Here is a 461373-nt window from a genome sequence, read left to right on the forward strand (position 1 = left end):
GCTCACAGCCTCAATCAATCGATGGGCATTGACGCCCGGTTGGATGGCGAACAGCGTAGGTTTGTACGGGGCTTCGGGGGTGACGGGTTTGGCGCAAGTGAGCGCGAGGGTATCGAGCAATCGAGGGGAATTGGTCGGGACTGACTCAGGCTCGTTGGAGAGTTTGTGCAAGTACAGGCTTCTGTCGGCGGTACTGAGGGTTTTACGAACGGCCGGCGGATCGGGGGTGATCTTCTTTGACATGGTGACGCTCCTTCTTCTTAAGAATGAAGCTCGTCATCTCAGGCTGCAAAACGAACGGTGGCGAGCCGTACACAGGTTTGCAGACCGGGAAGAAGGAACCGGCAGGCCGAAGCCTCCTGCGCACAGCTCGCCATAACACGAGCATAAAAATACCGCATACGCGGCGCTGTGCGCCTTCTTCGAAACCGGGCTGCAAAACCCGCGTCGCTGAATTTGCAGCGACAGCGGAACTGTAGCCCTGGCGTTTGGCGCACGCAATATTCTCCCATGCCTGTAGCGCGTGGGAAATATGAGTTTTTTCGGCAGTCCATTTCGCGTATTGATTGAGCGCTACTGAGCCGCGCGCGCTAAAGCGAAGACCCAAGCCTTACCCCATACTGATGAAAACACGTCGATCAGCAACGGAGGATGTCAGGAAAGCAGGCATCCGAAGAGAGTTAAGTGCCAATCAAATGCGTCCCCTTTTCCGAGCTACATCTGCGAGGCGGGATAAGCGCTTGATTGAATCGCTCCCGCACTGCACGCGGGAGCGACCGGAACCTTACTGAGCCTGGATCAACTTGCTTTCGCTGACACCGGCACGGCCGGTTTTGTCGTCGACAACTTGCAGGTTGTTGCGGGCCTTGATGAAACCTACTTTCACTTCCTGCCAGACAAAATAGTTCTTGCCGGCTTCAGCCGTAAGTTTCAACTCGGAATCGTTTTCTGCCGAAGACACCAACGTCTGCTGGCCCGCCGGGACAGAGAGCATCAGGTAAGACTTGGCAACGGTCTGCCCTACTGGCTTGCCGTTGAGCGCGACGGGCATTTTCACGCCGGCGCCCATGCTTTCGTTGCGATAAACGTAGATGTTGGCTTTGTCGGGGCTGACCTGAAACGTCTTGGCTTGAGCGTCCTGGTTGTCGTCAGCCATTTTTACCGAAGCGCAGCCAGCGGTAAGGGCGGTCAGTGCCAGCAAAGCGGTGAAGGTGAACTGCTTGAACATTGTGTATCTCCATTTTTTGATGAGTCCAACGAACCGTTATCGGCAGCGCTCGACAAAAGGCAATGAGCCATCATTGAAAAAACGGAAATAATTTCATCAGCGTGTGATGCCAGTGCCGCTAAGGAAACTCCGAACAAGCCCCCAAACGTGCTGAAATACAGTCTCATCAGCAGAGTCTGCTCATCGCCTCCTTTACCGCGAAAACGTCCCAACGAGGCATCCAAAACAGCACCGCTGGCGAGACAAACGATTCCCACCAACCGGCAGATGGGAAAGCCCAGCCCGGCTTTTTGCCCACGAGAGCACTGCGACTCAGTTGGGGAAGGCACTCATGAAGATGCCCCAGCATGTCGTCCAAAGGCAGCATTGTCCGCCGACGGAACTCAACCACCATCTGTTCTTCACTCGGTGTCAGCTTTGCGCTACGCGGCCGGGCAGGCCCCATTCGCGAGTCCTTGGTTGTTGACCGTGAGCGCCATTTGGCTACGGTCTTTACGTTCAATCTGTAACGGGCTGCAAGCTTGCGATTCGACTCTTGCGACGCTTGGAGCTCGGCTCGAATTCGCGGCGCTGTCCGGGCTGAACCATGAAGACGTCCTTCCATAATGCATCCTCTTGCTCGGTGGTTAAGGATGCACCATGACTCTCCGAGACTGAACACCTAGTTATTGACACCCTTCAAAAATAAATTTGCCGCTTTTAGTTTTCTAGATTACCAGTCAGATACTGAGAAGCTTGGCGTCATACCAGACATCCTCGTACTGTTCCGTGATGAGAAATCTTGATCCCGGTGGGAGGCCCAAGTACGGAAGCAATAGTGACTCCCAGCTTTCAACATGAGAAACATGTAAAGGAACAAAAAAATCTGAAGCTTCAGAAAATACTTCTCCAGCCCATATATACCAGCCGCACGTTCCTGATTCAGGCTTTATACGCATACCATTCAAAGGACGTAACCTATCCTTAACATTAAGGGATATCCCAATTTTATGATTCGGGTCACACTCAAAAAAGTCCATATCCAGTCTCAAGCAAACTGCCTGCTGGCTTTCTTGCATGTTATCCTCACTCCATCATCATGAACTACTTGACCGTACTCAATAGCTCAGCCTGGAGTTTCCCCACTAACTCATCCGTATAATCGTAAGGGCTTTTCTGGGTTATGACAACTCGCCAAAAATCAGAGCCAGACTGAACAATCTCAACTTTAAGCCGAATACGGCCATCTTTAACCATTCGACCATAACCTTGCCAGTATTGACGCCCCGCTCTCTCAAAAAAGCGCCCCCTGTCCGAGAAGCGCATATTGGCAGCCGTATTTTTCTGAAAGGCATGTACATATTCATCCAGGGCATCACCTGTCTGCTGCATAGCAAAAACAATTTGAGCACCGCCGACCCTCTCGGAGAATACATATACTTGCTGACCGTCGCTATTTACTTTTACTGAGAATTCCCACCAAGGCTCAATACTTGCGTCAAGATGGGTCAGTGGATTCTCCCAAGCGTAGTTATTTTTTTGCATGAGGTACTGTACCCACTCACGCTGAGTCGTCGGACTCAGGGAACTTAATACTGAGAAACCTCCTAAACCCCCCATGAAGACGATACCAGAAGCGATTTTACGCACACGGCTTAAAGGCCTTGAACGCACCCAAAAATTCAAGGATTCGTCATAACTCGCGCGCCGCCCACTTCCCAGTAGGAACGCCTGATTCGCCATTGTTAATAAATTGAAAATAGGCAGTCCGAAAGCGAGCCCGCTCGCCCACACCAGAGAGTTCCGATGAAGGTATTGAAAAAAGCCCAATGGCTTCGCATCTGACGTTTCAATTTTCAGCCTGAACAACGCCTTACAGGGTGTATTCCCGGCGATCCGATACAACAAGGCATCTAATATAAGTGCAACCGGGAGACATAAGACGTAGTGTACCTCAGCGGCCCCTGGTTTATGAGCCCAGTCAAAGATACCAGGAAAATATTTACCGACTAAAAAACCCGACACTACGGCGACGAGCACCAATTCCCAGCACATATCAAAAATACGAGCGAAAAACCGAGGCCAGCGACTCGCGGAAGTATCACTGGTCCTGCCGGGGTCGCTGCTACCTGGTGGAGATGGAGAGACGCCGCACGGCTCCGCCACTTTATCCAGAGGCCGCCAAGGATCCATGCTTTCGTTCCACAGAATGGTTCTGCAACCCCCTTCCATGGTGTGCGACAGCCCCGGGGTATTCGGCGCGACGATATTGAGCATGGGCATGCCATTACCCGCTTGGCCCAGGAAGACAAACTGACGAACGTCCATGTCGAGATCTCGATACATCGCAGGCGACAAGGCGCCCTTCAGATAGCGCTATGCCATCAACCGGCGGCGATACTAGGACGACAATCCAATGGCGTCAATTTGTCCAACATTAAATATCTTCAAAACATTTCAAAGCGTTGCGCTGGCCGGAAAGGCCATTTCGCCAGAATGTAGGGTAATCCATTGATAAGTATCGATTTCAATACCAAACTAGGCTGATCTCTCGCCCAGCGCCTGGTCAAGCCGCCGTCATTGCCTGCGTCAAGGAATCCGCGCATGTCCACACTTGAAATCATTGCTGTCCTGGTTAATGTCCTCGGCGTCTGGCTCACCGCCCGGCGCATTCGCTGGTGCTGGCCGGTCGGTGTCGTTGCCGTGCTGCTCTACGCCTGGATTTTCTACGACGCCAAGCTGTATTCCGATACATTGCTGCAAGGCATCTTCGCCGTATTGCAGGGTTATGGCTGGTGGCGCTGGAGCCAGGGCGGGCTGAGCGAGGGCAAGGTCCATGTGGCCCGGTTGTCCTTGCGCGAAGGCTTGCTCGGCCTGCTCTGTGGAGCCGTGGGCGCGGTGCTGCTGGGGGGACTGATGGTCCGCTTTACCGATGCGGCGGTGCCGTGGGTCGACGCCTCGCTCACCGCCTTCAGCCTGGTGGCCAGTGTCTGGGCGGCGCGCAAGTATGTCGCCAGCTGGTGGCTGTGGATCGTGCTGGACGTGATCTACGTCGGCCTGTTCCTGTTCAAGGACCTGCAACTGACGGCCGCGCTGTACGCCGGCTTCGTGGTGCTGGCGATCTATGGCCTGCGGGCCTGGCAGCAGGACCTGAAGTCCCAGGAACAGCCAGGGCCGGTGGACTCGACGAGCGGTGAGCTGATTCGTTAGTGTAGAGACCCAGCGCCGCACGCCGAGAACCGAATGCCTCCAGGGGCGCCTGCTGCGCAAGCGTTTTTCGCGGGTGCAGTCGCGTTGCGAGCTGGAGATGCATATCGGCACGGTCAACGAGGAACAGGCGCAGTTGCTGCAACTGTCGGTGGGTTCCACCAGCGTCTACCTGGAGCGGCTGAACTTTGGCGAAGCGAACCAGCCGGTGGAGTTCGACCAGGAATTCTGGCGACCCGATGCGTTGTCGATCGTGATGGAGACACGGTATCCGGGGACAGGCGCTTGAATCCCTCTATTACAAAGGCTCAGTGCACTGGACAACAGTTCTCCGGCCTGCCGCTGACGCCCTAAAGTTATTTGTGTCGCCGTCGATACACTTCTGTACATAGAATAATTCTCTTGCCCCAGGAGGTTCCATGACAGGGATATCGTCGATCAATGTTTTGACGCTGAACCCTTCCCAGCTTGTCGGTAATACGCCGGCTGGCGCCCAGCCTGTCGAAACAACCGCGGCTGTTTCCGCACCGGCGTCCACCGTGCTTCTCGGCCAGAACAACGTGGTCGAAATCAATACCTACAATGCCCGTGGAACCTTGCCTAACGCCGCGCAGGCACCTACCTGGGAAAGCAGCCCGCTGGACAAGGTGTCGTTCACGATGGGCGGCAACCTCAGCAATAGCTCCAACTCCAACGCCGCCCGCTTTGCCGGCTTGGGTGCCGCGCTGATGTCACAGTTGGCCGACGGCAAAAAGAACATCTCGCAATCGGTTGTCCAGCAGTCCGACATCAGACCGCTCAACGCCGCCGGGATCGCCGCTGCACAGTCCAAGCTGCACAGCAGCAACGCCGACAGCACGATCAGCCTGACCCTCAAGACCGCCAGCGGTAAAACCGTGACCTTGAGCCTGGCGAACCAGGACGATGGAATGGCCGTACAGGCCCAGGTGGAAGGCGGCGACCTCACGGCTGAAGAGAGTGCGGCCCTGGCCAAGATGGCCAAAGGTTTCCAGGCGGCAATCGACGGTTTGACCGCCGAGCCGCCTCAATTGAAGCTGGATGCCCTGACCCAGTTCGACTCGAAGGTATTTTCCTCGGTCGACCTGAGCACCAAGCTCAAGATTGACGACAAAAACAGCCAGACCCTCGAGTTCCATGCCGACAGCCAGAAACGCTCGGTCAGCATGAGCGGCCCTTCAGGTGATCTGCAACTGTCCGTGGACCTGAAGAGCCAGGCGATTCTCGGCAATCCCATCCAACAGGCCAAGGCCCTGCAGAGCTACCTCAAGCAGATCGATGCCGCGGCCGCCCGAGGTCACGCCGATCGCGACATGATGTCGATGTTCAAGGATGCGTTCTCCTCCCTGAACAGCAACTATCCCGTCACCAGTGCGACCTCCACGCCGGCAGCCGTCGATCCACTCGCCCCCACCAATCTGGATCGCAAGCTGTTGACCGGCCTGGCGGATTTCTCCGCGTCGATGACGCAGGCAAGCCAGGCGAGCAACCCGATGCGTCCCAGCGAGCGGGATACCTTTGCTTATAACCTGTCCCAGACCACTCAACTCAAGGGCGATGATTCGCAGAATCGCTCCATTGAGCAGGACCAGCAATCGAACCTGACCGCCAGCTATCACCAGGCGCTGTCCGCGGGCCAGAAGCTGAAGCTGAGCAGCAATGCGGACTCGCAGAACTACCTGTTCTACCAGATCAGCGACAACGCCAGCAGCCAGACCAATATCGCTTACAAAGACGGTAAGTTGACCAATGCGGCGGTGACCCAGTCGGCCAGCCAATCCACAAATATCTCCAAATACGTGATGGGGCACCTGGTGGATCACACCTCAACCCCCGTCAATACATCGAAAACCCAGAGTTTCATGGCCGTGCTGGAACGGGCGTTGCACCCGGACAAGACGGACAAGACACCAGAGGGCGCCGCGCGCTTGAAGGAACTCCTGGACGGCCTCCAGGACAAGGTACTGCTGGATTCGTACCCGAAAAAACTCAACAGCTGACCCCGGGGGTCAGCTTGATCCCAGTCACCTGGGCAAGAGGGCGGGTCTTTACCCGCCCTCTTGCCGTGGATTTACCCGCGATACTCCTGACCCGTCCTCGGTGGTAAGGTTGGGGCATATAGATGCCGCCCCCCTCAATCCGGATATCCGAATATGAAAAACTTCGCATTCAAAGCAGCCATGCCCGCTGTGTTGATGCTGGCCGTCCTCAGCGCTTCTTTCTCGACACCGACGATGGCAGCGAGAAGCTCTGACGCTGTCTCCCAAACAGCCGCCCGTCACGCCAAAAAATACGAAGACCTGGTAGAGAGGCGGATCAACGAACTGCGCGCCAAACTGAAGATCACCGACAAGCAGTCCGTCCAGTGGGACGCCTATGCGAAAACCATGCGTGACAATGCGCACGGTACCGACAAGGCCTACCTGGATCAGGCGCAGAAGCTGCCCTCGTTAAATGCCGATGAGGCGATGCAGTCCTATGCCAGGCTGGCACAGATGCACGCGGACAATCTGCACAAGCTTGCCACTTCGTTCAGCGCGCTGTACGGCACGCTGTCCGCCGATCAGAAAAAAACCGCCGATAAACTGTTTCGCAGCGAGCGCGGGGAGCGGCACGAAGTCGCGGATAGATTTCATTGATGCGCAAAGAGTCCCAGTGGACACCGAGCCTATTGGCGATCAACCACTCATGTGTGCCGAGCGCTTTGAGCGAGGGTAACGCCGCAATCCAGCCGTTCACGCAAGAACTCGATCAGCGCCCGCACCGGTCGAGAGCCCTGGCGATGCTGCGGATAAACCGCCGATAACGCCAACGGTTCGGGACAGAAGTCAGCCAGCACCGGCACCAGCCGCCCATCCTTCAACGCCGAATCGACAATGAAGGTCGGCAAATAGGTAATACCCATGCCGGCGATGGCGGCGTCCTTGAGCAACTCACCATTGTTGACCCGCATCCGTCCCGTGACATTGACGATCAATGGCTTGCCCTGCCCTTCGAAACGCCATTGCACCTGGCGGCCATGGCCGTAAGGCAGGCAGTCATGGGCCTGCACATCCTCGGGTTTGACCGGGGTGCCGCGCTCGGCCAGGTAAGCGGGACTGGCGCAATACACCCGCTGGATGGACCCGATACGCCGGGCAATCAGCGTCGAGTCTTCCAGCACCCCGATGCGCAATGCCAGGTCGTAGCCCTCACCGAGTAAATCTACCGGTCGGTCGCTGAGATCCACTTCAACCGTGACATCGCAATAGCGCTGCAAGAAAGCCGGCAACACCTCGCTCAAATGCGCCATCGCAAACGACAGTGGAGCGCTCAGGCGAACAGTGCCACGGGGCTCTACCGTCTGACCGGCGATGCCCTGCTCCACTTGCTCGACCTCACTGAGCAGGCGCAAAGCCGACTCGTAATAACTCTGCCCCAGGGGCGTCATGTCCAGCCGCCGGGTCGAGCGATTGATCAGTCGTACGCCCAGACGTTCCTCCAGTTGCATCAGACGCCGGCTGACAAACTGCTTGGACAGGCCCAACTGATCCGCCGCTGCGGTGAAGCTGCCGGAGTCCATGACCTGGCAAAAAATACGCATATCTTCGAACGGGTTCATTGTCACTCTCTGGTTGACAGCCAAACACGTTATAGCGACTTTTTCCTTTTCTGACAGCCCATTAATCGGTGATGAGGCCTTGATTGAAAGGCCCGCTGGGTGACTGCAGAAACGTTGATCAAAAAAATGCCCGCACAGTGGCGGGCATTCATTCGAACCAGCAGTGCACCAGAACTTATCTGGAGGTCAGGGCCGAATAGCTGTTCATCAAGTTGCGATAATTCGGAATGCGCGGCGACAACAGGTTCGCCAGGCCTTCCATGTCGTTGCGCCAGTCGCCTTGCAGCTCGCAGGCTACCGAGAACCAGTTCACCAGTTGCGCACCCGCCGCCGTCATCCGTGCCCATGCCGCCTGCTGCACGGTTTCGTTGAAGGTGCCCGACGCGTCGGTGACCACAAACACTTCAAAGCCTTCCGCCAGGGCAGACAAGGTCGGGAACGCCACGCACACGTCGGTCACCACGCCGGCAATGATCAGTTGCTTGCGACCGGTCGCCTTTACCGCCTTGACGAAATCGGCGTTGTCCCAGGCATTGATCTGGCCAGGGCGTGGAATGTACGGCGCATCCGGGAAGAGCTCCTTGAGCTCCGGCACCATCGGGCCGTTCGGGCCGTTTTCAAAGCTGGTGGTCAGGATGGTCGGCAATTTGAAGAACTTGGCCAGGTCTGCCAGCGCCAGTACGTTGTTCTTGAATTCGTTGGGTGAGAAATCCTGCACCAGCGAGATCAGCCCGGTCTGGTGATCGACCAACAGCACAACGGCATCATCTTTGTTCAGACGTTTGTACGGAACGTTGCTCATGTAAAACTCCTTGGTGGATGGATATTGCACAGGGATGCCGACGGCTTTGGCCGGCATTTTTTTTGATCGTCAGAAAGCAAAACACGAGCAGCCGAACGCGCCCCAGAACCCCTGGAAGTCACTGACCGGTGCGTTCGACAGACGCGCCCGCTCATGGCTGTGGGAGTGAACGGCACAGGGTCCGCTGCAATGGTGAACCTGAGCCTGCATCGGCGACGTCGGGCGCCAATGACCAGGAACCTTGGCTACCGGCGACCAGTCCGGCAGCACTGGCACGCTGGCTGGCCCGAGTTTTTCGAAGTCCCCGGCGGCATACACCACCTTGCCGCCGACCACGGTCAGCAGCGACTCGATCCACTTGATGGCCTCTTCTTCGACCTGGAAGAAATCCGCGGTCAGGGCGACAACGTCTGCCAGTTGCCCGACCTTGATCTGGCCTTTCTTGCCCTGCTCGGAAGAGAACCAGGCGCTGCCATGGGTGAAGAGCTCCAGTGCGGTCTGCCGGGAAAGCCCTTCGCGGTGCAATTCCATGCCGCCCACGGTACGCCCGCTGACCATCCAGTACAGTGAGGTCCACGGGTTGTAGCTGGAAACCCGCGTGGCATCGGTGCCCGCGCCGACAGGGACACCCTCGGCCAGCATCCGTTTGATCGGCGGCGTGGCTTCGGCAGCCTTGGCGCCATAACGCTCGACGAAGTATTCGCCCTGGAACGCCATGCGGTCCTGAATCGCAATACCGCCGCCCAACGCCCTCACCCGTTCGATGTTCTGCGGGGTAATGGTTTCAGCGTGATCGAAGAACCAGGGCAAGCCATTGAATGGAATGTCGCGATTGACCTTCTCGAACACATCGAGCATGCGGCTGATGGATTCGTTGTACGTCGCATGCAAACGGAACGGCCAACGTTGCTCCACCAAATGGCGCACAACCGGTTCCAGCTCTTCTTCCATGGTCTGCGGCAGGTCCGGACGCGGTTCGAGGAAGTCTTCGAAGTCGGCGGCGGAGAACACCAGCATCTCCCCGGCACCGTTGTGCCGCAAGTAGTCGTCGCCCTGGTGCAAGGTGACGCTGCCGGTCCAGTTCTTGAAATCGCTCAGTTCTTCCTTGGGCTTTTGGGTGAACAGGTTGTAGGCGATGCGAATGGTCAGTTGCTGGTCCTTGGCCAACTGCTCGATCACCGCGTAGTCATCCGGGTAATTCTGGAAACCACCACCGGCATCGATAGCGCTGGTCAGGCCGAGACGGTTGAGTTCACGCATGAACTGGCGAGTCGAGTTGACCTGATACTCCAGGGGCAGCTTCGGTCCCTTGGCCAGGGTCGAGTAAAGAATCATCGCATTGGGTCGCGCCACCAACATGCCCGTCGGGTCGCCTTTGGCATCGCGGACAATCTCGCCGCCCGGCGGGTTCGGCGTATCACGGGTGTAGCCGGCGACCCGCAGCGCAGCGCGATTGAGCAAGGCGCGGTCGTACAAGTGCAAGACGAATACCGGTGTGTCCGGTGCGGCCTGGTTGAGTTCTTCCAGGGTCGGCATACGCTTTTCGGCAAACTGGAATTCGTTCCAGCCGCCCACCACCCTCACCCATTGCGGCGTCGGCGTACGGTCGGCCTGCTCCTTGAGCATGCGCAGGGCATCGGCCAGGGAAGGCACACCCTCCCAGCGCAGCTCCAGATTGTAGTTCAAGCCACCACGGATCAGGTGCAGGTGCGAGTCGTTGAGGCCAGGGATGACGCAACGGCCCTTGAGGTCGATGACCTGGGTACTCGAACCGCGCAAGGCCATGGCTTCGGCATCCGTGCCCACCACCACAAAGCGGCCATCGTGGATCGCCACCGCACTGGCGAGGGGCTTGGCACGGTCAACCGTGTGGAATTGACCATTGAACAAAATCAGATCGGCGTTCATCGCGTTTCCTCGGACAAAGTGGAATGAGACGGGGCGGCAGTCAACCAGGGGGCAAACAGTCGGGTCGCCAGGGGCATGAACAGGTACACCACCGAGAGCACGATGGTCAGGGTGATCAGGAAGGTGGAGATCAGGTAATTGGAGAGGAACGCGTCGAGCCGCAGTACCGGTCCCCAGATCAGCGGCACCAGCAGGGTGTGCGGCAGGATCACCATCAATGTCAGCACCGCCTGCTTCCAACGCGGGGGTGGCGAGGTGGCATCCGCCGGCGGTGAAAACCAGAACGCATTGACTGGATGGACCTCGGTCCGATCACCGTCGGCGAGCATCGGGGCGGCTTCGTTGACCAGCTCCAGCCGCTGCGGCGAATCAAGCCAGCGCTGCATCGCCTCGGTGGAGCAGAAGCGCAGCACGCAGGTGAACAGGTCGAGACCGGCACTTCTGCCACGAATCACGTCCACGCCCAAATGCCCCTCGCGCTGCCCGGCAATGCCGACAATACGCCGTAGCCAAGCTTCATAGGGGGCCTCAAAGCCGACCTTGACCCGGTGTTTGACGATCAGTGTCACGACTTCATCAGCCCCCCGCGCCGGGCGACCGACGGGATCGAGGCGATTGGAATCAGGCATGATACGAAGCTCCGGTGAGAGGATCAGGGATGTTCAACGGTTCAGACATGTACTGGCTGATCCGCGAACGTAACCAGCGCTCCGCCGGATCGTTGTCGTGCACGCCACTCCAGGCCATCGACAGTTGCGCCGCCTCGATGGGGAACGGCGGTTCTTCCGCTCTCAAGGCACCGCCTTCAACCAACGCGCAAGCCGCGTAGTCGGGCACCGTGGCGATCATTTCGGTACCGGCGAGCATCGCCCGCAAGCCACTGAACTGCGGAACCCCCAGCACCACGCGCCGGGTACGGCCGACCTTGGCCAGGTCGAGATCGATGTTGCCGCTCAGGTCGCCGGAAAACGACACCATGGCGTGGGGTCGCTGACAGTATTCATCGAGCGTCAGCTGACCGGGGCGATTGTCACCGCGCAACACTTTGCAGGCGATATCACGCAGCCTCTTGCGCTTGGCGTTGGCCGGCAACTCGGTGGTGTAACTGACCCCGACGGAGATTTCCCCGGATGCCAGCAAAGCCGGCATCAACAGATAATTGGCCCGACGCACCACCACAACGACCGCCGGCGCCTCCTCCTGCAACTGCCGGAGCAATGGCGGAAACAAACCGAACTCGGCATCGTCCGAAAGGCCGATGCGAAACACCTCGCAGCTGGTTGCCGGGTCAAACGCCTTGGCCCGGCTGACCGCCCCCGAAATGGTGTCCATCGCCGGTTGCAGCTCTTTGAGGATCGCCAACGCCCGCGCCGTCGGCTCCATCCCACGACCGTTGCGCAGCAGCAGCGGGTCGTCGAACAGATCCCGCAGGCGTCCCAGCGCGGCGCTCACGGCCGGCTGCCCCATGAACAGTTTTTCAGCCACTCGGGTCAGGTTCTTTTCGAACATCAGGGCCTCGAAAATCACCAACAGGTTCATGTCGACGCGACGCAGATCGTTACGGTTCATCAGTACGCGCTCACAAGCAATCAACCCTTGAGGAACGCCAGCAGATCGGCGTTGAGTTGATCCTTGTGGGTGTCGGTCAGACCATGGGGGGCACCGGGATAGACCAACAGCTTCGAGCCTTTGATCAGTTTGGCCGAGGCGATGCCGGCGGCCTCGATCGGCACGATCTGATCAGCGTCGCCATGCACCACCAGGGTCGGCACGTCGAACTTCTTCAGGTCTTCGGTGAAATCGGTCTCCGAGAACGCCTTGATGCAGTCATAGGCATTTTTGTGGCCGGCCATCATGCCTTGCATCCAGAACCAGTCGATCATGCCCTGCGAAGGTTGAGCACCCGGCTTGTTGAAACCAAAGAACGGCCCGCTGGCGACATCCTTGTACAACTGCGAACGGTCGGCCAGGGAGCCCTGGCGCAGGCCATCGAACACCTCGATCGGCAAACCGCCCGGGTTGCCTTCGGTCTTGAGCATCAGCGGTGGCACCGAAGAAATCAGTCCCGCTTTGGCGACCCGTCCGGTACCGTGACGACCGATGTAGCGCGCCACTTCGCCACCGCCGGTGGAGAAGCCGAACAGCACCACGTTATTCAGGTCCAGCAGCTCGATCAATTGGGCCAGGTCGTCGGCGTAGGTGTCCATTTCATTGCCGAACCAGGGTTGGCTGGAGCGGCCATGGCCACGACGGTCATGAGCGATAACCCGATAACCCTTGGAAGCCAGGAAGATCATCTGCGCCTCCCAACTGTCGGCATTCAGCGGCCAGCCGTGGCTGAAGACGATGGGCTGACCGGTACCCCAGTCCTTGTAGTAGATCTCGGTACCGTCACGGGTGGTAAATGTGCTCATGGCGATTGCTCCTCGGGGTTGTCGTTGCAAGAAGGCTGAGCTTTGCGTTGAACTTGAAGGATTGGATTTTTGAACGTAGAACGGGCACAGGACGAGTTAAACGTTGTTAATTTTCCAGAGGAGTAATCTGTTGGCCCTTCCCCCCGCGCAGGCCGTGCTTTTCGGCCCCTACCGGATCTACCCCGGACAACGCCTGGTCATGGAGGGCGATCAGCGCCTGCGCCTGGGGCGGCTCGCCCTGGACATTCTGTTGATCCTGCTGGAGCACGCCGGGAATGTGGTCAGCAAGCAGCAATTGATCGCCCGGGTCTGGCCCAGAAGCGTGGTTGAAGACACCAATCTGCGCGTGCACATCGCCGCACTGCGCAAAGCCCTCGGCGACGGCCAGGCTGGCCAGCGCTACATCATCACGGTCGCTCAGCGTGGCTACAGCTTTGTCGCGCCCGTCTCTCTCGAAACTATCGAGCAAAGCCCCGGGAGTGCCTCGGACGAGCCGAAGGGTCATAACCTGCCGATACGTCGCACCCGCATGATCGGGCGTCACGCCTTGCTGGACAGCCTCGTGACACAACTGCCCGACCTGCGCTTCATCACCCTGGTCGGCCCCGGTGGCATCGGCAAGACCACCGTGGCGCTGCGCGTTGCCGAACAGCTGATCGGCCACTACCGCGACGGCATTCGACTGTTGGACCTGGCCCCTATCCACGACCCGCGGATGATCAGCGCTCATCTGGCAACGCTGCTGGACCTGGCGCTGCATGACGGCGAGCCGGTGAACTGCCTGGCGACGTGCCTGCGCGAGCGGCAGATGCTGCTGGTCATCGACAACTGCGAACACCTGGTCGAGGCCATCGCGTTGCTTTGCGAAAGCATCCTGCGCGCGGCGCCACAGGTGCATATCCTGGCCACCAGCCGCGAGAGCCTGCGGGCCGAAGGCGAATTCGTGCAACGCCTGGAGTCGCTGGACTGCCCGCCACCCATCGCCACGCTCAACCGCACTCAGGCCTTGGGCTTTTCGGCTTTGCAATTGTTCGTCGAGCGGGCGATGGCCAGCCACGACAGTTTTGAATTGGCCGACCACGAGTTGCCGCTGGCGATCGAAGTCTGCCGGCGCCTGGACGGTATTCCCTTGGCGATCGAGCTGGCGGCGGCGCAAGTGGCCAACCTGGGGATCGAGGGGTTGCTGACGCAACTGCAAGGCAGTTTTCGCCTACTGACCCAGGGCTCCCATACGACACTGGGCCGTCATCAGACCTTGCGTGCCACACTGGATTGGAGCTTCGAACTGCTCAATGCCTGCGAGCAGGCCTGTCTGCGCCGGCTGGGCATCTTCAGGGGAGGATTCACCCTGGCATCGGCGGCGGCGGTGATCGTCGGCGAACATATCGCTCCCGACCGGGTTTTTGTCTCGATCACCCAACTGGTGGCCAAGTCCCTGCTGAACGTGGAAGTCGGTGACGAGGAGGTGTTTTATCGCCTGCTGGACACCACCCGCGGCTACGCCCTGGAAAAACTCGACCAGGCCGCCGAGCTGGCGGAGGTCCGCGAGCGTCACGCCGAACGTTGCCTGGCCTTGATGCACCAGGCTCAAGAGGACTGGGAACTGACCCTGTCCGAGCTATGGATCGAACGTTACGCCCGAGGCCTGGAAGACATCCGCGCGACACTCGACTGGGGTTTGAAGGGCGATGGTCCGTCTTTGTTGGCGATCCGTTTGACAGCCGCCTCGACGCCGCTTTGGCAGGAACTGTCGCTACTCAAGGAACACGGTGGGTATGTACGCAAGGCTCTGGCACGGCTGGAGGCGGCCGCGCAACCCTGCCCTCGCTTGACCATGGCCCTCAAGCTCGCCCTCGGCAGCTCCTGCTACCACGCCCAGGGCGGGACCGCCGAAACGGTCGACGCCTTCGTGAGCGCCCACGCCCTGGCCGAAAGCTGCGCCGATGTGGCCGGCCAGCTCCGGGCGGTATCCGGGCATATGGCGGTCAACCTCAGTTGCGGCCACTACCAACAGGCCCTGGAGCAAAGCCGGCAGTTCGACCGATTGGGTCTGCTCGGCAACGGGACCGCCGCGATGTCCCTCAGCACCCATCGCTTGCGGGTGCTGGCCCTGCACTTTGCCGGGGACCAGCCACAAGCGCGGGAGAATGCCGAGCAAGTCATCCAGCGCATGGCCCAGAGCGGCCACTTCAATCGCTTTACCCGCGGCTTTGGCGTGCAATACGACCAGAGCGTCGCCGCCCTGACGATCCTGGCGCGGATCCTCTGGCTGCAAGGCCATCCGGAAAAAGCCTGGCACACGGCTCGCCAGGCCCTGGATATCGCGATCCAGATCAACCACGGCACCTCCATCTGCTACACCCTGGCGCTGTCCGGCTGCCTGATCGCCCACTACAACGGCGACACCGGGACGGCCCGTGAACTGTTGCGCCAGTTGCTGGAGCAGGCACAGAAGCACTCGGTGCTGCTGTTCTACACCTGGGCCCGGCGCTATGCCCAGGTGATCGATAGCGGCGCTGAGTACTCGTCGCCGCCACCCGGCACCGGGCTGATCAAGGACATCATGGTGACCCTGGACACCGGCTTTCTCGATGACGCCTTGCTGGAGCGCGCCGAAACCGGCATGGCCGGCTGGAGTACGGCGGAAATCCTTCGAGCCAGGGCCAATACGCTGCTGACAGCCAACTGCACGAGCGCGGCCGAGACGGTTCTGCTCAAGGCGCTGGCCGTGGCAAAAGCCCAGGGCACACTGGCCTGGGAGCTACGTAGCGCCACCTCACTGGCACAGCTTTGGCAGCGCCAGGGTCACTTCCAGCAAGCTCATGAGCTGCTCGCCCCACTCTACGCCCGATTCACCGAAGGCTTTGCCACACCGGACCTAACCAAAGCTCGTCAGTTGCTCGACGAATTGCAACGACACCGGGCCCCGTGATGCCCAATGTGCCGGGCTGAAGTAGCGGGCGTAGCGCATTTCAAACGCCCGCAGCAGTCCACCGTGCTCAAGCTTTTCCAGAGCGAAGGCGCGGGTGGTGTTGAGCAATCGGTAACGTGTCACACCGTTGCGCTGTTCGACCGACAACAGCGATTTGCGCGCCAGGCGTTCCACCACGTCCACCAGACTGGTGGGGCGCAGTACCGCACAGCTGATGGCGCCGACGGCAGCCTCCAGGGTAAAGGCCATTTTGAACACCGCCAGACCCTGCAACACGGTTTGCTCCAGCGGGCTGAGGCGCTGATAACTCCAGTCCAATGCGGACTTGAGGGTCTGATGCCGTGGAACGGCGGTACGCCGGCCTTGGGTCAGCAGTTGCAGGCAGTTGCCCAATTGGGCTTGCAGTCCCACCAGTGCCAGCGCATCGATCTGCGCCGCCGCCAACTCGATGGCCAACGGCAAGCCATCGAGTCGACGGCAGATTTCGCGCACGGCCCGAAGGTCCCGCTCGCGCAAGCAAAAGGCTGGCTGACGGGCTCGGGCCCGACTGACAAACAGCTGCACTGCCGAATAGCCCATGACATCGGCCACACTGTGCAACGCCGATGTGGGCGGAACGACCAGGGGCGGCACGTGCAGCACTGTTTCAGCCAGTGCCCGCAGCGGTTCGCGGCTGGTGACCAGGATCGACAGTCGTGGCGCCGAAACCCGCAATGTCTCGACGATTGCTCGACAGCCTTCGAGCAGATGCTCGCAATTATCGAACACCAGCAAGGCGTGCCATGACCTCAGGGCGTCCACACCGCTGTCCAATTCAAGGGTGTGCGCCAGATACTCGATGATCCGCGCGGGATCATCGATTGCCGCAAGATCAATCATCCAGACACCGTCGCGGTAGTGCTGTAGCAGCAATTCAGCCACGCGCAACGCCACGCTGGTCTTGCCGATGCCGGCTGGGCCGGCCAGGGTCATGAAACGGTGGACGGGTAACTGCCGGACCACACTGCCGACCATCGCGTCTCGACCGATGACGGGGGTCAGCCGCGCAGGCAGGTTGTGCTGGCGCTTGGGCGAGGTGTCGATCGCGACCGCCGTACCGGGCGCCATCCGCTGCACCGGGGCGATAAAGACGTAACCACGCTGGGGAACGTTAACGATGTAGCGTCGCCCCTCCTGGCCGTCACCGAGGGCCCGACGCAGGGCGGCGATGTGCACCCGCAGATTGATTTCCTCGACCACCGAGGTCGGCCAGACCCGCGCAATAAGCTCATCCTTGCCGACGACATTGCCGGCGCGCTCGACCAGCACCTGTAGAATGTCCAGCGCCCGCCCGCCCATGCGCAGGGGCCTGTCACCGTCGAGAATCAACCTTTGCCAGGGGTGGAACATATAGGGACCGAAGCGCAGCGGCCCATCGCGGTTTAGATCTCTGAGGTCGTTCATGCACGCTCACGTGCTGAAAACCTGGTCCGGCCCAAAGGTACTGCATGCTCCGTTGCGCACGTTGACCCAGGCTCCCGCACCTCCATGGCTAAAAATTCATGGATATCTTGGCAGGCATGGGTGACGGTACAACCACCACGGGAGGAGCGCTACGGCCATCCCAGTGCGCGGGACGGACAAGAGCGCTCTAGCTGAACTGTTCGCGGTACTGACTGGGGGTCAGGCCGAGTTTCTCACTGAACAGAAAGCGCATGTGCCGTACGCTGCCGAAGCCGCTTTTGTAGGCCACGGTCTTAAGTGGCAAGTCGCTGGTTTCCAGCAGACGCCTGGCGCAATCGATGCGTGCATTTTGCACAAACGCCATCGGCGTCATGTTCACTTCCCGGGTAAATATCCGGGCAAAATGCCGCGCACTCATATTCGCCAGCCCGGCCATGCGTTCGACGCTGAAGCTTTCATCGAGGTGTTCGAGCACATGATGCTGAACCCGGGTAACCGGGGTTTCATGGGGTGACACCGCCGCCATCAACGGACTGTACTGCGCCTGTCCGCCCTGGCGCGTCATCGCCACCAGCAATACCTTGGCCACGTCCTGGGCGACTTTCTTGCCGTGGTCCCGGGCGACCACCGCCAAGGCCAGGTCTATGCCGGCAGTAACGCCGCCAGAGGTGATCAGGTTGCGGTCCTGGACGTAAATCTGATCGGTCTCCACCGCCGCCTTGGGGAAAGCCTTGATCAACCGTTCCGTATAGTGCCAATGAGTCGTCACGCGATAGCCATCCAGTAAACCGGCATGCCCCAGCACGAAGGCACCCGTGCAGATCGAGCCATAACAGGTCACCCGCCGGACAGCGTCCTGGAGCCAGGCGAGCAGCGACGGATTTTTTTCGTTATAGGCGCCGGGGCCGCCAGGCACCAGCAACAGGTCATAGCCCCCATCCGCCTGATCGATGTGCGTGTCAGCCTGTACCCGGACACCGTTGGAGGCCCGCACCGCCTCGTGCTCAGTGCCAATCAGCGACAGCTGATAGTGGTCGTCCGGCCCCAGATAACGATTGGCGATGGAAAACACCTCCATGGGCCCGGCCATGTCGAGCAGGAGAAAGTCCGGGAACAGCACCATCGCCACTGTTTTCATGGGTTTTAACTCATTGATATAAAAAGAATAGAAGCTTCACGCCGACATAGGACAGTATGACCGGATATGGCACGAACGGCGGCCGAGAATACGTGATTTCCCGCACAAAACTGTCAACCTGAAAGAGACAGTATTTCAACTTCCATCTACTTATTGCTCCCAGCGGTAAACATTAACCTTCTCCTCACTCGGACGAATTCTCGTCCCTACGGGAGATCTCATCATGCTGACCCTTCGCAAAGCCTCTGATCGTGGCGCCGCCAATCACGGCTGGTTGAAGTCGTTCCATACCTTTTCCTTCGCCAATTACCGCAACCCGCGGGAGCAGGGTTTTTCCGACCTGCTGGTGATCAACGACGACCGGGTGGCCGCCGGCAAGGGTTTCGGTCAACACCCGCACCGGGACATGGAGATTTTCTCCTATGTGCTCGAAGGCGCCCTGGAACACAAGGACACCCTGGGCACCGGTTCGGTGATCCGCCCCGGCGACGTGCAACTGATGAGCGCGGGCAGTGGCGTGGCCCATAGCGAGTACAACCACTCGGCAAACCGGCCGGTGCACTTCCTGCAAATCTGGATAGTGCCGGACGTCGTCGGCGCCAAACCGCGTTATCAGCAAGAGCACTTCAGTACTCAGAAAAAACGCGGTCGGCTGCAACTGATCATCTCGCCTGACGGGGCCAACGGCTCACTGAGCGTGCGTCAGGATGCGCGGGTTTATGCCGCGCTGATTGATGGTAAGGAAAGCGCCACCCTGGAGTTGGCCGCCGATCGCTATGCCTACGTGCATGTCGCCCGGGGCAATGTCGAACTCAACGGCGTGCAACTGCAGGAGGGCGATGGCGTGCGGGTTCGGGATGAACAGGTGCTGACCTTGAGCAATGGCGCGGATGCCGAAGTGCTGGTGTTCGACCTGCGCCCTCAAGAACTGCCGCAAATGCCATGAGTGCAGTGGGCCCGGGCCTGTGCCCGGGCTTCACCCATGTTGCCCATCATTCACAATCCTTGGCTTGCCCACTCCCGCACGGCCTGGGCAAACAATCTGAGCGCCATGGGCGGATGTCGATTGGCCGGGTAATACAGGCAGAGCCCAGGGTAGTAAGGGCTCCATTCCGGCAACAACTGAATCAGGCGCCCGGCCTCCACGTGCTCCGTCACTTGCGCCTCGGGCACCCAGGCCACACCGATACCCGCCAGGGCCGCCTCGACCATCAGGTTGAGGTTGTCCATGGTCATCGGACCGTCCACGTCGATGTTCGCGCTCCTGCCCAGATGCTCCAGGTCCCAGCGAAATAACGCTCCACTGGCAAAACGGAAACGGATGCAACGGTGTTGCTTGAGGTCATGGGGCGCCTTGGGCGCCTCGTGGTGCTCAAGGTAGTCGGGCGATGCGACGGCCACAAAACGAATATCCGGGCCAAATCGCACCGCGATCATGTCCCGGGGCACGTCGTCATGAAGACGGATACCCGCATCAAAACCATCGGCGACAATGTCCACCAGACGGCCGTCGGCAACGCACTCGATATGGATCTGCGGGTTGGCGGCGAGAAAGCCCGGGATGACGTGGCGGATCAGGGGCCGAAAAGAGGATTCCGACGCACTGAGACGAATCGAGCCTGACGGTGTATTGCGCGCCGAGGTGACTTCGTTCACCGCACTTTCCAGATCCCCCAGCAACGGCCTGACTCTCTGGAACAACTGATCCCCCGCTTCGGTCAGGGCGACGGATCGTGTTGTGCGGTTGAACAGGCGCAGCTCCAGGCGCGCCTCCAGGCCACGCATCGAATGACTGAGCGCCGACGGCGAAACCCCCAATAGTCGCGCCGCACCACTGAAACTGCGTTGCTCGGCAATGGCAACGAACGCCGTCAACTCCGGTAATCCTGCACGAATCATTGATGAAGTCCTCTCAATAGCCCATGAAACCACAGCCTGATTGTTGATATTTATACAGCAATTTAAGCTGCCTTCATTCATCCCATCGTTATGAAGGAGATAGAGCATGCGCAAACGTCAATTAGGTAACAGCGGCCTGGAAGTCTCGGCCATGGGCCTGGGCTGCATGAGCTTGAGCTACGGCTATGGGCCGGCGCAGGAAACGGCGGCAGCGATCAAGCTGATTCGCCACGCATTCGACCAGGGCGTGAACTTCTTCGACAGTGCCGAAGCCTATGGCCCCTATGCCAATGAGACCTTGCTGGGTGAGGCACTGGCGCCCATTCGCGACCAGGTGGTGATTGCCACCAAATTCGGCTTCAAGGACGGCCTGGTCTCGGAAGGCCTGGACAGCCGCCCGCAGACGATTCGCGCGGTAACGGAAGCCGCGCTCAAGCGCCTGCGTACTGACCGCATCGACCTGCTCTATCAACACCGGGTCGATCCGAACGTTCCGATTGAAGAGGTGGCCGGGACCGTCAAGCAGTTGATCGAAGAAGGCAAGGTCAAGCACTTCGGCCTGTCCGAAGCGGGCGTGCAAGCAATTCGCCGGGCCCATGCGGTTCAACCGGTCACCGCGCTACAGAGCGAGTATTCTCTGTGGTGGCGCGAGCCGGAAGCGGAAATCTTGCCGACCCTCGAAGAGCTGGGCATCGGCTTCGTGCCTTTCAGCCCCTTGGGCAAGGGTTTCCTGACGGGTGCGATCGACGAGCGAACCACCTTCGCCGCCGGTGATTTCCGCAACCTGGTCCCGCGGTTCTCTGAAGAAAATCGCAAGGCAAACGCTCATCTGGTCGAAGTGCTCGGCCAGATCGCCGATGGCAAAGGCGCCAGCCGCGCTCAGATCGCCATCGCCTGGCTGCTGGCGCAAAAGCCCTGGATCGTACCGATACCCGGCACCACCAAACTGCATCGCCTGGAGGAAAACATCGGCGCGGCCGAGATCATCCTGACGCCTACGGACCTGAGTGCCATCGAATCGGCCATGGCGCAGATTACCGTCGTGGGCGAGCGCTATCCCGCGCACTTGCAACAACGCGTCAACCGCTGAGTCCGCGCCCACAAGAAAATTCACTTGACTTAACGGTCATTAAATCAGCAATTAGTCTTCTGCCGGGCAGTAGCGTCTCGGGCCCGGCGCTACCCTCCTCTCGCAGTTTGCGCATAAATCGTCGCTCAAGGAGGCAAAGGGCGCAGGCTTGATCTATTCATAAACTAACTAATGGATTAACTAGAGAGCCCATGAAAGAGCAACCCCGGCGGCAGGCGATTTCTCACACCTGGCAGATGCTTGCTCCTGCCGGTGTACTTTGCATCGCCCTGCTCACGGGCTGCGCCGTGGGCCCGGACTTTACCCGGCCTGGTGTCGCTAAAAATGCCGGTTATTCGCAGGAGAAGCTGGCGACGACGACCGCCTCGGCGGACGTGGCGGACGGAGGTGCCGCGCAAAAGCTGGTCGAGGGCATGGATATTCCCGGCCAATGATGGACGCTTTTTCGCTCGCCGACATTGAACGCGCTGGTGGAAGAGGCGCTGAAGGCCAATTCGGACGTGGCCGCCGCTCAAGCAGCCCTCCGCCAGGCCAATGAACTGGCTTATGCCGAGCAGTCTTCACTGTTTCCCTCCCTGAGTGGCAGTGCATCCAAGACACGGCAGCTGCCATCGACCGCCAATACCTTTGGTTCGCCCGCGCGGATTCTCACCGTCAATTCAGCATCGCTGAGCGTCTCTTACGACCCGGACGTGTTCGGGGGCGGCCGGCGCCAGATAGAATCCTCCACGGCGCAGGCCGAGTATGAACGCTACCAACTGGAGGCGACTTACCTCACGCTGACCTCCAATGTCGTCAACACCGCCGTGACCCTGGCTTCCCTGCGCGATCAGGTGACGGCCACCCAGGCAATCATTCGCCTGCAGAGCGATCAGCTCGATCTCCTGCAGTCGCAGCGGCGGCTGGGGGCGATCGCCAATACCGACGTGCTCACGCAGCAAGCGGCACTGGCCCAAACCCGCGCGACCTTGCCGCCCTTGCAAAAGCAGCTCGCCCAGACCCGTAATCAGTTGATGGCCTATCTCGGCCGTTTTCCCAATCAGGATCAGGGGGAGAATTTCGACCTGGCCTCCCTCCATCTGCCCGAGCAGTTGCCGCTCAGCCTGCCCTCGACCATCGTCGAGCAGCGACCCGATGTGCGCTCCGCCGAAGCGCAACTGCACCAAGCCAGCGCCAATATCGGCGTGGCCGTTGCCAATCAACTGCCGCAATTCAGCATCAGCGGAACACTGGGCTCCAGTGCGCTGGGTGGCACCCGGCTGTTTTCGTCGGGCACAGGATTCTGGAGTCTCGCAGGCTCAGTCAGCCAAACGATCTTTGACGCAGGCACACTGGAGCATCGCAAGCAGGCCGCTGTGGCCGCCTACGATGAATCGGCGGCACGTTATCGCAGCACCGTGATCGCCGCCTTCCAGGATGTCGCCAACGCACTCCGGGCACTGCAAGCGGACGCCGATACGCTCAACCAGCAGGTGCAAGCCGAACAGGCTGCCCACCAAAGCCTGGATCTGGCACAGGCGCAGTTCCGCCTTGGCGCCGTGGGTTACCTGAATCTGCTGACAGCGCAACAGACCTATCAGAACGCGGTACTCACCCGCGTCAAGGTGCAGAGCACCCGCTACAGCGACACTACCGCCCTCTTCCAGGCACTGGGCGGCGGATGGTGGAACCGAACCGATGTGGCCCCCGCCTCCCTGGGCAACCCCGACCGTTTTTGAAACAGCGAGAAAAAACCATGGCTGATGCCAATACTGCCGCTGCTCCATCGCCCCAGCCGACTGAACCTGGCGGTGCACGCAAACGCCGGCTACTCAAGCCCATGCTCATCATGATCGCGGTGGTCCTGGTCATTGTCGCCATCATCGCCGGGGTGAAATTCACCCAGATCTCGAAGCTGATCGCCCAATCCAAGATCCCGCTGCCCCCTGCCGTGGTGACGGTCATGCGCGCCGAGTTCGCCGATTGGCAGCCGAGCGTTTCCAGCGTGGGGTCGATCAAGGCGGTACGGGGTGTCGATGTCACCACCGAGGTCGGCGGTATCGTGCGCACCCTCGGCTTCAAACCGGGACAGCAGGTGGCGGCCGGCGACCTGCTCGTCCAATTGAATGCGGATTCGGACATCGCCCAGCTTCACTCCCTCGAAGCCACCGCCAGCCTAGCCGGCACGGTCCTCAAACGCGACAAGGCACAACTGGCAGTGAGCGCCGTGTCCCAGGCGCAGGTCGAGGCGGACGAGGCTGACTTGAAAGCCAAGATGGCGGCTGCAGAACAGCAGCGGGCGTTGGTGGCGAAGAAAACCATCCGTGCGCCCTTTGCCGGCAAGATCGGGATCACCGGTGTCAATCCCGGTCAGTTTCTCAACCCCGGCGACAAGATCGCCACCCTGCAAACCTTCAACCCCATCTATATCGACTTCAACGTACCGCAAGCCCAAGTGGGGGCGATTGCCCTCGGCCAGTCCGTCGCCGTTACGGCGGGTGGACTGCCCAAGCAGACCTTCGCCGGCAAGATCACGGCCATCGACACCAGGTTCGATCCGACCACACGCAATATCGTCGTGGAAGCCACCGTCGATAATCCGAAGCAAAGCCTGGTGCCCGGCATGTTTGCCCAAGCCGTCGTGCAGTCCGGAGAGAAGCAGCGCTACCTCACCGTGCCGCAGACCGCCGTCACCTATAACCCTTACGGTACGACGGTGTTCACCGCGGTGCAGAAGAACGACCAGGGCAACGATGTGCTCACGGCGCAGCAGACGTTTATCCAGACCGGGCCGACCCGCGGTGACCAGGTGGCCATTCTGTCCGGCGTGAAGGAAGGCGACCAGGTGATCACCAGTGGCCAGATGAAGCTCAAGAACGGCTCACCGGTGAAGGTCGATACCCAAGGCGCGCCCTTGAACGACGCGGCCCCCAAGCCGCAAGAACAATAGGTCGCCACCCCCATGAAGCTTACCGATATCTTCATCAAGCGACCGGTCTGGGCCGTTGTCATCTCGCTGTTCATCCTGATACTGGGGTTGCGCTCGATCTTCGGGCTGCCGGTCAACCAGTGGCCACGCACTGAAAACACCGTGGTCACCATCACCACCAGCTACTACGGTGCGGATGCCGCCACCGTGGCCGGCTTTATCACCCAGCCTCTTGAGTCGGCCATCGCCCAGGCCCAGGGCATTGATTACCTGGCCTCCTCGAGCATTACCGGGATCTCGACCATTACCGCAACCCTGCGGCTCAACTACGAGGCCAGCAAGGCACTTACGGAGATCAACACCCAGGTCAACTCGGTGAAGAACCAGTTGCCGGCCCAGGCCCAGGAGCCGGTGCTCACGGTGGCGGTCGGACAGACCACGGACGCCATGTACCTGGGTTTCTACAGCGATGTACTGCCCACCAACAACATCACCGACTACCTGTTGCGGGTCGTCAAGCCGAAGCTCGACTCCCTCGAAGGCGTGCAGACGGCCGAGATCCTTGGCGGGCGCCAATTCGCCATGCGCGCCTGGCTCGACCCGGGCAAGCTGGCCGCCCACAACGTGTCGGCGCAGGACGTTTCCGTCGCCCTGGCCAACAACAACTACCTGTCGGCCCTGGGTTCGACAAAAGGCCAGATGATCACGGTCGACCTGACCGCCGGCACCGACCTGCACACCGTGGATGAATTCAAACAGCTGGTCATCAAGCAGAACGGCGATGCGCTCGTGCACCTGGAAGATGTGGCCACGGTGACCCTGGGGGCGGAGAGCTACGACACCAGCGTCGCGTTCTCCGGCAAGCGCTCGGTGTTCATCGGGATCAAAGTGGCACCGAACGCCAACATCCTGACCGTCGCCGCCAGCGTCAGGAAGGCCTTCCCCGACCTGCAATCGCAACTGCCGAGCGGCGTCCGGGGCGAGATCGTCTACGACTCCACCGAGTTCATCAATACCTCGATCTACGAGGTGGTGAAGACCCTCGTCGAGGCGATGATCATCGTCTCGATCGTCATCTATCTGTTCCTCGGCTCCTTTCGCGCGGTGATTGTTCCGCTGGTGGCAATACCGCTGTCGCTGATCGGGACCTTCTTCATCATGTTCCTGCTGGGGTACTCGATCAATCTGCTGACCCTGCTCGCCCTGGTATTGGCCATCGGCCTGGTGGTCGATGACGCGATCATTGTGGTGGAGAACGTCGACCGGCATATCAAGGAAGAAGGCAAAGGCGTAATGGAAGCGGCCATGATCGCGGCCGGGGAACTCGGCGGTCCGATTGTCGCCATGACGGTGGTGTTGATTGCCGCGTACGTCCCCATCGGGCTGCGCACGGGGCTCACCGGTGCGCTGTTCAAGGAGTTCTGTTTCTCCCTGGCGGGCGCCGTGACCGTGTCGGCCGTGGTGGCGCTGACCCTCTCGCCGATGATGACTTCACGGTTATTCAAACCGGGACAGGAAGAGGGTCGCTTTGCCCGCCTGCTGGATCGCTATTTCGACCGGCTACGCCACCGCTATCACCGGGTCCTGTCGGCCGGGCTGGACAGCTGGCCGGTGCTGGTCACCTTTGGCTTTATCCTGTTCCTGCTGGTGGCCGCCAGCGGCATGACCGCCAAGAGCGAGCTGTCGCCGACCGAGGACCAGGGGCTGGTGTTCATGCAGATCAAAGGGGCACCGACGGCCTCTCCCCAGCAGATGGAGCGGCTGGCTGACCAGGTCTTCCAGATCGCGAAAACCGAACCCGAGTACGCGCAGATGTTCCAGCTCACCGGGGTGCCCGCGCTCAATCAGGGGCTCGGCGGCGTGCTGCTCAAGCCCTGGGGAGAGCGTGGTCGCTCGCAAGCGGAATTGGTGCTGGACCTGCAACAGAAGTGGAACCAGGTGGCCGGCGCCAAGATGGCGGCCTTTCCGCTGCCGTCGTTACCGGGTGCCCAGGGTTTGCCGGTGCAGTTTGTGATCACCACCACGGAGTCCGTCGAGAACTTGAATGAAGTCGCCCAGGCGGTCATGGCAGAGGCCCAGAAGCAGCAGCTGTTCTGGTTCTCGGACCTGGACCTGAAGATCGACAAGCCACAAGCCAAGCTGATCGTCGACCGTGACAAGATCGCCGCCCTGGGGATGACCCAGGCCGATGTCGGCGCGGCACTCTCGGCGGCGCTGGGTGGGAATTACGTGAACTATTTCTCCACCGCCGGGCGCTCGTACAAAGTCATTCCACAGGTCCTGCAGGTCGACCGTCTCAACCCCGATCAGATCCTCGATTACTACATTCGCACGCCCTCCGGCGCCATGATCCAGGCGCGCACGGTGGCGCATATCGAGACCACCACGGAAGCGGAGTCCATCAACCACTTCCAGCAGCTCAACTCGGCCACCCTTTCAGGCGTGAGTGGTGTGGCCCAGGGTGAACTGCTGGCGAAACTGGACAGCATCCTGCACAACGTCGCGCCATCGGGCTACACCTCCGATGCGTCGGGTGAGTCGCGTCAGTTCATGCAGGAATCGGGCGGATTCGTCGGCCTCCTGCTGTTCTCCATTCTGATCGTCTACCTGGCGCTGGCCTTCCAGTTCGAGAGCTACCGCGACCCCGTGGTGATCCTGTTTTCGGTGCCACCGGCGCTCTTCGGCGCGCTGGCCTTTATCACCATGGGCTTCGCCTCGATCAACGTGTACACCCAGGTGGGCCTGGTGACCCTGCTCGGGCTGATCACCAAGCATGGGATTCTGATCGTGCAGTTTGCCAACGAACTGCAGCGCGCCGGTCGCAGCAAGCGCGAGGCCATCGAAGAAGCCGCGGCGGTGCGCTTGCGACCGATCCTGATGACCACCGCAGCCATGGTGTTGGGCGTGGTGCCGCTGGTCTGGGCCTCCGGGGCCGGTGCGGCCGGGCGCCACGATATGGGCCTGGTGATCTTCGCCGGCCTCTCGATCGGTACCCTGCTAACGCTGTTCATGGTGCCGGCGATGTACATGTTCATTGGCACCACCCACCATCAGGAGGCACCCGAACAGCCGCTGTCTACACCGGTGGCCTAGCGGTCGCCACGCTCACGCCAGGCGTGCGCGAAGAAACTCGATGAAACGCTGGGTCTTGGCCGGCAGCAAGCGGGTCTCGGTGACGGCATAAACCGTCACCGGCTTGCCCTGCCACTCAGGCATGACACGACGCAGTTGGCCGTTACGCAGTTCATCGGCAATGATTTCCTCGTTCATCAGCACGATGCCCTGGTCGAGCGTAGCCAGCCGCCGCAGCATCCCGACGCTGTTGACCATGAAGCGCCCTCCTACCCCTACCGAGAGGGTTTGTACGCCATCAGTCAGCGTCCAGGCCCCGGCCTTCTGAATATTCAGGCACTGATGCCGTTCGAGATCATTCGGTGTGCCGGGCACGCCCGACACTTCGAGATAACGCGGCGAGGCGTACAGATAGGACACCAGGGAGGCCAGGGGTCGTGCGATCAGCTGCGAGTCTTGCGATTCGCCAATCCGAATGGCGACGTCGAAGGGCTCGCTCACCAGGTCGACGCGCCGGGAGGTCAGATCCAGATCGAAGGTGATCCCCGGATAGAGGCCGGCAAACTCGGCGATCAGGGGCGCCAGGTAAGTGACCGCAAAGTCCACGGGGAACGAGACCCGCAGCACCCCGCTGGGTTGCGCAAGCATCTCGCCAAGCTGCTCATGGGCCAACCGGGCCTCATCGACAATGCGCTTGCAGCGCTCGAAGTAGATCTGCCCGGCTTCAGTCACCTCGACCTTGCGCGTGGTCCGATGCAGGAGCCGCAAACCGATCGCCTTCTCCAGGGCACTGATACGCCGGGACAGGGTCGAGTTCGGCATGCCCAGCACCTCGGCCGCCCCGCGAAAGCCTTTCGCTTTGACGACCTCGACAAACAATGCCATATCGTTCAGAAGTTCCACGCCAATTGCTCCATATATGGATCAATCAAATCCAGAATGCCGTATTTATCCCAAAAATAATAAAGCTGATGATGCGTCTCCAGCAACACACACTTTCGAGGATCGCACCATGAGCTCACTCTTCAGCCCCATACACGTCGCCAACGCCACCTTTTCAAACCGCCTGGTCATGGCGCCCATGACCCGCAGCCGCGCGGAGTTCGATGGCACCCCGGGGGAACTGGCGGCCGAGTATTATGCCCAGCGCGCCAGCGTCGGCCTGATCGTTACCGAGGGGACACAGCCGTCCGACGATGCTCAGGGCTATCTGACCACGCCGGGTATCTATAGCGATGCCCATGTGGCCGGCTGGAAGAAAGTCACCGACGCGGTACACACCCACGGCGGGCATATTTTTATCCAGTTGATGCATGCCGGTCGCATGTCCCACCCCGATAACACGCCCCATCATCGCCAGGGCGTGGCACCGTCCGCAATTGCACCCAATACGCCCATGTTCACTGTCAAAGGCATGCAGGACATCCCGGTGCCACGGGCGCTGAGCACCGAGGAAGTACGTCAGACCGTCGCTGATTTCCGCTTCGCCGCGCGCCGGGCCATTGAAGCCGGGGCCGACGGTGTCGAAATTCACGGCGCCAACGCCTACCTGGTCCAACAGTTCCTGGCCCCCAGCGCCAACACCCGAACGGATGAATACGGTGGATCAATCGAGAACCGCGCGCGTTTTGCCATTGAGGTCGTGACCGCCATCGCCGAGGAAATCGGTGCCGATAAAACCGCCCTTCGCCTCTCGCCCGGCATCACGATGTGGGGTATCGATGAAGGTGAGGAAGGTCCGAACCTCTACCGTTACCTGGTGACCGAACTGAACAAGCTCGGCCTTGCTTACCTCCATATCCTGCATAAAGGCGACGACGCGCTTCTGGCGGACATCCGCAAGGCCTGGGACAACACCCTGATCGTCAACCGCCCTGGCCGCCCGCGGGAACAGATTGGCGCCGACCTGGCTGCCGGACTTGCGGACATGGAGGCCTACGGTCAGATGCTTCTGGCCAACCCGGACTTTGTCGAGCGCTTGAAGGCTGATGCGCCGCTGAATAACGCGGACAACACCACCTTCTTCGGCGGCACTCAGAAGGGATACACCGACTACCTGGCCTTGAGTGTTTGAAGGCAATGAGAGGAAACAGCCAGGGCATTCTGCTGCCCTGGCTAACCCCGCTAGGCTGGAGATTGCGAACGCACCGCCGATTTTTTCAGCATCACCGGGATCGACAGGGCAATCAACGCGGCGATCACGCAGAGCAACCCGGCGATAAAAAACGCCGGCGTGTAGGTGGCCAGCAAGGTCCGCGTCAGCCCGGCGCCGTAGGCGGCAAAGGCCGCACCCAGTTGATGGCCGGCAAATACCCAGCCGAAGACGATATTGGCCCGCTCGCCGCCGAACTTCTGCGCCACCAGCTTGACGGTGGGCGGTACGGTGGCGATCCAGTCCAGGCCATAAAGCACGGCGAAAAACGACAGGCCGAACACGGTGAAGTCGGTAAACGGCAGGAGCATCAGCGAAATGCCGCGCAAGCCGTAATACCAGAACAACAGCCAGCGGTTATCGAAACGATCCGACAACCAGCCCGAGCCCACGGTGCCGAAAAAGTCGAAGATCCCCATCATCGCCAGGATACCCGCCGCAGTGGTGGCAACCAGGCCGAAGTCGCCGCACATGCTGATGAAGTGGGTCTGGATCAGCCCGTTGGTGCTGGCCCCGCAGACGAAGAACGTCAGGAACAGCACCCAGAATGTCCAACTGCCCGACACGTCGCGCAGCACCTTCAGCGGGCTGATCAGCATCTGCAGCAAGCTGCCCCGGTGGGCGGGTGCCGGCAGGACCTCTTTCTCCCCATACAGCGGCAAATCCAGGTCCACCGGACGATCACGCAGCAGGGCCAGTACTGCCAGCACGACCACCGCCATGGCGCAGCAAATGAAGCTCAGCGCCAAGCGCCAACCATAGTGTTCCGTCAAGGACGCCATCAGTGGCATGAACAGCAGTTGGCCGGTGGCGGAGCTGGCCGACAGCAACCCGACCACCAGGCCGCGACGATGGGAAAACCAGCGGGTCGCCACCGTGGCCCCAAGCACCATGGCGGTGAGTCCCGTGCCGACGCCGACCACCACGCCCCATAACAGTACCAGTTGCCAGAAGCTGTTCATGAACATCGACCCGATCATGCCGCCCAGCACGATCACCAGCGCCACCAGCACCACCCGGCGCAGGCCGAAGTAATTCATGAAGGCCGCCGCGAAAGGCCCCATCAGCCCATACAGCATGAAACGAATCGCCAGGGCCCCGGAGATCTGCGCACTGCTCCAGCCGAACTCATGCTCCAGGGGCACGATAAACACCCCCGGCGCCCCCATGGCGCCGGCCATCACCAGCATGGTCAGGAAAGTGACGGCGGCCACCACCCAGCCATAGTGAACCTGACGCCGCGCCAGGCGGTTTGCGACCAATGTAGACAGCATGGAGTGTTCCTCAGGCTTGCGGGACGTGCCGCATCTCGTCGGGGGAAGGACAGAATAGATTAGTTACAACCTTTATTTAATAGATGTTTTACATCATGTATTTTGAGCTGACAAGGCCCTCGCCTCAATGACAGGGAGGATCGGCATTCTGTTTTTCTGATCTTACGCGAGGCGAGCATGCCCCGGCCCTGCAGGAAACAGCGCCGGCTCGATGTCACGCACAAAGTCATGGGTCACTACAATTGGACTTTATGAGCACGCAGCTGACTGGCCCTCTCGACCATGCTCACTATCGTCTTGAAGAGCTCGTCGGTAGCCTGCCAGGCTTCAATTTCTCCAGTCGCCGCCGCATGCGACAGCGCCTCGGCCGCCCCCAGCATCGCTCGAAGACTGGCATGGGAAATTTCACCGCCGCCGGCGTAAGGAAGCAGAACACTTCGGCACTTTGCCAAGAAAATCGCTTCGTATTGCCTTTTGATTTTTTCGAGCTCCGGTGACCCCACCAGCGCGGCAATAACGCCAGGGATTTCGTTGCCCTGGGTCAGGACACAATCGACGTACGACGTTGCAATTACACGCGCGGCATCGGAAAGCCCGGGCTTGAGCTGCTGAAGAGCCGCGTCCATCAGTGATGTTTGTTTCGCATCAAAATCCTGGTAGAGCGCCGCCAACAGCCCCGCCCTGGTCTGAAAATGGTCGTACACCACGGGTTTGGTCACCCCTGCGCGCTCGGCCAGCCGTCCCAGCGACAGTTCCTCGGTGCCTTCATTGCGCACCAACTGCCAAGCCACCTCCAGCAGCTGACGCAGCCGATCCTCCCGCAGCATACGTACCCGGGGCGACGAGCGCCCCTGTGCTTCCCCTTCAGCGCTTGACATCACTATATACCAATAGTAGGTTTAAAAACTTACCAAAAGTATATAAGCCCCTACTCCGAACCTCAACCTCCAGGAGGTAGATTCAAATGCATGCACTCATCGTCGTCGCCCACCATGACCGGGACTCCCTCACCCATGGGATAGCAGCTAGAGTTGGGGAAGGTCTGTCAACGACCAATCAAGGCAGCACCTATGCCATCGCCGACCTCCACGCTGAAGGCTTTGATCCGCGTTTCACCGCGGGGGACTTGGCGGTTCACCATAACGAGGCACTACCGCCCTCTGATATTCGCGTTGAACAGCAACGGATTGACCGGGCGGATGCGCTGGTCCTTGTCTACCCCGTTTACTGGTGGTCGATGCCAGCCCTGCTCAAGGGGTGGATTGATCGGGTGTTCTCGAATGGCTGGGCGTTTGAGTTTCGCCCCAACGCCCCGCTGATCAAGAAACTCGGTCACCTTCCCATTCACCTGCTGGGGGTTGGCGGAGCAGACCCGGACACCTATGACAGGCATGGCTATGCGACCGCGATGAAGACGCAAATTGATCATGGCATCTTCAACTACTGCGGTGCCAAGGTCATGACCTCGGAGCTGATGCTTGAGTCCGAGACAGAAAATCCCATGGTGCATCTGGCCTCTGCATTCAGCATCGGCCGCCAGCTATTTGATGTGAAAACCTGAATCACACGCCTGCGAACCCCGTATCCGATGATGGGACACTCCGTTCAAGAACGAACCACCGAGCCCGAAACCGGCAGCTGATCCAGCAGCTTGAGCCCGGTGGTTTTCACGAACGTCTCATAGTCCATCGGCTTTTCGATGCGGGTTTCCGCGTTCGGCAGTACATAGGCCCAGGCGCGCCTGGACGATACGTCGTAGACCAGCTTGAACAAGCGGGTGGGCACCCAGACCTGGTCATCGCCAATGGTCCCATGACCCGCGTCGAAGATCGGACCGGTAAAGACAAACACATTGCCCTCGGCACGCGCCGCGAACTTTCTGACATCGGCCTCGACCTTGCTCCAGATCTTGCGGTTATTGGTCGGGTCCTGCGGGACCATGTTCGACAGCGCGAAGGACTGCGCCATGGCATTCGCATTCGGCGCATCGGCCGCTGGCGCCTGATGGCCACGGTCCACGGCCGGGTGCTGGGCCCGGTAGTCGCTCAGCTCCGCTCGCGCGCCCTTGGGAATGCGCGGGTCCGGGTAGAACTGGTTGGTACGCTCCTCCCCCTTTGCATCCTGTAGCTGGGCAGCGCTCAGGCGTTCCACCACCACAAGCGGGGTCTTGCTGGTTTGCGAGTAGAGCACCGCAAAGCTGTCGGAACACAGGGCCATGGGTTTCATGGTGGCCGGCACACTGGCGGTGCTGATCGGCTTGGCACCCGGGAACAAGTCGGCACAGCCGTCAAATGAAGCCTGTTGCTGTTGACTCGAATACAGGTCGATCGCCGCGCCCTGGCTGATGGAGCCCGAACGGTGCCCTTGTTTCTCGTGTTGGTTGGGTGGATCGATAAGATCCAGCAGGTTGCGCGCTTGTGCGGCGCTGGCAGAAAACAACACAAGGGCGGACAGCCCCACTGCGATACGGAGTAGGTTCATGCTTGGATTCTTTGGATTGGAGTGCGGGGATACAGATGACAAAGCCCTCTGGACGAGGGCTTGGAGAGGCGTTTTACGCGTTATGAGCGGAAATTGCCAGCCGCCCAAGCCTAAGGCACCGAGCTATCGGAATGGGTGGGAGGCACCCGACGTAATGTATCAATGCGCTCCTGACACGATCCGCAGCCTTTGATCCTCCAGATCGAACAGGTTCCATCGCGCCCCTTCGTCCGATTCGACCAGCAGACGGTTCAATGGCCCGAGAAACTTCGTGAACTCCTCATCGGTACAGGTGGGCAGGAAGACCGATAAAACCCGTGGATCGTAATACCGAAACATCAGCAGCTTTTTGTCTTCGGTTCGCACGCGAAGAAATTTCTTCAGATGTAAACGTATGGCGGACATCGGCAATGCTGCCGGGGCAAAGATGAATATCCCCCAAGCGCGGCCCCAACCTCGATCCAGCAGTTCCCGGGAGGCAGGCGACGTGGACGTCAGTTGGGATTCGGGTTGAGCGGGAGGTGGCAAGACAGGTGCTAGCGTATCCGTTTCCACACTGGGCTTTTTTGCCGGACGGCGAACCGCGGGCCTTGCGGCCGGCGCATCAATCCGACCCGCGGCCTCCGACGCCGGTACCCGGGTGCGCGCCATGGGGACGTAGGGATAAACGTAGGCACACAAATGCCCATTCTGGAGGTTGCGAGAGAATTGTCTCAGCACCTCCGCGTCGGGTAAGCGATGGCTATGCGCCAACTGGCTGGAGAGCAAGGAGCGCAGACGATGCATCTCTCCGGCACCCTGGAAATATCGGCGAACAAAACGCTCCACCTGCCACGTCTCACCCAGGTCCATTCTGAGCGCTCGCTGGTCGTAGGTTCGGTTACCCGTCCTCGTATCGAACGGGTCATGAGCAAACCCGGCCCTGTCGGCAATCTCGATGCGGTCCAGTCCGTCAAAAAAACATAACCGCATAGGCTGAAGGCCCTTAAACGGGATAAGGCGTCATTTGTAGCGTAAGCGGCCAGGCAGGCGGTCCCGAAAATCCCTGTGTGCTCGACGATTCCCGGGCAGCTTCCTGACGGCCAGACCGCACAAAACCGATAGCAGAACAGTCCTGCTTTTGTGTAGGACGTCGCTGCACGCCTCCCGGCGCGTGGATCCGACACGCCTCGAGAAAATCCTCGAAGCCCTTAAAAGACGCGGGATAGAGCGGTTTTATAGAAACAAAAATGACCGCCCATCCTGGGACAATGTAAACTTAAAGATACTAATAACAATGATTATCATTGGTTTTCGTGTTTTAACTCGCTATCCTTCGCGTGCTTTCACTCAAGACCGTGCACAAGGAGTCAGACTTGAAAAATGGATACAGCAAGAAACCGCAAGCCCTGCTGAGTCGCTGGAGCGAAGCGCTCGGCACCCCTCTTTTCCAAGCCAACCACATCACTCTCGACGCGCTGGTCAACACCCTTGCACCTGCCGCCGAGCGCAGTTTCCAGCGCTTGATCCAGGCGCTGTTTCGCGAAGGTCTGCTGGACGCCGGCGCGCTCGAATACGACAAGCCCCCTCGATGCTGGTTGACCCTCGCCGACCGCACCCGCCTGTGCTTCGACCATCTGCTCCCTGGACGCATGAGCAGTTGGGACCTGCGGGGCGACATCACGGCGTACGGCGATGATCATCCACCGCACAAGATCCAGTTTCCCTCGGAGCTGCTGGGCCTGCTCAACCATGGCCTCGAGTCGCCTGCCGACGCCGAGGTGCTGCGCCGCCTCAACGAAGAACTCGACGACAGTTTCGCCAACGACACCCTGTGCCTGGCCTTCCACGAGCGCTGGACACTCCAGTTGCATGAATCCATGGACCCGGCGCACAGCGACAATCTGCTGGGCTGGCTCAAGGATGAGCCGAGCATCGCCAACCCCACTTCCCTGCTGGAACAGTGGGGCACGCTGGGCCATCCCTGGCACCCCAACTACAAGACCAAACTGGGCTTGAGCACGGACCAGGTCATCGACTTCTCACCGGAGTTCGAAGCCCGTTTCCCGGTGATGCTCTGCGCGTTGCACCACCAGTTTGCCCATGTCGAATCACTGGCCGGCACCGTGGAGTACTGGCAGTGGTGGCAAGCCCATTTCCCCCAGGCCGCACAGCAGTTGACCGCTGAATTAACTCGCCAGGGCCTTGAAGCCGGCGACTACCTGCCGCTGCCGGCCCATCCCTGGCAGGCACGCCAGGAGCTGCCGCAGACCTTCGCCAACGAAATCGGCGACCGCCTGCTGGTCCTGACCGATATCGTCGCGTTCACCGCCCACCCGACCATGTCGTTCCGCACCGTATTGCCCGAGGGCCGCCGTGACGCGCCGATGGTCAAGCTGCCGGTGTCACTGCGACTGACCAGCGTGCAGCGCACCGTTTCGCCACGCTCGGCACGCATGGGCCCGCGCATCAGCCACCTGATGCAAAGCATCCTGGCGCGCGAACCCGGGATCCGGAACATTCTCGACATCGTTCCCGAACGCATCGGTGTGCATTTCAAGCCGCAACCGGTTGACGACGAACGTTCCCGCCACCTGGCCGTACTGTACCGGGACAACCCGCTGAGCCAGTTGCAACCAGGCGAAATGGCTATTCCGGTCGGCAGTCTGTTTGCCATCGACCAGCACGGCCAACCGCTGTTGAGGCAGTGGGTGCGCCTGGCCAAGGGCACGGACGATAGCGCCGCCATGCAATCGTTCTTCCACGACTACGCGTCGATTGCGGTCCCTGCCCTGCTCGGCATGTACCTGCGCTACGGCGTCGCGTTCGAGGCCCACCAGCAAAACAGCTTCATGATCATGGCCGCGGACGGACAGTTGAGCCGCCTGTTGTTGCGTGACTTCGGCGATATCCGGATCGATCGCAAGACCTTGCACGCACAGGGCCTGGACATCGAACTGCATGATCCGAAGATGACCCTGTATGACGATGCCGGCTTCGTGCGCGACAAGCTGCTGCATACGGTCTTCATGTGTCATCTGGGCGAACTGGTGCTGCTCAGCGCCCGCCACTTCGACATCCCCCAGGCCCTGCTCTGGAGTGAACTGGCAACCCAGGTCCGCCAGTGCTTCGACGACTTGCGCGAGCAGGTCGAACCGCAGCGCTGGGCGACCGAGCGCCAGGCCCTGCTGGAACAGGACTGGCCCGCCAAGTCGTTTATGCGCATGCGCCTGCTCGAGAGTCACGCCGATATCGTCGGGCGCCTGCGCAACCCGCTGAGCGTCAACGCCGATGGCAGCTAACGACACGGCGCTACGGTTGCTGATCGGGATTCAACTGGTGTCCATGGGGGCCATGGAAATGAGCGGCCCCTTCTGGCCCCTGCAGATCCAGAAGCTGCTCGGTGCCGCCGGTGCCCAGTACACCGGCCTGCTGTCTTCGCTGGTGTACGCCGGGCCGATGATGGCGGCGATGATCCTGACCCCGATGTGGGGGCGACTGGGCGACCGCACCGGGCACAAGCCGATGATCATTCGGGCGCTGCTGGCGTTGGCGGTGTGCCAGGCGCTGGCCGCGATCACCTTCGATCCCTGGCTGCTGGTGGGCATCCGGGTGGTTCAAGGTGCCCTGGCCGGGTTTATCGCGGCGGCCCAGGCCTACGCATTGGCCTGCTGCGGCGCCGGCGGGCGGGGGCAGATTCTCGCCCGCCTGCAATCGGCCACGGCGGTCGGCTCGCTGGCCGGGCCGGTGCTGGGCGGCTGGTTGATGGATGTCTCGGGGTTTGCATTGCTGTGCTACAGCGCCACCGCGATTTGCCTGCTGTGTGCGCTGATCAGCCTGTTTTTGCCCAGCGACACACAACGTGTGCCATCCAAGCAAAAACCGGCGCACGCGGCGCTGCCCAAGGGTTGGCTGGGGGCCATGCTCGGGGTCATCGTCCTGATCCAGGCCGCCAAGATGATGCCGCAGCCGTTCTATGCCCTGTACGTGGCGGACGTCCTGCACGCGCCGGGATGGCTGATCGGCGCCAGCTATGCCGCCAGTGCCGCCACCCTCGCCTTGTCCGCGCCGCTGTGGGGGCGACTGTTCGACCGCCATCAGCCCGCGCACACCTTGCGTGTCATCGAATGGGTTGCCTGGGCCTGTGCCCTGACCCTGGCCTTTACCGCCGTGGCCGGCGAATGGATGGGCTTTCTCGCCAGCCGGCTGCTGTGGGGCGTGTGGCAAGGCGCACTGCTGCCCGTCGCCTACACCTTGATCGCCAACACCGTTGCCCCCAGCCAGCAAGGCTTTGCCCTGGGCCTGGGCAACAGCGCCGCCAAAGCCGGCGCGTTGTGCGGGGTTTTGCTGGGGGGCATCGGCATGGGAATCGTCGGCGTGGCCCACAGCTTCTGGCTCGTCGCCCTCACCTACGCCATTGCCGCCCTGGGTATCCGCGCCATCCGATCATTTTCACGAACGCCGGAGACCGGCGTTTTATCGACCCACACTTCTGCGAATCAAACAAAGAAAGAGCCATGAAAAAAATACAACTTTCCATCCTCCTGCCCTTTATCGGCTCGCTGAGCACACCGGCCTGGGCCGATCAGAGCGAACCCGCCCAGGCGGCACCCGGTACCCTGCAACTGCAGGAAATGGTGGTTTCCGCCACCCGCAGCGAAACCAGCATCGCCTCGATTCCAGGCTCCGTGCAGGTGATCAACGAAGAGCAGATCCGCCAGCAGACCGGTGCCGGTCGGCGGGTCGCGGATATTCTCGGGCAACTGGTGCCGGGCATCTCCCCTTCCACCGGTGGCATGAGCAACTTTGGCCAGACCCTGCGCGGACGCAACACCCTGATCCTGATCGACGGGGTCTCCCAGAACGCGACGCGGGACAACTTCCGCCAGCTCAACAGCATCGCCCCGGAAAGCATCGAACGCATCGAAGTGGTCTCCGGCGCCAGCAGCGTCTACGGTGCGGGCGCGTCGGGCGGCATCATCAACATCATCACCAAACGCAACAAGGGTGAAGAGCTGGCCTTCAGCAGCAAGATCGGCATGACCACCGGCAACAACCTCAACAACAAGGGTTTCTCCTACGAAGCCTTCCAGAGCGCCACGGGGCACAAGGACGCGCTGGACTGGTACGTGTCGGCCAACACCGTGCAACGCAACGACCAGTTCGACGGCAACGGCAACCGCATTCCCCAGGACACGTCCCAGGGCAGCAACATGGACACCAGCACCTACGACCTGCAAGGTCGTTTCGGCTACGCGCTGGATGCCGACAAGAAGATCAGCCTGTCGCTGCAGGACTACAAGGACCAACAGGACACCGACTACACCAAGGACCCGCGCATCACCAACAACGCCGTCGCGGTAAAAGGCCTGAAGCTGGATGACCAGCCCTACACCCATAACCAGGCGGTCAACCTCAACTACACCGACAAGGATTTCCACGGTCAGGGCCTGCAGGTCGAAAGCTACTGGCGGCGTGCCGATGCGCTGTTTTTCCCGGACCTGTCACGGGGCCTGGCCGGAGTCTCCGACAACAACAGCATCCAGGATGTCTACGGCCTGCGGGCGGCGATCGAAAGCAAGATGCCGGACATCGGCCCGGCCACCGGCACACTGGTCTGGGGCGCCGACTATGATCACGAAACCTCGCGCCAACGCGGCGATCAGTACCGGGTCAATGGGCTGACCTACACCAAGACCGGTACCACCTTTGAAATGGGCCCGGACACCGTGACCGCCACCAAGGCCATTTTCGGCCAGCTGTCCTACGACGTCGGCGACTGGACCTTGCGTGGCGGGGTGCGTCGCGAATGGATCGAGAGCGAGATCGCCGACAGCATCGCCTATGGCGAAATCGTCCAGACCGGCAATCGCGCAACGCTGCCCGGCGGCACCCTGAATTACAACGACACGCTGTACAACCTCGGGGCGGTCTATCACCTCAACGAAAACCAGGACCTGTTCGCCAACTTCAGCCAGGGCTTTTCCCTACCGGATATCCAGCGCTTCCTGCGTGACGTCAGCAGTACCTACAACATCCATGACCTCAACGCCCAGGCCATCAAGGTCAACAGCTATGAACTGGGCTGGCGTGGCAACTGGGACAAGTGGCAGGCCAGCGTCACCGCGTACGAAAACACCTCGGACGTCACCCAGTTCTATGATGCCAACAACCGCGTGCTGCGTCTGATCAACCAGAAGGAACGCGTGCGCGGCGTGGAAACCAGCCTGAGCTACAACGTGACGGATCAATGGTCGGTGGGCGGCACTTACGCTTACGCCAAGGGCGAGACCGATCAGAACGGCAAATGGATCGACCTGCCGGCCACACGCATTTCCCCGGCCAAGACCACCGCCTTCGTCGGTTATGAGCACGGCGACTACAACCTGCGCCTGCAAGGCATGCGCCTGTCGGACTACGACGCGGCCTTCAAGGACAACAACGGTCGCGATATCAAGGGCTACACGTTGTTCGACCTGCTGGGTTCGGTAGCGTTGCCGGTGGGTCGCCTGGAAGGTGGTGTCTACAACCTGGCGAACCGCAACTACCAGAACATGTTCGCCCAGGCCAATGCCCGCGCGCCTTATCCGAATGCCGAAGGCCGGACCTTGAGCGTGAGTTACGCGGTCGATTGGTAAAACCCGCCCGTGAAGGCGTCAGTCCTCAACCTTTGCAGGGGGCTGACGCCTCGCCTGCCCATAAGTCATTCTTCATATTCAGGGGGAGCATTCCCCGCCCTGGAACTGTCCTCTAGTGATCGGCAACTTTTTACCCTCACTGACGACTGGAGTTCTTCATGGCGAAAATCACCCTGGCCCGGCAATTGGCGACCACCCTTGAGCAGGCGGGCATCAAGCGCATCTGGGGCCTGACCGGCGACAGTCTCAACGGCCTGACCGACGCCCTGCGCACCATGGACAGTATCGAGTGGATGCATGTGCGCCACGAAGAGGTCGCGGCCTTCGCCGCTGGCGCCGAAGCCGCTGCCACCGGCGAATTGACGGTGTGTGCCGGCAGTTGCGGGCCGGGCAACCTGCACTTGATCAATGGCCTGTTCGACTGCCATCGCAACCATGTGCCAGTCCTGGCCATCGCCGCACAGATCCCCTCCTCCGAGATTGGCCTGAACTACTTCCAGGAAACCCATCCCCAGGAGCTGTTCAAGGAATGCAGCCACTTTATCGAGTTGGTGACCAACCCCGCGCAGATGCCCCAGGTGCTGCACCGCGCCATGCGTTCGGCGATCCTCAACCGCGGCGTGGCGGTGGTGGTGATTCCCGGGGATGTGTCGCTGCTGGAAGTGGAAGACAGCTTCAAACCCTGGCCGGCGCTGTTGGCGCCCCGCACCTTGCCGGCGGAACAGGACCTGCAACGCCTCACCGATATCCTCGAACACAGTCAATCCGTGACCCTGCTGTGCGGCAGCGGCTGTGCCAGCGCCCACGACGACGTGCTGGCCCTGGCCGACGCCCTCGCTGCGCCGGTGGTCCACGCCCTGCGGGGCAAGGAGCATGTGGAGTGGGACAACCCCTTCGACGTCGGCATGACCGGCCTGATCGGCTTCAGCTCCGGTTACCACGCGATGCTCAACTGCGACACGCTGATCATGCTCGGCACCGATTTCCCTTATCGGCAGTTCTACCCCACCGACGCAAAAATCATCCAGGTCGATCGTAATCCGCAAGCGCTGGGCCGACGCGCCACCCTGGACCTGGGTATCGCCGCCGACGTCAGCGAAACCATCCAGGCCCTGCTGCCGCGCCTGACCCGCAAGACCGACCGCAGCTTTCTCGAAACCTCACTCAAGCATTATGAGAAAGCGCGCCAGGGCCTCGATGAGCTGGCGCAACCCTCAAAGGCCGGTCGGCCGATCCACCCGCAATACGTCACCCGCCTGCTCAGTGAACTGGCCGACGACGACGCGATCTTCACCGCCGACGTCGGCTCGCCCACCGTCTGGGCCGCGCGTTACCTGAAGATGAATGGCAAACGCCGGCTGATCGGCTCCTTCAACCACGGTTCCATGGCCAACGCCATGCCTCAGGCTATCGGTGCGCAAGCGGCCTTTCCCGGACGCCAGGTGATTTCCCTGTCCGGCGATGGCGGCTTCAGCATGCTGATGGGCGACTTCATTTCCCTGGCGCAATTGAAGCTGCCGGTGAAAGTTATTGTCTACGACAACGCCTCCCTGGGATTCGTCGCCATGGAGATGAAAGCCTCCGGCTACCTGGACACCGGCACCGAGCTGAAAAACCCGGACTTCGCGGCCATGTCCAACGCCATGGGCATCCTCGGTATTCGCGTCGAGCAATCCGAAGACCTGGAACCGGCCCTGCGCCGCGCCCTGGCCCATGACGGTCCGGTGCTGGTGGACGTGGTCACCGCCACCCAGGAACTGGTCATGCCGCCGAGCATCAAGCTGGAACAGGCCAAGGGCTTCAGCCTGTATATGCTCAAGGCGGTGATGAGCGGACGCGGTGATGAGGTGATCGAATTGGCGCGGACCAACTGGTTGCGCTGATCCGGCCATTCAGTGACGGCGGCTGGCGCCGTAGCGGATGATCACCCGGGTAATCGCCTCGATAATCAGCGGGTCCGCCTCCGGCGCACTGAATAAACGGAACTCGGCATCGGGCAGCGGCGGCAAGCCATGCTCGGCGCCGAGGACTGCCAATCCCTGGGACACTTGGCTGAGGGTCATCGGCGCGATGGCAAAGCCTGCCAGGGCCGCAGCCTGCAACGCGGCATAGCTGGTGCAGAGCATGGCCGTGCGCTGGGTGATGCCGGCCTGGGCCAGACGCGTCAACGCGGCCTCCCGGTAAGGACAGGGTTCCGGGAACAGGGCCAGGGGCAAGGGTGTCGGCAAGGTGCCTAAAGGTTGTGCGGACCAGGCCCAGACCAGGGGTTCCTGCCATAACGCCAGGCCGGGCTCGCTGGACTCACACAACGAACCGACCACCAGATCCAGTTCGCCCTGCTTCATCAGGGTCAGCAACGAGCCGGGAATACTGACCTGCACCTTGAGCTGCATGCCCGGATAGTCGGCGGCGAAGGCCTGCAACTCCCGCAACAGACGGGCATCGGCGAACTCTTCCGAAACACCGATGCGCAAACTCCCTTGAAACGCCGAACGGGTCAGCTCGGCCCAGGCATCCCGATTGAGCGCCAGAATACCCCGGGCATAGGCCATCAACCGTTCGCCATCGGCCGTCAGTTGTTGGGAGCGGGTGGTGCGGGTGAGCAGCGGCTTGCCCACCTGCTCTTCCAGGCGCCGCAAATGACCGCTGACGGCCGACTGGGTCAGGTGCAGGCGGGCCGCGGCGCGACTGAAGCCGCCTTCATCCACCACCGCGACGAAGGTCTTGAGCAACAAGGCATCGAACATATGCTGATACGTGATCAATAAGTCTGTAAAACACGATTTATATTTCAAGTAGCGCTATGTTGCAATGCTCGGGTCTTCTCTCCCCTTCCCTGAGGCCCGCCATGACCGTCCTTCTGCATATCGAATGCTCCCCGCGCAAACAGCGCTCCGCCTCCCTGGAAATCGCCCGCCAGTTCATTGCTCGCTATCAGCGCAACGCGCCGGATACCCAAGTCGTCACCCTGGACCTGTGGAACCTGGACCTACCGGAGTTTGACGGGCCGGTGATGGATGCCAAATATGCCGGCCTGAGCGGCACCCCATTGACCGAGGAACAGGACGCCGCCTGGACGACCCTGAAAGATCTAGCGGCTCACTTGCATCAGGCTGACGTACTGGTGTTCTCCGTTCCGCTGTGGAATTTCGCAGTACCCTACAAGCTCAAGCACTTTATCGACGTGGTTTCGCAGAAAGACGTACTGTTTGAATTCAGCCCGGAACGCGGCCTGCGGGGTTTGCTGCATAACAAGACGGCCGTGAACGTGTATGCGCGCGGCATGGACTATTCCGAACCGACCGCGCAACCGATGGACTTCCAGAAACCTTATATGGAAGCCTGGCTGGGTTTTATTGGTGTGACCGACGTGCATTCGCTCTATGTAGAGAAAACCATTCTCGGGCCTGACGTTGATTTGGCCTCTCGCCAGAACACCACCGGACAGGCCCTGGCGCTGGCCGACCGACTGGCCTGATCGCAGGTAAAAAACAGACCCAGCCGAAACGGCTGGGATCGTGACACAGCAGAATCATCCCGCAATAATCGGCATCACGTCTTACTTGATAAAGCGTATAACACCCGCTAAAGCATCTCCATCCAAGTACAACTTTCCGATACTTATCTCTTAAATCAACCACTTATACAGTGAAAACGCCTGTAGTCCGCTTTTTATACTTCCCATCCCGCTGATCTCGCAGGTGTTGCCCTGCAAGACCGGTCGCCCAAAAAGTCGACCCGGTTGAGCGAGTACGGGCTATCCGTCGGTACTTCCAACGCTCGGTGGTTTATATCCAATAACAAGATGAGGTTGTATTTCTATGCGCGCAGACAACCATCTGCCCAACGGGGGGACTGCTCAAGGCGGACCGCTCAAACGTGAACTGGGTGAACGACATATTCGTTTGATGGCCCTCGGCGCCTGTATCGGTGTCGGGCTATTCCTCGGTTCGGCCAAGGCCATTCAAATGGCCGGTCCGGCCATCATGCTGTCCTATATCATCGGCGGCCTGGCGATCCTGGTGATCATGCGCGCCCTGGGCGAAATGGCGGTACATAACCCCGTCGCCGGCTCGTTCAGCCGTTACGCACAAGATTACCTGGGCCCGTTGGCGGGATTTCTCACCGGCTGGAACTACTGGTTCCTGTGGCTGGTGACCTGCGTGGCGGAAATCACCGCGGTGGCGGTGTACATGGGCGTCTGGTTCCCCGATGTGCCGCGCTGGATCTGGGCCCTCGCCGCCCTGGTCAGCATGGGCACGGTCAACCTGATCGCAGTGAAAGCCTTCGGTGAGTTCGAGTTCTGGTTCGCCCTGATCAAGATCGTCACCATCATTGCAATGGTGGTGGGCGGGATCGGTGTGATCGCTTTCGGTTTCGGTAACGATGGCGTGGCACTGGGGATTTCCAATCTGTGGAACCATGGCGGCTTTATGCCGAACGGCGTCACCGGCGTGCTGATGTCGTTGCAAATGGTGATGTTCGCCTACCTGGGCGTGGAAATGATCGGCCTGACCGCCGGAGAAGCGCGCAACCCGGAGAAGACCATTCCCCAGGCGATCGGCTCGGTGTTCTGGCGCATCCTGCTGTTCTACGTGGGGGCCTTGTTCGTCATCCTGTCGATCTACCCCTGGGGCGAAATCGGTACCCAGGGCAGCCCCTTTGTCATGACCTTCGAGCGGCTGGGCATCAAGACCGCTGCCGGCATCATCAACTTCGTGGTGATCACCGCCGCGCTCTCCTCCTGCAACGGCGGGATCTTCAGCACCGGGCGCATGCTCTACAGCCTGGCACAGAACGGCCAGGCGCCAAAAACCTTCGGCAAAACCGCCGGCAACGGTGTGCCGCGCAACGCACTGCTGTTGTCCATCGCGGCGTTGTTGCTGGGTGTACTGCTGAACTACCTGGTGCCGGAAAAGGTCTTCGTCTGGGTCACCTCGATTGCCACCTTTGGTGCGATCTGGACCTGGGCGATGATCCTGCTGGCCCAGCTCAGGTTTCGCAAAGGCCTGAGCGCAGCGGAACGTGCAGGCCTGAAATACCGCATGTGGCTGTACCCGATCAGCTCCTACCTGGCATTGGCGTTCCTGGTGCTGGTGGTGGGCCTGATGGCCTATTTCCCGGACACCCGCGTGGCACTCTACATAGGACCGGCGTTCCTGGTGCTGCTGACGGTGCTGTTCCATGTATTCAAGTTGCAACCAGCCAATTCCCCCCGAGGTGCGGTGCGCTTGGCCCCTTGATGGTGTAACGCGGGGAAAAACAGAAGCCTTGGCCAAAGGATCGCACTGCTGCTGCCCCAAGAGCAGCAGTGCGCGCTGGCGGCTCCCCATTGAATGCTGACGCATACCTCGTTTTTTCCGGCTTCCTGGCCCACCTGTACTAGCCTCTTGGACAGCTCAAGCATTTTCCTGGAAACGAGGAAGCCCGTATGCGCCTTAGAAATCTCAATGTAGCCCCGCGCTCAGCGCTGTTTTTCGCCTTGATCATTGCCTTGGTTTTTATCCTCGGCGCAGTCGCGGTGGTGCAGATGGGCGGCCTGCGGGACTCGGAAAAAGATGTCGAAGTCAATTGGATGCCCAGCGTCCGACAAACGGCATTGATGAGCCTTGGGGTGATGCGCCTGAGACTCGAGGTCCAGCGCAGCATTGCTGACCCCGAAGGTATTCAAAAGACGGCTGAAGCCTTCCCGGGCTTCCGAAAGGCTTTCATGGAGGCGGTGGCCAATTATGAGCCTCTGGTTGCGAGCGACCAGGAGCGCGCGCTTTATCTGAAGGTAAAGGCATCCGCCGAGGCGTACTCCAGGCAGTTGGACAGTCTCGAACCGCTGATGAAACGCGCTGACTTGCCCGCGATAGCCAGCCTGAATGCGACAAGCATCCGGCCTATCACCACCTTGATGGAGGGGCAGATCAAAGACCTGACCGACATCAATAACGAGGGCGCGGCACTTGCGGGTCGAAATGCAGCCCATCTCTACTCCACGGGACTTTGGCTGGTTGTCGGTCTGATTGCAGGTGTAGTGATTCTGACTGTCGGGTTGGCAATAGTTCTGACCAGGAGCATCACCTCCCCCATCAGCGATGCCTTGTCCGTCGCCGAGCGTATCGCCAGTAGCGACCTGTCAAAGGAAGTACGGGTGAGCGGGACCGATGAAGCCGGACGACTGTTGAAAGCACTGGCGCAGATGCAGAAAAACCTTCGCAATACCATTGTGCAGATCTCCGAGTCCTCCACCCAACTGGCCTCCGCGGCCGAGGAAATGACAGCGGTCACCGAGGAGTCCAGCCGAGGCCTTGTTGCACAGAACGACGAAGTCAATCAAGCCGCTACGGCCGTCACCGAGATGAGTGCTGCGGTTGATGAGGTCGCGCGTAACGCGGAGTCAGCCTCCGAAGAGTCCAGGCGCACCCAGGGCTTTACCGAGGTTGGCCTGAAGCGGGTGGCTCAGACATTGAAATCCATTCAAAAGCTGAGCGGTAATGTTGAAAACACCAGCGAGCAGATTCAAGGTCTGTCAAATCAGGCCCAGGGTATCAATAAAGTCGTCGAAGTGATTCGTGCGATCGCGGAGCAGACCAACCTTCTGGCGTTGAACGCCGCCATTGAAGCCGCACGAGCCGGTGAACAAGGCCGTGGTTTTGCGGTGGTTGCCGACGAGGTCAGGGCTTTGGCCCACCGAACCCAGCAATCGACCCAAGAGATCGAGCAGATGATTGCGGCGATTCAGAACGATTCGGAGCACGCCGTGGAAGCCATGAATACCAGCAAAGCATTGGCAACCGAATCCCTTGGCGTGGCTCAAGAAGCCAGTAGCTCCCTGGATCAGATTGCCAGCGCCATGATTCAGATCAATGAACGTAATCTTCTGATCGCAACCGCTTCTGAAGAGCAGGCCCACGTGGCCCGTGAGGTCGATCGCAACCTGGTCAGTATCCGCGAGCTTGCCGCACAGAGCTCCGCAGGCGCCAGCCAAACGGCCAGTGCCTGCAATGAGATGTCAAAACTGGCGGTCAATCTCAATCAGTTGGTGAATCGCTTCGTGGTGTGAAAGGCGGACCACTCAGGATTTGGCACCCAGTTCCGCGGAAATCCGCGCGGCGGCGCTTTTGATCTGCGGGATCAACTCGGCCATTTTCTCCAGTGGCATATAGGGCACCGTACTGGCGATACTGATACCGGCAACGATTTTCCGGCTGGCATCCCGTATAGGCGCGGCCACACAACGGATCGACGGTTCATTGTCTTCCAGGTCGAAGGCATAGCCCCCCGCCACATACTCCTGCATGCGCGCACGGAACTGCTCCCAGGTCTGTTCCACATGCTGGGGCCACAGGGCGTTCTTGCCGCCCACCGGCAGGCTGATCTGATACAGGCGCTGCCATTCTTCCGGCGAGCAATCGAGCATCAGCGCCTTGCCGATCCCGGTCCGCGCCAGCGGCATGCGATGGCCGACCCGCGAACGCATTTCCGGGCCATTGCGCCCCGGATTCTTGTGCAGATACAGCACGTCATCGTCTTCACGAATGGCCAGGTGGATGGTGTCGCCGGTCAGCGCCGACAATTCATCCAGGAATGGCGTAGCCAGGGTCACCAGCGGCAGGGCTTCGCGGGCCTGGAAACCCAGCTCGATCAGCTTCGGTCCCAACAGATAGCCGACTTGCGGCACCACCCGCAGATAGCGCTCGTCCACCAGGCAACTGGCCAGGCGATGGGTGGTGCTGCGCGTGGTCCCAATCAGCCGGGCAATCTCCTTGAGATCCCGGGCGCCGTTGGCCACCGCCTGCACCACGCCCAGGCCCCGGAGCAGCGTCTGGGTGCCGGTGGGTGCAGAGTCCTTGGCGTTTTTCAGGGTGTCGTCCAGCATATGCAGCCTTATAAAAGGGTCTACGAAAACGAAGGCCATTATGGCCGCTCACTGGCCCGCCTGCATGTCACTTTTCAGGCCTTCCGCTCACTGCGCCGAGAAGCGGATCAAGGTGGTCTGGCGATAGACCTCCCCCGCCTCGATCCAGGCCCGGGGAAAACCGGGTTGGTTGATGCCATCGGGACAGCTCTGGGTCTCCAGGGCAAAACCGGCCCAACGCGGATAAGGCTTGCCCGCCTTGCCCTGAGCGCTGCCGTCGAAGGCATTGCTGGTATAGAACTGCACCCCGGGCTCGGTGGTGTGCAACTGCAACCTGCGACCGCTTTGGGGATCGTGGATATCGACAGCCAATCGGCTCAGATCACCCTCGGCATCCAGCCTCCAGTGATGATTGAAGCCCTGCTGCGCGGCACCGCTGATGCTCAATTGCGGATGGTCATCGGTGATGTGCCGGCCAATCGGCGTGGCCTGGCGAAAGTCCATCGGCGTACCGGCCACAGGCGCCATCTCACCGCGGGGTATCAGTTGCTCCGTTACCGGCAGGTAATGGCTGGCATGGAGCGTCGCCACCTGCGAGAGGATATCGCCGTTACCCGCGCCGGCCAGGTTGAAGTAGGCATGCTGGGTCAGGTTGACCGCCGTCGGTGCATCGCTGACCGCCTGATACTCGATGCGCAGCTGGTTGTCATCGTCGAGGCTGTAGGTGACCTGGGTCCGCAGGTTGCCGGGAAAACCCATTTCGCCGTCGACGGACAGGTAACTGAGCTTCACACCCACCCAATCGCTGCCCTGGACGGGCTGCGCCTCCCAGACCTTCTTGTCGAAACCTTCGGGGCCGCCATGCAAGGCATTGGCGCCGTCATTGAGCGGTACCTGATAAATCCGCCCCGACAACTCGAACCGGCCTCCCGCCAGCCGATTGGCGTAACGCCCGATCAGCGCGCCCAGGTACAAACGCTGATGCCGCTGATAGCCCGCGATATCGTCGAAACCCAGCACCACATCCTCGTAGCGGCCGTTTCTGTCCGCCACCAGCAGCGCCTGGAGAATGCCGCCGTAGGTCAGCACACTGGCCTGCATGCCGTGACGGTTGCCCAGCTGGTACTTGTGCACCGGCGTACCGTCCTCCAGATGACCGAAGAGACTTTCCCGGCAGCTCAATTCCGGCACTGGCGTACTGTTCATCCCCGCGCCCTCAGCGTTGCTTGAGGCGGTCGATGATCACCGCCCCGAGAAGAATCGAACCGCGAATGACGTACTGGTAGAAGGTGTCGATATTCTTCAGGTTCATCGCGTTCTCGATGATCGCCAGAATCAGCACACCGGCAATCACATGGCGGATCAGCCCGATCCCGCCGCTCAGGGAAACCCCGCCGAGCACACAGGCGGAAATCACCGTCAGCTCGAAACCCTGGCCGATCATCGGCTGGCCCGAGGTCATGCGCGAGGCCAGGATCACCCCCGCCAGGGCCCCGATCAGCCCATGCACGGCGAAGATGATGATCTTGGTCCGGTCCACGTTCACGCCGGCCAGCAGCGCGGCTTCCGGGTTACCGCCGATGGCCATGGTGTTGCGACCATAGGTGGTGTAGTTGAGCAACCAGCCGAAAAAGATGAAGCACAGCACGGTGATCAAAATCGGCACTGGCACGCCGAACAGCTGGCCGTTGCCGAAGACGAAGAAGCCTTCGTCCATCACCCCGACGGCCTTGCCATTGGAGAAGATATAGGCCAGCCCGCGCACGATCTGCATGGTCGCCAGGGTGGTGATCAGTGCGTTGACCCGCAGCTTGGCGATCACGATCCCGTTGATCAGGCCCACGCACAGCCCCATGGCCAGCGCCGCCGAGACCCCGAAAAACACGCTGTCGGTATCACGAATGACAATCCCGGCCACCACCCCCGCACAGGCGATCACCGAACCGACCGACAGGTCGAAGTGCCCCGAGGCCAGGCAGAACAACATGGTGCAGGCGGCAATCCCCGTGGTGGAAATCGCCAGGCCCAGGCCGCGCATGTTCAGGGAGGACATGAAGTTATCGATAAACAGCGCGCAGAGCACAAAGATCCCGATGGCTGCGAGCAGCATCACCCAATCGTCGAAGAACTTGCGCTGATTGAAGCCGAGCCAGAATGCGTGTGTATTTTTGACCTGTGACATAGACACCTCAATAGGTTTTCAGTCCCGCGAACGCGGGAGGGCCAGTTGCAACAGACTGGCTTCGTCGGCTTCGCTGCGTAACCGTTCACCGGTAATCGCGCCTTCGCTCATGACCAGGATGCGGTCGGAAATGCCCATGACCTCCATCAGGTCGCTGGACACCACGATCACCGCAATACCCTGCTCGGCGAGGTTGTAGATGATCTTGTAGATCTCGGCCTTGGCACCGATATCGATGCCGCGAGTCGGCTCATCGAGCAGCAGCACTTTCATCGGCATCGACAGCCAGCGCCCCAGGATCGCCTTCTGCTGGTTGCCACCGGACAGGTAGAGGATCGGTTGGCTGGCCGAAGGCGTGCGGATATTCAGTGCGGCGATTTGCTGTTGGGCATTGTCCCGCTCCCAAGCGCCGCGGATCAGCCAGCCGAAGCCGGCGTGATGAGTCCGGGCGCTGATATTGATGTTCTCCGCCACACTGGCACGGGGCACGATGCCTTCCTTCTTGCGATCCTCCGGACACAGCAGCACCCCCGCCGCAATGGCATCGCGCGGCGATTTGAACGCCACCGTCTGCTCATGCAGCACCAGGCGTCCAGCCTTGCTGCGGGACAGGCCGGCCAACAGCCGCAAGAGTTCGGTGCGCCCGGCGCCGACCAGGCCGAACAGCCCGAGTATCTCGCCCTTGTTCACGCTGAAACTCGCCGGTTCCAATACGCCCGGCCCGAGCAGGCCTTCGACCCGCAGGGCCTGGCCACCTTGCGGGCGAGGACGGTAGTCGTAGATGTCCTTGATATCGCGCCCGACCATGCTGCTGACCAGCCGGTCGATGCTCAGCTGTTGCATGTCCTCGAAGGTGCAGACAAAACGGCCGTCCTTGAACACCGTCACCGCATCGCAGATGCGGAACACCTCTTCCATGCGATGGGAGACATACAGAATCACCCGCCCCTCATCCCGCAGCCGGGCAATGATCAGCATCAGCCGCTCGATCTCCCGCGCCGACAGGCTGCTGGTGGGTTCATCGAAGGCAATCACATGGGCATTACGCGACATGGCCTTGGCAATCTCGATCATTTGCCGCTGGCCCAGGGACAGGCTGCCCAACCGCGCATCGGGATCGATCTCGTCGGCCAGGCCCTTGAGCAGCTGGCGGGCGCTGCGCACCATTTCCCGGCGATTGACCATGCCCAGGCGCGAGGGCATGTGTCCCAGCAGCAGGTTTTCGGCCACGGTCATTTCCGGCACCAGATGCAGTTCCTGGTGGATCACCGCGACGCCATGGGCAATGCTGTCGGCCGCCGACCTGAAACTCATGACCTGCTCGCCGATCTGCAGGTTGCCGCTGTTGGGCGAATAGAACCCGCCGAGGATCTTCAACAGGGTCGACTTGCCCGCGCCGTTCTCGCCCATCAGCGCATGCACGCTGCCGGGCCGCGCCTCGAAACTGATCTGCGCCAGCGCCCGTACCCCGGGAAACTCCTTGCCGATGCCGTTGAAGCGCAGGCTCGCGGCCGCCTTCGAGTGTTCCAACATAACCTATCTCCCGCACCGGGCCGCGCACTGCGCAACCCACAGGGTGGACGTCAGGTGCAAGGTCCAGCCCTTGCGCCGAAGGCGTGTCATTTCCACAGCCCGATCTTGGTCAGCTCTTGCTGGAAGTTGGCGCGGGTAATCAAGGTCACGGTATCCAGGGCGGTGTACTTGGCCGGTTCCTTACCGGTGCTGACCCAGGTAAACATCTGGCTGGCGGTTTCATACCCCGAGGTATCGGGACTCAACAGCATCGAACCGTAGAAGCCGCTGTCGGCCTTCTTCAGCTCGCCGATGGCATCGGTGCCGTTGATGCCGACACCGATCACATTGGCCGCCTTGAAACCGGCGCTTTCGGTGGCCCGCACGCCGCCCAGTACGGCACTGTCGTTCATGCCGCCGACGATCAGGTTCTTCGCCGTGCCCGGCAGCTTGACCAGGGCCGAGTTGGTGGAGTCCATGCTGCCAGGGACATCGAGGGTTTTCTGCGCCGTGAAGAGGATATGGTCCGCCGGCAGGCCCGCGGCCTTGAGTGCGTCGACCGAACCGTCGGTGCGCTTCTTGCCGGTGTCCAGTTCGTCGAAGGTGTTGATCACCGCGTAAGTGGCGCTCCAGTCCCAGCCGCGTTTTTTCGCTTCATCGACCATCGCCGTGCCTTGCTTCTGGCCGATCTTGAACGCCGCCAGGCCGACATAAGGAACGTCTTCCATGGGCTTGCCGTGGGCGTCGACAAAGCGGTCATCGACGGCCAGGACTTTCAGGTCGTTAATCTTGGCCTTGGCCATGATCGCCGGGCCCAGAGAGGTGTCCGGCGGGCAGATGACAAACCCCTTGGCGCCGCTGGCGGCCAGGGTATCGATGGCCGCCAGGGTCTTCTCGCCATCGGGCACGGCGATCTTGATCACCGTGAAGCCCTTGTCCTTGCCGGCCTTTTCGGCAAAGGCCCATTCGGTCTGGAACCAGGGCTCCTCGGCCTGCTTGACCAGAAAGCCGATCTTCACTTCTTCGGCCGAGACCCAACCGCTGAAACTGCTGGCGGCGACCAGCGCGGCGGCGCAGGTCAGAGAGCGGATGTTGCGCTGAATAAACATAAGTAACCCTCTTGTTGTTATTGGTTCGTTATGTACGGGAAGACTGCCCGGCCCAACGGCCGGCTGGGTGTTACTCGTGGTAAAGCACCGAACGGCCGCCATCGATCATCAGGCAGGTGGCGTTGATAAATGGCGCCTCGTCGGTCGCCAGGAACAGCGCCGTCATGGCCACCTCGACCGGCTGGCCGATACGGCGTGGCGGGTGCAGGTCGAAGGCCCGTTGCCGTTCGGCGTGGGGATCATCGAAGCCGTTCCAGTAGTCGACATTGAGCTGGGTCTCGATATAGCCCGGGGCAATGGCGTTGACCCGAATGCCCTTGGGCGCGTACTCGATACCCAGCGCCCGCGTCAGCCCGAGCAGGCCATGCTTGGCCACCGGGTAGGGAAAGCAGCCCGGAATGATGTGGCTGGAATGGGTCGAGGCGATATTGATGATGTTGCCGATACCCTGCTCGATCATGTGCGGCAATACCGTGCGGCAACCGAACCAGGCGCCGTCCAGGTCGATGGCGAAGCAGCGGCGCCAATCCTCGTCGCTCATCTCCAGCGGATCGCGAAACACATTCACACCGGCACAGTTGACCAGTACATCAACGCGCCCGAACTTTTCAATGGCCAGGTCCACCAGGGAACGCCATTGCTCCTTGGAGGTAATGTCCACGGCCTGGGCATGGACCTGGGCACCACGTTCACGCCAGCGGGCCGCCACACGCTCGACTTTCTCACCCTGGATATCGCCGATCACCAGCCGCGCCTGTTGTGCCTGGAAGCAGGCGACAATCGCCTCGCCGATCCCCTGGGCCGCCCCGGTCACCACCACCACTTTGCCTTTCAGCCGGTCGCCGTAGGTGGGCTCCGGAACCTCGGGTAAAGACAACGCTTCAGCCATTTCAAAGACTCCTGCAAGTAAGATGTTCAGCCGGAAAAACGCTGGCAGGCCAAGCCTTTCACGCCAACGTCGGCCATCAATAACGCGCCGTCCAGAGCCCCATCTTTCCCTTCCCTGCTGCTCGCCGGCCGGGCGCTGGTGACGTAAAGCGTGGACAGATCGGGCCCGCCGAAAACACAGCTGGTGGGGTACTCGACGGGTAACTCAATGACCCGGTCGAGCGTGCCGTCGGGGGCATAGCGAATCAGGCAATGACCGCCCCAGCGGGCATTCCAGACATAGCCCTGGCTGTCCATGGCCGAACCGTCCGGCACACCACGGCTGGATGGTTGGCCCCAGGGGCTGCGCGCGCCCAGGGAACCATCGGCCTCGATGGCATAACGATAGAGTTGGCCATCAAGGCTATCGGCGCAGTAGAGCTGCGTGCCCGTGGCGTCCCAGAGCAAGGTGTTGACGATGCCCTGCCCCTCCAGCAAAGGAGTGACGCGAGCATCCGGATCGACCCGGAACAAGCCGCCTGAACGCCGGGTGATCGGCAAGTCGCTGCCATCGGCGGCCAGGTTGTTCTGCATGCTGCCCAACCATAGTCTTCCCTGCGCATCGCAACGGGCTTCGTTCGCACGGTTGCTGCTCACCGGGTCGGCCACGCAGAACAGGCTCAGGACCGGCTGCTGCGACGGCGAGTCGAGATCAAGGCGATAAACGCCACTGGCCAGGGTCACCAAGGCATCACCGCGCTCGCACGGGATGAATGCCGACACGGCTTCGGGCAACTGCCACTGCTGGTAGTGCCCGCCACTCAGGCGGCAGGCCAGCCGAGCGGCGATATCCACCCAGTACAGGGCCTGGTTCGGGCCGTCCCAGAACGGGCCTTCCGCCAACATGAAGCGCTGTTCGCTCACCGCTTGCCATTGCATGACTAATCCTCCTGTCTGATCCATGGCCTTACCACTCGGCAAAGCTGCCGTCGGCATGGCGCCAGATCGGGTTGCGCCAGCGGTGGCCGATGGCCGCGCGTTCGATGACGTACTCCTCGTTGATCTCGATGCCCAGGCCCGGGCCGTTGGGGATCTTTACGAAGCCCTTGTCGTAATCGAACACCCGCGGATCCTTGACGTAGTCCAGCAGGTCGTTGCTTTCGTTGTAATGGATGCCCAGGCTCTGCTCCTGGATAAACGCGTTGTAGCAAACCGCGTCCAGCTGCAGGCACGCCGCCAGCGCGATCGGACCCAGCGGGCAATGCAGCGCCAGGGCCACGTCATAGGCTTCGGCCATATTGGCGATCTTGCGGGTTTCGGTGATGCCGCCGGCATGGGAAGCATCCGGCTGGATGATGTCGACATAACCTTCGCTGAGCACCCGCTTGAAATCCCAACGGGAAAACAGGCGCTCACCCAGGGCAATTGGCGTGCTGGTCAGCGGCGCCAGTTCTTTGAGAGCTTCGTAGTTTTCGCTGAGCACCGGCTCTTCGATAAACATCAGCTTGTAGGCGTCGAGCTCCTTCATCAGCACCTTGGCCATGGGTTTGTGGACCCGGCCATGGAAGTCCACGCCGATACCGACATTCGGCCCCACCGCATCGCGCACGGCGGCGACGTTGGCCAGCGCCAGGTCGACTTTTTCGAAACTGTCGACGAACTGCAGTTCTTCAGTACCGTTCATTTTGACGGCGGTGAAACCCCGCTCGACGGCTTCCCGGGCAGCCCGAGCGGTGTCGGCCGGACGGTCGCCACCGATCCACGAATACACCCGGATCTTGTCGCGAACCTGCCCGCCCAGCAGATCGCTGACCGAGACCCCGAGCGCCTTGCCCTTGATGTCCCAGAGCGCCTGGTCGATCCCGGCCAGGGCGCTCATATGCACCGCGCCACCACGGTAGAAACCGCCGCGATAGAGCACGGTCCAGATATCTTCGATATTGCGCGGGTCCTTGCCGATCAGATAGTCCGACAGCTCATCCACGGCCGCCGCGACGGTATGGGCGCGGCCTTCGACCACGGGCTCGCCCCAGCCGGTCACGCCCTCGTCGGTTTCGACCTTGAGGAACAGCCAGCGTGGTGGAACGATAAAGGTGGTCAGTCTGGTGATTTTCATCGTGTTGTCTCTCTTGTTCAGAGGCAGCGCCCACGGCGCCGGAAAGTCTTAACGCAATGCGTTCCAGGCCTGCACATAAGCCTTGGCGCGGACAGCCACTTCGTCAGGTGTCAGGCCCGGCTTGAACAGCCCGGAACCGAGGCCGAAACCGCTGACGCCCGCCTCGACAAACACCCGCATATTGTCCGGTGTGATCCCGCCGACCGGGATCAGCAAGGTTCCTGCCGGCAGCACCGCCAGCCAGGCCTTGACCACCGCCGGGCCCATTTGCTCGGCCGGGAACATCTTCAGGACATCGGCGCCTTCGGCCAACGCGGCAAAGGCTTCGGTCGGCGTGGCGACACCCGGCGACAGGTACAGGCCCGCCGCCTTGGCCGCGCGCAAGACCTTGGGGTCACTGTGGGGCATGACGATCACCTGGCCGCCGGCCGCCTTCACTTGCCCGACCTGTTCCGGGGTCAGCACCGTACCGGCGCCGATCAGGCAATCGGCGGGCAACAGGCTGCGCAGGATGCGAATACTTTCGTAGGGTTCAGGCGAATTGAGGGGCACTTCAATAACGCGAAAACCGGCCTGGTAAAGCACCTCGCCGATGGCCGCCGCCTCCTGCGGACGCAGGCCGCGAAGGATCGCGATCAGCCCGTTTTTCGCCAGTGCTTGCTTGAGCATGTCAGACCTCCTGGTAGTTGAACGCAGACGCTCAGCCGAGCAGCCCGGCCGCTTCGGCCAGGTGCCATAACCCGCGCTCGGTGGCCTGTTCGGCCAGGCTCACCGGGGCAAAGCCGCAGGCATCGAGCGCCCGGCTGTAGCGGGCACAAAGTTGGGAATTGCCGATAAGAATGATCGAGGGCAAGTGGCTGCCGTTGCGTCGACGACGCTGTACGTCGGCGAGGGCCACGAGTTCGTGACCGATCAACAAACCCGACAGGTAGTCGACTTGCCCGGTGGCACTCAGCTCGCCGGTCAGGCCAAGGCTGCGGGCACTGAACAAGGTCGAAAGCGGGCCGATCTCGCCGTCAGTGGACAATGCCACCTGTACGCCGCGATCAAACGCCAGCCCATCAAAGGTCGCACCGCGTTGTTGAGTGCGGCCCAGAATGCTGTGTTCGCTGAGGATGGCGAACAACTCGCCGGTCATGAAGGTGTCGAAATGCACGATACAACCGTCGGCCACTTCGACCCATTTCGAATGGCTGCCCGGCAAGCCGATCAGCAGATTGTCGCCAGCACCCGCCGACAGGCTTTGCAGGACACCGAGGACCTGGGTCTCTTCGCCGCGCATCACATTCGGCAGCGGTGAGCGCTGGATGACGCCGGGCACGATATGCACCTCGACGCCGCGCAGGCTGCGCAGGGTTTGCAAGGAAGTACCGAGGTTGGCGACATTCGCCGGGGTGTCGCAGTAAGCGGCTTCGCGCCAGCCCTGGGCGCTGCCGACCATGCCACAGGCGATCACTGGCAGCTCGGGCTGCGCCTCCAGCCAGTCGCCGCAGGCGTCGTCGAACGCCAATTCGAAACCATCGGTGCACATCTGGCTGGCGATCATCCGCGGCCCACTGGGCAACTGCATGATCCCCGACGACAGCGAGCGCTGTTCGAGCACCTGGCCGCCAGCAGCGAGTTTGTAAGCCCGAAGTGAGGTGGTTCCCCAATCGAGCGCGATCAATTGCGCCTGCATCGCTTCACCTGAATTTATTTTTGGACAGTGAGTGCGTAGAGCTGATGGGGCGACTATAGACCCTGGCTTAAACAAATCTCAATATATATTTATACATCCCACATATAGGGATATTTGTTTTAAATTGAACGAACTTAACCAACCACTGCTTGGTGCCGTGGCTGGTCAGCTTTCCGAGGGTTTATGAGTGATCGCAGAATTGTGCGCGGGGCTGGAAATATGGCGTTTCGTAGATGAGCGCCGTCACCAGGACTCACGCTCGACGAGCGGGCATGCAACCCTGTGAGTCGAAGGGTCGTCCCGGCCTTGAATCACATGCTCGGCGGCACGGCGCCCCATCTCGTAGTACGGTAGTTGCACGGTACTCAGCGGCGGATAGAACAACTCGGCCACCCCGATCATGTTGTCGTAGCCAAGGACCGCCACATCCTCTGGAATACGCAGGCCACGGCTGAGCAGGTATTGATAGGCGACCAGCGCAATGCGGTCGTTGCCACAGATAAGTAGGTCAAACGCCGGCTTGCCCTCCGGGCCGCGCAATTGCTGTTCCAACGCGACCATTGTTTCCTGATAGGCGTCGTCGGTCGACAGATTGTATTGGGGAATATCGTCCGCCGACAGGCGGACCTCGGCGAGGGCGCGAACCAACCCGCGCTGACGCCACTCCCAGGCCAGGCTGCTTTGCGGCAGGCTGATGCACAGCGGACGCCGGTAGCCACGTTTCAATGCGTTTTTTACCGCCAGATACTGCCCCTCTTCATCGTCCGGTATGTAGCACGCAACGCCGGGTTCCGCACTTATGCAGTTGCTCAGCACCAGAGGCAGGCTGTGCAGTACCTGGGGGATTTCGACCGTGCGTAACTGCATGGCGCTGAAGATGATTCCGTCGGGCTGATGCGACAGCATCAGATCGATGGTTTGCTGGTCCGGCGGCGCTTCGAACACGTTGAGGATGAAAACGTTCCAGCCGTTTTCCCGTGCCGTGCGCTCCATTGAAAGGAGCATTTCCACGGCGAAAGGCGTTGTCGCGGTATCAAGCGCGAAGACGCCAATGGTCTTGCCACTGGAGTGACCACCACGGATCTTGCGAGCTGAAAGGCTGGGCACATAACCCAGGGTCTCAATCGCTTGACGAACCTTCGCCAGGGTTTCCCGGTTCAGTTTTTCCGGGGTGTTGAGTGCCCTGGAAACGGTCATGAAGGAAACCCCCGCCAGCCGTGCGACATCTTTAACTGAAGCCATTCGCGGGTGCCATTGCTTGTCTGGCCGGGCATCATGTCATGCTTGGTAAATGCATAACAACACCATGACCGGCGGCCGACGGCCGCCCATGGCACATCCGCTGTCATCAGAGCCGCAGATCGGCGAGATCCCAGACAGCAGTTTCCCCGAACCGCCCTGCCCCATTGACCGCGAATGCACTGACGGCGAGGCTGTCGGGCCGTGGGTAAATCCGACTGGTCAGGCTATAGGTGCCATCGTCGACGAACACCTCGATGGACGAACGATCAAGAAAGACCCGCAGGGCGATTTGCTGCTGCCCTGGCGCCACCGGTACGCTGCGAACACCGCTTACGCCGGTGCCCGAGCATTGCCTGTCGAGCACCAAACGTCGGGCCATGGCATCGAAGTACAGCAATGTGCGTTCTTGCTGGTCTTCACTGCAGCGCAGCGCCAGGCCAAAGCGCTCGGCGGTGCTACCCGCGAGGTCCAGTTCGAGTTCAAACTCCAGCAGTGCACCGCGAACATCCAGTGAGCAATAGCGTGATTCGATCACGCCGATCTGCAGCGTTCGCCTGGCTTGCCGTAGCGCTTTCAGTTCTCGGGCCGGGCGCATGCGCAACCGTTCACCGTCGCGACTCAACTCGCGCGGCAACGAAAGCGCGCCGCACCAGTGTTGCGCCTGGCTCGGCATCGGGCTGTCCCACATATCCATCCACGCCCAAAGCAAACGTCGCCCGTCTGGCGCCAGCAGTGTCTGTGCGGCATAAAAATCGTGACCGTGGTCAAGCTCGTACAGCTTGCCGCACTCGCTCAAATGCCCGCGGTCATCCAATTGACCCAGCCGATAGCTGTTCTGGAACTTGTTCCAGTTATCGTAGCCGTCGGGTTTCAAACCTTGCGGCGAATAGAGAAAGACGTCGCACCCGCCGAGCTCGAACAGATCCGGACACTCCCACATGTAGCCGTCCGACTCGCAAACACCTTTCAGGGCGCAGCCCAGGTATTGCCAGTGCCGCAGGTCTTCCGAGCGATAAAGCAGCAACTGCGGGTCGTCTCCCTGGCGTGCCCCCAGAGCCATCCACCATTGCTCGCCTTGCCGCCAGACCTTGGGGTCACGGAAATGCATGATGTCCGGATCCGGTGCCGTCTCGATCACCGGCCCGTGTTTCGTGAACGAGAGACCATCTGTGCTGCTGGCCAGGCATTGGACCTGGCGGATGTTCCGGTCATCACCCGAAGCACCCAACCAGGTGTGCCCGGTGTAGATCAGATAAAGCCTGTCATCCATGACCACCGCCGATCCTGAAAAACACCCGTCCCGATCGTAGCTATCACTGGGCGCCAAGGCGATGGGCAAATGCTCCCAATGCACCAGGTCGCGGCTCTTGGCATGCCCCCAGTACATCGGGCCCCAATGCGCAGAGTATGGGTGATGCTGGTAGAACACATGGTATTCACCGCGAAAATGGACCAGCCCGTTCGGATCATTCATCCATCCCGCCGGAGGCGACAGGTGATAGCCGAGGCGATAGTCATCGCCGCGTTCGGGTATTGTTCTTTCGATGGCGCGATGCGCTTCATCCAGCAGTGCAGCGTGCATGGTGTAATCCTTACTAGGGTTCGTAACAAGTGGCGGATTGAACAATGGCCGGAAGCTCCAGCGGTTCGGTAATCTTGGTGGGAGAAGAGGTGCCGGCCGGATCGGTGCGCAACAAGGTCCATGACAGCAGCAGGCACCCGCCAACCAGGCCAGCCATCAGCACGTAAACGCTCGAGAAACCGACATGGTCGTAGCCGTAGCCCACCAGCGGCGAAAGCAGCATCGCGGTCAATTGCTGGGCGAACTGGAAGCCCACCAGGTAGATCGAGGCGGACAGGCGCGAATCGAAGTTGAGCGATATGTACTTGAATACCGAAACCAGGAGGATAGGCACTTCCAACGCGTGCAACATCTTGCAGGCGGCGATGGTCCAGGCCTGCATGGCCAGCCCGGAGCCCAGAATCCGGACGAACATGATGCTGCCCGCCAGAATCAGTCCGTATTTGGCGCCTGTACGGCTGACCACCCATGGCGCGAACAACATCAATACGGCCTCAAGCAGCACCTGCGATGAATTCAGGTAGCCATAAGCACGGGTACCCTCCTCCGGGGTCGGGAAGAATGAGGAGAAATACACCGGAAACTGTTGTTCGTAGATCATGTAGATCCCGCACACACCGGTCAGGTACAAGCTGAATGCCCAAAAACGCGGTAGCCTCAACAACTTCCAGAGATCGTGCACGCGCACGGGCATCGCTGCCCCCTTGCCAGCTACGCCGGGTTGACTGAAGCGGCTCAAATCCAACCTGGAGAGGATCAACAAGAACGCAACGCCGGCCGCGCTGCTCAGGTAAAACGCGATATCCGGGTCAATGTTGAAGACCACGCCAACCACACCCGTCGCGCTGGCCCAGCCCAGCGAACCCCACATTCTGGTGGTCCCGAATTCAAGGCCCGCGTGACGCGACAATCGCTCCGTGTAGGACTCGATCACGCCCACGCCCGCGAGCATGGCCAAGGCCAGAAAAGCCGCTCCGACCAAAGCCCCCAACACCACGTTCTGAGCCAGCAGGTGGGCATATACGTAAATCGCAAACGGGGCCGCCGCGCAGAGCAGGATACCAATCCACACCAGCAGTTTTTTCGACAGGCCAAGCCGATCCTGCAGCGCGCCATAGAACGGCTGAATCAGCAGCGCCGCAATGGCGTTGGCCGCGAAAACAAAGCCGATTTCCGTGCCATTCAGGCCGATGACTCGATGCAGCCAGATCGAGAACAGCGAGTAGCTGGATGACCACGAAAAGAAGAAAAAATACAGTAAACCACTGATGAGCCAGTACTCACGTCTCATTGGAATCGACATGGAACAGTCCTCCTGTTTTTATTTTAGTTAACGTTAACATTTCAGCGCATTACGCGTCCTGGACGGGCTCGTTGTCAAGTGGGTTGAGTGCAAATGCTGATGATATCGCGATAAGAAAACCGGGCAAAAGCCGTACTGCCGGCGACTCCGAGAACACTTGCGATCTCTCGCAAATGCCTGTTCGACCAAGGACTCGTTTGAAGAGTGTGTAGTGCCCCAATACAAAAACAAGAGGGTCAGCATGCGTAATACACCGCTTCGGGGTATCTTTGCCCTGCTTTTTTTCAACCACCAACCTGCTTGCCGAACCGGCCTTGGCCGTATCCCCACACGCAGGCAACGTGTCAGGAGGCCTTCTGAGGCCGCGACTTACCACTCAGGAGATTCAAGGAATGAAAACGCTGTGTGCTGCTCTGCTGTTGATGGTCATGACCGCTACGGCCCAGGCCAAGGATGCCCAAGTCGGATTTCAGGAGACGGTCATTCCCGATACCGACCATGGCCGCCCGCTGAACCTGGTGGTCTGGTATCCCACCACCGCTGTTGGCGAGACGCAATTGATCGGTGACAATCCTGCCTTTATCGGCGTGCAGGCCTTGCCGAACGCCGCCCCCGCTACCGGTGAGCATCCGCTGGTAGTGATCTCCCATGGCTACGGTGGCAACTGGATTAACCAGACCTGGCTCGCCAGCGCCCTGGCCCGACAGGGCTATATCGTCGCGGCACCCAATCACCCCGGTACCACCAGCCGCGATCGCACTCAGCCGGCAGCCTCCGAGTTGTGGCGCCGGCCCGCCGATATCAGTCGGGTCATTGATGCGATCACCGCCCAACCGAAGCGGTTTGGCGGAGTGGCCAACCACAAGATCGCGGTCATCGGGCACTCTCTCGGTGGCTGGACTGCGCTGGAAATCGGCGGCGCACGCTTTGATCCGCAACGCTTTGCCGAGGACTGCACAGCTCATCCTGTACTTGCCGGCTGCAAGGTTTATCAAGACATTCAGGCCGGGGCCACCGCCGAATCCCGGCAGCGCTTGTCGAGAAATTTGAGCGACCCGCGCGTGGCCGCCATCGTTTCATTGGACCTCGGCCTGTCCCGAGGCTTTACCGATAAAAGCCTTGCAGACCTGCACCGACCAGTACTGGTGATTGCCGCTGGCTGGCCCTCGGAAGAACTGCCGGCAAGGTTGGAGTCAGCCGACTTGGCCAGGCGCCTGCCTCAAGCGTCAGTGCGCTACCTGGAAATCAGCGACGCCACCCACTTCAGCTTCATGGCCCCCTGCAAACCGGGCGCTGTGCAACTGATTGAGCAAAACGACCCCGGTGACGGGATCATCTGCCGGGATGGCGATGGGGGCCGCCCGCGGGCGCTGATCCAGCAGCAAGTGCTTGGTGTGATCAGCGAGTTCCTGGCGCAATCGCTCTAGGTGTCTGGTCCCAGGGTGAGAGGGTGCGGATTGAGTGACTTGGGCTGGTTATGCGACTCGTATTCTCTATGATGAGTCACCCGCCATAGCGAGAGTGTTAGTTATGCCCGTTTCTTCAAATCGAAAATCCCCTGTCATTTTATGCCCTGCGTCCAGCAGCGACCTGGAAGATCTGGTAGCTATCCGGATTGAAGCCATGCGCGAAAGCCTTGAGCGGGTTGGGCGATTTGATCCTGAGCGTGCGCGAGAACGGTTTCTCGATGGTTTCGACGCGAACAGTACACGCCGTGTGGAGGTGTGTGGTGATCTGGTCGGTTTTGTAGTCATCAAAGACCATCAGCGCGAGCTTCTGCTTGACCACTTGTACGTGATACCTGGCGCTCAAGGGACGGGAATAGGCTCTGAAGTGCTCACCCAAATTTTCAGAGAAGCTGATGAGAAAGGGCGTTCAATTAAGGTGGGGGCCCTCAAAGAAAGCGCCTCAAATCGCTTTTACATTCGTCATGGCTTTGAGTTCGTCGAAAGTGGTGAGTTTGATAATTATTATGTCCGCGCCAGCAGGCATGCTGTCGGCTGGAGCGGCTAGACGGATCTCGGTAAGCCAATGGCAAACACACCTAAGTGAGCGATCCGTCTTCAACCTCTAAAAATCATCGACTTTTTGAAATTACACCCTTCATATATTGATTTAAATCGCGAAAATCCTGAACCTTCCAAGCGAATGGCGATAGTTTTACACCACTCTCTCGCAACGTTTTTGGAATCAAGTCTCCATTTGGACGAAGTATTATCGATGACACAATAACGCCCGGATAATCATTTAGTCGTTTTTTGAAAACGGATGTTGTGAGGTCAGGTGCAGGAGGATTGCTTTTATTAGCCAAGGGTCCTGTTCCCTTGAGATCTGCTCCGTGGCACATGGCACATCTCTGTGAATAGAGATTTTTTCCATTGGCGTTATCCGCAAAAGACAGTGATGCTTGAATGAGCGATAAAATGCCCAGCGACGCGATGAATAATATTTTCACTTTCATTTTCCATATAGCCCTGTTGTATCAATCAGATCACAACCCGCCACTCACAAACTGGTTACGTCCGAACGCCTTGGCGTTATAGAGAGCCTGATCTGCCACCTCAATCAACCCTCGCAAATGGTCCAGTTGAGATCCCGTGGCTGTGGCAATCCCAATGCTCACACTCAGCCGTCCGAATGGGCTGGTGTTGTGCGCAATGTTTTCTTGCTTCAAACGGTCGAGGATAAGTTGCGCCACCACCGCGGCACCGTCACTGTCGGTGTCAGGCATGATGATGCCCATCTCCTCTCCGCCATAACGTGCCACCAGATCTGACGGTCGCCTTACGCACGCCTCGAAGATTCTGCCAACCGTCTGCAGGCATGCGTCTCCTGCCACATGCCCGAACGAGTCGTTAAAGCGCTTGAAGTAGTCGATATCGATCATCATCAATGCCAGCGTCGTACCCTCACGCTGTGCTCGCCGAGCCTCCATGGCGAGGCTCTCATCAAAGCAGCGCCGATTTGCCAAACCGGTCAGGGCGTCCTTCATGGCAAGCAACTCAAGCTGTCGATTCGATGAGAGCAACTGTTGCTGGGCTCCACGCAACTGATCTTCTGCCTTGGTCCGCCGACGGATATCCAGGATCAAGAACCAGCCGATAAGACCGGTAAGCCCCAACAGCCCCGTCACCACCACCGCCGACAGCAGTGCCTCCGTCCGCCACGCGGCGAGGGCTTCGCGCTTGCCTAGTGCCACAGTCGTTATCAGCGGCAGCCGGTCACTCTGTCGGAAAGCGTAGAGCCGCTCCACGCCGTCCAGGCTGGAGGTAAACGACGCAGTGCCGACTGATCGATCGACAAGATACTTTGTATAGATGGGCGACTTGGAAAAGTTGCGCCCCATGTCCTGCTCGCGGAAAGGATAGCGAACCAGCAACGTACCGTCGGTATGGGACAAACCGATAGCGCCCTCCTGCCCCACGTCGATCTTTCCAAACAACCGCAGGAAGTTTTCGACCCCCAAGGTGACCACCACTACGCCGGCGAACTCACCGCGAGGATCATTGAAACGCCGGCTGATGGTGATCACCCATTCCTGATTAGATCGGCTCTGGATTGGCGGACCGATAAAGATCTCACGGGATGGATCGTCACGGTGATGAATGAAATAGGCCCGATCAGTGTTGTTCACCCCGGCTGGAATCGGCAGGTTGGAGGACATCAACCAGCGCCCCTGATTATCGTAGATCGCGATACTACTGAGCTGTGGCATCAGCGGCTCCTGGCGGCTGACCAATGCACTCAGCCGCTGAATCTGCGCAGGTCCGCTACCTTCGGTTTCCAGCCGTTCGACAAGCCCGAGCAAAAGCAGCGAGCTTTGGCGGACGATACCTTCGGAATAAGTAACAAGCGCCTGGGTAAGGTTCAAGCCATGGATGTTCACTTCCTCCAGTGCTTGATCTCGAGAGGCCAACACCTTCCAGACCGTCAGTGACGCCAGGGAGCAACCGATAACCAACAGCAAAAGCACAACCAGGTGGGTATCACGCTTCACATTACGACCCTATGGAAAGTCCGGTTTTCCGTTTCAGCGACTATTGGACCAGGGCAATAGCGGCAGCCATTCGTCCTTTTCTTGAACAAGGATACAAGTAGTCGTGGATCGCTGCAGCAACAGAGTGATGAGGGAGGAAGATGCAGACTGCCGAGCTGATCAGCAGGACAAGCCAACCGATCAGTTGCATCCCCCTGGCGAGCGCATCCTCGCTTCAAGGTGAGTCTTCCCACTCGAAAAGCATTCAAGAACTTAAAGAGGTCGCCGACACAGGAAGTTGCTACTTGCGCCTCGAAAAAGGCGGATCCAATGAATGGCTTCCTATGGACTCCTTCTCATGGAATCGATGACCCTCCTTACAAAGAGATGAACGCCATATGGAAGGGTTAAAAGCCTTTTTCATCGACACTTCAATCGATATGCCCTATGTGCACGGTTCCCACAATTCGGGCCTGGTGCTGCTCTCGATTCTGGTGTCGATCTTTTCGGCGACGATGTCGTTGCAAACCGCACAGATCGCGCGCAAAGCTGAAAACGCCTGGTATCGGCACGTCGCCATCAGCACTGGCGCAATCGCCTTGGGTGGCGGCATCTGGACCATGCACTTCATCGGCATGCTGTCATTCGACCTCCACACCCACGTCAACTACGCCACCGCCCTGACCCTGCTCTCCCTGCTACCCGCCTGCGTGGCGTCCTGGTTCGCCTTGCTGATGCTGACAAGGCGTGAAGTGACACTGCCGCACCTGGTCATGAGCGGCACCCTGGTGGGTTTAGGCATTGGCACGATGCATTACATCGGGATGGCCGCGATGCAAACATCGTTGCAGATGCGCTATGACCCCCTCATCTTTGCCCTCTCTATCTTGCTGGCCATCAGCCTCGCGGTGTTTGCGCTGTGGGTGAGTTACGGGCTGCAACACACCGCGCTCAACTCAATCAGGCGGTTACTGATCAGTGGTACCTTCATGGGCTCGGCGATCGCCGGCATGCACTACACCGGCATGGCCGCCGTACGCTTCATCGGTACCCCGGACAACGCCACCGCCAGCGTACTGATCAACGCGACCTTTGCCTCGTTTGCGCTTTCCACCTTCACCGTCACGGTGACTGTGCTGGTATTTGCGCTCAATGGACTGATGCACTCACGCAAGCTGTACCAGACGATGGAGGAGAACAATCTCAAGATCGAGGACAGCAAGTCACGCATGCGTGCCATCCTCGACACCGCCGTCGACGGCATCATCACCATCGACAGCCATGGATTGATCCAGAGCTTCAACCACTCGGCGGAACGGCTGTTCGGCTGGACGGCCGAGGAAGTCTTCGGCCGTAACATCAAGATGCTGATGCCCGAACCCGACCAGTCTCGGCATGACAGTTACCTCCACAATTACCAGACATCCGGCACACCGAAGATCATCGGAATAGGTCGAGAGGTCATGGGCTTGCGCAAAGACGGCAGCCTGATGCCGATGCGCCTGGCCGTCGGTCGTGTTGATCTGCCCAACGAGCTGCTGTTCGTCGGTTTCGTGACCGACATCACCGAACGCCATACACTGGAGGCATCGCTGCGCGAGACTGCTGAACGGGCCGAACGCGCGGCTACGGCCAAAAGTACCTTTCTGGCCAATATGAGCCACGAAATCCGCACGCCGATGAACTCCATCATCGGCTTCACCGAGCTCTTGTTGCAGGGGGATCTGACATCGATCCAACGCAACCACCTGAACACCGTACGGCAATCATCAAGATCCCTGCTCGGGTTGATCAACGACATCCTCGACACCTCGAAGATGGAACATGGCAGCTTGGCACTTGAGGCCATAGATTTCTCGCTCAAAGGTCTGGCACTGCAGATCGAATCCTCCCTGCGACTGGGGGCACACGCCAAGCACCTGACCCTCTCCACGCACTACCCGAGCGACATGAATGAATACTTCCGCGGCGATCCGCTGCGCATCCTGCAGATACTGACCAACCTGGTCGGCAATGCCATCAAGTTCACTGAACACGGTCGCGTCGATATCTCGTTCAGCCATGAGCCCGACGGTGTGCATGTGAAGGTCAAGGACACGGGCATCGGCATGACGCCCCAGCAGGCCGAGTCGATATTTGCACCGTTTACGCAGGCCGATGCCTCCATCAGCCGTCGTTTCGGTGGCACAGGGTTAGGCACCACGATCGCGCGCCAGTTGGTCGAGCAGATGAGCGGCCGTATCGAGGTCGAAAGCGCGCTCGGATGCGGTAGCACCTTCCACGTGCTGCTGCCCCTGCCCATCGGACAAAAACCGGCGGCCCTTAAACCCACGACCTACCATCAGGCACTGCCGCCCCTGAAGATCCTGATCGCCGACGACGTCGCCCAAAACCTCGAGCTCCTGACACTGACACTGGGCGCCGGCGGACACACCATCGTGATGGCTCATGATGGGGATGAGGCGGTAGAGAAATTCAGGACTGAACACTTCGACCTGGTGCTGATGGATGTCCATATGCCTCGCACCGACGGCCTGCAAGCCACTCGGCTGATCCGCCAGTACGAACGCACCCACTCTCGCCCTCACACCCCCGTCATCGCGCTTACCGCCAGCGTGATGGCCGAGGACCGGAAAACCGCACGCCAGGCCGGAATGGACGGCTTTGCCGTAAAGCCACTGGACGCGCCACGGTTATTCGATGAGATCGCGCAGGTGCTGAACCTCGAACGTCGCCCCTCGTCCTCCCGCGAGCAGGATCGAACCGCACCGCCATCCCAGTTGATCGATTGGATAGCCGGCACCTCGCTATGGGGCAGTAAAACGAGATTGGCCAAAGCGCTTGAGCAGTTCCTGAGCGCAACGGCGGTCAACCATCCACTCCCGGATGAAGCAGAGCGCTCAGTTGATTGGGAGGCGACACTGCTCAGTCTCCATAGCATTCACGGCGCAGCGGGTAATCTTGCCCTACCGGCCGTGACTGAGTTGGCCAGCACACTGGAGGACATGGTCAGGACAGGATGGCGCGAGGAAGCACGACCGCAAATCACCCAACTGCGCCTCTTGCTGCAGTCAGCCGCCAAGGAGCTACAGGCCAGTGAGGCACTCGTCGTCGATAACGAAGTACCTCAATCGCCCATGCTGGAGCCCGAACTCCTCGCCCACATGCAGGCTCTGCTGAGATGCTTTGAGCACAGTGAATTGAACGATGCGGTACTGGAGAAGGTGTGCACGGGCCTGGAAAGTCTCGGCGAACGCGCGCAAGTCCAAGCTTTGCGGACTGCGGTTGATACCTTTGAGTTAGACCACGCTCACACGCTGCTGCTGCAGCTCGTCACCACCCATGCCACGGAACCCCAAGCGTGAGCCGGCTATGAAGCGAATGACAGACCAACGCCCGACCTTGCTGCTGGTCGATGATGAGGCAATCAATCTTCAGGTCCTGCGCCACACGCTGCAGGATGACTACCGACTACTCTTCGCCAAAGACGGGTACAAGGCCCTGGAACTTGTGCGCACTGATCGCCCGGACCTGATTTTACTCGACATCATGATGCCAGGCCTTTCAGGCTACGACGTCTGCACAGCGCTCAAGCAAGATCCCTGCACGAGCGCCATCCCCGTGATCTTCGTCACCGCGCTGAGCGAGGTCGACAACGAGACACGCGGCCTGGAACTGGGCGCGGTCGACTACATAGGCAAGCCCTACCATCCCGGTATCGTCAAAGCCCGCGTGCGCACCCACTTGTCGCTCGTGCAGGCACAGGAGCTGCGCGATACACGCTTGCAGATCATCCAGCGCCTGGGCACGGCGGCCGAGTTCAAGGACAACGAGACCGGCCTGCACGTCATACGCATGAGCCACTTTGCGCAGACGCTGGCCCTGGCCGCGGGCTATAGCCGCTACGCAGCGGATGATTTACTGCATGCCGCGCCGATGCACGATGTCGGCAAGATCGGTATCCCGGACGCCATCCTGCAAAAGCCTGGCAAGCTCACGGAGGATGAATGGCAGATCATGCGCCAGCACACCGTGATCGGCGCCAAAATTATCGGCGACCACCCTTCAGGGCTGCTGCATACGGCGCAAATTATCGCGCTGAGCCATCACGAAAAATGGGACGGCAGCGGCTACCCCAATGGACTCGCCGGTGAAGACATCCCCCATGTCGCCCGTGTGGTCGCCATAGCCGATGTGTTCGATGCCCTCACGAGTGAGCGGCCCTATAAACGCGCCTGGTCTGTCGAGGACGCCGTAGGACTGATACGCCAGCAATGCAACCAGCATTTCGACCCTGAATTGGTAGGGATATTTCTGGACTGCCTGCCTGAAATCCTCAAGATACGCGAACGCTGGGCCGATGCTGAATCCTGAGCGCTTGCGCCTGGCTTCCCGCTCAGTTGAATCCGAGTGTCACGAAGGGCTGCCTGGTCCATAACGTCATGAGCAAGGATGATAGGGAAATATTAATGAGCACCTCATCACGAGTATCCCTCACCCCACAAGGGGCGGAGTTTTCACGGATCATCTTTGGCATGTGGCGTTTGAGCGAGTGGTCGCTGTCCGTCCATGAGCGCCGGCAACTGATTGAAGCCGCGCTCGAACTCGGAGTGACAAGCTTCGATCACGCGGACATCTACGGCAACTATCAGTCTGAAGCCTTGTTTGGCGAAGTGCTCGCCGCCGCCCCGCATTTGCGCGAACAGATGCAACTGGTCAGCAAGTGCGGAATCAAGTTGCTCTCGTCTCGGCGGCCGGAGCATCGACTCAAGACCTATGACACCGGTTTCGAGCACATTGTCGCCTCGGCCGAGCACTCACTGCGCGCCCTGCATACCGAGTACCTGGATGTGCTGCTGATCCACCGTCCCGATCCGTTGATGGATGCGGATGAGGTTGCACGGGCCTTCAAGGCGTTGCATCAGGAAGGAAAAGTACGGGATTTCGGTGTCTCGAACTTTACCCCCTCCCAGTTCGCCCTGCTCCAGGACAGAATGGTCGCCAACGGTCTGTCACTGGTGACCAACCAGGTCGAATGTTCGCTGCTGCAACTGGCCCCTCTCTATGATGGGACCTTCGACCAGGCTCAACAGCTCAAGTGCGCGCCCATGCTCTGGTCGCCGCTCGGTGGCGGGCGTATTTTTACCGATTCGGACCCCGTGGCCAGCCGAGTCAGGGAGACCCTGACGCACCTGGGAGAGCAACTGGGTGCGCCTGCTACAACGATCCTGATGGCTTGGCTGCTTGCACTGCCCAGCCGGCCACTGCTCATCTCGGGCTCGAGACGCATCGAGGTGCTACGTGAGTCGGTAGATGCCTGCCAGCTAACGCTGACGAAAGATCACTGGTTCGAGCTTCTGAGCTCGGCACAGGGCCATGAGGTGCCGTAGATGGGCGATAACCGCACAGGTTTTCTCTGACTCAAACGGCTCTCCCAAACCCGGCACCAGAGCCGAACCTCCCTGCCCATCACGCTTTGCGGCCGACGTGTACCCTCTCGTTGGCTTTTCGGCCTTCGCTCAGGCTCAACATCGATGCGCCACCCTGTTGACGAAATTAACCATTTGGTACATTTTCACGACGCCTGCTTGGCTGCCTCTGCCGATGCGTGAAAAAAACAATGGAGGTCATTGCAATGACTCATGTAATCCTGGTGCTCAATGGCCCGAACCTGAACATGCTGGGCACTCGTGAGCCGGCCACTTACGGCTACGAAACACTGGCTGATGTCGCCGATCTGTGTGAACGCACGGCCGCCTCTCACGGTCTGCAAATCGAGTTTCGCCAAACCAATCATGAAGGTGAACTCATCGACTGGATTCATCAGTCCCGAGGTCGCTGTGGAGGCATCGTGATCAACCCGGCAGCCTGGACCCATACCTCCGTGGCGATCCGCGACGCCTTGATCGCCGCAGAGTTACCGGTGATCGAAGTGCACCTGTCCAACGTGCACAAACGTGAAGAGTTCCGCCATCACTCATTTGTCTCGGCCATTGCTGTCGGCGTGATTTGCGGAATGGGAACCCACGGCTACCGTCTCGCCCTTGAACATTTCGCCCACTTATTGAAAGTCTGATCGCCATGAACCTGAACAAGAAATCCGTACTGGCCGGCCTGATTGGTGCTGGTATCCAAGCCTCGCGTACACCGGCCATGCACGAACAGGAAGGTGATGCCCAGGGCATTCGCTATGTGTATCGGCTGATCGATCTGGATGCCTTGAAACTCGACGTCAACGGGCTGCCCGAACTGCTCAAGAGCGCTGAACGGATGGGTTACACCGGGCTCAATATCACCTATCCCTGCAAGCAGGCCATCCTCCCCTTGCTCGATGAGCTTTCTGACGAGGCGCGCGGTATTGGCGCGGTCAACACGGTGGTGTTCAGGGAGGGCAAGCGTATCGGCCACAACACCGATTGCCTTGGGTTTGCCGAGGGGTTTCGCCGTGGTCTTGCCCAGGCCGCACGTCACCGTGTGATACAGATGGGGGCCGGCGGCGCCGGTGCGGCGGTGGCACATGCGTTGCTGTCCGAAGGGGTCGGGCAACTGGCGATATTTGAAGTCGATCCGAGTCGCGCCCAGGCTCTGGTTGATAACCTGAACGCACACTTCGGAGCTGGACGGGCGATTGTCGGGCGGGATCTAGCTGCAGCCCTTGCGGCGGCTGATGGCGTGGTCAATACCACCCCGGTGGGCATGGCAAAACTGCCTGGCACGCCACTGCCGGTGACACTTCTGCACGCCGGGTTATGGGTGGCCGAGATCATCTACTTCCCACTCGAAACCGAGCTGCTCAAACAGGCTCGCGCCTTGGGTTGCCGCACGCTGGATGGCGGCAGCATGGCCGTGTTCCAGGCAGTCAAGGCCTTCGAGCTGTTCACTGAGTGCCCGGCCGACGCCGAGCGCATGCAGGCGCACTTTAACAGCATGAACAGCTGAGCCCGAAAAACCGAGGCGGTGCGTCTATCAATCGCGCCGCCGCGGGTCTTCGCGCGGGAGCGTGAATATCAGATGCCGGCCTGCAAGTAGTGCAGCACCGACTCGCAAATCATCGCCTTGTGCCGATGCTTGATCTGTTCCTCGGAGAGATCGATCTGGAATATCTCACTGAAGGTATGCCGGTTGGAGACTCGATAAAAACAGAAGGAGCTGATCAGCATATGCAAATCGATGGCCTCTACGCCCCGACGAAAAACCCCTTGGGCTTCACCGCGCAGTAACGTTTCCTTGATTGTCTCCAGGACGTGATGGCTCATCGAGCGAATCGCCGGGGACTGCTTGACGTTGGCACCGTTGTGGATGTTTTCGATGCCGACGATGCGTACGAAATCGACATTGCGGTCATGGTGGTCGAACGTGAACTCCACAAGGCGCTGGATGGCTTGCAGTGGTTCCAGCTCGGCCAGTTGCAGCTGACTTTCTGTTCGCCTGATGTCGCCGTAGAGCTTCTCGAGGACTTCAACGTAGAGCTGTTCCTTGCTACCGAAGTAGTAATAGATCATGCGCTTCGATGTTTTCGTGCGCTCGGCGATGGCGTCGACCCGCGCACCGGACAAACCCAGGCTGACAAACTCGACAATGGCTGCCTGGAGGATGTCCTTGCGGGTTTGTTCCGGGTTGTTTTTTCGGCCCTTGTGCCGTGCTTCGAGGGGTTGAGGTGCACCGGCATCGGCGAAATTCGTCATTCTGGGCTCACGACCGCGTTGGAGTCGCCCGATTATGGGCTGAGCGTCTCCCGGAAGGAAGTCTCATTCAGAGCCTGGCCTGGCGCACGGCACCTCTACGGGACTTGGCCATCGCGGCCAGTCGCACCGCTACGTTGGCCGCGCCATAGCCGACATAACCCTTCTTGCGTTGCAGGATCTCGAAGAAAAAGCGGTCGCCGAACGGCTCCGTGTAGACGTGGAACAACTCGCCACCCTGGGCATCGCGGTCATAGAGCACGTTGAAATAGGCCAGCTCGCTGAGGAACTCATCGTCGAAGTCGAAGCGCGCCGCCAAGTCGTCATAGTAATTGAGCGGGATATCCAACAGCGGCACCTGAGCCGCCTTGGCGCGGCTGACTTCAGCAAAGATATCCTCACAGGAAAATGCAATATGGTGCACCCCTGAGCCCTGATAACTGGACAGTGCATGGGAGATCGCCGTGTTACGATTTTCCGAGATGTTCAGCGGCAAACGCACGGTGCTGCATTGGCTGCGCAACGCCCGGCTTTTGACCAGGCCGTAGGGATCGGGCAGCACCACTTCGTCGTCGGCCTCGAAGTCCAGCAAGCTTTTATAGAACAGTACCCAACTGTCGAGACTGTCCGCAGGCAACGCCATCGCCATGTGATCGATGCGCTGCAAGCCTCCTCCCGGCATCGCTTGTGGGTCCAACTTGAAATCGCTGTCGTAGATCGACTTGCCCGCCTCGGTCGGTTCAACCAGATAGATCAGGCTGCCATCCGGCGCACGTACGGAAGGAATCTCGCGTTCGTTGGGACCGACCAGGCCACGGTATGGCTGCCCCTTGTACATCTGCGCGCGCTCCAACGCCGCACTGCCGTTCTCGACCCGTAACGCCATGGCACATAGCGAAGGGCCGTGCGCCTCGAAAAAATTATGGGCGAACGAATAGGGTTCGGCGTTGAGCACGATCTTGATATCGCCTTGACCCAGCAGGCTGACCGCTTTCGAGCGATGCTGACCGAGATGGGCAAAGCCGAGGTTCTCCAGCCAGGTGGACAGCCGTGCACCCTGGGCTTCATCTACCGCGAACTCGAGGAACTCAACGCCGTCATAGCGGCTTGCCGAAGGTGGGTTGAAGAGTATGTCGGTGTTGATCGGCTCGACGTCTTTTTCCAACAGCCTGCGGGTTTTTTCTTCCAGGTACAGCAGCGAGCGCAGGCCATCCGCCGCGTTGGCTCGAGGCGGCGCGGCACGGAAGCCATCGTTGAAGATTTCCAGCGACAACGGCCCGGTGTAACCGCTACGCAGGATTGGCGCGAGGAATCCGGCCAGATCAAACTCCCCCTGGCCGGGGAAGCAGCGGAAATGTCGGCTCCACTCCAGCACATCCATGGCCAAAAGCGGCGCATCAGCCATCTGCACGAAGAAAATCTTGTCGCCGGGAATCTGCGCAATGGCGCTGGGGTCGCCCTTGAGTGACAAGGTATGGAAGCTGTCGAGCAGCACGCCAAGCGCCGGATGATCGACCTGGCGTACCAGGTTCCACACCTGCTGCCAGGTGTTGACATGACGCCCCCACGCCAGCGCTTCGTAGCCAATCCGCAGGTTTCGAGCGCCGGCGCGCTCGGCGAGCAGGCTCAGGTCATCCAGAAGAATACGTTCATCGCCCAGCGAATCCGTAGCGGTGTTACTGCACACCAGAACCAGGTCGGTGCCCAGCTCCTGCATCAAGTCGAACTTTCGCTCGACGCGGTCGATATTGCGCTGCAGGCGATCACGACGGCAGCCTTCGAAGTCGCGAAACGGTTGAAACAAGGTAATGGCGATACCCAGATCAGCACACATCTGCCGGATGTTGCGCGGACTGCCATCATCGTAAAGGAGATCATTTTCGAAGATTTCCACACCGTCAAAACCCGCGGCCGCAATGGCTTCGAGTTTCTCCGGCAAGGTACCGCTCAAGGAAACGGTGGCAATCGAACGCTGCATGCTGCGGGCTCCTGGATGAATGCGGCTACTACGGGCCGCCCTGTTAAAGCACCGGATTGATCAGCCTGTTCGGGGCCATGCTGGGTGCTGCAGCGAATTATTCGCTTGAGAAATTAGCACGACAATCACAAATGTACTAACCAGTTAGTTTTGTGTTCGATTATCGAACAGAAGCCGCCTTTGCCAATTGACGCTGTTTCGCTCGCTGCTCAAAACTAGCTGCACATTCATAGGACGAGCCCGCAACACCGTTAGCCAATGCCTTGGGAATTTAATCGTCCCCGGTCGTGTCACCCGCCAGCTCATAACAATTTCAAGAATAGGGCCTTAGCCATGTTTCAAACCGAAGTAACTTCCCGCACAACTGCGGCGCCCCCGGGTATCGGTGAAAAAATCCGCGATGCCATGGCCGTTGGCAAAACCCGCTGGGGCATGCTCGCCCTGGTATTTTTCGCCACCACACTGAACTACATCGACCGCGCCGCCCTTGGCATCATGCAGCCGCTCCTCGCCAAGGAAATGAGCTGGACGGCGATGGATTACGCCAACATCAACTTCTGGTTCCAGGTCGGTTATGCCATCGGCTTTGTGCTGCAAGGCCGCTTCATCGATCGGGTCGGGGTCAAGCGTGCATTCTTCCTGGCCGTGTTGCTGTGGAGTTTCACCACCGGCGCCCATGGCCTGGCGACCTCCGCCGTCGGCTTCATGGTCTGCCGTTTCGTTCTCGGCCTGACCGAAGCCGCCAACTACCCGTCCTGCATGAAGACCACTCGACTGTGGTTCCCAGCCGGTGAGCGCGCTGTCGCGACCGGCATATTCAATGCCGGGACCAACGTTGGCGCGATGATGACCCCTGCCCTGCTGCCCTTGATCCTGTCCGTATGGGGCTGGCAAGCGGCGTTCATCTGCATGGGCCTGCTGGGCTTGATCTGGGTGGTGTGGTGGAGCTTGAAGTACCACAACCCCGAAGATCACCCCACCGTGCGCCAAAGCGAGCTGGATTACATCAATAAGGACGTCGAGCCGGCGTCGGCCAAAGTCCCCTTCTCACGCATCCTGCGTATGCGCGGCACCTGGGCGTTTGCCTTGGCCTATGCGCTCACGGCTCCCGTGTTCTGGTTCTACCTGTACTGGCTGCCGCCGTTCCTCAATCAGCAATACAACCTGGGCATCAGCGTTACCCAGATGGGCATTCCGCTCATGCTGATCTGGTTGACGGCCGACTTCGGCAGTATCGGCGGCGGGATCCTTTCTTCCTGGCTGATCGGTCGCGGCATGCGTGCGACCACATCGCGACTGCTATCGATGTTGATATTCGCGATCACCATCATCGGCGTGATTTTCGCCGCCAATGCCAGCGGCTTGTGGATTGCGGTATTGGCCATCGCCCTGGCCGTCGGCGCACACCAGGCCTGGACTGCGAATATCTGGAGCCTGGTGATGGATTACACGCCCAAGGACCTGATCAGTACCGTGTTCGGTTTCGGTGGCATGTGCGCTGCGATTGGCGGCATGTTCATGACCCAGATCGTCGGCGCGGTACTGACCGCGACGAACAACAACTACAGCGTGCTGCTCATGATGATCCCGGCGATGTACTTCATCGCCCTGATCTGGATGTACTTCATGTCCCCGCGCGATGTTGAAGTCATCAAGGACTGATCACCCTTGATTGTCGGTAAAAGAGGCCGCCCTCCAGGCCTCTTTTCTTGAAGCATTCCCAGCAAGAAATGTTCAAAAGCACTAACCAGCCCCGAATTCGATGCCCTCATATAACTATAAGAAGGTCCCTTGCCATGCCCGAAATTCGTCATCTTATCAGCGCACTTCCAGCCGCTGTCGCCGCCAGCGTCCTTGTTCCAGTCACCACCCAGGCAGCCGGATTTATCGACGATGCCAACGTCAATCTGAATATTCGGAACTTCTTCATCAATCGTGATTTCGTCAACCCCGCCAACGCGCAACGCACTGCCCAGGAGTGGACCCAGAGCTTCATCCTCGACGCCCGTTCCGGCTTCACCCAAGGCACGGTCGGCTTTGGTGTCGATGTGCTGGGGCTGTATTCAATGAAGCTCGATGGCAGCAAGGGCACGGGGGGCACGCAGTTGCTGCCCATCCACAGTGACGGCTCTCCGGCAGATGATTTCGGACGTACTGGAGTGGCCGTCAAGGCGCGCTTTTCCAAGACGGAGTTGAAGGTCGGAGAATGGATGCCCGTACTGCCCATCCTGCGCTCCGATGACGGCCGCTCGCTGCCGCAAACCTTTCGCGGGGGACAGATCACGTCCAGGGAAATCGATGGCCTGACGCTTTATGGCGGCCAGTTCCGTGGCAACAGCCCACGCAACGATGGCCTCATGGAGGACATGTCGCTATTCAACGTGCCGAAGGTGACGTCCGACCGCTTCAACTTTGGTGGTGCCGAATACACCTTCAACGACAATCGCACCCAAGTCGGCGTGTGGCATGCCCAATTGGAAGATATCTACCAGCAACAGTATTTCAACCTGACTCACCGTCAGCCGATGGGCGACTGGATACTGGGCGCCAACCTCGGTTTCTTCACCGGAAAGGACGATGGCAGCCATCTGGCAGGTCATCTTGATAACAAAACCTGGTCAGGGATGTTTTCGGCAAGGTACGCAGCCAACACCTTTTACCTCGGCCTGCAAAAGGTCAACGGCGACAACTGGATGCGGGTCAATAGCACCAGCGGCGGCACACTGGCCAACGACAGCTATAACTCCAGCTTCGACAACGCCGGCGAGCACTCCTGGCAACTGCGGCATGACTACGACTTCGCCGCCCTCGGCATCCCCGGCCTGACGATAATGAACCGCTACATCCGTGGCGACAACGTGCACACCACCAGCACCAGCACCGGCCGGGAGTGGGTGCGGGAGTCGGAGCTGGCTTACGTCATTCAGTCAGGCACCCTCAAAAACCTGTCGCTGAGGCTACGTAACTCAAACATGCGTCGAGACTACAGCACCAACGAGTTCGACGAGAATCGGTTGATTATCAGCTACCCGCTGTCGCTGCTGTAACAAGACGAAAAAAGCAGGGCGCCGGTCAACTGCGCGCCCTGCCGAGTTGCAGTCTGTGGCGCAGTTCCCCCCGATATCACCTCACGCAATATTGCCCCTCTATCCAAATGGTTACGGATAACGTCCATCTCGATACTCCTGCCCGACCTCGCGCAGCACATCCACACACCACTGGGCCGCCAATGGCATCGGCAGCGCCGGATTGCTGCACAGCCCCACCGAACCACCGGGCTCGCGAATCCCCAGCTCCAGCTCCACCAACTCACCTCGACTCAGGTCTTGCCGTACAGCGTCGAATGGCGCCACCCAGATCGCCTGGCTGCACTGCACGTAACGTCGGCTCAAGGTTAATGACAGGGTTTCCAGTCTCTGGCTTGGCGGGCTGATGCCATGCTGCACAAACAGACTGTCGGCGAACTTGCGAATCGTCGTCCCCGCCAATGGCAATACCAATGGGTAGTCTTCAAGATTTTTAGGCGCCCGCGAATCGGCCAATAGCGGATGGCCGTTACGCACCACCAAGGTCATGGACTCGCTGTACAGATGTTCGAATGCCAGCCCAAGAATCTGCGGACTCTCGGTCATGCGGCCGACCACCAGGTCCAACTCACCGACCCGCAGTTGGGACAGCAGGTACGCACTCGGCCCAGTGACCACACTGACGACCAGCGCAGGATGTCGAGCGTGCAAACGGCAGACGACTTCCGGTACCAGCAGGCTTTCCACGGTGGAGAGTACGCCGAGCCTAGCGGTGACAGGTTCATGCTCGCCGGAACGCAGGCTGTTCACCCCCTCGCGTAGCGCTTGTACACTCGGCCCCGCATAACGCAGAAAAGCCACCCCGGCTTCAGTCAACACCGCACCGCTTTTACTGCGCGCGAACAGAGTTGTGGCCAGCAGGGTTTCCAACTCTTTGAGAGTTTTGGAAAGCGCCGGCTGGCTGATCGCCAGTTTGTCCGAGGCGCGCGTCAGACTGCCTTGGCGGGCCACTTCGAGAAAACACAGCAGATGGCGGAATTTGATGCGGGTATCGATGTTCACTATGGACCTTGCCTGTCGGGTGAATGGATGAAACTGTTCGACCTGGAGGTGGATGACCGTCGCCAGTACTATCTGTGCCGACGCTCAGGTAGCTAACTGTCGAGGGATGGCGCCAACCTTTATGACTGGATCAAACGTTTGAAACAATAGCCCTGTATTCATATAGAGGTGGGCAACCTTGACCTCTATACTTGTCATCGGTGTAAACCGTTGCCCCTCAACAGCATCGCTCACTCCCCCTTCCCGGCGCAGCACTCTTGAGGTGTATCGATGGACGTTGAACGCGCTCCCCGTACCAATATTTTCCGGGTTCTGTGGGGGCGCCTGAAAGAGCACCCGCTGTCGAAGCTGGGCCCCGGGCTCATCACCGGCGTGGCCGACGACGACCCTAGCGGCATCGCCACCTACTCACAGGCGGGCGCCCAATTCGGCTTGAACATGCTGTGGACGATGCCGCTGACCTTTCCCCTGATGGCCGCCGTTCAATCGATGTGCGCCAACCTCGGCCGAGTCACCGGCAAGGGACTCGCGGCCAACATCAAGACGGCCTTTCCACCCATTGTGCTACAGAGCGTCGTTCTGCTCCTGCTCATCGCCAATACCCTGAATATTGCCGCTGACGTGGCCGCCATGGGAGAGGTGGCGGAACTGGTCAGTGGCATCAACCGACACCTCATGACCGCGCTCTTCGTCTTCGGGACACTGGCACTGCAGATGTTCGTCCCTTACCACCGCTACGTGTTTTTCCTGAAGTGGCTGACGCTTTCGCTGCTGGCTTACGCCGCCGTACTGTTTACCGTGCATATCCCGTGGGAGCAGGTCGCCCTGCGTACCGTCTGGCCCCACTTCACCCCGGACGCGACCGCTGCCGCTGTGGTCGTCGCGATGTTCGGTACGACCATCAGCCCTTATCTGTTTTTCTGGCAGACCTCGGAAGAAGTCGAGGACATGCAGAACCCACCCCTGAATGCACCGCTCAATCAAGACCCGCGCGAAGCGCGCAAGGAGTTGCAACGTATCCGCTGGGACACCTGGAGTGGCATGCTCTACTCCAACATCACCGCCTACTTCATCATTCTCGCGACGGCCGTAACCCTGAACGTGGCTGGCGTGACCGACATCAACACCGCGGCACAAGCCGCCAGCGCCCTGCGGCCACTGGCCGGTGACTTCGCCTACCTGCTCTTCGCCCTCGGCATACTCGGCGTTGGCATGATCGGCGTACCGGTGCTGGCGGGCTCTGGCGCCTACGCCCTTTCCGAAGCGTTGGGCTGGAATGAAGGCCTCGAACGTAAAGTACGCGACGCCCGGGGGTTCTACGGCATCATCGCCATCAGCGTACTTGCCGCACTGGCCATCCAGTACTCGCCCATCAGCCCCATGAAAGCGCTGTTCTGGAGTGCCGTGATCAACGGGGTCGTGGCGGTGCCGCTGATGGTGGTCATCATCATGCTGGTGTCGAAGAAATCGGTGATGGGAGACTTCACGGCAAGCCGGCCGTTGATTGCCCTGGGCTGGGTGGCGACGGCCGTGATGGGGGTGGCGGCGGTGGCGATGTTTGTTCTGGGGTAGGACTCAAGGGGTCAGGGCCTTTATTGATTGTGTGCTTCAGGTGCTCCGACGGGATGTTGCCGAGACGGAGCACCCAGGCACTACCCACCGTTTGTCATCGCGGGCAAGTCGCGTGTCCACGGGTTATCCATCCCCCGTGGGAGCGTGGCTTGCCCGCGATTACGTTTTGATCGCTCTATACCAACATCAGAGTTACGCATCTAAACCACAAACTTAATGCCTGTTTTTTATAATTAACTTATAACTAATCGGACTTTTACAGCCGCTTAATATACAAATATTGTTACAACCATCACCGACCCCTGACCAGGTGGAGGCCCACGGAACTGCGCGTTTTTTCCGGCCGACATCACTCCACGGTCAACCGCCGCACCCAAACCTGAAACCGACTCAAACCGCCGCTGCCATGGCTTTCGGATCATGGCCCCGGCAACGCTTTGCCCAAAAAAACATAACGACACCAACGTCACTTCTACACACCAGGGGTTCACCATGCACGACATCTTCACTTCAAACCGTCTGACGCTGGCCATATCGTTGGCTCTGTTCGGATTGTCGGCCCACGCCGACGAAGACACCAAGGAGGGAGCCCTCCCCGTTGTCACGGTCACGGCCGAACACCACGCCGAGGACTTGCAAAAGACCCCGCTGGCGATCTCCGCATTCGACGAAAAAGCCCTTGAGGACAAGCAGATCAAAAGCATCCGCGACCTTTCCGGGCAAGTACCGAACCTGAGCCTGAGCCGTCAGTCGATTTCCTACAGTGCGCAGACCTACGGCATTCGCGGCATCGGCGAGACCGATCCGATCCAGGAGTCTGCTGTCGCGGTCTACGCCGATGACCTGTATATCCCGCGGGCGATTTCCTCGATGCTCGACTTCAACGACGTCGAGCGCGTCGAAGTTTTGCGCGGCCCTCAAGGTACGCTGTATGGGCGCAACAGCAGCGCCGGGGCCATCCGGGTGATCACGCGCGACCCGACCCAGGAAACCCGGGGTTTCTTCGAACTCGGCGCCGGCAACTACGACGCGCAGAACGCCCGCCTGCTGATCAGCGGCCCGTTGGTGGACAACGCCTTGTTCGGGAGTTTTTCGGCGATTCGCCTGAGCCGGGACGGCACCGTTTCCGACCCGACCCGCGGCAAGGACGTGAACAACATCGATATCCAGTCCTACCGCGGCAAGCTGCGCTTCAATCCCATTGATTCGCCGTGGGACGTGCAACTGACCCTGGCCGGCACCTTCGACCGTGGCGACACCACCAGCTACACCCCCTTTGATGCCAACGGCCACTTCGACAAATTCACCAGCTACAGCAGCCTCGATCCGAAGAACCGTCTCGATCAAGGCAGTTCGGTACTGCGCGCCATCTATACGATCGATGACCACTTGAACTTCAAGTCGGTGACCGCCTACTCCGCGTTCAACCAACCCGTGGACTATGACAACTCGGGACAGGCCGCGCTGATTCAGCAGAACCTGATCACCTATAACCAGAACTATGGCACCCAGGAATTCCAGCTCAACGGCAACTACGACGATTTCAGCTTCAGCACCGGCCTGTACCTGTACCGTGAAAAATTCGAAGCCGACCGTGACAGCCTGACCTACTCGATTGCGCGCAACCAGGTGATCGGCCAGGGCCAGTACAGCACCACAGACACCGAAAGCTACGCCTTGTACGGCCAGGGCAGTTACAAGATCACGCCCCGGCTGTCGCTGATCGCCGGGCTACGCTCTACCCATGAACACAAGAACTTCGACTACACCAACTACGCCATCAATACCAACCGGCAGATCACCGGCACCAACTTCACCGCCAATGTGAGCCAGTCCTGGCAATCCACCAGCCCGAAACTCGGCTTCGAATACGCCTGGACCGCGCATCTGAACCAGTACGCCTACGTCGCCAAAGGTTTCAAGGCCGGTGGCTATGACAACCGCGCACCGACCCTGGCCGCCGCCGAACAGGCCTTCTCCCCGGAGGACGTCACCACCTGGGAAACCGGCTTCAAGGGAGACTTCTTCGACCAACGCCTGCGGGCCAACGTCGCCCTGTTCTACAACGACTACAAGGACCTGCAGACCAACGCCTACGACCCGGCGCTGGGCGTGAGCCTGCGGACCAACGTCGGTCGGGCCCACACCTACGGCGTCGAGCTGGAAACCCTGACCGCACTGAGCAGCGACCTGCAACTGACCGCCAACCTCGGCTACCTGCAAAGCAAGTACGACGACTTCGCAAATGCCGGCGGCGCCGGCGTCAATGCCGACGGCAAGCAGTTGGTGTACTCGCCACGCTGGAACGCCAGCGTCGGCCTCAACTACACCATCCCGATCGGGCTGCCCGGCACCTTGCAGGCCGGCACCGACGCGCAATTCCAGACCAAGTCCTACGCCAATGCGCTGAACGATGATATCCAGGAAATCCCGACACAAACCTTCTGGAACGCCCACACCAGCTATGTCAGCGGCGACGGTCACTGGACCACCACGCTGTCAGTGAAGAACCTGCTCGACCGGGCCTACCCGCAAGCGGTCGGTTATGTGCCCTCCAGCGGTGCTCGCTACTACTCGATCAACGACCCGCGAACCCTGTTGTTGTCGGTGCGCTACGATCTCTGAGCGCTGATCACGCCCTGGTGATCAGCGCTTTCCACTGAATGACAGGACGAGCTATCAGGCCGTCCTGGCCGCTATCGCCTCGACTTCCACCAGGGCGCCGGGCAATGGCAAGGCCACCACTTGCAAGGCCGTGCGCGCCGGTTTGTTGGGCTGCTCGCGGGTGCCGAAAAACTGCGTATATCCGGCTTGCAGCCCGGCAAAATCGAGCTTGCCGCCCGTCTCCTCGGCGCCTACCAGGAACACTCGCAACTGCACGATATCCCCCAGGTCCAGAGCTTGTTGCTGGAGGATCTTGCGCAGCTTGTTGAACACTGAAACGGTCTGCACCTGGGTATTGCCATAGGCCGCCGGAGTACCCGCCGGGGCTTGCGGGTCAGCGAGGTCCGGCAAGGTGCCACTGACGAACACCAGGCCGGCGGAGGCCGGCACGGTCACGGTTTGCGAGATAGGGAAATCGCCGACGCTGGTACGTTGAATGCTGCTGCTCATCTTGTTTCTCCTTCAATGAATGCTTATGACGCGGCCAGGGCCGCTGCCTGTCGCTGCTGGATGATTCGCTCGGCCAACTGCCCGACCACATGGCGCGCCGAATTGGCGGCCGACTCCTGCCAGATGCCGACACCGCTTTGCACCAGGCCGTCGCCGGCGAAATACACCCTGCCATGGGGTTCTTCCAGCAGGGCGCTGGCCTCGGCGGGAAAGTGTTCGCGTTGCAGCCATGGGCCTTCGCTGTAGGGGATCTGCTCCCAGGACACCGCCAGAGGGTGACGCAGTTGCCGGGAGTACCCCGGATGCAGCAACTCGACCGCCTCCCGGGAGGTCGCGTATTGCGCCTCAAGGGGCTGCTCGCCGAAGGCATCGGCACCAGGACCTGTGACATAGCCGGCCACCAACAGTCCCTCGCGGGTATTCAGGTCGTTGCTGGGGTACCACAGCACCCGCGCCGGATGTTCGATCCAGGACAACCCGCCGTAGGTGCGGTACTCGGTTTCCCAGAAGCGCGGGGATTGCCAGGCCACCTTGGTTGCCTGATCACTGCGGGTGCTGAGCAGCGCCGCCTTCACCGGATCGCTGAAGTCGGTGTCCAGCCTGGCCAGCAGCGGCAGCGGCAAGGTCGACACCAGATAGTCGGCACGCACCACCTGCTCGCGGCCACTGTGCTGATCGTGATAGGTCACCGCCACACCGTCCTCGAGCTGACGAATACGGCGCACCTGGGCACCCAGTTGCACCTGTTCGGTCAGGCGCTGATAGAAGGCATCGGTGATGCGATCCATCCCGCCCACCGGCTGGAACATGGTGGCCGAGAACTCGGGAAACTCAGTGTGCAGCAACGCGCCCCAGAGCTCCGGATGCAGCAGTCGCTCCAGGGCCACCGGGGTCGGGCGAGCGGGCAATGCCCCGGGATGCCGGGGCGATTCGAGGTGGCCGGAGCGAATGCTGCCTTCGAAAGCCAGCTCCTGTGACAGATCACCATAGACCTGCAGGAACGCCAGCAGGCGGCTACGTTCCTCGGCGCTCAACACATCGTCCAGGGCATCACGGCGCACCGCCGTGGCCAATAACCCCGACAGATGCCCACGGGCATCGTTGACCGCCTGGCCGACGGTGAACGCCGGCTGTTGCAGGTCCGGGCGCACCTGAGCGCCATGGCTGCTGTTGACCAATACTTCCAGCGGCACGCCCAGTTCACTGCAGTAATCGAGCAAGGTCCGATGTTGACTGGGAATCCGCGCCGGGCCTGCGTTGAAATACAGGCCCGGGTCAAAGGCCACGGTCTGCGTGCGCCCATCCTTGTAGTCGACCCGATCACCGTTGCGCAGGCTCCAGGTACGGCCCCCCACACGGTCACGGGCTTCCAGCACTTGCACCTTGAACCCGGCCCGGGTCAGTTCCAGGGCAGTCACCAGCCCGGCAACCCCGGCGCCGAGCACCAGCACACGGGTGCCCTGCCCCAGGTCCTTTTGCAGCTTCAAGGGTTGCGGCCGCCGGTGCGACGAAGGCCCCAATCCCAATACGGCAAGCGCATCCTTGAGCGCTTTCTCGCCCCCCACGGCAGCGATGCTGGAAAGCGCTTCACGTCGAGTCAGTCCCATATTCATTACTCCCCTGAAGGTTTCAATCCGGCAAGCCGGGTGGGTTGATCAGTGACTTGTCGATGCGCTCCACATCCAGGCCCCAACGCTGGAGCACCTGTTCGTATTGGCCGCCGGCAATCGCGCCTTCCAGGGCGGTGTGGATCGGCTGGACCAGTCCATTGTCCTTGCGGGTGGTCACGGCGATATCGGCCCGCAGTGGCCAGCCACCGTTGACGATGCCCACCAGCTTGATGCCGCCGGTGATCGCCGCCGAATAGGCAAACACCGAATTGGGGCCAAACAGGGCGTCGCTGCGTCCCGACTGCACCGCCAGCTGCGCCGCGGCTTGATCATCGAAGTACTGCAACAGCGCCGGTGCGATACCGGCCTTTTCGTTGGCCTCGTTCCAGGCCAGCAGGACTTTTTCCTGATTGGTGCCGGAGCCGACGATGATCTTCAGCCCGGCGATGTCCCGGGCCTCCTTGAGGGAGGTGATCTTGCTGGTGGTCTTGACGTAGAAACCCAGGACGTCCTGGCGATAGGTCGCGAAGTCGAAGCGCTTCTTGCGGGCCTCGGTCACGGTCACGTTGCTGATCACCGCGTCGTATTTACCCGAGCTGACGCCCAGGGGCCAATCCTCCCAACTGGTCTGCACCACGTTCAATTGCAGACCCAGGCTGTCGGCCACCAACTGTGCGGTGTCGGCCTCGCTGCCGATCGTGGTTTTATCGTCATTGGCCAGCAGCGCCAGGGGCGGCCCGGCCACCCCCGACACAGCCACGGTAAACTTGCCGGGCTGGGCGAACTTGAAGCCCGGGGGGATTTGCGCGATGGCCGCCTCGTTGCGCGGGGCATGGATGCGCTGGCGGTCGGGACTCAGATCAACCTTTTGCACAGTCGGCACACTGGCGCTTTCAGCGGCCAATACCGGCAGGGCGAGGCTGACGGCAAGCGCCAACAAGGTCACACGGGCAGTCTTTACCAACATGGGCAGTTACTCCTTTAACACGGGAAAATTCACAGCACCTTGCCGAGGAAGGCGACGGTGCGTGGATGACGGGGCTGGCGAAAGATCTGTTCTGGCGGCCCTTGTTCGATCAATTGGCCATCGCAGAGAAACACCACGTGATCCGCCACTTCCCGGGCAAATCCAATCTCGTGGGTGACGATGACCAGGGTGACGCCCAAGCGGGTCAGCCCCTTGATCACGTCCAGCACCTCACCCACCAATTCCGGGTCGAGGGCTGAGGTCGGTTCATCGAACAGCAGGACCTTGGGATCCAGGGCCAGGGCACGGGCGATGGCGACCCGCTGTTGCTGACCTCCGGAAAGCTGGCGCGGATAAGCATCGGCTTTGTCCGCCAGGCCAACCCGGGCCAGCAGTTCCCCGGCCTTGGCCCGGGCCTGGGCCTTGCTCCAGCGTTTGTGGGCCAGCGGTGCTTCGGCGATGTTTTCCCAGGCCGTGAGATGCGGGAACAGGTTGAAGTTCTGGAACACGAAGCCGACCTCGACCCGACGCTTGAGAACCTCCCGCTCCTTGAGTTCGTAGAGCAGGTCGCCCTTGCGTCGATAGCCGACGTATTCACCGTCGATGGTGATGTGGCCGCTGTCGATTTTCTCCAAGTGGTTGATGGTGCGCAGCAGCGTTGATTTGCCGGAGCCGGAAGGCCCCAGGATCACCGTGACCTGGCCCGGCTCGATACTCAGGTCGATGTCCTTGAGCACCTGCTGATTGCCGAAGCGCTTGCCTACGCCCTGGATCTGGATGCGCCCGGCGGGCACCTGGATGGCGGCCTCAGCCATGGGATTGCTCCTTGAGCCAGTGGCGCACCCGCTGCAATGGCGTCGGCGGCAAGACCCGCGCCGTGCCGCGGGCAAAGTACCGCTCGACGTAGTACTGGGCACTGGTGAGTACGGTGGTGATGATCAGGTACCAGACCGTGGCGACGATCAACAACGGGATCACCGCCTGGGTGCGGTTGTAGATCACCTGCACGGTGTAGAACAGCTCCGGCAGGGCCAGCACGTAAACGATGGAAGTGCCCTTGACCAGGCCGATGATTTCGTTGAAACCCGAAGGCAGGATCGAACGCAGCGCCTGGGGCAGGATGATCCGGAAAACCCGCCGCGACGCCGGCAATCCCAGCGCCGCCGCGGCTTCATGCTGGCCGGCGTCCACACCGATCAGGCCGCCACGAATGATCTCCGCCGCATAGGCACCCTGCATCAGGCTCAAGCCCAGTACCGCCACGGTGAATTGGCTGAGCACATCCACCGTCGACCACTGGGCAAACACCAGGTCGGTGAACGGCACGCCCAACACAATGTGGTCGTACAGATAGGCGAAGTTGTACAGGATGATCAGCACCAGCAACGCCGGCATCGAGCGGAAAAACCAGATATACCCCCAGGCCAGCGCCGCCAGCAACGGCGAGCCGGACAGCCTTGCCAGCGCCAGCGCGGTGCCGAGGAGGATGCTGAACACCGTGCTCAACAGGGTCAGCAACAGCGTCTGCGCCAGGCCTCGCAGCACCGATGCCGAGAAGAACCATTGGCCAAACACCCCCCATTCCCAACGTGGATTGGTGGCCAGGGAATGCCCGATGGCAAACAGCACCAGCACGGCGAACACCGATCCGGCCCAGCGCCAGGGATGACGGGACGGCACCACCCGCAAGGCCTTGATCGCAGTCGGTGCGCGGCTCTTGCGAACCGGGTAGGCATTCACCTCATCGATGAGGTCAAAGGGTTTGGCAACAATGGGCATGATCTATTCCTCGCACGCGATAACACATCAGGGTGTTTTTCCAGGGGGACCGAACGGAGTCGGCGGCGGCCGCCTTTAAAAGGCGTAGGTCAGGCGGGTGTAGTAGTAGCCGCCGGTAAAACCGAAGGGTGAGTAAGTGCCGTAGCTGCTGACCATGGTGCTGCTGGGCACCCCCTGTTTCTTGGGGTAGGTGTCAAACAGGTTCTTGGCCCCGATGGCGATGTTCAGCGCTTTGCTGAGGTTGTAGCCCAGGTCCAGATCGGCAATCCATTTGGCGCCATACACCCGATCCAGGGAGCGGTCGTTGGCGTCATTGACCTCCTTGTAGGAGCCGTAACGGGTCAAAGCCAGGTTGAGGTTGAAGCGGTCGATGCTCCAGTCGCCCCCCAGGATGAGTTTGGTCTTGGGCTGGATGTCGGTGATCAGGTTGCGCGCCTGGCGATCCATCAGTTCATAGGACGTGCCGAGGATCGAGGTGGAGGCCTTGTAGTCGAGGATCCGGGTCTGGTTCCAGTTGAACGCCGCGGTCCACTTCAGGGAGCCGAACCGACCCAGGTCCTGGCTGTAATTGCCGACCAGGTCCACGCCCTTGGTGCGGGTGTCGGCACCATTGATGAAGTACTGCCCGCCGGAGGTCGAGTTGATACCGTTGTTGAGCAGCACCTGGGTGACTTCACTCCCCAGCAAGGTGTTGGTCAGGGTGATGCGGTCGCGCAGGTTGATCACATAGGCATCGGCCGTCAGGCTCAGGCGATCGCTGGGTGTCAGGGTGAACCCGAGGCTGAAGTTGGTGGATCGCTCGGGCTTGAGGTTTTCGGCACCCAAGGCCCTGGCGGCGGCCGAGCCCACCGGCAGCACGCCGTAATTGATCGACTGATAGACACCATCCACCACACCGTAGGTGGTCGAGCGGGCACTGAACAAACTGTTGGCCAGGGACGGCGCACGGAAGCCATTGCTCACGGTCGCGCGCACGGCGAACTGCGGGGTGAAATCATAACGTGTGGTCAGCTTGCCGCTGCGGGTCGCGCCTACCCCTTCATTGTAATGCTCATAGCGCAGCGCCGTGCCCACGTACCAATCCGGAACCGGGTTGAAGCCCACATCGACATAGCTGGCGAGGCTGTTGCGCGACGCACTGCCGGCTTCGTCCGGGGAGATGCCGTTGGTGACCTGGGCTCCGGAAGAGGCGCAGTTGCCAGGTGCAACGCAGTAACCACCGTCGGCATAGGAAGCCCAGTCCCCGGCCTTCACCTCGTAGCCGTCGCGTCGATGCTCAAAGCCGTAGGACAGGTCCAGTGGCTTTTGCAGGCCGATATCGAAGCCGCGCTTGAAATCCAGGTTGGTGGTCAGTTCGGTGGAAATCCAGGTGCCGGACTTGAAGCTGTTGGGTGTCGCCTCACCCAGGGACGGGTTCTGGTTGTCCCAGGTCCCCTGCTCCGCCGCGTTGCGCCCATAGGTGGTGGACAGGTCCCAGTCCCACTGGCCGACTTTGCCCTTGCCACCGAACGCCGCCTGGAAATCGTCTTCATCGATGTACCAGGTCGGTACATACCCCGCCGGATAACCATTGGGGCCGGTGGTAATCGTGTTGGTGATGGTCGGCAAGCGGAAGTTCTGCCCCTGCTCGGCCTTGCGGTGCGAATAGGTGGTGAAGGAATACAGACTGAACCGGTCGTCAATCGGCAACTCGGCGTTGTATCCCAGGGTCTGCAGATTGATCTTGGGTGTGCCGTACCCACCATAGGTGGACTTGCCCGCCAGACCATAGGCCTGCTCGTAGCTATAGCCATTGGCGCTGGCCTTGTTGTCATCGTTCTGACTGCGTACATCCAGGGCCAACTGCACGATGCCGCCGTCACCTATCTCGAAGCCCTTGTTGAGGCTTTGCTGGACGGTCTGCTTCTTGCCGTCATAGCCGATGCCGGCATTGGTCACCGAGGTGCCGCTGGTGTCGGCCTTGAGGATGACGTTGATGACCCCGGCAATGGCGTCGGAGCCGTACTGGGCGGCGGCACCATCGCGCAGCACTTCGACATGATCGATGGCACTGATGGGGATGAAATCCAGGTCCGCCGGCGCCGCACCGGTGTTGATACCGTTGATGTTCAAGGTCGCGCTGGTGTGGCGGCGCTTGCCGTTGACCAGTACCAACACTTCAGCGGCGCTCAAGCCCCGCAGGTTGGGCGCGCGAGCCATGCCACTGGCGTCCCAGCCGGTTTTTTCCGGCAGGGTCAAGGATGGAATCAGCGCACTCAAGGCTTCCATCAAGCCGGGCTTGCCGGTGCTCTGCAATTGCTTGGCGCTGACCACATCGATCGGCACCGGACTGCTGGTCACCGTGCGCTGTTCGCCCCCCCGGTTACCGGTGACCACCACGGTGGACAAGGTCCGATCATCCTGATTCGAGGCCTCCTGGGCCTGGATTCCTCCTGACAGCAACATGCTCCCCATGGCCACGACTGCCGGACTGAGCCGCAAGGCTGAAGTCGACTCCCAGGCATGTTGTATGACTCGTTTCATATCCACTCCAGCGGGTCGCCATCATTGGCGATGCATCCAAATCGCGAAGTCGGGTATTCACGCTGTCGTCAGGACAGCGCGGCATACGCGTTTTTCCGATGGGTGCCGAGCGCCCATTACAAGCGCTGGAAAACCTGCGCGATGGGGCGTGGCACTCGGGAGACCAAGCTATGCGCCGGGAGGAAAACCAGGAGGGGGCCGCAGTATTGCGTAGCGTCTGTCAGGGACAAGACGGGAGGAAAAAATCACATCACTGGATTGAATGAGCAACATACGTCGAACTCCCTTCCAACGACTCTGCTCCAGGGATCAGCGGTAGATCACCCTGTCATGCCACGCAGGTTCGGAGGTGGGTCCGAGCTGCGCTCTGCGGCATGGTACGCAGAATCTCGATCACGATTGGTACCATCCGAGGTTAGGGGTAGGTTGTAGGGGCCAAACATAACGGAATCAATATCAAAAATATAATTCTATTTAGCTATAACCTAATATTATTATTTTTAATAGTTAATAAGCATCTTAATTCTAAAAAATAATATTTTAAGGACCAGGAAGACGCCGATCATTGGCTGATGAACGACCACTTGTTGCCGTTGAACGTGGCCGTACACCGTCGAGCATGAACACCTACGGGGTTTCACCGGAGGAGCTCGGCAATAGAGAGTCGACTGACATCGTGGCTTCGGCGTTTGTCGGCGCACGAGTGGTCAAAACCTTCAATCAGTTGCCAGCAGCACTGCCGGCTAACTGCCGGCACGCACCCTTGGAAAAATGACGTAGTACCTGGTTTTTCAATCTGACCTTTAAGTACAGCAGGCATATTTATATGAATCGCTTACTTCCCCATATTTTGATTCATCAAATCATCCAAAACAGGCAATTGATTGGCCGCTTGCCATTCGCGAAAATGCTTGCAGCCTTCCACATTTATTTCAGCAACATTGCTGCGCGAATCACAGATCATGGACCATTTCCGCCGCAACGTCGGATATTTGATGAACGCCTCTTGAGTGGGTGGCTGGCAGCCGGACAACGTGGCAACAGAAATGACGAGGAAAGTTTTAGCCGCTGGGAGAACCTGAAAATGGCCACATCGATTATTTGGCGGAGGTCGCGCTTGCGGAGCAAATTATTGCCTGTGCAACGATCACCTGTTGCCCATTGAAAGTGAGTGCAGGCGAACCATGCAGACGGCCCCACGTGAAGCCGACTGCCCCGCCACCCACTATCCGGTGAACTGAATCACAGCCGCTAGATGGGCTTGATCGACACCAACTCGAAATAGCGGAACTTCTTCTTTTTGGCCTCGGCCTTGGCCTCCTGCTCAGCGATGAAGGTGCTCAGGGTATTGGCATCATAGGTCAGCACCTCGACGTCACCGCCAAACTGCCTGGTCGCGCGCAGCGTGACTCGCAGTTTGGGGGAGAGTGCTTTCGCAACAGGTCGAGGCTTGGGGGTTGGTGCCGGAGGGGGGACGAACGCTGGTTCAGGTTCTGGCGCGGGTACAGGATCGGTACTCGGGCTGGAGGGACCAAACAGCGCTAGCCGCATTTCCTCCTCGCTCAGTTCATTACTCATTATGGGCGTCTCATCACTTTTTACTTAGGAAGCTAAGGGACTTTATCAGTTTTGGCCGCGGGATGCTGTGATCGGTGTAATTCGGCATGGGGCCAATGGACAGCAGCCGTGTCGCCAGTTTGCAGTGTGGTCCGTGGACAGCCCAGTGATTTTCTGAAGGCCCAGGGACTGGCATTCAGGATGGCCTACAACTTCGCTGGACCTCTGAAGGCCTTGCAATGACGTGCCTATTTCAAGGTGACCCATGAGGCCTGGCCTGAAAATCCAGACCGTTTCGCAACTCATCCGCACCTTATCATTCCAGGACCGAACAGCCAGCGCCTTTTTCTTAGTTGCTCGCCAAACCTTTATTCAACTCAGACACGAGATTGCCAAACATTTTAGTCAACTATCAAACTGCTTATAGCCAACAGCAATAACCCAAATAACAAATACTGATATCACATAGCCACCTCACCATTAGCTTGCTATTCATGACTGCCGAAAAATCACTGAATATCGCTCATTTCACGGTGGAGCCGCCCTCTCACAAAAATCATACAACCCGCTGTAATTATTAAACAAAATACAATAACCCCCACTCTCCAGCGACTGTAGCGTCGCGTCCAGGCCGCTTATCCGAACGCTGTCAGCCAGCGCGACTTGCAAAAAAACCACAACCGTCTAAGTTCATGACTATCTCTACAAACGTAATCAACCGCGCATAAAACCAGCCATCCAGGCAGGAGAGCTATTCCTCTAAAACAAATAAAACGCTGCTTCTAATTACGGAAACGGAACTCTGTCATACCAATCAAGAGGGATGCTTGATGAAGCGCAGCCGTGGGTATCGTGCATTCTCGCTTAGAGGACCAGCTGAACAGTTTTGGCTGTCATTAGTCTGTTTCTCAGTCCTGATGATCGCCAGTTTCCTGTTGTTCGAACAACAGATCCTGGACTTCCTGATTCATCTCAGCCTGTACCTGCCTTCCACGCCGACCCAGAAACTCAACCTCGCATTGCTACTGATCGCCCTGCTGGCGCTGCTGGTAACCCTCCTCGCCAGCAGGGTGCTGCCCGGACTGTTTGTCTTCAAGACCTTGCGCAGACACGGGGCGGAGCAACCGCTGCACGGGCGCTTCGAGGTCAGTTACGACTATCCGGTGGTGTTCACCGATCACCTGTTCGATCCGCTGAATCCTTGCCTGCACCGTCAGCTCACTACCCAACAAAGAACTCCAGTGACCGTACTGGTATTCGCCGATGAACAAATGTTGCAAAGCGCCCCACAACTGTTGGAACAGATCGATGCCTACTTTGCCGCCCATGCTACGGATCTGCATTTGCAGGCTTCGCCCATTGCGGTCCCGGCCGGCGAACTGAGCAAGGATCCACAGGTGCTGCAGCAGCTGTACGCCGACATGCTGAACCATGGATTGGACCGGCATTGCTATGTGCTGGCGCTGGGCGGTGGTGCGGTGCTGGATGCGGTGGGCTACGCCTGCGCAACCTTCCATCGCGGCATCCGCCTGATCCGTATTCCGAGTACGGTACTGGCACAGAACGATGCCGGTATTGGTGTAAAAAACGGCATCAATGCTTTTGGCCAAAAGAACCTGCTGGGAGCCTTCTACCCCGCCACCGCGGTGATCAACGACTTCCAACTGCTGACCAGCCTGACCCGCCGCGACCAGATTGCCGGGCTGGCCGAGGCGGTCAAGGTGGCGCTGATCAAGGACAGGGCGTTTTTCCAATGGATGGAGCAAGAAGCCGACGCCCTGGCCAGCTTCGACCACCTCGCCAGCCGCTATGCCATTCGCCGCTGCGCCGAACTGCACCTGGAGCACATCACCGGTGCCGGTGACCCATTCGAACGCGGTAACGGACGGCCACTGGATTACGGACACTGGGCCGCACACAAACTGGAAAATCTCAGTCGCCACAGACTGCGCCATGGCGAAGCCGTGGCGGTGGGCATGGCCCTGGATGGACTCTATGCCAACGCCAAGGGCCTGTTGAGCAATGCCGACACAGACCGCGTGCTTCGCCTGCTGCTCAAGCTCGGTTTCTGCCTGTGCCCGCCGGAACTGATGTTGAAAGATGCACGGGGGCGCTCACAGGTCATGCTCGGATTGGAGGAGTTCCGCCAGCACCTGGGCGGACCGCTCTCTATCCCCATGCTCAACCGGATCGGTGAATCGGTGGATCTGCATGAAATAGATACCACCCTGATGGAGCAGGCACTGCTGCGGCTGTCGAGCCACTTCGATCCGATGCCCGGTTTGAGTGAGGGCTGCGCGCCATGAGTCACACATCGCCAAACCTGAAGACCTGGATGACGCTGGGCCGGGTGTCAAACCTGCCCACGGTGTGGACCAACACCCTGGCCGCCGCCCTGCTGTCCAGCAGCGCCGGGGCCCTGGCTCCGCCGTCGGCGCTGATGTGGATCCTGCTGCTGGCGGCGCTGTCGGCGCTATACCTGGCCGGCATGTTGTTGAACGACCTGTTGGACGCCGACTGGGACCGGCAGCACCACAACCCCCGCCCCATCACCCTCGGGCTGGTCAGCCGCCTGCAGGTGGGCAGGGCCACGGCGCTGTTACTGATGCTGGCCGCCGCCTCGGTGCTCGGCCTGAGTCGGCTGATCGACCAGCCGCACTGGCTTCTGCTCAGCGCGACCCTGCTGCTGAGTTGCATCTTCGGCTACAACCTGCTGCACAAGAAATACGCCCACAGCGTCTGGCTGATGGGGGCCTGCCGCTCGACCCTCTACCTCACCGCGGCAGCCAGCCTGGCGGTGCCACCGGAGCCGATCTGGCTGTGCGCGATCTTGCTGGGCGTCTACATCAGCGGCCTGACCTACCTGGCCCGGCAGGAGCATCGCAACCAGTTGCTCAGCCGCCTCCCGCTGATCCTCATGCTGAGCCCGCTGGCCCTGGCGGTCTATGCCCAGAGCTACTGGTTCTGGCCGGTGCTGCTGCTCTGGCTCGGCTGGCTGGGCTGGCACTACTGGCGACACCTGGCCAACCCGCAGCAACGGCAGGTCCGTGCCTTTATCGGTGCTGGCCTGGCGGCCCTGCCGCTGTTCGATGCCCTGGTTCTGGCCGTGGCCAACCAACCACTGGGCAGCCTGTTATGCGTCCTGGTGTTTTTCCTGCTTCCACACTTCCAGCGCTGGGTCAAACCGACATGAACATGGACGTCACGGCACAACTATCGGCAGCCCTCGTCATGAGGCACGAGCGCCTCGCGGAACAACGCCTGGCCTTCACCCGACAGCTCGATCACACCGAGCAGCAGTGGTGGCATCTGGCACAAGAGCGGCTGGCCCAACACCCGGATGCCAACACTTCGGTTCTGTTGAGCAGCCAGTGCAAGCGCAACCTCAAGGAGCATGCACCGTTCAGCAGTGCCGGCTGGAGCAAGATCCAGCTGGCGCGGGCACTGCTGCTGGCTCAGGTATTGGAGCAACAACCCGATGCCGGGCAACTGCCGTTGCTACGCCAGCTGTTTCTATGGGGCGACGACCAGGAAAAGATCGCCACCTTGAAAGCCCTGGACTGGCTCGATAGCCATGGCCGCTGCGTCGAACTGGCGTTGCAGGCCGGGCGCACCAGCAACAGCCAGGTGTTTGCCGCCCTCGCCCTGGACACCCTCTACCCGGTACGTCACTACAGCGAACGGGCGTTCCACCAGCTAGTGCTGAAAGCATTGGGTATGGGGCTCGACATACGGCGCCTGGTCGGTCTGACACAACGCCACGGCGTCATCCTCAACCAGCTGGCACTGGACCTGCTCGACGAACAGCTGGCTGCCGAACGGACGGTGTCCGCCGGGTTGCCCCAAGTGATTGCCTTCGAACTGCTCAGCCCGACGCAACACCAGCGTCTGGTCGACCTGAGCCAGCAGCAACGCTTGCCACCTGAATGGCGCGATCACCTGCCCACATACACCAGCCACTCAGCGAACTGATGCCCGACGACTCTCCCCTCCCCTTGACGAGGAATCACCATGCTCAAGTACTTCGACCCGCATATTCATATGGTCAGCCGCACCACCGATGACTACCAGAACATGGCGGCCGCCGGCATTACCGGGGTTATCGAGCCGGCCTTCTGGCAAGGCCAGGCCAGGACCAGTGTCGGCAGTTTCATCGACTACTTCGACACCCTGCTGGGCTGGGAGCGCTTTCGCGCCAGCATGTTCGGCATCCATCACTTCTGCACCATCGGCCTCAACCCCAAGGAGGCCAATGACTTGTCAGTGGCCAATGAGGTGCTGGAGATTCTGCCGCGCTATCTGCTGAAAGACGGCGTCGTGGCAGTCGGCGAAATCGGCTACGACGACATCACTCCCGAGGAGGATCGCTTCCTCGCCGCTCAGTTGGAGCTGGCCAGGCAATTCAATTTGCCGGTGCTGGTACACACCCCGCACCGCGACAAGATCGGCGGCACCAAGCGCACCCTGGCGGTGATTCGCGAAGTGGGGATTGCCGAGCATCTGGTGATCATCGACCACCTCAATGAACTGACGCTGCCCTTGGTGCTGGACAGCGACTGCTGGCGTGGCCACTCCATCTACCCCAACACCAAGATGTCGGAACAGCGCATGGTCGCTCTGCTGAAGGAGTACGGCACCGAAAAAATGGTGGTCAACAGCGCCGCCGACTGGGGCATCAGCGACCCGCTCAAAGTGCCGAAAACCGGCCAGGCGATGCTGGCAGCCGGCTTCAGCGAAGCACAGGTCGAACAGGTGCTCTTCCACAACCCGGTGGACTTCTTCGCCCAGAGCGGGCAATTGGACAAGACACTGGTCAGCACCCCGCTGCCCATCGATCAGCGTCGGCAATGGCAGGAAAACTCGGCCCTGCGCGGTCAGGAACCGGTGGTCAAATGAGCCAGGTCAGGGAATGGACGCCCAACCAGATCGGCTATTGCAGCAACGTGCACCCCACCCCCGAATTGGCCGGATTGTGCGCCTCGATCGAGGCGCATTTCCAGGGTGTGCGTCAGTTACGCGGGCTCAACGAGCAGGACAGCGGGTTGTGGATCAGCGCCAAGGCAGCAGCGCAATTGCAGCAGGTGACGGCACGCCAGGCGTTCCTTGAGTGCTTGCAACGCAGTGGCTTGCGCCTGACCTCGCTCAACGGTTTTCCCTACGGCCAGTTCCACGGGGGCGCCGTCAAAGCCGAGGTCTATCGCCCTCACTGGGCCGATCCGCAACGCCTGGAATACAGCCTGCAACTGGCGCAACTGCTGGCGGCCGCACTGCCGCCGGACTGTGCCCAGGGGGTAATTTCCAGCGTACCGTTGGGCTACGCCGCGCATTGGAGTGCGGCGCTGCAGCACGGCGCTGAGCGGCAGTTGCGCCAACTGACCCGGTCCCTGGCCAGGCTGCACCAGGAAACCGGCAAGAAAATCGTGCTCTGCCTGGAGATGGAACCGGACTGCGTGCTGGAAAACACCGATCAGGCCATCGCCTTTTTCCAGTACTGGCAAGCCGTCGACCCGCACCATGAGCATCTGGCGCTGTGCTTCGATGTCTGCCACCAGGCCGTGATGTTCGAAGACTGCTATCAGTCACTGGACAGACTGCGTCAGGCGCGGGTGCCCGTCGGCAAGATCCAGCTGTCCAACGCCTTGATTTGTCGCCTGCCCCCTCATGACGACAACCGGCGCGAACATGTCCTCAAGACCTTGAGCGACTTTGCCGAAACCACCTACCTGCATCAAGTGAAAGCTCGCGATGCGCAGAGCCGGTTAGTGGCCTGGGCGGACCTCCCCGCCGCCCTCGACGATTGCGCAAAGCACCCGGGGCAATACCCCGAACTGAGGATTCATTTCCACATTCCGCTGTTCAGCGAACATTTGCTGCTGCCCGAACTCAGCGGCAGTCAGATCGCCCTGGCGCAGACCTTCGACTTTCTGGCGGACCATGGGGATTTTCGCCCCGTGCTGGAAGTGGAAACCTACAGTTGGGGCGTCCTGCCCGCCCAACTGCGGCCCACTACCGAGCACGCCCAACTCCAGGGAATCGCCGCAGAACTGCACTGGGTCGAAGACCAACTGCGGCAGAGGCAATTGTTACCCTCCTTAGTGCCGGAGGCGTACGCCGATGCCCTCTGATCACTCGCGCCAACCGCTGTTTCTGATCAACGTGGTCGGGCTGACGCCGGCTCTGTTGGGCGCGGCGACGCCCCACATCAATGCCCTGTTGAAAACGGCAAAAATGGCCAGCCTGCAACCGGTGTTCCCGGCCGTCACGTCTACGGTCCAGGCCTCGATCCTCACCGGCCTGGCACCGTCGGAGCACGGCATCGTGGGCAATGGCTGGTATTTTCGCGATCAGGCCGAAGTGCGTTTCTGGCTGCAACCCAACGCACTGATCCAGGGTGAAAAAGTCTGGCAGGCACTCAAGCGCCAGCTCCCCGGCTTTCGCTGTAGCCAGTTGTTCTGGTGGTACAACATGTATGCCGACGTGGATGCCGCCATCACCCCACGCCCTCACTATCCGGCCGATGGCCGCAAAATGTTCGGCCTGTATTCGGCACCGGCGTCGTTGCACGAGCGTATCGAACAGCAGATTGGCACGTTCCCCTTTCCGAGCTTCTGGGGTCCGGCGGCCGGTATCGCCTCGAGCCGCTGGATCGTCGACTGCGCCATCGCCGAGTTCCAGCTCGATCGACCCGACCTGCAGTTGATCTACCTGCCCCATCTCGACTACAGCCTGCAGCGCCTGGGGCCCGATCATCCGTCGATTGCCGACGAGGTGCGGGCCATCGACAGTGAGGTCGGGCGTCTGCTGGCCTTTGCCCAGGAACAAGGCGCGGCAGTGATGCTGCTGTCCGAATACGGTATCGAGCCGGTGCAGCAATCGATCTCCCTCAATCGCCTGTTGCGCTCCGAAGGGCTGCTGCAGGTACGCCAGTCACTGTCCTGGGAGCTGCTCGACTGCGGTGCCAGTGCGGCCTTTGCCGTTGCCGATCATCAGATCGCGCACATCTACGTGAAGCAGGTGCAAGACATACCCCGCGTCAAGGCACTGTTGCAGCGTCAGCCCGGTATCGAGCAGGTGCTGGATAAAGCCGAACAACGGGCCTGGCAACTGGATCATCCACGTAGCGGCGAGCTGGTGACCGTGGCCGCAGCGGGTTACTGGTTCGACTACTACTACTGGTTTGACGATCGCAAGGCCCCTGACTTTGCCCGCACCGTGGACATCCATCGCAAGCCCGGCTACGACCCGCTGGAGCTGTTCATCGATCCGGCCATTCGTTTCCCCAAATTGAAAGTGGCGCGCCGCCTGCTGCAGAAAAAACTCGGCTTTCGCTACTACATGGACCTGATCCCGCTGGACACCGGACTGGTCCGCGGCAGTCATGGCCGCCTGCCTGCGAGTCAGCGGACCGGCCCGCTGCTCATCACCAATTGTGATCTGCCGTTGCCGCAGCACCTTGCGGCCACGGCGGTGAAACAACTGCTCCTGGAGCATTTCCTGGGGCACCCACACAGCGACCAGGCCAATGCCAAGGAGCTTCCATGCGGCGAGCCATTTCTATAACCGTTCTCAGTGCACTGGCCGGATTGGCTCAGGCAGAGAACACCAACACCTTCGACTGCAGCCACTTCCTGCAGTTTGGAGGAGATATCAACAAAACCCGCCAGGTGTTTGTGCAGAGTCCCGAAACCCTGGCCTGGAACTGGTTTGTCTGCCTGAACCAGCCCGCTGCCAGCGGGAGCCCCAACCGAGAGTGGGAAACCATGAAACCCTCCGACCAGGTCTACCTGGTCAATGGCGCCAAGCCCGCGCCTTACGCTACCTCCGTGCCGCCCCCGGACGCGGTGCTTGCGCAAGCCAAGACGCTGGGGTTGGACCCCTCCCGAACCTTCCATAACCTCAATGCCACACAACAGGTGGATGGCATGATCCTGGAGATGGGCGGCGCAGTGCCCCCGGCGGAAAAAGGCAAGCCCGTACGCTTTCAACTGCTGATGGGCGAAGGCACATTCGATTACATCGTGCAGCACCAGGTCTACAACATGAACGGCCAGGCCGCCCTGACCAGCAACCTGGAGTTCCCCTCCCTCGCCTGGGAATTAAAAGCCGCCTGGCTGTGGGTCGGTGCTGACACGGGCTACAAACAGGCACTGGAAAAAGACGGGTACTACATCGCCCAGGCTTATTACCTGCAAGACGGCCAATACCAGGTCGGCTACGCGGCACTGAGCGGCTTGCACGTCATCAACAAGCTCAATCCCGACTGGGTCTGGACCACCTTCGAAAACCGCAACAACAGCAAGTACACCGTGACCAACGCCATCCCGCCCACCCCGATGACCAACACCACCGGGCCGACAACCGCGGCCAAGCCGGTCAATAACCAGTTCCAGGCCCAATATGCCGGGTTGTCGCAGTACGAACTGATCGGGGTCCAGTCCAAGACTGACCCGACGCTGCTGGCCAACTCCCAGTTGGAGTCAGCCTTCCAGAGCCAGTCGTCGTGCTTTGCCTGCCATGACACGGCTGCGTACTCGGCTAAAAAGGGCTATTTCAATTTCGCCATGAAAGAACAGGGCGGCATCGTCTACCCCACCGCCCCCCCGCCGGACTCGGCCTTTGTCGGTTACAACAAACTGGACTTTGTCTGGTCGCTCAAACGCGCCCAGTGGCAACGCTAAGGAGCATGACATGAGCGTATTGAATTTCCCTCGCATCTACCTCAACGGCCATATGTTCTGGAACCCGCCGACGGCCAACAACAACGATGTGCTGCCGCTCTACGACGCCGTCAAGATGCAGATGAACTGGCAATTTCTCGCCACATACGGGATCAACCCGGAGAACGCCGCCAGCACCTTGATGCCCTGGACCATCGCGCCTTTGCCGATAAGCGAAGTACCGGGCTATGCCCTGCAAGTACCGGGCAATGCCAATCCGAAAAGTTACCCGATGATCCCTGCCGAATGGGACCTGTTCGGCGACAACGCCTGCGGCACTGTCGACTACGAGCCGATTCGCTCCGTGATCATTGGTGGAGAACTTCCAGGCGGCGGCTACGTCGACCTGGATCCGCTGATCGACAAGCGCTACCAACTGCTTGGCAACCCGTTGGGCAGCAACAATTTACCCCCCGCCCGCTTCGTTGACGTCAGCCCCTGGCAGAACACCTTCACGGCGCTGTACTTCGACAAGCTGGTATTGGGGGACGCTCAGTGCGGCCTGACCCTCAATCGCCAACACCGGATGCTCGACCGCTTCCTGAATTTCAATTGGGGGGCGTTGGGGGGCCTGATCTATGTCACCACCACCTGGCAGACCTGCTTTCCCAAAGAGAACCTGCAATGGGTGATCGGCAACTCGCAACTGCTCAAGGACCTCCAGGAGCAGATGGCGCTACAAAACGCCAAGGGCCTGATGTTCCGGTTTTCCACCTACCTGACCTGCTACGACAGAAACGGTATTTTCAACAACTACCCTCCCATCAACACCCACTCCACCGCCCCCGAGATGCAGGCCAAGGTGCAAGATATGTATCAAAAAGGCCTGGATAATGTTGCCGATATTTTCTTCAATCCGGCCTACAGTCGTACCGCCGGGACCCTGGGCCTGTGGTTCGAGGATGAGTTCCCCACCGCACCGGCGGGTCGACGCCTGGTCCCTGCCGGTGCCATCAATCCTTACAAGACCACACCTGGCGACACCCCCCTTCCTCCGGGAGCAGAAATACAACTGGGGGTGATCTCGACTCAGCTTCAGCCTCACGGCGATACCTTGTCGCTGGATCTCTCGACCACCTTCCCGTTTTATCCGCTCGACAAGGATGCCGCTATTCCAGTGGCGGAAAAATTCCAGGCCGGCAATTACGTGCTAGGGATAAACGACGCAGGCCAATTCAGCCCCCTGGCCAGCTTTGGCTTCGAAGACTATCGGCAGGCGGCCTTCGACAAACGCTCGGGCATCCTCGACTTGCCGCTGCGCCCCGGGGCCAGGGCAAAGCTGCAAAGCGGATCGCTGGAACTGCAACTGCAAGGCGACACCCCGACACAAGCGGCCACCCAACAGATGTGGACCGCCGAAGTGGTGGAAAGCGCCAGCTTCATCGATGTGGGCGACAGCCGGACACTGCAGATCATGGTGCAATACGATGGTCAGCCGGCCCCGGCCGACACCGTGCTCTGGGTGGCGGAATACGACAACGCCTTCATGCTGAGTACCAGCAACTACTACCTGGCGTTCAACAACAAAACCGACTTCACATTGTTCTACGACTATCCGTTGAACCGCACGAACAACAACGCCAATCTGCCGCAATTTGTCGACACTCCCAAAGCCCCCAGCCAGGCCAGCGTGGGCAGTGGCCGCCGGCTCATGGCGCTACACACCCAGGCCCCATCCGATGTACCGATCCCTGTCACCTATCAACAATATCTGTCGACGCCCGCCTCGGTCGCCTTGAGCCCCTGCCTGAGCTTCAACAACCCCGTCCCCATGGAAGGCACACTGGAGGATCTGCAACACGGTACCGTGAACTATTGCCTGACGCAGATTCGCACCGACGCCAACGGCATCGCCCGGCTGACCGTCAAAGGCCAGGCTCCGGGGTTCCCGACTCTGCGCTTCTTCGTGCAGGAAGGTGAGCAGCCGCCCGAGATTCCTTTCAGCTTCAGCTACACGGACGCCTACACCGACTTCCTCGCGCCTTTGCGGGTACTGCCGCTGGAGCCGGCACTGCAGGAGGACTTCGTCAACGAATGGAACCAGATCTACACGAAAACCGAGGCCCGGGTCCTGATCTGGGATAGCTTCATCTACCCACGCATCCTGCAACCCTTCTATTACCTGTACCCCATCATGAGCAAATACATGCCACTCAATTCCCTGGAACGGATCGAGGGCGCCATCGATCAGCTCATCGTGCTGATCAGCAAGGAGTATCAGGAAGAAAGCACCCTGGCGATGCCGATTACCCGAGACATGTCACAAAGCCGTCGTGCCGTGCTCGAACTCTGGGCGCAGTCCCTGGTGAAACGCAATTACCCACCCGTACCGCTGAGCATGAGTGACTACACGTCAGACTGAAACCACAACGCTTCAAGCAGGACCGCCGGGTGACGAACCTGTCACCCGGCACTTCACAGGAGTGCGATATGAAAGCCTGCATCTTGAGCCGACTGTTACTGCTGAGCCTGCTGCTCAGCCCAGCCCTTTTCGCCCAGGACGACAGTGGCGCCGTCTACTTCACCATGGGGGTGCACAACACCCTGGGGTGCAATGAGCAGAACGGCAACTGCATCGCCAAACGCGCACCGGGGGAGCCTTCCGATCCGTTCTTTCCGGCATTCTGGATCAGCAACTGGACCCTGTACCGGGTGATGCACAACTACGAAAAAAATCCGCCGCCCTACAGCAACCCACCTGCGACCCTCACCCCGGCGGACTACACAGTCTCCCAGGGGACCAGCTACTACGACACCACCTATATTCCACCGGATGGCGACGGCTTCGGCGCCATGATGGAGCACTACGAGAAGTACTGCCTGCCGATCTTCCCGATCAAGAACAACCATTACAGCTGCTCCTTCGTGTCCCTTGGCAACAAGGCCTACTTCCTGACGTACCCGCAGGACCGTCCAAAGGACATGCCGGCCTGCTGCATGTTTTCACCGATGAACCATCCGCCACGGCAAAGCTTTATCGAGCACCTGCCCTACAGCGCCGAGCGCAGCAAAAACCTCGATGCCAGTGTGCAGGCCTACGCCCTGGACCTCGAATCACCACAAGGTCCGATCCTGTTCGGCTATGCCTTTTACAAAGAACCGTCGGGACAACCGCCCTACCGGCATCCCCAATCGTTCTTTTTCTCCGGTGACACCAGCGTTGCCAATGCACCCATCGTCAGCCAGAACTACACCGACTTCCGTATCGCCAAACCGGACCCGGCCCAAACCTGGGCACAGGTAGCCGCCATGTGCCCAACCAATCCGCCGCCCTGCCAATTGTTCGAGCCACCGGCGTCACAGAGCAACGGCCAAAAGGCGCAGTGGAACAAACTCATGCAGCGCAAACCCTGAACAATGACGAAGGATCGCCATGAAAACCACACTCTGTCTTTCAGTGATGCTGCTGGGACTGGCCAGTCTGCCGGCACTGGCCCGGGAACAGGCCAGGCCGTCGACGCCGGCCACCCACCTGAATTGTCAGCCGCCCAACAGCGCGCCGGCGGCCACGGCCAGCCAGGACCTGTTCGATCAATACAGTTGGCAGATGTTCATCGCCTTGAACTGGCCCGCCCAGGACGGCCAACGGGGTGATCCCGACTGCGGCAAACAGCCTGGGGATCCCGGCTATACCGTCTGGCAGACCTACAAGACCGTAGAGGAGATCTTTCTGCCGCAAGGAGCCAACCCAGGTCCCTGGAATACGCCGCAGGCCGCCAAAAGCCTGGGCATCATCAATATCGCCGCGCTGAAGAACAGCACCCAGGTGAATGCTATCGACCAGGCCGTCGGCGGCTGGCTGATCGACCAGGCCGGTAACCCGACCTACTACGACATCTCGGCCAACGAGATCTCCTACAACTACATCGTCGCCAACCGGTTCTATAACGCGGATGTCGTGTCCAAAGCCAATAACATCAACTTCCCCTATGGGGTCATCGAGGTCAAATCGAGCTGGCGCATCCTCACGGCCGCCGACAACGCCAGCCACTACCTGACCCTGCTCGCACGCGTGGCCAAGTTCGACGACCAGGGCCAGCGCATCGGTGTCACCGAGGCGTACCTGGGCCTGGTGGGCCTGCACCTCATCACCAAGGCGAACGGTTATCCGCAGTGGATCTGGTCGACGTTCGAGCAGGTCGACAACGTTCCGCCAAAGGTACCGGTGAACGGCCAGCCGACATCCGACACGGCCTATTCCTACTTCAATCCCAGCGCCCCTGCCGCCGCCCTCAACCAGTCCCCCTGCGACTGGCAGACCCAGGGCGCGCATCTGGTCTGCGTACCCAAACCCGGCACCACGTTCCAGACCCCTGACCCGCTGAGCCGGGTCACCCCGATTGCCGAGATCACCAACGGCGTCAACACCCAATACCGCACCGATCCGGGGCTGCAAAAAAGCGTGTTGAAGTACTACCAGCTCATCACCACCCAGCGCCCGCTGATACCAGACAACCCCGGCAATCCACTGGGCCAGCCGACACCGGCGCTCTCGGCCAACGTGACCATGGAGAGCTACATCCAGCCCAACAGCAGTTGCATGAATTGCCACTCCATGGCGACACCGGTCAAGAGCCCCTACAAGTCTGACTTCTCCTACCTGTTCAAATTCGCCAATGCCCCCGTCGCCACCCCCACCAAGGACAAGGAATAGATCATGAGCATCCTGAACGGACCACGACTGAATTTCTGGGGCGGCATCCGCACCGACGTCAGCTTGCCGAACAACTCACCCACCATCCCCTACGATGGCAATCCAGACTGGAAGCTCTTCGACCTGACCACCTCGACCCTGGCACCGGGCGCCCAGTCTTACAGCGACGATCAGTTGAACAACATGATCAACGCCCCGACTGGCAAAAAATACACCGCCGGCGGCTGGAATCACTATGGGCAACATGTCGTCGACATGCAGAGCGCCCTGATCAGCTCCCAGGGTCATCCGGGCAGCATCAGTACCAGCGGCGATCAGGTGGGCCAGCCTGTCTACCTGCTGGGTTCCGTGGATCCGGTGACCAGACAGGGCCCTTTTTCCGGCCCGATGATGGTGGACCTGGACCCCACCGCCATCAACACCACCCAGATATTCGTCGGCGGTCTGCAGATTGGTGGTAATGACAACATCCAACTGCTGATCCGTGCCGACACGGTCTGTAGCAGCCTGGATGTCAAAAAGCGCGTGCTCGAACCGCCAGACATGGATGCACCGGGTTCTTTCCGTCTAAGTGGCACCTTTCAACTGACGTTTCCCCTGAGCAGCATCGCCAGTTGGAACCGGAACAGCCCCGGCCTGCAGTCGATCATTCAGGCACCGGGGGCAACGGGGATCGTCCTGCGCTTTGTCATGTTCGAAATGTGTCCCACGATGACCACCGACCAACTGAACGCCGATTATGCCGCCGGCAGAGACACCCCCAATCCGAGCATCGGCCGGGTCATCGGCACACTGGCACCGGCCTTCGCGGATGAGCCATTGAACTGCCTGCCGGGCCGGCAGTTGGTCAACCAAAGCACTAAAAGCACCGGCTACGCCAACCTGGGCGACAGCGGCATCCTGAGCATCGACATGGTGAACGTCATCCCGAAACAAACCTTCCGGGCCATCAGGGACGACATCACCAGCCCCATCGGGCCCAACGCAAATTACGGCCCCGTCACCCTTACTGCGGGCACGACCACCCTGACCACCCTCGACCCGACCAGCAGCCCATTGTTCGACTACTACGTGTACGGAGGCATCGTCGACCTGCCACTGGATGCCAGCCAGCAGCAAGCGGTGCAGACCGCTCCCCTGGCCATCAACGCACCCGACATGGTCGCCGCCACCAGGCTGCAGGCAACCGAATCGACCTATCGGGTCTATGCCGATCAGCGCAACGTTTATCTGGAAGACTACCCTGACGGCCTGTCGGTCACCCTGCAGATCAGGTACCTGGGTGGTCCGGTCCCCAGCGCCACCGAAATCGACCTGCAGGCAAGCGTTCCCGGGCTATACGATCAGCCGCAAAACTGGGACTTCCTCGAGTTCCCGGCCTCGCTGACCGTAAACACCGGCCAGCTCGCCGTCAGCTTCCCGGTCACCCTCAAACCCGGCAGTGCCGCCCAGGCGGGTTTTGTCGCCCTGACCTACACAGTCAACAGCCCTGCAAGCGCCAGCTATTTCACCAGCTTTCGCAAATACGCACAGACCGACTTCGGCATCCCCGCGGGGACCACCATCACCTGGCCGCTGATGTATCCGAACGTCCTGCGTTTTCACTATCTGGCCTTCCCCGCCATGTCTCGTTACATCCCGTTGAACCAGCCCGACGCAATCATGGCCGCGAAGAATCCCATCCTCGCCCGAACCTCGGATGCCTACAAAGGCACCACGCTGTTCATGCCCGTCGTGCGCTCGATGTCTCCCTGCCAGCGGGCACTGCTCAGGGCCTATCTCACCGGTGAACCGTGGCAACCGCCGCAGTAGCCGTCCCCCCTTTTTATCTATGGAGAGAGCCCCTATGTCCATTCCCCTGCATATCCCGGCGCACCCCAGCGAAACCCTGTGCCCGAGCACAATCATCGCCGAAGGCCTGCTGAACCCTCGCGGCCTCTGTGTGCAAGCCGATGGCAGCCTGCTGCTGGCCGAAGCCGGCTCGGGCCTGCCGGACCAGCCCTTCAGCGGCCGCATCAGTCGACTGCGAGCAGACCCCCACAACCCCGGCGCCTATCTGCCCCGTGAAATACTGGCCCATGGTTTTCGCGCCATGAACATGCAGGCCCGCATGCTGCGCGATGAAATCATGGGGCTGTCGGACATTGCCTGCGGTGAGGGGCGCTGCCTGGTCAGCCAGACCGATTATGTCGAGGGTTCCAAACTGCTGGACCTGCAATTCAGCCCGCCCGAGCCGGTGTTTCACAGCCGTGGCAATCTGAATGCGCTGTGCTACCACCCGACCCGTCGCAGCTGGCTGGCGGTCAAACCCGATACCAATCAATTGGTGGAGTTCAGCACCGGCCAGGACGAACGCGTGCTGGCCCAATTACCTGGACTGGATCAGGGCCAGGAAGCCGTTCCCGTGACCCTGGTGTACGAGCCGGCGACAGACGCCGTGCTGATCAGCCTGTTCTCTGGAGAGCTACACAGCGACCCGACCCGCAAAGGCATCGACTTTGCCGACAAGGCCGGCCTTGTGATTCGGGTCTGGCCGGCCAGCGGACAAATCGAGATCCTGATCCGCGGCCTGCAACTGCCCACCGGGCTGGCGCTTTGTCCGAAGGGCAACGTGCTGGTCCTGGAGCTCTGCGACCGCCTACAGCAACCCTTGCCGCCAGACTGGAACGGCGAACCACTGCATGGCGGTTTTACCCGGTTCACGGGGCGACTGCTGAGTTGCAACCTGCAAACGTCCGAAGTCGCCGTGCTCGCTCGCGGCCTGGATACCCCTTCCAACCTGTGCCTGTTGCAAGAGGCGGTGCTGGTGAGCGAAGGCATGGGATTGACGGGCCGGCCGCTGCCCCTGGCAGACAACAACGTTGTCCCGTTGAGCGGCAGACTCCGTCGGGTACAACTCTGAAAAGCAGGTGCCTCGTTTATTGTCCCGGGTCCCGCAGACAGAAACTGGCGAAGCCCGGGCAAGCCCGCAACTCGACCATCACGTTGATGGCCGACACCCTCTGCGCACTGGCGAAATGTTCGTTCATCTGCACATTCGCGCTTCGGTCACAACGGCCGCCGCAGCCTCTGGACTGATTGGCGGACTCAAACCCATCCCCCATCCACGATAAAGTTCTGCGCGGAACACATCGCCGACACATCCGACGCCAAGAACAACGCCATATTGGCGATATGCTCAGGCTCGACACTGCCCGGCAGGCACTGGCTGCGGGCGATCAGTTCCCTGGCCGCGTCATCCACCCACATCGTCAGTTGTTTTTCGGTCATCACCCAGCCCGGCACGAGGGTATTCACACGGATGCGACTGGGCCCCAGTTCACGGGCCAGGGCTCGGGTCATGCCATGGGCGGCAGCCTTGCTGGCGGCGTACACCGGGTATCCACTGGAAGCCATCATCCAGCCCACGGAGCCCAGGTTGATAATCGAACCGCTCCCGATTTCCTTCATCATCGGTACCACGGCCTTGGCGGCAAAAAAGGCGTGCTTGAGGTTGACGGAGATCAGCCTGTCGAAGGTGTTCGAATCAACTTCATCCAGGGTGTGGCGAACGTCATTGGCGGCATTGTTCACCAGCACATTGATCGGCCCCAGGGTCTGGGCGAAACGGCCTATGGCGGCTTTGTAGGCGATCTCGTCGGTGATATCGCAATGACCGAACTCGACGCTGTGACCCTCGGCACGCAACAGCGCCTCCAGGCGTTCGCCCTGAGCTTGTGCCCGGTCGACGAAAGCGACGTTGGCACCCTGGCGCGCAAAGGCACGGACCATGGATTCACCAATGCCCGAAGCGCCGCCGGAAATCAGCACGGTTTTATCTTGCAGATCCGGGTATGACGCTGGGCGGCCAGATGGGTGTTGGGTATTCATGTGACGGTCACTCCGCTCTTATTTAGTCTTATTTTATATTGCAAATATCGAGGCATTGTCTATAAATAAACCGTCTTTTCCGCTTTAAAAAGACAATAGTCTAACTATTTAATCAAAAACAATAAAAGGTAGCTCAGTCATGCGGCAATCCAGACACCTGCTTTCCGGCATCGGCCTCTCGCTGGTGATGACCAGCCTCTGTGCCCAGGCGGACGGCCTCTCCAGCGAACATAAACCCTTCGGCAAAACCAACGACGGCACCGCCGTCGAGCAATACGTGTTGCGCAACAGCCATGGCGTGCAAGCCACGGTCATCACCTACGGCGGCGTGCTGCAGTCATTGAAGGTGCCGGACAAGCACGGCAAGTTCGACGACGTGGTGTTGGGCTTTGACACTGTCCAGGGCTATCAGGGCGGCACGGCGTTCTTCGGCGCCACCATCGGCCGCTTTGGCAATCGCCTGGCGGGCGGCACCTTCGAATTGGACGGCAAGCGCTACCAGGTGCCGCTCAACGACGGCCCGAACTCGCTGCATGGCGGCGCCCAAGGCTTCGACAAACACGTGTGGAAAGCCAGGCCCGTCAAGAACAAGGATTCGGTCGGTGTCACCCTGACCTACCTGTCCAAAGACGGTGAAATGGGCTTTCCCGGCAACCTGACCACCGAGGTCACTTACAGTCTCAACGACAAGAACGAGCTGCACATCGACTACAAAGCCAGCACCGACAAACCCACGGTGCTGAACCTCACCAACCACAGCTACTTCAACCTTGCCGGTGCCGGTAACGGCGATGTGCTCAAACAGCTCGCCACCCTGCACGCCAGCCACTACACGCCGGTCAACAGCACCTTGATTCCCACCGGCGAACTGGCACCTGTCGCGGGCACGCCCATGGACTTCCTGAAACCCACCGCCATTGGCGAACACATCAAGGACGATCACGCCCAGCTCAAATTCGCCGAACCGAAACAGGGTGGCTTCGACTTCAACTGGGTACTGGACACCCAGGGTGACGTCGGCAAACTGGCCGCCGACGTTCGCGACCCGGCGTCCGGACGCCGTTTGCAGCTCTACACCAGCGAGCCCGGTGTGCAGTTCTACACCAGCAATTTCCTCGATGGTTCGGTCAAGGGCAAGGCGGGCAAGACCTACAACCATTGGGGTGCGTTTACCCTGGAAACCCAGCACTTTCCCGATGCGCCCAACCAGCCGAACTTCGCTTCAGCACGCTTGGACCCGGGTCAGACTTATACCCAGAAGACGGTGCTGAAGTTCTCCGCCGACTGAGCCTGAACCTGAACCTGTACCTGGACCTGTAGGAGCTGTCGAGCTTCAGCGAGGCTGCGAAAGTGGTGGGTCAGCCAAATCCATGTTGACTGTACTGCCGCTTTCGCAGCCTCGCTGAAGCTCGACAGCTCCTACATTGGAGATTGGAGCGTTACCAACCGCTAAGCATCATGGCTCTCAACGTTGTTTCATACGGTCGATCACCACGGCCATCAGCAGGATCGAACCACGGATCACATATTGGTAGAAGGTGTCGATGTTCTTCAGGTTCATCGCATTCTCGATGATCGCCAGAATCAGCACCCCGGCAATCACGTGACGGATCATGCCGATACCGCCGCTCAACGACACCCCGCCCAGCACACAGGCAGAGATCACCGTCAGTTCAAAACCCTGGCCGATCATCGGCTGGCCGGAAGTCATGCGCGAGGCCAGGACCACCCCCGCCAGGGCACCGATCAGACCATGCACGGCAAAGATGATGATCTTGGTGCGATCGACATTGACCCCAGCCAGCAACGCAGCTTCCGGGTTGCCGCCGATGGCCATGGTGTTGCGGCCATAGGTGGTGTAGTTGAGCAACCAGCCGAAAAACAGGAAGCAGACCAGGGTGATCAGGATCGGCACCGGTACGCCCAGCAGTTGGCCGTTGCCGAAGATAAAGAACTGATCCTGGGACACCCCGACCGCCTTGCCATCGGCAAAGATATAAGCCAGGCCGCGCACGATCTGCATGGTCGCCAAGGTGGTGATCAAGGCGTTGACCCGTAGCTTGGCGATCACGATGCCATTGATCAGGCCGACGATCAGGCCCATCAGCAGCGCCGCGCCGACGCCAAGCAGCACGCTGTCGGTGTCGCGCATCACGATGGCCGCCACTACGCCGGCGCAGGCAATCACCGAGCCCACGGACAAATCGAAATGCCCGGACGCCAGGCAATACAGCATGGTGCAGGCGGCAATCCCGGTGGTGGAAATCGCCAGACCCAAGCCGCGCATGTTCAGCGGCGAGAGGAAGTTGTCGATAAGCAAGGCGCAGAGCACGAAGATCCCCACCGCCGCCAGCAACATCGCCCAATTGTCGAGCAGGCTGCGCAGGTCCAGGGGTTTGCGCGCCATCGGCAGCGCTTGGTCTTGGCTGGTCATAGTTACCTCTCAGTTCGCCTGGCCGTCGGCGCGTTGGCGCGGCAAAGCCAGTTGCAGCAGGTTGGATTCAGTGGCGTGTTCGCGGCGTTGCTCGCCACGCAGCGCGCCTTCGCACAGCACCAGGATGCGGTCGGAAATGCCCATGACTTCCATCAGGTCGCTGGACACCACGATCACCGCGATACCGCTGGCGGCCAGGTTATGGATGATCTGGTAGATCTCGGCCTTGGCCCCGATATCGATGCCCCGGGTCGGCTCATCGAGCAGCAGTACTTTCATCGGCATCGACAGCCAGCGGCCCAAAATGGCCTTCTGCTGGTTGCCACCGGACAGGTACATGATCTTCTGCTCAGCGTTGGGGGTTTTGACTTTCAGCGCCTTGATCTGCTTGTCGGCGTTGCTCTTCTCCCAGTTGTCGCGCAACAACCAGCCGAAGCCCGAATGCGCGCCACGGGCACTGATATTGATGTTTTCAGCCACGCTCGACAGCGCAATGATGCCCTCCTTCTTGCGATCTTCAGGGCACAGCAGCACGCCACCGGCAATGGCATTGCGCGGTGAACGCAACAGCAGCTTTTGCCCATACAGTTCCAGATGCCCGGCGCTACTGCGCGCCAACCCGCTGAGCAAACGCAGCAGCTCGGTGCGTCCCGCGCCGACCAGCCCGAACAGGCCGAGAATCTCGCCTTTGTGCACCTGGAAGCTGACCGGCTCGCGCAAGCCCGGTCCCAGCAGGCCGTCGACCTTGAGGGCCACCGCGCCGTGCTCCCGTGGACGGTAGTCGTAGATGTCCTCGATATCGCGACCGACCATGCAGGTGACAAGTTGATCGTGGGTCAGCGTGCCCATGTCCTCGAACGTGCGCACGTAGCGCCCGTCCTTGAACACCGTCACCGCATCGCAGATGCGGAACACCTCTTCCATGCGATGGGACACGTACAGCACCACTTTGCCCTCGTCCCGCAGGCGCCCGATGATCGCCATCAAACGATCGATTTCCCGTGCGGACAGGCTGCTGGTGGGCTCGTCGAACGCAATCACGTGGGCGCCACGGGACAGTGCCTTGGCGATTTCCACCAATTGGCGCTGGCCCAGGGACAGACGACCGAGCTTCTCCTGGGGGTCGATCTCATCGGCCAGGCCCTTGAGACAGGCAAGCGCCTGCTGACGCAGCAGACGGCGGTTGACCACACCGAAACGCGCGGGCAGATGCCCGAGGAACAGGTTTTCCGCGACGGTCATTTCCGGCACCAGGTGCAATTCCTGGTGGATCACCGCGACGCCGCTGGCAATGCTGTCGGCGGCGCATTTGAACGCCATGGTCCGCTCGCCGATGCGCAGGGTGCCGCTGTTGGGGATGTAGGCGCCGCCGAGGATCTTGAGCAGCGTCGACTTGCCCGCGCCGTTCTCGCCCATCAGGGCATGTACCTGACCCGGATGGGCGGTAAAGCTGATGTCATCCAGCGCCTTGACCCCGGGAAAGGTCTTGCCGATGCCGCTGAAGCACAGGCTGGCACCGGCAGTGTGTCGTTCGTTCAGTTGCGCGTGCATAACCACCTCATCACAGCCATCAGACGGCCCGGCTACCAGGGCCGCCAGGGAAAGCGAGCCGCCTTATTTCCACAGGCCGATCTTTTCCAGTTCCGGCTTGAAGTTGTCACGGGTGATCAGCGTCACTTCGTCCATCGCGGTGTATTTCGGCGGTTCCTTGCCGGCAGTGACCCACTCGTACATCATCTGCGCGGTTTTATAGCCCTCGATGTGCGGGCTGGGCAGCATCGATCCGAAGAAACCGCTGTTGGCTTTCTTCAATTCGCCGATGGCGTCGGTGCCGTTGATGCCGATACCGATCACGTTGGCTGCGGCAAACCCGGCACTTTCAGTGGCGCGTACGCCGCCGAGCACGGTGTTGTCGTTCATGCCGCCGATGATCAGGTTTTTCGCGCCACGGGGCAGCTTGACCAGGGCCGAGTTGGTGGCGTCCATGCTGCCGGGGACGTCCAGGGTCTTGAGGGCCGCGGTCAGGACATGGTCTTTGGGAATGCCGGCTTCTTCCAGGGATTTCATCGAGCCGTCGGTGCGCTTCTTACCGGTGTCGAGTTCGTTATAGGTGGTGATCACCGCGTAGGTGTCTTTCCAGTCCCAGCCGCGTTTTTTCGCTTCGGCAGCCATGGCGGCGCCCTGCTTCTGTCCCACTTCGAACGCGGCCATGCCCAGGTACGGCACGTCCTCCATGAAACCGCCCTTGGCGTCGACGAAGCGATCATCCACGGCGATCACTTTCATACCGTTGGCCTTGGCCTTGGCCACGATGGCCGGGCCGAGGGACACGTCCGGTGGGCAGATGACAAAACCCTTGGCGCCGTTGGCGGCCAGGCTGTCGATGGCCGACAGGGTTTTCTCGCCATCCGGCACGGCGATTTTGATCACCGTGAAGCCCAGGTCCTTGCCGGCTTTTTCGGCGAACGCCCACTCGGTCTGGAACCAGGGCTCTTCGGGTTGTTTGACCAGGAAGCCGATCTTCACTTCTTCAGCGGCCAGCAACAGCCCGCTCAAGCTCATGGCCGAGACCGCCACGGCGGCGCAGCACAGGGAACGGATACCACGACGACTATTCATACGATGACTCCTTGTTGTTTTTTTGAGAGTACGTAGTACAGCAGTGAAGCCGGACCTTATCCGGCAAATCGGTGCGCGCGTTACAGCGGGTCGCGCGATGGCATGCCATCCACCAGCCGCTGAATGCGCAACGGGTTGGCGTTTTTCAACGCGTCGGGCAGCAGGTCATCGGGGTAATTCTGGAAGCACACCGGGCGCAGGAAACGGTCGATGGCCAGGGTCCCGACCGAGGTGCCCCGCGCATCGGACGTCGCCGGATACGGACCGCCGTGGACCATCGAATCGCAGACCTCGACACCGGTCGGGTAGCCGTTGAGCAAGAGGCGGCCGACTTTCTGTTCCAGCAAGGGCGTCAGCTCGGCGAACTGTTCAAGGTCAGCCGCCTCGCCAATGATCGTCGCCGTGAGTTGGCCATGCAGGCCGCCCAGGGCAGCGCTGAGTTGCGCCTGGTCGGCGACTTCGACGAACACGGTGGTCGGGCCGAAGACTTCTTCCTGCAGCACCTCATCACCGTCGATCAGTAACTGGACATCGGCCTTGAACAGCTGTGGCTGCGCCTGATTACCCACTTGAGCGCTACCGGCCAAGTGTTGGATGCCCGGGTGCGCCAGCAGTTTTTCCAAGCCCTTGCCATAACTGCTCAAGGTGCCGGCATTGAGCATGGTTTGCGCCGGTTGATCGGCCATCAGCCGCGCGACCTGCTGGGTGAACGCGGTGAACGCCGGCGAGGCAATACCGATCACCAGGCCGGGGTTGGTACAGAACTGACCGCAGCCCTGCACCACCGAAGCGGTCAGGTCGCGGGCGACCGTTTCCGCTCGCACATGCAGCGCCTGAGGCAAAACGATGACCGGGTTGATACTCGACATCTCGGCAAACACCGGGATCGGTTGTGGACGTGCCGCCGCCATGTCGCACAAGGCGCGTCCGCCCTTGAGCGAGCCGGTGAAGCCCACCGCCTGGATCGCCGGGTGCTTGACCAGCGCTTCACCGACCCAGTCACCGAAGATCATATTGAACACACCCTCCGGCATACCGGTGGCCTGTGCCGCACGAATGATTGCATCGGCGACCTGCTCGGCCGTCGCCATATGACCGCCATGGGCCTTGAACACCACCGGACATCCCGCCGCCAGTGCCGCAGCGGTGTCACCCCCCGCCGTGGAAAACGCCAGGGGGAAGTTGCTGGCGCCAAACACCGCCACCGGCCCCAGACCGATGCGATATTGGCGCAGGTCCGGACGCGGCAGCGGTTGGCGATCAGGCAATGCACTGTCGATGCGCGCAGCGTAGAAATCGCCGCGCCGCAGCACCGTGGCAAACAGGCGCATCTGCCCGCTGGTACGACCGCGCTCGCCTTTGATACGGGCGGCGGGCAACGCGGTTTCGCGGCAGACCAGCTCGACGAAATCATCCCCCAGCGCGTCCAGCTCGTCGGCCACCGCCTCCAGGAATTTCGCGCGGCGCTGCGCACTCAAGGCGCGGTAAGCCGGGTAAGCCGCCGCGGCAGCCTTGGCGGCGGCATCGACTTCTTGCGCGGTTGCCTGGTAGAAATCATGGGGCAAGGCCGCACCGCTGCTGGCATCGACGCTGTGCAACTTGACGGTGCCGTTGGCGCTGCGCTGGCCGCCGATATAGTTGTGGCCTGAAAACCGGGTCATGGTGATTTCCTTAAAGAGTGACGACGTTACCGGGCTCGAACACCGCGTCGACGTTGCCGACAGCATTGATCAACGGCGCGCCGAATTCGGCCTGGCTGATCTCGAACACATCGCCTGGCTGGGTACGTATACCGTCGGCGAATGACAGGGTCGCGGTGCCGAAGAAGTGGATATGCACATCGCCGGGCGTGAGGAACTGGCTGTACTTGAAATGGTGGTATTCGAGGTTTTCCAGGCTATGGCACATGTTGGCCTCGCCACTGAGGAATTCGTTTTCCCAGATCACCACACCGTTGCGCAGGATACGGCTGGTGCCGGCCAGGTGCCGGGGCAACTCCCCCACCCGCAGCTCCGGACCATAGCTGCAACTGCGCAACTTGGAGTGGGCCAAGTACAGGTAATTCTTGCGTTCCATTACGTGATCGGAGAATTCGTTGCCCACCGCAAACCCCAGGCGATAAGGCTTGCGATCAGGGCCGATGACATACAGGCCACTGATCTCCGGCTCCTCGCCGGCGTCTTCGGCAAATGGCGGCACCGGGAACGGCTGGCCGGGACGCACCACGATGCTGCCATCGCCCTTGTAGAACCATTCCGGTTGTACGCCCGCCTGGCCGGACGCCGGTTTACCGCCCTCCACGCCCCATTTGAAAATGCGCATGGTGTCGGTCATCGCACTGTCATCACCGGCCTGCTGATGCATCTTGTCCCGCGCCGAGGCACTGCCCAGGTGAGTCAGTCCGGTGCCGCTGACCAACATATGGGCCGGGTCCGGGTGATCCAGCGGGGGCAGGATTTTCAGGTCAGCCAACAGCTCAGCGTAGTCATGGCTGTCACCCAAGCCGAGGCTTTGCACCTGCTGCTGCAAATTGACGCCCGCCTCGATGGCGGCCAGCGCCAGCTCGCGCACGCTGTGCGCGCTTCGTACTTCGCGCAAGGTGCTGCCTTCAACCACGCCTACCCGACGCTCACCGTTACGCAATTCGAACTGAACCAAACGCATGTGTCTTCTCCTGATAGTCGATTAAGTACGCGTGGCGCTGCGGGCGCTGGCGGCGAAACTGTCGGCCGGCAGCAGGTGCTTGCGCTCCAGCACGCGGTAGACCACGCCGGTCAGCAGCAACCCGAACACCATCACCCCGGAAAGGAAATACAACCCGGAGGCCAGGTTGCCGGTGTACTCCTTGAGCGCACCGATCACGAATGGGCCGATATAGCCGCCCAGGTTGCCCACCGAGTTGATCAATGCAATGCCCGCCGCCGCGCTGGCACCGGCGAAAAACCGCCCCGGTAGCGTCCAGAACACCGCTGTGCAGGAAAACAGCGCAAACGCCACCAGGCACAGCGCCGCCAGTTGCAGCACCGGCACATTCAGCCAGGCGCTGAGGAACAGGCCGGCCGCACCCAACACGTAAAGCACCGCCAGGTGACCGTAACGATCATTCAAGCGATCGGAACTGCGGGGAATGATCAACAGCCCGATGATGCCGAAGATATAAGGCACCGCTGAAACGAAACCGGTGGTCAGGTCACTGCCGCCAAACTGCTTGATCAAGGTCGGCAGCCACAGGCCCAGGCCGTAAATGCTCAGCGTCACCGGCAGGTAGAACAACGCCAGCAGCAACAGGCGGTGGTCTTTCAGGGCGTGCAGCGGGTTGCCGTGGCGGGTCTGGCCATAGGCCTGCAAGTCCTTGTTCAGCTCGCCGGCCAACCAGGTCTTTTCGTCCTCGCTCATCCATTTGACCTGCTTCGGGCCGTCCGGCAGATAGCGCAACACCGGCCAGGTCAGCAGAAGCGCCGGTGTGCCGATGACGATGAACAGCCACTGCCAGCCGTGCAGGCCAAGAAAGCCGTCCATCCCCAACAGGCCGCCTGAGACAGGGCCGGTGATCATCATCGCGATGGGTTGGGACAGGATAAACAGACCAAGGATCTTGCCGCGATGGCGTACCGGGAACCATTGGGTGATGTAGTAGAGCACCCCCGGGAAAAATCCGGCTTCCGCCGCGCCGAGCAAAAAGCGCATCAGATGGAAACTGTACGGCCCTTGAACAAACGCCGTGCCGAGGGTGATGGCGCCCCAGGTCAGCATGATCCGCGCGAACCAGCGCCGTGCGCCGAAGCGGTCAAGCATCAGGTTGCTCGGAATTTCAAACAGAAAGTAGCCAATAAAGAACAGACCAGCCCCCAGGCCATACGCCGCGTCACCGATGCCAACGTCGGCGCCCATGTGCAACTTGGCGAAACCCACGGCCGAGCGATCCACATAGGCGATCAGGTACAGCAGGATCAGGAAGGGGATCAGTTTCAGCGTGATACAACGTATAAGCCGCGGTTCCTCGCTCATGGATCGATCTCCGATTGTTATTTTTATAGAAGCTCGGGGAACGCCTCTCGCGGAAATCCACCAGGGTCGCACCTCATCTGAAAACGACTATATAGTAGTACTATTTACTAAACAATGCTTCCAAACAGAAGATTTTGCGCCTATGGTTAACTACATAAAGAACATATAGTCATACAATAAGAGAAGTCGTCATGTCTGATAAAAAGCCCGCCCTACGCTCCGCCCAGTGGTTTGGTACCGCCGATAAAAACGGCTTCATGTACCGCAGTTGGATGAAGAATCAGGGCATTGCCGACCATCAGTTCCACGGCAAGCCGATCATCGGGATCTGCAACACCTGGTCGGAACTGACCCCTTGCAACGCGCATTTCCGTCAGATTGCCGAGCACGTCAAACGTGGGGTGATCGAGGCCGGCGGCTTTCCCGTGGAGTTCCCGGTGTTCTCCAACGGCGAATCGAACCTGCGCCCCACCGCCATGCTCACCCGCAACCTGGCGAGCATGGATGTGGAGGAAGCCATTCGCGGCAACCCCATCGACGGCGTGGTGCTGCTGACCGGCTGTGACAAGACCACTCCGGCGCTGCTGATGGGCGCGGCCAGCTGCGACGTCCCCGCCATCGTGGTCACCGGCGGGCCGATGCTGAACGGCAAGCACAAGGGCCAGGACATCGGCTCGGGTACCGTGGTGTGGCAGCTCAGCGAACAGGTCAAGGCCGGCACCATTACCCTGGATGACTTCCTCGCGGCCGAAGGCGGCATGTCGCGCTCGGCGGGCACCTGCAACACCATGGGCACCGCGTCGACCATGGCCTGCATGGCTGAAGCACTGGGCACTTCCCTGCCCCACAACGCTGCGATTCCGGCGGTGGATGCGCGCCGTTATGTGCTGGCGCATATGTCCGGCATGCGCGCGGTGGAGATGGTGCGCGAGGACTTGAAGCTGTCGAAAATCCTCACCAGGGAAGCCTTTGAAAACGCGATCCGCGTGAATGCGGCCATCGGCGGCTCGACCAACGCTGTGATTCACTTGAAAGCCATCGCCGGACGCATCGGCGTCGAGCTCGACCTGGACGACTGGACCCGCATGGGTCGCGGCATACCGACCATCGTCGACCTGCAACCGTCGGGGCGTTTCCTGATGGAGGAGTTCTACTATGCCGGCGGCCTGCCGGCGGTGCTGCGCCGCCTCGGTGAAGCCAACCTGATCCCGCACCCCAACGCCCTGACCGTCAACGGCAGGTCCCTTGGCGACAACACCAAAGACGCGCCGATCTACGGCCAGGACGAAGTGATCCGTACCCTCGCCAACCCGATCCGCGCAGACGGCGGCATCTGCGTACTGCGCGGCAACCTGGCGCCGCTGGGTGCCGTGCTCAAGCCTTCGGCGGCCAGCCCGGAACTGATGCAGCATCGTGGCCGCGCGGTGGTGTTCGAAAACTTCGACATGTACAAGGCGCGGATCAACGACCCGGAACTGGACGTCGATGCCCATTCGATCCTGGTGATGAAGAACTGCGGACCCAAGGGTTATCCGGGCATGGCGGAAGTCGGCAACATGGGCTTGCCGGCCAAGCTGCTGGCCCAAGGGGTGACCGACATGGTGCGGATTTCCGATGCGCGCATGAGCGGCACGGCCTATGGCACGGTGGTCTTGCACGTGGCACCGGAAGCCGCGGCCGGCGGGCCCTTGGCCACGGTACGCGAAGGCGACTGGATCGAGCTCGACTGTGCCAACGGCCGTCTGCACCTGGATATCCCGGACGCCGAGCTGGCCGCGCGCATGGCGGACCTGAAGCCGCCACAGCCGTTGCTCGTCGGCGGCTATCGCCAGCTGTATATCGACCATGTGCTGCAGGCGGACCAGGGTTGCGACTTCGATTTCCTGGTGGGTTGCCGTGGGGCGGAAGTCCCGCGTCATTCCCACTAATTGCAATGGTATGATGCACGGTATTTAGCCAGAGCAACCTCCTCGTTATGGATCAGCAGTCGCCCAAGCCGCGTAAGAGCATGCACGCCCAAATCGTTCAGGACTTGGGCATGCACATCGTTTCCGGACGCTTCAAGCCGGAAGAAAGACTGCCCATGGAAGCCACGCTCTGCGAAGAGTACAAAGTCAGCCGCTCGGTGTTGCGTGAGGCGACCCGCGTACTCAGCGCCAAGGGCCTGGTGTATTCCAAGCCACGGGTGGGGGCGGTGGTACGGCCTCGCGTGAAATGGCACTTGCTCGACCCCGACGTGCTGTCCTGGCTGATGCAGTCCACGCCCCATAGCGAGTTTTTCAACACCCTGGCGGGCGTCCGCCGCATTCTCGAACCGGAAATCGCCGCCATGGCCGCGTCCACCGCGACCGACGAAGACATCACCACCATCGAAAATGCCTACCGGGGCATGGAGACGGCGCAGACCCACGACGCGCTGCTGCAGGCCGACCTGGACTTCCACCGGGCCATTGCCGACGCCACGCGCAATGACTTGCTCGCCTATATGTGCAACATGCTGTCGTTGCCGCTGCGCGAGTCCATCAGCATCACCAACCGCCGCCCCGATATCCAGCGCCTCAGCCTGCCCCGGCACAAGGCGATCCTCACCGCGATCAAGAACCGTGACGCCCTCGGCGCCCGGCATGCGTCGCTGGTGCAACTGGACGATACGCGCGTGGCACTGGATACGGTGATGAATGTGCTGACGCCGCTATAGTCTTGCTTGCAGGGGGACGCTGCCGGGCACCGCCGCGAGTCATACCGACTGGCTAGGCCGCTCCTTTGCCCTGCCAGGTTATAAGCGCTGAGCCGTCGATCATTTTATAAAGTGACCACACGCCGCTGGACGAAACGATCGACATATTCGTCGGCAGGCGAGTAGAGAATTTCCTTCGGGGTACCCACCTGGATCAACCGGCCGTCCTTCAGGATGGCGATGTGATTGCCGATGCGCACGGCCTCGTCGAGGTCATGGGTGATGAAAACAATGGTTTTTTGCAGGCTTTCTTGCAGCTCCAGCAACTGGTCCTGCATCTCGGCGCGGATCAGCGGATCGAGGGCGCTGAAAGCTTCATCCATCAGGATGATATCCGTGTCGGCGGCCAGGGCCCGAGCCAGACCGACCCGCTGACGCATGCCGCCAGACAGTTGATGCGGGTATTTGTTTTCGTAGCCCTTGAGCCCCACGGCAGCGATCCAGTGCAGCGCACGCTCGGCGCACATTGCCTTGCTCTCGCCACGGACTTTCAGGCCGTAGGCGACGTTATCCAGCACGGTGTGGTGCGGCAGCAGGCCGAAGCTCTGGAACACCATGCTGATCTTGTGCCGACGGAATTGGCGCAAGGCCTCGATGTTGTATTGCATGATGTCTTCGCCATTGACCAGGATCGCGCCGGAGGTCGGGTCGATCAGGCGGTTGAAGTGACGCACCAGGGTCGACTTCCCCGAACCGGACAGTCCCATGATCACAAAAATCTCGCCATTGCCAATGGACAGCGACAGGTCATTGACCCCGACCACGCAGCCGGTTTCGGCCAGGACCTGATCCTTGGTCTTCTTCCGGCGGATCATGTTCAACGCATCTTCAGCGCGGGCACCATAGATCTTGAAGACGTTTTTCACTTCGATCTTGTTCATCGATGCCATGCTCATTTGCTCACCTCATGCCGTGGCCGACCATAGGCCTGGGTAATGCGGTCGATCACCACCGCGAGAATCACGATCGCCAGGCCCGCTTCCAGGCCGCGTCCGACATTGAGGGTTTGAATCCCGACCAGCACGTCCTCACCCAAGCCACGGGCACCGATCATCGAGGCGATCACCACCATCGACAAGGCCATCATGGTGGTCTGGTTGATCCCGGCCATGATGCTCGGCAGGGCCAACGGCAGTTGCACGCCGAACAGCTGCTGCCAGCGGCTGGCGCCAAAGGCGTTGATCGCTTCCATGACCTCGCCATCCACCTGGCGGATGCCCAGATCGGTCAGGCGGATCAGCGGCGGCGCGGCGTAGATCACCGTGGCGAAGATCGCCGGGACCTTGCCCAGGCCGAACAGCATCAGCACCGGAATCAGGTACACGAAGCTGGGCATGGTCTGCATGATGTCCAGCAACGGCATCAACACTGAACGCAGGCGATCGCTGCGGGCCGAGAGAATACCCAGGGGAATGCCGATCAGTACCGAAATCAGCGTCGCCACCAGCATCAGCGCCAGGGTCTGCATCAGCTTGTCCCACAGGCCGACGGCCCCCACCAGAAACAGCAGGCCGACGATAACGGTGGTGGTGACCAGCTTGCGGGTGGCGTGCCAGGCGATACCGCCGACAATGGCCAGCATCAGCCACCAGGGCGTTGTGCGGAGCAAACCCTCAAGATTGACGATGGCCCACAGCAGGGTGTCGGAAATCTGGCGGAACACATCGCCGTAGTTGGTCACCAGTGCATCGACCCAACGGTTGACCCAGTCGGCGATGGAGAATGTGAAACGCTCGGGAAACATTGGAACCCTCGATCAAGTGGTTGTGGCAAGCTTCCCGGCCAGCCTTGCGGTTAGCCGGGAGATCATCGACCTACAGAGCCGCGTTGATTTTCTTGGCAGCGTCAGCGCTGACCCAAGCCTGCCAAATCTCAGGGTGTTCCTTGAAGAAGATCTTCGCCAACTTGGGAGAATCGATATGCTCCTTGGTCATCCGGGCCAGGTTCTGGTTCAGCAGGTCGATCGGCAGATTGACCTTTTCCAGCACCGCGACCAGTTCTGGTGCCTGGTCATGGAAAGCCTTGGACAGCCCCACCTGGATGCTGATCTTTTTGTCGACACCCGGCTTCTCCTCCAGCTTGACCAGGTCGACCTGCCCCATCAGCGGCGTTGGCGACCAGTAGTAGAAGAGGATCGGCTCGCCGCGCTTGTAGCTCGACAGCACGGCGGCATCCAGCGCCGGGCCGGTACCCGGACGGAAATTCGTGTAGCTCGCTTCCAGACCGTAGCTTTTCAGCATCTCGCTGTTTTCCAGCTCACAGGTCCAGCCGGCCGGGCAGTTGTAGAAGCGGCCTTTGCTCGGCTCTTCCGGGTCCTTGAACAACACAGCGTATTGACCCAGATCGGCGATATTCTTCAGCCCGGGCGCCTTGGACTTGAGGTTGCGCCTGGCGTCGCCTTCGACCACATAACGTGGCACGTACCAGCCTTCGGTGGCGCCAACGATCGGTGCGCCGACACCGACTACCCTGCCGGCCGCTGCCGCCTTGTTCCAGACTTCGCTGCGACCGACCCACTCTTCAGACAAGACTTGGATGTCGTTGCTGCCCAAGGCGCTCTCCATGGTGATGGAGTTGCCCGGCAAGGTGTCGATGGCACAGCCATAGCCGTCCTTGAGCACGATCTGCAACACCTCGGTGAGCAACATGCCGCTCTCCCAATTGAGCCCGGCGAATTTCACCGGTTTACCCGACTCGCACCAACTGGCGGCCTGGCTTGCAGCACTTCCAGCCAACAGGCCGAGGGAAATCAGTGTGGCGGTAAGGTTTTTTTTGATTTTCACAATCGCACGCTCCAACACAGAGAACAGGGTTATGGCAGTGCAAGTGTTCGCCATCGCAGTGGCGAACATCGGTTTTCAACGTGAAGCTCAAACTCCTTGATGTATCGTCGGGAACCAATCTTCGCGCAGTCTCTGACCGGTCTGCATCGCATGCCCTGGATACGGTGGAGAGGTCCGTCCTGGACGCTCGAAATAACGGATATCGTCGCCCAGCCAACGCAGCGACAGCACCCGTCGACGCTGCGCCGAGGCATTGCCCCTGGCGCCATGCACGGTGCGAAAATCGAACAGCACCGCATCGCCGGGCTGCATCTCCCACTCGAGGATCTGCAGGCCCTCTTCCTTATCTGGATCGGGCGCATCGCGGTATCCATCCGCATCCCGATAAAAATCGCTTTGATCGGCCCAATGGACGGGTTTTATGCCTTTTTCCCAACGGTGCGAGCCGGCCAGCAGGCGCAGTGTCGACTCGCGTACCGGATCCACCGGGATCCAGAAACTGACGCTCTGCTGTCCTTCGACAAAGTAATAGGGGATGTCTTGATGCCAGGGCGTGGCTTTCTGCGCCCCCGGCTCCTTGACCAGCACATGGTCATGGAAGAACTGCGCCGAACGCGAACGCATGACGGCCGCGGCAATAGCGGCGGCAGGCGACTGTTCCACCGTTGCGCGAAACTCTGGAATCCGCTGCCAGTTGCAATAGTCATCAAAAAAACCACCCGGCTTGTCGTCCTTCTCCACGTAGTGGCTGGCGTAAACGCCAGGCTCCGTCAGGTTGCGTTCGATACCGGTGGCAATCGTCTCGATCCAATCAGTGAAAATACCGCGCAGGCAAACCGCGCCATCGCGCTGGAAGGCTTCGATATCTTTTTCGTCAAGGGTGAATGCGCTGTGTGCCATGACCTGAAACTCCTTGAAGGAGGAAATAAATGTGGGCGCTGGACAAATATTTCACGGCACACAACAATGATAAAATAATAAGTATTGATTTATCTCCCAAGAAAAACTTATGAAGTTCACCCTGCGACAACTCCGCTACGCACTCGCCGCCGCCAAGCACGGCAATCTCACGCTGGCGGCCGAAGAGCTGCACGTTTCCCAGCCCTCGATTTCCACGGCCATTACCGAACTCGAGGTGCTATTCGGCCAGCCGCTGTTTGTTCGCCAGCGTGGGCTCGGCGTGTCCCTCACCCCCTTCGGCCGCACGGTGATGGCCCAGGCAAAACGCGTCCTGGCCGAAGCGCGGAGCTTTGCGGATATCGGCAGCAATAGCAGTGATTTTGCCGGGGAACTGGTGCTGGGCTGTTACGCGGACCTGGCTCCGTACTGCCTGCCGCAGATCCTGCGGCACCTCCAGCGCGACTACCCCCAGGTCACTGTCGATATGCGCGAAGGCAGCTTCGAATACCTGGGCAAGCGCCTTGCCGAAGGCGCCCTGGAGTTGGCGCTGACATACGATCTCGGGTTGCCGGCCCATATGGAATGCGTGGAGCTGTGCCAGTTGACCGCCCATGCCTTGTTGCCGGCCGACCACCCGCTGGCAAACCAGTCCCGGGTGAGTCTGGCGGCGCTGAGCGAATGCAACCTGGTGGTGACGGATCAGATCCATAGCTGGCAGCATGTGCTGGATCTGTTCAGCTTCCATGGGCTCTCCCCCGCAAGCGTCCAACGGACCCACAGCTTCGAATTCCAACGCAGCCTGGTGGCCAACGGGTTCGGCGTGGCGCTGACCTACACCCGCCCCTACGGCGACCGTAGCTACGACGGCCAGCCCCTGGTCTGTCGCCCGATACGGGAAGAATTGCCGGCCCAGCGCATCGTCCTGGCCTATGATCAGCGCTACCCTTTAACGCCACCGGCCGAAGTGTTCAAGCTCCAAGCGGTGGCCTGGTTCGCGGAGCGACTACCGTTTGCGTCAAATTGACCATTGCGCGGGGTGTATCCGCATCCAGCGCGGCTTGTCCGGATAAAAGCCGGACAAGCCATTGGCTCAATGCCGCGTCTTGCGCTCCAGTAAGCGCACCCCCAGCGATAGCGGGTAACACAGGGCAAAATAAATCGCGCCCACGAGGATGTAGATCTCCAGCGGCATGAAGTACACGCTACTCAAGTCCTGGGCCCGCAGCATCAAGTCCGGCGCCGCGATCAGCGATGCCACGGACGTGTCCTTCAACAACGAGATCGCCACGTTGCCGATGGGCGCCAGCACGATACGAATGGCCTGGGGCAACACGACCCAGCGCAATACCTTGAGATGAGGCATGCCAATCGCCTTGGCCGCTTCCACCTGCCCCTTGGGCACCGCCTCCAGGCCCGAACGGTAAATCTCCGACAGATAAGCCGCCGCATTCAGCCCCAAGCCGATCATGGCCGCCTGGAAAGAGCTGAATTGAACGCCGACTTCGGTCAGGCTGAAGTAGACGATGAACAGTTGCACCAGCGCCGGGGTGCCACGAAACACCTCGATGTAAATCAGCGCCGCACGGCGCAATGGCCGATTGCTCGAGAGTCTCGCCAGTGCCACCAGCAGGCCGACGACCAAGCCAATGACCAGTGCGCCGAACGCCAACTGCAGCGTGGCCCAGGCCGCCGCCAACAACTCGACATGGGTTGCTTCCCACAACTCGCCATAACCCATATCAATTCTCCTTCACGACTTTGAGTCGCCGTTCGGTCCGCGCCGCCCAGTGGGAAAGCACCAGGCTCAACACCAGGTAGATGATCGCCAGCAGAAAGTAGATCTGATTGGTCTGGTAGGTTTCACTGACCAGCATCCGCGCCTTGAACGTCAGCTCCGGCACCGCCGCCGCCGATGCCAGGGACGTGTCCTTGAGCAGGCCGATGGCGAAATTGGCCATCCCCGGAATGGCGACCTTGAATGCCTGGGGCAATACGATGATGCGCATCGCCAGTGCGCGGGTCATGCCGATGGAAAACGCCGCTTCGCTTTGCCCGCGATCGATCGTACGGATGCTTGAACGGAACACTTCCGACAGGATCGCCGCACCGTTCAGGCCAAAACCGATGATCGCCGCGCCGATCGCCGGCAGCGTGATGCCGATGTACGTCAGCCCGAAGTAGAGGATGAACAGCTGGGTCAGGATCGGTATGTTGCGAAACACCTCCAGGTACAGGCTCGCCAGCAAACTCAAGACCCGGCTGCGCGAGAGCCGCATCAACGCCAGGCAAAAACCCAGCAACGTTGCCACGACGAACGCCGCGGCGGTCAAGCCGACGGTGGTCAGCGCGCCGATGCCCAGCACCTTCAAAAAGTACGGCAGCATCTCGATGGCTTTGTGCAGTGCAGTCGAATCGAGCATCGATCAATGCTCCTGCACGGCACGGATAAAGGAACGGGTGCGTTCGACCTGGCTCTCGCGAAAAATCTGCCGGGGCGGCCCCTGCTCGACAATGTTACCGTCGGCCATGAAGATCACCTGATCGGAGACACTTTCGGCGAAATGCATTTCGTGGGTGACGATGATCATCGTCATGCCCTCTTCCGCCAGCTTGCGCATGACGCTCAGTACTTCACCCACCAGTTCCGGGTCCAGCGCCGAGGTTGCCTCGTCGAACAGCATCAACTTGGGCCGCATCGCCAGCGCCCGGGCGATCGCAATACGCTGCTGCTGCCCGCCCGAGAGCTGTTCCGGATAGACATCACGCTTGGCGAACATGCCCACCTTGTTCAGCAGGTCTTCGGCCAGCTCCACCGCTTCCGCGCGACTGCGCTGTTGCACCTTGAGCGGCCCGAGGATGATGTTTTCCAGGACCGAGAGGTGCGGAAACAGGTTGAAGCGCTGGAACACCATGCCGATTTCGGTGCGCATGCGCGCCAGTTCCTTATCGCTCATAGGCACTTTGCGTGTGCCCACCAGACGCTGGCCGATCAGTTCGTTATCGATGTAAATATCACCTCGGGTCGGTTCTTCGAGGTAGTTGACGCAGCGCAGCAGGGTGGTCTTGCCCGACCCGCTGGGCCCGATAAGCGAAATCTTCTGACCCTGCTGTACATCGAGGTCGATACCTTTGAGAACGTCCAGGCTACCGAAGGACTTGTAGAGTCCCTCGATCCGCACCAGTGGGGTTGATTCAGCCATGTGTAATGTCCGTGAGTGGATGAGGCCAAGCGTGATCGTGACGTCGATTCAGGCGAAGGACTGGCTGAAATCCCGCGGCGGGTGCTCGAACGGCCCGATAAGGTTGCCCTTCTCGTCCCGGTCGACACCGATGCGCGGATCCTTGGCGGGAGGCGCAAGGTAGTCGGGGTTCTTGATCCCGTACTTGGCAAGGATCGGCTTGATCTGATCGGTACTCTTGAGCCAGCGCAGGCCCTGGTTCACGCCATCGAACAAGTCCTGGTTCTGCGGATGAACGCCCCAGATCGCCTCAAACTTGGCGGTCAGGCTGGGGAATTTTTCATCGTAGGACATGGGGATCTGTTTGAGCTTGAGGCTGGGGTCCTGAAGGATCATGTAGTCGATGGTCGGAGCATCCAGCACGGCAAAATCCAGGCGCCCGGCCCGCACGTCACGCAGGCAGGAGTCTGTGTTGTCGTAGAGCTTGACCTCTTTCACACCGTCGATTTTCTTCATGTCGGGGATGGTGAAATAACCGGTGATGGCACCGATGGTGCGGCCTTTGACATCGTTCACCGTGATGGAAGTCTCGAACGGCTCGCTGTCGCGCATGATCACGTAGGCACCGGTGTAGAACACCGGGTCGGTCAACAGCAGGATCTTCGAGCGCATCGGGTTCCAGGCGAAATTGCCACCGAACCAGTCGGCACGTCCCGACCTGACGGCTTCGACCACCGCCGGGAAGCCCATGGTCAGTACATCGAGCTTGAGTTCGAGGCGATCGGCAATGATCTTCAGCAACTCCAGGTCGGTGCCGACCGGAACGCCTTCGCGCAACGCGCCCAAGGGCATGTCGCCGAGACACGCGGCCGTCAGGTAGCCGGGACGTACGGTCTTGATCGGTTTCCCAGCGGCGAAGGCGAAGGACATCGGGGTCATCGCACTGCCCACCAAGGCCGCCAGTGAACCGTAGCCGGCGGCTTTGAGCAGCCCGCGCCGAGAGAGTCCCAGGGTGTCGAATTTGAAGTCGGACATAGATCACCTATTGGTTAATGATTATTCTGGACCATTACAAGCCGTACAATTCAAACGCCATCCATGGTTCGATCGTCCTGGGTCGCATCACCCAAAACACCCGTAATCACGCTCACCACAGCTTAGGGCAACCACGCCAACCGCCACATTTCGCAGCTCGGTCGCGCCGCCGCCGTGGCTCCTGCATACTCTGTGCCGCCCAGCAACGAGCTGAACGGCCGGTGGTTGTCGGGACGAGCCCGGCTGGAACATGTCGATCACCATGTGCATACCCCACTGCGTTGGGAGTGACAGCCATTTTTTCTTATTGTGATGCATTACAAGCATTACAACTCACACACTAATCACGGTTTTTTCGCTTGTCAACAGGACTTGTATCGGATAAAAAGCAATACAAATTTGTTTATTGTCTTGCTTCAAGCATGACAAGCAGGGATAAAGCACCATGAGTCAATTCGAACAACTGCTGGACGAACTCAAGGCCAGCGCGGCCTTGCAGCGTGACAAAGCGGAAACCCTTTACGCCCAGTTGGCCGACTCACTGGCTGAAGCGATCCGCCACGGCAAGCTCAAGCCGGGCGAGCGCCTGCCGCCGCATCGCGAGTTCGCCAGTGCACTGGGGTTGAACATCACCACGGTGACCAAGGCCATGGCCGTGCTGCAGCAGAAAGGCCTGGTCGAAAGCCGGCCGGGGCGCGGCACCCAAGTCGCCCTGCCGCGGCATCCGGCCGCACAGTTCCAGTCGGCGCCGAGCAACGACCCGGGCACCGTGGACCTCAGCGTCAACCGGCCGGCCACCGATGGCTTCAATCGGGTACTGGCGCAGTTACTACCGCGTCTCTCCAGCGATCCACGCTTTAGCGACATGAAGGACTATCACCCGTCCGAAGGCCCGCTCTGGGCCCGCGAAGCCGCCGCGCAGTGGTTGCGCCACACCGGCGTACACGCCGAGGCCGGGCAGATGCTGATCGTCGAGGGCGCTCAACATGGCATCGCCAATACCCTGCGCAGCCTGACCAACAGCGGTGACACCGTGCTGGCCGACAGCGTGACCTACCAAGGCATCAACGCCTTGTGCCGCTCGCTGGGCCTGATTCTGGTCGGCGTCGACGCCGACGCGCGCGGCATGTCACCCGAAGCCTTGCGCCTGGCTTGCGCCGAACATCAGCCACGGCTGCTGTTTCTGGTGCCTTCGATCCATAACCCGACCGCCATTACCCTGGATGCCGAGCGCCGCGAGGCACTGGCCGCGGTGATTCGCGAAACCAACCTGCTGGTGATCGAGGACGATGTCTATCGGCCCCTGCTGGATCAATCGCCGCCCTCCTTCGCCTCACTGATGCCTGAGCGGACGATTTATATTTCAGCCCTCTCCAAATGCATCGCCCCCGGGCTGCGCATGGGTTTTGTCATGGCGCCCCAGCCGTTGGTGCAAGACATCGCCGCCATGCAACGCATCGATTGCTGGAGCACCTCGCCACTGACGGCACTGATCGCGACCCAATTGATCGAGGATGGCCACGCCGAACAGCTGGTCTCGGAGCAACGCGAAGAATTGCGGATCCGCCAGGCACTGCTGGCGACTCATCTTGAAGGCCTGGAATTCCAGCACAGCGCTACCGGCACCCATGCCTGGCTGGTGCTGCCGGAACCCTGGACCGGCTCGCGTTTCGCCCGGCTGTGCCAGGACCGCGGTGTCGTGCTACTGGCCGGTGGAGCCTTCACCCTGCGTCCGGAACTGTCGCCGCAAGCCGTGCGCATCAATATCTCCGCGGCCCTGTCGCGCGAGCATCTGGTCAAGGCCCTGGGAGTGATCAGCCAACTGGCGCGCCAGGGTCATCTCTACATGCACAACCGGATCTGAGGACATGACACAGCCAGTCCATTGCGAAATTGCCGTTATCGGTGCCGGTGTCGTCGGGGTTGCGAGCGCACTCTGGCTACGTCGCCAGGGTTACCGGGTGTTGTTGCTCGAGCGCGATGCGATCGCCTCCGGGGCCTCTTACGGCAATGCCGGCACCCTCGCGCCCTACGGCGTGATGCCCATTGCCCAGCCATCGTTGCTGAAGGCGATTCCGTCGTTGCTGTTTTCGCCGGACTCGCCCTTCGTCATCAACTGGGCACGCCTGCCCCGCTTGATGCCCTGGCTGTTGCGGTTTCTCAATGAATGTCGCGCCTCGCACTGTGAAGCCAACACACTGGCCCTGAGCAAAATACTGCAACACACCTACAGCGGTTATGCGCCATTGCTGGCTGACTGCCCAGAGGCCGACCAGCATCTGCGTCACAACGGCTGCCTCTATGCCTACGGTACCGAACAAGGTTTTGCCGGCGCCCAGGCCGCCATCGAATTGCGCCGCTCGCTGGGTATCGCACAGCAGGTACTGAACGCTGCCGATGTCGAACAGCTGGAACCGGCCCTGGCGGGCAAATCGGTGGCCGGCATCCTGTTTCCCGAGTCGTCCCATATGGATGACCCGCGTGCCTTCATTGAAGCGCTGGCGGCACCGCTGGTGGCTGAAGGGGCGTTGCATCAGGCAACGATCATCGGCCTGCAAAGGCACAGCGACGGCCTGCATCTGCTCAGCGCCGAAGGCCAGTCCTATCGCGCCGACCGGGTGGTGCTGTGTGGCGGCGCTTGGTCCGCGGCGCTGGCACGTCAGGTCGGCGATCACATTCCGCTGGATACCGAGCGCGGTTATCACATTGAGTTTGATCTGCAAGACACCCTGCTCAACCGTCCATGCTGCCCGGTGGAAAGTGCGTTCTACATGACGCCCATGGCCGGGCGGTTAAGAGTCGCGGGTACGGTCGAGCTCGGTTCAATCAACGACCCGGCCAACCCCAAGCGGTTTGATTATCTGGAGCGGCATGTGCGCCGAGTCATGGGACTGACAGAACCTGTCGCTCGGAAATGGCTTGGATTCCGGCCGTCGCTGCCCGACTCGTTGCCGGTCATCGGGCCCTCACCGAACGAACCTCGATTGATCTACGCCTTCGGCCACCAACACCTGGGCCTGACCCTCGCTGGCGCGACCGGAGAGTTGGTCGCGGACTGCATTGCCGGCAAAACGCCGCAATGGCTTGAACGTTTTTCGGTGCGACGTTTCTGAGCGCCGCCATTTCGCAGGAGAGCAATTGATGCAAACCATCGAACGCAAACACACCAACCCACGCATGAGCCAGATCGTCATCCACGGCAACACCTTGTATCTGGCCGGACAAGTCGGTGACCCCCGGCACGATGTCACCGAGCAGACCCGCGACGCGCTTGCGCGCGTTGATGCCTTGCTGAAGGAGGCGGGTTCAACGCGAGAACAATTGCTGCAAGTCACCATCTGGCTCGCGGACATGGCCGACTTCGAAGCCATGAATACCGTCTGGGATACCTGGGTTCCAACCGGCCACGCCCCCGCCCGCGCCTGTGGCGAGGCGAAACTGGCGGATCCGCGGCTGCTGGTGGAAATTATTGTCTGTGCAGCCATAGGCTGATCAATGCACGTCCCCCTGACATGACACGAGCGTCGTCGACGAGCGATTCGATACAATTGCATCGGCGCCCGTGACTACGATTTGTTTTTGACCTTCGAGATCAATCATTGGCCCCTCTCATTATCGGGACGGATCTTGAACCAGATGGAATACATCGCCGGCAGGAACACCAGCGTCATGATGGTGCCAACGAACGTGCCGCCGATCAGGGTGTAGGCCAACGTCCCCCAGAAGACTGAGTGCGTCAGAGGGATGAACGCCAGGATGGCCGCCAATGCCGTCAGTAATACCGGACGGGCCCGTTGCACGGTGGCTTCGATCACCGCATGGAAAGGAACCAGCCCGTCTTGCCCGTTGTGATGGATCTGTCCGATCAGGATCAGCGTATTGCGCATCAGGATGCCCGAAAGGGCGATCAGGCCGACCAGGGCGTTGATACCAAACGGTTGGTTGAAAACCAGCAAGGTGGGTACCACGCCGATCAGCCCAAGCGGCGCAGTGAGGAACACCATGATCATGGCCGAGATCGATCGTACCTGAACGATGATTATCAGCAACGTCAGGGCGACCATGATCGGGACCAGCGGCACGATCGCTTTGCCCGCCTTTCCCGACTCCTCGATCGCCCCCGCCTGCTCGATTCGATAGCCGTCAGGGAGGGTGTCAATGATCGGCTGCAGTTCCTTGAGGATCGCGCTCGATACGTCTGGCGGCTGCAAATCTTCGGCAATGTCGCCGCGCACGGTAATGGTCGGGGTACGATCACGTCGCCGCAGGATCGGCTCCTCCATGCGCACATCAACCTCTCCGACCTGGGACAGCGGAATACGCTGCCCCGCCGCGCCCACCAGGGTAAAACCTTCTATCTTGGCGGGATCGAGCCGAATATCACCCGCGGCGCGACCGACCACCTGCACCGAACGGATGTCCTCGCGAACCGCCGTGATCGGCGCCCCCGTGAGCAGGAACTGTAACTGCTGGGCGACGGCATTTGACGTCAGGCCTACCGCCTGCAGGCGATCCTGGTCCAGGCTGAAATGCAACGTCGGCGTCAGCGCCCCCCAGTCGGTATTGACGGTCCGCATCAGCGGGCTCGCCTGCATGACACCCTCGACCTGGTCTGCGATCTCACGCAATTTCGACGGGTCAGGCCCCATCACCCGGTAGGCAACAGGGAATGGCGAGTACGGCCCAAAAACAAGCTGAGTCACCCTGACACGCGCCTCTGGGGCAAGTCCCTCCGCCGCAGCCTCGCGGAGACGGAACTTGAGGACCTCGCGCGCCTCCTGGCTATCCGTCAGCACCACAATCTTCGCGAAAGACGGATCGGGGAGTTCCGGCGCCATGGCCAGATAGAAACGTGGCGCACCTTGCCCGACATACGCCGTGACGATTTTTGCCTCAGCCTGCTTTTGCAGCCAAGCCTCAATTTTGGCGGTGGTGGCGCTAGTCTGCTCGATTGAGGTGCCATACGGCATTTGCACTTCGATCAACACCTCTGGACGGTCCGAGGTCGGGAAGAACTGTTTCTTGACCAGGCCCATGCCAAGAATGGCCACGACAAAGGTACCGATCACAGTGCCGGCCACCCACCATTTGCGGGCGATGACGCGGGTCAGAATCCGGCGAAAGCGGTTGTAATGAGGGGTGTTGTAGATGGCCGCGTGCCCCCCCTCGACTTTCTTGATGTCCGGCAACAGCTTCACGCCCAAATACGGGGTAAAGGCCACGGCGACCACCCAGGAAGCAATCAGGGCAATGCCGACGATCCAGAACATGTTGCTGGTGTACTCGCCGGCAGTCGATTGTGCGAAGCCGTTGGGCATAAAGCCGATAGCCGTCACCAGCGTACCGGACAGCATCGGTGCGGCCGTATGGCTCCAGGCATACGCGGAGGCCTTGATCCGGTCGTAGCCCTCCTCCATTTTCACCACCATCATTTCGATCGCGATGATGGCATCGTCCACCAGCAGCCCGAGTGCCAGGATCAGCGAACCGAGGGTAATACGGTCGAAGTTCTTTCCGGTGGCCGCCATCACTACAAACACCACGGCCAACGTCAACGGCACAGCCGCCGCGACCACCACACCGACCCGCCAGCCCATGCTGAGAAAGCAGACAAGCATCACCACCAGCAGCGCGACGAAGAACTTGACCATGAACTCGCCGACCGCCGAGTCGATATTCACCGATTGATCGGTGACCTTGGTGAGCGTCATGCCCAGCGGCATGCCTTCATTGATCTTGGCCGTTTCCGCGTCCAGGGCCTTGCCCAGGTCCAGGCCGTTCCAGCCTTCACGCATCACGACACCCAGCAACAGCGCCTCTTCGCCGTTATTGCGCACCAGGAAGGTGGCCGGATCTTCATATCCGCGCTCGACTGTCGCGACGTCCGAGAGCTTGAGCGTGCGACCTTGAATCGCAAGGGGGGTGTCACGAATGTTCGCCAATTTATCGAAGGCGCCGTCCACCCGCAGGACGACCTGTGGCCCTTTGGTTTCGATCGAGCCAGCGGGCGTGAGCAGGTTCTGGCTGTTCAGCGCGGCGAAGATATCCTGGGGCGAGACCCCCAAGGTGGCCAGCCGGTCATGGGAGAAGGAAACAAAGATGCGTTCGGCCTGCTCGCCGATGATGTTGACCTTTTTCACGCCCGCCACGTGCAACAGGCGCTGGCGCAACGACTCAGCATCACGCACCAATAGACGCTGCGGTTCGCCTTTGGCTTTGAGGGCGAACAGCGCGAATGTCACATCGGAAAACTCGTCGTTGACCATCGGCCCGATAACGCCCGCCGGCAGTCTCGCGGCCTCATCGTCGAGTTTCTTGCGCGCCTGATAGAACTCCTCCTGTACTTGCGAAGGCGGCGTGCGATCGACCAACGACACCATGGTGAAAGCCAGTCCCGGACGGGTGTAGGTTTCCGTGCGGTCGTACCATTTCAATTCTTGCAGGCGCTTTTCCAAGGGTTCTGCGACCTGATCCTGCATCTCCTGGGCCGTCGCGCCCGGCCAGGCAGTGATGACGGTCAATTGCTTGACTGTGAACGGCGGGTCCTCCGCACGCCCCAGCTGGAAGAACGCCAGCGTACCCGCGACGGCAATCAGAAAAATCAGAAACACCGTGATAGAACGCTCGCGAACGGCGAGCGCCGATAAATTGAGGCTCATTGACGGCCCCCGGCAACCTTCACATCACCCTGTTGGGTCAGCCGCACTTCCTCGCCATCGCGCAGTAGATGCGCGCCCAGCCCGACAATACGCTCGCCAACCTTGAGATCACCGGCTATTCGGGCAGCGTCGTCGCTCAAGCCCAGGACCTGAACAGGTCGCCAACTGACTTTCGCCGGTTCGCCGGCAATGACCCACACACCCGTTCCCTTGCCCGGGTCATAGACGGCAGCGATAGGAACTTGCAGGACCGGCCCTTGCGCAGAGCCTTCGGCGATCCGAAGGGTGACGGTCGAACCCAGCGGCGCATTGGCCAGCGCGCCCTCCAATACATACCGCGCCTCAAAGGTGCGCGTCACACGATCCGCCGAGTCGGAAAGCAGCCTCAGCTTCGCAGTGACCGCCCCCGAGGTGTTGCCATAAAGCGTCGCCTGCGCGGTGGACCCGGTGGCCGGACGCAACGTCTCTGGCAACTGCACGATGGCTTCGCGCTGCCCGGCCCGCGCCAGTCGAATCACGATTTGCCCAGGGCTGACCACCTGCCCTGGCTCGGCGAGCGTCTCCATCACAACACCGTCGGCGTCCGCGAGCAGCACGGCATAGCCCGACGCATTACGGGCCACGTCAGCCTGGGCTTGCGCGGCGCTCAGTTGCGCCTTCGCGGTATCGGCTGCGGCTTTGATCTGGTCGTAGCTCGAGGCGGAAATGGCACCGGCGGCAACCAGGTCGCGATAGCGAGCCTCGTCATCCGCGGTCTGTTTGGCTCGGGCTTTGGCGGCAGCGACCGTTTCCTGCTGCGCTCGTGCTTGCAACCCCAAGTCGATGGGGTCGAGACGCATCAGCGGCTGACCACGCTTGACCGCCTGACCGGTATCGACCAGACGCTCAAGTACCTTGCCTGACACCCGGAACCCCAGATCACTCTGGACACGAGCCGCCACGACACCGGTGAAAGATCGCGCGGTGTCGGACGAACCCTGAACCTCAGAGACCCTGACCAGGGGCGCAAGCGTGCGCGGATCTTGGGCGGTGGATGAATCGCCACACGCCGCCAGGACGAGAGGCAACAAGCAAGCGGCAATGGTGATAGGTCGAAGCCGGTGCATAGGTACCCTTACTGAATGGAATAGGACAGGAGCCACATTCTCAGACTAGTGACCATTACTGTCAATGGTCACATTCAGGGTGCCAAACTGCGCAACATCAACGCGACTATATGCATCGACGCCTTCTGTATCCCCTCCAGATTATTTAGCCCATGAGCGTCAATTGACAACGAGTGACCATTATGAAATATAGTCACAAATCATTTTCGACTCAAGGAATCTCAATGCCTTCTTTCCGCCCCGTAGCTCTTTTGGTGAGCGCCAGCTTGATGGCAGGTTGCGCGGTCGGTCCGGACTACCACCGTCCGGACGCTCCGCTTCCGGACCGTTTCCTGGGTCAGCCCCTTGTCGAACAGCGGCCCGCGGCGATGCCCGCCAGTCTCGTGGACTGGTGGGAAGGCTTTGATGATCCGGCGCTGACCGAGTTCGTCGCCAAGGCACTCGAGCAGAACCTGGACCTGGCGCAGGCCTCGGCGCGAGTCGCGCAGGCGCGGGCGGGCCTGGGTTCGGCCAATGCCGCTTTACTACCCTCGGGCAATATCAGCGGCCAGGCTGCGCGCGCCCACCAATCAGTCGAAACCCCGCTCGGCCAGGTGCTGAATTCAACGCCTGGCTATGATCGGTACGGAAGTACTTACGAACTCAACCTCGGTGCCAGCTGGGAGGTGGACCTCTTTGGTGGCCTGCGTCGTGGACGCGAAGCAGCATTGGCCGAGTACCAAGCTTCCGAGGCGGGCGCCGCAGCCACAAGGCTGGCGGTTTCGGCGCAGACCGCCGATATCTACATCACCGTCCGAGGATTGCAGGCCCGCCTGAACATTGCGAACCAACAGGTCAAAACGCAGCAGGAACTGCTGGAGAAGGTCCAACTGCTCTACAGCAAGGGCCTCGCCGCCAGCTATCAGGTTCGCCAGACCGAGGGCACGCTGGCCCAGGTCCAAGCGACAGTGCCAGCTCTGCAGACTGGCCTGGATGCCGCAATGAATGCATTGGATATCATGTTAGGCACCCCGCCCGGCACTCATCGCACGCAACTGGCAAACGCGGGAAACATTCCTCTCGCGCCGCAGATAAAGGGCACGGGAACACCGGCCGATTTGCTGCGCCGCAGGCCAGACCTCATCGTGGCCGAACGCCGCCTCGCGGCCTCCAATGCGCGCATCGCAGAGGCAGTTGCCGAGTACTACCCCAAATTCTCCCTCAGCGCATTGCTGGGCAGCGCCACCTCCCTATCCGGCGGCAATCTTTTCAGCAACGGCGCCAGCCAGTCGGCGGGCACATTAGGTCTGCGCTGGAGACTCTTCGACTTTGGCCGCATCAACGCCCAAATCGATCAAGCCAAGGGACAGGAAGCCGAAGCCCTCGCCGCATACCGCCAGTCCGTACTGCGCGCCACCGAGGACGTTGAGAACGCATTCTCCGCACTGGTGAATCGAGAGGCCCAGACAACCACTCTCACCCGGGGCGAAGCGTCGTTGGCACAGGCGCAGCAGTCGTCGTTCATTGCCTATCAGAAAGGCACGGCCAGCCTGATCGATGTTTTGACTGCCGACGAGACACTGCTGCAAGCCTCCGATGCCAGGGCGCAAGCGCGAACGGAATCGGCACGGGCGGCGGTCGCTGCATTCAGGGCCCTGGGGGGTGGCTGGCAACCGCCAGAAACCAAACCAGTGGCCAGTCGCTGAGTTGATCAGCCCCGGCAGTTCTTCATACCCCCTCCTCTATTGGCTCGACAACCCGAGATCATCGATATGAAACCAAACGAACATTCCTGGGTACTCATCACAGGCGCTTCAAGCGGATTTGGCGAGGAGTTTGCCCGACAATATGCCGCGCAGGGGAAATCGCTTGTCCTGGTAGCACGCAGACTGGATAAGCTCGAAGCGTTATCAGCGCAGTTGCGCCAGCGTTTCGCCATCGATGTGATCGTCGAGCAAGTAGACCTGTCGTCGATCCCCGCGGTCATCGAACTGCATCAGCGGCTGAGCGAGCGCAAAATAGTGGTCGATGTGCTCATCAACAATGCGGGACATGGATTGCAAGGGCCTTTTCTGGATCAGTCCCTGGATCGCTCCCTGGCCATGATCGATCTGGATATCGCCAGTCTGACGGCCCTGACTCACGTCTTCGCGCTAGACATGCGAGCCCGCAAGCGTGGACACATCCTGATGGTCGCCAGCCTGCTGTCTTTTCAAGGCGTGAAGAATTTTGCCGTTTACTCTGCCGCTAAAGCTTACGTGCTGCGCTTCTCTGATGCGTTGCATCGTGAACTCAAAAGCGACGGTGTCATCGTGACGGCACTCTGTCCGGGGATGTCGGATACCGGTTTTGCACAAAGCGCCAGGCAAACGATTACGCCAGCCTTGAAAATGATCATGATGCAGCCACAACCCGTGGTCCGCGCAGGCATTCGAGCGCTGCAAGCCGGACGATTGAGTGTCGTGCCGGGCTTTGGCAACAAGGCTATGACCGTCCTGACCTGGGCCACGCCGCGTCGGTTCCACCAAGGTCTCATGGCACGCATCATGGGCGCCTGAAAGGCACATAAAACCCAAAGACCTGACCTGGAGAAAAACGGAGGCCTGCGGCGACTCCGAATCATGGCGACCGCTCAAGAACGGAAGCGCCATACTTATTCACGTGACTATTTATTTAAATAGTCACAATCCAGGCAAATGAACACCTTTCATTGAGGGGGGGATCGCAAGGGGGGGGAATGCGTCGTTACATTGGAATGATATGAGTCCTCAGCCGAAGCTCAGGGCATGAGGCTACGCAAGATGAGGTTGGAGGTGAGCGTGGGGGCGTCCTCGATGAGATCGAGGTTGTACTGCAACAGCAACGGATTGACGAAAGGCCGTAGTGCCAGATGTATCGCATCTACCGTCTCGTCCAGTGGCGTTCTGCGCTCGAACTCACCGAGTTCTCGCCCCTCCCGTACGATTTGCAATACAAAGCTTTTGATTTGTGCGTCATAGACCTCCGAGCTTGGCCAGTGCTCCGAGGCAGAAAACGCGGCAATGTCGTAGAGCTTTCGGTCATTGAAGAACAAGTCCGCGCTCGTGGCCACCAGGGTCTTGACCAAACGTCTAAAGCGCTCCGTTGGCGAAATACCATCGACATTGATGGCCTTCTCCACGGCGGCAACGATTTGCGTCAGACAATTTTTGCAAATGGCTTCGCCGATCGCCTGCTTGGAATCAAAAAACTTGTAGATGTAAGCCTTGGAGAACCCGATGGCCTTGGCCAGGTCCGACACAGTGGTCTTGCCGTAACCATATTGACTGAAATGTTCGTTGGCCGCCGCGACAATCTGGTCTCGGATCTCATGGTCCACTGGACCACGGACGCTGGGTGCTGGTATTGGCTGGTTCATGCAAACAGCTTACTCACCTCAAAGGCGGCTGACAACCAGTGACCGAGTTGTAATATCGTCACGAAAAAAATCATTCTGAGGATATGACTGCGTCTACGCAATCTACTGGATGCCTTCCACCCCAGTTACGAGCCGCTTCTGATCGATACTCGTTATTTTGACAGCGATGAGCCGCTGCCACGATGGGAAAAACCAAAATAAATATTTCGGCTCTCCATCATTCCTCCACAGAACCTCCCATATCTCTCCACCCTTCTTATAGACAATTCAACCCAATGGAGCGCGCTCTGTCGGCGGTTATGAAGCCCCTTCGACTCCTCCACATCGGTATGCGAAGGCCAAAATCGGCAAGACATAGCTTCTGTGATCCAAGATTCGATCTTTGATCATGGACAAGATAGATAACCGTGGGAATATGCACAAGAAAGCCCACAACACATTGACAGAGTACGACATGAGCGACTTCCCCGCGGCATCGGCGCCCCGAATTGACAGTGCCAGAGAGTCCAAGGCGCTTGTACTGATCGCGGAAGACGAGCCTGAAATCGCGGATATTCTGACGGCCTATTTGAAACGCGCCGGCTTTCGAACGGCCCACGCCCTTGACGGTCGTCGCGCCCTTGAAATGCATCAGACACTCAAGCCGGATCTCATGCTGCTGGATGTGCTGATGCCGAATTTGGACGGCTGGATGGTGCTCGCCGAGGTTCGACACCGGGGCAACACTCCGGTGATCATGCTGACGGCACAGGACCAGGACATGGACAAACTGATGGGCCTGCGTATCGGTGCCGACGATTACATTGTCAAACCGTTCAACCCGGCCGAAGTAGTCGCACGGACCCAGGCGGTTTTGCGACGATCGAGCAATTATGGCTACAGCGCCTGTCGTAATGTGTTGCGCGTGGATGCATTTGAAATCGACATCGAAAGTCATGAAGTCGTGGTGTGCATCGGCGCTGAAAAATTCCCGCTTTCCTTGACGGTAACGGAGTTCAAGTTACTGGCTCAGTTGGCAAAATCACCCAAGAGAGTATTCAGCCGGGCAGAATTGCTGGCCGCCTGTTCACCGGATAGTGAGAGCTTGGAGCGGACAGTCGACAGCCATCTCAGCAAGTTACGCAGAAAGATCGAAGACCTGGGACTACAGGGTGTGCCTGCGAGTATTCGAGGCGTTGGCTACCGATTCGGGAGTATCGAATGAGGATGCCTAATGGCTTGAGCCGGCAGATTGTTTTGTCCATGTCTGCCGTGGTGCTCTGCGTCATAGCCTTGGCCATAGTGGGCTCCTATGTTTTTTATGCGTTGCTATGGACGCTCTGGCCTCCTACCAGTGCGGAGCTGGACGAGTGGTTACCGACAAAGATCGAGTGGGCATGGATGATATTGACCACCGGTGTCAGTTTGGGCGTGGGGGCCATCGCGGCGATAAAGTTATCTCGGCGAATTTTAATGCCCCTGAACTCCGTGGCCGGTAGTCTTCGAAAGTTGGCCGATGGCGACCTTGATGCTCGAGCGGTGGCCGGCGACCAGTCGCTGGGAGAAGCCGCCTTATTAGTGGACGATTTTAATAGCATGGCTAAACGATTGAAGCGCATGGCAGAAGAACAGGCTTTTTGGAATGCGGCGATTGCACACGAACTACGCACTCCCCTGACCATCTTGCGTGGACGTTTACAGGGCTTGGCTGAAGGCGTATTCGAACCGGACACCTCGCAGTTCTATAGTTTGCTGACTCAAGTCGAAGGATTGACCCGATTGATCGAAGATCTTCGGGTTGTTGGTTTGGCGGACGGCGGACACCTCGAACTTACCCTGCAGGAATCGGATCTGGCCACTGAGATCGAGGCCGATGCGCAGTTATTCGAGCCCACTCTGCAGTCTGCTGGATTTGCTCTACAACTGGATCTGCAAAGACGGCCTTTGCGCTGTGACCCGGCGAGGATTCGGCAAGCGTTATTGGCACTCTTGGATAATATTCGACGGCATGCCACACCGGGAAATGTCATCGTGCAGCTTAGTAGCAAAAATGAAATCAATTACCTGAGAGTCAAAGATGAAGGCCCTGGCATTGATGAAAAACTCGCCAAGCATATTTTTGAAGCGTTCCAGCGCGGTGAAAACTCTCGGTCCAGGGCCCAGGGTGGAAGCGGGTTAGGTCTGGCTGTCGTGCGAGCCATCGCCCTTGCCCATGGAGGAACCATTATCTGTCGCAGCGTGGCAAACAGGGGAACACTGTTCGAACTCAGCTGGCCAGCCTAATCAAAAAAGTGATCACCGTGTGCATCGCTGTATTGAGACGCTTTAGGAAAAAGCAATACCGACACTTTTCCTTACTCGCTTCGCGTGGACACCGCCTTGTTTTCAATAGCTGCGGTTTAATATAAAAAAGGGCCACCGGACAAACGTCAACGACGTGAAATTTACTTGAATGAATCCCCCTCGCATCGCTTTGATAATTTAAATATTTTCAGATCGCGAGAAACGGACACTGTACGACCTCGGCATTTCACTCACCAGGACCACGGATGCATATTTTTACGGATTGATTACCGCCCCATTGACTGGCGTATTGATCAGTGCCGGAACAACCATATCCAGTCAACACGATCACACCTTCCGAAACAGCAACATCTGCACATGTAGGTGACTACGATTAAACATCTTATCAGACCGGAGTCCTATCGAACTCTGTGTACTCTATCGCTGGTGGTGTCGGTGTTGGCCGGCTGTTCGGTCGCCCCATTGCCGGCGTTGAAAGCCCCGACCCCCTACAGTTGGCGCAACATGCCGTCCGATGCTTTGCCACTGCGACCAGACTTTAATCAATGGTGGCACGCCTTCAATGACCCAAAGCTGGATGCTCTGGTCGATCAGGCGCTGCGCAACAACCTGAACGTGGCTCAAGCAACGGAACGCCTGCGTGCAACACGGGGACTGAGCCAGCATGCCCAGTCGCCTTTCCGGCCCACGCTGGGCATAAAGACCCGAGATTCCGTCAGCCCCGATACCAGCACTTCGTACTTCCTGATCGGTTTCGATGCATTGTGGGAGCTTCCATTGTTTGGTGCAAAACAGAGTGCCAATCGCCTCGCCCAGGGAAACCAGGCGCTGGTAGAAGCCGACTTGCGCACCGTCCAGGTGTCGTTGGTCGCAGAGGTCACTCGGTGTTGGATCGAGCTGCGGTCTGCGCAACAAATGGAACGTACCCTGGCAACAGTCCGCGACATTCAGCGTGAAAAACTAAAGCTGGTACTCGTTCGCGAGCATTTAAAATTGGCGCCACTCTCGGACGTTGATGGCGCCCGGGCCGAACTGGCGCAGGCCGAGATGGCTCTGGCCAAGCCGCGCCAGTTGATAAGCCGCAACGCGCAACAGTTAGCATTACTGTCGGGCCAGACTGGCCCGGAACCTCTTTGGCTGCAACCAGGGCTGCAACCCAAGCTTGGCCAATGGCAACTCAGCAGCGTACCGACAGACCTGCTGCGTACGCGCCCTGAAATTGCCAGCGCCGAAGCCGAGGTCATTATCGCAGCCGGAGAGCTGGGCATGAGCCAGGCTGATATTTATCCGCACATCAACTTCGGCACATCACTGCAGTGGTCGCTGAACATTGCCAGCAATCGCAAGCGGACTCCCTCCGGCAACAGCATCTTCTCGGTCGGGCCGGGGATCAGTATCCCATTGTTCGACTGGGGCCTGCGTGTGGCCAATGCGCGAGCCAAGGACCATCAAATGCAAGCCGCGGTACTGGCTTATCGGCAATCGGTATTGCAGGGCGTCGCCGAAGCCGAAATCGCCATGAGCGACTTGGAGCAACTGCGTTTGCGCGAGCAATCATCCCGCCAGGCCTATGCCGCCACGCAGGCGCGCCTGGATGCATTGCAACAGCGGTCCCGAGCGGGACTGCTGAGCAACCTGGATTTGGCAAGTGCCCAGGTGGAAAAACTGCGCGCCCAACAACGGACCGACAGGGCCAGTACCGAGCGCAATATCGCCTATGTAGCGCTGTACAAGGCGCTCGGCGGCGCGCCGTTGCCGGTAGCCCCCCTGAAGGATGCTGACTGATGGTTGCACTCGCCCGTCAAACCTTGATCCATGAGTGGCGCCGCTTCCTACCCGCGATGATTGCCGTGGGCTTCGCCGGTTTGCTGCAATTGCTCCAGGCCGCCCTGGTACTGGGGATCTTCGGTAGTGCCAGCGTGTACATCACCGGCTCTAGAGCCGATCTCTGGGTGGGTTATCCCGGCACCCAAAGCGTCAACCTGGGAAGGCCGATCGATTCAGATGTGGAGATGCGGTTGCGGATGGATCCCGATGTACTCAGGGTGGAGCCGTTCCGCTGGGTGGACGCCGATTGGCGTGGCACACGTGATACAGGAGGCGTCTCGGTATTTGTCTCCGGCATCGAGGCCGGGCCGCAAGGCTTGATGTTTGAACGCGTACTGCCAGCTATGCTGCGTGCACGTCTGAACGAGCCCGGTGCCGTGATCGTCGACCGGGCCGACCTGGGTAACCTGGGGGTTAACCTCGGAGACGCAGCCACCATCAACGGTCGTCGGGTGCGCGTAGTGGGTATCACTAGCGGGTTGCGGGCACTGGGCGGGGTAAACGTCGTGGCGTCACTGGCCACGGCCCAGCAACTCGATCCCTCCGCCGCCGTCGACCGAATCACCTACCTCGTGGCCAAGGTGCGCGACCCAAGCCAGGCAGATACCGTTGCCAATCGCCTTAACGGCGCGCCAGCGTTTGGCAACTACGCGGTGTGGACAGCAAAACAATTCGCTTACCGCTCGCAGATGTATTGGATGTTCGATACCGGGGCCGGAGCCGGCGTATTGTTTCTGGCGGCGATTGTGTTCCTGGTGGGCGCGGTGATTACCAGCCAGACCCTGGTGGCCGCGGTCATTGGTTCAATCCGCGAATACGCGACCTTGAACGCCCTTGGCGTCGGCGTGAATGCTCTGCGCAAAGTGGTGATGGAGCAGGCGCTCTGGGTCGGGGCGCTGGGACTGCTGGGCAGCAGCATCCTGGCTGGCGCGCTCTTCGCGCTTGCGGGGCACTTCAACGTGCCAGTGGAACTTTCACCTGTTGCGGCCGGGACTTGCCTGCTCTTGAGCTTGGCCCTGGCGCTGGTCTCCGGCCTGGCCGCCATCCGCTCCTTACGCCACGCCGACCCGGCGAGTCTTTTGAGATAACACAGTCCATGAAAAACCAGATATCGGTAACCCCCTTCACGCTTCAGGCCAAGGGTATCAGTAAGTCGTTTGCGTCAGGGCGGGTCGCCACCAGCGTGCTGCATGAACTCACCCTGTCAGTACGGCCGGGCGAGCTGACATTGATCTCGGGGCCCTCTGGTTGCGGGAAAAGCACCCTGCTGGCCATTCTCAGCGGCTTGCAGCGTCCCGATCAAGGCCGGGTCATGGCGTTGGGACAAGATCTGGCAGGGCTCGACGCACGGGCACTGGAGCGCTTTCGCCTCCATCACACGGGCTTTGTATTCCAGGGTTTCAATCTGTTTCCGGCCCTGAGTGCATTGCAACAGGTCGAACTGCCTCTGAGCTATCTCGGACTCCCACAAAAGGAAGTGCAAAGGCGCGCCATTGAGGCACTAGAAGAAGTCGGACTGGGACCGCGCATGAGGTTGCGTCCGGCCGAGCTGTCCGGCGGCGAAAAGCAGCGTGTAGCCATCGCTCGCGCCGTAGCCAAAACGCCCGAATTGTTGTTCGCCGACGAACCAACCAGCGCCCTGGACTCCGCCAACGGCCAAATCGTGATCGACATATTGCACCGCATTGCCCGTGTACGCGGTACGACCGTGCTGTGTGTCAGCCACGACCCGCGCCTGGTCAGCCATACGGACCGTGTCTTGACCATAGAAGACGGCCGCATCTTGAGCGATCACTCCCCTTCCCTTCGACCGGCCAACGTTACCGGCCCCCAGGAACACTCTTTATGAACTCGCATTCACTTGGCCCATGGCTGGTTCTGACTAGCGCACTTTTCTTTTTGACCGGCTGCCCGCGGGACGAAGCACCGCCGAAGGCGGCGGTCTTGAACCCCACCTATCTGGCTGTTGCCCGTGGACGTATTGATGTGGAAGGAGGATTGCTCAAACTGGGTGTCACCCGCGACGGTGTGGTTATCGATATCAAGGTCAAAGAAGGCGACCACGTCAAGAGAGGTCAGTTGCTGGCCTCATTGGACAGCGAACTCTCACGCCTGGCCGTGCACACGGCACAGGCCGAGCAACAGCGAGTAAAGGATCAAAACAGGCAATTGGAAAGACGCTTCAAGTTTGCCGACGAGAAAGCCAAACGCCTGATGGCGGCTGCTACTGCGGGCGCTGGTGACATCCAGAGCGCCGATGACGCCCGGGAGGCTGCCGAGCAGTTGCGCGACGACATTGAAAAGAACCATGGCGAAGCTGAAATGGCAGCAAGAAAACTCACCACCGCGAACTATGAACTAGCGCAACGCAGCCTTTATGCACCGTTCGAAGCCGAGGTGGTCCGGCGCCTGATCCAGCCTGGCGCTACAGTCTCTCCACAATCGGGGCCGTCCTTCATATTGCTACCAAATGAAGCACGCATCGTGCGCGCCGAGCTGAATGAATCCTTTACCGGTGTTGTGACCCCAGGGATGAAGGCCTACGTGTCGAATGACAGCGACAACGGTTTACCGCCCCTTTCCGCCCATGTAGTACGCATCAGCGCGGTATTGGGTAACAGCACACTCGAAGACGACCCATTGGTACGAGCCAATATGCGCATGGTTGAATGCATATTGGCACTCGACCAGCCCCCTCCGGCGTCGCTGCGCGTGGGGCAACGAATGCTTGTGCGGTTCGGAGCACAATAGCCCTCCAAGAAACTCCATCGTCATCGGAACGAAAAGAGTTGGAACGGAAACTTGGATCTCTTCGGTTCAACGTGCGCCGTCTACAGCTTGAGTACGACCTGTTGATGAAGGCGAATGAACTCATAAAAAAGATACGGGCATCGACCGGCAAGTCCTGACCAATCGTGAGAAGACATTGCGGGCTGATGCCCTAACTCCTTGTCAGAGCCGTTTGAAGCGCTGGGCCTGGCCCGAAGCTCTAATTTCTATCATCGAGCCCGAATGCAGAACTGACATCATTCGATGTCGCGCAAGGGATGCTCGCCTGACAAAGCGGCTTGTGAAGGCTGCTTCGGCCGGCTGAAAACGGAACTGTTCTATCCTAGCAACTGGCAGTCAACGAGCATTGAGCTGTTCATTATGGCGCTGGATTTCAGGGTGCCCGCCGGAACGAAAAAAGGACCCGAAGGTCCTGTTTTCAATCGCCTGCAGAATTCAATGGAACTCTGCGGCGCTATATTTGGAGCGGGAAACGAGACTCGAACTCGCGACCCCGACCTTGGCAAGGTCGTGCTCTACCAACTGAGCTATTCCCGCGTCTTGGTGATGCGCATTCTATAGAATCTACGCACCCCGTCAACCCCTTGATTCAAAATAGTTTTATTTCTTTTCAGGATTTTCCGAATTGAACTTCAAATGCGGCCACGCCGCCCGCAGATACTGCAGCATCGACCACAGGGTCAGCACCGCCGCCGCCATCAGCAAGGTATAGCCCACCAGCACCCAGAAGCTGAAGTCCGACGGGTTGGCCAGCAGGATCACCAACGCCAGCATCTGCGCCGCGGTTTTCCATTTGCCCATGTTGGAAACGGCGACCTGCGCCCGCTCCCCGATTTCAGCCATCCACTCGCGCAGGGCCGAGACCACGATCTCACGACCGATAATCACCGCCGCCGGCAAGGTCAACCACAGGTTGCCATGCTCCTGCACCAGCAATACCAGCGCCACGGCCACCATCAGCTTGTCCGCCACCGGGTCGAGAAACGCGCCGAACGGCGTGCTCTGCTCCAGGCGACGGGCCAGGTAGCCGTCCAGCCAATCCGTCGCCGCCGCAAAGGCAAACACCGAACTGGCCGCCGTGTAACTCCACTGGTAAGGCAGGTAAAACAGCAAAATGAAAATCGGAATGAGTACGACGCGTAGAACGGTGATCAGATTAGGGATATTCATCGGCACAACTGGCTACGAGGTTGAAAGGCATTCTACTCGCTGTGCAGGCTTGCATAAATCGACTCAGCGAGCTTTTTACTGATCCCGGGTGCTTTGGCGATCTCGTCGATGCTGGCACGGGACAGCTCCTGCAATCCACCAAAATGTTTCAATAGTTCACGGCGACGCTTCGGTCCCACCCCCGCCACCCCTTCCAGGGTTGAGGTTCGGCGGGTCTTGCCGCGCCGCGCCCGGTGCCCGGTAATAGCAAAACGGTGGGCTTCGTCGCGGATCTGCTGGATCAAATGCAAGGCCGGCGAATCACCTTTCAAGGTGAATTCATGGGCCGCGTCGTTAAGGTATAAAGTCTCGAAACCGGCCTTGCGCGTCGCCCCCTTGGCCACGCCGAGCAGGATCAGGTCCGGTACCGACAGCTCATTGAGCACATCGCGCGCCATGGACAACTGGCCCTTGCCGCCGTCCACCAGGAGGATGTCCGGCAACTTGCCCTCGCCATCCTTGATCTTGCTGAAACGCCGGGTCAGGGCCTGGTGCATCGCCGCGTAGTCGTCACCGGCAGTGACGCCTTCGATATTGTAACGGCGATAATCGGACTTGATCGGGCCTTCCGGGCCGAATACCACGCAGGACGCGACCGTCGCTTCACCGCTGGAGTGACTGATGTCGTAACACTCCAGGCGCTGCGGTGGCTCGTCCAGGTTCAGCACTTCGGCCAGGGCCTCGAAGCGTGCGGCCATATGCTGACGATCCGCCAGGCGTGCACCCAGGGCCTGTTCGGCATTGGTCACCGCCAACTGCTGCCAGCGCGCCCGTGTGCCGCGCACCCGATGGCTGATGGCCAATTCTCGGCCGCGCAGCCCATCGATGGCGGCGATCAGGGTCGGGAAGTCTTCGTGGACCACGTTGACGATCAGTTCACTCGGCAGATCGCGCTCGGGACTGCCGATAAAGTACTGGCCGAGAAACGCCATGAGCACTTCGGACACGTCTTCCTCGATACCAACCTGCGGAAAGAAGTTCTTGCTGCCCAGCACTCGCCCGCCGCGCACGCTGATCAAGTGCACACAAGCGCCGCCCGGGTTGATGAAGGCCGCGACCACGTCGACATCGCCGGTGCCCCCTTCCATGCTCTGCTGATCCTGGACCCGGCGCAGCAACGAGATCTGGTCCCGCAGCTCCGCCGCCCGTTCGAAATCGAGGGTGCTGGCCGCCTGTTCCATGCCGGCGTTCAATTCGTCGGTCAGGGCGTTACTGCGCCCTTCGAGGAACATCACCGAGTGGCGTACATCCTCGGCATACACCTGGGGCTCCACCAACCCGACACACGGCGCCTTGCAGCGCTTGATCTGGTACTGCAGACAGGGCCGGGTGCGGTTCTTGTAGTAGCTGTCCTCGCATTGGCGGACCAGAAAGGTCTTTTGCAGCAGGCTCAGGCTCTCACGAATCGCCCCGGCGCTCGGGTAAGGCCCGAAATACTTGCCCTTGGCTTTCTTGGCCCCACGGTGAATGCTCAGACGCGGGTAGTCGCCGTCCGAGAGAAACACATAGGGATAGGACTTATCGTCGCGCAGCAGGATGTTGTAGGGCGGCCGCCACTCCTTGATCAGCGTCTGTTCCAGCAACAGCGCCTCGGTTTCATTGGCGGTGATGGTGGTTTCCACCTGGGCGATACGCCCCACCAATGCCGCGGTCTTCGGCGCCAGGCCGGTCTTGCGGAAGTAACTGGCCAGACGCTTCTTCAGGTTCTTGGCTTTGCCCACATAAAGCAGACGCGCGTCGCCGTCGAACATGCGGTAGACGCCGGGGCGGCCACTGCAGGTCGACAGGAAGGCACTGGAATCGAACAGGTCAGTCATTGTCAGCCGGCATCGACCATGCCGTGGCGAACCGCCAGAAGCGTCAACTCGACATCACTGCTGACCGACAGCTTCTCGAAAATCCGATAGCGGTAGGTATTGACGGTTTTAGGCGACAGGCACAGCTTGTCGGAGATAATCTGGACTTTCTGGCAGCCGACGATCATCAACGCAATCTGGATTTCACGCTCGGACAAGGCGTCGAACGGCGAGTCACTGGCCGGCTGGAACGACTTGAGCGCCAACTGCTGGGCAATCTGCGGGCTGATGTAGCGTTGCCCGGAAAACACCAGGCGAATCGCCTGGACCATTTCCGCCAGGCCCGCGCCCTTGGTCAGGTAACCGGCTGCTCCGGCCTGCAACAAGCGGGTCGGGAACGGATCTTCTTCACAGACGGTCACCGCCACCACTTTGATGTCCGGATGACTGCGCAGCAATTTGCGCGTGGCCTCCAGGCCGCCGATGCCAGGCATCTTGACGTCCATCAGGACGACATCGGGTTTGAGCTCCCGCGTCTTGAGCAACGCTTCCTCTCCCGATTCAGCCTGTCCCACGACCTGCAGACCGTCGATATCCGCCAACATCCGCGTAATGCCTGTACGCACAAGATCATGGTCATCGACTACTAGCACCCTAATCAAGCAGACACCTCACGAATTTGGTCTTATCAGGTTATTGACCACCTTAGCAAAAAACCACGGGCCTGACCTAGTTACAAGCGTCACATAAGAGTATCAACGCGCTATAAGCGCTTGCCGGACGGCAAGCGCGTTTCGTCAGGAATGAAATGACTCAGGAGTCACTGGAGCCTGCACGGCCGTTTGGCCCATAAGGCCCGGCGGTTTCAGCCAAGGTAGTGGTCAGTCGATGGATCGCGTCCTGATCTTCCTTTTGCAGCACCCGATAGTTGCCCAATACTTTTTCTTCTACCTGGCTGAGATTGTCCAGTTGCATCGGTGTCGGTTGACCGGTCAGGACGTAAAGCACATCGACGCCCCGTGCGGCCACACGGGACAAATAGTCTGCCTTCGGTGCGCGGTCACCGCTTTCGTATTTGCCCTGTGCGTTGGCCTCAACGCCTCCGATTTCACCAAAAGCCTTCTGCGACAAACCCAGCCGCTCTCTCTCTTGCCGCAATCGCGAACCAATTCCACTCATTTGGATGTAAGATCCCATTTTAAACACCCTTAGGGGTGATATACTCAACAAGCATTAAACACATTTGAACGGTTTTGAACTATGCCCGGTATTCGCACTGCCGCACAAGCCAAGGCTTGGCTGGAACACCAAGGAAAATCGGTTCAGGAGTTTGCGCGCGAGCATGGCGTCGACCCGGCAACCACCTATCAAGTGCTCGCTGGGCGAAAAAAGGGACGGCGTGGGGAAGCCCATAAGGTCGCGGTCCTATTGGGCATGAAGGATGGAATCATCCCATCCGACACCGATAAGTCGAGTGAGTAATTCCCGGCTTTATGAGGCCCAGTATGCACTTCGTGTAGCGATTTATAGGACAATTCTCAAAGTATTGTCAGTTATTGCCAGACGCAGTTTTTAAAGCGGCAAGACTCATGCGCAAAAAGCACTCGTCCTCACCGACTACAGCCAAGCCCTGACGTAAATACAGGCGCTGGGCCGGGTTGCTCTTGAAGACAGTCAGGCGTAACTCACGACGCCCCTCTCTGAAGGCGATTTCCCGTGCCTGCCGGATCAGCCAACCGCCCAGGCCCTGGCCTCGGCCCGCCTCGATCAGCTGTAACTCACGGATGTACAACGCTCGGGCATCGCGACTGAAGCTGACAAAACCCAGCACCTGCTCGCCATCACACAACAGCTCGTTCTGGCGCCCGGCCCAGGCCTGGTCAAAGGCCTCGTCCAACCAAAGCAGATTGTACTCACAGTAGTAAGCCATCATGTTCTGGCGCGTGAGCTCCCGGGCGAATGCCAGGTCCGCGCCCAAGGCCGGGCGAAAACGCCAGAGCCCGCTCACAAGCCCGTCACCGACACCACCTCCCCGGACCATTGGCCGGCGACACGTCGTCCGATCACCAACACATCCCCTTCCCCCTCTGTCACCACCACCCGCTGCCCGCCAGCCGCCCAGAGCGCGCTCCGCCCCGCCGACTGCCAGCCGCCCGTCATACCGCCATGGTTGGCCATCAACACCGCCATGCCGTGGTCCCGGGCATAGCCCTGCAACAAGGCCGTATCGGGTCCATAACCGTTCTCAGTGATCAATACACTGGCGGCGTAAAGGTTAGCCGCAGATTGCGCGGCCTGTAGCGGATGACTAGCGTGGGAAAAGTCAGCACAAACCGCCAGAGCGATGCGCTCATCGACGATTGTCAACAGCTCACCGCCGCTTCCAGGGGTAAATGCGACTTCTTCACCATCGTGTAGATGCTGCTTGCTGTAGACCTGCAAGGAACCGTCGGCACCGAATGTCAGTGCCCCGATCAGCACCGGGCCGTCGGCGAACAGGCGTATCGGCATGCCTACTACGGTCACCAGCTTCAGCTCTCGGGCCAGCTCGCGCAACGGTGCCAGTACCGGGTCGTCCGGGGTAATCGCCAACTCGGCCGCGAGGTCGCGTTCATAGCCGGTCAACGACAATTCGGGGAACAGCAGAAACGCCACGCCACGCTCCGCGGCCTGGCGCATGAACACCAGGTGTCGAGCGATATTGGCCTGCAGATCTCCGGCAATCGAAACGGCTTGGGCGGCGGCAAGGGTAAACACGCTCATGATTCAGTCCTGACAATCAGATCGGAAATATCCGTCGAGTGTGTCATAAAGACCTGTCACATTTAAGCGATAGAGCCTGCTCGCGGGCTCTCATAGAATTTTCTGATTGAACAGGGCGATACCGCTCTAGTAAGCTCGGCGACATTCACACGGAGTTGCACCATGCACCTGACTCAATCCGCCCATCGCCACACCGCCAGCGCCTCGCGCTCGGTTACGGCTGCCCGGATGAGCACGGTCGGCACCCGCGCAAGCTTTTATTTTGGGTATTGGTTTAGCCACTGGCGCGCCTGATACCCAACCGGCGCCCACTGAATACAGGGGTCGCCTACCAGAGAATTCTCAACCCCCGGTCGGCCTCCCGACCGGGGGTTTTGTTTTTTCAGGCTCCCACATTTTGCAACCGACTTTTTAAATCAAGGAATACCGACATGAACGACTCCACCTATTACCGCTACGACATCACCGGCGCCTGGCGATTTAGCAACCTCCGCTCGGGACAGCACGCCGCCTCCGAACGGTCACGCACAGGTGGCACGCACACACTCACAGCCAGTCCGGCTGATTGTCGAACACCCCAGTAGGGCCGCGCGCGGGAAGCACCCGCCGCCAGCCCAGGAAGCCCGAACATGAATTCTTCTCTCTGCGCCCTGCCGTCCTCCGTCCTGCCATCGGCCAACGAGCCGTTGACCCAACGCCTGCCCAGCGCGTTGCAACTCAAGCAGCACCTGCCCCTCAATGCCAGCCTCGGCGAACAGGTCGAGCGCCACCGCCGCGCCGTGCGCGCCATCCTCAACGGTGAAGACCCACGCCTGCTGGTGATCGTCGGCCCCTGCTCGATCCATGATCCGCAATCGGCCCTGGAATACGCCGGCCGACTGGCCGACCTGGCGAGCGAGGTCAGCGACCAGATGCTCCTGGTGATGCGCGCCTACATCGAGAAACCCCGGACCACGGTGGGCTGGAAAGGCCTGGCCTACGACCCGCACCTGGATGGCAGCGATGACATGGCCGGCGGCCTGGCGCTGTCCCGTGAACTGATGCGCGAGATACTGCGCCTGGGCCTGCCGATTGCCACCGAACTGCTGCAACCCATGGCCGCCGGTTATGTCGATGACCTGCTGAGCTGGGTCGCCATTGGCGCGCGGACCACGGAGTCGCAGATCCACCGGGAAATGGCCAGCGGCCTGGCGATGCCGGTGGGGTTCAAGAATGGCACCGATGGCAGTGTCGGGATCGCGGCGGATGCGATGCGTTCGGCGGCCCATGCCCATCGGCATTTCGGCGTCGACAGCCAGGGCCACCCGGCGATCATCCAGACGGCGGGCAACCCGGACACGCACTTGGTGCTGCGTGGCGGCCATCGCGGGCCGAACTACGACGCCCATAGTGTGGCGCAGGTACGGGCCGGCCTGGCCAAGCAGTCGATTGCGCCGCGGATCATGGTCGATTGCAGCCACGCCAACAGCGGCAAGGACCCGCTGCGCCAGCCGGCGGTGTTCGCCGATGTGCTGGAGCAGCGTTTGCGGGGCGATCGTTCGCTGGTCGGGATGATGATTGAGAGTCATTTGTTCGAAGGCTGCCAGGCACTGAGCCCGAACCTGCGCTATGGCGTTTCGATCACCGATGGCTGCCTGGGTTGGGAAGCGACCGAAGCGTTGCTGCTCGGGGCGGCCGGGAAGTTGCGTGAGCAGCAGGTGGCGGAGGTTGTCGGCGCCTGAAACCTTGTGGCGAGCAGGACTGCCCGCTCGCCACAGGTCCGACACTCCGCGCTGCCGGGAACTTTTGCCAGGAAAATCCGGCCTGATTCCGGTAATCTCGACACTTTCTAGAAAGGAGCATCACCCCATGGCCAAAGCCACTGCCCGTCACATCCTGGTTGCCAGCGAAGCCAAGTGCAACGAACTCAAGGCCCAGATCGAAGGCGGCGCCGATTTCGCCGAGATCGCCAAAGCGAACTCCACCTGCCCGTCCAGCCGCGACGGCGGCAACCTGGGCTCGTTCGGCCCGGGCCAGATGGTCAAGGAGTTCGACACCGTGGTCTTCAGCGCCCCGGTCAATACCGTGCAAGGCCCGGTGAAAACCCAGTTCGGTTACCACCTGCTGGAAGTGACCAGTCGTCAGGACTGATCCTGCCCGCTCCTGTGGCGAGGGGCTTGCCCCCTCGCCATGGTGCATGTTCCTGCTGATACTCCGAACCGGCTTCTAAGGCTGAAGATGCGACTGGCCCTATCCCTGCTACTCACCGCCCTGACCCTGCTTCCCGGCTTGTCCGCCAACGCCGCCCCGCCACAGCACGCGCTGACCGTCTACGGCGAACCGGCCAAATACCCCGCCGGCTTCAGCCATTTCAACTATGCCAACCCCCGCGCGCCCAAAGGCGGCAGCCTGCGCCGCTCGGCCATCGAGATCGGCCAGTACGACCATATCCTGCCCTATGTCGACAAAGGCACCGGCGTCACCCAGGTCGACGGCTGGATCTACTCGCCATTGGCCGTGCGCTCCCTCGACGAGCCCTACACCGTCTATGGCCTGGTGGCGGAAAAAATGCAGCGCAGCGATGACGGCCTGTCCCTGCGCTTCTACCTGAACCCCAAGGCCCGTTTCGCCGACGGCACGCCGATCACCGCCGAAGACGTGCGCTACACCTACAACCTGCTGATGACCCAGGGCAGCCTCAGCTACCGCATGCAGTTCGAAGCGGTGAAAGACGTCGAGGTCGAGTCACCGACCCAGGTCCGCTTCGACTTCAAGAACAACGACAACCGCTCGCTGCCACTGGATATCGCCAGCCTGCCGGTGCTGCCGGAACACTGGTGGAAAACCCGCGACTTCGCCGACGGCGGCGGCTACGAAGCCCCCCTGGGCAGCGGCCCCTACAAGGTGAGCAAGATCGACTCCGGGCGCAGCATCACCTTCGAGCGCAATCCCGACTGGTGGGGCAAGGACCTGCCGGTCAGCCGCGGCCTCTACAACTTCGACCGCTTCACCCTCGAATACTTCGGCGACACCGACGTCGCCCGCCAGGTCCTGCGCGGCGGCGCCTATGACTACAATCGCGAGTTTTCCGCCACCGGCTATTCCATCGGCTACGACAGCCCGGCCCTCACCGACGGCCGCCTGCAAAAGGCCCACCTGGCCCAGGAAGCGCCGCAATCCGCGCAGGGCTATCTGTTCAACCTGCAAAAGCCGATGTTCCAGGACCGCCGCGTGCGCGAAGCCCTGGCCATGCTCTGGGACTTCGAGTGGAGCAACCGGCAGATGATGCGCAACATGTACATCCGCCAGCAGAGCTTCTTCTCCAACACCGCCCTGGCCGCGCGGCAGTTGCCCGACAAGGCGGAACTGGCGATCCTCGAACCGCTGCGCGGACAGATTCCCGACGAAGTCTTCACCCAGGTCTTCGAAGCGCCGAAAACCGACGCCAGCGGCAATCTGCGGGACAAACAGCTAAAGGCCCTGGCCCTGCTGGAACAGGCCGGCTGGAAACCCGACGGCGACCGCCTGGTCAACGCCCAGGGCGAACCGCTGACCTTCACCTTTCTCAACGCGCAGAACGGTATCGAGCGATTGCTGTTGCCATATAAACGCAACCTGGCGCAGATCGGCATCCGCATGGATATCCGCCGCATCGACGCCTCGCAGTACGTCAACCGCCTCAAGGCCCGCGACTACGACATGATCGTCAGCGGCTACCCGGTCACCACCTCGCCGGGCATCGAGCTGTACAACTACTTCGGCTCCGCGGCGGCCAACGACCCCGGCTCGAGCAACTTCATGGCCCTGAAGAACCCGGCCGTGGACACCTTGATCAACGGCCTGATCAAGGCCGATACCCAGGCGCAGATGCTCAGCTACGCCCATGCCCTGGACCGGGTGCTGCAATGGAACTACTACTGGATTCCCAACTATTACCCGCCGGGCACCTCGACGGTCTGGTGGAACCGTTTCGGTTACCCCAAGGAGCAGGCCAGCAATGACCCTGCCGTGGAAACCTGGTGGGAAGTCAGCACGACCCCGCTGACCAACGAACAGATGACCGCCGAGCTGATCAAGCGCGGCAGTTCCGGAGGACAGCACTGATGCTGGCGTACACCCTGCGGCGCTTGCTGCTGATCATTCCGACGCTGATGATGATCCTGCTGGTCAACTTCGTCATCGTCCAGGCCGCGCCCGGCGGCCCGGTGGAACAGGCCATCGCCCGCTTGCAGGGCATCGGCGGCGCGGGTGCCGGCGCCCTCGGCGGTGGCGGCGATGCGGTGCAAAGCGCCTCGCGGGCCAGCCGTGGCCTGGACCCCAAGCTGATCGCCGATATCGAGCGCCAGTACGGTTTCGACAAACCGGCCCCCGAGCGCTTCTGGCTGATGCTCAAGCACTACGCCAGCCTGGACTTCGGCAAGAGCTTCTTTCGCGGCGCCCGGGTCACCGACCTGATCCTGGAAAAAATGCCGGTGACCATTTCCCTGGGGCTCTGGGCCACGCTGATCACCTACCTGGTGTCAATTCCCCTGGGCATCCGCAAGGCGACCCGCCACGGCAGCCGCTTCGATGTCTGGAGCAGCACCGCCATCGTCATCGGCTACGCCATGCCGGCGTTCCTCTTCGCCATGCTGTTGATCGTCGCCTTCGCCGGCGGCACCTCGCTGAACTGGTTCCCGGTGCGTGGACTGGTATCGGAAAACTTCGACCAGCTGTCGACCCTGGGCAAGGTCGCCGACTACTTCTGGCACCTGGTGCTGCCGGTCACTTCGCTGGTGATCGGCGGCTTCGCCACCCTGACCATCCTGACCAAGAACTCCTTTCTCAATGAGATCACCCGCCAGTACGTGGTCACGGCTCGGGCCAAGGGCCTGAGCGAACGCCGGGTGCTCTACGGCCATGTGTTCCGCAACGCGATGTTGCTGGTGGTCTCGGGCATTCCCCAGGCCTTTATCAGCGTGTTCTTCGCCGGTTCCCTGCTGATCGAGGTGATTTTCTCCCTCGACGGCCTCGGTCGCCTGAGCTACGAGGCCGCAGTGTCGCGGGACTATCCGGTGGTATTCGGCTCTCTGTTCATCTTCACCCTGTTCGGCCTGCTGATAAAACTGGTCGGCGACCTCTGCTACACCCTGGTCGACCCGCGTATCGATTTTGCCGCGAGGAACGCCTGATGCTCAGACTCTCGCCCGTGAGCCGGCGTCGGCTCGACCGCTTCAAGGCCAATCGCCGGGGCTGGTGGTCGCTGTGGCTGTTCGCCGCGCTGTTCGTCCTGAGCCTGGGGGGCGAGTTGATCGCCAACGACAAGCCGCTGGTGCTCAACTACCAAGGCTCGCTGTATTTCCCGGTGTTCAAGCGCTACACCGAACAGGAATTCGGCGGCCAGTTGCCCTTCCAGGCCGACTACCGCAGCGACTACGTACGCCAGCTGATCACCAAGGATGGCGGCTGGATGCTGTTCCCGCCGATCCCCTTCAGTGCCGACACGCCCAACTATGACCTCAACAAACCGGCCCCCAGCCCACCGACCACGGTGAACTGGCTGGGCACCGACGACCAGGCCCGGGACGTGCTCGCGCGGGTGATCTTCGGCGCCCGGGTGTCGATTCTCTTCGCCCTTGCCCTGACCGCCGTCAGCGCCCTGATCGGTATTGCCGCCGGTGCCCTGCAGGGCTACTACGGCGGCTGGATCGACTTGCTCGGCCAGCGCCTGCTGGAAGTCTGGTCGGGCCTGCCGGTGTTGTACCTGCTGATCATCCTGTCCGGCTTCGTCGAACCGAATTTCTGGTGGTTGCTCGGCATCATGGCGCTGTTTTCCTGGCTGGCCCTGGTGGACGTGGTGCGTGCCGAATTCCTCCGTGGGCGCAACCTGGAATACGTCAAGGCCGCCCGGGCCCTGGGCCTGACCGACCGCAAGATCATCCTGCGGCATATCCTGCCCAATGCCATGAACGCCACCCTGAGCTACCTGCCGTTTATCCTCACCGGGGCGATTTCGACCCTGACGGCCCTGGACTTCCTCGGCTTCGGCATGCCCGCCGGCAGCGCCTCCCTGGGCGAATTGATCGGCCAGGGCAAACAGAACCTGCAAGCACCCTGGCTCGGTTTCACCGCCTTCTTCACCCTGGCGCTGATCCTCTCGCTGCTGGTGTTTATCGGCGAGGCGCTACGCGATGCCTTCGACCCCCGCTCATGAACCAGGCGCCCGAGATGACCGACAACCTGATTGAAATCCGCCGGCTCAATGTTGCCTTCAACGGCCAGCCGGCGGTGCGCAACCTGTGCCTGGATATCCGCGCCGGCGAATGCCTGGCCCTGGTGGGCGAGTCCGGCTCGGGCAAATCGGTCACCGCGCACTCGATCCTACAACTGCTGCCACGCAGCGGCTGCCAGACCGACGGCAGCGTGCGTTATCGCGGCCAGGAACTGCTGGGGGCCGATGATGGCACCTTGCGCAGCATCCGTGGCGACCGCATCGCGATGATCTTCCAGGAGCCGATGACCTCCCTCAACCCGTTGCACAGCGTGGAAAAGCAGATCGGCGAAACCCTGCTGCTGCACAAGGGCATGGGCGGCAAGGCGGCCCAGGCACGGATTCTCGAACTGCTGGAACTGGTGGGCATCCAGAAACCCCGGGAACGTCTCAAGGCCTATCCCCATCAACTCTCCGGCGGCCAACGCCAGCGGGTGATGATTGCCATGGCCCTGGCCTGCGAGCCGGAGCTGCTGATCGCCGACGAACCGACCACCGCCCTCGACGTGACGGTGCAGCGCAAGATCCTGCTGCTGCTCAAATCCCTGCAACAGCGCCTGGGCATGTCGCTGCTGCTGATCAGCCACGACCTCAACCTGGTGCGCAGCATCGCCCAGCGGGTCTGCGTGATGAAGGCCGGGGAAATTGTCGAACAGGCGGACTGCGAAACCCTGTTCAACCACCCCGCGCATCCCTACAGCCGCGTGCTGCTGGACGCCGAGCCGGCGGGCCAGCCACTGCCGCTGGACGACAACGAGGTGGTGTTGCAGGCCGAGGGCATGCGCGTGCGCTTCCAGGTCGGCGGCGGACTGTTCCGACGCAAGGAATACCTGCAGGCGGTGGACGGCATCAGTCTCAGTGTGCAGCGCGGCAAGACCCTGGGCATTGTCGGCGAGTCCGGCTCCGGCAAGTCGACCCTCGGCCAGGCGATCCTGCGTCTGCTGGATTCCAAGGGCAGCATCCGTTTCCAGGGCACGGCCCTCGACGGCCTGAACCAGAAGCAACTGCGGCCCTGGCGCAAACAGATGCAGGTGGTCTTCCAGGATCCGTTCGGCAGCCTCAGCCCACGCATGTCGGTGGCGCAGATCATCAGCGAGGGCCTGGAGGTGCACTGCGCCAACACCCCCGCTGAATGCGACGCCCTGGTGATCCGTGCGCTGGAAGAAGTCGGCCTCGATCCGCAAAGCCGTCACCGCTACCCCCATGAGTTTTCCGGTGGCCAGCGCCAGCGCATCGCCATTGCCCGCGCCCTGGTGCTCAAGCCGGCGCTGATCCTGCTGGACGAACCGACCTCGGCGCTGGACCGCACGGTGCAGAAACAGGTGGTCGCCCTGCTCCGCGATCTCCAGGAAAAACACGGCCTGACCTACCTGTTCATCAGTCACGACCTGTCGGTGGTACGCGCCCTCGCCCACGACCTGATCGTGATCAAGGACGGTCAGGTGGTCGAACGCGGCGCCACCTGCGCAGTGTTCGATGCGCCGCAGCATCCCTATACTCGGGAACTGCTCGCCGCTACGCTGCTGACCCCGACCTGATCGATCGCCGCCCGCCGGCAATGGACGCACCTGCCATGACCGACACCGAAAGCCTCAAGGACTACCAGCAGGTTCGCCTGCTGGCGATTCGTTCGCTGTTCGAAATCATCGAGCAATCCAGCGAAGGCACGGTGATCGTCGACCGCGATGCCAATATCGTCTGGATGAACGAGCGTTATGCCCGGCGTTTCGGCCTGGCCAATGCCAGCGAAGCCATCGGCCGCGCTTGCGAAAGCGTGATCCCGAGCAGCCTGCTGCGCGAGGTGGTGCGCACCGGCCAGCCGATCCTGCTGGATCTGCAGGACACCCCCAAGGAGCCCCTGGTGGTCATGCGCCTGCCGATCCACGATGCCGCCGGGACGGTGATCGGCGCCATCGGCTTCGCCCTGTTCGACGAGCTGCATAGCCTGTCGCCCGTGCTCAAGCGCTACCAGGGCATGCAGGCCGAGTTGGCTTCAACACGCTCGCTGCTGCGCTCGCGGCAGACCAAATACAACTTTGCCCATTTTATCGGCACCAGCGCCGCGAGCCTGGAGGTCAAGCGCCGGGCCCGGCGTGGCGCCAGCAGCGACTCACCGGTCCTGCTGCTGGGGGAAACCGGCACCGGCAAGGAACTGCTCGCCCAGGCCATCCACAGTGCTTCGCCACGGGCGCACAAGGCCTTTGTCAGCATCAACAGCGCGGCGATTCCGGAGACCTTGCTGGAGGCCGAGTTCTTTGGCACCGCGCCAGGGGCCTTTACCGGCGCGGATCGCAAGGGCCGTCCCGGCAAGCTGCAGATCGCCCAGGGCGGCACGCTGTTTCTCGATGAGATCGGTGATATGCCGCTGCCCCTGCAAAGCAAGTTGTTGCGGGTGTTGCAGGAGAAGGAGTTCGAGCCGGTGGGTTCCAACGAGGTGCTGCGCAGCGATGTGCGGGTGATCGCCGCTACCTCCACTGACCTTGAGGCGGCGATCCAGCGCGGTGAGTTTCGCGCGGATTTGTATTACCGGCTCAATGTCCTGCCGATTCAGGTGCCGCCTTTGCGTGAGCGTCTGGAAGATTTGCCGGCGTTGAGCGAGGCGATTCTCGAAGAGCTGCGCAGCCACCATGAACTGGCGGCCGAGGCCTTGGAGTTGCTGGGCCGGCACGCCTGGCCGGGGAATGTCCGCGAGTTGCGCAATGTGCTGGAACGGGCGGCGCTGTTGAGTGATGCACAGGTGTTGAGTGCGGCGGATATTCGTGGGGCGATTGGTACGTTCAAACCGTTGGAACGGCCGCCGGAGCGGACCATGGAGCCGCTGGGCAACGAGACGTTCAGCGCGGCCCGGGAGCGTTTTGATCGGCAATTGATTGAAGCGACGTTGGCGCAGTGTGCCGGAAAGGTCGTGGAGGCGGCAAAGCGATTGGGGCTGGGGCGGTCGACGCTGTACAAGAAGATGGTGGCGTTGGGGATTGTCGAGTCTCAATAGAGAGATATCCATCTCATTAACGAGAGTGCCCTGCACTCTATCGCTGGCAAGCCAAGCTCCTACAGTATTTTGTTGTACCTCAGAGGGGTGTTCGACGCCCTCCTGTAGGAGCCTGGCTTGCCAGCGAAGGGGCCCTCAAACACACCAACGTCTCACTATAGAGACAAAAGTCCACCTCCCTCACTAAAAAAACTAAAAACCCCATATATTTCAATAGCTTGAATAAATGGCACAAAACTCGCAAACCCCACAGGAGATTCAGACCTAACCTACAAAAATAACAATTTGGAGACACACCATGAGTGTGATCATCGCCCTCGCGGCGCTGGCATTACTGATGCTGGCCGCCTACCGTGGCTACAGCGTCATCCTGTTTGCCCCCATCGCCGCCCTCGGCGCCGTCCTGCTCACCGACCCTTCCGCCGTCGCCCCCGCCTTTACCGGGGTGTTCATGGAAAAGATGGTCGGTTTCGTCAAACTCTACTTCCCGGTCTTCCTGCTTGGTGCCGTATTCGGCAAGCTGATCGAGCTGTCCGGTTTCTCGCGCTCCATCGTCGCCGCCGCCATCCGCCTGTTCGGCACCCGCCAGGCGATGCTGGTGATCGTGCTGGTCTGCGCCCTGCTCACCTACGGCGGCGTCTCGCTGTTCGTGGTGGTGTTCGCGGTCTACCCCTTCGCCGCCGAGATGTTCCGCCAGAGCAATATCCCCAAGCGCCTGATGCCGGCGACCATTGCCCTCGGCGCGTTCTCCTTCACCATGGATGCCCTGCCCGGCACGCCACAGATCCAGAACATCATTCCCAGCACCTTCTTCAATACCACTGCCTGGGCCGCGCCCTGGCTGGGGCTGATCGGCACGATCTTCGTGTTCTGCGCCGGCATGCTGTTCCTCCAACGCCAGCGCAACAAGGCCCAGCGCGCCGGCGAAGGCTACGGCACCGAACTGCGCAATGAGCCGGAAACCGCCGAGGACATCCGCCTGCCCAACCCCTGGATCGCCCTCTCGCCACTGTTGCTGGTGGGCATCATGAACCTGCTGTTCACCCAGTGGATTCCGCTCTGGTACGGCAAGACCCACACCCTCAGCCTGGCGGGCATGGCCACGCCGGTACAGACCGATATCGCCAAGATCACCGCCATCTGGGCGGTGCAGGCCGCTCTGTTGGTGGGCATCATCATGGTCTTGATCTTCGGCTTCCGGACCATTCGCGGCAAGCTCGCCGAAGGCAGTAAAAGCGCGGTGGGCGGTGCCCTGCTGGCGGCGATGAACACCGCCTCGGAATACGGTTTCGGCGCGGTCATCGCCTCGCTGCCGGGTTTCCTGGTGCTGGCCGACTGGCTCAAGAGCATTCCCAATCCACTGGTCAACGAAGCCATTACCGTCACCCTGCTGGCCGGGATCACCGGCTCGGCTTCCGGCGGCATGAGCATCGCCCTGGCGGCGATGTCCGACAGTTTTATCAGCGCCGCCCATGCCGCGAATATCCCGCTGGAAGTCCTGCACCGGGTCGCGGCCATGGCCAGCGGCGGCATGGACACCCTGCCCCATAACGGCGCGGTGATCACCCTGCTGGCCGTCACCGGGCTGACCCACCGGGAAGCCTATAAAGATATTTTCTGCATTACCCTGATCAAGACCGTGGCGGTCTTCGTGGTGATCGCCACCTTCTATGCCACCGGCATCGTGTGAGGAATCGACTATGAGTCTCAAAGGTAAAACCGCCCTGGTCACCGGCTCCACCAGCGGTATCGGCCTGGGTATCGCCCTGGGCCTGGCCCGGGCCGGGGCTGACGTAGTGCTCAACGGCTTCGGTGATGCCGGCGCGGTCATCGCCGAGGTCCAGCAGTTTGGTGGCCGGGTCGGCCATCACCCGGCCGATGTCAGCGACCCGGCGCAGATCGCCGAGATGTTCGCCTACGCCGAGCGCGAGTTCGGCGGGGTGGATATCCTGGTCAACAATGCCGGCATCCAGCATGTCGCCACCGTGGAAGAGTTCCCGGTGGAGCGCTGGGATGCGATTATCGCCATCAACCTGTCGTCGGTGTTCCACAGTACACGCCTGGCGCTGCCGGGGATGCGCGCCAAGGGCTGGGGGCGGATCGTCAATATCGCCTCGGTGCATGGGCAGGTCGGTTCCGTGGGCAAGGCCGCCTATGTCGCGGCCAAGCACGGGGTGATCGGCCTGACCAAGGTGGTGGGCCTGGAAACCGCCACGAGTAATGTCACCTGCAATGCCATCTGCCCGGGCTGGGTGCTCACCCCGCTGGTGCAGAAACAGATCGACGACCGTGCCGCCGGCGGGGTCGATCCGCAACAGGCGCAACACGATCTGCTGGCGGAGAAACAGCCGTCGCTGGAGTTTGTCACCCCGGCGCACCTGGGCGAGCTGGTGCTGTTCCTGTGCAGCGAGGCCGGTAGCCAGGTGCGCGGCGCGGCGTGGAATATCGATGGTGGCTGGTTGGCACAATAGTTGATTGCCTGACACCCGCTCTCGAAAACACCACCACACCTGTAGGAGCAGGGCTTGCCCGCGAAGCTTTTGGCGTTCTCGCGGCCCCCTTCGCGAGCAAGCTCAGCTCCCACAATGATCGTGCGCTGCCAAAGACCGGTTCGAAAAAAACAAGGTAAAGACCATGGCCGAAGTCCTCTGGCGCCCCGACGCCGAGCGTGTCAGCAAGACCCGGATCGAAGCGTTCCGGCGCTTCGTCAATCATCGCCACGACCTGCAACTGGACGACTACCCCGCCCTGCACCGCTTCAGCATCGAGCGCCGGGAGGACTTCTGGCAGGCCATCGTCGACTTCTTCGACGTCGAATTCCACAGCCCGGCCAGCGCGGTACTGCACGAAGGCCCGCAGATGCCCAGCGCCCAGTGGTTCCCCGGGGCCACCCTGAACTTCGCCGAACACCTGCTGCGCCGCCGCGACGAACACCTGGCCGTGGTCGCCGTCAGCGAAGACGGACGTCGGGAGACCCTGACCCACGGCGAACTCGCCGCCCAGGTCGCGGGTTTGCAAAAAAGCCTGCGGGCCGCCGGTGTCGGCCTCGGCGACCGGGTCGCCGCCTGCATGCCCAACACCTGGCAAACCCTGGTGGGCATGCTCGCCACCACCAGCCTCGGGGCGATCTGGTCCTGCTCCTCGCCGGACTTCGGCACCCAGGGCGTGATCGACCGCTTCGGCCAGATCGAACCCAAGGTGCTGATCACCTGCGCCGGCTATCGTTATGCCGGCAAGCTGATCGACCAGACCGCCAAGCTCAACGAAATCCTCGAACGCCTGCCCGGCTTGCAGCAACTGGTGATCGTCCCTTACGCCCGTCCCGAAGCGCGCGCCGAAGACTTCCGCACCCAGGCCAACGTGGCGCTATGGAACAACTTCTACCAGGCCGGCGGCGATCCCGAATTCACTCCCGTGCCGTTTGCTCATCCGCTCTACATCCTCTATTCCAGCGGCACCACCGGGGTGCCCAAGTGCATCGTTCACAGCACCGGCGGGGTTTTGCTGCAACACCTCAAGGAGCACGGCCTGCATGTCGACCTGGGCCGTGACGACTGCCTGTTCTACTACACCACCTGTGGCTGGATGATGTGGAACTGGCTGGTCTCGGGCCTCGCGGTCGGCGCCACCCTGGTGCTCTACGACGGCTCGCCGTTCCACCCCCGCCCGCAACGCCTGCTGGACCTGATCGACAGCGAAGGCATCAGTGCCTTCGGCACCAGCCCCAAATACCTCGCCGCCCTGGAGGACGCCGGGCTCGTACCACGCCAGAGCCATCGGCTGGACAGTTTGAAAACCCTGCTGTGCACCGGCTCACCGTTGTCGCTGCGCAGCTACGACTACGTCTATCGCCAGATCAAGGAGGAGCTCTGCCTGTCCTCCATGTCCGGCGGCACCGATATCGTTTCCTGCTTCGTCAGCGGAAACCCGACACTGCCCGTGGTGCGTGGCCGGATGCAGAGCAAGAGCCTGGGCATGGCGGTGGAGGTCTGGGACGACAACGGCCAGCCGGTGCTCGATGCCAAAGGCGAGCTGGTCTGCACCCGGCACTTTCCGGCCATACCGGTGGGTTTGTGGAACGACCCCCAGGGCGAGAAGCTCAAGGCCTCCTATTTCAGCCAGTTTCCCGGAGTCTGGGCCCAGGGCGACTATGCCGAAGAATTCGCCGACGGCGGGATGGTGATCCATGGTCGCTCCGACGCCGTGCTCAACCCCGGCGGCGTGCGCATCGGCACGGCGGAAATCTATCGGCAGGTGGAAAAGGTTGAACCGGTGCTGGAGAGCATCGCCATAGGCCAGCAATGGCAGAGCGATGTGCGGGTGGTGCTGTTCGTCCGTCTGCGCGAGGGCGTCGAACTGGACGAGGCCCTGGAGCAACAGATCCGCCAGGTGATCCGCGCCAACACCACGCCACGACATGTGCCGGCGAAGATCCTCGCGGTCACGGACATTCCGCGCACCCTCAGCGGCAAGATCGTGGAACTGGCGGTGCGTAACGTAGTGCACGGGTTGGCGGTGAAAAACACCGACGCCCTGGCCAATCCCGAGGCGCTGGAGCAGTTCAGAGATAGGACGGAGCTCCAGTCCTGACGCATACGACAGGAGCCGGCTGACCGGCTCCTGCCAACGTGCTAGACCGCCAGGGACTGCAATGTGATGCTGCCAATCGTCGGCTCGGTGCCCGGATTTGGCTCACCGATGGGCACCAGGGTCACCGTGGGCGCGGCCTCCAGTCCCCCTGCGGCGAGCAGCCCGTGTATGCGCTCGCCGACCAGGAAGCTCACACGCGTGGAAGAGGCATGATGCCCGCCATGCATGCCCTGCATACCCACCCCGAACATACTGATGCCGCCCACCAGATACTCCGGTGTCGGCGCGGCCCCGGCCGGCAACCCCAGATAGACCAGGTAGTTGTTGCCTGGCTCTCCGTTCGCGTCGATGGCATCGAACGACAAGGCGTAGACACTGTTGGAAGGCAGCGCCTTGAGCTGCGCACCAAAGGATTGCTTGAGCGCATTGACGGCGACGGGCACCTGCAAGGCCACGCTGGTGGCCTTTCCACCCAAGGCGATCGCCTTGGCCGTGGCGCCAGGTGCGACACTCTCGGCACGCAGCTGGAAGTTTTTCTGAGCGGAGGGAAACGGCAGGCTGCCCTTGGGACGCTCGGCATACTCCGCATAAACGTAGGGATAGGCCAGGGTCGTCGTGTCGAGCACTTCCGACACCTTGACCTTGATGCCCTTGCCCGCCCCATCGGCAAAGACCCAGGTCTCGTTCAGGAAGGCACTGTCATTGGGGTTCTTTCCGCCGCTCTTGTTCCAACTGGCCCAGATACGGTCGATATTGGCATGGTGCAGCCAGAAAATCGGATCGTTCGCCGCCCAAGGGACCTGGCCCATGCCTTTCTGATTGCCGACATCGCCATGCAGGGCGCCGTGGGGGTTGCCATTGATGTTGGAACAGAACCCCGCCACCGTACCCTTGTCAGCGTAGTTGGGCCATTTCATGCAGGACAAGTCGAGCGGGTTACCCGCATCGACCACGGGTTTACCCGCATTCGACCCCGGGTTGCGATCGGGACGATACAGGGGCCCCCAGACGGGGTCCTTCTCCAGCAGAAACTGCTTGGGCATGACACTGTAGTTGTTGCCGCTGGCGCTGTAGGGACCGGTATAGTCCCAGTACGGCAGTGTGAAATCGGGCCGGCCCGAAACAGCGCGGATAATCTGCTCGAAATACAACACATACATACGGTGCCACGGCAGAAAGGCATTGGAATTGACACCCTTGCTGGCGTGGGGCTCGCAGGTCCACCACATGGCCTTCGCCAACTCCTTGTTCGGACTGCTACCGGGGCCGTACATCTTCTCGATGGTCTCCGCCTTGGGTCGATCGCCGGGCATGGCATGGGTGTACCACTGGAAGGTCCAGGACAGCGGATCCCTGGGATCCTTGGCCATCATCTTCTTCACGGCATCGGCATAAATCGCCAACATCTTCTGCCCTTCCTGGGACAGCACGTTGTAACGCACCAGGGTCTTGCCTGGGGCCGCCCAGGCGTTTTTCATAAGACCGAACGGCAGCATCGCCATCCCACCGCCCACCAGCCCTGCTTTCAGCACCTTCCTTCGACTGACAGTCATATTCACTCCTTGAGCCGTACGAATTGATCTCCACAATCAACAGCACGCTCAGAGTAGCAGCGAAGGGGTTTTCCTCCAGAAAAGTGGGAACCTTTACATCAGTCAGATGTCATGATGATCGAAATATGCTCGACCCGCGGCGAATAGCCCGGCTCTTCGGGGCGCACAGGAATGAAGGTCAAGGTAGGCGGCTGCGTCAACCGCCCGGCATCGCGCAAGCGGACCAGCGCCTGGTCGAGCAGAAAGCTGAGCCGTTTGGGATTCTCGGCCACGTAGCGGTCGGGGGTGTCGTAAAAATTCAGCCCCCCCAGGTAGCCGGGATCATCAACGCCGGGAATGCTGTCCCGCGGCAAATCAAGGTAGAGATGATAGGCGACCGCCGGCGCCTCGGCCGCCCAGATACCGGACAAGGCCAGGACCAACGGCCCTCGCCCCATCCAGGACGCCAACCCTTGATCAGTGGGCATCGATGCCTGCAATTCGACCTGCGTCCTTCCGACGCCGAGTTCGACCGGCTGCACAACATCATAGAGCATATCGTCCGCCCAAGCCGTAGAAGACAACGCGAGGATCACGCCAAACAACAGGCTGAAACGCCACATACCCACCTTCCAAAACAGAGCGTTTTTTTACATCCGCTGCTCTTTACTATGGCACCCCCATGCCCGCGCAACGATCTGGCAGCCCAACGGTCGTGTGCCCGTGCAGGCCCATCAGCCCCGGTAACGCAACACCACTGCCCTGAAACTGCCGAACAACGAATGGCCGGCCACCAGGATCCGCCCATCGTCCTGCACCGCCAGGCTGGTGACAGTGTCCAGGCTGTGGCCCAGGCTCGTACGCACCCAGCCGCGCCCACCGGCGAAGTCCCGGTCCAGTTGGCCGTCGGCCAGGTAACGCGCCAGTACAAAGTCCGAGCCAAAGCCCATCAGCGTCGAGCCCGCCACCAGAATCGATCCGTCGGCCTGGACCACGAGGTCGGCCCAAAGACTGCCCGGGGTATCGAGCTCAAGCATCGCCGCATCCGCATCATTAAAACCGGAGTCCATGCCGCCGTGGGCGCTGAACCCCTGCAAGGCACCGCGCATGGGATTGAAACGGTTGCCGACACAGAGCAGTCGCCCTTCATTGCCAGCCGCCAGGTTTGTTACCAGGGAGCTGGCCCCGGCAAAGCCGAACGAGAGAAACCCCAGGTCGCCAAAGTCATGATCGAGACGACCGTCGGCCTCGTAGCGCACCATCAGTCCCAACTGGGGAAAGCCCACCGAGCCACCCACCAGGATCTTGCCGTCGACCTGGACCCGGACGCAGCTCAGCCAGGAGTTCATCAACAAATGCCGCACCACGACAAACCCCCGCCCGTTGAACGCCGGGTCCAGGGTGCCGTCGGGCTGAAGACGGATCAATAATCCGACATAGTCGGCGAAGGTGTAGGTGTGGTTGGCGATCAGCAGGATCTTGCCGTCCTCCTGCACCACGCCCGCGCAGGCCTCGACGCCCGGCAGGCCTGGTGGTAACCAGCCGTCCCGCGGGCCCTCGGCGAGGCCGCCGGGCAAGCGCAGCACCTTCACGCCCTGGTCGCCGAAGGTCGGATCCAGGCGTCCATCGGCGTCAAACCGCGCCACGCCCGGCAAGGTATGCTCGTCGTCCAGGTAGTGCAGGCCGAACAGCAGGATACGTCCATCGGCGAGCAACTGCACGCTACTGGCCATGGCCTCGATACCGGCTTGGAAGCTACCGCAGACAAAACCGCCGTCACCGAAGGAAGCGTCCGGCGCACCATCCTCATGCAGGCGGGCCAGACCAAAACGGCAACCGTCGGCAAAACCCACTTTGAGTGCCACCAGGACCTTGCCATCGGCACAGGCCACTACGTCATTGGCCAGGCTCGACAGACAACCGGGGAACTGCAACCTGACCGTACCCGACTGCCCAAACGTCGAATCCGCTTCGCCCGCCTGGCCAAGTCGATAGCCTCGCAGTTCCTCCAGTATCATGAGCGGGTCCTCCCTGGGAGTGGCGCCCTTCCATACCGTGCCGGCAGGTGGGGCTGCCGGCTATTCAATCGTTCATCGCCGCGCCCCACAACTGTCAGAAATGACAGTTCTACCGCTTTTTCGAGCCAGAACACTGACTTTGCAGCCCTTTTTCATTCCCCCGGGCATCCGAAACACTTTCAGGCCAAGAACAGGGTTGGCAGATGACGGTTGATCGACAGGTTTTTCGACGCGATCCCCCGCCAGGCACCACCCGCTATTCCATCGAAGTCTTGACCATGGCCAACTCGGGATGACTGACCAATTTGTCGATATGCAGCTCCGGGTCTTCCAGCCAGGTTTCCGTCAGGACCCGATAATGCTCCATGTCGCGGCAACGCATGCGCAGGCTGTAGTCGAACGCACCGCTGATCAAGTGACACTCCAGCACCTGAGGGCAGTCTCGGGTCTTGGCCTCGAAGGCCTTCTGCGCCGCCCGCCCGCTCTGGTTCGACAACGCCACCAGCACCAGCAGCGACAACCCCGCCGAGAGTTTCTTCTCGTCGATAATCGCCCCATAGCCGCGGATCACACCCAACTGCTCCAGCTTGCGCACCCGTTCCAGGCAAGGTCGGGGGGTCAGGTGCACACGTTCGGAGAGCTTCTGGTAGGTGATACGCCCATCGTGGCGCAGCACCTCGATAATTGCCTGGTCGATACGATCCAGAATGATCGACAGGTCACGAACATCCGCCATAAATGGCTTGCCTCACTTCAAACGGTCAGAGAGAAACGCTTGCAGTCGTCTGCTTTGCGCGGGGTCCTGCATCCGCGCATTGTACGGCCTTGTTCGCGTTGAAGCCCAGGCACGACTAAGGTCTAGGGGCGGCATCTGCACACCGAATCGATCCAGGCAAAAATGCAGATTCGACCTGCGAATATTCGGGTTGTACACGGCAAATTTGCACTGCTACGATCGGGTATCGTTCGCCCGCCGAACACATCAAAAAAGACAATAAAAGCAGGGAGTTAGCAATGACTGCTCGGGTTTCATCCTCCGCCACCCCGGACCTCGACACCACCGGCGCCGATGTCCTGGCCGACGTGCGCAACCATATCGGTCACCTGACCCTCAACCGCCCCGCCGGCCTCAACGCCCTGACCCTGGACATGATCCGCGCCCTGCAGCAGCAGCTCGACGCCTGGGCCCACGACCCCGAGGTGAACGCGGTGGTCTTGCGCGGTGCCGGTGAGCGGGCCTTCTGTGCCGGCGGCGATATCCGTTCGCTGTATGACAGCTACCAGAGCGGCGGGCGCCTGCACGAAGATTTCTTCGTCGAGGAGTACGCCCTGGACCTGGCGATCCACCGCTACCGCAAACCGGTGCTGGCGCTGATGGACGGCTTTGTCCTCGGTGGCGGCATGGGCCTGGTACAAGGCGCCGACCTGCGGGTGGTCACCGAGCGCAGTCGCCTGGCCATGCCGGAAGTCGCCATCGGCTATTTCCCGGATGTCGGCGGCAGCCATTTCCTGCCGCGTATTCCCGGCGAACTGGGCATCTACCTGGGGGTCGCCGGCGTACAGATCCGCGCCGCCGACGCCCTCTACTGCGACCTGGCCGACTGGTACCTGACCAGCGACAAACTGGCCCAACTGGACGAACGCCTCGACCGCTTGCAGTGGCACGAAACACCGCTCAAGGACCTCCAGGGCCTGCTGGCCAAACTCGCCGTGCAAACCCTGCCCGATGCGCCGCTCGACGCGTTGCGCCCGGCCATCGACCACTTCTTCGCCCTGCCGGATGTCCCGAGCATGGTTGAGCAACTGCGCGAAGTGACCGTCGCCGACAGCCATGAATGGGCTCGGGAAACCGCCGACCTGCTGGAGAGCCGCTCGCCCCTGGCCATGGCCGTCACCCTGGAAATGCTCCGCCGTGGCCGCCACCTGAGCCTGGAGGACTGTTTCGCCCTGGAACTGCACCTGGATCGCCAGTGGTTCGACCGTGGCGACCTGATGGAAGGCGTGCGCGCCCTGCTGATCGACAAGGACAAGTCCCCCCGCTGGAACCCACCGACCTTGCGCGAACTGGACGCCGAACAGGTCGCCAGCTTTTTCCATGGCCTCGACACGAGCGGGAACTGAAGCATGCACGATATCGAACTGAGCGAAGAACAAGTGATGATCCGCGACATGGCCCGGGACTTCGCCCGCGGCGAGATCGCGCCCCATGCCCAGGCCTGGGAAAAGGCCGGCTGGATCGATGACGGCCTGGTCGCCAAGATGGGCGAGTTGGGCCTGCTGGGCATGGTGGTGCCCGAGGAATGGGGCGGCACCTATGTCGACTACGTGGCCTACGCCCTGGCCGTGGAAGAAATTTCCGCCGGTGACGGTGCCACCGGCGCCCTGATGAGCATTCACAACTCGGTCGGCTGCGGACCGGTCCTCAACTACGGCAGCCAGGCCCAGAAAGAAACCTGGCTGGAACGCCTCGCCACCGGCCAGGCCATCGGCTGCTTCTGCCTCACCGAACCCCAGGCCGGCTCCGAGGCCCACAACCTGCGGACCCGGGCCGAACTGAAGGACGGCGAGTGGGTGATCAATGGCGCAAAACAGTTTGTCAGCAACGGCAAGCGCGCCGAGCTGGCGATTGTATTTGCCGTCACTGATCCTGAGTTGGGCAAGAAAGGCCTCTCGGCATTCCTGGTGCCCACCGATACGCCGGGTTTTATCGTCGACCGTACCGAACACAAGATGGGCATTCGCGCCTCCGACACCTGCGCGGTGACCCTCAATCAATGCCGCGTGCCTGAAGCCAACCTGCTGGGCGAACGCGGCAAGGGCCTGGCCATTGCCCTGTCGAACCTGGAAGGCGGTCGTATCGGTATCGCCGCCCAGGCGCTGGGCATTGCCCGGGCCGCATTCGAAGCGGCGCTGGCCTATGCCCGGGAACGGGTGCAGTTCGACAAGCCGATTATCGAGCACCAGAGCATCGCCAACCTGCTGGCCGACATGCACACCCGGATCAATGCCTCACGCCTGCTGATCCTGCACGCGGCGCGCCTGCGCAGTGCCGGGCGGCCGTGTTTGTCGGAGGCTTCACAGGCCAAGCTGTTTGCCTCGGAAATGGCCGAGAAGGTCTGCTCCTCGGCCATGCAGATTCATGGTGGCTATGGCTACCTGGAAGATTATCCGGTGGAGCGCTATTACCGCGATGCGCGGATCACCCAGATCTATGAAGGGTCCAGTGAGATTCAGCGGATGCTGATCGCACGGGAACTGAAGCACTACCTGGTGTAACTGCAGAGCACGGCCTTATGGCGAGCGGGCAAGCCCGCTCGCCACACTCATCCACCCTACCCAATCATCCTGCGACTCAACTGTCCTTGAACTGCGCCTCACGCTTGGCGATAAACGCCGCCATGCCTTCCTTCTGATCCTGGGTGGCGAACGCCGCGTGGAATACCCGGCGCTCGAAACGCACACCTTCCGACAGGCTGACCTCGAAGGCGCGGTTGACGCTTTCCTTGACCATCATGCTGATCGGCACCGATTTGCTGGCAATCAGCGCCGCGACCTTCAGCGCTTCCTCAAGCAGTTCATCGGTCGGCACGATCCGCGCCACGATCCCGCAACGCTCGGCTTCCACCGCATCGATAAAGCGCCCGGTCAGACACATTTCCATGGCCTTGGCCTTGCCCACCGCGCGGGTCAGGCGCTGGGTGCCGCCCATGCCCGGCAGCACGCCGAGGTTGATTTCCGGCTGCCCGAACTTGGCGTTGTCAGCGGCCAGGATAAAGTCGCACATCAGGGCCAGCTCGCAACCGCCGCCCAAGGCAAAACCGGACACCGCGGCGATAATCGGCTTGCGCCGGTTGGCCACCCGGTCGCTGTCGCTGAACAGGTCGTCGAGGTAGATCTGCGGGTAGGTCAGCTCGGCCATTTCCTTGATATCGGCCCCGGCCGCAAAAGCTTTTCTCGAGCCGGTCAAGACGATGCAACCGATGTTCGGATCGGCTTCCAGGGCGTCCAGCGCCTGGTTCAGTTCGCTGACGATCTGCGCATTCAGGGCGTTGAGCGCCTGGGGGCGGTTCAGGGTAATCAGGCCGACACGGTCCTTGATGTCCAGCAGAATGGTTTCATAACTCATCGATAGATTCCTTGATCACAGGTTGCGCGAAATGACCATGCGCTGAATGTCACTGGTGCCTTCGTAAATCTGGCAGACCCGCACGTCGCGGTAGATCCGCTCCAACGGGAAGTCGCTCAAATAGCCATAGCCCCCCAGGGTTTGCAAGGCTTGGGAGCAGACCTTCTCGGCCATTTCCGACGCGAACAGCTTGGCCATGGAGGCCTCCACCAGCGCCGGCTTGCCACTGTCACGCAGGGCGGCGGCGTAATGCACCATCTGCCGGGCCACGGCGATCTGGGTGGCCATGTCCGCCAGGCGGAACGCCACGGCCTGGTGCTCGATCAGCGCCTTGCCGAAGCTTTCCCGCTCGCGGGCATAGTCGCGGGCGGCCTCGAAGGCGGCACGGGCCATACCCACCGATTGCGCGGCGATACCGACCCGGCCACCTTCCAGATTGGCCAGGGCGATGCGGTAACCCTCGCCCTCCTCGCCCAGGCGATTGGCCACGGGCACCTTCACATCCTCGAAGAGGATCTGGCAGGTGTCGGAGGCATGCTGGCCGAGCTTGTCCTCGACCCGGGCGACGATATAGCCCGGCGAGTCCGTGGGCACGATAAAGGCACTGATACCACGCTTGCCCGCGGCCGGATCGGTCACGGCGAAGACGATCACTACCCCGGCGTTCTGCCCGGAGGTGATGAACTGCTTGCAGCCGTTGAGCACGTAGTGGTCGCCCTCAAGCCTGGCGCGAGTCTTCAGGCCGCTGGCATCGGAGCCGGCTTGCGGTTCGGTCAGGGCGAAGGCGCCGAGCATGGCACCGCTGGCCAGTGGCGGCAGGAAACGGGCTTTCTGTTCCTCGGTACCGAACTTGAGGATCGGCACGCAGCCGACCGAATTGTGCACGCTCATGATGGTCGAGCAGGCACCGTCGCCGGCGGCGATTTCTTCCAGGGCCATGGCATAGGCCAGGTAGCCGGTGTCGCAGCCACCCCACTGCTCCGGGACCAGCATGCCGAAAAAGCCCAACCCGGCCATTTCGCCTATGGCCTCCTTCGGAAAGCGGTGCTCGCGGTCCCATTCGGCGGCGAAGGGTTTCAGGCGTTCCTGGGAAAAATCCCGGGCCGCTTCGGCGATCTGTTGTTGTTCATCGGTGGGTAGCATGGGAACTCCTAGTACAGGCACTCGACGGCCATGGCCGTGGCTTCACCGCCGCCGATGCAAATGGCCGCGACCCCGCGCTTCAGGCCGTTCTGACGCAGGGCCGAGAGCAGGCTCACCAGAATCCGCGCGCCGGACGCACCGATCGGATGGCCCAGGGCACAGGCGCCGCCGTGGACGTTGACCTTGTCGTGGTGCAGTTCCAGCTTCTGCATGGTCACCAGGGTGACCACGGCGAAGGCTTCGTTGATTTCAAAGCGATCGACCTGATCCAGGGACCAGCCGGTTTTTTTCATCAACTTCTGGATGGCGCCTACTGGTGCCACCGGGAACAGCCCGGGGGTATCGGCGAACGCCGCATGCCCGCGAATCACAGCCAAGGGCGTGAGACCACGTTTCTGCGCTTCGGACTGACGCATCAGCACCAACGCCGCCGCGCCGTCGGAAATCGAACTGGAGTTCGCCGCCGTGACCGTACCGCCCGGACGGAACGCCGGCTTCAGGCTGGCGATCTTGTCCAGCTTGGCCTTGGGCGGCTGTTCGTCGTCGCTGATCAGCCGCTGCTCCTTGCCCACGGTAACCGTCAGCGGCACGATTTCCGCGCGGAAACGGCCCTCGCTGATCGCGGCTTGCGCACGGGTCAGTGAGGCCACGGCAAAGGCGTCCTGGGTTTCACGGCTGAAACCGTGGGTCTCGGCGCAGTCCTCGGCGAAGGTGCCCATCAGGCGACCCTTGTCGTAGGCATCTTCCAGGCCGTCGAGGAACATATGGTCGAGCACCTGGCCGTGGCCCATGCGGTAGCCGCTACGGGCACGGTCCAGCAGGTACGGCGCGTTGGACATGCTTTCCATGCCGCCGGCCACCACCACCTCGGCGCTGCCGGCCACCAGCATGTCGTGGGCGAGGATGGTCGCCTCCATGCCGGAACCGCACATCTTGTTCAGGGTGGTGCAGCGGGTCGACTTGTCCAGCCCGGCGCCGAGGGCCGCCTGGCGAGCCGGGGCCTGGCCGAGACCGGCGGACAGCACGCAGCCGAACAGCACGTGCTCGACTTCGTCCGACGCCAGTTCCGCGCGCTCGACGGCGGCACGGATCGCGGCGGCGCCCAGTTGCGGCGCGCTGAGGCTTTTCAGGTCGCCCTGGAAGCCGCCCATGGGGGTGCGTACGGCACTGACGATAACAATGGGATCGTTGCTGGTCATGATCGTTTCTCCTATTTCGCGGCCATGCGCAAGGCACCGTCGAGACGGATCACCTCGCCATTGAGCATGCTGTTTTCAATGATATGCCGTACCAGTGCGGCGTACTCGCCGGGCTTGCCCAGGCGCGGCGGGAACGGCACGCCGGCCGCGAGCGAAGCGCGGACTTCCGGGGTCATGCCGGCCATCATCGGGGTTTCGAAAATGCCTGGGGCGATGGTCATGACGCGGATGCCGAAACGTGCCAGTTCACGGGCCGCCGGCAGGGTCAGGCTGACAATGGCGCCCTTGGACGCGGCGTAGGCGGCCTGGCCGATCTGGCCGTCATAGGCGGCGGCGGAGGCAGTATTGATGATCACCCCACGCTCGCCGTCGGCATTCGCCTCGGTTTCGGCAATGGCCGCGGCAGCCAGGCGCAGCAGGTTGAAGCTGCCGATCAGGTTGACATTGATCACCTGGCTGAAGCTTTCCAGCAGGTGCGGGCCGTTCTTGCCGAGGATCTTCTCGCCGCGCACGATACCGGCGCAGTTGACCAGGCCATGCAAGCCGCCAAAGGCTTCGACCGCAGCCTGTACCGCCGCCTGGGCCTGGGCTTCCTGGGTGATGTCCGCGACCACGCTACGGGCTTGCGCGCCGAGCTTTTTTGCCTGGGCGGCGACGGCCTCGGCATTGAGGTCCACCAGCATTACCTTGGCGCCGGCGGCCACCAGCATTTCAGCGGTGGCCGCACCGAGGCCGGAAGCCCCGCCGCTGACCATGAAAGCCTTGTCTTGAATGTCCATTGCAGTGTCCTTCGTTAAAACCGTCAATAATTCTGATGAACCTGTATTCAGGTCGCGGCCTGGGCCTTGGCGATTTCCTGATTGCGCAAGATAAAACGCTGCAACTTGCCGCTCGGGGTCTTGGGCAGCTCGTCGACGAATTCGATTTCCCGTGGATAGGCATGGGCCGCCAGGCGCTTGCGCACATGCAAGCGCAACTCCTCGGCCAGCTGCGGCTCGGCACGGTAGCGCGCACTGAGCACGACAAAGGCCTTCACCACCTCGGTGCGCTCCGGGCAAGGCTTGCCGACCACCGCCGCCTCCACCACCGCCGGGTGCTCCACCAGGGCGCTTTCGACATCGAACGGGCCGACCCGATAGCCCGAAGTGGTAATCACATCATCGCTACGCCCGACAAAGCTGATGCTGCCGTCCGGATTCAGTTCCACGGTGTCACCGCTGAGGTAGTACTGGCCAACGAAAGCCTTGGTCTCGAACCCCTGGTAGCCGTTGAACCAGAACATCGGCGATTGGGAACGATCCAGCGCGAGAATTCCCGGCTGCCCGACATCCAACTCGCGCTGCTGCTCGTCCAGCACCACGATGCGATGCCCGGGCGACGCGAACCCCGCCGAGCCGATATGCACCGGATGCTCAAGGCCGTGGTGATTGCACAGCACCATGCCCATTTCGGTCTGGCCGTAATGGTCGAGAATGGTCACCCCCAGGTTATCGGCGAACCAGCGGATCACCTCCGGGTTCAGCGGCTCGCCGGCGCTGCTGACCACCCGCAGGCGACCCTTGACCTTGCTGGCGAACGCTTCGCCGGCGGCAATCAGCAACCGGTAGGCGGTAGGTGATCCGGTGAGGTTGGTGATGCCGTATTTCTCGATGATCCGGCAGGTGCTTTCCACCGTGAACGGGCCATCGTAGAAGGTGATCGGGTGACCCATCCCCAGCGGCCCGGTGATGCCGAAATACAGGCCGTAGGCCCAACCCGGATCGGCGACATTCCAGAACGCATCTTCAGGACGCAGGCCGACCGCATCGCGGGTGTAGTTCTGGAAGGCGATGATCGCCTTGAGCGGCACTTCCAGGGGTTTCGCCGGGCCGGTGGTGCCCGAGGTGAACATCAGCAGAAATGGGTCTTCGCCGGTGAGCAGCACCGGTTCGCAGTAAGCCGGGTAGTTGTCCAGTTCGGCCCAGAAGCTGAAATCACCACGCACGATGCCCTGCCCCTTGGGGCCGCCGACCGTGACGATGGCCGGGCAGTCGGCGACTTCACTGAGTTTGTCGCGGTTAACGACGTCGGTGACTACCAGCTTGGCCCCGGAGCCGCCCAGGCGGTGTTCGATGGACTTGGGGCCAAAAGCGGTAAACAGCGGCTGGTAGACGGCGCCGATGCGCCAGGTGGCGAACAGCGTGATCAAGAGTTCGACATTACGCGGCAACAGCGCGGCGACCTTGTCGCCACGTCGCACGCCCTGGGTCAGCAGGAAATTGGCGAAACGCGCGGCCTTGTCCTGTAATTCACTGAACGTGTAGATCGCACTGCTGCCGTCGCGGCCCTCCCAGAACAGCGCGATGCGCCCCGGCAAGGCATACCGGTCGCAGCATTCGACACAGGCGTTGAGCGCCGTCAAAGTCCCTTTCAGGCCCGCTTGGGCCGCTTGCTGATAATCGAAGTCCGCAGTGGCAGTCTGATAGTCGCGCATGTCCAGAATCTCTCGGTCTTGTTATTGGAAGGAACCGTAGAAAAATCCTGGAAATAGTCGCGCTGTCAGGGACTTGGGACAATGGTCAAAGCTTTCAACCTGATTGACTGGTTTGGCCAATAAGCGGCCTAGTGCGCCTCGTTGAGGATCAGGCTGCGGTAATGCCCCGGGTTGGACCCGGACCATTTGCGAAAGGCCTTGTAGAACGAACTGGCGTCGGCGAAGCCTAGCCGGGTGGCAATCTCGGCGAAGCTGATCGACGGCTCCGCCAGCCAGGCAATCGCCCACTCCTTGCGCACGCTGTCCTTGAGGCCCTGGTAGGTCTGCCCTTCTTCCGCCAGCCGCCGGCGCAGGGTCGAGGCCGACATGCACAATTGCACGGCCAGCCCTTCGGTTTCCGGCCAGTCTTCAGCCGGCTGTTGGCGCAGGTCCTGCTTGATCCGACTGGCCAGGCTCTGGGCATCGCGGTACTTGACCAGGATATTGGCCGGCGCCAGCGCCAGGAAGCGTTGCAGTTCCTCGGCACTGCGCTTGATCGGCAGGTCCAGGCAGTCGGCGGAAAAGATCATCCGGGTGCGCGGCCGGTCAAAACGCAGGTTCTCGGAAAACATCACCCGATAGTCCTCGCAGTAATCCGGTTCGGCGCAGCGCAGCTCGATGGCCAGGATCGGGATACGCCGCCCGGCCAGCCAGCAGGCCACGCCGTGGACGATCATCCAGTAGGCGAAATAGGTAAACGGCCGTCGCCCCTCGCCTTCCGGCTCCAGCAGGACGATTTCCGCCAGGCTTTGCTGGCGCACCAGTTGAGCCGGCAGACGTTCAAGCATCAACGACAGGAAATCCAGCACCGAGTCCAGCCCGGCCGTCACCGTCGGCTGCGCCATTCCGGCGCGGCACAGGTAGGCGAAACTGCCAGCGCGCAGCTTGCGCGGGTCCATGCCGAAGAATTCGTCATCGTTGCGCCGCGCCAACAGGCGCCACAAGCGCGCATAGTCACTGGCCGGCACCCGGGCATCAGGCTGTTCCAGCAGCGTCGAGTCGATCCCGACCTTGTCCAGCACCTGCACGGTGTCCGCACCGGGGGCGCAACTCTGCAACAGTGCCTCGTGCACCAGATGGATGGAGATGGTGTCTTTTTCCGACATTGGCCGTCACTCAAGCCCTGTGCTGATCCTTTTGACGGCCATCTTAGGCAGCACCGAGCAAAAAGCCAGCGTGATCCCTTCATAAAACCCGCCGTAGCGTCGATAGACTCGGCGTTGTTATGATTCGTCGCCAGTACGGAGTCGCATTTCCAGGGAGTTTTATTCGATATGGTCGTGGTAACAGCGTCGCACAGCGGCAACTTTCCTGAGTCGAGACCAGGCTCGGTGTCCGCTCGATGAGTTGCTGGGAAATTCTCGGGCTGCCAGCGGACGCCGATACCCGCAGCATCAAACGCCAATACGCGACCCTGCTCAAACAGACCCGCCCGGACGACGACCCGGAGGGCTTCCAGCGGCTACGCGAAGCCTACGAGCAGGCCCTCGACTGGAACCCGCAGGCGTGGGAGCCGGCGCCTGTCGTCGAAGCGGTCCTACGTTCTACCGAAACCGGCCTGCCTATCCTCCCCTCTGGCCCCACCGCCGCACAACGGGTTGCCAGCGAATTGCTCGAAGGCATCACCCCGGCCTTGCTCGACGAGCGTTTTGCCCGGGCGACCCTCTATTACTCTCAGCGCGAGTTCGAGGAACAACTGCTGCTGCGCTGCCTGGAGCCCGGGCAGGACTTCCAGGCCCTCGCCCACTGGGGGCTGGAGCATTTCCAGTGGCTGAGCCCCTGGCAACGCGCCGACTTGCCGAAACAAGCATTGCTCGAACTCGATCAGCGTCTGTTCAAGAGCCTGGAAGAGCCCCTGGCGGGCCTGCTTGGGCGCGGGGATGTCGAAGGATTCTGGCGCGAATACTCCAACCTGGAGCAGCTCGGTTGGCTCAAGAGCCTGGAGCGGCGAGCGCGCCTCAACGAGCTGCTGGCGAAGTTGCTGCTGGAAAGCCCGTTCTGGTCGGCCAAGCTGTTCAACACCGTCTGCAAGCTCAATCACTGGAACAGCGGCAGCCTAACGCCAAACTGCCCGGAACCCTACTGGACACGCCTGCTGGAGCGCAGCCGCAGCGAAACTTTCCTGTCCAACCAGCAACACCGTCTCGGCCTGCCACCGGACACCCCCGACAACCGGGTAGCGCAGCTGTTGTTTGCCGATATGACACTGGCCCAACGCCGCGACTTCTCTCGCCGCTTCCATAAAGAAGACTGGCAGGCCTGCCATCAACTGGCCCGATCGATACAGGCCAACCATCCACGACTGCAAAGCCTGCTGCCCGGCGCCGATGCCTTTTTCTGGCGCGAATGGGAGTCCCCTGGCACCGGTTGGCTCGGCTTCGCCGCCGTGATGCTGGCCTGCGGCGTGGCGGCGGTGCAGCGCCATCTGCTGCCGGGCAACGGGCTGAACGAAACCGCCAGCGCCATTGCGCTCTGGTCGCTGCTGCTGTGCGGGCTGAACGGCATTCTGTTGTTGTTCTGGCCTGGTATGGCCGACACCCTCTGGACGCTTGACCAACGCCTGAGCGAGCATCTGTCGGCAGGACTCAGCCCGCGCCGGCCTACGCCACTGGTACTGCGTGAGCTGCTGCCCTGCTGGGTGGTAGCAGGCGTCATCGGTGCCTGGCTCGGCATCGTTCCGCTTCTTGCCTACGGTGGTGCAATGCTGGGGATGGCCTGGCTCGACCGTCCAGCGAAAAGCCGCGCAAAGCAAAAGAAAGCATCGACCTACCCGACGTCCTGGTGGCTGGCCTGGGGTCTGATGCTGAGTGTCACGTTGGGCACGCTGGCACTGTATGCCGCTCACAGCCTGACCGTCGCCGGTCGTAACCATGGCCTGCAGCCTTGGCCCGAACGCTTGTGCAGCCGAATGCCGGCAACTGTCGAAAGCTGCCACCCGCCAGCGACACAAGAACAGTGGTACGGCAAGGAGGCCCACTGATGGACCAGCGTTGGTTTATGACCTTCGGCGTGCTGCTCATTTGCGCCATCTATATGCTGATCGGTACCGAGCAGCAACAGAGCCTCTTCGGTCTCTGGCTCGACCGTCACAGCAGCCAGGAAGTGGCCGAAGCCAATGCGCTGCGGCCATTGATCCGGTGCGTCAACCTGGCCGATGTGCCCTGGCGGCTCGACCGGGCAGCCCCGCCCAGCAAGCAACGCGATGACTTCCCTTACATACAACGTTATGACCCCGACGCGATACTGCGAGACTTCTGCAAACCGGACATCGTTTTCAAGTCTGGGATTGTCGAAGGCACTCGGCAGATCGGGCCGATCGTCGGTCACTACACGTCAACATTCAGGGCCATGCTAGAACGTTATCAGGGGCTGCAACGCGATTCCTCGCCAGACGCCACACTGGCACTCACGCGGCACGACAAGGACTACGCCTACAGGATCGAAGCGTTTCTATCGGCCTCCGAAGCAATGCGCCGCGAACTTGAATCCCTCGAGCTCACATTGCGCCCCAAGCAGTTGGAGCTGTTGGAACAGAGCCAAGGCCGTGACCTGCACTGGTACTTGTTGAACTATATGATCCGAGCACGGGAAACTGCGGACCAATTAACCGAGGCTGCCAATCGCCAGAAGCTGGACTTGCCTCTGCTGGCCGCTATATCCGAAGCCCTGCTCCAAGCCAGACAAGCGGGCGAGACCTATCGCGACAGCCACCCCGCCACTCACCGCAAAGGCCCCGTTCAGGATCTGTGGTCCCTGCTGGAAGAGCCCGCGCAACGTTACCAGACCGCCCTGGAGCAACTGGCGACGGACTGGCGCAACCACGCCGAACCGCACGTGCTGAGCGACGACTTCTGGAACGTGACGCACCGTTATGATGTCCTGCTGGCCCTCTACAACAAACAGGCAGACATCGACTTCTAGCCCTTTACCGGCAACAGGATCGCATTGCCGGTGGCGACCAGCTTCAACGTTTCGTCGGCGCTCCGGGCAAACAGTTCGGCGCTGACGAACACCTGCTTGCGTCCACAACACACTTCATGAACAAGTGCACCACGCTTTGCGCCTTGCCCCGTGCGCTGTGGGTCTTAGGATGTACGCAACAATCATAAGGAGTCACTCCATGTTCGCCGGATTCCAGAAAGACCAGCGCCACGTCAACGGTGTGGACATTGCCTACCGCATCGGCGGCAGCGGACCGGGCCTGCTCCTGCTGCACGGCCACCCGCAGACGCACGTCATCTGGCACAAGATCGCAGGCGACTTGGCCAAGCACTTCACCGTAGTCGCCGCCGACCTGCGCGGCTATGGCGACAGCGCCCGACCTGCAGCCGACGAACAGCATCTCAACTACTCCAAGCGCGAGATGGGTCGCGACGGCGTGGCCCTGATGGACTCCCTGGGTTTCAGCGAGTTCTCGGTCCTGGCCCACGACCGCGGCGCCCGCGTTGCCCATCGCCTGGCCCTCGACCATCCCCAGGTGGTGCAACGCATGGTGTTGCTGGATATCGCCCCGACCCTGTCGATGTACACCCAGACCGACGAAGCCTTTGCCCGCGCCTACTGGCATTGGTTCTTCCTGATCCGTCCGGCACCGCTGCCGGAAACCCTGATCGAAGCCAACCCGGAACAATACCTGCGCAGCGTGATGGGCAGCCGCAGTGCCGGCCTCAAGCCCTTTACCGGCGAAGCCTTCAGCGAATACCTGCGCTGCATCAGCCTGCCCGGCAGCGCCCGGGGCATCTGCGAAGACTACCGCGCCAGCGCCACCGTAGACCTGGAACACGACCGCGCCGATATCGAGGCCGGACGCCAGTTGAATATGCCGCTGCTGGCGCTCTGGGGCGCCGAAGGCACTGTCGGCCGTTGCTTCAATCCGCTGCACGAATGGCAGCAGGTGGCTACCGACGTACGCGGCAAGGCCCTGCCCGGCGGGCACTACCTGGCCGAAGAAATCCCGGAACAGCTGCTCGGCGAAGTCCTGACCTTCCTGCGCTGAACAGCCTGACGCAAAGGACCTGATCCACCCCTTCCCCCTGGGCCGCCGCCAACAACCCAGGACGGGATCGGCTTGCCCAAAAACTGTGACGAGATAATAACAATGACAATCCGCAAACTGCTGGGAACCCTGTATATCCAGGTGGTCATCGCCATCGTGCTGGGGGTGCTGATCGGCAACCACTGGCCGCAGACCGGCATCGACCTCAAGCCCCTGGGCGACGGTTTCATCAAACTGATCAAGATGATCATCGGCCCGATCATCTTCTGCACCGTGGTCTCCGGCATCACCAGCATGCACGACGTGAAACAGGTCGGGCGGGTTGGCGGCAAGGCCCTGCTGTATTTCGAAATCGTCTCCACCTTCGCCCTGGCGATCGGCCTGGTGGCGGCCCATGTCCTGCACCCCGGCTCGGGTTTCAACGTCGACGTAAAAACCCTCGACACCTCGGCCATCGCCAACTTTGTCGGCCAGGCCCAGCATGGCGAAGGCATCACCGGCTTCCTGCTGCATGTGATCCCCACCACCTTCTTCGACGCCTTCTCCCAGGGCGAGATCCTGCCGGTGCTGTTCGTCTCGATCCTGTTCGGCCTGGCGCTGGTGATGGTCGGTGAAAAGGCCCGTCCGCTGGTCGGCGTGATCCACCAGGCCAGCGAGGTGTTCTTCCGTATCGTCGGCATGATTGCCCGTGTGGCCCCCATCGGCGCGTTCGGCGCGATGGCCTTCACCATCGGCAAATACGGCCTGGGTTCACTGCTGCCGCTGATGAAGCTGGTGGGCACCTTTTACCTGACCGCCTTCATTTTCATTACCTGCGTGTTGGGCAGCATCGCCCGTTATGCCGGTTTCAGCATCTTCCGCCTGCTGGGCTACATCAAGTCGGAGCTGCTGATCGTACTCGGCACCAGCTCATCGGAGTCGGCCCTGCCGCAGCTGATCCAGAAGCTGGAAAGCCTGGGTTGTTCCAAGGGCGTGGTCGGTATCGTGGTGCCCACCGGCTACACCTTCAACCTCGACGGCACCAATATCTACATGACCCTGGCGGTCATGTTCCTGGCCCAGGCGACCAATATCGACCTGACCCTGGAGCAGCAACTGACCCTGCTGGCGGTGACGATGCTCACCTCCAAGGGCGCCGGTGCGGTGGTCGGTGCGGGGTTTGTCGCCCTGGCCGCGAGCCTGGCGGTGGTGCCGACCGTACCGGTGGCGGCGATGGTGCTGATCCTCGGGGTGGACCGCTTTATGGCCGAGTGTCGCTCCCTGACCAATATCATCGGCAACGCCGTCGCCTCGCTGGTGGTGGCTGCCTGGGAAGGCGAACTGGACCGCAGCAAGATGGCGCCGATCGCCCTCAGGCGCGGGCGCAAGGCATTGGCCGAGGCCGATACCACGGCGCTCAAATAATCCACGCAACGCCGCGGATCCTTGTAGGAACTGGGCTTGCCCGCGAAGCTTTTGGCGATCCTGATGGCCTCTTCGCTGGCAAGCCATGCTCCTACAGAAGGCCCGCAGCCTTCGAGCTCGCGACGATCCTCGGCCCTGCCCATCCAATGCTATTCTGGCGGCTCCTGCCGCCAGCGTTCGTTGCTTTTCCCATGAGCCAAAAGAAAGACACCGTGCCCCTGCCCGAAGACCTGCGCGTATTTCTCACCGTTATCCGCAAGGCCGGCTTTGCCGCCGCCGCCGATGAACTGGGACTGTCGCCCGCCTACGTCAGCAAACGTATCCAGATCCTCGAAACCACCCTCGCCACCCGCCTGCTGCACCGCACCAGCCGACGTATCGCCCTGACCGAGGACGGCGAACGGGTGCAGCGCTGGGCCGTGCGTATTCTCGAAGATTTCCAGCAACTCAACGACGAGCTCTCCGAAGCCCACGACAGCCCCAGCGGCCGCCTGCACCTATGCAGCAGCTTCGGTTTCGGGCGCAATCATGTGGCTCCGGCGCTGTCGCTTCTGGCCGAGCGTTACCCGGACCTTGAAATCCGCCTGGACCTGTTCGACCGCGTGGTGGACATCGTCAGCGAAGGTTTCGACCTGGAGATCCGCGTCGGCGACGATATTCCCGGCCAACATATCGGCCGGCGCCTGGTGAGCAATCGCCGGGTACTCTGCGCGGCACCGGCCTACCTGGAACGGCGTGGCACACCGCAGCAGTTGAGCGACCTGGAGCAACACGATTGCCTGGTGCTCAAGGAGCGTGACAACGCCTTCGGTATCTGGAATCTGGAGCGCGACGGCAGCCAGGACAGCGTGCGGGTGCGCGGCCCGTTGTCGTCCAACAGCGGCGAGATTGTCTTGCAATGGGCATTGGATGGACGCGGCATCCTGCTGCGCTCGCTGTGGGACGTCAAACCGCTGCTGGAACAGGGGCGACTGGTGCGGGTGCTGCACGACTACACCCAGAGCGCGAATGTCTGGGCGGTGTACCCGACACGGCTGGCGTATTCGGGGAAATTGCGGGTCTGCGTGGAGTTTCTGCAGGAACACTTTCGACAGCTATCGATTTAAAGGCTCCTACCCATGGTGTCGCTCGCCCCTCACAAACGGCACAAAACTGTAGGAGCAGGGCTTGCCCGCGAATAGGCCCTCAAGATCGCCAACGGCTTCGCTGGCAAGCCAGGCTCCTACAGGTCGGCGTGATGCTCAAGAGCTCATCACTTGGCCCGTCATGTCAGGCCCGTGGTTTCAGCTCAACCAGGGATTGGCCTGCAAATGCGCCCGCTCGAACGCCCTGATCTCCTCACTGCGCTGCAAGGTGCTGCCAATGGCATCCAACCCCAGCATCAATGCCGTCTTGCGCAACGTATCGATCTGGAACTCGATCACACTGCCATCCTGCAAACGGATCTGCTGACTCTCAAGGTCAATGGTGATCTCGGCACTCTGCGGCTGGCTCACCACCTGCCCCAGGCGCTGCGCCGTCGCCTCGTCCAGGGTGATCAACAGCACCCCGTTGCGCTGGCAGTTATCGTAGAAAATCCCGGCGAAACTGCTGCCGATCAATGCCCGGATCCCCACTTGCTTCAAACCCCACACCGCATGTTCACGGCTGGAACCGCAACCGAAGTTCGGCCCCACCACCATGAAGCTGGCACCTTTCCAGGCCGGCTGATTCAGCACGAACTCAGGATTGGGTTCACCCGACGGCAACACCCGCAGGTCGAAGAACAAACCACGGTCCAACCCGTTGCGATCGATCCCCTTGAGGAACTGCTTGGGCATGATCACATCGGTGTCGATATTGGCCGCCAGCATCGGCGCGGCCTTGCCGGTGACTTGGGAAAACGGCTGCATGCTCATGGCCTTGGCTCCAGATGGCGAATATCGGTCAGGTGTCCGGCAATGGCTGCCGCGGCTACCATCGCAGGGCTCATCAAATGCGTACGAGCCCCGGCACCCTGGCGCCCTTCGAAATTGCGGTTGGTGCTGGAGGCGCAGCGGTCGCCCGGCTCCAGCACGTCATCGTTCATCGCCAGGCACATCGAGCAACCCGATTGCCGCCACTCGAAGCCGGCGTCGATAAACACCGCCGCCAAACCTTCGGCCTCGGCCTGATCACGCACCTGGGTCGAGCCCGGCACAATCATCGCCCGCACATGCTTGGCCACATGTTGACCACGCACCACACGGGCCGCGTCACGCAGGTCCTCGATCCGCGCATTGGTGCAGGAACCGATAAACGCATGGCTGATCACGATCTCGTTCAGCGGCATGCCGGCTTCCAACCCCATGTAATTCAGGGCGCGGCGCATGTCCTGGCGCAGGATCAGGTCGCTGATGTCTTGCGGGTCCGGCACGTTCGCCCCGATGGGCGCAGCCTGGTCCGGGCTGGTGCCCCAGGTGACCATGGGTTCCAGTGCGCTGGCATCCAGTTCGACTTCACGGTCGAACTTCGCGCCGGCATCCGTGTGCAGCTCCCGCCAACGGGTCACGGCCTGCTCCCACAGTGCGCCCTTGGGTGCCCGGGGTTTGTCCTTGAGGTAGGCGAAGACTTTCTCGTCGGGCGCCATAAAGGCCCCTCGCGCGCCCGCCTCCACCGCCATATTGCAGATAGTCATGCGCGCCTCGACGCTCAGGGCATCAATGGTCGAGCCGCGGAACTCGATGGCATAACCGGTGGCCCCGGAAGCGCCGATCTTGCCGATCAGCGCCATGATCACGTCCTTGGATGTCAGGCCCGGCGCCAGTTCGCCGCTGACCGTTACTCGCATCGTTTTCAGGCGCTTATAGACCAGCGTCTGCGACGCCAGCAGATGTTCGATCTCCGAGGTGCCAATACCGAAGCCGAACGCCCCCAGGGCCCCATAGGTGGTGGTGTGGCTGTCACCGGCGGCGACCACCATGCCCGGCAGGATAAAGCCCTGCTCCGGGGCGATCACATGCTCGATACCCTGGCGTTTGTCGAGCACATCGAACAGTTCGATACCGAAGTCGGCGCAGTTTTCGGCCAGGTACGACACCTGGCGGGCACCGCCGGCGTCCGGCATGGCGGCGACGCGCTTGGGCGTGGTGGGGTTGACATGGTCGACCACGGCCAGCGCGGTTTCCGCGCGCCAGACACCGCGCCTGGCTTCCCGCAGGCCGCTGAAGGCTTGCGGGCTGGTGTATTCGTTGATGACCTGACGGTCGATATACAGCAGGACATGGCCCTGGTCATCGAGGCGACACACCGTATGGGAATCGATGTGCTTGTCGTAGAGGGTTCTTGTTTGAGTCATGGTGGCGCTCGCAGAAATGAAAGTACGCGAGGCTGTCGGATCACGGGCAGGCCGACAGGCGTCACCGTCATCATAGGCGGCGGGAACGGACCATCAATGGCGGGAGGGTGATGGCTGGAAACATGGATCGTGTTTGATCGGAGAATTTAAATCTGTCATCGCTGCGTCATAACCCACACAATAGAAAGGTACTACGCGATATAACAAAACGACGGACGACCAAAAAAGATTGGCCTAATTCAGCTATATATGGATAGCGCAGGAACTGAAAGGAATTCTGATGATCACAGACACACAGAATGATACAAAGAAGCTTGGAGCGCTGCTTGCTATGAGACCCAGCCTATCAACACTCGTCAAATCGCAGAAAATTGCATTTTTCCTTGCATTGTTTGGCATCGTGGCACTGTTTGGTGCCAAGCGACTGATTGAGTGGGCACTTAAAGAACCGGTGGCCGAGTCTTGGGTAGACCTGACGCTGGTGTTGGCGGCGTACCTGTATTTCTTCATGATCCCCACCCTCCAGGCCCATATCAGCAAAAAGCTGAGAAGGCGTGCCGCCCGTCTCCGATGTCAAGCATCGAACCAGGCCACCCCGCCCCCTTCCGCCGGTGCGTCTGTAATGGTGACGCCACAGGGGGGAGAAGCGCAGGCTAAAGAGGGGCGGACCCAGCCTGTTGACGCCGAGCCCAGGCCCACGCGCCAGGGCCAGACACTGAATCGCTGACACGCACAGCAAAAAGGGGAGCCAGGCTCCCTTTTTTGTGTCCCCACAGGTATGCGGATCAGACCTTCGTATTGATCGACATGCTGGCACCGGAACTGGCGAACTGCTGCAAGTTCAGCAGCACGTTAATCGCCTTCTTGTATTCCGGGATCATATGGTTGGAGAACTGGTCGCTTGAGCTGCCGCTTTGCAGCGTGCTGATCTGGCTGGCGAAATAGTCCAGCGCATTGAATTTCTCACCCGACTTGCCTTTCGCCCCGGCGCTGGACAGCAGGCCGGCGGTGGTGGCGCTGATCAGGCCATTCTCCTGGAGGATGCTGCTGTACTTGGCCAGTTGATCCGGGGTGACCGATTTCGGGTCGAAGCCCTGGAACTGCGACTGCAGCTTGTCCTTCTGCATCTTCGCGGTGTCGAGGGCGGTCGGGTCCCTCGGGATGTTGTTGAGCACCTGCTTGTTCTTGATTTCCTGCAGGTTGGCGTTCTTCGCCACGGAGGCTTTGCGCTCAAAGACCCGGGTGCTGAGCGCCGTGGCCCAGGCGACTACTGATCCGCCGCTCATGCCCGACCTCCGGCCATACGGTCGCGGGTGGTGTCACCGTGCTGCTGAGGTCCTTTCAAGGCGAGCATATGCAGTGTCCTGTCAAAGAGAGAAAAGAGATGATTCCAGTCATGTAACATGAATGTACAAATATACAATCTTTGTTACAGATCGCCCATCGAAAAGATGTATTGGAATTGTGGGGAGGCCTGAGACCGTCAACGGACGCCTGGACCTCGGCAGGCGCCCGTGGAAACAGGAAGCGCTGATTACGTCCGATTAATGGAAACGCCACCATCGACCATCAAACTCGATCCCGTGGTGAAACTCGATGCTGCAGAGGCGAGGTAGAGCGCTGATCGCGCAATCTCCTCTGGCAGTGCCAGGCGCTTTAGCGCATGTAGTCCTTCGACGAAGGCACGGGCTTGCGGGGTATTGGTGGCGGCGCGTCCCATAGGAGTATCCGTGCCTCCCGGTAGAAGGGCATTGGCTCGGATGCCATGCAAACCATACTCGACAGCGATCACTTGCATCAGGCCGATCAGCCCGGCCTTGCTGGCCGCATAGGCTCCCATTCCCGGGAAGCCGGCGGTGTGGCCAACGAAGGTCGATGTAAATATGATGGAACCGCCGCCGCGCTTTAGCATCGCTGGGATCTGATATTTCGCACCCAGGAACGCACTGGTCAGGTTTGTATCGAGAATGGCATTCCAGGCATCAGCTGAAATATCGGGAACCGATGCACTCTCCCCTGTCGAACCGGCGTTGTTGAAGGCAATATCGAGCCCGCCAAAACGACCGACGGCGATCGCCACCAATGTTTGCGCGAGTTTCTCGTCTTTGATGTTTCCTGCGACGGCAATCGCTTCGCCTCCGCCATTTTCAATCTCGGCGACAAGTGAGTCCAACTCGACTTGACGGCGCGCCGTTACGACGACTTTCGCGCCCTCCTTCGCGAATAACTTTGCCGTCTCGTAGCCAATGCCTGAACTCGCACCCGTTACAATTGCCACTTTTCCTGATAACTGTTTCATTTTCCAAGCCTTGCATCAATTCCATTTCGGAACCTCAGCCTAGTGGCGCGGCGCTCTGCGACCTATCCGTTTCTTGCTGTCACATTCAGCGATCTCTTTCATCTTGTCGCCCTCCCGAGAGGGATCAAAATGTTAAAAAGGGGGCAGTTCGCGCCTTTCAGCGCACCGTTGTACACGACCAAGCCAGGCTTGAATCGTGCCCCCTTATTTACCGCTGGCCTCAGTCCGTGCCGTACTTCGGCGAGCGCGGTCCATACAACAAACCTGCCGGATGCCCGGCGGACAACAGCCGCTGGCTGGTGATCCCGGCAATGGGATGGCTCACGTCGTTGGCACTGTTGATGATCTGCTTGACCGCTGCGGTGATCAACGCACCGACCAGACCGCCGCCACTGTTGTTATTCCCCTCCTCGCTGGAAGCCGTGGCGCTACCGGTCCAGAGCGCGGTCCCGGTCTTGAGGTCCACCAGCCTGGCACTGGCCGTCACGATGGTCGCGCTGCTGATCACCCGGTACTGCGTACCGTACTGGGTCACCGTGATGTACAAGGCCGCATCCGCGCCGAAAATTTCCTTCAGCTTTGCCGGCGAAGTGTTGTGGATGTCGGTTGGCGTGTTCAGGCCGTTCTGCTGGAAAGTTTCATCCACCAGCGCCACCGGCATGACGTAATAACCGGCTTCCGCCAGCGGAAATGTCACCTGGGACAACAGGCTGTAGGTGGCCTTGATATCCGGAGATTCGTTCAGGGGTGGCAATACCAGGATCGTCCTTGGGCGAGCCTGCTTGTAGGCCGAATAATCCATCGTCTTGGGGGCTGCGCAACCACCCAGCAGACTCACCAGCAGCAGAGCGGCCAGAGCACTCAGAAAACGCGAATTCATTGCTTGATCCCCTTCTTGGCGTTGCTCAACAAAAAGTCCATGTAAGCCGTCGACTCAGGGAACAATGCTTTCTCGGTCTGGAACTGCTGCACCATCTGGTCGTCCTTGCCAAGGCTGCCGTAGAGCATGCCCAGGTGGGCGTGATAACCCGGCGGCGCGGCTCGATTGGTGGCCTTGATCTTCTGCAAGTCGGCTTCCAGGGCCTCGACTTGCGCCTCCTTGGCCTCACCGTTGAAGTACTGGTAAACCTGAGGCTGATAGCCTTCCCACTGATACAGCGTCTTGACCTGCGGAGCGCAGCCCGCCAACAAGGCGCCGCCTGCTGCTATTGCCGCGATGTAACCTAGCAAACCGAACTTTTTACCCATGACGCGTGAAGCTCCCTGTTTTTGTTGTAGAGGTACTTATGGCCGGCCCGGTTTCCAGGCGCCGCTGTCGATCGCCTGGACCATCTTGTTCACGGCTTCACGCATGGCCAGGTCCAGGACCTTGCCGTTGAGGGTCGAGTCGTAGCTGGCAGTCCCGCCGAAACCGATGATTTCGCGGTTGGACAGCGCGTACTCACCCGCGCCCTGGCTGGAATACACCACTTCCGAGGTGACGATATTGACGATATTCAGAGCGACCTTGGCGTAGGCCACCTGGGTCTTGCCGCGCCCGAGAATGCCGAACAACTGGCGATCGCCGGTTTCCTTGCGGCCGAACTCGGTGACGTCGCCGGTGACCACAAAATCCGCGCCCTTGAGTTTCTGCGACTGGGACTTGATGTTCGCTTCCTGCTGGATCTCCGCCAGGTTGTCGCGGTCCAGCACGCTGAAGCGGTTGGTCTGCTGCAAATGGGTGATCAGGATGGTCTTGGCCTGGCCGCCGAGACGGTCGACACCATCGGAAAAGATCCCGCGCATATAGCTGGAACGGTTATCGAACTTGCCGACCGCAATCGGTGTGCGCACACCGGCGTAGGCCAGGTTGGCGGTTTCCACTTGCTGCACCGGCAAGGCTCGGGAACTCTCGGTGGCACAGCCACCGATGGAGGTCAGCGTGATCGCTGCCATCCCGAAAATGACGACCTGTGAGATTTTTTTCATGCAGCACACTCCTGGGGAAAATCGGATTTGGGGATATTGGGAAACGGGCGGACAAAAATTTCAGGCGAACAGCAAGGCAACGGCCTTCACCGTGGGCAAAGCCGGACCTGTGATCGTCAAGGGGTTATCACCGGAGGCTGCGGAAAGCGCTCCAGGGTTTTGGACGGGGAGATTTCGAAAAAACGAAGAGACTCGGGTAACGGCACGGCATGGCCGCGGGGGACCTCATCCCGAGGGTGAAAACACACATGTTCATTCCTTGAAACATTTGATATCAATTTAATGGCCGCATCATAAGGTGGTGACAATAGCGCGTCAAGAAATCGGAAGGCTGAATACGGGCCAAGCGCACAAGCCGCGCAAGGCCCTCTGCGCCGAATATCGACGATATATTCCGCAAGCTTTTTATGTGGAGAGGTAAGTGAGGCTGCGATCGGGTTATCCAACCAAGATAACTCTCTTTCCCTTGAGTGAAATTTCCTAGAAAATCCAACTCGCTTGCGCCTGCCTATTCCGCTGGCTAGTCTCCTCCTTGTCACTGCTCATCAGTGATCGGGTTTAGTCGCCCGCGAAACTACGGCGCACAGCGCCATCCTTGAGACGGGCGCTTTTTTATCGCCTGCACTTTATGGTGGTCGTGCGCAGGGCACCTTAGGGTGCGCCGGTTCCCTAGTTTCCGGTCGACTAACCTGCGCGCGGCCGCCACCCCATCGTTTAGTCGCGATCAGCGGCGGCTCCAATCAAACTAGGGAGTTATGCGATATGTTCAAAATCACACCCAACCCGCCAGCCTTATCCAGTGCCGAGGCTATCGATCCGCAGGCGGCTGAGCGGGCCTTTGCTCATTACAACCTGATGCCCGGAGCCAATCCGAAACGCGATCGGGCGACGTCGGTTCGGGATCTGTTGCCTGAAGCGCAAAGCCAGGAAGACGCCTTGGTCAACGCGTATTCCATACTGCAATCCGCTGCAGCCACCGCTTATGAAAACGCCGACAATCAGACCGGCGCAAACCGCAAGGTGGCTATGGGTGTGGTTCATCTGATTGAGCTGGCGCAGTTGTGGGTCGATTCGGTGCTGGATAAGCATATGGTTAACGTCAGTGGGTGACGTTGTGTAGCATGTGGGACGGGGAGCAAGACTCCCCTTCCCTTATTAGTATTCGAAATTAGCCTTCACTTCTCCGCCACGCCTATAAGACATAACAAATACAACCCAGCCCTCCTCCCGCTTCACGGCATTATTTTTCAACTCTCTTAGCAAGCGATACAAAATTGCCCCATTAAAATCTCTTTCAGCATCCGTCACTTCCACTCCATTCTTTTCAACTGATAACTGCTCTCGCATATATCCATCAAAAACCTCAGCTTCGTAACGAAAGGCGTCGTAGCCATTCACAATGCCTGATTCTAGCAGCGCAAAAATCTGCTTCACAAGCTCAAGATCCTCAGTAACCATCACGTTTTCTCCGGAACCACATTAGGCTCATTCAAAAAACTCAACGTCTCTGTCTTGCCGTTAACTGTATAATTCAATTCCAGAGAATCTGGCGTAACCGCCCCCAGGTTTTCTCGATCAAACTTTATGGTCGTTTGCCCCACAGCTTGATTAGAATCATTCAAAGCTGCCTTGATTTTGTTTTCATAGAAAACCTTATAAGTGGAATCATTGAAATTCTTATCATGAGGGAACAGATTAGACCCATCACAGGTACCCCCTGGCTGCATGCCTGCCAACGTCAGCGTCACGCCCTTCCTTTCCCGCTGCAGTTTGCCTCGAGTCTCTAGGAACCTTCGTGGACTCAGGTGTGAACGAAAGCTCCTCCATCATCCCTTTGCTGTTCGTCTTAAAGAACTCCCCATTATCGAGCTCGTACCGAGTATTTGGGCTTCTAGCACTCGGATTATTAAGTATCTCGTACTCATGGGATCCTTTTATGGAGTTAGCAGCATTGATTTTTACGACGGGGATTTCTGCCGCGCTCGAGCCAGCAACGTTACTCCCAACTTTCGCGTTCAGTCTGGCTCGGGCTGCCGCCATTCACTTCATTGAGAATGACGTTGGCCGCCGCCATTGAAATTCGGGTTACCGACAATGATCCCGCCCAGTTGCGTCGACTGGGTTCTATTCGTTGAGTTGTTGAGGATGACCCCATTGGCCCCGACGTTGTAGTCGCTGAACTGGTTGTGCGACAGCCCCTGGGCATTCGGCGCGGCGATATTGACGATGGGGACGCCATTACCCGCCTGACCGAGGGTCGTCCCCGGCGCATTGACCACGATCCCATCCGCCTGGGCCAGCAACGGCTGCCAGAACATCGCGTTCGCCAGAATGAACGCCAGCCCGCGCTTGGGCAGTCCCAGGAAATGTTCACGGTTTTTCAGGGCAGCAGAAGGCTGGCCCACGAGGAAGGCAAACTGACGAACATCCATGTCGGGATCTCGATGCAACGAAGGCAATGAATTGAGTTAAAAAAGCACGGCACCTCACGCCCGAGCGAACCGCTCATTGAGCAGCACCAGGTCAGGGCATGGATCGATACGGGGCTTGAGCAGGCGCTCGCAAATGCGAGTCAGCACCTTGCAGGTCGATGGTCTTGATGGAGAAACGGCGCCGTGCCTGCCTCCATATCGCAAATCCTTTTGGATAGCCTTGTGCCATCAACGGGCGCGATCATAGGGTGGCCATTTAATGGCGTCAATGAAATGTACCAATTTGTTTCAATGTAGATATATAGCTTCTGAAGGGGGAATGTCCCCCTCCATCCGTTACACCGGAATTTTTAGCGCCTTCTTGCACGATCGTACCTAAAGCTCGCTCAACCCAAGCCGATAACCGAACGAAGCCCTGACTCGATCAGGTGACCGAATAATAAAAGCCGCTTTGCAAGGACAGGTCCCATGCCTATGTTCCGCACGATCCAAGCCCGCTACACGCTGTTTCTGGTCCTGTTCGTCCTGCTGCTGTTCGTCCTGACCGTGGTCGGCATCAGCCAGTTGGTCGCGCCCACGTTGCGCAAGACCGAGGAACAGGTCGTACTCAACCGCGTGGCCGAAGTGGCCGAGCAGATCAAGAACGAGTTGAACAAGGTCCAGGCCCAGCAACGCAGCATCACCCAGACCATTCCCCTGCTCGACAGCGATACCATCGACAAGGTCCTGCCTGGCCTGGTGGATCAGTACGGTGAACTGAAGGTCTTCGGCGGCGGCATCTGGCCCCTGCCCGGCCAGCGCACGCCGGGGCGGAACAAGCACAGCACCTTCTGGCACCGCGATGCCAACGGCCAGTTGCAGGTCAATACCTTCTGGAACAGCGCCGAAGCGCCCAACTATTACGAGCAGCCCTGGTACAAGGGCGGCATGGCCACCCCACGCGGCCAATGCGCCTGGGCAGCCGCCTACAAGGATGACGCCAGCCAGGAGCCACGCACCAACTGCGCCATGGCCATCCAGCGCGACGGTGCGCCCTACGGCGTCTCGACCATCGACGTGACCCTGGGCTTTTTCAACGACCTGGTGGCGCGCAAGGAAAAAGACATCGGCGGTGAAATGCTGATCGTCGAAGCCGACGGCAAGATCATCAGCAACAGCACCCATATCAACAGCCCGGTGGTGCTCAAGAACATCGGCGACCTGGCCGGCAGCTCGGCCTTCGCCGCGCAGGTCAAGACCGCCCTGCAAAACCGCGACGCCGCGTCCCACCGCGTGGAATTCGACAACGACGGCGTGGCTAGCACCTTCTTCATGCGTCCCATCGAAGGCACCCCCTGGTTCCTCGCCACCGCCCTGCCGACCCAGTTGATCACCGCCCAGCGCGATGACGTGCTCAATACCCTGGCCCTGCTGCAGATCCCGATGATCGTGCTGCTGGTGCTGTTGCAGGTGTATGCCATCCGCCAGTTGATCAACCGGATGCGCGCGCTCAAGACCAATATCGACGCATTGTCCGCCGGCGATGCCGACCTGACCCGACGCATCACCATCCGCGCCGAGGATGAGCTGGGGGCCATCGGTCACTCGGTGAACCGCTTTATCGTCTACCTGCAGAACATGATCGGCGAAGTCACCCAGGCCACCGGCGACATGGCCTCCAGCCTGGACAAGCTGCAACAGACCTCGGCCCATACCAACCAGATCCTCACCCGTCACGCCTCGGAAACCGAGCAGACGGTCACCGCCATCACCGAGATGAGCGCCACCGCCGACACCGTGGCCGAGAATGCCGCCGAAACTGCGGCCTTCACCCAGCGCGCCAACGAACACGCCGACCGTTCGCGGGTGGTGGTAGGCGAGGCTTCCAGCAGCGTGGTCGCGCTGATCGACGAAGTGTCCAGCGCCACCCACAAGGTCGAGAGCATGCAGCAGGACGCCCAGCGCATCACCGAGATTCTCGGGGTGATCGGCGCCATTGCCGGGCAGACCAACCTGCTGGCCCTGAACGCCGCCATCGAGGCCGCCCGCGCCGGCGAGCAGGGTCGCGGCTTTGCGGTGGTGGCCGACGAGGTTCGCGCCCTTGCCGCCCGGACCCAGGCCAGCACCTCGGAAATCAACGAGATGTTGACCCGCCTGACCCAGGGCGTCAGTTCATCGGTAGCGGCCATGGAAAATACCCAGGCCAGCTGTCAGTCCGCGGCCGACGCCACGGCGCGGGTCAACGCCGGGCTCGATGAGATGGCCGGCTCCGTCAGCCATATCAACAGCCTCAGCACTCAGATCGCCACGGCCGCCGAACAGCAGAGTTCGGTGACCGAAGAGATCAACCGCAGCATGGTGCAGATCCGTCATATGGTCGAAGAACTGGTCCAGAGCGGCCATGCCACCGATGACAACACCCGCAGCCTGCTGGACGCCAACAACCGTGTCAGCGCGTTGATGGGCCGCTTCAAGGTCAAGTAAACCCCTGCCGGTCGTGCCTGCCTCTGGCGGGCACGACCGCCGGTCTTGTACCGATTTCGTACATTACGAAATATTTTGTATCACCTATGCTCATCATTGTTTCCGCCCTTTAACAAGGAACGCAGTCGGAGCAGAGCTATGGAACAACCTTCTTTCCAGCCTTATGCCAAGACGCTCAGCAACGAAATCTACATAGAAGCCGATATCGAGACGGTCTACGCCTACGTGACCCAGCCCGATCACTGGCATGAATGGCACCCCACCTCCGTCAGCGCCGATAACGGCATCCATGGCCCCTTGCCCAAGGATCATCGTTTCACCGAAATCATCGACCTGCTGGGTCTGCGGATCGAGATGAACTATCGGGTCGTCATCGCCGAGGCCCCGTGTGAGTTCAAAATGGCCTTCACTTCTTCGGTGGTCGATGGCTGCATTTACTACAGCTTGTTGCGTGACGGCCATGGCACGCGATTTATCCGCACCTTGCAGTACATCACCGAACTGAACCTCGGCGGTTTGCACGCTCGCATGGCCGAACTCTCGACCCGGGCGATGGACAATCTCAAGCATCTGTTGGAAATGCCGCAGCGCTCTACCGCCTGACGCCCGCGGGCGCATCCGTTAATCCAGGGTTAATCGCCGGTCACCAGCATCGCTGAGATTCCTCTGGAGATCCGATATGTCCAATGCCCGCGCGCTCATGCTCGGCGGCCTGTTCCTGGCCGCGTCCCTGCCTGTCCTGTCCCACGCAGCCGAAGGCCCGGCCTATGGCCCGGAACTGCAAGGTTTCGAATACCCTTATCCGGTCCAGCATTTCGCCTTCCAATCCCAAGGCAAGTCCCTGCAGATGGGCTACATGGATGTCCCGCCCAGCGGCAAAGCCAATGGCCAGAACATTGTGCTGATGCACGGCAAGAACTTCTGCGGGGCCACCTGGGACTCGTCGATCAAGGCCCTGAGCGCCGCCGGCTACCGGGTGATCGCCCCGGACCAGATCGGTTTCTGCACCTCCAGCAAACCTGACAGCTACCAGTACAGCTTCCAGCAGCTGGCCAATAACACCCATGCCCTGCTGGAAAAACTCGGTATCGAGAAAACCCTGATCCTGGGTCACTCCACCGGCGGCATGCTCGCCACCCGCTATGCCCTGCTCTACCCGCAGCAGGTCGAACGCCTGGCGCTGGTCAACCCCATCGGCCTGGAAGACTGGAAAGCCCTCGGCGTACCCTATCGCAGCGTCGACCAATGGAACGAACGCGAGCTGAAGCTCAACGCCGAGGGCATCCGCAATTACGAACGCAACACCTACTACGCCGGACACTGGAAACCCGAGTTCGACCGCTGGGTCGATATGCTCGCCGGCCTGAACAAAGGCCCCGGTCACGTCGCGGTCGCCTGGAACTCGGCGCTGATCTACGACATGATCTTCACCCAGCCGGTCTACTACGAGTTCAAGGACCTGAAGATGCCCACCCTGTTGCTGATCGGCACCGCCGACACCACGGCCATCGGCAGCGATATCGCACCACCCGAGGTCAAGGCGCGGATCGGGCACTACGACGTACTCGGCAAACAGGTGGCGAAACTGATCCCGCGCTCGACCCTGGTGGAATTCCCGGGACTGGGTCACGCCCCGCAGATGGAAGAACCGGCGCGTTTCCACAAGGCCCTGCTCGAGTGGCTGGCCAGCCAACAATAATGAGGAAAGAGTGAATGACCCTACAGATCGCGGTAATCGATGACTGGCAAGGCGTGGCCGCCGAGGCGGTGGACTGGAGTGCCTTGAATGCCGTGGGCCAGGTCAGCTTTCTCCACGACTACCCGGCCGATACCGCGACCATGGCCGAGCGCCTGGGCGGTTTCGAGGTGATCTGCGTGATGCGCGAACGCAGCCCGTTCAACGAGGCCCTGCTGCGCCAACTGCCGCGCCTGAAGCTGCTGGTGACCGGCGGCATGCGTAACGCCGCCCTCGATATCAAGGCCGCCAACGCCCTGGGCATCCAGGTCTGTGGCACCGACAGCTACAAACAGGCCGCTCCGGAGCTGACCTGGGCCCTGATCATGGCCGCCAACCGCAACCTGCTCAAGGAGGCCAACTCCTTGCGCGCCGGGCACTGGCAGCAAGGCCTGGGCGGCGACCTGTATGGCAAGACCCTGGGCATTCTCGGCCTGGGCAGCATCGGCCAGCGCATTGCCGGCTACGGCAAGGCCTTCGGCATGCGGGTCATCGCCTGGAGCGAGAATCTCACCGCCGAACGCGCCGCCGAATCCGGCGTGGAGTACGTCAGCAAGGCCGAGCTGTTCAAGCAGGCCGACCTGCTCTCCGTGCACCTGGTGCTGAGCGAGCGTTCCCGTGGCCTGGTGGACGCCAAGGCCCTGGGCTGGATGAAACCGTCGGCCTACCTGATCAACACCGCGCGCGGGCCGATCGTCGACGAACAGGCACTGATCGCGGCCCTTGAGCACGGCCGGCTGGCCGGTGCCGCCCTGGACGTCTTCGAACAGGAACCTTTGCCCGCCGACCATCCGTTCCGTACCCTGGACAATGTCCTGGCTACGCCCCATGTCGGCTATGTCAGCCAGAACAACTACCGGCTGTTCTACAGCCAGATGATCGAGGACATCCAGGCCTGGGCCGCCGGACAGCCAATCCGCCTGCTGAGTTAAACGCGCGACGGCCTGGGTGGCGCAGTTGCTGCCCAGTCACCAGCGCACCATTCTAGAGCACCCGAACTTCGACCCCGCGCCAGTAGCGTGCAGCCGTTCCGGGGCAGCCCTCCCGGATCGCCTGTGACATAGATCAAATGCACCGCACTTTCCCAACATTCGTCTAAACAACGCCCTCCACGGCGGCAACATCTCTCCTACACTGACTTTCGGGCTTGCTGACCGCTCAGTCATTTTGATGAAAAAAAGTCGAAACTTCTGAAACCGCGGTCGGTCAGGTTAAAGGTAGGGCGTCTGTTCCGGGTGTTTGGCGGGCAGGCGCTTCCCCACTCTTTCTTGCCTCCGTGCGACGTGCCTGCTTCGCCCAGTCGCCCGGAACCGGTGTGTCCGACCAAAGGAAGCGGTTTGGGCACGCTGTATGAAAGAAAGGAAGAACCAGATCAAATAAGACGGGAGAGACACATGATCAGCGCTGCGTTGGAAACTCAGGGAGAGCATTTGAATCAGGCCAGCGAAGCGGTCCCCGTGTCAGCCCCCTTGGCGGGAGGAAAGCCTGTGTTGACGGCCCCCGCTGTCAATCCCAACAAGAAAAAGGTGCTGTTCGTCACCTCCGAGTTCGCCGACCTGGTCAAGACCGGCGGCCTGGGCGACGTGTCCGCCGCCCTGCCGCGGGCCATGCATCACCTGCACGATGTGCGGGTACTGATCCCCGGTTATCCGCAGGTGATGAACAGCGATAACCCGATTCATATCATCGGCGAACTGGGGGGCCATGCCGCACTGCCGCCGTGCAAGATCGGCCGCATGGACCTGCCCGACGGCCTGGTGATCTACGTGCTGATCTGCCCCGAGCTGTTTGAGCGGGAAGGTACGCCCTACGGCGCCAACAACGGGCGCGACTGGCCGGACAACCATATCCGCTTCGCCCGCCTGGGCCTGGCCGCCGCCGATATCGCCGCCAACCTGGCACAGATCCACTGGACCCCGGACCTGGTCCACGCCCACGACTGGCCCGCCGGCCTGGCCCCAGCCTATATGCACTGGCGCGGCCAGCGTACCCCGACCCTGTTCACCATTCACAACCTCGCTTATCAGGGCGTGGTCAGCCTTGCCTGCTGCCCGGAACTGGGGATCCCACCCCATGCCCTGCAACAGGAAGGCATGGAGTTCTACGGCAAGCTGTCGTTCCTCAAGGCCGGCATGGCCTACTCCAGTCATATCACCACGGTGAGCGCCACCTACGCCCAGGAAATCACCACGCCGCAATTCGGCTGTGGCCTGGACGGTTTCCTGGCCAGCAAGACCCACCAGGGCCTGCTCAGCGGCATTCCCAACGGCATCGACGAAAGCTGGGATGCCGCCACCGACAGCCATCTGGTCCACCCCTTCAGTCCGGGCGACTGGGAAGGCAAGGCGGTCAACGCCGCCCATGTGCGCAATCTGTTCGGCCTCGATCCCTCGACCGGGCCACTGTTTGCCGTGGTCTCGCGGCTGGTCTACCAGAAGGGCCTGGACCTGACCGAAGCGGTCAGCGAAATGATCGTCGCCGAAGGCGGCCAGATCGCAATCATCGGCCGTGGCGAACCGGAAGAGGAACAGGCCATGCGCCAACTGGCCCTGCGTTTTCCAGGCCGGATCGGGGTGCGCATCGGCTTCAACGAAACCGATGCCCGACGCATGTTCGCCGGCAGCGATTTCCTGCTGATGCCCTCGCGTTATGAACCCTGTGGCCTGAGCCAGATGTACGCCCAGCGCTTCGGCTCGCTGCCGGTGGCGCGTAACACCGGCGGGCTGGCCGACACCATCGAGAACGGTGTCACCGGCTTCCTGTTCGACGAGTCCACCGTGGAAAGCTATGCCCAGGCGCTGCGCCGGGCGTTCAAGGTGTTCGCCTATCCGCCATTGCTCAACGCCATGCGCTGCCGGGCCATGGCCGCGCCGTTCAACTGGTGCAAGGCGGTGGAACCCTACGCCGAGCTGTACCAGAACCTGGTGACCAAGTCCCGGAGCAGGTCGGGCCAGCACTGAGGAGGTCTTCATAGATGCCGTTACGGACTCTGGAAACCTGGCCTCATGGCGCGACCCTGCTGGACGCCGAGCACACCCGCTTCGCGCTGTGGGCACCGGACGCCTATTACGTCAGCGTCGAACTGGACGATGGCCGCTCACTGGCCATGCTACCGCAGCACGACGGCTGGTTTGTCCTCGAGGCCCGCTGCCCGGCCGGCAGCCAATACCACTTCCATATCGACGGCGAGCGGCGGGTGCCCGACCCGGCCTCGCGGCGCCAGGTCGGCGATGTGCACGGGCCGAGCCAGGTGGTCGATTCCCTGGCCTACCACTGGCAGCACAAGGACTGGCAGGGGCGGCCCTGGCACGAGGCGGTGATCTACGAGCTGCACGTCGGCGTCCTCGGCGGCTATCGCCAGGTCGAAAACCAACTGGCACGCCTGGCCGAACTGGGGGTGACCGCCATTGAACTGATGCCCCTGGGTCAGTTCCCCGGCGAGCGCAACTGGGGCTACGACGGCGTGCTGCCCTATGCGCCGCATGCCGCCTATGGTTCGCCCGAAGACCTCAAGCACCTGATCGACACGGCCCATGGGCACGGCCTGATGGTGCTGCTGGACGTGGTCTACAACCACTTCGGGCCGGACGGCAATTACCTCGGCCAATACGCCAAGGACTTCTTTCGCGACGACCAGCAGACCCCCTGGGGCGCGGCGATCGATTTTCGCCGCCGCGAAGTCCGCGACTTTTTTATCGACAACGCCTTGATGTGGCTGCTGGAGTACCGTTTCGACGGCTTGCGCCTGGATGCCGTACACGCCATCAACGACAGCACCCTGCTCCACGAACTGGCACAGGCGGTTCGCCGCCAGGTGGACCCGACACGACACGTGTGGCTGACCCTGGAAAACGAACGCAACCAGGCCAGCCTGCTGGAGGAATCCTTTGACGCCCAGTGGAACGATGATGGCCATAACGCCCTGCACGTCCTGCTGACCGGCGAGACCGACGCCTACTACGCCGACTATGCCCGGGAAACCACCACCAAGCTGGCCCGCTGCCTGAGCCAGGGCTTCGTCTTCCAGGGCCATCCCGACCGCCACGGCCATAGTCGTGGCGAACCCAGCGCGCACCTGCCACCCAGTGCCTTCGTGCTGTTCCTGCAGAACCACGACCAGATCGGCAACCGGGCCCTGGGCGAGCGGCTCAACCAGCTCTGCCCGGCCCCGGCCCTGCGGGCGGCCACGGTGCTGCTGCTGTTGTCGCCGATGATCCCGTTGCTGTTCATGGGTGAGGAAACCGCTGCCCGTGAACCCTTCCTGTTTTTTACCGATCACCACGGTGAACTGGCCGACGCGGTGCGCGAAGGCCGTCGCGCGGAATTCTCCGATTTCCCGGCCTTTGCCGACCCGGCGCGCCGGGCGCATATTCCCGACCCGAACGCCGCCGTCAGCTTCAACGACTCGCGACCCGACCTGAACGACGCCAGCGACGACTTCAACCGCCAGGCCACCGTACACCTCTACCGCCAGCTACTGGAGCTGCGCCACCGTGAAATCATCCCCCGGCTCCCCGGTGCCCATGCCCTGGGCAGCGATGTCCTGGCCGACGGCGCCCTCAGCGCGCGCTGGCGGATGGGCGACGGCAGCCTGCTGCGCATCGACCTCAACCTCAGTGCCGAGTCCGTCGGCCATCACCCACCCAGCCAAGCCCGTTTAGTGTTCGAAAGCACCGCTGGCGCCAGTCGCCAATTGGATGAAGGTCATCTGGCCCCCTACTGCGCGCTGGTTACCCTGACCCCCGGGGACGTCCTGCAGTCACCCACCGGAGAGCACCCATGAACGACGCGCAACTGGAAATACTCGCCAGCCGGGCCGGCCTTGCCGTCGATTGGATCGACGCCAATGGCCGACCACAGAAAGTCCGGCCCGAGGTCTTGCGCAAGGTCCTGGCCGGGCTTGGCCATCCCGCCGACACAGAACAAGCCATCGAGAACAGCCTGCTGGAACTGCAACTCGTCCAGCAACACAAATACCTGCCGCCGCTGCTGACCGCGGACGTCGGCAAGAGCCTGGACCTGGCCCACTACTTCGCCGCCGACACCGCTTGCGAAGTACATCTGGAAAACGGCACGGTCCTGCACTTGCACCTGGACCAGGACGCGGTGCTGCCGGGCAAGATCCCGGTGGGTTACCAGACGGTGCATATCGCCGGCCAGCACTTCACCCTCGCCGTGGCCCCGGCCCAATGCCACAGCGTGGCGGCGGCCACCGATAGCGCGACACCCCGCGCCTGGGGACTGACGGTCCAGCTGTATGCCCTGCAACGCGTCGGCGACGGCGGTTTCGGCGACACCCTGGCCCTGGAGAGCCTGGTCCGCGCCGCCGGCGAACGCGGCGCCGACGCCCTGGCAATCAGCCCGATGCACGCCATGTTCAGCTGCGACCCGCAACGCTACAGCCCCTATTCGCCGTCCAGCCGGCTGTTTCTCAACAGCCTTTATGCGGCGCCGGAAGCGATTCTTGGCGAACAAGCCCTGCGCCAGGCCATCGACACCACGGGACTGGCCGATGAACTGCGGCAACTGGAAGCGCTGCCGCTGATCGACTGGCCCCGTGCTGCTCGCGCCAAGCAGCGCCTGTTACGCGCGCTATACGACGACTTTCGCCTCGGCACCCACCCACTCGCCACGGACTTCGCGCACTTTCGCCAGGCCGGCGGCGAGGCCCTGGAAAATCACTGTCGCTTCGAAGCCCTGCAAGCGGCCTGCACCGCCCGCGGCGAAAGCACCGACTGGCGACACTGGCCCACGGCCTGGCACCATCCCGACAACCCGGCCCTCGCCACCTTCGCCGAGGAGCAGGCCGAGGAGATCGGCTTCTACGCCTTCAGCCAATGGCTGATCGCTCGCAACCTTGAGCGCGCGCAAAACGCCGCCCGGGACAGCGGAATGGGCATCGGCCTGATCGCCGACCTCGCCGTAGGTGCCGACGGCGGTGGCAGCCAGGCCTGGAGCCGGCAGGACGAACTACTCGCCGAACTCACCGTCGGCGCACCGCCGGATATCCTCAACCGCGCCGGGCAAAGCTGGGGCATCTCGGCTTTCGCCCCGGAGGGCTTGAAGCGCCATGGTTTCCGCGCCTTTATCGAAATGCTGCGGGCCAACTTCGCCCATGCCGGCGGCCTGCGCATCGACCATGTGATGGGCCTTCAACGGCTCTGGGTCATCCCCCTCGGTTCACCACCGAGCGACGGTGCCTACCTGTATTACCCGGTGGACGACCTGCTGCGCCTGCTGACCCTGGAGTCCGCGCGCCACCAGGCGGTGGTGCTTGGCGAAGACCTCGGCACGGTACCCGAGGGCCTGCGGGAAAAACTCAGCGCCCGGGCCATCCTCGGCATGCGCGTGCTGTTGTTCGAGCAGGAATACGGCCATCGTTTCCGTCCCATACTCGACTGGCCGGACGACGCCCTGGCCATCACCAGCACCCACGACCTGCCGACCCTCAATGGCTGGTGGCATGCACGGGATATCGACTGGAACGTCCAGCTCGGGCTGATCGATGACAGCACCGCCGATCACTGGCGCGAGACCCGTCAGCACGAACGCGAGGGCCTGCATCGCGCCTTGAGCAACGACCCGCAGAATTTCCGTGACGAATCCCACGAGACCGATCAGGTCCTCGACGCCAGCGTGCGCTTCCTCGGCCATACCCGCGCGCCCCTGGTGCTGCTGCCGCTGGAGGATGCCCTCGGTGTCGAGGAACAGGCCAACCTGCCCGGCACCCTCGACAGCCACCCCAACTGGCGTCGGCGCCTGCCGGGCGACAGCAGCCAGTTGCTCGATGATGTCGACGCTGCCCGTCGTCTCGAACTGCTGGCCTGCGCCCGCCTCCAGGCCGCCGAGCGTGATCGATGAAGCCAGCTTTACGTGCGACGGTGCGCCTGCAGTTTCATAAAGGCTTCAGCCTGGATGCCGCCGTACCGCTGGTGCCCTACTTCGCACGGCTGGGTATCAGTCATCTCTATGCCTCGCCGTTGCTCACCGCGCGCGACGGTTCCATGCACGGCTACGACGTGGTCGATCCGACCCGGGTCAATCCGCAGCTGGGCGGCGAACCGGCCTTGCGGCGTCTGGTACAAGCCCTGCGCCAGCACCATATGGGCCTGATCCTCGACATCGTCTCCAACCACATGGCCGTCGGTGGCGCGGACAATCCCTGGTGGCTGGACCTGCTGGAATGGGGCAGGCTGAGCCCCTACAGCGAGTTCTTCGATATCCAGTGGCACTCGCCCGATCCGTTGCTCGAAGGGCAATTGCTCATGCCGTTCCTCGGCAGCGACTACGGCGTGGCCTTGCAGGAAGGCAGCATCCCGCTGTGCTTCGATGCCGAACATGGCGGTTTTCATATCGAGCATTACCAGCATCGCTTTCCCATCTGTCCCCGGGACTACGCGCAGATACTGGCCAACCTGCCCGAACTGGAAACCCTGGCCGGGCACTTCAAGGCCCTGAACAACCTGCCCGACGCCTATGCCCAGGCACAGCTCCTGCGCGCCGAACTGGCGCAACGCCGCGACCTGCATGACGCCATCGAGCAGAACCTCGCCCGCTATGATTCACGCCAACCCGAAGGTTTCCAGCGCCTGCACCGGCTGCTGGAGCGCCAGCACTACCGCCTCGCCAGTTGGCGCACCGCCGCCGACGATATCAATTGGCGGCGCTTCTTCGATGTCAACGAACTGGGCGGCCTGCGGGTCGAGCGCCCGGCGGTGTTCGAGGCCACCCACCAGAAAATCTTCCGGCTGATCGAGGACGGCCTGGTGGACGGCCTGCGCATCGACCATATCGACGGGCTCGCCGACCCACGTGGTTATTGCCGCAAACTGCGCCGACGGGTCGAGCGCCTGGTCCCCGGGAAGCATCTGCCGATCTATGTGGAGAAGATCCTCGGCCAGGGCGAAAGCCTGCACCGCGACTGGCAGGTGGACGGCACCACCGGCTATGAATTCATGGACCAGCTGTCGTTGCTGCAACACGACCCCCATGGCGAGCAGCCCCTGGGCGAACTCTGGAGCCGTCTGAGCGAACGCCCGGCTGAGTTCGCCGAGGAAGCCCGGCTGGCCCGCCAGCAGATCCTCGCCGGTGGGCTCGCCGGCGACTGCGAAAGCGTGGCCCAGGCCCTGCTGCAAGTGGCCCGGGACGACCTGATGAGCCGCGACCTGACCCTCGGCGCGATTCGCCGGGCCTTGCAGGCACTGATCGTGCACTACCCGGTGTACCGCACCTATATCAATGCCCAGGGTCGCCCGGCCGAGGACGAGGTGTTTTTCCAGCAAGCCCTGGCCGGAGCCCGCACCACCCTCGGCGAGGCCGACTGGCCGGTGCTCGACTACCTGCAACAGTGGCTCGGCGGACAACCCTGGCGCCAGCGCCCACCGGGCCGTCAGCGCAAATTGCTCAAGCATGCCTGCGTACGCTTCCAGCAACTGACCTCGCCGACGGCGGCCAAGGCCGTGGAAGACACCGCGTTCTATCGCTCGGCGGTGTTGCTCTCGCGCAACGACGTGGGTTTCTCCACCGAACGCTTCAGCGCACCCGTGGAAGACTTTCACACGGCCAACCGAACGCGCCTGAAACACTTCCCGGACAACCTGTTGACCAGCGCCACCCATGACCACAAGCGCGGTGAAGACAGCCGCGCGCGCCTGGCGGTGCTCAGTGAAGTCGGCCCGTGGTACGTTGAACAGGTGCAATGCTTTCGCGAGTTGGCCCAAGTGCTGCGTAGCGATCCCCAGGCCCCGTCGGCGGCGGACGAGCTGATCCTCTATCAGGCATTGCTGGGCAGTTGGCCGCTGACGCTGTCGAGCGACGATTCGGCCGGACTGCGGGATTACGCCAAACGTCTCTGGCAATGGCAGAACAAGGCGCTGCGCGAAGCCAAGCTGCACAGCAGCTGGAGCGCACCGAACGAAGCCTACGAGCAGGCCTGCCACGACTTTCTCGAAGCGCTGCTGACCTGCCCCGTCGGCCTGCCGCTGCGCCGGGCCCTGGTCGCCACGCTGGAAAAAATCGCACCGGCCGGTGCGCTCAACAGTCTGGCCCAGTGTTTGCTGCGCATGACCGTACCGGGTGTGCCGGACCTGTACCAGGGCAACGAGTTCTGGGACTTCAGCCTGGTGGACCCGGACAATCGCCGGCCGGTGGATTTCACCGCCCGGCAACAGGCGCTGCAACACTCGACATCGCCCAAGGCGCTGTTGACGGACTGGCGCAGCGGGCGGCTCAAACAGGCCTTGATCGCCCGTACGCTGGCGGTTCGGGCCGAACACGGGAGGGTCTTCAGTCGCGGCGATTACCAGCCGTTGGACGTGCTCGGCAAGCAGGCCGAATACGTAGTGGCCTTTATGCGCAGTACACCGACGCAGCGGGCCATTGTGATCGTACCCAGGCTGGCGGCCGGACTGCTGGCCAGCGATCAACTGCCGTGGGTACCGGCACCGGTTTGGGGCGATACGCGGGTCAAACTGCCGTTCGCCGCACCGGGCGGCAAATTAAAGGGACTTTTCTCGATGTGCGCAGTCACACCCCATAACGAGCTGATGGTTGGTGCGGCACTCGGAGATTTCCCGGTCAATCTCTTTACCCAAAATTGAGTTCAGGAGCATGGCGATGAGTACCGACGAAAAACGTATCCGTGAGTTTGCTTATCAGATCTGGGAATCGGAGGGCCGCCCCGAAGGTGAGGAGGCCCGGCATTGGGAGATGGCGCGCAAGCTGGCGGAAGCCGAGGCACTGGCGCCGAAAAAGCCGACAGCGGCCAAACCCGCCGCCAAGCCCAAGGTCGCCAGCAAGCCGACGGCGGCCCCGAAAGCAGCGCCGAAGCCCGCGACCGACGCCAAACCCGCCGCCGAAAAGAAACCGCGAGCGCCGCGCAAGCCGTCAGCCAGTTGAGCCGTGTACGGTATTGAAGACACCACCCCCCTGTAGGAGCAGGGCTTGCCCGCGAAGAGGCCCTTGAGTCTTGCGTCGCGCATCCGGACGCCTTCGCGGGCAAGCCCTGCTCCTACAGGTACGTGGTGTTTGCTGGATCGTATTGCCAGCATGACCCTTCGGTTCGTACACCGCCCCACCGAACACACCCGCAGGAGCGCCCATGACCAAACCGAAAAAGCCCGACCCCACGCCCGAAGCCCAACCCTCGCGAATTCGCGAGGGCCTGCCCTTCCCGCTGGGCGCCACCTGGGATGGCCTGGGGGTCAACTTCGCACTGTTTTCCGCCAACGCCACCAAGGTCGAACTGTGTCTGTTCGACGACAGTGGTGAAGTCGAACTGGAACGCATAGAACTGCCCGAGTACACCGACGAAATCTTCCACGGCTACCTGCCCGACGCCCATCCCGGACTGATCTACGGCTACCGGGTGTACGGTCCCTACGACCCGCAGAACGGCCACCGCTTCAACCCCAACAAACTGCTGATCGACCCTTATGCCAAGCAGTTGGTCGGCCAGTTGAAATGGTCCGAGGCACTGTTCGGCTATACCATCGGCCACCCCGACGCCGACCTCAGCTTCGACGAACGCGACAGCGCGCCCTTCGTGCCCAAGAGCAAGGTCATCGACCCGGCCCACACCTGGGGCCACGACCAGCGGGTCAATGTGCCCTGGGAACGCACCCTGCTCTATGAAACCCATGTGCGCGGCATCAGCATGCGCCACCCGGCGGTGCCGGAGGCGGTGCGCGGCACCTTCGCCGGGCTGATGGTCGACGAAGTGCTGGAGCATATCCGCAAGCTCGGGGTGTCCTCGGTGGAGCTGCTGCCGATCCACGCCTTCGTCAACGACCAGCACCTGCTGCAAAAAGGCATGACCAACTACTGGGGCTACAACAGCATCGCCTTCTTCGCCCCCGACCCGCGCTACCTGGCCAGCGGCAAGATCGCCGAATTCAAGGAAATGGTCGCGCACCTGCACGAAGCCGGCCTGGAAGTGATCCTCGACGTGGTCTACAACCACACCGCCGAAGGCAACGAGCAAGGCCCGACCCTGTCCATGCGCGGCATCGACAATGCCTCCTACTACCGCCTGATGCCCGACGACAAGCGCTTCTACATCAACGACTCGGGCACCGGCAACACCCTGGACCTGAGCCATCCCTGCGTGTTGCAGATGGTCACCGACTCGCTGCGCTACTGGGCCACGGAAATGCACGTGGACGGTTTCCGCTTCGACCTGGCAACCATCCTCGGGCGCTATCACGATGGTTTCAACGAACGCCACAGTTTCCTCGTCGCCTGTCGCCAGGACCCGGTGCTGAGCCAGCTCAAGCTCATTGCCGAACCCTGGGACTGCGGCCCCGGCGGCTATCAGGTCGGCGGCTTCCCGCCGGGCTGGGCCGAGTGGAACGACCGTTTCCGCGACACCGTGCGCGCATTCTGGAAAGGCGACGACGGCCAGCTCGCCGACTTCGCCAAACGCATGACTGCCTCCGGCGACCTGTTCGACCAACGCGGTCGACGCCCCTACACCTCGATCAACTTCGTCACCGCCCATGACGGCTTCACCTTGCACGACCTGGTGTCGTACAACGACAAGCACAACGAAGCCAACGACGAAAACAACCAGGACGGCACCAGCAACAACCTGTCCTGGAACCACGGCGTCGAAGGGCCCACCGATGATCCGGCGATCAATGCCTTGCGCCTGCGGCAGATGCGCAACTTCTTCGCCACCCTGCTGCTGGCCCAGGGCACGCCGATGATCGTCGCCGGCGACGAGTTCGCCCGCACCCAGCACGGCAACAACAACGCCTATTGCCAGGACAGCGAAATCGGCTGGGTCAACTGGACCCTGGACGACGACGGCAAGTCGCTGCTCAAGTTCGTCAAGCGCCTGGTCAAGCTGCGCCTGGCCTATCCCATCCTGCGCCGCGGACGCTTCCTGGTCGGCGACTACAACGAACAATTGGGGATCAAGGACGTCACTTGGCTGACGCCGGACGGCCAGGAAATGACCACCGACCACTGGCACGACGGCAACGGCCGCAGCCTGGGCATGTTGCTCGACGGCCGCGCCCAGGTGTCCGGGATTTCCCGTACCGGTGCCGATGCAACCTTGCTGATTGCCGTCAATGCCCACCACGACGGCGTCAATTTCCGCCTGCCGGAAGTGCCGCAAGGTCTGGACTGGACGTGCGTAATCGACACCAACGACCCGCAGGTCAAGGGTCAGGAGCGTTTCGCCTTCAACAGCGAATACACCCTCACCGGGCGTTCGCTGGTGATGTTTGAATTACAACGTGACGAAGAAAACTGACGTTTTTTCAGCAATAAAGGTCGCATTCCGGTCTGTATGGGCGATACTCACCCACGCATTACCGGGTCGCCAGGCGACACCGAACGCATCAGGGCTGATGGAGGATGCGTGCAAGTCCACACAAGGAAGTGATAAATATCATGAGAATCCAAGCTGCACGCAACGAAGTTGCACCGCTGATCTGGAACTCGCGGCAGTTGGCCCGTGTCCCGACCATTGGCCTGCACCGCCTGATCCGACCCGGCGCCCGGGTGGTCGTGATCGCCCCTCATCCCGGTGACGAAGTGCATTGTTGCGGCGGCCTGCTGCAACTGCTCGCCACCCTCGAACATCCGCTGCTGTTGATCTCGATTACCGACGGCAGCGCCCTGTACCCTGGCTCCACCCTGTGGCCTTCGAGCCGCCTGAGCGTGGTCTGTCCCCAGGAAAGTGCCGAAGCCCTGCGCCGCCTGGGCCTGGAACTGCACCGGCTGAAATGGATTCGCGGCGGCTTTCGCCATGGTGCACTGGAGCAACAGGAACAGCCGCTGAGTCAATTCCTGCGGCGCTACCTGCGCTCGGGCGATGTGGTGCTGACCACCTGGCGCGAAGACGGTATTGCCGATCATGACAGCGTTGGCCGGGCCGCCGCCCAGGCCTGTGCCGCCAGCGGCGCCACACTGTTGGAGATACCCGTGCATGCCTGGTTCCGGCCCTTGCGCGACGAAGGCCTGCTCCCCTGGCATCGGGCGCGCAAGATTCGCCTCGACACCTGGGGCATCGCCCGCAAGCTGCATGCCGCGCACGCCTACCACAGCCACCTGCAAGGCGATCCGGAACTGGGGCTGCCACCGGTCCTGGTACCGGCCCTGCTCGAACGGGCACGGCAACCGTTCGAGATAGTGTTTATCTGAGAAACACGGGAAAAGCGCCTCTTCCGGGGCTTGCTCAGATCCAGCCTGAATAGACTAAATAGCCGATTGATCAATGACTTGAAAAACCTGATCAAACCAATCTATTTATTCGCTATTTTCTTGACGTCGACCTGCACCTCTCCTTAGCTACAAGTGACTACCCCCGGTTTTAAAACCCAAGGGGCAAGCCTTCGGCCCCCCGCCAAAGCGGGTCGCCGAGGGTTTGCCTCGATGATTTCGGCCGTCCCTCGTTCGGGGGCAGGAGAGACGCTAATGCAGGTATTTATGCGACAGCAAGGAACACCCGATGAAAACGTTCATGGCCCACCCCAACCTGAGGATGACGGTTTATACGGTTTCGACCGCCCTTTTGCTGTGCTCCGCCCTGGAGCTGCAAGCGGCGCCTTTCGAAGAGGACTTCCAACCTTCATACCAGGGCGACACATCCTTGCCCTTGCCACTGGGCCAATTACCCATACTGAGCAACAGCGGCCCATTACCGGGTTGGCGGTTCGCTGGCATCGTCCCGAACATCGGTGACCCCGATCCGACGGTTCACTTCCTCGACCGTACCCTGGGCCAGGGTGAAATCGGTAACCTCGATCCACTGTTTTCCGGCGCTTTTGGCGACCTGCTGATTGTTCCCGGCCTCTACAGCAATCACAGCGGCGGCCAGACACTGACGGCCGGGGTCTTTACCGGGAGCAGCGGCCCACTGGATCGGGTTGACGCTTTTGTCACGGCACCTCGTGATCCGCGCATGGATGGCTTGAGCCCCCAAGGGAACAATCTCGGGGCCTTCTGGAGCCTGACCGGACAACAGGGCTGGCACGTCAACCTGACGGCCATGAACAATCAGACCACGGTTTATACCCGCTCCGACCAGGGCACCTTGCAAGGCCAGGCATCGCGGCAAATGACGTTTTCGCTGGAGGGAGGGTTCCCGATCGGACTGGGCCAGCACTGGATCATCGAACCCCAGGCCCAGGTGGTCAACCAGCAAGGTAGCGTGGACATGCTCGGACAGGCGACTACCTCCGACCCTTCGCTCTGGAGCGGTCGGATCGGCGCCCGTCTCAATGGCAGCTATGAAGTGAACGGCCTGCCGCTGGAACCCTACCTGCGCACCAACTTCTGGCATACGTTCGGCAGCGGCAGCCCGGTGAGCCTGGAGCCGGTCGACAAGATCGCCATGAGTCGCAACAGCTCCACCGTGGAACTGGGACTGGGCCTGGTGGCCAAGGTGTCGCCGACGGTCAGCCTGTATGTCAGCGCGGACTACAGCGGCACCTCCGATGACACCGGTTTGAACGGCATCATCGGCAACGTCGGGGTGCGAATGCGCTGGTAGGCGCTAGCCCTCCGGCCGCAACATCAGCACCGCCAGTGGCGGCAGGTTCAGCACCAGCGACACGGCCTGGCCATGGCTGGCGTGGTCTTCGGTGAAGGCCCCGCCGCCATTGCCATAGTTGGAGCCGGCATACATCGCCGCATCGCTGTTGATCACTTCCTTCCACTGCCCGGCAAAGGGCACGCCGACCCGATAGGCCTCGCGCGGCACCGGGGTGAAGTTGGCGACCACCAGCAACGGCCGCCCTTCCCGACTCCAGCGCAGCCAGGCATAGACGCTGTTGGTCGCATCGTCGCCAATCAACCACTGGAAGCCCTGGGGCACATCGTCCTGGTCATACAGCGCCGGCTCCTCGCGGTACAGGCGGTTCAGGTCGCTCACCAGCTTCTGCACCCCGAGGTGCTCGGAATACTGCAGCAGATACCAGTCCAGCTGCTGATCGTGATTCCACTCGCGCCACTGACCGAACTCGCACCCCATGAACAGCAGCTTCTTGCCCGGATGCCCCCACATGAAACTCAGGTAGGCCCGCAGGTTGGCGAACTTCTGCCAGCGATCGCCGGGCATCTTGTCGATCAGCGAATGCTTGCCGTGCACCACCTCGTCATGGGAAATCGGCAGGATAAAACGCTCGGACCAGGCATACACCAGGCCGAAGCTCAGTTCGTTGTGATGGTGGGCGCGGTACACCGGGTCCTGCTGGATGTAGTGCAGCGAATCGTGCATCCAGCCCATGTTCCATTTGTAAGCGAACCCGAGCCCGCCCTGCTGGGTGCCCTGGCTCACACCCGGCCAGGCCGTGGACTCCTCGGCGATCACCAGGGCACCGGGGGCTTCCAGGGCCACCACATCGTTGAGATGACGCACGAAATCGATGGCCTCGAGGTTTTCCCGACCACCGTGACGGTTCGGTACCCACTCGCCGGCCTTGCGCGAATAGTCGCGGTAGAGCATCGACGCCACCGCATCCACCCGCAGGCCGTCGACATGGAAATGCTTGAGCCAGTGCAGCGCCGAAGCCAGCATAAAGCCGTGCACCTCGGTGCGCCCGAGGTTGTAGATCAGGGTGTCCCAGTCCTGGTGAAAACCTTCCAGCGGGTTGCCGTACTCATACAAGGCGGTGCCGTCGAACTGCGCCAGGCCGTGGGTATCGGTAGGAAAATGCGCCGGTACCCAGTCGAGGATCACGCCGATTTCAGCCCGATGGCAGGCGTCGACAAAGGCGGCGAAATCATCCGGGCTGCCATAACGCGCACTCGGCGCGAACTGCGACAACGGCTGATAACCCCAGGAGCCGCCGAACGGATGCTCCATGATCGGCATCAGTTCGATATGGGTGAAACCCAACTGCTGGACATAGGGAATCAGCCGCTCGGCCAGCTCGCCCCAGTTGTACTGGCGGGACACTTCGCCGACTTCGTCGATCTCGCACTGCCAGGAACCGGCATGCAGCTCATAGATCGACAGCGGCGCGTCATGCCGATGCCGGGCGCCGCGCGATTCCATCCAGGCCTGGTCCTGCCAGTCGATGCGCAAGGGCGAAGCGACGCGCGAAGCGGTGTCCGGCGGTAGCTGGGTGGCCAGGGCCACGGGGTCGGCCTTGAGCGGCAGGATTGCGTCCTTGCCAAGAATCTCGTACTTGTAGGCCTCGCCCGGATGCAGGCGCGGCACAAAGATTTCCCAGACGCCGCTGGGGTGGCGCAGGCGCATCGGATGCCGACGCCCATCCCAGATATTGAAGTCGCCGACCACCGAAACCCGCCGGGCATTCGGCGCCCAGACCGCGAAACGCACGCCGTCGACGCCGTCGACCTGGGTCACCTGGGCGCCGAGACAGCTGCTCAGGTCACGGTGGTTGCCTTCGGCGAACAGGTAGAGGTCCATCTCCCCGAGCAACGGTCCGAAGCTGTAGGGGTCCTCGCAGATCTGCTCCCCCGCTGCCCACTGGATGCGCAACAGATAGGGCTGGCGCTGGGCGAAGTGACCGACAAACAAGCCCGGCACCTCGGTGCTGTCGAGACTGCCCAGGACCTCCTCGCTGTCGCGGGCCAAGGCCTGGACGCCCAGGGCACCGGGCAGGAAGGCGCGGATATACTGCCCTCCGACATCGTCGTCATGGGGGCCGAGGATGGCAAACGGGTCCTGGTGTTCGGCCCGTACCAGGGCCTCGATATCCTTCTTCGCGGGCAATGCACGGTTCACAGGTTTACCTTGTTCCTTGCTCAAACTCATCACTGCTCTCCACCGGACAAGGTTTTCACTTCACTCAACAACCCGCTCAAACCCTGCAACGGCACGCTGAGCCAGGCAGGGCGGTTTTCCGCCTCATAGACAATTTCATACGCGGCCTTCTCCAGGCTGAACAGGGTCAGGGCCGCTTCTTCGCCGGCCGGATCCTGCCATGCCTGAACAAGATTAGCCGTCGCCCGCCGATATGCCTGGATAAAGGCCTTGCGGGCGTCTATCAGATAACGCTGGGTGACGCGTCGACTGGCCGGCCCGACAGCCCCCGACGATTCAAGGACCGTGGCGCTGCTGTAGGCCATGGCCGCAGCGTAGTCGAACGAACGCAACACACCACTGACATCTTTGTAAGGGCTGTGTTTGCCGCGACGCTCCTGCAACGAACGGGCCGGCTCCCCTTCGAAGTCGATCAGGTAGGCATCGCCCTGTACCACCAGCACCTGGCCCAGATGCAGGTCGCCATGGACCCGCAGGCGCAGACCGCCCACCACCTGGCCGGCCAATTTCTGAATATAGTCAAGAACGGCTTTTTTCTGCTCCAGCAGACGGCCCACCAGCGTCCGCTCATTCTCCGGCAACCCGTGCTGGTGCTGCTTGAGCAAACGCAAGGCATGCTCCATCTGACTGCAGATCGTCTTGCTCCAATGCTGCGCATCCTTGGCCGTACTCACCTGGGCACTGAAGGCCGGGTCGACGGTGGGCGCCGCGAGCACCAGGTGCATCTCGCCCAGGCGCTGGCCGAGCAAGCCGGCGAAATCCGCCAGTTCACCGAGGGCGTTGAAATGTTGCTCATGGTCCGAAACGGCGTCGGCCAATTCATCGCGGATCGCCCGCTCCAGATTATTCCGGGTCCAGCTCCAGGCATCGCCCTGGTTGTTGAGCATCCCTTGGGCAATCATCAGCAGGCTGTCTTCGCCCTTGGCATCACGACGCACCACCGACCCCAGCAACGGCGAAATATGCTGGAAACCGGCAGCGGTAAGGTAGGCGCTCATTTCCAGTTCCGGGTGCACACCGGCACTGACCTTGCGGATCAGCTTGAGCATGATCCGCTCGGCCACCACCACCGAACTGTTGGACTGCTCGGACGACAGGTAACGCACCGTCATGTCGGCGGGCAGCTCCAGGGCCTTGAGTCCGGGTTCGGCCTGGAAGTGCAGCTCGCCATCGCTGCCGACCAATACCGTGTCGCCGCGCATGCCTTCGATGACCGCGCGGATAAACGGCTCAAGATTGAATGCATCAGTGATCAGGCCCACTTGCCGCCCCCGGCGGACCCGGGCCATGGCCAACTGTTGCGGTAATGCGGCGTTGGTCTGTTCCTCGACCAGAAACCCGAACGGCAACTGGTAACGACTGCTCCGGCCATCCGCCGTGACTTCGACTTCAGCGAGCAGCACAGGATGCTGCGGGTCACCGAAGCGCACGCCATAGACCAGGCGCACCTGTTCCAGCGCCGTATCCTTGCCGGCGAACCAGCGCCGCTTGGGCAACCATTCCGGCAGAACCGTCTGCTCCAGGGCCGTGCGCGAAGGGCTTTCCAGCAGTTCTTCCATGCGGTGTTTCAGCACCAGGGTGGTGAAGTCCGGCAGGCTCTGCACCGGTTCCACGTGCCAGCTGGGCATTTGCGTTTCCGTGGCGAGCAGGAACCAGTAGAAACCATAGGGTGGCAGGGTCAGCAGGAAATTGAGCTGGCCGATGGGCGGGAACGCGTTGCCGCCGAGCATCTCCACCGGCACCCGGCCGGCAAACGCGGACAGTTCCAGCTCCGCCGCCTGGGCGGTGCGGGACACGTTGGCGACACAGAGAATGATCTCGGTCTTGCCGTCAGGCCCGGTGTATTCGCGGGTATAGGCGAGGATGCGACGGTTGTTCGGCGAGAGCATTTTCAGGCTGCCGCGGCCGAAGGCTTTCTGTTGCTTGCGCACCGCCAGCAAGCGACGGGTCCAGTTCAACAACGAATGAGGGTCGCCTGCCTGGGTCTCGACGTTCACCGTCTGATAGCCGTAGAGCGGGTCCATGATCGGCGGCAGCACCAGGCTGGCCGGGTCGGCGCGGGAGAAACCGCCGTTGCGGTCGATGGACCATTGCATCGGCGTGCGCACGCCATCGCGGTCGCCCAGGTAGATATTGTCGCCCATGCCGATTTCATCGCCGTAGTACAGGGTCGGCGTGCCCGGCATCGACAGCAGCAGGCTGTTGAGCAGTTCGATGCGGCGGCGGTCGCGCTCCATCAGCGGTGCCAGGCGTCGGCGGATACCGAGGTTGATCCGCGCCCGGCGGTCGGCGGCGTAGTAGTTCCAGAGATAGTCGCGCTCACGGTCGGTGACCATTTCCAGGGTCAGCTCATCGTGGTTGCGCAAGAAGATCGCCCACTGGCAATTGGCGGGGATTTCCGGGGTCTGGCGCAAGATATCGGTGATCGGGAAGCGATCCTCCTGGGCCAACGCCATGTACATGCGTGGCATCAGCGGAAAATGGAAGGCCATATGGCATTCGTCGCCGTCGTCGCCTCTTTTGTCACCGAAGTACAGCTGGGTGTCTTCCGGCCACTGGTTGGCTTCGGCCAGCAGCATGCGGTCGGGATAATGCGCATCGATTTCGGCACGGATCTTCTTGAGCACCTGGTGGGTCTCGGGCAGGTTCTCGTTGTGGGTGCCGTCACGCTCGATCAGGTAGGGAATGGCGTCCAGGCGCAGGCCGTCGATGCCCAGGTCGAGCCAGTAGCGCATCACCGCCAGCACCGCTTGCAACACCGGCGGGTGGTCGAAATTCAGGTCCGGCTGGTGGGAATAGAAGCGATGCCAGAAGTACTGGCCGGCCACCGGGTCCCAGGTCCAGTTGGACTTCTCGGTGTCGAGGAAGATGATCCGGGTGTCGGTGTATTTGTCGTCGGTGTCTGACCAGACGTAGAAGTTGCGGGCGCTGGAACCGGGCTTGGCCAGGCGCGCGCGCTGGAACCAGGCGTGCTGGTCCGAGGTGTGGTTGATCACCAGTTCGGCGATGACCCGCAGGCCGCGCTTGTGGGCTTCGGCGATAAAGCGCTTGGCATCGGCCATAGTCCCGTAGTCGCTGTGCACGCCACGGTATTCGGCGATGTCGTAGCCGTCGTCGCGGCGTGGCGAGGGGTAGAACGGCAGCAGCCAGATGGTGTTCACGCCGAGGTCGGCGATGTAGTCGAGCTTGGCGATCAGGCCGGGAAAGTCGCCGATGCCATCGTTGTTCGAGTCGAAGAAGGATTTGACGTGTACCTGGTAGATCACCGCGTCCTTGTACCAGAGCGGGTCGTCGATAAAGCTGGCTGGGCGGCTTTTTTTCGCCATGGGTCACTCCTTGGAATTCATTGTGGCGAGGGGACACAGCGTCAGATCCTGGTGATCCGCCAGATCCCGAACGGCTGGTGCCACGGTTCGATACGCATCCACTGGGTCTTGCCGTACCAGGTCCAGGTGTGGCCGTTCATCAGGTCTTCGCCACGGGTGGCGGCATCATCCGCCAGGCCGAATTCCCACAAGGGCAATTCGAAGTGCGCTTCCTGGGCGTTGTGCGGATCGAGACTGACCGCCACCAGGATGAAACTCTCCAGGTCCGCCGTGCGCTTGCCGAAATACAGGATGTTGTCGTTCCAGGCGTTGTAGACCTGCAACCCCAGGTGCGTCTGCAGGGCCGGGTGCTGGCGACGGATACGATTGAGCTGGGCGATCTCGGCGATGATGTTGCCTGGCGCGCTGAAGTCCCGCGGACGGATCTCGTATTTCTCCGAATCCAGGTACTCCTCCCTGCCCGGCAAGGCCGCCGACTCGCACAGCTCGAACCCCGAGTACATGCCCCAGAGCCCCGAGCCCATGGTGGCCAGCGCCGCGCGGATAAGGAATCCCGCGCGCCCGGAATGGTGGAGAAAGGCCGGGTTGATATCCGGCGTGTTGACGAAGAAATTCGGCCGGAAGCAATCACGCCAGGGCGACTGGTTCAGCTCGGTGAAATAGGTGGTCAGTTCAGCCTTGGTGTTGCGCCAGGTGAAATAGGTGTAGCTCTGGGAATAGCCGACCTTGCCCAGGCGCGCCATCATTGCCGGCGTGGTGAACGCCTCGGCGAGAAACATCACCTCGGGATGAGCTCCGCGCACATCGGCGATCAGCCATTGCCAGAACGGCAGCGGCTTGGTGTGGGGGTTGTCGACACGAAAGATTTTCACCCCCTCCGCGACCCAGCCCAGCACAATATCCCGCAGCTCGACCCAGAGGCTGGGAATCGCCTCGGCGGCATAAAAATCGACGTTGACGATATCCTGGTATTTTTTCGGCGGGTTCTCCGCGTACTTGATACTGCCGTCCGGCCGCCAGTTGAACCAGCCCGGATGCTCCTGCAACCAGGGATGGTCCTGGGAACACTGGATGGCGAAATCCAGGGCGATTTCCAGGCCGTGCTCGGCCGCGGCACTGACCAACCGGCGAAAATCCTCGCGACTGCCCAGTTGTGAATGAATCGCCTCGTGCCCACCCTCCTCGCTGCCAATGGCATAAGGGCTGCCCGGATCGTCGGGGCCGGCAACCAGGGCATTGTTCGGGCCCTTGCGGTAGCTGCGACCGATAGGATGGATCGGCGGGAAATACAGCACGTCGAAGCCCATGTCACGAATCATCGGCAGGCGACTGTGCACATCATTGAAGGTGCCGTGACGGGACGCCCGGTCGGTGACCGAACGGGGAAACAGTTCGTACCAGCTGGCGAACTGCGCCAGGCTGCGCTCCACCTCCAGCGGATAGTCGTAGCTGCGGCTGAGGTAGGCATGGTGATCGGCCTTGCGCATCAACCGCGCCGTGGTGGCCTTGAGAAAGCGCTCGACCTGGCCATCGTTCGACAGATGCAGCAATTCCTCATGCAAGGCCGTCAGGCCCATGGCCACCTCTTCATGACTGCGTTCGATGGCGTGCAGCACTTGCGCCCGCCCTTCCTGCAATTCGAGATCGATGGGCACACCGGCGACGAATTTCTTCTCCAGTTCGTAGCAGAAGCTGGCGAACTGATCGATCCAGGCCTCGATCCGATAGACATAGCGCCCCTGGTCGCCGACCCGCAAGCGGCCCTGCCAGGCATTGTTGCCTCTATCGGTCATCGCGGTGCGTTGCCAGTCGGCGTCGCCCAGGTTTTTCCAGGCCAACAGCACGGCCAGCTTGTCGTGGCCGTCGGCAAATACCTTGGCGCTCACCACCAGTTCCTGCCCCGCCACCGCCTTGACCGCGAACTGCCCGCCATCGACGGTAGGCACCACGTCTTCGATGGCGATGCGCGGCAGCAGCAAGGCCTGGGACAAGGGCAGGACTTCGGTGCCCTCCTCGTCCAACGGTTTATCAGCTGACATCGAGCATCACTCCTTACGCCCCATGGACGCTCTACTCTGCGTAATCTGCATGGCAACCGGCTTCATCCTGAAACAAGGTCACTTCAGTTCGGAGCCCACTGCCGGAACAAAAGTTCAGACCGATTTATCGGGAAACTCCACTCGTCATAAAGCGGGAGTCAAAAGCACTCGGGCAGGGTCCACCGTTATACGGGGTGCCCTGACACATAACAGGGCGCCTATCTGAAGCACGCATAAAGGAGGCCAGCTTCATGAATATTCCGATTCCGGCAGAAACGCCCGATCCCAATATTGATCAACCCACCCTGCCACCGACGGAGCCACAGCCGATCCCCGAGCAGGAACCGCCGGGCAGCACGCCGCCGCCCAGGATCGATCCACCGACGACCATGCCCCCGGTGATCGCCTGAAGCGGCGCGCCTGAAGCATAGACGGGAATGTCGCCCCAGCCGCGCCGTCCCCTGAACATACATAAGGAGAGCACCATGCCCGTGCATATCGAACCCTCGAACCAGACCTGTGCCCTGGAGCAAGGCGATGTCCGCCTCCACGGGCCGGCCAGCGCCGTGCGCATCAGTACCGACGACGATAAAAGCATGTCCCGCGCCGAACTGGACGGTCGGTTCATCTGGATTACCGAAGCGCAAGCCGACGCCCTGACCGTCGCCGGTGCCTTCGACGGCCGCCATCATGTGAAGGCCAGTGACGGTGATTCGGTGATTTGATTGACCTGTGTCAGCACCGGCGCCCGGCATTTACGCCCGGCGCCACAGGGCACGATGGCAGGGAGCGGCACGGGGTAGGACAAGCTGTCGCAGGCCCTCACCCACGCCTATCTGATCCGCTTTTTATTCAAATACCTGAGTCTGTTATGCAAACAGTTCGCTCGGCATAGTGCCCAGGCCTGATGGAGGCTGACGAGCGAAAGACCATGAGCGAGAGAATCCCCGTCCAGAGTGTTGAAACCTTTGAGCCTTTGCGTCCAAAGATGAAGGCCAAATCTACCGACCAACTGATCCATACCCGCAGCTTCAGCGGACTGTTTCGTAACCTGCGCCTGGGTGGCGCGGGTTTTCTGTTCCTGCTGTTTTTCGGCACCGTGTGGCTGAACTGGGGCGGCCGCCAGGCGGTGCTCTGGGACCTGGCCGAAAGCCGCTTCCATATCTTCGGTGCGACCTTCTGGCCCCAGGACTTTATCCTGCTCTCGGCCCTGCTGATCATCTGCGCCTTCGGCCTGTTCGCCATCACCGTGTTCGCCGGGCGGGTCTGGTGCGGTTATACCTGCCCGCAAAGCTCCTGGACCTGGCTGTTCATGTGGTGCGAGAAAGTCACCGAGGGCGAGCGCAACCAGCGCATCAAACTGCAAGCCGCGCCCTGGGGCCCGAACAAACTGGCCCGGCGCGCGGCCAAACACACGCTGTGGCTGGGTATCAGCCTGCTGACCGGGCTGACCTTTGTCGGTTACTTCACGCCGATCCGGCCCCTGGCCCAGGAACTGATGACCCTGCAGATCGGCGGCATCAGCCTGTTCTGGGTGCTGTTCTTCACCGCCGCCACCTACATCAATGCCGGCTGGCTGCGGGAAGCGGTGTGCATGCATATGTGCCCCTATGCGCGGTTCCAGAGCGTGATGTTCGACAAGGACACCCTGACCATCTCCTACGACCCCGCCCGAGGTGAAAACCGGGGGCCGCGCAAACGTGATGTGGCGCCGGCCAGTGTCGGCCTGGGGGACTGCATCGACTGCCAGATGTGCGTGCAGGTCTGCCCCACCGGCATCGATATCCGCGACGGCTTGCAGATGGAATGCATCGGCTGTGCGGCGTGCATCGACGCCTGTGATTCGATCATGGACAAGATGGGCTACGCCCGTGGCCTGGTGAGCTACACCTCCGAGCATCAGTTGCAGGGTGGCAAGACCCATCTGCTGCGCCCACGACTGATCGGCTACAGCGCCGTGCTGCTGATCATGATCGGCGCGCTGGCCCTGGCCCTGGTGGAACGGCCCATGGTCTCGCTGGACGTAAGCAAGGACCGTGGGCTGTTCCGGGAAAACAGCCAGGGCCAGATCGAGAATATCTACAGCCTCAAGGTCATCAACAAAACCCAGCAGCCCCAGCGCTATCGCCTGGAGCTACTGGACAGCGAGGGCTTCCAGTTGCAGGGCAAGACCGAACTGAACCTGGCGGCGGGTGAAATCGCCGACCTGCCGGTGTCGGTGGCGATGCTCGGCGACAGACCGAAAAGCAGCTCGCAGGAGCTGAGTTTCAAGGTGGTCGACAGCGACGAGCCCGAGGTCTACAGCGTGGCGAAGAGCCGCTTTGTCGCCCCGCTGAACCGTTGATGCCTTAGAATCCCGAACGCCGATGCCGATCAACCCGAACGCCAGAGTTACCATGAAACGCTACGAAAAATTCGCCGACGACATCGCTGAACTGATCCGCACCGGCGTCCTCGGCCCCGGCCAACGCGTGCCGTCGGTGCGTTATGCCAGCCAGACCTACGGGGTCAGCCCGTCCACCGTGTTCCAGGCCTACTACCTGCTGGAACGCCGCGGCCTGATCCGTGCCCGACCGCGCTCCGGCTACTTCGTCAACGCCCACACGCCGAGCCCGTTCTCGGAGCCGGCGATCAGCAGCCAGGTCAGCGAGTCCACCGAGGTCGATGTCAGCGAACTGGTATTTTCGGTGCTGGACTCCATCAAGGACCCCGCCACCGTGCCCTTCGGCTCGGCCTTCCCGAGCCCGACACTGTTTCCCCTGCAACGCCTGTCCCGTTCCCTGGCCAGCTCCAGCCGTGAGATGGACCCGCGCATGGTGGTCACCGACCTGTCGCCGGGCAACCCGCAACTGCGTCGGCAGATCGCCCTGCGTTATATGGTCGGCGGGCTGATGCTGCCCATGGAAGAACTGCTGATCACCAACGGTGCCCTGGAAGCGCTGAACCTGTGCCTGCAGGCCGTCACCGAGCCCGGCGACCTGGTGGCCATCGAGGCTCCGGCCTTCTATGCCTGTCTGCAGGTGCTGGAACGACTCAAGCTCAAGGCGGTGGAGATCCCGGTGCACCCGCGCGACGGCATCGACCTCGGAGTGCTGGCCCAGACCCTGGAACGCCATCCGATCAAGGCCTGCTGGTGCATGACCAGCTTCCAGAACCCCCTGGGCGCGACCCTGCCCGAGACGAAGAAGCAGGAGTTGGTGGAATTGCTACGCCTGCATCAGGTGCCGTTGATCGAGGACGATGTCTACGCCGAGCTCTATTACGGCCAGCAGGCGCCAAAACCGGCCAAGGCGTTCGACACCGAGGGCCTGGTGATGCATTGCGGTTCCTTCTCCAAGAGCCTGGCGCCGGGTTATCGCATCGGCTGGGTGGCGGCGGGACGTTACGCGCAGAAGGTCGAACGGCTCAAATTGATGACCTCGCTGTGCGCCTCGATGCCGGCCCAGGCGGCCCTGGCCGACTATCTGCAAAATGGCGGCTACGACCGGCACCTGCGCAAATTGCGCTATGCATTGGAGGAACAGCAGAGCGCCATGCTGGCGGCGATTGCCCGCTACTTCCCGGCACAGACCCGGGTCAGCCAGCCGAGCGGCGGTTACTTCCTGTGGCTGGAACTACCGGAACAGATGGATTCGCTGAAACTGTTCCAGATCGCCCTGGCCCAGGGCATCAGCATTGCCCCGGGACCGATCTTTTCGCCGACCCGGCGCTTTCGAAACTGCATCCGCCTGAATTACGGCAGCCCGTGGAGCGAGGTGTCGGAGCAGGCGATGGAGACCCTGGGACGGATTGTGCGGTCGTTGCTGGAGCAGTGAGCCGTATTATTGCGCCAAGGGCCAGTGCATCAGATACGCCGCGCCGGTCACCCGAATCATTGGATGCGGCACGATCTGACATTCGCCAACGATCGTAAAACCATGACGCTGATAGAAACGGCAGGCACCTGTATTCATTGCATAGTCGATCAGGCTCAGGCCCTTGAGCTCAAGCGCCCGGCAGCGCTGGCGGGCATATTCAAGAAAGCGCGCGCCCAGGCCCTGGTTACGCCAGCCCTCGTGCAAGGCCAGGCTGGAGATGTAGAGGGTGTCGGGAATCTCCAGATCGGCATACGGCGCCAGCACCGGATCGCTGCTCGGCGTTGCCTGCGGATCTTCAAACATCGGATAGCTGTGCAACATGCCGATAACCTGGCCATTCGCCTCGGCCATCCAGCAGTTCTCATAGGAAAAATCCACACCCTCACGGGCATACCGCCGCTCGCCGACATCCAGCAAGGACTCATCGCCTTCAGCCAACTGGCTCCAGATATAGTCGCAAGCCCCTTCCGAGGAAATCTGGAACAGGCGGGCAATCTCGCGGGCGTCCGAGCGTAGCGCAGGACGAAAGATAACGGTCATTCGGGGGTCCCTGTAACGGGCCAGGTAAAGCCCTGGCAGCAGCGTTACAGTGTGCGGTGTCTACTCGACAGGGCGTTGTGCCCGAGCGACATGCCTGGCGCAAAAACCGACTTAGCGTCCACCTGCCAGATCGATAAAGGTCCCGGTGGCATAGGAGGCCTTGTCCGAGAGCAGCCAGATAATCGCTTCGGCCACTTCTTCGGCGCGACCGCCACGGCCCATGGGAATGGCCGATTCCAGCTTGCTGACCCGGTCGGCATCGCCGCTCAGGGCGTGGAACTCGGTATAGATATAACCAGGACGCACGCCATTGACGCGAATGCCCTCGCCCGCCAGCTCCTTGGACAACCCCAGGGTGAAGGTGTCTACCGCGCCCTTGGAGGCGGCGTAATCCACGTATTCGTTGGGCGAGCCGAGACGCGCCGCCGCCGAGGATACATTGACGATATTGCCACCCTGGCCACCATGGCGTGGCGACATGCGCCGCACCGCATGCTTGGCGCAGAGGATCGGCCCGAGGGTGTTGACCTTCAGCGTCTGCAGGATACGGAATTCAGACATTTCATCGACCCGGGACTTGTGCCCTACGGTCCCGGCATTGTTGACCAGGGCGGTGACCGGCCCCAGCTCGGCGTCCACCCGGTTGAACAGGCGGATCACCTCGTCCTCGGTACTGACATCGGCGCGCACGGCAATGGCCACGGCACCCAGCCCGCGCACCTGCTCCAGCACACGCAGGGCCGACTCCTCGTCCGCCAGGTAGTTGATGCAGATGCGATAACCCTGTTGCGCGGCGAGCAGCGCGGTGGCGGCGCCGATACCACGACTGCCGCCGGTGATGACGATGACTTTGTCCATGAACCCGTTCCCTCGATCAACCTGTAACTTGCCGCAAAAGCATACCTGTCGGCGGCCTTATTTGTGTAGTCGCCAAAGGTCGCAAGCGCGGTACTAAACGCTTACATAGACCCAGGCATCCAGACCGGAGGCCAGACGGACCAAGACGCGTTTGTAGTCGGAGACTTCATAGGCATCCGCCGCCGCCAGCTCTTCGGTGCTGATCTGGAACACCATGCCGCTCACGCTGTCCTCGGGGCTGCCGGGACGGACGATGGGATGGTGGGTCTTGCCGCTGGTGGCGAGGACCTGGGGGTCGGTGATCTCGACCCAGGATTGAGCATAGCCGAGCATGCGGTCGGCGCTGCCCGCCAGTTCGCGCCCGAAATTGGAGAGTTGCACAGCCTTGTCCTGCAAGGTGCCGTAGGAAAACAGCAGTACCGGTGTTGCCGTGAAATCGCTCATGCAGGCCTCGTCTGCCAAAGAGGTGAGACAGTCTAAACGCTCCGCGCCCGGATGCCGAGCCGATCAACCCAACGCCCGCAAATGCGCCCAGTCGCCTCTATGGTTATGCAAAGAGGTTATTTAACCAAACCGCTCGCCTCTCATAAGCTCCACCCACCGGACCACCGGCCCCGCCCTTCTCACTGCTGTCTCTGCGAGGTGTCCATGGTCGCCCTGGTTCCCGGCACTACCCGTTCCCGCTTATTGCTTTCAGCACTGGCCATTGCCTTGTCCCTGGGCGCCTCCAGCGTCGACGCCAACGAAACCCTGCGCATCGGCTACCAGAAATCCTCGACCCTGATCACCTTGCTCAAGAGCCAGGGCACCCTGGAGAAAGTCCTGGCCAAGGAGCATATCGACGTCAGCTGGCACGAGTTCCCCAGCGGCCTGCCCCTGCTCGAATCGTTGAACGTGGGCAATGTCGATATCAGTGCCGACGTCGCCGATACGGTGCCGGTGTTTGCCCAGGCGGCCAAGGCCCGACTGACCTACTTCGCCCAGGAGGCCGCCTCCCCCGAAGCCCAGGCGATCGTGGTCAAGAGCGACTCGCCGATCAAGACCCTGGCCGATCTCAAGGGCAAGAAAATCGCGGTGACCAAGGCCGCCGGCAGCCACTACCTGCTGATCGCGGCACTGACCAAGGCCGGGTTGAAGTTCAGCGATATCACGCCCGCCTACCTGACCCCCGCCGACGGGCGCGCCGCGTTCGAGAACGCCAAGGTCGACGCCTGGGTCGCCTGGGAACCCTTCCTCAGCGGCGTCCAACGGCAACTGCCGACCCGCACCCTGGCCGACGGCCAGGGCCTGGCAAACTACAAACGTTATTACCTGGCGAGCACGCCTTACGCCCATTCCCATCCGCAAGTCCTGAAGCAGGTGTTTGCCGAACTGCAAAAGTCCGGGGCCTGGATCAAGACCCATCCCAAAGACGCCGCCGAGATCCTCGGCCCGCTGTGGGGCAACCTGGATGCGCCAACGGTCGAGGCCGCCAACCGCCATCGCAGCTATGACGTGCAGGCGGTCACGGCCGACCAGTTGAGCGAACAGCAGCAGATCGCCGATGCGTTCCTCGCGGCCGGTCTGCTACCGCAGAAGATCAACACCCGGGACGTCGGTATCTGGCAACCCTGATCAGGCGAACACACGACCTCGCACCAGGACAGCAGACTGATTACGACACTCAATCGAGTGATCGGGGGACAGGAATGCGTTGCTGCGGATCATAGAAAAACTGTTCCTCGGCAATACGCTCGCCCTCCCAACGCTGGTGGGCGATTTCCTCCATGCGGGTCACGCTGCCGTCGGCCCACTCGAAGCGGAAAATCCAGCGAATGGCTACATGATCGCCATTGAGAAAGGCCGGGCGTACGCAAGTCGAGCTCATGGAGCGCACCCTGGACATCATCGCCCGCTCCTTGGCGACATGAAAGTCACGCCCGACTCGCGGCGGCTCCTGGTTCTCTTGCAGGGAAGCATCGGCGGTGTAGAAGGCTTCGACCGCTTCGGCGTGGGCATTGGCCTCGACCTGGGCGATAAAGCGTTCGAGGGTTTCAAGGCTCGGCATGGTCAGCTCCTGGCTGGGGTGATCGGCATTCATCACCCCAGCGAGGCTAAGGTCGGCGACCGGCGATGGAAAGGTCCATTCCGACCGATCTGTGCGGTACCAATCGGCTAACGCCGCCAGACCACACAGCCCAGTGCACTCAGGGCTATCGCCAGGCCGGCCAGGGAATACACCCAACTGGCCGAGGCCACCGGCAACAGCACCCCCGCCAGCAACGGTCCGACACCGGCACCGATATCGCGCCACACCGCATTCGACGCCAGGGCCTGGACCCGTCCGCCCCCCGGATTGCGCTCGGCCACCAGGGTCACCACCAGCGGCAGTTGCAACGCCCGCAGAATCAGCACGGCGCCGGCACCAAGGATCAGCCAGTGGCTGCCGAAAGCGGCCAGGGCCAGGCCGCTGAGGATCGAGAACAGCAGCAACATGCGCACCACGCCATAACTGTCGGCCAGGCGACCACCCACAGGACTGAGGAACATTTCCGAGGCATAACGCAAGGCCATCAATAGCCCGGCAATGATCACCGCATTGCCACCCAATACCGCGGAGGCCTGCAAAGACAAACCGAAGATAAACAGCCCATCCAGCGCCACGCCCTCGACAAAGGACCATATCGCCACGCTGTCCGGCCGCTTGAAGCGCCGCCCGGAAGGTGCTGCCAGTTCATGCCCCACCGTCGGCAGCCCACGCGCCACCCACAGCCCGATCAACGATGCGCCGGATAGCAGCAGGAAAATCAGCCGAGGCCCGAAGTGCAGGCTCAACCAGCCACCCACGGCCAGCGCGAGCATCGGGCCGATGGCGATCACGCCCCGTGAACGCCCCGCCCGGCGCGCGGCACCACTGGGTTCCAGGGTCGCCAGCACCTGGGTGGACAGGTTCATCGCGGCAAAGGCCAGGCCCCAGACCAGGCGCAGCAGCAATAACCAGCCGAAGCCGGAAATCAGCGAGTTGCCCACGGCACAGAACGCACTGCCCCCGGCCGCCAGCATCAGGGTCGAGCGGTCGCCGTGGCGGGCGTAATAACGCAGCACATAGCTGTAGCCGAAGATCCGCACCAGTCGGTTGGCCGCCAGCAACACCCCGGCCTGGGCCAGGGTCACGCCAAAGGCCTGGGTGTTCATCGGCAGCAACAGGTAAAGCAGTACGTCGCTGGGCAGGCACAGGGCCAGGACGGTGGCGGAACGGCGGGAGGCGGAATCGGTCGGGTGAGCAGCCACGGCAGGCATCTGGGACGGGTCTCCGCAGGGGGAAGAAGCCCACCAGCATGCCGGGTTGAAACAATCGCTGACAATATTTTTGTGCAATCTGTTTGCGGTGTTGCTGGAGCAACAGCGCTTCAACAGAGTGTTCACAAGGCGACACCCCTCCGTGCTGCCCCTGCCAACGGTCTGAACACTCGACTGTGGGAGCTGGCTTGCCGGCGATAGCGACCGATCAGACGCCACAAGCCTCGCTGGCCCCATCGCCGGCAAGCCGGTTCCTGCAAGTCCGCATTCCAGGTAACTGGCACAGAGCCTGCATTATTCCTTTTAAGCAGTTCATCGGACTCATGACTGCTTATTCCGAAATAAGCACCGCAGTCCCTCTCCCTGGAGCTCCCGATGAAATCCCTCAATCCGATCACCCAGGCCGCCCGTCTGCTGGCCGCCGCCGCGGCGCTGGCGCTGGGCCTGCAACCCCTGGCCCAGGCCACCGAAACCGTCCCGGCCGAAGTCCACCTGGACTATGCCTATTACTCCCCCGTCAGCCTGGTGCTCAAGCATTTCGGCTGGCTGGAAAAAGCCCTGCCGCAGACCAAGGTCACCTGGGTCTTCAGCCAGGGCAGCAACCGTTCCCTGGAATACCTGAACAGCGGCGGCGTCGACTTTGCCTCCTCGGCCAGTCTGGCGGCGGTGCTCAGCCGCGCCAACGGCAGTCCGATCAAATCGGTCTATGTCTACAGCCGCGCCGAATGGACCGCGCTGCTGGTGCGCAAGGACTCGCCCTACAAGACCCTCGCCGACCTCAAGGGCAAGAAGATCGCCGCCACCAAGGGCACCGATCCGTATCTCTTTACCTTGCGCAGCCTGCAACAGGCCGGCCTGAGCAAAGACGACGTGGAACTGGTCCACCTGCAACACCCGGACGGTCGCACCGCCCTGGAAAAAGGTGATGTCGACGCCTGGGCCGGGCTCGACCCGCACATGGCCGCCAGCCAGATCCAGGCCGGCTCCCGCTTGCTGTATCGCAATCCCGCCTTCAACAGCTACGGCGTGATCAGCGTCACCGAGACCTACGCCAAGGAACACCCGAAGGCCATCGAAACGGTCCTGGCCGCCTACGAAAAAGCCCGTGACTGGGCGCTGCACAATCCCCAGGAACTGGCCCAACTGCTGGCGACCGAGTCCGGCCTGCCGCTGGACGTCGCCCAGTTGCAACTGTCACGTACCGACCTGAGCAATGCCCGCCTCGGCCCGCCAGACCTGGTGTCGTCAAAAGCGGCGGCACCGATCCTGGTGTCCGAGGAACTGGTGCGCCGTGGCGTCAACGTCGATCAAGTGATCGACCAGTTGATCGACACCCGTTTCAACAATGCCGCTGTCGCCCAGCAGTAAATCCCGTCGCCCAGGGTCCGCGTCAGGAGTGCCCATGACCAGCAAGAGCAAATCCCTCCCCGCGCTCCTCCCGGTATCCGCGCGCGGCCCCCTGCGCGCGCCCCGCTGGAAACGCAATCTCAAGGGCCTGGCCGTGCCGGTGGCGATTATTGTCGTGCTGGAAGTGGTGGTACGGATCGGCTGGATACCGTCCTACCAGATGCCGGCGCCCAGCGAAATCGTCCTGACCCTGCGCGACCTGGCCGAAGGCGCCTTGTGGAAACATATCAGCGCCAGCCTGCTGCGGGTATTGCTCGGCTTCGCCATCGGCACCAGCCTGGCCCTGGTGTTTGCCGCCTGGGTCGGCTTGAGCCGGGAAGCCGAAGCCTACCTCGAGCCGACGTTCGCCGGCCTGCGCTCGATTCCGAGCCTGGCCTGGGTACCGCTGTTGCTGCTGTGGCTGGGGATCGACGAAACCTCGAAGATCGTCCTGATTGCCATCGGTGCGTTTTTCCCGGTGTACCTCAATGGCGTGGCGGCCATTCGCGACATCGACCGCAAGCTGGTGGAAGTCGGACAGATGCTCGGTTTCAGTCGCTATCGCCTGGTCCGCCGGATCCTCCTGCCGGCCGCCCTGCCCGGTCTGTTCACCGGACTGCGCAGCGGAATGAGCCTGGCCTGGATGTTTCTGGTGGCGGCCGAATTGATCGCCGCGACCAAGGGCCTCGGCTATCTGCTCAGCGACGGTCGGGAAACCTCGCGGCCGGACATCGTGCTGGCGGCCATCATTGTCCTGGCGGTGCTCGGCAAGATCAGCGACGGCGTACTGGCAAGCCTGGAGAAACGTTTCCTGGCCTGGCGCGACACCTTCACTGGCCAGGACGAGGAGCGACGGGCATGAGCGAGACCTTGTTGCACATCCATGTCGAGCACAAAGCATTCGACCGGCACACGGTTCTGGAACAGCTGACCCTCGAGCTGGCGGCCCGGGAAACCGTGAGCCTGCTCGGGCCCAGCGGTTGTGGCAAAAGCACCTTGCTGCGGATCGTCGCCGGACTGGAGAAAGACTTTCAAGGCACACTGCAACAGCACACCCCGGAGATCGCCTTCGTGTTCCAGGAACCACGGTTGATGCCCTGGCTGACGGTGGAACAAAACATCGGTTTCAGCGAAGACGACCACTACGACCGGGCCTGGGTGACGCAACTGATCGAGGAAGTCGGGCTCGGCGGTTTCGCCCAGGCGCTGCCCAAGGCGCTCTCCGGCGGTATGGCCCAGCGCGTGGCGATTGCCCGAGGTTTGTATTCCAAACCACGGATCCTGCTGCTCGACGAACCCTTCAGCGCGGTGGATGCCTTCACCCGGATGAAACTGCAGGATCTGTTGCTGCAACTGGCCGACCGGCACGCCATCGCCCTGCTGCTGGTAACCCACGATATCGACGAAGCGCTGTACCTGAGTGACCGGGTATTGGTCATGGGCAACCGTCCTGGCTCGATTCGCCAGGAATTGTCGGTGAATCTGGCTCACCCCCGTGATCGTCGGGCGCCACTGCTGGCGGAACTCAAGGCTCGCTCCCTGACCGAGTTGCAGCAGGCCCACGTGATCTAGCCCGATGACCCGACAGCCGCTTATCAATGATCGAACCCCTGATGCCGGGAAACAGCAAGTTATTGCCTTGTTGCCTGGCCTTAATATCCAGCAGATATAAATTTCGCTCTTTTTAAACCTGTCATATTTGACAGTAGACGGCCAATCTCTATCGGCACTAACTTGCTCAGGGTCGGATAACCGACCCTATTCCTGATGCTGCCTATTAAGAGGACATTGCCATGGAACCTTCCATTCTCTATCTTCCCAAAAAAGGACATACCCCCCAGCACGCCGGCAGACTCGTCTGGCGCATTGATAACGGGCCCGAGACTTACGCAGAAAGAACGAGCTTCGGTTTGGGCGAGTTCCCCCCTGGTTCGGGTCAGAGGTACTGGGTGCTTTCCGGCTCGACGGGAACACCCGAGCAAGAAAACTACTTCTACTTCCAAATCATCATCGACTACCAACGAGGCCCCTTCGAGAATATAACGCTCAAGTTGGGTGATCATAAGTTGCTATCGATGGGCCATACCTATTCGATTCCTGCGCCGGAAGGTTTTTATGGCGTCCAGACGGTCGCAGCCGACGCCGGAGAAACGACGCTGTCTCTCGATCTGGAAACAGGGACGATCGACGGTCGATTTGAAAGTGTCTATCGAGCGTTGCGCCTGGCTCCAAAAGGGCACTTCAGGATGACAAGAGATAATCTGCAAGTATGAACGAGCACATCAGCAAGCACCATTGATCAAGAGCTCCCCGGCCAAAAAAAGCGGGCTCGACTTACTCCCGGAGCGGAGTGCCCGCCCTTTCGTTTCACTCTTTTGTATCGACTTACTTACAATCACCCTCCCCCCCACCGGGTAAACCAGCGCTTGCTCTGGCACTTTCCGGTAAATCGACGGAAGATCGACTTCACCGATCCAGTCCCGTCGTCCAAACCTTTTGGCGGATCAACCGTCAATAAAGCCCCGAAAGCGGGCGCTTCTTGGTATCGTGTGCGCCGATTTAAATAGCCACCTATACATTTTCTCTCTTAGCAGCTCCGTTCATATTCAATTTTCTTTGCACAACACAGGTTCCTCATGACCGATCCCATTCATATCAAGGATCACGAGAACGAAAAGCGCCTGGTCAACAAGCGCTTGCTGGCCTGCGGCATCCTGGTCCTGGGGCTGGCCGGCAGCCTGGTCGCCCGCCTGTATTTCCTCCAGGTGACCGAGTTTTCCTATAACTCCACCGTCTCGGAAAACAACCGCGTCCACGTCCTGCCGATCCCGCCGGAACGCGGGTTCATCCTCGATCGCAACGGCCAGGTGCTTGCCGACAACCAGCCCAGCTTCAACATGACCCTGACCCGCGAACGCGCCGGTGATGTCGGCCAAGTGCTGGACACGGTGATGAACGTGCTCAACCTGCCGGAAGAAGACCGGTCGATGTTCACCAAGGTCCTCAAGCAGTCGCGCCACCCGTTCGAGCCGGTGACCCTGCTCTATGAACTGACCGAACAGCAGATCGCCCTGCTGGCGGTAAACGAGTTCAAGCTGCCGGGCATCGAGGTCGAGCCGCAGTTTGTCCGTCATTACCCGTTGGGCGATCACTTCGCCCATTCGGTGGGTTACGTCGGGCGGATCAACGAAAAGGAAAGCAAGCAGCTGGACCCGGTGGAATACCGGGGCACCCAGTCCATCGGCAAGACCGGCATCGAGCGGTTCTACGAAAACGAACTGCACGGCCATGTCGGCTACGAGGAAGTCGAGACCAACGCCCAGGGCCGGGTGATGCGGGTGCTCAAGCACACCGATCCGATTCCCGGCAAGAACATCGTCCTGAGCCTCGATATCAATCTGCAGGAAGCCGCCGAGAAGGCCCTCGGAGACCGTCGTGGCGCAGTGGTCGCCATCGATCCGAAGACCGGCGAAGTGCTGGCGATGGTCAGCAAGCCGAGCTTCGATCCGAACCTGTTCGTCACCGGAATCCGCGCCAAGGACTATTCGGCCCTGCGCGATTCCCTCGACCGTCCGCTGTTCAACCGCGCCCTGCGCGGGCTCTACGCGCCGGGCTCGACCATCAAGCCGGAAGTGGCCATCGCCGGCCTGGACAGCGGGGTGATCTCCCCTTCCACCCGGGTGTTCGACCCCGGTTACTTCCAGTTGCCCAATGTCGAGCACAAATACCGTAACTGGAACCACAGCGGCGACGGTTGGGTCGACCTGAACGCGGCGATCATGCGTTCCAACGACACCTACTTCTATGACCTGGCGAGCAAGCTGGGCATCGACCGCCTGCACGATTACCTGAACAAGTTCGGCGTCGGCCAGAAGGTCTCCCTGGACATGTTCGAGGAATCGCCAGGGCTGATGCCTTCACGCGAGTGGAAACGCACGACCCGGCGCCAGGCCTGGTTCCCCGGCGAGACGGTGATCCTCGGCATCGGCCAGGGTTATATGCAGGTCACGCCGCTGCAACTGGCCCAGGCCACGACCCTGATCGCCAACAAGGGCGTGTGGAATCGTCCGCACCTGGCCCGGAGCATCGGCCAGGTGGCGCCGGTGGACCAGAATCCGATTCCCAATATCGTGCTGCATGACCCCCGGCAGTGGGAACAGGTCAACTACGCCATGCAGTTGGTGATGCACGATCCGCGCGGTATCGCCCGGGCGGCAGCGGTGGGTGCGCAGTATCGCATTGCCGGCAAGAGCGGCACGGCGCAGGTGGTGGCGATCAAGCAGGGGGAGCGTTATGACCGCTTGAAGACCTCGGAGCGTAATCGCGACAACGCCTTGTTCGTCGGTTTTGCCCCGGCGGAAGACCCGCAGATCGTGATTTCGGTGATGATCGAGAACGGCGAGGCCGGTGGCCGGGTCGCCGGGCCCGTGGTGCGGGAGATTCTTGATGCCTGGCTGCTGGACAAGGATGGCAAGCTCAAGCCGGAGTATGCGCGGCCGCTCAAGCCCCATGAGGATCCGAAGGTTTAGTTGAGGCTATCGGCCTCTTCGCGGCGGTGCGGTGAAGAGGCCCTCAAGAACACCCTCACTCATCAGGCCGCAGCCCCCCGCCGATAAAACGCCAACACCCCACCCAAGGTCATCAACAACCCACCCGTCACCCGGTTGAATGCCCGCAGATGCCCGCCCTGCAAGCGACTCAACAAGCGCGCCCCGCACAACGCGTAAAACAACATGATGCTGACATTGAGCAAGGTCAGCACCATGGCCAGCAGCGCATATTGCGGCAACTGCGGCTGTGTACTGTCGATAAATTGCGGCAGGAACGCCGACATGAACAGCAGCGCCTTGGGATTGGTCAGCGCCACCACGAAACAGCGCATGAACAAGCCGACGGAGCGCTTCGAACCCTGCTCAACCGGCAGTTCGGCCAGGGTCCCGGTCGAACGAAACATCTTCCAGCCCAGCCAGACCAGATACGCCGCCCCCAGCCACTTCACTGCCTGGAACAACGTCTCGCTGGCCTGCAGCAAAATCCCCAGGCCACAGGCCACCGCCGTCACCAGCAGCGCATCGGCCAACACCGCCCCGCCCATGCCCCAGGCCGCCGCCCGCACACCGTGGTTGGAACCGTTGTGCAAAGCCAGCAGCACCGTCGGGCCGGGCATGGCGATGATCGCCGCCGAGCTGATCAGGAACAGGAGCAACGTTGCCAGCGTCATGAAGGTCGCCTTGAAAATGAAAAATAAGCGTCATTCTGCGGCCAGCCCCGCCGCGCTTCAACCGCCGATACGCCAGCCCGTCGTTTGCGCTGGACGCGACTAAGCTGTTTCGTGATAAAACAGGCTCAAGCACTGAAGCGTTTCAGCGTCCTTTCCATCAGACAGGGTGATCGCCCCATGACCGACCAGAAGCTGCTCGACTCACTGTTTCCCGCCGCCGCGGACATCCCGGAAAAGTACCGATTCGAAGGCCAGCTGGAGCAACGCGAATACCTGGTCGACGGCACCTTGCGCACGTGGGACGGCCCGCTGGCCCAGGTGCGTAGCCCGGTGTACCTCGCCACCGCCCACGGTGATGAGCAGGTGATCCTCGGCAGCACGCCGCTGCTGGATGCCGAGACCGCCCTCACCGCCCTCGACGCCGCGGTTCACGCCTATGACCGCGGCCAGGGCGAATGGCCGACAATGCGCGTGGCCGAGCGCATCCAGCATGTCGAAACCTTTCTGCGGCGCATGCGCGTACAGCGCGAAGCAGTGGTCAAGCTGCTGATGTGGGAGATCGGCAAGAACCTCAAGGATTCCGAGAAGGAATTCGACCGCACCTGCGACTACATCGTCGACACCATCAATGCGCTGAAAGAACTCGACCGCCGTTCCAGCCGCTTCGAGCTGGAGCAGGACACCCTCGGTCAGATCCGCCGCGTGCCCATGGGCGTGGCCCTGTGCATGGGCCCCTACAACTACCCGCTGAACGAAACCTTCACCACCCTGATCCCGGCACTGATCATGGGCAACACCGTGGTGTTCAAACCGGCCAAGCTCGGCGTGCTGCTGATTCGCCCGCTGCTGGAGGCCTTCCGCGACAGCTTCCCGGCCGGGGTGATCAACGTGATCTATGGCAGCGGCCGGGAAACCGTCAGTGCGCTGATGGCCAGCGGCAAGATCGATATCTTCGCCTTTATCGGCACCAACAAGGCCGCCAGCGACCTGAAGAAACTCCATCCCAAGCCCCACCGCCTGCGTGCGGCCCTGGGCCTGGATGCGAAAAACCCGGCCATCGTGCTGCCCGAGGTCGACCTGGACAACGCGGTCAACGAATGCGTCACCGGCTCATTGTCGTTCAACGGCCAACGCTGCACCGCGCTGAAGATCCTGTTCGTGCACGAGGACGTGGTCGAAGGTTTTATCGAGAAATTCAACCGCAAGGTGCAAAGCCTGGTGCCGGGCATGCCCTGGGACAATGGCGTGGCGCTGACGCCCCTGCCGGAAGCCGGCAAGATCGACTACCTCAAGGCCCTGGTCGCCGACGCCCAGGACAAGGGCGCCAGGGTGATCAACCCCAATGGCGGCCAGACCCGCGCCTCGTTCTTCTACCCGGCGGTGTTGTACCCGGTGAATGCCGGAATGCGCGTGTACCAGGAGGAACAGTTCGGCCCGGTGGTGCCCATCGTGCCCTACCGGGACCTGGAAACCGTGATCGACTATGTGCTGGAGTCGGATTTCGGCCAGCAGTTGAGCATTTTCGGCACTGATCCCGCCCAGGTCGGCCGGCTGGTGGACACCTTCGCCAACCAGGTCGGACGGATCAATATCAATGCCCAGTGCCAGCGCGGCCCGGACACCTACCCGTTCAACGGACGCAAGAACTCGGCCGAAGGAACGCTCTCGGTGCACGATGCCTTGCGGGTGTTTTCGATCCGCACCCTGGTGGCCACCAAATTCCAGGACAGCAACAAGGCGCTGATCAGCGATATCATCCATAACCGCGAGTCGACCTTCCTGACCACCGATTACATCTTCTGACGCCACCCGGGCGGCGCGGCCTGGAAACCGGTCCCCCCGTAGGAACCGGCTTGCTGGCTCCTACAGGGGCGCAATGGCACGGGATTTTCATGCCTGGGCTAGGGCTGCCGAGCGCTCTGATCTATCATTGCTCCTCAGGCTGCCCGGGCCCGCCATTATTTTCATAAGAAATCCATGCCACGCATCGACCTCCGCCGATTGATCCTGTTGCTGTCGCTTTCCGCCGTCACCCTGACGGCCGGCAATCTTTTCTTCGCCAGCTACCAGACCCAGCGCAACTTCCTGATGGAACAGACCCTGGAAGCCAATCGGATCTATGCCCTGAAGCTGGCCAACACCACCAACAACTTCCTCAAGTCGACCCAGCAGCAACTGGCCTTCAGCAGCGAACTGCTCCCCGCGATCTGGGACCAGCCGGACCAACTGTGGCAGGAAGCGCACCGACTGCGCCGCCAGACCGGCAGCTTCAACTCGGTGATCGTCATCCGCGCGGACGGCAAGATCATCGCCTCCTCGCCCACCTCGATGAACCTGACCGGCACCTTTTCCGCAAGCGAAGGCTTTCGCCAGGCCAGCCTGGCGCGCCAACCCTATATTTCCAGCCCCTATGTCGGGGCCAACAATCACCTGATGATCCAGATCTCGCATCCGATCTTCGACGGTGATGGCAACTACCTCGGCTACCTGGGCGCCGGTATCTACCTCAACGAACCGAACATCCTCCACTCACTGCTGGGCGAACAATACTACCGTGACGGCTCCTACCTCTATGTGGTCGACCCCCAGGGCCAGTTGATCTATCACCAGGACCCGGCGCGGGTCGGCGACGTGATCAAGGGCAACCCGGCCATCGACGCGGTGATCGCCGGCGAAACCGGCAGCCTGAGATTGAAAAACTCCAAGGGCGTCGACATGCTCACCGGCTATGCCCCGGTGCCGCGGATCGGCTGGGGCGTGATCAGCCAGCGGCCTACCGCCATCACTCTGGAAGGCCTGCAGCGGTTGATGCTGGAAGTCGCCGGTTACGCCGTGCCGCTGTTGCTCCTGTCGTTGCTGGGTATCTGGTGGATTTCGACACTGATCAGCAAACCGCTCTGGCAACTGGCCAATACCACGCAGTATTGGGGTTCATCTACCGCCGCCCAGTCGGTGAGCAAGGTGCGGGCCTGGTACTACGAAGCCGCCCAGCTGAAGAACACCATGCAGAAAGCGTTGATGTCACTGCACCAGCAGTTGGGCAAGCTCAACCAGGAAAGCGTCACCGACCCTCTGACCAGCCTGACCAACCGCCGTGGCCTGCAATTGATCCTCGACGACTGGGAAAGCCGCCGCCAGCCGTTCTCTCTGATCGCCCTGGATATCGACCACTTCAAGCAGGTCAACGACAGCTACGGGCACAGCGCCGGCGACCTGGTGCTGCAACACCTGGCCCAGCAGATCCGCCGCCACTCCCGGGAAAGCGACGTGCTCTGCCGCCAGGGTGGCGAGGAGTTCCTTATGCTGCTGCCCTCCACGCCACTGGCCCAGGCGGCCCTGGTGGCCGAGCGTTTGCGGGCGACGATGGCCTATACCGAAAGCCCGAACGGCATCCCGGTGACCATCTCCCTCGGCGTGGCCGGCTGGCCCCAGGGCGGGCAGACCGTGAGCCAGGTCCTCCAGGCGGCGGACCAGGCCCTCTATCGGGCCAAGGATAGCGGGCGCAACCGGGTGGTGCGCAGCGATGACGAGATCCCACCGGATGTGCCGAACAGTTAGACTGACGCCCCCTGGCGACACGCATCGGACCGCCGTCCCAGGCCACGAACACCCGACGCTTTCGGGGATTTCTTTCGAGTTTGACCACCAGCATGACCTTCAACTTCGACACGCTGATCGACCGCCGCGACACTGGCAGCACCAAGTGGAGCCGCTACCCGGCCGACGTCCTGCCCATGTGGGTGGCCGATATGGACCTGCCGGTGGCGGACGCGATCACCGCAGCCCTGCACAAGCGCCTGGAACACCCGCAACTGGGTTACAGCGTGGCCCAGGACGCCCTGCGCCAGGCCATCGTCGCCGACCTCCGGGCCAAGTACGCCTGGCACGTGGAGCCCCAGGAGCTGATTTTCCTCCCAGGGGTCGAACCGGGTTTCAACATGGCGCTGCGCGCGTTTGTGCAACCGGGCCAGAACGTCGTGGTGCAGACGCCCAACTACCGCCCGCTGCGCCTGGCGCCGGGTCACTGGAACCTGCCGAAAGTCGAACTGGAGTTCGAGCGCGATGCCCAGGGTGACTATGTCACGCCCTTCGGTGCCCTGCGTAACGCCTTGCAAGGTGGCGGCGCGCTGCTGTTGAGCAATCCGCACAACCCGCTGGGCAAAGTCTTCCCGCGGGAAGAACTGCAACAGGTGGCAGATATCTGCCTGGAACAGGGCGCGCTGATCATCAGCGACGAGATCCATGCCGACCTCTGCTTCGATGGCCGTCGTCATGTACCGATCGCCTCCCTGAGCCCGGAGATCGCCAGGCACACCATCACCCTGATGTCGGCGAGCAAGGCCTATAACATCGCCGGGCTGAAGACGGCTTACGCCATTGTCCAGGATCCGGCGGTACGCGAGCGCTTCAACGCGGCACGCGGGGGGATGGTCGACAGCGTCAATGCCCTGGGGCTGGAAGCCACCTGCACGGCCTACACCGAGTGCGGGCCGTGGCTCGCTGGCCTGGTGCAATACCTGCAGGCCAACCGCGACTACCTGCAACACGCGGTGGAAACCCGGTTGCCGGGTGTGGTCCTGCACCCGGCTCAAGGGACTTACCTGGCCTGGCTCGATTGCAGCGCGTTGGGGCTTGCGGACCCGTACCGGTTTTTCCTCGAAGAGGCCAAGGTGGGGTTGAGCGCGGGGATCGAGTTTGGCGACGACGCGCAGCAGTTCGTGCGCTTGAACTTCGGTTGCCCGAGGGCCTTGCTGGAGGAAGGCATCAGCCGGATGGAGCAGAGTTTGCGTCGGTGCTGAAAGCGCGATGCCGGCCAACTACGGAAATGGGCTCTTGAAGACACCACACAACCTGTAGGAGCCGGCTTGCTGGCAACGCGATCCGATGGTCGACATCGCCGTCGCCTGGAATACCGCCATCGCCAGCAAGCTGGCTCCTACAGGGACCGTGTTCAGACCTGGCTGAACGGGGTCAGGCGTGCTTTTTCAAACGCGGCTTGGCCGCCTTGGGGAAATACGGTGGCTTGACCAGCAGCGTGGGCGCGGGCCTCACGGACTTGACCTCAGCCGCCTCGACCGGCACCTCCCCACCAAACTCCGCCACATAGGCCGTCTGGCCGCAACGCAACCGATTGTTGATCGGAAACTCATCCCCGTTGTCGTAAATGTACGCATCCTTCATAGCCATCTCCTCATCAACATAATTGATCCCCACCGGCAAATCCCTGGCGGCTTCAAAAATATTGAGCGTAGTCGACCGGCAGCGACACGCAGCCCCTGGGGCAAGGTTCCGACGAATGACCACCCGGTCACGAAACTTTCATTTTCCTGGCCGGGCCTTTCACGCCGATTTCACTTCTGCCCCTCTAGGATGGATTCACTCCTCGTTTCAACTTGATTCAGCTCGCCTTCGTTGCGGGCTTTTTTTTGCCCGCGCAACCGGTCGAACCACAGGTAGACCACCGGCGTGGTGTAGAGCGTCAGCAGTTGCGACACCGCCAACCCGCCGACAATGGCGATCCCCAGGGGCTGACGCAATTCCGAACCCGCGCCATGCCCGAAGGCCAGGGGCACGGCACCGAGCAACGCCGCCAGCGAAGTCATCAGGATCGGCCGCAGGCGCAGCAGGCAGGCTTCATGCACCGCCTCTCGCGGCGTCATGCCACCACGCTCGGCCTCCAGGGTGAAGTCGACGATCATGATCGCGTTCTTCTTGACGATGCCGATCAGCAGAATGATCCCGATCATGCCCAGCACCGACAGGTCCTGCCCGCAGATGATCAACGCCAGCAAGGCGCCGAAGCCGGCCGAGGGCAAGGTGGAAATGATCGTCAGCGGATGGATGGCGTTTTCATAGAGCACCCCGAGGACGATATAGACCGTCAGGATCGCCGCCAGGATCAGCCAGGGTTGCGACTTGAGCGAGTCCTTGAAGGCCTGGGCGGTGCCCTGGAAACTCCCCGACACCGTGTCCGGCAGGCCCACCGCCAGCGAAGCCTTCTCGATGGCGTTGACCGCATCGCTCAAGGCCTGCCCCGGGGCCAGGTCGAACGACAGGGTAATGGCCGGGAACACACCCTGGTGGTTGATGATGATCGGCGCCAGCTCGTTGCGGATACTCGCCAGCATATCCAGCGGCACCATCTCTCCGGAGGTGGAACGCACATACAGGTGCTTGAGAGTGTCGATGGACATCTGCCAGCGCGGATCGAGTTCGAGAATGACGTGGTTCTGGTCCAGTTGGGTGAACATGGTCGCGATCTGCCGTTGGCCGAAGGCGTCATAGAGCACGTCGTCGATCGCCTGCACATTGACCCCCAACCGCGCCGCCGAGGGCCGGTCGATCACCAGGGTCGCCTGGGGGGCGGCGCGCTGTTGGTCGGAGGTGACGTTGCGTAGTTGCGGCAACTGTTTGAGACGGTCCAGCAGCAACCCGCTCCAATGGTCCAGCTCCTGGCTGTCCGGGTCCTGCAAGGTGTACTGGTACTGGGTCTTGCTGGCCCGGCCGCCGATCTGGATATCCTGGTTGGCCTGCAGGAACAGCTTGATGCCCTGGACCTTGTCGAGGGCCGGCTGCAAGCGCGCGATCACCTGCTGGGCGCTGGCCGTGCGCTGGTCGAACGGCTTGAGGTTGACCATCACCCGGCCCTGGCTGACCGTCGGGTTGGGGCCGATCCAGTAATAGGCCTTGGCCACCGCCGGGTCGGCGCTGACGATATCGGCCAGCAGCGCAACGCGCTGGCGCATGGCCTCCGGCGAGATATCCGAGGCGGCTTCGGCGACGCCCTGGATCAGGCCGGTGTCCTGCTGCGGGAAAAAGCCCTTGGGGATATACAGGTAGAGCATCGCCGTGGCGACGAAGGTGGCGACCGCCACGGCCAGGGTCAGGCGCTGGTGATCGAGCACCCACTCCAGGCTGCGTCGGTAGCCCTCGTGAATCCGGTTGTAGACCGCCTCGCAGGCATCGCCGAAACGGCTCGGGCGCGACTCGTGTTCCGGTTTGAGCAGCCAGGCACAGAGCATCGGTGTCACGGTCAAAGAGACCACGCCGGACATCAGGATCGCCACGCTGACCGTCACCGCGAACTCACGCATCAGCCGCCCGACGATGCCACCCATCAACAGGATCGGCAGGAACACCGCTATCAGCGACACGGTCATCGAGACAATGGTGAAACCCACCTCGCGCAAACCGTCCACCGCCGCCTGGATCCGCGACTTGCCCATTTCCAGGTGGCGGACGATGTTTTCCATGACCACGATGGCGTCGTCCACCACGAAGCCGACGGCAATCGCCAGGCCCATGATCGACAGGTTGTCCAGGCTGTAGCCCAGCAGGTACATCACGGCAAAGGTCGCCACCAGCGACAGCGGGATGGTCAGGGTCGGGATCAGGGTCGCCGTGGCCTTGCGCAGGAACACGAAGATCACCACGACCACCAGGGCGATGGACAGCAGCAAGGTGAACTGCACGTCGTTGACCGAGGCATTGATGGTCTGGGTGCGGTCGCCGACCACCTGGACCTGCACATCCCGCGGCAAGGACGCGGTCAGGGCCGGCAGGCTGGCCTTGATATTGGCGATGGTCGACAGCACGTTGAAGCCCGGCTGCTTATGGATGTCGACGATCACCGTCGGCTGGCCGTCGATACCGGCGGCCTGCTGGGCGTCCTCGGCACCATCGATGACCCGGCCCAGGTCGCCGAGCTTGATCGGAACCCCGGCCTTGTAGGCCACCACCAGTTCGCGATAACCCTTGGGGTCGAGCAGTTGGTCGGTGGCATTGAGGGTCACCGAGCGATACTGGCCGTTGAGGTTGCCCTTGGGTTGATCGAGGGTGCTGAGGCCGACGATGCTGCGCACTTCCTCCAGGGTCAGGCCACGGGCCGCCAGGGCATCCGGGTCAATCTGGATGCGCACCGCCGGCTTCTGCTCGCCATGGAAATCCACCAGGCCGACGCCGGGCATCTGCGACAGGCGCTGGGCCAGGTAGTTGTCGGCGTAGCGATCCAGCTCCGGCAAGGTCCGCGTCGGCGAGGTCAGGGCCAGGGACAGCACGGTGAACTCCGCCGGGTTGACCTTGTTGAAGGTCGGCGTGCTGGTCATGGTTTTCGGCAAGGTCGCGCTGGCGGTGTTGATCGCCGTCTGCACGTCCTGGGCCGCGCCGTCGATATTACGCGACAGGTCGAACTGCAGGACGATCTGGGTCTTGCCCGAGGAACTCGAGGAGGTCATCGAGGTGACCTGGGGCACGGCGGCGAAGGCCCGTTCCAGCGGCGTCGCCACCGAGGTCGCCATGGTTTCGGCGCTGGCCCCGGAGAGCTTGGCGGTGACCTGGATGGTGGGAAAGTCCACCGTCGGCAACGGCGCCACCGGCAGTTGAAAATAGGCAAAAGTGCCCAGCAGCATCACCCCCAGGGCCAGCAGGCACAGGCCCGTGCGGCGCTGGATCAGACCGGCGAGCAGGTTCATGGCTTGCCTCCGGCGCTGCCGCTCAACGCCACCTCAGGTGCCGCCGGGCCCGTATCCAGGCTGACCGGCTTGACCTTGAGCCCGGGGGCGATCCGCGACTGGCCCTGGACCACCACCACTTCACCCGGCGCCAGGCCGTCCTTGATCCACTGCTGGCCGTCGACCACCGTCGCCGCCGTCACCTGCCGTGGCTCGACCCGCTGGTCGGCATTGACCACATAGACGAAGTCGCCCTTCTGCCCTTGCTGCACCGCATTGGCCGGCACCACGGTGACGGCCTTCTGGGTATTCACCAGCAGACGCGCACCCACCAGTTGGCCGGGCCAGAGCTGCTGGCCGGCATTGTGAAATTGCGCCTTGAGCTGGATCTGCCCGCTGGCGGCGATCACCTGGCTGTCGATAAAGCTCAGGGAGCCGCTCGCCAGTTGCTGATGGCCGTCGCGGCTCATGGCGAGCACCTGCAAGGGGGCCACGGCGTTTTCCTTGAGGATCCGCGCCAGGTCGTCCTGGGACACCGCGAAGGCCACCGAGATCGGGTCCATCTGCGTCAGGGTCACCAGGCCAGTGGCATCGGTGCCGTGGACAATCGAACCGACGTCCAGCAGGCGTTGCCCGGTGCGGCCGGTGAACGGCGCGTCGATCCGGGTGAACGCCAGTTGCAGGCGGGCATTCTCCAGGGCCGCCTGGTCGGCCTGGACCGTGGCCTGCTGGGCCGCCAACTGGGCCCGGTAGGTGTCGACATCCTGGGTCGGGCCGGCCTTGGCCGCTGCCAGCTTGCTGGCCCGGTCGAGGTTGACCTTGAGGTTGGCCAACTGCGCCTGGTCCTTGCTGACCAGCGCCTGGGCCTGAGCCACTTGCGCCTGGTAGACCCGTGGATCGATCTGCGCCAACTGGCTGCCGGCGTTGACCATCTGGCCTTCGGTAAACAGGACTTTCTGCAGCTCGCCGTCGACCCGCACCCGCACATTGACGGTGTTGAGGGGCTGGACATTGCCGATGGCGTCGATCCAGATCGGCAGGTCCTTTTGCCCCGCCGCCTGCATCACCACCGGGATGGCGCTATCAACAGGAGCTGTCGGTGCCGCCTGGACGCGGTCGATCCATTGGGTCTTGATCAACAGCGAAGCGCCGAGCATGGCCACGACCAGCAGGCCGAGGCGCAGACGACGAGGTTGGGATGGCGCCTGGGGTGAGTGCTTCATGGCTGAACGACCTGAAAGGGAGAAGAAGGAGTGGCGGCGGCCAGGGTCGGCGCGCTGAAATCGCCGCCGATGGCGCGAAACAGGCCGACGGCGGCCTGCAGATGCTGGAGGCGCACCTGGAGCAGGCTGTCTTCGGCCTGGTACTGGGTGCGCTCGACCACCAGCAGCGTCTGGAAATCGGTGGAGCCTAGGCGGTAACGAACCTGGGCCAGGCGCGCGGCTTCGCGGGCGGAGCCGACGGCGGCCTGGTTCAGGCTGTAGGCCTGGTCCAGTTGCCGCGCTGCGCTGAGCTGGGTTTCCACATCACGCAGGGCTTCGATGATCGAGGCGCGATAGCTGGCGGTCAGTTCCTGCACATGGGCCTGGTCGGCGTGCAGTTGTCCGGTCAGTTGGCCGCCGCTGAACACCGGCTGGGTGAGGTTGCCGACGATGCTCCAGATATGCCCGCCGGCCAGGGTGTCGATACCACCGAGCAGATCCAGGGAAAGGTTGGGCAGGAACGCTGCCCGGGCCACGCCGACGTCGTAGTTGGCTGAAACCAGGCGCGCTTCTGCGGCCTGGATATCCGGGCGTTGGCGCACCAGGCCGACGGGCAGGCCGACCTTGGGTTGTGGCACCTGGAGGGCGTCGAGCCCGGTTTGCTGGACCTCGAAGCCTTCAGGCGGCACGCCCACCAGTGTCGCCAGTTGATACTTGGCCGCGTCGAGCTGCTGTTGCAACAGCGGCACGGCGGCCTGGAAGGTTTGCTGGGCATTGCGCTGCTGTTCGACTTCCAGGCTCGACACCGCGCCCTGGCTGGCCTGCACCTGCACCAGATCAAGGACTTGGCTGGCATCGGCGGCAATGGACTGGGCCAGGCGCACGCGGTCTTGCAGCGAGAGGACCTGGAAATAGGTGTCGGCGATGCTCGCGCCGAGGGTCATGCGCAGGGTCTGGGCATCGAACTGGCTGGCATTGGCCAGGGCCTGGGAGGAATCGGCGGTGGCCCGTTGCTTGCCCCAGAAGTCCACCTCGTAGGTGGCTTCGGCGAAGACGCTGGATTTTTTCGTGCTGCCGTAGTTGTTCTGGCGCTGGTAGTTGCCGCCCAGGGACAGGTTGGGGTATTGCCCGGCACCGGCCACCTGGGCAATGGCCCGGGCCTGGTCGACCCGGCTCACGGCGGCCTTGAGGCTGTAGTTGTCGTTCAGGCCACGGGCAATCAGGCCATCGAGCTCGGCACTGTGGAACTCACGCCACCAGGGGCCGCCTGCCGCATCGGCTGAAGCGGCGGACGGGTCCTTGGCCGACCACTGCGGGGCCAGGGGCAAGGCCGGCTGCTGGTAGCCCGGCACCAGCGAGCAGCCACTCAACAGCGTCAGGCCGGCCAAGGCCAGGGTGCGGAACAGTCGGCTTGGGGCCTGAGGTGGATGAAAAACCTCGAATCTCGGCGTGAGACGCATCTACGGGATATCTCCAGAACCTGTGTGGCAGAGCCATCGATCAGATTCCGAAGCTATCAGGCGCAGGCCCGCGTCCCGTTCCTCCAAAGCTAAATTTTAGTTTAGGTAAATATCATGTGAACGCGGTTCCTTGTAGGAGCCAGCTTGCTGGCGATGGACGTCAACGATAACGCGGGGCATCTGATACCCAGCGGAGCCTGGACGACCATCGCGAGCAAGCTCGCTCCTACAGAGGCGGCGTTGACCGCAGTGGTGCATCAAGGGGGTCTTCGTCGTCCTGTAGCAACCGGTACCCGACCCCCGGCACGGTCTGGATCAGCGAATGGCTGAAGCCGGCATCCAGTTTGCGGCGCAACCGATAGATGTGTTTGTCGATCACGTTGTCGATGGGGTCGAAGTCATAGTCCCAGGCACTCTCCAGCAGCATGCTGCGGGTCACCACTTCATCGCAGTGGCGCATCAGCTTTTCCAGGATCAGCGACTCGCGCTGCTGCAGGGCAATGACCTGCCCTTCGCGGGTGGCGGTGCGCGCGGCGCAGTCCAGTTGCAGGCGGCCGACCCGCAAGGTCCGCGACAATCCCACCACCGGATCACGGCCACGCTGCAAGGCTTCGAGCCGGGCAAGCACCTCGACGAAGGCATAGGGCTTGGCCAGGTAATCATCACACCCGGCGCGCAGGCCTTCGACCCGCTGGGCGGTGGAATCCAGGGCGCTGAGCATCAGCACCGGCGTGCGCAAGCCCTGGCGCCGCAGTTCCTGGACCAGTGCGAGACCGTCCAGCCCCGGCAGTTTGCGGTCGACGATCAAGGCGTCGTAGATCCCTTCCAGGGCCATGTCCAGGCCACTGCGGCCGTCGTCGACGGTATCGGTGACGTGCCCGCTTTCATTGAGACCACGCACCAGGTAGCTGGCTGCCTTGGCGTCATCCTCGATGACCAGGATTCTCAAGACCGGCTCCGTGCTGGTTCAGCTAAACTTTTTTTCATATTGACGCGACCTTTCAGATAAACCCGGTTTGGCACACTATGCCGGTCGACCAGCCAACCACGATTCACTGGCCAGCCAGACTCCTCCGGGGTCCATGCAAGACTACCACCCTCTCTCATTCTGCGAAGTGCCCATGACCCATGTTCTGGTCGTCGAGGACGACCCCGCCACTGCCCGGGAGATCGAAGCCGCCCTGCAAGACCACGGCTTCGATGTCACCCACGTCGATAACGGTCGAGAAGGCCTGGTGCGCGCCATCAGTGACAGCTACGACGTTATCGTTCTCGACCGCATGCTCCCCGGTGCCCTCGATGGCCTGGGCATGCTCACCGCTTTGCGCGCTTCGGGTATCGCCACGCCGGTGCTGATCCTCAGCGCCCTCAGCGCGCTCGACGAACGGGTGCGTGGCCTGCGGGCCGGCGGTGACGACTACCTGACCAAGCCCTTCGAGTTCATCGAGCTGACCGCCCGCCTCGATGCCTTGAGCCGCCGCCGGGTCGCTCCCAGCGAGGAACGGGTCAACCGCCTGCGGGTCGGCAACCTGGAGCTGGATCTGCTCAAGCGCAGCGTCAAGCGCGGCGAACGGATGGTCGAGCTGTTGCCCCGGGAATACGCCCTGCTCGAATACCTGGTGCAACACGCCGAGCAGGTGGTGACACGGACCATGCTGTTCGAGGCCGTGTGGAACTACGCCTATGACGAACGCACCAATGTCATTGAAGTGCATATGGGCCGTTTGCGCCGCAAGGTCGATGGCGACGGCGAGGAACCGATGATCCATACCATTCGCGGGGCAGGCTATGTTCTACGCTCACCTGCGTGAAATCCCCCGCACCATCAGTTTCCGCACGGCGCTGATGTCCCTGGCGCTGTTCAGTTGCTCGTTCCTCGCGCTGTTCGGTTATATCTATTGGCAAACCGCCGGCTACCTGATGGCCGAGGTCGATACCGCCCTTTATCGGCAGATCGACAACCGTAGCGCGCAGCCCGAAGACCTGCGCCTGGCGGAAATCCGCAAGCACTCCGAACAGGATATCGACGGTCGCCTGCCCCACGGCCTCTATGATGCCCAAGGCCAGCTGATTGCCGGACCGGTCATTGAAATGCCGGCCTTCAAGGGCTACGACAAACCCGCCGAATTCAACTGGAAGCAGCCGCAAAAAAAGAGCCGGCCGATCCGCTTCGTCATGCATCGCCTGGACAATGGCCAGACCCTGATGGTGGCCCAGGATATCCATGACCTCAGCGAGTTCGACGAGTTGCTGGTCAACGCGATGGTCTCCGGCGGCTCGCTGCTGCTGGTGGTGGGCCTGCTCGGGGCGGTCGGGCTGGGCTACGCGGCGCGCCGACGGCTGGATGTGCTGACCCGTTCCATCGAACGCATCGTCAAGGGCCACCTCAACGAGCGCCTGCCGACCCGTGGCAATCGTGACGATATCGACCGTATCGCCACTGTAGTGAATCAGATGCTTGACGAGCTGGAGCGCCTGATGAGCGAGGTCAAGGGGGTCTGCGACGATATCGCCCACGACTTGCGCACGCCCCTCACCCGTTTGCTCGCGGGCCTGGAGCGAGCCCAGCGGCGACACCTGCGGGAAGAGGAATACCAGGCGGCCATCGACAACGCCATCGAGGATGCCCAGGGTTTGCTGTCGACCTTCCGCGCGCTGTTGCGGATTTCCGAGATCGAAGCCAGCGCCCGGCGCAGCAGCTTTGCCGAGATCGACCTGAACCGTATCGCCGCCGATGCCGCCGAGTTTTTCGAGCCCTTGGCCGAAGAGCGTGGTATCGAACTGACTTTGAATTGCGCGCCCGCGCCCTGCCTGATTTTCGGCGATGCGCAGTTGCTGTTCGATGCGACCTGCAACCTGCTGGACAACGCCATCAAGTTTTCGCCTGACCATAGCCGGGTGCAGGTGGCGGTAATGGATACCCCGGACAGACGTGGACTGTGCGTGGTGGACAATGGTCCGGGGATTCCAGAAGCCGAGCGCGAAGCGGTGTTCCGGCGGTTGTACCGTTCCGAGTCCAGTCGGCATACGGCGGGCAACGGGCTGGGATTGAGCATGGTGGCGGCGGTGGCACGGCTGCATGACATGCGCCTTGAGGTGCAGGACGCCCAGCCGGGTTGCCGGATCGAGTTGATCGTCAGCGCCTGAACATGCCGCGACGTCAGAGCTTGGCGATCGAGACTTCAGTGGATTTGACGAAGGCGATTACTTCACTGCCTACCGCCAATTCGAGGTCGCGTACCGAACGCGTGGTGATCACCGAGGTGACAATCCCCGACGCGGTCTGCACGTCGATCTCGGACAGCACCTCGCCAATGAGGATTTCCTTGATGACGCCGCGGAATTGGTTACGAACGTTGATCGCTTTGATCGTCATGGGGTTGTTTCCTTTTCGTGGTAGGCGGTGCACCTGGGCTTCAGGTGCTGGAGGCTAAAATGCGCCAGCCCTGCAACTTATAAAAGGAATTAATAATAATTATTTTATTCGATTAAGATATAAGAAAGGGAAAGCTGGCAGGTTTCATTGAGTCGTCACCCCAGAGGTGTAAAATCAATGTCCCAGCGCGGTGGCCCATTAAAGCCCCCTGCGCCCCTGCGGAGAGCGCATGAAGAAGGTTATCGCGTTGGTATCGGGCTTGCCCCTGATGCTGGCGCTGAGTGGTTTTACCACCCGGCAACACCCAGGCGACCAGGTCACGCTGGACGACTACACACGCCACAAGATCGAGTTCATCGAAACCCGGATCCTCAAGCACGCCGGCCACGAGCAAGGCGAACGGATCAAGAATATCTCCGCCAACTTCCTCGGTACGCCTTATGTGGCGCATATGCTGGTCGGCTCCGCGACCGCGCCGGAACAACTGGTGATCGACTTCCGCGGCCTGGATTGCTTCACCTACCTGGATTACGTCGAGGCCCTACGCAAATCCGACAGCCTGCCGCGCTTCGTCGAAAACCTGGTGCGCACCCGTTACGCCGAGGGCAAGGTCAGCTACACCGAGCGCAGGCACTTCTTCACCGATTGGGCCCACACCCAGCCCCTCAACGCCCGGGATGTTACGACCCAGGCGAGCCCCAGGGCGACCACCGTCACCAAGATCCTCAACGCACAAGGGGACGGCAGCGGCGGCACGCTGATCCCGTCGGTGGGCACGGTCAAGCGCGCCATCACCTACATCCCCAGCGAGTGGATCGACGACGCCGTGGTCAGCCGCCTGAAAACCGGTGACTACATCGGCATCTACACCCCGGCCGAAGGGCTCGACGTCACCCACACCGGCATCTTCATCATGACCGACAAAGGCCCGGTGCTGCGCAATGCCTCCGCCCGTGAAGCCAACCACAAGGTGGTGGATTCGCCGTTCATGGATTACGTCAAGAAAACCCCGGGCATCGTAGTCCTCAGGGCGATCTGACCACCTCAGCCCGACGACGTCAGGCCACTGGCGCAGATAAAATCGATGAACGCGCGCAGCTTGGGTGTCAGGTAGCGACTCGACGGCCAGACCACCTGCATCTGTAGCGTACGCAGGATCCGTCCCGGCAGTATCGACTCCAGCTCTCCGGCCGCCAGGGCCTCGCGCACGGCGAACTCGGGCACGCAGGCAATGCCCAGGCCCTGCCGGGCGCTATGGATCAGCATGTCCAGGTTGTTGCAGACCATGGTCTCCGGCACCTTCAGCTCGGCCCCCGCGACCAGTCCCTCCAACGGCCACTTCTCCAGCTTGCCGGTGGAGGGCATCCGATAATGCAGGCACTGGTGCTCCAGCAGTTGCTCCACAGCCTGCGGGTAGCCCCTGGCGGCGAAATACCCCGGTGCGCCGACCAGATGAAACGCAAAGCTGCCCAGCTTCCTGGCCATCAGCCGCGAATCGTGCAATTGCCCGGTACGCACCACGGCGTCAAAGCTCTCCTCGACCACGTCCACCAGGCGATCGGTGAAGTCCAGTTCCAGGCGGATTTCCGGGTACTCGCGCATGAACGACGACAGTTGCATAAACAGCACATTGCCCTGCAACGGCAGGCTGATGCGCAACTTGCCCCGTGGCGCATCGCTGGAGCTGGACAGTTCCTGCTCGGCCGCCTCCAGTTCGTTGAGCACCCGCCGGCAGCGCTCCAGAAACAGCGCGCCTTCAGCGGTCAGGTTGAGGCTGCGGGTATTGCGATGGAACAACCGCGCACTGAGCTTGTGTTCCAGGCGGGCAATGCTTTTGCCCACGGCCGAGGCGGACACCCCGAGCAAGCGGCCGGCAGCGACAAAGCTGCGACTTTCGGCGACCTGCACGAACACGGTGATGCCATTGAGCTTATCCATCACTCATTCCCTTGATTAAGGACAAAAAGGTCCGTGTAGCCCGGAATTGTAACTTCTTTTTCCCTGATCGGCCCCGCCCTACCATCGATCCATCAGCTTGACCCATCCACCACCCGGGGCCCGATATGACCGTCAACGAACCGCTACGCCCACTGCAATCCCTTCGTCCTGTCGAGACAACCCGCCTGGCGTCGCGCATCGACGCCGTGCTCGAACAGACCCTGCATGACCGGCGCCTGGTCGGTGCCGTGGTCCTGGTCGCCCATCGCGGACAACTGGTCTATCAGCGCGCGGCCGGCCTGGCCGACCGTGAGGCCCGGCTGCCAATGCGCCAGGACGCCCTGTTCCGCCTGTCCTCGGTCTCCAAGCCGATCACCTCGGTGGCGGCCCTGGCGCTGATCGCCCAGGGTCGTATCAACCTGGACGACAACATCACCCACTGGCTGCCGCACTTCAAGCCGACCCTGGCCGACGGCACGCCGGCGTTGATCACCGTACGCCAATTGCTGACCCACACCGCCGGTTTCACCTACGGTTTCCTGGAGAGCGATCAAGGCGGCCCTTATCTCGAGGCCGGCGTCTCCGACGGCATGGACCGTACCGAACTCTCGCTGGAAGAAAACCTGCATCGCCTGGGCCAGGCCCCGCTGCTCTACAAACCGGGGAGTCAGTGGGGCTACTCGATTGCCACCGATGTGCTGGGCGGGGTAATCGCCGCCGCCCACGGCACCTCGCTGGCCGAGGCGGTGGAGCAGTTGGTCGCCCGCCCGCTGGGCTGGCGCGATAGCGGGTTCCGGGTGACCGACGTCGACCGCCTGAGCCCGGCCTATCTCAATGACCAGCCACAGCCACGACGCATGCAGGGGCTGGAAGTGGTCCCGGTGTTTGAAGGCACCGCCGGCATCCGGCTGGACCCGGACCGCGCCCTGGACACCCAGGCCTATGACTCCGGCGGTTCGGGCATGGTCGGCAGCGCCGGGGAGTTTCTCCAGCTTCTGGAAACCCTGCGCAAAGGCGGCGCGCCGCTACTGCCCAAGCACTTGGTGGCGGAAATGGGCAGCAGCCAGACCGGCGACCTGGAGCTGGCCAACTGGCCGGGACGCGGCTTCGGCCTCGGCTTCACGGTACTCAAGGACCCGTCTGCCGCGCAGACCGCCGAATCCGTCGGCACCTGGCGCCTGGGCGGTGCCTACGGACACTCCTGGTTCGTCGACCCGGCCCAGGAGTTGACGGTGGTGGCTTTTACCAACACGGCCTTCGAAGGCATGTTCGGGCAATTCACCGTCGACCTCTGCAACGCGGTCTACGGCCAGTAACACTGTGCCGGCCCCTGTTCGCGGGGGCCGGGATGCACCGGTTCATACCCAATAAAGACGGTTTGCCCAGCACCCCGCGACCAACAATGTCTGCATAGCCGTACCCCTCGCAACATTGCCTGCCAGTTCGCTACGCCATTGACGAGTGTGTTTTGACAAGGGAGCACGCCCGAAACGCGCAAGCGTTGTCGAGCGCGCCATGACTTTATGGGATGGGGATCGGATCATGAACAAAGCAGAGCTCTACCACACGCATGTACACAGCAAGCTCGATTCACTGACCGGAATACGCTTTCTCGCCGCGGCAATGGTGTTCCTGTTCCACGCGTCACTGACGCGGATCATCGGTTTCAACCCCTATGCCGACACGCAGGTGATCGAGGTCTTCCAGCGCACCTTCAGCGGCGGCGGATGGCTGGGGGTGTCGTTCTTCTTCGTGCTCAGCGGCTTTGTCATCGCCTGGTCGGCGCGCAAGGGCGACAGCCTGGGCAGTTTCTGGCGACGCCGGCTGCTGAAAATCTTTCCCAACCATATCGCCACCTGGTTGCTGGCCATGGTCCTGTTCGCCGTACCGACCGCCAGCGTGGCGATCTGGCTGCCCAACCTGTTGCTGGTGCATGCCTGGATTCCGCGGATGGACACCTTCCTCAGCGTGAACGGTCCGTCCTGGTCGCTGTGCTGCGAACTGCTCTTTTACCTGCTGTTCCCATTGGTGCTCAAGCTGGTCTGGAAGATCGCCGAGGAGCGCCTGTGGTACTGGGCCTGGGCGATGGTCGCCGGCCTGGCCCTGACCCAGCTCGCGATACGCCAGTGGGCCGCGGCCGCGCCGCTGATCAATGAGTACCCGATCTCACTGATTCAGTGGTGGTGGGCCTACTACTTCCCGCCGGCACGCCTGTTCGAGTTCGTCCTGGGCATGCTCATGGCGCGCATCCTGATGGCCGGGCGCTGGATCGACCTCGGCGTGCCCCAGGCCTTCGCGCTGCTGGCCGTCGGCTATGTGGCAGGCATGTGGGTACCGTTCCAGTACAGCCTGAACCTGGTCACCCTGGTGCCGGTGGCCGCGTTGATCACCGCCATCGCCGCCAGTGACCTCAAAGGCCGCAAGAGCCTGCTCAACAGCGCCTGGATGGTCTGGCTGGGGGAAATCTCTTTCGGTTTCTACATGATTCACCTGCTGATCATGACCGTCATCACCCAATTGCTCGGCGGGCGCCTGTTCGACAACGGGACCGCCAGCCTGATCGTCGCGGCGACGTTCGCCCTCTCCGTACTGGGTGGCTGGCTGCTGTTCAACTTCATCGAGCGACCGGTCATGCAGCGCTGGGGCAGGCCCGGCAACACCAAGGCACTGGGCAGCATGGCGCAAGCCTGAACCCGGGTCTTCATTCACACTTTCAACAGGAAGCCATGCTCATGGACTCGATCAGACCCCGGCGCTCGGGCCGCGCCCTCCTGCTACGCGCCAGCCTTGCCTGCGCCATCGTCGCCGCACTGGTTGTGGTGCTGCGCGGCAGCCCCTCGACCCTCGCCAAGGCCGCCGTGGCACCACCGGCCGCCGAGGTCGACGTGGCCATGGCCCTGTCGCAAGCGGTGACGGACTGGCAGGAGTATTCAGGCCGCCTGGAGGCCGTGGAAAAGGTGGTGATCCGTCCGCTGGTCTCGGGCACCGTGGTCGCCGTGCACTTCAAGGACGGAGCCCTGGTCAAGGCCGGCGACCTGCTCTTCGAGATCGACGCCCGGCCCTACACCGCCGAAGTGGAGCGGGCCCAGGCGCAACTGGCGGCGGCCAGGTCGCGCGCCGTCTACACCAGCACCGATCTGGGCCGGGTACAGCGCCTGATCAGCGCCAATGCGGTGGCCCTGCGCGAGCTGGACCAGAAGCAGAACGCCGCCAGCGAAGCCGCGGCCGAGGTCCGGCAGGCCCAGGCCCAGCTGGACAATGCCCGCCTGAACCTCGCCCATACCCGGATCAGCGCGCCAGTCAGCGGGCGTATGTCGCGGGCCTTGGTCACCGCGGGCAATATCGTCAGCGCCGGTGAAAACGCCGCGCCGCTGAGCACCCTGGTGTCGTTGTCGCCGATCTATGCGGCCTTCGATGTCGACGAGCAGACCTTCCTGCGCTACCTCAACCACGGCACCGGCCCTGGCACCACGGCCGCGGTGCCGGTGATGCTCGGCCTCGCCAATGAAACCGACTATCCGCGCCAGGGCAGCCTGGCCTCGCTGGACAACCAACTGGACGTGCAGTCGGCGACCCTGCGGGTACGTGCCAGCTTCGACAACACCGACGGCCTGCTGCGCCCCGGCATGCTCGCCAGGATCAAGCTCGGCGGCGGGCCGCCGCACCAGGCGGTGCTGATCGACGACAGCGCGATCGGCACCGACCAGGACAAGAAGTTCGTGCTGGTGGTCGGCGCCAACGACCGGGTCGAGTACCGACGTATCAACCCCGGCAACCGAGTGGGCAACCTGCGGGTCGTCGACGCCGGCCTGCAGGCCGGCGAACGGGTGGTGGTCAACGGCCTGCACCGGGCGCGCCCCGGCGATACCGTCAAGCCGCTGCTGGCGCAACGTGCGGACGCAGGGAGCGGACAATGAGGTTTTCGCGCTTTTTCATTGACCGGCCGATCTTCGCCGGCGCGCTCTCGACCCTGATCCTGCTCGCCGGGATCATCGCGCTGTTTCGCCTGCCCGTCTCGGAATACCCCGATGTGGTGCCGCCGCTGATCGTGGTCAACGCCCAGTACCCGGGCGCCAATCCGGCGGTGGTGGCGCAGACCGTGGCCGCGCCGCTGGAGGAGCAGATCAACGGCGTCGAGAACATGCTGTACATGCAGTCCCAGGCCAACAGCGACGGCAACCTCACCCTCAGCGTCACCTTCAAGGTCGGCACAGACCCGGACCAGGCCCAGCAACTGGTGCAGAACCGCGTCTCCCAGGCGCTGCCGCGCCTGCCGGAGGATGTCCGGCGCCTGGGGGTGGTGACCATGAAGTCGTCGTCGACCCAGACCCTGGCCATCCACCTGGTCTCGCCGGATGACCAGTACAACGCCACCTACCTGCGCAACTACGGCATTCTCAATATCAAGAACCAGCTGGAGCGCATTCCCGGGGTCGGCGAAGTGCGTATCTGGGGCGGCGGCGACTATGCGATGCGCATCTGGCTGGACCCGCAGAAAGTCGCCCAGCGCGGCCTGAGCGCCAGTGAGATCGTTGCCGCGATCCGCGAACAGAACGTCCAGGTCGCCGCCGGGGTGATCGGCGGGCAACCCATGCGCACCGACGTCGCCCAGCAACTTTCGGTCAACACCCAAGGCCGGCTGAAAACCGAAAAGGAATTCGGCGATATCATCGTCAAGACCTCGCCGGGCGCCGCCGTGACCTTTCTGCGCGATGTCGCGCGGATCGAACTAGCCGCGTCGGACTACGGTTTGCGCTCGCTGGTCGACGGCAAGCCGGCGGTGGGCTTCGGGGTGTTCCAGATGGCCGGCGGCAATGCCCTGGCGATCTCCGACCAGGCGCGGGAAATCATGCGCCAGGCCAAGGCCGACATGCCCAGCGGGGTCGATTATCGGATCGTCTTCGACCCGACCCAGTTCGTGCGCTCCAGCATCCTGGCGGTGATCCAGACCCTGCTCGAATCGACGCTGCTGGTGGTGCTGGTGGTGATCCTGTTCCTGCAGACCTGGCGCGCCTCGATCATTCCGCTGCTGGCCATGCCGGTCTCGATCATCGGCACCCTGTCGCTGATGCTCGCCTGCGGCTTTTCGATCAACGCCCTGTCGTTGTTCGGCATGGTGCTGGCCATCGGCATCGTGGTGGACGACGCCATAGTCGTGGTGGAAAACGTCGAACGCAACATCGCCGCCGGACTCAAGCCCAAGGCCGCCGCCTACAAGGCCATGGACGAGGTCAGCAAACCGATCATCGCCATCACCCTGACCCTGGTCAGCGTGTTCGTGCCGCTGGCCTTCATGCCCGGGCTGACCGGGCAGTTCTACCAGCAGTTCGCGATGACCATCGCCATTTCCACGTTGATCTCGGCGTTCAACTCCCTGACCTTGTCCCCCGCCCTCTGCGCCCTGCTGCTGCAGGCTCATGACAGCCCCAAGGACCGCCTCAGCCGTGGCATCGACCGACTGCTGGGGCCGCTGTTCAACCGTTTCAACCGGTTCTCGGCGTGGGCCGAACGCGCCTATGGCAACCGCCTGGGCCGAGTCATCCAGCGCAAGAGCATGACCCTCGGCCTGTACGCACTGCTGCTCGGCCTGACGGCCTGGCTCGGGCATTCGTTACCGGGCGGCTTCGTCCCGGCCCAGGACAAGGAGTTCCTCGTCGGCCTGGCGCAATTGCCCAATGGTGCCTCGCTGGAGCGTTCCGAACAGGTGATCCAGCGGATGAACGAGATCGCCCTCAAGCAACCCGGCGTCGCCCATACCCTGGAGTTCCCGGGGATGTCGGTCAACGGCCTGATGAACTCGTCGAGCGCCGGGATTATTTTCGTCATCCTCGAACCCTTCGCCAAGCGACATGACCCGCAGATGAGCGCCGGCGCCATCGCCGCCGCGCTGAACCAGGAGTTCGCCGGCATCAAGGAGGCCTTTACCGGCGTATTCCCGCCGCCCCCGGTGCTCGGGCTAGGGACCCTGGGCGGCTTCAAACTGCAACTGGAAGACCGCGGCGCGCTGGGTTTCGAACAACTCAATGATGCGGTTCACGCGTTCCTCAAGCAGGCCGCGCAGGCGCCGGAGCTGGGGCCGATGTTCTCCAGCTACCAGATCGACGTGCCACAGTTGAAGGTCGACCTGGACCGGATCAAGGCCAAGCAGTCGCAAGTCTCCCTGACCGATGTGTTCGAGACCCTGCAGATCTACCTGGGCTCGCTCTATGTCAACGACTTCAACCTGCTGGGCCGGGTCTACCAGGTACGGGTGCAGGCCGACTCGGAGTTCCGCGCCCACGCCGACGACATCGGCCAGCTCAAGACCCGCAACGCCGAGGGGCGCATGGTGCCGCTGGCCAGCCTGGTGGAGGTCCACCCCACCTACGGGCCGGAAATGGTCGTGCGCTACAACGGCTACACCGCCGCCGACCTCAATGGCGGGCCCGCCCCCGGCTATTCCTCGGGCCAGGCCCAGGCCGCGGTGGAACGCATCGCCGCGCAGACGTTGCCCAAGGGAGTCAAGTACGAATGGACCGAGTTGACCTACCAACAGATCATCTCCGGCGACGCCACCCTGTGGATCCTGCTGATCTGCATGCTGCTGGTGTACCTCGTACTCGCCGCCCTCTATGAAAGCCTGCTGCTGCCGGTGGCGATCCTGCTCATCGTGCCCATGGGCATCATGTCCGCGCTGCTCGGGGTCTGGCTGACCCAGGGCGACAACAACATCTTTACCCAGATCGGCCTGATGGTGCTGGTGGGCCTGGCCAGCAAGAACGCCATTCTGATCGTCGAATTCGCCCGCGAACTCGAACAACAGGGGCACGGTATCGTCCGCGCGGCCATCCAGGCCAGCCAGTTGCGTTTGCGGCCGATCCTGATGACCTCGATCGCTTTCATCATGGGCGTCGTGCCCCTGGTGCTGTCCACCGGCGCGGGGGCCGAGATGCGCCATGCCATGGGCATCGCGGTGTTCTTCGGGATGCTCGGGGTGACCCTGTTCGGCTTGCTCTTCACGCCCCTGTTCTATGTCGGATTACGCCTGCTGGCGAGCCGTCGGGCCGCGCCGCCAATACAGCGATCCGTGCCGGGTATTGCGGAACCCGAGGTCCGCTAAGAAGGGACCAGCAGCCTGTTTTTCGGCGTTCGCGCCCGCCCTACAGTTATTTCCCATCCATGAAACGTGAGAACACCCCATGACACGCGCCGTGCGCTTTTATCAATACGGTGGCCCCGAGGTGCTGAAGATCGATGACATCGATGTTCCTGCCCCCGGGCCCGACGAGGTCCTTATCCGGGTCAAGGCCATCGGCCTGAACCGGGCGGAATCGATGTTCCGCAGCGGCCAATACCTGGAGCAGGCCGAGTTCCCCTCGCGCCTGGGCTATGAAGCGGCGGGCATCGTCGAGTCGGTGGGTACCCATGCCGGACAGTTCGCCGTGGGCGAGCACGTCAGCCTGATCCCACCCTCCTCGATCGCACGTTGGGGAACCTATGCCGAGTTGGCCGTGGTACCCGCCGCCATGCTGGTCCGGCACCCCGCCTCACTGTCCTTTGTCCAGGCCGCCGCGGTCTGGATGCAATACGTCACCGCCTGGGGCGCGCTGGTGCATGTCGCGAAGCTGCAAGCGGGCGAGTTCGTTCTGATCACCGCGGCCTCGAGCAGCGTCGGCCTGGCCGCGATCCAGATCGCCAACCAGCTCGGTGCGATCCCCATTGCCGTCAGTCGTACACGGGCCAAGGGCCAGGCGTTGCTCGACGCCGGCGCGGCCCACGTACTGGCCAGCGAACAGGAGGACTTCCTCCGGCAGGTCGAGCGGATTACCGACGGCAAGGGCGCCCGGGTGATCTTCGATCCGGTGGGCGGTCCCTTCCTGGAGACCCTGGTGGACGCCGCCGGCGAAAGCGCGATCATTCTGATCTATGGTGCGTTGAGCTCGGCGCCGACGCCTTTCCCGCTGTTCAAGGTATTGGGCAAGAGCCTGGCCTTGCGCGGTTATCTGTTGCACGAGATCAGCTCCCGGCCCGACCTGCTGGACGCGGCGAAGGCCTATGTCATCGCCGGTCTCGAAGCCGGGACGCTGAAACCACTGATCGCCAGGACCTTCGACTTCGAGCAGATCGTGGACGCCCACCGCTACCTGGAGTCCGGCGAGCAACTGGGCAAGGTGGTGGTTTCACTGGAGTCCGGATCATGAAAATCCTCCATCCGATCTACTTCCTGGCCCTGGGCCTGTTCGGCGTCTACACCATCGAATTCGGCGTGGTGGGCATCCTCCCGGTGATTATCGAGCGCTTCGCCATCAGCGCCTCCCAGGCCGGCCTGCTGGTGGGACTGTTCGCGCTGATCATCGCGGTGTTCGGCCCGGTGATGGTCTTGCTGCTCTCGCGCTTCAACCGCAAGAAAATGCTCACCCTGGCGCTGTTCGTGTTCGCCGGCACCAGCGTGCTGTCGGCCTATGCACCGAACTTCGAATCGCTGATGGTCCTGCGCATCATCCCGGCGCTGTTTCACCCGGTGTACTTCTCGCTGGCGTTCGTCGCCGCCACCGCGCTGTACCCGCCCGAGGAGTCGACGCGGGCCGCGGCCAAGGCGTTTGTCGGCACCAGCATGGGCATGGTCCTGGGGGTGCCGCTGACCACCCTGATCGCCGCGCAGTTTTCCTATGAGACTTCGTTCCTGTTTTGCGCGGCGGTCAACTGCATCGCCGGCCTGGGGATCATTGCACAATTGCCGGATGCCCCGGGCAAGGCGAACGTGTCCTACAAGGAACAACTGGCGATCCTGCGCAAGTTCCCGCTGTGGCTGAATATCACCGCCTCGACCCTGATCTTTGCCGCGATGTTTTCCGTGTACAGCTACTCGGCCGAGTACCTGGCCAAGGAAGCGGGAATGAGCGCGCAGTGGATCAGTATCCTGCTGGTGGTGTTCGGCATCGGTGGGGTCGCCGGCAACCTGTATGCCGGCAAGCTGATCGGTCAGAACATGGTGCGCACCACCCTGCTCCATCCGATCCTGCTGGCCGGCGCCTATGGCCTGCTGTACCTGTTCGCCAGTCCGTCCCTGCCGGCCATGCTGCTGATCGTGCTGATCTGGGGCGCGACCCATACCAGCGGGCTGATCGTCACGCAGATCTGGCTCACGTCCGAGGCACCGGAGGCTCCGGAGTTCGCCACCGGTATCTACATTTCCTTTATCAACCTGGGCGTGACCATCGGTTCCACCACCGGCGGCTGGTTCCTTGCGCGCCTGGGCTTGCAGGGCACCCTGTACAGTGGTTTCCTGTTTGCCGCGCTGGCCGTATTGGTCATTGCGGTAAAAGTGCTGTTCTTCAGCGGCGCTTCCGACAAGGAAAGCGCCCCCGTCGCAGCAGACTGACTGACTCGATTCAATATGGCCCGCACGGATGGGGGTTGTTTCTTATCCGTGCGCGGCCGTTTCGAATCCATCTTCCCAAACAAGGATCTCCAGGATGGAAGCCTTTGGGGCGACCGCCGGGATGAAACTTCCATCGAGAATCGATCGAGGCGGCATGACTACCTTTCCTGTGCAACCCTCTTCCTGTGATTGGTCCGAACGCCTGGACACCCCGGACGCAGCCCTGTTCGACTGGGAGAACCTGCGTCATTACGTCACCTTCGCCCGCACCCAATCACTGAGCAGCGCCGCCAGGGAACTGGGGGTCGAACATGCAACCGTGGCGCGGCGCATCGCCGCGCTGGAGTCCTCGCTGAACCTCAAGCTGGTGGACCGACGCAAGCGCAATTACGAGATGACCCCCTTTGGCCATCGCATCGCCGAAATCGCCGGCCGGATGCAGAAGGACGCCAAGGCCATTGCCAAGATGGCCCTGTCGGTACGCACCGAAATGGTCGCCGACCTGAGCGTCAGCGCCCCGCCCCTGCTGACCTCGGAATTCATCGCGCCACACCTGGGACGCCTGCGCCAGGAACATCCCTCGATCAATGTCAGCCTGCTGATGCAGGACGATATCGGCAACGGCGGCAACCCGGAACCGGACCTGATGATCCGCCTGTGCCGGCCGACCCAGATGGACCTGGTGGCGCGCAAGTTCGGCACCGTCTCCTTTGGTCTCTATGGCAGTTCGCACTACCTGGCCACCCATACCCGCGAGCAATACGAATACATCCTTTACGACGAAAGCATGGAGCATTCGCGGCAACAGGTGTGGCTGCGCGAAATCGCCGCTGAGCGCCCCGTGGTCCTGCGGGCCCGCAGCCTGGAGGTACAGGCATCGGCGGCGCGGGCGGGCATCGGCATGGCCTTGTTGCCCAACTTCTATGCCCGCAAGGACCCGATACTGGAGAAAGCCCAGCTGAATTGTTCGGACTTGATGATTGATATCTGGCTGGTGGTCCACGAAGATATGCGCAAAGAAGCGCCTATTCGGTCACTGATGGACTTCCTGGTCAGCTGTTTTCCGACCGAGGCATTCTTTTAATTGCCTTTTGTGTGCCTCAGTAGTGCAATTTGCAATTAACACAAGGTGAATTTTTTAACACCCTGGGGCGAACACGGGGAGTTTACAAACAATCCCGTAGATTCCAGTATCAACGCCAAGAACAAGAAACAGATTTCCCCGAGCGCCGAAACCCATGCCAAGGTTTTCGTGACTCGCCCTCCGGACACGGTACACACCTCTCCGGCCGGGCAATAATTTAATAATAAAAAAGCGCCAACTTCCCAGACTCATCGCGAATAAGCGATGCGTGCGGAAGTGTCCGACGCGGAATACACCCTTGATTTTTTTCCGTTCAGGCCTTCATGGCCCATGACGTTTGCCGTTTAAAAAAACTTGCCCAAGAACCCCAGAATGACGGGACTGTTACGACTGACAAACCCAGGATGCGCTTGCGTGCGCCTCTGGAGTTTTACAGAGAACCCACAGAAGGAATTGAATCATGAGCCAAGTAAAGATCATTGATGTAACGCTCCGTGATGGTGGTTATCGTAATAACTTCGCCTTTACTACCGACTATGCAGCCAATGCCGTGGGGCATTTGGCGGACGTGGGTGTCAACCATGCGGAAATTGGCTATTGCAATGGCTCTTTCGTGCGCAAGAAAGAGCACGGCCTGAGTAGCTCGGTCAGCCCCTTGTATATCGATTCGCTGCGCCGCGCGGCCCATGGCCAGTTGGGACTCTGCGTCATGGTGCATCCGCGCAACGTCACCGAAGCCGACTTTGAAATGCTCGCCGAACAGGGCATAGGGATGATCCGGGTGTGCCTGCGCAACGAACAACTCGAACCGGGCCTGGCGACCCTCAAACTGGCCAAGTCATTCAACTTCCAAGTCAGTGCCAACATCACCCATATCACCACCCAGACACCGGGCATCATCACTGAGATGGCCTTGCGGTCCGAGGGCGCCGGGGCCGATATCATCTGTTTCGCCGACTCCAACGGCAACATGATTCCCGATGACGTGGAACGCCTGATCAGCCGGATTTCCCGCCGGGTCCATGCGCCCCTGGGTTTCCACGCCCACAACAACCTGTCCCTGGCCCTTTCCAATGCCATCGCCGCCATCGATGCCGGGGCCGAGTACATCGACACCTCGATCTGCGGCATGGGCAAGGGCGCCGGCAATCTGCACCTGGGCATGTTTATCGCCTATCTGGAGCGCATCGGCAGCGGCCGGGATTATGACCTGGTCAAGGCCCTGCAACTCTCCGAGTACACCGCGCAAAGCGTACCGCTGAGCAGCCTGCCCGCACCGCTGATGGACGTGATGCTGGGCGCCTACAACCTGCCCTTCGATGTCCAGCAGCGGCTGGAAGACACCATGTCCCGATTGCAGATCAGCTCGACCTTCCAGGCCCTGCGGGCCATGCACGAGCAGGACCTGTTCCAGCGTCATGCCCTGCGCCCGACGGTGATTTCCCGACCCAGTTTCCCGACGCACCTGTCCGCAGAAGGAAAAATGTGATGAACACCCTGCCTCCAACGACATCCCCACGCCGACCGGCGCGGCACCGGGTCTGCGTACTGCCCGGCGACGGCGTCGGCGTCGAAGTGGTCAACGCCCTGCTGCCGATCTTCGACGCCCTGCAACTGCCCATCGAACTGGATTTCGGCCAGATCGGCTGGGAATGCTGGCGCCAGAACGGCGACCCCGTGCCCGCCGAAACCTGGGCGAAAATCGCCGCCGCCGACGCCACCCTGCTCGGCGCCATCACCAGCAAGGGCTTGCACGAAGCCGAGGCCGAGTTACCTGCGGCCTTGCGCGACACGGGGCGGACCTACGTGTCGCCGGTGATTCAGTTGCGCCAGCGGCTGAGCCTCTACGCCAATGTGCGTCCGGTGACCGATGTGCTCGGTGACAACCGCTTCCGCTTCACGGTGATCCGCGAAAACACCGAGGGGCTGTACGCGGGACTCGACTTCGCCAGCATCCCCGCCGAGTTCGAACCCTTGCTCAAGGCCAAGGAACTGGCGGGCGCGCCCTGGACCCGCGCCAGCGCCGACGACGCGACCATGACGGTGCGGCTACAGACCCGCGCCGGCCTGACCCGCCTGTTCAAATTCGCCTTCGAGTACGCCCGTCGGCACGGCTATCAGCGCGTCACCCTGGCGGACAAACCCAACGTGCTGCGCTACAGCGGCGCATTCGCCCGGGAAATCCTCGAAAACGTGGCCGCGCAGTATCCGGATATCGCCTGGAATATCGACAACGTCGATGCCGTGGCGCTGTGGATGATCCGTCGTCCGGAACGCTTTGGCGTGATCGTCGCGGAGAACATGTTCGGCGACATTCTCTCCGACCTCGGGGCCGGGGTCATGGGCGGCCTGGGCTTTGCCCCCAGCGCCAACATCGGCGATGCCGGGGCCTACTTCGAACCGGTGCATGGCAGCGCGCCGGCCCATGTCGGCCAGGAAAAGGCCAATCCCAGCGCGATGTTCCTGTCCCTGGCCCTGTTGCTCGAACACCTGGGCTACGGCGCCGAGGCCTGGGCCATCGAACAGGCCGTCACCCAGGTGGTCAGGCACGACTGCCAGACCTACGACAGCGGTGGCCAGGCCAGCACCGGCCAATGCGCGGCGGCCATCATCCAACGCAGCGTCCTCAACCTTCATTCCCTCACCGCTTCCCTCGACAAGGGCCCGGCCCTGACAAGGAGTCATGCATGAGCCAGTCTTCTCTATCGGCGTCACAACGCGCCTGGCTGCTGGAACACAGCGCCACACTCGATACCGCATCGCTGAGCGATGCCCTCGACAGTCTCGGCATCGATGCCGGCCTGCTGGGCATCGTCCAGCAAGTGCCCGGCACGCGCTGCAGCGGGTTCGCCTTCACCGTGCTCTACGAACCGGTAGCGCCCGGTGAAGGCTTCAAGAACGCCGCCAACTACATCGACGACGTCCCCCCAGGCTCAGTGGTCGTTTCCAGCAACGCCGGCCGGCTCGACGCCACCGTCTGGGGCGACATCCTCACCCATGTGGCGGTGAGCCGGAATATTCGCGGCACGCTGATCGATGGGGCCGCACGGGACATCGACACGGTGATCCGGCTCGGTTACCCGTTGTTCAGTCGTGGCCGCTTCATGCAGTCCGGCAAGAACCGCGTGCAGCTCAAGGCCACCCAGGTTCCGGTGCAGATCGGCGGCGTGACGATCCAGCCCGGCGACCTGATCGTCGGCGACGCCAGCGGCTGCCTGGTGATCCCCATCGCCCACGCGGAGGAAGTCATCAAGCGCGCCATCGCCGTGGAAAAGACCGAGCGCGACATCATCGAATCCGTCGGCCAGGGCCTGTCACTGGCCGAAGCGCGGCGCCTGCACCGCTATGACCAACCCTGGCTGGCCGCCGAGGCCAAGGCCCCGAGCGCCGCCTGAGCCCACCCACGACGCCTGTCACGCCCCTCATCCAGGAGAGACCCCATGACTTCGAACAATGCCAGCGTTATCAAGACCAACCCGATGCGCACCAGTACCAACAAGATCAAGCTGGGGGTGTTCGCCCTCAATATCGAAGGCGGCTGCACCCTGACCAAGGCACCGGAGCGGTTGAAGGCCGCCGACTGGAGCGGCAACCTGGAGATCGCCAAAAAAGCCGACAAGGCCGGCCTCGAACTGCTCCTGCCGGTGGGCCGCTGGCGCGGCTGGGGCGGTGCCAGCGACCCGATGGGCGTGTCCTTCGAGACCTATACCTGGGCCGCCGGGCTGGCCTCGGTCACCGAACAGATCGCCTTGTTCACCACCTCGCATCTGTCCACCGTGCACCCGCTGTTCGCGGCCAAGCAGGCGGCGACCATCGACCATATCAGCGGCGGCCGCTTCGGCCTGAACATGATCTGCGGCTGGTACGGCAAGGAAATGGGCATGTTCAACGGTGGCGTGCAGCTGGAGCATGATCGTCGCTACGACCATGCCGATGAATGGCTGAATGTCGCCCGCAAGGCCTGGAACGAACCGGGCAACTTCGACTTCAAGGGCGACTTCTTCAATATCGCCCAGGGCTTTGCCCAGCCCAAGCCGCTCAACACACCGTTCCTGATGAACGCCGGCGGCTCCGAGCGCGGGCGGCGGTTCTGCGCCGAACATTGCGATGCGGCGTTCCTGATCCTCAAGCACGAGGATGACGATGCCACCATCGCCGCCCAGATCAAAGCCTATCGCGACCTGGCGCGCCTGGAGTACGGCCGCGAGCTGCAGATCTGGGTCTACGCCTATGTGGTACAGAAGGACAGCTTGGAAGAGGCCGAGAAATACCTCGACTACTACGTCAACCAGCACGGTGATGAAGTGGCATTGGACAATGTCACCTCGGAGATCGGCATCCAGAGCGGCATGTTCGCCAATACCGAGGACGCCGAACGTTTCCGCTTCCACTTCAAGGCCGGTTTCGCCGGGGTCCCGCTGGTGGGCACCGCCGAGATGATCACCGATCAGTTCCAGCGCTACAGCGACCTGGGCATCGACGGTATCTGCCTGACCTGGCTGGACTATCAAAGCGGCCTCGACGAGTTCCTCGAGGAGGTGCTGCCGCGCATGGAGGACGCCGGTCTGCGCCAGTCGCACCTGCGCTCGCGGTTGCTCATCGGTGCCGTCGCATGAGTGCCGCCGGCGCATTGGCGCGGGCCCCCGAGCGCTCCCTGGAGGAGACGGCCGAAGACTTCAAACGGGCCATGCGACGCCTGACCAGCACCGTCTCGATCATCGCCACCGGCGTCGGCAGCGCCCGCTGCGGCATGGTCGCCACCGCGGTCAGTTCGTTGTGCACCGAACCACCCTCGCTGCTGATCTGCATCAACCACTCCGCCAGCCTCTATCAGCCGCTGCTGAGCAATCAACGCTTCAGCGTCAACCTGCTCGACGCCACGCAGAGCGCCCTGGTGGGCATCTTCGCCGGCCGACTCAAGGGCCCGGCGCGCTTCGAGCACGGAGACTGGGACCACGCCGACGGGTTGCCGTACCTGCTCGACGCCCAGGCAACCTTGTTCTGCCGGGTTGATGCGCGGCTGAGCTACGCCACCCATGAAGTGATTGTCGGCAGGGTTGAAAAGTCCCTGGTCGGCGAGCGCATCTCCCCGCTGCTCTGGCAGGACGGGCAACCGGCACGTTCCCACGCACTGAATCACTGACCCCCTTTTCATACCCTGGATTACCTGGAGGCAATATGAGCAACCCGATCCCTTTCAACGCACCCGGCCATGATGAAAGCCAGGCGATCTTCCTGGTCAATGTCGTGCATGTCTTTGACGGCCAGCAGGACGCCGCCCTCGATGTGCTGCGCTCGGCCGTGGGCTATGTGGCCCAGACCTATCCGTCGTTCCAGTGGAGCCGCCTGTTCAAGAGCATCGACGGCAAGACCGTGATCAACCAGGCGCAATGGAGCAGCAAGGAGGAATTCGACTCGCTGTTTTCCGACGAGCAGTTCATGTCGCGTTATTCGCGCCTGAAAGAGACCGGCACCTGGGAGTTCCACCTGTATCAGGTCAGCGACTACATCCCCGCCGCCACCCTTCCAGCCGCCGCGCTCGCCTGAACCGTCGACGGCCCGCCATTGCCGGATCGCGCGGGCCTGTCGAGCGGCATTTTTCAAATCGGTCTATCAAGGAGAGACACCGTGAGCACTTTTGCTACCCCGCTGACCCGCCTGCTCAACACCGCCAACCCGTTGGTCCTGGCTCCCATGGGAGGGGCCTCGGGCGGACGCCTGGCCGCCGCCGTGTCACGGGCCGGCGGCCTGGGCCTGGTGGGAGCCAGCTATGGCGACCCGGACTGGATGAAGACCGAACTGGCGCTGATGAATGACGTCAAGGAACCCTGGGGCGTGGGCCTGGTAATGTTCACCGTGGCCCGGCGCTTCGAACTACTGGACCTGGCCCTGTCCTATCGACCCCATGTGGTCGCCTTGTCGTTTGGCGACGCACGCGCCTTCATCGAACCGATCAAGGACAGCGGTGCCCTGGCCATTGTCCAGGTGCACGAGGTCGACCAGGCCCTGGCCGCACTCGACGCGGGGGCCGATGCGCTGATCGTGCAAGGGGCCGAAGCCGGCGGCCACAGCCTGCGCCGGGCCTCGTTTCCGCTGCTTCCGGCGGTACGCGATGCCGTCGCCAAAGAGACGGTGCTGATTGCCGCCGGGGGTATCGCCGACGGCCGGGGCCTGGCCGCCGCCCTGCTGCTGGGGGCCGACGGGGCGATGATGGGCACGCGCTTCCTGGCCAGCGAAGAAGCGCTGCCGTCCAACAAGGTCAAGCAACGGCTGGTCCAGGCCAGCGCCGGCGATACCGTACGCACCCGGGCCTTCGACCTGGTGCGCGGCATCGAGTGGCCCGAGCAATACAGCGGCCGCGCGCTGGCCAACGACTTCACGGCCCGCTGGCTCGGCTTCGAGCAAGAACTGCTGCAGGCGCCGGCCAGCGTCGGCGAGGACTACGCCCAGGCCCTGCGCAACGACAACACCGATGTCCGCGCTATCTGGGCCGGTGAAGTCGCCGACCTGGTCAATGATGTGTTGCCGGCAACCACCATCGTCGAGCAGACCCTGCGCGGTGCCGAACAGGCCCTGCGCGATGCCCGCAAACTGTTTGCCTGACACAACCTGCACGCCCTACAGGAAAGGAATCGATATGAATACTCAAGTACCGGTGCATGTGCAGTTCGGCGAAGGGCCGGAGTTGGTGGTGGTGCTCTCCCCGGTCATGCCGGCCTGGGACGAGGGGCAGTTTTTCGCGCCCTTGACCCGGGCCCTGGTGGCCAAGGGTTACCGCGTGCTGATCTTCGACACGCTGTCGCTGCTGAGCGATGACGCGGATGAGGATCTGGCCCACTTCACCCGACGCTGGGCGGCAGTGCTCGAACCACTGGGCCCCATTGCCCTGCTGGCCGGATCGGCCCTGGGCGGCGCATTGGTGCAGGGCCTGCTGGCCACCGCCGTCGGCGAGCAGACGGCCAAGGCCCTGCTGATTTCCTCGCCCACCCGGGCCGACACTATCCTCGACCGCAGGCTGGGGGCGATGGCCGAGCTCGCCGGAGCCGGCGATGTAGACAAGGCACTGCTGCTGCTCGAACAGTGGGTGCTGCCGGCCCGGCGTCCGCCGATCTCCCGCCCGCCCGCCCAGGGCAGCCCCGACGACAAGCAGGCCGGCCGCCGCCTGGACCGAGGCTTCCGGCTGCTGAGCAAACTCAACCTGGAATCCCAGGTGAGTGCCTGGCCTGGCCGCCTGCTGAGCCTTTTCGGTGAAGACTCGCAATTGGTCAGGGCTGCCAATGTCAGCTTCAGCCCCACCGCGCGGCACCTGGCGGTCAGCGTGCCCGGTGCGGGCATGCGCCCCTTGCAGGACGATCTGGCACGGGTAGAAAACAGCGTGCGCAGCCATCTGGGCATCGATCTGGAGCGCCCCGCATGAATGCTTCCACGACCCAACCCGCACAGTCCAAGTTTATCGATGTGCATTACCACGCCGGCCCCGACGCCTATCTGCGACGCCACAGTGCCATGCAAGCTGGCAGCCACTACGCGGCCCAGGAGGGTTGGGTGGTGCTCAAGAATCACCTGGGTTGCACCGCGGCCCAGGCCTGGGAGGCCCGCGAGCAAGGCTTGCCAGTATCCGGTTCGATCGTCCTCAATGAAATCGCCGGCGGCCTGGACTGGCGGGTGGTGGAGCGTTCCCTGTGCCAGCACGGCGCCCTCGACGTACGCTTTATCGTGCACCTGCCCACCGTGACCGGACGCTCCCATACCAGCCGGCTGGCCCGGACCCTCAGCCATCCGATCCTCAGCGAACGGCCGGTGCAACCCCTGACGGTCAGCGATGACAGCGGCCAGTTGAACGCCGCGACCCTGGACCTGCTGCGCATGAGTCGAGACTACCCGGTGGTGATTTCCAGCGGTCATGCCAATCGTCAGGAGGTGCTGCGGCTGGTGGACGCGGCCGAACGCTTGCAGGTGCCACGGCTGATGCTCAACCAGCCGGCCAATCCGCTGACCGGGATGAATGCCGCGGACTTGCGAGCACTCGGCGACCTGCCCTGGCTCTATATCGAACAGACCGCCCTCACCTACCTGCTCGGTTATCAAGACGAGGGGGACTTCGCCCAGGTACTGCGTGAACTGCCACGGGTGGTGTACAGCTCCGACCTGGGCCAGACCAGCCAGCCGGATATCCGTCAGTGGCGCGACCTCAGCCGGCAGTGGTTCCAGGCATTCGGTCTCGGCCCCGAGCGGATCGCGGCCATCAGCCACGGCTGGCCGCTACAACTGCTCAGCCATTGAGTGACCGGGCTCTCATATCTGGAAATGCTTGACCAGGGTATTGAGTTCGGTGGCCAGGTGGGCCAGGGACTGCGAGGCGGCGGTGGTCTGGTGCGAGCCTTCGGAAGACTGGATCGACAACTCGCGGATATTCAGCAGGTTGCGATCCACCGAGCGGGCGACATGGGCCTGTTCGTCGGCGGCGGTGGTGATAACCAGGTTGCGGTTATTGATTTCGTCATTCGCCTCGACGATTTCCGCCAACGCGGTCTTGGCCGCTTCGGCGAGCTCCAGGGTCTGCCGGGTCATGTTGCTGCTGTTGTGCATGCCACTCACGGCAGTGGCGGTACCGGTCTGGATGCTGCCGATCATCTCCTCGATTTCCCGGGTCGACTGCGCGGTCCGATGGGCCAGGGCCCGTACTTCATCCGCCACCACCGCAAAGCCACGACCGGCCTCACCGGCGCGCGCCGCTTCAATGGCGGCATTGAGCGCCAGCAGGTTGGTCTGCTCGGCGATGGTACGAATCACATCGAGGACCTTGCCGATGCCCTGGGCCTGCGCCGCCAGACCGCCGATCTGCTCGGAGCTGACCTCGACGCCACGGGTCAGCGCGACAATCGCCGTCACCGCCTCGACCATCCGCTGCTGCCCCTTCAGTGCAATGGTCCGGGACTCCTGGGACAGGTCCGAGGTGGACGAGGCGTTCCTGGCCACCTCTTCAATGGCGCTGGTCATCTCGGTCACCGCGGTGGCGGCCTGTTCGATTTCCCCATGCTGCTGTTGCAGGTCACGACTGCCCTCGGCCGTCACCGCGTTCAACTCTTCGGCCGCCGAGGCCAGTTGGGTCGATGAATGGGTGATCTGCTTGAGGGTGGTGAGCAGGCTGCCCTGCATCACCGCCAGGGCCGCGAGCAAACGACTGGCTTCGTCGTTGCCGAGCGGATTGATCGGTTGCGTCAGGTCACCCTTGGCGATGGTTTCCGCAACCTGCACCGCTTCGATGATCGGGACGGTAATGCTGCGGGTGAGCAGCCAGGCCACCAGCACGGTGCCGATACCCACCAGCAGAATCACCAGGCCGATGCCCGCCACCGCGCTGTCATAGGTGCTGGCCGACTGTTTGCCGGCCTGCTCCGCGCCCTGGTTGGCGTGCTCGATCAGGTCATCGAGGTTCTTGGTCATCTGTTCATAGGATTCACGGATAGTCGAGAGGTAGGTGTTGGCACCGGCCTTGTCCCCCAGCCGCGACAGCCTGAGCAATTCGAGGTGATTCTTGGCATAGGCTTCCAGGCTGCGGTTGAAGGCGTCCAGCCGCCCTTTGTCGTCTCCGCTGGTCAGCAAGCCCGCGTAGATCGACATCTGCTCATGCACGCTTTGCAAGCGCCCGGCCGATTTGTCCTCGTAGACTTTCATGTCCGCGGCACTGGAAGACAGGATATGGGCCATGGAGCCCAGGCGGTAACGGTCCAGCGACGCATTCGCCGATGCCAGCACCCGCACCCGCTGCAGCCAGTTGTTCTGGATATCGGCGGCCTGGGCCTGCACGTCGCGAATCTGCTTCAACGCGAACAGCCCCAGGAACACACTGAGCAAGGCGATTGCGGCAAAACCGATGAACGCTCGGGGTGCAATCCGGATATTTCTCAACAACATGGGCGGGATCTCGCATTGAACGGGGACGGAAGACAGCAGGCCGCGGCAGGATAGCAGGCGATCCCGGCCATAAGGCTATCGGCTTGGTTGCGATTTTCTGTAGGTAGGCCTACCAACGGGCACCGAGTAGGAAAAAAACCACAAGATTGATAAGATCGCTCCTTTTCGATGGTCAGTTATTCCTGCGAACCGTCGCCCTCCAAACCCGAACCGGATCCATTGCATGACAACCAGCCCGCTACAGGCCGCAGAAAAAATTCTCCTGGTTGCTCCGCACCGCCTGGGCGACACCCTGTTTGCAACACCGGGTATTCGTGCCCTGCGCCAGGCAAAACCGCATGCTCAGATAGATGCCGTGGCGTTGTCGGCGCTGTCTCATGAGTTACTCGCCCACAATAGCTGCATCAATACGCTCTACACCGTCAAGGAGCGCCCTATTGCCCAACTGGCGGCCGAGTATGATGCTGTATTGCCACTGCAGAACATCAACAAGGTCAACGAGTATCTGAAAGACGTCCCCGGGGTCTTGATGCTTCCCCGTTATGAAGGCACCTTTCACTACTCGGAAAATTTTTATCGCTTTGTGCTCCAGCAACTGCCGTCAGCGGCCGAATTTCCAGCAGGTCCCTATGAGCTCAATGTCAATGCACAGGACAAGGCGGATGCCGACCGGTTACTGAAGAGTATCCCGGCGTCCCCTGAACCTTTTGTGATTGCCTTGCATATGGGCTGCCATCAGATTTCGAAAAAGGGTCAGCGCTTCTTGTACAAGCTGTTTCCTTTCCTGATGACCAAAGACACCCGGAGCTGGTCCTTCAAGCGCTTTGATCAACTGGTACAGCGCCTGGTAACGCAACACCCGGCTGTCCATATCGTGCTCACGGGCTCATCCAGCGAAGCCTTTGCCGCCGATGCGCTGACCGCTCACCCACATATCCTGAATCTCATCGGCAAGACCAATGTCGGCCAACTCGCGGCGGTACTGCAACGCTGCCAGTTACTGCTGACCGGCGATACCGGCCCGATGCACGTCGCCTGTGCGGTAGAGCGGCCGATGGTCCTGCTCTGCGGGAAAACCGACCCGGCGCAGACAGGACCGTATCCCGTGCGCGCCCATCACCGCATTATTCAAAAAGACGGGATGGATAATATTTCGGTGGACGAGGTTTATCAGGCTGTTGTGAGCTATCTGCCCAAGCCATCGACACAACAGACTTCAGTCGCCATTCCGGCAACCGTGGCCTGAGCGTCGCAAGAGAGAAACCTCAGTACGCAAAAAGGGCCTGAAAAGGCCCTTTTTGCGACGGCTCACTCAGCGCTTGAGCTTGCGCTTGTTGCGATACTGGTCGATGACCACCGCCACCACGATGATCAGTCCCTTGATGATGTCCTGGATATAAGCGTCGACCCCGACAAAGGTGAAGCCGCTGGCCATGACCCCGAGGATCAGCGCGCCGATCACCGTGCCGGTAATGCGCCCCACCCCGCCCGCCAGGCTGGTACCGCCAATCACCGCCGCCGCAATCGCGTCCAGTTCGTAGGACATGCCCATACCCGCCTGCCCGGTGGCGGCCCGTGCCGACGCAACCACCCCGGCCAGTCCCGACAAGAGCCCGGCGATGCTGTAGACAATCACCAGATGGCGCTTGACGTTGATCCCGGAAGTGCGCGCCGCCTGCATGTTGCCGCCGATGGCGTAGGTGTACTTGCCGTACTTGGTGTAACGCAGGGCGATGTGGAAGATCAGCGCCACCACCAGGAAAATGATCACCGGCATCGCGCCGTGGCCGATGGCCGTATAGGAATCCGAGAGCATGCTCACCGGCTGGCCTTCGGTGTAGTAACGCGCCAGGCCACGGGCCGAGACCATCATGCCGAGGGTGGCAATAAAGGGTGGAATCCCGGTCAGGGCAATGATGCTGCCGTTGATCGCCCCCGCCAGCAGCCCTACCCCGAGTCCGACAATGACCGGGATCCACACCGGCAGGTCGGTCAGCGACGGAAACACCGCCCGGGCGAAGTCCGAGGTCTGCGCCAGGCTCGCGGCGATCATCGCCGAGAGTGCCAGCACCGAGCCCGACGACAGGTCGATGCCGGTGGTGATAATGACCTGGGTGACCCCGATCGCCAGCAGGCCGATGATCGAGACCTGCAGGATCATCAGCACCAGCCGCTGGGAGTTCATCAGGAAACTCTGGTCGCGGACGATCCAGCCGAACAGTTCGAAGACCAGGCCGATGCCGATCAGTACCAGGAAGATGCTCAGTTCGGTGGGAAGGCGCCGGCGACTCTTGACCGGCACCGTTGCAGGCTTGTTTTCCAGTATCACGTTCATAACCACTCACCCTTCTATCGCGTTACCGGCGCGGAGCACCGCCGCCGGCCTCTGTACGTTGAACAACTAGTGAACCGCGGTCATCCCGGAGGCCAGTTGCATGACCCGCTCCTGGGTCGCCTCGCCACGGTCGAGGGTGCCCATCAGGTCGCCCTCGTGCATGACCATCACCCGGTCGCTCATGCCGAGCACTTCCGGCAGCTCCGAGGAAATCATGATCACCGCCATGCCTTCGCTGGCGAGGTAGGCGATCAACCGGTAGATCTCGGCCTTGGCGCCGACATCGATGCCCCGGGTCGGCTCGTCGAGAATCAGGATCCGCGGGTTGGTCATCAGCCAACGGGCGAGCAAGGCCTTTTGCTGGTTGCCTCCGGACAAGGTGTCGATGCACTGCTCCAGGGACGGGGTTTTCACCCGCAGCTTCTTGCACATTTCCTCGCACAGGGCGCGCAAGGCTTTCTGCTGGATAAAGCCGTTACCGCTGACGTAATGCGGCAGCACGGCCATTTCCATGTTTTCCATGACCGAGAGGCACGGGAACAGGCCACTGAGCTTGCGGTCCTCGGTGAGCAGGGCAAAACCCTTCTCGATCGCCAGGTGCGGGTCGCTGATCCGTACCGGCAGGCCGTCGAGGCGGATTTCCCCGCCATCGCTGGGGGTGATGCCGAACAACGCTTCGGCGACATTGGTCCTGCCCGAGCCCATCAACCCGGCGATGCCGAGGATCTCACCGGCATGCAGGTCGAACGACACCCCTTTGAAGATGCCATCCAGACGCAGGTCGCGCACCGACAGCAGCAGATCGCCGATGGGCTTTTCGCGCACCGGGAACAACTGGCTCAGTTCACGCCCGACCATCATCGAGATCAGGCTGTCGCCGTCCATGCTGTCGGCCCGCTGCAGGCCGATATAGGCACCGTCGCGGAATACCGCCACTTCATCGGCGATGGCGAACACTTCGTTCATTTTGTGGGTGATGTAGATGATGCCCTTACCCTGGGACTTGAGGTCGGCAATGATCGAGAACAGGTGGGCGACTTCCTTGTCGGTGATGGCCGAGGTCGGTTCGTCCATGATCAGGATGTCGGAGTCGTAGGACACCGCCTTGGCGATCTCGACCATCTGCCGTTCGGCGATGCTCAGGTTGCCGACATGTTCTTCCGGGTCGAGGTTGATGCGCAGCCGTTCCAGCAGTTTCGCCGTGCAGCGGTGCATTTCCCGATGGTCGATCATATGGAAGCCGTTGAGCTGCTCGCGGCCGATCCAGATGTTCTCGGCGACGCTCATGTGCGGCATCAGGTTGAGTTCCTGGTGGATCATCGCGATCCCGGACTGCAAGGCCGCCAGCGGCGTGTCGAAGACCACCGGCTTGCCGCGCAGGCGCAGCTCACCAGCGTCCGGCTGGTAGATGCCGGCGATGATTTTCATCAGGGTGGATTTGCCGGCACCGTTCTCGCCCATCAGGGCCAGCACCGACCCCGGGCGGACCCGCAGTTGTACATCGGACAGCGCCACGACCCCGGGAAAACCCTTGCTGACGTTGACAATCTCCAGCAGGTACGGCTCATCGACAGGTAGGGCGGTTGGCTGGATACCCACCAGCGGGTTGCTCGAAGCAGTCGCTGAAGCGAACATGATCAGGTACTCCATCAGCAAGGCGAGCAGTGCGACCTTGCTTGTTTATTGTTGTTATTGAACGGACTGACTATTTGAACTGAGCAACGTTTTGCGGAGTGATCAGGCGATACGGCACCCACACCGCCTGTTCGACCGGCTCATGCTTGGCCATCTTCACCGCGGCGTCGAGGGAACCGACCGCCTGGCCCTTGGCATCCTGGAACACCGAGACCGTCATATCGCCTTTTGTCACCGCACGCAGACCATCGGGGGTACCGTCGACACCGGCAATCAGCACACTACCCTTTTTCACCCCGGCCTGCTCCAGCGCCATGGACGCGCCGATGGCCATCTCGTCGTTGTTGGCGACCACGGCATCGAATTTGCGGCCCTGGGTCAGCCAGTCGTTGACCAGGGTCATGCCTTTGTCCCGCGACCAGGTACCGGTCTGCTCCTGCTCGATCTTGATGTTCGGGTACTTGGCCAGGACTTCCTTGACGCCCTTGGTGCGGTTGGTGGTGGAGTTGTTGGCGAGGTCACCGAGGAGGATCACGATGTCGCCCTTGCCGTTCATTTTCTCGGCGAGGTACTGCATCTGCATCTGCCCGGCTTCGAGGTCGTTGGAGGCGACGGTGGTCACGCCCTTGGGCAGGTTCAGATCATCCGGCCGGCGGTTGACGTAGACCAGGGGAATCCCCGCCTTGACCGCCGCATCGGTGATTTTCCTGGTGGCGGCAGTGTCCACCGGGTTGACGATGATGGCGTCGACCTTCTGGCTGACGAAGCTTTCCACCTGGCTCAGTTGCTTGACCACATCGCCACGGGCGTCTTCGAACTGCAGTTTCACACCGTCAGGCATGGACTTGGCTTTCTGGTCCATGGATTCACGCAGGTAGGTCAGCCAGGTGTCATCGAACTGCGACATGCTCACGCCAATCTTCATGTCGGCGAAGGCGGCACCGCTGGCGAGCATCAGGGACAAGGTAAGGGAAGTGAAACGGATCTTGGTTTTCATGAAAAGTCTTTCTCCACATTCTTGTTGGTTTTATGGATCAAACGTGACTCTTTCAGTGACCGGCAAGCGAACGATCGTCAGCAGTCGACAACCTGAAATTGACTTTATTGGAAAATAATTTCCATATCAATCTGTTTTAGAAATTTATTTTCTTTTTCATCTTTGGGCCTTACTGGCAAAGCTCGCGGGCGACGCGCTCAAGCATCATCCGGTTCGATTCGTTGCCTTAGCCGTAGAAGTGCGGGCGTTCCGGCAGCCCGATCCGGACAATCGCCCCGCTGCCCTGGGCTTCGATGCAGGCATCCGCCGCCACCGCCGCCGCCAGGCCATCCCACGCCGACGGACCGCCGACCTGGCCGGCACGCACACCATCGATAAACGCCTGCAACTCGACGTCATAGGCGGCGATAAAGCGGTCTTTCCAATCCATCAGGATCGCGTTGGAGAGTTTGGCACCGCTGCGCAGTTGTACTTGCGAGGGCTCCGGCAACCTGGCAATGCCGGTTTCGCCGACCACTTCGCACTGGATGTCATAGCCGTACTGGCAGTTGACGAAGACCTCGACGTCGATCCGCGTACCCCGGGCGGTTTCCAGCAGGACGATCTGCGGGTCCTTCAGGTGGGCATGGGCCTTGCTGGTCTTGCGCGGGAACACCACCTGCACCGACACGTAGTCATCGGCCAGCAGCCAGCGCAGCACGTCCAGCTCATGGATCAGGGTGTCGGTGATGGCCATGTCGGTCTTGTAATTCTCGCCCACGGTCGGGTTGCGATGGGCGCAATGCAGCATCAACGGCTCGCCGATCTGGCCGCTGTCGATCACCGCCTTCAGGGCGCGGTAACCTTCATCGTAGGGACGCATGAAACCGACCTGCACCAGGCGCTTGCCGTGGGCCACTTCGGCGGCGACGATTTTACGGCAGCCTTCGGCGGTGACCGCCAGCGGCTTCTCGCAGAACACCGGCTTGCCGGCCGCAATCGCCGCCAGCACAAACTCCTCGTGGCTCGGCCCCCAGGAGGTAACCAGGATCGCCTCGACTTCCGGCGCATTGATCAGCGTATGACCGTCCAGGTAAACCTCGGCGGTCAGTCGCAGGTCGGCGACCACCTTGGCCGCCTGCTGCAGGTTGATGTCAGTCACCGCCACCACCTGGCTGTTGAGCAGGGTCTTGCTGCAACGACGAATGTGATCCTGACCGATGGCACCGGTGCCGATGACACCTAGCTTTAAAGACATGGAAAAACTCCTGTTGGCGTGTTTGTTGTTCGGTGCAAGGGCTCAGTACTGACGCGCCTTGGCCAGTTGCTCATTAAGGTTTTTGGCCACGGCATCGGTGCGCGCGCTGGTGGAGACTTGCGCCACGCCGACCCGCCACCAGGACAGGTATTTGTGAATCATGGTCTTGGGCAGGACCTTGATATCGATCAGCGTCGACACCGTCTGCAACCGCGCATCGGCCAGGGCCGCCTGCAACTGCTCGATCGTGCTGACCTTGTAGGTCTTGCAACCGTAGGCCGCCGCGCTCATGGCGAAGTCCACCGGGACAAAGTCGCCGTCGAGCTTGCCGGTGGCCGGATCGCGGAAACGGAACTCGGTGCCGAAGCTGTCCATGCCGTGTTCCATCTGCAGGTTGTTGATGCAGCCGAAGGTCATGTTGTCGAGCAGGATCACGTTGATCTTGCGCCGCTCCTGGATCGAGGTGACCAGCTCCGAATGCAGCATCATGTAGGAGCCGTCGCCGACCAGGGCATAGACCTCCCGCGCCGGTTCCGCGAGTTTCACCCCGAGGGCGGCATTGACCTCGTAGCCCATGCAGGAATAGCCGTACTCGACGTGATAGGTGTTCACGCCCTTGCTGCGCCAGCTGCGTTGCAGGTCGCCGGGCAAGCTGCCGGCCGCCGCGACGATCACCGCGTCATCGGCCAGGGTTTCGTTCAACACGCCGAGTACCCGGCTCTGGGTCAGGCAGGAACCGGTCAGCTCGATAAATTCGCGCAGCACCGCCGGGTCCATGTGGTCGTTGATTTCCGGGACGAAATCCTTGGCCTGGTACTCGACCTGATAGACCCGGTCGACCTCCTCGTCCAACCGGGCCTTGGCCTGGCGTGTTTGCTCGCCCCAGCTGGCGCGGTAATCACCCAGCGCCTCGCCCAACGCCTGCAACGCTGAGCGGGCATCGGCCAGCACCTGCACGCCATCGAGTTTCAGGGCGTCACAGGGGCTTATATTGAGGTTGAGGAACTGCACCTCGGGATGCTGGAACAGCCACTTCGACGCGGTGGTGAAGTCCGAGTAGCGGGTACCGATGCCGATGATCAGGTCGGCTTCCTTGGCCAGCAGGTTGGCCGCCAGGCAGCCGGTTTCACCGATGCCGCCGACGTTCAGCGGATGGCTGGAGACCACCGCGCTCTTGCCGGCCTGGGTCTCGGCGAAAGGAATGTCGAAGCGTTCGGCAAAGGCCTGCAACGCCGCATTCGCCCCGGAATACCGAACCCCGCCGCCACAGATGATCAGCGGTTTGCGCTTGCCCTTGAGCAGCGCCACGGCGTCGCCGAGCATGGCCTCGGTGGCCGGACGGCGGTCGATGCGGTGCACGCGCTTCTGCAGGAAATAATCGGGGTAGTCATAGGCTTCGGCCTGGACGTCCTGGGGCAAGGCCAGGGTTACCGCGCCGGTTTCCGCAGGATCAGTGAGTACCCGCATGGCGTGGATCGCCGCGCTCATCAACTGTTCCGGACGATTGATGCGGTCCCAGTATTTGCTGACGGCCTTGAACGCATCGTTGGTGCTGATGCTCAGGTCATGGAACTGCTCGATCTGTTGCAGCACCGGGTCCGGCTGGCGGCTGGCGTAGACATCGCCGGGCAGCAGCAGCAAGGGAATACGGTTGGCGGTCGCCGTCGCGGCGGCGGTGAGCATATTCGCCGCGCCGGGGCCGACCGACGAGGTGCAGGCGTAGATTTTCCGCCGCAGGTGCTGCTTGGCAAAGCCGATGGCCGCATGGGCCATGCCCTGCTCGTTGCGGCCCTGATGAACCACCAGGTCGCCGCTGTCCTGCTCCAGTGCCTGGCCAAGGCCCAGCACATTGCCGTGGCCGAAGATGGTGAAGACCCCGGCGACGAACTTGCTTTGCACCCCATCGACCTCGACGTACTGGTTATCGAGGAATTTCACCAGCGCCTGGGCCATGGTCAGTCGGGTCGTGGTCATGCTTGCACCGCCAATGCCTGTTGAAGATGGACCATGCTCGCGCCCAGGGCCTGCTGGATATCCGCCCGCCCATGCACGCTTTCGGCAAAGGGTTCGAACGACAGGTAGCCGTTGTAACCGCTGCTGCGCAAAGCTTCGATCTGCGCCGCGTTGCCGAGGATATCGGCCTCGCCCACCAGCACCCGATGGCCGTCACGGATGGTTGCCAGCGGCGCTTGCGCGTCCTCGACCCCGGAGATATGCACCAGGCCGGTCAGCTCGGGGAAGTATTCCTGTTCGCCGGCCAGGTGATGATGAAAGGTGTCATGCACCAGGCGGAACACATCCAGCCCGCCAATCGCCTTGATCGCCTCCACCGCCGTGCGCTTGCGCCGCAATGCGCACTCTTCGAAACCCAGGGGTTCGATAAAACCGAGAATCCCGTACTCGCGCAGAATCGGCGCCAGTTCGCTCAAGGCCGTACGCAACCCGGCGTTGCGTTGTGCTTCCGAGCGTGGATCGTCGCGATCATTGAACGGGCACATCACCAGGCCCTCGGCCCCGCAATCACGGGCATAGGCCGCCAGCGCCAGGGTCTGCGCACGGCGCTCGGCATTCCAGACATCAAAGGGGTACAGGGCGTTGATCGACAGCACCTTGATACCGTGGGCCGCGCACAACTCGCGGACCCGCACGGCCGGTGTGCCGTCTTCGATCTCGACACCCATGAGATCGTTGCGGATCTCGATGGCATCGGCCTTCAGGGCCACCGCCAGTTCAATGAATTGCGGCAGTGACAAACGTGGGGCAACCATACGGTTCAGGGCGAAACGCAGGGGCTGGTTCATTATTCTTGTTCTCCGCGGACAAAGATGAAGATCGCCTACTTGGCGGTGGGCATACTGAATTCAGGGCCTTTGGCGATGCTGTCCGGCCAGCGCTGCATCACGCTCTTGTACCGGCTGTAGAAACGCAGGCCTTCGTCGCCGTAGGCATGGTGATCGCCGAACAACGAGCGCTTCCAGCCGCCGAACGAGTGCCAGGCCATGGGCACCGGGATCGGTACGTTGATGCCGACCATGCCAACCTTGATGCTGCGGGCAAAGGAGCGGGCAATCCCGCCGTCGCTGGTGAAACAGGACACGCCATTGCCGAACTCGTGGGCGTTGATCAGAGCCACGGCACTGGCAAAATCCGGAACCCGCACGATCCCCAGCACCGGGCCGAAGATTTCCTGCTGGTAGATGCTCATTTCGGTGGTGACGTTGTCGAACAGCGTGGCACCGACGAAGAAGCCATTTTCCGCACCCGGCACCTTGAAGCCGCGACCGTCGACAATCAGACGTGCGCCCTGGGCCACGCCCTCGCTGATAAAGCCTTCGACCTTGGCCTTGTGTTCGGCGGTCACCAGCGGTCCCATGTCGCTGTCGCCCTGCATGCCGTTACCGATCTTCAGTTGATCGATACGCGGCAGCAGTCGGGCAATCAGCTCATCGCCGACCTCGCCCACCGCCACGGCAATCGAGATCGCCATGCAGCGCTCGCCGGCCGAACCGTAGGCGGCGCCGATCAAGGCATCGGCGGCCTGGTCCAGGTCGGCGTCGGGCATGACGATCATATGGTTCTTCGCCCCGCCCAGGGCCTGGACCCGCTTGCCCCGCGCCGTGGCCTGCTGGTGGATGTACTCGGCAATCGGCGTCGAGCCGACAAAGGAAATGGCCTCGATATCCGGGTGCTGGAGCAAGGCGTCGACCGCCAGCTTGTCGCCCTGCACCACATTGAATACGCCGTCCGGCAGACCGGCTTCGGTCAACAGGCGGGCCATCAACAGACTGGCCGACGGGTCGCGCTCGGAGGGTTTGAGGATAAAGCAGTTACCGGTGACCAGTGCCAGCGGGATCATCCACAACGGCACCATCACCGGGAAGTTGAACGGCGTGACCCCGGCGCAAACGCCCAGGGGCTGGCGCAGGTTCCAGTTGTCGATGCCACCGCCGATATTGTCGCTGAAATCGGTTTTCAGCAGGTTCGGCGCGCCGCAGGCGTATTCGACGATCTCGATACCCCGGGTGACTTCACCCTTGGCGTCGGAAAACACCTTGCCATGTTCCCGGCAGATGATTTCGGCGAGTTCATCGTGGTGTTTATCCAGCAGTTCCTTGAACTTGAACATTACCCGCGAGCGGCGCAGGGACGACTGCTCGGACCAGGCCGGGAACGCCTTCAAGGCACTGGCGACGGCGTCATCGACGGTCTGCTGGCTGGCCAGCCCGACCCGCGCCTGCACGCTGCCGGTGGCCGGATTGAAGACATTGCTGAAACGCTCGCTACCGCTGTCGCGCACCTGGCCGTTGATGTAATGGCCTAAAACCGGAGCCTCACTCATTATTTTTATTCTCCATCCGAAAGTTGAAATGCCGCCGGACCTACAGGTCCAGCAACCAGCTGTGCCGTGGGTCGTTATGGAACTGCCAGACGCGCTTGGGGCCGGCCATCACGTTCAGGTAATACGACTCGTAGCCGTAGGGCACGCTGACCGGGTGATACCCCTTGGGCACCACCACCAGGTCGCTGTTTTCCACGGCCATGGCCTGGTCGATGGAACGGTCATCGGTGTAGACACGCTGAAAGACGAAGCCCTGGGGCGGATTGACCTGGTGGTAATAGGTCTCTTCGAGAAAGCTCTGGTGCGGCAGGTCGTCGGTGTCGTGCTTGTGCGGCGGGTAGCTCGACGAGTGCCCGGACGGCGTGCGCACTTCCACCACCAGCAGCGAGTGCGCAGGCTCGGTGTCCGGCAGGATGTCGCAGACATAACGGGTGTTGGCGCCTTTGCCGCGCACGCTGCGCTTCATGCTCTGCGGGGTGATCAGCCGTGGGCCATGACCCGCCGCTGTTGAGCCGGGCGCGGCACAGACGGCAATCTGCACATCGCTCAAGGCCACCACCTGGGCCTGGCTGCCGGGCGGCAGGTAGACTGCATAGGGGGACTTATCTTCGAACACCGACTGGCGATCGCCGATATTGTCCCAGTCAAAGGCGCCCTGCCCCGGCGCTTCGCCCTTGATGCTGACCCGACCGCCAAGCAGCACCAGGCACAGCTCCTTATCACCGGCGCTGACCGGCAGGTTTTCCCCCAGGCTCAGGCGATAGGCGGCGAAGCCGACATATTCCAGGACACCGGGCGCCAATTCGACCAGGGTCCGGCCCTTGGCGTGACTCTTGACCAGCAGGCTCATTGTCCGGTCCTCCGGTCGAGCAAACCACGCAAGGTGTCGAAGCCTTTCTTGGCGTAGATATAGCTCGGTGCGACAGCCGGGTCCTGTTCGGCCTCGACCACCAGCCAACCGTGATAATCGGCGGCCAGCAACACATCCAGCAGCGCGGCAAAGTCGATATCGCCGTCGCCGGGCACGGTGAAGGTGCCGTTGACGATGCAGTCCGGGAAACTCCAGAGGTTGTTGCGCGCCAGTTGCACCACTGGTTTGCGCACGTCCTTGAAGTGCACGTGACAAATACGCCCGATATGTTTGCGCAACACCTCCAGCGGCTCGCCGCCGCCCATGTAGCAATGGCCCGAATCGAACAGCAGGCCGACTTCGTTGCCGGTCAGCGCCATCAATTTATCGATGTCGGCCGGCGACTCGACGTAGGCGCCCATATGGTGGTGATAGGCCAGGCGCACGCCATGGGACAGAGTGAAGCGCGCCAGCTCGGTGAGTTTGTCGGCGTATTCCTGCCAGGCCTGTTCACTGTGAAACCGTGGGCGCTCCACCAGCGCAATGCGCTGGCCTTGAATGGAGTCGGCGACTTCGCCGTAGACCAGCACCTTGGCGCCGTTCTGGGCAAGCAACTCGACATGGCTGGCGATGGCGTCGATTTCCTCGGCCGCCGAACGCCGGGCCAGGCGGCTGGAGTACCAGCCGGAGACCAGTGCCAGGTCGTACGGCCGCAGCACATCGCCGACGCCCTTGGCGTCCTTGGGAAATTTGCCGTTGAGCTCGAACCCTTCGTAGCCGATGTCCTTGCCTTCGCTCAGGGCGGTGCTCAGCGGTGTCTCGCCGCCGAGGGAAGGCAGGTCGTCGTTACTCCAGGAGATCGGGTTGATGCCAATTCGGATAGCGGGCATGGCTGCACCTTTTATTGTTTTCTATATACCGTTGAAAATCGCACCCGTTGTCGTCAAAGCCTGGTGCCTACAAACCGTTACGCGCCGAACGCCAAGCGTCGATCAGACCGACAAACGTCGCCTGCACCTGCTGGATCAAGGCTTCATCATCGATTTCACCGGCCATCCAGGCCCGGCTGGGCTCCTGGAAAATCGTCCGGCCGACGGCAAAGCCGCGGCAAGTCCGGCTCCGGCTGGCCTGCTGGAAACCTTGCGCCAGGGTCGCGGCCGGCGCGTTCAGGCCCAGCAGCACCACGCCTCGGCAATAGGGATCTCGCTCTTGAATCAGGGCATCGAGTTGTTCCCACTCGGCAGCGCTTTGCGCTTCGATCTTCCACCAGGCCGGGTAGATATCCAGGTTGTAGAGGCGCTTGAGGGCGCGATACAGCACATCGGGGTAGGTCGATGGATGATCCTTGGGCGGGATGATCTCCAGCAGCAACTCATGGCCGCTGACCTGCGACGCCTGGTACAGCGCCTTGATCTGCGCTTCCTGTTCCAGACGCAGCATCGGCTCGTCATCCGGATGGAATTGCACCAGGCACTTGATGATCTGCTCCTGAGGCCAGGCAATCAGATTGCTGCCGATGGAGCGGCCCTGTTCGAAGGCCAGCGGCCGCGAACCCTGGACTTCCACCGGACGCGCAACCCACCAGCCACGACCGGTGGCGGCGTTCAAGGAATCCTGGCCAAAGCGCTGATCGGCCAGCAGACCGACGTCCGCCTCGATCCCCTGTTGACGCAGTTCGGCCTCGACCCGCTCCACGGCCTTGATAAACAGCAGCTTGAGCTCACCGATGCTATTGAGGTCACGACCGCCCTTATGGGCCAGTTCCACCAGTTGCCCGCGATGGTCGAAGGCAAAGATAAACAGTTGCCGCCAGGCTTTGCGCGGCACACTGACCTGATGCAGGCGTTGCAGGGTCATGTCCTGGTCGGGCCGGGTGATCGGCACCGGGCTGTTGAACAGGTAATCAAGTTCGGCGCGGGTCGGCATCGCCGGGGCGCAGGCATGCCGTGACACCACCAGACCGCCACAGGCATTGGCCAGTTGGCAGCAGCGTTCATCGCTGGCCTCCTCCAGCCAACCGCAGAGGAAACCCGACATAAAGGCATCGCCGGCGCCCAGCACGTTGAGCACTTCGACCCGTACGCCCGGATAAATGGCACCGTCTTCGAGCCGCGCCGGAATCGGCCCGTGAATCACCGTGCAGCCTTGTGCGCCGAGCTTGACCACCAGGGTCGCGGCGGTCAGCCCGCGCACGGTGCGCAGTGCGGTGAGCAAGTCCTGGCTGCCACCGGCGATCAGGAATTCCTCTTCAGTGCCCACGATCAGGTCGAAGCGTGGAAGGATGGCCTGCACATGTTGGCTGACCTGCTGGTCGGCGACAAAACGGGTTTCGCCGTCGGCCTTGCCGGTCAGCCCCCAGAGCACCGGGCGGTAATCGATATCGAGCACGCGCCGAACGTTGTGTTTTTCCGCGTAGTCCAGGGCCTGGATACTGGCCTTGTAGACCCCGGCGGTTGAGAAGTGAGTGCCGGTGATCAACAAGGCCTTGCTGGAAGCAACGAAGTCCTCGCGGATGTCTTCGGCGCGCAGGGCCATGTCGGCGCAGTTCTCGCGGTAGAACACCAGCGGGAAGGTTTCGCGGTCCTTGAGACCGAGCAGCACCATGGCGGTCAGACGTTCCGGGTCGACCTTGATGCCGCGAGTGTCGCAACCTTCACGGGCCAGGGATTCGACCAGGAAGCGCCCCATATGGTCGTCCCCTACCCGGCTCAACATCGCCGACTTCACCCCTAGGCGGGCGGTGCCGAAAGCGATGTTGGCGGAGGACCCGCCGAGGTATTTGGCAAAGCTCGAGACATCCTCCAGTCGCGCCCCGACTTGCTGCGCATAGAGGTCGACGCCAAGGCGCCCGAGGCAGATCAGATCCAATTGACGCCCACTGGCAAAACGAGTCTGGCCCATGCTGGCTCCTGTTATTTTTATCAGCCTGCGTTCGCCGCGATGAAGGCACGAACACTTTTGGTGTGAGGCCAGACTAGAACGTCTCAGGGCGAGATTCAATATATTTTCTATTATTTTTTATATGGAATATATTTTCCATTACACTCGAATGGGACGGAGCCTACAAGGTGGATCGTTTCAGCATCGCTCTACCTGACTCCGCACTCAAGATTTTATTGGCGTCGCCCCTGTAGACTAGGCGCAGCTACCCAGCCACAAGCACACACCAGAAGGATTTTCTATGTCCCGCACCGATCAGCCGGCCATGACCGACAGCGCACCCGAGGGCGATATCGCCAGCCCTCCGATCAATGCCGAACGCCTGCTGCAGCTGATCACCGAGGAATATGAAAGCCTGCCACGCCAGCTCAAGCGCATCGCCACCTATATGAGCCAGCAGAGCGACCGGATCATGGTCGACCGCATCAGCGATATCGCCCAGGAATGCGAAGTGCATCCCTCGGCCATCGTGCGTTTTTCCCAGCGTTTCGGTTTCAGCGGTTTCAGTGAAATGCAGGCGTTGTTTCGCCAGGCCTATACCCACAAGACCACACCGGCACAGAACTACCAGCAGCGCATTCGCAGCCTGATCGACAACAAGTCGCAGAAAGCCAGCGCCGCCGACCTGGCGCGCGAATGCATCAATGCCACGCTGTCGGGTATCGAACGCCTGGGCCTGGAACTGGACGACCAGGCATTCGACGCCGCCGTGGACCTGGTGGTGAATGCCGACAACATCTATGTGGTGGGAGTGCGTCGCTCATTCGCGGTGGCCGATTACCTGGTCTACAACCTGCAGCACACCAACAAGCGTATTCACCTGGTTTCGGGTCTGGGCGGCAGCTACCGCGAACAGATGCGCAGCGTGCGCGCCAACGACCTGGTGATTGCCATCAGCTTCTCGCCGTACGCCAAGGAAACCCAGCAGTGCCTGCGGATCGCGCAATTGCACCAGGCGAAAACCCTGACCATTACCGACAGCAACCTGTCGCCGCTGGTCAAGCGCGCCAGCACGGCGCTGCTGGTCAATGAGGGCAGCTCGTTCGCCTTCCGTTCCTTGAGCGCGAGCCTGTGCCTGTGCCAGGCGCTGTTTATCGCCGTGGCCTATCGACTGGAATTGAAGGTGGACGGGATTCACGAGCAGGTCGGCTTCGACGACTAGCCCGGCAGCGACCAGGTTGCCTAGGGTCTGTACGAAAACTCGCCGAGCGGCGATCAGGCAAGGCAAAAACAGGCGAGGAAGCGGAGTTTAGTCCACTAAATGAGCATTCCGAGCCTGTTTTTAACGCAGCATGATCGTCGCGCAGGCAGTTTCCGTACAGAGCCTAGTCGTCCAGCTGCAGGTTCTCGGCCATTAACGCCACCATCTCCATCGGGCTGCGGCTGTTGATCACGTTGTAGATCAACTCGCGCTTGCCACGGGGCAGTTTCTTTACACAGCTCTTGGCCGATGCCCGCACGGCTTCATCCGTACCATGGATACGGGCCGCCAGCAGAAGGATGAGGACAGCGTCGGTGAGGGTCATCGAAACGCACTCGAGAAATCAGGACAGCAGTGTATCGGCTGCGCCTGGGTTTTCTCCACTGCGTTTGCGCGCTCTTCACTCGATTGTAGCCTCAGAACCGCAATCTGCTATTTTCCACTCTTTCAAACCTGTCCCGCAGCCTGTGGAGCCTTCAATGACAACCCTTTCGCCATCGGCCGAGCGCAAGCCTGACCCGCAAGCGGTCTATAGCCCCATCACCAGCAGCGCGATATTCATCGTCGCCACCTTGGCCCCCGGTAGCGAGGCGGCCGAGAAGGTGCGCGGCTGGTGCGAAGATGTCGCCGCCCTGACGCGGTCCGTCGGCAAGCGTGTGCCCGCCGGCAATCTGTCCTGTGTCTGCGGTTTTGGCTCCAGCGCCTGGGACCGTCTGTTCGGCGGCCCACGCCCGGCCTCGCTGCACGCCTTTCGCGAGATGGGCGTCGAGGGCCGGCGAGCGGTGGCGACACCCGGCGATATCCTGCTGCATATCCGCGCCGATCAGATGGACCTGTGTTTCGAATTGGCCACGCAATTGCTCACCCGTCTTGGCGATGCGATCACGGTGGTCGATGAAGTCCAGGGCTTCCGTTATTTCGATATGCGCAGCATGGTCGGCTTTGTCGACGGCACGGAAAACCCGGCCGGTCACGAGGCGGTCGACTTCACCATGGTCGGCGATGAAGACCCGGCGTTTACCAACGGCAGTTATGTGCTGGTGCAAAAGTACCTGCACAATATGACGGCGTGGAACGGACTGACCGTCGAGGCGCAGGAACGTATTATCGGCCGCACCAAACTGTCCGATATCGAACTTGATGAGTCGGTCAAGCCGAGCTGCTCCCACAGTTCACTGACCACCCTCGACGAAGGCGGCCAGGAAGTGAAGATCCTGCGCGACAACATGCCCTTTGGCCGGCCTGGCGCGGGCGAGTTCGGCACCTATTTCATCGGCTATGCGCGCTCCCCCGCCCCCGTCGAGCAGATGCTCGAGAACATGTTCGTCGGCAGGCCCGCCGGCAACTATGATCGCCTGCTGGATTTCAGCACTGCGGTCACCGGCGGCCTGTTCTTTGTGCCCTCCGCCGATCTGCTGGAGGAGCTGGCTGAGCGCAAACCGTAGGCCGTGCGAGGATGCATCCTGCACCCGACGCTCAAGGATGCATCACGACCGCCCGAGAGAGGAAACCTCAAATCCCAGGGCTATGGGCCGGGCATGCAAAAATCAGCTCGACTGCCATGCCGTTCGGATCTTCTACAAAAATCTGATGTTCCAACAGGTCGGGCACCACGCGCTCGTTGAACTGCAAACCCAGGTCGAGCAGACGCTGCCGATGCTCCTGCAGATCACTGCAGCGGAACGCGACGTGATCAAGCGCGCCCGAGCCTTCAGCAATGGCACGTGCTCCAAGATAGGCGTCAAGCTCCGTCCCATGGTTTTCCAGGCTGACAATATGCAGAAGTGGGCGGCCCGCCGAGTAGAGCCAACTCCCCGGGAATGGGAACGCAGGCCGCCAGCCCTCTTCGAGCCCGATAGCATCACGAAAGAACGCCACTGTCTCAGCGACTTTGGCGGTGCGCAGCGTGAAGTGATCGAGATGTTGAATCGTCATGCTCGGCACCCTGCTGATCGATTGATAAATATTCCGCTCATTGATGCCCCCATCACTCTGCCCTTCATAACGCCCCCAGTTGCTTCATCAGCGCGAGGTTATCTTCGATGTGCCAGTTTGCGGTGATCTTGCCGTTTTCAATCTGGTAGATATCGGTAGCGATGAAATCCACGGTTTGACCGCTGCCGTTGATCTTGCCAAAGGTGCCGGTGAAGTGCCCGCGAAAATGCAGGTGAGCCACCACCCGGTCGCCGGCGATGATCATTTGCTCGACCTCGCAACGGAGGTCAGGCACCGCGCCACGAAACGCCCGTGAGGCCAGCAAGGGCCCCTCCGGCCCCTGCTTACGGCCGGCAGGCGGGGTCTTGTCGATAAAGTTGCCCGCCAGCGCTTCACGGGCGAAGGTTTCGTCGCCGGTATTCCAGAACGTGTCATAACGTCGGGCGGCGGTTTCCATGATCTTCAGTTGCGCGGGCGCAAGACTCTTGTCTACGACCAGGACGCCGGGCTTCACCAACTCCACGGGCGCGGCAGATACGGCGCCCGACAGTGCCAGGGTGAAGAACACGGTCGCAACGCGGAAACGAAACAGGTTGGAACGTTGTTGCATGATCAGGATTCCTTGATAAAGGGTAAACACGCGAGACCGTGACGATTCAGTCCCTCACGCGCTCGCCCACGGGAGGCGTTTTTTTGTGCCTGTATCAGGCAATAGCGTCGTTGTACGCCGGCCACGCGGGATAGTCCGAGTAACCGCGCTCGTCACCGCCGAACAGCGTGTCGCCAGCAAACTCGGCCAGGGGGAGATTTTCCAGCAGGCGTCTTGGCAGGTCAGGGTTGGCAACGAAAGGACGGCCAAAGGCGACCAGATCGGCGTACCCCTTGTCGATGACCCAATTGGCCCGCTTCAGATCGTACTTGCCGGCAACGATGATGGGCCGTTGGAAACGCGCCCGGATATCGGCCCGGAACGCTTCGGTGAACTGCGGCGCGTCTTCCCAATCGGCCTCGACCAGATGCAGGTAGGCAATGCCCAGCGTTTGCAGGAACGCAGTGGCCTCAAGGATCGTCGGCAGAATATCGGGGCAGTCCATACCGCGTGCGGTCAGGAAGGGAGCCAGGCGAATGGCTGTGCGTTCAGCCCCTACTTCCTCTGCAACGGCACTGACCACTTCCTTGAGGAAACGCAGCCTGTTCTCCCGCAAGCCGCCGTATTCATCGGTTCGGGTATTGGCGGTAGTGCGCAGAAACTGGTCGACGAGGTAGCCGTTCGCACCGTGAATCTCGACACCGTCGAAGCCCGCGTCCATGGCGTTGCGCGCGGCGATGCGGAAGTCGTTGACGATGCCGTGGATTTCTTCTTTGGCCAACGCACGCGGTGTCGGGCAATCCACCATCTCGCCCAGACCAGTCGCAGGATTCACCTTCCAGATCTTGGCTTCGAAGGGAACCGCCGAAGGCGCCACCGGCAACTCGCCGTTGTGGAAATCGGGATGGGATATCCGGCCGACATGCCAAAGCTGCAGAAAGATGCGCCCACCCGCGGCATGTACGGCATCGGTGATCAAGCGCCATCCGGCCACCTGATCCTGGCTATGAATCCCCGGAGTAAAGGAGTAGCCCTTGCCTTGCGGCGAGATCTGCGCCGCCTCCGAGACGATCAGGGCCGCCGACGCCCGCTGTGCATAATAACGGGCGTTCAGCGCATTGGGGATGTCACCCGGCTGGGTGCTGCGGGCGCGTGTCATCGGCGCCATCACGACGCGGTGAGGGACGGATTGTTCGCCTACAAGTGTCGGTGTGAACAGGGCTGAGTCAGCAGTCATGGCAAGGCTCCAAACAAGGGATGGGATGAACAGAGGTTTTCTGATCCGGTGTGTGAAGTGTTGCCTCTTGCCTTTAGGATTAGAATATGGCTATTGGTAGATAGATTATTGAACAAGGGTTGATAGTATGTTGGACGACCTCAACGAGCTGCGTACCTTCCAACGGATCCTGGTCTGCGGCAGCCTGTCAGCGGCGGCGCGTGATCTGGGTGTAGGGCTGGCGGTGGTCAGCAAACGGCTTATGGCACTGGAACGACGAGCAGGACAACGGCTGATCAACCGAACCACACGAACACTGTCGGCGACCAATGAGGGCTTGGCCCTGATGGTTCACGTTGATCGGATACTCGAGGAATTGGAGGCGGCGGAGTCACGCATGACGATGGGCGGTGAAGAGCCGTTCGGCATGCTCCGGGTCAGCTCACCCATTTCTTTCGGGCGTATTCACCTGGTGCCCTTGGTCGCCGAGCTGGTCGAGCGCCATCCCAAGCTGGATATCGAACTCAGGCTCGACGACCGCCTGATCGATCTGACGTACGAACGGATCGATGTCGCGGTGCGTATCGGCCAACCTCGGGATAGCACTGCGATCCTGCGCAAGCTGGCTGACAATCGCCGGATTCTGGTGGCTGCGCCCGCCTATCTCGAACGTCATGGGGAGCCTGAGCGTATTCGGGATCTGGAGCGTCATGGGTGTCTGCGCTACGACGACCCGTCCCTGCCCTGGCGCCTGGAAGGTCCGGGGAACGAAGTGATTGAGCTGCAGCCGCGCTCACGGCTGCACGCCAACAGCGGGGATGCCGTGCGCGACTGGGCGATTGATGGCCACGGGATCATGCTCAAATCCAGTGTCGATGTGGCAGACGACCTGGCGGCAGGTCGCCTGGTGCATATCCTGCGTGGCTGGCACAGCGCTTCTGCGCCGATCTACGCCCTGCTGCCTTCCCGGCGCTTTACGCCGAGCAAGACGAAGGTGTTCCTGGATGCGCTTGGTGCTCGGCTTGCCGCTCTCTGAGGCCGGCAAACCCGTAGGGGTGTTGCCGATCTCAAAGGCTTTAATCAGCCAGCAAACGCTTCAGCCCTTGAGGGGAATATTGCGCATCGTCACCAGTGCGGTGGCACACAGTGTTTCCGTGCCTTGTTTCACGGCAAACAAGTCGGCAGCGGCAATCGTCGTATTGTTCGAAGCGTTGATGACACGCCCCCTGGCCAGCAGCTTTTCACCGTCTGCCGGAGCGATCAGCTTGACCGTGAAGTCTGTCGTCATATTGATCCAGCCCGGCGGCAACAGGGTGCCAGCGGCCGAGCCACCGGCAAAATCGGCCAGCGCACCGATGATGCCGCCTTGAAAGAATCCGTTGTGCTGGGTGAGTTCCTTGCGGGTGGGCTGCTCGATTTCGCAATAGCCCGGCTTCAGGTAGTTGTAGTGAAATCCCAGCAGTTTGGCCGCGGGCATACTGAGCACGGCGCCTTGGACATGTTTGTCAAAATCTGGATTGGTGGCGTGGAAATCTTCCATGTGCATAGATCCTTTCCTGGAGAACGATTGGTTTTTCCTCGTACATTACTGATCGCCTGATACGACACATTACGTATAGCGCTCTTCAACTAATAAAACCAAGGACTAAAATGCGTAAATAAGGCAATTGAATATGACCCGATAAATAATTGGTCTGTTTATCGAGCAGAGATTGACCTGCCTATCGAGAGGCGCCTGGCTGGGCCGTCCGCTCTGCGCCCCTTCAGTATTTTCTGCCAACAATAAATCGTTGATAAATGCAACCCACAAACCACCCTAAAGCAAATGGGCTCATCGCTGTCGTGCCCCAAACCAATAACCGCTGGGGTAAAAAATAACTCATTTGATTCATAAGAGGATTGGGAGAATTCCCAATGAACGGAAGAAAAAACGGGATCATAAAGACGATGAGAAAAAACAAAAACCCAATAATGTATCCTAACGGCTTATCAAGCTTGATTTCCTCATAGCTTTCCTTGGCAAAAAAAAGAAACATGTAGACTAGGTGTCGGCTCGACATTTCCTTAATAAATAGCGCACATCAAACACAATATATTTAAAATACAGCGAGTAAAAATACGCAGGTGTCATGCCTAAAAAGAAGAAGTACAGAGATACAAGGCACATTTCCAAAATGTCATTTTTCTCAGTACCGAATACTGCCCAGTGGTAGACACCGTTCAGCAGACCAAAGGTCCCAAACGCCATAAAAAAGCAACACCGACATAAACATAAAAATGTAACACCAGCCAAGCCTTCACTACGCCCCATTGTTTTCTTTTCATCAGAAGCGCGTGGGTTTCCACACACCCTATCCCAGCGGCCCTTTTATGCTTTATCATATAAAGCACAGAAACGAAGTTATATATCAAGGCCCCAACAAATGCTATTCCACTCAAATTTCTATACAGTGTCACATTGAAAGGGCCGGTGATAACGGGAGCGATTTTCACACCCACGCTATCAAGACCGCTCACCACAGGACCTATAAAAAAATCCAACACCTTAGTTAGGGACGGAAAATAGACCCCACAAACCGCATAAAAAACAACAAGAACAGAAATACAACCACATATCGGAGCCGAATTAAACCATGGTACATTCGGATAGTCCGCAGGAACATTCCTCAAACGAAACGCCATGATGACAGGCACCTCTCCCAAGTAGAAAACATAGACATCCAAAAAAAATGGAGCACACTTTATTTTCGTGGCGCGCCCCTTTTTGAAAACATACCGGCCTCTTTCGATTGTCTAATGTCTATTTTTCTACTTGAAAATGAAAAACATCTGACACGCCTGCGCTTCATACTCAAAAAGCGTAGCCAACCCCAATCTTCAGGGTCGTCTCATCGGTCTGACTGCTTGGCTCCAACGCCACCGCAGTGCTTGAAATATTATGCGCAGAACTGATGCCATATTTGAAAGACGTGTAATCGACACCCACATTCCCATGAAGATTTTTCGTGAATGCATAATCTGCGGATAAACCGGCCTTATACAGATTGGAATCTCCAAGCCCAGCAGAAAAGCCACGAGGGCCACTCACATCAACGTCTGACGCGAACGTGCGTCCAACCAGGGCATTGGCGGTAAATACCAAACGGGAAAATGGCGAGTATTGGACAAGTGTGCCGGCGCCATACCAACTATGGGTATAGGTTTCGCCGAAATTAACGCCGCGCTGCCATTCATGCCGGCCAAGCTCGCCGTAAGGAGTGACCATGAACGCTCCATCAAGCGCAAAACCTTTTCCCCAGCGCAGACTATAGTCGGAAATGTTTGCGCTAGACTGTCCGACGGCAGAACCGTATTTCCCGCTTGACTGGAGCGTCCCCTTATACCCGGTATTTCCGTTGTTCTTACTGTACTGAAATTGAAGATAGTCGTTATCCAGCAGCACGTCCTTCATCATGGAAAAAGACAAGGCAAAACCGTGGACAGTGCCGTTTTCCGTAGCAAAGGTTCCGACAGGACTGCCAAATCGCCCTTTGGTGGTTTCCTTATAATCGACTTTCGTGGAAATAGCCTGAACGTCAAACTGATTATTCGATGCTTTTATATCATCTGTTCCGGCGAATGCCGTCGTGCACAAAGCTGCAGTGACTGCAAAAACTGCTATTTCATTAACTTTCAAAATATTTCCCTCTTTTTAAATATTCCAATAACCAACCCGCTATCAGCAGCTCTGAATGCGCCGAGCGCTGCTCGGCCTTGATCGCCACCGAATTCAAAATGTTGTCGTTTGCACATTTGTTGGCCGCGACCAGGAAGTATCCGTCGCAAAGTTTGGTAATCGCGGGAGCGGAGCTTGGGCAAAGCGACTGACCCGGCTCGTGGTCGAGCGGGCTTTGACTGCATCTTGCCGTGCCAGACGCGCTAGCGTCAGGGCATTGATAGGCAGGGACAGCCCTGACAGATGTTTGAGGTGTTCCGTGATGACGGCAACACCCGAAAGCTTGGGGATGGCGACGAGTGAGGCAATGCCACTGTCTTCACTTCCTGTGTGTTGTCGCGTTTCGGACGAAACGCTGCTCCCTGCGTTACGATCAGACATGTCAACTCAACGGCGTTTACAAAAGAAGAAAGTACATCGTGCTATTACAGGCACGACAAACCAACCTTGGGAAGGCTGATACATTAAAAAGAGGCTGTAGCTAAAAATCAGATTTACCAAAAACTTTAACTTGATACCAACCAAAACAAGATATCAAAAAGCCATCAGAAGACTAGCACCTCTCACCACCAAGAAAAAGCATTGTTTTCGCCCAGAAAACTTCACCAGCGGTCAAAAAACTCAGACTTTATATTTGTATTAAAAACGATACATAAAAATACCAGCCGACACATTGAGCGTGTCCTGCAAGCTAAACAAACCATAGGTTTCAGTAGCTGCAGCGACTAGTTCAATTAAGTCGACTAGTAACGATTACCCTACAATTGACTCAAACACTTCTATCCTGCATGCCCATAAAGCGCTCCCGCAGGCAAAAAACGCCTTTAACTTTCTCCCCTCCGGATTCGGCAACTTCAAACCCGTTCAGCATTGGTTCAGCATCGACTCATCGTGCCTGGTCTTCACCATCTGTAGTCGCCTCATCAGAACCCGCCCGCTGCCACCCCGCCAGCCTGCTCTCAAGCACTTTAGCCAGGGCCAGAATGCGCTCCTCTTTCCAGTGCGGCCCGACAATCTGAATGCCGATCGGCAGCCCAAGATCCGGGTCGAAACCCACCGGCACCACCACCACCGGCGAACCGGAAAGGCTGAAGGGAAACACATAGGAATAACGCGCCCGCCCGTCCAACGACTCGCCGGGTTTGAACGCAATATCCGGGAACACAGGACAGACCAACACATCATGCTCTCTGAAGAACCGGCTCAGACCACGGCGGAAGGTATTGATATACGCCAGGTCAGCCTTGAACTGGTCGACACTCAACTCCGTCTCCCGGCTCGCCCGCAACAGCCCTTCCAGGCAAGGTGACAGCTGCTCGCGCCCCAGACCGGAAAGGAACTTGTCCCAGGCCCTGCCCGCATCACCGCCGGACAGGAAGATATTCCACAAGCTGTCACAGGCCAGTTCCATGCCTTCCGGGCAAGCCTGGCTCACACTGCGGACAACCGGCTGCAGCAGTTCCGCGACCTTGTCCATTGCATAAAGAACAGAGGGCCTGACCGTCACGCCCGGCAGTTCATGAAACAGCGCAACCCTGATCTGGCCGATCTCCAGATCGTCCTCGAACGGCACATCGACGGTATCCGGATCATGACCATCCGAACCTGAGATCAGATAACCCAATGTCCTGATGTCATCCACGTAACGGCCCATGACACCGTAGGCCGACGTCATATGAATCAACCCGGTGCCGTTGACCGGATACTGGCCGGTCAACGGCACCCGCCCCTGGGTCAGCTTTAGCCCGCAAACCCCGTTGAAATGCGCCGGTATGCGCAAGCTGCCGCCAGCATCCGAACCCAGCCCGCCAGGACTGCAACCCGCAGCGATAGCGGCCGCCTCCCCTCCGCTGCTGCCCCCTGGGGTCCTGGAAAGATCGAAGGGATTGCGGGTCCGCCCATAGAGGAAGTTTTCCGTTTCAAAGGACATGCACAGCTCAGGCACATTGGTGATCCCCAGGATCAGCGACCCGGCCTGGCGCAATCGCTGAACCACCGTGGCATCGAACACACTGGCGGGACCATGCCACTCGGGCATGCCGCAGGACATCTTGAAGCCCTCGACATGACAGACATCCTTGATGGTGATAGGCACGCCGTGCAGTGGCCCCAACGGCAGTCTGGCCGCCACCCGGCGATCCGCCTCGTCCGCCTGTTCGAGCAGTTGAGCCCTATCCGGCTGCTGGACAATGGCATTGACCCGTTCATTGTTTTCGGCAATTCGGCCCAGATAAAACTCAACAAGCTGTCGACTGGTTGTTTCCCCCGTCGCAATAGCCTGCGCCATGCCGGGAATACTCAGCGAGTCAAAATCCATTATTTAAAACCCTTCCATTGAAGGGGCTGCAGACTAAGGGAAAACGCTTTCGATTCGTAGCAGGTAAAGCGGATTTCCCGGCAGTGCCATCACCGCGATCATCGCCACACGGAACAAGCCCCACGAGGGCTGAGAATTTTTTCTCCGATTAACACCACAAAAAAGAAAAATCCCTCCTGAAACGCCGCCGCAGACCGAGAAAAAAGCAAAAAACCTCTCACGGAGAAACAGATAATAGTTCCACAAAATTCGTCATCGACATGCCCCTCTTATCGATGCACCCATAAAAAACACAGGCTCGGCAAACCGAAGCTGCAACGGCACCCGGCTGGAACACACCTTCGCACAATACCGCCTTCCCTCAACCTGGTTCGCCCGGGAGAGCGTCATCCTGCAGAAGAACGTCACACAAGGAGTGGACATGCTTCAAAGTAAAGTATTCAGGTATTCCCATTGGGATATTGCATGTTGCCTGGTGATCCCTTTCCAGATCAGTGTTTACTCCCTACTGGCCTATAACTACCAATCCATGTCGCTGCTCGCCCTGCTCGGCATGATTCCCGTCCTGTTTGCCCTGTCCCTGCAGAACGCCGGGGCCAACCACAATCATTACCACACCCCGTTCTTTCGTATCCGCTGGATGAATACGCTGGTGCGCATGGGCTTCTCCATGACGGAAGCGCCTAAAACCCCCTATAACATCGGCCATGGCATCCACCACGCCACGCATCAGTCATGGAATGACAAGTCCATCCTGGCGATCTTCGGCCTGAAACGCCCGCTCTCCAAACAGCTCATCAGCTTCGGCCTGTTCATCTTCGAATCGGTGGGACTGAAGTACTTCACCTTGTTGGTCCTGCTGAAATACTGGCCCATCGAGCGCGTCGCGGCCCTGGCCTCACCGGATGATCCGGAGCTGGCGACCCGGGCATTAAAGAAACTGCTGGAACCCTCGAAACTGAAGGCGGCGAAATACGACCTGGCGGCGTGGTTCCTGTTTCGCCTGGTGCTGTGCCTGATCGACTGGCAGTTTTTCTTCTTTTACTTCATTCCGGTCACCTACCTCGTCGACACCCTGAGACAAGGGGAAAACTACTTCCAGCACTGGGGCGCCACCGATCCCTTCGACCCGAAACGCGACTCCGTCAGTTGTTATGGAAAACTCTACAACCTGCTGACCTTCAACCTGGGTTATCACCAGGAGCACCACTACAAGCCCGGCCTGCATTGGCTGAAACTTCCAGAACTGACCAAAGAGTTACCCAGCGACCGCCATACCGTGCCTTATTCGCACTACTTCAATTCGCCCTTGATGTTTCCAGAGCGTTCAGCCGAGCTCAGTAAAGAAAATACGGTCGATGTTTCGTCCTGAACCTTTGCCGCCCAGCAGAGCCCCGCTGCCGCCAACAACATCGCGAATTCTTTAGAGCCGTCAAATGAATAAGCCCACTGCGCAACACTTTAATACTTTCCTGGAAGTTGTTCGGCACAGAGCGGCGCACAGCTCAGACAGTGCTGAACGCCTGGCCTTTACTTACCTGGCCGACGGCGAGTCGGTCAGCGACAGCCTGACCTTCGCTCAACTGGATCAAAAAGCCCGTAGCCTGGCGGCCCACCTGCAACGCCATACCCAGCCCGGCGACCGGGTGCTGCTGGTGTATCCACCCTGCATGGAATACACCATTGCCTTTTATGCCTGCGTCTATGCCGGGGTCATTGCGGTTCCGGCCCTGTCGCCGGCCAACGCCAAGACACTGCCGCGCCTGCATCTGTTGGCGCAGGACTCGCAGCCGGCCCTCGCCCTGACGGTCGACACGGTATTGAACGGGCTCGAACGCATGGCCGCCGCCAGCGAGACCGACAACCCGCTGAAAGACCTCACCTGGCTGGCCAGCAACACCCTGGAGGATGCAAGTGCCCAGTGGCACTGCCCGCCGACCGTGGCCAGCGACATCGTGTTCCTGCAGTACACCTCGGGATCGACCGGCGCGCCGAAAGGGGTGATGGTCAGCCACGCCAACCTGCTGGCGAATGTCGAACTGTCGAAACAGACCTACCGGATACGCGAACAGGATGTCTTTGTCTCCTGGCTGCCCTCCCATCACGATTTCGGTCTGATCGGCGCAATCATCCTGCCGGTCTACATGGCCAGCCACTGTGTGCAGTTCCCTCCGGCAGCGTTTGTGATGCGCCCCTACCGCTGGTTGAAATTGATCTCCGACTACCGCGCGCGGATCACCGGCGGCCCCAATTTCGCCTTCCAGCTCTGCGTTCAGCGCATCACCGAAGAACAGAAGCAATCCCTCGATCTCAGCTCCCTGGAAATTGCCGTCAACGGCGCGGAGCGTATCCGTCCGGTGACCCTGAAGTCGTTCGTCGAGGCGTTTTCCGACTGTGGCCTGCAACCTCACGCCATGGTCCCGGCATACGGCATGGCCGAGTCCGTACTGTTGGTGACCGCCAATATGCAGACCCCTGTCGGACAGCTGCCACGTCTGCGCACGATCAGCAAAAGTGCCCTGGAGGGTGGTCAGGTCAAGCCTCAACTGCATGCCGCGGATGGGGTGGAGATCGTGGCCACGGGCACCGAGTTCACCTGCGATCACCAGGTCGGGATTTTCCATCCGCAACAAGCCGTGCGGCTGGCGGAGGAACAGGTGGGCGAAGTCTGGATCAGCGGTCCGTCGACCGCCCTGAGTTACTGGCAACGGGAAGAAGAGAGCCGCGTTTTCCATACCCGGGCCGAGGGCGAGGCCGAAGTCGAGGAGCGCCGCTGGTTCCGTACCGGCGACCTGGGCTTCACCAGTGACGGCGAGCTCTACATCACCGGACGGCTCAAGGAAGTCATGATCTTCAGCGGCCGCAATATCTACCCGCAGGATGTCGAGATGACGGTCGAAGCCATCGACCCGGCCTTTCGCGCCAACGGCTGCGCCGCCTTCTCCATCGAGGACGGCGAGATCAGTCACCTGGTGATCGTGCAGGAGCTGGAGTCGCGCCAGGAGGTCGACACCGACAACCTGATTGCCCGCCTGCGGGCCGAATTGGCCGATCGCCATGAAATCTTCGACCTGTCGGCCCTGCTGCTGGTCAAGACCGGCGCCGTCCCCAGGACCTCCAGCGGCAAGATCCAGCGTGCGCGCTGCCGGCAACTGTTCGAGGCCGCGGAACTGAAGGCGGTGTGGTCCTGGAACCGGGACGACGAAACCCATCCGACGGACGTTCAGGACGACCCGCGCCATGGGGAAATAGAGGCGCAGTTGTTGTCGATCTGGCAAACCACGCTGGATCGGGAGGATATTTCCAGTACCGACAGTTTCTTCCTGCTGGGCGGGCACTCACTGCTGGCCACGCAGATGATGATGGAGGTGCGCAAGCGCTTCAACGTTGAACTCCCCCTGAGCACCCTCTTCCACTCGCCGACCCTGCGCACCCTGACGGCTGAAATCGCCGGCGCGAAAGCCCCATCGGGTCAATCCCTGCCGGCCATTGCCCGCTCGACCCGCCAAGGGCCCCTGCCACTGTCTTATGCGCAGCAACGCTTCTGGTTTCTCGACCAGTACCAACCAGACAATCCGTTCTATTCGCTGCCCCTGGCACTGACCATCGACGGTCCGCTGGACGTAGAGATTGTCCAGCAGGTCCTGAACCTGATGGTCGCCCGCCACGCGCCGTTGCGAACCCTGTTCAAGAGCGAAGGCGGCGTGCTCCAGCAGCAGATCCTGCCGACGCTGGAAGTCCCCGTGACCCGGGTCGACTTCAGTCAACTGGGCGACAACGCCGTGCCCGAAATCGCCGAGGCCATACGCCGGGAGGCCTATCAGCCGTTCAACCTGGCACAAGGGCCGCTGATTCGCGCACGCCTGCTGCAAAGCGCTCCACAGCGCCATGTCCTGCTGCTGACCCTGCACCATATTATTTGCGATGGCTGGTCGAGCAATGTGCTGCAAAGTGACTTCTCGGCACTCTATGACGCCCTTGCGCAGGGTCACGCCTCCCCGCTGCCCGCGCTGCCCATCGAGTACGCCGACTACACCCTGTGGGAACAGCAGAACCTCACCGGCCCGTGGCTTGAGGAGCAACTGGCTTTCTGGCAGGCGCACCTGGCCAATGCCTCGACGTCACTGGATCTGCAAACCGACTTTCCGCGCCATGAGAACACCCGCCAGGAAGGCGATGTACGCAAAATGGCGGTGCCGCAGCCCCTGGTCCGGCAGCTCGAAACCTTCGCCCGAACCCATAACGCCACGCTGTTCATGGTCATGGTGACCGCCATGAATGTCCTGCTGCAGCGCATGACCGGCCAGGATGACCTGTGCATCGGCGTGATGTCGGCCAACCGTCCGGAGGGGACCGAAGGCCTGGTCGGCAACTTTATCAACGTGGTGCCTTTGCACAGCCATATTCATGGCGACGAGGACTTCAGCAGCCTCCTGAGCACTACGGCCCGGCAGTTGCTGGCAACGTACGACCGGCAGATTCCCTTTGAGTTGATCCTCAAACACCTGGCCCCGACCAGACAGACCAGCGGCACGCCTTACGCCCAACTCGTGATGAATTTCCACAATGAAATTGCCGAGCCCAAACAGCGTCCGGGATTGCGCAAAAACAACGGCATCAGCCTCGCCGGCCATCACCCGAACACCGTCAACCACGCGGCCTTCGAGTTGAAAGTGGAAGTCCATGGGGCGGCGGAAAACCTGGCCATCGCGTTCGAGTACAACAAGGCGCTGTACGCCCCCTCGACCATTGACCGGATGATGAATCACTTTCTCGTCCTGCTCGCCAATGCGACGGCCCAGCCACAGGTGCCGGTCAGAACCCTGCCCCTGCTGCAGGACGCCGAGCGACAACTGCTGACCAGCCAGTGGAACAACACCGACCGCGACTACCCCAGCGGACAAACCCTGCACGGGTTGTTCCAGCAACAGGTTGAACGCACCCCCGAGGCCATCGCCCTGGTCTTCGAGGAAGAGCAACTGAGCTACTCGCAGCTCAATGCCCAAGCCAACCAGCTGGCTCGTCATCTGCTCGACTACGGCGTCAAGCCCGATTCGCGGGTTGCCCTGTGCATCGAGCGCAGCCCACAGATGGTCATTGCCCTGCTGGCCATCCTCAAGGCCGGCGGCGCCTATGTGCCCCTGGACCCCGGCTACCCGGCAGAGCGCCTGGCGTACATGCTGGAAGACTCGAAACCTGAGGTGCTGGTCTCTCAAGAGAACATGCGTCACTGCTTGCCCGGCCACTCGGTGCCGACCCTCTGGCTGGATACCGAACAGCCAGGGATCGCCAGGCACTCACCGCACAACCTGAATATCGGCGATACCGATGGCCTGGCCTACTGCATCTACACCTCCGGTTCCACGGGGCGTCCGAAAGGCGTGATGAACGCCCACGGCGCCGTGGTCAACCGGTTGCAGTGGATGCAGGAGCAATACGAGTTATCCAGCAACGACCGTGTGTTGCAAAAGACCCCCTTCTCGTTCGATGTGTCGGTCTGGGAGTTCTTCTGGCCCCTGCTCCAGGGGGCCCGGCTGGTCATCTGCAAACCTGAGGGCCACAAGGACCCGGCCTATCTGCAGGCCATCATTCGCCAACAAGGTGTGACCACCGCGCACTTCGTGCCCTCGATGCTGCAAGCCTTCCTCAAGTCCGCGGCCGCACCGTCCGCCGGCTCGCTACGCCAGGTATTCAGCAGTGGCGAAGCCCTGCCGGTGGCGGCGGCCAATGAGTTCCTCGAGCGCCATCCGCAGACCCGGCTGCACAACCTCTACGGTCCGACCGAAGCGGCCGTGGATGTCACGTATTGGGAGTGCCTGCCAGGCTACCGTCACCCGCTCGTACCGATTGGCCGTCCCGTGGCCAACACCCGGCTGTACATCCTGGATGAGGACCTGCAGCCCGTCCCCGTCGGGGTCATCGGCGATCTCTACATCGCCGGCGTGCAGCTTGCGCGAGGCTATCTCGGACGCCCCGACCTGACCGCGGAACGCTTTATCCCGGACCCTTACGACAGCCACGGCCGGCGTATGTACCTCACCGGGGATCGCGGCCGCTACCTGCCATCGGGCGATATCCAGTACCTCGGACGCATCGATCATCAGATCAAGATCCGTGGTTTCCGCATCGAGCTGGGCGAGATCGAAAATGCCTTGCTGCAATGCCCGTCCGTGCGCGAAGCCGTCGTCGTGCCCAGGGACGATGCTTTTGGCGGCCAGTGCCTGGTGGCCTACATCGCCTGCGGTAGCGGCGAAATCAACAGCACGGAGCTGCGCAAACAGCTCGGCAAAGTGCTGCCCGACTACATGCTGCCAAGCTTCTTCGTCGGCCTCGCGGCATTGCCCCTGAGTGCCAACGGCAAGATCGATCGACAGGCGCTGCCGGCCCACGGGCATCAGGCCCACGCACCGGCCGAGGAATACCTGGCGCCGACCACCGCCACGGAAAAAACCCTGGTCGCCCTCTGGCAAGAGACGTTGAAGGTCCCGCGCATCGGCATCAACAGCAGCTTCTTCGAACTGGGTGGGCACTCGTTGCTGGCCACGCAGATTCTCGCCAGGACCCAGGAGATCTTCTCGGTCAGCCCGCCGCTGAAGCTGTTGTTCGAGTCGCCGACGATCGCGGCCATGGCGGTTTATGTGGACCAGGCGGCCCGAATGCCACGGGCGTCGGCACCGCCGATCAAGCGCCTGGCGCGAAACCAGACGGTTGAGTGAGCGCCCGACTCGCCCAGTGCCGATCACGGGTCGGCACACCCCCTTAAAAAGCATGCCCTAGTGCCCCAGTTCAGGATCGATTGTTCTCGATGCATGTCGCCACGCCAGGCGCCGCCTCCAGAACCGGGAAACCTCGAACAGGGAATAAAAAGAGAGTTTGAGTCATGTCAGCCGATCAATTCAGTACCTCCTTTGCTCAACAACGCCTGTGGTTTCTTGAGCAATATGAACCCGGCACGGGCCTGTACAACATTCCGGCGGCCTGCCGGATCAAGGGCGGGCTGCGGCTCGATGTCCTGGAGCGCAGCCTCAACGCCATCATCCAGCGGCATGAAGCGCTACGCACCACCTTCGCCGTGGACAACGACCTGCCCGTGCAAGTGGTCGCCCGCAAGGCAGCGTTGCAGATCACGCCCGTCCAGCTGGCGGCACTCCTGGCACAGAACATCACGCTGCAACAGTTCATGGATGACGAAGCAGCCAGGCCCTTCGACCTGACGAGCGCCCCGCTGATCCGCGCCACGGCCATCGAAGTCCAGCCAGACGAACATATTCTGCTGCTGACCCTGCACCATATCGTTGCCGATGGCTGGTCCATGGCGGTGTTGTTGAACGAGCTGAGCCAGCTCTACAACGCCGAATTGCACGCCGTCGCGGCGGACCTGCAAGAACTGGAAGTGCATTACGCCGACTACGCCGTTTGGCAACGGGAATGGCTGCAGGACGAGGTGCTGCAACCACAACTGGAGTACTGGGAAACCCAGCTCAAGGATGCACCGAGCGTCCTCGAACTGCCGACCGACCGTCCCCGCCCGGCCCGGCTCGATTACGCCGGCAACCGGGTCTATTTCAGCCTTCCCGCCGAGTTGGCGACACAACTCCAGCAACTCAGCCAGCGTCACCACACGACCCTGTTCACCACGCTGATCTGTGCCTTCAACACGCTGCTGTTCCGCCTCGGCAATCAGCCCGACATCAGCGTCGGTTATCCGGTGGCCAATCGCAATCGCGCGGAAATCCAGCCGCTGATCGGCTTCTTCGTCAACACCCTGGTGCTGCGCAGCCAGATGCGCGCGGAGCAACCCTTTGCCGACTACCTGCAACAGGCCCAATCGACCTTGCTCGATTCGGACCTGAACCAGGACATCCCGTTCGAACGATTGGTCGAGGCGCTGCGCCCTACCCGGGAGCTCAACCACTCACCGATCTTCCAGGTCCTGTTTTCCTTCTTCAACCAGGACGTGGCCGAGGCGTTGACACTCAGCGGAACGACCGCCAGCGCACTGGCGCAAAACAGCCGCTTCGCGAAGTTCGACCTGTCCCTCGAAATGAACACCAGCCAGGGCCTGCTGGGGGGCTTCTTCGAATACCGGACCGCACTCTATGACCAGGCCACCATCGAGCGCCTGAGCGGCTACTACCGCGTATTGCTGGAGTCCATCGTCGCCGACACCCGCACCCGTATCGGCGACCTCGAGCTGTTGCCCCAGGAAGAGCGGCTGTCCCGACTGGCGCCCGCCGCAACCTCCGATTGCCCGCTCAGCGACGATCAATGCGTGCATGACCTGTTCCTGGCCCAGGCGCAACTGACCCCCGACGCGCCCGCCATCCTCTGCGCCGGACAACAGGTCAGCTACCGCCAGCTTGAGCAGCAGGCACGGGCCATCGCTGCACGTCTGGTGGCGCTGGGCGCGGGTCCCGAGACCTGCGTGGCAGTCTGCCTCGACCGCTCGATCACCATGGTCGCGGCCTTGCTCGGTACCTGGATGGCCGGCGCGACCTATGTGCCGATGGACCCCGGCTACCCCCATGCCCGCCTGCTGCACATGCTCCAGGATTCCCGCGCGCGGGTATTGCTCAGCGAGCGTCCGTACGCCGAGGCGTTCAGCGACGAAGCGCTCCACATTGTCCTGCTCGATAACGCTGAACCCGAGACTCTCTCCTCCGCTATCCGCTACCCCGTCGCCGCCCTGAACACGGCCTATGTGATTTACACCTCGGGCTCCACCGGCCTGCCGAAGGGCGTCCAGGTGCCGCACCGGGCGGTCGTCAACTTCCTGCGCTCGATGACGACGCAGCCCGGCATCACGGCCCAGGACCGGCTGCTGGCAGTCACCTCTATTTCGTTCGATATCAGCGTCCTCGAACTTTTCCTGCCGCTGATCAATGGCGCCAGCCTGGTCCTGGCCGAACGCGAAGCGGCCGCCGACGGGCAGGCATTGATCAAGCTGGCCATCCACCAGGATGTCACCCTGATCCAGGCCACCCCCTCGACCTATTGGCTGATGCTTGAAGCCGGCTGGCCCAGCACCCTGGCGCTCAAGGTGCTCTGCGGTGGCGAAGCCCTGGCGCCGGCCCTGGCGCACAAGCTGCTGCAACGTAGCGAATCGCTGTGGAATATGTACGGGCCGACCGAAACCACCATCTGGTCGGCCATCAGCCGCGTGACAGACGACACCAGTTCCATTGGCCGCCCGATTGCCAATACCGTGCTGCGTGTCCTTGATGGAAACGCCCGCCTGTGTGCCATCGGCAGCCCGGGCGAACTGCATATCGGCGGCGAAGGCGTCACCCGGGGTTACCTCAATCGGGCGGACCTGACCGCCGAGAAGTTCGTGCCCGATCCCTATGGATCGGCGTCGGGAGAACGTCTTTACAAGACCGGCGACCTGGTCAGGTGGCTGCCCAACGGTGAAATCGAATTCCTCGGACGCATCGATCACCAGGTCAAGGTGCGCGGCTTCCGCATCGAACTGGGGGAAATCGAAACCCAACTGGTCAGCTACCCCGATGTGCGCCAGGGCGTGGTCATCGTTCGGGAAGATCAGCCGGGCGAGCAGCAGATCGTGGCTTACCTGCTGGTCGGCGAACAGTATTCGGCCGATTCGGCGCAACTGCGCCAACACCTCGCGCAGACCCTACCGGGGTACATGATCCCGAATCACTTCGTGGTCCTTGAGCAGCTACCCCTGACCCCCAACGGCAAAATCGACCGCAAGCGCTTGCCGGCCCCCAGCGTAACGCCACAAAGCGCACACAGCGCTCTTCCCGGCACGGCCATGGAAAAGGCCGTGGCCGACATCTGGCAACAAGTGCTCAAGCTGGAAAACATCGGCATCACCGATAACTTCTTCGAACTGGGCGGCCACTCGATACTCGCCACCCAGGTGGTCTCCCGACTGCGCAAGACCCTACAGGTCGAGCTCTCGGTACGCGCACTGTTTGAAGCGCCGACCATTGCGCAACTGATCGCCCACCTGGGCTCGGAGACGGCTCGACAGGCTCCGCCGATCGTCCCGTATTCACTGCCGGAAAAACCCCAGCCGCTGTCGTTTGCCCAGGAACGCCTGTTTTTCCTCAACCATTTCGAGCCGGCCAGCGCGGCCTACAACATTGCGCTGGCCCTTGAACTGAACGGGCGGTTGGAGATTGCGCCGCTGCTGCGCTCCCTGGAGGAACTGATCCGCCGCCACGAATCACTGCGCACCACCTTCACCTTCGACGAGGACGGCAAGCCCCAGGCCCGGGTTCACCCGGAGGCGTTGGGACAACTGGTCTATCGCGATCTGCGTCATCACTCGACGCCTCTTCTGCTTGCCCGGACCCAGGCCAATGCCGAGGCGCAACAGCTGTTTTCCCTGGACCAGGGTCCGTTGTTACGGGCATCGCTGCTGCAGGTCACCGATCAGCAACATATCCTGCTGCTGACCCTGCATCACATCATCGCTGACGGCTGGTCGGTCGCCGTGCTCGCCCGTGAAGTCATGGCCCTTTACCAAGCCTTCACACAGGGTCACCCCTCGCCCCTGCCGCCGCTGGAAATCCAGTACAGCGACTATGCCTTCTGGCAACGACAGTGGCAGGCACCGTTCGAGTTCGAGTCGCAGATCAGCTACTGGTCCCACCACCTGGCCCAGGCCCCGACGACCCTGGAGCTGCCGACCGATCGGCCGCGCCCTGCGATCCAGACCTACCGTGGCCAGGTCATCAGCCGCGCGCTGGACAAGACGCTATCGGCCCGGATCGATGCGTTGAGCCAGACCCTCGGCGCCACGCCGTTCATGACCCTGCTGGCGCTGTTCAATGTGCTGTTGAACCGCTACAGCGGCCAGCAGGACATCGTGATCGGCACCCCGATCGCCAATCGGACCCGTCCCGAGGTCGAGCCGCTGATCGGCCTGTTCGTCAACACCCTGGCCCTGCGTACCCGCCTGGAGGGCAACCCGACCTTCAGCGAACTGCTGGAGCAGGTTCGCGACACCACCCTCAGCGCCTACGCCCATCAGGAACTGCCGTTCGAGAAAGTCGTCGAGGCCCTGGCCATCCCCCGGGACATGAGCCGTTCGCCCCTGTTCCAGGTGCTGTTCATCCTGCAGAACACCCCGCTCGAGACACTGGCCCTTCCGGGCCTGGAAATCGGCAACTTCGCGGTCGAGTCGAGCACCGCCAAGTTCGACCTGAGCCTGGAGCTGACCCCGTCGGCCCAGGGTTACCAGATACGCTGGGAATACAACTGCGACCTCTTCGACGCCGACACCGTGGAACGCATGGCCAGCCACTTCGAAACCCTGGCCCGCTCGGCGATGGACAATGCACAACAGCCGATCCAACGCTTGCCGATGATCACCGTGGAGGAAAAGCAACGCCTCCTCCACGACTGGAACGCAACGCAGCGCGACTATCGCCCACTGGCGGTGCATCAACTCTTCACCGAAATGAGCGAGCAATGTGCCGGCTTGCCCGCGGTGGTATTCGGCAACGAGTCGATGACCTACCAGCAACTGGAAGCGCGCTCCAACCAGTTCGCCCACTACTTGCAACGCTCGGGTGTCCGGCCGGGCACCCTGGTGGGGATCTGCCTGGAACGTTCGATGCACGTGCCCGTGGCGATTCTCGCTATCCTCAAGGCCGGTGCCGTGTGCGTGCCCATGGACCCGAGCTATCCGACCGAACGCCTGCGCTTCATGGCCCAGGATGCCCGCGCCGACCTGATCGTCACCCAGACCGACCTGCGCCCCCGTGTCGAAGGGTGCAGCAACACCATCGTCTGCATGGACCAGTGCGCGAGCGCCTGGGATGAGCCATCGTCCAATCCGGCCCAGCCGCAGAACCTGCTGGACCTGTGTTACGTCATCTACACCTCGGGCTCGACCGGCCAACCCAAGGGCGCGGCCCTGACCCACGAAATGCTGACCAACCTGGTCCAGTGGCAACTCACCGAATCACGCCTGGGCCTGGGCGACAACACGCTGCAGTTCTCGCCGCTGAGTTTCGACGTCAGCTTCGACGAGTTCTTCTCCACCTGGGCCAGCGGCGGCACGCTGGTCATGGTCAGCGAAGAAACCCGCCGCGACCCGGTCCTGCTGCTGGCGCTTATCCAGCAACAGGACATCGCCCGCCTGTTTATCCCTTTCGTAGCCCTGCAAGGCATCGCCGATGCCGCCCGGGACCTCGATCAGTTGGCCTGCCTGAAGGAGATCGTCTGCGGCGGGGAGCAACTGCAAGTCACCCAGGAAGTCGTCGAGCTGTTCCAGAAGTTGCCTGATGGCTTGTTGCACAACCAGTACGGCCCGACGGAATCGCACTTCGTCACCGGCTACCGGCTCAGTGGCGACGCCACGCAATGGCCAGCGCTGCCGCCTATCGGCAAACCGTTGTTCAACTCGCAGATGTACGTCCTCGACGCCAGCCTGGAGCCGGTTCCCGTCGGGGTCCGAGGTGACCTCTACATTGCCGGTATTCACCTGGCCCGCTGCTACTGGGAACGCCCCGACATTACCGCCGAGCGCTTTGTCCCCAACCCCCACGGCTTCACGCCGGGGGCACGGATGTACAAGACCGGTGACGTCGCGCGCTACCTGCCCGACGGCAATATCGAGTACCTGGGGCGCTCGGACCATCAGGTCAAGATTCGCGGCTTCCGTATCGAACTGGCCGAGGTCGAGCAGGCGCTGATGGCCCTGGAGACGGTGGCCAGCGCGGCCGCGGTGGTCAGGGAAGATCGTCCGGGGCTGAAAAAGCTGGTGGGCTACCTGGTCGCCAAAGGCGATTGCGCCCTGGTGATCGCGGACATCAAGGAGCATCTGAAACGCACGCTGCCGGACTATATGGTCCCGACCGCCTTCGTCATTCTCGAATCCTTGCCCCTGACCCCCAGCGGCAAGGTCGACAAGCGCTCCTTGCCGCAGCCGGAGGCCGACGCCCTCGAAGAGCACTATGTCGCCCCCCGCAGCGATAGCGAAAAACAGCTTGCCGCGATCTGGGCGAATGTCCTGAACCTGCCCCGGGTCGGTATCACCGATGACTTCTTCGAACTCGGCGGGCACTCCCTGCTCGCCACCCAAGTGGTCTCGCGCATTCGCAAGCAACTGAATGTCGACCTGGCGCTGCGCACCCTGTTTGAAGCACCGACGATCGAACAACTACTGCCGCGCCTGAACACAAGCCCCGCCGCGGCCCTGCCGGTCATCGGCGCCGCCGGCGGCGGAGCCGGTGTGAAAGCCGCGTCCTTTGCCCAGGAACGCCTGTTCTTCCTGAACCGCCTGGATCGTTCGAGTAGCGCCTACAACATTCCCCTGGCCCTGGAACTGCGCGGCCCGCTGGACGTGTCGGTACTGCAACGCTGCCTGGACGAGTTGATCCGGCGCCACGAGCCCCTGCGTACGACCTTTGCCCTGGAAGAGGACGGTCAGGTGGTGAGCTGCGTTCACCCGCAGGCGCCCGACACCCTGATCTATACCGATCTGCGCCATGCCCCGCAGCCGCTGTCACTGGCCCGGGATCAGGCACGCAGGGACGCCCGGCACCTGTTCTCCCTGGAGGACGGCCCACTGCTGCGGGTTTCGCTGCTGCGGGTCGCCGACCAGCACCATATCCTGCTGTTTACCGTGCATCACATCGTTGCTGACGGCTGGTCGATCGCCGTGCTCACCCGTGAAGTCATGGCCCTCTACCAGGCCTTCTCGACGGGCCAGGCATCGCCCCTGCCGCCCCTGGAGATCCAGTACAGCGACTACGCCCTCTGGCAACGGGAAACCCAGGCGCCGAGCGTATTCGCGGCGCAGACCGGTTACTGGCGCCAGCAACTGGCCCATGCCCCCACCAGCCTCGAACTGCCAACCGACCGACCGCGCCCGGCGATCCAGGCCTATCGCGGCGAAGTGATCAGCCGGACGTTGGACCCGGTCCTGTCCAGGCAGATCGACAGCTTGAGCCAGAGCCTCGGCGCCACGCCGTTCATGACCCTGCTGGCCCTGTTCAACCTGCTGTTGAGCCGCCACAGCGGTCAACACGACATCGTCGTCGGCACGCCCATCGCCAATCGGACCCGTGCCGAAGTCGAGCCCTTGATCGGCCTGTTCGTCAACACCCTGGCCCTGCGCACGCGGCTCGAGGGCAACCCGACCTTCCGCCAGTTGCTGGAACAGGTCAGGAACAACACCCTCGGCGCCTACGCCCACCAGGACCTGCCGTTCGAAAAAGTTGTCGAGGCCCTGGATGTTCCCCGGGACATGAGCCGTTCACCGCTATTCCAGGTGATGTTCGTCCTGCAGAACACCGCACCCGAGGCCTTGCAACTGCCCGGATTGGCTATCGGCGCTTTCGACATTGGCACCACGACGGCCAAGTTCGATCTGAGCCTGGAGCTGACACCCTCGGCCCAGGGCTACCAGTTGCGCTGGGAATACAACTGCGACCTCTTCGACGCCGCCACTCTCGAACGCCTGGCCACACAGTTTCAAACCCTGGCGGAATCGGTCGTCGGCGACTGCGAGAAAACCATCTCGACCCTGGACCTGCTGTCAGCCTCGGAAAAAACCCGGATCCTCGAACAGTGGAACGCAACCGAGGTGAATTTCCCTCCCGTGGCGGCCCTGCATCAACTGTTCGAACAACAGGTCGAGCAAACCCCGAATGCCATCGCGGTCAGCTTTGAAGGACAACACCTCAGCTATCGGCAACTCAACGAGAAAGCCAACCAACTGGCCCATCACCTGATTCAACAGGGCGTACGGCCGGACGATCTGATCGCGATCTGCATCGAACGCAGCTTCGAGATGACCATCGGCCTGTTGGCGATCCTGAAAGCCGGCGGCGCCTATGTGCCGATCGATCCGCACTACCCCGACGAGCGTATTGCCTACATGCTCGAAGATGCCGCGCCGGTCATGACCCTGACACAACGGAGCCTGTCCGAACGGGCCGTGCTGCGCAATGCCGACAGCCTGTGCCTGGACGCGGACGCGGCGCTGTTTGCACGCCAGCCGAAAACCAACCCCGAACGCTCGGTAGACCCGGCCGGCCTGGCCTACTGCATCTACACCTCGGGCTCGACGGGCAAACCGAAAGGCTCGCTGAACAGCCACCAGGCGATCATCAACCGCATCCTCTGGATGCAGGACACCTACTCGCTGGACGCCACGGACCGGGTGCTGCAAAAGACCCCGTTTGCGTTCGACGTGTCGGTCTGGGAGTTTTTCTGGCCGCTGTCCGTGGGCGCCCGCCTGCTACTGGCCAAACCCGAAGGGCACAAGGACCCGGGCTACCTGGAAGCCCTGATCGAACGCGAAGGCGTGACCACCGCGCACTTTGTCCCCTCGATGCTCAGCGCCTACATGGCCTGCACCCAGGCCAACCATAGCCGCGCCCTGCGCCGGGTGTTCAGCAGTGGCGAGGCACTTTCCACCTCGGTGCAGAATGATTTCTTCAAGCGATACCCGGCGACGCAACTGCACAATCTGTACGGCCCGACCGAGGCCGCCATCGACGTCACCCATTGGCATTGCCAGCCCGATGACACGAGCCATGCCGTACCGATAGGCCGACCGGTCGCGAACACCCGGACCTATATTCTCGACGATGCACTGCAACCCGTTCCCATCGGCGTGACCGGCAACCTCTACCTGGCCGGCGTGCAACTGTCCCGGGGCTACCTGAAGCGTGCGGACCTGACCGCCGAGCGATTCCTGCCCGATCCCCACGGCGCGCCGGGCAGCCGTATGTACATGACCGGCGATACCGCCCGTTACCGCCCCAGCGGCGACATCGAATACCTGGGCCGCAACGACCAGCAGATCAAGCTGCGCGGCTTCCGGGTCGAGTTGGGCGAGATCGAAATGCAGCTGTGCGCCCACCCGCGGATCAGCCAGGCCGTCGTCAGCGTGCACGCCAGTGAACCGGACAACCCGACCCTCACGGCCTACCTGGTGGGCGTTGCCGGGGCACAACCGGGTGTCGCCGAGCTGAGAACCTTCCTGGCCCAGACGCTGCCCAGCCATATGGCGGATATCTCGTTCCAGTTCCTTGAGCAGTTGCCATTGACCTCGAACGGTAAGGTCGACCGGCGCGCACTGCCCCAGCCGGTCAACACGCCCCATGAGCCTGTTGCGCCAATGCTCGCCCCGACCACGTCCCTGGAAAAAAGCGTGGCCGCTATCTGGAAGCGCACGCTGAAGCTTGAGGTGCTCGGCCTGAACGACAACTTCTTCCACAAAGGCGGGCACTCCCTGCTGGCGATGAAAATGATCGACCAGGTCAACCGGGAACTGGGCCTCACGGCCTCCGTGCGCGACGTCTTCGAGTCAGCGGACCTGGGCACCTTTATCGAGACCATCAGCCAGGGGCTCGGCGAACGCAACTCGACCCGTATCCGGCTCAAGGAAGGGACACGCAAACATCTCTTCCTGGTGCATGCCGTCGGCGGCGTGGTCTCGCCCTATATCAAGCTTTCCCAATTGTTGCCCGACGACCTGAGCGTGCATGCCTTCCAGGCCAAGGGCCTTGAAGACGGCGCCCGCGCCATCGAAACCCTGGAAGAACTGGCCGCGACCTACATCGAGGAGATGCTCCAGGTTCAACCCGAGGGGCCGTACTTGCTGGGTGGCTGGTCGATGGGTGGGGTAATTGCCTTCGAGATGGCCCGCCAACTTGAAATGCGCGACCTGCAAGTCCGCCGGCTGTTGCTGGTCGACGCCCCCGCACCGGGCCACACGGCACAGGCGCAGACATGGCCGCTGGGGGCCTACCTGGTGGACATGGCCCGTTCATTGGCGGTGAGCCTGCCGTTTTCGGCCAGCGAGATGAGCCAACTGATCGAGCAGCCGGACCGGGACGTTCTGGCCATCGCCGCGGCCCGGCGGATCGGCTTGATCCCCGACAGCCTGGACGACCCGCAACTGACGCGACGACTGAAAGTCTTCCAGGCCAACCAGCAGGCCCTGGAGGCCTATCGCCCCGAAGCCGGGATAAACAGCAACCTGACGTTACTGCATACAGAAGAACGTGCCGAACTTCGGGACCAGTGGCAGCCATGGTGTGAGCAGTCGTTTGTCGCCCACGCCTTGAAGGCCGATCACTACAGCATTCTTGAAGCCGCCACGCCCTATATCTGCAAGTTCTTCAATTAAAAACCGAACAAACAAGATGGTTTGATAAGGAAATTCCATGACCAACTTCAACGCCGATGTCTACACCCCGACCAGAGTGCAAAGAACCTCCGCCATCATGGCCCACGGCTTGAGCGAAGTCGCTCATCCGACCCCGCTTTTCCTGGAAACCCCTTACAGCGAACTCTGGAGCCGGCACTTCGGTTCCGCGGTCGTCAGCCTGTCGATCACGGCGGACGTCGAGCTGCTCGCCGTTGCCTGTAAGAACCGCCACCTGACGGTGCTGTCCCGTGAGGGCGAGTTGCACTGGTCCCATCGGTTTGCCGATGACGTCACCGCCACGGCGATCGCTTCCACGCATCACGTCGCGGTGGGTACCCAGCGGCCCCTGGATGGGACCGGCACGGCCTATCTCTTCGATGCCCACGGCAAGGAGCTGTTCAACGCCGTCCTGGAGTCGCCGGTCTACAGCGTCACTCTTTCGGCTGATGGTGCGCGCCTGACCATCCTCTGCAAAAACCAGACGCGCCACATCGTCACACGGGTGGAGAACACCTATCAGTTCAGCCAGACCCGCGACCCGCATCCGCAAGACTCGGGCCATTGCGACCGCTTGCTGGCGTTCAAGGACCGTGTGCTCAGTGGGCAGGAGCAATACGCCCGGACTTCCAGCGTCGCGCTCTCCCAGGGCGGCACGGCGGCCATCGGCTCGCTGGACGGCAAGATCCATCTGCTCAACCACCACGGCAAACCGCTCTGGTCCCGGCAAGTGGATGGCGAGGTCTGGGCGTTGGCCATTTCGGAAAACGGCTCGATCATTGTTTCAGGCTGCACCGACGGCACGGTCAAACTGCTCGCCAACCACGCCCACGATGCCTACAACGAACATATCAGCGTCCTGCAATCCGGCGCCGAGCACCTGGACAGTGTCGCGGAACAACGTTTCGCGGTCAGCGAAACCCTCGCCAGCCTGAGCCAGACGGGCCTGACCGAATATGCCGTGAACTGGCTGAATGAAGGCTCGTTGAAGCTGGGCCAGGAGCACCTGGAAGAGCTCATCATCAAGCTGCTCAGCGAAGACGTGCAACTCTTTCCCAAGCACTACACCAGTCATTTCCTCCTGGCCCAAGCTCACCAGCAGCGCCAGGAATGGCACCAGGCCGCGCGGCACTTCACCTGGGCCGGCCAGGATGAACGGATGAAACTGAAGAGTTTCACCCTGGCCGGAGAAAGCTTTCTCAAGGCCGGCCTGCCGTTCGCGGCCAAGTCCGCGTTCCGTCGGGCACGGGAACTGACCGTCACCGAAGAGGCGAAAAAAACCCTCTACACCCTGGGCCGCATCCATGAGGAACAAGGTTCCATCACCGAAGCCCAGAAGTACTACGAGGTGGTGTTTACCCTCAACCCCAATTACCTGGATGTCTGCGCCAGGCTGCAGAACCTCAACAACCAGCCTTCAGTGCTCACGGCCCAGACCGGCGCCGAAGACAAGGACTGGTATGGCAGCCTGATCCTCGAACTGCTCAGCCCGGTCTCGCAGCGCGGTTTCGACCTTGCCCAGCCAGACACGGCCGCGCACCCGCGGACCACGGAGCTGACGTCGGTGGCCGAGCACCGCCAGCGCCTGCTGTCGATCATCGCCGAGTTCGCCCTCGACAGCGTCGACAAGGTCGCCGATGCCAAGCTCGACTACGACGTGGCCGCGTATATGCGCTATGACTGTTCCGTCCCTGAAGACGAGGCGAAAAAATCCCTGGAACTGGTCAACATGCTCGACTGCATCAAGCACTATGGTCCGTTCGGAAAAAGCCTGGATATCGGCGCCGCCACCGGCCGCTACCCGACCCTGCTGGCCCAGCAAGGCATCCAGGCCTTTGGCGTCGACCTGGAACCCATGGCGGTGGAATACGCCCGGCAGAAAAGCAACGGCGCACTCAACCCCAACTTCCACCAGGGCGACGCCCGGGCCCTGCCGTTCGAGAGCACCCAGTTCGACCTCATCACCTGCATGATGGGCACCGCGGCACACTTCCCCCGGGAAGACTTCCCCACCGTCATGTCGGAAATCCATCGCTGCCTGGTGCCCGGCGGGTTCTGCGTCATCTCGACCTGGGACATCGAATGCCCGCACCTGACCTACCTCTCCATCTACTCCCACGAACAGAAGGAGTTGATGCGTCAGAACGCCATCAGCCGCGCCGACGTCAGCCGGATTGCCGCCGCGCAAGGCTTTGTCGTCGAGGAAATCAGGGGCGTGGGCCTGTTCCCGGAATCCCTGGGTTATGAACTCGACCTGCAACAGGACGGCCCGGACCGAATCAGGAATCTGCTGGATATGGACCTGGCCTTCAAGGCCAAATTTCCAGACCTGCACGGCCAGATGTACATGCTGATTATCAGAAAAATCTAACGACCACTTTCAATCCCAAGGTAGTGCAACCATGACCACTGAAGATAAAGACCAGGGCGTTTACCTGGTCGTCGCCAACGCTGAAGAGCAATACTCCATCTGGGCGGCCGACCTGCCGCTGCCGGGTGGGTGGCGCCTGGAGGGCAAGCGTGGAAGCAAGTCCGAGTGCCTGGAGCACATCAAGGAAGTCTGGACCGACATGCGTCCCTTGAGCCTGCGGCAACGCTTGCAGGCTTGAGTCGGTTGCCCCGCGGAGGGGTTCGCCCTCCGCCAGGCATGGCAATGTTCAACCCGTGCCCTGCCTTCCTGCCCCGTCAGGCATCTGTCGGATTCTGGAGGGCGCGCAGGTTTTTATCTAAAGGAATAGCCTGATGTCCGTGCGCAATCACGTCTCTGCCAAGGCACCCATTTCAGACGACCGAGCCTCCCTGCTGCTCCTGCTTATCGCCTTCGTCGATGCCGCCGGCCGCGGGCTTTTTCTCGCCGGCGCGACCTTTTTCTATACCCAGGTCGTAGGCCTGAGTAACGTCCAGGTCGGCATCGGCCTGGCCCTGGCCGGCCTCTGCGGCCTGGTCTGCGCGGTACCCATCGGCCGCCTGGCTGATCGCCTGGGCGCCGCGCGGGTCCTGGCTTTCCTGCAGGTCTGGCGGATGATCGGCTTTCTGATCTATCCCTTCGTCAACGAGTTCTACACCTTCCTGCTGATCGCCTGCTTTATCGGCTGCGTAGAGCAGGCCGTCTGGCCCATCATCCAGTCGCTGGTGGGTTCGGCGGTCAAGGCGGACGCCTATGTGAAGACGATGTCCAAGGTGGCGATCGTCAGGAACGTCGCCTACATGCTGGCCGCCGGGGTGTTTTCCATCGTGGTCAGCTTCACCAGCGGTCCGGGCGGGGTGATTGGCCTGCTGATCGCCAACGCCCTGGCGTTCCTGATTTCCGCGATCCTGCTGGTCACCGCCAAGCTGCCTCACTCCGCCCCCAAGGAACCGGCACAAACCCAGCGCGTGACGCCGCCCGCGCACCCGCTGAAGAACCTGAACTTCCTCTCGCTGTCACTGTGCAATGGCATCCTGTCGTTGCATCAGGCGGTCATGACCATTGCCATTCCCTTGTGGTTGCTGACCAAGACCCAGGCACCGAAGTCATTGATCGGTATCATCCTGGTGGTCAATGGCATCATGGCGATTACCCTGCAACTGCACTTCAGCAAGCGCGGCAATGAGGTGATCTATGCAGCCCGCAAGCACTTGTACGCCGGGGCCACACTGGCGCTTTCCTGCGCGCTGGTGGCCTTCACCACGGCGGAGCAACCCTCCTACCTGGTTGCCGGCATCCTGTTGTTCGCCTGTGTGGTGATGACGTTTGGCGAACTATGGCAATGCGCGGGTGCGTGGGGCATTTCGTATTACTTGTCGCCGGCGGAAAATCGCGCCTACTACCTGAGCGTCTATGCCCTGGGAGCGAATCTGATGACCGTCGTGTTCCCCGGGATCCTGCCCATCGCTGTCGTGGAAGGCGGCTCCACCGGCTGGATCGGCTTGGCGATCGTCTTTGCCCTGGCCGGCATCGCCACTCCGCTTCTGGCCCGCTCCGCGAGCCGTCAAAGCGCAACGGCTGCTGCCGGCGGGATGAGCGCCAGCGGCGCGCAGGCCTGATCCCCGCGTCCGTCAATCATCGAACCCCAGGGCCACAAGTGTGTCCCTGGTATTACCACTCTGTATCAACAACTCGTGTTAACAGCGCATCCCCCCTTACCTTCTCTATTCGCCCCATGACTTCAACGGTTGTTTGGGCGACATTTTGTAACCTCCAAGTGACATTCAGGATCACTTCCGGCCGGCGCCTGCCCGCCCGTCTGAAAAAAAATTGCATCACCTAAAAATCAATGGCATCGTAATGAAGATGGACGTTGTACTTGCCGATGCAATCTAGAAAGGATTCTGTTTTGAAAAAGAACTCTATGGCGCTTGATGCAATAGATTTAAAAATCTTGAGTATCATGCAGGCTAATTGCCTTACCACCACATCGAAACTTGCGGAAGTTCTTTCCATGAGTGAGACACCGTGCTGGCGCCGTCTGAAACGCCTTGAGGAAGAGGGTTTCATCCAAGGCTATCAAGCCATGCTCAACAAGGAAGCCCTGGGCTTCGAAGTCACCGCCTTCGTTCATCTTTCTGTCGATTCGCATACCGAAGAGGTGACCCGCAAGCTGGAAGAGAAAATCACCTTGTGCCCGGAAGTCGTGGCCCTTTACAACGTGACGGGCGACTATGACTTCCTGGTAAAAATCGTCTGCAAAAGCATTGCCTTATATACCGTATTCATTGAAAAAACCCTGCGCAAAATTCCGTGTATTACGCAAATCAGAACATCCATCACACTTCGCGAAGTGTATGACTCAAAGATAATTCCGTTATCGGCCTATCCCTGAAACAGGGTTTTCCCCTGCCCCTGTTTGCCGGGACATATTCTCTTATTCGTAGCGAACCTTCAGTCTATCGAATCGTTGTAATAACCGGCCCCTGCGACGCCGTCCCTTGTCATCAAAAAATATAACTTTCAAAGGAGTTGAATGGTCATGACCGCACTGGATAACGCTTTTCACAGCCTGCATCAGAATGGACTACTGGTCCTGGCCAACGTGGCCGATGCGGGCGGTGCGCGCATCGTCGAACGCCTCGGCGGCAAGGCCGTGGCCACCAGCAGCGCCGCCATGGCCTGGTCCCATGGCTACCAGGATGGCAACCAGTTGCCTCTCGACCTGCTGAGCACCACCGTCAAGTCCATGGCACGGGTGCTCAGCGTCCCGCTCACGGTGGATATCGAAGCCGGCTACTCGGATGACCTGGAGCAGGTCGGCCGGGTGATCAACGCCGTGATCGCCGCCGGGGCGGTCGGGATCAATATCGAAGACGGCCTCGGCTCGCCAGAGTTGCTGGTGCGCAAGATCGATGTGGCGAGAAAGGTGGCGAACCAGACGGGCGTCAAGCTGTTCATCAACGTACGCACCGACGTCTACCTGAAAAACCTGTTCCCCGTCGAGCAGCGTCTTGAAGAACTGCTCAAACGCGCCGCACTCTATGCCGGCGCCGGGGCCGACGGGCTGTTTGCCGCGGGTGTGGTCGACTCGAACGAAATTGCCGCCATCTGCCGGGCCACCCGGCTGCCGGTCAACCTGCTGTCCCGGGACGGGCTGGCTTCCCCCGCCGAATTGCAGCGCCTGGGGGTCAGACGCCTGAGCGCGGGCTCCAGCATCGCCGAGTTCCTGCATGGCGCCATGGGTACACTGGTCCGCAGCTTCCTGGACAATGGCCAGCTCGACACCCACGCGTTGAAAGCCCATACCTACGGCGAACTGAATGCCTTGATGGCAGCGAAAACCGAGTAATCGCTGTTCCCGGACGGGGCCATCGGCCCCGTCTGCATACAAAACCTGGCTGCCCCCCTGTGAGATCGTCTGAAAAAGGCGTTGTGTTGCTTCGAAAGCCGATGTTATGTTTATAACAACGAAACACAAAATGACATAAACATAACAATCCCGGCGCGCCGATATGTCCACGGAAAAGAACAGCTTTCTTCTGTTACTGGAGCAACAGTTCTCCAGCCTGACCCCCACCGGCAAGCGCATCGCCAGCTATCTGCTGGGCAATCCGGAGCAACTGCCGTTCGAGTCGGCCGACAGCATCGCGCAGCAAGCCTCCACCACCGGGATTTCCGTGGGGCGCTTTTTGCGCTCCCTGGGCTACCGCAACCTTGATGAAGTGAAAAAAAGCCTGCGCGGAGAAGCGCCGAGCTCATGGCTGATCACTGACCGGATTGCCGCCTTTCGCGCCGAAACCAACCAGGACGACGCGCTCGACCGCTCCATGACTCGCGAAATCGAAGCCATCCAGCACGCCTATGGCCTGGCCCGCAGCGAAGCCTTTGGCAAGATCGTGCAACGTATCCATGAAGCCGATGCTGTGTTCATTCTCGGGATCCAGTCGACCCGCGGGATTCTCACCGCGTTCCATAGCCACCTCGAATACATTCGCCCCAAGGTCTACTACGTCGACGGCCTCTCCGGCATCTACGCGGAAACCCTGAACTCCGGCTTCGCCAATCCCTACGCGATCATTGCCGACTTCCGCGCCTACTCCAGCGTGACCCAGACCTTCTGTGACGCGGCGCTGGAAAACAACCTGCCCCTGGCCCTGATCACCGACCTGCAATGCCCCTGGGCCCGGGACTACCCGCTGGATCTGTTGCAGCTGAAAACCGATGTCGGGCAGTTCTGGGACTCCCCCGCTCCGCTGGCCTGCCTGTTGAACCTGGTGGTCTCGGCCGTCGCGGAGAAGTACGGCGAACGCCTCGATGAACGCCTGGCCAAGAACCGCCAATTGCAAAAAGCCTTCGGCCAGTTCGAAGGCTGACCCACCGCCTCTGCGAATCCCAACTGGAGTGTTTGCGTGAACAACAGCCCCCTTGTAGAGATCGATGCCCAGCGTTATCAGGTGCAAATCGACCTGATCTACGCCAGCGCGGACAACCTGGCTGGAAAAGTGATCTACCCGACTGCCCGTTGCCTGCTGCATCGTCAAGCCGCCGACTGTTTGAACAAGGCCAGCTACCTGGCGCGCCTGGCCGGATTGACCCTGCGCATCTATGACGCCTACCGCCCGCCCTACGCCCAATACCTGCTATGGGAAGCCTTGCCGAACAACGACTACGTGCGCGACCCGCACCTGGGTTCGCACCACAGCCGTGGCGTGGCCGTGGACCTGACCCTGGTGGACGCCGATGGCGAGCCGCTGGACATGGGTACCGCTTTCGACGCCATGGAAGAGCGCTCCCATCAGTTCTACCCCGACCTGCCCGCCGACGTGCAACGCAATCGCCTGCTGTTGCTGGGGATCATGCTCGGCGCCGGGTTCCAGGCGATCGATACCGAATGGTGGCATTACGAACTACCGAATGCCGACGATTACCCCCTGCTGGAGGAGGTGTAAACCACGGCCCTGAGAACCCCAATCAAACCGCAACGCCAGCACTGACGAAACCACAGAGTTTCGCAAGCGACACAGCGCAGCCCGCCTCAGGTGCGGCTGAAAACAACAATAAAACAGCGTTATTGATGCTTCACCTGCAACTGCCCGGTTATAGCTTTTATAAAAAACCTGACGAACTTCCATACATCGAATGATCAAGGAAACCGGCATGAACCCAACGAACACCGTGACCCGCAAACCCTTTCCCGGCACCGGAAAACTATTGCTGAGCGTTCTGTGCAGCGCCTTGAGCCTCGGCGCCTGGCAGGCCGCAACCGCGGCGGTGCCCAAGGACACGCTGGTCATCGGCAAACCCGCCGACCCGCAGACCCTCGACCCGGCCGTGACCTTTGACAACAACGACTGGACCATCACCTATCCGTCGTACCAGCGCCTGGTCGGTTACAAGGTCGAGGGCGATAAAAGCAGCACCGAAGTCCAGGGCGATCTGGCCGAAAGCTGGACCGTTTCCCCGGACAACCTGGTCTGGGAATTCAAGATCAAACCCGGCAACAAGTTCGATGACGGTGCCCCGGTGGATGCCGCCGCGGTGAAGTTTTCCTTCGATCGCCTGATGACCCTCAAGCAGGGGCCGTCCGGGGCCTTCCCCGAGGATATGGTGGTGGCGGTGGTCGATCCGCAGACCATCCGTTTCACCCTGAAGACGCCCTTTGCACCCTTCCTGTTTACCCTGGCCCACAACGGCGCCTCAATCATCAACCCCGATGTGGTGACCAAGACACCCGACGTCAATGCCTGGCTGTCCAGTCACACCGCGGGTTCCGGCCCCTTCCGCCTGAGCACCTGGCAGAAAGGCCAGTCGCTGACCCTGGAGCCGAACACCTACTTCGCCGGGCCCAAGCCCGCGCTGAAAACCGTGGTAGTCAAGATCATCGCCGAGCCTTCCGTGCGTCGCCTGCAACTGGAACACGGTGACCTGGACATCATCGAAGACATGCCCGAAGACCAGCTCGGCGCGCTGGCCAAGAAGTCCGGCGTGGTGGTCCGGGAATTCCCGTCGTTGCGGGTGACCTACCTCTACCTGAACAACAAGAAGGGTCCGTTGGCCAGCGTCGATGCCCGTCGAGCGATTACCCAGGCGGTGGATTACAACGGCATCGTCAAAGGTATTCTCAAGGACAAGGCCAAGCTGATGAACGGGCCGATCCCGGACGGCATGTGGGCCTACGACAGCTCGTTGCCACCGGTGAAACAGGACCTCGCCGCCGCCAAGGACAGCTTGGCCAAGGCCCCGCAGAAGATCACCAGCCTCAGCTACATGTACTCGGACAAGGATCCCAACTGGGAACCGATCGGCCTGACGCTGCAAGCGGCACTGGCCCCCCTGGGCATCAACCTGAAGATGGAAAAACTCGCCAACGCGACCCTGCGCGAGCGCGTCGGCCAGGCCGATTACGACATTGCCTCGGGCGCCTGGAGCCCGGACTTTGCCGACCCCTACATGTTCATGAACTTCTGGTTCGACTCGAAGATGCAGGGCCTGCAAGGCAACCGTTCGTTCTACAGCAACCCCGAAGTCGACAAGCTGATCCGCGAAGCGGCCGCCACCAGCGACACCGCCAAGCGCGTCGAGCTGTACCAGACCGCACAGAAAATGGTGCTCAAGGACAGCGTCTACGCCTACCTCTATCAGAAGAGCTACACCTTGCCGATGCGTGACTCGGTCAAAGGCTACGTGTTCAACCCGATGCTCGAACAGGTCTTCAACCTGGGCAGCATGAGCAAGTAAAGCGGCTCCCCCGCGCCGGTCGTTCGCGGCTGGCGCGGCGTCTGATTCTCGTCGTTGCTGTGACTGAGGTGCCCAATGGCCTTCCTGACTCTATTGCGCAAGCGCCTGCTCGGCCTGGTATTGGTCGTGTTCGGCGTTTCGCTGATTACCTTTGCAATTTCGCACCTGATTCCCGGGGACCCGGCCCGACTGATCGCCGGCGACCGTGCCAGCGATGCGCTGGTGGCGGGCATCCGTCACCAGTTGGGCCTGGACCTGCCGCTGTATCAACAATATGGCCGTTACCTGATGGACCTGCTGCACGGCGACCTGGGGACTTCGATCCGCACCAACCGCCCGGTCCTCGAAGACCTGCAGGCGTTCTTCCCGGCCACCCTGGAGCTGGCGCTGGTGGCGCTGGTGTTGGCGATCCTGGTGGGCGTGCCGCTGGGGGTGCTGTCGGCGGTCTATCACAACCGCGCCATTGACCAGATCGCCCGGACACTCGCGGTCACCGGTATTTCCACCCCGGCCTTCTGGCTCGGGCTTGGGGCGATTGTGCTGTTCTACGGCCAGTTGGGCTGGCTGCCCGGTGGTGGCCGCTTGTCCGAGGGACTGGCACCACCACCGACCTTCAGCGGTTTCTACCTGATCGACTCACTGATTGCCGGTGACGGCGGGCTGTTTCTCGATGTGCTGCAACACCTGATTCTCCCGGCCGCGACCCTGGGCTTCGTGACCCTCGGCGTGGTCGCCCGGCAGATTCGCTCGGCAATGCTGGAGCAACTGTCCGAGGACTATATCCGCACCGCCCGCGCCTATGGCCTGTCGCGCTGGACGGTGATCCTGCGCCACGCCCTGCCCAATGCGCTGATTCCTTCGGTGACCGTGCTCGGCCTGACCCTGGGTGACCTGCTCTATGGCGCCGTCCTGACCGAAACCGTATTTGCCTGGCCCGGCATGGGCGCCTATGTGGTCAAGTCGATCCAGTCGCTGGACTTCCCGGCGGTAATGGGCTTCGCGATCCTGGTGTCATTTATCTATGTACTGCTGAACATGGCCATCGATCTTTTGTACCGCGTGATCGATCCACGCATCGGCGAGGTGAATTGAAATGTCCGTGACCCTGACCGCCGCACGCGGCCCGCGCTGGGGCGAGAAACTCGCCTACCTGGCCTATCAGGTCCGCCGCAGCCCGCTGACCATGGCCGGCCTCACGATCAGCCTGATCGTCCTGCTATGCATGATCTTCGCCCCCTGGCTGGCCAGCCACGATCCCAATGCCCTGGACCTCGGCGCGCGCCTGATGCCACCGTCCGCCGAACATTGGTTCGGTACCGATGAGGTCGGCCGGGACCTGTTCAGCCGCGTTTTGTTCGGCAGCCAGCAATCGGTGGGCGTCGGCCTGTTCGTGGCCTTTGCTTCCTGTTTGATCGGTGGTTTGCTGGGCTGTTTTTCCGGGGTGATCGGCGGGCGTTTCGACGCGCTGATCATGCGCCTGATGGACATCATGCTGTCGGTGCCGTCCCTGGTGCTGATCATGGCCCTGGCCGCCGCGCTGGGCGCGAGCCTGTTCAACGCCATGCTGGCGATTACCCTGGTGCGGATTCCATCCTATGTGCGGCTGGCCCGCGGCCAGGCCTTGAGCATCCGCCAGATGGGCTACGTCAAGGCCGCCCAGACCTTCGGCGCCGGACGCTGGCACATGGTCCACTGGCACGTGGCGCGCAACGCCATGCCACCGTTGCTGGTGCAACTGAGCCTGGATATCGGCAGCGCCATTCTCATGGCCTCGGCCCTGGGCTTTATCGGCCTCGGGGCACAGCAACCGACCGCCGAATGGGGCGCGATGGTCGCCACCGGGCGCAACTACATCCTCGATAACTGGTGGTATTCGACCTTTCCCGGCCTGGCGATCCTGATCACCGCCACCGGTTTCAACCTGCTGGGCGATGGCGTGCGCGATCTGCTCGACCCACGGCAACAGGGGAAATGACCATGCCGACCTCCACCCCCGTATTGGCCATCGACAACCTGAGCCTGGAATTCCCGGCCTACAAGAACAACGTCAAGGCCTTGAATGGCGTCACCCTGCACGTCAATCCCGGCGAAATCGTCGGCGTGGTCGGCGAGTCCGGCTCGGGCAAGTCGGTCACCGCGATGCTCAGCATGCGCCTGCTGCCCGAACGCAGTTATCGCATTACCGCCGGCAGCTTGAGCATGCTTGATCGCGACATGCTGGCGGCCTCCGAGAAGGAGCTGCTGCAGATCCGCGGCCGCGATGCCGCGATGATTTTCCAGGAGCCGATGACCGCCCTGAACCCGACCCGACGCATCGGCCGGCAAATGCTCGACGTGATCATCCATCACCAGAAGATCAGCGCGGCCGAGGCCCGTCTCAAGGCCATCGCGCTGCTGCATGACATGCATATCGCCAGTCCTGAGCAAGTCCTGGAGAGCTATCCGTTCGAGCTGTCCGGCGGCATGCGCCAGCGGGTGATGATCGCGCTGGCGTTCTCCTGCGAACCGCAACTGCTGATCGCCGACGAACCGACCACCGCCCTCGACGTCACCGTACAACGCCAGGTGCTGTTGCTGCTCAGGGAGAAAGCCCGGCAGAAAGGCACCGCCATTTTGCTGATCACCCATGACATGGCCCTGGTCTCGCAGTTCTGCGACCGGGTTTATGTGATGTACACCGGGGCCGTGGTCGAGCAGGGCCTCACCGCCGATGTGATGAACAACCCGCAGCACCCTTATACCCGGGGGCTGCTCAGCGGCCTGCCCGAGATGGTCGAGCCGGGGCTGCCACTGATGACCATTCCCGGGCAAGTACCGAACCTGGCCGCCCTGCCCGTCGGCTGCACCTTCGCGGAACGCTGCGCCCACAGCATGCCGATCTGCGCCCAGCGTCCGAGCCTCAACCCCATCAACGGTAATGAGCAACGCAAAAGTGCGTGCTGGTTACCGGTCAAGGAGCTTTCGTGATGAACAGTGCCGTGATTCACGCCGTGACCGACATGGCCCCCGAGATTCTCCGGCTGGACGACGTGCGCGTACGTTTCCCGGTGAGCAACGACTGGCTGGGCCGACCACGGGGTTACGCCCACGCCCTGAACGGTATCGACCTGCAAGTCAGGGCCGGCGAAACCCTGGGTATCGTCGGCGAGTCGGGCTGCGGCAAAAGCACCCTGGCCCAACTGCTGATGGGGTTGCTGGCACCGAGCAGCGGCGCACTGAACTGGGCCGCTCGCACCGACGGCAAAGGCAGCAGCAATGTCCAGATCGTGTTCCAGGACCCGCAATCCTCTCTAGATCCGCGCCTGCCGATCTGGAAAATCATCACCGAGCCGCTGTACGCCCGGGGTCATGCACCGCGTGGGCAAATGCGTGATATCGCGGCCCGGGTCGCGGCCCAGGTGGGCATACGTGCGGAATACCTCGACCGCTTCCCCCATCAGTTTTCCGGTGGCCAGCGCCAGCGGATCGCGATTGCCCGCGCCCTCTCTTCAGACCCGGACATCATTGTCCTCGACGAACCGACCTCAGCCCTGGATATCTCGGTTCAGGCGCAGATCCTCAACCTGCTGGCGGAGCTGCAACGCGCCCGCAACCTGACCTACATCCTGATTTCCCATAACGTGTCGGTCGTGCGGCATATGGCCGACCGGGTGGCGGTGATGTACCTGGGACAGATCGTCGAACTGGGCAGCGCCGCCCAGGTGCTGGAGCAGCCACGTCACCCCTACACCCGCCTGCTGCTCGAAGCGGTGCCGCGACTCGGCGTGCCCCTGCAGGCGGAACAGGTGGCGGCGCCGACCGAACTGCCGGGGAACCGGCGCCTTCCAGAGGGCTGTTTCTTTCGTGAAAGGTGCAGCTTGTGTACTGCCGGCTGTGAAAAGCCGCAGGCCTTGCTGGGAGAGGAGCCGCAGCGGGTCAGGTGCCATGTGCAAGGCTGACAGGCGTTCGGTTTTCAAAATGTGACGCCGCGCGTTGAGAATGACACTAATGTTCTGTAGGCCATTCGGATTTTTCACGTCACGGACCTCTGGACACCATGAGAAAAACAACAAAGCAGCTGCTGGTTCACGAAATTGCCGACTGGCATCACCGCGGCCTGATCGATGCCGAAGCCCGCAAGCGCCTGAGCGCACCCTACGAACAACCGGGCCAGCTGTTATCCAACGTCCTGCAATGGCTGGGGATCGGCGCGGTCCTGCTGATCGGCATGGCGGTGCTGGGGGGCTTGAGCCTGTTCAGCCAGTCGGTGACGGTCGGCGCCGTGCTGTTCTTCTTTGCCGGGGCCGGCTTGTGGTGGGGCGGTGTGCGCATGGCCCGCGATCCGGCCCAGCGCACGCCGGTTACCGGTGTGGCGATCCTGACCATCGGCCTGATCCTGATCGGCGCCAGCCTGTTGCTGGGCACTTCAGATAATGACGTGGGCGAGTATGGCAATCTACCGTTGGCGCTGCTGGTCACCGCGCTGCTGAGCGCCCTCACCGCCTACCGTTATCGTCTACGCTGGCCGCTTCTCCTGGGACTGCTGTGTGCATTCCATGGGCTGGGCGCGTGGGGCCGGTACGTCGGGCACGGCGGTTATTTTTTCGATATCCAGGACCCGCGTTCGATGGCCGTGATTGCCGCGCTGGCGGCGGTATTGGGTTTAGGCCACCAGTTGGCCGAGGAGCGCCAATTGCGCCGTTTCTGCGGATTTGGCCGGCTTTATGTGATCTTCGGGCTGCTCTACCTCAACTGCTCCCTCTGGTTTCTCAGCCTCGATGATCTGGGCAGCGACACGCGGATATGGACCCTGCTGTTTACCCTGGTAGCCATCGGGCAACTGGTGGTCGGCGCGCGCTTCAAGCATCCGAGCTTTACCGGTTTCGCCGTGGTGTTCCTGGGCATCGACCTGTACACCCGCTTTTATGAGTACTCCTGGGACCGCCTGGGCATTGCAACGTTTTTCGCGGTGGCCGGGATCATCGGCCTGTTACTGGGCTGGTCATTTGAACGCATGGCCCTGCGCGTCAAGGGAGCAGCACAATGAGCCCGGATCAGCGTAATCAACAGGTGCACAACGCACTGGATCAATGGCTGCGAGACGGCCAGATCGACATCGACCAGCACGCCCGCATTGGCGAGCGTTATGTACTGACGCGCTGGGACTGGCGCTCGCTGGGCCGCTGGTTCCTGACCTTTGGCGCGATCAGCCTGGCGGCGGGGTTGCTGCTGTTTCTGCGCGAACACCTGGAATTCACCTTGCCGAAACTGGCCGTCAGCCTGGCGCTGGTAACCCTGGGACTGTTTGTTGGCGGGCGCTGGCTGATCGGCAGGCAGCTGAAACTGTTGGGCGGCACCCTTGAGTTGCTCGGTGGTTTTGCCTTGATCGGCACCAGTTTTGTGCTGGGCATGATCTATTCGGACGGTTCGGGCAACTGGCCGGCGCTGCTGCTGGTCGATCTGCTGATACTGCTGGTCCTCAGTTACGCCCTGAACAACGTCTTGCTGTTGACCCTGTGCAGCGTGCTGTTCTTTGTCTGGTTTGGCGGGCGCAGCGGCTATCAGTCCGGCTGGGGCGCCTACTGGTTCGGCATGAACTACCCGCTACGTTTTCTCGGCGCTGCGGTCGCGTTGATCGCGGCGGGCGTGGTGCATCTGCGCGGCGAGGCCGGGTGGCTGGGACGTTATGGCGGCTTTGCCAAGGTGTGGATTTCCTGCGGTTTGTTTGTCGGCGAAATGTCCCTGTGGCTACTGTCGCTGTTTGGCAGCTACGAGCTGATCGATGGCCCCTGGCACCTGGCCGATACCGGAGAACTGGTGATGTATAACGTGCTCTGGGCGCTGGTCAGCCTGGGGATTCTGGCGCTGGGGATTCGCTTGCGTTTCGGCATGTTGGTGGGCTATGGCTCGACCTTCTTCATCATCCAGTTCTATACGCTGTTCTTCACCCAGATCGCCGAGACCCTGGGCTGGCTGATGAGTTTGCTGATAGCCGGTGGCAGCCTGCTGGCGCTGGTGATCTGGCTGGAGTCCGAGCGGCAGAAACGCCGTGGCACGGCTGCCGAGGCTTGAAGCAGATTCACCCTGCGAGAGCAAAACCCTCGCAGGGTGCCCGGCGTTATCGGATAAACGCCTGCAAGTCGCTGCCTAGAGCCCTGATCGCCACTTTAAAGTCATTGGTGGTGACGGCTTGGCTCGAATTTCTCAGGGTTTCACCAAAGACTTTACGCACCACTTTGGCCACAGTCTGGCCGCTGCTCCCATCGATCAGTTCGGCTTCGATGTAAAGTTCGGTGCTCTGGTCGCGATGGCCCGTGGCGGCAGTCACGCCGCCGACGACGGCGGCGACCGGAACGATTTCATACCAGCGCATGCCTTCGTTCGACGCCGTAACACCAGTGATGGCAGCACGCATGATCAGCGTGCGCGAACCGACAGGCGCAGATTGAGCGTTCGGTACGATCCGGTATTTCTGGCCGAGGACGCTTTTGGCGTTGTTGGTCATGTACGCCTGCAACTCTTCAAGGGTCTTGAGATTGACCCTATCGTCGGGCCGAGGTGCCGGGTAGAGATCCAGTTGCTTGAACGCGACCGTATCGTAGGCGTTCGGGTTCCAGGAGGGGATGACCCAGCGCATCGCCTTCTGGCCGCTGCTGGTAGTAACTTCCTGCAAGTTGTTGTAGTTGGACAAGAAGCCGGAGTACTGCGACTTCTCGGTGATTTTCGAGGTACAGCCACCTAGCAACAGGCTACCGAATGCAACACCTAACAGGCATTTACGGACCGTGTTCATGTGTTCCTCACTTTTGGGTTTGATTGTTCCTTCAGGCAAGCCGACCACGTCATTTGCGAATCAATGTGGCAGGAACGAGTGTAGCCACAGATTGTCGGCCTTTCCCCTAAGGGCACCCTGTGTCCTGAAGTGTCGACCAGCTGCGCGCGGCGCCAGCAATAATGCTCGCCAACTGCCCGATGGCCTGCTGATGGGCCAGCACCAGGTCCTGTACCTGCGGGCCGGCCGATTGACGGATGACGCTGCTGCACGTCAGGCTGCGACGTTTCTCGCCGTCGCCGCGCAGGCTGATACTCCAGACCACATCGATCAAGGCGTACCGACCCGGCAGTGAGTCGAAACGTCGGACGTCGGTTTGCAGAAAGAGTGTCGCAAGGCCCTGGGCCTTGGGTAAGCCCGCCAGATCTCGGATACCCAGTTTGAGTTCCATCTGCCCGGCCAGGGCGTCATGGAACTCGTCGGCCAATGGCGCGCTCCAGCGCGAGGTTTCGAGGATCGTCAAGGCTCCGCTGCCCTGGCGAACAACCACTTGTGGCTGGTCGACCTGGACCGGTATGCGCACGGGCAGCATCTCGAACTGGAAGGCTGGCGCGGCTACATTCGTGCGCACTGTGCTATCTGTCGCCGTCGGCACCAGCGTGTAGTAGTGGGTCGGCGCCGAGCTGCAGGCCGCCAGGCCCAAGGTGGTGAAAACGGCCAGGAAGCGACGGGTCATGGTGTTCATTCCTGGTCAATGTCCCGAGAGGTGGACGGCGAGGATTGATAGCGATCGGGCTGGTTTTCTTTGAGGCGTCCACGAATCAGTGCCTCGGGGTGCCGCCCCAGGAAATCGCTCAGCACCCGCACCGAGCGAGCAGTACGCTGGAGCTCTTCCATCGTCCGGCCCAACTGCTGGCGCTGCGGTGAGTCTTCGGAAAGGCTGTCATTGGCCGAGGCCGCGGTTTTCCGGGTCTCGGCCAGGGTATCGCGCACTTGCGGCAAAACTTCGCCATTGACCTTTTTCAGGGTTTTCTGCAGTTCGCCGAGGCTACCATTGAGGTTTCCAGCAATCTGCTCGATCGGCAGCTTGCTGATCTTGTCGACCACGCTTTGCAATTGCTCCTGAAGTTTGTCCAGGCTGCCCGGTATCGTCGGAATCTCCAGCGGCCGTGCCGCCACGTCGAATGTCACAGGTTTCGCACCAGGGTCGAAATCCAGGGCGATGTAGAGTTGTCCGGTGAGCAGGTTGCCGTTCCGGGCCTGCGCCCTGAGCCCTCGCGAGACGAGTTCGGCCATCAATTGCGCACCTTGGGTTTCATCGTCCCCACCCCGAAGCTTCAATATTTTTTCATGGGCCTTACCCAGCCTGTTCGGGTAAATCACGGCCCCTACTAGGGTGGGGAAGTCTTTCTTGACCTCGTCATAATCCAGATCTACTGACACTACTCGGCCAAGGGTCACCCCGTGAAAATCCACCGGTGCATTGACCACCAGGCCGCGCAGGGGCTGATCGAAACGCATGCGGAAGTAGCGCGGCTCGCCATCGGCGGGCGCCATGGCGGTGTCCTGATCCTTGAACAGCGTAAACCGCGCCCGTTCTTCAGCCTGCTGAGGATTGGGACTGTATTTGGGTTCAACAAAGGCTATCCCTCCGGCGAGAATCGAGGTCACGGACTCAGTGTTCACCTTCAGGCCGTCGGCGCTCAGGCTGATATCAACGCCACTGGCATTCCAGAAGCGCGTATCGCTCGTCACGAATTGGTCGTTTGGCGCGTGGACGAAGATCTCCACCTCGACACCTTTACCGTCCTCCGAGAGTTTGTAGGACACCACCTCGCCAACCGGAATGCGGCGGTAGTAGACGTTGGAGCCGATATCCAGCGAGCCGAGATTGTCGGTGTACAAGGTGTAACGCTTGCCCTTCTGACCGTAGGTGATGGGCGGTGGGGTCTCCAGGCCGATGAAGTCCTTTTTGCTCTTCTCCGATTCACCGGCATCGGCGCCGATGAAAGCGCCGGACAGCAGTGTACCGATCCCCGAGACACCGTTAGCGCCGATGCGCGGGCGCACTACCCAGAACCGCGAGTCATCGGTGGCAAACGACTTGGCGGAGGCGTCCAGGTCAAGGGTGGTCTCGACGTGGCTGCGATCGTCTGCCAAGGCAATCGACGTCACTTTGCCGATCACCACGTTCTTGTATTTGACCTGGGTCTTGTTGACTTCCAGCCCTTCAGCCGTCAGAAAGCTCACGGTGATCTGCGGCCCCGCCTGCCTGGCGTTATGCACCACCATCGACAACCCGATCAGCGCCGCGACAATCGGCACCAGCCACACCAGCGATACGTTGAAGCGCCGACGCTTGACCTCGGGGCTGCCTGGAACCGGCGTAACGGCAGAACTTGGGTAGTCAGGCATTTTCAACCTCTGCGTCCCAGATAAGCCGGGGATCAAAACTCATGGCGGCGAACATCGTCAGTACCACCACCAGGCCAAAGAACAGGATGCCCATCCGCGGATCGATGGTACTCAGAGAGCGAAACTGCACCAGGGCGGCGATCAGGGCCACCACCAGCACATCAAGCATGGACCAGTAACCCACCACTTCGATCAACCGATAGAGTTTGGAGCGCTCACGCATGGCCCAGCGACTGCGGCGTTGACAGGTAATCAGCAGCGTACCCAGCACCAGAAACTTCATGCACGGCACCGCCACGCTGGCAATGAAGATCAACAGCGCCAGGTCCCACTCGCCTGCCTGCCAGAACTCCATGATCCCGCTGAAAATGGTGTTTTCACTGCCACTGCCAAAGATGTCGGTGTACATCACCGGCATGAGGTTGGCCGGGATGTAGCAGATCATGCTGGCCAGCAGCAGTGCCCAGGTGCGGGCCAGGCTATCGGGTTTGCGTCGATGCAGCCGGGCGTCACAGCGGGAGCAGCTCGCGTCCGCCAATGGGCAGGCCTGCCCGCAGGTGTGACACAGGGCCAGATTCATTTCGCTGGCATAGGGCGGCCTGCTCACGGAATAACGCCCTCCAGGTCTTGCCACAGCCGACGGATACCTTTGCCCGAAATCAGGATGATCAACACCGTCAGCATGGCCAGTGCCCACAACCCGAGTCCCGGATGCACATCGAGCATGCCGGCCAGTTTGATGATGGCCACCAGAATCCCCAGCAAACACACTTCGAGCATGCTCCAGGGACGCAATTGCTCCAGGGTTCGCATACAGATCTTGAAGCCGGGAGCCGCGCGCCCGACCAGGGCAAAACTGAGTACCCAGCACAACAAGATGATTTGCAGCATAGGCGCAAGGATGATCGCCAGTCCCGCCACGGCCGCTATTACGCTGATTTGTCCCTGTGCCAGGGCTTCCACGGACTGCCACAGCGTCGCCTGGTTACTCAGGCCTTGCAGGCTGATGGAGATCACCGGAAACGCATTGGCGAAAACAAAAAGCAGCGCCGCGCTGATGGACAGCGCGAGGAGTTGTTGAAGGCTGAGTTGGCCGCCACGGGCCAGAATGGCCGAGCAACGGACACAACGCGCAGTCTGCCCTTTGGCCAGCGGTACGGCTGTGTACACCGAATCGCAATGCTCGCAGATGATCCAGGCTGGAGAAGAGATCATAGGCTCGTCCGTGGCTTACAGAGGATTCATTCCCACGAGCCGGACAAGATCGCCAGGCTCAAGGGACAAGTTTCTTGTGGGATCAAATCATCATAGAAGCCCGGATCGAAACCGGTTGCTATTTGACGCATAAAATCAACGGTCCCGCTCCAAAGCCCCCACAGCGGACACCGGTGTTACTGGTGGTGCGCAACTCTGACCAGCGCGCCGCGTGTGTTAGTCTGAATCGATGACAGATGAAACTCGGCCGGTCAGAGAAGTACAGGGCAAACTTGGCTCGACTCACAGCGCCTTGTACGCCCCTCATTCAGCCCTCACCGGCTGCATCCGAGCCTATCTATCGCGCAGCACCCGCGAAATCGCCGCCCTGACTCCCGAGGAGCGTCGCAATCACTTCCCACCCACCTCTACCTGCGTCATCGTTTGGGTTATCCGCGGGCAGGATTCTCGCGTGCCCGACAAATGCACGTCCTTGCCCGTTGCATTTTCAGGCCCACACACGCGCCCCTCGTTCAGCGACAACGGAAACGAGGTTCATTTCTTCACGCTGCTGATCTATCCCGATGCCATACAGGCACTCACCGGCCTGGAGATCAGGCCGCACATCAACTGTTACAGCCCGTTCGCCTCACTGTTCGATTCAGACTGGCAGGACATGGCACACGCGGTACTGACGGCCTCGGATGATGGGGCGCGGGTCAGGTTGATCGAGGAATTCCTGGGGCCGCGCTGGGCGGCGGCCCAATCGGCGACAGCCACGCAGAGCCACGACTCAGTGACTACCGCGCCCCCTTACTCGGCGGCAATGGCCCGTGCACATCGCCTGGCAGCCTGGTCCAGCGATGTGGCCCTGCGCGCAACCGTTCAAGGCCGAGGCCAGAGCGAACGACAGGTCGACAGGCGGATCAAGAGCTGGACCGGCCAGACGCTACGGCAACTGCGTGGCCTGGGTCGGATCGAAGAAGTGCTACTGGCGGCGAATCCAGTCGCATCGGGTGTCGCGCCAGCATGGTCCAAGCTGGCTGCTGACAGCGGTTTCTCCGATCAACCCCATCTGTGCCGAGAGTTCCGACGCTACACCGGATTCAGTCCGGATGAATTGAAACGCTGCCTGGACCATGAAAGCTTCTGGGTCTACCGCATCTGGGCTTAGGCCCCCTCCAGTTTGTCCGAAACATTCAATACGGCGCCGGATTGCACGGATATATTCGAGGTCTGTTCCACTCCGAGGCGAATCGGCCGCCCAATAAAATGACACTTCGATTTCATACCGTCTGTACATGGGTTTGTGCATTGTGCCTGGCACTGGCCCTGATCTGGATGTGGGTGCCAGAACTTCTGCTGCAAAGCTGGAATGTCGGCTACACCGAGGCAACCGGTTTGGTGGCGCGGCGCTCGGCCGCACTATTCCTGGGCATCGCCCTGATGCTGGCGCGGTTGCGCAGCGCCCCGCCCTCAGTTGCCAGAACGGCGGTAGCCGATGGCTTCGCCGTGACCGGCGGCGTCCTGGCGGTGTTGGGTGTGGGGGAACTGTGGGCGGGTCATGCGGGGCCGGGTATCTTGTCGGCCGTACTGGTGGAGCTCATTACCGCCTGGGCGCTCGCGTCCAGCGTTCGACACAAACCTGCCCCCAGGTCTGAGGAGCCGTAGCCTGCCAGGTGTCACGTCCAGAGCTGACGCTGGGGCGCATCCCGGCAGGGCCGACTGACAACCGCCAGCCCTGCCGCTGATATACCGAGAGTGTTATTGATCATCCTCACGCCGTGGCAACGGCGGCCGGTACTCATTGGCCTCTTCGGCATCGGGCGCTTGCATGGAGCTCGCGGGCATGAATACATGGGTCAGCAGCTCGCGGGCATCGACGTCGAGCACCCCAGGCACCGCGCGGACCCGATCAATGACCTGCTCGCACTGGCGATGGGTCAGCACCCGGCCACTCAACGACACCGTACCGGCATGGGTTTTCACATGGATATGCAGGCTTTGCGCGGAGTCCGCCATGGCCAGGGCGGATTTGACCCGGGCGGTGGTCCACGTGTCGTGCACGGCCATGCCCAGATCGTGGGAGTAATGCTGCAAGGAATGGTTTTTCATGGCAGAACCCTCTGTCGAGTCTTCAGACGTACTGTTCATACCCGGGGCGCGGCTGTGGAGTACGCGCCACCGCCACACAGACGCTGATTAATTATAGTGCGCTCTGCCCAAAAGCGACGGCAGGCGCCCGGCGGCACCCCATCCAACCCCTACTCGGAACGCGACTGAGCCCGGGCCCGCCGGAAGACATGGGGCGATTCCCCCGTCCAGCGCTTGAACGCATGGATAAAGCTGGCGGATTCCGAATACCCCAACGTCTCGGCAATCTGCTCGATCTGCAGGCGCGAGCCCGTCAGCAAACGTTCGGCCATGGCCTGGCGCACTTCGTCGCACAAGCCGAGATAGGTCGCGCCCTCCTCCTGCAAGCGGCGCCGCAAGGTCCGCACCGACATGCACAAAGTGATAGCCAGCGGCCCCATCGCCGGCATGGCGGCCGGCTGCGCGGCCAGCAACTCGCGCACCCGCCCGGCCAACCCGGCGCTCTTCGGCCCGACCGGCAAACCTCGGCGACACTGGTCATGGGCGATATGCAGCGCCAGGGGATCGGCCAACGCCAGCAGGATATCCGCGTCGGCCTGGCTGAAGACCAGGGCACTTTTCGGCGCATTGAAGTGCGGCCGTACACCAGTGAATTGCTGATAGAGCGCCACATCGGCCGGCTCGGCAAAGCTGAACTCGATGGCCCGAGGGATCGCCGTGCGTCCAAGCAGATCGCTGGCGATCTTCAATCCGGCGACAAAGGAGCGCTCGACGATAAACGGGCGCAAATCCAGGGGGATATCGCTCTCTTCGCATTCGATCCGCAGGTCCGTCGCCTGGGCGTCGACCACCACGCGCACCAGGCTGGCATTCAACTCCGAGTAATACGGAATCAGTGAAAAGGCATCGCGCAACGTGGAACTGCTGACCAGGGCAAAGCCCAGCGCGGCCAGTGAAGTGAAGCGGTAGCGCGAACCCACTTCCAGGCCCAGGCCTGTGACGCACCCACAGTGCTTGAGCAGGTTACGGATCAGGCGAAATTCCTGCTCGAAGGAAACCAGATGGGTCGGGGCTTCCAGGTCCGCAGGCTCAAGTCCGGAGCCGGCAAGAAAGTCCACGGTCGACAGGCCACGTTCACCACCGACCTTGGCCATGATCACCGCGCTGCTGATGCTACGCTGTTGATTATTCACTCGCGCGTCGACTCCGCCAAAAGGAACCCAAGGTCGATCACAGTGCACTCCCTATCAATAATATGGCCGAACAGATCATGTTCACCCCAGACGCCATCTCTAGACTATTGCTAACGCAAGACCGCGCAACACTCGCCCGCTTCGATCCGGACACTAACCGTCAGCGGCGCTCTCCATTTTGCTCATTTGACCAGAAGCCTCGACCGAGATGAACACCCGCCCTCCCCGTATCCCCCGTCCGGACAGACGCCTGCCAGACAGCGCAAAAGTGCTGGCCGGCGCACAGGCCTGCCTGGCACTGGCCGGCTGCAAGCAACCGCCGTCGATCAGCGTGGTCGGTGCGTATTTCCCGGACTGGCTGTTTTGCGCGATCGCCGGCGTCCTGCTGACCCTTCTGGTCAGGGCCGTGCTGCTCAGGACACAGCGTACCCCATGGCTACAGCCATGGGTGCTGAGCTACCCACTGCTGGCCCTGGTTTTTTCGCTGTTGAGCTGGCTGGTCTTTTTCTAACCCGGGCGTTTCCCCATGCAAACACATTCGTCATCACAGGTTCCTCGTCGACTGCTCATTGCCGCCCTCTGCATTGCCGCCCTGGGCCTGCTGCTCTGGGTGATCGCCCGGCTGGATGCGCAACCGCGCACCGACGACGCCTACGCCTATGCCGATACCGTCAATGTCACCCCGCAGGTCAGCGGGCGCATCGTCGAGTTGCCGGTGCGGGAAAACCAGCAGGTCCATCAGGGCGATGTGCTGATGCGCATCGATCCACGGCCCTACCAGGCGGCACTGGACGAGGCCAAGGCGTCGCTGGTGGAGCTGGATCGGCAGATCGGCCTGAACGAACGGCAGATCGCCGCCCAACGCTTGAACGCCGAGGCCGCCCATGCCGAAATCGAGCGGGTCCAGGCCCAGGCCAAGCAAAGCGGCGACACCCTCAGGCGCCAGGAAGCCCTGCTGTCCCACGGTTATATCTCCGCGGAAGCCATCGACCAGTCACGAACTTCCAGGCTCAGCGCCTTGTCGCAACTCAATGTCAGCCAACTGCAAGCGCGCCAGGCCAGCACCGCGGTCAGCGGCGTCGATGCCCAGGTGGCCCATCGGGCGGTGATTGAAGCGCAGATCGCCCGGGCGGCACTGAACGTCGAGTACAGCACTGTTCGCGCGCCGTTCGACGGCCGTGTGGTCGGCCTCAAGACCACCGCCGGCCAGTTCGCCTCGGCAGGCCAGTCGGTGTTCAGCCTGATCGACACCGGGCATTGGTTCGTGGTCGCGAATTTTCGCGAAACCGAGCTGAAAAATATTCGCCCGGGCGACGCCTCCACCGTCTACCTGATGAGCGATACCCGTCGGACATTCAGCGGCAATGTCGACTCGATCGGCTTTGGCGTATTTCCGGACGATGGCGGGAGTGATGTCAACGGCTTGCCCAAGGTCGCGCGGTCGATCAACTGGGTCCGGGTTTCACAACGTTTTCCGGTGCGCATCCGGGTCAATGGCTCGGACCTGCAGCCGTTTCGCCTTGGGGCGTCGGCGGTGGCGGTCATCAACACCGGTAACAGCCCGACGCCCGCCTCGACGACCCCGACGCCATGAAGGGAAAAGCGCAGGGACAATCGTTATGGGACATTTTCAAGGAAGAAATGAGCGATCACCCTGGCCGAGTGAACGCGGTCCTTCGTCATCTGCTCGCCTGCACGATCGTCATCCTGATTGCCATGAGCTTGCAGGTGCCGTTGCTGTCGATCTCCCTGGTGCTGGTGTTCTTCGTGAGCCAGCCGAGCGTGGCCCTGACCCGGATGCTCGGCACGCTGTTTATCGTCAGCACCACGCTGGCCGTGGGCGTGGCGATCCTGTTGCTCAAATTCAGCTTCGACTATCCCCTGCTGCGCATTACCGGCGCCAGCCTGGTGTTTTTCGCCAGCGTGTTTTTCATGCGCACTTGTCGGCTCAGCCCTTTGTTTTTCGTGATGGCCCTGATAACCATCTATATCCAGAGCCAGGTCGACCTCAATAACGATCCCGAAGCCCTGACCCGGGCCTGCCTCTGGGCCTGGATCGCGATTGTCTATCCGACGCTGGTGACCGTGGCGGTCAACACCCTGCTGCTGCCGGCACCGCCGCCACCCGGTGAAGCGGCATCGGCCCCCAAGCCACCGCTGCTGGTGGCCGATGCCTTTGAAAACCCGGTCTATCTGCAGTTCGCCTTCAAGACCCTGCTCGCTGCGCTGGTGTGCTACCTGCTGTACACGGCGGTCGACTGGCCGGGTATCCACACCGCCATGCTCACCTGCCTGATCACGGCCATGCCGAGCCTGGAAAAAACCCTGCACAAAGGCCTGTTGCGCATCCTCGGCTGTCTGGTCGGCAGCGCCCTGGCCCTGATGTGCATGGTCTGGGTGGTGCCGCAGATCGACAGCATCGTCGGCCTGTTGCTGATGAGCCTGCCGGTGCTGGGCCTGGCCGCCTGGGTCAGCGCCGGTTCGCCGCGCAGCAGCTATGCCGGGATCCAGATCGTGTTCGGCTTCGCCCTGGCGCTGCTGGCCGACTTCGCGCCGATGACCAATCTGAGCGAAATCCGCGATCGGCTGGTGGGCATACTGCTGGGGGTCATCGTGACAGCCCTGATTCATATCGGGTTGTGGCCGGAGTCCGCGAAAGCCTGAGACCACAACACACAATACCGCACCAATAGTATGATACGCTTTGCCCTATCAACAGCATTCCTCTGAGGCTGAATCATGGGAACCGTGCGTAAAACCATCACTGTGACCGACAAGCAAGACGGCTGGATCAAAGCGCAGATCGACGCGGGTCACTATACCAATGACAGCGAATACATCCGCGACCTGATCAGGCGTGAGCAGGAACGCAGTGCCGAACTTGAAGCTATTCGCACTGCGCTGATGGACGGTGAGGCCAGCGGCGAGCCACGCCCGTTCGACGCTGATGCATTCAAGCGGAGAATGTTGACCACGCATGGCTGAATATCGTCTTACACCCGCTGCCGAACGCGATCTTGAAGTGATTTGGACTTATACCGTTCAACAATGGGGCATCGACCAGGCCAGTCGCTATACAGATCTCATGACAACCGCCTTTGCAGAATTGGCGCAATCACCCAAGACTGCCCAGGCCTGTGATCACATCCGACCAGGCTATCGCCGCAGCAACGCTGGACGGCACATGATCTACCTGCGTATCACCGCTTATGGGATCGTGATCGTTCGTATCTTGCATGATCGAATGGATGCGCCGCGCTATCTGTGAATGTCAGCCCCTTCTTCGAAGCTCCGTGGGCGACAGGAAACACAGCAGCATTGGCCCCAACCCCTGAATGCGGCAGATTGCCGCTGGCCTTTGCCCGCCGTGCTCGACGTGGCAAGATCACAGCCCTCTTCCTGCCCCTGACCGGGAACCCACGTGCCCCGCACTCGAACCCAGCAGCGATTCGCAACCTGGATGGCCATGCTGGCCCTGGGTCTGCTGCTGTTCGTGCCGACGATTTCCCGTACCGTCCAGGCCCTCGAGCACCAGCCACCAAGTGGCATCGAGTGCCCCGCACATGCCATGGACATGTCCCACCCTTCGGGCGGGCACGAGCATAACGGCACCCACGAGACGCTCGACGCCTGCGGCTACTGCTCGCTGTTTCACGACAGCCCGGCCCTGCTCTGGGCCGTGGCGGTACTGCCGCCGCTGGTGCCGGCCACCCCCACCCTTGTTTCCTGCAAAACACCCAGCCCGGCCTATCAATGGCCGCTGGACCTGTGTCCGCGCGGGCCGCCCCAGGCCTGATCCAGGCAGTTCCCGAACAACAAACCACCCGCTGAACACCGCGAACGCCCTGGCGCCCGTGGCTTTTCCGCGTGTTTTGTCGCCCTGAATCACGGATCCATACCGATGCCCATGACTCCCCAGCAACGCGCCCTCCGCGCGTTGAAGCGTCCGGCCGCCCTTTTGCCGGCTGGACGCCTGTCAACCCTGAACCACGCCCTGCTCTCGGCTCTGGCCAGCGGCCTGGTGCTGCTGCCGACCGCCCTGCCGGTACACGCCGACACCCCGGCGCCGAGCACCAGCAGTGCCGACGCCAACCCCATCGTCCTCGGCAATGTCACGGTGACCGCCGACGACCAGGTACAGCCGCTGCCCCACGCCATCGCCAGCGCCCCGGCGGTGGTGGAAAGCCGCAGCGCCGAGCAGATCCAGGACAGCGTCAACCTGATGACCTCGGCCGAGGCCCTGAAATACCTGCCGAGCCTCGAAGTGCGCGAACGCTATATCGGCGACCGCAACGGCATCGTCTCCACCCGCACCACCGGGACCGTGTCCAGCGCCCAGTCGCTGGTCTACGCCGACGACCTGCTGCTCTCCAACCTGCTGGGCAACAGCTACAGCTTCCCGCCGCGCTGGGGCCTGGTCTCGCCCAGCGAGATTTCCCGGGTCGACGTCATGTACGGGCCGTTCAGCGCGCTTTACCCGGGCAACTCCCTCGGCGGCGTGGTCACCCTGGAAACCCGCATGCCGACCCGCCCGGAATTCCACGCGGCGATCACCGGCGCGCAACAGGACTTCAAGCTCTACGGCACCCACGAGAACTACAACAGCGGCAACGTCAGCCTGGCCGGCGGCAACCGCGTCGGGCCGTTCTCGGCCTGGGTCTCCTACGACCATCTCGACGCCCAGGGCCAGCCGATGAGCTTTGCCACCTCCAGCCTCTCGAGCAGGACCGCCGCGCCCTCGGCCACCCGCGTCAGCGGCGCGCAGCAGGACACCGACCAGAATGGCAACCCGCGCCTGGTGTTCGGCGGCTATTCCATAGACCACAGCGTCCAGGACCAGGGCAAGCTCAAGCTTGGCTGGGACATCAACCCGGACGTCACCGCGATCTACACCCTGGGTTTGTGGGCCGACGAGTCCCATACCAGCGTCGACAGCTACCTGAAGAACAGCGCCGGCCAGACCTTCTACAACGGCCCGGTGAATATCGGCGGCAAGGCCTACACGGTGTCCGGCCTCAACCCCGGCAGCACCGACGAGCTGCATATCCTCAACGCCCTGTCGGTGGGCAGCGATACCCGGGGCCCGTTCGACTGGCATGCCGCCTACAGCAACTACCAGTACCTCAACGAAGAATCGCGCTCGGCTTCCAACTATGGCCAGACCTCGGCCGGCACCCGCCAGGTGCAGGACGGCACCGGTTGGCAGACCGGCGAGCTGCGCGGGATCTGGCGGCCGCAACCGCTGTTCGGCCAGGCCCATGAAGTCACCTTCGGCTATCACATCGATGACTACCTGCTGAAGCAGGACAGCTACCAGGTCAGCGACTGGCAGAACGGCAATGGCGGAGCGAAGAGCGCGGCCTCCGGCGGCGAGACCCGCACCCAGGCACTGTACCTGCAGGACGTCTGGAAACTGGCGCCGCGCTGGACCCTGACCCTCGGTGGCCGCGAGGAATACTGGCAAGCCTTCGACGGCTTCAACCTCAACACCGCGACCACCCCGGCCCAGGTCAGCTACCCCGACCAGCGTCGCCACAACTTCTCGCCCAAGGCGGCGCTGGCCTTCGACATCACTCCGGAACTGCAAACACGCTTGTCCTACGGCCGAGCGGTGCGCTACCCGACGGTGACCGAGCTGTTCCAGCAGGTCACCAGCGGCAACCAGCTGGTACAGAACAACCCCAACCTCAAACCCGAGGACGTGCAATCCTACGACTGGACCACGCAGTACAGCTGGAGCCAGTACCAGATGCGCGTCTCGCTGTTCCAGGAGAATCGCCGCAACGCCCTGTTCTCGCAGACCGACACCACGGTCAGCCCCAACCTGACCCAGGTCGAGAACATCGACCGCGCACGTATCCGTGGCGTGGAAACCGTCCTCGATGCCCACGACGTCGGCCTCGACGGACTGGACCTGTCGGGCAGCATCACCTATGCCGAATCCGAGGTGCAGCAGGACAGCCTAGCGCCGGCCGCCGAAGGCAAGGAGTTCCCGCGTATCCCGCGCTGGCGCAGCCGGATCTCGGCGGTCTACCACCAGAACGCGCAGCTGACCTACGCCCTCGGCTACCGCTACTCCAGCGGCGCCTACAGCACCCTGCTGAACACCGACAGCAACCATGACACCTATGGCGGCATCAGCAGCTACAGCGTGTTCGACATCAAGGCCAGCTACAAGATCGACGCGCACCTGACGGCCTCGGCCGGCGTCGACAACCTGGGCAATGAAAAGTACTTCGTCAGCCCGCATCCCTATCAGCAGCGCACCGCCTTCCTGGGGCTCAACTATGACTATTGATCCGGCACTGCACGACGCCATTCACCAGAGCGGGAGCCTCGCCCCATGACCACTCTCACAACGGCCAACAAGCGCGCAGGGCTCTATCGGCTGATCTGGCGCTGGCATTTCTATGCCGGCCTGTTCTGCATTCCCTTTGTCCTCGCCCTGTCGCTGAGCGGTTCGATCTACCTGTTCCGTCCGCAGATCGACGCCTTGCTCGACAGCCCCTACAACCACGTCCAGGCCGATGCGCCACGGCGTCCGATCAGTGAACAGATACAAGCGGCCCTGGCGTTGGTGCCCGGCAGCGTACTCAACGCCTATCAACTGCCTGACGGTCCGACCGAGGCCGTGCAGATCCTGGTGGGTAAAGGCGATGCGTTGCAGCGGGTCTATATCGACCCGGTGACGGCCAAGGTGGTGCGCCAGGTGGCGGATGACGAGCGTTTCACCCGCCAGCTGTTCCACTTGCACGGTGAATTGCTGATGGGCGGCCTGGGTTCGGCGCTGGTGGAACTGGCCGCCGGCTGGACCATTGTCATGCTGCTTTCCGGGCTCTATCTCTGGTGGCCGAAAGGCGGTCGCCTGGCCGGCGTCGTCTATCCACGGTTGAAGCAGCGTGGCCGGTTGTTCTGGCGGGACCTGCATGCCGTGGTCGGGTTCTGGATTTCATTGTTCGCCGTCCTGCTGATTCTCAGCGGCCTGCCCTGGGCGACGGTCTGGGGCGGCGCCCTCAAGGAAGTGCGGCAGTGGGCCGCGAGCCACGCCGTGGAACAGGACTGGACCACCGGCCGGGCTTCGGAAATGGCCCAGCGGCGGGCGATGAACATGCCCATGACCGACGAGCACGCCAATATGCCTGGCATGCATCACGATATGCCGATGCCTATGCCGACGAGCACACCCGGCACTCCGGATTACAGCCCGCTGGAGCGCCTGGTGCCAATGGTCCAGGCGCTACACCTGCCGTCGCCGGTTCTGATCACCCCGCCCTCGGCGCAGTCGCCGAAATGGGCCGCACGCTCCGACACGGCAAACCGCCCACAGCGGGTCAACCTGACGCTAGACCCGGTCGGCGGCACGGTGCTCAAGCGTGTCGACTTCAGCCAGCGTCCCCTGCTCGACCGTGTCATCGGCTACGGCGTGGCGGTCCACGAAGGCCAACTGTTCGGCCTGGCCAACCAGTTGCTCGGCCTGCTCACCACCTTCGGCCTGATGACCCTGTCCCTCAGCGCCCTGGTGCTCTGGTGGCGCCGACGTCCCCAGGGCGCCCTCGGCGCACCGCCGGCCCTGGCCGAAAGCCGTTATCCGGCCGTCATGCTCGGTGTGCTGGTGCTGCTCGGCCTGTACCTGCCCTTGCTCGGCGCTTCCATGCTGGTGCTATGGCTGCTGGAGCGTTGCCTGCTGTCACGGGTCAGGCCGCTACGCAACTTCCTCGGCCTGGCCGCCGGATAAGGCCTAGGCCCGGGGCGCCAGCCAGTTGTCGGGGATCACCGCAATCACGTCGATCTCCATCAGCCATTGCGGCTGGCCAAGCCCCGAGATCACCAGGCCGGTGGAGATCGGGAACACCCCCTTGAGCCATTTGCCGACCACCTGGTACACCGGCTCGCGGTAACGCGGGTCGATGATATAGGTGGTGGTCTTGACGATATGGGAGAGGTCCGAGCCGGCCTCTTCCAGCAGTTGCTTGACGTTTTTCATCGCCTGCTCGGCCTGCGCCCCGGGGTCGCCGAGCCCCACCAGATTGCCGTCGAAATCGGTGCCGATCTGGCCACGGACATACACCGTGTTGCCCGCCCGCACGGCCTGGCACAGGTCATTGTCCAGCGACTGGTTCGGGTAGGTGTCCTTGGTGTTGAACATGCGGATACGCGTATGGGTGGGCGTGGACATTGATAACTCCTCGAAAGAAAGACAACGCCGCACAGCGCAGTGCGGCTGGCGGACATCAAGCGCTGACGGCGGACCGGGTCACTGAGGGGCTGGCAGCGGCCATATCCGCCTCACGCTGGGCGGCATCGCGATAGGTGAGGTACTGGCGCTGGATGGCAATCTGATCGGCGATGTATTTGGCATCATGCCAAACACCCCAGATAAACGACGAACCCCGGCGTGACTGCCACGGCAGCCCGAGAAAGTAGATCCCCGACTCGCTGGACACACCGCGCTGATGGCGTGGCTTGCCCTTGTCGTCGAAGGCATCGACCTTCATCCAGCTGTAATCGGTGGCAAAGCCGGTGGCCCAGATAATCGTGGTGATGCCCGCTTCGCCCAGGTCGAGTTGGAGGATCGGCCGGGTCACACACTCGGGATCCGGGAAGGTGCGACGGGCTTCCGGGTCCGCCGGCAGGTCCAGGCCATTGCGCTCTATATAGGCGTCAGCGGCATTGAGCAGCGCGAGATAATTCTCGTCGCCCCGGTCCAGATTGTCCGCCAGGTCGGCCTGGAAGCTGACCACACCGTTATCGAACGACCGGGTCAGCCCCACCAGTTTCAGGCCGCGTTGGGCCAGCTCGCGGAAGTCCACCGTGCGCCCGCCGTCGGCGCCGCTGACGGCAATGGTCACGTGCTCCCTACCCGGCTTCATGGCCGCCGCATCCCATTCGCCGAGCACTCCCAGCCACCAGCAGAAATCCCGCTGGCGATAGGCCCGTGGAGGCCGGTCGTGCTGGCCCACCGAGAGGTACACGGTGCGGCCGCCGCGTTGCAGCTCATCGGCGATCTGCGTCCCCGAAGAACCGGCACCCACCACCAGCACGGCGCCCGCGGGCAATTGCTGGGGATTGCGGTACTGCGCGGAGTGGATCTGGTTGAGGCCGGGGTCCTGGGGCGCAATCGCCGGAATCACCGGGCGCTGGAACGGCCCGGTGGCCACCACCACGCGACGGGTCTGGATCACGCCCTCGGAGGTTTCCACGGTGAAGCCCGGCCGGCCGCTATTGCGCTCGACCTTTTTCACTTCCACACCGGTGCGGATCGGCGCATTGAACTTGCGGGCATAGGCCTCGAAATAATCCGCCACCCGCTCTTTCGGGGCGAAGGCATCCGGACTGAGATCATCGAACTCCAGGCCTGGAAAACGATCGTGCCAGGCCGGCCCATTGGCCACCAGCGAATCCCAGCGGCCGCTGCGCCAGGCTTCGGCAATACGATTGCGTTCGAGCACCAGGTGCGGCACGCCGAGTTTGCTTAGATGCTCGCTCATGGCCACGCCGGCCTGGCCGGCGCCCACAACAAGCGTATCGATTTCAATGATTCCAGCTGTCATGCCTGTGTCCTTCTCGAAGGCGAGTGTGCAGGCATTCTGTGCAGATACAGGGAATAGCGAAATTATGATTTTTGTCGTCGCAAGGCAGGAAAAAACTAGGCCTGGGGGGAAACCTCAGGCCGGCGCTGGAGTGGCCCCCTCCTGTTGGACCAGCATGCCGTGGCACATCAGCCCCAGGACACTGCGCATGTGCCGGGCGTGGGCCTCACGGTCCGGGGTCGGTTCAGTGGCCAGGCGGATAAAGGCGACATTGGCGTACTGGTTGAACAGTGTCGCCGCCACCTCGATATCCACGCTGTCGCGCACTTTGCCCAGGCGTTGAAAGTGCACCAGCAGCGCTTTGGTTTCCTCGATGACCGCGCTGTTCCACGGCTGCAAGGCCTGGGACAGCTCGCCGGTAAACAGCGACGGCGCCAGCTCCCGCCACAGGGAAGCGGGCATGGCCTGCAACTGATAATGGGTCATCAGCCCTTCAAGCTCGCACAAGGCCTCCAGCGGGTCGCTGTTGTCATCGAGATGGGCGCGCGCCTCGCGCATCGCCTGCTCGTCGGGGGCCTTGAGCAAGGCCACGAGAATCTCCTGCTTGCCGCCGAAATAATTCACCACCGTAGGTGCCGAGACCCCGGCCTGGTTGGCGATCTGCTCCAGGCTGGTGGCGGCGAAACCGTTGGCCTTGAACAGCAGCAGCGCGGCCTCGGCGATCACTTGCCGGCGCTGTTCCTTTTGCCGCTCTCTGAGTCCGCTCATGTAGGTCCTGAGGTGATTTTTCGTAGGTCCAAGCCTACTGAAATAGTTTTCCACCAACAAATATTTTCTTTACAAAAATATTTTTAAGTGCCAAATATTATTTAGCCACCCCACCCCAAGGAGATAGTCCATGTCCGCCGAACTCGACCCCAATCGCAGCACCCGCGACTACCAGGCGTCCGATGCCGCCCACCACATCCATGCGTTCGTCGACCAGAAAGCGCTCAATGCGCAAGGCCCGCGGGTGATGGTCGGCGGCGACCGCCTGACGCTCTGGGACAATGATGGCAAGCGCTACCTGGACGGCATGTCGGGCCTGTGGTGCACCCACCTCGGCTATGGCCGCAAGGACCTGGCGGCCGCCGCCCACGCGCAGCTGGAACAACTGCCCTATTACAATATGTTCTTCCACACCACCCACCCGGCGGTGATCGAACTCTCCGAGTTGCTGTTCAGCCTGTTGCCGTCCCACTACAGCCACGCCATCTATACCAACTCCGGCTCAGAGGCCAATGAGGTGCTGATCCGCACGGTGCGCCGGTTCTGGCAGGTGATGGGCAAGCCGGAGAAAAAAGTCATGATCGGCCGCTGGAACGGCTACCACGGCTCGACCCTGGCCGCGACCGCCCTGGGCGGCATGAAATTCATGCATGAAATGGGCGGCACCATCCCGGATGTGGCGCACATCGACGAGCCCTACTGGTTCGCCCACGACGGTGACCTGAGCCCGGAGGCATTCGGCCTGCGCGCGGCCCGCCAGTTGGAAGAGAAAATCCTCGAACTGGGGGCCGACAAGGTCGCCGCCTTTGTCGCCGAGCCCTTCCAGGGTGCCGGCGGCATGATCATTCCCCCCGCCACCTATTGGCCGGAAATCCAGCGCATCTGCCGTCAGTACGACGTGCTGCTGTGCGCCGACGAAGTCATCGGCGGCTTTGGCCGAACCGGCGAATGGTTCGCCCACCAGACGTTCGGCTTCGAGCCCGATACGCTGTCGATTGCCAAGGGCCTGACCTCGGGCTACATCCCCATGGGTGGCCTGATCCTGTCGCGGCGCATGGCCGAAGCCCTGGTGGAAAAAGGCGGTGTTTTCGCCCACGGGCTGACCTACTCCGGCCACCCGGTGGCGGCGGCAGTGGCCATTGCCAACTTGAAGGCCTTGCGTGATGAAGGCGTGGTGCAGCAGGTGAAAACCGACACCGGGCCCTATCTGCAGAACTGCCTGCGGGAAGTCTTCGGCCAGCATCCGCTGGTGGGTGAAATCCAGGGTGTCGGCCTGGTCGCCGCGCTGCAGTTTGCCGAAGACAAGGCCAGTCGCAAGCGCTTTGCCAACGAGAACGAGATCGCCTGGCGCTGCCGCACCATCGGTTTCGAGGAAGGCCTGATCATCCGCTCGACCCTGGGCCGCATGATCATGGCGCCGGCCCTGATCGCCACGCGGGCGGAGCTGGACGAACTGGTGGACAAGACTCGCATCGCGGTCGATCGCACAGCCCGCGAGTACGGCCGCCTGTAACGCCCGACGCCCACTGACAAGTTTTTACTTAACCAAGCGCCATAAAAAACCTCGTTTCGCCCGCTGCCGCTGATGGACAGAATGCAGTCATACCCAATCCCCGCCCGGGCAGCCTCTGCGCAGGCTGTCCGGGGCGCGGATGGCGACTCTGGACGGAAACAGGATCACCCCACCATGACGTTTTCAATCGTCGCCCGTTGTGCCGAAACAGGCCAATTGGGCATAGCCATCAGTTCATCCAGCATTGCCGTCGGCGCCCGCTGCCCCTGGCTGCGCCCCAGCGTGGGGGCGGTCGCCACCCAGAACATCACCCTACCCGCCCTCGGCCCGCAGGTGCTCGACCAACTGGAACTCGGGCTGTCGCCCGCGCAAGCCCTGGACAAGGCGCTGACCCGCAACGGCTACAGTCAATTCAGGCAGTTGACCGCCATCGATCACCTGGGCAACACCGCGCACTTCAGTGGCGGCGAAACCCTGGGCTGCCACAATGCGCTGTCCGGCGAGCAGTGCGTGGCCGCCGGAAACATGCTGGCGAACCCGGGTGTGATCGAAGCCCTGGTGTACACCTTCGAAACCAGCGGCGGGCAACTCGCCGATCGCCTGGTCGCCGCCATGCAAGCCGCGGTGGCGGCCGGTGGCGAAGCAGGACCCGTGCATTCGGCGGCCATTGTGGTGGTCGGCGAACTGATCTGGCCGATCATCGACCTGCGGGTCGACTGGGCGGATGAAGACCCGGTGGGCAAGCTGGCGCAACTCTGGGCCGACTACAGCCCGCAAGTGCAGGACTATATCGTCCGCGCCCTGGACCCGACCAAGGCGCCCAGCTACGGCGTGCCCGGGGATGAATAGATGAACAGCAGCCGCGATCTACTGGCCGCGCTGATCGCCTTCGACACCACCAGCCGCGAGTCCAACCTGCACTTGATCGAGTTTGTCCGCGACTACCTGGCGCGGCTGGATGTTCCTTGCCAACTGATCTTCAACGAGGCGCGCAGCAAGGCCAACCTGTTCGCCACCCTGGGCCCGGACGACCGCCCGGGCATCGTGCTCTCCGGCCATACCGACGTGGTGCCGGTGGACGCCCAGCCCTGGACTGTCGCGCCGCTCGAACTGAGCGAAAAGGACGGCAAGCTCTACGGTCGCGGCACCGCCGACATGAAGGGCTATATCGCCTGTGTGCTGGCGGCCGTGCCGCAATTGCTGGCCGCGCCGTTGCGCATGCCGGTGCACATCGCCCTGTCCTATGACGAAGAAGTCGGTTGCCTGGGCGTGCGCTCGCTGCTCGCCGAACTTGAACAGCGGCCGCACAAGCCGCTGCTGTGCATCATCGGCGAACCCACAGAACTCAAGCCGGTGCTCGGCCACAAGGGCAAACTGGCGATGCGCTGCGATGTCCACGGCGCGGCCTGTCACTCGGCGTACGCCCCCCAGGGCGTCAATGCCATCGAATACGCCGCCGAACTGATCGGCGAACTGGGGCGTATCGGTTCACAGCTGCGCGCCCCGCACTTGCACGACCCACGCTTCGACCCACCCTTCAGCACCGTGCAGACCGGGGTGATCAGCGGCGGCAAGGCGCTCAATATCGTCCCCGCCGACTGCCGCTTCGATTTCGAAGTGCGGGCACTCCCCAACCTCGATCCCCGTGAAGTCGCCCAGCAGTTGGAGCAGTACGCCGAACAACAAGTACTGCCGAAAATGCGTGCCGTCAACGAGGCCAGCAACATCCGCTTTTCCGAACTCTCGGCCTACCCGGGACTGGCCACCGACCCGCAGAGCGAAGCGGCGCGGTTGATCGCGCAGTTCTGTGGCTCGAGCGAGTTCAGCACCGTGGCCTTCGGCACCGAAGGCGGGTTGTTCGACGCCATCGGCATTCCGACGGTGGTCTGCGGCCCCGGCAGCATGGACCAGGGCCACAAGCCCGATGAGTTTGTCAGCCTTGAGCAGCTCCAGGGCTGCGATGCAATGCTCCAGCGCCTGATCCAGGCGCTGCGAAGCTGATCCCTCAGGCGTCCAGCTTGGGCGCCAAGACCTCGCGGCAATGGTCGACAAACAACTGCGCCGGCTTGGTCAGTTGCCCACGGCGCAACCAGGCGGCGGACAACCCGGAGCCGGTGACCTGCTCGGCCAACGGCACGCGTACCACCTTCTGCCCGTCGTAGGTGTAATCGGAATATGGCCGGGTGACCAGAATTGAAAAGCCGAACCCACGCCCGACCATACCCCGGACCATTTCAATGGAAGGCGAGCTGAACAGGATATGCGGGGTCAGGCCCAGCTCCTCGAAGATGCTCACAAAGTAGGTCCGACTGGGTTGCACATCCAGCAGCACCATCGGCTCCAGCACCAGATCGTGCAACGAGACCTTGGCCTGGTGGGCGAAACGATGCCCTTCCGGCAACAGCGCATAGGGTTGCTGCGGCGCCATCAGCGGTACGGTATCGATGGTGCTGTCCAGGTCATGTTCATAAAGAATGGCCAGATCGATACTGCCCGACGTCAGCGCCTGCACCAATTCCTGTTGTTCGCCATCGCGAATACGGATCTCCACCCCCGGCCAGCGGTCGCGAAAACCGGCGATCAGGCGCGGCAGATAGAGCGGCGCGACGGTTTCGAAACAGCCGATATCGATCTGCCCGGCGACCACATCGTTGTCCGCCAAGGCATTCTGCTCGAACTCGTGGGCCACCCGCAGCAGCTCCTGGGCCTTGCGGTAGAACCGTGCACCACTGGGGGTCAGCGATACGCCCTGGGCGTGATGGCGGATAAACAATTGCACGGCAAAGCTTTCTTCCAGGTGCTTGATCGCGGTCGACACCGAAGGCTGGGCGATATAGAGCTTGCGGGAGGCTTCGGCGACGCTGCCGCACTCGACAGTGGTGACGAAATATCTGAGTTGTCGCAAGTTGTAAGCGGCCATGGCTACCTCGGAAATGGCAAAGCGAATGCATCCACATCGCCCATCAAGAATCGGGCCGGGTCCTCAGAAGCTTACACGCCACCGGTAAAAACCGTACCGCGCGCACTGCCCCGACGACGTGAGCATCCAGCCGATTCTGCGGTGTTCACGAAACGCGAGAAACCATTAATTTCCTGGGGCCTGACGCTAAAAAACCTGTCCAGGCACGCGCCATTTCAGTGCACGCCTGATGAGTTTTTTTATCGATAGCGAAGACATTTTTACTCATTTCGTGGACCGCGCACTTCCCCCACTATCGGCACAACGGATCGTGGACATGGCCCATCAGAGGCTATTTTGGAGGGTGCAGTGACTGACTTGAACACGTGGCAACGCCTGGCGGGACAGCAGCGCCTGATCGATGTCGCCTGTATTGACGGGCGGGCCCATACGGCCCGGGACGGCGCCACATTCGCCGTGATCAACCCTGCCACCAACGCCTTGCTCGCGCGGGTCACGGCCTGCTCGGACGTCGATATCGACAGGGCCGTGCGGGTGGCCCGCAACAGTTTCGACAACGGACCCTGGGCCCGGATGCAGCCCAGGGAGCGCAAGGCGATCCTGCTGCGGCTCAGCGAGTTGACCCTGGCCCACCGCGAGGAGCTGGCGTTGCTCGACTCCTTGAGCATGGGCAAACCGGTGATGGATGCCTACAACATCGATGTCCCCGGCGCGGCCCAGGTCTTTGCCTGGTACGCCGAAAGCCTCGACAAACTCTACGACCAGGTGGCGCCCACCGGCCCCGGCACCCTGGCGACCATCACCCGGGTGCCGTTGGGTGTGATCGCCGCCGTGGTGCCGTGGAATTTCCCCCTGGACATGGCGGCCTGGAAAGTCGCGCCGGCCCTGGCGGCAGGCAACAGCGTGATTCTCAAGCCCGCCGAGCAATCGCCCTTCTCCGCCCTGCGCCTGGCCGAGCTGGCGCTTGAGGCCGGTGTGCCGCCCGGGGTGTTCAATGTGGTCACCGGCCTTGGCGAACAGGCCGGGCGCGCCCTGGGCCTGCACCCGGATATCGATGCGCTGGCCTTTACCGGCTCGACCCAGGTCGGCAAATACTTCATGCAGTACGCGGCGCAATCCAACATCAAGCAGGTCTGGCTGGAATGCGGCGGCAAGAGCCCGAACCTGGTGTTCGCCGATTGCCAGGACCTGGACCTGGCGGCGGAAAAGGCCGCCTTCGGGATTTTCTTCAACCAGGGTGAAGTCTGCTCGGCGAACTCGCGGCTGCTGGTCGAGCGCTGCATTCACGATGAGTTCGTCGAACGCCTGCAGGAAAAGACTCGCCACTGGCAACCGGGCGATCCGCTTGACCCGGCCAGCCGGATGGGGGCGATGGTCGACGCCCGGCAGGCGACGCGAGTGATGGATTACATCAGCACCGCCAGCACCGACGGCGCCCAACTGGTAGCCGGTGGCAAGCAGGTGACGATCAACGGTTCGAACAATTTTATCCAGCCGACACTGTTCACCCAGGTCAGCCCCGAGATGCGCCTGTCCCGTGAGGAGGTCTTCGGCCCGGTGCTGGCGATCACCGCCTTCGACGATGAAGACCATGCCGTACGGATGGCCAACGAGCATATCTACGGCCTGGCCGCGTCGCTGTGGAGCGACGACCTCAACCGCGCCCATCGCGTCGCGGCCCGCTTGAATGCCGGCACCGTCTCGGTCAATACCGTGGATGCCCTGGACGTCTGCGTGCCCTTTGGCGGCGGCAAGCAGTCCGGCTTTGGCCGCGACCTGTCACTGCATTCGTTCGACAAATACACCCAGTTGAAGACCACCTGGTTTCAGTTGCGCTGAATCCCCGGTAGTCCACCACCTCGCGGGCCGGCACCGCCGCCCGCGTCAATCCATCAACCAGCAGGGAAAAGCGCATGAAGACGCACTTCGACTATGTCATCGTCGGTGCCGGCTCCTCCGGCTGTGTACTGGCGAACCGCTTGAGTGCCGACCCGAGCCTCAGCGTCTGCCTGATCGAAGCCGGCGGCCACGACAACAGCCCGCGAATCCAGACGCCGGCCGGCACCATCACCCTCTACAAGAGCAAAAAGTACAGCTGGAACTTCTTCTGCGCTCCGCAGAAGAACCTCGCCGGCCGCACCTTGCACACGCCACGGGGCAAGGCCCTCGGCGGCTCCAGCTCGATGAACAGCATGATCTATATTCGCGGCCACGCCAGCGACTATGATCGCTGGGCGCAGGCCGGCTGCCCCGGCTGGGACTGGGACAGTGTGTTGCCGTACTTCAAGAAGTCGGAGAACAACCGACTCGGCCAGGACCCGCACCGGCATGGCAGCGCCGGTGAGCTGAACGTCGAGGCCGCGCGCGATCCCAATCCGCTGTCGAAGCTGTTCGTCCAGGCCGCCGAACGCCTGGGCCTGCGCCGCAACGACGACTTCAACGGCGAGCAGCTCGAAGGCTGCGGCATCTACAACCTGACGCAAAAGGATGCCCGCCGCCTCTCCAGCTACCGGGCCTTTGTCGCACCGGTGATCGATCGTCCGAACCTGACCGTGCTAACCGACTGCACCGTGCATTCGCTGATCCTTGAGCGGCGCACGGCCAAGGGCGTCAGGCTCGAAATGGCCGGCAGCCAACAGACCCTGCACGCCAGCCGTGAAGTCATCCTTTGCGCGGGCGCCCTGGGCAGCCCGCAGTTGCTGCTGGCCTCCGGCATCGGCCCGGCGCAGGAACTGCAAGCCGCCGGGATCCCGGTCGAGCACGACCTGCCCGGCGTCGGCAAGAATTTGCAGGACCATCTCGACGGCCTGGTCACCGTTCGCTCCAGAAGCCCGCTGACCCTGGGCTTTTCCCTCGGCTCCCTGCCCAGCATTCTCAGCGCGCCGCTGCGCTACCTGCTGGCCAAAAAAGGCTGGCTGACCACCAACTATGTCGAGGCCGGCGGCTTTGCCCGAACGCCCCTCGCAGAGATGCTGCCGGATGTGCAGTTCCATTTCGTGCCCGGTTATCGCAGCCATCGAGGCCGGCTGTTCGAGTGGGGCCACGGTTATGCGGTCCACACCTGTGTACTGCGGCCCAAAAGCATCGGCGAGCTGCACCTGGACCGCAACGGCAAGCTGGTGATCGATTTCAACTTCCTCTCCGATCCCGCCGACGCCAAGGTGCTGATCGAAGGTTTGAAGCTGGCCCGGCGCATTCTCGCCGCCCCGCAGTTCGATGGCATTCGCGGTAAAGAGATGCTTCCCGGCGAGGCCGTACAGACCGATGAGCAGCTGCTGACCTACGTGCGCGACTACGCCTCGACGGTGTTCCACCCGGTGGGCACCTGCAAGATGGGCGTCGACCCCATGAGCGTGGTCGGCCCGGACTTGAAGGTCCATGGCCTGAAAGGGCTGCGGGTGGTCGACGCCTCGATCATGCCGACCCTGATCAGCGGCAACACCAATGCACCGTGCATCATGATCGGCGAGAAAGCCGCCGACCTGATCCTGCTGCGTGGCCCCCTAACCACCGCCGGCATTCGCGACAACGAGCGCCTGACCGGTTGATAGCAGCCCCCCAAGGAAAAACGCTGCCACCCGAAGCCGGGCGGCGGCGTTTTCCAGCTTGCCCGCCCGCCAGAACCGCGCCGCAGAGGCTTTTCGCCGCTACCGGCCTACCCAGTTTTTTCCTTTTTAGCGACGACATATTTACTCATTTTCCTGGCCCGCCACATCAGCCAATATCAATCTCGCCCCAACAGAGGCACAAGGTCCGTCAGAGACCCCAGGTTGTTCAGTTTTTGGCGTCTTGCCCCACTGCCCCGAGATATACCAACTAAAAAACCAACATTCCGGGAGTGCACAATGATCAAGTCTTTCGTCTCGCGCTGCATACGTCCACTGGCCTTGACCGCTATCGCAGCCGGCGTTGCCGGTGGTGCCCAGGCCGGCACCCTGTCGATCGGCCACACCACCTGGGTCGGCTACGGCACCCTGTACCTGGCCCAGGACCTGGGCTACTTCAAGGACAAGGGCCTGACCGTGGAACTGCCGACCATCGAGGAAGCTTCCATGTACATGGCCGCGCAGGCCTCGGGCAAGCTGTCCGGCTCGGCCTCGACCCTGGATGAAATCCTCAAGTACCGCCCGCAATTCTGCTTCAAGGCTGTCGCTGCGCTGGATGAAAGCCATGGCGGCGACGGCGTGCTGGTGGGCAAGGAGGTCAACAGCCTGCAGGAGCTCAAGGGCAAGGCCGTGGCCGTCAATGAAGGCTCCGTCTCGCAGTTCTGGCTCAACTACCTGCTGAAGAACGCCGGCATGAAGATGAGCGACCTGACCATCCAGAACATGACCGCCGACGATGCGGCCACCGCCTTTATCGCCGGCCGCGTACCCGCCGCCGTGACCTGGGAACCGCACCTGAGCACCGTGCGTGAAAAACACACCGGCAAGGTGTTGATCGACAGCAGCAGTACCCCCGGGGTGATCGTCGATGTGGTGGCCTTGAACTGCGAGGTCGTCGACAAGCAGCCGGAAGATGTCAAAGCCCTGGTCGCCGGCCTGTACAAGGCGGTGAAGTACACCCAGGAACATCCGAAGGAGGCCTACGCGATCATGGCCAAGGGCGTCGGCGGCTACCTGGCGGACCCGGCGGAACTGGCCTCGGCGGCCAAGGGCGTGCGTTTCTATGACCAGGCCATGAGCGAAGCCCTGCTGGGCAGCAATGGCAGCAAAGGTGCCGCCGAAGGCGTGCTCAAGCTGGCCAACGAAACCGCCAGCGAGTTGCAAGGCAAGCCTTACAACGTCAGCTACGCCGACCTGATCGACAATCGCTTCATCACCCCGAAATAGGAGGCGGCATGTCCAAGCGTAATTCGTGGTTGAACCGCTGCCTCACGCCCAAGACCGGCTTGCCGGTCCAGGTGGTCTGGAGCGCCAGCGGGCTGGCCTGGGTACTGCTGATCGGGCTCTGGGCCGTGCTGTCCTATGGCGGCGTGGTGCCGGCGATGTTCCTGCCCACCCCGGGCGCCGTGCTGGAGGCGGCGCTGCGCCTGAGCCGTGACGGCACCCTGGGGCCGCATGTCTGGGCCAGTGTGGAAGTGGTGATGGTCGGTTTTATCATCTCCTCGCTGGTGGCGGTGCCCATCGGCCTGCTGATGGGCAGTTTCCGGGTGGTGCAGGCGTTCCTCGAGCCGCTGGTCAACTTTATCCGCTACCTGCCGGTCACCTCGTTCGTGCCGCTGTTCATCCTGTGGATCGGCATCGGCCTGGAACAACGGGTCTCGGTGATTATCTTCGGGGTATTTTTCCAGCAACTGGTGATGATTGCCGACGTGTCCAAGGGCGTGTCCAAGGACCTGGTCAACGCCTCCTACACCCTGGGTTCCAACCGCATGGATGCGGTCCTGCATGTGATCGCCCCGGCATCACTACCGGGGGTGCTGGACACCCTGCGGGTGACCATGGGCTGGGCCTGGACCTACCTGGTGGTGGCCGAACTGGTGGCGGCCTCCAGCGGCCTGGGCTACCTCAGCCTCAAGGCCATGCGCGGCTTCCAGGTCGACGTGATTTTCCTGGCGATCGCTGTTATCGGCCTGTTGGGGCTGGTCACCGATCAATTGTTCAGACTTCTTCGCTTGAAGGTGGCCGCATGGGCTCAGTAACGGCAACATCCCCCCGGCTCGTCACGCCAATGAGCATCGCCCCCAGCGCCGCCCCGCGCCTGCGTGTCGACAGCGTCAGCCTGCAGTACAAGACGCCTTCGGGCGGAACCTTCACCGCCCTGGAGAAGGTCTCGTTCGAGGTGCCCGACCAGCAGTTCGCGGTCCTGGTCGGGCCTTCGGGCTGCGGTAAGTCGAGCCTGCTCTACCTGACGGCGGGGCTGGCCGAACCCACCTCGGGCGATATCTATGTCGGTGGCCAGTTGGTCGACGGCCCGGGGGCCGACCGTGGCATGGTGTTCCAGAGCTACACCCTGTTTCCCTGGTTGACGGTGCGCAAGAACATCGAGTTCGGCCTCAAGCGCCGTGGCATCGCCGCCGCGGAGCGCCGCGAGACGGTGGACTACTACCTGAATGAAGTCGGCCTGCTGAAGTTTGCCGATAACTATTCCAAGCAGCTTTCCGGGGGGATGATGCAACGGGTCGCGATAGCCCGCGCCCTGGCCAACGACCCGCAGATCCTGCTGATGGATGAGCCCTTTGGGGCGCTGGACAGCCAGACGCGCCTGCAGATGCAGCAACTGCTGCTCAAGGTCTGGGAGCACACCAAGAAGACCGTGCTGTTCGTGACCCATGATATCGACGAGGCCATCCTGCTGGGCGACCGCATCTTCGTCATGGGCGCCCGGCCGGGGCGGATCAAGGAGGTGCTGGACGTTCCAATAGGCCGGCCGAGAACCCTGGACATGGTCATGGACCCGGGGTTTATCCGGATGAAGCGGGAGATCTTTCATCTGCTGCATGATGGGCCGGAAGAACACTAGGCCGCGAGGGCTCAAGCAGGGAGCTACCCCCGTATAAGCAAGCCCAGTCGTTGCCGATTGGGCTGAACTTCATCACCGACGCCGCTCACATCCACCCCAGCCATGCCCAGTAGGTACTGGCAAACACCAACAGCAAGACATAACCGATCAGCGTAATCACCACGCCAACCCGGGCGAATTGTTTCGGGTTGAAGGTCTCCGTGCCCAGGCACACCATATTCTGCGGCGCATTGATGGGCAGTATGAAGCCGAAGCTGACGACGAATCCCAGGAGCATGGTCATGCCCAACCGACTGAAATCCCCCGGCAGGTTGTGCAGGACCGCCATCAGGATCGGCAGCAGCGCCGAGGTCAGTGCGGTAGCACTGGCAAACCCCAGGTGGATCAGGATCAGGAAGCCGCTGAGCACGGCAAAAACCCCCAGCGTGCCGATTCTGTCCAACCCGGTGTGCCCGACGACCTGGGCACCCAACCACTGCCCGGCCTGGGTGGTCAACAGCGCGGTGCCCAGGCTGATGCCGACGCCGAAGACAATCACGGTGCCCCACGGGATTCGGGCTTGCACGTCCTTCCAGGTCATGACCCCGAAACGCGGCAGCAGCAACAGCACCAGCCCGGCATAAGTCGTCGAGGTCGTATCGAAAGCATGCAGTCTGCCTTCGGTCGCCCAGGCCAGGAGCAGCAGGCAAGAAACAACCGCCAAGCGTTTCTGCGCGCCGGTCATTGGTCCCAGCTCAGCCAGGCTGGCCAGGATAGCGGCTTTGCCACCGGGCACCTGGTCGGTTTCGGGGGGCAATATTTTCAGGACAATGACGATCAACACCACCGACATGACGACGGCCCAGGGCGCCCCGGCGATAAACCAGTCGATCCATGACACGCGCTGGCCGAGCATCTTGTCCATGAAGCCGACGGTCAACAGGTTCTGCGCGGCGGCCGTTTGAATACCGACGTTCCAGATACTCGTTCCCTGCGCGACGATGATCATGATTCCTGCCGCGATATTGGAGCGTTTGGCAACGCCGAAGGCCGCAATCACTCCCATCATGATCGGCACCACGCAAGCGCTGCGCGCCGTTGCGCTGGGCACCACCAGGCTGAGCAAGACGATGACCACCATGGCGCCGAGCAATACCCGCCGGGTACTGCCGCCGACTTTCGCCAGCGTCACCAGCGCGATACGCCGGTCCAGCCCGGTGTGCGTCATCGCGGCGGCGATAAACAGCGCACCGACCACCAGTGCCAGGGCTGGATTGGAAAACCCGCTGAGCGCCATGGTGACGCCGGCCGAAGAGCCGTAGGTCAGTGCGGGGTTCTGCAGCGTCGGGGCGGTACCCAGCAGAATCGCCATCAGCGACGTGATCATGATTGCACTGGCTTCGTAAGACACCGCCTCGGTGACCCAGACCGTCACCGCGAAGACGAGAATGGCCAACATCCGTTGCCCGACTATAGGTAAATCCGCCGGTAGCGGCAGTATCAACACGATCACCAGGGCAAGGCATGCCGTGATCAGCCCGAGTGGAAATTGCACCGCTGCCGCGGGTTTTGCCTGGGAGCCCGGATCACTCATCAATTGCTCCCCTCAGAGGATGCCGAAAACATGACTGGATACTGTGTGCGTATTCAGCCATCAATTGCCGGCGATGCGCTTGAGCCAGGTCAAGGCTGCGGATCACCCGCTCATCGGTGAAGTCCGCTGTCGTCGAGCGCGGCACTCAACAGGGTATCAATCACCAAACGGGCCAGTTCGGCATCCTGTTCCGCCTTGACGCCAGACACCCCAATGGCACCGATGCAGTGGCCTGCATGCCAGATGGCGACACCGCCTTCAAGCATGCCTTGCAGGTTCGGCGCACTTAGAAAAGCCTGGCGCCCACCATTGATCATGTCTTCATAAACCTTGCTATCGCGACGCCCCAGCGCCGCGGTGCGGGCTTTTTCCATGGCGATATAACCGGCAATCGGCGCCGTATGATCGAGGCGCAACAGGCCCAACGGATGACCGCCGTCATCGACGATGGCAATTGCCACGGGCCAGTTACGGCTCTGGGCCAGATCCTTTGCCACCGAGAGCATTTGCGACACCTGTTGTTCACTCAGTAATGCCTTGGTTTGCATCTTGACTCCGACTGACAAAGAAAACGCCCGCATGCTCAAGCATGCGGGCCGAAACAACACCCGATCCCTACTCGCCGTAGATATCGAAATCGAAATACTTCTGGCGAATTTTGTCGTAGGTGCCATTGGCTCGAATCGTCGCCAATGCCCGATTGAAACGAGCGGCCAGCGGATCGTTCTTGCGCACCGCAATACCGATACCGGTGCCGAAGAATTGCTCTTCGGTAAAATTCGGTCCGACGAACTCAAAGTCGCTCCCTTCCGGCCGTTTCAACAGGCTTTCATCGATCACCACCGAACTGGCCATGGTGGCATCGAGTCGCCCGCCCAACAGGTCGAGAAACACTTCATTCTGCGAGCCGTAACGGATCACCTCGGCACCGGCCGGCGCGAATTTTTCGGTCACGTAGCGATCGAAATTGGTCGCGCGCTGCACGCCGATCCGCTTGCCTTTGAGCTGAGCGGGAATATCGCTGATACCACTGCCTTTCCTGAACACCAGACGTGCCGGAATACGGTAGTAGCGATCGGTAAAATCAACCGACTTCAGCCGCTCGGGGGTGATGGAGACCGATGAAATCACCGCATCGACTTTCTTCACCTTGAGCGCGGGAATCAGCCCGTCGAACTCCTGCTCCTGCCACAGGCATTGGACTTTCATCTCCGCGCACAGCGCCTGGCCGATGTCGTAGTCGAAGCCGACGATGGTGTTATCCGGCGTCTTCGAAGCAAACGGCGGGTAAGCCGCTTCGATGCCGATACGTAGCGGTTGCTCCGCCGCCTGCAGGTTGACAGCAAACGCCAGCAACGAGGCAAGACTGACTTTCAGGACAAGGCTTTTTACGTTCATTCATAGCTCCGGATGCGATGTTGTTTATGTCGGATGCTCCGCAAGCGAAGGCGTCCGTTATGGCAGCAGCAATGTGAACTGGCGGAAGTGGCGACTCTGGCGGTCGACTACTGTGTCCTTGCGCAAGGCTTGATCTGGCGCAGCGGGTACCACGGTGAAACTCAGACGGCGGCGGTGACGATCAACTCCAGGAGGATCCCCGGGTCATCGAACATCACCTGGGCAGTGGCCCGTGCCGGCGTCTGCCCGGCATCGACCCAGGCGCTCCAGGTTTCATTCATGCCGGTGAAATCGGCAGCCATGTCTTTCATCCAGACCTGCACGCTGAGCAGACGGCTCTTGTCGCTGCCGGAGACTTCCAGCAGTTCGTCGAGCCGTTGCAGAACCTGGCGTGTCTGGCCCTGGATGTCCTGGCTGCAATCGGCGGCGACGATGCCGCTGAGCCAGGCCACGCCGTTATGCACGACGCTGCGACTCAGGCGTGGATTGCTTTCGATGCGTTGAATACGGCTCATAAGTGCTCCTGGGTGTGGGCTGTCTCGCCGGCCAGTTGGGCAAGCGTGATGGGTTTGAGGGGCGATCGAATGCGGTAGTAACCAACCTCGGCGGCGGGAACCTGGCGATGTCCGGCAATGATTTCAGTGACACTCAAACCGCACAGGCGCCCCTGGCAAGGCCCCATGCCGCAGCGCCCGAAAGCCTTGGCTTGATTGGGTCCCAGACAACCGAGTTCGACGTGCCGGCGAATCTCACCGGCGCTGACTTCCTCGCAACGGCAGACAATCACCTCGTCGGCGGGAATGCGGTTTTGCTGTTGCGGGCGGTACAGGGCATCGATCAGTGGCCGTGCCGCACGTTGTTGGCGCAAGGCCTTTCGATAAGGCATGGCGAGTTCCTGCAAGCGTTGCCCGTCGATTTTTCCCGACCTTGCGGCAATCGCCAGCCCAGCCAGGCGACCTTCGAGCAGCGCCACCTGAACGCCGCCGATGGCACCACCGTCACCCGCGATAAAAACTCCCGGCAGGCTGGTTTCACCCCAGCTGTCACGGCGTGTAATCCAGCACAGTTGCTGTTCGCTCCAGTCATGCTCGAGGCGCAACGACCAACTGACCTGGGTGTTGGGCACCACACCTTGATGCAGCAGAACCAGGGAAGCGGGAATCGTCCAGCGACGCCCATTGCTGTCGAAACTCAGGGCTTCGGCCTGCGCCTGGCCTTCGATACGCAAGTCCCGCGCAGCCCGAAAATGCCTGACCCCGGCGCGCTTCAAGGCAACCAGCAAGCGCAGGCCCTTGAGCAAGTCGCGCCAACCGCGCAATGCACCAGGGACTTTGCGCCAGGCACGCCGCAGGTCGCCCGGGCCACTGGTGTCCACCAGCGCTTCGATCGCGATCCCGGCACGCAGGTATTGCGCCGCAAGCAGGTACAACAATGGCCCGCAGCCCGCCAACAGCAACGGGCCGGCCGGCACCATCGCCGCGCTTTTGAGCAGGATCTGCCCGGCACCGGCGGTCATGACACCGGGCAGGGTCCAACCGGGAACCGGCATCGGTCGTTCGAACGCACCGGTGGCGATCAAGACATGCTGCCCCTGCAAGATTTCGGCGCGCCCCTCGATCAGGTAGTGCACCTGACGCTGCGGCGTCACCTGCCAGATCGCCGTGTTGGCCAGGTAACGGGCCCCACAGGCGAGGAACTGCGCGACGAGCCCAGCCCCCGCCGCATAGTCATCGCCCAATACGCCGCGACGGCGCGCATCGGTCTGCAGGATATTGCGATAGATCTGCCCGCCGGGGCTGCCCTGTTCATCCAGCACCACCACCGAAAGCCCATATCGCCTGGCCTCAAGGGCGGCGCTCATTCCAGCGGGGCCGGCGCCGATCACAATCAGGTCGGTTGTCTGCCTATTCATCAGCGCCTTCCTCGTCGTGTTCAGCGACCAGGAAATCGCGAGCGCCACGCTGCCTGAGCACACGCATCCCCGCTCGCACCGGCAGCAGGCACGCCTGACAATTGGCTTGCCCATCCACTTCGACCAGACACTCGAAGCACACGCCCATCATGCAGTAGGGCGCGCCGGGCCTGCCGTTGACCGCGCTTTCGCGGGTATGGGGGACCCCGCTGAGCAGCAACGCGGCGGCCAGGGAAATGCCCTCAGGCACCGACAACGACGCTCCTTCGAATTCGATCCGCACGGTTTTTCCCGCAGGCCCCAAGGCCCGGAACAAGGTGTCAGCCGACATGACGCACCTCATGCTTGGCAGTGAAACGTCGCAAACTGAAAGGTCCCACCGCCGGATCCGCGCACTCACCGCCAATCCAGGGCGCCAGGCGCAAGGCGTGAATCGCAGCCAGGGTCACACCGCTATGGCAACTGACGACAACCGCCCCCGGGCAGGCCGGCGACGCTTCATAGATTGGAAAACCATCGGCGCTCAACACCCGTAGCGCCCCCCAGGCCCGAACCAGCCGTACCTGCGCCAACTGCGGAAAGCAGCGCACGGCACGCGCGGCGATAGTAGCCATCACTTCACTGCCGGTAGCGTCGTCGAACCCCACGGACTCATGGGAGTCGCCCAACTGCACCGTGCCTTCGTCGGTCTGGCGCACATAGGTGGTGGGGTAATGCAGAAAAGGCTTGAGGCGCTCGGTGACCAGGATCTGCCCGCGATTGGGGCTCACCGGCACGTCCAACCCCAACTGCGCGCCCAGTTCACGGTTACCGAGTCCGGCCGCAAGGACGATCTGCCCGGCGTACCAACGCTGGTCACCGGCATGCAGTTCGAAGCCCGAGGCTCGTTGGCCAACGGCGCTGACCCGCTGGCCATTGATGATCCTGACCCCGCGCAGCCGGCAGGCGGCATACAGGGCACGCAACAACTTCAACGGATTGACGTGACCGTCCATGGGCGAATAACAGCCCCCCACCACCGACGGCCCTACGCCAGGCAAGCGGCTACGCAGTTGCGCCGAGTCGAGCAGTTCGAACGGATAATCGCCGTTCATGGATTTGCGCAGCCAGTGCAGCTGGCGGCTTTCGTCGGCCATCTCGGCATCGCTCAGGCATAGCTGGAATCCGCCGGCCTGGCGCAGATGCAGGTCGATACCGGTATCGGCCTGCAAGGAGGCGGCGAAGCGTGGCCACAACGCCACCGAGTCGCGCGTCCATTGCGCATAGGGACTCATCCCATAACCCTTGCCCTGCACCCATAACAGGCCGAAGTTACCCCGCGCGGCCCGAAAGGCGTCGTCGCCCTCATCCAGGACGCTGACCTGACGACCGAGCAGCGCCAGCCCATAGGCAATGGACAACCCCACCAAACCGGCACCGACGACAATGACATCAGTTTTTTGCATGAGTCCCGCTATCGCTCTCACACACCGAGGAATCACCCTCAGCGCAGGCATTACGCCTGGATAATCTTGATGCAAACGATCCTAGAGAGCTGACAGCGACTTGAAAAATGCTTTATTTTGGTAAACCCATGTCTTTTTGTTATGGATTTTCCCAAGGGATAGCGCCATGAACCTTCGTCAGCTGGAAGCCTTTCGCGCGGTGATTCTGGGCCAGACCGTGACCCGTGCCGCCGAGATGCTGCACATCTCGCAACCGGCGGCGACACGACTGATTGCCAGCCTCGAGGAGGACATCGGCTTCAGCCTGTTCGACCGTATCAAAGGCCGACTCCAGCCCACTCCCGAAGCCATGACCCTGTATCAGGAGGTGCAACGCTCGTTGCTCGGCGTCGAGCGTATAGCGCGGACAGCACAAGATATCCGCAGCTTGAAACGCGGCTCGCTGCACATCGCTTGCGCGCCGGCCATGGGCCTGTCGTTCCTGCCCCGCGCCATCGCCGCCTTCATGGCCGAGCATGACCAGGTGCAGATTTCGCTGGTGGTGCAATCATCGCGGGAGGTGGTGGACCTGGTGGTCGGCCAGCGTTGCGACCTGGGCATCATCGTACTGCCCAACACCTACCCCAGCCCGCGTGCCGAGAAACTGTTGGCCACCCGCATGCTCTGTGCCCTGCCGGCAAACCATCGCCTACAGGACAAGACCACGATCCGGCCGGAGGATCTGCGCGGCGAGGCGTTTATCTCCTATCCGCAATCCATCGGTTCGCGTCAACACATCGACTCGATATTTGCCGCTCATGGGGTCGAGCGTGAGCTGCGCCTGGAAACCCAGCTGTCACTGCCTATGTGCATGTTCGTCGAGCAGGGATTGGGGGTGGCCCTGGTCGATGCCATCAGCGCCGTCGAGTACCGGGGCAGTGGCATCGTATTCCGGGCGTTCGAACCGGCGATCGAAATGGACTTCAGCATGCTGCTGCCGGTCCAGGGGCCGACGTCGAAGCTGCAGGCCCGCTTTCTGCAACACATGCAGCAGTTCATCGCCCAGGAGGTTCCTGCGCACTATCGGTTTGAAACGGGAATGCGGTAAAGCCACTTATTTCAAACCGGTTTTCGGGCAAGGTCGGCGGATAAAAGCCTGCTCGGCACAAACGCCTTCGGCTGCCTCACTGACTGGAATGAAAGCTGCCAACCCGACTGTCCGCCAGCTTGAACACCACACGCTGCGGGTGATTGATCGAGACCAGATACTCCACCGGCTGCCCCTGGGTATCGAATATCACCCCCCGATAAACCAGTGCGGGCGTGCCAGGGTCGACTTCCAGCAGCCGCGCTTCCTGGTCATTCATCGTGGCAATGCTCAACGTACCCTCGTCACTGTCTATTTCGATCTGATACCGCGCCAACAACAAGGCATACAACGAGGCGCCCTCGATCAGATCCCCCGCTACCAGCTCCGGCACGCGGGCGGCAGGAATGTAGCTGGTCTCGATGCAGAACGGCTTTTGGTCCACGGTACGCAGGCGCCTGATGGTCAATAACACATCGCCTTCCCGAATCTTAAGCAGCTTGGCGACACGGACGCTGGCCTGGGTTTGTTCGAAGTAGAGCAATTTGCTGCCGGGCCTGGCCCCGGCCTGTTCAACCACTTCGGCGATGCCTTTGCGCGCCACGGTGTTGAGTGGCCGCTCGACACCCGGAGCGGTCACGAAGGTTCCGCGATTGCCCCGCCGCTCGAGAACCCCGCGATCGATCAGGGTTTGCAGCGCCTTGCGCAAGGTCATCCGGCTGATCCCCAGGTGTTCGGCCAGATCCCTTTCCGCTGGGATCCGCTCAGTCGGTCCGAACTCAGGGCGCTCCAGCATTTCCAGCAGCGCTTGTACGGCCTGCCAGGCAACCTGTTTGCGTTGGGGCACGGGAAACGCCACATCGGCGGGTTTGGAAGGGGGCACTTTCATGGTCTACATCCTGGATTATTTTTTCTGGCGATCCAGTGCGACTGTAAAAAACAAAAACCGCCGCAAATCCGCCAACTTGACAATAACAAAGGAAACCCGGCTCAGGAAAACCCTGGAAACCGCCTGTTCCGTCCATTAGACCACGGGGAAAAAGCCTTGTAATGGTATTTTTCATGGTATAGCTTTTGGTCTAAATGGTGGTCATGAACAGCAGCCTGAACCACCGCAACAAGGCACCCAGGAGCCCACATGGCGATCCAGTTCAACCGGGAAGGTTTCATCGCGTCCTTGCAGCAATCCGTTCAAATCGTCGACGACGCCCAGCAATTTGGCCAGGAGCTGGCAACGCGGATTGACCGCATCTATTTCGTCAGCTGCGGCGCTCCCAACCGCATCATGCTTGGCCTGCAGTACTGGCTTGAGCGCTACAGCCACTCGCTGGAAGTCCGTCGTTATTTCCCGGCCGAGTTCATGGACATCGACCCGCCGCGCCTGGATGAGCGCACCCTGGTCGTCCTCGCATCCAAGTCCGGAACAACCCAGGAAACCATCGCCGCCGCACGCTTCCTGCAAGGCAAGCCATGCCTGACCGTGGGCGTGACTCAGACCGCCGAGCTGCCACTGGCCCAAACCGTTCAACATTGCTTCCTGCTAGGACGCACCGACGAGGCGTACTTCGGCTGCTTCATGATCCTTCAGGCATTGATCGGCGGCATTCTGGCCAAACGCGAAGACTGGCCACTGCTGGACAAACTCACCCGCTCACTCAAAGCGCTGCCACGGGCGCTGGCCGATGCGGCGATCAACAACGACCAACGCGCGACCGAAGAGGCACGCCGCTATAAAGATGATCGGGTCATGTACTTCCTCGCGTCGGGGCCGATGTTCACCACGGCCTATGTGTTCGGCGTCTGCGTGGTGATGGAAAGCCAATGGTTGCACTGCCTGCCAGTGGAGGCCGCGGAGTTTTTCCATGGCCCGTTCGAAGCCATCGATGCCTCCACCCCGCTGCTGCTGCTGGTCGGTGAAGATCCCAGTCGAGCACAGATGGAACGCGTCGTAAGCTTCTGCCAGCGCTATACCGAACGGGTCATGGTCTACGACTCCAAGGATTTCCCGATGCCCGGCATCGACCCGGAGATCCGCGCGATTGTCGCGCCCTACATCGTCGGCATTGCCGCTGAACGCATCGCCGCCCATCTGGCGGTCTGGCATCAGCAACCGCTGACGACTCGCCGCTACATGTGGAAAACGGAGTACTGAGCATGGCCGGCCTGATCGCAGTGGGCGATAACACCCTGGATGTATACCTGGACCGGAACATCGAATATCCGGGCGGGAATGCGCTCAACGTCGCGGTATTCGCATCCCGGCTTGGCGCTCGCGGCGCCTACCTGGGCTGCGTGGGCGATGATCGGCATGGCCGGCACTTGCTCGATTGCCTGGAAAAAGAAGGCGTGGATGCTTCCCGTTGCCAAACGCTGTCGGGGACCAATGGCTGGGCCTGTGTCGACAGCCGCGAGGGCGAGCGGGTGTTTCTCGGCAGCGATCCCGGTGTGTGTCGTCAATTGCGCCTCAATGCCGAGGATCTGGCCTACCTCAGGCAATTCCCACTGGCACATAGCAGCCTCTACAGCGGTCTCGAAGAGCAACTGGCGCAGATTCGGCATGCCAGCGGCTGCCTGTCCTTCGACTTCTCGGACAACTGGGTCGAGTTCGATTGGCGGGCGCTGATCAAGCATGTCGATATCGCTTTTTTCTCGGCGGCCGACCTGCCTGCGCAGGAAGCCTATGAGCTGGCGCTCTCGATGCGGGCCCTGGGCCCGGCAATTGTGGTGATCACTCGCGGGGCTCTGGGCGCCCTCGCGGTCGACGCACGGGGTTTGCAGGAACAACCCAGCCGGCCTTGCACGTTTGTCGACAGCATGGGCGCCGGTGACGGCTTCATCGCGGCGTTTCTGCTGGCCTGGCAAGCCCGGCACAGCCTCGCGGGGTGCCTGTTGCAAGGTGTCGATTATGCCGCCCGGGTGTGTGGCTGGAGCGGTGGTTTTGGCCATGGCCAAGCCCTGGACGCCGAACGTTCCGAGCAATTGAAACAAGCCTTGAACACTCAAGGCTGACGCATGCTGCCCCAGGCCAACCCCGGGGCTGTTCAACCAACCTGTCGTGGATACCCTGTCGATGAAAAAATGTCTGATCGGTTTGATGCTCGTGGCCAGTCCGCTGATGACCTGGGGCGCCAGCCAAGAGCTGCGTTTCGGGGTCGACCCCACCTACCCGCCCTTTGAGTCCAAGCGACCGGACGGTTCGCTGACGGGTTTCGATATCGAGCTGGGTGAAAGCCTGTGCACCGAGTTGAAACGTCATTGCGTCTGGGTGGAAAACGCCTTCGACGGGATGGTCTCGGCCCTTAAAGGCAAGAAGTTCGACGGTATCCTCTCCGCCCTGTCGATCACCGAAGAGCGCAAAGCCGAAATCGCCTTCTCCAACACCCTGTATGACACCCCGGCTCGCCTGGTGGCACCTGAAGGCAGTCCCTTGCAGCCAACGGCCGAATCCTTACGCGGCAAACGCATCGGCGTGCAGCAGGGCAGCGTTTTCGAAACCTATGCCAAGCGGATGTGGGGCCTCAAGGGCGTTGAGATCGTGCCCTATCAAAGCAGTGACTTGACCTATTCGGACTTGATCAACGGGCGACTGGACGCCGCCTTCGATGATGCGATCGCGATCTCCGAAGGCCTGCTCAAAAAGCCGATCGGCAAGGGTTTCGGCTATGCCGGGGACGTCGTCAAATCCCCGGAAATCTTCGGCCCCGGAACCGGGATCGGTTTGCGCAAAAATGACACCGCCCTGGCTGGCGAAATCAATCAGGCGCTGGAGAGGATCCACCAGAACGGCACCTATGAGCGCATCGCCAAAAAATACTTCGACTTCGACATTTCGCCGAAATAAACCACCCTGGCGGAGCCTGGAACCATGTTTCTCGAGGGATACGGCCATCTCATTTTTCAGGGCGCCTGGTTGACCGTCCAGGTGGCCACCTGGGCGGCCTGCGTGGCCATCGCGCTTGGCCTGCTCGGGGCGTTGGCAAAACTCTCGCCACTGGCACCGCTACGGCTGGTCGCGACGGTCTATACCACGCTGGTGCGCAGTGTTCCGGACCTGGTCTTGATGCTGCTCATCTACTACAGCGCGCAAATCGGACTGAATCAAGTGGCGGAAGCTTTCGGCCAGGAATCGTTCCCGTTGAACCCTTATGGCACTGCGATCGGTACGCTAGGATTCATCTACGGTGCCTACTGCGCGGAAACCTTTCGCGGTGCCTTCCAGGCCATCCCGTTCGGGCAGTTGGAAGCGGCTCGAGCCTATGGCATGAGCCACTGGCAAGTGCTGCGGCGTATCCGCTTCCCGCAAATGATGCGTTTCGCATTACCCGGTATCGGCAATATCTGGCAAGTGCTGTTGAAAAGTGCCGGCCTGATCTCGCTGCTGGGCCTCAATGACATGGTTCAGGTCGCCAAACAGGCAGGCAATGCGACCTCAAGGCAGATGTTTTTCTATCTGGTTATTGCCGCGATATTTTTTACCTTTGCGATCTTTTCAAGTCTGGCGCTCAAACACCTGGAACGGCGCTACAGCGTCGAACCGCAACGGAGAGCGTCATGATCGAGATACTGAAAGAGTTCGGGCTGAACTTCCTGTGGTCCGACGGTTACCACTGGAGCGGTCTGTCTGTCACCCTATGGCTATTGGTGACCTCAGCGGTCATCGGTTTGAGCGCGGCGATACCGCTGGCACTGATACGCACCTACGGCAGTCTGTGGCTCGCACTGCCCATTCAGCTCTATACCTTGGTGTTTCGCGGCACGCCACTGTTCGTGCAGTTACTGATCATCTATAGCGGCCTGGCCAGTTTGAGTCTCATAAGGGAATCCTCCAGTCTGTGGTGGTTCTTTCGTGACGGCATGCATTGCGTGATTCTGGCATTGGCCTTGAATACATGCGCTTACACCATCGAGATTCTCGCCGGTGTGCTGCGCACCACCCCACGCGGCGAAATCGAGGCAGCCTTGGCACTCGGCATGACCCGCAGCCAACTGTTCATTCACGTACTGATACCGAGCATGCTGCGTCGAGCACTCCCCGCGTACAGCAACGAAGTGATTTTTGTCCTGCACGCCACGGCCATTGCCTTTACCGCCACCGTTCCCGACATCCTGAAAATCGCTGCCGATGTGAACGCCGCCACCTTCAAGACCTTCCAGGCCTATGGCATTGCCGCCCTGCTCTACATGTTACTGGCATGTGCGCTGGTGGGCGTGTTCCGATTCGCTGAGCGCCGTCTGCTGGCCTATCAACGTTTAAGCTGAACGTTGAGGAAGGTGAAATTCAGGACTTGCGCCGAAGCCTGGCCGCAGGCATCGGTTGCGAACGCTGTATGACGTTTTGTCAGTCAATCTGTATCTAACAGGCTCGCATCGACCCCTCTATTATCCTGCGCACCACCCAGGTGCCTCGAGGAGCTACGCCATGCCCGAACTGTCCAACCTGCTTGCCTACGGCCTGATCTCACTCGGCATGGTGCTGACGCCCGGGCCGAACATGATCTATCTCATCTCGCGCTCGATCTGCCAGGGGCGCATGGCCGGGCTGATTTCCCTGGGCGGCGTGGCCTTGGGTTTCGTCGTCTACATGTTTTGCGCCGCATTGGGCATCACCGCCCTGCTCCTGGCGGTTCCCTACGCCTATGACGTCCTGCGTCTCGGCGGCGCGCTCTACCTGCTCTACCTGGCCTGGCAGGCGGTCAAGCCCGGCGGCCGCTCGCCGTTCCAGGTCCGCGACCTGCCCAAGGACAGCCCGCGCAAACTGTTCACCATGGGCTTTGTCACCAACCTGTTGAATCCCAAAGTCGCGGTCATGTACTTGTCACTGTTGCCCCAATTCATCGACCCCGTCGGCCACGACAGCGTGCTGACGCAATCCCTTGTGCTCGGTTTTACCCAGATCGTCATCAGCGTCAGCGTCAACGCGCTGATCGCTGTGATGGCGGGTTCCATCGCGGCATTTCTCGCCAACAGGCCAGTGTGGCAGATCGTGCAACGCTGGCTGATGAGCACGGTGCTCACAGGCTTGGCCGTGCGCATGGCCATCGAGGGGCGGCGCTAAAGCCAGCTGTTTGCGCTTGAACGCAAAAGGGCGACAGCCATCAGCCCCCCTGACCGATCAGGATATCCTCGAAGAACGCCCCCACCGCCTCGGTGGGATGGCAGAGCTGGATTTCCAGGACCCAGACCATCTCGCTCGGCACGATCTCCAGCTCGGCCAGCTTCTCCTGCCCGAACAACGCGTGGGGGAAATCGGCGATGCGGTGCCCGGCCAGGTTTCGCTCCAGTCGCCAGCCCTTTGAGTCCGCACTGCGTTCGGCGAAATCATAGAGTTCACGGCCGGTCAGCCCCTGGTGCCAAGCCTCGCGGGTTTCGTCGAACACCTCGTGCAAGGCCTTGACGCACGCCTGGTACAGCGGATGCTCGCCGAAGACGAAGGTGTCGCCGTAATCGCCTTCATAACCGTCCCACACCGGGCCGAGATCGACCACGGCGATATCGGTCGCGCGTAGCTTGCGCTGCGGATCGATGCCCTGGCGTGGCGTGCGAACGGTATCGTCGCCAAAACGGATATAAGTCGGATGCCAGGTGTGGGACGCGCCCATGGCCTGCAACTGCTGATTGGCCATCTCAAGGGCCTCGGCGGTGGTCATCCCGACCCGCAGTTGGCTGGCGATCGAGGCCAGGGCGCGGACCGATTGCTCGCGGGCGGCCAGCATGCCATCCAGGGAATAGCGCGGACCGACTTTTTCCCAGACCGGATCCAGCGGCTTGGGCGCCGACTCAGACAGCGACACGCCGCTGGGCACAAAGGCCTCCGCGACAAAACGGTGAGCCGGCACGCCCGCCGCGAGGCAGTGCTCGCGGACATCGCGGATCATCGCGCTGTTACCGCAGGCATACACCTGGGCATCTGCCCAAGGATGCGCCCGCTCAAAGGCAACCTGCTGCACCCGGGCCTCCGACGACAGCACCGGGTGCCAGACAAACCCGGGATACTCGATGCGCGCCTGGTCCAGGAACTCGCGGTCGTAAAAGTCCCCGGGCTGCGAGCCGCCCCAGTACAACGTCACCTCAGCGCCCCGGGCCAACGCGGTCAGCAGCAGCGGCTTGATCCCCGCGTAGCCGGTCCCCGTGGCGAACAACACCACGGGCCGAGCGTCCTCGTGCTGCCAGGTGCAGGCACCCAAAGGGCCTTCCAGCTTCAGCGTCTGACCGACGTCCAGCGTCGCCAGGATCTGCTCGGAAAAAACGCCGCCAGGGACCTGGCGGATATGAAAGACCAGTTGGCCGTGATCCTGCGCCGGGAGATTGGCAATGGAGAAACACCGACTGTCGCCATCGTCGAGGCGAAACCGGACGTACTGGCCGGCGCGAACCTCAACCGGTTCCAGGGTTTCCGGCATCAGCACCAGCTCGGTGATATCGGAGCTCAGTGCACGCTTGCCCAGGACCCTTGCGGGGATTTCCAGCTTGGGCGTGTCCAGCGACCAGCCGGGGATTTCCAGGCGCATATCGGCGCAGGCATGGCTCTGGCACAACAACATCTCATCGGCGGCCAGCGGGTAGGAAGGTGCCGGAGCCTCCGCGGCCAGGAGCTTGTCACGGTACTGCCCGGCCACGACCTTGACCTTGCACGAGCCACAGGCCCCGCGACGACAGGAAAACGGCACCGACAGGCCACTGGCGAGCATGGCATCGAGCAACAACTCGTCACCGGCTTCGAAGGTTTTGCCCGAGGGCGACAACTCAATGACATGGCGTGCGTTCATAAGGACCTCGGGGGTGAATGTGTGCCAATTGTTGCGTTAGACTAGGACCATTAAAACCTCCAGTTTTGGATAGTTCAGATGGTCCAGATGCGTAAATGGCGACCCTTGCTCAACCTGGAGGGAGGCGAGACTCAAGCGTCCTACCGCAAGATTGTCGAAGGCCTGGTGACCGCGATTGTCGACGGACGCCTCACGCCCGGGACCTTGCTGCCCGGCACGCGGGAAATGGCGCGCTTGCTCGACGTCAACCGCAAGACCGTGATCCTGGCCTACGAGGAAGCCATGACCAAGGGCTGGCTGGTCAGCGAACCGCGCCGGGGCACCTTCGTCAACGCGCAACTGGCCCCCACGGCCACGGCCCGCAGCGCCCCGCCCTCCTTCGCGCTGGAACTGCGGGCGCAACCCGCCGTGCCGTATTTCACCCCGGGCCAGCCGGCGACGGCACTGCAACAGCAGCCTGGCGCGCTGTTCTTCGACAACGGCGCCTGTGACCACCGTTTGCTGCCGCAAGCCGTCCTGCATCGCTATTACCGCAACGCGCTGCGCAAGAGCTTCGTGTCCAATACCGTGCGCCACGGCAGCGACGGGACCAGTCATGCGCTGCGCCGGGCCCTGGCCGAGATGCTGCGCAACAATCGCGGCCTGGCCGTCGAGGCCGAGCATATCTGCCTGACCCAGGGCGTGCAGATGTCACTGTACCTGACCGCCAGCGCGCTGCTGGAACCCGGTGACGTGGTGCTGGTGGAGCGCCTGAGCTATCCGCCGGCGTGGGAGATCTTCCGTAAACTGGGCGCACGCCTGGTGACCGTGGACCTGGACAGCGAAGGCTGCCGGGTCGATCAGATCGACGCGCTGTGCCGGCTGCACAAGGTGCGGATGATCTATCTCACGCCCCATCACCAATTCCCCACCACCGTCAGCCTGCATGCCGGGCGTCGGCAACAACTGTTGGCCTTGGCCAAGCGCCATGATTTCTGCGTGATCGAGGAAGACTACGACTACGAGTATCACTTTGACGGTCGCCCCTATCTGCCCCTGGCCAGCGACAGCGCCCAACGCCATGTGATTTATATCGGCTCGCTGTCCAAGTCCCTGGGCTCGACCTTCCGCTGCAGCTATGTGGTCGCGCCCGGCAATGTGATCGAGGTGCTTAACCGCAACGCCGCGCTGACCCTGGGCCACGGTGACGCGGTGTCGCAGCAGATGCTGGCGGACCTGATCAATGACGGTGAACTGAAAAAGCACCTACGCCGGGTCTCGAAGGAATACCGGCAGCGTCGGGCAATCCTCCACCGTTGCCTGGTGGAGGGCTTTGGCGAGCGCATTTCGGTGCAGGAGCCTGAAGGCGGCCTGGCACTGTGGGTGCGTTTCGCGGACGAGATAAACGTCGGCCAACTGGTGGAGAAAGCCCTGGAGTTCGACCTGGTGGTGCGTAACGGCCGCCAGTTCTCGCCCATGGATCAGCCGGAGAATGCATTGCGCCTGGGCTTTGCTTCGCTCAATCGTGATGAAATACAGCAGGCTACACAGCGTTTGGCGCAGGCGGCGAAAGCCATCGCCTGAAGGTTTGCCAACATCAGCTCAACGCGTCGAGAGAACCCCAATGGCAGCCTTCTTTTCCCGGGAAGCCGGTGCATTAACTGGCGCGAAGCGTTGTGCGTACTCCTTGGGGCTCCCCCCATGCGGCGCACGAAGGCTTTCCTCGGGCCATTGGGCGTTCGAACTGGCTTTCAGCCGTCGGATATCCCAACCCTATCACCGACTTTCACTCGAGCCAGGTCCTGCCGCAGCGACGTTACCTTTTCAATACCGTTCAATTGCTCAAACTCTCGTTGAGCCTCTTCCCAGAGAGGAGCAGCCCTTTTGAACAAGCTCAACCCTTCCTCGGTTAGCGCTACAAGGCGACTTCTACCGTCCGATGGCGAAGGACGGATCGAGATCAACCCCTCGCGCTCCAGAAAGCCGGCCATTTTTCCCATCGCCGTGCGCTCGATATCGAGCCGCTCAGCCAGGGTATTGATTGCAGCACTCCCCAGCTCATAGAGAGCGGCCAAGGTAAGGTATTGGGTGATCCGCAACCCCGATGGCTCAAGGTGCGCATCGTAGAAGCGAGAGATCTGCCGGCTCGCCTTCCTTATTGCGGAACAATTGCACTGGGCGATCCCTAGCGGTTGGTTGACCGGCAGCATCTCTATATTTCCTCTCTAGCACAGATGATTACTTACGACCTGGACGTACGGCTCATGCATAGACGTCCCGGTATTTTTCGATGAAAGCCTGCACGGACAACGCGGGCGTACCGGTGACCTTCTCCACCACATCGTTCACACCCGCGAAGACGCCCTCTCGGTAGTCCTGAGCGACTTCGACCAGATGCTGTACCAAGGCTGGCGGAAACTTGTACTCCTGCGTCATTTTACGCTCGAACGCCTCGATCGATGCCGGTGCGTACTCGATTTTCGCGCCAAGCACCTCGCTCATGGCCGCTGCGATCTCGGTTTGATTCATCTCGACCGGGCCGTGAAGGCTGTAGATCTTACCCTCGTGTCCCGCCGGGTTGGCCAGGATATGGGCGATCACCCGCCCTTGGTCGTCAGTCGCGATTGGCGCGTGACGACCATTCTCGAAGGGAAACTCGATTTTTTTCTTGGCCCAGATCTCCTTGGCGAAGTGAGGGTACACGAGCCAGTCCGCAAAGAACGTGGGGCGCAGGTGCGTTGTGGGCACGCCCGACCAGTCGAAGACACGTTCGGAGATCCAGTGATCCTGTGCCAAATGACTCCTGGACTCACGCCGTGCGGAAATCTGCGACATATTCACGATCGCCTTGACTCCAGCTTCCTTCGCTGCCTGGGCAAAATACGCTGCACCTTCGACAATTCCGGACGCCAGCGGATAAAGGAAATAGGCCGAACGGATTCCCTCCATCGCCGCGCGGATAGCATCGATATCGGTGAAATCACCAATTGCAACTTCAACCCCGCGCTCGCGCAGGACCGCAGCTCTCTCATCGTCCGAGCGCACGTAAGCTCGCACGCGCTTGCCCATCTTGAGCAGCTCATCGATGGCCGCCCCACCCGTACGCCCGGTTGCACCGCTTACAAGAATTTCGGCTTCGCTCATGATCGTGGTCCTCTCAATTAATAGAAGCATATGCTCCTATATGATTAAAAATAAGAGCACATGCCCCTACGCACTTAAATTAAGAGCATATGCTCTTACTATCAACCCACTCCAACGACCGTTCGGCGGGTTGCGCCGTAAAGACAAGGCGCTGGCTGAAACCGAGGCTGTTCAGGCGGACGCCCGAACGACCACGGCACGGCCCAGGCCGCGCAATGCGCTGAGCGAGGTCGAACGACAAGCGATCATGGAGCTGTGCAATCGCCCGGGCTACGCCGTCACGTGGCCGACCGCGAGTAACAGCCGCCAGTTCGCACCCACGGATCAACCGGAGAATGCATTACGCCTGGGTTTTGCCTCACTGGATCGCGATGAAATCCGCGAGGCCCAAGCCATCGCCGGCTAGATGCCGTGCCCCACTGACTTGACCGTCCGCACCATCGCCAAGGAACAGCCAGAAGATTTCGTATACCATCTGTACAACTCATTGCGAACGATCAGAACCGTGGCCCTACCAAAACTCAACGCTCCCGACCTCGGCAACTCGCCTTCGACGTCGGAAATCATCACCCGCCATCTGCGCGACGCCATTGTCGCCGGGCATTTCGCCGAGGATGAGCCGATTCGCCAGGACGATATCGCCCGGCAGTTCAACGTCAGCAAGATTCCGGTGCGCGAAGCCCTCAAGCGCCTGGAAGCCGAAGGCCTGGTGATGTTCCAGCGCAATCGTGGGGCGATGGTCACCCGGGTGTCGGATGCGGAACTGGCGCAGATGTTCGAAGTTCGCATGCTGCTGGAAGACAAGGCGCTGCGCCTGGCGATTCCGAACATGACCGAAGAAACCTTCGCCCGTGCCGAACGCATCTGCCAGGAATTTATCGGTGAAGATGACGTCGGTCGCTGGGCCGAACTCAACTGGGAGTTGCACGCCTGCCTCTACGAACCGGCGCAACGGCCGTTTCTGGTCAGCCTGATCCGCTCGGTCAACGACAAGCTGGAACGCTACCTGCGCATGCAGATGAGCCTTTCCGCCGGCAAGGAACGCGCCGACCACGAACACCGGGAGATTCTCGCGGCCTGCCGCGCCGGTGATGTGGATCGCGCGGTGACGCTGCTCGATGAGCATATCGCCGGCGTCTGCAAGACCCTGTTCGAGCATCTGCCCCACAGCCATTGACGGTGTCGTGCACTGTGCTGATTTCGTCATCGGCACAGGCTAAAACCCTCAAGCCGCCGCCCCCCTCTGCAGGCCACTCTGTCCGTCACTTATCGGAACGGACGTGGCCCTCCCATGAAACGCATCAGCGTGATCGACTCCCACACCGGCGGCGAACCTACCCGCCTGGTGATCGCCGGTTTTCCTGACCTGGGCAACGGCAGCATGGCCGTGCGCCGGCAGCGGCTGGCCGAACAGCACGATCAGTGGCGCGCGGCCTGCGTCCTCGAACCACGGGGCAGTGATGTGCTGGTCGGCGCCCTGCTCTGTGAGCCGGTGGACCCGAGTGCCTGTGCCGGGGTGATTTTCTTCAACAACACCGGTTACCTCGGCATGTGCGGCCACGGCACCATCGGCCTGGTGGCCTCCCTGGCGCACCTGGGCAGGATCGGCCCCGGCACCCACAGCATCGAGACACCGGTGGGCACGGTGCAGGCGACCTTGCACGACGACCATTCGGTGAGCGTGCGCAACGTCCCGGCCTATCGTTACCAGAAAGCCCTGGCGCTGGAGGTGCCGGGTATCGGGGAGGTGGTTGGCGATATCGCCTGGGGCGGCAACTGGTTCTTCCTGATTGCCGAGCATGGCCTGGATATCGTCGGCGACAATCTCGAGGCCCTGACCGCCTATACCTTCGCCGTCCAGCAAGCCCTGGAGGCCCAGGGTATTCGCGGTGAAGATGGCGGGCTGATCGATCATATCGAGCTGTTCGCCGATGACGCCCACGCCGACAGTCGCAACTTTGTCCTCTGTCCCGGCAAGGCTTACGACCGCTCTCCTTGCGGCACGGGCACCAGCGCCAAACTGGCGTGCCTGGCGGCCGACGACAAGTTGCAACCGGGACAGATCTGGCGTCAGGCCAGTGTGATCGGCAGTGAGTTCGAGGGCTCCTACGAACGCCAGGGCGAGCGCATTGTGCCGACCATTCGTGGCCGGGCCTTTATCAGTGCCGAGGCCAGCCTGATCATCGAACAGGACGACCCCTTCGCCTGGGGCATTCGCCCGTGAACGAGGGCCGGGTGGCCGATGTGATCGTGATCGGCGCCGGCATCGTCGGTGCCGCCTGTGCCCAGGCGCTGGCCCGGCGTGGCTTGCAGGTCCTGGTGCTGGACGCCGGCCTGCCCGGGGCGACGGCGGCGGGCATGGGGCATTTGCTGGTGCTCGACGACAACCCGGCCGAACTGGCCCTCAGCCAATACTCCCTGCAACGCTGGCGCGAAACGGCCCCGACGCTACCCGACGGTTGCGCCTACCGCAGCAACGGCACCCTGTGGCTGGCGGCCAATGCCGAAGAAATGGCCGTTGCCCAGGCTAAATACCTGAACTTGCAGGCCCAGGGCGTGGCCTGCGAGTTGATCGGCGGCAACGCCTTGCGCCAGTGCGAACCCGAATTGCGCGAAGGTCTGGAAGGCGGATTGCTGATCAATGGCGACGGCATTCTTTATGCCCCGGCGACGGCCCATTGGATGCTGGAAACCAGCAATATCCGCCAGCGTCGGGCGCGGGTCAGTGAAGTCGACGGCAACCGTGTGCGCCTCGACGACGGTCACTGGCTGCAGGCCGATGCGGTAATCCTGGCCAACGGCGTCCAGGCCAGCGAACTGTGCCCGGAATTGCCGATCGTGCCGAAAAAGGGCCACTTGCTGATCACCGACCGTTATCCCGGAAAAGTCACCCATACCCTGGTGGAACTCGGTTACGTCACCAGCGCCCACAATGCCAGCGGCCCTTCGGCGGCGTGCAATATCCAGCCGCGTCCGACCGGGCAGCTGTTTATCGGTGCCTCACGGCAATTCGGCACCACCGATCCGCAGGTCGAAGGCTGGATGCTCGCGAAAATGCTCAAGCGCGCCATCGAGTACATGCCCGGGCTGGCGCAACTCAATGGCATCCGCGCCTGGACCGGCTTTCGCGCCGCCAGCCCCGACGGCTTGCCGCTGGTGGGCCAACACCCGCAACGCCAGGGCTTGTGGCTGGCCGTCGGTCACGAAGGCCTGGGGGTGACAACGGCACCCGGCACCGCCGACCTGCTGGTGGCGCAATTGTTCGATGAAGCGCCGCCGCTGGCCGCACTGCCTTATCTGCCGCAACGTTTTCTCGGGGAGCCGGTTTATGCCTGAATTGCTGCTGGACGGCCACGTTCTGAAAGTTGCCGAAGGGACCAGCGTCGCCGCCGCCTTGGCGCTCGGCGGCGACGGTTGCAGCCGCACATCGGTCAGTGGCCAACGCCGCGCGCCCCTGTGCGGCATGGGCATTTGCCAGGAATGCCGGGTGAACATCGATGGACGCCGTCGTCTGGCCTGCCAGACGCTGTGCCGTGACGGCATGCGCGTGGAGACTCAAGCATGAGCGAATACGCCGATCTGCTGATTATCGGTGCCGGCCCCGCCGGTATGGCCGCCGCCCTCGCCGCGGCGCCCAGCGCTGCACGCATCGTCATCCTCGACGACAACCCGCTGCCCGGCGGGCAGATCTGGCGCGACGGACCTCAGGCCACGTTGCCGAAGCAGGCCCACCGTCTGCGCGAGCAACTGGAGAACCACAGCAATATCCAACGCCATGCCAGCACCCGGGTGATTGCCTGCGCCGGTCCGAAACAGCTGCTGGTCGAAGACGATGAACGCGGCTGGGTGATTGTCTACGACAAACTGATCCTGTGTACCGGCGCGCGCGAATTGCTGCTGCCCTTCCCCGGCTGGACCCTGCCCGGCGTCACCGGTGTGGGCGGGCTCCAGGCGTTGATCAAGGGAGGATTGCCGGTGCGGGAAGAGCGCCTGGTGATCGCCGGCAGCGGCCCCTTGCTGCTGGCCAGCGCCGCGACGGCCCGACACAACGGTGCCCGGGTGCTGCGTATCGCCGAACAGGCGAGCACCCGCGCCGTCGCCGGTTTCGCCGCGCAACTGCCGCGCTGGCCGGACAAACTGCTGCAATCGTTCAGCCTGTTCGACCACCACTATCGAACCGACAGCCATGTACTCGCCGCCCTGGGCACGGATCGCCTGGAAGGCGTGCGCCTGCAACAGCAGGGCAAAATCGTCGAGCTGGCCTGTGATCGTCTGGCCTGCGGTTTCGGCCTGATCCCCAATACCCAGCTCGGCCAAGCCCTGGGCTACGCACTCGATGGCCAGGCCCTGGCGGTGGATGCCTGGCAGGCCGGCAGCCGCGCCGATCATTACGCCGCAGGTGAGTGCACCGGTTTCGGTGGCAGTGAGCTGGCCCTGGTCGAGGGCGCGATTGCCGGGCATGCGGCGGTCGGTGAACGTGCGCAGGCCCAGACGTTGTGGCCGTTGCGGGCACGCTGGCAGGGGTTTGCCAAGGTTTTGAACCACACTTTCCGCCTCAAGCCGACACTCAAGTCACTGGCCCAACCCGACACCCTGGTGTGCCGCTGCGAAGATGTACCCTACTCCGCACTGGTGCCACACGCCGACTGGCGCGAAGCCAAACTGGCCAGTCGCTGCGGCATGGGTGCCTGCCAGGGCCGGGTCTGCGGCGGTGCCGCGCAACACCTGTTCGGCTGGCAACCCTCGGCACCGCGCCCGCCCTTCAGCCCGGCGCGGATCGAGACCTTGTTGTGCCTGGACGACGCGCCACCGGCCTGAATGCCGGCCCGGGGCTTCCGGGCCCGGCGCCGAGCCTCTATGATCCAGAAGATCGCCCCCAGGCTTCCAGCACCATGTATGCCTCGCTCAGCCACTTCAAACCCTGCGACCTGCCGACCCTGTTGAGCAGCTTGCAGCCGATTGCGCCGCTGCTCGATACCCTGTCGGACGTGGTATTTTTCATCAAGGACAGCGAGGCCCGCTACGCCTTCGTCAACCAGACCCTGGCCCGGCGCTGCGGCTTCAAGGAAAGCGCCGAGCTGCTCGGGCGCACCGCCGACATGGTCTTTCCGGAACGCTTCGGCCCGCTCTACACCGCCCAGGATCGGCGGGTGCTGTCCAGCGGTCGCGAGCTGGCCGACCAACTTGAGCTGCACCTCTATTACGGCAACCAGCCGATCTGGTGCCTGACCCACAAACTCGCGCTACTGGATACCCAAGGCCATATCGTCGGCCTGGCCGGGATTTCCCGGGATCTGCAACTGCCGCAATCCAGCCACCCGGCCTTCCCCAAACTCGCGGCGGTGGATGCCCATATCCGCAGCCACTTCGCCCGGCCCATCAGCCTGGCCGAACTGACGGCGATTGCCGGGTTCTCGGTGGCGCAACTGGAGCGCCACTGCAAGCGGGTATTCCAGCTCACCCCACGGCAGATGATTCACAAGGCACGCCTTGAGGAGTCCTCGCGGCTGTTGCTGGACACTGACCTGCCGATCACCGAGATCGCCCTGCGCTGCGGTTATACCGACCACAGCGCCTTCAGCCGCCAGTTCCGCGCCCTGACCAGCCTGGCGCCCAGCCAGTACCGAGACAGCCGTCGCTGATCATGGTGTTCCTTTAAAGGGCGCCAGCACGCAAACATGCTCCCTTCTGTAACACCCCCCATCCCCATAAAAACCGGCAATCGGTCCCTGGCCGCCTGACACCCCCTCTAACCCAAGGGCTAACGAAGAATTCAGGTTCTGACGTGGAAACGGGCACAGTCATTGCTAATCTAATATCGTATACGAAATTCCTAATACGACAGCCAACACCACTCACCGATAACGAGGTCTCCATGAAAAATCCCGTTTTTGCCGCAGCGCTCAGTGTGGTTCTCAGTTCGTCCTTTATCGCCACGGCCCAGGCCGACAAGCTCGACGACATCATCAGTTCGGGCAAGCTGCGTTGCGCCGTGACCCTGGATTTCCCGCCGATGGGCTCCCGTGACGAGAGCAACAAACCGGTGGGTTTCGACGTCGATTACTGCAATGACCTGGCGAAAGTCCTCGGGGTCGATTCCGAGATCATCGAGACGCCGTTTCCGGATCGTATCCCGGCGCTGGTCTCGGGCCGTGCCGACGTGATCGTCGCCTCCACCTCCGACACCCTCGAACGGGCCAAGACCGTCGGCCTGTCCCTGCCCTACTTCGCCTTCCAGATGGTGGTCCTGACCCGCAGCGACACCGGCATCAGCAAATACGAAGACCTCAAGGGCAAGCCGGTCGGCAACACCAGCGGCACCTTTGAAGCCCTCGCCCTGGAAAAAGACCAGAAGAGCTGGGGCACCGGCAGCTTCCGCGCCTACCAATCGCAGAACGACACCATCCTGGCCGTCGCCCAGGGCCATATCGACGCCACCGTCGTCACCAACACCGTGGCAGCCGCTACGCTCAAATCAGGCAAATACAAGAACCTGAAGGTCGCCGGCAACGCGCCGTACGTGATCGACTACGTCTCGCTGGGGGCCAAGCGCAACGAGTACGGCCTGATCAACTACCTCAACCTGTTTATCAACCAACAGGTGCGTACCGGACGTTACAAGGAGCTGTTCGTCAAATGGGTCGGGACCGAGATTCCGCCGACCGACCTGACCGTGCCCCACGTCTACTACTGAGGAAACCTGAATGCCCAGCACGCCCACTTCCCTGCCAGGACGCAGCCTGGTCGAAGGAGCCGCCCAAGGCCCCTTGCTGTTCGCCGACGTCGGCCTGAGTTTCTGGGGCGGAGTCGATCCGTTCAGTGGCGAGGTGATCGACCGCCATCACCCCTTGAGTGGCGAACACCTGGCCGGCCGCGTGCTGGCGCTACCCAGCGGCCGCGGTTCCTGTACCGGCAGCAGCGTCATGATGGAGTTGATCAGCAATGGTCATGCGCCGGCAGCGCTGGTATTGGCCGAACCGGATGAAATCCTGACTCTCGGCGTGCTGGTGGCCCAGGTGATTTTCGAGCGTTCCCTGCCGGTGCTATGCATCGGCCGGGAGGCCTTCGCTGCCTTGCGCGGCCAGGCCTTTGCCCGGGTAGAAGGCAGCCGCCTGACGCTCTTCGACGAGACACCCGCCGATCACTGGCAGGCACCGACCACACCGGTGCAGGCACAACCTGCGGCAAGCAGCGTCGCCCTCAGCGAACACGACCTGGCCCTGCTGGACGGCCAGTATGGCAAGGCCGCCCAGGTAGCCATGCAAATCATCCTGCAAATGGCCGAGCTGCAAGGCGCACCCGCCTTGCTGGACGTGACCCAGGCGCATATCGACGGCTGCATCTATACGGGCCCGGCGAGCCTGCGCTTTGCCGAACAACTGGTGCAATGGGGCGCGCGCGTTCGCGTCCCGACCACCCTCAATTCCATTTCCGTGGACCAGCGCCGCTGGCGCGAGTTGGGCGTCGATCCGGCTCTCGGTGTACCCGCCAGTGCCCTGGGCGATGCCTATATGGCGATGGGCGCGCAGCTCAGCTTTACCTGTGCGCCCTACCTGCTCGACAGCGCGCCGAAGGCCGGCGAACAGATCGTCTGGGCCGAATCCAACGCCGTGGTCTACGCCAACAGCGTGCTCGGCGCCCGAACCCAGAAGTACCCGGACTACCTGGATATCTGCATTGCCCTGACCGGTCGCGCGCCGTTGATCGGCTGCCATCTGGACGCCCAGCGCAAGGCCCGGCTGCAAATCGAACTACCCGCCCTGGGTGAGTTGGACGACTCGTTCTACCCGCTGCTCGGTTATCACATCGGTGCCCTGGCCGGCAGCCGGACTCCCCTGGTGCTCGGGTTGGAACAGCGCCAACCAAGCCTCGACGACCTGAAAGCCTTCGGCGCGGCCTTCGCCACCACCTCCGCGGCGCCGCTGTTTCATATCGCCGGGGTGACCCCGGAAGCACTCGATCCGACCCAGGTGCTGGAACCGGATGTTGTGCTGCCGGTGGAAAAAATCCGTCTGCCAGACCTGCTGCTGAGCTGGCGTGAACTCAACAGTGCCCGTGACCCGCGTGTGGAGGTGGTGTCCCTGGGCAACCCGCATTTTTCCCTCAGCGAATTTGCCCATCTGGCCCGTCTGTGCCGGGGTCGGCACAAGCACCCCGACGTGGTCCTCGCCATCACCTGCGGGCGCGCGGTACTGGAACAGGCCCGCGCCGCCGGGCATATCGCGGCGATCGAAGCCTTCGGCGCGACCCTGGTCACCGACACCTGCTGGTGCATGCTCGGCGAACCGGTGATCCCACCGGCCGCCACCACCTTGATGACCAACTCGGGCAAATACGCCCACTACGCCCCCGGCCTGGTGGGGCGCAAAGTGCACTTCGCCAGCCTGGCCGAATGCGTCGACGCCGCCTGCACCGCCAACGCCAGCGGGCGCTTGCCAGCCTGGCTGGCACCGGCCGTCCCACAGGAGACTCCCGCGCATGTTTGACTACACCTTCCAATGGCGCGCGGCCCTGCGCGCCTTGCCGGATATGCTCGCCGGGGCCGTCGTCACCTTCGAGACCGCCGCCCTGTCGATGATTTTCGGGGTGCTGATCGCCCTGGCCCTGACGGTGATGCGCGAAACCAGGAATCCGTTGCTCCGTGGCATCGGTAACGGCTGGGTGTCGATTGCCCGCAACACCCCGTCGCTGTTCCAGATCTATATCCTCTACTTCGGCCTCGGCTCGCTGGACCTGCATGTCAGTTCATGGTTCGCCCTGCTGGCCGGGATCACCTTCAACAACGCCGGTTATCTCGCGGAAAACTTTCGCGGCGGCCTCAAGGCGGTGCCCGATACCCAAGTGCGCGCCGCACGGTCACTGGGCATGAGCGCCTTCCAGGCCTACCGGATGATCATCGTCCCGCAGTTGCTGCGCATCGTCTTCTATCCGCTGAGCAATCAGATGGTCTGGGCGGTGCTGATGACCTCCCTGGGGGTGGTGGTCGGCCTGAACAATGACCTTACCGGGGTGACCCAGGAGTACAACGTCAAGACCTTCCGCACCTTCGAGTTCTTCGCCATTGCAGCGGTGCTGTATTACCTGATTGCCAAGGCGATCGTCGCGGCAGCCCGGCTGATGGCCTGGCGACTGTTCCGCTACTGAGGAGGTGACCATGTTTTCCACCAGTTTTTCCTGGAATGACCTGCTGTTCCTGCTCAACGGCGCCTGGGTCACCCTGCAACTGACGTTCTGGGCAATCCTCCTCGGCTCTGCCGCCGGGCTGCTGTTCGGCCTGTTGCGGGCGCTGTTGCCCCGCGCCAGCCTGCCCCTGGCCTGGGTGCTGGACGCGTTTCGCAGCGTGCCGTTGCTGATCCAGTTCGTCCTGTTCAACTCACTGAAAAGCATCGTCGGCCTGAATATCAGCGCCTTCAGCGTCGGCTGCATCGTGCTCGGGGTCTACACCGCCGCGTACTTCACCGAGATCGTCCGCGGTGGCGTGCTCTCGGTGCCCCTGACCCTGCGCCGGGCCAGTCGCTCCCTGGGTCTGAGCTTTCTGCAGGACCTGCGCTGGATCGTCCTGCCGATGGCCACGCGGGTGGCCTTCCCCGGCTGGCTGAACCTGGTGCTCGGGGTGATGAAAGACACCGCGCTGGTGATGTGGATCGGCATCGTCGAACTGCTGCGCGCCTCGCAAACCATCGTCACGCGCATCCAGGAACCGCTGCTGGTGCTGTGCATCGCGGGCCTTATCTACTACGTCATGAGCCTGGTGGTCGCTCGCCTCGGCGCTCGTCTGGAAAGAAGGTGGCAAGAAAATGATTGAGATCGACAACGTACACAAATCCTTCGGCGACCTGGAAGTGGTCAAGGGCGTCAGCCTGACGGTGAACAAGGGCGAGGTGGTGTCGATCATCGGCGGCTCAGGCTCCGGCAAGTCGACCCTGCTGATGTGCATCAACGGCCTGGAATCGATTCACAAGGGCAGCGTGCGCGTCGACGGTATCGAGGTCCATGACAAGGCCACCGACCTCAACCGCCTGCGGCAGAAGATCGGCATCGTGTTCCAGCAGTGGAACGCCTTCCCGCACCTCACCGTGCTGGAAAACGTGATGCTGGCGCCGCGCAAGGTGCTCGGCAAAAGCAGGCAGGACGCCGAGGAGCTGGCGGTCCGGCAACTGACCCACGTGGGCCTGAGCGACAAGCTCAAGACCTTTCCCGGCAAACTCTCCGGCGGCCAGCAACAGCGCATGGCGATTGCCCGGGCCCTGGCCATGTCGCCGGACTACATGCTGTTCGACGAAGCCACCTCGGCCCTTGATCCGCAGTTGGTGGGTGAAGTGCTGGACACCATGCGCATGCTCGCCGAAGACGGCATGACCATGGTCCTGGTGACCCATGAAATCCGCTTTGCCCGCGATGTGTCCGATCGCGTGGCGTTCTTTCGCAACGGCCTGGTGCACGAGATCGGCGCGCCCGACCAGGTCATCGGCAATCCCGTGCAGCCGGAAACGGCGGCGTTCCTCAAGTCCGTGAAATAAACATGATCCCTGAATAAAACACGCTCCTGTAGGAGCCAGCTTGCTGGCGATGAATGTCGCCACACCGCGATCAGTCTGATGCCACGCGTTATCGTTGACGACCATCGCCAGCAAGCTGGCTCCTACAAGGTCCGCGAACAGTCACAGGAGGAGTTTGCAATGCGTTCTTCAAAAATCGTCCACGTGGTCAGTTGCCACGCCGAAGGTGAAGTCGGCGATGTGATTGTCGGCGGCGTCGCCCCGCCGCCCGGGGCCACCGTGTGGGAACAGTCGCGCTGGATCGCCCGGGATGAAACCCTGCGCAACTTCGTCCTCAACGAACCCCGTGGCGGGGTGTTCCGCCACGTCAACCTGCTGGTGCCGGCCAAGGACCCGCGGGCGCAGATGGCCTGGATCATCATGGAACCGGCGGATACCCCGCCGATGTCCGGGTCCAACTCGCTGTGCGTGGCCACCGTGCTGCTCGACAGCGGCATCCTGCCGATGACCGAACCCCAGACCCGACTGGTGCTCGAAGCGCCAGGCGGATTGATCGAAGCCGTGGCCGAGTGCAGGGACGGCAAGGTCCAGCGGGTGGAAATCAAGAACGTGCCGTCGTTCGCCGACCGCCTCGACGCCTGGATCGAAGTCGAGGGCCTGGGTTCGATCCAGGTCGACACCGCCTATGGCGGCGACAGTTTCGCCATTGTCGATGCCCAGCGCCTGGGGTTTGCCATCCGTCCCGATGAAGCCAGGGACATGGTCGAGACCGGCCTGAAGATCACCCGCGCCGCCAACGAACAGTTGGGCTTCGTCCATCCGCTGAACCCGGACTGGTCGCATATCTCCTTCTGCCAGATCGCCGCGCCGGTGGTCTACGAGAACGGCGTCGCCACCGGGGCCAACGCCGTGGTGATCCGCCCCGGCAAGATCGACCGCTCGCCCTGTGGCACCGGGTGCTCGGCGCGCATGGCGGTGTTGCAGGCCAAGGGCGTGCTGCAGGTCGGCGAGCGTTTTATCGGGCGTTCGATCATCGGTTCGGAGTTCCACTGCCGCATCGATTCCCTGACCGAACTGGCCGGGCGCGCGGCAATCTACCCGTGCCTGTCCGGACGGGCCTGGATCACCGGCACCCATCAATTGCTGCTCGACCCCGCCGATCCCTGGCCACAAGGCTACCGGTTGTCGGACACCTGGCCCGGCGCCTGAGCACCAACGCCAGCGCTAGACGGCTGATAGAGAAAAACCGAAGGCGCCCTGACGACGTACGGCGAAAAAACACTGGTCTAATTTTTTCACTTAAAATATCGTATACGAAATACGTTAATCCACTGGAGAGCATCATGAGCAAACGCATCAACTGGAGCGGCGTCTTCCCGGCGGTCACCACCCAATTCAACGACGACTTCACCATCAACCTGGAAAAGACCCACCAGGTGATTTCCAACGTGATCCGTGACGGCGTCTCGGGCCTGGTGGTCTGTGGTTCGGTGGGGGAAAACACCTCCCTGACCGCCGAAGAAAAGATCGCCGTGACCGAAGTCGCGGTGGACGCCTCCCGTGGTCGCGTGCCGGTGATCTGCGGCGTGGCCGAGTTCACCAGCGTGCAAGCGGCCAAGGTGGCCAACGCGGTACGCAAGGTCGGCGTTGATGGCGTGATGCTGATGCCGGCGCTGGTCTACGGCTCCAAGCCCTTCGAGACCGCCGAGCACTACCGCTACGTGGCGAAAAACGCCGACGTGCCGTTGATGGTCTACAACAACCCGCCGATCTACAAAAACGACGTGACCCCGGACATCCTGATTTCCCTGGCCGACTGCGACAACGTGGTGTGCTTCAAGGATTCCTCCGGCGACACCCGGCGTTTTATCGACGTGCGCAATGAAGTCGGCGACCGTTTTGTGCTGTTCGCAGGCTTGGACGATGTGGTGCTGGAAAGTATCGCGGTGGGGGCCGAGGGCTGGGTCTCGGGTATGTCCAACGTGTTCCCGATCGAAGGCGAAACCATCTTCCGCCTGGCCAAGGCCGGGCGCTTTGCCGAGGCCATGCCGATCTACGAATGGCTGATGCCGATTCTGCACCTCGACGCCCGTGCCGACCTGGTGCAGTGCATCAAGTTGTGCGAAGCCATCGCCGGTCGCGGTAGCGCCCTGACCCGTCCGCCACGCCTGGCCTTGCCGGAAGCCGACCGTGTGTTCGTCGAGCAGATCATGGCCAAGGCAATGGCCAATCGTCCGTCATTGCCGGACGTGGGTCTCTGAGTTGTCCTGACAGGAGTTTTCCATGTCCGAGATCATCGGCCACAACTACATCGGCGGTGCGCGCAGCGCCGCCGGCACTATCACCCTGCACAGCCATGACGCCAGCAGCGGTGAGCCCCTGCCCTTCGTCTTCACCCAGGCCACGGCTGCTGAAGTAGATGCCGCCGCCCAGGCTGCTGCATCTGCCTACCCGGCCTTTCGTGCGCTGTCAGCCAACCGGCGTGCGGAGTTTCTCGAAGCCATCGCCGCGCAACTGGACGCCCTGGATGATGACTTCATCACCCTGGTCACCCGCGAGACCGCCCTGCCCACCGGCCGTATCCAGGGCGAACGCGCCCGCACCAGCGGCCAGATGCGCCTGTTCGCGCAAGTCCTGCGCCGGGGCGATTTCTACGGCGCGCGCATCGACCGCGCATTGCCCGAACGCCAGCCACTACCAAGGGTCGACCTGCGCCAGTACCGAATCGGCGTCGGCCCGGTCGCGGTGTTCGGCGCAAGCAATTTCCCACTGGCGTTCTCCACCGCCGGTGGCGATACCGCGGCCGCGTTAGCCGCGGGCTGCCCGGTGGTGTTCAAGGCCCACAGTGGGCATATGGCGACGGCGGAACGGGTGGCCGATGCGATCATCCGCGCCGCCGAGCAAACCGGCATGCCCAAGGGCGTGTTCAACATGATCTACGGCGCCGGGGTCGGTGAAGCCCTGGTCAAGCACCCGGCGATTCAGGCCGTCGGTTTCACCGGCTCCCTGACCGGGGGACGCGCGCTCTGCGACATGGCCGCCGCACGACCCCAGCCGATTCCGGTGTTCGCCGAAATGAGCAGCATCAATCCGGTGCTGGTGTTGCCCGAAGCCTTGCAATTGCGCGGCGAAAAGATCGCCAGTGAACTGGTGGCTTCAGTAGTGCAAGGTTGCGGTCAGTTCTGTACCAAACCGGGCCTGGTGATCGGCATCGCCTCGCCAAGGTTCACGGCGTTCACCGCGCTGCTCAGTGCCTTGATGAACGAACAACCGGCGCAAACCATGCTCAACGCCGGCACGCTGCGCAGCTACGGTAACGGTGTGCAGGCCCTGCTCGATCATTCAGGCGTCAGCCATCTGGCCGGTAAGCCACAGCAGGGCAATCAGGCACAGCCGCAACTGTTCAAGGCCGATGTCCGTCTGCTGCTCAATGGCGATCCGCTGTTACAGGAAGAGGTCTTCGGCCCGACCACTGTGGTCATCGAAGTAGCCGACAACGTCGAGCTGCAACAAGCGCTGCAGGGCTTGCACGGTCAACTCACGGCTACGCTGATTGCCGAGGCCGGCGATCTGCAACGCTACGGCGAGGTGCTGCCGCTGCTGGAGCAAAAGGTCGGGCGGGTGTTGTTCAACGGCTATCCGACCGGTGTCGAAGTCGGTGATGCGATGGTCCATGGCGGGCCTTATCCGGCCACCTCCGATGCCCGAGGCACGTCGGTCGGCAGCCTGGCCATCGAGCGTTTCCTGCGCCCGGTGTGCTACCAGAACTGCCCGGATGCCTTGTTGCCCGAAGCGCTGCAAAACGCCAACCCGCTGGGCATCAATCGTCTGGTCGATGGTCACCACCAGCGCACGCCCCTGTAAAAGCCGGGCGCCATCGGCTGGACCGATGGCGCCCTCCTTCACTCAGGCCAGCAGCGCTTTCAGGTCGTTGTACAGCGCCTCGGGAATCTGCACACCCTCCACCAGACTGCGCGCACGCGCCTCATAACGCCGTTGCGACGGCAAGCGTGCGCCCTGCCCTTGAATGCTTTCGAACACCGCTTCGGCACGGGCCAGATGCAGCTCGGTGGCCGCGCCGAGAAAACGCTGCGGATCAAAGGCGATAAGCAGTTCGCCATGGTACGGCGACGACTTGCTGCCGGCGTCATAGGCCAGGGATTCGGCACTGGTCAAGTCACCGATCAGCGGCCCGGCGATCAACTCCACCATGGCCGCCAATGCCGAGCCCTTGTGCCCGCCGAACGTCAGCATCGCGCCGCTATCGAGTACCACATTGGCATCGGTACTCGGCTGCCCTTGGGCGTCCACGCCCCAGCCTTCGGGAATGGCCTTGCCGGCACGCCGATGCAGCTCGATCTCGCCACGGGCAATCGCGCTGGTGGCGAAGTCGAAGACAAAGGGATTGTTGCCGGCACGCGGCCAACCGAAGGCAATGGGATTGGTGCCGAACACCGGCTGACTCCCACCGGCCGGTGCGACCCAGGCATGGCTGGGCGTACAGGCCAGCGCGACCAGGCCGGCAGCGGTCAGTTGCTCGATCTCGACCCAGAGCGCGGAGAAATGCACACAGCGATTGATCGCCAGGGCCGCGATCCCGTTGGCCCGGGTTTTCTCTTGCAGCAGTGGCAGGCCCGCCTGGAACGCCAACTGCGAGAAACCACCCGCCGCATCGACACGCACAATGGACGGCGCCTGATCGATGACCTGCGGCTCAGCGTCGGCGGCCACCTTGCCGTTCCTCAGGGAGTTCACACAGCCCAGCACCCGATACAGGCCATGGGAGGCACAGCCATCGCGCTCGCCGGCAATCACCGTGTCGGTCACCGCCTGGGCGTGGGCGAGGTTGAAACCGTTGTGCAGCAGGATCGATTCGGCCAGCTCGCGAGCTTCAGCCAGGGACAGTCGGATCATAATCAGCTCCTTGAACAGACTGTCCAGACTGGTCCATTCCAGGGCTCGCGGCTTGATCGCTTTAGGCCGGGACGATGACGAATTCGGCACACCCTGGTGGCTCGACATGGGCCGTATTGCCCGCCCATCGAAACATTCTGTAACCCCCTCGATTTGGCAGGCGCGGCGCCAGCACGTTCAATGAGCGTTTTCTGCAAGGAGCAGGCTATGCCTACCGAACAAATCATTCTGATGGCCATCTTTGGCATTGTTGTCATTGCCTGGGGTATCAGGCTGGACATGAAGAACCACAAGAAGGAAAAAGCCGCACGGCAGGCCCAGGGCAATAACGGGGCTTGATCGGGTGATCGGCGTCTCCTCTGGCCAGTCTCCCCTGCTCAAAAAACAAAGCCCAGCATCAAGCCGGGCTTTTTTTATGGTGTTGGCCTCAGCCTTTTGGAGGCGCCTTGAGGCTATCCAATCGACCGCTTTCCAGCAAAGCCTTGTACTTCAACGCATCCGCTTCACTGTGATAAACGCCGACCAGCACATCGCCCTGGTAGACATCCCACATCCGGACGCCCGCGTTATTGGCGTCATGGGACATGTGATCCTCATCGCGTTCTTTGACGGTAATGACCATTGGCACATCCTCTGGGTTGAGGCAGGTAAGGTATTTTTTACTCCTGTTGTTTCCAAGATTCCATACTCAATACCTTGGAAACGGGGGCCGCTTTACTGTCTCGCGAACTCAGCCATTTGGGTGGTTGCCCACTGCTGACGATAGCTGATTGGAGGGAGATGCGCCCTCCAGCAAGGCATCCACCACCGCACGCGCCACCTCCACCGAATGCAGCATGCCCCAGAACAATGCTCGTTCGACGGGGTTGGTGTGCAGGCTGATTTCGTCACCATTGAGTTCCGCGGTTTCGAGCAGATTGGAAACGTAGACCAGGGCGTCCTGGGCGGTGATGCCGGGTTGGATGGCGAATAGCGTGGGTTTGTAGGGGGCTTCGGGGGTGACGGGTTTGGAGCTGGTGAATGCCAGGGTGTCGAGCAAACGGGGGGTGTTTGCCGGGGCTGGCTCGGACTCGTTGGATGGCGTATCAGAGAGTTTGCGCAGGTACAGGCTTCTGTCGGCGGTACTGAGGGTTTTGCTAACAATCGGCGGATCGGGGGTGATCTTCTTAGTCATGGTGACGCTCCTTTTCATGAATGGAAGTTCGTCACCCACGCTGCAAAACGAAAGGTGGCGAGCCGTACACAGGTTTGCAGACCGGGAAAAGGAACCGGCAGGCCGAAGCCTCCTGCGCACAGCTCGCCATAACACGAGCGTAAAAATGCCGCTTACGCGGCGCTGTGCGCCTTTTCGAGCCGGGCTGCAAAACCCGCGTCGCTGAATTTGCAGCGACACTTGAACAGTAGCCCCGACGTTTGGCGCACGCAATATTCTCCCATGCCTGAAACGTGTGGGAAATATGAGTTTTTTTGGAAGGTTATTTCGCGTGTTGATTGGGGGGGGGAACCAGACGGGCTTTCCCGAACAAGAAAAAATGCGCTATAGGGAACTCGCCCGCGAGAAGCTGCAACGCTCTCCCCCGCCCACTCACCGTACGCAACTGACACTGGCCTATGAAACGTCCTGTCCAGATCGAACCTGCACACCCAATTCGGGTAGTTGCCAGCCAGCGGCGCTGGTAGGCGTTGGCCGTCAGTCGAGCATGTGCTGATGGTATGAAATTGAGTGATTTACGCGGCGTCTCACAGTGACTTAAATTCTGCAGTTTGTAGAATAATAAACTTCCCAAATTCCAGTAGAAAGCTTCAAGTGGTTGGTGTTAACGAGTTCAGCTTGTATCACATCTTTTTGCACCACAATGACATCAGAATGCCCGTGGCAATCGACACCAGTGGTATGCTTGAAGCAACGCCCAGTGTTGGAAACACCAACAGTATTTGCGAGTCGTTACCGCCGAGCATCATCGAAGCACCAACCCCCATCAAAATACCTGCCAACAAATGAACACCCGCCTTTGATGGGGCAAAGGCCTCGAAACGGAACGTTTTCCTGTACAGGGTAAAACTCAGCATGCCTGCCAGTAACATAACAAACACCGCAATACGCCGGGCGCTGATTGCCATATCGGCTTGCCAGAACATCTGCGAAACGTTGTAAAAGAACACACTAGGTGTCCATAACGGCTCGAACGTATAGAGCGCACTCGTCAATGCACCGAGCAGCATACTGGAGAGCACCAGGTGTTTATTACCATGCACGGCGACCAAAAATATCAGCACCAGCGCCACTACACCGATCAACAGCCAGTAATGACGGCTGGAAATTTCCGGCATCAGAAGGGTTTTCTGTTCGGGCATCATGTGCAGGTAATACCAGAGCACGATCCCCAGCACCCAGCCGATCATCGTGAACAGTTTATTGAAATTGCCGCTGGCAAATCTGGTCAGTGTACCGACGCTGCAACCGTTGTTCAGTACCGATGCCACCCCGAACAACAAGCCTCCCGCAATCAGTAAAGGATAGGAAATACCGGGCGAGTACAGCGGCAGGCTGACCTCAGAGAAACGATAGAGCGGGGCCAGCATCAACCCGAACAATCCACACGATGTCAGTGCCACAAACAACGTCGGGCGACCAGCCAGCAATTGTTCGCACGCTTTGACAAGACACATACCCATTCGCTGCGAAACCCAGCCGATCAGGAACGCTAATACCAACGCCATCAGTAAAGAGAAAAGCATGTTCGTGCGCCACTGCTGATTTGGATGGACCGGGCCTCAGTAGGCATTAGCGTAGCTCTCGATCAGGCGACCTGTGTATCTGACACGGAAAAGTGGGACCGGGCGTGCCAGAAGCCGTCAGATGCGGAATGTCACGTTCCTGATCTGAGGTTCTGGCGGTCACTCAGGGATGGACCGCCATGCGAGCAGCCTGGCAGAACTGGTTTATTTGGAACGTCTTACCAATTTGAACCGCCAACAGACAGATCAGCGTCGGCCGGGTCGTTGACGCTCACTGCGCCAGTATTACCGTCGTGGCTGATGTACGGGCAGTTCCCTGTCGGTGGAACTGGAAAATTCTGGTCGTTGCTGTAGTCAAATATCCTGTTTTGTCCAAGGTGGTCCGTAATTCTCCAGGTTCCCTTAATCACGCCTTCGTCGGACGTGTACTGGATTTGCGCCGTAGAGTTCGGTGGTAAAATCCATGGCCCGTTTTGAGACTGACCCGAGCCGTCGCCGGAGAACCAAACGTTACCAAATTGATTACCTGCACTGCCATCGGTCACGATTTCAAATGTCCAGCTTGCATCAGATTGGTTGTAGATATGGCGGTCTGTCATGTTAGTTCCTTCTTGGGGGCGGGATCAGTTGACCACTACACGCATCACTGAGGTTCATTGCTTCCATAATGCCGTTTGGCCACCCGAGAGCTTAGCAGCACGTGCGTAGGGGGGCTCTATCTTCGTTCACGCATCCGGTAGCGGCGTCTCTCATATGGCATGGGCGAACCGCATCTGAAGACAAGAACGGCATCATTGGGGAGCCTGCAGAATTCAGAAAAATAACAAATCCCCCCCTTTAGACATTGACTGATCGTTAAGACCCCCAAGCAGCACAGGGCAAAAAGCCTGAGAGACTGAGTGCTTTGTCGTTGATCAGTTGGCATCACTCAACGAAGTTTTAACGATGCTATTGTCAGCAAGTACGGTTCTGAAAAATCCAACCGCACTTCCCAAAACAGACGCTCCTACCCTTTTGCTATATAGAAAAGCATTACCCACGTCATGCCAATAGTAGAACAAGCAACCCCCATCAAGACACTGGCGATCTTTCTTATGCCTGCAAAACCGCTAGTTGAAATAAGCTTTGCTATCAGACCTACACTTCCCCCCACCGCTACAACCTGACGAAAATGGTCTATGGACATCGTCAGGGGATCATATTGCTTACGCAAGAAAAAGCCCGCAAAAACAATCCCAAGAATCACTGACAGCAAGATATATTTCCCGCCGAGTACTGATTTTTTCTCATCCATCTGTGCCCGTCCCAAACCTCTAATCAGATCATCAACCCATCCCCTTCCTGGCCCGCCCTGCTCCTCGGCATAGGGAAAAGTGGGACATATTTATTTACGCAGAATCCGACCTCGGCTAACCGCAGCCTCACCACAGGGGGACTTCAACCAAAAGCTGATGTCCAGGGCAAAAAATAAATCCGCCACCTTTTCAGGGACTGTAGCAGTGAAGGCTGGATGAAAAAAAGCCCCGCTAGGGTGTGGGATACAACCTCCATTGCCATTGAATCAAGACTTCACAACATCCGATTGCTTACCGCGTAGGTGCTGCAGCCAGGACAGCACGGCGAAGAAAATAGCGAACACAAACAAAATAATCAGGGCGATTTTGACAAACATGTCTGTATCCGACCGCTCCAATTCGATGCAATTGGCAGCACTCGAACAACGCGCAGTGCACAACATAACGCCGTTAATTTGGCACGTCAGCACGTTCTTCTCGAGATGGGTCAGCTCGATGCTTCGCCCACTGACCAAGCTGTCGCTATTGGTCAAAATGCTCAGCCCCTCGATATAAAATGCTTGGTACCCCCTCGTTTCCGGGCTCTTCGTCAGGAGTTTCACACCCCCTCCTTTGAAGAACTCAGCGTGAATGAAAGTGCCCTTGAAATGCTCAACTGTCTTTCCTTCAAGGTCAAAGTTTGAATGCGATTGAAACAGCAAAGCGGGTAGGCCGAGTAGACATAGCACCATGAAAAATACGGCGAGACGCCCTGCTCGATTTAATTCGTTGTATTTGATCAATTCGCATCGCTCAATAGTGATAGCGGCAATTTACCACTATCCTGCGATGGCGCCACCCCGCCTGTACGAATCCCCAGTAACACCGAACCGCCCTCGGATAGTAGCCTTCCGCCCTCACACAACGGGAAAAGTGGGACATATTTATTTTACGCAGAATCCGACCTCGGCTAACCGCAGCCTCACCACAGGAGGACTCCAACCAAAAGCCGATGTCCAGGGTAAAAAATAAATCCGTCACCTTTTCACGCAGACTAAAAAGCCCGCGAACAAGGATGCCCCAGGGGAGTGTCAATTCGCGGATTTGGAGTCCAACTCAGCAATCGCGCCGCCGGCCATTAGATGCAATTTCTCGCTCAACCTTCATGACCACCACCATTGAGCCCCAAACCCGGCGTTTTCACTTCAGAGATGTGTCACTTATCCGCCCAATTTGCTGGCAAGCATTTCCCGCACAGCGCCGACCAAATGAGCCTCGCCAGCACGTGCAGGTAACAGGCTGAACTCAACATCGGGCAAAGGCGGTAACGGGAAGGCTGGCCGGCAAATCTCTGCGCCCATCGGCACCGCCGAGGTATTCAGGCAAGCGACGCCCAGCCCTGCCATCAGTGCTGATTGCAGCCCTGCCACTCCGGACGCGGAATGGGCAATCACATACGGCACGTTGTGTGCCTCCAGCGTCTCTCGGGTGAGGCGTTGGAGGCTGCATCCCTGTGGCAGCACCAAAAGTGGCAACGCCTTATCTTCTTCGTTCCTCGGCTCAACCCCCGAAGCAGATACCCAATGCAATGCTTCCCGACGCACCGGGATGCCCTCGGGAAGGCTGCGGCCATCGAGTATGCGCATTGAAAGGCCGATATCGAAGTCACCCGTATCTGCCCCGCTTTCTATTTGCAGACTCTTTCGCACCGACACATGCAGTCGAAGGCGTGGATAGTTCAGGCGCAGTTGCTTCAACAACTCGGCAATCGAGCCAGGCAAAAAGTAGTCGGTGATCGCCAATCTCAATTCGCCGGCAAACGTCACTCCGCGCACGTCTTCAAGGGCGCGATCACTCAAGGCCAGCAGTTCTCGTGCATGCACCATCAGGCGCTCCCCGGCAGGCGTAGGCCGGACACCCTTTTTTCCCCGTTCCAGCAGCGTTACCCCGGTGAACGCTTCGAGCTTGCGCAATTGTTCGCTCAACGCTGATTGCGACCGACACAGTCGCGGCGCGGCCTCCGATAGGCTGCCGGATTCCATGGCAACGGTAAAAGATCGCAAGAGATCAAGGTCAAAGGGGCGCATGCTCATCCTGCTGTTTTCCCGATAGATAGATACATATCTTCCGGCTTTTCAGCAACAACGCAACTTCTTACTCTGCGCTGGACATTCATTACCCGCAAAGGAGTTCAACATGCCCGGTATAACACTCAAGATTTCTGGCGAGCCGAACCTTGAACTGGTCCACAGCATCGTCCCCAAGCTCACCACTCTGACCTGTGAATTACTGGAAAAGCGACCGGAACAGACCCTGGTGATGGTGCAGTTCCTGCCTCATGAACAGTGGTTTATCGACAGCCGCTCGCTGGCCGAACAAGGGCGCAACTCGTTCCGCCTGGAAGTCACTATCACGGATGAAACCAATACCAAGGCCCAGAAAGCGCGCTACCACCATGAGGCTTTCGAATTGCTGGCCAAAGAAATAGGTAATGTTCACCCTCATTCAAACATCCATGTGATCGACTGCCGTGCCAGTGCCTACGGCTATGGCGGTTTGAGCCAGGAGTACAGACTCCACCACCCTTGACCCCTGGTTCATCGTGACCGGCGCAATTCGAGCTTACATAGGTATCGATATCTGTCTGATGACTTCAGAGGGATGACCTCCATGGGTCGGGAGCAGTCGGTCACGACAGGACCGCTATCGACCCTTTGCCGTCGGTCATGCTTCCCGGAAGCTGTCGTTCAACGCCGAGCTAACAGGCCGCAACCTAGGCCGCGCTGCGGCAGTCTTCGGTTGCGGTCCGGGTTGAGGGAAGGGTCAGACCTCAGTTGGCCGCCCATGATGATGTGGACTTTGGCTTACGCCTCCGTCGCCGATGGCCAGCCGACCCGTGCCGCACTACGAAGATTGGACTGAACGACCAAGCGATGAAACGGGGCAATGAGAAAAATATAGAGGCGACCCAAGCGGTTGTGGCAATGAACAACGGTCGACAGGGTCAAGTGACGTTTAGCGCCCGGCGACGGCTGACCGGAACACAAAACAGAGAGCCTGAAGTCCAGGTGCTTGTCGTCTTCGCCAAGAACAACTTCAGTTGGACTTGTGCTGTAGAGCTTGAAGATGCCGAGTCGGCCTGCTCCGCTCTGCGCATCCAGTGAGGCGAGATGCTTGGCTGTCTTGAGGCCGAAACCGGCTACGATCGCGTCTCGAACCGTCAGGAGCCTGCTGACCCAAGGCGCCTGGTGAGCGAAGATGAACCTCGCCAACAATTCGGGATTGGTTGACGCTCCGGTGGGCAGCTCAATCGAGTAAGCGTCGGCGAGATTCATCGATGCGTAGGCTTTGGCAATCGCCGACTCTGGAGGAAGCGACACAGAGGTTGTGTGATGGTGTTCGATTGACATGTAGGCGGCCTATGGTTCGTTTCTGAGGTCTAACGCCGAGCTGACCGGCACGCTGGCGTGACGGCCCCCCGTTTCACCCCATATTCAACGCGTTGGAAACGGGGGGCGCCTTATTGGCTGGCAACCTCAACCATTCGGAGGGTTGCCCGACGCTGACGATAGCTGATTAGACGGGGATTTGCCCTCCAACAAGGCATCCACCACAGCTCGCGCCACCTCCACCGAATGCAGCATGCCCCAGAACAACGCCCGTTCGACCGGGTTGGTGTGCAGGCTGATTTCGTCGCCATTGAGTTCCGCGGTTTCGAGCAGATTGGAAACGTAGATCAGGGCGTCCTGGGCGGTGATGCCGGGTTGGATGGCGAACAGCGTGGGTTTGTAGGGGGCTTCGGGGGTGACGGGTTTTGAGCTGGTGAGCGCGAGGGTATCGAGCAAACGCGGCGTGTTGGCCGGGGCTGGCTCGGATTCGTTGGATGGAGTGTCCAGGAGCTTACTCAGGTATATCTCTTTATCCGCAGTGCTGAGGGCTTTGCGAACGACAGGCGGATCTGGGGTGATCTTCTTGACCATAGCGGCATTCCTATTCGAGTTCAGGAGTACGCCACTTTCCGCGTTCAAACAAAAGGTGGCAGACCGTACGCAGGTTGAACGACCGGGAATAGGAACCGGCAGGCCGAAGCCTCCTGCGCACAGCCCGCCATAACGCGAGCACAAAAATACCGCTTTCGCGGCGCTGTGCGCCTATTCATTTCCGAGCGTTCAAACCCGTGTCGCTGAATTTGCAGCGACACCTGAACAGTAGCCCCGACGTTTGGCGCACGCAATATTCTCCCATGCCTGAAACGTGTGGGAAATATGAGTTTTTTTGGAAGGTAATTTCGCGTGTTGATTGGGGGGGAGAGCCAGACAGGCTTCCCCCGAACAAGACAAAAAGCCCTACAGGGAGCTGGGCTGGGATGACTAGCGAATCGCCCGTCAGGAAGCTGCAAAGCTCTCCCCCGCTCATTCACCGTACTCAACAGCCCGGTCTGTCGATAGAAGCCTTGCGTGACCGGCTGCTATCGGCCGATTGTGTTGAAAAAGTCGGCTTCGGTTTCCACGGCAGAAAAGTGCGCGTCTGAGATTGAAATCCGGGTATTGCGCAGAAGGTTCAGGGCTCAGATTTGACGTAGCGGCGTGCAAAAAAGTGCTTTCACCGCTCAAAAACACGGGTAGCCAGGCCGAATCGACTTTTTCAACACAATCGGCCAAAAGCCGCCGATCGGGTCAGGCGACTTCCGGCCCTCTTACGTCATTCAGAACTGGCTAATTGGCAAAAGTCAGACAATTGAGCGCGTCTATGAAATCAGGGGGCGATTCACCCTCAGCCCGAGAGTGCTGAACACGCCCTCCTTGAAACACTGCGTAATCAAGCACTCTTGTCATCGAAGCCTACGGCCGAGCTCCACACATGATTCGGTCTATGGGGGTAGTGGGTTTTCTAGGATTATGTTTGGTGACTGTCGGCTTTGCCGTCCTCAAAAGCGAGGTGCAAACACGACAACATTCAGGCCCTTGGACGTTCGGGCAGGTTAATGCTCGCTGGACTGTGACTGAGTTTGCGGATCTGGAATGTCCGTACTGCAAGATCTACACACCGGCTCTGAAAGCCTGGGTCCAGCAGCAGAAGAACGTAAACCTTCAGTGGCATCACCTTCCACTGGACTTCCACGGTTCGACCGCGATTTATGAAGCTAAAATGGTTGAATGCGCGGGAGAGTTAGGCGGCGCGCCGGCTTTCTGGCAAGCCGTCGACCAGGTCTTTGAACGAACTCGTAGCAACGGCCTTGGCTTCAATGGTCAGTTGGACATCAACGACGTTGGTCACCAGGCACTGATGGCCTATGCTGCAAATAACAAACAGATTTCTCTGCGCATTACCCGACAGGCAGAAGAAGCCCTAAAGTCTGGGGTCACAGCGACACCCACCGTGCTGATTAGAGACAATAAAACCGGAAGGTCTCTTAAACTGGAAGGGCCTGCCAATGATGTGATGTTGCTGTCGGCAATTGACTTGTTGATTGAGAAAGGTAACTAGCTCTGCACCATATTTTCACTATGTGCACACGCGGCCAGCAACCGCCACTCATGTGCGAAAGGTGAAATGTTGGTTGTGTCTAGCCCAGCCGATTTAAACGACCGCCCACGCCGGCGTGTAGAGTAGAGCGAGCCAACCTGCAGCAGCCAGGTATGGACCAAAAGGAATGAGCGCTGTCCGCTCTATTTTGCCAAACGCAAGGAGCGTGCTTCCCACCACAGCAAATACCAGTGACGATAGCACCAACGTCACTGGCAAGATCTGCCAGCCACCCCAGGCGCCGAGCATGGCCAACAACTTCAGATCGCCCTGGCCAATACCGTAATCGCCAGTGATCAACCTGGAAAGGACACGTATGGACCAAAGCACCAGGTAGCCACCCACGACTCCCCACAGGGCATGGACAGGGTTGTAAACAGCTCGAAGCTGTTGACGATCAAGCCCAGCCACAGCAGCGGCCAAACCAGCACGTCCGGCAGCAACTGGTGATCGAGGTCAATCAAGCTCAGGGCCAGCAAGCCACCGGCCAACACCAACGCGGCCAAGCCGCTTGGCCCAACACCGTAGTACAGCGCTGCCCAGCTTGAAAACCCTCCCATGACCAATAGCGTCATACTAAATCGAACGTTAATTTGATCAGGCAGTAATGACAGGGACGAACGCGGACGGTGCTCAGTAGGCGATTCTTGCCCCAGCATCTGGGCGGCGTCCAATCGCCATTGTCTTTCCAGGAAAGCAGGAATACTGACAACCAAAGCGCTGACGGGTAATCCGGCCAAAAGACCAACCGTGAAAAGAGCTATCGGTAGTGTGTGGTGCACCTAATTTTCCTAAGCCTTCGTAGCGCTTTGTTTCACGCCCGAATGGACCAGTTGCGCTGCTTTAGACCAAAGTGAGTCAGCCTCCCTTACCCACTCACGTACGTTGTATTGACCGCCCCCAGCCCCGTGAGAAAACTCCCACACAGTGACATGCGGAGAAGTGCCAAATGCTGCTCCAGCGTCAACGGATGGATGTAGGTCGTCGTACGGGGATTCAATACCGTAGCAATGACTCAAAGATGGGTGATCACCAAACGCTTCGATACTTGAGAAAGGCAGAACAGCAACCAAAAGCGTGTAAGTTACATAGTATTCACTATGCCCGCAAGAAAATTCCACTCGAAAATCAGGAGCCCAATTCCCAACTGACGCTGGGTTTGTATGCCAAGTCCAACCAGCAAGGTCAAAGAAGGCCGCCCACTGAGCTTCTAGAGGTGTTTTAAAATCCAAACCGTCGTAAATCGCTGTCATTTTGGAAAACCTCGATTTCGCGGGTGCGTAATTGCGCCCTGGTACTGAGTAATGCCCAGTCAAGTGCCTTGGTGTGCAGCGGACGCTGTCCTACCTATTGTCGGTCACACCAGCCGCGACCAGTAAGTTCGCGTCAGTTAAACTGATCACTGCCTTGGCCGCTCCCAAGCAAAATACGGGGCCGTTTGGGTGTCCACCCTCTATCCTTGCATCCGAAAAGCTTTCAGGGCAGAACGACACTTCGTCGATCTTGATCGATCCCCGCGCTCTTGTAGATCGTTACTGTGCTTACCATAAATACCTCTTTTTCATATCAACTTCGGCTTGCATGGGGGTTTCTGTTTAGAGCCGGCCAGCGGCTCACTTTGCTGTATTTCACGTTTCACTCCTTGAACTCAGGCATACGAACCGTATGCATCTACTGTAGCGCGTTTCTGGGCGGCAGATCCGCCGCGCGTTCCTGGTTTCGCTGTTTAAACTTGACGGCTTCGATCCGGGTTTTTCGTACCAGATGCAGCAGTTGGAACACCTTGGCGTCGGGGTCTGCCTCACCAGCCGAAGTTGTCTCAAGCAGGGTTTGCAGATCTTGCAGTTGGTCCAAGGTGACGGCCAGTTGGTAAAGCGGTTCGGTAATTGGTCGAATCACCAAAGCGGCCCTTATCCTTCGGCACGTCGCGCCAAGGCGCGCTGCATGTAGTCAATAGCCTTTTCGAGCGCAACAACGGCCCAATCCGGACAAGGGGTGGCGCTAGGCTTTTCGGGGTCGTTTACCCATGATCGTACGATACGAGCTGCGCATGGCCGTCCGGTGAGGGCCGCAACTAGTTCAGCGCTTTTGGCCTGGGTGATACCGTAGGCATCCAGCAGTTGCAGACAGGGTAGTAGCTGCCTTGGCGCAGTTTGGGAATCTTCAAATCAACCTCCCCGACACGGGTTTGCCACAGGCGGTCGCGGTAACCGTTGCGACTGTTGGTACAATCAGGGTTTTTAACATCGAAGCCAGCGCCGCAAAGGCTTTCAACATCGAAATCCATCATCCGCTGGGCGACGAACTGGATCATTTGCTTGAGCAGATCAGCGTCTGCACCTTTCTCAACCAACTCGGTCAATGCGATGGTGGGCTTGGTCATCGTGGTTTCTCTGGTGAGTGTTTGGTCTTCGCAAACTCAACGTAAGCCAAGAACCACGATGACCATCCTCTTTCGCCCTCAGGGCGCCTTCGGTTGGTTCAGTTACACCACTCCCCGGGACACGATCACCAGTTCTGTCAGATACGCAGCAGTTCCGCGGGATCTGGTTAGCAGCCAATGCTCTATCAGCTACGTGGAATGCCTCATACGCAGATTTTCTAACACCAGAATGGGTAATACAACCAAAGCAACACCAATAAGCTGCGACTCGTTCAAGCGTTCACTCAAAAAAATCATGCCAAGCAAAACTGCCGTGATTGGGGAGGACAGCTCTAACACAGATGCATAGCTTGCCGATACGTGTTTCAGGCCCTTATAAAAAGCCCATGTGGGAACGGTGACTGTGACAAACGTTAGGATGAATACTGTAGGGAGGAAAGGTGTCCGATAGGGCCACTGCGCGACAGTTGAACTATAACTCGAGAAATCAACTAGTGGTATTAGCAGCGACGAGCCTATAAAATACCTGAAGAAGGTCATTTGAGCAGCTGAAGGCGAGGCATCCATGATAGTTAGACGCCTCCCGATAACGCCACTAAAAGCCCACCCAAGCGCACTAGCTAACGCTGCCAGCAGACCAATGATAGTCATGTGCGCAGTCTCAAAGATTTTCATCGGCTCTGGCACCGCCACCAAGAACGCACCCAAAATGCTTACAACTGATAAGAGTATCTCCGTCCGCGTAAGGCGCTCTTTAAGGAAAACATAAGCACATATAATGACAAATACGGGCTGCAACTTTCCGACGACGCTCGCAACCGAGAGGCTCAGGTGGTCTATCGCAATATAGAGCATGCTCGTCCCAATTGAGTTTCCGAAAAAGGCCATAGCTATGAGAAGATATGGGGCTTCACGAAAGCTGTTCCACAATTCAGATGGCCTGAACCAAACAGAAACTAGGCTTATACATACAAAGGCCGAGTTAATCACGTTAAGAAACAGTGGATCGACATATAGCAGAAGATATTTTTTCGTAAACGCTGAAAATCCCCAAAGAATTCCAGACAATATTATTAGGATCGGCCCCCACGAACTGTTCATCGGCATCCTTCTTTTCATTGGCTGGGTATGTGCCTCCCTGATTGAAGGCACATAGTATGGTAATCGTCCGGGACATATGAAATTAATTATTTGCCAACCAGCTCTGAGTTTTCTCGCAGAACATTCTGTATAGAGCCAAGTTGCAAATAACGCTCGACAGTTCTCTGTGCTTGCGTAATCCGTTGGTCGCGAAGGGCCCAAAGTGGATTAAGTAAATCCGCGTTGAAGCCGTTCCGCGTAAGCGCTGCGGCAGCTGCCCCAAGAACCATCGAAACAGCATCTGCGGGATTGAATTCTCCGAAATTTCTGTCAACTAATACAGCGTCGTAACCAAACTGCGCTACTCTTCGGATGTTCTCCTTCGAAAACCTGTCTGGTAGGATCGGGAATTCCGCATCCGACAAAATAATTCCAAGACTAAGCGCGGCGTAGGCCGCGTGCATCCTTAGATCATTGGTAGCGTCAAATAGGGTTATTTCTTTTCTGTGATGTTGGTCGTCACGGTAGTAGATTGTATTGCGTGTGAAAGTCCTACGGTAAGATCGCTCTGAGTGAGCCTGCACACCCATAGGCGTCCACAGTTCGCCCAACCGAAATGGAGTATTCGCCGCGAGGATAACCATAACCGGTGCTGCGTATGAGAAACGCAGATCCAAAGCAAGCCTATCCAGCGCGTTTTCGCGATCGTCTGGCATGCTAATATTTATGGCTAGCCCCTGAGTGGTCATAGCCACTTCAGCCGATGACCACCCGATTAGATCCCGCTCGCCTTTTTCACCCACGTAAGCGGGTTGAAAAGGGTGATTTCCGTGGCAGCAAAGTCTAAGTCCGGCTTTAGAAACTTTTGCCTGCAAGCTGTTATAGAGCCTCTCGAAGGATTGAACGGATTGCTCAATCGAGAAATCAATCGGAGTCCTAATTTCGACCCCTTTGACGTCAACACGAGACGCAACCTTGCCACTTGTCTCTGTATCGTATCCTTCTAAGTAATAGGGGCCCTGCCCGGATCCAGTGTATTTTTCCACTAGGTAATCAGCGCTCTCATTTGTAATTGAGTTAACACTGTCTCGGAGAATTTCAAACGGCATCTTATCCCCGAATAGCGGATTATAATCATGATCGGTAACCATGACCTCCGCTTCCCATCCGAATTTAAACTTGTCGGAGTTTAGCTCATAAAATGTCGACATTTGTTGAACCTCGAGCAAATAAGGAAAATTTAATTAAGTGCAAATGACATACGTCAAATGGCGCTGACCTGATCAATCCAAACCGAATATACTGTCGCCGCCCAAAGCGCGAAGGATGCGTTTCTGCTAGGGTTGCTTCCCTGTTCGGTTAAAAGGCTAGACAAACGCTCGGTATCGAACGGTGTATCCTCACGCATGCGCTTAGTTTTCACTGCTTCATTTACGAAATCATAGAGGCGGCTTCCTTTGTGCATGAGACTTGTAATAGGGAGCGTGAAAGGCTGTTTTGGACGATCCATTACCGAGATCGGGAGAATGCCCTTAGCAGCCTCGTATACAACAGCCTTTCCTCTCGCGGCGTTTCGTAAGTTGATGTTATCTTCAAGCCTTCGCGCAAAGTCGACTACGCGAGGCTGGCAGAATGGAATTCTCACTTCCACACCTGACGCCATAGCCAACGGCTCCGCGCGATGCAGAACATAATGGCAAAGGTTGCGGTTTTGCTCAAAAGTTTTAACAGCCTTCTCCCGCGTCCCTGTGAAGGACAATAACTCGTCGGTGAACTCTCGATCAATCTTTTCGTTGTGATCTGATAGTGATCTGAGGAAGTCAGCCTTAAAAAGAGACGCTCGCGTCTCCCGCGAGCAGGGAGCCATGCCGTCGAGATATGCAGTGGGCCAATCACTACCCTCGTGGGATATGGATTTAACCATCCTCGTATAACCGCAAAAGAGTTCGTCGGCGCCTTCACCAGTTAGCGCTACGCGATAACCACGATTGCCAACTTCTTGAAACAGGCAAAATGCACTCAGTGCGTGCGGAGCGGCATTTGGTTGCCCAAGATGGTAAACCATTTTAGGCAAAAGGTCTGGTATACGATCAGGATCAAGTACGGCGTCGTAATGGTGTCCGCCACTAATTCGAGCCACGTCCCTTGCATAACTGCGCTCATCGAACGGCCAGTTTCCTTTACAAGAAACATGAAACGATGGAAGGGGCTGCGGGGATCTGTGATTCGCAAGGATTGTTATTAAACTTGAGTCTAACCCGCCGCTATTCACTGAGCATACATTGGCATCGGCGATTTTGAGACGATTGACTTCCCAAGCAAGAAGTTCTTTGAGCGCCTGGCCTGCCTCAGGTAGTGACTTCGGAATGCTTTCTCCATAGACTATGCGAGATTGATAACGCATTGTGCGAAGAGGCTCACCTTGTCTCTGCGAAACTATAGTAGAAGGAGGGATGCTTGAAACGTTTTCGATGAAAGTCTGTCCATCGCTAATCGCTCGAACAGTCATGTATTGGTTCACCAAATCGTGACGAATGCGAGCTGGATTTAAGCCGAAACGCAAGAGGGCGAGCAACTCAGTTGAGAATACGACACTGTCACCACCCGGCGAGCGACCGTAGTAGACTGGTTTCATTCCAACACAGTCAGTAGCTAATATGAGAAGCGGCTTATCACTCCTTTTATCGAGAACAGCAATCGAGAACATGCCATCGAGATATTCAACGAATGAAGGGCCATATTCGACGTACATAGCCGGTAGAATTGATCCATCGCATTGATCGCCAAAGCGATAACCTTTATGCTCGAGTTCCCGCCGAAGATCATCATGGTTATATATTTCGCCATTTAAACAGACATAAATGTTTTGAATGCTCGCATAGGGCTGACGACCGCCGCTAGGGTCAGTAATCGCTAGGCGGTTGGCTCCAATGCCGCAATTTGGAAAAGACACATACGATTGCGCATCTGGGCCCCCGTGCTTTTGAGCCTCTGAAACACTTTGCATCCGGTATTGAAGGGAATTGTTGGAACTTGTCAAATAACCGAAAACCCTACACATATAAACTCCAGCTAATTAGTAAAATATCTGCATTCAATGCTCGGTCAATTGACCAAATAGTTTGGTCAAAAACTCATCATTTCATGCGCTTGTCTCGAACTATTGGCCGCGCTGTAACCAGCAATGCGTCCAAAAACCGTGCCTGACGTGAGGCCGGCTCCACTTGGGTATCCATTGAAAAAAACGCCACCGACGATCTCACCGCAGGCGAAAAGTCTCGGAATTATAGCGCCGTCTCGATTAACAACCGCACCATCTGCGTTGATCTCAATGCCGCCGTATGTGAAGGTAATCCCTCCAGTAACAGGATACGCTCTGAATGGCGGTGTATCTAAACATTGAGCCCAATTGGTCCGTGGCGGGGTCAACCCGCGCGCACCCTTCCCGTCTTTCACGCTTGGATCGAAGACCACAGCGTCATCGACCGATGCATTAAATTCAGAAATAGTTTTCAATGCAATTTCGGCATCAATATTATTAATTTGACTTATTAGATCGTCCAGGGACTCACTTTCGAAGTAATCCATTTTGGATAAATTATATTCATCATATAGATGCGGTATACTCTTAGCATCAAAAAATTGGTAAGCGACACTGTCGCTCTGGAGCATTATATCGCGACCATATTGAGCATACGTGCTATTGCGAAAGTCGGCCCCTTCGTTGACAAACCGGCGCCCCTCTTTGTTCAGCATCACGCCTAAATGATAGCAAACCTTTCTAGCTCTTAAGCGTTGTTTCTTAGAGAGACCTTCGAACGACCCATTCTCTACGGTAATTCCTGTTGGCACTATATGGCATCCTTCATAAATACCGAAGGGATTAGCGCCAGCCTTAAATGCTATCCTTAGTCCGTCGCCAGTGTTGTGCCTGGTACCGCGTACCAAAGCATTGCTGACATCCGCTCCAACAAACTGAGAAAGCATTTCTTTGTTAGCTCCAAAGCCACCTGAAGCCAAAATTATCGAATGTGCCTTCAAAACGCTTTCGCTTTCATCACTATTTTTGACTCGAATTCCCGTTATCCGACCGTCAACGATAACGAGATGCTGTGCAGAACATGAATAACGCACTGCCCCACCCTTTTCCAAAAATGCGAGGCGTTGAGACTCAGCTAATCCCAAACCTTCACCAACACAGCGAAAGATAGAGCCTCCCCAAAAAGAATATCCGCCCTCAGTTTTTGTAGCTTGAGCATCGTAATTTGGCTCAAAAAGAACCCCCTTCGAACGCAGCCAAAGTAGCGCTTCGTACGAAGCGTCGACGAGCTTGAGCTGATTGGAAGTCGGTGGCGAACCGTTGTTGTACTGAGTTAAGTCTGCAAGAAAATCATCGCGTGTGTAAATCGGGAATCGCGTAACTGAAAGTCTCGGATCGGCATAACCATCGATCAATTGGTTTATGGAAGCGGTGTTATCTATCGTGCACCGCATCGACCCAGCCGAATAGGCAGTGTTACCGGACGCATCCTCGAAGCTGGCTTTCTCGATCACAAGAACACGCTCGGTAATTTCTAATGCCGCGAGCGCCGCGCTCATGCCAGCGTTGCCTGACCCAACTACAATTACATCATAGATTGTATTCATAAATTTTGCTCCAACATGATATATATCAATGAGCATCGTACTCGATAGCCAAACATAACATTTGGAATCGTATTGGCGATGGCCGATGCCGCCCTTGAAGCCATGACGAGGGAACTCTCGAGAATGGCTCCGGCGCTTCTGAAAACCATGACCCATGATCAAGGCAGCGAGATGGCAAAACACGCCGAGCTCACGGCTCGCACGGGAATCTGATATTTTTTCAGTATCTCTTCAATGCGAATAACTCTGTAAAAATGGCTAACCCTAGAGATTATATCTAAAGGCACCACCTCTCTATAAGCCAGAAGAGCACTAAACTGCTTTTAAAATTCCGCAAGCACAACCAATTCATTTAACTCTTCTTGCTCAACATTACTCCCATGGTGCTTATTATTTTCGCAAAGATCAACTCTTCTATTCGTCGCCGACTTTACTTTATCGAGATAACACCTCTTACGCATATAATATGCATTCGCCTAGCCAAATGGCGCGCGCAAAGCCCAACAAAGAATTAATATCAGAAAAAATATCTGCGCAATTATCTGCCTTCACAGAACACATAGAAGTTACTCCATGAAACACGCCTTATAGTAATTTCACTAATTCTGACTACACCAGCGACCCCTTATAAGGCCTCGCTGGATGAGCGTACAGTTTCAGATCCGAGGGATGTTATGAGCAAAGCCAGTCTTACGTAATAAGAAGAGGCCCGTGCAAGTGATCAATGCTGCGGCGCTTAGATAGTAGGACACCACGATATTGTCGCCGGTCTTGCCGAGTAGAGCGGTGACGATAAGAGGCGTGAATCCACCGAACACAGAAACTCCCAACGCATAGGAGAAGCCTACACCCGTTGCCCGAAAGGCTGTGGGGTACAAGTTACTTAAGACCGTGGAGGCGCACGCTGCGTGGCATGCGAGTAGCAAGGCAATGACCATTTGTGCAGCAACCAGTGTTGGCAAGCTAGGGTATTTGGTGAGGACGTAGAACAAGGGATAAGCACCTATGACAGTCAAGCCTGCGCCAAAGAGCATAGGCCTGAAAGGTCCCACGCGGTCAGCCAAACGACCCACCAGCGGGCAGGCACAAATCATGACCAAGCTATAGCAGATCTGGCCAATGAAGCTGTCAACCGGGGTCAGATGCAGTTGCCGAACAGTATAGGTTGTGAAGTAATTGGAAATATAAGTCGCTACGGTCCAGAACACCATCACCGACAGGCCGAGGACCAACGAGCGTCGATAGGTGATGAACTGCCCTAACAACGGTAGGTTTCGCTCCTCGGCGGAGGTTTTGCTGAACAGCATCGTTTCAGGCACTGAGCGCCTTATATACCAGCCTACCGGACCGATCAGCAGGCCAAAAGCGAAGGCAATTCGCCAAGCGCCATCGAGTATTTCCTGCTCACTGAAAACCGAATTGAGCGCCAAGCCCATGCAACCTGCCGTTAGCACGCCTGCACCTTGCGCTGCCTGCTGGAGCGAAGCATAGAAAAAGCGTCGATGTGGCGGTGCGTTTTCGACCAGCATGCACACCACGCCGCCTATTTCACCTCCTGCTGAAAACCCTTGGAGCAGGCGTCCCAGAAGAATGATGATAGGGGCTAGTACGCCTAGCGTTGCATACGCCGGACAAATGGCTGGAACGACTGTGCCGGTAGCCATCATTAAGAGCGTGAGGGTCAAAGCCTTTTTACGTCCGACCCTATCGGCATACCGCCCCAGTACCAACGCTCCGAGCGGTCTAGCGAGAAAGCCGGCTGCAAAGGTGCCCATGGTCAACAGTATGGCGTTGAGTTCGGACACAGCGGGAAAGAACACTTTTGAGATGGGAATTGCAAAAATTCCGAAGGCGATGAAGTCATAAATCTCCAGCACATTGCCCACCGTCGCCGCCGTTGCGGCGCGGCGCAGATAGTCTGGTGCAGACTGCTGTTCGAGCGTATCGGCTACTGAATCCATGAACGCTCCTTGAAATGTGCCAATCATTTTAAAAAATCATTCAGCACAAAATATTTCCATTATTTCACCCGTTTTTCTGATCCTGAATGTAGGCAAGTAATTGTTGCTGAGCAAATACTATTGACATCCCTACCCTATACTTGCCAGGCATACCAAAACCAATTAGTCTCGCGTGATGTTCAGTGGTGCACTTAATCGTAGCAAGCACCAAATGCGGGCGTGTTGGCTGAATAGCTTCCTTCACGAATTTTTCATATTTAAATTTTCCCAGGGTGATCCATATGGAGCTACGTCATTTGCGCTATTTTGTAGCCGTTGCAGAGCATCGAAGTGTGGCTGAGGCCGCGCGTCATTTGCATATCGTCCAGCCAGCGCTTAGTCGACAGATTCGCGATCTGGAACAAACGTTGGGCGTGGATCTATTCCGACGAAGCTCCAAGGGCGTAGAGCTGACCCTGGCTGGCCAGCACTTCATTCGTGATGCTCAAGCCATCCTATCTGACCTGCAAACAGCACGTGAGCGTATTACCCGAATCGCCAATGGCCAGTCTGGCGCACTGCGTATCGGTATCGCACCCAATTACAGTTGGCACCCATCAGCCCTTCAGCCATTGCGCGAGTTCAAACGAGAGCATCCCGATATAACCCTCATGCTGGAGCCAGCTCTTTCGGCGCGTCAACAAGTGAAGATAGCCGAAGGCACACAGGATGGTGGTTTTCTGGCTTGGCGTGATCCGAAAGATCCGGCATTTTCCGGGCTGGCGATGTTCGATTGCCGACTTGTACTGGCGGTGCCTCGTGGCAGCGAGTTGCATTTGAGTCCGCCTACGCACCTGGCCGACCTTCAATACCAGCAGTGCGTCTGGTTCTCCCGGGATCAGGCGCCGAGCTATTACGATTTTTTGATTCACAGCTGCCATGTCGCTGGCCTATCCCCGCAACTGGTTCACCTGGGAGCGGATATCAGTACTGTGTTGGGCCTGGTGGCAGCTGGCATGGGTTATTCAATTGTGCCGGATTCTTCACAGTTCAATTGCCCCAACGATGTGGTGCTGTTGCCGCACCCTGATCTTACGGGACTCTATCCCGTCGAGTTCGTTTGGCGCAGTGATTCGGACGACCCGGCGCTAATGCGCCTGGTCGAACACTTCAAAATAGCTGCCGGCGCAATCTAACCTGGTTGGTCCAGAAAAGCCTGCACGAGACGTACGAAGTAGGTGGCACCTACCGGGAGCAATTCGTCATTGAAATCGAAACTGCCGTTGTGCAGTTCGCAAGGTCCGTTGCCGTGCTCTTGGCCACGATGCTCGCCGCTTCCGTTGCCCAGAAAGGCATAGCAACCCGGCACCTTCTGTAGCAGAAAAGAGAAGTCTTCCGAAGGCATGACCGGCTCGATTTCCCCTATGACCTTATCCGCGCCGAGCACCTCCCGCGCTACATTGGCAGCGAATGCAGACTGGCTGGCGTCGTTGATCGTTGGTGGATAAACGCGGATGAAGCTAAGCCGAGCAGTACAGCCAAAAGCCGTCGCCAGACCGGTGGCTATTTCTTGCATGCGCCGTTCAATCAAGTCGGTTACTTGATCATCAAATGTGCGCACCGTACCGCTCAGCCAAACGCCTTGGTCAATCACATTATCCGAGCTTCCAGCGTGGAACTGGGTAACGGAAAGAACAGCAGGATCAATTGGCCGCTTACTTCTGGTCAGGATCGCTTGTAGCGCGGTTACGATCTGCGCGCCGGCCAGCAACGGGTCATGCCCCTTATGCGGCATGGCAGCGTGAGCGCCGACTCCATCGATATCGATACGGAACCGGTTGCTTGAAGCCATCAAAGCCCCGCCGCGGGTAGCCATAGTGTTGGCTGGCATTCCGGGCCAGTTATGAACGCCAAACACCGCATCGATCGGAAAGCGTTCGAGCAGCCCTTCGTCGAGCATAGCTTTGGCGCCTGCGCCACCCTCTTCGGCGGGCTGGAAAATGAACTGCACCGTGCCATGAAATTGCCGATTCGCCGCGAGGTATTGCGCCGCACCGAGCAACATCGCGGTATGACCGTCATGGCCGCACGCATGCATAACACCGGCGTTGCGGGAGGCGTGGGCAATGGTATTGATTTCCTGGATCGGCAGCGCGTCCATGTCGGCGCGCAAGCCAATGGACCGGGCACGCGAAGCGCCTTCTAGCGAGCCCCGCAGGGTACCAACTACACCGGTTCCCCCAACATTGCGGGTGACTTCGATGTTCCATTTCTCGAGAGTTAACGCGACCAGTTTCGCGGTTCGATGCACTTCATACCCGAGTTCGGGGTGCGCATGGATATCGTGGCGTATGCGGCAGATGCCGGCGCTATCTGCTTCGATCTGGGGTATCAGGTTCATCTTGCCCTCGTGCGGTTATGGCATGGATTCATTGCCTTAGATGCGCACGTTAGATAAAAGCCTCCAACCTCTCAAATACAAACGAGTGTCCTTGGTAATGCCTAGAAGGTATAGGCAGAAAAATGAATGGTTTTATCGCACGCAGGGTCGATGAATCATGCCGTTATTTAACTAGAATGCTCTAGGCCATGGCCAGATGATTCCAAACTGGTTGTCCGCAGATTTTTTTCATTATTAAAGCTGGGCGGCCTCAGGTTTCAAGTGCAACAGTCAGTTAACTGTATTTAGCCGGTTTGTCGCCAGCAGCTGCAAGTGATCCGTCAATATCTCCACAGGAAACTTCCATCCCAGTGTCTGGCGAGGCCGAGTATTCAACAGGTCAGTAATCTCATCCAGACGCTCCTGAGTGACCGAAGACAAATCGGTGCCCTTGTGTTGGCGCCGATGCCTAGTTAACCCAGTTGCCGAGAATTCACTGACCCAGTCTGACTCCTAGTCAATCATTGTCTGCGCTGGATGTTTTGCAGGTTTGGAGATGGGGCAGTCTTGCATCGGCAACTGGGTCAGTCCAGGGTCAGCACCAACAGCCTGCCTCTTGCAGCAGCATGACGTGACAGGAGACTTCATCCTTGCCGTGGTTATCGATCGCGAGATCAATCCAGTAGTCAGGGGGGCGCTGGCTTCAATAGCTAGCAGAATTTCGCGCACCAAGTCTTTGTCGAGCTTCATCGAGGTTCCCACGTCTTATGTGTGACAAAAGACATTATCAAATATAGATACGTGGGCGCATGAACATTCAGTGGCGACTATCGCAAAAAAACGGAAGAAGCGGTATCGGTAACGATGCGGGTATAATTTAGACCCTACAGAGTTAGGGGGGTTAGGTTACGTTTTTAGCGAAATAACTGGCCATGATGAGATTAATATGCAACGGAGTGAGTCTCCCCTTATTTCGTAGATGCCTTCGAGCCACAATGTCCGCCTTCCAAGCTGGTGTGGAATAGTCCGCTTTTGGCCGATTGCTGACAGTCACAACCGGCCAAAACGTAGCCTTTGCAGACAGAACACATCACTTAAAAAAAGGCAATTTCAGGATTCACCCCCAAAAGGCAGACGTATCTATTTGCTCTAAATAAATACATCCCCTTTTCACTCCATACTCAACGCCCGCCTTGGAAACGGGGGGCGCTTTATTGGCTGGCAACCTCAACCATTCGGAGGGTTGCCCGACGCTGACGATAGCTGATTAGACGGGGATTTGCCCTCCAACAAGGCATCCACCACCGCACGCGCCACCTCCACCGAGTGCAGCATGCCCCAGAACAACGCCCGCTCGACGGGGTTGGTGTGCAGGCTGATTTCGTCGCCATTGAGTTCCGCAGTTTCGAGCAGATTGGAAACGTAGATCAGGGCGTCCTGGGCGGTGATGCCGGGTTGGATGGCGAATAGCGTGGGTTTGTAGGGGGCTTCGGGGGTGACGGGTTTGGAGCTGGTGAGCGCGAGGGTATCGAGCAAACGTGGCGTGTTGGCCGGGGCTGGCTCGGATTCGTTGGACGGAGTGTCCGGGAGCTTACTCAGGTATGTCTCTTTATCCGCAGTGCTGAGAGCTTTGCGAACGGTCGGCGGATCGGGGGTAATTTTCTTGGTCATGGTGACCTCCCTATTCAAATTTAGGAGTTCGCCATTTCGTTTCCACGCGAAGGGTGGCGAACTGTGCGCGGGGTGGAAAACCGGAGAATAGGAACCCGGCACACCATAGGTGTCCCACGCACAGCCCGCCATAAAGCGAAGACAAAAAAGCCGCTTATGCGGCAATGTGCGCCGATTCCTTTACGAGTTTCCACACCCGTGTCGCTGAATTTGCAGCGACACCTGAACAGTAGCCTCGACGTTTGGCGCACGCAATATTCTCCCATGCCTGAAACGTGTGGGAAATATGAGTTTTTTTGGAAGGCTATTTCGCCCATTGATTGGGACTGCGAGCTGTGCCTGGAGCCCCTCCTCCGAAAATAGATCCGAACATCGGCCTGCCTCCCCATCTCACGGAGGTGATGCAACATCTGATGGCCTACGATTTCGGTGTTGCATCCAGGACCCCACGGCGAAGAGAACCGCTAATACAAACAACATCATCAGATAGAATTGGATGGTCCTGTCCGACTGCCACCGTTGCATCGTGATGCAATCGCTAGCGTCCAAACAACGCGCAGCGCACAACATAACGCCGTCTATCTGGCACGTCAGCACGTCATTTCCCAGATGGGTCAGCTCGATTTCGCGCCCACTGACCAGGCCGCTTTTGTTAATCAAATAGCTCATAACCCCGACCTTGAATGCCCGGTAACGCCCTGTTTCCGAGTTCTTGGTCATGAGGGTCCCATTCACTCCTTTGGAGAACTGAGCGTGAGTGAAAGTACCGTTGAAATGCTCGACTGTCTTTCCTTCAAGGCCAAAGTTTGAATGGGATGGGTACAGCAAAACGGGTAGGCCGAGCAGACATAGCCCCAGGCAAAGTAGGGCGAAAAATCCTGATAGATTGAGTGCTTTGTATTTGATCAATTTGCATTGCTCAACGCAGCGTTAACAATACACCTAGCAGTAATAACTGCATCAGTAGATTTAACAGCACCCTCTAAGTTGGACACCCTTAAACACCCTGCCGACGCATACTCAGTACCGCTGCACCAAAGCCAATAAAGGTCGACCCCACCACCCGATTCAACCATTTGGAAAATACGGGACGAATCAGCAGGCCTTTGGCGCGAGAGGCCAGTGCGGCATACAGGCTCAAGGACGTCAGCGACAAGGCCATGAAGATCGCCGTGAGGATCAGAAATTGCGGCAACAGTGCGGCGCTTTGATCGATGAACTGCGGGAACAGCGCGGTGAAAAACATCGTCGCCTTGGGATTGGTGGTGGCGGTCAGGAACGCCGATTTGTACAGTTTGCTGCGCGATGGCTTGTGGCGGGTCGGTTGACCTTGAGTTTCGCCTGCCAGCACCGGGCTCTTTTTCATCAACTGCTTGGCACCCAGATAGAACAGATAACCGGCACCGGCGATCTTCACCGCGTTGAACATCCATTCGGAGCTGGCCAGCAACGCCCCGAGCCCCAGCATGGCCGCCGCCGACAGGCAGAACAGGCCACTGGCATTACCGAGTGACGACCAGAGGGTGGAGCGCGGGCCGTAGGTGATGCTGTTGTTCAATGCCATCAACGTCGCGGGACCAGGACTGGCGATGGCAATACCTGCGACCAGGGTGAAGGCAAGAATCGAGTGAACATCCATTTTTCTGACTCGTCGGGAATTGAAGGACCGATGCTACAAGGGTAATAGGAATGTCTCATCCAAAATTGGGTAAAAAGCCACAAATCGCGACTTTTTCGCCTGTTGGCACAAACACACCTTCCTGATGCCATGGCTCAGGACGATGGTAGCCACCTAAATGGATCTGCATCGATACGTTTGGCTGATGTCAATGCGACTGTGGGGCATGGCGTAACGGCCGGTTCCTCCAAATTTTCCAGAAATATAAAAAGCCTAAAACAATAAGAAAATTTAAATCGTTCCACCAGGACTGCTCCTCCATAGCAGCCGCAAATTTCACCTCACGGGCTTCACATTGAGACGCGGAAGCGCACAGTTTAAAACAAAGCTGTTGTCCATCCAGCCAGCAGGAGAGCATTTGGTCCTTTATGAAAGACAGATCAAATACCTTGCCTTTGTCCCTGTCGAACCTGATTGAATCGCTGGTGAATAGATTATCAAATTTCTTGAGTTTCCCCGTTTCAGTATCTTCAAACATGTATTGACTTATAGGAATTCCTCTTGATCCGGGCACAATCGCATAGACCAACTTTCCATGCATGGCTTGAATGTCCGCCTCACCATAACCAAATGGGCCAGGCTGACGGCTAGTCAGAAAAAGCTGCCAGACTAACAATGCCCCGCCGAGTGCGAACAGTAACGACATCGCGTAAAACCCTTTTTTGCGAAACTGCATAACGCTCCCCTGCCTGTGTCGCCAAGCCGGCGCCAGGTGCCGACACTCTGTCCAAAGCTCCATGATGTGCTCGACTTCACCGACGAAGCGATCCATATCAGCCAATTGCCCATGCTAGCAGGCGCATCACGAATCATCTTACTTCTTCGCAGGGAATAATCTTCCACTTCTCCGACACGCCTCAATACCTTAAAGGTATTCAGCAATACTTACTCAATATTAGACACCTAAAACCAAAGGTAGGAAGCTAAAAGCCACAACAACAATACTTAAAGAGCATCACCATGAACCCAGCCTGCGAACGCGCCCCTGCTGCATTTCCCTCAACCTCCCTCACGTTGATCGGGCAATGACCATGCAGTCCCACTCCTCCTGGATCGTCCTTTCCATCACCGCGTTCTACATGCTCAGCCTCGCGCTGATCAGTTTCGGTGTGCGTCGACATTCCCGCAGCGCCAATAACTACACCACCGGCGGCGGGCACTTTCCGGCGTTCTTGATCGGCTTTTTGATGCTGTCGGAATTTATCGGCACCGCCGTCAGTATCGGTACCGCGCAAACCGGCTTCAAAACCGGTATCTCCGCCGCCTGGAACCTCTTCGCCCTGGCCCTGGGCTTTGTGTTGTTCGCCTGGCTGCTGGCGCGCAAATACAAGGACCTGGGCGACAACACCATCTCCGGCGTGCTGTCGCGCAACTACGGGCAGAAAACCCGTTTTGCCACCTCGATCATCACCATCTTCGCCCTGGAAATCGTCGCGGTGTCCATCTATGCCAGCGGCGGCGCGGTGCTGGCCAGTGTGCTGCAGGTTGATCGCACCCTGGCGATCATCATTGTCGGCGTGGTGTCGGTGCTGTACGTCAGCATCGGCGGTATGCGCTCGGTTATCTATACCAACTTCGTCCACGCCAGCCTCAAGTACCTCGGCGTCGGGCTGGCGCTGTGGTTCGGCTTGAAACAGGTGGGGGGCATCAGCGCACTGCGCACTCAACTGCCGCCCAGCATGTTCGACTGGACCGCCATCGGCTGGGGTCAGATCATCGCCTGGATGATTGCCGGCATCGGCTCGATCTTCTCCACCCAGTATGTGATTCAAGCAGTGAACACGGTCAGCGACGCGGGCAAGGCGCAACGGGCGTGCTTCTATTGCGCGGGCCTGATGATCCCCTTCGGTATCGGCGCGGCCTTGATCGGCATGTGCAGCGCCGCCTTGTTTCCCCAGGTGGATTCGCTGCAAGCCTTTCCGCGCCTGATTGCGAGCATGGATCAATTGACCGCGGGCCTGGTGGTGGCGGGTTTGGCCGGCTCGCTGTTCGGCACCATCTCGGCGGTGAGCATGGGCTCGGCCACGTTGTTGCTGCGGGACTTCTACGAGCCCTGGTTCAACCCGGAAAAAAGCGACGTCAAATCCCTGCGCTTTGTCCGGCTGGCCACCGTCGTCGTCGGCCTGCTGCCGATCGCGTTGGCCCTGACCTCCGACAAGGTGCTGATGATCGCCTTCCTCGGTAAAGCCCTGCGTGCGTCCCTGGCGGTGCTGGTGCTGATGGTGTTCTATGCGCCTAAATTCGGCACACCGAAAGCCGCGTTCATCAGCATTATCGCCTCCCTGGTGGCGACCGTCGGATGGTTCCTGGCCGGCAATCCGTGGGGCATCGACAATGCCTATATCGCGCTGTTCACGCCGCTGGTGATCATGAGCATCGGCCACCTGATGCGACGTGGCACGAACGGCTCGCCCTTCAAAACCCTTGAACTGCCTTGATCCCGGCGCCCTAGTCAAACCCCGAGAGATCGAGCCACCCAGGGCTTGATCTCTCAGCGCAGCAGCGCCTGCGCCACGTTTCTTGACGGCGCCACCGACGACGCTTCGCTCACGGTCGAAGTGACCATGGTCGCGATGATCGACTTGAGCGCCAGTTGCCCCACGGGCTGCCCCTGGCTGTCCGTCACCACCAGCTCATCGACGCCCGCTTCAACCAGCCGCTTGACCGCCGACTCCAGTGACGTCCCCACGGGGACCGCCAGCGCGGCCTGGGCCTTGACCTGGACAAACGGACGCATGATGGCCTCGACGCTGATCACCCGGCCGCGGTTCACTTCCTTGACGAAGTTGGCGATGTAGTCGTCGGCGGGGCTCATGACGATCTCCTGCCGGGTGCCTTGTTGCACCACCTCGCCGTCACGCAGGATCGCGATGCGATCACCGATGCGCAGCGCCTCATCCAGGTCATGGGTAATGAAGACGATGGTCTTCCTGATTTCTTTCTGCAGGTCCAGCAGCACCGATTGCATGTCCATGCGGATCAGCGGATCAAGGGCCGAGAAGGCTTCATCCATCAACAGGATCGGCGCGTCGCTGGCCAGGGCCCGGGCCAGGCCGACCCGCTGCTGCATGCCGCCGGACAGCTGATTCGGGTAGTGCCGCTCGTAGCCCTTGAGGCCGACCCGCTCCAGCCAGCCCATGGCGATCTCCACTTGCCGGCCACGGGCCATGCCCTGGATCTCCAAGCCATAGACGGCATTCTCGAGCACGGTCCGGTTCGGCAGCAGCGCGAACTTCTGGAACACCATGGAAATGCTGTGCCGGCGAAATTCCCGCAACTCGTGGGGGCTCATCTTCAGCACATCCACGCCACCGACCATGACTTCGCCGGCCGTGGGCTCGATCAGGCGGTTGATATGGCGGATCAAGGTCGATTTGCCCGACCCGGACAGCCCCATGATCACCTGGATGCCGCCGGATGGCATGCTGATATTGATGTCCTTCAGGCCCAGCACATGACTGTGCCGGCTCAGCAGCTCGGCCTTGCTCATGCCCTGCTTGACCCGCTCGATACTGGCTTGCGCCTGGTAACCGAAGATCTTGTAGAGATGCCTGATTTCGATGCCGAAATCATCGCTCGGATTAGTGGCCATGGACCCGCTCCAGGTGCTTTTGCAGTCTTCTGCCGTAGGCCTGGCTGACCCGGTCGAAGATCACCGCAATGCCGACAATCGCCAGGCCGTTGAACATGCCCAGGGTGAAGTACTGGTTGGAAATGGCCTTGAGCACCGGTTGCCCGAGCCCCTCGACCCCGATCATCGAGGCGATGACCACCATGGCCAGGGCCATCATGATCGTCTGGTTGATGCCGGCCATGATCGATGGCAACGCCAGCGGCAACTGGACATTTTTCAGTTTCTGCCAACTGGACGAACCAAAGGCATCGGCGCACTCCAGCATCTCGGCATCGACGTGGCGGATGCCGAGGTTGGTCAGGCGGATCATCGGCGGCAAGGCATAGACCACCACCGCGATCAGCCCGGCGACCTTGCCGATGCCCAGCAACATCACCACCGGAATCAGGTAGACAAAGCTCGGTAGCGTCTGCATCACGTCGAGTACCGGGCTGATCAGGTTGCGCAGGCGATTGGAGCGGGCCATGGCAATGCCGGTGGGCAAACCGATGACGATGGAGATGACGGTGCAGACGAAGATCATCGACAGGGTTTTCATGGTGTCGGTCCACATGTCCAGATAACCGATCGCCATCAGCGTGAACACGCACCCCAGGACGATTCGCCAACTGCGACTGGCGAACCAGGCAATCAGCGCCACCAGCACAATGATGATCGGCCACGGCGTGGTGGTCATGAACCGTTCGGATTGATTGAGGAACACTTGCAACGGCTGGAAAAACGCTTCGAACGCATCGCCGTAGGTACTGGTGAAATGGCGAAAGGCCCCGTCGATGACCTTTTTCAAGGCGCGGAGTCTTTCGTCATCCATATGTGGAAAGCTGAGTAACCACTCCATGACATTCCCCTTTCGTAGAAGACCGTAAGAACGCTGGCAGGTCATTTCAATACATGGGTGTTTTTATTGTTGTCGCCGCCAATGGAGCCATGCAGCCCGTCGCAACGGACTGCATGGCTCCGCGGGATTACAGCGCGGCCTTGATCTTGCTCGACGCCTCAGGGCTGACCCACTGGCTCCACAGCGCTTCGTTGTTTTTCAGGAAGTACTTGGCGCCCTCCTCGCCGGTGGCCTGGTTATCGGTCATCCAGGCGATCAGCTTGTTCACCGTGGTATTGGACCAGGCGCGCTTGTTCAGGTAGGCCATGACGGTGGGCGAGCGCGCGGCGAAGGACTTGGTGGTCAAGGTATAGACCCGATCGATCGGCCAGCCGTTGGGTTTCGGATCAGGACAGTCGGCGACCGTGTTACAGCGCTTCCACTCCGCCGGATCGACCGCATGGCCATTGTCCAGTTTCACCATCGGGTACTTGCCCAGCAAGGCGGTGGGTGCCCAGTAGAAGCCCAGCCAGGGCGCCTTGCGTTCGTAGGCCTTGGCGATGGAGCCGTCCAGCGCCGCCGCCGAGCCGGTATCCACCAGCACAAAACCGGCCTTCTCGAAACCGTAGGCCTTGTAGAACTGGCTGGTGACCACCGTGCCGCCCCAGCCTTGCGGACCGTTGTAGATCGCGCCTTTCTTGGGGTCGTCCGGGGCCGGAAACAGTTCCGGATGCTTCTTCACATCATCGAAGCTCTTGATGTCCGGATGGGCGTCGGCGATGTATTTCGGAATCCACCAACCCTGCGAGCCGCCGTCGGACAAGGAGTTCGCCGCCTGAATCAGGTTACCGCTCTGAATGCCCGTCCTGACGACCTCGGGCACCAGGTCGATCCAGCCTTCCGGGGCGATGTCGGGTCGGCTTTTTTCGGCCATCGAGGTGATGGTCGGCACCGTATCGCCGGTGACCAGGCTGGCATTGCAGCCGTAGCCGGCATTGAGGATCAACTTGTCGACGTTGGCCATCACCTCGGCCGATTGCCAGTTCATGTTGGCGATGGTCACATCGCCGCACTCCGCTGCTGCCGCCCATCCACTGAAGGCGACGATACCCAGGGCAAGTCCCGTCTTCGAGAAAGACTTTATATTCATAAACGCTAACCTCGATTGCGGCCAGAGTTAGGAAGGGCCAACTACCGCGTCATCGGACCTTCTTGGGTGTCAGCAGAATGGACAAATGGACCCATGGCACTGGCGACCGAGGCCGCCGAATCCAGACCTGCTTTTATTGTTTTATCGAAGCCGCCGGCAATCATGGCTTCAAGGCCCGCAGCGGTGACGCCGCGGTAACTGATGAGTGTCTGCAAGAGTTCATCGACGCTGTAGCCAGGGCCGATCAGTTGGCTGGCGTCCACCACCACGGCGTTCACCGCACGCCGGGCAATGGCGGCCGGCAGGCCGACGCCCAGGGCATGTTCGAGCAGGCTGCGCGCCAGCAACGCCGGGTAGGCCGGCCCGGTCCCCACCAGCGCCGTGAGGTAGTTCAGATGACCTTCGCTGAAGATTTGATCGGCGCCACCGAAGGTTTCGAACAGCCGCTGGGCAAAGGCTTTCTGCGGGTCGCTGACCGCCTGCGCGGCCAACCAGGGCGTGTAGGACTTGCCGATTTGCGCGGCGGCATTGGCCATGGCGCGAATCACCTGGCGGCTGCCGGTCAGCGCCATCACCTCCGCCAGGGGCACGCCGGCCATCAAGGAAATCACCAGGCGGTTTTCAGCGAAAATCTCCACCTCGGCAAACTGTTCGGGACGTACGGCGAGGATGATCACCTCACAACGCTCCACCAGGGCCTGGTTGTCACAGGTGAGCGTCACCTGCGAGCGCCTGGCCCCCGCCAACGGGTGACGGCCGCTGCGGTTCGAAAGCATCAACGCCTCGGGCCGGACAAATGCCTTGTCGAGCAGCGCCTGGGCAATCGAGCGGCCAAGCCAACCCGATCCACCGATAATGCCTATCGTGGGTGCGTCGAACATATGAACCTGCCTTCGTCAGTCAGAAGTCGCGGTCATTGCGGGTTGGGGGGTGACGCGTCATCCGTGACATACCCATGGCGGGCGTAGAAACGTTTCAACTCGCGCTCCAGGGGTTCCTGGCCGGTAAAGATCTTCACGTACTCGGGAATCCGCCGCATGCGCTCGCCGATGTCCTCCCGGGTGTTGGTGCTGATGTAGCCGATCTGCGTCAGGTAGATCGTTCGCGCCCGCACATCGGCGGCGTCGAAGTCATAGTCGAAACGCCTGAACATCCGGATCAACGCTTCACGTCGGGCGATGTCGGCGACCCGGATATGTTCGGCCACTTCAGCGGACTGCAAGGCCCAGCTGCGCATGGCGAACTCGAACTGTGAATCGAACAGGTCGGGGTTCAGCCAACAATCGAAAACATTGAGCATCGCCTCGGCAATGCTCTCGGCATAACACTCGGTCTGGGCGACCAGGTTGCCGGTGTTCTTCACCCGCCAACGTTCGATCAAGGCGCCGAGCAGCTCTTCGCGGTCCTTGAAGAACCAATAGAAACTGGTGCGCGACAGCCCCAGCTTCTTGGCCAGCGGCATCACCCGGACCGTGTCGACGCCGCACTCGGTCAGGCTTTCATACGCGGCATCGAGCCACCCTTCCAGGGACCCTCTCCAGCCGCTTTCTACTGCTTTGGATGGTTCGTTCATGGCTCGATCCTAATCCCTCACCCAGCACTGCGCAAGCAAAATGTACACCTGTGTCCAGCTTGTTGACACAGGTGTACATTTCGCCCTACCGTAATTTCAACCGAGGTCCCTGCCCTGTTCCGGAGAGTCTTGACGATGCTGAACGATCCGCTCCTCCAGCCCTATCAGTTGAAGCACCTGACTCTGCGCAACCGCATCATGACCACCGCCCATGAACCGGCCTATCCGGTGGACGGCATGCCCAAGGCGCTGTATCGCGCCTACCACGTGGAACGGGCGAAGGCCGGCGTGGCCCTGACCATGACTGCGGGCTCGGCTGCGGTTTCCCGGGACAGCCCGCCGGTGTTCAACAACATCCTCGCCTACAAGGATGAGGTGGTCGGCTGGATGCGCGACCTTACCGACGCCTGCCACGAGCATGGCGCGGCGGTGATGATCCAGTTGACCCACCTGGGCCGGCGCACGCGCTGGGACAAGGGCGACTGGCTGCCCGTGGTGTCACCGTCATTCGAACGCGAGGCCTCCCATCGCTCTTTCCCGAAGAAGATGGAAGACTGGGATGTGGAACGCATCATCAAGGACTATGCCGATGCCGCCGAGCGGATGAAGGCCGCCGGCCTGGATGGCATCGAGCTGCAAGCCTATGGGCATCTGATGGATCAGTTCTGGTCACCGCTGACCAACGACCTCGATGCGCCCTATGGGGGCTCCATCGACAATCGGCTGCGCTTTACCTTCGACATCCTGCGGGCCATCCGCCAGCGCGTCGGCCATAAGTTTATCGTCGGCGTGCGCTATACCGGCGATGAGCAAATGCCCGGCGGGCTGACCCAGGCCGATGGCCTGGACATCTCCAGACGCCTGAAAGACAGCGGTATGGTGGACTTTCTCAACGTGGTGCGCGGGCATATCGACACCGATGCCGGCCTGACCGACCTGATTCCGATCCAGGGCATGCGCAACTCACCGCACCTGGACTTTGCCGGGGAGATTCGCGCCGCCACCCAATTCCCGACCTTTCATGCGGCGAAGATCCCGGACGTGGCCACCGCCCGCCATGCCATCGCCTCGGGCAAGATCGACATGGTCGGCATGACCCGCGCGCACATGACCGATCCGCATATCGTGCGCAAGATCATCGAGGGTCGTGAAGAGGATATCCGCCCCTGCGTCGGCGCCAACTATTGCCTGGACCGGATCTACCAGGGCGGGGCCGCCTATTGCATCCACAACCCGGCCACCGGCCGCGAAACCAGCATGCCCCATGACATCCCCAAGGCGCCGCGCCAGCGCAGGATCGTGATTGTCGGGGCCGGTGTCGCCGGGCTGGAAGCGGCACGGGTGGCGGCGGAACGTGGCCATGAGGTGGTGGTGTTCGAAGCCGCCAACCAAGCCGGCGGGCAGGTTCGACTCACCGCGCAATCGGAACGGCGGCGGGAAATGATCAGCATCGTCGAGTGGCGCATGGCCCAGTGCCTGGCGCGCGGCGTGAGCTTTCGCTTCAATACCTGGGCCGAAGCCGGCACCGTGCAGGATGAAAACCCGGACGTGGTGATCATCGCCACCGGCGGCCTGCCCCACACCGAGATTCTCTCGGCCGGCAATGAGCTGGTGGTCTCGGCCTGGGACATTATTTCCGGGGATGTGAAACCCGGGCGCAATGTCCTGCTGTTCGACGACGCCGGTGATCATGCCGGCCTGCAAGCCGCCGAGTTCATTGCCAGAACGGGCGCGAAAATCGAAATCATGACCCCGGACCGGACCTTCGCGCCGGAGGTCATGGCGATGAACCTGGTGCCCTACATGCGCTCGCTGCAAGCGCTGGATACCACCTTCACCGTCACCTTCCGCCTGCTCGCGGTAGAGCGCGAGGGCGCCGGGCTGCTGGCAAGCATCGACAGCGACTATGGCAGTGCGCGCAAGGTCCGGCGCGTCGATCAAGTGGTGGTCAACCACGGCACCCGACCGCTGGACGAGCTGTATTTCGAGCTGAAACCGGCGTCCAGCAACGGTGGCGTGGTTGAGCAGCAGGACCTGATCGTCGGCCACCCGCAACAGCTCGTGACCAATCCGGACGGCAAATTCCAGCTGTTCCGCATCGGCGATGCGGTGGCGGCGCGCAACACCCATGCCGCGATCTACGACGCCTTGCGACTGGTCAAGGACTTGTAAGCCAACCCATTCCCAGGTGCAAAACATGCCAGACAATGAAGCCCCCTCCTGGAAAATCAGCGCCAAGAACGGCATTCAAGGCCCGGTCAGCGGCTCGCTTTATCATTCGTCTTCCACTGATGAATGGCTGCCGACAGCGGCGGAAGGCTTTTGGATCAAGCCGCTGTTCGAGGACCCCGAGCGCGGTGAAAAGACCCTGTTGATGAAGGTCGATCCCGGCGCCCAGGTCGCCAGTCATACCCATGCCGGGGAGCTGGAGCAGTTGTTCGTACTGCAAGGCTCCTTCTTTGATCAGGAGCGAACACTGAATGTCGGCGACTACTGTTGCCGGGCGCCGGATGCGGCACATAGCACGGGTTCGGTACAGGGGGCTATTTTGCTGTTGATTTATACCCGCCGGTGAATAGAAGCCGCAGACGATGACATCCCACCCAAGTCCGTTGCGCTCGGGGGGTTGCGCCCCCCTCCTCCAGAGCTGACACCACAACGCCCGATCCCGGCTCAACGCCGTCCGCACCGGCACTATCGACACGGCCTATAAATATGTATATTCGAATATACGAATATTCATATGTATTGTGAGACACCACCATGAGTCTTTCCCCCGCGACTGTCTTCAAGTGCCTCGGTGACGAGACCCGCGCTCGGATCATGCTGATGCTCTGCGAACAGGGAGAGCTTTGCGTCTGTGAACTCATCTGGGCACTGGACGATAGCCAGCCGAAAATTTCTCGTCATCTTGCCCAGCTACGCATCTGCGGGCTGCTGGAAGATCGCCGCCAAGGGCAATGGATCTATTACCGCCTGCACCCGCAGTTGCCGGAGTGGGTCGAGGACATTCTCCAGGTGACCCTCAAGGCCAATCGAGCCTGGGTCGACCGGAGCACCGACCGCCTTACCTCCATGGCAGACCGTCCTGTTCGCCAGGCCGCTTGCTGCTGATCCCGCGCCCGAGACAATCAAAGGTTGGCCGCCCTCTCACACTTCCCATCCCGCTCATACCCCAGGCCCCGCGGTTGAGCATCCAAGCCCAGGAGCAAATGATGAAAGTTCTGTTCATGTGTACCGCCAATAGCTGCCGCAGCGTGCTCAGCGAAGGCCTGTTCAACCTGATGGCGCCTGAAGGGATGACGGCAGTGAGTTCCGGAAGCTTCCCCAGCGGGCGCTTGAACCCTCGCGCGGTAAGCACCTTGCAAGGGCTTGGCGTGGACACTTCGGGACTTTATAGCAAGGGCTCGGAAAGCTTTGCCGACAATCCGCCGGACCTGGTGATCACCGTGTGCGACAAGGCCGGCGGCGAGCCCTGCCCGGTGTACTTCGGCCCCGCCATCAAGAGCCACTGGGGCCTGTCCGATCCGTCCGAGGTCAGCGGCACCGATGAAGAGATCCAGGCCGCATTTGACGCGACGGTTGCGCACATCCGCCAGCGATTCGCCGCCTTTTTCTCTCTCGATTTCAAAGCGCTCAACCCTACGGAGTTGAAGCAGGCGCTGGACCGGATTGGTGAGCTCTGATGAACGAATTTACCCAGGAAAACCCCAGCGATGCGCCGAACCTGGAGCTGTCACTGTTCGATATACCTAGCGATGAGCGGCTCGCCCAGTACCGCCCGCCCACGCACAAGCCGCGCATTCTTTTGCTCTATGGATCAACTCGCGAACGCTCCTTCAGTCGGTTGCTGACGGAGGAAGCGGCACGCCTCCTGACGCTCATGGGCGCCGAAACGGCCATCTTCGATCCGTCCGGCCTGCCCCTGCCCGATGATGCACCCGCGGACCATCCCAAGGTGCGGGAACTGCGCGATCGGGTGATGTGGTCGGAAGGCCAGGTCTGGTGCTCACCTGAACGCCATGGCTCGATGTCCGCCGTGTTCAAGGCGCAAATCGACTGGATTCCCCTGGCGCTGGGAGCGGTGCGGCCCTCGCAAGGCAAGACCTTGGCGGTGATGCAGGTGTGCGGCGGCTCGCAGTCGTTCAACACGGTCAATCAGCTTCGCGTGCTGGGCCGCTGGATGCGCATGGTCACGATTCCCAACCAGTCCTCCGTGCCCAAGGCGTTCCTGGAGTTCGATGAGGCCGGGCGCATGAAGCCGTCGCCCTACTACGACCGCGTTGTCGACGTGATGGAGGAGTTGATGAAGTTCACGCTTCTGTTGCGCGGCCGGGAGGAATACCTGGTGGACCGCTACTCCGAGCGCAAGGAAAGCGCCGAAGCACTCTCCGCGCGCGTCAACCAGCGCTCCATCTAGGAGGACTGGCCACACGCCTCGGCGAGCATAAGATCGCCTTGGGCCTACACATTGACCGGCCACCCTTGACCTCGGTGGTGGTCGGCATCCGGTCCGAGCACGTGACCTCGCGCGGCCGTTGCGAGCATTTGCATGTGTTTGACAAGAGCAGTGGGCTGCGGATCAGTTGATGCGATTGGCCTCTTGCTGGCGCTTGTTGATCTATTGACCTGGAAATCCAACACCCGCCGCATGACGGGGTTAAAACAAGACCCCCTAGTAGACCGATCGACTAGGAACCACTACCATTGCCCCAATGAACACTCCAAAGACTCGCGAAACATCTGATGTCCGCCAAGGAATCCTTGATGTAGGCCAACGAATCATGGCCGCCAAAGGGTATACCGCCGTGGGCCTGAACGAGATCCTGGCCACCGCCGGTGTGCCGAAAGGATCTTTCTATCACTACTTCGGCTCGAAAGACGCGTTTGGCGAGGCCGTGCTGGAAGACTATTTCGAGTTCTACCTCGACGATATCGATCAGACGCTCGCCCAGCCCAACCAGACGATGGCCCAGCGGTTGCTGAACTACTTTCACATCTGGCAGGCCACCCAGTCCTTTCAGAATTGCCAGGGCAAGTGCCTGGCGGTGAAGTTGGGCGTGGAAGTTGCCGACCTTTCCGAAACCATGCGCGCCGTGCTCCAGCGAGGCACGGCGGGCATTATCGATCGCCTCACGAATGCGATTGAGATCGGTGTGGCCGAAGGCTCTCTGACCATCACCGGTAATCCTCGCAACGTTGCGCAGAGCCTCTATCAATTGTGGGTCGGCGCCAGCGTCATGGTGAAGATTACGAAAAGTGTCCAGCCCTTCGAGACGGCGATAGCCACGACCCGCCAGATTCTCAACCTGCCCTGAATCATGGCATGAGTGGTGTACCGCCCATCGTGGTGCTGCACTGCTCGCGTTACTCTCCCCCTGCAGCCTCCCCCCCAACGTCAATCCACTGTCCTTTCGCGACACCTCATCGCGTAGAAAAAACCCATGAGAAGCGTTGCGCAAAAAGACCTGAAAAAATACTAGACGACTGGTCTAATGGAAGATACTGTAGCCACACATTCACCCCACCCGACAAAAAGGAATACAGCGTAAAGTGCCATCAAGCCACGTAGCGATGCTGTTCTATCCACAGCACGTCGCGGAGCTGATCATCAAGGCTGCCCAATAATTTTTCTTCGCCCAGCCCATAGACGACCAGTCTAATTAAAACGCTCGATTTGTCGTGATCCCACGGCCTCAAACTGAAAACAGGACGCTCAAAATGAAAATTCTCATGGTACTGACCTCCCACGACACCCTTGGCAACACTGGCCGTAAAACCGGCTTCTGGTTGGAAGAACTGGCAGCGCCCTACTACGCCTTCCTCGCCGCCAATGCAGATATCGTCCTGGCCTCGCCCAAAGGTGGCCAGCCACCGCTCGATCCGAAGAGCAACGAGCCATCGTTCCAGACCGACCTGACCCGCCGCTTCGAGAACGATGCCGTGGCGACCGCCCTGCTCGCCAACACTGTGCGACTGGACAGCGTCTCCCAGGGTGATTTCGACGCGGTGTTCTACCCTGGCGGCCATGGCCCATTGTGGGACCTGGCTGAAGATCCAAAATCCATCCATCTGATCGAGGCGTTCCTGGCTGCCGGCAAGCCTGCTGCCCTGGTGTGCCACGCTCCGGGCGTGCTGCGCCACGTGAAAAAGCCTGACGGTACGCCACTGGTTGCAGGTAAAAAAGTCACCGGTTTCACCAATACCGAGGAAGAAGCTGTAGGCCTGACCGACGTAGTGCCCTTCCTGGTTGAAGACATACTGGTCGCCAACGGTGGCCTGTACTCCAAGGGCGATGACTGGTCCTCCCACGTCGTCAGTGACGGTCTGCTGATCACCGGCCAGAACCCGGGCTCGTCCACCGAAACCGCCCAGGTCCTGATCGCCAAGCTGAACCCGCTCAACGCCTGAGCCCGCCCTTGACGGGAGACGCGCAAACGTCTCCCGCCGGTGTGGTCACCACCGTGGAAGCCCCGTATGCTGCAAAATCGCCATGGGCCGGTTCTGCAGGAGGCGTGGGTGGCAAGGGACTTGAGGACACTATGACTGACCGCGAGCAACTCCATCGAGAGGGCTATGTGCTGCTGCGCCGAGCGATCCCGGCCGAGTGGCTGGATGAGCTTCGCACCGTATTCGATGCAGGCGTGAAACCGTCGGATCAATGGCCAGTACCGCGTGGCATGGATTGTCGCCACTCGTTGTTGGACGATGATTCCAAAGTTCAGGCGGTGTGCCGCCTGCCGGAGTTGCTGGCGGTGGTGGGTGAGTTGATCGGAGAACGATTCTTCCTCTCCCAGGTGGAGGGTCGCGAGCCCCTGGCCGGTCGCGGCCATCAACAGCTGCACCGCGACTTGTCGGCCCAACGGCCCGGCGACATGGTCGGCGCCCTGGCTTATTTTGACGACTATGGCCCCGGGAACGGCGCAACACGGATCGTCCCCGGCAGCCATCGCCCCGGGCAGGAAGAACCACCCTTCGACTTCAATGACGAGTCCCGGTCCGTGCAGCTTTCAGGCTCCGCGGGAGACATCCTGGTCTTTGATGTCGATCTGGTGCATGCGGGCAGTCTGAACGTCATCGGCGCACGCCGTCGCTCCATCCTGATCAGCTATTTCTCGGAACCCCTATACGCGTCGCACCTGGAAACAGTGGGCCTGCGAAATATTCGGATGGACACGAGCGATCGGTTCGACCCCGCGGATTTTGCCTTGAAGGGCGATTCAAACAACGCTTGAGATGCCTGAAGTTATTTCTCATGGACGCAAATCCACACCTGACGGACTATGCCGCTCAATGCGGTGAAGACTCGTAGTGCTCGCTCTAAACAGGGCAGTTGGCGTCGACGACTGACCAGGAAATCCGCGATCAGCCACGCAGGAGCCGAGCATGAATATCGCCAACTGGCTGGACGACGCCGGCCTTCGTTACCCGGAGCGTCCGGCCTTGTTCGAGGGACGACGGCAAGTCGCCAACTACGGCGTGTTTGTCGACCTGGTCCGGCACCGTGCCGGGTATCTGATCGACGAGCACGGCATTGCCCCCGGCGATCGGGTCGCGCTGTTCATGATGAACTGTTGCGAATACCTCGAACTGCTCTATGCCATCTGGTGGGCCGGCGCGGTGGCGGTGCCGATCGACTGCAAGCTGCACCCCGTCGAGGCTGGCTGGATCGTGCGCAATGCCCGGGCCCGGCTGATTTTGACCGATGGCGGCCAGGTGTTCGCGCCCGGGGCCCTGCCCCAGGCGTGTCGAGAGCTGGATCGAGAGGACATGGGCGCACTCACCTCAATCACTTCGCCGCCTGACACGCCCTGCCCGCGTCAGGCCGATGACCTCGCCTGGCTGTTCTACACCTGTGGCCCCACCGATCGCTTCAAGGCGGTGATGCTCAGCCACGGTAACTTGACGGCCATGTCACAGGGCTGTTCACCCGATGTCGATCCGATCGACGCCGATGAGGCCGTGGTCTATGCAGCGCCGATGTCTCACTGTGCCGGGCTCTATAACCTGATCCATGTACGCCGGGCCGCTCGCCATGTCGTCCCGGAGTCTCGCGGCTTCAAGGTCGACGAACTGTTCGAACTGGCGAGCGGGTTCGGCAATATCGCGTTGTTCGTGGCCCCCGCCATGTTCACCTGCATGGTCGAACAGGCCCGCCGCCTAGGCTACGATGGCGGGGAAATCAAGACCATCATCTATGGCGATGCGCCCATCTACCCGACAGAACTGCGTAACGTACTGCTCAAGAACAGCTACGGCGAACTCCTCAAGACGGAGCTGCGCCTGTGGTTGAACACCAGTGCCAACGACACCGCCGATCACTGAAGCACATTTTCGATACCGGGCTTGGAACGGCTGCGTACAGGGTGCGCGACTCGCTCATGCAGGCCCAACGCGACCACATCGTTCAGTGCCTGGCTCGACAACTCCGGGTTGTTGACCACCAATCGCACTTCGAGGAAATCCTCGAAACCAGGAAAGATGCTCAAGCCGTGACGCAGGGCCGCCTCGCGGGACACCATGCCGAGGCCGTCCATCTGCGTGATCAACGAAAGGGTCAGGATTTCGCTGCCGGAGTAGATCATCCGCTGGGCGGATTCATAGCGCCCCAGGCCGGCATCGAGAAAGCGCGAGAAACTGTGGGAATACGGACAATCATCCGCCGGACGAACCAGAAACTTATTACCCAGCAGCACCAACGGATCGCTCTCATCACCACAGTGGGCGCCCACCACCCGGATATGCACATCCGGCAGCACAATACTCGGCAATCCGAGCTTTTGCGGGCCGATCAACACGGCCAGGTCGAAGCCTTCGTTCTTGAGCTTGCTGAGGTTTTCCATCGACTCGGCGTAGCTGAATTCCAGCTGATGGTCAGGGAACACCTCGATCAGGCGCCCGATCATTCTCCGATTGAAGTCCTCCGACAACGTGGTATTGAGCGCCACCTTCAGGGTGCGTTGCCCAGGCGCCTTCAGCGCGGTGACTTTCTCTTCCATCTGTCGCGTGGCGACCAACACCTTGTCCATGTAGGGCGTGAGTTCCGTGCCCTGGGGGGTCAGGGTCAAGCCCTTGTTGGAGCGCCGAAACAGGCGAAAACCAAACTGCTCTTCGACCTTGTTCAACTGCGCGGCCAACGCCTGCACCGTCAAACTGGACTGCTCCGCGGCCGCCGACAACGAGCCGGTCTGCACGATGCGCATCAGGTTGCGTAAGATTCTAGTGTCCATGGGCTGATGCCCTCTAAGGTGAGCTGGCGATTGTCGTGTACCTTGCGGTCTATAGGGCGCCATTTGATACAACGGCTCACAGCGCACGCTTCCTGAAAATGAACCGACATGACCGTTCGGCGCTTTTTTTGGCACGATCGAAAATTCATATCTAGGGTTACGTAACTGGCGAAATGCCAGTCTGCGAGTATCGGAAAACCTGCTGTTACCGACAGCTAATACCCAAGAAAATCAGGGATGGTTTGTGCTTGCGATCATCTATTCGCTCGCCCTGAGTGACGAGTTGATCCCTGCGTTTCGTTGTTTTCTCTCAAGGATAGAAAGATGACCAACGTACTATCGATTCGCACGTTTTTTTCACATCCCCTCCTGGCCGCCGATCATCACAATCCGGTCATCAAGACGCCCCCGAACATTACACAGTCAGCGTGGGCAACTCAACGGCGCGATTGAATCGTCGCCCACCACCGGTGCCTTCGCTAACGCGCAATTGCAAGCGGCCATTGTCGACGGGCAAAACATCGCCACGAAACGGGGTCAGCGTGCATAAGGGTGCCCTCCTTCCCGGAAGGAGGGTTTGGCAACACCACGGAAGGATCCATCGTTATGAATCGTTCAACACCCCACGCTTTACCTCCTTACGGGACCGCCATCCAAGGCGCGATCGAGGAGGGCAATCTGCAGCAGATGAAAGCGTTGCTGAAGCAACGTGACTCAACGAAGCCGCAACCGCAAGACCTGCAAACCGCGTATGAAAAGCTGGCCAAGGAAGTTTCCCGTTTAGAGAAGCTTTAGGGCCTTTCTCTCAATGCAATGGAGGCAATAACTATGTCTGGTTCTACTCAGCAACTTGTCGGCTTGTTCCCACTCAGTTATCGAATTGGCACCTCGGCCCCCGGGGCACAAAGCCTGACGCTCAATCTGCTGGTCTTTACGCCCGAGCAGAGTGTCAGTGGTACTGCCATCGTCACCCAGGCGATCAACCCGCCGCTCGATCTACAGTCGGATGTCTGGGGTGAATACACCTACATGACGGTCATGTCACCGGCCGTCAGCAAAATCCTGATTACCGCTCAAGGCAACCACGGCGGCCCCACTGCGAACACTGCCGTGAACTTCAAGTTGCACCTGGTGGTGGGCAGTGACTGGAAAGAAGGCGTGGCCAGCTACCAGTACCAGGATGGCCAGCGCTGGGTCAGCGTCAACAATGTCCCCGCCCACCTCAATGAACCGGTGCAATCCCGCTTCTTTCCACCCATGGGCCCTGGCCCGGTCATTCTGCCCTACCCACCGATTATGCCCCTGTACGCCGCGCCGATTCAGAGCGCCATTGCCAGCGGCGACCTGGCCCAGATGAAACACCTGGCCGGCCTCGCCAAACAGCAACTGGAGCAGCAACCCCAGTTGCAGAGCGCACTGGAAGCCGCGAAGGGCGAAATCAGCAGGCTGGAGCGGCGCTGACTGGCGGCGCGATCAGACTGAACTGTCCGCATACAATCAAGGGAGTTGCACCATGTCGATTGGACTTTTTCATACTCGCCTCATCACCCATACCCCACTGCTGGGTGCGCCAGTACTTACCCTCGATCTGCTGGTCGATACCGCTCGCAAGACCGTCACCGGAATTGCCAGTGTGTTCGCCAGTACCTACCCAACGGTTAATTTCCGCGCCAAGGTCTGGGGCAATTACTCCGAGGCCAAACTGACAGCCTCGGTGGAGAACCACATTGTCCTCACCTTGGAGGGTGGCCCAAGCAGACCGCCCAGCCAGATCGCCGAGACGTTTCATCTCAAGGGGATCCTCGGCGCGGATTGGGCCAGCGGGTTTGTCGACTATAACTACTTCGAGCATGGCCAAGAGCATTACGTCAGGCACGCCGCTGTCAGCCAGGCCCCCGTCGAGCAGCACGAGCCTGGGAGGCATCCCGTATTGCCGCTCTACGCCGTGGCGGTGCAGCAGGCACAAGCCAGTGGCGATCTGGCGCAACTGAAATCCGTTGTGCACCTGGGAGAGCAGCAACTGGCGCATCACGGTGTGCTGCAAAGCGCCCTCGAGCAATTGAACGCGGAAATCGCGCGCCTGGAAGCACGCTAGTCCGCTTTGCCCGGGCGAGGCCGATTCTGGTCTCTCCCGGGTCTTTCCAACCAGAGGCAAATCCAACCGCGCCATCGACGCTAGGGAAGGCGCGAACACTTCGATGGACTCGTATCGCGCCGTGCCCGCGCGCAAGGATTTTCCCATGTCAGACAACCGCCCTGCCCGTTATCTCAGTGAGACCGACCTCAAACGCTACGTACCGGTTCATGTGGTCTGGGAAATCACCCTGGCCTGCGACCTCAAATGCCTGCACTGCGGCTCACGCGCGGGCCATCGACGTCCCGATGAACTGAACACCCGCGAATGCCTGGAGGTGATCGACTCACTGGCGGCTCTCGGTACCCGAGAGATCACCCTGATCGGTGGTGAAGCCTATTTGCGCAAGGACTGGACGCAGCTGATCCGGGCGATCCACGATCACGGCATGTACTGCGCCATACAAACAGGCGGACGTAACCTGACGCCCGCCAAGATGCAGGCCGCGGTCGACGCCGGCCTCAATGGCGTCGGCGTTTCGCTCGATGGTCTTGCCCCGCTGCATGACGCGGTACGCAATGTCCCGGGCTCCTTCGACAAGGCCGTGGACACCTTGCGCCGCGCCAAACAATCCGGGCTCGCCGTGAGCGTCAACACGCAGATCGGCGCGGCCACCTTGCCTGATTTGCCGGCGCTCATGGACACCATTATCGAGCTGGGCGCCACTCACTGGCAGATCCAGCTCACGGTCGCCATGGGCAATGCCGTCGATCACCCGGAGCTACTGCTACAACCCAGCCAGTTGCTTGAGGTGATGCCGTTGCTGGCGCGGCTTTACCGGGAGGGGGTCGATCGCGGCCTGCTGATGAACGTGGGCAACAACATTGGCTACTACGGCCCTTACGAACATCTCTGGCGCGGCTTTGGTGACGAGCGCGTGCATTGGAGTGGCTGCGCCGCCGGCCAAACGGTTCTGGCACTTGAGGCCGATGGCACGGTGAAAGGCTGCCCTTCCCTGGCCACCGTCGGATTTTCCGGCGGGAACGTGCGCAACATGAATCTGCACGACATCTGGCATTACAGCGAAGGCATGCACTTCGGGCGCCTGCGCGGCGTCGAGGACCTGTGGGGTTATTGCCGCAGCTGTTACTACAACGATGTGTGCCGCGGTGGCTGCACCTGGACCTCACACTCCTTGCTGGGCAAGCCAGGCAACAATCCTTACTGCCATTACCGTGCGCTGGACCTGGAAAAACAAGGTCTGCGAGAACGAATCGTGAAAATCGAGGACGCCCCGCAGGCCTCCTTCGCGGTCGGGCGTTTCGACCTGATCACCGAGCGTATCGACACCGGTGAAAAAGTCAGCAGCGTCAGCGATAGCGGTCAGGTGATCAAACTGGCCTGGGCCAATCAAGGGCAGAAATCGCCGGATGAAGGACGCATTCCCGTGCAACTGGCCCTGTGCCGTGGCTGTTTGCAATACATCTATCCCCACGAGTCGACCTGCCCGCACTGCCAAGCGGATGTGGCTGCCGCAGAAGCGGAACACCAGGCCAACCGCACCAGACAACAGGCCATCATGAACACCCTGACGGGTCTCCTGGGGATTGCGCCCAGCACCTTGATGTAGCTATTGCGCAACGAGGTGCTGGCTACGGGGAGGTTTGAGCAGCGTTGCCAAGATGGCGGATGGCTGCGCGCCGCTGATTACCGTGCCGCCGGACTGGATGGCTGGTGTCAGGCGCCCACACCATGCGCTGGTTTCGCGTTCGGCCTCCACAAGCGCCTTGATGCCGTCTTCGCTGCGCAGAAAGTTCATGGCCAGGTGCCGCACCTCGGTGTCTTGAGGGAGCAAGGCAACCAGCGACGCTGGATCGCTGATGTCCTTGCCCTCGCAAAAAAGCGCATGGTAAATACCTTCAAACAGGGTTTGGGTGCATTGCCCCCTATCCCTCTGCCACCGCATGAGCCGAAGCGCGCGTTCCGTATCCGGCACCGTGGTGATCAGGCTGAAGTCCAACGAAATACCGAACTGCGCGGCGGCAAGGGAAAGGGCTTCTTCATGGCCTTTGGCTTGGCTGCCGAAGCGACTCTCCCGGTAGGTGCGATAGTCCATGCCGACCTGGGCTGCCGAGTGCGACCGACACGCCTGGTAGTCGACTGGCAGCATGACCCCGGTGGTAGCCATGGCTTGGCGCAGGCGTTTTTCACCGACCCAACACCAGGGATTGAGGAAATCAAAGGCCAAGGCGATGAACGTGTTTTTCATGTGGATCGACCGAAATGTCCAGTGACCCGACTTTAGGTGAAATGACCCGCTCCGAGTAGATATCCGCAGCGCAATGCAGTGTTGCGTGGGCGCTGTCATCCCCCCTCAGTAGCTGAGGATTTCCTCGAGAAAGGCGATAAAAACCTTCACCCGGCTGGATCCTCGATGGTTTGGCAAATACAACACATTGATCATGCCATTGGCCTCGCCCGGGTTGGCCTCGTAGTTGGCGAGTACGCGGGTCAGAAGTCCTTGTCGCACATCCTCGGCCACCAGCCAATCCGCCAGCAACGCAATGCCTCGGCCACTCAAGGCCGCCTCACGGAGGATATCGGCATTGTTGCTTTCAAGCCGTCCCTGGACATTGATGCGAATGCAATCTTCCGGGCTGCGAAAAACCCAGCCCTGATGCAGGCCCTCGTAATCGAAGCGCAAGCATTCGTGATTCAAAAGCGCCTGTGGCTGCAAGGGAATGCCGGCTCCGGCCAGATAGTCGGGGCTTGCAACGATCCAGCGTTCGAACCGGCCGATCGGTTTACTGATAATGTCTTCGCTGGCCAATGAGGAGCCCAAGCGAACGGACAGGTCGATTCGCTCCTTCAACAGATCGGTCATTTGGTCGCTCAGCGACAGGCTCACGTCGAGTTCTGGATACTGGGCAAGCAAGCGCCCTATGTGCGGGGCTATGACCCGCCGGCCAAACTCGACCGGTACGCTGACCCTCAGGCGCCCGCGGGCCACGGCGTTGCGGTCGGCAACGGCCGTGTCGGCCTCGGCGAGGGCATCCAGGATAAAAAGAGCCTTTTCGAAGTACGCTTGTCCCGCGACGGTGGGGCTGGTACTACGCGTCGTACGATTGAGCAACGACGCGCCCAACTCCGTTTCGAGGCTGGCGACCTGGCGAGTGACGGATGAGGTTGAAACGCCGAGTTTACGCGCCGCGGCAGAATAGCCACCGCAGCGCACGGTTTCGACGAACATAGTCAGCGCAAGCAGTTTGTCCATGGCCCAAACTCCGATGTTGTGAGCGACTGGACCCAGTGGCTCAACCGATATACCTGGTTGGATGCATTCTGAACAAGCCTCGCGTGTTTGCCTTGAAGGGTTGTGCTGGCAAGCCTCACAACTTCGCACTAATGCGCAGGCGGCTGAAAAACAGCACGGCCGCCACGGCGGGTATCAAAGCAGCCAGGCAGACGAACAGATTCCATCCCAGGCGTTCGTAAAGCGGGCTCGCCAGCACCGAGCCCAAGGCTCCGCCAAGGAAAATACTCGTCATGTAGACCGCATTCAAGCGAGCGCGACTATGCGGATCAAGAGCATAGACCTCACGCTGTCCCAGCACCATGTTCAGTTGAACGGCAAAGTCCAGCAGCACGGCGCTAACCACCAGCCACAGATAACCCGAGGCCGGCAGTGCCGCGATCAATAGCGATGCCGGCGCCAGTAGCAGGGCGATGAGGCTACCCCGCTGCGTATGACCGGCATCCGCCAGGCGTCCTGCAATCGGAGCCGCTATCGCCCCGACCGCGCCCACCAGGGTAAACAGGGCTACCTGTGTTTGGCTGAAATGGTGATGACGGATGAGTTCGACAGGCGCAATCGTCCAGAAAATGCTGAAGCTGGCAAAGAGCAATCCTTGATACAAAGAGCGTTCGCGAAGCACGGCATAACGGCGCGCGAGGCTGAAGATCGAACCGATCAACGCCCCGTAGCTGGCACGGTGAGCGGGCATTCGTTGCGGCAGGGCAACCCCCATCAAGAGCGCGATCATCGCCATCAGGACGGACGCACCAAAGAACACCCCGTGCCAGCCGAACGACTCGGTGAGCGTGCTGGCAATCGGGCGGGAAAGCAGAATCCCCAACAGCAGGCCACTCATGATGTTGCCCACCACCTGGCCACGGGATTTTTCCGGCGCCATGTGCGCCGCCAGTGGCACCAGGATCTGTACGGCCACCGATGTGAGGCCGATCAGCAACGAACAGATCAGAAAGGCTGAAGGCGTCTGGCTCAGCGCGGCACCGGCCAGGCACAAGGAAGCCGCCAGCGAGAAGCCAACCACCAGCCGACGATTTTCCATCAGGTCGGCCAGGGGCACCAAAAAGAACAGACCCAATGCGTAGCCGAGCTGAGTCAAGGCAACGATGAGGCTGGCGTGCTCGCTTGACAGGCCAATCTGCGGCGCAATCAGTTCAACGATGGGCTGGGCGTAATACAGGTTGGCGACGACGGCGCCGCAACAGAACGCAAGCAAAACGACCATCGTGGTGGACAGGGTTGGCGACGTGACAGGCGTCGCCTTCAGATCAGACGTTGTGGAGCTGCCAAGGGACATGGCCACACCTCATTAGGGGTTGAATGGATGGCGCTAGCCTAGGTGCCTGTTTGCAACTTAGGAATCAGGCGGCGGAGCAACACTACGATGCGCGAGGCGCAATGCTCGGCGCAGGTGCAGTTGGCGCAACACACTGTTGCGCGGCGAGGTGATACCCCGCTTCGGCATGCCTGCCTACCCTTCCCGTTTCGAGCACAACGCTGGCGAAGGATGAGCAAGCATGAACAAGAAAGGTCTGTGGCTAGGTGGGCTTACCCTCGCCGTCTGTGGCGCCGCTTTGGCCGGTGCACTGATGTGGCGACCCTCCCTGCCCCCCGTCAAGCAACCTGCGCCGCGCAATGCCGAGCAGATCCGGCGCGGAGCGCTGGTGGTCGAGGCCGGCGATTGCGCGGTCTGCCATACGCGCCCGGGTGGCGAGTATCTGTCCGGCGGACTCCCGCTGGTGACCCCCTTTGGCACGCTCTACAGCACCAACATCACACCCGACGATCACACGGGTATGGGTCAATGGTCCCTGGAGGCGTTCGAACGGGCCATGCGTCACGGCGTATCCCGTGACGGGCATTTTCTGTATCCGGCGTTTCCCTATGCCCATTATCGCCGCATGAGCGAGGACGATCTGAAAGACGCTTATGCCTATTTGATGAGCGGACCGCCAGTGGACTCGCCCGCCAGGCCGAACCAGATGAACTTCCCCATGAACATTCGGCCGCTGGTTTCGTTCTGGAACCTGCTGTTCCTTCATGGCGCACAAGCACAACCGGAGTCCGGGCAAACGGCGCAATGGAATCGAGGCCGGTATCTGGTCGAAGGCGCCGGGCACTGCGCGGGATGCCATTCACCGCTCAACCTTTTGGGCGCCGAAAAGTCCGGGCAATCGCTGGCCGGCGGTACGGTCGATGGCTGGGAGGCGCCTTCCCTGCTGGGTTTGGCCCAAGCGCGCAAGCCCTGGAACAGTCAGCAACTGGTGGACTATCTGCGCGGCGAGGTGGCGGCCGATCATGGGGCGGCGGCCGGCCCCATGAGACCGGTCAGCCTGGGCCTGGGGAAAATGCCCGTCAGTGATGTGCAGGCCATTGCCGAATACCTGCTGAGCCTGGGTGCGCACACTCCAGCTGAAACACCCTCGCCGACGCCTGACACCCGAGCGCTCGACCCGACGGCACGCAACGAAGGGGCCGCCCTCTTCCAGGCGGCCTGTGCCGGCTGTCATGGCGCAGGCGCCCCCATGCGCTTGATCGACGGGCGTCCTGACCTTGCCGACACCTCAGCCCTGCGCTCCGCCAGTTCGCGCAACTTCGTGAAGACGGTACGGGAGGGCATCGCCATGACCCCGGGCGCTTCAGGCCCCGGCATGCCGGCGTTCGCCGCCCTTCTCAACAACGCCCAACTCACGGTGCTGGCGACATACCTGCGCGCTCGCGCCGAGCCGGATCATCCCTGGGCCGACCTCCCGGAAACTATCGACGACTTACGCGAGGATGCGCAATGAGCCGCATGACCCTGAATGTCAATGGAGCGTCCCACGTGCTGGACATCGACGCCGACACGCCCCTGCTTTATGCCTTGCGCAACCAGCTTGAGCTCAATGGCGCAAAGTATGGCTGCGGGCTTGGCCAGTGTGGCGCCTGCACGGTGATCGTCGACGACAAGCCGATCTTTTCCTGTGTCACCCCTTGCTCAAGTGTACAGGGCAAAAAAATCCGTACCGTGGAAAGCCTGGGTACAGCCGATCAGCCCGGCGCCTTGCAAAAGGCCTTTATCGAAAAACAAGCCGCACAATGCGGCTACTGCATCGCCGGAATGTTGATGCGCGCCCAGGCACTGCTGGAGCGCGATCCCAACCCTGACGAACAGACAATCACCACTCACATGGCGCCGAACCTCTGCCGTTGCGGTACACATTTGCGAATCATCGAGGCCATCCGTGCCGTCGCCGCGTCGGGAGCACACCATGAAGAGCAACGCTAACGTCGATCTCGGGCGGCGCGCCTTCCTGCGCAACGGTTCCTTGCTGGTGGCGTTCTCGCTGCTACCGGTTGCCGGCAATGCATGGGCCGACACCGAGGTGGATACCCTCGGCACGCTGGTCCTGGCTCCAGACCTGGCCGGCAGCTTGCGCAGCAACCCTTACCTGGATGCCTGGATACGCGTCGATGCGCAGGGAATAACCGTCTACACCGGTAAGGCCGAACTGGGTACCGGGGTGAAAACCGCCTTGTTGCAGATCGCCGCCGAGCGTCTGGAAGTGGCGCCCGACACCATCAACATGCTGACTGCCGACACCGCGTTGACACCCGATGAAGGCTATACCGCGGGGAGTCACACCATCGTCGACAGTGGCACGGCGTTATTCAATGCCGCGGCCCAGGTGCGCCAATTGCTGGTGGAGTCCGCGGCCAGGCGTTGGCGCGTCGAGCCTGATGGGCTGGTGACCCGTGATGCGCTGATTCAAGGGCCCGACGGGCAGCGCATGAGCTACTTCGAGGCCGTCGGCGGCGTGGACCTGCATCGCCATGCGCTGCCGAAATCGCCAGCAAAGGCCCCTGGAGAATTCAGCCTGATCGGGCACTCACTGCCTCGCCTGGACATCCCGGCCAAGGTCAGTGGCGGTGCCGCATTCGTACAAGATATGCGTTTGCCAGGCATGCTGCATGCCCGACTCATCCGGCCACCCAGGCCAGGTTGCCAACTGCTGTCGTTTGATCCCGAGGCCTTGCAAAGCCTGCCTGGTGTGGTGCAGGTCGTTCATGACGGCAACTACCTGGCCGTGGTTGCGAAGGACGAATGGCAGGCCGTGAAGGCGATGCGCGCGGGGTATGCGCAGGCGAAATGGAGCGAAGGCGTTGCGCTGCCCGATGCACGCAGCATCCATGCGTTGCTCCCGCACTTGCCATCGCGCCGTTACCCCATCAGCCACACGGGCAGTCCGGCGGCGGCCCCCGGACCGGGTTATCGGGCACGGGTGACCAAGCACTATCTCATGCACGGTTCTATCGGCCCGTCCTGCGCGGTGGCCTGGTTAAAGGAGGACGTGCTCACTGTCTGGACCCACTCCCAAGGTGTCTATCCGCTACGCGCGGGTATCGCACAAATGCTCGGCTTACCCCTGGAACGGGTTCGCTGCATCCATACCGAAGGGTCCGGCTGTTACGGCCATAACGGCGCGGATGACGCGGCGGCGGACGCCGCCCTGATTGCCATGGGCGTGCCCGGCTCTCCCGTGCGGGTTCAATGGATGCGCGAGCAGGAAAACCTCTGGGAGCCCTACAGCTCGGCCATGATCACCGAGGTGCAGGCAAGCCTGGATCAAGACGGCCGGATCCAGGATTGGGCCTACGAACTGTGGACGACCCCGCACAACGAACGCATCGTCAATGCCGGTCGCCTGTTACCGGCGCGCTTGCTCTCCAAACCCTTCACCTCGGCCCCATCGGTGCCTATCGCGCAACCGGAAGGCGACGGTGACCGTAACGCCGTGCCCCTGTACAACACGGCCTCGACCCGTATCGACATGAACTTCATCACCCTGATGCCATTTCGCACCTCGGCGATGCGCTCCCTGGGTGCGCACATCAATGTCTTTGCGATCGAAGCCTGCATGGATGAGCTGGCGGCGCGCGCCGGTGTGGACCCTGTCGCTTTGCGCCTCGCCCATTTGGATGACCCTCGCGCTCGGGCGGTGATAGAGCGAGTGCGGGACGACTTCGGCTGGACAACCCAGCCCGTCAAGCCGGGCGTGGGGGTCGGCTTTGCCTTCGCGCGGTACAAAAACATCATGGGGTATTGCGCCCTGGCGGTGCAGATCAACGTTCACCCGCAAACCGGTGACATCGTGGTTGATCGGGTGGTCACGGCCGTGGATGTCGGACAGATCGTCAGCCCCGATGGCCTGCGAAACCAGATAGAGGGTGGGATTGTGCAATCCACCAGTTGGACGTTGTTCGAAGCCGTCGATTTTGATGCCGCAGGCGTCCGCAGTTACGACTGGAGCGGTTATCCGATCCTGCGTTTTCCACAATTGCCACGGCGTGTCGAAGTGCATTTGCTCGATCAGCCAGGCCAGCCATTTCTGGGCGCTGCGGAGATCGTGCAAGGCCCGATGGCGGCGGCCCTCGGCAATGCCCTGGCCCACGCCACTGGCCGACGGCCTTTGCAACTGCCCCTGACCCGGTCGCTTTGAGTGCGGCCACCATGACCGAGCGTGAGCGCGGTCATGGTGGCCTCTACCCAGACCGGTGTTGCAACTCACGCAATACGGTTTGGCGAGGAGTGCTGATTATCAGCGTCCGGTCCAGCCCCTAGAGTAGGTCGAAAAGGAGGACCTACCATGGGCACATTTACAACTCACCCTCAACGACCTGCCGGGGCACCTCGTGCCCTGGTGATTGGCGGATCATTGGGCGGGCTTTTCGCAGGTAATCTGCTGCGCCAGATCGGCTGGGACGTCGATATTTTCGAGCGTTCTTCCCACGACCTCGACAGTCGAGGCGGCGGCGTAGTGCTGCAGCCGGAGGTGGTCGAAGCGTTTCGCAAGCTGAACGTTCCATTGACCCACCTGGAGATGGGCGTTCGCTCGCAGTACCGCACCGTGCTGTATCCGGACGGCCGTGTCCAAAGCAAAACCTTGGCCCCGCAAGTCCAGACGTCCTGGTCACTGCTTTACACAACCTTGCGCCAGGCCTTCGGCAATGAGCGCTACCACCAGGGGAAAGTCCTGGTGGACCTCGATCAGCCAGAAGCCGGTCGGGTGGTGGCCGTGTTCGAAGACGGCGAGCGCATCGAGGCTGACTTGCTCGTCGCCGCTGATGGCGGTAACTCGCAGGTACGCCAATTGCTCTGGCCAGAATACCAGCCTGGCTACGCCGGCTATGTTGCCTGGCGCGGCCTCCTGCCAGAAAGCCGTTTGCCCGAGTTGCCTGCCCGGGTGTTGGCGGGTGACTTCGGTTTCGCAAACGCCGGCGGCTCGCACATCCTGGGCTACCTGGTACCCGGTGAACACAACGATATTCGTCCCGGACAACGCTACTACAACTGGGTTTGGTATCGGGTTGTCGAGGAGCCACTCATCGGCGATCTCATGACCGACGCCAATGGGCACAAGCGCGACTATTCGGTACCGGAAGGGCTTCTCGCGCCGGCGTGGCGCGAGCATGTCTGGAGGGAAGCCGACAGGCTGCTGCCCCCCGCTTTTCGGGAAGTGGTGCAAGCCACCGAACAGCCTTTCGTGCAAAGCATCCGCGATTTGGCGATGCCGCGGATGGTTGATGGCCGGGTGGTCCTACTCGGCGATGCGGCCGCCATTCCCCGGCCGCACACCGCCGCCAGCACCTCCAAGGCGGCATTCAACGCACTCGAACTGGCCCGGTGCCTGAGCCAGGCCCCAGACGACACGGATCGCGCTCTGGCGAACTGGGAACCGGCACAGATTGCCTTGGGGCAACGCCTGCTCGCCCAGGGCCAAGCCATGGGCGATCACCTGATGTTCCACCGTCCGACCCTTCACGCTGGCTGAGCCCAGCCCACTCAAACTGGAGAAAGATCATGAAGTCCCTGTTCCAACCGATTGCCGTTGGCTCGTTGCAACTCGAACATCGCATCGCGATGGCCCCCCTCACACGCTCACGCGCCGGCCAGCCGGGGGATGTGCCTACATCCCTGAACGCCGAGTACTACCGTCAGCGCTCCAGCGCTGCCCTGATCATTACCGAAGCGACCCAGATCTCTCGACAAGCACAAGGCTATGCCTGGACGCCGGGCATCTACAACCAGGAACAGATTGATGGCTGGCGCGTGGTGACCGATGAAGTCCATAAGGCCGGCGGACAGATTTTCATGCAGTTATGGCACGTCGGACGGGTTTCGCACCCCAGCTTCCAACCGGATGGCGGACTTCCCGTGGCGCCGACATCGATGCCGGTTCCAGGCAAGACATTCATTGTCGACGAACAGGGCAACGGTGTGTGGGGAGAGATTCCTGATCCTCAGGCACTGACCATCGATGGCATCAAGACAATCGTGGAAGACTACCGTCGCGCCGCACGTAACGCCATTGAGGCCGGAATGGACGGCGTTGAAATCCATGCAGGCAATGGTTACCTGCTTGACCAATTTATCAATAGTGCCAGCAACCAGCGCAAGGACACTTACGGTGGCAGCATCGAAAATCGCAGCCGCCTGTTGCTCGAAGTCGTAGCCGCCGTTGCAACAGAAATCGGGGCCGCGCGAACAGCTGTACGCCTGACCCCCATGGGGCGCTTCATGGGGATGGGTGACGACACGCCTGAAGAGACGTTCGGCTATCTGGTCAACCGGCTCAACGATTGGTCGCTGGCCTACCTTCACCTGGTTGAACCGGCCATCGTCGGGACCGTACGAGATGAGCAATTTGACCCTCGCTGGGACGCCATCATCCAGCAATTGCGGAACACATGGCACGGGGTGCTGATTCTAGCCGGCGGTTATGACCCCGCCAGCGCCGCCCGGGCAGTGTCGCAAGGCCGCGCCGATATCATTGCCTTCGGCCGCCCCTTCCTGGCCAATCCTGATCTGCCGCGACGTATCCGCGAGGGGCTGCCACTCAATCCAGCCGATCCTGCCAGCTTCTTTGGCGGCGATGCGGGCGGGTATACCGACTATCCCGTCCATCCGTAACAAATGCTCGAGTACATATGCCTATGTTCTCGAGCCATCCAGGTCCGCTGCGTCTGCACTTGTTCTATCCTTCCATCCAACCACCGACTCCGGACATCAAAATGCCCGCCCCCGAATCCGCCCTCCTGCAAAGCTGGCATCACAACGCCCAATCCTGGATTGAAGCGGTTCGCGGCGGCGCCATCGAAAGCCGCCGCCAGGTCACCGACCAGGCCATCCTGCTGGCGGTGCTGGGCCGCCAGCCCGAGCGTGTGCTCGACCTGGGTTGTGGCGAGGGCTGGCTGTTGCGGGCACTGGCGACACGGGGCATCAACGCGGTTGGTGTGGACGGCGATGCGACGCTGGTTGAGGCCGCGCGGGCGGCGGGCTCTTCGCCAGTGCATTTGGCCAGCTACGAAGCGTTGGTGGAGGCGAAGGTGGATATCGGCCGCGACTACGCGCTGATCTGCGCCAACTTTGCCCTGCTGCACCAGGACATCCTCCCCCTGCTTGCCGCCATGAACACCCTGCTCGCCCCTGGCGGCGCGCTGGTGATCCAGACCCTGCATCCGTGGACTGCGGCGGCGGGCGACTATCAGGATGGTTGGCGAAACGAAACCTTCGATGGGTTCAAGGGGCAGTGGCAAGCCATGCCCTGGTATTTCCGAACCCTGTCCAGTTGGCTCAATGCGCTGGACATGGCCGGTTTTCGGTTGAGTACTTTGCAGGAGCCGCAGCACCCACAGAGTGCTGCGCCTCAGTCATTGCTGTTAGTGGCCGAGAAGCGGGAGTGAGCCACACCGGCTTCCTACTTGCCCGTCTCCTCAACCGCGCCTTTGTTCTGAAAGCCGAAAGAGTATTTCAGAGCCCGTGCATGCTGGGTGCGAGTATCCGGCAAACCTATGGTCTCCGGATTCGCAAAGCCGGTGGGGCTGGAGGGGTCCATGAAGTTAGCGCGATTGATCGCATCAAACAGAAAACTGAAACCTTGTTTCAGTGTGCTCTGGGCGATGCCATGACACCCCATGCAGCCGCCCATGGTCTGGCTTCCAGTGCTGTGATCAAAATCCGGCACCTTGATGTTCTTCACCGTGCGCATATTGGTCAGGGTGTTGTCCTCCGGAACGGGGAATACGTTGCTTCCGCGAAAGAGTTGAATCCCCGGCTGGCTGCTTTCGACCAGGATATTGGCCAGGTAGTAATCCGGGTCGGTTTCAGTGCTCGACGGAATGGCCTGCACCCCTTTAAGCCGGTAGTGCTTCCAGACCGAATTGTTGAACGCACTGCTGCCGTCCATTAGCTGCTTGACCTGGTTGTTGACCGCCGTGACTTCGGAATAGATGGTTTGCGGTTGCACGACACGAATCGGCCCGGCCTGCCCCTTGGGGATCCCGTTGCTGCCGGAGTAGATGGGCGGAGTATGGGCCGAGTCCGCAACATCGCCCCTGGGCAGGGTCACCGTATGGGTGGTGTTGCCGTCAGAGAAGGTAGCAACCGGCGGTAAACCGTTATCCGGCGAGTAGGCAACCTTGTCGTAGTTGGCGATATAGTAAAGCCCGGTCGGCGACTTGTCGGGCAAGGTCATCGCATCCTCATGCTCGAACGTGGCGAATATGAAGGTCGGGTAGTTGGCCGTCTTATGGATGATATGCAAGGCGACCAGGGCATAGTCTTCGTTGTACGCCACCGGTGCCTTATCGGTGCCGTGATAGGTCACCACCGTCGCCGTATGGTAGCGCGCACGCTGCGCCACCGGAATATCCGCCAGCTTGCGCCATGCCGCCTTGACCTCCACCGCGCCGTCGGGCAGGACGATATGATCCGGGTACATGCTCAGGCCTTGCGCATAGGTGTAAATGACGGGATTGGCCTTGGCCTCGAACAGGATCTGGCTGTCGTTCGAAGGGGCATAGTGACTCCCGTTCATTGCTGCTCGTGGCGGGTTGACCGGGAAAAATATCGCGTTTTGCCCTATTTGAGTCGCCTCATCCAGATTGTTGTAATGAGCAAAACTCGCGCCTGGGGCCAAAGGCACACCGTTGGGGAAACTGACATAGCGGTATTGCGGGCTGGAAGCGAACGGCCGCGTAGGGCCGCCTACGCCTTTTTTTACCCCTCCCGGAGGAAACAACTCGGTGCGGTGGGCGAAGGTTTGCCACAACAAAGGACTGGGAGATTGTGGCAGCTTGCCCGAATCGGCAAAGCTGCTGGAGGGATTGCCAATGCCGCGGTTAGCCGGTAACGGCGTGTTGGCGGCATTGTTCAGTGCGATAAAGCTGCGCCAGGCGAAAGTTGCATAGTCGGTATGGCTAAGGCCCGTGGCCAGATCCGCGGGCAGTTGCGGATTGTTCGTGGTCAAATCGTTTGCGGTGATGGCATAGGAAACGCCCAATCCCGATGGATAGGCCGAATTCCCAGGGAAGCGTTTGGAGAAATACGCATTCCAATGCAGCCCGTCATTTGAATAAAACGTACTGGAACTGCTGCTGATAAACACGCGCTCGCCGATCATCGTTGCACTGTTCAGGAAGCCCCTGGGCCCCTGGCCGTTTATCCCCGTCAGCGCTTGCTTCGCGCCCCACTGGCCGGCCCGGTCGTAAGTGCGGGCGAACATGGCGCCGTTTTCAAAAGCGTAATAAGCCCACAATTGACCGTTATAGACGACGGGCACCATCGTTAGAATTTTGTCGGCGCTTTCCTGGAAGGCCAGATTTTCCCGGCTCCACGCAACACCGTCATTCGAGGTGACATAATAAACAGCGTTACCTGAGTTTTCGCTATACAAGACAAAGAGCTGTCCGTTATACACAATCGGTTTGTTATTGATGGCCGTATGGAGCGTACTGATAGGCTTGGCCGTGGACCAGCCGGTGCCGTTTTCGGAGCTGACGGTCTTCAAGCGGCCCTGGGGATCGGTAAAGGTCAGTACCAATTTTTGATTGAACACGCTCACCGAGACATTACTAAAAATACTATCCACACTGATAGTTTGTGTGGCAGACCAGTTTCTCCCTTCCGCCGAAGTGGCATAATTTATATGCTTTTGGTCATTGTTGTTGGCCCAGAACATATAAACCTTACCCTTGAACGACTGCACCGAGGGTATATAAAACGCTTGCGGCCTGAAGGGCACCGTGCTCGTCGAAGAAGGCGTGCCACTTGAAGCCTCTGGATGATCAAAGACATCGACCGTGATCCCCACACCTTGTTGCGGTGTGGCGATGATCACACTCTCCGCATAAACCGACGAGACCGCCAGCACGCCACCCAGGCACAGCAACAGTCGACCCAGCATTGCTTTGACGTTCATATATTCGCTCCTTTGAATAGCGGCTACTACAGGGCGCGGAGGCGCCCTGATCGGCGTAGCTGTTCCCTGGCTGCCGGCCCTTGCCTTGCAACGCTACTTATCGGCCACGGCCTCTGCTGCTTTGGCCATGTTTTCGGCGGTGGCTTCGACCGAGTTGCCGGCGATGGTGTACAAATAAAGTGTGGTGACGAACCCGGGGGCGGCCGACAGGGCAACATCGACCGGGGCACCCGCGTTATCCGGCACCAACTTCCCGGTCATATCCTGCTCTTCGTTCAGCTCCTGCTCCACCCGCAGGTGATAGCGGGTAAATTGGATAAACTGAGGGTCGGTTATCGCGGTGGCCGCCAAGGGATCCCAGAAATACAGATATTTGCCGATACCCGGCGCGATGGTCGAGCTTTGCAGCACGTGGGTGAGGAATTGAGCCACCGGGTTGGAAATCCGGGAGAGCTGGTTCACGAAACTCTGGGTAATGGGGATGAAGTTACTGGCGTTCAGCGCAACCAATTGAATGGGGACCCCGCCATTGAAGACATAGTGGGCACCCAGCGGATCCAGGAAGATGTTCCATTCGGCAACCTGATTGGTGTAGTAAGGCGCATCACCCAGGGCGTCAATAATATTACCGCCCGCACCAGGCCGGACGTATTCCGACAACAAATTCCCGCCCATCATAACGATGCGGTCTATTTTGCTGAGCAACAAGTGTTGCAACGTACTGTCGGTTTTGGCTTGCTGGAACAAATGCCCCCAGGTCGTACCACCACCGATCATCAACACCGTAAATTTATGATTGGATTTTTCCAATGTTTCCCTTAAAAAAGCGAGCGCATCGGCTCGCGTGGGATTGGGGTTTTTCCGTGGAAACAGGGCGTCGTAATGGTGATCCGCCGCCTGGCGTGTTTCAAAGGGAAAGGTATTGCTATAAACCATGGGGCGCTGAAGACCCGCCGCAACGGGGATACGTTCTATCTCAGGGTCATTAAACAAAGTGAGGAAATTGCTGACGTTTTCAACGCCGTGACTCAAGTGAACAGCGCCCACCCCCGTCACAGTAATACCTTCGACTTTTATCCCATGATGCTTGAGCAAATACGACATGGCCATGTAATCGTCGAAATCGACATCGGTATCGATGAGTACATGCGTAAGCGGTTGAACAGACATAAGGTTAGCCTCCTGGCTAATGAAGAGTTTACATCCGATGTCAGGTATTACCGAACGATCCAGCTTGTGTAGGCACAGGTCTAACAGTAGCGATTTGCAGCGTAGGCGGCCATTTGATATCTGTCTAGTGATCTGAGCCGTTAATCCAGCGGTCCATTGTTCACACTATAGGATGTGTCCAACGCGATGGATTCAGCACGTGCATGCCTCCCGATGCTCCCCTGGCTGCCATCTAAAAGGATGGCACTTTCCTGAAAATGACCTACACCTGATAGCAAGGAAGAACGGCCAGCGATCGACAGGAGTCGATAGTCAGAATCCCCCGCCCTCCCTGCGCACACTCCGTTTCCTCTCTGTTGATCATTCCTGGCAAATCGTTGGGGATTGAACTCAGTCGTCCGGCGCCGCCGAGGAGGTAGTCCACCCCACACCCGATACCCTGCTCACCCGTGAAGCCCGTCTCGGCGATCAAGCCGAGACCTTGACCAAAAATAAATAAAAGGAAGCCCCCGCATTGGCAGGCATAAGCCCAAGCGATGCCAGGCGTTTTCCCTATCAAGGAGATGATTGATGACCCAACCCCTAGGAAAGCTCACAGCCTTCGCGGTGGCGGCCGCGTTGTTCAGCGTCGCCGCCCAGGCCGGCACCTACCCTGACTACGGCTACGCGCCACCCGACACCTATACCGGCGCCAAATTCGTGCTCAGCCAGAGTTACCCCACCACACCGCCCAAAGGCCCGCTGCCGGAGTTCTTCAAGAAGCTGCCGACCAAGCAGGACAACAATTTTGAAACCTGGCGTGCCTACATGGACGCCGTGAAAAACTACTGCCTGGAAGGTAACGTCGACGTCAATTGGGACGTTCAGAAAAACAAGGTTCGCCAGTGGTACCACATGCCGTGGCAGCACTATGGCCCGCTGGGGCGCGAGGGCATCCATGGCTTGACCAAGGAAGCGCAGATCCAGGCCCAGCAACTGGCGTCCACGCAAACCGCCACCGGCCAGACTTACGCCGTGGGCATTTACAACGACATCGGCGCCTACACCATCGGCAAGGTCTGGAAAGACCCACAGAACCCTGATCCGAGCTACACCTCGCAGCCCAACAGCTTCCCCAACGGTACGGTCGTGTGCAAGGCCCTGTTTGCCGACATCGACCGCAGCACCGTGCCGTTCCTGGTCAACCCGGTGTTGTGGCAGGGCTATATCACCGACACCTTCACCTCCGCCAATCGCGTGGTGAAGGATGTCGCCCTGATCCAGATGGACATCGCCGTACGTGACACCCGCATGAAGGAGACCGGCTGGATCTTCGGCACCTTCCAGTACAACGGCGCCAAGACCGGCAAGGCTGGCTGGGACAACCTGGTACCGGTGGGGATCATCTGGGGCAACGATCCGAAAGAAACCGGCAATGACTTCACCAACCCGAAACCGACCGTCACCAAGATCAACCCGGCGCTGCAACAGACCGCCATCAACGCCAACACCCAGGAGCTGCCGCCGACCCACCTGGGCTGGAACGGGCGCCTCAACGGTCCGGTGGACAATCCCAACAGCTCCTGCCAGAGCTGCCATATGACGGCCGAGGCGCCGCAAGTGGCGATCATGAATCCACTGTTCCAGAAAAATCCGCCACCGGTGGGTTCGCCTGACTGGATGAGGTGGTTCCAGAACATTCCGGCAGGCCATCCGTTCACCCCGGGTACCAAGAGCACGGATTTCAGCCTGCAGATGTCGGGCAGTCTGGTGAACTTCTACCAGTGGAAGTGTGACATGGGCGGGATCTACGAAAACGGCATCAACGCTTGCGCGAAAACCGCCGGCCTGAAGTTGAAGATGCTGAAGTCTGGCAATGGCGCACCGCAGCCACTGCAACGCGTGATCCGCGATCCAAGCCTGGAACAATTGCTCGAGTAACAGGCGACAACCTCCGGGCACTGGGTGCCCGGAGGCTGACTCATACCACTGGCTGCGACGCCTATGCTCAGCCAGGACAAGCTTCAGCGAAAACCTGCACCACCTTTTACGACACTGCCTCAGACGTTAGACAGGTGTCAGGGGCTATACTGATTTTGCCCCTTTAATCAGGGGCCAGCCTTGATCACCGTGTAGTCAACCAGGCAGAACACGTGAAGTCTTCGACACTTGCTGTAGCGCTGCTCTGTCTATTGCTCGGCGCTCCCGCCAGGGCCGAGTCCTATCTGGTCGTTACCGAGGAGTGGGCACCGTACAACTATCAGGAGAACAATCAGCTCACGGGCATGTCCACGGAGATCGTCCGGGCCATCATGGCGCGGACCGGGGATGACTTCGAGATGGTGCTGTTGCCCAGTATGCGCAGCATCCACGCATTGAATACCCGCCCCAAGACCATCCTGTATTCCCTGTTCCGCACGGCGAAGCGCGACCCCTTATACAAGTGGGTCGGACCGATCGTGGAAGAGTCCATTTACCCCTATCAGTTAGCCAATGCGCAGCAGCCGGTGAATTCCCTGGAACAGCTACTACGCGCGCCACAGATCACGACGAGACAGGCCGGCCTGATACCCGAGGTTCTGCAGTCGCGGGGCTTCAACAACCTCGCAAAAGTTGCAATCGAGAGCCGGCAGCTCTATCGCATGCTGCTCGCCGGACGCACTGACATCATCGTCGGCGACACCGCCGCGGGGGTGGCTTACTACAGCCGCGAGTTGAACATCGCCCCCGGCACGCTACGGCAGATTCCCATCGAGCTTTATCGCTCATCGCTGTACATTGCCTTCAGCCGCGACAGTGACGACAAACGGGTAGCCGCCTGGGCCGACGCCCTGGAGCAACTGCGCCAGTCAGGTGAGTTGAAGCGCATCCAGGATCGGTACAGCCAACCCATCGGGCAATGAAAGCGTGGAACCCGCGCCAGCTTTCAGGTGGAGGCTATCTGAGCCCTTACCCGGTCTGCTTCTCTTGAAGATCAAACCGCTTTTGCATAAAAAACCGGTTGTGCCCAGCGACCGGGTAATCCTTGAGCTCGCCAAAGATACTGAAGCCATGTCGGAGGTAAAATTCCGGCGCTTGGAAGGAGAAGGTGTCCAGCCAAATACCTTGGCAACCTTTCTCACGAGCCAGCGCTTGCGCCATATTCATCAACTTCGATCCCATGCCCTGCCCTCTGGCGATTTCAGGCACAACAAGCAATTCAATGAATAACCACTGTCCGGAAACTTTGGCGTATAAACCACCCTCAGTGTTGCCCGTCTCATCCTTGATTAGAAGCGCAAGTTTTTCGACTCCTACCCGTCCGGTTTGTGCCTGGTTGTATTCGATCAACGGTGCCAGGATTGCCTGGTAATCGGCCTCTTGAGGCGCTTCTTTTATCTCGATCCGTAAGCTCACAGCTTTCTCCCTGATACCATTTTTGATTACGCAGAGAATCCTTAACGACTACGGGACAAGCTCGACGTAGCTGGACTCCCCACCGCCAGTCGCGCCCGACAACCAACCCCATACGAAAGCCAGAGTGGTACGCCCTGCGTGATCAACGCCTACCGTGCCACGGGACCAACCGGCAAGCATCTCGCCCTCCGTGGTCAAGCAATGATAAAGAAGCTCAATGGTATCCGGGCCTGTCACGCGCCCGACTTGATGCCCCATGCGGATCCGGCCGCCTTGGTAGGTGCCCGAAATAGCGTTTCCCTCGACATGGTAATGAAATACCGTGCCTGCACCGGATAGCCCGTGGGCGTTGCCTGCTACCGTAAATCGGCAATCGTTCAAACGCTCGCCGACTTGAGAAAAAAGGGTTTCCATAACTGTCGCGTCCTTTGGTCGAGAGGTTCCATTCCAGCCTTCCCCATGGATAAAACACGTTTCCAGGAGAGATCCTGCCATGATAAATAAATCAGTCCCCCGACAGTTGAAGTTCTGAAAATGCCAAAGACAAAGCCGGCAGCTAGCGCGGCAGCAACGGCTGCTGAGATCGAAAGATCCATCCAGGCCCTGAACAAAATGGCTGAACGCCTTTGGGGGGATGGCAGGGAGACCGAGGCAAAAGCACTTCTCGATGCCCTGGACGCCTTGAACCGGGCGCTGGACAGGATCCGGATCGGCGAGAGTCGCAGGGTGGTGACGCTCCACTAACAAGCCAGGGACGCACAACGGAAAACAAATCGGCCCTTTATTCGCCCACCAGCCTTCGATTGCTGCGACAACCCAAGCATGGACAAAACGAACGGCAGGAACGCGGGCATGCCAGGTTCCTGCCGTTTCAAGCGTTTGCCGGTAAAGGCTCAGCGCATCAAAAGAAGCCCAGCGGATTGATGTCGTAGCTGACCAGCAGGTTTTTGGTCTGCTGGTAGTGGTCGAGCATCATTTTGTGGTTTTCACGGCCGACACCGGATTTCTTGTAGCCACCGAACGCGGCATGCGCCGGGTACAGGTGATAGCAGTTGGTCCACACGCGACCGGCCTTGATCGCCCGCCCCATGCGGTAGGCACGGTTGATATCACGGGTCCACAGGCCCGCACCGAGGCCGAACTCGCTGTCGTTGGCAATCGCCAGGGCTTCAGCTTCGTCCTTGAAGGTGGTCACGCCCACCACCGGGCCGAAAATCTCCTCCTGGAACACGCGCATTGTGTTGTTGCCCTTGAGCAGCGTCGGCTGGATGTAGTAGCCGGTGGACAGATCGCCTTCCAGGCGCTCCGCCGCGCCGCCGGTCAAGAGCACCGCCCCCTCCTCCTGAGCAATCTTCAGGTACGAAAGAATCTTGTCGTATTGCTGCTCCGAGGCCTGGGCGCCGACCATGGTCTCGGTGTCCAGAGGATCGCCACGCTTGATCTTGCCGATCTTCTGCATCACGACCGCCATGAACGCGTCGTAGATCGATTCCTGGATCAAGGCACGCGACGGGCAGGTGCAGACCTCGCCCTGGTTGAAAAAAGCCAGCACCAGGCCTTCAGCGGCCTTTTCGATAAACTGCGGCTCGGCCTGCATGATGTCTTCGAAGAAGATATTCGGCGACTTGCCACCCAGCTCCACCGTACTGGGAATGATGTTCTCGGCCGCGCACTTCATGATGTGCGCGCCCACCGGCGTGGAGCCGGTGAATGCGATCTTGGCGATACGCTTGCTGGTGGCCAGGGCCTCGCCGGCTTCACGGCCAAAACCATGGACGATATTCAAGACACCCGGTGGCAGCAGGTCGTTGATCAGCTCGGCGAAGACCATGATCGACAGCGGCGTTTGTTCGGCCGGTTTCAGCACCACGCAGTTGCCCGCCGCCAGCGCAGGCGCCAGCTTCCAGGCCGCCATCAACAGCGGGAAGTTCCACGGAATGATTTGCCCCACCACGCCCAGGGGTTCATGGAAATGGTAAGCCGTGGTCAGTTCGTTGATCTCTGCGGCGCCGCCTTCCTGGGCACGGATGCAACCGGCGAAATAACGGAAGTGGTCGGCCGCCAGCGGAACGTCGGCATTCAGGGTTTCGCGCACGGCCTTGCCGTTGTCCCAGGTTTCGGTAACGGCCAGCACTTCAAGATGTTGTTCAATGCGGTCGGCAATGTTCAACAGGACCCGCGAGCGATCCTGTGCCGAGGTCTTGCCCCAGGCATCGGCCGCCCCATGGGCGGCGTCCAGCGCGAGTTCGATATCAGCGGCGGTGGAACGGGGGAACTGGGCAATCACGTCACCGTTGATCGGCGAGGTATTGGTGAAGTATTCGCCATGGACCGGCGCGATAAACTCACCGCCGATGTAATTGCCATAGCGCGATTTGAAAGAAACGACAGCGCCTGGGGTTCCGGGGGGTGCGTAAATCATGATTGAGGCCTCTTTGCGGGTCATTGTCTGGGGGTCGCACACGCGATGAACAGATGCTAGAGAGCCCGCGCCGCCAAACGAATACGCCCTTGGCAGGGGTCACCTTGTCATTTAGTCGTAATTTGGCCCTTCTGGAAAACCGCAAACGCGCAACGCTTCGTACTTTAGTAGGGGTTTACCTGACTATCGTCGCATTCACAAAGCAGGGGGAGTGGCATGTAATGCCGCCATTACAAGAAAGGAATCGCCCTTATGCCGCCTACCCCGGACTTCGTACCCTGAGCCCTTTCCCTGAACAACAGAAATGCCCCGCCACCACACCGCAATCAAAAATAAACAGGTGCAAGGCCATGTACAAAATTCTAATTGCCGATGATCACCCGCTGTTTCGTGAAGCCATCGCCAATGTGATCAGCGACGGTTTTCCGGGCTGCGAAGTGATGGAAACCGCCGACCTGGAGAGCGCGCTGGCACTGACTCAGCGCCATGACGACTTCGACCTGATTCTGCTCGACCTGAATATGCCTGGCATGCACGGCCTCAATGGCCTGATCAATCTGCGCAACGAGGCGCCCACCATCCCGGTGGTGATCGTGTCCGCCGAACAAGACAAGCAGATTGTGCTGCAAGCCATCATGTACGGTGCGGTGGGCTTTATTACCAAGTCGTCGCCACGGGCGCAGATGACTGACGCCATCGAGCAGATCCTCAACGGCAATGTCTATCTGCCTCCGGATATCATCCACTCGCCAAAGGCCGACACCCGGCGCAGCATGAACAGCGCCCCCGGCTTTGCGCCTGAGTTACTCCAATCGCTGACCCGCAAGCAATTGCTGGTCCTGGAACGTATGACCAAGGGCGAGTCGAACAAACAGATCGGCTACACCCTGGAAATCGCCGAGACCACGGTCAAGGCGCACGTCTCGGCCATCCTGCGCAAGCTCAACGTGCATAACCGGGTCCAGGCGATTCTCAGCGCCGGGGATATCGATTTCACCGCCTACCTGCGGCGCTGAGTGGGTCAACCCACCGACTCCTTGCCCAGCAGATGACTGATGGCAGTCTTGAGCTTCATCGGCCGCACCGGTTTGTGCATCAAGGTGTGGCCCAGCTCACGCATTTGCAGCTTCAGTTCATTGCTGTAGTTGGCCGTGATCATCAGCGCCGGCAAGGGCAAGCCACGTCGGGCGTTGATCGTGGCCACGACATCGACACCGTTCTGTTCATGGTCCAGGTGATAATCGGCAATCAACAGGTCGGCGTCGCCATGATAGTTGTCCACTTGCCGCGCCAGGTCCTGTTCGCACAGCGCGGTGACAACCTCGCAGCCCCAGCTTTCCAGGAGCGTGCGCATCCCCGCGCAAATCGTCGCATCATTGTCCAGCACCCAGATCCGTGCCCCGCGCAACCTTTCGAGCATGGGCCCCGTCATGGGTAGCTGGGTCTGTGGCTTGGGCGCGCAGAGGGTCAGCGGCACTTCGACAGCGAACATCGAGCCTTTGCCGGGGGTCGAGCGGACGCTGATCTTGTGCCCGAGGATCCCGGCGATTTTTTCGACAATGGCCAACCCGAGACCCAGCCCGCGATCCTGATGGGGTCGTTGCACGTCGCCGCGTTTGAACTCCTGGAAAATTTCCTCCAGTTTGTTCTCGGCAATCCCGATACCGGTATCCCAGACCTCGATGGACAGACAATGGCGATGCCGACGACAACCCAATACCACGCGGCCAGTGGTGGTGTAGCGGA

392 protein-coding genes, 1 tRNA gene and 8 pseudogenes (1 of these 401 only partly in view) are annotated in these 461373 nt (G+C 60.8%); 215 read left to right on the forward strand and 186 right to left on the reverse strand.

All coding sequences use genetic code 11. The features are described 5' to 3' along the window. The 5 genes and pseudogenes from M5C56_RS03520 to M5C56_RS03540 form a co-directional block, all read right to left on the reverse strand. Nucleotides 1–243, reverse strand: a pseudogene (locus M5C56_RS03520) (hypothetical protein); the annotation flags it as partial. Between the two features lie 541 nt (nucleotides 244–784). Continuing rightward, nucleotides 785–1228, reverse strand: a complete 444-nt coding sequence (locus M5C56_RS03525; protein ID WP_103496604.1) for a DUF2846 domain-containing protein — start codon at nucleotides 1226–1228, stop codon at nucleotides 785–787. Between the two features lie 298 nt (nucleotides 1229–1526). Then, nucleotides 1527–1832, reverse strand: a pseudogene (locus M5C56_RS03530) (IS481 family transposase); the annotation flags it as partial. A gap of 115 nt (nucleotides 1833–1947) precedes the next feature. Further along, nucleotides 1948–2286 (reverse strand): hypothetical protein, encoded by a 339-nt coding sequence (locus tag M5C56_RS03535; RefSeq protein ID WP_103496605.1) that lies wholly within the window; start codon nucleotides 2284–2286, stop codon nucleotides 1948–1950. Between the two features lie 25 nt (nucleotides 2287–2311). Further along, complete coding sequence (locus M5C56_RS03540) at nucleotides 2312–3535, reverse strand: RDD family protein (protein ID WP_247263062.1); 1224 nt, start codon at nucleotides 3533–3535, stop codon at nucleotides 2312–2314. A 276-nt stretch (nucleotides 3536–3811) separates the two neighbouring features. Here M5C56_RS03540 and pnuC point away from each other — a divergent pair, with 276 nt between their 5' ends. From pnuC to M5C56_RS03560, 4 genes are all read left to right on the forward strand, one after another. Then, nucleotides 3812–4417, forward strand: coding sequence for a nicotinamide riboside transporter PnuC (gene pnuC, locus M5C56_RS03545; protein WP_177100537.1), 606 nt, complete (start codon nucleotides 3812–3814; stop codon nucleotides 4415–4417). A 52-nt stretch (nucleotides 4418–4469) separates the two neighbouring features. Then, entirely contained in the window at nucleotides 4470–4703 is a 234-nt protein-coding gene (locus M5C56_RS03550) for a UTRA domain-containing protein (RefSeq protein ID WP_255916942.1), read from the forward strand. A gap of 130 nt (nucleotides 4704–4833) precedes the next feature. After that, complete coding sequence (locus tag M5C56_RS03555; RefSeq protein WP_247263061.1) at nucleotides 4834–6432, forward strand: lactate dehydrogenase; 1599 nt, start codon at nucleotides 4834–4836, stop codon at nucleotides 6430–6432. 153 nt (nucleotides 6433–6585) lie between these two features. After that, complete coding sequence (locus tag M5C56_RS03560) at nucleotides 6586–7071, forward strand: Spy/CpxP family protein refolding chaperone (protein ID WP_103496607.1); 486 nt, start codon at nucleotides 6586–6588, stop codon at nucleotides 7069–7071. A gap of 47 nt (nucleotides 7072–7118) precedes the next feature. Here the strand turns inward: M5C56_RS03560 and M5C56_RS03565 are convergent, their stop codons facing one another. The 6 genes from M5C56_RS03565 to M5C56_RS03590 all read right to left on the reverse strand — a co-directional run bounded on the left by M5C56_RS03565 (nucleotide 7119) and on the right by M5C56_RS03590 (nucleotide 13157). After that, nucleotides 7119–8033, reverse strand: a complete 915-nt coding sequence (locus tag M5C56_RS03565; RefSeq protein ID WP_103496608.1) for a LysR family transcriptional regulator — start codon at nucleotides 8031–8033, stop codon at nucleotides 7119–7121. 175 nt (nucleotides 8034–8208) lie between these two features. Then, nucleotides 8209–8835 (reverse strand): isochorismate family cysteine hydrolase YcaC, encoded by a 627-nt coding sequence (ycaC, locus tag M5C56_RS03570; RefSeq protein ID WP_103496609.1) that lies wholly within the window; start codon nucleotides 8833–8835, stop codon nucleotides 8209–8211. A gap of 69 nt (nucleotides 8836–8904) precedes the next feature. Continuing rightward, the gene (locus M5C56_RS03575; RefSeq protein ID WP_103496610.1) at nucleotides 8905–10743 is read right to left on the reverse strand and encodes an amidohydrolase; all 1839 of its coding nucleotides are present in this window, start codon (nucleotides 10741–10743) and stop codon (nucleotides 8905–8907) included. After that, entirely contained in the window at nucleotides 10740–11372 is a 633-nt protein-coding gene (locus tag M5C56_RS03580) for an antibiotic biosynthesis monooxygenase (RefSeq protein ID WP_103496611.1), read from the reverse strand. Before M5C56_RS03580 ends, M5C56_RS03575 begins: the two co-directional genes overlap by 4 nt. Beyond that, entirely contained in the window at nucleotides 11365–12312 is a 948-nt protein-coding gene (locus M5C56_RS03585) for a LysR substrate-binding domain-containing protein (protein ID WP_103496612.1), read from the reverse strand. Before M5C56_RS03585 ends, M5C56_RS03580 begins: the two co-directional genes overlap by 8 nt. Before the next feature lie 20 nt (nucleotides 12313–12332). Next, nucleotides 12333–13157: an alpha/beta hydrolase gene (locus tag M5C56_RS03590; protein WP_103496613.1), complete on the reverse strand. Its 825-nt coding sequence runs from the start codon at nucleotides 13155–13157 to the stop codon at nucleotides 12333–12335. Between the two features lie 130 nt (nucleotides 13158–13287). Between M5C56_RS03590 and M5C56_RS03595 the strand changes: the two genes are divergently transcribed. Further along, nucleotides 13288–16089 carry a winged helix-turn-helix domain-containing protein gene (locus M5C56_RS03595; protein ID WP_103496614.1) on the forward strand — a complete coding sequence of 934 codons (2802 nt, stop codon included), beginning with the start codon at nucleotides 13288–13290 and terminating at the stop codon, nucleotides 16087–16089. Here M5C56_RS03595 and M5C56_RS03600 read toward each other — a convergent pair. Both M5C56_RS03600 and M5C56_RS03605 read right to left on the reverse strand, forming a co-directional pair. After that, nucleotides 16036–17532 carry a winged helix-turn-helix domain-containing protein gene (locus M5C56_RS03600; RefSeq protein WP_103496615.1) on the reverse strand — a complete coding sequence of 499 codons (1497 nt, stop codon included), beginning with the start codon at nucleotides 17530–17532 and terminating at the stop codon, nucleotides 16036–16038. The two genes, M5C56_RS03595 and M5C56_RS03600, sit on opposite strands and share 54 nt — an antisense overlap. Nucleotides 17533–17719: 187 nt before the next feature. After that, the gene (locus M5C56_RS03605) at nucleotides 17720–18670 is read right to left on the reverse strand and encodes a GlxA family transcriptional regulator (RefSeq protein WP_103496616.1); all 951 of its coding nucleotides are present in this window, start codon (nucleotides 18668–18670) and stop codon (nucleotides 17720–17722) included. A gap of 223 nt (nucleotides 18671–18893) precedes the next feature. Here M5C56_RS03605 and M5C56_RS03610 point away from each other — a divergent pair, with 223 nt between their 5' ends. Then, nucleotides 18894–19616: a pirin family protein gene (locus M5C56_RS03610; RefSeq protein WP_103496617.1), complete on the forward strand. Its 723-nt coding sequence runs from the start codon at nucleotides 18894–18896 to the stop codon at nucleotides 19614–19616. 50 nt (nucleotides 19617–19666) lie between these two features. Here M5C56_RS03610 and M5C56_RS03615 read toward each other — a convergent pair whose 3' ends face one another. After that, nucleotides 19667–20569, reverse strand: coding sequence for a LysR family transcriptional regulator (locus M5C56_RS03615; RefSeq protein WP_103496618.1), 903 nt, complete (start codon nucleotides 20567–20569; stop codon nucleotides 19667–19669). Nucleotides 20570–20675: 106 nt separating this feature from the next. Between M5C56_RS03615 and M5C56_RS03620 the strand changes: the two genes are divergently transcribed. From M5C56_RS03620 to M5C56_RS03640, 5 genes and pseudogenes are all read left to right on the forward strand, one after another. Further along, entirely contained in the window at nucleotides 20676–21659 is a 984-nt protein-coding gene (locus M5C56_RS03620; RefSeq protein WP_103496619.1) for an aldo/keto reductase, read from the forward strand. 191 nt (nucleotides 21660–21850) lie between these two features. Then, nucleotides 21851–22093 (forward strand): hypothetical protein, encoded by a 243-nt coding sequence (locus M5C56_RS03625; protein ID WP_247263060.1) that lies wholly within the window; start codon nucleotides 21851–21853, stop codon nucleotides 22091–22093. 12 nt (nucleotides 22094–22105) lie between these two features. Beyond that, nucleotides 22106–23377, forward strand: a pseudogene (locus tag M5C56_RS03630) (efflux transporter outer membrane subunit); the annotation flags it as partial. Between the two features lie 101 nt (nucleotides 23378–23478). After that, nucleotides 23479–24588, forward strand: coding sequence for an efflux RND transporter periplasmic adaptor subunit (locus M5C56_RS03635; protein ID WP_247263065.1), 1110 nt, complete (start codon nucleotides 23479–23481; stop codon nucleotides 24586–24588). A 12-nt stretch (nucleotides 24589–24600) separates the two neighbouring features. After that, complete coding sequence (locus M5C56_RS03640; RefSeq protein WP_103496621.1) at nucleotides 24601–27660, forward strand: efflux RND transporter permease subunit; 3060 nt, start codon at nucleotides 24601–24603, stop codon at nucleotides 27658–27660. 12 nt (nucleotides 27661–27672) lie between these two features. On the opposite strand, the gene M5C56_RS03645 is transcribed toward M5C56_RS03640, so the two are convergent. Then, nucleotides 27673–28542, reverse strand: coding sequence for a LysR family transcriptional regulator (locus M5C56_RS03645; RefSeq protein WP_177100559.1), 870 nt, complete (start codon nucleotides 28540–28542; stop codon nucleotides 27673–27675). Between the two features lie 109 nt (nucleotides 28543–28651). Here M5C56_RS03645 and M5C56_RS03650 point away from each other — a divergent pair, with 109 nt between their 5' ends. Next, nucleotides 28652–29713 carry an alkene reductase gene (locus M5C56_RS03650; protein WP_103496622.1) on the forward strand — a complete coding sequence of 354 codons (1062 nt, stop codon included), beginning with the start codon at nucleotides 28652–28654 and terminating at the stop codon, nucleotides 29711–29713. A gap of 50 nt (nucleotides 29714–29763) precedes the next feature. Here the strand turns inward: M5C56_RS03650 and M5C56_RS03655 are convergent, their stop codons facing one another. Both M5C56_RS03655 and M5C56_RS03660 read right to left on the reverse strand, forming a co-directional pair. Beyond that, a complete protein-coding gene (locus M5C56_RS03655) occupies nucleotides 29764–31065 on the reverse strand; it encodes an MFS transporter (protein WP_103496623.1) in 1302 nt (433 codons plus the stop codon). Between the two features lie 236 nt (nucleotides 31066–31301). Then, nucleotides 31302–31943, reverse strand: coding sequence for a TetR/AcrR family transcriptional regulator (locus tag M5C56_RS03660; protein WP_247263058.1), 642 nt, complete (start codon nucleotides 31941–31943; stop codon nucleotides 31302–31304). An 86-nt stretch (nucleotides 31944–32029) separates the two neighbouring features. Between M5C56_RS03660 and M5C56_RS03665 the strand changes: the two genes are divergently transcribed. Beyond that, nucleotides 32030–32626, forward strand: coding sequence for an NAD(P)H-dependent oxidoreductase (locus M5C56_RS03665; protein ID WP_103496625.1), 597 nt, complete (start codon nucleotides 32030–32032; stop codon nucleotides 32624–32626). A gap of 44 nt (nucleotides 32627–32670) precedes the next feature. Here M5C56_RS03665 and M5C56_RS03670 read toward each other — a convergent pair whose 3' ends face one another. After that, on the reverse strand, nucleotides 32671–33546 hold the full coding sequence (locus tag M5C56_RS03670; protein ID WP_103496626.1) for a DNA/RNA non-specific endonuclease: 876 nt from the start codon (nucleotides 33544–33546) through the stop codon (nucleotides 32671–32673). Nucleotides 33547–33705: 159 nt separating this feature from the next. After that, entirely contained in the window at nucleotides 33706–34398 is a 693-nt protein-coding gene (locus M5C56_RS03675) for a DUF4123 domain-containing protein (protein WP_247263057.1), read from the reverse strand. Nucleotides 34399–34901: 503 nt separating this feature from the next. On the opposite strand from M5C56_RS03675, the gene M5C56_RS03680 reads away from it, so the two are divergent. The 4 genes from M5C56_RS03680 (at nucleotide 34902) to poxB (ending at nucleotide 42046) form a co-directional block, all read left to right on the forward strand. After that, the gene (locus M5C56_RS03680; protein ID WP_103496628.1) at nucleotides 34902–36827 is read left to right on the forward strand and encodes an IucA/IucC family protein; all 1926 of its coding nucleotides are present in this window, start codon (nucleotides 34902–34904) and stop codon (nucleotides 36825–36827) included. Continuing rightward, the gene (locus M5C56_RS03685) at nucleotides 36817–38046 is read left to right on the forward strand and encodes an MFS transporter (RefSeq protein WP_103496629.1); all 1230 of its coding nucleotides are present in this window, start codon (nucleotides 36817–36819) and stop codon (nucleotides 38044–38046) included. Before M5C56_RS03680 ends, M5C56_RS03685 begins: the two co-directional genes overlap by 11 nt. Beyond that, on the forward strand, nucleotides 38043–40163 hold the full coding sequence (locus tag M5C56_RS03690; protein WP_103496630.1) for a TonB-dependent receptor: 2121 nt from the start codon (nucleotides 38043–38045) through the stop codon (nucleotides 40161–40163). Before M5C56_RS03685 ends, M5C56_RS03690 begins: the two co-directional genes overlap by 4 nt. A gap of 158 nt (nucleotides 40164–40321) precedes the next feature. Continuing rightward, nucleotides 40322–42046, forward strand: a complete 1725-nt coding sequence (gene poxB / locus M5C56_RS03695; RefSeq protein ID WP_103496631.1) for a ubiquinone-dependent pyruvate dehydrogenase — start codon at nucleotides 40322–40324, stop codon at nucleotides 42044–42046. A gap of 9 nt (nucleotides 42047–42055) precedes the next feature. Here the strand turns inward: poxB and M5C56_RS03700 are convergent, their stop codons facing one another. Beyond that, nucleotides 42056–42910 (reverse strand): LysR family transcriptional regulator, encoded by an 855-nt coding sequence (locus M5C56_RS03700; RefSeq protein ID WP_103496632.1) that lies wholly within the window; start codon nucleotides 42908–42910, stop codon nucleotides 42056–42058. Nucleotides 42911–43011: 101 nt separating this feature from the next. On the opposite strand from M5C56_RS03700, the gene M5C56_RS03705 reads away from it, so the two are divergent. The 3 genes from M5C56_RS03705 to M5C56_RS03715 all read left to right on the forward strand — a co-directional run bounded on the left by M5C56_RS03705 (nucleotide 43012) and on the right by M5C56_RS03715 (nucleotide 47214). After that, entirely contained in the window at nucleotides 43012–43641 is a 630-nt protein-coding gene (locus M5C56_RS03705) for an NAD(P)H-dependent oxidoreductase (protein WP_103496633.1), read from the forward strand. Nucleotides 43642–43984: 343 nt separating this feature from the next. Further along, complete coding sequence (locus M5C56_RS03710; RefSeq protein WP_103496634.1) at nucleotides 43985–45406, forward strand: amino acid permease; 1422 nt, start codon at nucleotides 43985–43987, stop codon at nucleotides 45404–45406. Nucleotides 45407–45594: 188 nt separating this feature from the next. Next, nucleotides 45595–47214: a methyl-accepting chemotaxis protein gene (locus M5C56_RS03715; RefSeq protein WP_103496635.1), complete on the forward strand. Its 1620-nt coding sequence runs from the start codon at nucleotides 45595–45597 to the stop codon at nucleotides 47212–47214. Nucleotides 47215–47226: 12 nt separating this feature from the next. Here M5C56_RS03715 and M5C56_RS03720 read toward each other — a convergent pair whose 3' ends face one another. From M5C56_RS03720 to M5C56_RS03780, 13 genes are all read right to left on the reverse strand, one after another. Next, nucleotides 47227–48030, reverse strand: coding sequence for an IclR family transcriptional regulator (locus M5C56_RS03720; protein ID WP_103496636.1), 804 nt, complete (start codon nucleotides 48028–48030; stop codon nucleotides 47227–47229). A gap of 87 nt (nucleotides 48031–48117) precedes the next feature. Beyond that, on the reverse strand, nucleotides 48118–49215 hold the full coding sequence (locus M5C56_RS03725) for an aldose epimerase family protein (RefSeq protein WP_103496637.1): 1098 nt from the start codon (nucleotides 49213–49215) through the stop codon (nucleotides 48118–48120). Nucleotides 49216–49225: 10 nt separating this feature from the next. Continuing rightward, a complete protein-coding gene (gene araH, locus M5C56_RS03730; RefSeq protein ID WP_103496638.1) occupies nucleotides 49226–50191 on the reverse strand; it encodes an L-arabinose ABC transporter permease AraH in 966 nt (321 codons plus the stop codon). 18 nt (nucleotides 50192–50209) lie between these two features. Beyond that, on the reverse strand, nucleotides 50210–51724 hold the full coding sequence (gene araG / locus M5C56_RS03735; protein ID WP_247263056.1) for an L-arabinose ABC transporter ATP-binding protein AraG: 1515 nt from the start codon (nucleotides 51722–51724) through the stop codon (nucleotides 50210–50212). Nucleotides 51725–51810: 86 nt separating this feature from the next. After that, the gene (locus M5C56_RS03740; protein ID WP_103494857.1) at nucleotides 51811–52812 is read right to left on the reverse strand and encodes a substrate-binding domain-containing protein; all 1002 of its coding nucleotides are present in this window, start codon (nucleotides 52810–52812) and stop codon (nucleotides 51811–51813) included. A 70-nt stretch (nucleotides 52813–52882) separates the two neighbouring features. Beyond that, nucleotides 52883–53701 carry an SDR family oxidoreductase gene (locus M5C56_RS03745; protein WP_103494858.1) on the reverse strand — a complete coding sequence of 273 codons (819 nt, stop codon included), beginning with the start codon at nucleotides 53699–53701 and terminating at the stop codon, nucleotides 52883–52885. A 26-nt stretch (nucleotides 53702–53727) separates the two neighbouring features. Next, entirely contained in the window at nucleotides 53728–54618 is an 891-nt protein-coding gene (locus tag M5C56_RS03750) for an SMP-30/gluconolactonase/LRE family protein (RefSeq protein ID WP_103494859.1), read from the reverse strand. Nucleotides 54619–54646: 28 nt separating this feature from the next. Next, nucleotides 54647–55795 (reverse strand): galactonate dehydratase, encoded by a 1149-nt coding sequence (gene dgoD / locus M5C56_RS03755; protein ID WP_103494860.1) that lies wholly within the window; start codon nucleotides 55793–55795, stop codon nucleotides 54647–54649. Between the two features lie 48 nt (nucleotides 55796–55843). After that, nucleotides 55844–56464 carry a 2-dehydro-3-deoxy-6-phosphogalactonate aldolase gene (locus tag M5C56_RS03760; protein ID WP_103494861.1) on the reverse strand — a complete coding sequence of 207 codons (621 nt, stop codon included), beginning with the start codon at nucleotides 56462–56464 and terminating at the stop codon, nucleotides 55844–55846. A 31-nt stretch (nucleotides 56465–56495) separates the two neighbouring features. Continuing rightward, nucleotides 56496–57473, reverse strand: coding sequence for a 2-dehydro-3-deoxygalactonokinase (locus tag M5C56_RS03765; RefSeq protein ID WP_103494862.1), 978 nt, complete (start codon nucleotides 57471–57473; stop codon nucleotides 56496–56498). Between the two features lie 243 nt (nucleotides 57474–57716). Beyond that, nucleotides 57717–58715, reverse strand: coding sequence for a LacI family DNA-binding transcriptional regulator (locus tag M5C56_RS03770; protein WP_103494863.1), 999 nt, complete (start codon nucleotides 58713–58715; stop codon nucleotides 57717–57719). A gap of 106 nt (nucleotides 58716–58821) precedes the next feature. Further along, nucleotides 58822–60297, reverse strand: coding sequence for a glycoside hydrolase family 32 protein (locus M5C56_RS03775; RefSeq protein ID WP_103494864.1), 1476 nt, complete (start codon nucleotides 60295–60297; stop codon nucleotides 58822–58824). A gap of 13 nt (nucleotides 60298–60310) precedes the next feature. Then, a complete protein-coding gene (locus M5C56_RS03780; protein WP_103494865.1) occupies nucleotides 60311–61600 on the reverse strand; it encodes an MFS transporter in 1290 nt (429 codons plus the stop codon). 392 nt (nucleotides 61601–61992) lie between these two features. Here M5C56_RS03780 and M5C56_RS03785 point away from each other — a divergent pair, with 392 nt between their 5' ends. Together M5C56_RS03785 and M5C56_RS03790 are read left to right on the forward strand one after the other, a co-directional pair. Beyond that, entirely contained in the window at nucleotides 61993–63027 is a 1035-nt protein-coding gene (locus M5C56_RS03785; protein ID WP_103494866.1) for an alpha/beta fold hydrolase, read from the forward strand. 103 nt (nucleotides 63028–63130) lie between these two features. Next, nucleotides 63131–63613 carry a GNAT family N-acetyltransferase gene (locus M5C56_RS03790; RefSeq protein ID WP_103494867.1) on the forward strand — a complete coding sequence of 161 codons (483 nt, stop codon included), beginning with the start codon at nucleotides 63131–63133 and terminating at the stop codon, nucleotides 63611–63613. Between the two features lie 64 nt (nucleotides 63614–63677). On the opposite strand, the gene M5C56_RS03795 is transcribed toward M5C56_RS03790, so the two are convergent. Together M5C56_RS03795 and M5C56_RS03800 are read right to left on the reverse strand one after the other, a co-directional pair. Next, complete coding sequence (locus M5C56_RS03795) at nucleotides 63678–64061, reverse strand: c-type cytochrome (protein WP_103494868.1); 384 nt, start codon at nucleotides 64059–64061, stop codon at nucleotides 63678–63680. A gap of 30 nt (nucleotides 64062–64091) precedes the next feature. Then, nucleotides 64092–65597 (reverse strand): sensor domain-containing diguanylate cyclase, encoded by a 1506-nt coding sequence (locus M5C56_RS03800; protein WP_103494869.1) that lies wholly within the window; start codon nucleotides 65595–65597, stop codon nucleotides 64092–64094. A 377-nt stretch (nucleotides 65598–65974) separates the two neighbouring features. On the opposite strand from M5C56_RS03800, the gene M5C56_RS03805 reads away from it, so the two are divergent. From M5C56_RS03805 to M5C56_RS03825, 5 genes are all read left to right on the forward strand, one after another. Next, nucleotides 65975–68941, forward strand: a complete 2967-nt coding sequence (locus M5C56_RS03805) for an MHYT domain-containing protein (RefSeq protein ID WP_103494870.1) — start codon at nucleotides 65975–65977, stop codon at nucleotides 68939–68941. A gap of 16 nt (nucleotides 68942–68957) precedes the next feature. Then, nucleotides 68958–69950: an HD domain-containing phosphohydrolase gene (locus tag M5C56_RS03810; RefSeq protein ID WP_247263064.1), complete on the forward strand. Its 993-nt coding sequence runs from the start codon at nucleotides 68958–68960 to the stop codon at nucleotides 69948–69950. 95 nt (nucleotides 69951–70045) lie between these two features. Further along, nucleotides 70046–70966, forward strand: coding sequence for an aldo/keto reductase (locus tag M5C56_RS03815; RefSeq protein ID WP_247263055.1), 921 nt, complete (start codon nucleotides 70046–70048; stop codon nucleotides 70964–70966). A 245-nt stretch (nucleotides 70967–71211) separates the two neighbouring features. Then, nucleotides 71212–71652, forward strand: coding sequence for a type II 3-dehydroquinate dehydratase (gene aroQ / locus M5C56_RS03820; RefSeq protein ID WP_103494873.1), 441 nt, complete (start codon nucleotides 71212–71214; stop codon nucleotides 71650–71652). Nucleotides 71653–71657: 5 nt separating this feature from the next. Beyond that, a complete protein-coding gene (locus M5C56_RS03825) occupies nucleotides 71658–72515 on the forward strand; it encodes a shikimate dehydrogenase (RefSeq protein WP_103494874.1) in 858 nt (285 codons plus the stop codon). 68 nt (nucleotides 72516–72583) lie between these two features. Here the strand turns inward: M5C56_RS03825 and M5C56_RS03830 are convergent, their stop codons facing one another. Together M5C56_RS03830 and quiC are read right to left on the reverse strand one after the other, a co-directional pair. Continuing rightward, the gene (locus M5C56_RS03830; protein WP_103494875.1) at nucleotides 72584–73261 is read right to left on the reverse strand and encodes a TetR family transcriptional regulator; all 678 of its coding nucleotides are present in this window, start codon (nucleotides 73259–73261) and stop codon (nucleotides 72584–72586) included. Nucleotides 73262–73328: 67 nt separating this feature from the next. Further along, entirely contained in the window at nucleotides 73329–75236 is a 1908-nt protein-coding gene (gene quiC, locus M5C56_RS03835) for a 3-dehydroshikimate dehydratase QuiC (protein WP_103494876.1), read from the reverse strand. Nucleotides 75237–75569: 333 nt separating this feature from the next. Here quiC and M5C56_RS03840 point away from each other — a divergent pair, with 333 nt between their 5' ends. Continuing rightward, nucleotides 75570–76898 (forward strand): MFS transporter, encoded by a 1329-nt coding sequence (locus M5C56_RS03840; RefSeq protein ID WP_103494877.1) that lies wholly within the window; start codon nucleotides 75570–75572, stop codon nucleotides 76896–76898. A gap of 134 nt (nucleotides 76899–77032) precedes the next feature. After that, nucleotides 77033–78283: an OprD family porin gene (locus tag M5C56_RS03845; protein ID WP_103494878.1), complete on the forward strand. Its 1251-nt coding sequence runs from the start codon at nucleotides 77033–77035 to the stop codon at nucleotides 78281–78283. A gap of 111 nt (nucleotides 78284–78394) precedes the next feature. On the opposite strand, the gene pcaQ is transcribed toward M5C56_RS03845, so the two are convergent. After that, entirely contained in the window at nucleotides 78395–79324 is a 930-nt protein-coding gene (gene pcaQ, locus M5C56_RS03850; protein WP_103494879.1) for a pca operon transcription factor PcaQ, read from the reverse strand. Nucleotides 79325–79594: 270 nt separating this feature from the next. Here pcaQ and M5C56_RS03855 point away from each other — a divergent pair, with 270 nt between their 5' ends. After that, entirely contained in the window at nucleotides 79595–80896 is a 1302-nt protein-coding gene (locus M5C56_RS03855; RefSeq protein WP_103494880.1) for a divalent metal cation transporter, read from the forward strand. 492 nt (nucleotides 80897–81388) lie between these two features. After that, nucleotides 81389–83521, forward strand: coding sequence for a TonB-dependent receptor (locus M5C56_RS03860; protein WP_103494881.1), 2133 nt, complete (start codon nucleotides 81389–81391; stop codon nucleotides 83519–83521). Nucleotides 83522–83575: 54 nt separating this feature from the next. On the opposite strand, the gene M5C56_RS03865 is transcribed toward M5C56_RS03860, so the two are convergent. From M5C56_RS03865 to M5C56_RS03890, 6 genes are all read right to left on the reverse strand, one after another. Beyond that, complete coding sequence (locus M5C56_RS03865) at nucleotides 83576–84010, reverse strand: RidA family protein (RefSeq protein WP_103494882.1); 435 nt, start codon at nucleotides 84008–84010, stop codon at nucleotides 83576–83578. 23 nt (nucleotides 84011–84033) lie between these two features. Further along, nucleotides 84034–85617, reverse strand: a complete 1584-nt coding sequence (locus tag M5C56_RS03870) for an FAD-dependent oxidoreductase (RefSeq protein ID WP_103494904.1) — start codon at nucleotides 85615–85617, stop codon at nucleotides 84034–84036. Nucleotides 85618–85639: 22 nt separating this feature from the next. Continuing rightward, nucleotides 85640–86587 (reverse strand): ABC transporter substrate-binding protein, encoded by a 948-nt coding sequence (locus tag M5C56_RS03875; protein WP_103494883.1) that lies wholly within the window; start codon nucleotides 86585–86587, stop codon nucleotides 85640–85642. A gap of 29 nt (nucleotides 86588–86616) precedes the next feature. Continuing rightward, nucleotides 86617–87402, reverse strand: coding sequence for an amino acid ABC transporter ATP-binding protein (locus M5C56_RS03880; RefSeq protein WP_103494884.1), 786 nt, complete (start codon nucleotides 87400–87402; stop codon nucleotides 86617–86619). Then, nucleotides 87395–88366 carry an amino acid ABC transporter permease gene (locus tag M5C56_RS03885; protein WP_103494885.1) on the reverse strand — a complete coding sequence of 324 codons (972 nt, stop codon included), beginning with the start codon at nucleotides 88364–88366 and terminating at the stop codon, nucleotides 87395–87397. The genes M5C56_RS03880 and M5C56_RS03885 overlap by 8 nt, the downstream gene beginning before the upstream one ends. Before the next feature lie 75 nt (nucleotides 88367–88441). Then, nucleotides 88442–90889: a TonB-dependent receptor gene (locus M5C56_RS03890; RefSeq protein ID WP_103494886.1), complete on the reverse strand. Its 2448-nt coding sequence runs from the start codon at nucleotides 90887–90889 to the stop codon at nucleotides 88442–88444. Between the two features lie 826 nt (nucleotides 90890–91715). Between M5C56_RS03890 and M5C56_RS03895 the strand changes: the two genes are divergently transcribed. Then, on the forward strand, nucleotides 91716–92054 hold the full coding sequence (locus tag M5C56_RS03895) for a hypothetical protein (protein ID WP_247263054.1): 339 nt from the start codon (nucleotides 91716–91718) through the stop codon (nucleotides 92052–92054). Nucleotides 92055–92140: 86 nt separating this feature from the next. On the opposite strand, the gene M5C56_RS03900 is transcribed toward M5C56_RS03895, so the two are convergent. Beyond that, on the reverse strand, nucleotides 92141–92467 hold the full coding sequence (locus M5C56_RS03900) for a hypothetical protein (RefSeq protein ID WP_103494888.1): 327 nt from the start codon (nucleotides 92465–92467) through the stop codon (nucleotides 92141–92143). Between the two features lie 809 nt (nucleotides 92468–93276). On the opposite strand from M5C56_RS03900, the gene M5C56_RS03905 reads away from it, so the two are divergent. The 12 genes from M5C56_RS03905 to M5C56_RS03960 all read left to right on the forward strand — a co-directional run bounded on the left by M5C56_RS03905 (nucleotide 93277) and on the right by M5C56_RS03960 (nucleotide 108719). Next, entirely contained in the window at nucleotides 93277–94752 is a 1476-nt protein-coding gene (locus tag M5C56_RS03905) for a 3-dehydroquinate synthase (RefSeq protein WP_103494889.1), read from the forward strand. Next, a complete protein-coding gene (locus tag M5C56_RS03910; protein ID WP_103494890.1) occupies nucleotides 94749–95639 on the forward strand; it encodes a UbiA family prenyltransferase in 891 nt (296 codons plus the stop codon). Before M5C56_RS03905 ends, M5C56_RS03910 begins: the two co-directional genes overlap by 4 nt. Next, the gene (locus M5C56_RS03915; protein WP_103494891.1) at nucleotides 95636–96418 is read left to right on the forward strand and encodes an EboA domain-containing protein; all 783 of its coding nucleotides are present in this window, start codon (nucleotides 95636–95638) and stop codon (nucleotides 96416–96418) included. Before M5C56_RS03910 ends, M5C56_RS03915 begins: the two co-directional genes overlap by 4 nt. A 39-nt stretch (nucleotides 96419–96457) precedes the next feature. Further along, nucleotides 96458–97342, forward strand: coding sequence for a TatD family hydrolase (locus M5C56_RS03920; protein ID WP_103494892.1), 885 nt, complete (start codon nucleotides 96458–96460; stop codon nucleotides 97340–97342). Further along, nucleotides 97339–98571 carry a metabolite traffic protein EboE gene (eboE, locus tag M5C56_RS03925; RefSeq protein WP_103494893.1) on the forward strand — a complete coding sequence of 411 codons (1233 nt, stop codon included), beginning with the start codon at nucleotides 97339–97341 and terminating at the stop codon, nucleotides 98569–98571. Before M5C56_RS03920 ends, eboE begins: the two co-directional genes overlap by 4 nt. Further along, nucleotides 98561–100006 carry a nucleotide pyrophosphatase/phosphodiesterase family protein gene (locus M5C56_RS03930; protein WP_103494894.1) on the forward strand — a complete coding sequence of 482 codons (1446 nt, stop codon included), beginning with the start codon at nucleotides 98561–98563 and terminating at the stop codon, nucleotides 100004–100006. The genes eboE and M5C56_RS03930 overlap by 11 nt, the downstream gene beginning before the upstream one ends. Then, a complete protein-coding gene (locus tag M5C56_RS03935; RefSeq protein WP_103494895.1) occupies nucleotides 99985–101124 on the forward strand; it encodes a hypothetical protein in 1140 nt (379 codons plus the stop codon). The genes M5C56_RS03930 and M5C56_RS03935 overlap by 22 nt, the downstream gene beginning before the upstream one ends. A 10-nt stretch (nucleotides 101125–101134) precedes the next feature. Further along, entirely contained in the window at nucleotides 101135–103525 is a 2391-nt protein-coding gene (locus M5C56_RS03940; protein WP_103494896.1) for a hypothetical protein, read from the forward strand. 68 nt (nucleotides 103526–103593) lie between these two features. Beyond that, a complete protein-coding gene (locus tag M5C56_RS03945; RefSeq protein WP_103494897.1) occupies nucleotides 103594–104517 on the forward strand; it encodes a hypothetical protein in 924 nt (307 codons plus the stop codon). A 19-nt stretch (nucleotides 104518–104536) separates the two neighbouring features. After that, on the forward strand, nucleotides 104537–105817 hold the full coding sequence (locus M5C56_RS03950) for a hypothetical protein (protein WP_103494898.1): 1281 nt from the start codon (nucleotides 104537–104539) through the stop codon (nucleotides 105815–105817). A gap of 3 nt (nucleotides 105818–105820) precedes the next feature. Continuing rightward, nucleotides 105821–107629: a hypothetical protein gene (locus M5C56_RS03955; protein WP_103494899.1), complete on the forward strand. Its 1809-nt coding sequence runs from the start codon at nucleotides 105821–105823 to the stop codon at nucleotides 107627–107629. A 34-nt stretch (nucleotides 107630–107663) separates the two neighbouring features. Beyond that, a complete protein-coding gene (locus M5C56_RS03960; RefSeq protein WP_103494900.1) occupies nucleotides 107664–108719 on the forward strand; it encodes a hypothetical protein in 1056 nt (351 codons plus the stop codon). A gap of 185 nt (nucleotides 108720–108904) precedes the next feature. On the opposite strand, the gene M5C56_RS03965 is transcribed toward M5C56_RS03960, so the two are convergent. Next, a complete protein-coding gene (locus M5C56_RS03965; protein ID WP_103494901.1) occupies nucleotides 108905–109687 on the reverse strand; it encodes an SDR family oxidoreductase in 783 nt (260 codons plus the stop codon). A 139-nt stretch (nucleotides 109688–109826) separates the two neighbouring features. Here M5C56_RS03965 and M5C56_RS03970 point away from each other — a divergent pair, with 139 nt between their 5' ends. Continuing rightward, nucleotides 109827–110975, forward strand: coding sequence for an aldose epimerase family protein (locus M5C56_RS03970; protein WP_103494902.1), 1149 nt, complete (start codon nucleotides 109827–109829; stop codon nucleotides 110973–110975). A 177-nt stretch (nucleotides 110976–111152) separates the two neighbouring features. On the opposite strand, the gene araH (M5C56_RS03975) is transcribed toward M5C56_RS03970, so the two are convergent. The 6 genes from araH (M5C56_RS03975) to M5C56_RS04000 all read right to left on the reverse strand — a co-directional run bounded on the left by araH (M5C56_RS03975) (nucleotide 111153) and on the right by M5C56_RS04000 (nucleotide 118748). Continuing rightward, nucleotides 111153–112121 carry an L-arabinose ABC transporter permease AraH gene (gene araH / locus M5C56_RS03975; protein ID WP_103494903.1) on the reverse strand — a complete coding sequence of 323 codons (969 nt, stop codon included), beginning with the start codon at nucleotides 112119–112121 and terminating at the stop codon, nucleotides 111153–111155. Nucleotides 112122–112130: 9 nt separating this feature from the next. Continuing rightward, on the reverse strand, nucleotides 112131–113672 hold the full coding sequence (araG, locus tag M5C56_RS03980) for an L-arabinose ABC transporter ATP-binding protein AraG (RefSeq protein ID WP_247263053.1): 1542 nt from the start codon (nucleotides 113670–113672) through the stop codon (nucleotides 112131–112133). Nucleotides 113673–113735: 63 nt separating this feature from the next. Beyond that, the gene (locus tag M5C56_RS03985; protein WP_103499732.1) at nucleotides 113736–114740 is read right to left on the reverse strand and encodes a substrate-binding domain-containing protein; all 1005 of its coding nucleotides are present in this window, start codon (nucleotides 114738–114740) and stop codon (nucleotides 113736–113738) included. 80 nt (nucleotides 114741–114820) lie between these two features. Then, nucleotides 114821–116401 (reverse strand): aldehyde dehydrogenase (NADP(+)), encoded by a 1581-nt coding sequence (locus M5C56_RS03990; protein WP_103499733.1) that lies wholly within the window; start codon nucleotides 116399–116401, stop codon nucleotides 114821–114823. 10 nt (nucleotides 116402–116411) lie between these two features. Beyond that, nucleotides 116412–117404 carry an AraD1 family protein gene (gene araD1, locus M5C56_RS03995; protein ID WP_103499734.1) on the reverse strand — a complete coding sequence of 331 codons (993 nt, stop codon included), beginning with the start codon at nucleotides 117402–117404 and terminating at the stop codon, nucleotides 116412–116414. 21 nt (nucleotides 117405–117425) lie between these two features. Further along, nucleotides 117426–118748, reverse strand: a complete 1323-nt coding sequence (locus M5C56_RS04000) for an MFS transporter (protein WP_103499735.1) — start codon at nucleotides 118746–118748, stop codon at nucleotides 117426–117428. A 191-nt stretch (nucleotides 118749–118939) separates the two neighbouring features. On the opposite strand from M5C56_RS04000, the gene M5C56_RS04005 reads away from it, so the two are divergent. Both M5C56_RS04005 and M5C56_RS04010 read left to right on the forward strand, forming a co-directional pair. Further along, complete coding sequence (locus M5C56_RS04005; RefSeq protein ID WP_103499736.1) at nucleotides 118940–120676, forward strand: IlvD/Edd family dehydratase; 1737 nt, start codon at nucleotides 118940–118942, stop codon at nucleotides 120674–120676. 47 nt (nucleotides 120677–120723) lie between these two features. After that, nucleotides 120724–121446 (forward strand): FadR/GntR family transcriptional regulator, encoded by a 723-nt coding sequence (locus M5C56_RS04010; RefSeq protein WP_103499737.1) that lies wholly within the window; start codon nucleotides 120724–120726, stop codon nucleotides 121444–121446. 104 nt (nucleotides 121447–121550) lie between these two features. Here the strand turns inward: M5C56_RS04010 and M5C56_RS04015 are convergent, their stop codons facing one another. From M5C56_RS04015 to M5C56_RS04030, 4 genes are all read right to left on the reverse strand, one after another. Continuing rightward, nucleotides 121551–122381, reverse strand: a complete 831-nt coding sequence (locus M5C56_RS04015) for a glycine betaine/L-proline ABC transporter ATP-binding protein (protein ID WP_103499738.1) — start codon at nucleotides 122379–122381, stop codon at nucleotides 121551–121553. Beyond that, a complete protein-coding gene (locus tag M5C56_RS04020) occupies nucleotides 122378–123229 on the reverse strand; it encodes a proline/glycine betaine ABC transporter permease (RefSeq protein ID WP_247263052.1) in 852 nt (283 codons plus the stop codon). Before M5C56_RS04020 ends, M5C56_RS04015 begins: the two co-directional genes overlap by 4 nt. Before the next feature lie 70 nt (nucleotides 123230–123299). Next, the gene (locus tag M5C56_RS04025; protein WP_247263051.1) at nucleotides 123300–124268 is read right to left on the reverse strand and encodes an ABC transporter substrate-binding protein; all 969 of its coding nucleotides are present in this window, start codon (nucleotides 124266–124268) and stop codon (nucleotides 123300–123302) included. 87 nt (nucleotides 124269–124355) lie between these two features. Then, nucleotides 124356–125168, reverse strand: coding sequence for a phytanoyl-CoA dioxygenase family protein (locus M5C56_RS04030; RefSeq protein ID WP_103497289.1), 813 nt, complete (start codon nucleotides 125166–125168; stop codon nucleotides 124356–124358). 109 nt (nucleotides 125169–125277) lie between these two features. Here M5C56_RS04030 and M5C56_RS04035 point away from each other — a divergent pair, with 109 nt between their 5' ends. Then, on the forward strand, nucleotides 125278–126192 hold the full coding sequence (locus tag M5C56_RS04035; RefSeq protein WP_103497290.1) for a LysR family transcriptional regulator: 915 nt from the start codon (nucleotides 125278–125280) through the stop codon (nucleotides 126190–126192). A 66-nt stretch (nucleotides 126193–126258) separates the two neighbouring features. On the opposite strand, the gene M5C56_RS04040 is transcribed toward M5C56_RS04035, so the two are convergent. From M5C56_RS04040 to M5C56_RS04055, 4 genes are read right to left on the reverse strand one after another with little or no spacing between them, the layout of a single operon-like run. After that, a complete protein-coding gene (locus M5C56_RS04040) occupies nucleotides 126259–126906 on the reverse strand; it encodes an amino acid ABC transporter permease (RefSeq protein ID WP_103497291.1) in 648 nt (215 codons plus the stop codon). A 1-nt stretch (nucleotide 126907) separates the two neighbouring features. Further along, nucleotides 126908–127588: an amino acid ABC transporter permease gene (locus tag M5C56_RS04045; protein WP_103497292.1), complete on the reverse strand. Its 681-nt coding sequence runs from the start codon at nucleotides 127586–127588 to the stop codon at nucleotides 126908–126910. Between the two features lie 3 nt (nucleotides 127589–127591). Then, entirely contained in the window at nucleotides 127592–128368 is a 777-nt protein-coding gene (locus M5C56_RS04050; protein ID WP_103497293.1) for an amino acid ABC transporter ATP-binding protein, read from the reverse strand. A gap of 48 nt (nucleotides 128369–128416) precedes the next feature. Next, nucleotides 128417–129382 carry a transporter substrate-binding domain-containing protein gene (locus tag M5C56_RS04055; RefSeq protein ID WP_103497294.1) on the reverse strand — a complete coding sequence of 322 codons (966 nt, stop codon included), beginning with the start codon at nucleotides 129380–129382 and terminating at the stop codon, nucleotides 128417–128419. Nucleotides 129383–129827: 445 nt separating this feature from the next. On the opposite strand from M5C56_RS04055, the gene M5C56_RS04060 reads away from it, so the two are divergent. The 3 genes from M5C56_RS04060 to M5C56_RS04070 are packed head-to-tail and all read left to right on the forward strand — an operon-like array spanning nucleotide 129828 to nucleotide 132874. Then, nucleotides 129828–131246 carry a PLP-dependent aminotransferase family protein gene (locus M5C56_RS04060; RefSeq protein ID WP_103497295.1) on the forward strand — a complete coding sequence of 473 codons (1419 nt, stop codon included), beginning with the start codon at nucleotides 129828–129830 and terminating at the stop codon, nucleotides 131244–131246. Between the two features lie 4 nt (nucleotides 131247–131250). Next, nucleotides 131251–132495 (forward strand): FAD-dependent oxidoreductase, encoded by a 1245-nt coding sequence (locus M5C56_RS04065; protein WP_103497296.1) that lies wholly within the window; start codon nucleotides 131251–131253, stop codon nucleotides 132493–132495. A gap of 28 nt (nucleotides 132496–132523) precedes the next feature. Next, on the forward strand, nucleotides 132524–132874 hold the full coding sequence (locus M5C56_RS04070; RefSeq protein ID WP_103497297.1) for a RidA family protein: 351 nt from the start codon (nucleotides 132524–132526) through the stop codon (nucleotides 132872–132874). A gap of 104 nt (nucleotides 132875–132978) precedes the next feature. On the opposite strand, the gene M5C56_RS04075 is transcribed toward M5C56_RS04070, so the two are convergent. Continuing rightward, nucleotides 132979–136041 carry an efflux RND transporter permease subunit gene (locus M5C56_RS04075; protein ID WP_103497298.1) on the reverse strand — a complete coding sequence of 1021 codons (3063 nt, stop codon included), beginning with the start codon at nucleotides 136039–136041 and terminating at the stop codon, nucleotides 132979–132981. Then, complete coding sequence (locus tag M5C56_RS04080; protein WP_103497299.1) at nucleotides 136038–137147, reverse strand: efflux RND transporter periplasmic adaptor subunit; 1110 nt, start codon at nucleotides 137145–137147, stop codon at nucleotides 136038–136040. Before M5C56_RS04080 ends, M5C56_RS04075 begins: the two co-directional genes overlap by 4 nt. Nucleotides 137148–137371: 224 nt before the next feature. On the opposite strand from M5C56_RS04080, the gene M5C56_RS04085 reads away from it, so the two are divergent. Both M5C56_RS04085 and M5C56_RS04090 read left to right on the forward strand, forming a co-directional pair. After that, a complete protein-coding gene (locus M5C56_RS04085; RefSeq protein WP_103497300.1) occupies nucleotides 137372–138832 on the forward strand; it encodes an efflux transporter outer membrane subunit in 1461 nt (486 codons plus the stop codon). 66 nt (nucleotides 138833–138898) lie between these two features. Beyond that, the gene (locus tag M5C56_RS04090) at nucleotides 138899–139684 is read left to right on the forward strand and encodes an SDR family oxidoreductase (protein WP_103497301.1); all 786 of its coding nucleotides are present in this window, start codon (nucleotides 138899–138901) and stop codon (nucleotides 139682–139684) included. Between the two features lie 221 nt (nucleotides 139685–139905). Here M5C56_RS04090 and M5C56_RS04095 read toward each other — a convergent pair whose 3' ends face one another. Further along, nucleotides 139906–140523, reverse strand: coding sequence for a TetR/AcrR family transcriptional regulator (locus M5C56_RS04095; protein ID WP_103497302.1), 618 nt, complete (start codon nucleotides 140521–140523; stop codon nucleotides 139906–139908). A 454-nt stretch (nucleotides 140524–140977) separates the two neighbouring features. Here M5C56_RS04095 and M5C56_RS04100 point away from each other — a divergent pair, with 454 nt between their 5' ends. The 7 genes and pseudogenes from M5C56_RS04100 to M5C56_RS04130 form a co-directional block, all read left to right on the forward strand. Continuing rightward, nucleotides 140978–141727, forward strand: coding sequence for a response regulator (locus M5C56_RS04100; RefSeq protein WP_103497307.1), 750 nt, complete (start codon nucleotides 140978–140980; stop codon nucleotides 141725–141727). Beyond that, on the forward strand, nucleotides 141724–142785 hold the full coding sequence (locus M5C56_RS04105) for an ATP-binding protein (RefSeq protein WP_103497303.1): 1062 nt from the start codon (nucleotides 141724–141726) through the stop codon (nucleotides 142783–142785). Before M5C56_RS04100 ends, M5C56_RS04105 begins: the two co-directional genes overlap by 4 nt. A gap of 456 nt (nucleotides 142786–143241) precedes the next feature. Further along, a complete protein-coding gene (locus M5C56_RS04110) occupies nucleotides 143242–144591 on the forward strand; it encodes a TolC family protein (RefSeq protein WP_248763626.1) in 1350 nt (449 codons plus the stop codon). Next, a complete protein-coding gene (locus M5C56_RS04115) occupies nucleotides 144591–145721 on the forward strand; it encodes an ABC transporter permease (protein ID WP_103497304.1) in 1131 nt (376 codons plus the stop codon). The genes M5C56_RS04110 and M5C56_RS04115 overlap by 1 nt, the downstream gene beginning before the upstream one ends. Nucleotides 145722–145729: 8 nt before the next feature. Beyond that, entirely contained in the window at nucleotides 145730–146482 is a 753-nt protein-coding gene (locus M5C56_RS04120) for an ABC transporter ATP-binding protein (protein ID WP_103497305.1), read from the forward strand. Then, complete coding sequence (locus tag M5C56_RS04125) at nucleotides 146479–147384, forward strand: biotin/lipoyl-binding protein (RefSeq protein ID WP_103497306.1); 906 nt, start codon at nucleotides 146479–146481, stop codon at nucleotides 147382–147384. Before M5C56_RS04120 ends, M5C56_RS04125 begins: the two co-directional genes overlap by 4 nt. 26 nt (nucleotides 147385–147410) lie before the next feature. Continuing rightward, nucleotides 147411–147648: pseudogene (locus tag M5C56_RS04130) on the forward strand (IS3 family transposase); the annotation flags it as partial. Nucleotides 147649–147884: 236 nt separating this feature from the next. Here M5C56_RS04130 and M5C56_RS04135 read toward each other — a convergent pair. The 5 genes from M5C56_RS04135 to M5C56_RS04155 all read right to left on the reverse strand — a co-directional run bounded on the left by M5C56_RS04135 (nucleotide 147885) and on the right by M5C56_RS04155 (nucleotide 151607). Then, nucleotides 147885–147960 (reverse strand) — tRNA-Gly (locus M5C56_RS04135). 63 nt (nucleotides 147961–148023) lie between these two features. Then, on the reverse strand, nucleotides 148024–148593 hold the full coding sequence (gene pgsA, locus M5C56_RS04140; RefSeq protein WP_103495325.1) for a CDP-diacylglycerol--glycerol-3-phosphate 3-phosphatidyltransferase: 570 nt from the start codon (nucleotides 148591–148593) through the stop codon (nucleotides 148024–148026). A 32-nt stretch (nucleotides 148594–148625) separates the two neighbouring features. Then, nucleotides 148626–150449 (reverse strand): excinuclease ABC subunit UvrC, encoded by a 1824-nt coding sequence (uvrC, locus tag M5C56_RS04145; protein WP_103495326.1) that lies wholly within the window; start codon nucleotides 150447–150449, stop codon nucleotides 148626–148628. Nucleotides 150450–150451: 2 nt separating this feature from the next. After that, nucleotides 150452–151090 carry a UvrY/SirA/GacA family response regulator transcription factor gene (uvrY, locus tag M5C56_RS04150; protein ID WP_100939313.1) on the reverse strand — a complete coding sequence of 213 codons (639 nt, stop codon included), beginning with the start codon at nucleotides 151088–151090 and terminating at the stop codon, nucleotides 150452–150454. A gap of 151 nt (nucleotides 151091–151241) precedes the next feature. After that, nucleotides 151242–151607, reverse strand: a complete 366-nt coding sequence (locus M5C56_RS04155; protein ID WP_103495340.1) for a helix-turn-helix transcriptional regulator — start codon at nucleotides 151605–151607, stop codon at nucleotides 151242–151244. Nucleotides 151608–151688: 81 nt separating this feature from the next. Here M5C56_RS04155 and M5C56_RS04160 point away from each other — a divergent pair, with 81 nt between their 5' ends. Next, the gene (locus M5C56_RS04160; RefSeq protein WP_103495327.1) at nucleotides 151689–151910 is read left to right on the forward strand and encodes a DNA-binding protein; all 222 of its coding nucleotides are present in this window, start codon (nucleotides 151689–151691) and stop codon (nucleotides 151908–151910) included. A 67-nt stretch (nucleotides 151911–151977) separates the two neighbouring features. Here M5C56_RS04160 and M5C56_RS04165 read toward each other — a convergent pair whose 3' ends face one another. Further along, nucleotides 151978–152436 (reverse strand): GNAT family N-acetyltransferase, encoded by a 459-nt coding sequence (locus M5C56_RS04165; RefSeq protein WP_103495341.1) that lies wholly within the window; start codon nucleotides 152434–152436, stop codon nucleotides 151978–151980. Beyond that, nucleotides 152433–153191, reverse strand: coding sequence for a carbon-nitrogen hydrolase family protein (locus M5C56_RS04170; RefSeq protein ID WP_103495328.1), 759 nt, complete (start codon nucleotides 153189–153191; stop codon nucleotides 152433–152435). The genes M5C56_RS04165 and M5C56_RS04170 overlap by 4 nt, the downstream gene beginning before the upstream one ends. A gap of 629 nt (nucleotides 153192–153820) precedes the next feature. Here M5C56_RS04170 and M5C56_RS04175 point away from each other — a divergent pair. The 10 genes from M5C56_RS04175 (at nucleotide 153821) to M5C56_RS04220 (ending at nucleotide 166999) form a co-directional block, all read left to right on the forward strand. Then, nucleotides 153821–154912, forward strand: a complete 1092-nt coding sequence (locus tag M5C56_RS04175) for a 3-deoxy-7-phosphoheptulonate synthase (protein ID WP_103495329.1) — start codon at nucleotides 153821–153823, stop codon at nucleotides 154910–154912. Nucleotides 154913–155039: 127 nt separating this feature from the next. Then, nucleotides 155040–155321 (forward strand): peptidylprolyl isomerase, encoded by a 282-nt coding sequence (locus M5C56_RS32455; RefSeq protein WP_100939307.1) that lies wholly within the window; start codon nucleotides 155040–155042, stop codon nucleotides 155319–155321. 87 nt (nucleotides 155322–155408) lie between these two features. Then, nucleotides 155409–157274 (forward strand): extracellular solute-binding protein, encoded by a 1866-nt coding sequence (locus M5C56_RS04185; protein ID WP_103495330.1) that lies wholly within the window; start codon nucleotides 155409–155411, stop codon nucleotides 157272–157274. After that, on the forward strand, nucleotides 157274–158341 hold the full coding sequence (locus tag M5C56_RS04190; protein WP_103495331.1) for a microcin C ABC transporter permease YejB: 1068 nt from the start codon (nucleotides 157274–157276) through the stop codon (nucleotides 158339–158341). Before M5C56_RS04185 ends, M5C56_RS04190 begins: the two co-directional genes overlap by 1 nt. Continuing rightward, nucleotides 158341–159363 (forward strand): ABC transporter permease, encoded by a 1023-nt coding sequence (locus M5C56_RS04195; RefSeq protein ID WP_103495332.1) that lies wholly within the window; start codon nucleotides 158341–158343, stop codon nucleotides 159361–159363. The genes M5C56_RS04190 and M5C56_RS04195 overlap by 1 nt, the downstream gene beginning before the upstream one ends. Nucleotides 159364–159377: 14 nt before the next feature. Further along, nucleotides 159378–160958 carry an ABC transporter ATP-binding protein gene (locus tag M5C56_RS04200; protein WP_103495342.1) on the forward strand — a complete coding sequence of 527 codons (1581 nt, stop codon included), beginning with the start codon at nucleotides 159378–159380 and terminating at the stop codon, nucleotides 160956–160958. 35 nt (nucleotides 160959–160993) lie between these two features. Further along, on the forward strand, nucleotides 160994–162409 hold the full coding sequence (locus M5C56_RS04205; protein WP_103495333.1) for a sigma 54-interacting transcriptional regulator: 1416 nt from the start codon (nucleotides 160994–160996) through the stop codon (nucleotides 162407–162409). 298 nt (nucleotides 162410–162707) lie between these two features. After that, entirely contained in the window at nucleotides 162708–164099 is a 1392-nt protein-coding gene (locus tag M5C56_RS04210) for a GntP family permease (protein ID WP_103495334.1), read from the forward strand. 10 nt (nucleotides 164100–164109) lie between these two features. Beyond that, nucleotides 164110–164880 (forward strand): 3-hydroxybutyrate dehydrogenase, encoded by a 771-nt coding sequence (gene hbdH, locus M5C56_RS04215; protein WP_103495335.1) that lies wholly within the window; start codon nucleotides 164110–164112, stop codon nucleotides 164878–164880. Nucleotides 164881–165043: 163 nt separating this feature from the next. After that, complete coding sequence (locus M5C56_RS04220; RefSeq protein ID WP_103495336.1) at nucleotides 165044–166999, forward strand: acetoacetate--CoA ligase; 1956 nt, start codon at nucleotides 165044–165046, stop codon at nucleotides 166997–166999. 41 nt (nucleotides 167000–167040) lie between these two features. On the opposite strand, the gene M5C56_RS04225 is transcribed toward M5C56_RS04220, so the two are convergent. The 4 genes from M5C56_RS04225 to M5C56_RS04240 form a co-directional block, all read right to left on the reverse strand. Beyond that, nucleotides 167041–168552, reverse strand: coding sequence for a tyrosinase family protein (locus tag M5C56_RS04225; protein ID WP_103495337.1), 1512 nt, complete (start codon nucleotides 168550–168552; stop codon nucleotides 167041–167043). Nucleotides 168553–168650: 98 nt separating this feature from the next. Further along, nucleotides 168651–169154, reverse strand: a complete 504-nt coding sequence (locus M5C56_RS04230) for a hypothetical protein (protein ID WP_103495338.1) — start codon at nucleotides 169152–169154, stop codon at nucleotides 168651–168653. A gap of 111 nt (nucleotides 169155–169265) precedes the next feature. Next, nucleotides 169266–170549, reverse strand: coding sequence for a hypothetical protein (locus M5C56_RS04235; RefSeq protein ID WP_247263049.1), 1284 nt, complete (start codon nucleotides 170547–170549; stop codon nucleotides 169266–169268). A gap of 256 nt (nucleotides 170550–170805) precedes the next feature. Then, nucleotides 170806–171285, reverse strand: coding sequence for an Lrp/AsnC family transcriptional regulator (locus tag M5C56_RS04240; RefSeq protein WP_103494775.1), 480 nt, complete (start codon nucleotides 171283–171285; stop codon nucleotides 170806–170808). Between the two features lie 278 nt (nucleotides 171286–171563). Here M5C56_RS04240 and M5C56_RS04245 point away from each other — a divergent pair, with 278 nt between their 5' ends. After that, on the forward strand, nucleotides 171564–172670 hold the full coding sequence (locus tag M5C56_RS04245) for an enoyl-CoA hydratase/isomerase family protein (protein WP_103494774.1): 1107 nt from the start codon (nucleotides 171564–171566) through the stop codon (nucleotides 172668–172670). Between the two features lie 3 nt (nucleotides 172671–172673). Beyond that, a complete protein-coding gene (locus M5C56_RS04250) occupies nucleotides 172674–173825 on the forward strand; it encodes an acyl-CoA dehydrogenase family protein (RefSeq protein ID WP_103494773.1) in 1152 nt (383 codons plus the stop codon). 76 nt (nucleotides 173826–173901) lie between these two features. Here the strand turns inward: M5C56_RS04250 and M5C56_RS04255 are convergent, their stop codons facing one another. From M5C56_RS04255 to M5C56_RS04280, 6 genes are all read right to left on the reverse strand, one after another. Next, nucleotides 173902–174675, reverse strand: coding sequence for an enoyl-CoA hydratase (locus M5C56_RS04255; protein ID WP_103494772.1), 774 nt, complete (start codon nucleotides 174673–174675; stop codon nucleotides 173902–173904). Nucleotides 174676–174690: 15 nt separating this feature from the next. Further along, nucleotides 174691–175818, reverse strand: coding sequence for an acyl-CoA dehydrogenase (locus tag M5C56_RS04260; RefSeq protein WP_103494771.1), 1128 nt, complete (start codon nucleotides 175816–175818; stop codon nucleotides 174691–174693). Between the two features lie 8 nt (nucleotides 175819–175826). Then, entirely contained in the window at nucleotides 175827–177017 is a 1191-nt protein-coding gene (locus tag M5C56_RS04265) for an acetyl-CoA C-acyltransferase (protein ID WP_103494770.1), read from the reverse strand. 11 nt (nucleotides 177018–177028) lie between these two features. Then, nucleotides 177029–177796: an SDR family NAD(P)-dependent oxidoreductase gene (locus tag M5C56_RS04270; RefSeq protein WP_103494769.1), complete on the reverse strand. Its 768-nt coding sequence runs from the start codon at nucleotides 177794–177796 to the stop codon at nucleotides 177029–177031. Between the two features lie 47 nt (nucleotides 177797–177843). After that, a complete protein-coding gene (locus M5C56_RS04275; protein WP_103494768.1) occupies nucleotides 177844–179490 on the reverse strand; it encodes an AMP-binding protein in 1647 nt (548 codons plus the stop codon). A gap of 128 nt (nucleotides 179491–179618) precedes the next feature. Further along, nucleotides 179619–180635, reverse strand: coding sequence for an AraC family transcriptional regulator (locus M5C56_RS04280; protein ID WP_103494767.1), 1017 nt, complete (start codon nucleotides 180633–180635; stop codon nucleotides 179619–179621). A 236-nt stretch (nucleotides 180636–180871) separates the two neighbouring features. Between M5C56_RS04280 and M5C56_RS04285 the strand changes: the two genes are divergently transcribed. The 5 genes from M5C56_RS04285 to M5C56_RS04305 all read left to right on the forward strand — a co-directional run bounded on the left by M5C56_RS04285 (nucleotide 180872) and on the right by M5C56_RS04305 (nucleotide 187035). Next, nucleotides 180872–182509 carry a J domain-containing protein gene (locus M5C56_RS04285; RefSeq protein WP_103494766.1) on the forward strand — a complete coding sequence of 546 codons (1638 nt, stop codon included), beginning with the start codon at nucleotides 180872–180874 and terminating at the stop codon, nucleotides 182507–182509. Then, nucleotides 182509–183450, forward strand: coding sequence for a DUF3829 domain-containing protein (locus M5C56_RS04290; protein WP_103494765.1), 942 nt, complete (start codon nucleotides 182509–182511; stop codon nucleotides 183448–183450). Before M5C56_RS04285 ends, M5C56_RS04290 begins: the two co-directional genes overlap by 1 nt. Nucleotides 183451–183649: 199 nt before the next feature. Beyond that, nucleotides 183650–184525: an alpha/beta hydrolase gene (locus M5C56_RS04295; RefSeq protein WP_103494764.1), complete on the forward strand. Its 876-nt coding sequence runs from the start codon at nucleotides 183650–183652 to the stop codon at nucleotides 184523–184525. A 102-nt stretch (nucleotides 184526–184627) separates the two neighbouring features. Beyond that, the gene (locus tag M5C56_RS04300) at nucleotides 184628–185929 is read left to right on the forward strand and encodes a dicarboxylate/amino acid:cation symporter (RefSeq protein WP_103494763.1); all 1302 of its coding nucleotides are present in this window, start codon (nucleotides 184628–184630) and stop codon (nucleotides 185927–185929) included. 191 nt (nucleotides 185930–186120) lie between these two features. Further along, a complete protein-coding gene (locus M5C56_RS04305) occupies nucleotides 186121–187035 on the forward strand; it encodes a LysR substrate-binding domain-containing protein (protein WP_103494762.1) in 915 nt (304 codons plus the stop codon). Nucleotides 187036–187212: 177 nt separating this feature from the next. Here M5C56_RS04305 and leuD read toward each other — a convergent pair whose 3' ends face one another. Both leuD and leuC read right to left on the reverse strand, forming a co-directional pair. After that, nucleotides 187213–187827, reverse strand: coding sequence for a 3-isopropylmalate dehydratase small subunit (gene leuD / locus M5C56_RS04310; protein WP_103494761.1), 615 nt, complete (start codon nucleotides 187825–187827; stop codon nucleotides 187213–187215). Next, nucleotides 187824–189245 (reverse strand): 3-isopropylmalate dehydratase large subunit, encoded by a 1422-nt coding sequence (gene leuC / locus M5C56_RS04315; RefSeq protein WP_103494760.1) that lies wholly within the window; start codon nucleotides 189243–189245, stop codon nucleotides 187824–187826. The genes leuD and leuC overlap by 4 nt, the downstream gene beginning before the upstream one ends. Before the next feature lie 280 nt (nucleotides 189246–189525). Between leuC and M5C56_RS04320 the strand changes: the two genes are divergently transcribed. Then, nucleotides 189526–189972 (forward strand): hypothetical protein, encoded by a 447-nt coding sequence (locus M5C56_RS04320; RefSeq protein ID WP_103494759.1) that lies wholly within the window; start codon nucleotides 189526–189528, stop codon nucleotides 189970–189972. Between the two features lie 58 nt (nucleotides 189973–190030). On the opposite strand, the gene M5C56_RS04325 is transcribed toward M5C56_RS04320, so the two are convergent. From M5C56_RS04325 to M5C56_RS04345, 5 genes are all read right to left on the reverse strand, one after another. After that, a complete protein-coding gene (locus M5C56_RS04325; protein WP_103494758.1) occupies nucleotides 190031–190531 on the reverse strand; it encodes a hypothetical protein in 501 nt (166 codons plus the stop codon). 248 nt (nucleotides 190532–190779) lie between these two features. After that, a complete protein-coding gene (locus M5C56_RS04330) occupies nucleotides 190780–191544 on the reverse strand; it encodes an SDR family oxidoreductase (RefSeq protein WP_103494757.1) in 765 nt (254 codons plus the stop codon). Between the two features lie 220 nt (nucleotides 191545–191764). Next, nucleotides 191765–192424 carry a DUF799 domain-containing protein gene (locus M5C56_RS04335; protein WP_103494756.1) on the reverse strand — a complete coding sequence of 220 codons (660 nt, stop codon included), beginning with the start codon at nucleotides 192422–192424 and terminating at the stop codon, nucleotides 191765–191767. After that, nucleotides 192421–192792, reverse strand: a complete 372-nt coding sequence (locus M5C56_RS04340; RefSeq protein WP_103494755.1) for a DUF4810 domain-containing protein — start codon at nucleotides 192790–192792, stop codon at nucleotides 192421–192423. Before M5C56_RS04340 ends, M5C56_RS04335 begins: the two co-directional genes overlap by 4 nt. Nucleotides 192793–192828: 36 nt before the next feature. After that, nucleotides 192829–193512, reverse strand: a complete 684-nt coding sequence (locus tag M5C56_RS04345; protein ID WP_103494754.1) for a CsgG/HfaB family protein — start codon at nucleotides 193510–193512, stop codon at nucleotides 192829–192831. Between the two features lie 762 nt (nucleotides 193513–194274). Here M5C56_RS04345 and M5C56_RS04350 point away from each other — a divergent pair. After that, nucleotides 194275–194622, forward strand: coding sequence for a hypothetical protein (locus M5C56_RS04350; RefSeq protein WP_103494753.1), 348 nt, complete (start codon nucleotides 194275–194277; stop codon nucleotides 194620–194622). Nucleotides 194623–194667: 45 nt separating this feature from the next. Here the strand turns inward: M5C56_RS04350 and M5C56_RS04355 are convergent, their stop codons facing one another. The 3 genes from M5C56_RS04355 to M5C56_RS04365 all read right to left on the reverse strand — a co-directional run bounded on the left by M5C56_RS04355 (nucleotide 194668) and on the right by M5C56_RS04365 (nucleotide 195944). Continuing rightward, a complete protein-coding gene (locus tag M5C56_RS04355; RefSeq protein WP_103494752.1) occupies nucleotides 194668–194970 on the reverse strand; it encodes a hypothetical protein in 303 nt (100 codons plus the stop codon). Beyond that, a complete protein-coding gene (locus tag M5C56_RS04360) occupies nucleotides 194970–195260 on the reverse strand; it encodes a hypothetical protein (RefSeq protein WP_247263048.1) in 291 nt (96 codons plus the stop codon). The genes M5C56_RS04355 and M5C56_RS04360 overlap by 1 nt, the downstream gene beginning before the upstream one ends. A 297-nt stretch (nucleotides 195261–195557) precedes the next feature. Next, entirely contained in the window at nucleotides 195558–195944 is a 387-nt protein-coding gene (locus M5C56_RS04365; RefSeq protein WP_247263047.1) for a filamentous hemagglutinin N-terminal domain-containing protein, read from the reverse strand. A gap of 468 nt (nucleotides 195945–196412) precedes the next feature. On the opposite strand from M5C56_RS04365, the gene M5C56_RS04370 reads away from it, so the two are divergent. The 12 genes from M5C56_RS04370 (at nucleotide 196413) to M5C56_RS04425 (ending at nucleotide 214645) form a co-directional block, all read left to right on the forward strand. Further along, a complete protein-coding gene (locus M5C56_RS04370) occupies nucleotides 196413–198407 on the forward strand; it encodes a methyl-accepting chemotaxis protein (RefSeq protein WP_103494750.1) in 1995 nt (664 codons plus the stop codon). A 138-nt stretch (nucleotides 198408–198545) separates the two neighbouring features. Then, the gene (locus M5C56_RS04375) at nucleotides 198546–199010 is read left to right on the forward strand and encodes an SRPBCC family protein (protein WP_103494749.1); all 465 of its coding nucleotides are present in this window, start codon (nucleotides 198546–198548) and stop codon (nucleotides 199008–199010) included. A gap of 76 nt (nucleotides 199011–199086) precedes the next feature. Next, nucleotides 199087–200106, forward strand: a complete 1020-nt coding sequence (locus tag M5C56_RS04380) for an alpha/beta hydrolase (RefSeq protein WP_103494748.1) — start codon at nucleotides 199087–199089, stop codon at nucleotides 200104–200106. Between the two features lie 14 nt (nucleotides 200107–200120). After that, entirely contained in the window at nucleotides 200121–201074 is a 954-nt protein-coding gene (locus M5C56_RS04385; protein ID WP_103494747.1) for a D-2-hydroxyacid dehydrogenase family protein, read from the forward strand. 462 nt (nucleotides 201075–201536) lie between these two features. After that, nucleotides 201537–203102, forward strand: a complete 1566-nt coding sequence (gene glgA / locus M5C56_RS04390) for a glycogen synthase GlgA (protein WP_103494746.1) — start codon at nucleotides 201537–201539, stop codon at nucleotides 203100–203102. 14 nt (nucleotides 203103–203116) lie between these two features. Beyond that, complete coding sequence (gene treZ, locus M5C56_RS04395) at nucleotides 203117–204925, forward strand: malto-oligosyltrehalose trehalohydrolase (RefSeq protein WP_103494745.1); 1809 nt, start codon at nucleotides 203117–203119, stop codon at nucleotides 204923–204925. Then, the gene (malQ, locus tag M5C56_RS04400; protein ID WP_247263046.1) at nucleotides 204922–207003 is read left to right on the forward strand and encodes a 4-alpha-glucanotransferase; all 2082 of its coding nucleotides are present in this window, start codon (nucleotides 204922–204924) and stop codon (nucleotides 207001–207003) included. Before treZ ends, malQ begins: the two co-directional genes overlap by 4 nt. After that, nucleotides 207000–209741, forward strand: a complete 2742-nt coding sequence (locus M5C56_RS04405; RefSeq protein WP_103495075.1) for a malto-oligosyltrehalose synthase — start codon at nucleotides 207000–207002, stop codon at nucleotides 209739–209741. The genes malQ and M5C56_RS04405 overlap by 4 nt, the downstream gene beginning before the upstream one ends. 16 nt (nucleotides 209742–209757) lie before the next feature. Then, nucleotides 209758–210039, forward strand: coding sequence for a DUF2934 domain-containing protein (locus tag M5C56_RS04410; RefSeq protein WP_103495076.1), 282 nt, complete (start codon nucleotides 209758–209760; stop codon nucleotides 210037–210039). 202 nt (nucleotides 210040–210241) lie between these two features. Next, on the forward strand, nucleotides 210242–212401 hold the full coding sequence (glgX, locus tag M5C56_RS04415) for a glycogen debranching protein GlgX (protein ID WP_103495077.1): 2160 nt from the start codon (nucleotides 210242–210244) through the stop codon (nucleotides 212399–212401). Nucleotides 212402–212541: 140 nt separating this feature from the next. Continuing rightward, complete coding sequence (locus M5C56_RS04420; protein ID WP_103495078.1) at nucleotides 212542–213294, forward strand: PIG-L family deacetylase; 753 nt, start codon at nucleotides 212542–212544, stop codon at nucleotides 213292–213294. Between the two features lie 307 nt (nucleotides 213295–213601). Then, nucleotides 213602–214645 (forward strand): autotransporter outer membrane beta-barrel domain-containing protein, encoded by a 1044-nt coding sequence (locus tag M5C56_RS04425; RefSeq protein ID WP_103495079.1) that lies wholly within the window; start codon nucleotides 213602–213604, stop codon nucleotides 214643–214645. A 3-nt stretch (nucleotides 214646–214648) separates the two neighbouring features. Here the strand turns inward: M5C56_RS04425 and glgB are convergent, their stop codons facing one another. Genes glgB through M5C56_RS04440 form a run of 3 tightly spaced genes read right to left on the reverse strand, consistent with a single transcriptional unit; the run spans nucleotide 214649 to nucleotide 222251 of the window. Then, nucleotides 214649–216877, reverse strand: coding sequence for a 1,4-alpha-glucan branching protein GlgB (gene glgB / locus M5C56_RS04430; protein ID WP_103495080.1), 2229 nt, complete (start codon nucleotides 216875–216877; stop codon nucleotides 214649–214651). Then, nucleotides 216877–220212, reverse strand: a complete 3336-nt coding sequence (gene treS, locus M5C56_RS04435; protein ID WP_103495081.1) for a maltose alpha-D-glucosyltransferase — start codon at nucleotides 220210–220212, stop codon at nucleotides 216877–216879. Before treS ends, glgB begins: the two co-directional genes overlap by 1 nt. Nucleotides 220213–220253: 41 nt before the next feature. After that, nucleotides 220254–222251 (reverse strand): alpha-1,4-glucan--maltose-1-phosphate maltosyltransferase, encoded by a 1998-nt coding sequence (locus tag M5C56_RS04440; RefSeq protein WP_103495082.1) that lies wholly within the window; start codon nucleotides 222249–222251, stop codon nucleotides 220254–220256. A 251-nt stretch (nucleotides 222252–222502) separates the two neighbouring features. On the opposite strand from M5C56_RS04440, the gene M5C56_RS04445 reads away from it, so the two are divergent. The 4 genes from M5C56_RS04445 (at nucleotide 222503) to mapR (ending at nucleotide 226066) form a co-directional block, all read left to right on the forward strand. Next, a complete protein-coding gene (locus M5C56_RS04445; protein WP_177143443.1) occupies nucleotides 222503–222661 on the forward strand; it encodes a hypothetical protein in 159 nt (52 codons plus the stop codon). A gap of 75 nt (nucleotides 222662–222736) precedes the next feature. Beyond that, the gene (locus tag M5C56_RS04450) at nucleotides 222737–222976 is read left to right on the forward strand and encodes a DUF3203 family protein (RefSeq protein ID WP_103495083.1); all 240 of its coding nucleotides are present in this window, start codon (nucleotides 222737–222739) and stop codon (nucleotides 222974–222976) included. Nucleotides 222977–223182: 206 nt separating this feature from the next. Further along, the gene (gene ccoG, locus M5C56_RS04455) at nucleotides 223183–224595 is read left to right on the forward strand and encodes a cytochrome c oxidase accessory protein CcoG (protein ID WP_103495084.1); all 1413 of its coding nucleotides are present in this window, start codon (nucleotides 223183–223185) and stop codon (nucleotides 224593–224595) included. Between the two features lie 52 nt (nucleotides 224596–224647). After that, nucleotides 224648–226066: a GntR family transcriptional regulator MpaR gene (mapR, locus tag M5C56_RS04460; protein WP_103495085.1), complete on the forward strand. Its 1419-nt coding sequence runs from the start codon at nucleotides 224648–224650 to the stop codon at nucleotides 226064–226066. A 6-nt stretch (nucleotides 226067–226072) separates the two neighbouring features. On the opposite strand, the gene M5C56_RS04465 is transcribed toward mapR, so the two are convergent. From M5C56_RS04465 to M5C56_RS04475, 3 genes are all read right to left on the reverse strand, one after another. After that, nucleotides 226073–226648, reverse strand: coding sequence for a GNAT family N-acetyltransferase (locus tag M5C56_RS04465; RefSeq protein ID WP_103495086.1), 576 nt, complete (start codon nucleotides 226646–226648; stop codon nucleotides 226073–226075). Between the two features lie 111 nt (nucleotides 226649–226759). Next, nucleotides 226760–227506: an SDR family oxidoreductase gene (locus M5C56_RS04470; RefSeq protein WP_103495087.1), complete on the reverse strand. Its 747-nt coding sequence runs from the start codon at nucleotides 227504–227506 to the stop codon at nucleotides 226760–226762. Nucleotides 227507–227599: 93 nt separating this feature from the next. Continuing rightward, nucleotides 227600–227950: a gamma-glutamylcyclotransferase family protein gene (locus M5C56_RS04475; RefSeq protein ID WP_103495088.1), complete on the reverse strand. Its 351-nt coding sequence runs from the start codon at nucleotides 227948–227950 to the stop codon at nucleotides 227600–227602. Between the two features lie 204 nt (nucleotides 227951–228154). Between M5C56_RS04475 and M5C56_RS04480 the strand changes: the two genes are divergently transcribed. Next, complete coding sequence (locus M5C56_RS04480) at nucleotides 228155–229120, forward strand: aliphatic sulfonate ABC transporter substrate-binding protein (protein ID WP_103495089.1); 966 nt, start codon at nucleotides 228155–228157, stop codon at nucleotides 229118–229120. Between the two features lie 49 nt (nucleotides 229121–229169). On the opposite strand, the gene M5C56_RS04485 is transcribed toward M5C56_RS04480, so the two are convergent. Together M5C56_RS04485 and M5C56_RS04490 are read right to left on the reverse strand one after the other, a co-directional pair. Continuing rightward, nucleotides 229170–229553: a nuclear transport factor 2 family protein gene (locus M5C56_RS04485; RefSeq protein ID WP_103495090.1), complete on the reverse strand. Its 384-nt coding sequence runs from the start codon at nucleotides 229551–229553 to the stop codon at nucleotides 229170–229172. A 107-nt stretch (nucleotides 229554–229660) separates the two neighbouring features. Then, nucleotides 229661–230785 (reverse strand): MFS transporter, encoded by a 1125-nt coding sequence (locus M5C56_RS04490; protein WP_103495091.1) that lies wholly within the window; start codon nucleotides 230783–230785, stop codon nucleotides 229661–229663. Nucleotides 230786–231160: 375 nt separating this feature from the next. On the opposite strand from M5C56_RS04490, the gene M5C56_RS04495 reads away from it, so the two are divergent. The 5 genes from M5C56_RS04495 (at nucleotide 231161) to mrdA (ending at nucleotide 236700) form a co-directional block, all read left to right on the forward strand. Further along, the gene (locus M5C56_RS04495; RefSeq protein ID WP_103495092.1) at nucleotides 231161–232153 is read left to right on the forward strand and encodes an aliphatic sulfonate ABC transporter substrate-binding protein; all 993 of its coding nucleotides are present in this window, start codon (nucleotides 231161–231163) and stop codon (nucleotides 232151–232153) included. Between the two features lie 34 nt (nucleotides 232154–232187). Then, nucleotides 232188–233033 (forward strand): ABC transporter permease, encoded by an 846-nt coding sequence (locus M5C56_RS04500; protein WP_103495093.1) that lies wholly within the window; start codon nucleotides 232188–232190, stop codon nucleotides 233031–233033. Then, nucleotides 233030–233743 carry an ABC transporter ATP-binding protein gene (locus tag M5C56_RS04505; RefSeq protein ID WP_103495094.1) on the forward strand — a complete coding sequence of 238 codons (714 nt, stop codon included), beginning with the start codon at nucleotides 233030–233032 and terminating at the stop codon, nucleotides 233741–233743. The genes M5C56_RS04500 and M5C56_RS04505 overlap by 4 nt, the downstream gene beginning before the upstream one ends. Before the next feature lie 221 nt (nucleotides 233744–233964). Beyond that, entirely contained in the window at nucleotides 233965–234444 is a 480-nt protein-coding gene (locus tag M5C56_RS04510) for a hypothetical protein (protein ID WP_103495095.1), read from the forward strand. A 363-nt stretch (nucleotides 234445–234807) separates the two neighbouring features. Then, nucleotides 234808–236700 carry a penicillin-binding protein 2 gene (gene mrdA, locus M5C56_RS04515; protein WP_103495096.1) on the forward strand — a complete coding sequence of 631 codons (1893 nt, stop codon included), beginning with the start codon at nucleotides 234808–234810 and terminating at the stop codon, nucleotides 236698–236700. Nucleotides 236701–236762: 62 nt separating this feature from the next. Here mrdA and M5C56_RS04520 read toward each other — a convergent pair whose 3' ends face one another. Further along, nucleotides 236763–237392 carry a LysE family translocator gene (locus tag M5C56_RS04520; protein WP_103495097.1) on the reverse strand — a complete coding sequence of 210 codons (630 nt, stop codon included), beginning with the start codon at nucleotides 237390–237392 and terminating at the stop codon, nucleotides 236763–236765. Nucleotides 237393–237569: 177 nt separating this feature from the next. Here M5C56_RS04520 and M5C56_RS04525 point away from each other — a divergent pair, with 177 nt between their 5' ends. The 3 genes from M5C56_RS04525 to M5C56_RS04535 all read left to right on the forward strand — a co-directional run bounded on the left by M5C56_RS04525 (nucleotide 237570) and on the right by M5C56_RS04535 (nucleotide 242191). Continuing rightward, a complete protein-coding gene (locus M5C56_RS04525; protein ID WP_103495098.1) occupies nucleotides 237570–239195 on the forward strand; it encodes an NADP-dependent glyceraldehyde-3-phosphate dehydrogenase in 1626 nt (541 codons plus the stop codon). A gap of 174 nt (nucleotides 239196–239369) precedes the next feature. Then, nucleotides 239370–240950: a sensor domain-containing diguanylate cyclase gene (locus tag M5C56_RS04530; protein WP_103495099.1), complete on the forward strand. Its 1581-nt coding sequence runs from the start codon at nucleotides 239370–239372 to the stop codon at nucleotides 240948–240950. A gap of 92 nt (nucleotides 240951–241042) precedes the next feature. Then, nucleotides 241043–242191 carry a PatB family C-S lyase gene (locus M5C56_RS04535; RefSeq protein ID WP_103495100.1) on the forward strand — a complete coding sequence of 383 codons (1149 nt, stop codon included), beginning with the start codon at nucleotides 241043–241045 and terminating at the stop codon, nucleotides 242189–242191. Between the two features lie 172 nt (nucleotides 242192–242363). On the opposite strand, the gene M5C56_RS04540 is transcribed toward M5C56_RS04535, so the two are convergent. The 5 genes from M5C56_RS04540 to M5C56_RS04560 all read right to left on the reverse strand — a co-directional run bounded on the left by M5C56_RS04540 (nucleotide 242364) and on the right by M5C56_RS04560 (nucleotide 249453). Next, the gene (locus M5C56_RS04540) at nucleotides 242364–242573 is read right to left on the reverse strand and encodes a hypothetical protein (RefSeq protein ID WP_103495101.1); all 210 of its coding nucleotides are present in this window, start codon (nucleotides 242571–242573) and stop codon (nucleotides 242364–242366) included. A 170-nt stretch (nucleotides 242574–242743) separates the two neighbouring features. Then, on the reverse strand, nucleotides 242744–245863 hold the full coding sequence (locus M5C56_RS04545) for an efflux RND transporter permease subunit (protein WP_103495102.1): 3120 nt from the start codon (nucleotides 245861–245863) through the stop codon (nucleotides 242744–242746). After that, nucleotides 245860–247065 carry an efflux RND transporter periplasmic adaptor subunit gene (locus tag M5C56_RS04550; protein WP_103495103.1) on the reverse strand — a complete coding sequence of 402 codons (1206 nt, stop codon included), beginning with the start codon at nucleotides 247063–247065 and terminating at the stop codon, nucleotides 245860–245862. The genes M5C56_RS04545 and M5C56_RS04550 overlap by 4 nt, the downstream gene beginning before the upstream one ends. After that, complete coding sequence (locus M5C56_RS04555) at nucleotides 247062–248504, reverse strand: efflux transporter outer membrane subunit (protein ID WP_103495104.1); 1443 nt, start codon at nucleotides 248502–248504, stop codon at nucleotides 247062–247064. The genes M5C56_RS04550 and M5C56_RS04555 overlap by 4 nt, the downstream gene beginning before the upstream one ends. A gap of 226 nt (nucleotides 248505–248730) precedes the next feature. Continuing rightward, entirely contained in the window at nucleotides 248731–249453 is a 723-nt protein-coding gene (locus M5C56_RS04560; protein WP_103495105.1) for a response regulator transcription factor, read from the reverse strand. 172 nt (nucleotides 249454–249625) lie between these two features. On the opposite strand from M5C56_RS04560, the gene M5C56_RS04565 reads away from it, so the two are divergent. Both M5C56_RS04565 and M5C56_RS04570 read left to right on the forward strand, forming a co-directional pair. Then, nucleotides 249626–250315 (forward strand): response regulator transcription factor, encoded by a 690-nt coding sequence (locus M5C56_RS04565; protein WP_103495106.1) that lies wholly within the window; start codon nucleotides 249626–249628, stop codon nucleotides 250313–250315. Next, a complete protein-coding gene (locus M5C56_RS04570) occupies nucleotides 250293–251651 on the forward strand; it encodes a HAMP domain-containing sensor histidine kinase (RefSeq protein WP_247263045.1) in 1359 nt (452 codons plus the stop codon). The genes M5C56_RS04565 and M5C56_RS04570 overlap by 23 nt, the downstream gene beginning before the upstream one ends. A 13-nt stretch (nucleotides 251652–251664) precedes the next feature. On the opposite strand, the gene M5C56_RS04575 is transcribed toward M5C56_RS04570, so the two are convergent. Continuing rightward, nucleotides 251665–251880 (reverse strand): TOBE domain-containing protein, encoded by a 216-nt coding sequence (locus M5C56_RS04575; RefSeq protein ID WP_100941607.1) that lies wholly within the window; start codon nucleotides 251878–251880, stop codon nucleotides 251665–251667. A gap of 229 nt (nucleotides 251881–252109) precedes the next feature. Here M5C56_RS04575 and M5C56_RS04580 point away from each other — a divergent pair, with 229 nt between their 5' ends. Further along, the gene (locus tag M5C56_RS04580) at nucleotides 252110–252919 is read left to right on the forward strand and encodes a DUF1460 domain-containing protein (protein WP_103495107.1); all 810 of its coding nucleotides are present in this window, start codon (nucleotides 252110–252112) and stop codon (nucleotides 252917–252919) included. A 5-nt stretch (nucleotides 252920–252924) separates the two neighbouring features. Here the strand turns inward: M5C56_RS04580 and M5C56_RS04585 are convergent, their stop codons facing one another. After that, on the reverse strand, nucleotides 252925–253818 hold the full coding sequence (locus M5C56_RS04585; protein WP_103495108.1) for a LysR family transcriptional regulator: 894 nt from the start codon (nucleotides 253816–253818) through the stop codon (nucleotides 252925–252927). A 125-nt stretch (nucleotides 253819–253943) separates the two neighbouring features. Here M5C56_RS04585 and M5C56_RS04590 point away from each other — a divergent pair, with 125 nt between their 5' ends. The 16 genes from M5C56_RS04590 (at nucleotide 253944) to M5C56_RS04665 (ending at nucleotide 272546) form a co-directional block, all read left to right on the forward strand. Further along, the gene (locus M5C56_RS04590) at nucleotides 253944–255134 is read left to right on the forward strand and encodes a serine hydrolase domain-containing protein (RefSeq protein WP_103495109.1); all 1191 of its coding nucleotides are present in this window, start codon (nucleotides 253944–253946) and stop codon (nucleotides 255132–255134) included. A 226-nt stretch (nucleotides 255135–255360) separates the two neighbouring features. Continuing rightward, a complete protein-coding gene (locus M5C56_RS04595; RefSeq protein WP_103495110.1) occupies nucleotides 255361–256509 on the forward strand; it encodes an acyltransferase in 1149 nt (382 codons plus the stop codon). A 41-nt stretch (nucleotides 256510–256550) separates the two neighbouring features. Next, entirely contained in the window at nucleotides 256551–257735 is a 1185-nt protein-coding gene (locus M5C56_RS04600; RefSeq protein WP_103495111.1) for an efflux RND transporter periplasmic adaptor subunit, read from the forward strand. Then, the gene (locus M5C56_RS04605; protein ID WP_103495112.1) at nucleotides 257732–260917 is read left to right on the forward strand and encodes a multidrug efflux RND transporter permease subunit; all 3186 of its coding nucleotides are present in this window, start codon (nucleotides 257732–257734) and stop codon (nucleotides 260915–260917) included. The genes M5C56_RS04600 and M5C56_RS04605 overlap by 4 nt, the downstream gene beginning before the upstream one ends. 79 nt (nucleotides 260918–260996) lie before the next feature. Further along, complete coding sequence (locus M5C56_RS04610) at nucleotides 260997–261998, forward strand: zinc-dependent alcohol dehydrogenase family protein (RefSeq protein WP_103495113.1); 1002 nt, start codon at nucleotides 260997–260999, stop codon at nucleotides 261996–261998. Then, nucleotides 261995–263179, forward strand: coding sequence for an MFS transporter (locus M5C56_RS04615; RefSeq protein WP_103495114.1), 1185 nt, complete (start codon nucleotides 261995–261997; stop codon nucleotides 263177–263179). Before M5C56_RS04610 ends, M5C56_RS04615 begins: the two co-directional genes overlap by 4 nt. 154 nt (nucleotides 263180–263333) lie before the next feature. Continuing rightward, nucleotides 263334–264263, forward strand: a complete 930-nt coding sequence (locus M5C56_RS04620; protein ID WP_103495115.1) for a LysR family transcriptional regulator — start codon at nucleotides 263334–263336, stop codon at nucleotides 264261–264263. A gap of 460 nt (nucleotides 264264–264723) precedes the next feature. Then, a complete protein-coding gene (locus M5C56_RS04625) occupies nucleotides 264724–265752 on the forward strand; it encodes a nucleoid-structuring protein H-NS (protein ID WP_103495116.1) in 1029 nt (342 codons plus the stop codon). Further along, nucleotides 265752–266954 (forward strand): isocitrate/isopropylmalate family dehydrogenase, encoded by a 1203-nt coding sequence (locus M5C56_RS04630; protein ID WP_103495117.1) that lies wholly within the window; start codon nucleotides 265752–265754, stop codon nucleotides 266952–266954. Before M5C56_RS04625 ends, M5C56_RS04630 begins: the two co-directional genes overlap by 1 nt. After that, the gene (locus M5C56_RS04635) at nucleotides 266951–267658 is read left to right on the forward strand and encodes an RraA family protein (RefSeq protein WP_103495118.1); all 708 of its coding nucleotides are present in this window, start codon (nucleotides 266951–266953) and stop codon (nucleotides 267656–267658) included. The genes M5C56_RS04630 and M5C56_RS04635 overlap by 4 nt, the downstream gene beginning before the upstream one ends. 45 nt (nucleotides 267659–267703) lie before the next feature. Continuing rightward, nucleotides 267704–268879: an LLM class flavin-dependent oxidoreductase gene (locus tag M5C56_RS04640; protein ID WP_103495119.1), complete on the forward strand. Its 1176-nt coding sequence runs from the start codon at nucleotides 267704–267706 to the stop codon at nucleotides 268877–268879. Beyond that, nucleotides 268876–269406: a flavin reductase family protein gene (locus M5C56_RS04645; protein WP_103495120.1), complete on the forward strand. Its 531-nt coding sequence runs from the start codon at nucleotides 268876–268878 to the stop codon at nucleotides 269404–269406. The genes M5C56_RS04640 and M5C56_RS04645 overlap by 4 nt, the downstream gene beginning before the upstream one ends. 35 nt (nucleotides 269407–269441) lie before the next feature. After that, nucleotides 269442–269810 carry an antibiotic biosynthesis monooxygenase gene (locus M5C56_RS04650; protein WP_103495121.1) on the forward strand — a complete coding sequence of 123 codons (369 nt, stop codon included), beginning with the start codon at nucleotides 269442–269444 and terminating at the stop codon, nucleotides 269808–269810. 81 nt (nucleotides 269811–269891) lie between these two features. Next, entirely contained in the window at nucleotides 269892–270866 is a 975-nt protein-coding gene (locus tag M5C56_RS04655) for a nitronate monooxygenase (RefSeq protein ID WP_103495122.1), read from the forward strand. Between the two features lie 34 nt (nucleotides 270867–270900). Next, a complete protein-coding gene (locus M5C56_RS04660; RefSeq protein ID WP_103495123.1) occupies nucleotides 270901–271680 on the forward strand; it encodes an alpha/beta fold hydrolase in 780 nt (259 codons plus the stop codon). Beyond that, nucleotides 271677–272546, forward strand: coding sequence for a DUF6282 family protein (locus tag M5C56_RS04665; RefSeq protein WP_103495124.1), 870 nt, complete (start codon nucleotides 271677–271679; stop codon nucleotides 272544–272546). The genes M5C56_RS04660 and M5C56_RS04665 overlap by 4 nt, the downstream gene beginning before the upstream one ends. A 12-nt stretch (nucleotides 272547–272558) precedes the next feature. On the opposite strand, the gene M5C56_RS04670 is transcribed toward M5C56_RS04665, so the two are convergent. Further along, nucleotides 272559–274181, reverse strand: coding sequence for a methyl-accepting chemotaxis protein (locus M5C56_RS04670; protein ID WP_103495125.1), 1623 nt, complete (start codon nucleotides 274179–274181; stop codon nucleotides 272559–272561). A 223-nt stretch (nucleotides 274182–274404) separates the two neighbouring features. On the opposite strand from M5C56_RS04670, the gene M5C56_RS04675 reads away from it, so the two are divergent. Beyond that, nucleotides 274405–275427, forward strand: coding sequence for a glycosyltransferase family 9 protein (locus M5C56_RS04675; RefSeq protein ID WP_103495126.1), 1023 nt, complete (start codon nucleotides 274405–274407; stop codon nucleotides 275425–275427). Between the two features lie 66 nt (nucleotides 275428–275493). On the opposite strand, the gene M5C56_RS04680 is transcribed toward M5C56_RS04675, so the two are convergent. The 10 genes from M5C56_RS04680 to iolC form a co-directional block, all read right to left on the reverse strand. Continuing rightward, nucleotides 275494–276516: an ABC transporter permease gene (locus tag M5C56_RS04680; RefSeq protein ID WP_100941611.1), complete on the reverse strand. Its 1023-nt coding sequence runs from the start codon at nucleotides 276514–276516 to the stop codon at nucleotides 275494–275496. A gap of 66 nt (nucleotides 276517–276582) precedes the next feature. Then, nucleotides 276583–278151, reverse strand: coding sequence for a sugar ABC transporter ATP-binding protein (locus tag M5C56_RS04685; RefSeq protein WP_103498325.1), 1569 nt, complete (start codon nucleotides 278149–278151; stop codon nucleotides 276583–276585). Nucleotides 278152–278221: 70 nt separating this feature from the next. Continuing rightward, nucleotides 278222–279148 (reverse strand): sugar ABC transporter substrate-binding protein, encoded by a 927-nt coding sequence (locus tag M5C56_RS04690; RefSeq protein ID WP_103498324.1) that lies wholly within the window; start codon nucleotides 279146–279148, stop codon nucleotides 278222–278224. A gap of 226 nt (nucleotides 279149–279374) precedes the next feature. After that, complete coding sequence (locus M5C56_RS04695; protein WP_103498323.1) at nucleotides 279375–280385, reverse strand: Gfo/Idh/MocA family oxidoreductase; 1011 nt, start codon at nucleotides 280383–280385, stop codon at nucleotides 279375–279377. Between the two features lie 42 nt (nucleotides 280386–280427). Next, on the reverse strand, nucleotides 280428–282359 hold the full coding sequence (gene iolD, locus M5C56_RS04700; protein ID WP_103498322.1) for a 3D-(3,5/4)-trihydroxycyclohexane-1,2-dione acylhydrolase (decyclizing): 1932 nt from the start codon (nucleotides 282357–282359) through the stop codon (nucleotides 280428–280430). Then, nucleotides 282356–283186 carry a TIM barrel protein gene (locus M5C56_RS04705; RefSeq protein WP_103498321.1) on the reverse strand — a complete coding sequence of 277 codons (831 nt, stop codon included), beginning with the start codon at nucleotides 283184–283186 and terminating at the stop codon, nucleotides 282356–282358. The genes iolD and M5C56_RS04705 overlap by 4 nt, the downstream gene beginning before the upstream one ends. Nucleotides 283187–283221: 35 nt before the next feature. Further along, nucleotides 283222–284724, reverse strand: coding sequence for a CoA-acylating methylmalonate-semialdehyde dehydrogenase (locus tag M5C56_RS04710; protein WP_103498320.1), 1503 nt, complete (start codon nucleotides 284722–284724; stop codon nucleotides 283222–283224). Between the two features lie 40 nt (nucleotides 284725–284764). After that, nucleotides 284765–285574: a 5-deoxy-glucuronate isomerase gene (gene iolB / locus M5C56_RS04715; protein ID WP_103498319.1), complete on the reverse strand. Its 810-nt coding sequence runs from the start codon at nucleotides 285572–285574 to the stop codon at nucleotides 284765–284767. After that, complete coding sequence (gene iolE, locus M5C56_RS04720; protein ID WP_103498318.1) at nucleotides 285571–286464, reverse strand: myo-inosose-2 dehydratase; 894 nt, start codon at nucleotides 286462–286464, stop codon at nucleotides 285571–285573. Before iolE ends, iolB begins: the two co-directional genes overlap by 4 nt. 67 nt (nucleotides 286465–286531) lie before the next feature. Then, nucleotides 286532–288475 (reverse strand): 5-dehydro-2-deoxygluconokinase, encoded by a 1944-nt coding sequence (gene iolC / locus M5C56_RS04725; RefSeq protein WP_103498317.1) that lies wholly within the window; start codon nucleotides 288473–288475, stop codon nucleotides 286532–286534. Between the two features lie 280 nt (nucleotides 288476–288755). Between iolC and M5C56_RS04730 the strand changes: the two genes are divergently transcribed. Further along, entirely contained in the window at nucleotides 288756–289676 is a 921-nt protein-coding gene (locus M5C56_RS04730) for a MurR/RpiR family transcriptional regulator (protein ID WP_100941621.1), read from the forward strand. A gap of 163 nt (nucleotides 289677–289839) precedes the next feature. Here M5C56_RS04730 and M5C56_RS04735 read toward each other — a convergent pair whose 3' ends face one another. After that, a complete protein-coding gene (locus tag M5C56_RS04735; protein WP_103498316.1) occupies nucleotides 289840–290040 on the reverse strand; it encodes a hypothetical protein in 201 nt (66 codons plus the stop codon). 154 nt (nucleotides 290041–290194) lie between these two features. Between M5C56_RS04735 and M5C56_RS04740 the strand changes: the two genes are divergently transcribed. Next, complete coding sequence (locus tag M5C56_RS04740; protein WP_103498315.1) at nucleotides 290195–291160, forward strand: Dyp-type peroxidase; 966 nt, start codon at nucleotides 290195–290197, stop codon at nucleotides 291158–291160. Between the two features lie 67 nt (nucleotides 291161–291227). On the opposite strand, the gene M5C56_RS04745 is transcribed toward M5C56_RS04740, so the two are convergent. The 3 genes from M5C56_RS04745 to M5C56_RS04755 all read right to left on the reverse strand — a co-directional run bounded on the left by M5C56_RS04745 (nucleotide 291228) and on the right by M5C56_RS04755 (nucleotide 293476). Further along, nucleotides 291228–291650, reverse strand: a complete 423-nt coding sequence (locus tag M5C56_RS04745; RefSeq protein WP_103498314.1) for a VOC family protein — start codon at nucleotides 291648–291650, stop codon at nucleotides 291228–291230. A gap of 64 nt (nucleotides 291651–291714) precedes the next feature. Continuing rightward, complete coding sequence (locus M5C56_RS04750) at nucleotides 291715–292260, reverse strand: ester cyclase (RefSeq protein ID WP_103498313.1); 546 nt, start codon at nucleotides 292258–292260, stop codon at nucleotides 291715–291717. A 94-nt stretch (nucleotides 292261–292354) separates the two neighbouring features. After that, nucleotides 292355–293476 (reverse strand): alkene reductase, encoded by a 1122-nt coding sequence (locus M5C56_RS04755; protein WP_103498312.1) that lies wholly within the window; start codon nucleotides 293474–293476, stop codon nucleotides 292355–292357. Between the two features lie 127 nt (nucleotides 293477–293603). On the opposite strand from M5C56_RS04755, the gene M5C56_RS04760 reads away from it, so the two are divergent. After that, complete coding sequence (locus M5C56_RS04760) at nucleotides 293604–294491, forward strand: LysR family transcriptional regulator (protein WP_103498311.1); 888 nt, start codon at nucleotides 293604–293606, stop codon at nucleotides 294489–294491. A 60-nt stretch (nucleotides 294492–294551) separates the two neighbouring features. On the opposite strand, the gene M5C56_RS04765 is transcribed toward M5C56_RS04760, so the two are convergent. The 4 genes from M5C56_RS04765 to M5C56_RS04780 all read right to left on the reverse strand — a co-directional run bounded on the left by M5C56_RS04765 (nucleotide 294552) and on the right by M5C56_RS04780 (nucleotide 299487). Continuing rightward, complete coding sequence (locus M5C56_RS04765) at nucleotides 294552–294995, reverse strand: PaaI family thioesterase (RefSeq protein ID WP_103498310.1); 444 nt, start codon at nucleotides 294993–294995, stop codon at nucleotides 294552–294554. 680 nt (nucleotides 294996–295675) lie between these two features. Further along, nucleotides 295676–296137, reverse strand: coding sequence for a hypothetical protein (locus tag M5C56_RS04770; RefSeq protein WP_247263044.1), 462 nt, complete (start codon nucleotides 296135–296137; stop codon nucleotides 295676–295678). A 169-nt stretch (nucleotides 296138–296306) separates the two neighbouring features. Continuing rightward, nucleotides 296307–297131, reverse strand: a complete 825-nt coding sequence (locus M5C56_RS04775) for a hypothetical protein (RefSeq protein ID WP_103498308.1) — start codon at nucleotides 297129–297131, stop codon at nucleotides 296307–296309. Nucleotides 297132–298056: 925 nt separating this feature from the next. Then, nucleotides 298057–299487, reverse strand: coding sequence for an amidase (locus M5C56_RS04780; RefSeq protein WP_247263043.1), 1431 nt, complete (start codon nucleotides 299485–299487; stop codon nucleotides 298057–298059). A 421-nt stretch (nucleotides 299488–299908) separates the two neighbouring features. Between M5C56_RS04780 and M5C56_RS04785 the strand changes: the two genes are divergently transcribed. The 17 genes from M5C56_RS04785 (at nucleotide 299909) to M5C56_RS04865 (ending at nucleotide 331826) form a co-directional block, all read left to right on the forward strand. Further along, nucleotides 299909–300859, forward strand: coding sequence for a fatty acid desaturase (locus M5C56_RS04785; RefSeq protein WP_103498306.1), 951 nt, complete (start codon nucleotides 299909–299911; stop codon nucleotides 300857–300859). A gap of 64 nt (nucleotides 300860–300923) precedes the next feature. Then, nucleotides 300924–306203 carry a non-ribosomal peptide synthetase gene (locus tag M5C56_RS04790; RefSeq protein ID WP_103498305.1) on the forward strand — a complete coding sequence of 1760 codons (5280 nt, stop codon included), beginning with the start codon at nucleotides 300924–300926 and terminating at the stop codon, nucleotides 306201–306203. Between the two features lie 164 nt (nucleotides 306204–306367). Then, the gene (locus M5C56_RS04795) at nucleotides 306368–316609 is read left to right on the forward strand and encodes a non-ribosomal peptide synthetase (protein ID WP_247263042.1); all 10242 of its coding nucleotides are present in this window, start codon (nucleotides 306368–306370) and stop codon (nucleotides 316607–316609) included. Between the two features lie 37 nt (nucleotides 316610–316646). Further along, nucleotides 316647–318998, forward strand: a complete 2352-nt coding sequence (locus M5C56_RS04800; RefSeq protein ID WP_103494297.1) for a methyltransferase domain-containing protein — start codon at nucleotides 316647–316649, stop codon at nucleotides 318996–318998. Between the two features lie 31 nt (nucleotides 318999–319029). After that, entirely contained in the window at nucleotides 319030–319236 is a 207-nt protein-coding gene (locus M5C56_RS04805; protein ID WP_103494296.1) for an MbtH family NRPS accessory protein, read from the forward strand. 133 nt (nucleotides 319237–319369) lie between these two features. Continuing rightward, on the forward strand, nucleotides 319370–320653 hold the full coding sequence (locus M5C56_RS04810) for an MFS transporter (protein WP_103494295.1): 1284 nt from the start codon (nucleotides 319370–319372) through the stop codon (nucleotides 320651–320653). Nucleotides 320654–320943: 290 nt separating this feature from the next. Continuing rightward, nucleotides 320944–321429, forward strand: a complete 486-nt coding sequence (locus M5C56_RS04815; RefSeq protein ID WP_177145813.1) for an Lrp/AsnC family transcriptional regulator — start codon at nucleotides 320944–320946, stop codon at nucleotides 321427–321429. 147 nt (nucleotides 321430–321576) lie between these two features. Then, nucleotides 321577–322386: an isocitrate lyase/phosphoenolpyruvate mutase family protein gene (locus M5C56_RS04820; RefSeq protein ID WP_103494298.1), complete on the forward strand. Its 810-nt coding sequence runs from the start codon at nucleotides 321577–321579 to the stop codon at nucleotides 322384–322386. Between the two features lie 163 nt (nucleotides 322387–322549). After that, nucleotides 322550–323410 (forward strand): MurR/RpiR family transcriptional regulator, encoded by an 861-nt coding sequence (locus M5C56_RS04825; RefSeq protein ID WP_103494294.1) that lies wholly within the window; start codon nucleotides 322550–322552, stop codon nucleotides 323408–323410. A gap of 36 nt (nucleotides 323411–323446) precedes the next feature. Further along, nucleotides 323447–323986 carry a D-alanyl-D-alanine dipeptidase gene (gene ddpX, locus M5C56_RS04830; RefSeq protein WP_103494293.1) on the forward strand — a complete coding sequence of 180 codons (540 nt, stop codon included), beginning with the start codon at nucleotides 323447–323449 and terminating at the stop codon, nucleotides 323984–323986. 208 nt (nucleotides 323987–324194) lie between these two features. Then, complete coding sequence (locus M5C56_RS04835) at nucleotides 324195–325775, forward strand: ABC transporter substrate-binding protein (RefSeq protein WP_103494292.1); 1581 nt, start codon at nucleotides 324195–324197, stop codon at nucleotides 325773–325775. A 75-nt stretch (nucleotides 325776–325850) separates the two neighbouring features. Next, nucleotides 325851–326867 carry an ABC transporter permease gene (locus M5C56_RS04840; protein ID WP_103494291.1) on the forward strand — a complete coding sequence of 339 codons (1017 nt, stop codon included), beginning with the start codon at nucleotides 325851–325853 and terminating at the stop codon, nucleotides 326865–326867. 1 nt (nucleotide 326868) lies between these two features. Then, the gene (gene ddpC / locus M5C56_RS04845) at nucleotides 326869–327750 is read left to right on the forward strand and encodes a D,D-dipeptide ABC transporter permease (protein ID WP_103494290.1); all 882 of its coding nucleotides are present in this window, start codon (nucleotides 326869–326871) and stop codon (nucleotides 327748–327750) included. A gap of 2 nt (nucleotides 327751–327752) precedes the next feature. Continuing rightward, a complete protein-coding gene (locus M5C56_RS04850) occupies nucleotides 327753–328742 on the forward strand; it encodes an ABC transporter ATP-binding protein (protein WP_103494289.1) in 990 nt (329 codons plus the stop codon). After that, a complete protein-coding gene (locus M5C56_RS04855) occupies nucleotides 328742–329713 on the forward strand; it encodes an ABC transporter ATP-binding protein (protein WP_103494288.1) in 972 nt (323 codons plus the stop codon). Before M5C56_RS04850 ends, M5C56_RS04855 begins: the two co-directional genes overlap by 1 nt. Before the next feature lie 98 nt (nucleotides 329714–329811). After that, nucleotides 329812–330801: a DUF2157 domain-containing protein gene (locus M5C56_RS04860; RefSeq protein ID WP_103494287.1), complete on the forward strand. Its 990-nt coding sequence runs from the start codon at nucleotides 329812–329814 to the stop codon at nucleotides 330799–330801. Further along, on the forward strand, nucleotides 330798–331826 hold the full coding sequence (locus tag M5C56_RS04865) for a DUF2157 domain-containing protein (RefSeq protein WP_103494286.1): 1029 nt from the start codon (nucleotides 330798–330800) through the stop codon (nucleotides 331824–331826). Before M5C56_RS04860 ends, M5C56_RS04865 begins: the two co-directional genes overlap by 4 nt. Before the next feature lie 46 nt (nucleotides 331827–331872). On the opposite strand, the gene M5C56_RS04870 is transcribed toward M5C56_RS04865, so the two are convergent. From M5C56_RS04870 to M5C56_RS04890, 5 genes are all read right to left on the reverse strand, one after another. Beyond that, the gene (locus M5C56_RS04870) at nucleotides 331873–332547 is read right to left on the reverse strand and encodes a DUF3313 domain-containing protein (RefSeq protein WP_103494285.1); all 675 of its coding nucleotides are present in this window, start codon (nucleotides 332545–332547) and stop codon (nucleotides 331873–331875) included. A 106-nt stretch (nucleotides 332548–332653) separates the two neighbouring features. Further along, nucleotides 332654–333262: a PqiC family protein gene (locus M5C56_RS04875; protein ID WP_103494284.1), complete on the reverse strand. Its 609-nt coding sequence runs from the start codon at nucleotides 333260–333262 to the stop codon at nucleotides 332654–332656. 5 nt (nucleotides 333263–333267) lie between these two features. Next, nucleotides 333268–334941 carry an MlaD family protein gene (locus M5C56_RS04880; protein WP_103494283.1) on the reverse strand — a complete coding sequence of 558 codons (1674 nt, stop codon included), beginning with the start codon at nucleotides 334939–334941 and terminating at the stop codon, nucleotides 333268–333270. Continuing rightward, nucleotides 334934–335548: a paraquat-inducible protein A gene (locus M5C56_RS04885; RefSeq protein ID WP_103494282.1), complete on the reverse strand. Its 615-nt coding sequence runs from the start codon at nucleotides 335546–335548 to the stop codon at nucleotides 334934–334936. The genes M5C56_RS04880 and M5C56_RS04885 overlap by 8 nt, the downstream gene beginning before the upstream one ends. Further along, a complete protein-coding gene (locus M5C56_RS04890; RefSeq protein ID WP_103494281.1) occupies nucleotides 335545–336156 on the reverse strand; it encodes a paraquat-inducible protein A in 612 nt (203 codons plus the stop codon). The genes M5C56_RS04885 and M5C56_RS04890 overlap by 4 nt, the downstream gene beginning before the upstream one ends. Nucleotides 336157–336607: 451 nt before the next feature. Between M5C56_RS04890 and M5C56_RS04895 the strand changes: the two genes are divergently transcribed. After that, nucleotides 336608–337309 carry an AraC family transcriptional regulator gene (locus tag M5C56_RS04895; protein WP_103494280.1) on the forward strand — a complete coding sequence of 234 codons (702 nt, stop codon included), beginning with the start codon at nucleotides 336608–336610 and terminating at the stop codon, nucleotides 337307–337309. A 140-nt stretch (nucleotides 337310–337449) separates the two neighbouring features. Next, on the forward strand, nucleotides 337450–337806 hold the full coding sequence (locus tag M5C56_RS04900) for a hypothetical protein (protein ID WP_247263041.1): 357 nt from the start codon (nucleotides 337450–337452) through the stop codon (nucleotides 337804–337806). Nucleotides 337807–337899: 93 nt separating this feature from the next. Here M5C56_RS04900 and M5C56_RS04905 read toward each other — a convergent pair whose 3' ends face one another. Together M5C56_RS04905 and M5C56_RS04910 are read right to left on the reverse strand one after the other, a co-directional pair. Beyond that, nucleotides 337900–338250 (reverse strand): BON domain-containing protein, encoded by a 351-nt coding sequence (locus tag M5C56_RS04905; protein ID WP_103494278.1) that lies wholly within the window; start codon nucleotides 338248–338250, stop codon nucleotides 337900–337902. A 149-nt stretch (nucleotides 338251–338399) separates the two neighbouring features. Next, on the reverse strand, nucleotides 338400–339422 hold the full coding sequence (locus tag M5C56_RS04910; protein WP_103494277.1) for an AraC family transcriptional regulator: 1023 nt from the start codon (nucleotides 339420–339422) through the stop codon (nucleotides 338400–338402). A gap of 208 nt (nucleotides 339423–339630) precedes the next feature. Here M5C56_RS04910 and M5C56_RS04915 point away from each other — a divergent pair, with 208 nt between their 5' ends. The 8 genes from M5C56_RS04915 (at nucleotide 339631) to M5C56_RS04950 (ending at nucleotide 347157) form a co-directional block, all read left to right on the forward strand. Then, nucleotides 339631–339933 (forward strand): YtcA family lipoprotein, encoded by a 303-nt coding sequence (locus M5C56_RS04915; protein WP_103494276.1) that lies wholly within the window; start codon nucleotides 339631–339633, stop codon nucleotides 339931–339933. 15 nt (nucleotides 339934–339948) lie between these two features. Next, nucleotides 339949–341016, forward strand: a complete 1068-nt coding sequence (mdtN, locus tag M5C56_RS04920; RefSeq protein WP_103494275.1) for a multidrug transporter subunit MdtN — start codon at nucleotides 339949–339951, stop codon at nucleotides 341014–341016. A 47-nt stretch (nucleotides 341017–341063) separates the two neighbouring features. Next, nucleotides 341064–342086, forward strand: coding sequence for an FUSC family protein (locus M5C56_RS04925; RefSeq protein WP_247263040.1), 1023 nt, complete (start codon nucleotides 341064–341066; stop codon nucleotides 342084–342086). A 75-nt stretch (nucleotides 342087–342161) separates the two neighbouring features. Further along, complete coding sequence (locus M5C56_RS04930) at nucleotides 342162–342407, forward strand: type II toxin-antitoxin system ParD family antitoxin (RefSeq protein ID WP_103494273.1); 246 nt, start codon at nucleotides 342162–342164, stop codon at nucleotides 342405–342407. Beyond that, nucleotides 342400–342690 carry a type II toxin-antitoxin system RelE/ParE family toxin gene (locus M5C56_RS04935; protein WP_103494272.1) on the forward strand — a complete coding sequence of 97 codons (291 nt, stop codon included), beginning with the start codon at nucleotides 342400–342402 and terminating at the stop codon, nucleotides 342688–342690. The genes M5C56_RS04930 and M5C56_RS04935 overlap by 8 nt, the downstream gene beginning before the upstream one ends. 153 nt (nucleotides 342691–342843) lie before the next feature. Beyond that, complete coding sequence (locus tag M5C56_RS04940; RefSeq protein ID WP_247263039.1) at nucleotides 342844–343218, forward strand: DUF2946 domain-containing protein; 375 nt, start codon at nucleotides 342844–342846, stop codon at nucleotides 343216–343218. Between the two features lie 105 nt (nucleotides 343219–343323). After that, on the forward strand, nucleotides 343324–345720 hold the full coding sequence (locus tag M5C56_RS04945) for a TonB-dependent receptor (RefSeq protein ID WP_247263038.1): 2397 nt from the start codon (nucleotides 343324–343326) through the stop codon (nucleotides 345718–345720). Nucleotides 345721–345765: 45 nt separating this feature from the next. Then, complete coding sequence (locus M5C56_RS04950; protein ID WP_103499586.1) at nucleotides 345766–347157, forward strand: PepSY domain-containing protein; 1392 nt, start codon at nucleotides 345766–345768, stop codon at nucleotides 347155–347157. A 3-nt stretch (nucleotides 347158–347160) separates the two neighbouring features. Here M5C56_RS04950 and M5C56_RS04955 read toward each other — a convergent pair whose 3' ends face one another. From M5C56_RS04955 to M5C56_RS04965, 3 genes are all read right to left on the reverse strand, one after another. Next, complete coding sequence (locus M5C56_RS04955; RefSeq protein ID WP_103499585.1) at nucleotides 347161–347598, reverse strand: RidA family protein; 438 nt, start codon at nucleotides 347596–347598, stop codon at nucleotides 347161–347163. A gap of 55 nt (nucleotides 347599–347653) precedes the next feature. After that, on the reverse strand, nucleotides 347654–348973 hold the full coding sequence (locus M5C56_RS04960) for an NAD(P)/FAD-dependent oxidoreductase (protein WP_103499584.1): 1320 nt from the start codon (nucleotides 348971–348973) through the stop codon (nucleotides 347654–347656). 114 nt (nucleotides 348974–349087) lie between these two features. Further along, nucleotides 349088–349720: a TetR/AcrR family transcriptional regulator gene (locus M5C56_RS04965; protein WP_103499583.1), complete on the reverse strand. Its 633-nt coding sequence runs from the start codon at nucleotides 349718–349720 to the stop codon at nucleotides 349088–349090. Nucleotides 349721–349850: 130 nt separating this feature from the next. Here M5C56_RS04965 and M5C56_RS04970 point away from each other — a divergent pair, with 130 nt between their 5' ends. The 3 genes from M5C56_RS04970 (at nucleotide 349851) to argE (ending at nucleotide 353234) form a co-directional block, all read left to right on the forward strand. Next, nucleotides 349851–351233, forward strand: coding sequence for an aspartate aminotransferase family protein (locus M5C56_RS04970; RefSeq protein ID WP_103499582.1), 1383 nt, complete (start codon nucleotides 349851–349853; stop codon nucleotides 351231–351233). A 174-nt stretch (nucleotides 351234–351407) separates the two neighbouring features. After that, complete coding sequence (locus M5C56_RS04975) at nucleotides 351408–352082, forward strand: DUF1028 domain-containing protein (RefSeq protein WP_103499581.1); 675 nt, start codon at nucleotides 351408–351410, stop codon at nucleotides 352080–352082. Further along, the gene (gene argE / locus M5C56_RS04980; protein ID WP_103499580.1) at nucleotides 352083–353234 is read left to right on the forward strand and encodes an acetylornithine deacetylase; all 1152 of its coding nucleotides are present in this window, start codon (nucleotides 352083–352085) and stop codon (nucleotides 353232–353234) included. A gap of 4 nt (nucleotides 353235–353238) precedes the next feature. Here the strand turns inward: argE and M5C56_RS04985 are convergent, their stop codons facing one another. Beyond that, nucleotides 353239–354153, reverse strand: coding sequence for a LysR substrate-binding domain-containing protein (locus M5C56_RS04985; RefSeq protein WP_103499579.1), 915 nt, complete (start codon nucleotides 354151–354153; stop codon nucleotides 353239–353241). A gap of 348 nt (nucleotides 354154–354501) precedes the next feature. Here M5C56_RS04985 and M5C56_RS04990 point away from each other — a divergent pair, with 348 nt between their 5' ends. The 5 genes from M5C56_RS04990 (at nucleotide 354502) to M5C56_RS05010 (ending at nucleotide 360618) form a co-directional block, all read left to right on the forward strand. Beyond that, complete coding sequence (locus M5C56_RS04990; protein WP_103499578.1) at nucleotides 354502–355992, forward strand: aldehyde dehydrogenase; 1491 nt, start codon at nucleotides 354502–354504, stop codon at nucleotides 355990–355992. A 74-nt stretch (nucleotides 355993–356066) separates the two neighbouring features. Further along, nucleotides 356067–357701, forward strand: coding sequence for a GMC family oxidoreductase N-terminal domain-containing protein (locus M5C56_RS04995; RefSeq protein WP_103499577.1), 1635 nt, complete (start codon nucleotides 356067–356069; stop codon nucleotides 357699–357701). A 297-nt stretch (nucleotides 357702–357998) separates the two neighbouring features. Further along, on the forward strand, nucleotides 357999–358985 hold the full coding sequence (locus tag M5C56_RS05000) for an ABC transporter substrate-binding protein (protein ID WP_103499576.1): 987 nt from the start codon (nucleotides 357999–358001) through the stop codon (nucleotides 358983–358985). An 8-nt stretch (nucleotides 358986–358993) separates the two neighbouring features. After that, nucleotides 358994–359797, forward strand: a complete 804-nt coding sequence (locus M5C56_RS05005; protein ID WP_100941672.1) for an ABC transporter permease — start codon at nucleotides 358994–358996, stop codon at nucleotides 359795–359797. Next, complete coding sequence (locus tag M5C56_RS05010; RefSeq protein WP_103499575.1) at nucleotides 359785–360618, forward strand: ABC transporter ATP-binding protein; 834 nt, start codon at nucleotides 359785–359787, stop codon at nucleotides 360616–360618. Before M5C56_RS05005 ends, M5C56_RS05010 begins: the two co-directional genes overlap by 13 nt. A gap of 85 nt (nucleotides 360619–360703) precedes the next feature. Here M5C56_RS05010 and M5C56_RS05015 read toward each other — a convergent pair whose 3' ends face one another. The 7 genes from M5C56_RS05015 to M5C56_RS05045 all read right to left on the reverse strand — a co-directional run bounded on the left by M5C56_RS05015 (nucleotide 360704) and on the right by M5C56_RS05045 (nucleotide 366946). Next, nucleotides 360704–362191, reverse strand: a complete 1488-nt coding sequence (locus tag M5C56_RS05015) for a DASS family sodium-coupled anion symporter (protein ID WP_103499574.1) — start codon at nucleotides 362189–362191, stop codon at nucleotides 360704–360706. 110 nt (nucleotides 362192–362301) lie between these two features. Further along, nucleotides 362302–362739, reverse strand: coding sequence for a heme-binding protein (locus M5C56_RS05020; RefSeq protein ID WP_103499573.1), 438 nt, complete (start codon nucleotides 362737–362739; stop codon nucleotides 362302–362304). 67 nt (nucleotides 362740–362806) lie between these two features. After that, complete coding sequence (locus M5C56_RS05025; RefSeq protein WP_103499572.1) at nucleotides 362807–363589, reverse strand: ABC transporter substrate-binding protein; 783 nt, start codon at nucleotides 363587–363589, stop codon at nucleotides 362807–362809. Between the two features lie 161 nt (nucleotides 363590–363750). Further along, nucleotides 363751–364104 carry a RidA family protein gene (locus M5C56_RS05030; RefSeq protein ID WP_103499571.1) on the reverse strand — a complete coding sequence of 118 codons (354 nt, stop codon included), beginning with the start codon at nucleotides 364102–364104 and terminating at the stop codon, nucleotides 363751–363753. After that, the gene (locus M5C56_RS05035) at nucleotides 364101–365501 is read right to left on the reverse strand and encodes an NAD(P)/FAD-dependent oxidoreductase (protein ID WP_103499570.1); all 1401 of its coding nucleotides are present in this window, start codon (nucleotides 365499–365501) and stop codon (nucleotides 364101–364103) included. The genes M5C56_RS05030 and M5C56_RS05035 overlap by 4 nt, the downstream gene beginning before the upstream one ends. Beyond that, nucleotides 365494–365832, reverse strand: coding sequence for a (2Fe-2S)-binding protein (locus M5C56_RS05040; RefSeq protein ID WP_103499569.1), 339 nt, complete (start codon nucleotides 365830–365832; stop codon nucleotides 365494–365496). Before M5C56_RS05040 ends, M5C56_RS05035 begins: the two co-directional genes overlap by 8 nt. Further along, nucleotides 365822–366946, reverse strand: coding sequence for an FAD-dependent oxidoreductase (locus tag M5C56_RS05045; RefSeq protein ID WP_103499568.1), 1125 nt, complete (start codon nucleotides 366944–366946; stop codon nucleotides 365822–365824). The genes M5C56_RS05040 and M5C56_RS05045 overlap by 11 nt, the downstream gene beginning before the upstream one ends. A 166-nt stretch (nucleotides 366947–367112) precedes the next feature. Here M5C56_RS05045 and M5C56_RS05050 point away from each other — a divergent pair, with 166 nt between their 5' ends. Then, nucleotides 367113–368033, forward strand: coding sequence for a LysR substrate-binding domain-containing protein (locus M5C56_RS05050; RefSeq protein ID WP_103499567.1), 921 nt, complete (start codon nucleotides 367113–367115; stop codon nucleotides 368031–368033). Between the two features lie 76 nt (nucleotides 368034–368109). On the opposite strand, the gene M5C56_RS05055 is transcribed toward M5C56_RS05050, so the two are convergent. After that, nucleotides 368110–368901 (reverse strand): GntR family transcriptional regulator, encoded by a 792-nt coding sequence (locus M5C56_RS05055; RefSeq protein ID WP_103499566.1) that lies wholly within the window; start codon nucleotides 368899–368901, stop codon nucleotides 368110–368112. A 249-nt stretch (nucleotides 368902–369150) separates the two neighbouring features. Here M5C56_RS05055 and M5C56_RS05060 point away from each other — a divergent pair, with 249 nt between their 5' ends. The 6 genes from M5C56_RS05060 to M5C56_RS05085 all read left to right on the forward strand — a co-directional run bounded on the left by M5C56_RS05060 (nucleotide 369151) and on the right by M5C56_RS05085 (nucleotide 374067). Continuing rightward, nucleotides 369151–370164: an SIS domain-containing protein gene (locus M5C56_RS05060; RefSeq protein WP_103499565.1), complete on the forward strand. Its 1014-nt coding sequence runs from the start codon at nucleotides 369151–369153 to the stop codon at nucleotides 370162–370164. A gap of 2 nt (nucleotides 370165–370166) precedes the next feature. Further along, nucleotides 370167–371021 carry a PfkB family carbohydrate kinase gene (locus tag M5C56_RS05065; RefSeq protein ID WP_103499564.1) on the forward strand — a complete coding sequence of 285 codons (855 nt, stop codon included), beginning with the start codon at nucleotides 370167–370169 and terminating at the stop codon, nucleotides 371019–371021. Between the two features lie 61 nt (nucleotides 371022–371082). After that, nucleotides 371083–371853 (forward strand): ABC transporter substrate-binding protein, encoded by a 771-nt coding sequence (locus M5C56_RS05070; protein ID WP_103499563.1) that lies wholly within the window; start codon nucleotides 371083–371085, stop codon nucleotides 371851–371853. 24 nt (nucleotides 371854–371877) lie between these two features. Further along, nucleotides 371878–372567 carry an ABC transporter permease subunit gene (locus M5C56_RS05075; protein ID WP_103499562.1) on the forward strand — a complete coding sequence of 230 codons (690 nt, stop codon included), beginning with the start codon at nucleotides 371878–371880 and terminating at the stop codon, nucleotides 372565–372567. Beyond that, complete coding sequence (gene hisM, locus M5C56_RS05080) at nucleotides 372564–373271, forward strand: histidine ABC transporter permease HisM (protein ID WP_103499561.1); 708 nt, start codon at nucleotides 372564–372566, stop codon at nucleotides 373269–373271. The genes M5C56_RS05075 and hisM overlap by 4 nt, the downstream gene beginning before the upstream one ends. A gap of 160 nt (nucleotides 373272–373431) precedes the next feature. Continuing rightward, nucleotides 373432–374067 (forward strand): LysE family translocator, encoded by a 636-nt coding sequence (locus M5C56_RS05085; protein WP_103499560.1) that lies wholly within the window; start codon nucleotides 373432–373434, stop codon nucleotides 374065–374067. A 40-nt stretch (nucleotides 374068–374107) separates the two neighbouring features. On the opposite strand, the gene M5C56_RS05090 is transcribed toward M5C56_RS05085, so the two are convergent. Further along, the gene (locus M5C56_RS05090) at nucleotides 374108–375778 is read right to left on the reverse strand and encodes an NAD(P)H dependent flavin oxidoreductase family protein (RefSeq protein ID WP_103499559.1); all 1671 of its coding nucleotides are present in this window, start codon (nucleotides 375776–375778) and stop codon (nucleotides 374108–374110) included. 78 nt (nucleotides 375779–375856) lie between these two features. Here M5C56_RS05090 and M5C56_RS05095 point away from each other — a divergent pair, with 78 nt between their 5' ends. Next, the gene (locus M5C56_RS05095) at nucleotides 375857–377341 is read left to right on the forward strand and encodes a PLP-dependent aminotransferase family protein (RefSeq protein ID WP_103499558.1); all 1485 of its coding nucleotides are present in this window, start codon (nucleotides 375857–375859) and stop codon (nucleotides 377339–377341) included. A 167-nt stretch (nucleotides 377342–377508) separates the two neighbouring features. On the opposite strand, the gene M5C56_RS05100 is transcribed toward M5C56_RS05095, so the two are convergent. Continuing rightward, complete coding sequence (locus M5C56_RS05100) at nucleotides 377509–377967, reverse strand: MarR family transcriptional regulator (protein ID WP_103499557.1); 459 nt, start codon at nucleotides 377965–377967, stop codon at nucleotides 377509–377511. Between the two features lie 52 nt (nucleotides 377968–378019). After that, a complete protein-coding gene (locus M5C56_RS05105) occupies nucleotides 378020–378901 on the reverse strand; it encodes an NmrA family NAD(P)-binding protein (protein WP_103499589.1) in 882 nt (293 codons plus the stop codon). Between the two features lie 130 nt (nucleotides 378902–379031). On the opposite strand from M5C56_RS05105, the gene M5C56_RS05110 reads away from it, so the two are divergent. The 15 genes from M5C56_RS05110 to M5C56_RS05180 all read left to right on the forward strand — a co-directional run bounded on the left by M5C56_RS05110 (nucleotide 379032) and on the right by M5C56_RS05180 (nucleotide 393264). Next, nucleotides 379032–379307: a hypothetical protein gene (locus tag M5C56_RS05110; protein ID WP_103499556.1), complete on the forward strand. Its 276-nt coding sequence runs from the start codon at nucleotides 379032–379034 to the stop codon at nucleotides 379305–379307. Nucleotides 379308–379406: 99 nt separating this feature from the next. Further along, the gene (locus M5C56_RS05115) at nucleotides 379407–380078 is read left to right on the forward strand and encodes a GntR family transcriptional regulator (protein WP_103499588.1); all 672 of its coding nucleotides are present in this window, start codon (nucleotides 379407–379409) and stop codon (nucleotides 380076–380078) included. A gap of 114 nt (nucleotides 380079–380192) precedes the next feature. Further along, the gene (locus M5C56_RS05120) at nucleotides 380193–381125 is read left to right on the forward strand and encodes a 4-hydroxyproline epimerase (RefSeq protein ID WP_103499555.1); all 933 of its coding nucleotides are present in this window, start codon (nucleotides 380193–380195) and stop codon (nucleotides 381123–381125) included. After that, on the forward strand, nucleotides 381122–382237 hold the full coding sequence (locus tag M5C56_RS05125) for an FAD-dependent oxidoreductase (protein ID WP_103499554.1): 1116 nt from the start codon (nucleotides 381122–381124) through the stop codon (nucleotides 382235–382237). Before M5C56_RS05120 ends, M5C56_RS05125 begins: the two co-directional genes overlap by 4 nt. Then, nucleotides 382230–382466, forward strand: coding sequence for a (2Fe-2S)-binding protein (locus M5C56_RS05130; RefSeq protein WP_103499553.1), 237 nt, complete (start codon nucleotides 382230–382232; stop codon nucleotides 382464–382466). Before M5C56_RS05125 ends, M5C56_RS05130 begins: the two co-directional genes overlap by 8 nt. Continuing rightward, a complete protein-coding gene (locus M5C56_RS05135; RefSeq protein ID WP_103499552.1) occupies nucleotides 382463–383719 on the forward strand; it encodes an FAD/NAD(P)-binding oxidoreductase in 1257 nt (418 codons plus the stop codon). The genes M5C56_RS05130 and M5C56_RS05135 overlap by 4 nt, the downstream gene beginning before the upstream one ends. Before the next feature lie 74 nt (nucleotides 383720–383793). After that, the gene (locus tag M5C56_RS05140) at nucleotides 383794–384543 is read left to right on the forward strand and encodes an AraC family transcriptional regulator (protein ID WP_103499587.1); all 750 of its coding nucleotides are present in this window, start codon (nucleotides 383794–383796) and stop codon (nucleotides 384541–384543) included. Nucleotides 384544–384776: 233 nt separating this feature from the next. Beyond that, nucleotides 384777–385595, forward strand: a complete 819-nt coding sequence (locus tag M5C56_RS05145) for a transporter substrate-binding domain-containing protein (RefSeq protein ID WP_103499551.1) — start codon at nucleotides 384777–384779, stop codon at nucleotides 385593–385595. 10 nt (nucleotides 385596–385605) lie between these two features. Further along, nucleotides 385606–387387 (forward strand): aconitase family protein, encoded by a 1782-nt coding sequence (locus M5C56_RS05150; protein ID WP_103499550.1) that lies wholly within the window; start codon nucleotides 385606–385608, stop codon nucleotides 387385–387387. Then, on the forward strand, nucleotides 387380–388045 hold the full coding sequence (locus tag M5C56_RS05155; RefSeq protein WP_103499549.1) for an amino acid ABC transporter permease: 666 nt from the start codon (nucleotides 387380–387382) through the stop codon (nucleotides 388043–388045). Before M5C56_RS05150 ends, M5C56_RS05155 begins: the two co-directional genes overlap by 8 nt. A 10-nt stretch (nucleotides 388046–388055) precedes the next feature. Then, nucleotides 388056–388706: an amino acid ABC transporter permease gene (locus tag M5C56_RS05160; protein ID WP_103499548.1), complete on the forward strand. Its 651-nt coding sequence runs from the start codon at nucleotides 388056–388058 to the stop codon at nucleotides 388704–388706. Next, nucleotides 388699–389421, forward strand: a complete 723-nt coding sequence (locus M5C56_RS05165) for an amino acid ABC transporter ATP-binding protein (protein ID WP_103499547.1) — start codon at nucleotides 388699–388701, stop codon at nucleotides 389419–389421. The genes M5C56_RS05160 and M5C56_RS05165 overlap by 8 nt, the downstream gene beginning before the upstream one ends. A gap of 159 nt (nucleotides 389422–389580) precedes the next feature. Then, nucleotides 389581–390609: a proline racemase family protein gene (locus M5C56_RS05170; RefSeq protein WP_103499546.1), complete on the forward strand. Its 1029-nt coding sequence runs from the start codon at nucleotides 389581–389583 to the stop codon at nucleotides 390607–390609. Between the two features lie 134 nt (nucleotides 390610–390743). Then, nucleotides 390744–391661, forward strand: a complete 918-nt coding sequence (locus M5C56_RS05175; RefSeq protein WP_100941688.1) for a dihydrodipicolinate synthase family protein — start codon at nucleotides 390744–390746, stop codon at nucleotides 391659–391661. A 22-nt stretch (nucleotides 391662–391683) separates the two neighbouring features. Then, entirely contained in the window at nucleotides 391684–393264 is a 1581-nt protein-coding gene (locus M5C56_RS05180) for an aldehyde dehydrogenase (NADP(+)) (RefSeq protein WP_103499545.1), read from the forward strand. 42 nt (nucleotides 393265–393306) lie between these two features. Here the strand turns inward: M5C56_RS05180 and M5C56_RS05185 are convergent, their stop codons facing one another. Next, nucleotides 393307–394314: an Ldh family oxidoreductase gene (locus M5C56_RS05185; RefSeq protein ID WP_103499544.1), complete on the reverse strand. Its 1008-nt coding sequence runs from the start codon at nucleotides 394312–394314 to the stop codon at nucleotides 393307–393309. Between the two features lie 207 nt (nucleotides 394315–394521). Between M5C56_RS05185 and M5C56_RS32360 the strand changes: the two genes are divergently transcribed. After that, entirely contained in the window at nucleotides 394522–394653 is a 132-nt protein-coding gene (locus M5C56_RS32360; protein WP_255916955.1) for a hypothetical protein, read from the forward strand. 88 nt (nucleotides 394654–394741) lie between these two features. Here the strand turns inward: M5C56_RS32360 and M5C56_RS05190 are convergent, their stop codons facing one another. The 7 genes from M5C56_RS05190 to M5C56_RS05220 all read right to left on the reverse strand — a co-directional run bounded on the left by M5C56_RS05190 (nucleotide 394742) and on the right by M5C56_RS05220 (nucleotide 400420). Further along, nucleotides 394742–394936: a hypothetical protein gene (locus tag M5C56_RS05190; protein WP_100941691.1), complete on the reverse strand. Its 195-nt coding sequence runs from the start codon at nucleotides 394934–394936 to the stop codon at nucleotides 394742–394744. Between the two features lie 108 nt (nucleotides 394937–395044). Then, nucleotides 395045–395488 carry a hypothetical protein gene (locus tag M5C56_RS05195; RefSeq protein ID WP_247263037.1) on the reverse strand — a complete coding sequence of 148 codons (444 nt, stop codon included), beginning with the start codon at nucleotides 395486–395488 and terminating at the stop codon, nucleotides 395045–395047. Nucleotides 395489–396150: 662 nt separating this feature from the next. Further along, on the reverse strand, nucleotides 396151–397053 hold the full coding sequence (locus tag M5C56_RS05200) for a YeeE/YedE thiosulfate transporter family protein (RefSeq protein WP_103497643.1): 903 nt from the start codon (nucleotides 397051–397053) through the stop codon (nucleotides 396151–396153). Between the two features lie 218 nt (nucleotides 397054–397271). Then, a complete protein-coding gene (locus M5C56_RS05205; RefSeq protein ID WP_103497642.1) occupies nucleotides 397272–397652 on the reverse strand; it encodes a hypothetical protein in 381 nt (126 codons plus the stop codon). 407 nt (nucleotides 397653–398059) lie between these two features. Continuing rightward, a complete protein-coding gene (locus tag M5C56_RS05210) occupies nucleotides 398060–398347 on the reverse strand; it encodes a hypothetical protein (protein ID WP_103497641.1) in 288 nt (95 codons plus the stop codon). 267 nt (nucleotides 398348–398614) lie between these two features. Then, nucleotides 398615–399130, reverse strand: a complete 516-nt coding sequence (locus M5C56_RS05215) for a hypothetical protein (protein WP_103497640.1) — start codon at nucleotides 399128–399130, stop codon at nucleotides 398615–398617. Nucleotides 399131–399547: 417 nt separating this feature from the next. Next, nucleotides 399548–400420, reverse strand: a complete 873-nt coding sequence (locus M5C56_RS05220; protein ID WP_247263036.1) for a LysR family transcriptional regulator — start codon at nucleotides 400418–400420, stop codon at nucleotides 399548–399550. Between the two features lie 103 nt (nucleotides 400421–400523). Here M5C56_RS05220 and M5C56_RS05225 point away from each other — a divergent pair, with 103 nt between their 5' ends. After that, nucleotides 400524–400916 (forward strand): 4-oxalocrotonate tautomerase, encoded by a 393-nt coding sequence (locus M5C56_RS05225; RefSeq protein WP_103497639.1) that lies wholly within the window; start codon nucleotides 400524–400526, stop codon nucleotides 400914–400916. A 275-nt stretch (nucleotides 400917–401191) separates the two neighbouring features. Here M5C56_RS05225 and M5C56_RS05230 read toward each other — a convergent pair whose 3' ends face one another. Both M5C56_RS05230 and M5C56_RS05235 read right to left on the reverse strand, forming a co-directional pair. Beyond that, on the reverse strand, nucleotides 401192–401737 hold the full coding sequence (locus tag M5C56_RS05230; protein WP_103497638.1) for a DUF2867 domain-containing protein: 546 nt from the start codon (nucleotides 401735–401737) through the stop codon (nucleotides 401192–401194). Nucleotides 401738–401863: 126 nt separating this feature from the next. Then, on the reverse strand, nucleotides 401864–402307 hold the full coding sequence (locus tag M5C56_RS05235) for a hypothetical protein (protein ID WP_247263035.1): 444 nt from the start codon (nucleotides 402305–402307) through the stop codon (nucleotides 401864–401866). 386 nt (nucleotides 402308–402693) lie between these two features. On the opposite strand from M5C56_RS05235, the gene M5C56_RS05240 reads away from it, so the two are divergent. Next, nucleotides 402694–402858 (forward strand): hypothetical protein, encoded by a 165-nt coding sequence (locus M5C56_RS05240; RefSeq protein WP_177143387.1) that lies wholly within the window; start codon nucleotides 402694–402696, stop codon nucleotides 402856–402858. A gap of 374 nt (nucleotides 402859–403232) precedes the next feature. Next, nucleotides 403233–403814 carry a thioredoxin domain-containing protein gene (locus M5C56_RS05245; protein WP_247263034.1) on the forward strand — a complete coding sequence of 194 codons (582 nt, stop codon included), beginning with the start codon at nucleotides 403233–403235 and terminating at the stop codon, nucleotides 403812–403814. Nucleotides 403815–403907: 93 nt separating this feature from the next. Here M5C56_RS05245 and M5C56_RS05250 read toward each other — a convergent pair. The 9 genes and pseudogenes from M5C56_RS05250 to M5C56_RS05290 all read right to left on the reverse strand — a co-directional run bounded on the left by M5C56_RS05250 (nucleotide 403908) and on the right by M5C56_RS05290 (nucleotide 413924). Next, nucleotides 403908–404635, reverse strand: a pseudogene (locus M5C56_RS05250) (A24 family peptidase). 9 nt (nucleotides 404636–404644) lie between these two features. Next, the gene (locus M5C56_RS05255; RefSeq protein WP_103495691.1) at nucleotides 404645–405106 is read right to left on the reverse strand and encodes a hypothetical protein; all 462 of its coding nucleotides are present in this window, start codon (nucleotides 405104–405106) and stop codon (nucleotides 404645–404647) included. 418 nt (nucleotides 405107–405524) lie between these two features. Beyond that, on the reverse strand, nucleotides 405525–405752 hold the full coding sequence (locus tag M5C56_RS05260; RefSeq protein ID WP_177145406.1) for a hypothetical protein: 228 nt from the start codon (nucleotides 405750–405752) through the stop codon (nucleotides 405525–405527). Nucleotides 405753–405981: 229 nt separating this feature from the next. Then, nucleotides 405982–406236: pseudogene (locus M5C56_RS05265) on the reverse strand (transposase); the annotation flags it as partial. Between the two features lie 189 nt (nucleotides 406237–406425). Then, entirely contained in the window at nucleotides 406426–407337 is a 912-nt protein-coding gene (locus M5C56_RS05270; protein ID WP_177145407.1) for an EamA family transporter, read from the reverse strand. Between the two features lie 86 nt (nucleotides 407338–407423). Continuing rightward, nucleotides 407424–408527 (reverse strand): glutamate-cysteine ligase family protein, encoded by a 1104-nt coding sequence (locus M5C56_RS05275; RefSeq protein WP_103495688.1) that lies wholly within the window; start codon nucleotides 408525–408527, stop codon nucleotides 407424–407426. Between the two features lie 53 nt (nucleotides 408528–408580). Then, complete coding sequence (gene asnB, locus M5C56_RS05280) at nucleotides 408581–410377, reverse strand: asparagine synthase (glutamine-hydrolyzing) (protein ID WP_103495687.1); 1797 nt, start codon at nucleotides 410375–410377, stop codon at nucleotides 408581–408583. 65 nt (nucleotides 410378–410442) lie between these two features. Next, the gene (tcuA, locus tag M5C56_RS05285) at nucleotides 410443–411963 is read right to left on the reverse strand and encodes an FAD-dependent tricarballylate dehydrogenase TcuA (RefSeq protein WP_103495686.1); all 1521 of its coding nucleotides are present in this window, start codon (nucleotides 411961–411963) and stop codon (nucleotides 410443–410445) included. Between the two features lie 656 nt (nucleotides 411964–412619). Next, the gene (locus tag M5C56_RS05290; protein WP_103495693.1) at nucleotides 412620–413924 is read right to left on the reverse strand and encodes an MFS transporter; all 1305 of its coding nucleotides are present in this window, start codon (nucleotides 413922–413924) and stop codon (nucleotides 412620–412622) included. A gap of 281 nt (nucleotides 413925–414205) precedes the next feature. On the opposite strand from M5C56_RS05290, the gene M5C56_RS05295 reads away from it, so the two are divergent. Next, complete coding sequence (locus tag M5C56_RS05295; protein WP_103495685.1) at nucleotides 414206–415099, forward strand: LysR family transcriptional regulator; 894 nt, start codon at nucleotides 414206–414208, stop codon at nucleotides 415097–415099. Here the strand turns inward: M5C56_RS05295 and M5C56_RS05300 are convergent. The 5 genes and pseudogenes from M5C56_RS05300 to M5C56_RS05320 all read right to left on the reverse strand — a co-directional run bounded on the left by M5C56_RS05300 (nucleotide 415096) and on the right by M5C56_RS05320 (nucleotide 420308). Beyond that, the gene (locus tag M5C56_RS05300; protein WP_103495684.1) at nucleotides 415096–416304 is read right to left on the reverse strand and encodes a M20 aminoacylase family protein; all 1209 of its coding nucleotides are present in this window, start codon (nucleotides 416302–416304) and stop codon (nucleotides 415096–415098) included. The two genes, M5C56_RS05295 and M5C56_RS05300, sit on opposite strands and share 4 nt — an antisense overlap. Before the next feature lie 270 nt (nucleotides 416305–416574). Continuing rightward, nucleotides 416575–416736 (reverse strand): annotated as a pseudogene (locus M5C56_RS05305) (IS30 family transposase); the annotation flags it as partial. Between the two features lie 774 nt (nucleotides 416737–417510). After that, nucleotides 417511–417954 (reverse strand): hypothetical protein, encoded by a 444-nt coding sequence (locus tag M5C56_RS05310; protein ID WP_247263033.1) that lies wholly within the window; start codon nucleotides 417952–417954, stop codon nucleotides 417511–417513. Nucleotides 417955–418951: 997 nt separating this feature from the next. Further along, nucleotides 418952–419593, reverse strand: coding sequence for a LysE family translocator (locus M5C56_RS05315; protein WP_103496810.1), 642 nt, complete (start codon nucleotides 419591–419593; stop codon nucleotides 418952–418954). 187 nt (nucleotides 419594–419780) lie between these two features. Next, complete coding sequence (locus M5C56_RS05320; protein WP_247263032.1) at nucleotides 419781–420308, reverse strand: hypothetical protein; 528 nt, start codon at nucleotides 420306–420308, stop codon at nucleotides 419781–419783. Between the two features lie 355 nt (nucleotides 420309–420663). Between M5C56_RS05320 and M5C56_RS05325 the strand changes: the two genes are divergently transcribed. After that, nucleotides 420664–422070 (forward strand): sodium:solute symporter family protein, encoded by a 1407-nt coding sequence (locus M5C56_RS05325; protein ID WP_103496856.1) that lies wholly within the window; start codon nucleotides 420664–420666, stop codon nucleotides 422068–422070. Nucleotides 422071–422123: 53 nt separating this feature from the next. Here the strand turns inward: M5C56_RS05325 and M5C56_RS05330 are convergent, their stop codons facing one another. The 5 genes from M5C56_RS05330 to M5C56_RS05350 form a co-directional block, all read right to left on the reverse strand. Next, nucleotides 422124–423224: a glycine betaine/L-proline ABC transporter ATP-binding protein gene (locus M5C56_RS05330; protein ID WP_103496812.1), complete on the reverse strand. Its 1101-nt coding sequence runs from the start codon at nucleotides 423222–423224 to the stop codon at nucleotides 422124–422126. After that, entirely contained in the window at nucleotides 423214–424104 is an 891-nt protein-coding gene (locus M5C56_RS05335) for a proline/glycine betaine ABC transporter permease (protein ID WP_103496813.1), read from the reverse strand. Before M5C56_RS05335 ends, M5C56_RS05330 begins: the two co-directional genes overlap by 11 nt. Nucleotides 424105–424231: 127 nt before the next feature. After that, on the reverse strand, nucleotides 424232–425233 hold the full coding sequence (locus tag M5C56_RS05340; protein ID WP_103496814.1) for an ABC transporter substrate-binding protein: 1002 nt from the start codon (nucleotides 425231–425233) through the stop codon (nucleotides 424232–424234). Between the two features lie 41 nt (nucleotides 425234–425274). After that, the gene (locus M5C56_RS05345) at nucleotides 425275–426114 is read right to left on the reverse strand and encodes a pyrroline-5-carboxylate reductase dimerization domain-containing protein (RefSeq protein WP_103496815.1); all 840 of its coding nucleotides are present in this window, start codon (nucleotides 426112–426114) and stop codon (nucleotides 425275–425277) included. A 32-nt stretch (nucleotides 426115–426146) separates the two neighbouring features. Continuing rightward, on the reverse strand, nucleotides 426147–426806 hold the full coding sequence (locus M5C56_RS05350; RefSeq protein WP_103496816.1) for a TetR/AcrR family transcriptional regulator: 660 nt from the start codon (nucleotides 426804–426806) through the stop codon (nucleotides 426147–426149). A 135-nt stretch (nucleotides 426807–426941) separates the two neighbouring features. On the opposite strand from M5C56_RS05350, the gene M5C56_RS05355 reads away from it, so the two are divergent. The 9 genes and pseudogenes from M5C56_RS05355 to M5C56_RS05395 form a co-directional block, all read left to right on the forward strand. Beyond that, on the forward strand, nucleotides 426942–428978 hold the full coding sequence (locus M5C56_RS05355) for an NADH:flavin oxidoreductase (protein WP_103496817.1): 2037 nt from the start codon (nucleotides 426942–426944) through the stop codon (nucleotides 428976–428978). A gap of 25 nt (nucleotides 428979–429003) precedes the next feature. Then, nucleotides 429004–429381, forward strand: coding sequence for a cupin domain-containing protein (locus M5C56_RS05360; protein ID WP_247263031.1), 378 nt, complete (start codon nucleotides 429004–429006; stop codon nucleotides 429379–429381). Between the two features lie 188 nt (nucleotides 429382–429569). Continuing rightward, the gene (locus tag M5C56_RS05365) at nucleotides 429570–429920 is read left to right on the forward strand and encodes a metalloregulator ArsR/SmtB family transcription factor (RefSeq protein ID WP_103496819.1); all 351 of its coding nucleotides are present in this window, start codon (nucleotides 429570–429572) and stop codon (nucleotides 429918–429920) included. A gap of 101 nt (nucleotides 429921–430021) precedes the next feature. Continuing rightward, nucleotides 430022–430492, forward strand: a complete 471-nt coding sequence (locus tag M5C56_RS05370) for an arsenate reductase ArsC (protein ID WP_103496820.1) — start codon at nucleotides 430022–430024, stop codon at nucleotides 430490–430492. Then, nucleotides 430492–431226, forward strand: coding sequence for an arsenical resistance protein ArsH (gene arsH, locus M5C56_RS05375; RefSeq protein ID WP_103496821.1), 735 nt, complete (start codon nucleotides 430492–430494; stop codon nucleotides 431224–431226). The genes M5C56_RS05370 and arsH overlap by 1 nt, the downstream gene beginning before the upstream one ends. 295 nt (nucleotides 431227–431521) lie before the next feature. Further along, nucleotides 431522–432124 (forward strand): TetR/AcrR family transcriptional regulator, encoded by a 603-nt coding sequence (locus M5C56_RS05380; RefSeq protein WP_103496822.1) that lies wholly within the window; start codon nucleotides 431522–431524, stop codon nucleotides 432122–432124. 403 nt (nucleotides 432125–432527) lie between these two features. After that, the gene (locus M5C56_RS05385) at nucleotides 432528–433217 is read left to right on the forward strand and encodes a type 1 glutamine amidotransferase domain-containing protein (RefSeq protein WP_103496823.1); all 690 of its coding nucleotides are present in this window, start codon (nucleotides 432528–432530) and stop codon (nucleotides 433215–433217) included. Nucleotides 433218–433348: 131 nt separating this feature from the next. Further along, entirely contained in the window at nucleotides 433349–434041 is a 693-nt protein-coding gene (locus tag M5C56_RS05390) for a phytanoyl-CoA dioxygenase family protein (protein WP_103496824.1), read from the forward strand. 151 nt (nucleotides 434042–434192) lie between these two features. Continuing rightward, nucleotides 434193–435038: pseudogene (locus M5C56_RS05395) on the forward strand (AMP-binding protein); the annotation flags it as partial. An 86-nt stretch (nucleotides 435039–435124) separates the two neighbouring features. Here M5C56_RS05395 and M5C56_RS05400 read toward each other — a convergent pair. Beyond that, nucleotides 435125–436036, reverse strand: a complete 912-nt coding sequence (locus M5C56_RS05400) for a LysR family transcriptional regulator (RefSeq protein WP_103496826.1) — start codon at nucleotides 436034–436036, stop codon at nucleotides 435125–435127. 606 nt (nucleotides 436037–436642) lie between these two features. On the opposite strand from M5C56_RS05400, the gene M5C56_RS05405 reads away from it, so the two are divergent. From M5C56_RS05405 to M5C56_RS05420, 4 genes are all read left to right on the forward strand, one after another. After that, nucleotides 436643–436831, forward strand: coding sequence for a DUF1843 domain-containing protein (locus tag M5C56_RS05405; protein ID WP_103496827.1), 189 nt, complete (start codon nucleotides 436643–436645; stop codon nucleotides 436829–436831). Nucleotides 436832–436864: 33 nt separating this feature from the next. Further along, a complete protein-coding gene (locus M5C56_RS05410; RefSeq protein WP_103496828.1) occupies nucleotides 436865–437497 on the forward strand; it encodes a DUF1842 domain-containing protein in 633 nt (210 codons plus the stop codon). 52 nt (nucleotides 437498–437549) lie between these two features. Further along, a complete protein-coding gene (locus M5C56_RS05415) occupies nucleotides 437550–438131 on the forward strand; it encodes a DUF1842 domain-containing protein (RefSeq protein WP_103496829.1) in 582 nt (193 codons plus the stop codon). Between the two features lie 145 nt (nucleotides 438132–438276). Beyond that, nucleotides 438277–439740 carry a GDL motif peptide-associated radical SAM/SPASM maturase gene (locus M5C56_RS05420; protein WP_103496830.1) on the forward strand — a complete coding sequence of 488 codons (1464 nt, stop codon included), beginning with the start codon at nucleotides 438277–438279 and terminating at the stop codon, nucleotides 439738–439740. On the opposite strand, the gene M5C56_RS05425 is transcribed toward M5C56_RS05420, so the two are convergent. The 3 genes from M5C56_RS05425 to M5C56_RS05435 all read right to left on the reverse strand — a co-directional run bounded on the left by M5C56_RS05425 (nucleotide 439741) and on the right by M5C56_RS05435 (nucleotide 442717). Then, a complete protein-coding gene (locus M5C56_RS05425; protein ID WP_247263029.1) occupies nucleotides 439741–440379 on the reverse strand; it encodes a DsbA family protein in 639 nt (212 codons plus the stop codon). 105 nt (nucleotides 440380–440484) lie between these two features. Next, the gene (locus M5C56_RS05430) at nucleotides 440485–441384 is read right to left on the reverse strand and encodes a LysR family transcriptional regulator (protein WP_103496832.1); all 900 of its coding nucleotides are present in this window, start codon (nucleotides 441382–441384) and stop codon (nucleotides 440485–440487) included. A 115-nt stretch (nucleotides 441385–441499) separates the two neighbouring features. Continuing rightward, nucleotides 441500–442717: an MFS transporter gene (locus M5C56_RS05435; protein ID WP_103496833.1), complete on the reverse strand. Its 1218-nt coding sequence runs from the start codon at nucleotides 442715–442717 to the stop codon at nucleotides 441500–441502. A 220-nt stretch (nucleotides 442718–442937) separates the two neighbouring features. On the opposite strand from M5C56_RS05435, the gene M5C56_RS05440 reads away from it, so the two are divergent. The 6 genes from M5C56_RS05440 (at nucleotide 442938) to M5C56_RS05465 (ending at nucleotide 450144) form a co-directional block, all read left to right on the forward strand. Next, nucleotides 442938–444209, forward strand: coding sequence for a c-type cytochrome (locus tag M5C56_RS05440; RefSeq protein ID WP_103496834.1), 1272 nt, complete (start codon nucleotides 442938–442940; stop codon nucleotides 444207–444209). Then, nucleotides 444206–444688, forward strand: coding sequence for a (2Fe-2S)-binding protein (locus tag M5C56_RS05445; protein ID WP_103496835.1), 483 nt, complete (start codon nucleotides 444206–444208; stop codon nucleotides 444686–444688). The genes M5C56_RS05440 and M5C56_RS05445 overlap by 4 nt, the downstream gene beginning before the upstream one ends. Beyond that, nucleotides 444672–446900: a molybdopterin cofactor-binding domain-containing protein gene (locus M5C56_RS05450; protein WP_103496836.1), complete on the forward strand. Its 2229-nt coding sequence runs from the start codon at nucleotides 444672–444674 to the stop codon at nucleotides 446898–446900. The genes M5C56_RS05445 and M5C56_RS05450 overlap by 17 nt, the downstream gene beginning before the upstream one ends. A gap of 147 nt (nucleotides 446901–447047) precedes the next feature. Further along, the gene (locus M5C56_RS05455) at nucleotides 447048–448232 is read left to right on the forward strand and encodes an FAD binding domain-containing protein (protein WP_103496837.1); all 1185 of its coding nucleotides are present in this window, start codon (nucleotides 447048–447050) and stop codon (nucleotides 448230–448232) included. 26 nt (nucleotides 448233–448258) lie between these two features. Next, nucleotides 448259–449371: an alkene reductase gene (locus M5C56_RS05460; protein ID WP_103496857.1), complete on the forward strand. Its 1113-nt coding sequence runs from the start codon at nucleotides 448259–448261 to the stop codon at nucleotides 449369–449371. A 101-nt stretch (nucleotides 449372–449472) separates the two neighbouring features. After that, nucleotides 449473–450144 (forward strand): class I SAM-dependent methyltransferase, encoded by a 672-nt coding sequence (locus M5C56_RS05465; protein WP_103496858.1) that lies wholly within the window; start codon nucleotides 449473–449475, stop codon nucleotides 450142–450144. 14 nt (nucleotides 450145–450158) lie between these two features. Here the strand turns inward: M5C56_RS05465 and M5C56_RS05470 are convergent, their stop codons facing one another. Next, nucleotides 450159–452660 carry a sialidase family protein gene (locus tag M5C56_RS05470; RefSeq protein WP_103496838.1) on the reverse strand — a complete coding sequence of 834 codons (2502 nt, stop codon included), beginning with the start codon at nucleotides 452658–452660 and terminating at the stop codon, nucleotides 450159–450161. A 93-nt stretch (nucleotides 452661–452753) separates the two neighbouring features. After that, nucleotides 452754–453830 (reverse strand): nucleoside hydrolase, encoded by a 1077-nt coding sequence (locus M5C56_RS05475; RefSeq protein WP_103496839.1) that lies wholly within the window; start codon nucleotides 453828–453830, stop codon nucleotides 452754–452756. 570 nt (nucleotides 453831–454400) lie between these two features. Here M5C56_RS05475 and M5C56_RS05480 point away from each other — a divergent pair. Both M5C56_RS05480 and M5C56_RS05485 read left to right on the forward strand, forming a co-directional pair. Beyond that, entirely contained in the window at nucleotides 454401–455750 is a 1350-nt protein-coding gene (locus tag M5C56_RS05480; protein WP_103496840.1) for a hypothetical protein, read from the forward strand. A 212-nt stretch (nucleotides 455751–455962) separates the two neighbouring features. Beyond that, the gene (locus tag M5C56_RS05485) at nucleotides 455963–456712 is read left to right on the forward strand and encodes a transporter substrate-binding domain-containing protein (RefSeq protein ID WP_103496841.1); all 750 of its coding nucleotides are present in this window, start codon (nucleotides 455963–455965) and stop codon (nucleotides 456710–456712) included. 46 nt (nucleotides 456713–456758) lie between these two features. On the opposite strand, the gene M5C56_RS05490 is transcribed toward M5C56_RS05485, so the two are convergent. Next, nucleotides 456759–457205 (reverse strand): GNAT family N-acetyltransferase, encoded by a 447-nt coding sequence (locus tag M5C56_RS05490; protein ID WP_103496842.1) that lies wholly within the window; start codon nucleotides 457203–457205, stop codon nucleotides 456759–456761. 48 nt (nucleotides 457206–457253) lie between these two features. After that, nucleotides 457254–457619 (reverse strand): hypothetical protein, encoded by a 366-nt coding sequence (locus tag M5C56_RS05495; RefSeq protein WP_103496843.1) that lies wholly within the window; start codon nucleotides 457617–457619, stop codon nucleotides 457254–457256. 120 nt (nucleotides 457620–457739) lie between these two features. Between M5C56_RS05495 and M5C56_RS05500 the strand changes: the two genes are divergently transcribed. Then, nucleotides 457740–457949: a hypothetical protein gene (locus M5C56_RS05500; protein WP_103496844.1), complete on the forward strand. Its 210-nt coding sequence runs from the start codon at nucleotides 457740–457742 to the stop codon at nucleotides 457947–457949. A 157-nt stretch (nucleotides 457950–458106) separates the two neighbouring features. Here the strand turns inward: M5C56_RS05500 and M5C56_RS05505 are convergent, their stop codons facing one another. Continuing rightward, nucleotides 458107–459627 carry an aldehyde dehydrogenase family protein gene (locus tag M5C56_RS05505; RefSeq protein WP_103496845.1) on the reverse strand — a complete coding sequence of 507 codons (1521 nt, stop codon included), beginning with the start codon at nucleotides 459625–459627 and terminating at the stop codon, nucleotides 458107–458109. Between the two features lie 350 nt (nucleotides 459628–459977). On the opposite strand from M5C56_RS05505, the gene M5C56_RS05510 reads away from it, so the two are divergent. Beyond that, nucleotides 459978–460643: a response regulator transcription factor gene (locus tag M5C56_RS05510; RefSeq protein WP_103496846.1), complete on the forward strand. Its 666-nt coding sequence runs from the start codon at nucleotides 459978–459980 to the stop codon at nucleotides 460641–460643. A gap of 5 nt (nucleotides 460644–460648) precedes the next feature. Here the strand turns inward: M5C56_RS05510 and nahK are convergent, their stop codons facing one another. Further along, nucleotides 460649–461373 carry the final stretch of a hybrid sensor histidine kinase/response regulator NahK/ErcS' gene (nahK, locus tag M5C56_RS05515; RefSeq protein WP_103496847.1) on the reverse strand. Its footprint extends 1918 nt past the window's final position, so the window shows 725 of its 2643 coding nt (coding positions 1919–2643); its start codon lies beyond the right edge, outside the window; the stop codon is at nucleotides 460649–460651.

This window comes from Pseudomonas sp. MWU13-2862 (assembly GCF_023242495.1).
Classification (GTDB): domain Bacteria; phylum Pseudomonadota; class Gammaproteobacteria; order Pseudomonadales; family Pseudomonadaceae; genus Aquipseudomonas; species Aquipseudomonas gingeri_D.

Coding starts and splice junctions, on each gene's coding strand:
- M5C56_RS05075 (WP_103499562.1), top strand. CDS start 371,878: ATGTTTCTCGAGGGATACGGCCATCTCATTTTTCAGGGCGCCTGGTTG.
- M5C56_RS04380 (WP_103494748.1), top strand. CDS start 199,087: ATGTCCAATGCCCGCGCGCTCATGCTCGGCGGCCTGTTCCTGGCCGCG.
- M5C56_RS04970 (WP_103499582.1), top strand. CDS start 349,851: ATGTCCGCCGAACTCGACCCCAATCGCAGCACCCGCGACTACCAGGCG.
- M5C56_RS04870 (WP_103494285.1), bottom strand. CDS start 332,547: ATGAACACGGTCCGTAAATGCCTGTTAGGTGTTGCATTCGGTAGCCTG.
- M5C56_RS04825 (WP_103494294.1), top strand. CDS start 322,550: ATGTCCACGGAAAAGAACAGCTTTCTTCTGTTACTGGAGCAACAGTTC.
- M5C56_RS05355 (WP_103496817.1), top strand. CDS start 426,942: ATGCTGAACGATCCGCTCCTCCAGCCCTATCAGTTGAAGCACCTGACT.
- M5C56_RS05500 (WP_103496844.1), top strand. CDS start 457,740: ATGCCAAAGACAAAGCCGGCAGCTAGCGCGGCAGCAACGGCTGCTGAG.
- M5C56_RS03860 (WP_103494881.1), top strand. CDS start 81,389: ATGCACGACATCTTCACTTCAAACCGTCTGACGCTGGCCATATCGTTG.
- M5C56_RS05200 (WP_103497643.1), bottom strand. CDS start 397,053: ATGCTTTTCTCTTTACTGATGGCGTTGGTATTAGCGTTCCTGATCGGC.
- M5C56_RS04680 (WP_100941611.1), bottom strand. CDS start 276,516: ATGAACGTGATACTGGAAAACAAGCCTGCAACGGTGCCGGTCAAGAGT.
- M5C56_RS04675 (WP_103495126.1), top strand. CDS start 274,405: ATGACAACCAGCCCGCTACAGGCCGCAGAAAAAATTCTCCTGGTTGCT.
- M5C56_RS04420 (WP_103495078.1), top strand. CDS start 212,542: ATGAGAATCCAAGCTGCACGCAACGAAGTTGCACCGCTGATCTGGAAC.
- M5C56_RS03625 (WP_247263060.1), top strand. CDS start 21,851: ATGAAAGAGCAACCCCGGCGGCAGGCGATTTCTCACACCTGGCAGATG.
- M5C56_RS04985 (WP_103499579.1), bottom strand. CDS start 354,153: ATGGCCGCTTACAACTTGCGACAACTCAGATATTTCGTCACCACTGTC.
- M5C56_RS04320 (WP_103494759.1), top strand. CDS start 189,526: ATGATCACAGACACACAGAATGATACAAAGAAGCTTGGAGCGCTGCTT.
- M5C56_RS03565 (WP_103496608.1), bottom strand. CDS start 8,033: ATGAACCCGTTCGAAGATATGCGTATTTTTTGCCAGGTCATGGACTCC.
- M5C56_RS05345 (WP_103496815.1), bottom strand. CDS start 426,114: ATGTTCGACGCACCCACGATAGGCATTATCGGTGGATCGGGTTGGCTT.
- M5C56_RS05210 (WP_103497641.1), bottom strand. CDS start 398,347: ATGGATGAGAAAAAATCAGTACTCGGCGGGAAATATATCTTGCTGTCA.
- M5C56_RS03945 (WP_103494897.1), top strand. CDS start 103,594: ATGAAAGCCTGCATCTTGAGCCGACTGTTACTGCTGAGCCTGCTGCTC.
- M5C56_RS05085 (WP_103499560.1), top strand. CDS start 373,432: ATGCCCGAACTGTCCAACCTGCTTGCCTACGGCCTGATCTCACTCGGC.
- M5C56_RS04690 (WP_103498324.1), bottom strand. CDS start 279,148: ATGAAAACCAAGATCCGTTTCACTTCCCTTACCTTGTCCCTGATGCTC.
- M5C56_RS04765 (WP_103498310.1), bottom strand. CDS start 294,995: ATGGAAGATTTCCACGCCACCAATCCAGATTTTGACAAACATGTCCAA.
- M5C56_RS04780 (WP_247263043.1), bottom strand. CDS start 299,487: ATGGATTTTGACTCGCTGAGTATTCCCGGCATGGCGCAGGCTATTGCG.
- M5C56_RS04125 (WP_103497306.1), top strand. CDS start 146,479: ATGAACTCGCATTCACTTGGCCCATGGCTGGTTCTGACTAGCGCACTT.
- argE (WP_103499580.1), top strand. CDS start 352,083: ATGAACAGCAGCCGCGATCTACTGGCCGCGCTGATCGCCTTCGACACC.
- M5C56_RS05055 (WP_103499566.1), bottom strand. CDS start 368,901: ATGAAAGTGCCCCCTTCCAAACCCGCCGATGTGGCGTTTCCCGTGCCC.
- M5C56_RS05040 (WP_103499569.1), bottom strand. CDS start 365,832: ATGTCGGCTGACACCTTGTTCCGGGCCTTGGGGCCTGCGGGAAAAACC.
- M5C56_RS03795 (WP_103494868.1), bottom strand. CDS start 64,061: ATGAAAGTGAAAATATTATTCATCGCGTCGCTGGGCATTTTATCGCTC.
- M5C56_RS04610 (WP_103495113.1), top strand. CDS start 260,997: ATGACACGCGCCGTGCGCTTTTATCAATACGGTGGCCCCGAGGTGCTG.
- M5C56_RS04465 (WP_103495086.1), bottom strand. CDS start 226,648: ATGACCGTTATCTTTCGTCCTGCGCTACGCTCGGACGCCCGCGAGATT.
- M5C56_RS04335 (WP_103494756.1), bottom strand. CDS start 192,424: ATGAATTCGCGTTTTCTGAGTGCTCTGGCCGCTCTGCTGCTGGTGAGT.
- M5C56_RS03910 (WP_103494890.1), top strand. CDS start 94,749: ATGAGTCACACATCGCCAAACCTGAAGACCTGGATGACGCTGGGCCGG.
- M5C56_RS05120 (WP_103499555.1), top strand. CDS start 380,193: ATGAAACGCATCAGCGTGATCGACTCCCACACCGGCGGCGAACCTACC.
- M5C56_RS04065 (WP_103497296.1), top strand. CDS start 131,251: ATGACACAGCCAGTCCATTGCGAAATTGCCGTTATCGGTGCCGGTGTC.
- M5C56_RS04500 (WP_103495093.1), top strand. CDS start 232,188: ATGACCAGCAAGAGCAAATCCCTCCCCGCGCTCCTCCCGGTATCCGCG.
- M5C56_RS03830 (WP_103494875.1), bottom strand. CDS start 73,261: ATGACGAATTTCGCCGATGCCGGTGCACCTCAACCCCTCGAAGCACGG.
- M5C56_RS03915 (WP_103494891.1), top strand. CDS start 95,636: ATGAACATGGACGTCACGGCACAACTATCGGCAGCCCTCGTCATGAGG.
- M5C56_RS04750 (WP_103498313.1), bottom strand. CDS start 292,260: ATGCAACAACGTTCCAACCTGTTTCGTTTCCGCGTTGCGACCGTGTTC.
- M5C56_RS04585 (WP_103495108.1), bottom strand. CDS start 253,818: ATGGATAAGCTCAATGGCATCACCGTGTTCGTGCAGGTCGCCGAAAGT.
- M5C56_RS03970 (WP_103494902.1), top strand. CDS start 109,827: ATGCGGCAATCCAGACACCTGCTTTCCGGCATCGGCCTCTCGCTGGTG.
- M5C56_RS05350 (WP_103496816.1), bottom strand. CDS start 426,806: ATGAACGAACCATCCAAAGCAGTAGAAAGCGGCTGGAGAGGGTCCCTG.
- M5C56_RS04665 (WP_103495124.1), top strand. CDS start 271,677: ATGAATGCTTCCACGACCCAACCCGCACAGTCCAAGTTTATCGATGTG.
- glgB (WP_103495080.1), bottom strand. CDS start 216,877: ATGAGTTTGAGCAAGGAACAAGGTAAACCTGTGAACCGTGCATTGCCC.
- M5C56_RS04190 (WP_103495331.1), top strand. CDS start 157,274: ATGCTGGCGTACACCCTGCGGCGCTTGCTGCTGATCATTCCGACGCTG.
- M5C56_RS03580 (WP_103496611.1), bottom strand. CDS start 11,372: ATGCCTGATTCCAATCGCCTCGATCCCGTCGGTCGCCCGGCGCGGGGG.
- M5C56_RS04035 (WP_103497290.1), top strand. CDS start 125,278: ATGAAGTTCACCCTGCGACAACTCCGCTACGCACTCGCCGCCGCCAAG.
- M5C56_RS04835 (WP_103494292.1), top strand. CDS start 324,195: ATGAACCCAACGAACACCGTGACCCGCAAACCCTTTCCCGGCACCGGA.
- M5C56_RS04010 (WP_103499737.1), top strand. CDS start 120,724: ATGGATCAGCAGTCGCCCAAGCCGCGTAAGAGCATGCACGCCCAAATC.
- M5C56_RS03620 (WP_103496619.1), top strand. CDS start 20,676: ATGCGCAAACGTCAATTAGGTAACAGCGGCCTGGAAGTCTCGGCCATG.
- M5C56_RS03560 (WP_103496607.1), top strand. CDS start 6,586: ATGAAAAACTTCGCATTCAAAGCAGCCATGCCCGCTGTGTTGATGCTG.
- M5C56_RS04965 (WP_103499583.1), bottom strand. CDS start 349,720: ATGAGCGGACTCAGAGAGCGGCAAAAGGAACAGCGCCGGCAAGTGATC.
- M5C56_RS04685 (WP_103498325.1), bottom strand. CDS start 278,151: ATGTTCGCTTCAGCGACTGCTTCGAGCAACCCGCTGGTGGGTATCCAG.
- M5C56_RS04275 (WP_103494768.1), bottom strand. CDS start 179,490: ATGCGCGACTATCAGACTGCCACTGCGGACTTCGATTATCAGCAAGCG.
- M5C56_RS04350 (WP_103494753.1), top strand. CDS start 194,275: ATGTTCAAAATCACACCCAACCCGCCAGCCTTATCCAGTGCCGAGGCT.
- M5C56_RS04905 (WP_103494278.1), bottom strand. CDS start 338,250: ATGAAAAACCATTCCTTGCAGCATTACTCCCACGATCTGGGCATGGCC.
- leuD (WP_103494761.1), bottom strand. CDS start 187,827: ATGAGCATGCAGCCGTTTTCCCAAGTCACCGGCAAGGCCGCGCCGATG.
- M5C56_RS04480 (WP_103495089.1), top strand. CDS start 228,155: ATGGTCGCCCTGGTTCCCGGCACTACCCGTTCCCGCTTATTGCTTTCA.
- M5C56_RS05330 (WP_103496812.1), bottom strand. CDS start 423,224: ATGGCCACTAATCCGAGCGATGATTTCGGCATCGAAATCAGGCATCTC.
- araH (WP_103496638.1), bottom strand. CDS start 50,191: ATGTCACAGGTCAAAAATACACACGCATTCTGGCTCGGCTTCAATCAG.
- M5C56_RS04235 (WP_247263049.1), bottom strand. CDS start 170,549: ATGATACTGGAGGAACTGCGAGGCTATCGACTTGGCCAGGCGGGCGAA.
- M5C56_RS03720 (WP_103496636.1), bottom strand. CDS start 48,030: ATGCTGGACGACACCCTGAAAAACGCCAAGGACTCTGCACCCACCGGC.
- M5C56_RS03805 (WP_103494870.1), top strand. CDS start 65,975: ATGGAAGGGTTAAAAGCCTTTTTCATCGACACTTCAATCGATATGCCC.
- M5C56_RS04090 (WP_103497301.1), top strand. CDS start 138,899: ATGAAACCAAACGAACATTCCTGGGTACTCATCACAGGCGCTTCAAGC.
- M5C56_RS03900 (WP_103494888.1), bottom strand. CDS start 92,467: ATGAGTAATGAACTGAGCGAGGAGGAAATGCGGCTAGCGCTGTTTGGT.
- M5C56_RS04105 (WP_103497303.1), top strand. CDS start 141,724: ATGAGGATGCCTAATGGCTTGAGCCGGCAGATTGTTTTGTCCATGTCT.
- M5C56_RS03890 (WP_103494886.1), bottom strand. CDS start 90,889: ATGAAACGAGTCATACAACATGCCTGGGAGTCGACTTCAGCCTTGCGG.
- M5C56_RS04820 (WP_103494298.1), top strand. CDS start 321,577: ATGACCGCACTGGATAACGCTTTTCACAGCCTGCATCAGAATGGACTA.
- M5C56_RS03635 (WP_247263065.1), top strand. CDS start 23,479: ATGCTCATCATGATCGCGGTGGTCCTGGTCATTGTCGCCATCATCGCC.
- M5C56_RS05140 (WP_103499587.1), top strand. CDS start 383,794: ATGTATGCCTCGCTCAGCCACTTCAAACCCTGCGACCTGCCGACCCTG.
- M5C56_RS04615 (WP_103495114.1), top strand. CDS start 261,995: ATGAAAATCCTCCATCCGATCTACTTCCTGGCCCTGGGCCTGTTCGGC.
- poxB (WP_103496631.1), top strand. CDS start 40,322: ATGGCGAAAATCACCCTGGCCCGGCAATTGGCGACCACCCTTGAGCAG.
- M5C56_RS04605 (WP_103495112.1), top strand. CDS start 257,732: ATGAGGTTTTCGCGCTTTTTCATTGACCGGCCGATCTTCGCCGGCGCG.
- M5C56_RS04225 (WP_103495337.1), bottom strand. CDS start 168,552: ATGACTGTCAGTCGAAGGAAGGTGCTGAAAGCAGGGCTGGTGGGCGGT.
- M5C56_RS05190 (WP_100941691.1), bottom strand. CDS start 394,936: ATGGTCATTACCGTCAAAGAACGCGATGAGGATCACATGTCCCATGAC.
- araH (WP_103494903.1), bottom strand. CDS start 112,121: ATGACCAGCCAAGACCAAGCGCTGCCGATGGCGCGCAAACCCCTGGAC.
- M5C56_RS05450 (WP_103496836.1), top strand. CDS start 444,672: ATGAAGAGCAACGCTAACGTCGATCTCGGGCGGCGCGCCTTCCTGCGC.
- araD1 (WP_103499734.1), bottom strand. CDS start 117,404: ATGCGTTTGGTTCAGTTCGAATTGCGTAACGGTGAGCGTCGGGTAGGC.
- M5C56_RS04805 (WP_103494296.1), top strand. CDS start 319,030: ATGACCACTGAAGATAAAGACCAGGGCGTTTACCTGGTCGTCGCCAAC.
- M5C56_RS04255 (WP_103494772.1), bottom strand. CDS start 174,675: ATGAGTTATGAAACCATTCTGCTGGACATCAAGGACCGTGTCGGCCTG.
- M5C56_RS04325 (WP_103494758.1), bottom strand. CDS start 190,531: ATGAGCGGCGGATCAGTAGTCGCCTGGGCCACGGCGCTCAGCACCCGG.
- M5C56_RS04635 (WP_103495118.1), top strand. CDS start 266,951: ATGAGCCAGTCTTCTCTATCGGCGTCACAACGCGCCTGGCTGCTGGAA.
- M5C56_RS04575 (WP_100941607.1), bottom strand. CDS start 251,880: ATGACGATCAAAGCGATCAACGTTCGTAACCAATTCCGCGGCGTCATC.
- M5C56_RS04645 (WP_103495120.1), top strand. CDS start 268,876: ATGAGTGCCGCCGGCGCATTGGCGCGGGCCCCCGAGCGCTCCCTGGAG.
- M5C56_RS03555 (WP_247263061.1), top strand. CDS start 4,834: ATGACAGGGATATCGTCGATCAATGTTTTGACGCTGAACCCTTCCCAG.
- M5C56_RS05290 (WP_103495693.1), bottom strand. CDS start 413,924: ATGGATTCAGTAGCCGATACGCTCGAACAGCAGTCTGCACCAGACTAT.
- M5C56_RS04040 (WP_103497291.1), bottom strand. CDS start 126,906: ATGGGTTATGGCGAGTTGTGGGAAGCAACCCATGTCGAGTTGTTGGCG.
- M5C56_RS05070 (WP_103499563.1), top strand. CDS start 371,083: ATGAAAAAATGTCTGATCGGTTTGATGCTCGTGGCCAGTCCGCTGATG.
- M5C56_RS05000 (WP_103499576.1), top strand. CDS start 357,999: ATGATCAAGTCTTTCGTCTCGCGCTGCATACGTCCACTGGCCTTGACC.
- M5C56_RS04650 (WP_103495121.1), top strand. CDS start 269,442: ATGAGCAACCCGATCCCTTTCAACGCACCCGGCCATGATGAAAGCCAG.
- uvrC (WP_103495326.1), bottom strand. CDS start 150,449: ATGACTGACCTGTTCGATTCCAGTGCCTTCCTGTCGACCTGCAGTGGC.
- M5C56_RS04075 (WP_103497298.1), bottom strand. CDS start 136,041: ATGAGCCTCAATTTATCGGCGCTCGCCGTTCGCGAGCGTTCTATCACG.
- M5C56_RS05300 (WP_103495684.1), bottom strand. CDS start 416,304: ATGAACCTGATACCCCAGATCGAAGCAGATAGCGCCGGCATCTGCCGC.
- aroQ (WP_103494873.1), top strand. CDS start 71,212: ATGACTCATGTAATCCTGGTGCTCAATGGCCCGAACCTGAACATGCTG.
- pgsA (WP_103495325.1), bottom strand. CDS start 148,593: ATGAATATCCCTAATCTGATCACCGTTCTACGCGTCGTACTCATTCCG.
- M5C56_RS04555 (WP_103495104.1), bottom strand. CDS start 248,504: ATGCGTCTCACGCCGAGATTCGAGGTTTTTCATCCACCTCAGGCCCCA.
- M5C56_RS05480 (WP_103496840.1), top strand. CDS start 454,401: ATGACCCAACCCCTAGGAAAGCTCACAGCCTTCGCGGTGGCGGCCGCG.
- treS (WP_103495081.1), bottom strand. CDS start 220,212: ATGGCGAAAAAAAGCCGCCCAGCCAGCTTTATCGACGACCCGCTCTGG.
- M5C56_RS05415 (WP_103496829.1), top strand. CDS start 437,550: ATGTCGATTGGACTTTTTCATACTCGCCTCATCACCCATACCCCACTG.
- M5C56_RS04525 (WP_103495098.1), top strand. CDS start 237,570: ATGACCGACCAGAAGCTGCTCGACTCACTGTTTCCCGCCGCCGCGGAC.
- M5C56_RS05320 (WP_247263032.1), bottom strand. CDS start 420,308: ATGCAGTTTCGCAAAAAAGGGTTTTACGCGATGTCGTTACTGTTCGCA.
- M5C56_RS04080 (WP_103497299.1), bottom strand. CDS start 137,147: ATGCACCGGCTTCGACCTATCACCATTGCCGCTTGCTTGTTGCCTCTC.
- M5C56_RS04705 (WP_103498321.1), bottom strand. CDS start 283,186: ATGAACCAGCCCCTGCGTTTCGCCCTGAACCGTATGGTTGCCCCACGT.
- pnuC (WP_177100537.1), top strand. CDS start 3,812: ATGTCCACACTTGAAATCATTGCTGTCCTGGTTAATGTCCTCGGCGTC.
- M5C56_RS32455 (WP_100939307.1), top strand. CDS start 155,040: ATGGCCAAAGCCACTGCCCGTCACATCCTGGTTGCCAGCGAAGCCAAG.
- M5C56_RS04760 (WP_103498311.1), top strand. CDS start 293,604: ATGTTGGACGACCTCAACGAGCTGCGTACCTTCCAACGGATCCTGGTC.
- M5C56_RS05205 (WP_103497642.1), bottom strand. CDS start 397,652: ATGACAGACCGCCATATCTACAACCAATCTGATGCAAGCTGGACATTT.
- M5C56_RS03920 (WP_103494892.1), top strand. CDS start 96,458: ATGCTCAAGTACTTCGACCCGCATATTCATATGGTCAGCCGCACCACC.
- M5C56_RS05030 (WP_103499571.1), bottom strand. CDS start 364,104: ATGAGCCGTATTCAACGCATCGAAAGCAATCCACGCCTGAGTCGCAGC.
- M5C56_RS05270 (WP_177145407.1), bottom strand. CDS start 407,337: ATGAACAGTTCGTGGGGGCCGATCCTAATAATATTGTCTGGAATTCTT.
- M5C56_RS03960 (WP_103494900.1), top strand. CDS start 107,664: ATGTCCATTCCCCTGCATATCCCGGCGCACCCCAGCGAAACCCTGTGC.
- M5C56_RS04785 (WP_103498306.1), top strand. CDS start 299,909: ATGCTTCAAAGTAAAGTATTCAGGTATTCCCATTGGGATATTGCATGT.
- M5C56_RS05505 (WP_103496845.1), bottom strand. CDS start 459,627: ATGATTTACGCACCCCCCGGAACCCCAGGCGCTGTCGTTTCTTTCAAA.
- M5C56_RS04485 (WP_103495090.1), bottom strand. CDS start 229,553: ATGCCGAGCCTTGAAACCCTCGAACGCTTTATCGCCCAGGTCGAGGCC.
- M5C56_RS04200 (WP_103495342.1), top strand. CDS start 159,378: ATGACCGACAACCTGATTGAAATCCGCCGGCTCAATGTTGCCTTCAAC.
- M5C56_RS03705 (WP_103496633.1), top strand. CDS start 43,012: ATGACCGTCCTTCTGCATATCGAATGCTCCCCGCGCAAACAGCGCTCC.
- M5C56_RS04620 (WP_103495115.1), top strand. CDS start 263,334: ATGACTACCTTTCCTGTGCAACCCTCTTCCTGTGATTGGTCCGAACGC.
- M5C56_RS04115 (WP_103497304.1), top strand. CDS start 144,591: ATGGTTGCACTCGCCCGTCAAACCTTGATCCATGAGTGGCGCCGCTTC.
- M5C56_RS04450 (WP_103495083.1), top strand. CDS start 222,737: ATGCCCGTGCATATCGAACCCTCGAACCAGACCTGTGCCCTGGAGCAA.
- malQ (WP_247263046.1), top strand. CDS start 204,922: ATGAACGACGCGCAACTGGAAATACTCGCCAGCCGGGCCGGCCTTGCC.
- iolD (WP_103498322.1), bottom strand. CDS start 282,359: ATGACCACGACCCGACTGACCATGGCCCAGGCGCTGGTGAAATTCCTC.
- M5C56_RS04330 (WP_103494757.1), bottom strand. CDS start 191,544: ATGAAACAGTTATCAGGAAAAGTGGCAATTGTAACGGGTGCGAGTTCA.
- M5C56_RS05470 (WP_103496838.1), bottom strand. CDS start 452,660: ATGAACGTCAAAGCAATGCTGGGTCGACTGTTGCTGTGCCTGGGTGGC.
- M5C56_RS04975 (WP_103499581.1), top strand. CDS start 351,408: ATGACGTTTTCAATCGTCGCCCGTTGTGCCGAAACAGGCCAATTGGGC.
- M5C56_RS05405 (WP_103496827.1), top strand. CDS start 436,643: ATGAATCGTTCAACACCCCACGCTTTACCTCCTTACGGGACCGCCATC.
- M5C56_RS05095 (WP_103499558.1), top strand. CDS start 375,857: ATGGTCCAGATGCGTAAATGGCGACCCTTGCTCAACCTGGAGGGAGGC.
- M5C56_RS03615 (WP_103496618.1), bottom strand. CDS start 20,569: ATGATTCGTGCAGGATTACCGGAGTTGACGGCGTTCGTTGCCATTGCC.
- treZ (WP_103494745.1), top strand. CDS start 203,117: ATGCCGTTACGGACTCTGGAAACCTGGCCTCATGGCGCGACCCTGCTG.
- M5C56_RS03655 (WP_103496623.1), bottom strand. CDS start 31,065: ATGCTGTCTACATTGGTCGCAAACCGCCTGGCGCGGCGTCAGGTTCAC.
- M5C56_RS05195 (WP_247263037.1), bottom strand. CDS start 395,488: ATGACTAAGAAGATCACCCCCGATCCGCCGATTGTTAGCAAAACCCTC.
- M5C56_RS05045 (WP_103499568.1), bottom strand. CDS start 366,946: ATGCAAAAAACTGATGTCATTGTCGTCGGTGCCGGTTTGGTGGGGTTG.
- M5C56_RS03865 (WP_103494882.1), bottom strand. CDS start 84,010: ATGAGCAGCAGCATTCAACGTACCAGCGTCGGCGATTTCCCTATCTCG.
- M5C56_RS04695 (WP_103498323.1), bottom strand. CDS start 280,385: ATGTCTTTAAAGCTAGGTGTCATCGGCACCGGTGCCATCGGTCAGGAT.
- M5C56_RS05175 (WP_100941688.1), top strand. CDS start 390,744: ATGAGCAAACGCATCAACTGGAGCGGCGTCTTCCCGGCGGTCACCACC.
- M5C56_RS05425 (WP_247263029.1), bottom strand. CDS start 440,379: ATGAAAAACACGTTCATCGCCTTGGCCTTTGATTTCCTCAATCCCTGG.
- M5C56_RS05410 (WP_103496828.1), top strand. CDS start 436,865: ATGTCTGGTTCTACTCAGCAACTTGTCGGCTTGTTCCCACTCAGTTAT.
- M5C56_RS03965 (WP_103494901.1), bottom strand. CDS start 109,687: ATGAATACCCAACACCCATCTGGCCGCCCAGCGTCATACCCGGATCTG.
- M5C56_RS05435 (WP_103496833.1), bottom strand. CDS start 442,717: ATGTCCCTTGGCAGCTCCACAACGTCTGATCTGAAGGCGACGCCTGTC.
- M5C56_RS05050 (WP_103499567.1), top strand. CDS start 367,113: ATGAACCTTCGTCAGCTGGAAGCCTTTCGCGCGGTGATTCTGGGCCAG.
- M5C56_RS05005 (WP_100941672.1), top strand. CDS start 358,994: ATGTCCAAGCGTAATTCGTGGTTGAACCGCTGCCTCACGCCCAAGACC.
- M5C56_RS04860 (WP_103494287.1), top strand. CDS start 329,812: ATGAGAAAAACAACAAAGCAGCTGCTGGTTCACGAAATTGCCGACTGG.
- M5C56_RS04295 (WP_103494764.1), top strand. CDS start 183,650: ATGTTCGCCGGATTCCAGAAAGACCAGCGCCACGTCAACGGTGTGGAC.
- araG (WP_247263053.1), bottom strand. CDS start 113,672: ATGCACGCGCAACTGAACGAACGACACACTGCCGGTGCCAGCCTGTGC.
- M5C56_RS05475 (WP_103496839.1), bottom strand. CDS start 453,830: ATGTCTGTTCAACCGCTTACGCATGTACTCATCGATACCGATGTCGAT.
- M5C56_RS05150 (WP_103499550.1), top strand. CDS start 385,606: ATGCCCAGCACGCCCACTTCCCTGCCAGGACGCAGCCTGGTCGAAGGA.
- M5C56_RS04745 (WP_103498314.1), bottom strand. CDS start 291,650: ATGACGATTCAACATCTCGATCACTTCACGCTGCGCACCGCCAAAGTC.
- M5C56_RS04070 (WP_103497297.1), top strand. CDS start 132,524: ATGCAAACCATCGAACGCAAACACACCAACCCACGCATGAGCCAGATC.
- hbdH (WP_103495335.1), top strand. CDS start 164,110: ATGAGTCTCAAAGGTAAAACCGCCCTGGTCACCGGCTCCACCAGCGGT.
- iolE (WP_103498318.1), bottom strand. CDS start 286,464: ATGCCCGCTATCCGAATTGGCATCAACCCGATCTCCTGGAGTAACGAC.
- M5C56_RS04505 (WP_103495094.1), top strand. CDS start 233,030: ATGAGCGAGACCTTGTTGCACATCCATGTCGAGCACAAAGCATTCGAC.
- M5C56_RS04410 (WP_103495076.1), top strand. CDS start 209,758: ATGAGTACCGACGAAAAACGTATCCGTGAGTTTGCTTATCAGATCTGG.
- M5C56_RS04230 (WP_103495338.1), bottom strand. CDS start 169,154: ATGTGGCGTTTCAGCCTGTTGTTTGGCGTGATCCTCGCGTTGTCTTCT.
- M5C56_RS03785 (WP_103494866.1), top strand. CDS start 61,993: ATGAAAACGCTGTGTGCTGCTCTGCTGTTGATGGTCATGACCGCTACG.
- hisM (WP_103499561.1), top strand. CDS start 372,564: ATGATCGAGATACTGAAAGAGTTCGGGCTGAACTTCCTGTGGTCCGAC.
- M5C56_RS04570 (WP_247263045.1), top strand. CDS start 250,293: ATGTTCTACGCTCACCTGCGTGAAATCCCCCGCACCATCAGTTTCCGC.
- M5C56_RS03895 (WP_247263054.1), top strand. CDS start 91,716: ATGAATCGCTTACTTCCCCATATTTTGATTCATCAAATCATCCAAAAC.
- M5C56_RS05060 (WP_103499565.1), top strand. CDS start 369,151: ATGGCGATCCAGTTCAACCGGGAAGGTTTCATCGCGTCCTTGCAGCAA.
- M5C56_RS05390 (WP_103496824.1), top strand. CDS start 433,349: ATGACTGACCGCGAGCAACTCCATCGAGAGGGCTATGTGCTGCTGCGC.
- M5C56_RS04160 (WP_103495327.1), top strand. CDS start 151,689: ATGCCCGGTATTCGCACTGCCGCACAAGCCAAGGCTTGGCTGGAACAC.
- M5C56_RS03840 (WP_103494877.1), top strand. CDS start 75,570: ATGTTTCAAACCGAAGTAACTTCCCGCACAACTGCGGCGCCCCCGGGT.
- M5C56_RS04890 (WP_103494281.1), bottom strand. CDS start 336,156: ATGATCTCTTCTCCAGCCTGGATCATCTGCGAGCATTGCGATTCGGTG.
- M5C56_RS05240 (WP_177143387.1), top strand. CDS start 402,694: ATGACTAGCGAATCGCCCGTCAGGAAGCTGCAAAGCTCTCCCCCGCTC.
- M5C56_RS05020 (WP_103499573.1), bottom strand. CDS start 362,739: ATGCAAACCAAGGCATTACTGAGTGAACAACAGGTGTCGCAAATGCTC.
- M5C56_RS03590 (WP_103496613.1), bottom strand. CDS start 13,157: ATGAGCACATTTACCACCCGTGACGGTACCGAGATCTACTACAAGGAC.
- M5C56_RS05455 (WP_103496837.1), top strand. CDS start 447,048: ATGGGCACATTTACAACTCACCCTCAACGACCTGCCGGGGCACCTCGT.
- M5C56_RS03600 (WP_103496615.1), bottom strand. CDS start 17,532: ATGAACGACCTCAGAGATCTAAACCGCGATGGGCCGCTGCGCTTCGGT.
- M5C56_RS05035 (WP_103499570.1), bottom strand. CDS start 365,501: ATGAATAGGCAGACAACCGACCTGATTGTGATCGGCGCCGGCCCCGCT.
- M5C56_RS04425 (WP_103495079.1), top strand. CDS start 213,602: ATGAAAACGTTCATGGCCCACCCCAACCTGAGGATGACGGTTTATACG.
- M5C56_RS05420 (WP_103496830.1), top strand. CDS start 438,277: ATGTCAGACAACCGCCCTGCCCGTTATCTCAGTGAGACCGACCTCAAA.
- leuC (WP_103494760.1), bottom strand. CDS start 189,245: ATGACTCAAACAAGAACCCTCTACGACAAGCACATCGATTCCCATACG.
- M5C56_RS05155 (WP_103499549.1), top strand. CDS start 387,380: ATGTTTGACTACACCTTCCAATGGCGCGCGGCCCTGCGCGCCTTGCCG.
- M5C56_RS04955 (WP_103499585.1), bottom strand. CDS start 347,598: ATGTCCACGCCCACCCATACGCGTATCCGCATGTTCAACACCAAGGAC.
- glgA (WP_103494746.1), top strand. CDS start 201,537: ATGATCAGCGCTGCGTTGGAAACTCAGGGAGAGCATTTGAATCAGGCC.
- M5C56_RS03575 (WP_103496610.1), bottom strand. CDS start 10,743: ATGAACGCCGATCTGATTTTGTTCAATGGTCAATTCCACACGGTTGAC.
- dgoD (WP_103494860.1), bottom strand. CDS start 55,795: ATGAAAATCACCAGACTGACCACCTTTATCGTTCCACCACGCTGGCTG.
- M5C56_RS03715 (WP_103496635.1), top strand. CDS start 45,595: ATGCGCCTTAGAAATCTCAATGTAGCCCCGCGCTCAGCGCTGTTTTTC.
- M5C56_RS03810 (WP_247263064.1), top strand. CDS start 68,958: ATGACAGACCAACGCCCGACCTTGCTGCTGGTCGATGATGAGGCAATC.
- M5C56_RS04925 (WP_247263040.1), top strand. CDS start 341,064: ATGAGCGATCACCCTGGCCGAGTGAACGCGGTCCTTCGTCATCTGCTC.
- M5C56_RS03825 (WP_103494874.1), top strand. CDS start 71,658: ATGAACCTGAACAAGAAATCCGTACTGGCCGGCCTGATTGGTGCTGGT.
- M5C56_RS04640 (WP_103495119.1), top strand. CDS start 267,704: ATGACTTCGAACAATGCCAGCGTTATCAAGACCAACCCGATGCGCACC.
- M5C56_RS04470 (WP_103495087.1), bottom strand. CDS start 227,506: ATGGACAAAGTCATCGTCATCACCGGCGGCAGTCGTGGTATCGGCGCC.
- arsH (WP_103496821.1), top strand. CDS start 430,492: ATGAACGAATTTACCCAGGAAAACCCCAGCGATGCGCCGAACCTGGAG.
- M5C56_RS04950 (WP_103499586.1), top strand. CDS start 345,766: ATGACCACTCTCACAACGGCCAACAAGCGCGCAGGGCTCTATCGGCTG.
- M5C56_RS04595 (WP_103495110.1), top strand. CDS start 255,361: ATGAACAAAGCAGAGCTCTACCACACGCATGTACACAGCAAGCTCGAT.
- M5C56_RS32360 (WP_255916955.1), top strand. CDS start 394,522: ATGCCTACCGAACAAATCATTCTGATGGCCATCTTTGGCATTGTTGTC.
- M5C56_RS03610 (WP_103496617.1), top strand. CDS start 18,894: ATGCTGACCCTTCGCAAAGCCTCTGATCGTGGCGCCGCCAATCACGGC.
- M5C56_RS05295 (WP_103495685.1), top strand. CDS start 414,206: ATGGAGCTACGTCATTTGCGCTATTTTGTAGCCGTTGCAGAGCATCGA.
- M5C56_RS04270 (WP_103494769.1), bottom strand. CDS start 177,796: ATGGACATTCAAGACAAGGCTTTCATGGTCAGCGGCGGGGCTTCCGGC.
- M5C56_RS04790 (WP_103498305.1), top strand. CDS start 300,924: ATGAATAAGCCCACTGCGCAACACTTTAATACTTTCCTGGAAGTTGTT.
- M5C56_RS05275 (WP_103495688.1), bottom strand. CDS start 408,527: ATGTCGACATTTTATGAGCTAAACTCCGACAAGTTTAAATTCGGATGG.
- M5C56_RS03585 (WP_103496612.1), bottom strand. CDS start 12,312: ATGAACCGTAACGATCTGCGTCGCGTCGACATGAACCTGTTGGTGATT.
- M5C56_RS05255 (WP_103495691.1), bottom strand. CDS start 405,106: ATGACAGCGATTTACGACGGTTTGGATTTTAAAACACCTCTAGAAGCT.
- M5C56_RS04095 (WP_103497302.1), bottom strand. CDS start 140,523: ATGAACCAGCCAATACCAGCACCCAGCGTCCGTGGTCCAGTGGACCAT.
- M5C56_RS04590 (WP_103495109.1), top strand. CDS start 253,944: ATGACCGTCAACGAACCGCTACGCCCACTGCAATCCCTTCGTCCTGTC.
- M5C56_RS03905 (WP_103494889.1), top strand. CDS start 93,277: ATGAAGCGCAGCCGTGGGTATCGTGCATTCTCGCTTAGAGGACCAGCT.
- M5C56_RS04475 (WP_103495088.1), bottom strand. CDS start 227,950: ATGAGCGATTTCACGGCAACACCGGTACTGCTGTTTTCCTACGGCACC.
- M5C56_RS04520 (WP_103495097.1), bottom strand. CDS start 237,392: ATGACGCTGGCAACGTTGCTCCTGTTCCTGATCAGCTCGGCGGCGATC.
- M5C56_RS05170 (WP_103499546.1), top strand. CDS start 389,581: ATGCGTTCTTCAAAAATCGTCCACGTGGTCAGTTGCCACGCCGAAGGT.
- mapR (WP_103495085.1), top strand. CDS start 224,648: ATGAAACGCTACGAAAAATTCGCCGACGACATCGCTGAACTGATCCGC.
- M5C56_RS03955 (WP_103494899.1), top strand. CDS start 105,821: ATGAGCATCCTGAACGGACCACGACTGAATTTCTGGGGCGGCATCCGC.
- M5C56_RS05400 (WP_103496826.1), bottom strand. CDS start 436,036: ATGGACACTAGAATCTTACGCAACCTGATGCGCATCGTGCAGACCGGC.
- M5C56_RS04050 (WP_103497293.1), bottom strand. CDS start 128,368: ATGGCTGAATCAACCCCACTGGTGCGGATCGAGGGACTCTACAAGTCC.
- M5C56_RS05160 (WP_103499548.1), top strand. CDS start 388,056: ATGTTTTCCACCAGTTTTTCCTGGAATGACCTGCTGTTCCTGCTCAAC.
- M5C56_RS03535 (WP_103496605.1), bottom strand. CDS start 2,286: ATGCAAGAAAGCCAGCAGGCAGTTTGCTTGAGACTGGATATGGACTTT.
- M5C56_RS03870 (WP_103494904.1), bottom strand. CDS start 85,617: ATGGGACTGACTCGACGTGAAGCGCTTTCCAGCATCGCTGCCGTGGGG.
- M5C56_RS04440 (WP_103495082.1), bottom strand. CDS start 222,251: ATGTCAGCTGATAAACCGTTGGACGAGGAGGGCACCGAAGTCCTGCCC.
- M5C56_RS04155 (WP_103495340.1), bottom strand. CDS start 151,607: ATGAGTGGAATTGGTTCGCGATTGCGGCAAGAGAGAGAGCGGCTGGGT.
- M5C56_RS04840 (WP_103494291.1), top strand. CDS start 325,851: ATGGCCTTCCTGACTCTATTGCGCAAGCGCCTGCTCGGCCTGGTATTG.
- araG (WP_247263056.1), bottom strand. CDS start 51,724: ATGTTGGAACACTCGAAGGCGGCCGCGAGCCTGCGCTTCAACGGCATC.
- M5C56_RS05315 (WP_103496810.1), bottom strand. CDS start 419,593: ATGGATGTTCACTCGATTCTTGCCTTCACCCTGGTCGCAGGTATTGCC.
- M5C56_RS05090 (WP_103499559.1), bottom strand. CDS start 375,778: ATGAACGCACGCCATGTCATTGAGTTGTCGCCCTCGGGCAAAACCTTC.
- M5C56_RS05100 (WP_103499557.1), bottom strand. CDS start 377,967: ATGCTGCCGGTCAACCAACCGCTAGGGATCGCCCAGTGCAATTGTTCC.
- M5C56_RS04490 (WP_103495091.1), bottom strand. CDS start 230,785: ATGCCTGCCGTGGCTGCTCACCCGACCGATTCCGCCTCCCGCCGTTCC.
- M5C56_RS03885 (WP_103494885.1), bottom strand. CDS start 88,366: ATGCCCATTGTTGCCAAACCCTTTGACCTCATCGATGAGGTGAATGCC.
- M5C56_RS04000 (WP_103499735.1), bottom strand. CDS start 118,748: ATGAGCGAGGAACCGCGGCTTATACGTTGTATCACGCTGAAACTGATC.
- M5C56_RS04370 (WP_103494750.1), top strand. CDS start 196,413: ATGCCTATGTTCCGCACGATCCAAGCCCGCTACACGCTGTTTCTGGTC.
- M5C56_RS03540 (WP_247263062.1), bottom strand. CDS start 3,535: ATGGACGTTCGTCAGTTTGTCTTCCTGGGCCAAGCGGGTAATGGCATG.
- M5C56_RS04355 (WP_103494752.1), bottom strand. CDS start 194,970: ATGGTTACTGAGGATCTTGAGCTTGTGAAGCAGATTTTTGCGCTGCTA.
- M5C56_RS04085 (WP_103497300.1), top strand. CDS start 137,372: ATGCCTTCTTTCCGCCCCGTAGCTCTTTTGGTGAGCGCCAGCTTGATG.
- M5C56_RS04345 (WP_103494754.1), bottom strand. CDS start 193,512: ATGAAAAAAATCTCACAGGTCGTCATTTTCGGGATGGCAGCGATCACG.
- M5C56_RS04045 (WP_103497292.1), bottom strand. CDS start 127,588: ATGCTCGATTCGACTGCACTGCACAAAGCCATCGAGATGCTGCCGTAC.
- M5C56_RS04220 (WP_103495336.1), top strand. CDS start 165,044: ATGGCCGAAGTCCTCTGGCGCCCCGACGCCGAGCGTGTCAGCAAGACC.
- iolC (WP_103498317.1), bottom strand. CDS start 288,475: ATGGGCCAGACTCGTTTTGCCAGTGGGCGTCAATTGGATCTGATCTGC.
- ccoG (WP_103495084.1), top strand. CDS start 223,183: ATGAGCGAGAGAATCCCCGTCCAGAGTGTTGAAACCTTTGAGCCTTTG.
- M5C56_RS04210 (WP_103495334.1), top strand. CDS start 162,708: ATGAGTGTGATCATCGCCCTCGCGGCGCTGGCATTACTGATGCTGGCC.
- M5C56_RS05510 (WP_103496846.1), top strand. CDS start 459,978: ATGTACAAAATTCTAATTGCCGATGATCACCCGCTGTTTCGTGAAGCC.
- M5C56_RS04250 (WP_103494773.1), top strand. CDS start 172,674: ATGCACGATATCGAACTGAGCGAAGAACAAGTGATGATCCGCGACATG.
- M5C56_RS03640 (WP_103496621.1), top strand. CDS start 24,601: ATGAAGCTTACCGATATCTTCATCAAGCGACCGGTCTGGGCCGTTGTC.
- M5C56_RS04260 (WP_103494771.1), bottom strand. CDS start 175,818: ATGCTACCCACCGATGAACAACAACAGATCGCCGAAGCGGCCCGGGAT.
- M5C56_RS04995 (WP_103499577.1), top strand. CDS start 356,067: ATGAAGACGCACTTCGACTATGTCATCGTCGGTGCCGGCTCCTCCGGC.
- M5C56_RS04020 (WP_247263052.1), bottom strand. CDS start 123,229: ATGTTTCCCGAGCGTTTCACATTCTCCATCGCCGACTGGGTCAACCGT.
- M5C56_RS04195 (WP_103495332.1), top strand. CDS start 158,341: ATGCTCAGACTCTCGCCCGTGAGCCGGCGTCGGCTCGACCGCTTCAAG.
- M5C56_RS04660 (WP_103495123.1), top strand. CDS start 270,901: ATGAATACTCAAGTACCGGTGCATGTGCAGTTCGGCGAAGGGCCGGAG.
- M5C56_RS04710 (WP_103498320.1), bottom strand. CDS start 284,724: ATGAGTGAGGCTCCGGTTTTAGGCCATTACATCAACGGCCAGGTGCGC.
- M5C56_RS04030 (WP_103497289.1), bottom strand. CDS start 125,168: ATGGCACACAGCGCATTCACCCTTGACGAAAAAGATATCGAAGCCTTC.
- M5C56_RS04120 (WP_103497305.1), top strand. CDS start 145,730: ATGAAAAACCAGATATCGGTAACCCCCTTCACGCTTCAGGCCAAGGGT.
- tcuA (WP_103495686.1), bottom strand. CDS start 411,963: ATGAATACAATCTATGATGTAATTGTAGTTGGGTCAGGCAACGCTGGC.
- M5C56_RS04545 (WP_103495102.1), bottom strand. CDS start 245,863: ATGAACCTGCTCGCCGGTCTGATCCAGCGCCGCACGGGCCTGTGCCTG.
- M5C56_RS03710 (WP_103496634.1), top strand. CDS start 43,985: ATGCGCGCAGACAACCATCTGCCCAACGGGGGGACTGCTCAAGGCGGA.
- M5C56_RS03765 (WP_103494862.1), bottom strand. CDS start 57,473: ATGCAGGCGCAATTGATCGCGCTCGATTGGGGAACCACCTCACTTCGG.
- M5C56_RS05365 (WP_103496819.1), top strand. CDS start 429,570: ATGAGTCTTTCCCCCGCGACTGTCTTCAAGTGCCTCGGTGACGAGACC.
- M5C56_RS03985 (WP_103499732.1), bottom strand. CDS start 114,740: ATGAATAGTCGTCGTGGTATCCGTTCCCTGTGCTGCGCCGCCGTGGCG.
- M5C56_RS03780 (WP_103494865.1), bottom strand. CDS start 61,600: ATGTCGATTCCAATGAGACGTGAGTACTGGCTCATCAGTGGTTTACTG.
- M5C56_RS04510 (WP_103495095.1), top strand. CDS start 233,965: ATGGAACCTTCCATTCTCTATCTTCCCAAAAAAGGACATACCCCCCAG.
- M5C56_RS04795 (WP_247263042.1), top strand. CDS start 306,368: ATGTCAGCCGATCAATTCAGTACCTCCTTTGCTCAACAACGCCTGTGG.
- M5C56_RS05225 (WP_103497639.1), top strand. CDS start 400,524: ATGCCCGGTATAACACTCAAGATTTCTGGCGAGCCGAACCTTGAACTG.
- M5C56_RS04755 (WP_103498312.1), bottom strand. CDS start 293,476: ATGACTGCTGACTCAGCCCTGTTCACACCGACACTTGTAGGCGAACAA.
- mrdA (WP_103495096.1), top strand. CDS start 234,808: ATGACCGATCCCATTCATATCAAGGATCACGAGAACGAAAAGCGCCTG.
- M5C56_RS04550 (WP_103495103.1), bottom strand. CDS start 247,065: ATGAAGCACTCACCCCAGGCGCCATCCCAACCTCGTCGTCTGCGCCTC.
- M5C56_RS03700 (WP_103496632.1), bottom strand. CDS start 42,910: ATGTTCGATGCCTTGTTGCTCAAGACCTTCGTCGCGGTGGTGGATGAA.
- M5C56_RS05180 (WP_103499545.1), top strand. CDS start 391,684: ATGTCCGAGATCATCGGCCACAACTACATCGGCGGTGCGCGCAGCGCC.
- M5C56_RS04875 (WP_103494284.1), bottom strand. CDS start 333,262: ATGACCCGTCGCTTCCTGGCCGTTTTCACCACCTTGGGCCTGGCGGCC.
- M5C56_RS04175 (WP_103495329.1), top strand. CDS start 153,821: ATGAATTCTTCTCTCTGCGCCCTGCCGTCCTCCGTCCTGCCATCGGCC.
- quiC (WP_103494876.1), bottom strand. CDS start 75,236: ATGCAGCGTTCGATTGCCACCGTTTCCTTGAGCGGTACCTTGCCGGAG.
- M5C56_RS04565 (WP_103495106.1), top strand. CDS start 249,626: ATGACCCATGTTCTGGTCGTCGAGGACGACCCCGCCACTGCCCGGGAG.
- M5C56_RS05010 (WP_103499575.1), top strand. CDS start 359,785: ATGGGCTCAGTAACGGCAACATCCCCCCGGCTCGTCACGCCAATGAGC.
- M5C56_RS04005 (WP_103499736.1), top strand. CDS start 118,940: ATGTCTGATAAAAAGCCCGCCCTACGCTCCGCCCAGTGGTTTGGTACC.
- M5C56_RS05185 (WP_103499544.1), bottom strand. CDS start 394,314: ATGATCCGACTGTCCCTGGCTGAAGCTCGCGAGCTGGCCGAATCGATC.
- M5C56_RS04340 (WP_103494755.1), bottom strand. CDS start 192,792: ATGGGTAAAAAGTTCGGTTTGCTAGGTTACATCGCGGCAATAGCAGCA.
- M5C56_RS04405 (WP_103495075.1), top strand. CDS start 207,000: ATGAAGCCAGCTTTACGTGCGACGGTGCGCCTGCAGTTTCATAAAGGC.
- M5C56_RS04055 (WP_103497294.1), bottom strand. CDS start 129,382: ATGTCCGACTTCAAATTCGACACCCTGGGACTCTCTCGGCGCGGGCTG.
- M5C56_RS04630 (WP_103495117.1), top strand. CDS start 265,752: ATGAACACCCTGCCTCCAACGACATCCCCACGCCGACCGGCGCGGCAC.
- M5C56_RS03690 (WP_103496630.1), top strand. CDS start 38,043: ATGAAAAAAATACAACTTTCCATCCTCCTGCCCTTTATCGGCTCGCTG.
- M5C56_RS03525 (WP_103496604.1), bottom strand. CDS start 1,228: ATGTTCAAGCAGTTCACCTTCACCGCTTTGCTGGCACTGACCGCCCTT.
- M5C56_RS05310 (WP_247263033.1), bottom strand. CDS start 417,954: ATGACCAAGAAAATTACCCCCGATCCGCCGACCGTTCGCAAAGCTCTC.
- M5C56_RS04535 (WP_103495100.1), top strand. CDS start 241,043: ATGACCTTCAACTTCGACACGCTGATCGACCGCCGCGACACTGGCAGC.
- M5C56_RS03845 (WP_103494878.1), top strand. CDS start 77,033: ATGCCCGAAATTCGTCATCTTATCAGCGCACTTCCAGCCGCTGTCGCC.
- M5C56_RS03950 (WP_103494898.1), top strand. CDS start 104,537: ATGAAAACCACACTCTGTCTTTCAGTGATGCTGCTGGGACTGGCCAGT.
- M5C56_RS05370 (WP_103496820.1), top strand. CDS start 430,022: ATGAAAGTTCTGTTCATGTGTACCGCCAATAGCTGCCGCAGCGTGCTC.
- M5C56_RS04915 (WP_103494276.1), top strand. CDS start 339,631: ATGAACACCCGCCCTCCCCGTATCCCCCGTCCGGACAGACGCCTGCCA.
- M5C56_RS05025 (WP_103499572.1), bottom strand. CDS start 363,589: ATGAACGTAAAAAGCCTTGTCCTGAAAGTCAGTCTTGCCTCGTTGCTG.
- M5C56_RS04800 (WP_103494297.1), top strand. CDS start 316,647: ATGACCAACTTCAACGCCGATGTCTACACCCCGACCAGAGTGCAAAGA.
- M5C56_RS04205 (WP_103495333.1), top strand. CDS start 160,994: ATGACCGACACCGAAAGCCTCAAGGACTACCAGCAGGTTCGCCTGCTG.
- M5C56_RS04960 (WP_103499584.1), bottom strand. CDS start 348,973: ATGACAGCTGGAATCATTGAAATCGATACGCTTGTTGTGGGCGCCGGC.
- M5C56_RS05440 (WP_103496834.1), top strand. CDS start 442,938: ATGAACAAGAAAGGTCTGTGGCTAGGTGGGCTTACCCTCGCCGTCTGT.
- M5C56_RS05335 (WP_103496813.1), bottom strand. CDS start 424,104: ATGGAGTGGTTACTCAGCTTTCCACATATGGATGACGAAAGACTCCGC.
- M5C56_RS05430 (WP_103496832.1), bottom strand. CDS start 441,384: ATGGACAAACTGCTTGCGCTGACTATGTTCGTCGAAACCGTGCGCTGC.
- M5C56_RS05220 (WP_247263036.1), bottom strand. CDS start 400,420: ATGAGCATGCGCCCCTTTGACCTTGATCTCTTGCGATCTTTTACCGTT.
- M5C56_RS04365 (WP_247263047.1), bottom strand. CDS start 195,944: ATGGATGTTCGTCAGTTTGCCTTCCTCGTGGGCCAGCCTTCTGCTGCC.
- M5C56_RS04015 (WP_103499738.1), bottom strand. CDS start 122,381: ATGAGCATGGCATCGATGAACAAGATCGAAGTGAAAAACGTCTTCAAG.
- M5C56_RS05495 (WP_103496843.1), bottom strand. CDS start 457,619: ATGGAAACCCTTTTTTCTCAAGTCGGCGAGCGTTTGAACGATTGCCGA.
- M5C56_RS03855 (WP_103494880.1), top strand. CDS start 79,595: ATGGACGTTGAACGCGCTCCCCGTACCAATATTTTCCGGGTTCTGTGG.
- M5C56_RS03685 (WP_103496629.1), top strand. CDS start 36,817: ATGGCAGCTAACGACACGGCGCTACGGTTGCTGATCGGGATTCAACTG.
- M5C56_RS05385 (WP_103496823.1), top strand. CDS start 432,528: ATGAAAATTCTCATGGTACTGACCTCCCACGACACCCTTGGCAACACT.
- M5C56_RS03675 (WP_247263057.1), bottom strand. CDS start 34,398: ATGGACCTGGGTGAGACGTGGCAGGTGGAGCGTTTTGTTCGCCGATAT.
- M5C56_RS03725 (WP_103496637.1), bottom strand. CDS start 49,215: ATGAACAGTACGCCAGTGCCGGAATTGAGCTGCCGGGAAAGTCTCTTC.
- M5C56_RS03935 (WP_103494895.1), top strand. CDS start 99,985: ATGCGGCGAGCCATTTCTATAACCGTTCTCAGTGCACTGGCCGGATTG.
- M5C56_RS05105 (WP_103499589.1), bottom strand. CDS start 378,901: ATGAGCGAAGCCGAAATTCTTGTAAGCGGTGCAACCGGGCGTACGGGT.
- asnB (WP_103495687.1), bottom strand. CDS start 410,377: ATGTGTAGGGTTTTCGGTTATTTGACAAGTTCCAACAATTCCCTTCAA.
- M5C56_RS04735 (WP_103498316.1), bottom strand. CDS start 290,040: ATGACCCTCACCGACGCTGTCCTCATCCTTCTGCTGGCGGCCCGTATC.
- M5C56_RS04580 (WP_103495107.1), top strand. CDS start 252,110: ATGAAGAAGGTTATCGCGTTGGTATCGGGCTTGCCCCTGATGCTGGCG.
- M5C56_RS04600 (WP_103495111.1), top strand. CDS start 256,551: ATGGACTCGATCAGACCCCGGCGCTCGGGCCGCGCCCTCCTGCTACGC.
- M5C56_RS03740 (WP_103494857.1), bottom strand. CDS start 52,812: ATGTTTATTCAGCGCAACATCCGCTCTCTGACCTGCGCCGCCGCGCTG.
- ddpC (WP_103494290.1), top strand. CDS start 326,869: ATGTCCGTGACCCTGACCGCCGCACGCGGCCCGCGCTGGGGCGAGAAA.
- M5C56_RS04530 (WP_103495099.1), top strand. CDS start 239,370: ATGCCACGCATCGACCTCCGCCGATTGATCCTGTTGCTGTCGCTTTCC.
- M5C56_RS04375 (WP_103494749.1), top strand. CDS start 198,546: ATGGAACAACCTTCTTTCCAGCCTTATGCCAAGACGCTCAGCAACGAA.
- M5C56_RS03880 (WP_103494884.1), bottom strand. CDS start 87,402: ATGGCTGAGGCCGCCATCCAGGTGCCCGCCGGGCGCATCCAGATCCAG.
- M5C56_RS05230 (WP_103497638.1), bottom strand. CDS start 401,737: ATGTCAATCGAACACCATCACACAACCTCTGTGTCGCTTCCTCCAGAG.
- M5C56_RS04385 (WP_103494747.1), top strand. CDS start 200,121: ATGACCCTACAGATCGCGGTAATCGATGACTGGCAAGGCGTGGCCGCC.
- M5C56_RS04670 (WP_103495125.1), bottom strand. CDS start 274,181: ATGTTGTTGAGAAATATCCGGATTGCACCCCGAGCGTTCATCGGTTTT.
- M5C56_RS05130 (WP_103499553.1), top strand. CDS start 382,230: ATGCCTGAATTGCTGCTGGACGGCCACGTTCTGAAAGTTGCCGAAGGG.
- M5C56_RS05380 (WP_103496822.1), top strand. CDS start 431,522: ATGAACACTCCAAAGACTCGCGAAACATCTGATGTCCGCCAAGGAATC.
- M5C56_RS05065 (WP_103499564.1), top strand. CDS start 370,167: ATGGCCGGCCTGATCGCAGTGGGCGATAACACCCTGGATGTATACCTG.
- M5C56_RS04495 (WP_103495092.1), top strand. CDS start 231,161: ATGAAATCCCTCAATCCGATCACCCAGGCCGCCCGTCTGCTGGCCGCC.
- M5C56_RS03815 (WP_247263055.1), top strand. CDS start 70,046: ATGAGCACCTCATCACGAGTATCCCTCACCCCACAAGGGGCGGAGTTT.
- M5C56_RS04850 (WP_103494289.1), top strand. CDS start 327,753: ATGCCGACCTCCACCCCCGTATTGGCCATCGACAACCTGAGCCTGGAA.
- M5C56_RS04445 (WP_177143443.1), top strand. CDS start 222,503: ATGAATATTCCGATTCCGGCAGAAACGCCCGATCCCAATATTGATCAA.
- M5C56_RS04935 (WP_103494272.1), top strand. CDS start 342,400: ATGGCTGAATATCGTCTTACACCCGCTGCCGAACGCGATCTTGAAGTG.
- M5C56_RS03770 (WP_103494863.1), bottom strand. CDS start 58,715: ATGGCTTCAGTTAAAGATGTCGCACGGCTGGCGGGGGTTTCCTTCATG.
- M5C56_RS05340 (WP_103496814.1), bottom strand. CDS start 425,233: ATGAATATAAAGTCTTTCTCGAAGACGGGACTTGCCCTGGGTATCGTC.
- M5C56_RS04540 (WP_103495101.1), bottom strand. CDS start 242,573: ATGAAGGATGCGTACATTTACGACAACGGGGATGAGTTTCCGATCAAC.
- M5C56_RS03875 (WP_103494883.1), bottom strand. CDS start 86,587: ATGTTGGTAAAGACTGCCCGTGTGACCTTGTTGGCGCTTGCCGTCAGC.
- M5C56_RS04240 (WP_103494775.1), bottom strand. CDS start 171,285: ATGGCGGATGTTCGTGACCTGTCGATCATTCTGGATCGTATCGACCAG.
- M5C56_RS05165 (WP_103499547.1), top strand. CDS start 388,699: ATGATTGAGATCGACAACGTACACAAATCCTTCGGCGACCTGGAAGTG.
- M5C56_RS04865 (WP_103494286.1), top strand. CDS start 330,798: ATGAGCCCGGATCAGCGTAATCAACAGGTGCACAACGCACTGGATCAA.
- M5C56_RS04265 (WP_103494770.1), bottom strand. CDS start 177,017: ATGACCAGCAACGATCCCATTGTTATCGTCAGTGCCGTACGCACCCCC.
- M5C56_RS05015 (WP_103499574.1), bottom strand. CDS start 362,191: ATGAGTGATCCGGGCTCCCAGGCAAAACCCGCGGCAGCGGTGCAATTT.
- iolB (WP_103498319.1), bottom strand. CDS start 285,574: ATGAGCCTGCTGGTCAAGAGTCACGCCAAGGGCCGGACCCTGGTCGAA.
- M5C56_RS04930 (WP_103494273.1), top strand. CDS start 342,162: ATGGGAACCGTGCGTAAAACCATCACTGTGACCGACAAGCAAGACGGC.
- M5C56_RS03775 (WP_103494864.1), bottom strand. CDS start 60,297: ATGCACGCTGCACTGCTGGATGAAGCGCATCGCGCCATCGAAAGAACA.
- M5C56_RS04305 (WP_103494762.1), top strand. CDS start 186,121: ATGAGCCAAAAGAAAGACACCGTGCCCCTGCCCGAAGACCTGCGCGTA.
- M5C56_RS03605 (WP_103496616.1), bottom strand. CDS start 18,670: ATGAAAACAGTGGCGATGGTGCTGTTCCCGGACTTTCTCCTGCTCGAC.
- M5C56_RS05135 (WP_103499552.1), top strand. CDS start 382,463: ATGAGCGAATACGCCGATCTGCTGATTATCGGTGCCGGCCCCGCCGGT.
- M5C56_RS04730 (WP_100941621.1), top strand. CDS start 288,756: ATGTCCCGCACCGATCAGCCGGCCATGACCGACAGCGCACCCGAGGGC.
- M5C56_RS04625 (WP_103495116.1), top strand. CDS start 264,724: ATGAGCCAAGTAAAGATCATTGATGTAACGCTCCGTGATGGTGGTTAT.
- ycaC (WP_103496609.1), bottom strand. CDS start 8,835: ATGAGCAACGTTCCGTACAAACGTCTGAACAAAGATGATGCCGTTGTG.
- M5C56_RS03930 (WP_103494894.1), top strand. CDS start 98,561: ATGCCCTCTGATCACTCGCGCCAACCGCTGTTTCTGATCAACGTGGTC.
- M5C56_RS04100 (WP_103497307.1), top strand. CDS start 140,978: ATGAGCGACTTCCCCGCGGCATCGGCGCCCCGAATTGACAGTGCCAGA.
- M5C56_RS04300 (WP_103494763.1), top strand. CDS start 184,628: ATGACAATCCGCAAACTGCTGGGAACCCTGTATATCCAGGTGGTCATC.
- M5C56_RS05445 (WP_103496835.1), top strand. CDS start 444,206: ATGAGCCGCATGACCCTGAATGTCAATGGAGCGTCCCACGTGCTGGAC.
- M5C56_RS04810 (WP_103494295.1), top strand. CDS start 319,370: ATGTCCGTGCGCAATCACGTCTCTGCCAAGGCACCCATTTCAGACGAC.
- M5C56_RS03650 (WP_103496622.1), top strand. CDS start 28,652: ATGAGCTCACTCTTCAGCCCCATACACGTCGCCAACGCCACCTTTTCA.
- M5C56_RS03790 (WP_103494867.1), top strand. CDS start 63,131: ATGCCCGTTTCTTCAAATCGAAAATCCCCTGTCATTTTATGCCCTGCG.
- M5C56_RS04740 (WP_103498315.1), top strand. CDS start 290,195: ATGACAACCCTTTCGCCATCGGCCGAGCGCAAGCCTGACCCGCAAGCG.
- M5C56_RS03670 (WP_103496626.1), bottom strand. CDS start 33,546: ATGAACCTACTCCGTATCGCAGTGGGGCTGTCCGCCCTTGTGTTGTTT.
- M5C56_RS03990 (WP_103499733.1), bottom strand. CDS start 116,401: ATGACCCGGTTTTCAGGCCACAACTATATCGGCGGCCAGCGCAGCGCC.
- M5C56_RS04170 (WP_103495328.1), bottom strand. CDS start 153,191: ATGAGCGTGTTTACCCTTGCCGCCGCCCAAGCCGTTTCGATTGCCGGA.
- M5C56_RS05145 (WP_103499551.1), top strand. CDS start 384,777: ATGAAAAATCCCGTTTTTGCCGCAGCGCTCAGTGTGGTTCTCAGTTCG.
- M5C56_RS04245 (WP_103494774.1), top strand. CDS start 171,564: ATGACTGCTCGGGTTTCATCCTCCGCCACCCCGGACCTCGACACCACC.
- M5C56_RS05465 (WP_103496858.1), top strand. CDS start 449,473: ATGCCCGCCCCCGAATCCGCCCTCCTGCAAAGCTGGCATCACAACGCC.
- M5C56_RS03665 (WP_103496625.1), top strand. CDS start 32,030: ATGCATGCACTCATCGTCGTCGCCCACCATGACCGGGACTCCCTCACC.
- M5C56_RS03760 (WP_103494861.1), bottom strand. CDS start 56,464: ATGCTCAAGCAAGCACTGGCGAAAAACGGGCTGATCGCGATCCTTCGC.
- M5C56_RS04945 (WP_247263038.1), top strand. CDS start 343,324: ATGCCCATGACTCCCCAGCAACGCGCCCTCCGCGCGTTGAAGCGTCCG.
- eboE (WP_103494893.1), top strand. CDS start 97,339: ATGAGCCAGGTCAGGGAATGGACGCCCAACCAGATCGGCTATTGCAGC.
- M5C56_RS05360 (WP_247263031.1), top strand. CDS start 429,004: ATGCCAGACAATGAAGCCCCCTCCTGGAAAATCAGCGCCAAGAACGGC.
- M5C56_RS04770 (WP_247263044.1), bottom strand. CDS start 296,137: ATGGCGTTTCGTTTGAGGAATGTTCCTGCGGACTATCCGAATGTACCA.
- M5C56_RS04880 (WP_103494283.1), bottom strand. CDS start 334,941: ATGCCTGACTACCCAAGTTCTGCCGTTACGCCGGTTCCAGGCAGCCCC.
- M5C56_RS05235 (WP_247263035.1), bottom strand. CDS start 402,307: ATGGTCAAGAAGATCACCCCAGATCCGCCTGTCGTTCGCAAAGCCCTC.
- M5C56_RS03745 (WP_103494858.1), bottom strand. CDS start 53,701: ATGGCTGAAGCGTTGTCTTTACCCGAGGTTCCGGAGCCCACCTACGGC.
- mdtN (WP_103494275.1), top strand. CDS start 339,949: ATGCAAACACATTCGTCATCACAGGTTCCTCGTCGACTGCTCATTGCC.
- M5C56_RS04855 (WP_103494288.1), top strand. CDS start 328,742: ATGAACAGTGCCGTGATTCACGCCGTGACCGACATGGCCCCCGAGATT.
- M5C56_RS04060 (WP_103497295.1), top strand. CDS start 129,828: ATGAGTCAATTCGAACAACTGCTGGACGAACTCAAGGCCAGCGCGGCC.
- M5C56_RS04290 (WP_103494765.1), top strand. CDS start 182,509: ATGGACCAGCGTTGGTTTATGACCTTCGGCGTGCTGCTCATTTGCGCC.
- M5C56_RS03750 (WP_103494859.1), bottom strand. CDS start 54,618: ATGCAATGGCAAGCGGTGAGCGAACAGCGCTTCATGTTGGCGGAAGGC.
- M5C56_RS04280 (WP_103494767.1), bottom strand. CDS start 180,635: ATGTCGGAAAAAGACACCATCTCCATCCATCTGGTGCACGAGGCACTG.
- M5C56_RS04185 (WP_103495330.1), top strand. CDS start 155,409: ATGCGACTGGCCCTATCCCTGCTACTCACCGCCCTGACCCTGCTTCCC.
- M5C56_RS03660 (WP_247263058.1), bottom strand. CDS start 31,943: ATGTCAAGCGCTGAAGGGGAAGCACAGGGGCGCTCGTCGCCCCGGGTA.
- M5C56_RS04285 (WP_103494766.1), top strand. CDS start 180,872: ATGAGTTGCTGGGAAATTCTCGGGCTGCCAGCGGACGCCGATACCCGC.
- M5C56_RS03940 (WP_103494896.1), top strand. CDS start 101,135: ATGAGCGTATTGAATTTCCCTCGCATCTACCTCAACGGCCATATGTTC.
- M5C56_RS05325 (WP_103496856.1), top strand. CDS start 420,664: ATGCAGTCCCACTCCTCCTGGATCGTCCTTTCCATCACCGCGTTCTAC.
- glgX (WP_103495077.1), top strand. CDS start 210,242: ATGACCAAACCGAAAAAGCCCGACCCCACGCCCGAAGCCCAACCCTCG.